Annotated in this window: 407 protein-coding genes, 5 tRNA genes, 3 rRNA genes, 10 pseudogenes and 2 riboswitches (2 of these 427 running past the window's edge); of the genes and pseudogenes, 212 read left to right on the top strand and 213 right to left on the bottom strand. The window is 70.5% G+C overall.

The features are described from left to right. Nucleotides 1–1,699, top strand: the 3' portion of a protein-coding gene (locus ACQPZZ_RS38215) for a discoidin domain-containing protein (RefSeq protein WP_432927189.1). Its footprint begins 923 nt before the window's first position; only the last 1,699 of its 2,622 coding nucleotides appear in the window; its start codon lies off the left edge, out of view; its stop codon occupies nucleotides 1,697–1,699. Nucleotides 1,700–1,842: 143 nt separating this feature from the next. Here the strand turns inward: ACQPZZ_RS38215 and ACQPZZ_RS38210 are convergent, their stop codons facing one another. Both ACQPZZ_RS38210 and ACQPZZ_RS38205 read right to left on the bottom strand, forming a co-directional pair. Continuing rightward, the gene (locus ACQPZZ_RS38210; protein ID WP_432927187.1) at nucleotides 1,843–2,568 is read right to left on the bottom strand and encodes a response regulator; all 726 of its coding nucleotides are present in this window, start codon (nucleotides 2,566–2,568) and stop codon (nucleotides 1,843–1,845) included. Nucleotides 2,569–2,647: 79 nt separating this feature from the next. Continuing rightward, a complete protein-coding gene (locus tag ACQPZZ_RS38205; RefSeq protein ID WP_432927185.1) occupies nucleotides 2,648–3,736 on the bottom strand; it encodes a sensor histidine kinase in 1,089 nt (362 codons plus the stop codon). Nucleotides 3,737–3,967: 231 nt separating this feature from the next. Between ACQPZZ_RS38205 and ACQPZZ_RS38200 the strand changes: the two genes are divergently transcribed. Together ACQPZZ_RS38200 and ACQPZZ_RS38195 are read left to right on the top strand one after the other, a co-directional pair. After that, nucleotides 3,968–5,389: an APC family permease gene (locus tag ACQPZZ_RS38200; RefSeq protein ID WP_432927183.1), complete on the top strand. Its 1,422-nt coding sequence runs from the start codon at nucleotides 3,968–3,970 to the stop codon at nucleotides 5,387–5,389. Between the two features lie 101 nt (nucleotides 5,390–5,490). After that, complete coding sequence (locus ACQPZZ_RS38195; RefSeq protein ID WP_432927181.1) at nucleotides 5,491–6,132, top strand: phosphatase PAP2 family protein; 642 nt, start codon at nucleotides 5,491–5,493, stop codon at nucleotides 6,130–6,132. A gap of 17 nt (nucleotides 6,133–6,149) precedes the next feature. On the opposite strand, the gene ACQPZZ_RS38190 is transcribed toward ACQPZZ_RS38195, so the two are convergent. Continuing rightward, nucleotides 6,150–6,644, bottom strand: a complete 495-nt coding sequence (locus ACQPZZ_RS38190) for a MarR family winged helix-turn-helix transcriptional regulator (RefSeq protein ID WP_432927179.1) — start codon at nucleotides 6,642–6,644, stop codon at nucleotides 6,150–6,152. Between the two features lie 140 nt (nucleotides 6,645–6,784). Here ACQPZZ_RS38190 and ACQPZZ_RS38185 point away from each other — a divergent pair, with 140 nt between their 5' ends. Continuing rightward, nucleotides 6,785–7,981: an FAD-dependent monooxygenase gene (locus tag ACQPZZ_RS38185; protein ID WP_432927177.1), complete on the top strand. Its 1,197-nt coding sequence runs from the start codon at nucleotides 6,785–6,787 to the stop codon at nucleotides 7,979–7,981. Nucleotides 7,982–8,036: 55 nt separating this feature from the next. Here ACQPZZ_RS38185 and ACQPZZ_RS38180 read toward each other — a convergent pair whose 3' ends face one another. From ACQPZZ_RS38180 to ACQPZZ_RS38165, 4 genes are all read right to left on the bottom strand, one after another. Beyond that, complete coding sequence (locus ACQPZZ_RS38180) at nucleotides 8,037–8,729, bottom strand: response regulator transcription factor (RefSeq protein ID WP_432927175.1); 693 nt, start codon at nucleotides 8,727–8,729, stop codon at nucleotides 8,037–8,039. Between the two features lie 116 nt (nucleotides 8,730–8,845). After that, nucleotides 8,846–9,334: a hypothetical protein gene (locus tag ACQPZZ_RS38175; protein WP_432927173.1), complete on the bottom strand. Its 489-nt coding sequence runs from the start codon at nucleotides 9,332–9,334 to the stop codon at nucleotides 8,846–8,848. A 32-nt stretch (nucleotides 9,335–9,366) separates the two neighbouring features. Next, complete coding sequence (locus ACQPZZ_RS38170; RefSeq protein ID WP_432927171.1) at nucleotides 9,367–10,896, bottom strand: ATP-binding protein; 1,530 nt, start codon at nucleotides 10,894–10,896, stop codon at nucleotides 9,367–9,369. Then, on the bottom strand, nucleotides 10,893–11,567 hold the full coding sequence (locus ACQPZZ_RS38165) for a response regulator (RefSeq protein WP_432927169.1): 675 nt from the start codon (nucleotides 11,565–11,567) through the stop codon (nucleotides 10,893–10,895). The genes ACQPZZ_RS38170 and ACQPZZ_RS38165 overlap by 4 nt, the downstream gene beginning before the upstream one ends. Before the next feature lie 191 nt (nucleotides 11,568–11,758). Here ACQPZZ_RS38165 and vanY-N point away from each other — a divergent pair, with 191 nt between their 5' ends. Next, the gene (vanY-N, locus tag ACQPZZ_RS38160) at nucleotides 11,759–12,331 is read left to right on the top strand and encodes a D,D-peptidase/D,D-carboxypeptidase VanY-N (RefSeq protein WP_432927167.1); all 573 of its coding nucleotides are present in this window, start codon (nucleotides 11,759–11,761) and stop codon (nucleotides 12,329–12,331) included. 106 nt (nucleotides 12,332–12,437) lie between these two features. Continuing rightward, entirely contained in the window at nucleotides 12,438–13,538 is a 1,101-nt protein-coding gene (locus ACQPZZ_RS38155) for a serine hydrolase domain-containing protein (protein WP_432927165.1), read from the top strand. Nucleotides 13,539–13,611: 73 nt separating this feature from the next. On the opposite strand, the gene ACQPZZ_RS38150 is transcribed toward ACQPZZ_RS38155, so the two are convergent. The 4 genes and pseudogenes from ACQPZZ_RS38150 to ACQPZZ_RS38135 form a co-directional block, all read right to left on the bottom strand. Beyond that, nucleotides 13,612–15,441, bottom strand: coding sequence for a sensor histidine kinase (locus ACQPZZ_RS38150; RefSeq protein WP_432927163.1), 1,830 nt, complete (start codon nucleotides 15,439–15,441; stop codon nucleotides 13,612–13,614). Beyond that, nucleotides 15,442–16,248 (bottom strand): annotated as a pseudogene (locus ACQPZZ_RS38145) (tyrosine-type recombinase/integrase); the annotation flags it as partial. 75 nt (nucleotides 16,249–16,323) lie between these two features. Further along, nucleotides 16,324–17,547, bottom strand: a pseudogene (locus ACQPZZ_RS38140) (RNA polymerase sigma factor); the annotation flags it as partial. A gap of 155 nt (nucleotides 17,548–17,702) precedes the next feature. Continuing rightward, complete coding sequence (locus ACQPZZ_RS38135) at nucleotides 17,703–18,053, bottom strand: YciI family protein (RefSeq protein ID WP_363642209.1); 351 nt, start codon at nucleotides 18,051–18,053, stop codon at nucleotides 17,703–17,705. 476 nt (nucleotides 18,054–18,529) lie between these two features. On the opposite strand from ACQPZZ_RS38135, the gene ACQPZZ_RS38130 reads away from it, so the two are divergent. Next, on the top strand, nucleotides 18,530–19,333 hold the full coding sequence (locus ACQPZZ_RS38130; RefSeq protein ID WP_432927161.1) for a DUF998 domain-containing protein: 804 nt from the start codon (nucleotides 18,530–18,532) through the stop codon (nucleotides 19,331–19,333). A 256-nt stretch (nucleotides 19,334–19,589) separates the two neighbouring features. On the opposite strand, the gene ACQPZZ_RS38125 is transcribed toward ACQPZZ_RS38130, so the two are convergent. After that, on the bottom strand, nucleotides 19,590–19,880 hold the full coding sequence (locus ACQPZZ_RS38125; RefSeq protein WP_432927159.1) for a hypothetical protein: 291 nt from the start codon (nucleotides 19,878–19,880) through the stop codon (nucleotides 19,590–19,592). Nucleotides 19,881–20,095: 215 nt separating this feature from the next. On the opposite strand from ACQPZZ_RS38125, the gene fdh reads away from it, so the two are divergent. From fdh to ACQPZZ_RS38105, 4 genes are all read left to right on the top strand, one after another. Beyond that, on the top strand, nucleotides 20,096–23,263 hold the full coding sequence (gene fdh, locus ACQPZZ_RS38120; protein WP_432927157.1) for a formate dehydrogenase: 3,168 nt from the start codon (nucleotides 20,096–20,098) through the stop codon (nucleotides 23,261–23,263). Beyond that, on the top strand, nucleotides 23,256–24,005 hold the full coding sequence (locus ACQPZZ_RS38115) for a 4Fe-4S dicluster domain-containing protein (protein WP_363642219.1): 750 nt from the start codon (nucleotides 23,256–23,258) through the stop codon (nucleotides 24,003–24,005). Before fdh ends, ACQPZZ_RS38115 begins: the two co-directional genes overlap by 8 nt. A gap of 100 nt (nucleotides 24,006–24,105) precedes the next feature. Further along, entirely contained in the window at nucleotides 24,106–25,041 is a 936-nt protein-coding gene (nrfD, locus tag ACQPZZ_RS38110; protein WP_432927155.1) for an NrfD/PsrC family molybdoenzyme membrane anchor subunit, read from the top strand. A gap of 375 nt (nucleotides 25,042–25,416) precedes the next feature. Next, the gene (locus ACQPZZ_RS38105) at nucleotides 25,417–26,592 is read left to right on the top strand and encodes an MFS transporter (protein ID WP_432927152.1); all 1,176 of its coding nucleotides are present in this window, start codon (nucleotides 25,417–25,419) and stop codon (nucleotides 26,590–26,592) included. Nucleotides 26,593–26,678: 86 nt separating this feature from the next. Here ACQPZZ_RS38105 and selD read toward each other — a convergent pair whose 3' ends face one another. Next, nucleotides 26,679–27,692 carry a selenide, water dikinase SelD gene (gene selD / locus ACQPZZ_RS38100; RefSeq protein ID WP_432927150.1) on the bottom strand — a complete coding sequence of 338 codons (1,014 nt, stop codon included), beginning with the start codon at nucleotides 27,690–27,692 and terminating at the stop codon, nucleotides 26,679–26,681. Between the two features lie 89 nt (nucleotides 27,693–27,781). On the opposite strand from selD, the gene ACQPZZ_RS38095 reads away from it, so the two are divergent. Beyond that, nucleotides 27,782–27,874: transfer RNA gene (locus tag ACQPZZ_RS38095), tRNA-Sec, on the top strand. 229 nt (nucleotides 27,875–28,103) lie between these two features. Beyond that, nucleotides 28,104–28,364 (top strand): hypothetical protein, encoded by a 261-nt coding sequence (locus tag ACQPZZ_RS38090; protein WP_432927148.1) that lies wholly within the window; start codon nucleotides 28,104–28,106, stop codon nucleotides 28,362–28,364. A gap of 28 nt (nucleotides 28,365–28,392) precedes the next feature. Here the strand turns inward: ACQPZZ_RS38090 and ACQPZZ_RS38085 are convergent, their stop codons facing one another. Next, nucleotides 28,393–29,532 carry a pectinesterase family protein gene (locus ACQPZZ_RS38085; RefSeq protein WP_432927146.1) on the bottom strand — a complete coding sequence of 380 codons (1,140 nt, stop codon included), beginning with the start codon at nucleotides 29,530–29,532 and terminating at the stop codon, nucleotides 28,393–28,395. 200 nt (nucleotides 29,533–29,732) lie between these two features. Between ACQPZZ_RS38085 and ACQPZZ_RS38080 the strand changes: the two genes are divergently transcribed. Beyond that, the gene (locus tag ACQPZZ_RS38080) at nucleotides 29,733–31,619 is read left to right on the top strand and encodes a hypothetical protein (protein ID WP_432927144.1); all 1,887 of its coding nucleotides are present in this window, start codon (nucleotides 29,733–29,735) and stop codon (nucleotides 31,617–31,619) included. Nucleotides 31,620–31,655: 36 nt separating this feature from the next. Here ACQPZZ_RS38080 and selB read toward each other — a convergent pair whose 3' ends face one another. From selB to ACQPZZ_RS38065, 3 genes are all read right to left on the bottom strand, one after another. After that, complete coding sequence (gene selB, locus ACQPZZ_RS38075) at nucleotides 31,656–33,536, bottom strand: selenocysteine-specific translation elongation factor (RefSeq protein ID WP_432927142.1); 1,881 nt, start codon at nucleotides 33,534–33,536, stop codon at nucleotides 31,656–31,658. Further along, a complete protein-coding gene (gene selA, locus ACQPZZ_RS38070) occupies nucleotides 33,533–34,873 on the bottom strand; it encodes an L-seryl-tRNA(Sec) selenium transferase (protein ID WP_432927140.1) in 1,341 nt (446 codons plus the stop codon). The genes selB and selA overlap by 4 nt, the downstream gene beginning before the upstream one ends. A gap of 131 nt (nucleotides 34,874–35,004) precedes the next feature. Beyond that, nucleotides 35,005–36,333 carry a cryptochrome/photolyase family protein gene (locus ACQPZZ_RS38065; protein ID WP_432927138.1) on the bottom strand — a complete coding sequence of 443 codons (1,329 nt, stop codon included), beginning with the start codon at nucleotides 36,331–36,333 and terminating at the stop codon, nucleotides 35,005–35,007. Between the two features lie 544 nt (nucleotides 36,334–36,877). On the opposite strand from ACQPZZ_RS38065, the gene ACQPZZ_RS38060 reads away from it, so the two are divergent. From ACQPZZ_RS38060 to ACQPZZ_RS38050, 3 genes are read left to right on the top strand one after another with little or no spacing between them, the layout of a single operon-like run. Further along, nucleotides 36,878–38,977, top strand: coding sequence for a hypothetical protein (locus ACQPZZ_RS38060; protein ID WP_432927136.1), 2,100 nt, complete (start codon nucleotides 36,878–36,880; stop codon nucleotides 38,975–38,977). Between the two features lie 41 nt (nucleotides 38,978–39,018). Further along, nucleotides 39,019–39,999 (top strand): MinD/ParA family ATP-binding protein, encoded by a 981-nt coding sequence (locus ACQPZZ_RS38055; RefSeq protein ID WP_363642241.1) that lies wholly within the window; start codon nucleotides 39,019–39,021, stop codon nucleotides 39,997–39,999. Next, a complete protein-coding gene (locus ACQPZZ_RS38050; protein ID WP_363642243.1) occupies nucleotides 39,999–40,757 on the top strand; it encodes a hypothetical protein in 759 nt (252 codons plus the stop codon). The genes ACQPZZ_RS38055 and ACQPZZ_RS38050 overlap by 1 nt, the downstream gene beginning before the upstream one ends. A 1,299-nt stretch (nucleotides 40,758–42,056) precedes the next feature. Here the strand turns inward: ACQPZZ_RS38050 and ACQPZZ_RS38045 are convergent. Continuing rightward, complete coding sequence (locus tag ACQPZZ_RS38045) at nucleotides 42,057–42,950, bottom strand: hypothetical protein (protein WP_432927133.1); 894 nt, start codon at nucleotides 42,948–42,950, stop codon at nucleotides 42,057–42,059. A gap of 241 nt (nucleotides 42,951–43,191) precedes the next feature. Here ACQPZZ_RS38045 and ACQPZZ_RS38040 point away from each other — a divergent pair, with 241 nt between their 5' ends. Continuing rightward, entirely contained in the window at nucleotides 43,192–43,434 is a 243-nt protein-coding gene (locus ACQPZZ_RS38040; RefSeq protein ID WP_432927131.1) for a CDGSH iron-sulfur domain-containing protein, read from the top strand. Between the two features lie 343 nt (nucleotides 43,435–43,777). Here ACQPZZ_RS38040 and ACQPZZ_RS38035 read toward each other — a convergent pair whose 3' ends face one another. The 14 genes from ACQPZZ_RS38035 to ACQPZZ_RS37970 form a co-directional block, all read right to left on the bottom strand. Continuing rightward, nucleotides 43,778–44,848 (bottom strand): glycosyltransferase, encoded by a 1,071-nt coding sequence (locus ACQPZZ_RS38035; RefSeq protein WP_432927129.1) that lies wholly within the window; start codon nucleotides 44,846–44,848, stop codon nucleotides 43,778–43,780. Continuing rightward, a complete protein-coding gene (locus ACQPZZ_RS38030; RefSeq protein WP_432927127.1) occupies nucleotides 44,845–45,852 on the bottom strand; it encodes an iron-containing redox enzyme family protein in 1,008 nt (335 codons plus the stop codon). The genes ACQPZZ_RS38035 and ACQPZZ_RS38030 overlap by 4 nt, the downstream gene beginning before the upstream one ends. Then, nucleotides 45,852–46,589, bottom strand: coding sequence for a class I SAM-dependent DNA methyltransferase (locus ACQPZZ_RS38025; RefSeq protein WP_432927125.1), 738 nt, complete (start codon nucleotides 46,587–46,589; stop codon nucleotides 45,852–45,854). The genes ACQPZZ_RS38030 and ACQPZZ_RS38025 overlap by 1 nt, the downstream gene beginning before the upstream one ends. A 38-nt stretch (nucleotides 46,590–46,627) precedes the next feature. Then, on the bottom strand, nucleotides 46,628–46,864 hold the full coding sequence (locus ACQPZZ_RS38020) for a hypothetical protein (protein WP_432927123.1): 237 nt from the start codon (nucleotides 46,862–46,864) through the stop codon (nucleotides 46,628–46,630). Nucleotides 46,865–46,931: 67 nt separating this feature from the next. After that, a complete protein-coding gene (locus tag ACQPZZ_RS38015; protein WP_432927121.1) occupies nucleotides 46,932–47,381 on the bottom strand; it encodes a gas vesicle protein K in 450 nt (149 codons plus the stop codon). Beyond that, a complete protein-coding gene (locus ACQPZZ_RS38010; protein WP_432927119.1) occupies nucleotides 47,368–47,706 on the bottom strand; it encodes a gas vesicle protein in 339 nt (112 codons plus the stop codon). Before ACQPZZ_RS38010 ends, ACQPZZ_RS38015 begins: the two co-directional genes overlap by 14 nt. Further along, entirely contained in the window at nucleotides 47,703–48,644 is a 942-nt protein-coding gene (locus tag ACQPZZ_RS38005) for a GvpL/GvpF family gas vesicle protein (RefSeq protein WP_432927117.1), read from the bottom strand. Before ACQPZZ_RS38005 ends, ACQPZZ_RS38010 begins: the two co-directional genes overlap by 4 nt. Beyond that, a complete protein-coding gene (gvpJ, locus tag ACQPZZ_RS38000) occupies nucleotides 48,637–49,203 on the bottom strand; it encodes a gas vesicle protein GvpJ (RefSeq protein ID WP_432927115.1) in 567 nt (188 codons plus the stop codon). Before gvpJ (ACQPZZ_RS38000) ends, ACQPZZ_RS38005 begins: the two co-directional genes overlap by 8 nt. Continuing rightward, the gene (gene gvpO, locus ACQPZZ_RS37995; protein WP_432927113.1) at nucleotides 49,200–49,604 is read right to left on the bottom strand and encodes a gas vesicle protein GvpO; all 405 of its coding nucleotides are present in this window, start codon (nucleotides 49,602–49,604) and stop codon (nucleotides 49,200–49,202) included. Before gvpO ends, gvpJ (ACQPZZ_RS38000) begins: the two co-directional genes overlap by 4 nt. 7 nt (nucleotides 49,605–49,611) lie before the next feature. Beyond that, on the bottom strand, nucleotides 49,612–49,845 hold the full coding sequence (locus tag ACQPZZ_RS37990) for a gas vesicle protein GvpG (RefSeq protein ID WP_363642265.1): 234 nt from the start codon (nucleotides 49,843–49,845) through the stop codon (nucleotides 49,612–49,614). Between the two features lie 19 nt (nucleotides 49,846–49,864). Beyond that, on the bottom strand, nucleotides 49,865–50,656 hold the full coding sequence (locus tag ACQPZZ_RS37985) for a GvpL/GvpF family gas vesicle protein (protein ID WP_432927110.1): 792 nt from the start codon (nucleotides 50,654–50,656) through the stop codon (nucleotides 49,865–49,867). Nucleotide 50,657: 1 nt separating this feature from the next. Next, a complete protein-coding gene (gene gvpJ / locus ACQPZZ_RS37980) occupies nucleotides 50,658–51,074 on the bottom strand; it encodes a gas vesicle protein GvpJ (protein WP_432927108.1) in 417 nt (138 codons plus the stop codon). Nucleotides 51,075–51,200: 126 nt separating this feature from the next. Further along, entirely contained in the window at nucleotides 51,201–52,667 is a 1,467-nt protein-coding gene (locus tag ACQPZZ_RS37975; RefSeq protein WP_432927106.1) for an SRPBCC family protein, read from the bottom strand. Nucleotides 52,668–52,672: 5 nt separating this feature from the next. Then, nucleotides 52,673–53,236 carry a hypothetical protein gene (locus ACQPZZ_RS37970; protein WP_432927104.1) on the bottom strand — a complete coding sequence of 188 codons (564 nt, stop codon included), beginning with the start codon at nucleotides 53,234–53,236 and terminating at the stop codon, nucleotides 52,673–52,675. Between the two features lie 335 nt (nucleotides 53,237–53,571). Here ACQPZZ_RS37970 and ACQPZZ_RS37965 point away from each other — a divergent pair, with 335 nt between their 5' ends. The 6 genes from ACQPZZ_RS37965 (at nucleotide 53,572) to ACQPZZ_RS37940 (ending at nucleotide 56,224) form a co-directional block, all read left to right on the top strand. Then, nucleotides 53,572–54,048, top strand: a complete 477-nt coding sequence (locus ACQPZZ_RS37965; protein WP_363642275.1) for an Asp23/Gls24 family envelope stress response protein — start codon at nucleotides 53,572–53,574, stop codon at nucleotides 54,046–54,048. Beyond that, on the top strand, nucleotides 54,045–54,467 hold the full coding sequence (locus ACQPZZ_RS37960) for a hypothetical protein (RefSeq protein WP_432927102.1): 423 nt from the start codon (nucleotides 54,045–54,047) through the stop codon (nucleotides 54,465–54,467). The genes ACQPZZ_RS37965 and ACQPZZ_RS37960 overlap by 4 nt, the downstream gene beginning before the upstream one ends. A gap of 2 nt (nucleotides 54,468–54,469) precedes the next feature. Continuing rightward, nucleotides 54,470–54,655: a hypothetical protein gene (locus ACQPZZ_RS37955; protein ID WP_183543489.1), complete on the top strand. Its 186-nt coding sequence runs from the start codon at nucleotides 54,470–54,472 to the stop codon at nucleotides 54,653–54,655. Then, entirely contained in the window at nucleotides 54,652–54,990 is a 339-nt protein-coding gene (locus tag ACQPZZ_RS37950) for an Asp23/Gls24 family envelope stress response protein (RefSeq protein WP_432927100.1), read from the top strand. Before ACQPZZ_RS37955 ends, ACQPZZ_RS37950 begins: the two co-directional genes overlap by 4 nt. After that, on the top strand, nucleotides 54,965–55,573 hold the full coding sequence (locus tag ACQPZZ_RS37945; RefSeq protein WP_432927098.1) for a DUF6286 domain-containing protein: 609 nt from the start codon (nucleotides 54,965–54,967) through the stop codon (nucleotides 55,571–55,573). Before ACQPZZ_RS37950 ends, ACQPZZ_RS37945 begins: the two co-directional genes overlap by 26 nt. Before the next feature lie 63 nt (nucleotides 55,574–55,636). Beyond that, nucleotides 55,637–56,224: an alkaline shock response membrane anchor protein AmaP gene (locus ACQPZZ_RS37940; protein ID WP_432927096.1), complete on the top strand. Its 588-nt coding sequence runs from the start codon at nucleotides 55,637–55,639 to the stop codon at nucleotides 56,222–56,224. Here the strand turns inward: ACQPZZ_RS37940 and ACQPZZ_RS37935 are convergent. The 5 genes from ACQPZZ_RS37935 to ACQPZZ_RS37915 form a co-directional block, all read right to left on the bottom strand. Continuing rightward, on the bottom strand, nucleotides 56,214–57,041 hold the full coding sequence (locus ACQPZZ_RS37935) for a carbohydrate ABC transporter permease (RefSeq protein ID WP_432927094.1): 828 nt from the start codon (nucleotides 57,039–57,041) through the stop codon (nucleotides 56,214–56,216). The genes ACQPZZ_RS37940 and ACQPZZ_RS37935 overlap by 11 nt on opposite strands. Continuing rightward, a complete protein-coding gene (locus tag ACQPZZ_RS37930; RefSeq protein ID WP_432927091.1) occupies nucleotides 57,042–57,992 on the bottom strand; it encodes a carbohydrate ABC transporter permease in 951 nt (316 codons plus the stop codon). It lies immediately after the preceding gene. A gap of 1 nt (nucleotide 57,993) precedes the next feature. Further along, entirely contained in the window at nucleotides 57,994–59,277 is a 1,284-nt protein-coding gene (locus ACQPZZ_RS37925) for an ABC transporter substrate-binding protein (RefSeq protein ID WP_432927089.1), read from the bottom strand. Between the two features lie 229 nt (nucleotides 59,278–59,506). Next, on the bottom strand, nucleotides 59,507–59,632 hold the full coding sequence (locus ACQPZZ_RS37920) for a hypothetical protein (RefSeq protein ID WP_432927087.1): 126 nt from the start codon (nucleotides 59,630–59,632) through the stop codon (nucleotides 59,507–59,509). Nucleotides 59,633–60,629: 997 nt separating this feature from the next. Continuing rightward, nucleotides 60,630–60,989, bottom strand: a complete 360-nt coding sequence (locus tag ACQPZZ_RS37915) for a DUF488 domain-containing protein (protein WP_363642291.1) — start codon at nucleotides 60,987–60,989, stop codon at nucleotides 60,630–60,632. Between the two features lie 190 nt (nucleotides 60,990–61,179). Here ACQPZZ_RS37915 and ACQPZZ_RS37910 point away from each other — a divergent pair, with 190 nt between their 5' ends. After that, entirely contained in the window at nucleotides 61,180–62,307 is a 1,128-nt protein-coding gene (locus ACQPZZ_RS37910; RefSeq protein ID WP_432927085.1) for a GH12 family glycosyl hydrolase domain-containing protein, read from the top strand. Between the two features lie 75 nt (nucleotides 62,308–62,382). On the opposite strand, the gene ACQPZZ_RS37905 is transcribed toward ACQPZZ_RS37910, so the two are convergent. Beyond that, nucleotides 62,383–65,949: a galactose-binding domain-containing protein gene (locus ACQPZZ_RS37905; protein ID WP_432934680.1), complete on the bottom strand. Its 3,567-nt coding sequence runs from the start codon at nucleotides 65,947–65,949 to the stop codon at nucleotides 62,383–62,385. 479 nt (nucleotides 65,950–66,428) lie between these two features. On the opposite strand from ACQPZZ_RS37905, the gene ACQPZZ_RS37900 reads away from it, so the two are divergent. From ACQPZZ_RS37900 to ACQPZZ_RS37890, 3 genes are all read left to right on the top strand, one after another. After that, entirely contained in the window at nucleotides 66,429–67,361 is a 933-nt protein-coding gene (locus ACQPZZ_RS37900) for an AMIN-like domain-containing (lipo)protein (protein ID WP_432927083.1), read from the top strand. Nucleotides 67,362–67,439: 78 nt separating this feature from the next. Beyond that, nucleotides 67,440–67,976 (top strand): hypothetical protein, encoded by a 537-nt coding sequence (locus tag ACQPZZ_RS37895; RefSeq protein ID WP_432927081.1) that lies wholly within the window; start codon nucleotides 67,440–67,442, stop codon nucleotides 67,974–67,976. Between the two features lie 81 nt (nucleotides 67,977–68,057). Further along, entirely contained in the window at nucleotides 68,058–68,537 is a 480-nt protein-coding gene (locus ACQPZZ_RS37890) for a hypothetical protein (RefSeq protein WP_432927079.1), read from the top strand. 5 nt (nucleotides 68,538–68,542) lie between these two features. Here ACQPZZ_RS37890 and ACQPZZ_RS37885 read toward each other — a convergent pair whose 3' ends face one another. Further along, entirely contained in the window at nucleotides 68,543–69,814 is a 1,272-nt protein-coding gene (locus ACQPZZ_RS37885; RefSeq protein ID WP_432927077.1) for a hypothetical protein, read from the bottom strand. Between the two features lie 77 nt (nucleotides 69,815–69,891). Between ACQPZZ_RS37885 and ACQPZZ_RS37880 the strand changes: the two genes are divergently transcribed. Further along, the gene (locus tag ACQPZZ_RS37880) at nucleotides 69,892–70,260 is read left to right on the top strand and encodes a hypothetical protein (protein ID WP_432927075.1); all 369 of its coding nucleotides are present in this window, start codon (nucleotides 69,892–69,894) and stop codon (nucleotides 70,258–70,260) included. Here the strand turns inward: ACQPZZ_RS37880 and ACQPZZ_RS37875 are convergent. Beyond that, entirely contained in the window at nucleotides 70,229–70,537 is a 309-nt protein-coding gene (locus ACQPZZ_RS37875) for a hypothetical protein (RefSeq protein WP_432927073.1), read from the bottom strand. The genes ACQPZZ_RS37880 and ACQPZZ_RS37875 overlap by 32 nt on opposite strands. Nucleotides 70,538–70,953: 416 nt before the next feature. Here ACQPZZ_RS37875 and ACQPZZ_RS37870 point away from each other — a divergent pair, with 416 nt between their 5' ends. After that, on the top strand, nucleotides 70,954–71,322 hold the full coding sequence (locus ACQPZZ_RS37870) for a group I truncated hemoglobin (RefSeq protein WP_432927071.1): 369 nt from the start codon (nucleotides 70,954–70,956) through the stop codon (nucleotides 71,320–71,322). 86 nt (nucleotides 71,323–71,408) lie between these two features. Then, nucleotides 71,409–72,749: a glycoside hydrolase family 36 protein gene (locus tag ACQPZZ_RS37865; protein ID WP_432927069.1), complete on the top strand. Its 1,341-nt coding sequence runs from the start codon at nucleotides 71,409–71,411 to the stop codon at nucleotides 72,747–72,749. Between the two features lie 155 nt (nucleotides 72,750–72,904). On the opposite strand, the gene ACQPZZ_RS37860 is transcribed toward ACQPZZ_RS37865, so the two are convergent. Continuing rightward, nucleotides 72,905–73,408: a YybH family protein gene (locus ACQPZZ_RS37860; RefSeq protein WP_432927067.1), complete on the bottom strand. Its 504-nt coding sequence runs from the start codon at nucleotides 73,406–73,408 to the stop codon at nucleotides 72,905–72,907. A gap of 116 nt (nucleotides 73,409–73,524) precedes the next feature. Between ACQPZZ_RS37860 and ACQPZZ_RS37855 the strand changes: the two genes are divergently transcribed. Further along, nucleotides 73,525–73,809, top strand: a complete 285-nt coding sequence (locus ACQPZZ_RS37855; RefSeq protein WP_432927065.1) for an ArsR/SmtB family transcription factor — start codon at nucleotides 73,525–73,527, stop codon at nucleotides 73,807–73,809. Between the two features lie 24 nt (nucleotides 73,810–73,833). On the opposite strand, the gene ACQPZZ_RS37850 is transcribed toward ACQPZZ_RS37855, so the two are convergent. Together ACQPZZ_RS37850 and ACQPZZ_RS37845 are read right to left on the bottom strand one after the other, a co-directional pair. After that, entirely contained in the window at nucleotides 73,834–75,024 is a 1,191-nt protein-coding gene (locus tag ACQPZZ_RS37850; RefSeq protein WP_432927063.1) for a helix-turn-helix domain-containing protein, read from the bottom strand. Beyond that, complete coding sequence (locus ACQPZZ_RS37845) at nucleotides 75,011–75,802, bottom strand: hypothetical protein (RefSeq protein ID WP_432927061.1); 792 nt, start codon at nucleotides 75,800–75,802, stop codon at nucleotides 75,011–75,013. The genes ACQPZZ_RS37850 and ACQPZZ_RS37845 overlap by 14 nt, the downstream gene beginning before the upstream one ends. 170 nt (nucleotides 75,803–75,972) lie before the next feature. Here ACQPZZ_RS37845 and ACQPZZ_RS37840 point away from each other — a divergent pair, with 170 nt between their 5' ends. From ACQPZZ_RS37840 to ACQPZZ_RS37830, 3 genes are all read left to right on the top strand, one after another. Further along, entirely contained in the window at nucleotides 75,973–76,908 is a 936-nt protein-coding gene (locus tag ACQPZZ_RS37840) for a DUF72 domain-containing protein (RefSeq protein WP_432927059.1), read from the top strand. Between the two features lie 76 nt (nucleotides 76,909–76,984). Further along, the gene (locus ACQPZZ_RS37835; RefSeq protein WP_432927057.1) at nucleotides 76,985–78,676 is read left to right on the top strand and encodes a serine/threonine-protein kinase; all 1,692 of its coding nucleotides are present in this window, start codon (nucleotides 76,985–76,987) and stop codon (nucleotides 78,674–78,676) included. Between the two features lie 37 nt (nucleotides 78,677–78,713). Continuing rightward, nucleotides 78,714–79,874, top strand: coding sequence for an acyltransferase family protein (locus tag ACQPZZ_RS37830; protein WP_432927055.1), 1,161 nt, complete (start codon nucleotides 78,714–78,716; stop codon nucleotides 79,872–79,874). A gap of 121 nt (nucleotides 79,875–79,995) precedes the next feature. On the opposite strand, the gene ACQPZZ_RS37825 is transcribed toward ACQPZZ_RS37830, so the two are convergent. The 4 genes from ACQPZZ_RS37825 to tatA all read right to left on the bottom strand — a co-directional run bounded on the left by ACQPZZ_RS37825 (nucleotide 79,996) and on the right by tatA (nucleotide 82,745). Continuing rightward, the gene (locus ACQPZZ_RS37825; protein WP_432927053.1) at nucleotides 79,996–80,892 is read right to left on the bottom strand and encodes an aldo/keto reductase; all 897 of its coding nucleotides are present in this window, start codon (nucleotides 80,890–80,892) and stop codon (nucleotides 79,996–79,998) included. Between the two features lie 53 nt (nucleotides 80,893–80,945). Next, nucleotides 80,946–81,626 (bottom strand): TetR/AcrR family transcriptional regulator, encoded by a 681-nt coding sequence (locus ACQPZZ_RS37820; protein ID WP_432927051.1) that lies wholly within the window; start codon nucleotides 81,624–81,626, stop codon nucleotides 80,946–80,948. A 108-nt stretch (nucleotides 81,627–81,734) separates the two neighbouring features. Further along, nucleotides 81,735–82,310, bottom strand: a complete 576-nt coding sequence (locus ACQPZZ_RS37815; protein ID WP_432927049.1) for a hypothetical protein — start codon at nucleotides 82,308–82,310, stop codon at nucleotides 81,735–81,737. A 147-nt stretch (nucleotides 82,311–82,457) separates the two neighbouring features. Next, nucleotides 82,458–82,745: a Sec-independent protein translocase subunit TatA gene (gene tatA / locus ACQPZZ_RS37810; RefSeq protein WP_432927047.1), complete on the bottom strand. Its 288-nt coding sequence runs from the start codon at nucleotides 82,743–82,745 to the stop codon at nucleotides 82,458–82,460. Between the two features lie 227 nt (nucleotides 82,746–82,972). On the opposite strand from tatA, the gene ACQPZZ_RS37805 reads away from it, so the two are divergent. Both ACQPZZ_RS37805 and ACQPZZ_RS37800 read left to right on the top strand, forming a co-directional pair. Beyond that, on the top strand, nucleotides 82,973–83,887 hold the full coding sequence (locus ACQPZZ_RS37805; RefSeq protein WP_432927045.1) for a DUF72 domain-containing protein: 915 nt from the start codon (nucleotides 82,973–82,975) through the stop codon (nucleotides 83,885–83,887). 367 nt (nucleotides 83,888–84,254) lie between these two features. After that, nucleotides 84,255–85,982: a glucuronyl esterase domain-containing protein gene (locus tag ACQPZZ_RS37800; protein ID WP_432927043.1), complete on the top strand. Its 1,728-nt coding sequence runs from the start codon at nucleotides 84,255–84,257 to the stop codon at nucleotides 85,980–85,982. Nucleotides 85,983–86,075: 93 nt separating this feature from the next. Here the strand turns inward: ACQPZZ_RS37800 and ACQPZZ_RS37795 are convergent, their stop codons facing one another. Further along, a complete protein-coding gene (locus ACQPZZ_RS37795; RefSeq protein ID WP_363642335.1) occupies nucleotides 86,076–86,255 on the bottom strand; it encodes a hypothetical protein in 180 nt (59 codons plus the stop codon). A 93-nt stretch (nucleotides 86,256–86,348) separates the two neighbouring features. Here ACQPZZ_RS37795 and ACQPZZ_RS37790 point away from each other — a divergent pair, with 93 nt between their 5' ends. Next, on the top strand, nucleotides 86,349–86,807 hold the full coding sequence (locus tag ACQPZZ_RS37790) for a MarR family winged helix-turn-helix transcriptional regulator (RefSeq protein ID WP_432934677.1): 459 nt from the start codon (nucleotides 86,349–86,351) through the stop codon (nucleotides 86,805–86,807). Between the two features lie 10 nt (nucleotides 86,808–86,817). Here ACQPZZ_RS37790 and ACQPZZ_RS37785 read toward each other — a convergent pair whose 3' ends face one another. From ACQPZZ_RS37785 to ACQPZZ_RS37750, 8 genes are all read right to left on the bottom strand, one after another. Then, complete coding sequence (locus tag ACQPZZ_RS37785; protein ID WP_432927041.1) at nucleotides 86,818–87,654, bottom strand: hypothetical protein; 837 nt, start codon at nucleotides 87,652–87,654, stop codon at nucleotides 86,818–86,820. A gap of 245 nt (nucleotides 87,655–87,899) precedes the next feature. Continuing rightward, nucleotides 87,900–88,409: a hypothetical protein gene (locus tag ACQPZZ_RS37780; RefSeq protein WP_432927039.1), complete on the bottom strand. Its 510-nt coding sequence runs from the start codon at nucleotides 88,407–88,409 to the stop codon at nucleotides 87,900–87,902. Nucleotides 88,410–88,437: 28 nt separating this feature from the next. Continuing rightward, nucleotides 88,438–89,316: a polysaccharide deacetylase family protein gene (locus tag ACQPZZ_RS37775; RefSeq protein ID WP_432927037.1), complete on the bottom strand. Its 879-nt coding sequence runs from the start codon at nucleotides 89,314–89,316 to the stop codon at nucleotides 88,438–88,440. Nucleotides 89,317–89,346: 30 nt separating this feature from the next. Next, nucleotides 89,347–90,348, bottom strand: a complete 1,002-nt coding sequence (locus tag ACQPZZ_RS37770; RefSeq protein ID WP_432927035.1) for an asparaginase — start codon at nucleotides 90,346–90,348, stop codon at nucleotides 89,347–89,349. Next, nucleotides 90,345–91,100, bottom strand: a complete 756-nt coding sequence (locus ACQPZZ_RS37765; protein ID WP_432927033.1) for an SDR family NAD(P)-dependent oxidoreductase — start codon at nucleotides 91,098–91,100, stop codon at nucleotides 90,345–90,347. The genes ACQPZZ_RS37770 and ACQPZZ_RS37765 overlap by 4 nt, the downstream gene beginning before the upstream one ends. A gap of 12 nt (nucleotides 91,101–91,112) precedes the next feature. Beyond that, nucleotides 91,113–91,892, bottom strand: coding sequence for an SDR family NAD(P)-dependent oxidoreductase (locus ACQPZZ_RS37760; protein WP_432927030.1), 780 nt, complete (start codon nucleotides 91,890–91,892; stop codon nucleotides 91,113–91,115). Further along, on the bottom strand, nucleotides 91,889–93,265 hold the full coding sequence (locus ACQPZZ_RS37755) for an MFS transporter (protein ID WP_432927028.1): 1,377 nt from the start codon (nucleotides 93,263–93,265) through the stop codon (nucleotides 91,889–91,891). The genes ACQPZZ_RS37760 and ACQPZZ_RS37755 overlap by 4 nt, the downstream gene beginning before the upstream one ends. Before the next feature lie 289 nt (nucleotides 93,266–93,554). Next, nucleotides 93,555–94,613 (bottom strand): LacI family DNA-binding transcriptional regulator, encoded by a 1,059-nt coding sequence (locus tag ACQPZZ_RS37750; protein ID WP_432927026.1) that lies wholly within the window; start codon nucleotides 94,611–94,613, stop codon nucleotides 93,555–93,557. A 357-nt stretch (nucleotides 94,614–94,970) separates the two neighbouring features. Here ACQPZZ_RS37750 and ACQPZZ_RS37745 point away from each other — a divergent pair, with 357 nt between their 5' ends. Then, nucleotides 94,971–95,381, top strand: a complete 411-nt coding sequence (locus ACQPZZ_RS37745) for a hypothetical protein (protein ID WP_432927024.1) — start codon at nucleotides 94,971–94,973, stop codon at nucleotides 95,379–95,381. Nucleotides 95,382–95,913: 532 nt separating this feature from the next. Continuing rightward, complete coding sequence (locus ACQPZZ_RS37740) at nucleotides 95,914–97,698, top strand: ABC transporter ATP-binding protein (protein ID WP_432927022.1); 1,785 nt, start codon at nucleotides 95,914–95,916, stop codon at nucleotides 97,696–97,698. Here the strand turns inward: ACQPZZ_RS37740 and sigJ are convergent. From sigJ to ACQPZZ_RS37720, 4 genes are read right to left on the bottom strand one after another with little or no spacing between them, the layout of a single operon-like run. Beyond that, nucleotides 97,689–98,648 (bottom strand): RNA polymerase sigma factor SigJ, encoded by a 960-nt coding sequence (sigJ, locus tag ACQPZZ_RS37735; RefSeq protein WP_432927020.1) that lies wholly within the window; start codon nucleotides 98,646–98,648, stop codon nucleotides 97,689–97,691. The two genes, ACQPZZ_RS37740 and sigJ, sit on opposite strands and share 10 nt — an antisense overlap. A gap of 28 nt (nucleotides 98,649–98,676) precedes the next feature. Continuing rightward, the gene (locus ACQPZZ_RS37730; RefSeq protein WP_432927018.1) at nucleotides 98,677–99,063 is read right to left on the bottom strand and encodes a DoxX family protein; all 387 of its coding nucleotides are present in this window, start codon (nucleotides 99,061–99,063) and stop codon (nucleotides 98,677–98,679) included. A 7-nt stretch (nucleotides 99,064–99,070) separates the two neighbouring features. Next, entirely contained in the window at nucleotides 99,071–99,931 is an 861-nt protein-coding gene (locus ACQPZZ_RS37725; RefSeq protein WP_432927016.1) for an NAD(P)H-binding protein, read from the bottom strand. Nucleotides 99,932–99,950: 19 nt separating this feature from the next. Then, entirely contained in the window at nucleotides 99,951–100,835 is an 885-nt protein-coding gene (locus ACQPZZ_RS37720) for an NmrA family NAD(P)-binding protein (RefSeq protein WP_432927014.1), read from the bottom strand. A 130-nt stretch (nucleotides 100,836–100,965) separates the two neighbouring features. Here ACQPZZ_RS37720 and ACQPZZ_RS37715 point away from each other — a divergent pair. Beyond that, nucleotides 100,966–101,262: pseudogene (locus tag ACQPZZ_RS37715) on the top strand (hypothetical protein); the annotation flags it as partial. A 16-nt stretch (nucleotides 101,263–101,278) separates the two neighbouring features. On the opposite strand, the gene ACQPZZ_RS37710 reads toward ACQPZZ_RS37715, so the two are convergent. Further along, the gene (locus ACQPZZ_RS37710) at nucleotides 101,279–101,953 is read right to left on the bottom strand and encodes a hypothetical protein (protein WP_432927012.1); all 675 of its coding nucleotides are present in this window, start codon (nucleotides 101,951–101,953) and stop codon (nucleotides 101,279–101,281) included. Nucleotides 101,954–102,427: 474 nt separating this feature from the next. On the opposite strand from ACQPZZ_RS37710, the gene ACQPZZ_RS37705 reads away from it, so the two are divergent. From ACQPZZ_RS37705 to ACQPZZ_RS37695, 3 genes are all read left to right on the top strand, one after another. Continuing rightward, nucleotides 102,428–102,949 (top strand): ATP-binding protein, encoded by a 522-nt coding sequence (locus ACQPZZ_RS37705; RefSeq protein ID WP_432927010.1) that lies wholly within the window; start codon nucleotides 102,428–102,430, stop codon nucleotides 102,947–102,949. Nucleotides 102,950–103,143: 194 nt separating this feature from the next. Next, nucleotides 103,144–103,869, top strand: coding sequence for a VOC family protein (locus ACQPZZ_RS37700; protein WP_432927008.1), 726 nt, complete (start codon nucleotides 103,144–103,146; stop codon nucleotides 103,867–103,869). A gap of 172 nt (nucleotides 103,870–104,041) precedes the next feature. Next, nucleotides 104,042–104,302 carry a hypothetical protein gene (locus tag ACQPZZ_RS37695; protein WP_432927006.1) on the top strand — a complete coding sequence of 87 codons (261 nt, stop codon included), beginning with the start codon at nucleotides 104,042–104,044 and terminating at the stop codon, nucleotides 104,300–104,302. 51 nt (nucleotides 104,303–104,353) lie between these two features. Here ACQPZZ_RS37695 and ACQPZZ_RS37690 read toward each other — a convergent pair whose 3' ends face one another. The 3 genes from ACQPZZ_RS37690 to ACQPZZ_RS37680 are packed head-to-tail and all read right to left on the bottom strand — an operon-like array spanning nucleotide 104,354 to nucleotide 106,051. Further along, nucleotides 104,354–104,803: a GNAT family N-acetyltransferase gene (locus ACQPZZ_RS37690; protein ID WP_432927004.1), complete on the bottom strand. Its 450-nt coding sequence runs from the start codon at nucleotides 104,801–104,803 to the stop codon at nucleotides 104,354–104,356. A gap of 50 nt (nucleotides 104,804–104,853) precedes the next feature. Further along, on the bottom strand, nucleotides 104,854–105,792 hold the full coding sequence (locus tag ACQPZZ_RS37685; RefSeq protein ID WP_432927002.1) for a MerR family transcriptional regulator: 939 nt from the start codon (nucleotides 105,790–105,792) through the stop codon (nucleotides 104,854–104,856). Between the two features lie 34 nt (nucleotides 105,793–105,826). Continuing rightward, on the bottom strand, nucleotides 105,827–106,051 hold the full coding sequence (locus ACQPZZ_RS37680) for a hypothetical protein (RefSeq protein ID WP_432934709.1): 225 nt from the start codon (nucleotides 106,049–106,051) through the stop codon (nucleotides 105,827–105,829). On the opposite strand from ACQPZZ_RS37680, the gene ACQPZZ_RS37675 reads away from it, so the two are divergent. After that, nucleotides 105,953–106,309, top strand: coding sequence for a tyrosine-type recombinase/integrase (locus ACQPZZ_RS37675; RefSeq protein ID WP_432934675.1), 357 nt, complete (start codon nucleotides 105,953–105,955; stop codon nucleotides 106,307–106,309). The genes ACQPZZ_RS37680 and ACQPZZ_RS37675 overlap by 99 nt on opposite strands. Here ACQPZZ_RS37675 and ACQPZZ_RS37670 read toward each other — a convergent pair. After that, on the bottom strand, nucleotides 106,263–106,421 hold the full coding sequence (locus ACQPZZ_RS37670) for a transposase (RefSeq protein ID WP_432927000.1): 159 nt from the start codon (nucleotides 106,419–106,421) through the stop codon (nucleotides 106,263–106,265). The genes ACQPZZ_RS37675 and ACQPZZ_RS37670 overlap by 47 nt on opposite strands. Before the next feature lie 47 nt (nucleotides 106,422–106,468). Between ACQPZZ_RS37670 and ACQPZZ_RS37665 the strand changes: the two are divergent. Next, nucleotides 106,469–107,665: pseudogene (locus ACQPZZ_RS37665) on the top strand (RNA-guided endonuclease InsQ/TnpB family protein). Nucleotides 107,666–107,907: 242 nt separating this feature from the next. Here the strand turns inward: ACQPZZ_RS37665 and ACQPZZ_RS37660 are convergent. The 3 genes and pseudogenes from ACQPZZ_RS37660 to ACQPZZ_RS37650 form a co-directional block, all read right to left on the bottom strand. Continuing rightward, complete coding sequence (locus ACQPZZ_RS37660) at nucleotides 107,908–108,174, bottom strand: hypothetical protein (RefSeq protein WP_432926998.1); 267 nt, start codon at nucleotides 108,172–108,174, stop codon at nucleotides 107,908–107,910. Nucleotides 108,175–108,958: 784 nt separating this feature from the next. Next, nucleotides 108,959–109,193: pseudogene (locus tag ACQPZZ_RS37655) on the bottom strand (IS21 family transposase); the annotation flags it as partial. Between the two features lie 21 nt (nucleotides 109,194–109,214). Next, the gene (locus tag ACQPZZ_RS37650) at nucleotides 109,215–110,399 is read right to left on the bottom strand and encodes an alpha/beta hydrolase family protein (RefSeq protein WP_432926996.1); all 1,185 of its coding nucleotides are present in this window, start codon (nucleotides 110,397–110,399) and stop codon (nucleotides 109,215–109,217) included. A gap of 301 nt (nucleotides 110,400–110,700) precedes the next feature. Here ACQPZZ_RS37650 and ACQPZZ_RS37645 point away from each other — a divergent pair, with 301 nt between their 5' ends. The 3 genes from ACQPZZ_RS37645 (at nucleotide 110,701) to ACQPZZ_RS37635 (ending at nucleotide 114,673) form a co-directional block, all read left to right on the top strand. Further along, nucleotides 110,701–112,686: a histidine kinase gene (locus tag ACQPZZ_RS37645; protein ID WP_432926994.1), complete on the top strand. Its 1,986-nt coding sequence runs from the start codon at nucleotides 110,701–110,703 to the stop codon at nucleotides 112,684–112,686. Next, a complete protein-coding gene (locus ACQPZZ_RS37640; RefSeq protein WP_204285962.1) occupies nucleotides 112,683–113,336 on the top strand; it encodes a response regulator in 654 nt (217 codons plus the stop codon). The genes ACQPZZ_RS37645 and ACQPZZ_RS37640 overlap by 4 nt, the downstream gene beginning before the upstream one ends. A 77-nt stretch (nucleotides 113,337–113,413) precedes the next feature. Then, nucleotides 113,414–114,673: an alpha/beta fold hydrolase gene (locus tag ACQPZZ_RS37635; protein ID WP_432926992.1), complete on the top strand. Its 1,260-nt coding sequence runs from the start codon at nucleotides 113,414–113,416 to the stop codon at nucleotides 114,671–114,673. Nucleotides 114,674–114,736: 63 nt separating this feature from the next. Here the strand turns inward: ACQPZZ_RS37635 and ACQPZZ_RS37630 are convergent, their stop codons facing one another. Next, the gene (locus ACQPZZ_RS37630) at nucleotides 114,737–118,084 is read right to left on the bottom strand and encodes an AfsR/SARP family transcriptional regulator (protein WP_432926990.1); all 3,348 of its coding nucleotides are present in this window, start codon (nucleotides 118,082–118,084) and stop codon (nucleotides 114,737–114,739) included. Between the two features lie 167 nt (nucleotides 118,085–118,251). Between ACQPZZ_RS37630 and ACQPZZ_RS37625 the strand changes: the two genes are divergently transcribed. The 7 genes from ACQPZZ_RS37625 (at nucleotide 118,252) to ACQPZZ_RS37595 (ending at nucleotide 122,718) form a co-directional block, all read left to right on the top strand. Further along, nucleotides 118,252–118,686: a hypothetical protein gene (locus tag ACQPZZ_RS37625; RefSeq protein WP_432926988.1), complete on the top strand. Its 435-nt coding sequence runs from the start codon at nucleotides 118,252–118,254 to the stop codon at nucleotides 118,684–118,686. Next, nucleotides 118,670–119,914, top strand: a complete 1,245-nt coding sequence (locus tag ACQPZZ_RS37620; protein ID WP_432926986.1) for an MFS transporter — start codon at nucleotides 118,670–118,672, stop codon at nucleotides 119,912–119,914. Before ACQPZZ_RS37625 ends, ACQPZZ_RS37620 begins: the two co-directional genes overlap by 17 nt. A gap of 51 nt (nucleotides 119,915–119,965) precedes the next feature. After that, nucleotides 119,966–120,175 (top strand): hypothetical protein, encoded by a 210-nt coding sequence (locus ACQPZZ_RS37615; protein ID WP_432926984.1) that lies wholly within the window; start codon nucleotides 119,966–119,968, stop codon nucleotides 120,173–120,175. Then, a complete protein-coding gene (locus ACQPZZ_RS37610) occupies nucleotides 120,172–121,383 on the top strand; it encodes an LLM class flavin-dependent oxidoreductase (RefSeq protein ID WP_432926982.1) in 1,212 nt (403 codons plus the stop codon). The genes ACQPZZ_RS37615 and ACQPZZ_RS37610 overlap by 4 nt, the downstream gene beginning before the upstream one ends. An 83-nt stretch (nucleotides 121,384–121,466) precedes the next feature. Then, on the top strand, nucleotides 121,467–121,937 hold the full coding sequence (locus ACQPZZ_RS37605) for a hypothetical protein (protein ID WP_432926980.1): 471 nt from the start codon (nucleotides 121,467–121,469) through the stop codon (nucleotides 121,935–121,937). 81 nt (nucleotides 121,938–122,018) lie between these two features. Next, nucleotides 122,019–122,477, top strand: a complete 459-nt coding sequence (locus ACQPZZ_RS37600; protein ID WP_432926978.1) for a hypothetical protein — start codon at nucleotides 122,019–122,021, stop codon at nucleotides 122,475–122,477. Next, nucleotides 122,389–122,718 (top strand): tyrosine-type recombinase/integrase, encoded by a 330-nt coding sequence (locus ACQPZZ_RS37595; RefSeq protein WP_432926976.1) that lies wholly within the window; start codon nucleotides 122,389–122,391, stop codon nucleotides 122,716–122,718. Before ACQPZZ_RS37600 ends, ACQPZZ_RS37595 begins: the two co-directional genes overlap by 89 nt. A 378-nt stretch (nucleotides 122,719–123,096) precedes the next feature. Here ACQPZZ_RS37595 and ACQPZZ_RS37590 read toward each other — a convergent pair whose 3' ends face one another. From ACQPZZ_RS37590 to ACQPZZ_RS37565, 6 genes are all read right to left on the bottom strand, one after another. Then, nucleotides 123,097–123,414, bottom strand: a complete 318-nt coding sequence (locus ACQPZZ_RS37590; RefSeq protein ID WP_432926974.1) for a helix-turn-helix domain-containing protein — start codon at nucleotides 123,412–123,414, stop codon at nucleotides 123,097–123,099. After that, nucleotides 123,411–123,773, bottom strand: coding sequence for a type II toxin-antitoxin system RelE/ParE family toxin (locus ACQPZZ_RS37585; protein ID WP_432926972.1), 363 nt, complete (start codon nucleotides 123,771–123,773; stop codon nucleotides 123,411–123,413). Before ACQPZZ_RS37585 ends, ACQPZZ_RS37590 begins: the two co-directional genes overlap by 4 nt. Nucleotides 123,774–124,274: 501 nt before the next feature. Further along, nucleotides 124,275–126,995, bottom strand: a complete 2,721-nt coding sequence (locus ACQPZZ_RS37580) for a pPIWI_RE module domain-containing protein (RefSeq protein ID WP_432926970.1) — start codon at nucleotides 126,993–126,995, stop codon at nucleotides 124,275–124,277. After that, nucleotides 126,983–130,537: a hypothetical protein gene (locus tag ACQPZZ_RS37575; protein WP_432926968.1), complete on the bottom strand. Its 3,555-nt coding sequence runs from the start codon at nucleotides 130,535–130,537 to the stop codon at nucleotides 126,983–126,985. The genes ACQPZZ_RS37580 and ACQPZZ_RS37575 overlap by 13 nt, the downstream gene beginning before the upstream one ends. Next, nucleotides 130,530–131,579: a hypothetical protein gene (locus tag ACQPZZ_RS37570; RefSeq protein ID WP_432926966.1), complete on the bottom strand. Its 1,050-nt coding sequence runs from the start codon at nucleotides 131,577–131,579 to the stop codon at nucleotides 130,530–130,532. The genes ACQPZZ_RS37575 and ACQPZZ_RS37570 overlap by 8 nt, the downstream gene beginning before the upstream one ends. Beyond that, a complete protein-coding gene (locus tag ACQPZZ_RS37565) occupies nucleotides 131,576–133,066 on the bottom strand; it encodes a PD-(D/E)XK nuclease family protein (RefSeq protein WP_432926964.1) in 1,491 nt (496 codons plus the stop codon). The genes ACQPZZ_RS37570 and ACQPZZ_RS37565 overlap by 4 nt, the downstream gene beginning before the upstream one ends. A gap of 67 nt (nucleotides 133,067–133,133) precedes the next feature. Between ACQPZZ_RS37565 and ACQPZZ_RS37560 the strand changes: the two genes are divergently transcribed. After that, the gene (locus ACQPZZ_RS37560; RefSeq protein WP_432926962.1) at nucleotides 133,134–134,072 is read left to right on the top strand and encodes a serine/threonine protein kinase; all 939 of its coding nucleotides are present in this window, start codon (nucleotides 133,134–133,136) and stop codon (nucleotides 134,070–134,072) included. A gap of 33 nt (nucleotides 134,073–134,105) precedes the next feature. Here the strand turns inward: ACQPZZ_RS37560 and ACQPZZ_RS37555 are convergent, their stop codons facing one another. Continuing rightward, a complete protein-coding gene (locus ACQPZZ_RS37555) occupies nucleotides 134,106–136,856 on the bottom strand; it encodes an ATP-binding protein (RefSeq protein ID WP_432926960.1) in 2,751 nt (916 codons plus the stop codon). 1,394 nt (nucleotides 136,857–138,250) lie between these two features. Between ACQPZZ_RS37555 and ACQPZZ_RS37550 the strand changes: the two genes are divergently transcribed. Continuing rightward, entirely contained in the window at nucleotides 138,251–139,954 is a 1,704-nt protein-coding gene (locus ACQPZZ_RS37550) for a SpoIIE family protein phosphatase (protein WP_432926958.1), read from the top strand. Nucleotides 139,955–140,070: 116 nt separating this feature from the next. Here the strand turns inward: ACQPZZ_RS37550 and ACQPZZ_RS37545 are convergent, their stop codons facing one another. Then, on the bottom strand, nucleotides 140,071–141,180 hold the full coding sequence (locus ACQPZZ_RS37545; RefSeq protein ID WP_432926956.1) for a fatty acid desaturase family protein: 1,110 nt from the start codon (nucleotides 141,178–141,180) through the stop codon (nucleotides 140,071–140,073). Nucleotides 141,181–141,191: 11 nt separating this feature from the next. After that, a complete protein-coding gene (locus ACQPZZ_RS37540; RefSeq protein ID WP_432934673.1) occupies nucleotides 141,192–141,335 on the bottom strand; it encodes a hypothetical protein in 144 nt (47 codons plus the stop codon). A gap of 556 nt (nucleotides 141,336–141,891) precedes the next feature. On the opposite strand from ACQPZZ_RS37540, the gene ACQPZZ_RS37535 reads away from it, so the two are divergent. Continuing rightward, nucleotides 141,892–142,179, top strand: a complete 288-nt coding sequence (locus ACQPZZ_RS37535; protein ID WP_432926954.1) for a hypothetical protein — start codon at nucleotides 141,892–141,894, stop codon at nucleotides 142,177–142,179. Between the two features lie 136 nt (nucleotides 142,180–142,315). On the opposite strand, the gene ACQPZZ_RS37530 is transcribed toward ACQPZZ_RS37535, so the two are convergent. The 3 genes from ACQPZZ_RS37530 to ACQPZZ_RS37520 all read right to left on the bottom strand — a co-directional run bounded on the left by ACQPZZ_RS37530 (nucleotide 142,316) and on the right by ACQPZZ_RS37520 (nucleotide 145,492). After that, complete coding sequence (locus ACQPZZ_RS37530; RefSeq protein ID WP_432926952.1) at nucleotides 142,316–143,245, bottom strand: DUF5994 family protein; 930 nt, start codon at nucleotides 143,243–143,245, stop codon at nucleotides 142,316–142,318. A gap of 230 nt (nucleotides 143,246–143,475) precedes the next feature. Then, a complete protein-coding gene (locus ACQPZZ_RS37525) occupies nucleotides 143,476–144,312 on the bottom strand; it encodes a sensor histidine kinase (RefSeq protein WP_432926950.1) in 837 nt (278 codons plus the stop codon). Nucleotides 144,313–145,153: 841 nt separating this feature from the next. Continuing rightward, nucleotides 145,154–145,492, bottom strand: coding sequence for a VOC family protein (locus tag ACQPZZ_RS37520; RefSeq protein WP_231513981.1), 339 nt, complete (start codon nucleotides 145,490–145,492; stop codon nucleotides 145,154–145,156). 349 nt (nucleotides 145,493–145,841) lie between these two features. Here ACQPZZ_RS37520 and ACQPZZ_RS37515 point away from each other — a divergent pair. Further along, nucleotides 145,842–146,138, top strand: a pseudogene (locus ACQPZZ_RS37515) (transposase); the annotation flags it as partial. Between the two features lie 119 nt (nucleotides 146,139–146,257). On the opposite strand, the gene ACQPZZ_RS37510 reads toward ACQPZZ_RS37515, so the two are convergent. Further along, nucleotides 146,258–146,329, bottom strand: a tRNA-Lys gene (locus ACQPZZ_RS37510). 102 nt (nucleotides 146,330–146,431) lie between these two features. Beyond that, a complete protein-coding gene (locus ACQPZZ_RS37505) occupies nucleotides 146,432–147,589 on the bottom strand; it encodes an acyl-CoA dehydrogenase family protein (RefSeq protein WP_363642417.1) in 1,158 nt (385 codons plus the stop codon). 85 nt (nucleotides 147,590–147,674) lie between these two features. Here ACQPZZ_RS37505 and ACQPZZ_RS37500 point away from each other — a divergent pair, with 85 nt between their 5' ends. After that, entirely contained in the window at nucleotides 147,675–148,094 is a 420-nt protein-coding gene (locus tag ACQPZZ_RS37500; protein ID WP_363642419.1) for a PspC domain-containing protein, read from the top strand. A gap of 1 nt (nucleotide 148,095) precedes the next feature. On the opposite strand, the gene ACQPZZ_RS37495 is transcribed toward ACQPZZ_RS37500, so the two are convergent. The 4 genes from ACQPZZ_RS37495 to ACQPZZ_RS37480 all read right to left on the bottom strand — a co-directional run bounded on the left by ACQPZZ_RS37495 (nucleotide 148,096) and on the right by ACQPZZ_RS37480 (nucleotide 151,718). Then, the gene (locus tag ACQPZZ_RS37495) at nucleotides 148,096–149,466 is read right to left on the bottom strand and encodes an MFS transporter (RefSeq protein ID WP_432926946.1); all 1,371 of its coding nucleotides are present in this window, start codon (nucleotides 149,464–149,466) and stop codon (nucleotides 148,096–148,098) included. Nucleotides 149,467–149,580: 114 nt separating this feature from the next. Further along, a complete protein-coding gene (locus ACQPZZ_RS37490; RefSeq protein WP_363642423.1) occupies nucleotides 149,581–149,922 on the bottom strand; it encodes a metallopeptidase family protein in 342 nt (113 codons plus the stop codon). A gap of 12 nt (nucleotides 149,923–149,934) precedes the next feature. After that, nucleotides 149,935–150,765, bottom strand: a complete 831-nt coding sequence (locus ACQPZZ_RS37485) for an ABC transporter permease (protein WP_363642577.1) — start codon at nucleotides 150,763–150,765, stop codon at nucleotides 149,935–149,937. Between the two features lie 5 nt (nucleotides 150,766–150,770). Beyond that, entirely contained in the window at nucleotides 150,771–151,718 is a 948-nt protein-coding gene (locus tag ACQPZZ_RS37480) for an ATP-binding cassette domain-containing protein (RefSeq protein WP_432926944.1), read from the bottom strand. 68 nt (nucleotides 151,719–151,786) lie between these two features. Between ACQPZZ_RS37480 and ACQPZZ_RS37475 the strand changes: the two genes are divergently transcribed. The 5 genes from ACQPZZ_RS37475 to ACQPZZ_RS37455 all read left to right on the top strand — a co-directional run bounded on the left by ACQPZZ_RS37475 (nucleotide 151,787) and on the right by ACQPZZ_RS37455 (nucleotide 154,466). Beyond that, nucleotides 151,787–152,422: a TetR/AcrR family transcriptional regulator C-terminal domain-containing protein gene (locus ACQPZZ_RS37475; RefSeq protein WP_432926942.1), complete on the top strand. Its 636-nt coding sequence runs from the start codon at nucleotides 151,787–151,789 to the stop codon at nucleotides 152,420–152,422. A 57-nt stretch (nucleotides 152,423–152,479) separates the two neighbouring features. Continuing rightward, a complete protein-coding gene (locus ACQPZZ_RS37470; RefSeq protein WP_432926940.1) occupies nucleotides 152,480–154,114 on the top strand; it encodes a metallophosphoesterase family protein in 1,635 nt (544 codons plus the stop codon). Continuing rightward, nucleotides 154,115–154,187 (top strand) — tRNA-Glu (locus ACQPZZ_RS37465). A gap of 110 nt (nucleotides 154,188–154,297) precedes the next feature. Beyond that, a tRNA-Asp gene (locus ACQPZZ_RS37460) sits at nucleotides 154,298–154,372 on the top strand. A gap of 20 nt (nucleotides 154,373–154,392) precedes the next feature. Continuing rightward, nucleotides 154,393–154,466: transfer RNA gene (locus tag ACQPZZ_RS37455), tRNA-Phe, on the top strand. Nucleotides 154,467–154,863: 397 nt separating this feature from the next. Here ACQPZZ_RS37455 and ACQPZZ_RS37450 read toward each other — a convergent pair. Then, nucleotides 154,864–155,094, bottom strand: a complete 231-nt coding sequence (locus ACQPZZ_RS37450; RefSeq protein ID WP_432926938.1) for a tyrosine-type recombinase/integrase — start codon at nucleotides 155,092–155,094, stop codon at nucleotides 154,864–154,866. 422 nt (nucleotides 155,095–155,516) lie between these two features. Here ACQPZZ_RS37450 and ACQPZZ_RS37445 point away from each other — a divergent pair, with 422 nt between their 5' ends. The 3 genes from ACQPZZ_RS37445 (at nucleotide 155,517) to ACQPZZ_RS37435 (ending at nucleotide 159,895) form a co-directional block, all read left to right on the top strand. Beyond that, nucleotides 155,517–156,344, top strand: coding sequence for a cyanophycinase (locus ACQPZZ_RS37445; RefSeq protein ID WP_432926936.1), 828 nt, complete (start codon nucleotides 155,517–155,519; stop codon nucleotides 156,342–156,344). 44 nt (nucleotides 156,345–156,388) lie between these two features. Next, the gene (gene cphA, locus ACQPZZ_RS37440) at nucleotides 156,389–159,121 is read left to right on the top strand and encodes a cyanophycin synthetase (protein ID WP_432926934.1); all 2,733 of its coding nucleotides are present in this window, start codon (nucleotides 156,389–156,391) and stop codon (nucleotides 159,119–159,121) included. A 225-nt stretch (nucleotides 159,122–159,346) separates the two neighbouring features. Continuing rightward, complete coding sequence (locus ACQPZZ_RS37435) at nucleotides 159,347–159,895, top strand: barstar family protein (RefSeq protein WP_432926932.1); 549 nt, start codon at nucleotides 159,347–159,349, stop codon at nucleotides 159,893–159,895. A gap of 26 nt (nucleotides 159,896–159,921) precedes the next feature. On the opposite strand, the gene ACQPZZ_RS37430 is transcribed toward ACQPZZ_RS37435, so the two are convergent. Continuing rightward, nucleotides 159,922–161,457, bottom strand: a complete 1,536-nt coding sequence (locus tag ACQPZZ_RS37430) for a S8 family peptidase (RefSeq protein ID WP_432926930.1) — start codon at nucleotides 161,455–161,457, stop codon at nucleotides 159,922–159,924. 261 nt (nucleotides 161,458–161,718) lie between these two features. Here ACQPZZ_RS37430 and ACQPZZ_RS37425 point away from each other — a divergent pair, with 261 nt between their 5' ends. Continuing rightward, the gene (locus ACQPZZ_RS37425) at nucleotides 161,719–162,495 is read left to right on the top strand and encodes a hypothetical protein (protein ID WP_432926928.1); all 777 of its coding nucleotides are present in this window, start codon (nucleotides 161,719–161,721) and stop codon (nucleotides 162,493–162,495) included. Nucleotides 162,496–162,519: 24 nt separating this feature from the next. Here ACQPZZ_RS37425 and ACQPZZ_RS37420 read toward each other — a convergent pair whose 3' ends face one another. The 9 genes from ACQPZZ_RS37420 to ACQPZZ_RS37380 all read right to left on the bottom strand — a co-directional run bounded on the left by ACQPZZ_RS37420 (nucleotide 162,520) and on the right by ACQPZZ_RS37380 (nucleotide 178,817). Next, nucleotides 162,520–163,437: an alpha/beta fold hydrolase gene (locus ACQPZZ_RS37420; RefSeq protein WP_432926926.1), complete on the bottom strand. Its 918-nt coding sequence runs from the start codon at nucleotides 163,435–163,437 to the stop codon at nucleotides 162,520–162,522. Further along, nucleotides 163,434–164,423 carry an NAD-dependent epimerase/dehydratase family protein gene (locus tag ACQPZZ_RS37415; RefSeq protein ID WP_432926924.1) on the bottom strand — a complete coding sequence of 330 codons (990 nt, stop codon included), beginning with the start codon at nucleotides 164,421–164,423 and terminating at the stop codon, nucleotides 163,434–163,436. Before ACQPZZ_RS37415 ends, ACQPZZ_RS37420 begins: the two co-directional genes overlap by 4 nt. After that, on the bottom strand, nucleotides 164,420–166,156 hold the full coding sequence (locus ACQPZZ_RS37410; protein WP_432926922.1) for a fatty acid CoA ligase family protein: 1,737 nt from the start codon (nucleotides 166,154–166,156) through the stop codon (nucleotides 164,420–164,422). Before ACQPZZ_RS37410 ends, ACQPZZ_RS37415 begins: the two co-directional genes overlap by 4 nt. Before the next feature lie 4 nt (nucleotides 166,157–166,160). Next, nucleotides 166,161–167,180 (bottom strand): 3-oxoacyl-ACP synthase III family protein, encoded by a 1,020-nt coding sequence (locus ACQPZZ_RS37405; RefSeq protein WP_432926920.1) that lies wholly within the window; start codon nucleotides 167,178–167,180, stop codon nucleotides 166,161–166,163. 109 nt (nucleotides 167,181–167,289) lie between these two features. Next, on the bottom strand, nucleotides 167,290–174,975 hold the full coding sequence (locus tag ACQPZZ_RS37400) for an SDR family NAD(P)-dependent oxidoreductase (RefSeq protein ID WP_432926918.1): 7,686 nt from the start codon (nucleotides 174,973–174,975) through the stop codon (nucleotides 167,290–167,292). 223 nt (nucleotides 174,976–175,198) lie between these two features. Further along, a complete protein-coding gene (locus tag ACQPZZ_RS37395) occupies nucleotides 175,199–175,789 on the bottom strand; it encodes a TetR/AcrR family transcriptional regulator (RefSeq protein WP_432926916.1) in 591 nt (196 codons plus the stop codon). A gap of 164 nt (nucleotides 175,790–175,953) precedes the next feature. Further along, on the bottom strand, nucleotides 175,954–177,444 hold the full coding sequence (locus tag ACQPZZ_RS37390; protein ID WP_432926914.1) for a hypothetical protein: 1,491 nt from the start codon (nucleotides 177,442–177,444) through the stop codon (nucleotides 175,954–175,956). Nucleotides 177,445–177,721: 277 nt separating this feature from the next. Continuing rightward, nucleotides 177,722–178,030, bottom strand: a complete 309-nt coding sequence (locus ACQPZZ_RS37385) for a hypothetical protein (RefSeq protein WP_432926912.1) — start codon at nucleotides 178,028–178,030, stop codon at nucleotides 177,722–177,724. Between the two features lie 160 nt (nucleotides 178,031–178,190). Beyond that, a complete protein-coding gene (locus ACQPZZ_RS37380) occupies nucleotides 178,191–178,817 on the bottom strand; it encodes an alpha/beta fold hydrolase (protein ID WP_432926910.1) in 627 nt (208 codons plus the stop codon). Nucleotides 178,818–178,838: 21 nt separating this feature from the next. Between ACQPZZ_RS37380 and ACQPZZ_RS37375 the strand changes: the two genes are divergently transcribed. After that, entirely contained in the window at nucleotides 178,839–183,095 is a 4,257-nt protein-coding gene (locus tag ACQPZZ_RS37375; protein WP_432926908.1) for a metallophosphoesterase, read from the top strand. A 186-nt stretch (nucleotides 183,096–183,281) separates the two neighbouring features. Beyond that, complete coding sequence (locus tag ACQPZZ_RS37370; RefSeq protein WP_432926907.1) at nucleotides 183,282–183,809, top strand: EF-hand domain-containing protein; 528 nt, start codon at nucleotides 183,282–183,284, stop codon at nucleotides 183,807–183,809. A 46-nt stretch (nucleotides 183,810–183,855) separates the two neighbouring features. On the opposite strand, the pseudogene ACQPZZ_RS37365 reads toward ACQPZZ_RS37370, so the two are convergent. Then, nucleotides 183,856–184,251, bottom strand: a pseudogene (locus ACQPZZ_RS37365) (RNA-guided endonuclease InsQ/TnpB family protein); the annotation flags it as partial. Here ACQPZZ_RS37365 and ACQPZZ_RS37360 point away from each other — a divergent pair. After that, a complete protein-coding gene (locus ACQPZZ_RS37360) occupies nucleotides 184,174–184,389 on the top strand; it encodes a transposase (protein WP_432926905.1) in 216 nt (71 codons plus the stop codon). The pseudogene ACQPZZ_RS37365 and the gene ACQPZZ_RS37360 sit on opposite strands and share 78 nt — an antisense overlap. Nucleotides 184,390–184,594: 205 nt before the next feature. Then, nucleotides 184,595–185,524 (top strand): SDR family oxidoreductase, encoded by a 930-nt coding sequence (locus ACQPZZ_RS37355; RefSeq protein ID WP_432926903.1) that lies wholly within the window; start codon nucleotides 184,595–184,597, stop codon nucleotides 185,522–185,524. A gap of 59 nt (nucleotides 185,525–185,583) precedes the next feature. Here ACQPZZ_RS37355 and ACQPZZ_RS37350 read toward each other — a convergent pair whose 3' ends face one another. Further along, nucleotides 185,584–186,492 (bottom strand): RNA polymerase sigma-70 factor, encoded by a 909-nt coding sequence (locus tag ACQPZZ_RS37350; RefSeq protein WP_432926901.1) that lies wholly within the window; start codon nucleotides 186,490–186,492, stop codon nucleotides 185,584–185,586. A gap of 506 nt (nucleotides 186,493–186,998) precedes the next feature. Here ACQPZZ_RS37350 and ACQPZZ_RS37345 point away from each other — a divergent pair. Continuing rightward, complete coding sequence (locus ACQPZZ_RS37345) at nucleotides 186,999–189,125, top strand: prolyl oligopeptidase family serine peptidase (RefSeq protein ID WP_432926899.1); 2,127 nt, start codon at nucleotides 186,999–187,001, stop codon at nucleotides 189,123–189,125. Between the two features lie 41 nt (nucleotides 189,126–189,166). Beyond that, the gene (locus ACQPZZ_RS37340; RefSeq protein WP_432926897.1) at nucleotides 189,167–190,048 is read left to right on the top strand and encodes a hypothetical protein; all 882 of its coding nucleotides are present in this window, start codon (nucleotides 189,167–189,169) and stop codon (nucleotides 190,046–190,048) included. 21 nt (nucleotides 190,049–190,069) lie between these two features. Here ACQPZZ_RS37340 and ACQPZZ_RS37335 read toward each other — a convergent pair whose 3' ends face one another. The 3 genes from ACQPZZ_RS37335 to ACQPZZ_RS37325 form a co-directional block, all read right to left on the bottom strand. Beyond that, nucleotides 190,070–191,092, bottom strand: coding sequence for a WxL protein peptidoglycan domain-containing protein (locus tag ACQPZZ_RS37335; RefSeq protein ID WP_432926895.1), 1,023 nt, complete (start codon nucleotides 191,090–191,092; stop codon nucleotides 190,070–190,072). A gap of 133 nt (nucleotides 191,093–191,225) precedes the next feature. Further along, nucleotides 191,226–192,749 (bottom strand): fibronectin type III domain-containing protein, encoded by a 1,524-nt coding sequence (locus tag ACQPZZ_RS37330; protein ID WP_432926893.1) that lies wholly within the window; start codon nucleotides 192,747–192,749, stop codon nucleotides 191,226–191,228. A 116-nt stretch (nucleotides 192,750–192,865) separates the two neighbouring features. Further along, nucleotides 192,866–194,098, bottom strand: a complete 1,233-nt coding sequence (locus ACQPZZ_RS37325) for a HupE/UreJ family protein (RefSeq protein ID WP_432926891.1) — start codon at nucleotides 194,096–194,098, stop codon at nucleotides 192,866–192,868. A gap of 174 nt (nucleotides 194,099–194,272) precedes the next feature. Between ACQPZZ_RS37325 and ACQPZZ_RS37320 the strand changes: the two genes are divergently transcribed. The 4 genes and pseudogenes from ACQPZZ_RS37320 (at nucleotide 194,273) to ACQPZZ_RS37305 (ending at nucleotide 197,314) form a co-directional block, all read left to right on the top strand. Further along, complete coding sequence (locus tag ACQPZZ_RS37320; protein ID WP_432926889.1) at nucleotides 194,273–194,944, top strand: hypothetical protein; 672 nt, start codon at nucleotides 194,273–194,275, stop codon at nucleotides 194,942–194,944. Between the two features lie 73 nt (nucleotides 194,945–195,017). Further along, nucleotides 195,018–196,006, top strand: a pseudogene (locus tag ACQPZZ_RS37315) (IS5 family transposase). A gap of 10 nt (nucleotides 196,007–196,016) precedes the next feature. After that, nucleotides 196,017–196,598 (top strand): endonuclease/exonuclease/phosphatase family protein, encoded by a 582-nt coding sequence (locus ACQPZZ_RS37310; RefSeq protein ID WP_432934671.1) that lies wholly within the window; start codon nucleotides 196,017–196,019, stop codon nucleotides 196,596–196,598. 137 nt (nucleotides 196,599–196,735) lie between these two features. After that, nucleotides 196,736–197,314 carry a hypothetical protein gene (locus tag ACQPZZ_RS37305; RefSeq protein ID WP_432926887.1) on the top strand — a complete coding sequence of 193 codons (579 nt, stop codon included), beginning with the start codon at nucleotides 196,736–196,738 and terminating at the stop codon, nucleotides 197,312–197,314. Between the two features lie 279 nt (nucleotides 197,315–197,593). Here ACQPZZ_RS37305 and ACQPZZ_RS37300 read toward each other — a convergent pair whose 3' ends face one another. From ACQPZZ_RS37300 to ACQPZZ_RS37275, 6 genes and pseudogenes are all read right to left on the bottom strand, one after another. Further along, nucleotides 197,594–198,886 carry a serine hydrolase domain-containing protein gene (locus tag ACQPZZ_RS37300; RefSeq protein ID WP_432926885.1) on the bottom strand — a complete coding sequence of 431 codons (1,293 nt, stop codon included), beginning with the start codon at nucleotides 198,884–198,886 and terminating at the stop codon, nucleotides 197,594–197,596. Nucleotides 198,887–199,813: 927 nt separating this feature from the next. Beyond that, nucleotides 199,814–200,122, bottom strand: a complete 309-nt coding sequence (locus ACQPZZ_RS37295; RefSeq protein ID WP_432926883.1) for a hypothetical protein — start codon at nucleotides 200,120–200,122, stop codon at nucleotides 199,814–199,816. A 120-nt stretch (nucleotides 200,123–200,242) separates the two neighbouring features. After that, nucleotides 200,243–200,824, bottom strand: a complete 582-nt coding sequence (locus ACQPZZ_RS37290) for a WD40 repeat domain-containing protein (RefSeq protein WP_432926881.1) — start codon at nucleotides 200,822–200,824, stop codon at nucleotides 200,243–200,245. An 80-nt stretch (nucleotides 200,825–200,904) separates the two neighbouring features. After that, nucleotides 200,905–202,137, bottom strand: a pseudogene (locus tag ACQPZZ_RS37285) (WD40 repeat domain-containing protein); the annotation flags it as partial. A 71-nt stretch (nucleotides 202,138–202,208) separates the two neighbouring features. After that, entirely contained in the window at nucleotides 202,209–202,466 is a 258-nt protein-coding gene (locus ACQPZZ_RS37280; protein WP_432926879.1) for a bifunctional DNA primase/polymerase, read from the bottom strand. 42 nt (nucleotides 202,467–202,508) lie between these two features. Further along, a complete protein-coding gene (locus tag ACQPZZ_RS37275; protein WP_432926877.1) occupies nucleotides 202,509–203,084 on the bottom strand; it encodes a TetR/AcrR family transcriptional regulator in 576 nt (191 codons plus the stop codon). 141 nt (nucleotides 203,085–203,225) lie between these two features. On the opposite strand from ACQPZZ_RS37275, the gene ACQPZZ_RS37270 reads away from it, so the two are divergent. From ACQPZZ_RS37270 to ACQPZZ_RS37260, 3 genes are all read left to right on the top strand, one after another. Next, nucleotides 203,226–203,525: a putative quinol monooxygenase gene (locus tag ACQPZZ_RS37270; RefSeq protein ID WP_432926875.1), complete on the top strand. Its 300-nt coding sequence runs from the start codon at nucleotides 203,226–203,228 to the stop codon at nucleotides 203,523–203,525. A 46-nt stretch (nucleotides 203,526–203,571) separates the two neighbouring features. Further along, nucleotides 203,572–204,573 carry a hypothetical protein gene (locus ACQPZZ_RS37265; protein WP_432926873.1) on the top strand — a complete coding sequence of 334 codons (1,002 nt, stop codon included), beginning with the start codon at nucleotides 203,572–203,574 and terminating at the stop codon, nucleotides 204,571–204,573. A gap of 117 nt (nucleotides 204,574–204,690) precedes the next feature. Then, nucleotides 204,691–205,689 (top strand): IS481 family transposase, encoded by a 999-nt coding sequence (locus ACQPZZ_RS37260; RefSeq protein ID WP_432926871.1) that lies wholly within the window; start codon nucleotides 204,691–204,693, stop codon nucleotides 205,687–205,689. A 70-nt stretch (nucleotides 205,690–205,759) separates the two neighbouring features. Here ACQPZZ_RS37260 and ACQPZZ_RS37255 read toward each other — a convergent pair whose 3' ends face one another. Further along, the gene (locus ACQPZZ_RS37255) at nucleotides 205,760–206,386 is read right to left on the bottom strand and encodes a class I SAM-dependent methyltransferase (protein WP_432926869.1); all 627 of its coding nucleotides are present in this window, start codon (nucleotides 206,384–206,386) and stop codon (nucleotides 205,760–205,762) included. Nucleotides 206,387–206,644: 258 nt separating this feature from the next. Here ACQPZZ_RS37255 and ACQPZZ_RS37250 point away from each other — a divergent pair, with 258 nt between their 5' ends. Next, on the top strand, nucleotides 206,645–208,567 hold the full coding sequence (locus tag ACQPZZ_RS37250; protein WP_432926867.1) for an adenylyl cyclase: 1,923 nt from the start codon (nucleotides 206,645–206,647) through the stop codon (nucleotides 208,565–208,567). Nucleotides 208,568–208,614: 47 nt separating this feature from the next. Here the strand turns inward: ACQPZZ_RS37250 and ACQPZZ_RS37245 are convergent, their stop codons facing one another. After that, complete coding sequence (locus tag ACQPZZ_RS37245) at nucleotides 208,615–209,037, bottom strand: SRPBCC family protein (protein WP_432926865.1); 423 nt, start codon at nucleotides 209,035–209,037, stop codon at nucleotides 208,615–208,617. A 101-nt stretch (nucleotides 209,038–209,138) separates the two neighbouring features. Further along, complete coding sequence (locus tag ACQPZZ_RS37240; protein ID WP_432926864.1) at nucleotides 209,139–209,606, bottom strand: class F sortase; 468 nt, start codon at nucleotides 209,604–209,606, stop codon at nucleotides 209,139–209,141. A 505-nt stretch (nucleotides 209,607–210,111) separates the two neighbouring features. Here ACQPZZ_RS37240 and ACQPZZ_RS37235 point away from each other — a divergent pair. Together ACQPZZ_RS37235 and ACQPZZ_RS37230 are read left to right on the top strand one after the other, a co-directional pair. After that, nucleotides 210,112–211,155 (top strand): glycosyltransferase family 2 protein, encoded by a 1,044-nt coding sequence (locus tag ACQPZZ_RS37235; RefSeq protein ID WP_432926863.1) that lies wholly within the window; start codon nucleotides 210,112–210,114, stop codon nucleotides 211,153–211,155. A gap of 2 nt (nucleotides 211,156–211,157) precedes the next feature. Then, nucleotides 211,158–211,322, top strand: coding sequence for a hypothetical protein (locus tag ACQPZZ_RS37230; protein WP_165900532.1), 165 nt, complete (start codon nucleotides 211,158–211,160; stop codon nucleotides 211,320–211,322). 37 nt (nucleotides 211,323–211,359) lie between these two features. On the opposite strand, the gene ACQPZZ_RS37225 is transcribed toward ACQPZZ_RS37230, so the two are convergent. The 3 genes from ACQPZZ_RS37225 to ACQPZZ_RS37215 form a co-directional block, all read right to left on the bottom strand. After that, on the bottom strand, nucleotides 211,360–212,679 hold the full coding sequence (locus tag ACQPZZ_RS37225) for an MFS transporter (RefSeq protein ID WP_432926861.1): 1,320 nt from the start codon (nucleotides 212,677–212,679) through the stop codon (nucleotides 211,360–211,362). Between the two features lie 435 nt (nucleotides 212,680–213,114). Next, nucleotides 213,115–215,175 (bottom strand): cellulose binding domain-containing protein, encoded by a 2,061-nt coding sequence (locus ACQPZZ_RS37220; RefSeq protein ID WP_432926859.1) that lies wholly within the window; start codon nucleotides 215,173–215,175, stop codon nucleotides 213,115–213,117. A 143-nt stretch (nucleotides 215,176–215,318) separates the two neighbouring features. Continuing rightward, on the bottom strand, nucleotides 215,319–215,798 hold the full coding sequence (locus ACQPZZ_RS37215; RefSeq protein ID WP_432926857.1) for a hypothetical protein: 480 nt from the start codon (nucleotides 215,796–215,798) through the stop codon (nucleotides 215,319–215,321). Between the two features lie 111 nt (nucleotides 215,799–215,909). Between ACQPZZ_RS37215 and ACQPZZ_RS37210 the strand changes: the two genes are divergently transcribed. Further along, the gene (locus tag ACQPZZ_RS37210) at nucleotides 215,910–216,899 is read left to right on the top strand and encodes a helix-turn-helix transcriptional regulator (RefSeq protein ID WP_432926855.1); all 990 of its coding nucleotides are present in this window, start codon (nucleotides 215,910–215,912) and stop codon (nucleotides 216,897–216,899) included. Nucleotides 216,900–217,086: 187 nt separating this feature from the next. Further along, nucleotides 217,087–218,520, top strand: coding sequence for a hypothetical protein (locus ACQPZZ_RS37205; protein ID WP_432926853.1), 1,434 nt, complete (start codon nucleotides 217,087–217,089; stop codon nucleotides 218,518–218,520). Between the two features lie 890 nt (nucleotides 218,521–219,410). Here the strand turns inward: ACQPZZ_RS37205 and ACQPZZ_RS37200 are convergent. From ACQPZZ_RS37200 to lpdA, 3 genes are all read right to left on the bottom strand, one after another. Further along, nucleotides 219,411–220,307, bottom strand: coding sequence for an HD domain-containing protein (locus tag ACQPZZ_RS37200; RefSeq protein WP_432926851.1), 897 nt, complete (start codon nucleotides 220,305–220,307; stop codon nucleotides 219,411–219,413). A 25-nt stretch (nucleotides 220,308–220,332) separates the two neighbouring features. Then, nucleotides 220,333–221,514: an FAD-dependent monooxygenase gene (locus ACQPZZ_RS37195; protein ID WP_432926849.1), complete on the bottom strand. Its 1,182-nt coding sequence runs from the start codon at nucleotides 221,512–221,514 to the stop codon at nucleotides 220,333–220,335. Between the two features lie 114 nt (nucleotides 221,515–221,628). Next, nucleotides 221,629–223,029: a dihydrolipoyl dehydrogenase gene (lpdA, locus tag ACQPZZ_RS37190; RefSeq protein ID WP_432926847.1), complete on the bottom strand. Its 1,401-nt coding sequence runs from the start codon at nucleotides 223,027–223,029 to the stop codon at nucleotides 221,629–221,631. Between the two features lie 130 nt (nucleotides 223,030–223,159). Between lpdA and ACQPZZ_RS37185 the strand changes: the two genes are divergently transcribed. After that, the gene (locus ACQPZZ_RS37185) at nucleotides 223,160–223,558 is read left to right on the top strand and encodes an SRPBCC family protein (RefSeq protein ID WP_363642508.1); all 399 of its coding nucleotides are present in this window, start codon (nucleotides 223,160–223,162) and stop codon (nucleotides 223,556–223,558) included. Nucleotides 223,559–223,571: 13 nt separating this feature from the next. Here ACQPZZ_RS37185 and ACQPZZ_RS37180 read toward each other — a convergent pair whose 3' ends face one another. Both ACQPZZ_RS37180 and ACQPZZ_RS37175 read right to left on the bottom strand, forming a co-directional pair. Continuing rightward, nucleotides 223,572–223,754: a hypothetical protein gene (locus tag ACQPZZ_RS37180; protein WP_432926845.1), complete on the bottom strand. Its 183-nt coding sequence runs from the start codon at nucleotides 223,752–223,754 to the stop codon at nucleotides 223,572–223,574. Beyond that, the gene (locus ACQPZZ_RS37175; protein WP_432926843.1) at nucleotides 223,751–224,662 is read right to left on the bottom strand and encodes a TIGR03620 family F420-dependent LLM class oxidoreductase; all 912 of its coding nucleotides are present in this window, start codon (nucleotides 224,660–224,662) and stop codon (nucleotides 223,751–223,753) included. Before ACQPZZ_RS37175 ends, ACQPZZ_RS37180 begins: the two co-directional genes overlap by 4 nt. A 319-nt stretch (nucleotides 224,663–224,981) precedes the next feature. Here ACQPZZ_RS37175 and ACQPZZ_RS37170 point away from each other — a divergent pair, with 319 nt between their 5' ends. The 7 genes from ACQPZZ_RS37170 to ACQPZZ_RS37140 all read left to right on the top strand — a co-directional run bounded on the left by ACQPZZ_RS37170 (nucleotide 224,982) and on the right by ACQPZZ_RS37140 (nucleotide 229,158). Further along, nucleotides 224,982–225,545 carry a COG4315 family predicted lipoprotein gene (locus ACQPZZ_RS37170; RefSeq protein WP_432926841.1) on the top strand — a complete coding sequence of 188 codons (564 nt, stop codon included), beginning with the start codon at nucleotides 224,982–224,984 and terminating at the stop codon, nucleotides 225,543–225,545. Nucleotides 225,546–225,751: 206 nt separating this feature from the next. Beyond that, nucleotides 225,752–226,213 (top strand): GAF domain-containing protein, encoded by a 462-nt coding sequence (locus ACQPZZ_RS37165; protein ID WP_363642514.1) that lies wholly within the window; start codon nucleotides 225,752–225,754, stop codon nucleotides 226,211–226,213. A gap of 66 nt (nucleotides 226,214–226,279) precedes the next feature. Further along, nucleotides 226,280–227,008 (top strand): GAF and ANTAR domain-containing protein, encoded by a 729-nt coding sequence (locus tag ACQPZZ_RS37160; RefSeq protein WP_363642516.1) that lies wholly within the window; start codon nucleotides 226,280–226,282, stop codon nucleotides 227,006–227,008. Then, entirely contained in the window at nucleotides 226,980–227,345 is a 366-nt protein-coding gene (locus ACQPZZ_RS37155; protein WP_432926838.1) for an STAS domain-containing protein, read from the top strand. The genes ACQPZZ_RS37160 and ACQPZZ_RS37155 overlap by 29 nt, the downstream gene beginning before the upstream one ends. Before the next feature lie 21 nt (nucleotides 227,346–227,366). Beyond that, nucleotides 227,367–228,419, top strand: a complete 1,053-nt coding sequence (locus ACQPZZ_RS37150) for a quinone-dependent dihydroorotate dehydrogenase (RefSeq protein WP_432926837.1) — start codon at nucleotides 227,367–227,369, stop codon at nucleotides 228,417–228,419. A 29-nt stretch (nucleotides 228,420–228,448) separates the two neighbouring features. Continuing rightward, the gene (locus ACQPZZ_RS37145; RefSeq protein WP_432926835.1) at nucleotides 228,449–228,646 is read left to right on the top strand and encodes a heavy-metal-associated domain-containing protein; all 198 of its coding nucleotides are present in this window, start codon (nucleotides 228,449–228,451) and stop codon (nucleotides 228,644–228,646) included. Between the two features lie 119 nt (nucleotides 228,647–228,765). Beyond that, on the top strand, nucleotides 228,766–229,158 hold the full coding sequence (locus tag ACQPZZ_RS37140; protein WP_432926833.1) for a hypothetical protein: 393 nt from the start codon (nucleotides 228,766–228,768) through the stop codon (nucleotides 229,156–229,158). On the opposite strand, the gene ACQPZZ_RS37135 is transcribed toward ACQPZZ_RS37140, so the two are convergent. Then, nucleotides 229,124–229,987, bottom strand: coding sequence for a pentapeptide repeat-containing protein (locus ACQPZZ_RS37135; protein WP_432926831.1), 864 nt, complete (start codon nucleotides 229,985–229,987; stop codon nucleotides 229,124–229,126). The two genes, ACQPZZ_RS37140 and ACQPZZ_RS37135, sit on opposite strands and share 35 nt — an antisense overlap. A 132-nt stretch (nucleotides 229,988–230,119) precedes the next feature. On the opposite strand from ACQPZZ_RS37135, the gene ACQPZZ_RS37130 reads away from it, so the two are divergent. Together ACQPZZ_RS37130 and ACQPZZ_RS37125 are read left to right on the top strand one after the other, a co-directional pair. Next, nucleotides 230,120–230,590, top strand: coding sequence for a hypothetical protein (locus ACQPZZ_RS37130; protein ID WP_363642524.1), 471 nt, complete (start codon nucleotides 230,120–230,122; stop codon nucleotides 230,588–230,590). Nucleotides 230,591–230,724: 134 nt separating this feature from the next. Beyond that, nucleotides 230,725–231,834: a DUF4037 domain-containing protein gene (locus ACQPZZ_RS37125; RefSeq protein ID WP_432926828.1), complete on the top strand. Its 1,110-nt coding sequence runs from the start codon at nucleotides 230,725–230,727 to the stop codon at nucleotides 231,832–231,834. Here the strand turns inward: ACQPZZ_RS37125 and ACQPZZ_RS37120 are convergent. The 4 genes from ACQPZZ_RS37120 to ACQPZZ_RS37105 all read right to left on the bottom strand — a co-directional run bounded on the left by ACQPZZ_RS37120 (nucleotide 231,805) and on the right by ACQPZZ_RS37105 (nucleotide 235,920). After that, on the bottom strand, nucleotides 231,805–233,445 hold the full coding sequence (locus tag ACQPZZ_RS37120) for a beta-N-acetylhexosaminidase (protein ID WP_432926826.1): 1,641 nt from the start codon (nucleotides 233,443–233,445) through the stop codon (nucleotides 231,805–231,807). The two genes, ACQPZZ_RS37125 and ACQPZZ_RS37120, sit on opposite strands and share 30 nt — an antisense overlap. 53 nt (nucleotides 233,446–233,498) lie before the next feature. After that, nucleotides 233,499–234,374 carry an N-acetylmuramoyl-L-alanine amidase gene (locus tag ACQPZZ_RS37115; protein ID WP_432926824.1) on the bottom strand — a complete coding sequence of 292 codons (876 nt, stop codon included), beginning with the start codon at nucleotides 234,372–234,374 and terminating at the stop codon, nucleotides 233,499–233,501. 66 nt (nucleotides 234,375–234,440) lie between these two features. Further along, nucleotides 234,441–234,701 (bottom strand): hypothetical protein, encoded by a 261-nt coding sequence (locus ACQPZZ_RS37110; protein WP_432926822.1) that lies wholly within the window; start codon nucleotides 234,699–234,701, stop codon nucleotides 234,441–234,443. 115 nt (nucleotides 234,702–234,816) lie between these two features. After that, nucleotides 234,817–235,920: a LacI family DNA-binding transcriptional regulator gene (locus ACQPZZ_RS37105; protein WP_363642531.1), complete on the bottom strand. Its 1,104-nt coding sequence runs from the start codon at nucleotides 235,918–235,920 to the stop codon at nucleotides 234,817–234,819. A gap of 221 nt (nucleotides 235,921–236,141) precedes the next feature. Between ACQPZZ_RS37105 and ACQPZZ_RS37100 the strand changes: the two genes are divergently transcribed. Further along, nucleotides 236,142–236,822, top strand: coding sequence for a TetR/AcrR family transcriptional regulator (locus ACQPZZ_RS37100; RefSeq protein ID WP_432926820.1), 681 nt, complete (start codon nucleotides 236,142–236,144; stop codon nucleotides 236,820–236,822). Nucleotides 236,823–237,044: 222 nt separating this feature from the next. On the opposite strand, the gene bldC is transcribed toward ACQPZZ_RS37100, so the two are convergent. Further along, on the bottom strand, nucleotides 237,045–237,248 hold the full coding sequence (gene bldC, locus ACQPZZ_RS37095; protein ID WP_013133571.1) for a developmental transcriptional regulator BldC: 204 nt from the start codon (nucleotides 237,246–237,248) through the stop codon (nucleotides 237,045–237,047). A 376-nt stretch (nucleotides 237,249–237,624) separates the two neighbouring features. Beyond that, nucleotides 237,625–238,491 carry a hypothetical protein gene (locus ACQPZZ_RS37090; protein WP_432926818.1) on the bottom strand — a complete coding sequence of 289 codons (867 nt, stop codon included), beginning with the start codon at nucleotides 238,489–238,491 and terminating at the stop codon, nucleotides 237,625–237,627. Nucleotides 238,492–238,625: 134 nt separating this feature from the next. Between ACQPZZ_RS37090 and ACQPZZ_RS37085 the strand changes: the two genes are divergently transcribed. Then, nucleotides 238,626–239,744, top strand: coding sequence for a Leu/Phe/Val dehydrogenase (locus ACQPZZ_RS37085; RefSeq protein WP_432926816.1), 1,119 nt, complete (start codon nucleotides 238,626–238,628; stop codon nucleotides 239,742–239,744). 151 nt (nucleotides 239,745–239,895) lie between these two features. Further along, nucleotides 239,896–240,123 carry a DUF3073 domain-containing protein gene (locus tag ACQPZZ_RS37080; RefSeq protein WP_363642539.1) on the top strand — a complete coding sequence of 76 codons (228 nt, stop codon included), beginning with the start codon at nucleotides 239,896–239,898 and terminating at the stop codon, nucleotides 240,121–240,123. A gap of 271 nt (nucleotides 240,124–240,394) precedes the next feature. On the opposite strand, the gene purM is transcribed toward ACQPZZ_RS37080, so the two are convergent. Further along, the gene (purM, locus tag ACQPZZ_RS37075; RefSeq protein ID WP_432926814.1) at nucleotides 240,395–241,423 is read right to left on the bottom strand and encodes a phosphoribosylformylglycinamidine cyclo-ligase; all 1,029 of its coding nucleotides are present in this window, start codon (nucleotides 241,421–241,423) and stop codon (nucleotides 240,395–240,397) included. Beyond that, complete coding sequence (gene purF / locus ACQPZZ_RS37070) at nucleotides 241,420–242,856, bottom strand: amidophosphoribosyltransferase (protein ID WP_363642542.1); 1,437 nt, start codon at nucleotides 242,854–242,856, stop codon at nucleotides 241,420–241,422. The genes purM and purF overlap by 4 nt, the downstream gene beginning before the upstream one ends. A 192-nt stretch (nucleotides 242,857–243,048) precedes the next feature. Here purF and ACQPZZ_RS37065 point away from each other — a divergent pair, with 192 nt between their 5' ends. Continuing rightward, nucleotides 243,049–243,489 carry a hypothetical protein gene (locus ACQPZZ_RS37065; RefSeq protein WP_432926812.1) on the top strand — a complete coding sequence of 147 codons (441 nt, stop codon included), beginning with the start codon at nucleotides 243,049–243,051 and terminating at the stop codon, nucleotides 243,487–243,489. A gap of 12 nt (nucleotides 243,490–243,501) precedes the next feature. On the opposite strand, the gene ACQPZZ_RS37060 is transcribed toward ACQPZZ_RS37065, so the two are convergent. Beyond that, nucleotides 243,502–243,942 carry a sterol carrier family protein gene (locus tag ACQPZZ_RS37060; protein ID WP_432926810.1) on the bottom strand — a complete coding sequence of 147 codons (441 nt, stop codon included), beginning with the start codon at nucleotides 243,940–243,942 and terminating at the stop codon, nucleotides 243,502–243,504. 119 nt (nucleotides 243,943–244,061) lie between these two features. Here ACQPZZ_RS37060 and ACQPZZ_RS37055 point away from each other — a divergent pair, with 119 nt between their 5' ends. Then, complete coding sequence (locus tag ACQPZZ_RS37055; protein WP_432926808.1) at nucleotides 244,062–244,610, top strand: RNA polymerase sigma factor; 549 nt, start codon at nucleotides 244,062–244,064, stop codon at nucleotides 244,608–244,610. Next, nucleotides 244,607–245,587 (top strand): hypothetical protein, encoded by a 981-nt coding sequence (locus ACQPZZ_RS37050; protein WP_432926806.1) that lies wholly within the window; start codon nucleotides 244,607–244,609, stop codon nucleotides 245,585–245,587. The genes ACQPZZ_RS37055 and ACQPZZ_RS37050 overlap by 4 nt, the downstream gene beginning before the upstream one ends. 6 nt (nucleotides 245,588–245,593) lie before the next feature. Here ACQPZZ_RS37050 and ACQPZZ_RS37045 read toward each other — a convergent pair whose 3' ends face one another. Next, on the bottom strand, nucleotides 245,594–246,640 hold the full coding sequence (locus ACQPZZ_RS37045; RefSeq protein ID WP_432926804.1) for an FAD-dependent oxidoreductase: 1,047 nt from the start codon (nucleotides 246,638–246,640) through the stop codon (nucleotides 245,594–245,596). Further along, nucleotides 246,637–247,500 carry an NAD(P)H-binding protein gene (locus tag ACQPZZ_RS37040; RefSeq protein ID WP_432926803.1) on the bottom strand — a complete coding sequence of 288 codons (864 nt, stop codon included), beginning with the start codon at nucleotides 247,498–247,500 and terminating at the stop codon, nucleotides 246,637–246,639. The genes ACQPZZ_RS37045 and ACQPZZ_RS37040 overlap by 4 nt, the downstream gene beginning before the upstream one ends. Before the next feature lie 81 nt (nucleotides 247,501–247,581). On the opposite strand from ACQPZZ_RS37040, the gene ACQPZZ_RS37035 reads away from it, so the two are divergent. Beyond that, the gene (locus tag ACQPZZ_RS37035) at nucleotides 247,582–248,532 is read left to right on the top strand and encodes an Lrp/AsnC family transcriptional regulator (protein WP_432926801.1); all 951 of its coding nucleotides are present in this window, start codon (nucleotides 247,582–247,584) and stop codon (nucleotides 248,530–248,532) included. A 58-nt stretch (nucleotides 248,533–248,590) separates the two neighbouring features. Here the strand turns inward: ACQPZZ_RS37035 and ACQPZZ_RS37030 are convergent, their stop codons facing one another. Next, nucleotides 248,591–250,042 (bottom strand): MFS transporter, encoded by a 1,452-nt coding sequence (locus ACQPZZ_RS37030; protein WP_432926799.1) that lies wholly within the window; start codon nucleotides 250,040–250,042, stop codon nucleotides 248,591–248,593. Between the two features lie 109 nt (nucleotides 250,043–250,151). Here ACQPZZ_RS37030 and ACQPZZ_RS37025 point away from each other — a divergent pair, with 109 nt between their 5' ends. From ACQPZZ_RS37025 to ACQPZZ_RS37015, 3 genes are all read left to right on the top strand, one after another. Further along, nucleotides 250,152–250,856 (top strand): TetR/AcrR family transcriptional regulator, encoded by a 705-nt coding sequence (locus tag ACQPZZ_RS37025; protein ID WP_432926797.1) that lies wholly within the window; start codon nucleotides 250,152–250,154, stop codon nucleotides 250,854–250,856. 154 nt (nucleotides 250,857–251,010) lie between these two features. Continuing rightward, on the top strand, nucleotides 251,011–251,853 hold the full coding sequence (locus tag ACQPZZ_RS37020; RefSeq protein ID WP_432926795.1) for a hypothetical protein: 843 nt from the start codon (nucleotides 251,011–251,013) through the stop codon (nucleotides 251,851–251,853). A gap of 192 nt (nucleotides 251,854–252,045) precedes the next feature. Further along, complete coding sequence (locus ACQPZZ_RS37015; protein ID WP_432926793.1) at nucleotides 252,046–252,939, top strand: hypothetical protein; 894 nt, start codon at nucleotides 252,046–252,048, stop codon at nucleotides 252,937–252,939. Between the two features lie 202 nt (nucleotides 252,940–253,141). Here the strand turns inward: ACQPZZ_RS37015 and purL are convergent, their stop codons facing one another. The 4 genes from purL to purS form a co-directional block, all read right to left on the bottom strand. Then, complete coding sequence (gene purL, locus ACQPZZ_RS37010) at nucleotides 253,142–255,397, bottom strand: phosphoribosylformylglycinamidine synthase subunit PurL (protein ID WP_432926791.1); 2,256 nt, start codon at nucleotides 255,395–255,397, stop codon at nucleotides 253,142–253,144. 14 nt (nucleotides 255,398–255,411) lie between these two features. Next, nucleotides 255,412–256,095, bottom strand: coding sequence for a phosphoribosylformylglycinamidine synthase subunit PurQ (gene purQ / locus ACQPZZ_RS37005; RefSeq protein ID WP_363647868.1), 684 nt, complete (start codon nucleotides 256,093–256,095; stop codon nucleotides 255,412–255,414). Nucleotides 256,096–256,265: 170 nt separating this feature from the next. Continuing rightward, nucleotides 256,266–256,715, bottom strand: coding sequence for an ATP-binding protein (locus ACQPZZ_RS37000; protein WP_432926789.1), 450 nt, complete (start codon nucleotides 256,713–256,715; stop codon nucleotides 256,266–256,268). 174 nt (nucleotides 256,716–256,889) lie between these two features. Beyond that, on the bottom strand, nucleotides 256,890–257,135 hold the full coding sequence (gene purS / locus ACQPZZ_RS36995; protein WP_363647866.1) for a phosphoribosylformylglycinamidine synthase subunit PurS: 246 nt from the start codon (nucleotides 257,133–257,135) through the stop codon (nucleotides 256,890–256,892). A gap of 343 nt (nucleotides 257,136–257,478) precedes the next feature. Between purS and pdhA the strand changes: the two genes are divergently transcribed. From pdhA to ACQPZZ_RS36960, 7 genes are all read left to right on the top strand, one after another. Next, nucleotides 257,479–258,570, top strand: a complete 1,092-nt coding sequence (gene pdhA / locus ACQPZZ_RS36990) for a pyruvate dehydrogenase (acetyl-transferring) E1 component subunit alpha (RefSeq protein WP_432926787.1) — start codon at nucleotides 257,479–257,481, stop codon at nucleotides 258,568–258,570. Next, complete coding sequence (locus ACQPZZ_RS36985; RefSeq protein ID WP_432926785.1) at nucleotides 258,567–259,541, top strand: alpha-ketoacid dehydrogenase subunit beta; 975 nt, start codon at nucleotides 258,567–258,569, stop codon at nucleotides 259,539–259,541. Before pdhA ends, ACQPZZ_RS36985 begins: the two co-directional genes overlap by 4 nt. A 16-nt stretch (nucleotides 259,542–259,557) precedes the next feature. Then, complete coding sequence (locus ACQPZZ_RS36980; protein ID WP_432926783.1) at nucleotides 259,558–260,952, top strand: dihydrolipoamide acetyltransferase family protein; 1,395 nt, start codon at nucleotides 259,558–259,560, stop codon at nucleotides 260,950–260,952. Nucleotides 260,953–261,023: 71 nt separating this feature from the next. Continuing rightward, the gene (locus ACQPZZ_RS36975) at nucleotides 261,024–261,182 is read left to right on the top strand and encodes a hypothetical protein (RefSeq protein ID WP_432926781.1); all 159 of its coding nucleotides are present in this window, start codon (nucleotides 261,024–261,026) and stop codon (nucleotides 261,180–261,182) included. Beyond that, complete coding sequence (locus ACQPZZ_RS36970) at nucleotides 261,179–262,030, top strand: hypothetical protein (protein ID WP_432926779.1); 852 nt, start codon at nucleotides 261,179–261,181, stop codon at nucleotides 262,028–262,030. Before ACQPZZ_RS36975 ends, ACQPZZ_RS36970 begins: the two co-directional genes overlap by 4 nt. A 173-nt stretch (nucleotides 262,031–262,203) precedes the next feature. Then, nucleotides 262,204–262,497 (top strand): Dabb family protein, encoded by a 294-nt coding sequence (locus ACQPZZ_RS36965; protein ID WP_363647854.1) that lies wholly within the window; start codon nucleotides 262,204–262,206, stop codon nucleotides 262,495–262,497. A gap of 371 nt (nucleotides 262,498–262,868) precedes the next feature. Next, nucleotides 262,869–264,380: a sodium:solute symporter family protein gene (locus tag ACQPZZ_RS36960; protein WP_363647852.1), complete on the top strand. Its 1,512-nt coding sequence runs from the start codon at nucleotides 262,869–262,871 to the stop codon at nucleotides 264,378–264,380. A 132-nt stretch (nucleotides 264,381–264,512) separates the two neighbouring features. On the opposite strand, the gene ACQPZZ_RS36955 is transcribed toward ACQPZZ_RS36960, so the two are convergent. Beyond that, a complete protein-coding gene (locus tag ACQPZZ_RS36955; RefSeq protein ID WP_432926776.1) occupies nucleotides 264,513–266,336 on the bottom strand; it encodes an acyl-CoA dehydrogenase in 1,824 nt (607 codons plus the stop codon). A gap of 146 nt (nucleotides 266,337–266,482) precedes the next feature. Beyond that, nucleotides 266,483–266,554, top strand: a riboswitch (guanidine-III (ykkC-III) riboswitch). Between the two features lie 5 nt (nucleotides 266,555–266,559). Here ACQPZZ_RS36955 and ACQPZZ_RS36950 point away from each other — a divergent pair. Then, nucleotides 266,560–266,805, top strand: a complete 246-nt coding sequence (locus ACQPZZ_RS36950) for a CBU_0592 family membrane protein (RefSeq protein ID WP_363647848.1) — start codon at nucleotides 266,560–266,562, stop codon at nucleotides 266,803–266,805. 41 nt (nucleotides 266,806–266,846) lie between these two features. Continuing rightward, nucleotides 266,847–267,224 (top strand): VOC family protein, encoded by a 378-nt coding sequence (locus ACQPZZ_RS36945; protein ID WP_432926774.1) that lies wholly within the window; start codon nucleotides 266,847–266,849, stop codon nucleotides 267,222–267,224. A gap of 2 nt (nucleotides 267,225–267,226) precedes the next feature. Here the strand turns inward: ACQPZZ_RS36945 and ACQPZZ_RS36940 are convergent, their stop codons facing one another. Next, nucleotides 267,227–267,676 carry a hypothetical protein gene (locus ACQPZZ_RS36940; RefSeq protein ID WP_363647844.1) on the bottom strand — a complete coding sequence of 150 codons (450 nt, stop codon included), beginning with the start codon at nucleotides 267,674–267,676 and terminating at the stop codon, nucleotides 267,227–267,229. A 132-nt stretch (nucleotides 267,677–267,808) separates the two neighbouring features. Between ACQPZZ_RS36940 and ACQPZZ_RS36935 the strand changes: the two genes are divergently transcribed. Next, nucleotides 267,809–268,255 (top strand): GNAT family N-acetyltransferase, encoded by a 447-nt coding sequence (locus tag ACQPZZ_RS36935; protein WP_432926771.1) that lies wholly within the window; start codon nucleotides 267,809–267,811, stop codon nucleotides 268,253–268,255. Here ACQPZZ_RS36935 and ACQPZZ_RS36930 read toward each other — a convergent pair. Both ACQPZZ_RS36930 and ACQPZZ_RS36925 read right to left on the bottom strand, forming a co-directional pair. After that, nucleotides 268,226–270,274, bottom strand: coding sequence for a molybdopterin-containing oxidoreductase family protein (locus tag ACQPZZ_RS36930; protein WP_432926769.1), 2,049 nt, complete (start codon nucleotides 270,272–270,274; stop codon nucleotides 268,226–268,228). The two genes, ACQPZZ_RS36935 and ACQPZZ_RS36930, sit on opposite strands and share 30 nt — an antisense overlap. 35 nt (nucleotides 270,275–270,309) lie before the next feature. Continuing rightward, on the bottom strand, nucleotides 270,310–270,747 hold the full coding sequence (locus ACQPZZ_RS36925) for an RpiB/LacA/LacB family sugar-phosphate isomerase (RefSeq protein ID WP_363647838.1): 438 nt from the start codon (nucleotides 270,745–270,747) through the stop codon (nucleotides 270,310–270,312). A 49-nt stretch (nucleotides 270,748–270,796) separates the two neighbouring features. On the opposite strand from ACQPZZ_RS36925, the gene ACQPZZ_RS36920 reads away from it, so the two are divergent. Next, complete coding sequence (locus ACQPZZ_RS36920; protein ID WP_363647836.1) at nucleotides 270,797–273,202, top strand: lysylphosphatidylglycerol synthase transmembrane domain-containing protein; 2,406 nt, start codon at nucleotides 270,797–270,799, stop codon at nucleotides 273,200–273,202. Nucleotides 273,203–273,297: 95 nt separating this feature from the next. Here ACQPZZ_RS36920 and mgrA read toward each other — a convergent pair whose 3' ends face one another. Both mgrA and ACQPZZ_RS36910 read right to left on the bottom strand, forming a co-directional pair. After that, the gene (gene mgrA, locus ACQPZZ_RS36915) at nucleotides 273,298–274,323 is read right to left on the bottom strand and encodes an L-glyceraldehyde 3-phosphate reductase (protein WP_363647834.1); all 1,026 of its coding nucleotides are present in this window, start codon (nucleotides 274,321–274,323) and stop codon (nucleotides 273,298–273,300) included. Next, entirely contained in the window at nucleotides 274,320–276,365 is a 2,046-nt protein-coding gene (locus ACQPZZ_RS36910) for a S9 family peptidase (RefSeq protein ID WP_432934669.1), read from the bottom strand. Before ACQPZZ_RS36910 ends, mgrA begins: the two co-directional genes overlap by 4 nt. Nucleotides 276,366–277,063: 698 nt before the next feature. On the opposite strand from ACQPZZ_RS36910, the gene ACQPZZ_RS36905 reads away from it, so the two are divergent. From ACQPZZ_RS36905 to ACQPZZ_RS36890, 4 genes are all read left to right on the top strand, one after another. Continuing rightward, nucleotides 277,064–278,584: ribosomal RNA gene (locus tag ACQPZZ_RS36905) — 16S ribosomal RNA — on the top strand. Between the two features lie 454 nt (nucleotides 278,585–279,038). Beyond that, nucleotides 279,039–282,143: ribosomal RNA gene (locus tag ACQPZZ_RS36900) — 23S ribosomal RNA — on the top strand. Between the two features lie 76 nt (nucleotides 282,144–282,219). Further along, a 5S ribosomal RNA gene (rrf, locus tag ACQPZZ_RS36895) occupies nucleotides 282,220–282,336 on the top strand. The 16S, 23S and 5S rRNA genes sit together here, the layout of an rRNA operon. Before the next feature lie 1,449 nt (nucleotides 282,337–283,785). After that, nucleotides 283,786–284,169, top strand: a complete 384-nt coding sequence (locus ACQPZZ_RS36890; RefSeq protein ID WP_432926766.1) for a cell division protein SepF — start codon at nucleotides 283,786–283,788, stop codon at nucleotides 284,167–284,169. 279 nt (nucleotides 284,170–284,448) lie between these two features. Here the strand turns inward: ACQPZZ_RS36890 and ACQPZZ_RS36885 are convergent, their stop codons facing one another. The 4 genes from ACQPZZ_RS36885 to ACQPZZ_RS36870 all read right to left on the bottom strand — a co-directional run bounded on the left by ACQPZZ_RS36885 (nucleotide 284,449) and on the right by ACQPZZ_RS36870 (nucleotide 289,362). Further along, nucleotides 284,449–285,762, bottom strand: a complete 1,314-nt coding sequence (locus ACQPZZ_RS36885; RefSeq protein WP_432934667.1) for a hypothetical protein — start codon at nucleotides 285,760–285,762, stop codon at nucleotides 284,449–284,451. Nucleotides 285,763–285,973: 211 nt separating this feature from the next. Further along, entirely contained in the window at nucleotides 285,974–287,695 is a 1,722-nt protein-coding gene (gene argS / locus ACQPZZ_RS36880) for an arginine--tRNA ligase (RefSeq protein WP_432926764.1), read from the bottom strand. A gap of 51 nt (nucleotides 287,696–287,746) precedes the next feature. Further along, nucleotides 287,747–288,775, bottom strand: coding sequence for a phosphate acyltransferase PlsX (gene plsX / locus ACQPZZ_RS36875; RefSeq protein ID WP_432926762.1), 1,029 nt, complete (start codon nucleotides 288,773–288,775; stop codon nucleotides 287,747–287,749). A 17-nt stretch (nucleotides 288,776–288,792) separates the two neighbouring features. Beyond that, a complete protein-coding gene (locus ACQPZZ_RS36870; RefSeq protein WP_432926760.1) occupies nucleotides 288,793–289,362 on the bottom strand; it encodes a DUF1707 SHOCT-like domain-containing protein in 570 nt (189 codons plus the stop codon). Between the two features lie 389 nt (nucleotides 289,363–289,751). Between ACQPZZ_RS36870 and ACQPZZ_RS36865 the strand changes: the two genes are divergently transcribed. Further along, nucleotides 289,752–290,714 carry a hypothetical protein gene (locus ACQPZZ_RS36865; protein ID WP_432926758.1) on the top strand — a complete coding sequence of 321 codons (963 nt, stop codon included), beginning with the start codon at nucleotides 289,752–289,754 and terminating at the stop codon, nucleotides 290,712–290,714. Between the two features lie 155 nt (nucleotides 290,715–290,869). Here the strand turns inward: ACQPZZ_RS36865 and ACQPZZ_RS36860 are convergent, their stop codons facing one another. From ACQPZZ_RS36860 to ACQPZZ_RS36845, 4 genes are all read right to left on the bottom strand, one after another. Further along, nucleotides 290,870–291,040 carry a hypothetical protein gene (locus ACQPZZ_RS36860; protein ID WP_363643411.1) on the bottom strand — a complete coding sequence of 57 codons (171 nt, stop codon included), beginning with the start codon at nucleotides 291,038–291,040 and terminating at the stop codon, nucleotides 290,870–290,872. Nucleotides 291,041–291,101: 61 nt separating this feature from the next. Then, nucleotides 291,102–291,638 (bottom strand): YbhB/YbcL family Raf kinase inhibitor-like protein, encoded by a 537-nt coding sequence (locus ACQPZZ_RS36855; RefSeq protein WP_432926756.1) that lies wholly within the window; start codon nucleotides 291,636–291,638, stop codon nucleotides 291,102–291,104. Nucleotides 291,639–291,657: 19 nt separating this feature from the next. Beyond that, the gene (locus tag ACQPZZ_RS36850; RefSeq protein WP_363643783.1) at nucleotides 291,658–292,386 is read right to left on the bottom strand and encodes an ABC transporter ATP-binding protein; all 729 of its coding nucleotides are present in this window, start codon (nucleotides 292,384–292,386) and stop codon (nucleotides 291,658–291,660) included. A 136-nt stretch (nucleotides 292,387–292,522) separates the two neighbouring features. Continuing rightward, on the bottom strand, nucleotides 292,523–293,428 hold the full coding sequence (locus ACQPZZ_RS36845) for an ABC transporter permease (protein ID WP_363643415.1): 906 nt from the start codon (nucleotides 293,426–293,428) through the stop codon (nucleotides 292,523–292,525). Between the two features lie 398 nt (nucleotides 293,429–293,826). Here ACQPZZ_RS36845 and ACQPZZ_RS36840 point away from each other — a divergent pair, with 398 nt between their 5' ends. The 5 genes from ACQPZZ_RS36840 to ACQPZZ_RS36820 all read left to right on the top strand — a co-directional run bounded on the left by ACQPZZ_RS36840 (nucleotide 293,827) and on the right by ACQPZZ_RS36820 (nucleotide 299,605). Then, a complete protein-coding gene (locus ACQPZZ_RS36840; protein ID WP_432926753.1) occupies nucleotides 293,827–295,506 on the top strand; it encodes a peptide ABC transporter substrate-binding protein in 1,680 nt (559 codons plus the stop codon). A gap of 187 nt (nucleotides 295,507–295,693) precedes the next feature. Beyond that, nucleotides 295,694–296,620: an ABC transporter permease gene (locus ACQPZZ_RS36835; protein ID WP_432926751.1), complete on the top strand. Its 927-nt coding sequence runs from the start codon at nucleotides 295,694–295,696 to the stop codon at nucleotides 296,618–296,620. After that, entirely contained in the window at nucleotides 296,613–297,560 is a 948-nt protein-coding gene (locus ACQPZZ_RS36830; protein ID WP_432926749.1) for an ABC transporter permease, read from the top strand. The genes ACQPZZ_RS36835 and ACQPZZ_RS36830 overlap by 8 nt, the downstream gene beginning before the upstream one ends. Nucleotides 297,561–297,573: 13 nt before the next feature. Further along, complete coding sequence (locus ACQPZZ_RS36825) at nucleotides 297,574–298,605, top strand: ABC transporter ATP-binding protein (RefSeq protein WP_432926747.1); 1,032 nt, start codon at nucleotides 297,574–297,576, stop codon at nucleotides 298,603–298,605. Continuing rightward, nucleotides 298,589–299,605, top strand: coding sequence for an ABC transporter ATP-binding protein (locus ACQPZZ_RS36820; protein ID WP_432926745.1), 1,017 nt, complete (start codon nucleotides 298,589–298,591; stop codon nucleotides 299,603–299,605). The genes ACQPZZ_RS36825 and ACQPZZ_RS36820 overlap by 17 nt, the downstream gene beginning before the upstream one ends. 13 nt (nucleotides 299,606–299,618) lie before the next feature. Here ACQPZZ_RS36820 and ACQPZZ_RS36815 read toward each other — a convergent pair whose 3' ends face one another. Then, nucleotides 299,619–300,425: an SAM hydrolase/SAM-dependent halogenase family protein gene (locus tag ACQPZZ_RS36815; protein ID WP_363643427.1), complete on the bottom strand. Its 807-nt coding sequence runs from the start codon at nucleotides 300,423–300,425 to the stop codon at nucleotides 299,619–299,621. Between the two features lie 106 nt (nucleotides 300,426–300,531). Here ACQPZZ_RS36815 and ACQPZZ_RS36810 point away from each other — a divergent pair, with 106 nt between their 5' ends. The 4 genes from ACQPZZ_RS36810 to ACQPZZ_RS36795 all read left to right on the top strand — a co-directional run bounded on the left by ACQPZZ_RS36810 (nucleotide 300,532) and on the right by ACQPZZ_RS36795 (nucleotide 303,017). Then, entirely contained in the window at nucleotides 300,532–300,813 is a 282-nt protein-coding gene (locus tag ACQPZZ_RS36810; RefSeq protein WP_432926743.1) for a DUF3263 domain-containing protein, read from the top strand. 80 nt (nucleotides 300,814–300,893) lie between these two features. Next, entirely contained in the window at nucleotides 300,894–301,715 is an 822-nt protein-coding gene (otsB, locus tag ACQPZZ_RS36805) for a trehalose-phosphatase (RefSeq protein ID WP_432926741.1), read from the top strand. 10 nt (nucleotides 301,716–301,725) lie between these two features. Further along, on the top strand, nucleotides 301,726–302,325 hold the full coding sequence (locus ACQPZZ_RS36800; RefSeq protein WP_432926739.1) for a hypothetical protein: 600 nt from the start codon (nucleotides 301,726–301,728) through the stop codon (nucleotides 302,323–302,325). Between the two features lie 92 nt (nucleotides 302,326–302,417). Then, entirely contained in the window at nucleotides 302,418–303,017 is a 600-nt protein-coding gene (locus tag ACQPZZ_RS36795) for a hypothetical protein (protein WP_363643435.1), read from the top strand. Nucleotides 303,018–303,028: 11 nt separating this feature from the next. On the opposite strand, the gene ACQPZZ_RS36790 is transcribed toward ACQPZZ_RS36795, so the two are convergent. Then, nucleotides 303,029–304,198, bottom strand: a complete 1,170-nt coding sequence (locus tag ACQPZZ_RS36790; RefSeq protein ID WP_432926737.1) for an MFS transporter — start codon at nucleotides 304,196–304,198, stop codon at nucleotides 303,029–303,031. Between the two features lie 97 nt (nucleotides 304,199–304,295). Continuing rightward, nucleotides 304,296–305,720 carry an alpha,alpha-trehalose-phosphate synthase (UDP-forming) gene (locus ACQPZZ_RS36785; RefSeq protein ID WP_363643439.1) on the bottom strand — a complete coding sequence of 475 codons (1,425 nt, stop codon included), beginning with the start codon at nucleotides 305,718–305,720 and terminating at the stop codon, nucleotides 304,296–304,298. A 103-nt stretch (nucleotides 305,721–305,823) separates the two neighbouring features. Here ACQPZZ_RS36785 and ACQPZZ_RS36780 point away from each other — a divergent pair, with 103 nt between their 5' ends. The 5 genes from ACQPZZ_RS36780 to groL all read left to right on the top strand — a co-directional run bounded on the left by ACQPZZ_RS36780 (nucleotide 305,824) and on the right by groL (nucleotide 311,223). Continuing rightward, nucleotides 305,824–306,375, top strand: a complete 552-nt coding sequence (locus ACQPZZ_RS36780; RefSeq protein ID WP_363643441.1) for an RNA polymerase sigma factor — start codon at nucleotides 305,824–305,826, stop codon at nucleotides 306,373–306,375. 139 nt (nucleotides 306,376–306,514) lie between these two features. After that, a riboswitch (SAM riboswitch) is annotated at nucleotides 306,515–306,654 on the top strand. Between the two features lie 14 nt (nucleotides 306,655–306,668). Beyond that, nucleotides 306,669–307,943 carry a threonine synthase gene (thrC, locus tag ACQPZZ_RS36775; protein ID WP_432926734.1) on the top strand — a complete coding sequence of 425 codons (1,275 nt, stop codon included), beginning with the start codon at nucleotides 306,669–306,671 and terminating at the stop codon, nucleotides 307,941–307,943. A gap of 45 nt (nucleotides 307,944–307,988) precedes the next feature. Next, nucleotides 307,989–308,264, top strand: a complete 276-nt coding sequence (locus ACQPZZ_RS36770; RefSeq protein ID WP_363643445.1) for a MoaD/ThiS family protein — start codon at nucleotides 307,989–307,991, stop codon at nucleotides 308,262–308,264. A 255-nt stretch (nucleotides 308,265–308,519) separates the two neighbouring features. Further along, nucleotides 308,520–308,720 carry a cold-shock protein gene (locus ACQPZZ_RS36765; RefSeq protein WP_030509192.1) on the top strand — a complete coding sequence of 67 codons (201 nt, stop codon included), beginning with the start codon at nucleotides 308,520–308,522 and terminating at the stop codon, nucleotides 308,718–308,720. Between the two features lie 880 nt (nucleotides 308,721–309,600). Further along, nucleotides 309,601–311,223 (top strand): chaperonin GroEL, encoded by a 1,623-nt coding sequence (gene groL / locus ACQPZZ_RS36760; RefSeq protein WP_432926731.1) that lies wholly within the window; start codon nucleotides 309,601–309,603, stop codon nucleotides 311,221–311,223. A gap of 78 nt (nucleotides 311,224–311,301) precedes the next feature. Here the strand turns inward: groL and ACQPZZ_RS36755 are convergent, their stop codons facing one another. Together ACQPZZ_RS36755 and ACQPZZ_RS36750 are read right to left on the bottom strand one after the other, a co-directional pair. Beyond that, nucleotides 311,302–311,730, bottom strand: a complete 429-nt coding sequence (locus ACQPZZ_RS36755; protein WP_363643449.1) for a GNAT family N-acetyltransferase — start codon at nucleotides 311,728–311,730, stop codon at nucleotides 311,302–311,304. After that, nucleotides 311,727–313,712 (bottom strand): HelD family protein, encoded by a 1,986-nt coding sequence (locus ACQPZZ_RS36750; protein ID WP_432926729.1) that lies wholly within the window; start codon nucleotides 313,710–313,712, stop codon nucleotides 311,727–311,729. The genes ACQPZZ_RS36755 and ACQPZZ_RS36750 overlap by 4 nt, the downstream gene beginning before the upstream one ends. Before the next feature lie 137 nt (nucleotides 313,713–313,849). Between ACQPZZ_RS36750 and ACQPZZ_RS36745 the strand changes: the two genes are divergently transcribed. Further along, on the top strand, nucleotides 313,850–314,158 hold the full coding sequence (locus ACQPZZ_RS36745; RefSeq protein ID WP_432926727.1) for a hypothetical protein: 309 nt from the start codon (nucleotides 313,850–313,852) through the stop codon (nucleotides 314,156–314,158). Nucleotides 314,159–314,732: 574 nt separating this feature from the next. Here the strand turns inward: ACQPZZ_RS36745 and ACQPZZ_RS36740 are convergent. The 3 genes from ACQPZZ_RS36740 to ACQPZZ_RS36730 all read right to left on the bottom strand — a co-directional run bounded on the left by ACQPZZ_RS36740 (nucleotide 314,733) and on the right by ACQPZZ_RS36730 (nucleotide 319,438). Beyond that, complete coding sequence (locus tag ACQPZZ_RS36740) at nucleotides 314,733–316,388, bottom strand: DNA repair helicase XPB (RefSeq protein WP_432926725.1); 1,656 nt, start codon at nucleotides 316,386–316,388, stop codon at nucleotides 314,733–314,735. Between the two features lie 99 nt (nucleotides 316,389–316,487). Further along, entirely contained in the window at nucleotides 316,488–317,030 is a 543-nt protein-coding gene (locus ACQPZZ_RS36735; protein WP_432926723.1) for a hypothetical protein, read from the bottom strand. Nucleotides 317,031–317,077: 47 nt separating this feature from the next. Further along, nucleotides 317,078–319,438 carry a helicase-associated domain-containing protein gene (locus ACQPZZ_RS36730; RefSeq protein WP_432926721.1) on the bottom strand — a complete coding sequence of 787 codons (2,361 nt, stop codon included), beginning with the start codon at nucleotides 319,436–319,438 and terminating at the stop codon, nucleotides 317,078–317,080. A 197-nt stretch (nucleotides 319,439–319,635) separates the two neighbouring features. Here ACQPZZ_RS36730 and ACQPZZ_RS36725 point away from each other — a divergent pair, with 197 nt between their 5' ends. Next, the gene (locus ACQPZZ_RS36725; RefSeq protein ID WP_363643461.1) at nucleotides 319,636–320,034 is read left to right on the top strand and encodes a cold shock domain-containing protein; all 399 of its coding nucleotides are present in this window, start codon (nucleotides 319,636–319,638) and stop codon (nucleotides 320,032–320,034) included. Between the two features lie 126 nt (nucleotides 320,035–320,160). Here the strand turns inward: ACQPZZ_RS36725 and ACQPZZ_RS36720 are convergent, their stop codons facing one another. Beyond that, entirely contained in the window at nucleotides 320,161–321,420 is a 1,260-nt protein-coding gene (locus ACQPZZ_RS36720; protein ID WP_363643463.1) for an MFS transporter, read from the bottom strand. Between the two features lie 107 nt (nucleotides 321,421–321,527). Between ACQPZZ_RS36720 and ACQPZZ_RS36715 the strand changes: the two genes are divergently transcribed. Beyond that, a complete protein-coding gene (locus ACQPZZ_RS36715; RefSeq protein ID WP_432926718.1) occupies nucleotides 321,528–322,325 on the top strand; it encodes a DUF3027 domain-containing protein in 798 nt (265 codons plus the stop codon). 2 nt (nucleotides 322,326–322,327) lie between these two features. Beyond that, nucleotides 322,328–325,285, top strand: a complete 2,958-nt coding sequence (locus tag ACQPZZ_RS36710; RefSeq protein ID WP_432926717.1) for a sacsin N-terminal ATP-binding-like domain-containing protein — start codon at nucleotides 322,328–322,330, stop codon at nucleotides 325,283–325,285. Here the strand turns inward: ACQPZZ_RS36710 and ACQPZZ_RS36705 are convergent. Then, on the bottom strand, nucleotides 325,282–326,070 hold the full coding sequence (locus ACQPZZ_RS36705; RefSeq protein ID WP_432926715.1) for a helix-turn-helix domain-containing protein: 789 nt from the start codon (nucleotides 326,068–326,070) through the stop codon (nucleotides 325,282–325,284). The genes ACQPZZ_RS36710 and ACQPZZ_RS36705 overlap by 4 nt on opposite strands. An 89-nt stretch (nucleotides 326,071–326,159) precedes the next feature. Here ACQPZZ_RS36705 and ACQPZZ_RS36700 point away from each other — a divergent pair, with 89 nt between their 5' ends. Then, complete coding sequence (locus tag ACQPZZ_RS36700) at nucleotides 326,160–326,561, top strand: nuclear transport factor 2 family protein (protein ID WP_432926713.1); 402 nt, start codon at nucleotides 326,160–326,162, stop codon at nucleotides 326,559–326,561. Between the two features lie 11 nt (nucleotides 326,562–326,572). Here the strand turns inward: ACQPZZ_RS36700 and ACQPZZ_RS36695 are convergent, their stop codons facing one another. Further along, nucleotides 326,573–326,833, bottom strand: a complete 261-nt coding sequence (locus ACQPZZ_RS36695; protein WP_432926711.1) for a DUF2530 domain-containing protein — start codon at nucleotides 326,831–326,833, stop codon at nucleotides 326,573–326,575. A gap of 136 nt (nucleotides 326,834–326,969) precedes the next feature. On the opposite strand from ACQPZZ_RS36695, the gene ACQPZZ_RS36690 reads away from it, so the two are divergent. Beyond that, nucleotides 326,970–328,433 (top strand): NCS2 family permease, encoded by a 1,464-nt coding sequence (locus ACQPZZ_RS36690; RefSeq protein WP_432926710.1) that lies wholly within the window; start codon nucleotides 326,970–326,972, stop codon nucleotides 328,431–328,433. Between the two features lie 60 nt (nucleotides 328,434–328,493). Here the strand turns inward: ACQPZZ_RS36690 and ACQPZZ_RS36685 are convergent, their stop codons facing one another. Continuing rightward, nucleotides 328,494–328,964: a hypothetical protein gene (locus tag ACQPZZ_RS36685; RefSeq protein ID WP_432926708.1), complete on the bottom strand. Its 471-nt coding sequence runs from the start codon at nucleotides 328,962–328,964 to the stop codon at nucleotides 328,494–328,496. Nucleotides 328,965–328,998: 34 nt separating this feature from the next. Beyond that, complete coding sequence (locus ACQPZZ_RS36680) at nucleotides 328,999–329,562, bottom strand: TetR/AcrR family transcriptional regulator (protein WP_432926706.1); 564 nt, start codon at nucleotides 329,560–329,562, stop codon at nucleotides 328,999–329,001. A gap of 98 nt (nucleotides 329,563–329,660) precedes the next feature. Between ACQPZZ_RS36680 and ACQPZZ_RS36675 the strand changes: the two genes are divergently transcribed. From ACQPZZ_RS36675 to thpR, 5 genes are all read left to right on the top strand, one after another. Next, nucleotides 329,661–330,143, top strand: coding sequence for a helix-turn-helix transcriptional regulator (locus tag ACQPZZ_RS36675; protein ID WP_363643479.1), 483 nt, complete (start codon nucleotides 329,661–329,663; stop codon nucleotides 330,141–330,143). Between the two features lie 10 nt (nucleotides 330,144–330,153). Continuing rightward, nucleotides 330,154–330,579 carry a VOC family protein gene (locus ACQPZZ_RS36670; RefSeq protein WP_432926703.1) on the top strand — a complete coding sequence of 142 codons (426 nt, stop codon included), beginning with the start codon at nucleotides 330,154–330,156 and terminating at the stop codon, nucleotides 330,577–330,579. Nucleotides 330,580–330,738: 159 nt separating this feature from the next. Continuing rightward, nucleotides 330,739–331,182: a MarR family winged helix-turn-helix transcriptional regulator gene (locus ACQPZZ_RS36665; protein WP_363643483.1), complete on the top strand. Its 444-nt coding sequence runs from the start codon at nucleotides 330,739–330,741 to the stop codon at nucleotides 331,180–331,182. 5 nt (nucleotides 331,183–331,187) lie between these two features. Then, a complete protein-coding gene (locus tag ACQPZZ_RS36660; RefSeq protein WP_432926701.1) occupies nucleotides 331,188–332,441 on the top strand; it encodes an MFS transporter in 1,254 nt (417 codons plus the stop codon). Continuing rightward, nucleotides 332,404–332,973, top strand: a complete 570-nt coding sequence (gene thpR, locus ACQPZZ_RS36655) for an RNA 2',3'-cyclic phosphodiesterase (RefSeq protein WP_432926699.1) — start codon at nucleotides 332,404–332,406, stop codon at nucleotides 332,971–332,973. Before ACQPZZ_RS36660 ends, thpR begins: the two co-directional genes overlap by 38 nt. A gap of 100 nt (nucleotides 332,974–333,073) precedes the next feature. On the opposite strand, the gene ACQPZZ_RS36650 is transcribed toward thpR, so the two are convergent. Together ACQPZZ_RS36650 and ACQPZZ_RS36645 are read right to left on the bottom strand one after the other, a co-directional pair. Further along, on the bottom strand, nucleotides 333,074–334,042 hold the full coding sequence (locus ACQPZZ_RS36650) for an aldo/keto reductase (protein WP_363643489.1): 969 nt from the start codon (nucleotides 334,040–334,042) through the stop codon (nucleotides 333,074–333,076). Nucleotides 334,043–334,091: 49 nt separating this feature from the next. Then, complete coding sequence (locus tag ACQPZZ_RS36645; protein ID WP_432926696.1) at nucleotides 334,092–334,661, bottom strand: PadR family transcriptional regulator; 570 nt, start codon at nucleotides 334,659–334,661, stop codon at nucleotides 334,092–334,094. A gap of 55 nt (nucleotides 334,662–334,716) precedes the next feature. Here ACQPZZ_RS36645 and ACQPZZ_RS36640 point away from each other — a divergent pair, with 55 nt between their 5' ends. From ACQPZZ_RS36640 to ACQPZZ_RS36625, 4 genes are read left to right on the top strand one after another with little or no spacing between them, the layout of a single operon-like run. Next, complete coding sequence (locus tag ACQPZZ_RS36640; RefSeq protein ID WP_432926694.1) at nucleotides 334,717–335,889, top strand: FAD-dependent monooxygenase; 1,173 nt, start codon at nucleotides 334,717–334,719, stop codon at nucleotides 335,887–335,889. 37 nt (nucleotides 335,890–335,926) lie between these two features. Beyond that, a complete protein-coding gene (locus ACQPZZ_RS36635) occupies nucleotides 335,927–336,508 on the top strand; it encodes a TetR/AcrR family transcriptional regulator (protein WP_432926692.1) in 582 nt (193 codons plus the stop codon). Between the two features lie 30 nt (nucleotides 336,509–336,538). After that, the gene (locus ACQPZZ_RS36630; RefSeq protein ID WP_432926690.1) at nucleotides 336,539–337,939 is read left to right on the top strand and encodes an MFS transporter; all 1,401 of its coding nucleotides are present in this window, start codon (nucleotides 336,539–336,541) and stop codon (nucleotides 337,937–337,939) included. Further along, entirely contained in the window at nucleotides 337,940–338,692 is a 753-nt protein-coding gene (locus tag ACQPZZ_RS36625) for an SDR family NAD(P)-dependent oxidoreductase (protein ID WP_432926688.1), read from the top strand. It begins immediately after the preceding gene. A gap of 4 nt (nucleotides 338,693–338,696) precedes the next feature. Here ACQPZZ_RS36625 and ACQPZZ_RS36620 read toward each other — a convergent pair whose 3' ends face one another. After that, entirely contained in the window at nucleotides 338,697–339,674 is a 978-nt protein-coding gene (locus ACQPZZ_RS36620) for a helix-turn-helix transcriptional regulator (RefSeq protein WP_432926686.1), read from the bottom strand. Between the two features lie 62 nt (nucleotides 339,675–339,736). Here ACQPZZ_RS36620 and ACQPZZ_RS36615 point away from each other — a divergent pair, with 62 nt between their 5' ends. Both ACQPZZ_RS36615 and ACQPZZ_RS36610 read left to right on the top strand, forming a co-directional pair. Then, the gene (locus ACQPZZ_RS36615) at nucleotides 339,737–340,849 is read left to right on the top strand and encodes an epoxide hydrolase family protein (RefSeq protein ID WP_432926684.1); all 1,113 of its coding nucleotides are present in this window, start codon (nucleotides 339,737–339,739) and stop codon (nucleotides 340,847–340,849) included. A 91-nt stretch (nucleotides 340,850–340,940) separates the two neighbouring features. Next, on the top strand, nucleotides 340,941–342,032 hold the full coding sequence (locus ACQPZZ_RS36610; RefSeq protein ID WP_432926682.1) for a hypothetical protein: 1,092 nt from the start codon (nucleotides 340,941–340,943) through the stop codon (nucleotides 342,030–342,032). Nucleotides 342,033–342,167: 135 nt separating this feature from the next. On the opposite strand, the gene ACQPZZ_RS36605 is transcribed toward ACQPZZ_RS36610, so the two are convergent. Continuing rightward, nucleotides 342,168–342,602 (bottom strand): CBS domain-containing protein, encoded by a 435-nt coding sequence (locus ACQPZZ_RS36605; RefSeq protein ID WP_432926680.1) that lies wholly within the window; start codon nucleotides 342,600–342,602, stop codon nucleotides 342,168–342,170. Nucleotides 342,603–342,665: 63 nt separating this feature from the next. Further along, entirely contained in the window at nucleotides 342,666–343,028 is a 363-nt protein-coding gene (locus ACQPZZ_RS36600; RefSeq protein ID WP_363643509.1) for a hypothetical protein, read from the bottom strand. 88 nt (nucleotides 343,029–343,116) lie between these two features. Here ACQPZZ_RS36600 and lhgO point away from each other — a divergent pair, with 88 nt between their 5' ends. The 6 genes from lhgO (at nucleotide 343,117) to ACQPZZ_RS36570 (ending at nucleotide 349,062) form a co-directional block, all read left to right on the top strand. After that, nucleotides 343,117–344,301: an L-2-hydroxyglutarate oxidase gene (gene lhgO / locus ACQPZZ_RS36595; RefSeq protein ID WP_432926677.1), complete on the top strand. Its 1,185-nt coding sequence runs from the start codon at nucleotides 343,117–343,119 to the stop codon at nucleotides 344,299–344,301. Between the two features lie 18 nt (nucleotides 344,302–344,319). Next, nucleotides 344,320–345,042: a response regulator transcription factor gene (locus tag ACQPZZ_RS36590; RefSeq protein WP_363643513.1), complete on the top strand. Its 723-nt coding sequence runs from the start codon at nucleotides 344,320–344,322 to the stop codon at nucleotides 345,040–345,042. Nucleotides 345,043–345,045: 3 nt separating this feature from the next. After that, complete coding sequence (locus tag ACQPZZ_RS36585) at nucleotides 345,046–346,461, top strand: sensor histidine kinase (RefSeq protein WP_432926675.1); 1,416 nt, start codon at nucleotides 345,046–345,048, stop codon at nucleotides 346,459–346,461. Nucleotides 346,462–346,522: 61 nt separating this feature from the next. After that, nucleotides 346,523–346,891, top strand: coding sequence for a hypothetical protein (locus tag ACQPZZ_RS36580; protein ID WP_432926673.1), 369 nt, complete (start codon nucleotides 346,523–346,525; stop codon nucleotides 346,889–346,891). Nucleotides 346,892–347,173: 282 nt separating this feature from the next. Then, a complete protein-coding gene (locus ACQPZZ_RS36575; protein WP_432926671.1) occupies nucleotides 347,174–347,473 on the top strand; it encodes a helix-turn-helix domain-containing protein in 300 nt (99 codons plus the stop codon). A 623-nt stretch (nucleotides 347,474–348,096) separates the two neighbouring features. Then, nucleotides 348,097–349,062, top strand: a complete 966-nt coding sequence (locus ACQPZZ_RS36570) for a Fic family protein (protein WP_432926669.1) — start codon at nucleotides 348,097–348,099, stop codon at nucleotides 349,060–349,062. Between the two features lie 173 nt (nucleotides 349,063–349,235). Here the strand turns inward: ACQPZZ_RS36570 and ACQPZZ_RS36565 are convergent, their stop codons facing one another. Beyond that, entirely contained in the window at nucleotides 349,236–349,901 is a 666-nt protein-coding gene (locus ACQPZZ_RS36565; protein ID WP_432926667.1) for a TetR/AcrR family transcriptional regulator, read from the bottom strand. Nucleotides 349,902–350,006: 105 nt separating this feature from the next. Here ACQPZZ_RS36565 and ACQPZZ_RS36560 point away from each other — a divergent pair, with 105 nt between their 5' ends. The 4 genes and pseudogenes from ACQPZZ_RS36560 (at nucleotide 350,007) to ACQPZZ_RS36545 (ending at nucleotide 351,880) form a co-directional block, all read left to right on the top strand. Beyond that, the gene (locus ACQPZZ_RS36560; RefSeq protein WP_432926665.1) at nucleotides 350,007–350,954 is read left to right on the top strand and encodes an SDR family NAD(P)-dependent oxidoreductase; all 948 of its coding nucleotides are present in this window, start codon (nucleotides 350,007–350,009) and stop codon (nucleotides 350,952–350,954) included. A gap of 81 nt (nucleotides 350,955–351,035) precedes the next feature. Next, nucleotides 351,036–351,128 (top strand): annotated as a pseudogene (locus ACQPZZ_RS36555) (peptide-methionine (S)-S-oxide reductase MsrA); the annotation flags it as partial. Nucleotides 351,129–351,260: 132 nt separating this feature from the next. Next, on the top strand, nucleotides 351,261–351,467 hold the full coding sequence (locus ACQPZZ_RS36550; protein ID WP_079319669.1) for a hypothetical protein: 207 nt from the start codon (nucleotides 351,261–351,263) through the stop codon (nucleotides 351,465–351,467). Further along, nucleotides 351,464–351,880 (top strand): type II toxin-antitoxin system VapC family toxin, encoded by a 417-nt coding sequence (locus tag ACQPZZ_RS36545; protein WP_432926663.1) that lies wholly within the window; start codon nucleotides 351,464–351,466, stop codon nucleotides 351,878–351,880. Before ACQPZZ_RS36550 ends, ACQPZZ_RS36545 begins: the two co-directional genes overlap by 4 nt. 178 nt (nucleotides 351,881–352,058) lie before the next feature. Here ACQPZZ_RS36545 and ACQPZZ_RS36540 read toward each other — a convergent pair whose 3' ends face one another. Next, a complete protein-coding gene (locus tag ACQPZZ_RS36540; protein WP_432926661.1) occupies nucleotides 352,059–353,867 on the bottom strand; it encodes an efflux RND transporter periplasmic adaptor subunit in 1,809 nt (602 codons plus the stop codon). Between the two features lie 146 nt (nucleotides 353,868–354,013). Between ACQPZZ_RS36540 and ACQPZZ_RS36535 the strand changes: the two genes are divergently transcribed. The 11 genes from ACQPZZ_RS36535 (at nucleotide 354,014) to ACQPZZ_RS36485 (ending at nucleotide 366,175) form a co-directional block, all read left to right on the top strand. Further along, complete coding sequence (locus tag ACQPZZ_RS36535) at nucleotides 354,014–355,159, top strand: efflux RND transporter periplasmic adaptor subunit (RefSeq protein ID WP_432926659.1); 1,146 nt, start codon at nucleotides 354,014–354,016, stop codon at nucleotides 355,157–355,159. Continuing rightward, nucleotides 355,156–355,911, top strand: coding sequence for an ABC transporter ATP-binding protein (locus tag ACQPZZ_RS36530; protein ID WP_432926657.1), 756 nt, complete (start codon nucleotides 355,156–355,158; stop codon nucleotides 355,909–355,911). The genes ACQPZZ_RS36535 and ACQPZZ_RS36530 overlap by 4 nt, the downstream gene beginning before the upstream one ends. Continuing rightward, nucleotides 355,908–357,197: an ABC transporter permease gene (locus ACQPZZ_RS36525; RefSeq protein WP_432926655.1), complete on the top strand. Its 1,290-nt coding sequence runs from the start codon at nucleotides 355,908–355,910 to the stop codon at nucleotides 357,195–357,197. The genes ACQPZZ_RS36530 and ACQPZZ_RS36525 overlap by 4 nt, the downstream gene beginning before the upstream one ends. Before the next feature lie 28 nt (nucleotides 357,198–357,225). Continuing rightward, nucleotides 357,226–357,846 (top strand): hypothetical protein, encoded by a 621-nt coding sequence (locus tag ACQPZZ_RS36520; protein WP_432926653.1) that lies wholly within the window; start codon nucleotides 357,226–357,228, stop codon nucleotides 357,844–357,846. After that, the gene (locus ACQPZZ_RS36515; RefSeq protein ID WP_363643784.1) at nucleotides 357,846–358,532 is read left to right on the top strand and encodes a response regulator transcription factor; all 687 of its coding nucleotides are present in this window, start codon (nucleotides 357,846–357,848) and stop codon (nucleotides 358,530–358,532) included. Before ACQPZZ_RS36520 ends, ACQPZZ_RS36515 begins: the two co-directional genes overlap by 1 nt. Next, nucleotides 358,516–360,147, top strand: coding sequence for a sensor histidine kinase (locus tag ACQPZZ_RS36510; protein WP_432926651.1), 1,632 nt, complete (start codon nucleotides 358,516–358,518; stop codon nucleotides 360,145–360,147). Before ACQPZZ_RS36515 ends, ACQPZZ_RS36510 begins: the two co-directional genes overlap by 17 nt. A 6-nt stretch (nucleotides 360,148–360,153) precedes the next feature. After that, nucleotides 360,154–360,693, top strand: coding sequence for a hypothetical protein (locus ACQPZZ_RS36505; protein ID WP_432926649.1), 540 nt, complete (start codon nucleotides 360,154–360,156; stop codon nucleotides 360,691–360,693). 41 nt (nucleotides 360,694–360,734) lie between these two features. After that, the gene (locus ACQPZZ_RS36500) at nucleotides 360,735–362,462 is read left to right on the top strand and encodes an ABC transporter (protein ID WP_432926647.1); all 1,728 of its coding nucleotides are present in this window, start codon (nucleotides 360,735–360,737) and stop codon (nucleotides 362,460–362,462) included. After that, a complete protein-coding gene (locus ACQPZZ_RS36495; protein ID WP_432926645.1) occupies nucleotides 362,459–364,045 on the top strand; it encodes a YfjP family GTPase in 1,587 nt (528 codons plus the stop codon). The genes ACQPZZ_RS36500 and ACQPZZ_RS36495 overlap by 4 nt, the downstream gene beginning before the upstream one ends. Nucleotides 364,046–364,120: 75 nt before the next feature. Further along, a complete protein-coding gene (locus ACQPZZ_RS36490) occupies nucleotides 364,121–364,687 on the top strand; it encodes a hypothetical protein (protein ID WP_432926643.1) in 567 nt (188 codons plus the stop codon). A gap of 93 nt (nucleotides 364,688–364,780) precedes the next feature. Continuing rightward, on the top strand, nucleotides 364,781–366,175 hold the full coding sequence (locus ACQPZZ_RS36485) for an FAD-dependent oxidoreductase (RefSeq protein ID WP_432926641.1): 1,395 nt from the start codon (nucleotides 364,781–364,783) through the stop codon (nucleotides 366,173–366,175). Nucleotides 366,176–366,183: 8 nt separating this feature from the next. Here ACQPZZ_RS36485 and ACQPZZ_RS36480 read toward each other — a convergent pair whose 3' ends face one another. The 6 genes from ACQPZZ_RS36480 to ACQPZZ_RS36455 all read right to left on the bottom strand — a co-directional run bounded on the left by ACQPZZ_RS36480 (nucleotide 366,184) and on the right by ACQPZZ_RS36455 (nucleotide 371,817). Next, nucleotides 366,184–367,317 carry an SPFH domain-containing protein gene (locus tag ACQPZZ_RS36480; RefSeq protein ID WP_432926639.1) on the bottom strand — a complete coding sequence of 378 codons (1,134 nt, stop codon included), beginning with the start codon at nucleotides 367,315–367,317 and terminating at the stop codon, nucleotides 366,184–366,186. Nucleotides 367,318–367,319: 2 nt separating this feature from the next. Then, nucleotides 367,320–367,751, bottom strand: coding sequence for an NfeD family protein (locus ACQPZZ_RS36475; protein WP_432926637.1), 432 nt, complete (start codon nucleotides 367,749–367,751; stop codon nucleotides 367,320–367,322). Nucleotides 367,752–367,843: 92 nt separating this feature from the next. Beyond that, nucleotides 367,844–368,269: a VOC family protein gene (locus tag ACQPZZ_RS36470; RefSeq protein ID WP_432926635.1), complete on the bottom strand. Its 426-nt coding sequence runs from the start codon at nucleotides 368,267–368,269 to the stop codon at nucleotides 367,844–367,846. Between the two features lie 46 nt (nucleotides 368,270–368,315). Continuing rightward, nucleotides 368,316–369,524 carry an Ig-like domain-containing protein gene (locus tag ACQPZZ_RS36465; RefSeq protein ID WP_432926632.1) on the bottom strand — a complete coding sequence of 403 codons (1,209 nt, stop codon included), beginning with the start codon at nucleotides 369,522–369,524 and terminating at the stop codon, nucleotides 368,316–368,318. Nucleotides 369,525–369,562: 38 nt separating this feature from the next. Further along, the gene (gene fahA, locus ACQPZZ_RS36460) at nucleotides 369,563–370,654 is read right to left on the bottom strand and encodes a fumarylacetoacetase (RefSeq protein ID WP_432934664.1); all 1,092 of its coding nucleotides are present in this window, start codon (nucleotides 370,652–370,654) and stop codon (nucleotides 369,563–369,565) included. Beyond that, the gene (locus ACQPZZ_RS36455; protein WP_432926630.1) at nucleotides 370,651–371,817 is read right to left on the bottom strand and encodes a homogentisate 1,2-dioxygenase; all 1,167 of its coding nucleotides are present in this window, start codon (nucleotides 371,815–371,817) and stop codon (nucleotides 370,651–370,653) included. Before ACQPZZ_RS36455 ends, fahA begins: the two co-directional genes overlap by 4 nt. A 108-nt stretch (nucleotides 371,818–371,925) precedes the next feature. Here ACQPZZ_RS36455 and ACQPZZ_RS36450 point away from each other — a divergent pair, with 108 nt between their 5' ends. After that, nucleotides 371,926–372,645 (top strand): uridine kinase, encoded by a 720-nt coding sequence (locus ACQPZZ_RS36450; protein WP_432926628.1) that lies wholly within the window; start codon nucleotides 371,926–371,928, stop codon nucleotides 372,643–372,645. Between the two features lie 3 nt (nucleotides 372,646–372,648). On the opposite strand, the gene ACQPZZ_RS36445 is transcribed toward ACQPZZ_RS36450, so the two are convergent. Further along, nucleotides 372,649–373,302: a helix-turn-helix domain-containing protein gene (locus ACQPZZ_RS36445; protein WP_432926626.1), complete on the bottom strand. Its 654-nt coding sequence runs from the start codon at nucleotides 373,300–373,302 to the stop codon at nucleotides 372,649–372,651. 313 nt (nucleotides 373,303–373,615) lie between these two features. Next, complete coding sequence (locus ACQPZZ_RS36440; protein WP_432926624.1) at nucleotides 373,616–374,053, bottom strand: RNA-guided endonuclease InsQ/TnpB family protein; 438 nt, start codon at nucleotides 374,051–374,053, stop codon at nucleotides 373,616–373,618. Nucleotides 374,054–374,207: 154 nt separating this feature from the next. On the opposite strand from ACQPZZ_RS36440, the gene ACQPZZ_RS36435 reads away from it, so the two are divergent. Then, on the top strand, nucleotides 374,208–375,332 hold the full coding sequence (locus tag ACQPZZ_RS36435; RefSeq protein WP_432926622.1) for an NAD(P)/FAD-dependent oxidoreductase: 1,125 nt from the start codon (nucleotides 374,208–374,210) through the stop codon (nucleotides 375,330–375,332). 13 nt (nucleotides 375,333–375,345) lie between these two features. Here ACQPZZ_RS36435 and ACQPZZ_RS36430 read toward each other — a convergent pair whose 3' ends face one another. Together ACQPZZ_RS36430 and ACQPZZ_RS36425 are read right to left on the bottom strand one after the other, a co-directional pair. Continuing rightward, on the bottom strand, nucleotides 375,346–376,554 hold the full coding sequence (locus ACQPZZ_RS36430; protein ID WP_432926620.1) for a PucR family transcriptional regulator: 1,209 nt from the start codon (nucleotides 376,552–376,554) through the stop codon (nucleotides 375,346–375,348). Further along, nucleotides 376,544–376,747 carry an EF-hand domain-containing protein gene (locus ACQPZZ_RS36425; protein ID WP_432926618.1) on the bottom strand — a complete coding sequence of 68 codons (204 nt, stop codon included), beginning with the start codon at nucleotides 376,745–376,747 and terminating at the stop codon, nucleotides 376,544–376,546. The genes ACQPZZ_RS36430 and ACQPZZ_RS36425 overlap by 11 nt, the downstream gene beginning before the upstream one ends. Before the next feature lie 118 nt (nucleotides 376,748–376,865). Between ACQPZZ_RS36425 and ACQPZZ_RS36420 the strand changes: the two genes are divergently transcribed. Continuing rightward, entirely contained in the window at nucleotides 376,866–377,780 is a 915-nt protein-coding gene (locus ACQPZZ_RS36420; protein ID WP_432926616.1) for an SDR family oxidoreductase, read from the top strand. Between the two features lie 41 nt (nucleotides 377,781–377,821). Here ACQPZZ_RS36420 and ACQPZZ_RS36415 read toward each other — a convergent pair whose 3' ends face one another. Continuing rightward, nucleotides 377,822–378,901: a cellulose binding domain-containing protein gene (locus ACQPZZ_RS36415; RefSeq protein ID WP_432926614.1), complete on the bottom strand. Its 1,080-nt coding sequence runs from the start codon at nucleotides 378,899–378,901 to the stop codon at nucleotides 377,822–377,824. Between the two features lie 773 nt (nucleotides 378,902–379,674). On the opposite strand from ACQPZZ_RS36415, the gene ACQPZZ_RS36410 reads away from it, so the two are divergent. The 11 genes from ACQPZZ_RS36410 (at nucleotide 379,675) to ACQPZZ_RS36360 (ending at nucleotide 391,845) form a co-directional block, all read left to right on the top strand. Beyond that, nucleotides 379,675–381,069, top strand: a complete 1,395-nt coding sequence (locus ACQPZZ_RS36410; RefSeq protein ID WP_432926612.1) for a cytochrome P450 — start codon at nucleotides 379,675–379,677, stop codon at nucleotides 381,067–381,069. Then, nucleotides 381,044–381,949, top strand: a complete 906-nt coding sequence (locus ACQPZZ_RS36405; RefSeq protein WP_432926610.1) for a terpene synthase family protein — start codon at nucleotides 381,044–381,046, stop codon at nucleotides 381,947–381,949. The genes ACQPZZ_RS36410 and ACQPZZ_RS36405 overlap by 26 nt, the downstream gene beginning before the upstream one ends. Continuing rightward, nucleotides 381,946–383,556 (top strand): prenyltransferase/squalene oxidase repeat-containing protein, encoded by a 1,611-nt coding sequence (locus ACQPZZ_RS36400; protein WP_432926608.1) that lies wholly within the window; start codon nucleotides 381,946–381,948, stop codon nucleotides 383,554–383,556. The genes ACQPZZ_RS36405 and ACQPZZ_RS36400 overlap by 4 nt, the downstream gene beginning before the upstream one ends. Nucleotides 383,557–383,809: 253 nt before the next feature. Further along, nucleotides 383,810–386,098: a sensor histidine kinase gene (locus tag ACQPZZ_RS36395; RefSeq protein ID WP_432934662.1), complete on the top strand. Its 2,289-nt coding sequence runs from the start codon at nucleotides 383,810–383,812 to the stop codon at nucleotides 386,096–386,098. Continuing rightward, nucleotides 386,095–386,529 (top strand): roadblock/LC7 domain-containing protein, encoded by a 435-nt coding sequence (locus tag ACQPZZ_RS36390; protein WP_363643571.1) that lies wholly within the window; start codon nucleotides 386,095–386,097, stop codon nucleotides 386,527–386,529. Before ACQPZZ_RS36395 ends, ACQPZZ_RS36390 begins: the two co-directional genes overlap by 4 nt. Further along, the gene (locus ACQPZZ_RS36385; protein ID WP_363643573.1) at nucleotides 386,526–386,900 is read left to right on the top strand and encodes a DUF742 domain-containing protein; all 375 of its coding nucleotides are present in this window, start codon (nucleotides 386,526–386,528) and stop codon (nucleotides 386,898–386,900) included. The genes ACQPZZ_RS36390 and ACQPZZ_RS36385 overlap by 4 nt, the downstream gene beginning before the upstream one ends. Further along, entirely contained in the window at nucleotides 386,881–387,480 is a 600-nt protein-coding gene (locus tag ACQPZZ_RS36380) for a GTP-binding protein (protein WP_363643575.1), read from the top strand. Before ACQPZZ_RS36385 ends, ACQPZZ_RS36380 begins: the two co-directional genes overlap by 20 nt. 371 nt (nucleotides 387,481–387,851) lie before the next feature. Then, nucleotides 387,852–389,138: an extracellular solute-binding protein gene (locus tag ACQPZZ_RS36375; protein ID WP_432926605.1), complete on the top strand. Its 1,287-nt coding sequence runs from the start codon at nucleotides 387,852–387,854 to the stop codon at nucleotides 389,136–389,138. A 7-nt stretch (nucleotides 389,139–389,145) separates the two neighbouring features. Then, nucleotides 389,146–390,072, top strand: coding sequence for a carbohydrate ABC transporter permease (locus tag ACQPZZ_RS36370; RefSeq protein ID WP_363643579.1), 927 nt, complete (start codon nucleotides 389,146–389,148; stop codon nucleotides 390,070–390,072). Next, entirely contained in the window at nucleotides 390,069–390,926 is an 858-nt protein-coding gene (locus tag ACQPZZ_RS36365) for a carbohydrate ABC transporter permease (protein ID WP_432926602.1), read from the top strand. Before ACQPZZ_RS36370 ends, ACQPZZ_RS36365 begins: the two co-directional genes overlap by 4 nt. A gap of 97 nt (nucleotides 390,927–391,023) precedes the next feature. Continuing rightward, complete coding sequence (locus ACQPZZ_RS36360) at nucleotides 391,024–391,845, top strand: GNAT family N-acetyltransferase (protein ID WP_432926600.1); 822 nt, start codon at nucleotides 391,024–391,026, stop codon at nucleotides 391,843–391,845. Between the two features lie 113 nt (nucleotides 391,846–391,958). On the opposite strand, the gene ACQPZZ_RS36355 is transcribed toward ACQPZZ_RS36360, so the two are convergent. From ACQPZZ_RS36355 to ACQPZZ_RS36325, 7 genes are all read right to left on the bottom strand, one after another. Continuing rightward, nucleotides 391,959–392,603, bottom strand: coding sequence for a hypothetical protein (locus tag ACQPZZ_RS36355; protein ID WP_432926598.1), 645 nt, complete (start codon nucleotides 392,601–392,603; stop codon nucleotides 391,959–391,961). 155 nt (nucleotides 392,604–392,758) lie between these two features. Next, entirely contained in the window at nucleotides 392,759–394,924 is a 2,166-nt protein-coding gene (locus ACQPZZ_RS36350) for a multicopper oxidase family protein (protein ID WP_432926596.1), read from the bottom strand. Beyond that, nucleotides 394,921–395,376 (bottom strand): DUF6220 domain-containing protein, encoded by a 456-nt coding sequence (locus ACQPZZ_RS36345; RefSeq protein ID WP_363643589.1) that lies wholly within the window; start codon nucleotides 395,374–395,376, stop codon nucleotides 394,921–394,923. Before ACQPZZ_RS36345 ends, ACQPZZ_RS36350 begins: the two co-directional genes overlap by 4 nt. Nucleotides 395,377–395,790: 414 nt before the next feature. Then, entirely contained in the window at nucleotides 395,791–396,849 is a 1,059-nt protein-coding gene (locus tag ACQPZZ_RS36340) for a glycosyltransferase family 9 protein (protein WP_432926593.1), read from the bottom strand. Beyond that, nucleotides 396,837–397,640: a glycosyltransferase gene (locus tag ACQPZZ_RS36335; RefSeq protein WP_432926591.1), complete on the bottom strand. Its 804-nt coding sequence runs from the start codon at nucleotides 397,638–397,640 to the stop codon at nucleotides 396,837–396,839. Before ACQPZZ_RS36335 ends, ACQPZZ_RS36340 begins: the two co-directional genes overlap by 13 nt. Nucleotides 397,641–397,803: 163 nt before the next feature. Next, nucleotides 397,804–399,039 (bottom strand): cation diffusion facilitator family transporter, encoded by a 1,236-nt coding sequence (locus ACQPZZ_RS36330; protein WP_432926589.1) that lies wholly within the window; start codon nucleotides 399,037–399,039, stop codon nucleotides 397,804–397,806. Then, entirely contained in the window at nucleotides 399,032–399,439 is a 408-nt protein-coding gene (locus ACQPZZ_RS36325) for an ArsR/SmtB family transcription factor (RefSeq protein WP_363643597.1), read from the bottom strand. Before ACQPZZ_RS36325 ends, ACQPZZ_RS36330 begins: the two co-directional genes overlap by 8 nt. Nucleotides 399,440–399,641: 202 nt before the next feature. Here ACQPZZ_RS36325 and ACQPZZ_RS36320 point away from each other — a divergent pair, with 202 nt between their 5' ends. Then, nucleotides 399,642–399,878, top strand: a complete 237-nt coding sequence (locus tag ACQPZZ_RS36320; RefSeq protein ID WP_432926587.1) for a hypothetical protein — start codon at nucleotides 399,642–399,644, stop codon at nucleotides 399,876–399,878. A gap of 206 nt (nucleotides 399,879–400,084) precedes the next feature. Here ACQPZZ_RS36320 and ACQPZZ_RS36315 read toward each other — a convergent pair whose 3' ends face one another. Further along, entirely contained in the window at nucleotides 400,085–400,663 is a 579-nt protein-coding gene (locus tag ACQPZZ_RS36315; protein ID WP_363643601.1) for an Ohr family peroxiredoxin, read from the bottom strand. Between the two features lie 223 nt (nucleotides 400,664–400,886). On the opposite strand from ACQPZZ_RS36315, the gene ACQPZZ_RS36310 reads away from it, so the two are divergent. Further along, on the top strand, nucleotides 400,887–401,840 hold the full coding sequence (locus ACQPZZ_RS36310) for a Gfo/Idh/MocA family protein (RefSeq protein WP_432926584.1): 954 nt from the start codon (nucleotides 400,887–400,889) through the stop codon (nucleotides 401,838–401,840). Between the two features lie 41 nt (nucleotides 401,841–401,881). Here ACQPZZ_RS36310 and ACQPZZ_RS36305 read toward each other — a convergent pair whose 3' ends face one another. Beyond that, nucleotides 401,882–403,246: a hypothetical protein gene (locus tag ACQPZZ_RS36305; protein ID WP_432926582.1), complete on the bottom strand. Its 1,365-nt coding sequence runs from the start codon at nucleotides 403,244–403,246 to the stop codon at nucleotides 401,882–401,884. A 229-nt stretch (nucleotides 403,247–403,475) separates the two neighbouring features. Then, on the bottom strand, nucleotides 403,476–403,733 hold the full coding sequence (locus tag ACQPZZ_RS36300) for a hypothetical protein (RefSeq protein ID WP_432926580.1): 258 nt from the start codon (nucleotides 403,731–403,733) through the stop codon (nucleotides 403,476–403,478). A gap of 72 nt (nucleotides 403,734–403,805) precedes the next feature. Between ACQPZZ_RS36300 and ACQPZZ_RS36295 the strand changes: the two genes are divergently transcribed. The 5 genes from ACQPZZ_RS36295 (at nucleotide 403,806) to ACQPZZ_RS36275 (ending at nucleotide 408,249) form a co-directional block, all read left to right on the top strand. Next, entirely contained in the window at nucleotides 403,806–404,093 is a 288-nt protein-coding gene (locus ACQPZZ_RS36295; RefSeq protein WP_432926577.1) for a hypothetical protein, read from the top strand. 600 nt (nucleotides 404,094–404,693) lie between these two features. After that, a complete protein-coding gene (locus ACQPZZ_RS36290) occupies nucleotides 404,694–405,224 on the top strand; it encodes a MauE/DoxX family redox-associated membrane protein (RefSeq protein ID WP_432926575.1) in 531 nt (176 codons plus the stop codon). A gap of 47 nt (nucleotides 405,225–405,271) precedes the next feature. Further along, the gene (locus ACQPZZ_RS36285) at nucleotides 405,272–405,835 is read left to right on the top strand and encodes a hypothetical protein (protein ID WP_432926573.1); all 564 of its coding nucleotides are present in this window, start codon (nucleotides 405,272–405,274) and stop codon (nucleotides 405,833–405,835) included. A 3-nt stretch (nucleotides 405,836–405,838) separates the two neighbouring features. Beyond that, nucleotides 405,839–407,659: an ABC transporter ATP-binding protein gene (locus ACQPZZ_RS36280; RefSeq protein ID WP_432926571.1), complete on the top strand. Its 1,821-nt coding sequence runs from the start codon at nucleotides 405,839–405,841 to the stop codon at nucleotides 407,657–407,659. Next, entirely contained in the window at nucleotides 407,656–408,249 is a 594-nt protein-coding gene (locus ACQPZZ_RS36275) for a S26 family signal peptidase (protein WP_432926569.1), read from the top strand. Before ACQPZZ_RS36280 ends, ACQPZZ_RS36275 begins: the two co-directional genes overlap by 4 nt. Before the next feature lie 57 nt (nucleotides 408,250–408,306). Here ACQPZZ_RS36275 and ACQPZZ_RS36270 read toward each other — a convergent pair whose 3' ends face one another. Together ACQPZZ_RS36270 and ACQPZZ_RS36265 are read right to left on the bottom strand one after the other, a co-directional pair. Further along, nucleotides 408,307–408,966, bottom strand: coding sequence for an HAD family hydrolase (locus ACQPZZ_RS36270; protein ID WP_432926567.1), 660 nt, complete (start codon nucleotides 408,964–408,966; stop codon nucleotides 408,307–408,309). 41 nt (nucleotides 408,967–409,007) lie between these two features. Next, complete coding sequence (locus tag ACQPZZ_RS36265; protein ID WP_432926565.1) at nucleotides 409,008–409,622, bottom strand: TetR/AcrR family transcriptional regulator; 615 nt, start codon at nucleotides 409,620–409,622, stop codon at nucleotides 409,008–409,010. A 76-nt stretch (nucleotides 409,623–409,698) separates the two neighbouring features. On the opposite strand from ACQPZZ_RS36265, the gene ACQPZZ_RS36260 reads away from it, so the two are divergent. Then, a complete protein-coding gene (locus tag ACQPZZ_RS36260) occupies nucleotides 409,699–410,499 on the top strand; it encodes a class I SAM-dependent methyltransferase (protein ID WP_432926563.1) in 801 nt (266 codons plus the stop codon). A 134-nt stretch (nucleotides 410,500–410,633) separates the two neighbouring features. Then, complete coding sequence (locus ACQPZZ_RS36255; protein WP_432926561.1) at nucleotides 410,634–411,479, top strand: glycerophosphodiester phosphodiesterase; 846 nt, start codon at nucleotides 410,634–410,636, stop codon at nucleotides 411,477–411,479. A gap of 67 nt (nucleotides 411,480–411,546) precedes the next feature. Here the strand turns inward: ACQPZZ_RS36255 and ACQPZZ_RS36250 are convergent, their stop codons facing one another. The 16 genes from ACQPZZ_RS36250 to ACQPZZ_RS36175 form a co-directional block, all read right to left on the bottom strand. Then, a complete protein-coding gene (locus tag ACQPZZ_RS36250; RefSeq protein WP_432926558.1) occupies nucleotides 411,547–412,746 on the bottom strand; it encodes a M16 family metallopeptidase in 1,200 nt (399 codons plus the stop codon). Further along, nucleotides 412,743–413,945: a M16 family metallopeptidase gene (locus tag ACQPZZ_RS36245; RefSeq protein WP_432926556.1), complete on the bottom strand. Its 1,203-nt coding sequence runs from the start codon at nucleotides 413,943–413,945 to the stop codon at nucleotides 412,743–412,745. Before ACQPZZ_RS36245 ends, ACQPZZ_RS36250 begins: the two co-directional genes overlap by 4 nt. Continuing rightward, the gene (locus ACQPZZ_RS36240) at nucleotides 413,945–414,682 is read right to left on the bottom strand and encodes an ABC transporter permease (protein WP_432926554.1); all 738 of its coding nucleotides are present in this window, start codon (nucleotides 414,680–414,682) and stop codon (nucleotides 413,945–413,947) included. Before ACQPZZ_RS36240 ends, ACQPZZ_RS36245 begins: the two co-directional genes overlap by 1 nt. A 34-nt stretch (nucleotides 414,683–414,716) precedes the next feature. Continuing rightward, complete coding sequence (locus ACQPZZ_RS36235; RefSeq protein WP_432926552.1) at nucleotides 414,717–415,610, bottom strand: ABC transporter ATP-binding protein; 894 nt, start codon at nucleotides 415,608–415,610, stop codon at nucleotides 414,717–414,719. An 86-nt stretch (nucleotides 415,611–415,696) separates the two neighbouring features. Continuing rightward, complete coding sequence (locus ACQPZZ_RS36230) at nucleotides 415,697–416,266, bottom strand: DUF1707 SHOCT-like domain-containing protein (RefSeq protein ID WP_432926550.1); 570 nt, start codon at nucleotides 416,264–416,266, stop codon at nucleotides 415,697–415,699. Between the two features lie 12 nt (nucleotides 416,267–416,278). After that, nucleotides 416,279–417,367: a M50 family metallopeptidase gene (locus ACQPZZ_RS36225; RefSeq protein WP_432926548.1), complete on the bottom strand. Its 1,089-nt coding sequence runs from the start codon at nucleotides 417,365–417,367 to the stop codon at nucleotides 416,279–416,281. Next, complete coding sequence (locus ACQPZZ_RS36220) at nucleotides 417,364–418,452, bottom strand: lantibiotic dehydratase C-terminal domain-containing protein (RefSeq protein ID WP_432926546.1); 1,089 nt, start codon at nucleotides 418,450–418,452, stop codon at nucleotides 417,364–417,366. Before ACQPZZ_RS36220 ends, ACQPZZ_RS36225 begins: the two co-directional genes overlap by 4 nt. Continuing rightward, nucleotides 418,449–421,187 (bottom strand): lantibiotic dehydratase, encoded by a 2,739-nt coding sequence (locus ACQPZZ_RS36215; RefSeq protein ID WP_432926544.1) that lies wholly within the window; start codon nucleotides 421,185–421,187, stop codon nucleotides 418,449–418,451. The genes ACQPZZ_RS36220 and ACQPZZ_RS36215 overlap by 4 nt, the downstream gene beginning before the upstream one ends. 16 nt (nucleotides 421,188–421,203) lie before the next feature. Further along, nucleotides 421,204–422,796, bottom strand: a complete 1,593-nt coding sequence (locus ACQPZZ_RS36210) for a nitroreductase family protein (RefSeq protein ID WP_432926542.1) — start codon at nucleotides 422,794–422,796, stop codon at nucleotides 421,204–421,206. A 24-nt stretch (nucleotides 422,797–422,820) separates the two neighbouring features. Continuing rightward, on the bottom strand, nucleotides 422,821–424,752 hold the full coding sequence (locus tag ACQPZZ_RS36205; protein ID WP_432926540.1) for a TOMM precursor leader peptide-binding protein: 1,932 nt from the start codon (nucleotides 424,750–424,752) through the stop codon (nucleotides 422,821–422,823). Beyond that, complete coding sequence (locus ACQPZZ_RS36200; RefSeq protein WP_432926538.1) at nucleotides 424,749–426,926, bottom strand: TOMM precursor leader peptide-binding protein; 2,178 nt, start codon at nucleotides 426,924–426,926, stop codon at nucleotides 424,749–424,751. The genes ACQPZZ_RS36205 and ACQPZZ_RS36200 overlap by 4 nt, the downstream gene beginning before the upstream one ends. 95 nt (nucleotides 426,927–427,021) lie before the next feature. Next, nucleotides 427,022–427,939: a TAXI family TRAP transporter solute-binding subunit gene (locus ACQPZZ_RS36195; RefSeq protein WP_432926536.1), complete on the bottom strand. Its 918-nt coding sequence runs from the start codon at nucleotides 427,937–427,939 to the stop codon at nucleotides 427,022–427,024. Between the two features lie 13 nt (nucleotides 427,940–427,952). Further along, on the bottom strand, nucleotides 427,953–429,335 hold the full coding sequence (locus ACQPZZ_RS36190) for a sensor histidine kinase (protein WP_432926534.1): 1,383 nt from the start codon (nucleotides 429,333–429,335) through the stop codon (nucleotides 427,953–427,955). Between the two features lie 9 nt (nucleotides 429,336–429,344). After that, a complete protein-coding gene (locus tag ACQPZZ_RS36185) occupies nucleotides 429,345–430,016 on the bottom strand; it encodes a winged helix-turn-helix domain-containing protein (RefSeq protein WP_432926532.1) in 672 nt (223 codons plus the stop codon). A gap of 8 nt (nucleotides 430,017–430,024) precedes the next feature. After that, complete coding sequence (locus ACQPZZ_RS36180; protein ID WP_432926530.1) at nucleotides 430,025–430,381, bottom strand: transcriptional regulator; 357 nt, start codon at nucleotides 430,379–430,381, stop codon at nucleotides 430,025–430,027. Continuing rightward, nucleotides 430,378–431,031: a hypothetical protein gene (locus ACQPZZ_RS36175; RefSeq protein WP_363643653.1), complete on the bottom strand. Its 654-nt coding sequence runs from the start codon at nucleotides 431,029–431,031 to the stop codon at nucleotides 430,378–430,380. The genes ACQPZZ_RS36180 and ACQPZZ_RS36175 overlap by 4 nt, the downstream gene beginning before the upstream one ends. Before the next feature lie 62 nt (nucleotides 431,032–431,093). On the opposite strand from ACQPZZ_RS36175, the gene ACQPZZ_RS36170 reads away from it, so the two are divergent. From ACQPZZ_RS36170 to ACQPZZ_RS36145, 6 genes are all read left to right on the top strand, one after another. Next, a complete protein-coding gene (locus ACQPZZ_RS36170) occupies nucleotides 431,094–432,242 on the top strand; it encodes an amidohydrolase (RefSeq protein ID WP_363643655.1) in 1,149 nt (382 codons plus the stop codon). Between the two features lie 90 nt (nucleotides 432,243–432,332). Continuing rightward, entirely contained in the window at nucleotides 432,333–432,503 is a 171-nt protein-coding gene (locus ACQPZZ_RS36165) for a thiazolylpeptide-type bacteriocin (RefSeq protein WP_363643657.1), read from the top strand. Nucleotides 432,504–432,531: 28 nt separating this feature from the next. Further along, nucleotides 432,532–432,720, top strand: a complete 189-nt coding sequence (locus ACQPZZ_RS36160) for a lantibiotic protein (protein ID WP_363643659.1) — start codon at nucleotides 432,532–432,534, stop codon at nucleotides 432,718–432,720. 13 nt (nucleotides 432,721–432,733) lie between these two features. Next, nucleotides 432,734–432,901, top strand: a complete 168-nt coding sequence (locus ACQPZZ_RS36155; protein ID WP_363643661.1) for a thiazolylpeptide-type bacteriocin — start codon at nucleotides 432,734–432,736, stop codon at nucleotides 432,899–432,901. Nucleotides 432,902–432,924: 23 nt separating this feature from the next. Continuing rightward, complete coding sequence (locus ACQPZZ_RS36150) at nucleotides 432,925–433,098, top strand: thiazolylpeptide-type bacteriocin (RefSeq protein WP_363643663.1); 174 nt, start codon at nucleotides 432,925–432,927, stop codon at nucleotides 433,096–433,098. A 272-nt stretch (nucleotides 433,099–433,370) separates the two neighbouring features. Beyond that, nucleotides 433,371–435,236: a TOMM precursor leader peptide-binding protein gene (locus ACQPZZ_RS36145; RefSeq protein WP_432926526.1), complete on the top strand. Its 1,866-nt coding sequence runs from the start codon at nucleotides 433,371–433,373 to the stop codon at nucleotides 435,234–435,236. A gap of 5 nt (nucleotides 435,237–435,241) precedes the next feature. Here the strand turns inward: ACQPZZ_RS36145 and ACQPZZ_RS36140 are convergent, their stop codons facing one another. The 3 genes from ACQPZZ_RS36140 to ACQPZZ_RS36130 all read right to left on the bottom strand — a co-directional run bounded on the left by ACQPZZ_RS36140 (nucleotide 435,242) and on the right by ACQPZZ_RS36130 (nucleotide 439,266). Continuing rightward, nucleotides 435,242–437,080, bottom strand: coding sequence for a BTAD domain-containing putative transcriptional regulator (locus tag ACQPZZ_RS36140; protein WP_432926524.1), 1,839 nt, complete (start codon nucleotides 437,078–437,080; stop codon nucleotides 435,242–435,244). 324 nt (nucleotides 437,081–437,404) lie between these two features. Next, a complete protein-coding gene (locus tag ACQPZZ_RS36135; protein WP_432926522.1) occupies nucleotides 437,405–438,472 on the bottom strand; it encodes a spore photoproduct lyase family protein in 1,068 nt (355 codons plus the stop codon). 38 nt (nucleotides 438,473–438,510) lie between these two features. Continuing rightward, nucleotides 438,511–439,266, bottom strand: a complete 756-nt coding sequence (locus ACQPZZ_RS36130) for a DNA-formamidopyrimidine glycosylase family protein (RefSeq protein ID WP_432926520.1) — start codon at nucleotides 439,264–439,266, stop codon at nucleotides 438,511–438,513. Between the two features lie 44 nt (nucleotides 439,267–439,310). Between ACQPZZ_RS36130 and ACQPZZ_RS36125 the strand changes: the two genes are divergently transcribed. The 7 genes from ACQPZZ_RS36125 to ACQPZZ_RS36095 all read left to right on the top strand — a co-directional run. Continuing rightward, on the top strand, nucleotides 439,311–439,799 hold the full coding sequence (locus tag ACQPZZ_RS36125) for a nucleoside deaminase (protein ID WP_363643672.1): 489 nt from the start codon (nucleotides 439,311–439,313) through the stop codon (nucleotides 439,797–439,799). Nucleotides 439,800–439,887: 88 nt separating this feature from the next. Then, nucleotides 439,888–441,906, top strand: coding sequence for a hypothetical protein (locus tag ACQPZZ_RS36120; RefSeq protein ID WP_432926518.1), 2,019 nt, complete (start codon nucleotides 439,888–439,890; stop codon nucleotides 441,904–441,906). 71 nt (nucleotides 441,907–441,977) lie between these two features. Next, nucleotides 441,978–442,520 (top strand): hypothetical protein, encoded by a 543-nt coding sequence (locus ACQPZZ_RS36115; protein ID WP_432926516.1) that lies wholly within the window; start codon nucleotides 441,978–441,980, stop codon nucleotides 442,518–442,520. 40 nt (nucleotides 442,521–442,560) lie between these two features. Beyond that, nucleotides 442,561–442,995 carry an Lsr2 dimerization domain-containing protein gene (locus ACQPZZ_RS36110; protein ID WP_432926514.1) on the top strand — a complete coding sequence of 145 codons (435 nt, stop codon included), beginning with the start codon at nucleotides 442,561–442,563 and terminating at the stop codon, nucleotides 442,993–442,995. Nucleotides 442,996–443,242: 247 nt separating this feature from the next. Next, entirely contained in the window at nucleotides 443,243–444,160 is a 918-nt protein-coding gene (locus ACQPZZ_RS36105; protein WP_363643680.1) for a TIGR03619 family F420-dependent LLM class oxidoreductase, read from the top strand. A 235-nt stretch (nucleotides 444,161–444,395) separates the two neighbouring features. Continuing rightward, entirely contained in the window at nucleotides 444,396–444,722 is a 327-nt protein-coding gene (locus ACQPZZ_RS36100) for a hypothetical protein (RefSeq protein ID WP_432926511.1), read from the top strand. Between the two features lie 266 nt (nucleotides 444,723–444,988). Next, a protein-coding gene (locus ACQPZZ_RS36095; RefSeq protein ID WP_432926509.1) for a calcium-binding protein crosses the window boundary here: on the top strand, nucleotides 444,989–450,882 show its 5' portion. 3,535 nt of this gene lie beyond the right edge of the window; only the first 5,894 of its 9,429 coding nucleotides appear in the window; it begins with the start codon at nucleotides 444,989–444,991; its stop codon lies off the right edge, out of view.

Here is a 450,882-nt window from a genome sequence, read left to right as displayed (position 1 = left end):
CGCCGTCAACACCACCGGCGGCGGTGACGACGGCGGCCCCACCCTTCCGGGCGGCGGCGACCTCGGGCCGAACGTGAGAATCTTCGACCCGTCGATGTCGAGCGCGAGCATCCAGAGCACGCTCGACACCATCTTCAGGCAGCAGGAGTCGAACCAGTTCGGCAGCCAGCGCTACGCGCTGCTGTTCAAACCGGGCACCTACAGCGGCCTGAACGCCCAGATCGGCTTCTACACCTCGATCGCCGGTCTCGGCCAGTCGCCCGACAACGTCACGATCAACGGGGACATCACCGTCGACGCCGGGTGGTTCAACGGCAACGCCACCCAGAACTTCTGGCGGTCGGCGGAGAACCTGGCCGTCGTCCCGGTCAACGGCACCGACCGGTGGGCCGTGGCCCAGGCCGCGCCGTTCCGGCGGATCCACGTGCGCGGCGGGCTGAACCTCGCCCCCAACGGGTACGGCTGGGCCAGCGGCGGCTACATCGCCGACAGCAAGATCGACGGCACGGTCGGCCCCTACTCCCAGCAGCAGTGGTTCACCCGCGACAGCACCATCGGCGGCTGGACCAACGGCGTCTGGAACATGGTGTTCTCCGGCGTCGTCGGCGCTCCGGCGCAGAGCTTCCCGAACCCGCCGTACACGACGCTCGCGACCAGCCCGGTCACCCGGGAGAAGCCGTACCTGTACGTGGACTCGGGCGGCGCCTACCGCGTCTTCGTCCCGTCGCTGCGGACGAACTCCAGCGGCGTGAGCTGGGCGAACGGCGCGACCCCCGGCACGTCGATCCCGCTCACGCAGTTCTACGTCGCCAAGCCGTCCGACAGCGCCGCCACGCTCAACCAGGCGCTGAGCCAGGGGCTCAACCTGCTGTTCACGCCGGGCGTCTATCACCTCAACCAGACGCTGAACGTGACCAGGCCGGACACCGTGGTCCTCGGGCTCGGCTACGCCACGCTGATCCCGGACAACGGGGTCGTCGCGATGAACGTCGCGGACGTCGACGGCGTGAAGATCGCCGGTCTGCTGCTCGACGCCGGCACGGTCAACTCGCCGGTGCTGCTGCGGGTGGGCTCCGACGGCGCCTCGGCGAGCCACGCCGGCAACCCCACCTCGATCCAGGACGTGTTCTTCCGGATCGGCGGCGCGGGCCCCGGCTCGGCCACGACCAGCCTGGTCGTGAACAGCAACAACACGATCATCGACCACATCTGGGCGTGGCGGGCCGACCACGGCGCGGGCGTGGGCTGGAACACCAACCCCGCCGACACCGGCCTGATCGTCAACGGCGACAACGTGACGGCGTACGGCCTGTTCGTCGAGCACTACAAGAAGTACGAGGTGATCTGGAACGGCCAGGGCGGAAAGACGATCTTCTTCCAGAACGAGCTGCCCTACGACCCGCCCAACCAGGCGTCCTGGATGAACGGCTCGACCCGCGGCTACGCCGCCTACAAGGTGGCCGACTCCGTGACCAGCCACGAGGCCTGGGGCATGGGCAGCTACTGCAACTTCAGCACCGATCCCTCGATCGTGGCCGAGCGTGGTTTCGAGGCCCCGAACAGATCGGGGGTGAAGTTCCACGACCTGCTCACCGTGTCGCTGGGCGGGGTGGGAACGATCGCCCATGTGATCAACACCACGGGCGGCGCGGCCCAGGGCACGGCCACCGTCCCGGTGAACGTCGTCAGCTACCCCTGATGAAACGGCCCCTGATGAAGGGCCCCTGATGAAGGGCCACTGATGAACGGCGGCCCCTGACGGTACGACCGGAGGTCCGGGCGGCGGCGAGAGCACTCCCGCCGCCCGGACCCGTGTGCGCCTCGGCGGCGCCCGGGTCCGGTTCAGGGAGACGAGCGCCGTCCCCGGAGGCCGGGCTCGGGACGGGGGCGGGGCGTCGGCCGATCGCGGTGCGGCGAGATGAGCGAGGCGGCCAGCGCCTTGTTGACCGCGTCGATCCGGGAGACCGCGCCGAGCTTGGTGAAGACGTTGTGCAGGTGCCGTTTGACCGTCGCCTCGGTGAGGGTGAGCCGGGTGGCGATCTGCTGGTTGCTCAGCGCCTGGGCGGCGAGCTCGAGGATCTCCCGCTCCCTGCCGGTCAGCACCACCCGCGACCCGCCCCCCTGTATCCCATCCCCCTGCAGCTGGGCGAACGCGTCGCGCGAGACGGCGAGCACGAGCCGGTCGGGGTCGTTCCTGACGCTTTTGACGGCCGAGATCAGCTCCTGGCGGTGCACGCTTTTCAGCAGGTAGCCGCGGACGCCGGCCGCGAGCAGGCGGCCCAGCAGCTGCGGGCCGTCGTACATGCTGAGGATGATGATCTGCGACTCGGGTGAGATCGCGCGCATCCGGGCCACGGTCCGCGTGGCGTCGTCACCGGGGATCTCGACGTCCAGGAGGACCACATCGGGCCGCTCCCGCTCCACCAGGGTCACCGCTCCGCCGGAGTCGCCCGCCTCGCCGACGACCTCGAAGTCCTCCTGGGCCTCCAGGATTTCGCGCAGGCCCTCCCGGAACAACGCGTGGTCGTCGATGAGGGCGATGGTGATCGGGCTGCCGGACCGGCTCATCGGATACCTCCGGGGAGACCCCTGCTCGGGCGGGATGGAATCGGACCCAACGGTGGAGTGCGACGGGCACCGGCCGCCGTCAACCGTCGAGCCGGGAGAAGGGCACGTGCAGTTCGACGTGTGTGCCGTGACCGGGCCTGCTCGTGACGGTGGCCGTCCCTCCGATGATCGCGGCACGCTCCCGCATCGACAGCAGGCCGACCCCGTCCGGCCGGCCGCTCCCCTCGGCGAAGCCCAGGCCGTCGTCGTCCACGGACGCCCGCAGTTCGTGCGGGGCGAAGTCGACCCGGATCAGCACCTTGGTGGGATCGCCGTGGCTGAGCGCGTTCCTGGTCGCCTCGCGCAGGATGAGGAAGGACTCGTCGCGCACGGCGGGGGAGGCCCACGTCTCGTCTCCGCTGACCCGCAGCCGGACGTCCACGTCGTCCACGTCCACGGTTTCGAGGTAATAGAGCAGGGCCTTCTCCAGGCTGCCCCGCGGCTCATGCGGGTGCAGTTCGCCGGTGACCGCGCGCAGGTTCCGCATGGTCTCCAGGATGGCCCGCTGGGCGGTCTCCACCTTGGCGGTCGCCGTGGCGGGCTTGCTCGCCCGGTGCATGTCGTACAGCTCCAGCTGCCGGTGGGCGGCGCTGAGGCCGTGCCCGATCCGGTCGTGCAGTTCGCGGGCGATTCGGCGGCGCTCCTCGATCTGGGCCTCGCGGACCTTGTCGAGCAGGAAACTGGAGTAGCCGGCCGCCGACTCCCTGATCCGCGCCGTGACGCTGCGCTCCAGCCCCAGCACGACCAGCGCGAACAGCCGCATCGACGCGCCGTCGCCGGGCATCCGCTCCAGCAGGTGGGCCACCACCGTCTGGAACCACACCGAGGCCGCTCGTAGCGACTCGTCCGGGTGAACCCCGGTCGCCGCCCTGGTCGCGCCCACCTCCCACGCGATGAGCTTGTGGGAGTCGCCCACCCTGATGCTGCCGGCCCGCAGCGTCTCGGCCACGTCGTCGAGGATCTGCTCGGCGTTGGCCAGCGTCTGCCGGAGGGCGACCGGATCACGGCTGATCGGGCTGTCCAGTGCCGCGAGGCTCTGTGCGTACGCTTCCAGAATTTCGGCGCGATGCGCTTCCAGGAAACCCTCGACGTCCGGGACCGCCGCCCCCGGATTTCGGTCTCCCGCCAATGGACCCCCCGAGAGAAAGCGGACGAGTGCCTCCATCCTGGACCACGCCGCATGTCCAGACAATGAGAATCGCGATGCCGGCGGGGAGAGGCCGGACCTACACCTTTCGATACCTCCCGCCGATCGTCCGGATGATTTCCGGCGCACTGTAGTGGCTGTTTCCTTGCCCGTTGACCAGGGCGTTCATAGCGTCGGTGCGGTCATGCTCCGCCGAATGGAAGGTGAGCGCGAATGGCTCGGACGAGCGTCACGTCCCGCGTCACCCCTGCCGTCACACCCACGGTTTCACCACGGGCGGCCTCAGTCGGGGCGGCCTCAGTCGGGGCAGCCTCATCCGGTGACGCCTCATCTGGGGCCGCCCCGGGGGGCCGCCTCACGGCGGCCCAGGGCACCGCCATGTATGTCGGCGCGGTGCTCGGCACGGGCGTGATCGCCCTGCCCGCGCTCGCGGCCCAGGCCGCCGGGCCGGCGTCGTTGCTGGCCTGGCTCGGCCTGGTCGTGCTGTCCGCCCCGCTGGCCGCGGCGTTCGCCGCGCTCGGCGCGCGCCATCCGGACTCCGGAGGCGTGTCGACCTATGCCCGCCTCGCCTTCGGGGACCGGGCCGCCGTCGTCGTCGGCTGGTGCTTCTACTTCGCGATACCGCCGAGCGCCGCCGCCGCGGCGCTGTTCGGCGGCGAATACGTCGCCGCGGCGGTGGGCGGCGGCACCGGCACCGCGACGCTGACGGCGGCGGCGCTGATGACGGTCGTGACCGTGTCGAACGCCTCCGGGCTGCGGGTGACCGGCCGGGTCCAGCTCGGGCTGGCCGGGCTGCTCGTCGCGTTGCTCGTCGTCGCCGTCGCGTTGTCGCTCCCGCACGCCGACGCGGCCAACCTGCGGCCGTTCGCCCCGCACGGCTGGACGGCGATCGGCCCGGCGGCGGCCCTGCTGGTGTGGAGCTTCGCCGGCTGGGAGGCGATCACCCACCTCGCCGCCGATTTCCGCAGGCCGTCCAGGGACCTGCCCAGGGCCGCCGCGGCCGCCGTCGTGCTGGTCGGCGTGCTGTACCTGTCGGTCGCCTTCGCCACCGTCGCGGTCCTCGGCCCGGCCGCCGGAGGCGCGCGGGCGCCCCTCGGCGACCTGCTGGCCCTCGGTCTCGGCGGCAACGCCCGGCTGCTCGCCGCCGTGGCCGCCCTGCTGCTGACGCTCGGCGCGATGAACGCGTACTGGGCCGGGGCGGCCAAGCTCGGCGCGGCCCTCGGCCGCGACGGCGCCCTGCCCGGCTGGCTCTCCCGGGGCAGCGTGGCCGGGGAGGTGCCCCGGCGCAGCCTCGCGGTCGTCGCCGTGCTGTCCTTCCTCGCCCTCGCCGTCGTGTACGCGGCGGGGACCGGCATCCGTCCGCTGGTGCTGATGACCAACGGGTCCTTCGTGGTGGTCTACGCGATCGGTGTGGCGGCCGCCATCCGGCTGCTGCCGCGCGGCCGGGCCAGGGCCGCCGCCCTGCTCGCGCTCGTGGCGGTCGCCCTGCTGGTCGCCGCGTCGGGCGTCTACCTCGTCTGGCCGCTGCTGATCGGCGGCGCCGCCCTGGCGTACGCGCGGTTCACCCGCAGGGAGACGGCCGTTCCGGCCGGCGCGCGCGAGGAGGAGGAGACGACCGTCCCGGCGCACCGTTGACGAAAGTGAGGGGTCACCGGTGACTTTCCGTAAGTGCCCGACGTACCGCCCGGCTCTAGGGTCGATGGGCCGGACGGCGGCACGCACACGGAGGGGAACCGGTGAGCAACGAGATCGAGGACGTCCCGGACATCAGCGCCGAGTTGTATCGGGAGGTCACCGCGTTCGCCCAGCACACCCCGGCATGGGTGCGCGACGCGGCGGAGGTCGCGACGGACGCCGTCCCCGCGCTCCTTTTCGCGTTCCTCGTCTTCGGCTGGTGGCGGGCGCGGCGGGGGGACGACCGCCGCATGGCGCTCGCGCTGCTCGCACCGCTCGCGGTGGTGGGGGCCTATCTCGCGAGTGAGGGCGTCAAGAGCGTCCTGCGGCTGCGGCGCCCCTGCTGGGACCTCGCCGACGTGGTCACGGTGGCGCCCTGCCCGCCGTACGGCGACTGGTCGCTGCCGAGCAACCACTCGACCTTCGCCGCGGCGGCGGCCGTCGCACTGGTCGCCCTGTGGCGCGGTATGGCGGTGGTGGCGCCGGTGCTCGCGCTGCTGGAGGCGTTCTCCCGGGTTTTCGTCGGCGTCCACTACCCGCACGACGTGGCGGCGGGGCTGCTGTTCGGCGCGGTGACCGCGGCGCTGGTCCTGAAGGCCCTGCGGAATCCCGCGACCGCCCTGGTCGCCGCGATGCGGCGACACCCGGCGCTGGCGGCGGTGCTGACCACCGCACGCCCGCCGGTCCCGCCTCTCAGGCGATGACGGCGGGCGCGGTGAGCTCAGCCGTCCTCAAGGGTGGCCAGGTGAGCGGTGACGTCGTCGGCGAAGCGGGCCAGCAGGCGGCCGAGGTCTTCGCGGTCCTGCTCCGACCAGTGGGCGATGGCGCCGGTGAACCAGCCGATGAGCGTCCGCGCGTAGCGGTCGGCGGCCGCCGTGCCCTCGCCGGTCGGCTCGATGAAGCTGACGCGGCGGTCGTTCGGGTCGCCGATGCGGCGGACGAGGCCGCGGCGCTCCAACTGCTGAACCTGCCGGGTGACGTGGGGCTGGACGACCTGCATCTTCTCCGCGATCTCGCTGATCCGCAGCGGCTTGTCGGCCAGATGTACGGACATCAGGACGGAGAAGGCCGGGCGATCCACCTCGATCCCGGCGGCTTTCATCGCGTGCTCGGTCAGGCGGCCGCGGCTGACGGCGTTGCCCAGCTGCGTGAGGCGGGGCATCACGGCCAGCACCTGGTCGTCCACGCTGGCGCGGCCCTCGGGTTCGGCGTTCATCGGCGGCTCCGGTTGCATACTTAACACATGTATCTATAAGGTGGATCGTGTTGATGTTCATGGCGGCATTGTGTCCGCACAAAGGATACCTAAAGTAAGCATCTGTTGCTTGCGGCAGGTACGGACAGGAAGGACTCCGCATGAACCGCACGATCCTCATCTCAGGGGCCAGTATCGCCGGTCCGTCGCTGGCCTACTGGCTGACCCGCCACGGCTTCGAGGTCACCGTCGTGGAGAAGGCCTCCCACCTGCGCGGGGGAGGGTACCCCATCGACATCCGCGGCAGCGCACGCGACGTCGTCGAGCGCATGGGCCTGATGGCGCGCTTACAGCGGCTCCATGTGGACACCCGCCGGATCACCTTCCTCGACACTGACGGCTCGGTCCTCACCAGCCTGCGGCCGGAGGCCGTCACCGGCGGCGCCGAGGGTCTCGACCTCGAAGTGCGCAGGGGCGATCTGGCCGACTGCCTATACGGCCTGGTGGGGGACAAGGCCGAGTTCCTGTTCGGCGACTCCATCGCCGCCCTCGACGACCGCGGCGGCCACGTGGAGGTCACCTTCGACAGCGGTGCCCGGCGCGCGTTCGACCTGGTGATCGGCGCCGACGGCCTGCACTCCAACACCCGAGGCCTGGCCTTCGGCCCGGAGGAGCGCTACCACCGCTATCTCGGTTTCTGCTTCGCCGTCTTCACGCTGCCCAACGAGCTCGGCCTCGAGCACGAGGCGGTGTTATGGAACACCCCAGGACGGGCCGCCGCCCTCTACGCGCAGGAATCCGGCGATCGGGTGTACGGCTTCCTGACCTTCGCGCAGGACGAACCACCCTTCGCGGCCTTCCGCATCCCGCAGGCGCAGCGCGACCTCGTGGCCGCGACGTTCCCCGACACCGTGTGGGAGATCCCCAGGATGGTGGCGGCGATGCGCGAGGCCGGCGACCTGTTCTTCGACATCGTCAGCCAGATCCACATGCCCGCCTGGTCCACCGGCCGGGTCGCGCTCGTCGGCGACGCCGCGTACGCGACGTCGTTCATGTCGGGCCAGGGGTCGAGCGTGTCGCTGGTGGGTGCGTACGTCCTGGCCGGTGAGCTGGCCACCCACAGGAGCGATCACGCGGCGGCCTTCGCGGCGTACGAGAAGACGATCCGGGGCTTCGTGGAGCGCAACCAGGCCCTCGCCACGGAGGGCGGCAGCGCGCTCGCCCCGCGCACCCGGCGGCATCTCGACGCGCGGAACGCGATGTTGCGCGGCGATACGGCGCTGCGGACCAGGGCCGAGGGCCGCTCCGCCGTCACCTCCCTGGACCTGCCCGATTACGAGCACGTACTCGGAAGCTGAACCGCATCCGGCGGCCGGCGCGACGGCGGCGCAGGCCGAGGCCGATCGGCGGCGACTAGCGCACGTCCGCCAGCCCCGCCTCGTGGGCGATGAGCGCCGCCCGCACCCGGTTGGGCACGCCGAGCTTGGCCATGATCGTGCTCACGTAGGTCTTGACGCTGCCCTCGGTGAGGTGCAGGCGGGCGGCGATGCCCGCGTTCGGCAGGCCCTCGCCGACCAGGGCGAGCACCTCGCGCTCCCGGCCGGTCAGGGCGGCGACGCGCTCGCGGGCCGCGGCGGCGCGCGACAGCCGGTCGCCGGCGAGCCCCCGGATGACGCGCGCGGCCACCGGCGGCGACAGGTACGCCCCGCCCTCGGCGGCCGCCCGCACCCCGAGGGGGAACTCACGCGGATCGCCGGTCTTCAGCAGGAACCCCGCCGCACCGTCGCCCAGCGCCCGGGCGATGTAGGCGTCCTCGCCGAAGGACGTCATGATCAGTACGGCGGTGCCGGGAGCGGCCCTGCGCACCTCGGCAGAGGCGGCCAGCCCGTCCAGGCCGGGCATCCGGATGTCGACGAGCGCGACGTCGGGCCGGTGCGCCAGGACGGCGTCCACCAGCTCACGCCCGCCGGCGGCCTCGGCGACCACGTCGATGCCGGGGTCCGCCGCAAGGATCGCCCGGACCCCGGCGCGGATCACCGGTTCGTCGTCGGCCAGGACCACCCGGATCGCGTGCACCGTTTTCTCAACCACGGGTCCGTCAACCACGGGTCGATGCTACGGAACCGCCGCGAGCATCGACGTCACGCCACCGTCAGCCGCACGCTTCACTCGATCGACCGAGACCACGGCGATCTGTCCGCAGTGATGGACAGGTCATACCGTCACGCGGGGCAGTTCCGAGGGCCGACGCTCTGCCCGGCGCCGACGACGGTGATCTGGGCAGAGCCCTCCGGCACGAAGGTGGCGACCGTGCACACGATCTGCGCGACGGCCAGTGTGGACAGTTCGCCGGCCGGAGTGGACAGGGTCACCATCAAACGGCCGGACGGCCTGGCGGTCACCGAGAACGGACCGGCTTCGGGCGGGACGTCGGTGGTGAACCCGTCCGCCTGTTCGGTCGCGGTGGGCCCCGCGGCCAGCAGCGCGAGCGTGTCCGCCGGGGGCAGCCGACGACCGGGCCGCGTCACCGCGCTGAGCCGGCCGTTCTTCACCAGGTAGAAAGTGACGGCTGGTGTGACGGTCGGTGCGACGGCTCCGCTCGGCGGGTCGCCGGCGCGGATCGCGTCGCTGGGTCGCACACCGCAGCCGGCCGTGGCGACGAGCGATACGAGGCACGCGGCGAACACGCGGCGGGCGAGCCCTGGCCTCACTCCGGGCCTCACTCCGGGCCGCACTCCGGGCCTCACTCCGGGCCTCCGTCCGGATCGTGTGCCCGGCGTGGCAGGCGCAGCGTGAACACGGCACCGCCGTCCGGGGCGTTGGCAACGGTGAGGTCGCCCCGATGCAGGCGCGCGTTCTCCCGCGCGATGGCGAGGCCGAGGCCGCTGCCCTCGGACCTGGCCCTGGCGGCGCTGGCTTTGTAGAACCGGTCGAACACGTGCGGCAGCACCGCTTCGCCCAGTCCCGGCCCGTGGTCGCGGACCTCGAGAGCGATCCAGTGCGGGTCGGCGGAAAGCCGTACCGACACCGGTGGCTCGCCGTGCCGCAGGGCGTTGCCGACCAGATTGGCGAGGATGACGTCCACTCGGCGCGGGTCCAGCCGTGCCGTCACCGCGGGTGGAAGCTCGGTGTGCACCTGCTCCGGCCAGCCCCGGGCACGCAGGGTCGCGCGCACCAGTTCGGCCACATCGACCTCGTTCAGCGCGAGGGCCGCGACGCCGGAGTCGAACCTGCTGATCTCGATCAGGTCGTTCACCAGCCCGGTGAGGTTGAGCGTCTCCTGGCTGACCAGCCTGGCGGCCCTGCCGGCGGGCTCGGGCAGCCTGGCCGCCTCCTCGTCGAGGACGTCGGCCACCGCGGCGAGCGCCGCCAGCGGGGTGCGCAGCTCGTGGGACACGTCGGCCACGAAGCGGCGGGCGTCGGCCTCCATCTCGCGGAGCTGCTCGACGTGGCGTTCCAGCTCCGCGGCGGTGTCGTTGAACGTGCGCGCCACGTCGGCCAGCTCGTCGGAGCCGCGGACCGCGATCCTGGTCCGCAGCTCGCCCTGGCCCAGCAGGCGTGCCGCCCGGCCGAGCTCGCGCACCGGCCCCAGCACGCCACGAGTGGCCAGCATCGCCAGCACGACCGCGAACGCCAGGGACGCGCCGCCGGTGAGCCAGGCGAATGCGGCGAGCCGGTCGATGCTGCGCTGTTCGGGAGCCAGGCTGTGCGCGACGTAGACCTCGATGCCGGACGCCCGCGCCGGCCGGTCCCCCTCGACGATCAGCATCGGCGTGCCGATGATCAGGTGGGGCCCGTCCGGCCACACCACGCGTTGCCACGCCATATCGCCGCCGGCCACCTTCCGCCGCAGCTCCTTGGGGATCGTCTCGGGATCCAGGCCGGGCCGGCACGGCCTGCCGGAAGACGGACATGGCACGCCCGAAGGCAGGCACGGCACGCCGGGACGCAGGCATGGCGGGCCGGGGGCGGCCGACGAGCGCGTCTCGTGATAGAAGGCGACCGCGTCGTCGTTCCCGTCGGACACGGTGTGGGCGATCTCGGCGAGCTCGGCCGGGCCCGGCGCCGGATTCCGCAACGGGAAGAGCGCCTGCAGGCGGCTTCTCACCGTCTGCACCGCGGCATCCTGGGCGCGCTCCAGGATGGCGTTGCGGGCCTGGACGTAGGCCGCGCCGGCCACCGCCGCCGCGGTGACCACGCACAGCAGTGCGAACGCCAGCAACAGCCGGGTACGCAGTCCCAGGTTCGGACGAGGCGCCGCCGGCCGCTTCACACCGGCCCGAACCGGTACCCGAACCCGCGCACGGTCTGCACGTAGACGGGCGCCGCCGAGTCGTCCTCGATCTTCGCGCGCAACCGCTGCACGCACGCGTCCACGAGACGCGAGTCGCCGAAATACCCGTGCTCCCACACCGACTCCAGCAGCTGCTGGCGGCTGTGCACCCGGCCCGGCGTGCCGGAGAGCTCGAGCAGCAGGCGCAGCTCGGTCGGGGCGAGGCTGACCGGTATGCCGCGCTTGGCGACCACCAGCCCGGCCCGATCGATGGTCAGGTCCGCATGCCGCTCCAGCTCCGCCTGCTCGCGGCCGTTCCGCCGGAGCACCGCGCGGATGCGCGCCTCGAGCACCCTGGGCTGCACCGGCTTGACCACGTAGTCGTCGGCGCCCGCCTCCAGCCCGGCCACCACGTCCATGTCGTCGCCGCGTGCGGTCAGCATGATGATCGGCACCTCACCCGCGGCCCGGATGCGGCGGCAGACCGCGAACCCGTCCATGCCGGGCAACATCAGGTCGAGCACGACGACATCGGGAGGGTCCGCACGCAGCCGGTCCAGCCCCTGCTCGCCGGACTCCGTCGCGTGCACCCGGTGCCCGTGCCGGGTGAGGGCCAGTTCAAGGCCCTCCCGCACGGCCGGGTCATCCTCGATCAACAACACTCGCGACACGCCGCCGAGTATCACAGAACGCTCCGTAGCTTGCCCGCCGGTCGACTTCGTCCACTGTGGACCGGCCGTGTCCCCGCCAAGTCAGCGCCTTGTCATGGTTGTGTCACGGTCGCGCCGGCGGTGACCGCCGTCGATGAACGGTGACATACGGCGGACGACGCGCGCACATTCGGCGCCGATCGTATGTCGTCATGAACGAACCACGCACCGTTCCACCTCGGCCCCGAGACCGGCTGTTCGCCGTGGTCACGCTGGTGCTCGCCGGGCTCCTGCTGCCCGCGGCGTTCATCCGGCGTCCTGGCCGCGCCCGCGAACTGGCGTGTGAATGGGCGCTGCGGATGCGATTCCCCGCCCAGGACCTCACCGGGCTCACCGACGGCGCGAGGGCGGCGTTCGCCGCCGCGCGGACCGAGGCGCTCTGGCGTCACGGCCGGCTCATCGGCCTCACCTCGGGCTACCGCGATCCCCTCGTCCAGCAACGGATGTTCGACGAGGAGGTGCGTCGTTCCGGGTCCCCGGTCTCGGCGCGAATGCTCGTGTTGCCACCGGCGGAATCCTCCCACGTCAAGGGCGTCGCGCTGGACGTGCGCCCGTACGAGGGCGCGCGCTGGCTCGAGGAGCACGGCGCCCGCTACGACCTCTACCGCATCTACGACAACGAGTGGTGGCACTTCGAGTACCGCCCGGACTGCGGCGGCACGCCGCCACGACGACGACCCCACCCCGGCGCGCGCCACGGCGGCGAGATCGGGGACCAGAGGTAGCCCGCGGCCGACAGCCTCCCGTCCGGAGCGGAGGCATGGGCCACAGCGCGTCAACGGTCAGTGTGCAGATCGGAAAGGAAAGCGACCATGGAATTGGATTCCGTAGGTGGTATCGGCCGGAGGCGGCTGCTCGGGTGGAGCGGGCTCGCGGCCGCCGGTGCGGCCGTCGGCGCGGTGGCCGGGGCGGTGCTCAGCGCGCCGACGGCGGGCGCCGAGCCCGGCCACGGGGCCACCCCGGTCTCGACCGGCCCCGATATCCCGCCGGCCACCCGGCCCGGCGGCGCCTACGACCGGTACGTGGCGGGGCAAGCCGTTCAACGCGACAGCCATCCTGCAGCTGGCGCAGCAGGGCAGGCTACGGCTGACGGACACGGTCGGCGAACACCTGAAGGGCTTCGCCCCGGACATCGCCAAGAAGGTGACCATCCACCACATGCTCTCCGGCACCTCCGGGATGAACACCCCCGAAGAGGACATCCGACGGGTCTTCCAGAGCCGGGAGGAGGTCCACGAGTACCAGGAGCGGTGGGCCCGGCAGTCGAAGCTGGTGGGCACACCCGGCCTTCCCAACACGTTTCACGCCGGCGCCGAGACCGCCATCCCCGCACTGATCGTGGAGGCCGTGAGCGGCACGACGTACTGGGACTACGTTGAGGAGAACATCTTCCGCCGCTGTGGCATGACCGGCTCGGCGTTCTGCACCAGGCCGCAGTGGCTCACCGGCAAACACATCGCGCACCCGTACATGAGACTCGCCGACGGAAGCCACGTCGACGCCGTCCGCAACCTCGACAAGGGCAGCCCGTACGAGTACATCCTCGGCAGGAACCCCGGTCGTGCCTTCATCGACCCCATGGGGGACGGCGGCTTCGCCACCGCGCCGGACCTGGTCCGCTTCGCGAACGCGCTGTGCGACGGCACACTGCTGGACCGCCCCTGGGCCGATGTGCTCACCGCGGCCAAGATTCCCCACAGCCCGGCCGGGTTCGGCACCTACGGGCCCGCGGCCTCCATCGTCGGCGGCCAGTGGGTGGTCCAGCGCGCAGGTGGCAACCCCGGTGTCTGCGCCAACTGGAGCATCTACCCGGACACCGGCTGGGTCGGCGTCATCCTCGCCAACCGCGACGACGTGCCGTTGGTGGAGATGATCGAACGGGAGACGCACGCCATCACCGGGGCCTCGCCCGGCGGCGGGGCGGGCGGCTGAGGCGGTACGGCGGCCGACACGAGGAGAAGGGTCTCCTGAGCCCGGCGTCGCACGGCAGTGGGGGCGCACTGAATCAAGGGCGCATGAGAGTCTTGCCGACCAGCCGGCCCCCGGCGAAGCACAGCCGGTGGAGCTTCAACTCGCCGAACGGCTCAGGGCTGGTGCCGTAGTAGCGGCACCGGGCGCCCGGCGGAATCGGCGGCTCTGGCCACGACGGATCGTCGATCCTGGTCCTGGCCGGAAGCACCGCCGCGACCTCGGATTCGGCCTGCCCGACCCGCAGCTTCGCGAACTCGGCCGGCGGCAGGACCGAGGTGACCGCCTCGTAGACCGTGAATCCCACCACGAACGCGACGACGCCGGCCGCCGCGGCCAGGGAGACCAGTGCGGCGGCCAGCCGCGTACGGCGCACCCGCCGCCGGGCCAGCGCCAGGTCCAGCTCCACGGGCCGTGATCCCGCTGACGGGCCGTCGTACGGCTCGGCCGCGCCGGGTTCGCCGGGGACGGCGGCGATGCCGGTAGCAGTGGTAATGCCGGGAGCGGCCACCGATGTGAGAGCGGCATCCTCCTCACCGGCGTCACCGGCCGCCGGAGCGCCGGTGGCGGGCAGCGAGACGGCGCGCCGGGAAGCGGCATGCGGCAGCCGTACGGTCAGGGTGAAGCCCTCGCCGTCGGGGCCACCGGCCAGGGCGCCGCCCTGCAGACGCACCCGCTCCGCCAGGGCGCGCAGGCCGTATCCGCCCGTCACGCCGCGGCCGGGCCGTCGTGGTGCGGCGTTGGCGACCGTGACCACGGTCTCGCCGGGTGTATGTGCGAGCCGTACCGTGACCGGGGCGCCGGGAGCGTGCTTGGCGGCGTTGGTCAGCCCCTCGCGAACGACCCGCCGCACGGTGGCGTGCACCGGCGCGGACATCCGGGCCTCCTCCTGCGCGCCGTGCAGCACGACCGGCATTCCGGCGGCCCCGGCGCGCCGGACCAGCTCGCCCACGGTCTCCGCGTGCGCGTGACTCTTGGGCGGGTCCTCGTCGGCCGGGCCGGGATCGTCTCCGGTCCCGAGCAGGGCGACGGCATCGTCTGCGACGCCGTGCGGGTGGCTGTGAGGGTCGTCGCGGGGGGCGGCGTGGGGGGCGGCGTGGGGGGCGCCGTGGGGGGTGGCGTCCCTCAGCACGGCGACGACGTCGCGCAGGCGCTCCGCCGCGGCCGTGACCGCCTCGCGGGCCTCGCCCGCCGCCCGGCGGTGGCTCTCGGGAAGGCCGGGGGCGACCTCCAGGGCGCCCACCCGCAGCGCGACCAGGCTCAGGTCGTGGCCGAGCAGGTCATGAATCTCCCGCGCGATGGCGGCCCTCTCACGCAGCCTCGCCTGTTCGGCGAGCATGCGCCGCTCGCGCTCCAGGTGCCCGGCGCGCTCCCAGCCCGCCCTGGTGAGGGCCAGACCCTGGTGCCGGGCGTGGCCCGCGAGCCAGGGGACGAGTCCGAAGAGCGCGATGCCCGTGACGGCGAAGAACCACGCGCCCAGATCCCACTGAGCCGCGAGAAGCCACCGGACGAGCGGGACGACGACGGCGGCGACCACCGCGGCGGCCGACAGGCCGAGCAGGGCGGGCCGGGCCCGATCCATGCGTACGCCGGCCAGATGGCTCATCACCGCCAGGACAGGGAAAAAGACGGTGGGGTCGCCCCGCACGGCCACCGAGCCCGCCCACAGCGCGGCGGCCACGAGCATCGCCGCCAGTGGCCGGGGCCGGGCGAGCACGACGGCGACGCCGGTCACCGTGAGCCCGGCGATCACCTCGGGCCAGGTGTACCTGTCGGCCAGGGTGTGCGTGAGATTCGCCCACAGCGCCGGCAGGCCGAGGACGCCCCAGAGCAGGACGTCCTTGAGGTATGCCGCTTTCCTCCCCACTCACGCAACGGTATCCGCAGGTCGCGGAACCCTCACGAATCCGTGCAGGGTCCGGGCGCTCGCGTGGCCGGACAGTGCCATGAGCATCGGCGCGGACCAGCCGTCCTCGCCGAGGTGGGCCAGGCGCGAGTGGCGCAGGCGGTGCAGCGTGTAGCCGCCGCCCTCCGGGGCGAGGTCCACGGTGGCCCGTTTGAACAGGTACTCCGCCCGTTCGTACGACAGGCGGCCACGGCCCGTGTGCGGGCACAGGTCGGCCGCCGCCGGCATGCGGCCCGGCCCCGGTCTGCGGTCGGCGAGGAACAGCGGGCCGCTGCGGCGGTCCCCGACGAGAAGGGGCAGGAGCGCGGCCGTGCCGTGCTGCCAGCGCAGCCAGTGGCCCCTGGCCTTCACCTCGCCGCGCATGCCGGGCAGGTCGAGGTCCTCCACGTCGAGGGAGAGCGCCCAGTCGGCCGGAGCCGCGCTCTCGTACAGCAGTCGCCACAGCGTGCGTTCGCGCAGTGGGACGCCCGGCCGTTCCCACAGACTTTCCAGCAGGGAGCGGTCGATGGGGCGGGTGCGGGCGCGAGGCTCGGGCCGCCGGTCGAGCGGGGCGGCGAGGCCGGCGGCGGCCCAGCCGCGTTCGGCCGCCCACGAGGCGAACGACCGCAACGCCGAGCGGTGCCGGTTCCAGGTGGCGCTTGCCGCCGCGCCCCACGCCGTGGCGAAGACCTCGGCGATCCGGCCGGGTGTCACGCCTCGCAGGGGGACGTCCTCTCCCAGGTGGCGGCACAGCCGCGACAGGGTCTGCTCGTAGGAGCGGACGGTGTCGGCGCTCAGTTCGGGCCGGGCGAGGAAGGTCCTCGCGGCCTCGCCGAGTGTGACGTCCTCATCCGCTCCGGCCTCCTCGGCGCAGGTCGCGGCCCGGCGCCGCAGCACCGCCCGTTCCGCGGCGTTGCGGGCGAGCGAGGCGGCGCGTTCGAACTCCGCCCGGGCCTCGTCGTGCCGGCCGAGCCGGGCCAGCAGATCTCCGCGTACGGCGGGCAGCAGGTGATAGCCCTTCAGCGCCGGTTCGCCGGTCAGCGTGTCCACCAGCGTGAGACCGGCGCGCGGTCCGTAGGCCATCGCGAGCGCGACCGCGCGGTTGAGCTGGACGACCGGAGTCGGCAACACCGTGACGAGAGCCTCGTAGAGCGCCGCGATCTGCGGCCAGTCGGTCTCCTCGGGCGTGGCGGCCCGCGCGTGGCACGCCGCGATGGCCGCCTGCAGCACGTACGGGCCGAGGGGGCCGCCGGCCTCCCGCGCCCGCAGCAGCGCCGCGAAACCGCGGCGGATGAGCAGCGGGTCCCAGCGCCCCCGATTCTGCTCGTGCAGCGGCACAGGCTCTCCCGACGGGCCGGTACGCGCGGCCGATCGCGACTGCTGAAGCTCCATCAGCGCGACCAGACCGTGCACCTCGGCCTCGTCGGGGGTCAGTTCGGCCAGCATGCGGCCCAGGCGCAGCGCCTCAAGACAGAGGGACGGGCGCATCAGGTCGTCGCCCGCCGTGGCCGAGTATCCCTCGTTGAACACCAGATAGATCACTTCGAGCACCGACGACAGCCGGGCTGCCCGTTCCGGCGCCGCCGGCACCTCGAAAGGGACGCCCGCGTCGGCGAGCGCCCGCTTGGCCCGCACGATCCGCTGCGCGACGGCGCTCTCGGAGACGAGGAAGGCCCGCGCGATCTCGTCGGTCCGCAGGCCGCCCATCAGCCGCAGCGTGAGCGCGACCCGGGCCTCGGCGGACAGCACCGGATGACAGGAGACGAACATCAGCCGGAGGACGTCGTCGCCGACCTCTCCGTCGAGCGCGTCCATCACGTCGTCCACGTCACGTTCGCCGTCGTCGGAACGGGTGGCGAGGTCATGGGCGAGCCGCTCCTGCCCGCGGTCCCGTCGCTCCTCCCGCCGCAGATGGTCGACGGCACGGCGTTTGGCGACGGCCATGAGCCAGGCGCCCGGGGTGTCCGGGACACCCGCCTCGGGCCACTGCTCCAGCGCGGCGAGGACCGCGTCCTGCGCCAGTTCCTCCGCCAGGCCGACGTCGCCGACCATGCGGACGAGGCCGGCGACGATCCTCGCGGACTCCATCTTCCAGACCGCGTCCACGACGCGGTTCGCGTCCAGGGACGTCACCCGACCGATGACAGCACCGGCCCGTCCGCCGCGCAACCCGGCCTGTACGTCCGGGGCCGGCCCCGACGGCGGCCGCGGGGCCGGGCAGCCGCTGCCCCCACCGGCCCGTGTCAGCGGGGGCCGGCTCCGGGAGCGTCTTCGGGGCCGAACACCTGCTGGACCGAGCCCTCACCGTCGCCGACGATCTCCCAGAAGCGGCGGGCCAGCTCCACGGCCTCCTCGCGGGAGCGTGCCTCGATCAGCGCGAAGCTGACGATCGCCTCCTTCGCTTCCGTGAAGGGGCCGTCGGTCACGGTGACCCGGCCACCGGATGAGACCATCCGCACGCCGCCCGGCTCCAGTCCGCCCGTGGCCAGCAGCACCCCGGCCCGGGTCATCTCCTCGATGAAGGCGCCCATCTCGGCCATCATCGCCGCGTCCGGGTTCGGGTCGGTGCCCTTGGTGGTCATCAGAAATCGCATCGGTCCTTCTCCTTCTTCCTGATCCTTCGGCCGCTTTCTGATCCTGCGGCCGGCCGGGGCCGGTGCCGGTCCCCGCCGTCACCTACACGTCGTACGGCATGAGCCGCTTTCGACAGCTCCTCGTGGCCGGGCGCGGTGACCGGGGCTTTCGGGCGATGCGACAGGGAATGCGCATGTGACAGAGAATGCACGATCCGCCTCAGGCCGCAGGTGAGCGGGGGTGGACGGCAGGCGAGAGGGAGGGCTGGTCGAATCGCGCGGCCGCCGTTCGACGCGTCAGCGAGGCCGGACACCCGGCCGGAACACCGGAGACCGGAGCCTCCGCGATCGGAAGCTCTGGGACCGAAAGCTCTGGGACCGAAAGCCCTGGGGCAGGAAGCCCAGGACCGGAAGCCCAGGACCGGAAGCCCAGGGACCGGGAGCCTCCACGGACCGGACTACCCGAGAACCGCGACGCCTGAAAGAAGGAAACGGCCATGACCGCCACGCAGGACACCACCCGGCCGACCGCTCAGCTCACCGCTCAGGCCCCTGCTCAGGCCCCTGCTCAGGTCACTGTGCGGCCCACTGCTCAGGTCACTGTGCGGCCCGCCACGCCGGGGCCCACGGCCGACAGGGGACCGACGCGTACCCTGCTCACTCGTGCCCTGCTCACCCGCGCCCTGCTCACCTGCGCCGTGCTCACCACGCCCCTCTTCGGGATCGTCTCGCTGACGCAGGCGTTCACCCGGGAGGGTTTCACCCTGCTGCGTCACCCCCTGAGCATGCTCAGCACGGGCGACCTCGGCTGGCTGCAGACAAGCAACTTCTGGATCACCGCCGTCCTGACGGTCGCAGGGGCGATCGGACTGCGCAGGGCCATGCGCGGCACGCCCGGAGGGACGTGGGCACCGCGGCTGCTGCTCGTCGAGGGCGCCGGGCTCGCGGCGGCGGGGGTCTTCAGCATGGACCCGGGGGACGGCTTCCCCGAGGGCACCCCGCTTGGCGCTCCGGCAGGGATGAGCTGGCACGCGATGCTGCACATGGCGGCCGGTTCCGTGGCCTTCACCGCCCTCATCGCGGCCTGTTTCGTCCTCGGCCGCCACTTCGCCCGCGCGGGCCGGGGCGGGCATGCGGCCGCCTCCCGTCTCAGCGGCCTGGCACTCCTGCTGGGCAACGGTTGGGCCATGTCCGGCGGGCGGGCCGGCTCTCTCACCCTGTGCGTCGGAGTGCTGGTCGCCATGGCCTGGGTCTCGACGGTGGCCGCGATCAAGCGTGCGGACCTCACCGGGCGACGTTGACGACGATCAGCACCAGGCCGGAGGTCACGCCGAGAGCCGGGAAGGCCGCGCGCGGCGAGGTGCCGGGCCCGCATCGGAACACCCCCGTGGTGCGAAACCGCGGGGGTCGCCGGCCGTCCACAGGCTGTGGAAATCGCCTCGCTCCGGGCGACCGGTCGCCGCCAGGCAAGATCGCAAGCGGCACCCCGCCGACGGCACGCGCCTTCCCGAGGAGACGCACGAAGATCGGGCCGTCCGCCCGTGCGCGGGTATCGCCTCAGAGGTCGTCCTTCGGCGTCTGGGCCAGCACCTGATCGGCGGTCGCCGTCACCACCGCCGCGGCCGCCGAGATGTCCCTGACCTGCTCCGCGGGAAGGGTTCGCAGCACCTTCTCCAGCCCTTCCAGATCCGCCTGGTAGGCGGCCGCCATCGCCGCCTGGGCCTTGGCGGTGCGCCCTGCCTGCTCCATCGCCTTGCCGAGTGCCCGGCCGGCGCGTTCGACGGCCCTGGCCGCCTCGATCGCCGCCTTCTCAAGATTTCTCGCCCACTCGGGCGGCTGGTCGCTCATCGATGTCCTCTGCGTGAGGGTGGTCCCGCGGGCATGAGTTGCCCACGAAGAGTGCCGGATCAGGCCCTTAATGCCCTCCCAGCGCGCTCTACACCCCGCCGGGCCCAAGCTCTCACAGATTCCCCAGACAGCGCTCCCCGACACGTCGGGTGGCCCTCTACCGGACACGGCGATTTTCATGATTAGACCGTCACGACCGGGGCATCAGAGGCGTCGTGGGTGCTGGATGGCTCTCCCGCTGGCCGGTGATCCGGCAGCTCAGGGGAGAGGACGGCAGAGGGCAGGCGGCGCGCTCGGCGCGTACGGACGCTTTGCGGCCCCGGGTCGAGGGGGCCGATACGGTCGCGCGTTCCGTCTGCCCCTACTGCGCCGTGGGCTGCGGCCAGCTCGTCTACGTGAAGGACGGGAAGGTCACCCAGATCGAGGGCGACCCCGGCTCGCCGATCTCCCGCGGGCGCCTCTGCCCGAAGGGGTCGGCCAGCAAGCAGCTCGTCACCCACCCCGGCCGTCAGACGACGGTCCTCTACCGCAGGCCGTACGGCACCGAGTGGGAGCCGCTCGACCTCGAGACCGCGATGGACATGATCGCCGACCGCGTGGTGCGGACCCGGCGCGAGACCTGGCAGCAGACGCACGAGGGGCAGGAGGTCAGGAGGACTCTGGGCATCGCCGGCCTGGGCGGGGCGACGCTCGACAACGAAGAGAACTACCTGATGAAGAAGCTCTACACCGCCCTCGGCGCGATCCAGGTCGAGAACCAGGCGCGCATATGACACTCCTCCACCGTCCCCGGTCTGGGGACCAGCTTCGGGCGTGGCGGCGCGACCCAGTATCAGCAGGACCTGGCCAACGCTGACTGCATCGTCATCCAGGGCTCCAACATGGCCGAGTGCCATCCGGTGGGGTACCAGTGGGTGATGGAGGCGCGTGAACGCGGCGCGAAGGTCTTCCACATCGACCCGCGCTTCAGCCGGACCAGTGCGACCGTGGACAGGTACCTGGCGATCCGCGCCGGCACCGACATCGTGCTGCTCGGCGCGCTGATCAACCATGTGCTGTCGAACGGGCTCGATTTCCGTGAGTACGTTCTCGCGTACACGAACGCCGCGACCCTGGTGAACAGGGAATTCCGCGACACCGAGGACCTCGACGGCCTGTTCTCCGGCTACGACGAGGAGACCGGCAGGTACGACCCGTCGACCTGGGCGTACGAGGGCGACGTGCCCGAGGAGGAGGAGCTGACCGAGGGCGGCAAGCGCCACGCGGAGGCGGCGGGATCCGACTCCTACGGCGCACGCGGCGCGGGCGCCAGCGCGACGCCGCCCGAGGACCCGACGCTGACCGACCCACGGTGCGTCTACCAGATTCTCAAGCGGCACTACTCCCGCTACACGCCCGAGATGGTCGAGGAGCTGTGCGGCATCCCGCCGGAGCGGTTCCAGGAACTCGCGGAGGCGATCACGGCCAACTCGGGCCGGGAGCGGACCACGGCGTGGGTGTACTCGGTGGGCTGGACGCAGCACTCGGTCGGCGTGCAGTACATCAGGGCGGCCGCGATCCTGCAGCTCCTGCTGGGCAACATGGGCCGGCCGGGCGGCGGCATCATGGCGCTGCGCGGGCACGCGAGCATTCAGGGTTCCACGGACATCCCGACGCTGTTCAACCTGCTGCCGGGATACATCGCGATGCCGCACGCCCACCGGCACGACGGCCTCGACCACTACCTGAGGCGGGAGGGCGCCGACACCGGCTGGTGGGGCAACCGGCGGGCGTACGTCGTCAGCCTGCTCAAGGCGTGGTGGGGCGACGCGGCGACGGAGGACAACGACTACTGCTTCGACTACCTGCCGCGCCTGACCGGAGACCACGGTCACTACGCGACCGTGATGGGCCAGATCGACGGGACGGTCAAGGGCTACTTCGTCGTGGGCGAGAACCCGGCGGTCGGCTCGGCCAACGGCAAGGCGCAACGACTGGGCCTGGCCAACCTCGACTGGCTGGTGGTCCGCGACCTCATGCTGGTGGAGACCGCGACGTTCTGGAAGGACGCGCCCGAGATCGAGACGGGCGAGCTGCGGACCGAGGAGATCGGCACCGAGGTCTTCTTCCTGCCGGCCGCGAGCCACGTGGAGAAGGAGGGCACGTTCACCAACACCCAGCGGCTGCTGCAGTGGCGGGAGAAGGCCCTCGACCCGCCGGGCGACTGCCGCAGCGACCTGTGGTTCTACTACCACCTCGGCAAGCGGATCAGGCAGCGGCTCGGCGACGACGAGATCGACCGGCCGGTGCAGGAGCTGACCTGGGACTACCCGGAGATCGGCGAGCAGCGCGACCCCGACGCCGAGGCCGTGCTGCGCGAGATCAACGGCACGGCCGCCGACGGCCGCCCGCTGGCCTCGCTGCGGGAGCTGAAGCCCGACGGCTCGACGAGCTGCGGCTGCTGGATCTACTGCGGTGTGTACGCCGACGGGGTCAACATGGCGGCCCGGCGCACGCCGCACACCGAGCAGGGGCCCGTCGCACTCGAATGGGGCTGGGCCTGGCCGGCCAACCGGCGCATCCTCTACAACCGCGCCTCCGCCGACCCGCAGGGCCGCCCGTGGAGCGAGCGGAAGAAGTACGTCTACTGGGACGGGACCAAATGGACCGGGCCTGATGTGCCGGACTTCGAGGAGGACAAGGCGCCCGACTACCGGCCGCCCGAGGGGGCCAAGGCCGAGGCCGCGCTGGCCGGCACCGACCCGTTCATCATGCAGTCGGACGGCAGGGGCTGGCTGTACGTCCCGTCCGGGCTGTCCGACGGGCCGTTGCCGACCCACTACGAGCCGCACGAGTCGCCGGTGCGCAACGCGCTGTATGGCCAGCAGGCCAACCCGGCCCGCCGGACCGTCGACCGGCCGGAGAACCCGTACAACCCGGCGCTGTCGCCCCGGTTCCCGTACGTCTACACGACGAGCAGGCTCACCGAGCACCACACGACGGGCGCCATGAGCAGGCCCCTGCCCTATCTCGCCGAGCTCCAGCCGGAGGCGTTCTGCGAGGTGTCGCGGGAGATGGCGGAGGAGCTCGGGCTGGACAACGGCGGCTGGGCGACGATCGTCACCGCGCGCACCGCGATCGAGCTGCGCGTGCTCGTTACCGGCCGCGTACGGCCCCTGCGGCTGAACGGCCGCACCGTCCACCAGGTGATCATGCCGTACCACTGGGGCTACAGCAGCGGCGGGGTGATCACCGGCGACGTCGTCAACGACCTGTCGTCGATCGTGCTCGACCCCAACGTCTACATCCAGGAGAGCAAGGCCGGCACCTGCGACGTCCTGCCGGGGCGGCGCCCGCGCGGCAGGGCGCTGCTCGACCTGATCGAGAGGTACCGCCATGGCTGAGCGGATGGGCTTCTTCACCGACACGACCGTCTGCATCGGCTGCAAGGCCTGCGAGGTGGCCTGCAAGGAGTGGAACGACGTGCCCGACGACGGGTTCGTGTTCCGGGCCACCTCCTACGACAACACCGGCGCGCTGGGTGCGAGCACCTGGCGGCACGTCGCGTTCGTCGAGCAGGACGGCCGGTGGCTCATGATGTCGGACGTGTGCAAGCACTGCACCCACGCCGCCTGCCTCGACGTCTGCCCCACCGGGGCGTTGTTCCGCACCGAGTTCGACACCGTCGTCGTCCAGTCCGACGTCTGCAACGGCTGCGGCTACTGCGTGCCCGCCTGCCCGTACGGCGTGATCGACCGCAGGGAGGACGACGGCCGGGCGTGGAAGTGCACGCTCTGCTACGACCGGCTGCGCGGCGGCATGGAGCCGGCCTGCGCCAAGGCGTGCCCGACGAAGTCGATCCAGTTCGGGCCGCTGGACGAGCTGCGGGAGCGGGCGGAGGCGCGGGTCGAGCGGCTGCACGCCGAGGGCGTGACCGAGGCCCGGCTCTACGGCGAGAACCCGGACAACGGAGTGGGCGGCACGGGCGCGTTCTTCCTCCTGCTCGACGAGCCGGAGACGTACGGCCTGCCGCCGGACCCCGTGGTGACCACCCGCGACCTGCCCGCGATGTGGCGCTGGGCGGGCGGCGCGGCGCTCGCTCTGGCCGCCGGCGTCGCCGCCTGCTTCCTGGGAAAGAGGAGCTGACGGGGTTGGCGGAGGAACGCGACGAGCCGGGGCCGGGACGTGCCGCCCGGTCAGTGGGATGGGCGAGTGTGATGGCGACCCCCTGCGTGGGGAGGATCTGATGCCGAGGCGCCGGGACGAGATGGTGCCGGATGCCGAGTTCCGGTCGTACTACGGCCAGCCGGTCATCAAGCGGCCCCTCTGGCACGAACCCCACATGCCGACGTACCTCTACTTGGGCGGGCTGTCCGGCGCGGCGGGCGCGATGGCGGCGGCCGCCCGCCTCACCGGGCGGGATCGGCTGGAACTGGCCGCCCGGATGGCCGCCTTCGCCGGGGCGAGCGGCGGGACCGTCTTCCTCGTGGCCGAGCTGGGTCGTCCCATGCGCTTTCTCAACATGCTGCGGGTGTTCAAGCTCTCCTCGCCGATGAGCGTCGGGTCCTGGACGCTGGCCGCCCACAGCGGGCTGACCGGCATCGCGGCAGGCTCCGCGGTGACCGGCCTGCTGCCCTTCGTGGGCGACGCCGCGTCGGTGGCGAGCGCCCTGAGCGGTGCGGCGATGACCACCTACACGGCCGTCCTGCTGGCCGACACCGCCGTTCCCGCGTGGCATGAGGGGATGCGCGAGCTGCCGTTCCTGTTCTCCGGCAGCGCTCTCGCCTCGGCGGGTGCGGCGCTGATGCTGACGACGCCCCGGGCGCAGGCGGCGCCCGCCCGCGCGGCGGCGGTGACCGGTGCCGTGGCCGAGGTCGTCGCGGGCGCGCTGATGGAGCGCCGCCTGGGGCTCGTCGGCGAGCCGTACCGGAAGGGCAGGGCGGGCAGGCTCATGCGGGCCTCCCGTGTGCTCACTCTCGGCGGTGGCCTGCTCGCCGTGGTCGCCGGGCGCAGCCGGGCCCTCACCGCGTTGTCGGGGCTCGCCATCACGGCCGGAGCCCTGTGCACCCGGTTCGGCGTGCTGGAAGCGGGCCGCGTCTCGGCCAAGGACCCCAAGTACACCGTCGTGCCGCAGCGTGAGCGGCTGGACGCCGGCCGCCCCGCCTCCGTCCCCGGCCGCTAGCGCCTCCGGAATAAGGGGGGAGGGACGACGAGCACATCCCACGAGAGGCCGCTCTCGGGCCGAGCTCGGCATCACCGACGACGGCGACGACAACCGCCGGGTCCTCGCCGCCCTCATCTACCTGAACAACTCCTGACGTGCATCTCCAGGCCGTGTGTTGCGCAGGCGGATGCCGCTCCAGCCGGGGGAACCCGCGGTCACCGCGTCTCAGAACGGCCAGAGGTCGCCCAGCAGCCCGAGCTGGATGCGCGGTCCGCGCTCACTGATCACCGCCGACAAGCGATGTGGCCGCGTCCGAAACGTGCCAGTGCTCGTTGCCTCCTCACTGTTTGGCTGGGTGCACGCCATCCACCCGCACCTTGGCCGAACGGACCCATGTCGACCACCACGCTCACCCGGCCCCGCTCGCCCCTCATCGGCTGGCTCGCCGTCATCTCGCTCATGCTGGGCATCTTCGCCATCGTCACCAGCGAAATCCTGCCCATCGGCCTGCTCACCGCCATAGGCGCCGACTTCGGCATCTCCGACGGCACCACAGGGCTGACCATGACCCTGCCCGGTATCGTCGCCGCGGTCGCCGCGCCCACGGTCACACTGACCACCGCACGCCTGGACCGCCGGGTGATGTTGTGCGTCCTCATGGGGGTTCTCGCCCTGGCCGACGTTCTGGCCGCAGCGGCGGCCTCCTACTGGATCATGCTGATCTCCAGGGTGCTCGTCGGCCTCACGATCGGCGGCTTCTGGTCCATCGGGGCCGGACTGGCCGGCCGTCTGATGCCGCCGCACGCCGTCGGCACCGCCACCGCTGTGATCTTCTCGGCCGTGCCCTTGGGCTCCGTGCTCGGCGTACCGGCAGGGACCTTCATCGGCAACCTCGCCGGCTGGCGGACCGCCTTCCTGGCTCTGGCCGTGCCGGCACTCCTGGTCCTCGCGGCCCTGACACTGCTGCTGCCGCCGCTGCCCGCCCATCAGGTCACCCGTCCTCGGGTCCTGCTCGACCTGCTGCGCACCCGGAGCGCCGCAATCGCCCTACTGACCACTTTCCTCATCGTCTTGGCCCACTTCGGCACCTACACGTACGTCACACCCTTCCTCGAGAACGTCACCGGCCTTCCTCCCGCCGTCGTCAGCGCCATCCTGCTGGCGTACGGCGTCGCCGGAATCGCCGGAAACTTCCTGGCCGGCAAGGGCACTGTGACGCGGCTGCGAACCGCCTTCGTGACCTGCGGCTGCCTGATCGCGGTCACCACCCTGTTGCTGCCCCTGATCGGCGGCACGACCATCGGCGCCGTGATGTCACTTGTGGTCTGGGGCTTGGCCTACGGAGGCGTGCCCGTCTGTTCGCAGGCGTCGTTCATCGCCGCCGCACCTCACACGCCCGAAGCCGCGACGGTCGTCTTCACCTCCTCCTTCCAGGCGACCTTCGCCCTCGGCGCGTTCCTCGGCGGACGCGTCGTCGACGCCTTCTCGGTCTCCACCGTGATGATCTGCGGCGGGCTGACCGCTCTCCTCATGGCGGCCTCCCTGTGGTCACTCGGCAAACCCCGCTGACTCCGCGAGGTCACGTGCCGTACGCCGGGCGCAGGTCGCATGTCCCGGGTCCACCACCTCACCGTCGTCCCGGGCGTCAGGAGCTGTCAGGCGAGCCGGATCGCGGCGGTCTCTGCCGGGACGAGTTCGCCGACGACGGGCGCGCCGGGGACCTCGCCGGCGACGAGCAGACCGCCCGAGGTCTGGGCGTCGGCCAGCAGGAGCAGGTCCTCCTCGCCGTACCGGCCCGGGTCGAGGCGGGGCCGCACCCACTCCAGGTTGCGGCGGGTGCCGCCGCTGACATAGCCGTCGCGCAACGCCTGCCGCGCGCCTTCCAGGTAGGGCACGGCCGCCACGTCGACCACCGCCGTGACACCGCTCGCCCTGGCCAGCTTGTAGAGGTGGCCGAGCAGGCCGAACCCGGTCACGTCGGTCGCGCAGCGGGCTCCGGCCGCCAGCGCCGCCCGGGAGGCGTCCCGGTTGAGCGTCGTCATCGCCTCGATCGCCTGCGGAAACACTTCACCGGTCGCCTTGTGCCTGGTGTTGAGCACACCCACGCCGAGCGGTTTGGTCAGGGAGATCGGCACGCCGGGGCGGCCCGCGTCGATGCGCAGCAACCGGTCCGGGTCGGCCAGGCCGGTGACCGCCATGCCGTACTTCGGCTCGGGGTCGTCCACGCTGTGACCACCCGCGACGTGACAACCCGCCGCCCGCGCCACGTTCAGGCCGCCGCGCAGCACCTCCCTGGCGAGGTCCATGGACAGCGTCTCCCTGGGCCAGCCCAGCAGGTTCACCGCCACGATCGGTTCGCCGCCCACCGCGTACACGTCCGACAGCGCGTTGGTGGCCGCGATCCGCCCCCAGTCGTACGGGTCGTCCACGACGGGGGTGAAGAAGTCCGCGGTGGCGACGACCGCCCGGCCGCCCTCGATCCTGACCACGGCCGCGTCGTCGCCGTCGTCCAGCCCGATGACCAGTTCGTTCGCGTACGCCGACGGGTCGGGGGCGACGAGCCCGGCCACGATGCTCTCCAACTCGCCCGGGGGAATTTTGCAGGCGCAGCCGCCTCCGTGCGCCCGCTGGGTGAGCCGGATCCCGGCCTGCTCCGCCGTCTCGGTCATGCCGCCCTCGTTCAGGGTCGTCGTCCGTCCGCCACGCCGCCATCGGGGGCGCCGCAGGGTCCCTACCCCGTTCCGGCTAGGTTTCTCCCGGAGGTGTGTGGGCGCCTGGTGGCCCCCGCGGTCTTCAAAACCGACGAGGCCGAGGTCCTCGGCCTGGCGGGTTCGATTCCCGTCCACCTCCGTTCACGCTCGGCCGTCCGAGCGAGGTGCTCTCTGCCAGACGTCGAACTGTCGTCCTTTCCGCGGGCGCCGCCCGAGTCGCCGGTCCTGGTGTCGCCGGAGCCACTGTCACCCGGAAGCCGGTCGGCGCGGCCTGGGAGACGGACACAGGGCGCCGATCACGCTCCGCAATACTATGAATACGCTTATCGGTTGGCTTCCCAGGCTGCCCGACGTCTCATGGAGGAGATCATGGAATCCACCACGTGGCCGGTCTACAGTCCCTTCGCCAAGGAGCACTTCGGCAAGGGCCGCGAAGAAGGGCTCGCGGAGGGCCGTGTGGAGGGTGAGGCGAGGGCGGTGCTGGCCGTCCTGGAGGCCCGGGGCATCGCAATCTCCGACTCCGAGCGCGCTTTCATAAAAGCGTGCACGGATTTGGTCCTGCTCGACGAATGGGTGCGGCGCGCCGCCACCGTGCCCACCACCGCCGACCTGTTCGCCGAGGAGTCCTGACCGGTACGTTCGACGGACCCGGCCGTGCTCAGCGGCCGGGGACGCGCGGGATCAGGACGGGGCCGGGGCGCCAGTCGCCGAGGTAGTTCGCGGGGGTGTGCTCGGCGGCCTGTTCGGGGGTGAGCTGCGGCCGGTTTCCGGGGACGGGGATCGCGGCGCCCGGGCCGCTGTTGTGGAACTCGCCGAATCTTGCGTCCTGCCAGTGATACCCGGCGCTCATGTCCACGTACGGCGTGGCCGCGTCGATCGAGGGGCCCATCCGGGTCTCGCGTACGACGAGCGACGGAAGGGCGGTCGGGTCGCTGCTGGGCCGCCAGGGCCGGGCCAGGCCGAAGGACGCGCCGGCCGCGGCCCCGTCGATCACGCATCGCACCGCCAGGTAGCCGCGCGGGTTCGCGGCGGCCGTGCTCGGCGCGAACACGAAGCCGTACGGACGGAACGTGACGTCCCTGGCCAGGGTTATCAGCTCGCAGCGCTCGAAGACGGCGGTCGCGCGGCCGAAGACGAAGTCGACGTCTCCCTCGATGCGGCACTCGCGGTAGCACTGCCGCGCGAAGGAGGCCAGGGTGCGGGTGTCGGCATACAACGTGTCCTGGTGGCCGAGGAATCGGCACCTCTCGAAGTACGACCGGTCGCCCATGACCTTCGCCGCCACCGCCTGGGTGGACGTGATCTCCGGGTGGTCGGCCCGCAGCCAGTCGTTGGCGAATGTGACATCGGCGGCGGTGAAGCCGTCGGCCTGGATCGTGGTGGTGGCGCTGCCGCTGGTGCCGTACGTGCCGCCCTCGGGCTTGGGCGTGCCGGCCGCGTTGTCATAGACGATCACGACGTCGCGCGCGTCGCCGGTCGCCCCCAGGAAGCACAGACCGGTCTTGGCCTGCGGCACGACGACGGTCTCCCGGTACGTTCCTGCGGCGATCACCAGGGTCCAGCCGCCGGCCGGGGCGTCCGGGGTCGCGTCGACGGCCGCCTGGACGGTGGTGTGGTCTCCTCGGCCCTGGCCGTCCACGTAGAGCGTCCGGTTGTTCAGCCGGCGCCGAGGCGAGCCGTACCGGCCGAAGGGGAGCACATGGGCGGCGCGCGCGGGTGACGCGATCGCGAGGCCGAGGAGCGCGACGGCACCGGTCAACGCCCGACGTCGGCCGATCAGGGGGGTCGGGGGCGCCATGGCGACTCCTTGGGTCATGTATGTGAACTGATTCCTCAAACATGAACACCTGCACCGTAAGATCCGCCTCCAACCGTGTCAATGAGGGAGCGACGCCGGATAACTCCCGGGACGCGCGTTACAAGACGGAGTTCAGTGGTTCCCAAGCCGGATCGGAGAGCATGGCCCCCGTCTTTCCTGAACAACGAAAGGGACCCCCGATGAGATGGACGGCGATGCTGCTGAGCGCTTCGCTGCTCGGCAGCCTGCTGACCGCCCCTCCGGTGCTCGCGGCCCCTGCTCCCATGACGGCCCCCGCCGCCACAAAGGCCACCGCCCCCAGGCCGGCTCCCGCTCCCAGACCGGGCACCGTCCTCAGGACGGCTGTGGCCAAGGTCAAGGCGAGCCCGGCAGGCAGGTCCGGCGCCTGCCCCACCACCGTGGGCTTCTCCGCCGTGGTGGCGGCCAAGGGGAAGGGAACGGTGCGGTATCGCTGGGTGCGCAGCGACGGGAGCAAGGGCGCCATCAGGAGCTTCCGCGTCAACGGTGCGCGAACGGTGGTCGTGCGCGACCGTCAGACGTTCGACCGCGGCGGCTCCGGCTGGCAGGCCGTGGAGATCCTCGGCAAGAAGGGGCTGTCGGCCAAGGGCCGCTTCGACGTCGCGTGCACGGGCCCCCTCGTGATCTGGGACGTCTCCCACCCGCTGCCGGCCCGGCCCGCCAAGCCGCTGGTCGCCGCGGCCGCGGTAGGCGCGAGTCCGGCGGCCTACCGGGGCGCCTGCCCCACGACGGTGACGTTCACCGGAACCATCCAGGTGTCGCGTACGCCCGCCAAGGTCGGCTACCGGTGGATCGACAGCGGCACCGGAGAGGGCCGGATCGAGTCGCTCTTCTTCCCGGCCGGCGGGCCGCGCATCCGGCAGGTCACGCTCCCGCTGTCCGTGGGCAGCTCCACCGCGGGCTGGAAGGCCATCCGGATCGTCAACGCGGGCGGCCACGACTCCGGGCGGGCCGCCTACACGGTGACCTGCACGCCGACCCCGCCGGCCTCGCCGGGCCCGTCGGCTCCGCCCAGCCGGTCGCCCAGCCCGTTGCCGTCGCCCAGCCCGTCGTCTTCGCCCAGTCCTCCGGCGGATCCGCCGCCGCCCGTGCGGACGCCCGTGCCGCAGATCACCGGCCTCACGCCGGGCGACTACGAGGGCGGCTGCCTCGAGCCCGTCACGTACCAGGCCACCGGCCAGATCTCGCTCCCGGCCGGCCCGGCGCAGAGGGTCGGATACCGGTGGATCCTCGACGGCTCCACGTGGCAGGAGCAGTTCGTCGACTTCCCCGCCGGCGACCAGCCCCGCGTGCAGAACGTGTCCGCGACCTGGAGCTTCGACTCCGCCCGGGGCGGCTCCCACACCCTCGGCCTGCAGGCCGGAGGCGGCCCCGCCCAACCGGCCCAGCGCACGTTCAGCTTCACGTGCGTGGCCGAGGGCGGCGACGCCACCCTGACCGTCGAGTACATGCTGACGCCTCATTTCAAGGGCGAGTGCGACGGCTCGTTCCCCATGCGGGCCAGCGCGATGGTCCTGACGGACCGCGACGCGGAGGTCAAGTATCGCCTGGTCGTCGACGACAAGCCGGGCGTGCTCAGGACGGCCCAGCTCAAGCCCGGCACGCGGAGCACGATCGGCGACTTCTGGTACAGCAGTGCCAGGTCCAGTGGTTCCGGCGTCGTCCGCCTGGAGATCCTCAACCAGAACAAGCCCGTCAAGCAGGCGCCGTACAGCTGGACGTGTGTGGCGCCGGACCCCTCGCCGGGCACCGTGCAGATCACCGAGATCGAGTCGGTTGGCTACTACGGCGACTGCGTGGTCGCTCCCTACGTGACGGCCTTCGGCGAGTTCAAGGCGCCCGCGGGGACGGAGATCACCTACCGCTGGGTGGTCGACGGCGTGAACCAGCAGAGCTTCACCCACACGGTCCCCGAGAGCGGCGTGATAGGCATCCAGGCCTGGAACTGGACGCGCGCCGAGAAGACCGACGGAACGGTCAAGATCGAGGTCCTGAACCACAACAAGCCGACGGCGCAGACCACCTATCCCGTCCACTGCCAGGGCTGACGGACCGGGGTGCGTCGTCGTCCCCGTCGGCGCACCTCACCCCCGCGGCGGGCGGCAGCGGCGGTGGACCTCGTCCATCCGCTCGGTGAGGCCCGTGCGGTCGAGGTGTTCCAGCAACGGCACCGCGACCCTGCGACTGGTGCCGAGCGCGCTCCTGGCCTGGCTGACCGTGAACGGCTGCGGCAGCCGGGCCAGCAGCGCCGCGGCCCGCGTGTCGGCGCCCGGCGCGAGCACGACGCCCTCGGCCACCCGCAGCAGCGCCCCGGCGCGTACGGCGGCGGCGAGTTCGCGTGGCCCGAGCCCCAGGGCGGCCAGCCGCCCGGCCTCCGGCGCCTGGAACGGCGCCTCGGCCAGGTCGTCCAGCAGCGCCCGCACCGCCCGGGCGACGGGAGCGGGCAGCCCCGCGGTCCCTGCCACGGCACGGCCCGACATGATGATCCGCCCGTCGGCCGCCGTCAGCGGCGGCCGCACGAGCGCCGTCACGAGTCTGCGGTCGGGCAGGCCCAGCTCGTGACGGGCGGCCTCCACCGGCATGCCGGGCTCCAGCGGGTGATCGGCGGCGTACCGCCGTACTGCCTCCGGAAGCCGGGCGGACAGCCCCGACCAGTGATCGGGGTCGGCGTGCCAGCCGGCGGCCACCGGCCGTCCCTCGGGCGGGCAGCCCATCGCGGCCAGCTCGCCGTCACGCAGCAGCAGGTGCGTACGCAGAAGGGAGGCCGCGTCCGCCGACGCCTCCGCAAGAGCCTTCGCCCGTTCCCTGGCCGCCCCCCGGCGGCGCAGCTCCGGCGGCCGCACATCGAGCACGGTCGCCCGCGCGAGCACCCGCGGCTCGCCCTGCCCCCGGCCCGGGTCCCGCAGCAGCAGCGCGTCGCCCAGGTGCAGGGGAAGCGGCCGGGCCAGGCGCAGCCGGGCCGCCTCCGCCCCGAGCGGGCGCACCTCGCACGGCACCGACGCCGAGCCGATGTGGGCGGTGAGCCGCGCCGGAAGCGGCCCACGGGCGCCTTCCGCCAACGTCACCCGCACGTCGGCCAGGTCCGTCGTGGTCCAGGCGCCGGGCGTGACGAGGGCGTGCCCGCGTTCGGGTGCGATCCGCCCGCGCAGGTTGAGCGCCACCCTCGCGACCCCGGTGACCGAGTCGACGTGCTCCTTCAGCGACTCCAGGGCGCGCACCCGCACCGGCTCGCCGTCCAGCTCCAGCTCGTCACCCGTCTGGACGCGACCCGCGGGCAGCGTGCCGGTCACGACGGTCCCGCTGCCGCGCACGCTGAACGCCCGGTCGACCCACAGCCGCACGGGGGCGTCCGGGTCGGGCGCGGGCAGCGCCGCCACCAGCCGGTCGAGGGCGGCGCGGAGGCCGTCCAGGCCCTCGCCGGTGCGCCCGCTCACGGCCAGGGCCTCCACCGCGCCCAGCCCGGCCTCCGCCAGCCGGTCGCGCGCGTCCCGCAGCGCGGGCGCGGGGTCGGCGAGGTCCGCGCGGGTGACGGCGAGCAGGCCGTGCCGCACGCCGAGGGTGCGCAGCGCGACCAGGTGCTCCTCCGACTGGGGCATCCACCCCTCGTCGGCGGCGACGACGAACATCACGGCGGGCACCGGGCCGACGCCGGCGAGCATCGTGCCGAGGAACCGCTCGTGCCCCGGCACGTCGACGAACGCCACCCGCTCTCCGGAGGGCAGGGCCGTCCAGGCGTAGCCGAGCTCGATCGTGAGCCCGCGCCGCCGCTCCTCCTCCAGCCGGTCGGGCTCCATCCCGGTCAGCGCCCGCACCAGCGTCGACTTGCCGTGATCGACGTGCCCGGCCGTGGCCACGACGTGCATTCGTCCCTCCCCGAGTGCGCGGGCGGCGCGGCACCGGCGGGCGCCGCCCGCGCCCATGAGCCCGTTGCCCATGCGCCGGTTGCCCATGAGCGGGCCGCTCATCGGCCGGACGCCTTCCGCGCCGTCTTCAGGGCCGTCTTCAGGGCCGTCTTCAGGGCGGCCTCCAGGACGGCATCGAGGACCTCGCCGTCCAGGTCCGGCGGCACGGCGCGCAGGTCGAGCAGCAGGCGGCCCCCCTCGACCCGGCCGACGACGGGAGGCTCGCCCCGCCGCAGCGGTACGGCCAGCCGTTCCGGCAGGCTCACGGCCACGCTCGGCAGGCACACGCCCGGGGCTCCGCCTCCGCCCACGGTCGCCTCCGCGGGCACGGCGGCCGCGTCCACTCCCGCTTGGCACATCGCCTTGGCCAGCGCCTCCGCCCGCTCTCCGAGGATTATCGGGTCGGCGTGCAGAGCCTGCCGTACGGGGGGCTCCGGGCCGCGCAACGTCGCCTCGAGCGCGGCCAGCGTCAGCTTGTCCACGCGCAGCGCGCGGGCGAGCGGGTGGCGCCTGAGCCGTTCGACGAGGTCGCGGCGGCCGAGCAACAGGCCCGCCTGCGGGCCGCCGAGCAGCTTGTCGCCGCTCGCGGTGACCAGGCCGGCGCCGGCCCGCAGCACGCTCGCGGCGTAGGGTTCCTCGGGCAGGAGCGGATCGCGGTCGAGCAGCCCGGACCCGATGTCGACGACCACGGGCACGCCCAGCCCGGTCAGCTCGGCCACCCCGACCGCGCCGGTGAAACCCTCGACCCGGAAGTTCGACGGGTGGACCTTGAGCACGAACCCCGTCTCCGGCCCGATCACCCGGCGGTAGTCGTCCAGGTTGGTGCGGTTGGTCGTGCCCACCTCGCGCAGCCGTGCGCCGGTGGACACGAGCAGGTCGGGGATGCGGAAGCCGTCGCCGATCTCGACCAGCTCGCCCCTGCTGATCACGATCTCCCGCCCGGCGGCGAGCGCGGTGGCCGCGAGCACGAGCGCGGCGGCGTTGTTGTTGACCACGTGGACCGCCTCGGCGGCGGGCACGGCCCGCGCGAGCGCCTCGGCCGCGCCGCGTCCCCGGCGCGCCCGCGCCCCCGTGGCCAGGTCGAACTCCACGTCGGTCGCCCCCGCCGCCACCGCCACCGCCTCGACGGCGGCCGGGGACAGCGGCGCCCGGCCCAGGTTCGTGTGGAGCAGCACGCCGGTCATGTTGATCACACGTCGCAGGCTCGTCGCGTGGTGCGGCAGCTCCGCCAGCGTCTCGTCCGCGACGTCCTCGGGGTCGATCTCGCCCTGCCGTACCCGCTGCTGCGCCCGCGCGACCGCGTCCTTCACCATCGGACGGCCCAGCCGTCCGATGGCGGCGGCCAGCCGCGGATCGGCCAGCACGGCGTCGGTGCGGGGCACCCGTCTGCGTGGATCCACACTTCAAATTACAGCGACGGCCTACGGCCCGGCCGGTGAGGCCGGGCCGTGCACCCAGGGGAATCATGCGGCGGGGACAGTCCGGCCGCCGGGAACGACGACGAATGGGCGGCGACGCAGCGCGACGATCGTCATGATCTGAGCTCACCGCCGAGGGGCGAGGACGGGTAGCCCGGCACCCCGCCGCGTACCTTCCAGGGCTCGTGAACAAGGTCGTCGGGCAGCGCCGCGAGCTCGGGGACGTAGCGCCGCACGTACTCCCCCTGCGGGTCGAATCTCTTCGCCTGCCGCAGCGGGTTGAGCGTGCGGTAGGGCCGGGTGTCGTTGCCCGTCCCCGCGACCCACTGCCAGTTGCCGCAGTTGTTGGGCATGTCGCCGTCGAGCAGCCACTCGGCGAAGTGCTCGAGCCCCGCCCGCCAGTCGATTCCGAGCCGTTTGGTCAGGTAGGAGCCGGTGACCAGGCGCACCCGGTTGTGCATCCAGCCCTCACTGCGAAGCTGGCGCATCCCCGCGTCCACGATCGGGACCCCGGTCACGCCGTCCCGCCAGGCGGCCTCCACCTCCTCGTCGCGCCGCCACCGCACGTCCCTCTGCCGGTAGTCGCGCCGGCCCATCTCCGGGAAGGCATTGACGACCTGGTAGTGGAAGTCGCGCCAGCACAGCTGCCTGACGTACTCCTCACCGCCCGGCCGTTCACAGGCCCGGTCGACCACCTCCGCCGGTGACACGCAGCCGAAGTGGAGGTAGGCGCTGAGCATCGACGTGCGTCCCGCCATCCGGTCGCGCGTGCCGGCGTAGGAGGCCAGGCCGTCGCCCACCCACCGTTCCAGCCGCCGCCGCGCCTCGCTCTCCCCGCCCCGCACGATCCCGTACGGCTCGGGGGGCGCCTCGGGCAGGACGCCCGGATCGATGCCGGATCCGCGGCCGCCGGGCGGCAGGCACAGGCGGTGGGGCGCGCCGAGGACCGGCCGCCTCGCGGTGGCCGACCAGGCCCGCCAGTAGGGCGAGAAGACCCGGTAGTGGCTCCCGCTCCCGGGTCGCAGCGCGCCGGGGGGCACCACGGTCACGCCGGGGAACAGGCGGAACTCCAGTCGATGGGCCCGGCACTCCTCCGCCAGGCGCCGCTCCCGCCGCCGTGCCAGCGGGCTGACATCCTCGCTCGCCCAGATCGCCGACGCGCCCGTCTCCCCGGCCGCCCGTACGGCGTGGGCCACCGGGTCCCCGTCGCGTACGACGAGGTCCCCGCCGAGCCCGCGCAGGGACGACCGCAGGTCGTGGAGGGACGCGTGGAGGAAGTCACGGCGGTGCCGGGCGGCGATCGCGGGATCGAACACGAACAACGGAACGACGTGCCGGGCCACGGCGCACGCCTCGGAGAGCGCCGGGTGATCGTGAATTCGCAGGTCCCGGTTGAACAGCACGACGACGGTGTCCACGCGTACCTCTTCGCCGTCGATCACGCCGTTGGTTGCGCCTTCCGGAGTAAATCGCGCGAGATCGTTTCGCGGTGCGGAGAGGCTGCTTCACGCCGAGACCGGACGTGCGCGTGCTGTAATGTCGGGAAAGCGTGGATCGCTGATTATTCCCCGGGGATATGAAAGCTATTCATATCAGATGTGGCGGTCAGGTGACGGATCGAAAGCCGGGTGGGGAAACCGTTCCACCGCCGATGCGCCCGGCGTGTGGAAGCAGAATGTAAGACCAGGTCATACCGGTATCTGGAAGATCGGAGCGGTAAGACTCGCGACTTCTCCAGACAGGTCCGTATGTGTTAACGGGCGCCGCTGCTAGGTCCGTTTCGGATGGCCATATAGGCGTTATTTGCGGCTTATCCTCAACTCAGGATTTCTATGGTTCTTTTCCTTCCCAACACATCGCAGTCAGTCTAAGATCTCGTTCTATGTATCGGTATGCATCAAGATTTCCAGTTAGGCAAGTGCGACACCCAAGTCGCAGTGATGCTCTGGCCGAACATGACGTTGTCGCCGTCCTCACCCTGATCCGGTGCGCATGAACCCGCCCGCCGGGGATATGACGCTCGACCCCGGTCAGGGGATGGCATGGGTGGACGAGCACGGCGCCCACCTCGTCGACTACGCCGCCTGTCACCTCGAATCCGCCCCCATGCTCACGGCGGTGATCGCCGCGCTGGAGTCGTGCGCCGCCCGCGAACGCCCCGAGAACGTCTCGGACCGGGCCTGGCTGCTGTCCGCGCTGCGCCGTGAGTGCGCCACCGGCCCGGGACGGGGCTTCCTGCCCGCGTCCGGTCCCGGAGGACCCGACCAGGGGGCGGTGCGGCGGGCGTGGAACCTTGCGGACCCCCTGGGCGCGGAGACGCTGCGCCTGCTCTACCGCCACGAACTCCCGCTGCGGGATCTCGTGTACGTGCTCGCCCTGCCGCTCAAGGAGGCCGGCAGGCTCATCGCGCGCACCCAGGACGTGGTGGAGATCCTCGTGAGCGGCCTGGACGGTCTCGCCCGGGGCCGGCCGATCTGCCCGGAGCTCGGTCCGCTGGCCGCCGCCGTCTTCCCGGACGGGCACGGTGACGCGGCCGACTTCGGCGCCGCCCGTACGGCCCTGCTCCGGCACATCGTGACCTGCGTGGTGTGCAAGCGGCCCATCAACATCCGATACACCGTTCCGCAGATCCTCTCCCGCCCCCCGGTCGCCGACCTCGCGGACGAGACCAGGCAGCGACTCCTGGACGCTGTGAACAGGGCCGCCCTGAACAGGACCAGGCCCGCCAGCGCGGAGCGGACGGCGCATCGGCCTCCCTCGTCGTTCGGCATGCCCCTCGCCGCTCCCGTGAACACCGCGTCCGCGCCGGCGGCCCCCGCGCCGCCTCCTGCTGTGCCGCGGGAGTCCCGCGGCCACCCGGCCGTTCCGGCCCAGGGATCCCCGCAGCCGTCCGTCCCTTCGCCCCGTACGGTTCCCCCGGCGCCGAGGACGCCGCCCGTGCCGCCGCCCGTGCCGCCGCTGGTGCCACCCGACTCCGGCCTGTCGCTGCCCGCGCCCCGTGCGGAGTCCGGCACGCCGTCGCGGCAGGACAGAGCGGACAAGAAAAACACGTCTTCTGGCGTGTCGGCCGGTGGCGGGCCCGAGCGGCCGGAGCCTCCGGCGCGGGCCATCTCCCAGGAGGACACGCAGCCGAGCCTGCCGTGGCCGTCCGGGACGTCCAGGTCGCGCGGCACGCGACGGCCCGCCCCGTCGCCGGGGCCGTCCGCGCACGCTGCACCCGAGGCGACCGCGCCGAGTCTGCCGCCCGGGCAGGACACGCCTCTCTACAACGCGCTGCTCTCGCAGATCAGGGCCAGGGAGGCCCTGGCGCACGCCGCCGAGGCGGTCCCGGCCGCCGACGTCGCCAACGTCGCCGACGCGCCCGGCGAGGCGGACCTTCCCCACAGGCCGCTCGCCGGTACGCAGATCAGGATCGTGGAGATCCTTGCGCGGGTCGGCTCGCTGCTGCGAGCGACCGCGTTGCGAATCGTCATCGTGGTCGTCGCGGGGGCGGCCGGAACCGTGATGGGAATCAACCTCTTCGCCCCCTCTCCCCAGTCGCAGAAGGGGTCGCTCGAGGCGGGCGTCGCGCAGGCGTCCGCCGATCCCGCGCGCACGGCCGACAACCCCTCGGCGGCCGGCGCGACGGGCGGTGCGGCGGCGGGTGATGCCGCGGCGGGCGGGGCCGCGACGGGCAGGGCCTCGGGCGCGCCGCAGGTCACGGTGACCGCGACCGCCGCTGCCGGAGGCGCCGCACAGACGAATGGACAGGGCGTCACTCCGGACGTCTCCGCATCCCCCGGGGCCTTCCTGATGGGGGCCTGGGGCGTGCAGGCGCCGTCCGTCATCACACTCGACGCGTTCGGAAGAGGCACCCTCTCTCTTTCGACGACATCAGGAAAACCCGTGAAATGGCGGATATCGGCTCCCGGCCTGGTGGTCGAGCCGTCCAGCGGAACGCTCAAGCCCGGGCACACCGACGTGCTCACCGTGCGCGCGTTGCGCGTCCGCTACTGGTGCGGGGTCCCCTCACCCGTGACGGCGCCGCTCGAACTGCACGGCCCGAAGGGCGACGGCACCGCCACCGTGCGATGGAGCAGCTGCTGATAACCCCCGTTTCCTCCCGTCCTCGGGGAAAGGACCCGACAATGACCGAGATCCATACTTCGGTGCCTACTCCCGCCGAGCAGTTCCCGGAGAGCGTGCCTCTCACGGCCGAACATCTGCTGATCAACCGCCGCGTGGAGCCCACCGGCGGCTGGCGGCGGCTCGTCTACCAGCTTTCCGGCGGCCGGATCAACCCGTCGGAGTCGGCGGCGGAGCTGGAACGCCGGACGCTGATCGCCCAGGCCCAGACGCCCGTCGCCAGCGGTCATCACCGGATCGCGGTCATGAGTCTCAAGGGCGGGGTGGGGAAGACCACGACGACGGCGGCGCTGGGCAACACGCTGGCCTCGATGCGCGGCGACCGGGTGATCGCCATCGACGCCAACCCCGACCGGGGCACGCTCGGCATCAAGGTCAAGTCGGAGACCGCGGCGACCATCCGGACCCTGCTGGCCGAGGCGCCGCACATCGTGCGCTACGCCGACGCCCGCGCGTTCACCTCACAGTCGTCCGCGCGGCTGGAGGTGCTCGCCTCCGACACCGACCCGGCCGTCAGCGAGGCGTTCAACGCCGAGGACTACCGTACGGTCGCCAACCTGATCGAGCGTTACTACTCGATCTGTATTACCGACTGCGGCACCGGGCTCCTGCACGGCGCCATGGGCGCCACACTGGAGCTCGCCGACCAGATCGTGCTGGTCACCATGGTCGCGGTCGACGGTGCGAGCTCGGCCGCCGCCACCCTCGACTGGCTCACCGCCCACGGCCACGGCCACCTCGTCAAGAACGCCATCGTCGTGCTGAACGCGGTCGAGCCGAAGTCGCACGTCGACGTCAACCTGCTCGAACGTCACTTCGCCGGACGCTGTCGCACCGTGGTCCGGGTCCCGTTCGACCCGCATCTGAAGGAGGGCGCGGAGGTCGACCTGGCCCGGCTGCGGCCCACCACCCGCGGCGCGTACCTGCGCCTGGCCGCGGCCGCCGGGCAGGCGTTCGGGCAGCGACCGGACCGGAGCAAGTAGTGGGACCTTCCGTCATTCCCGATCCAGCGCTCGACTGGGACCTGGGGCCGCCGCGGCGATGGGATCCCCGGCACCTGGTCGTCGCGATCGCGGGGATCGTCACCGTCATCGCCGTCGCGGTGATCGTGCTGCAGACGCGGCGGGCGGAGGCGCCGCCTCCCACACCGGTGCGCGTCGCCGCGCCGTCCGTCGCGCTGGCGGTGCCCACCGGTCACGAGGGTGACGGAGGCTATCCCGTGGGGTTCCCCCACACCGAGATCGGGGCGGCGTCCGCGGCGGCCGCCGCACTGGAGGCCGCCTGGACGCTCGACGTCGGCCAGGCGGAACAGGCGGCCGCGCTGTACGCCCCGCCGGACCAGCGTGGGGCCGCGCGCGAGGGCGCCCGCGACGCCGTACGCGGCTGGCGGGAGACCCTCGGCCTTCCCGCCGAAGGCGACCTCCCCGCCGGGGCGGCCCTGCGGACGCAGACGATCGGCGTCCAGTGGAAGGTCCGCTCCGACGACCAGGTGCAGGTCTCCGTCCTGGTCCAGGTGACCGCGACCACGGGCGCCGGTGCCACCGGCCCCGTCTACTCCAGCCCCTACGCCATGAGCCTGCTGATGGCGTGGAAACCCGACATGCGCGGTGCGGACAAGGGCGACTGGGTGAACATCCCCGACCCGACGCCCCCGTCCGTGCCCGCAGCCGCTCTCCCAGGGACGCCCGAGTTCGCCGCGGCGGGCTGGAAGTCCCTCATTGGTCCCCGGCCCACTCCCTAGATCGAGGAAGAGCCCTCCAATGACCCCCCGAAAGTCCTCCCGGCGCACCACTCTGGTCTCCGGCCTGCTCCTGGCCGCGGTATCCGCCACCGGCGGCGCCGTGGCCGGACAGCCCTGGGCCGCCGTGGCCGAGCCCGGCTGGGACGCCCCCCCACCGGTAGAAGGCGCCGCCCCCGTGGCCGCCTCCACCTCCAACGACCCCGTGGACGCCTCGTCGGATGATTCGGCGCCGGACACGGAATCACGGTCCTCGTACGGCGGCTCGGACGGCGTGGATGACGGCGCGCAGGACGATTCCGTGGACGCGCCGGATGACACGGCACCCCGCAGACAGGCGGCGGAAAGGGCCGGCTCCGGTTTCTCAGGCGGTTCGTCCCGTACGGCACATGAGTCACCCGGCCGCCCGCCCGGTGCGATCCGTCACCTCCCGCGTGGTTCCGACCGTGTGTCGGACGCGGCGCGGGACTCGTCCGGTGACGCGGGTGGTTCGTCCGGTTCGACGGACGACGAAGCCTCCGATGACACCGCGAACGAGCCGGACAGCACCGCGAACGCATCCGATGGCGCGGGTGACAGTGCGCGGGACGACTCCGCGAACGCACCCGATAGCGCGGGTGACAGCGACTCCGCGAACGCGCCGGATGACACCGCACCCCGCGGACAGGCGGCGGAAAGGGCCGGCTCCGGTTCCTCCGGCGGTTCGTCCCGGAGGGCACGGGACTCCGCCGGCAGCCCTGATGGCCCGTCCGCGAGGTCGCGGGAGACGGCGGACTCGTCCCCGAGGTCGTCCGACGCCACCACGGGTGCCGGCTCGGCGGACGCTTCCACCCGGGACCGGACGGCCCACGAGTCGCGTGATCGGGGTCGCGAGGGCCGCAGCGGCGTCATCGGCGACCGGACCGTTCGCGATGCCCGTGATCACAGCCGCCACGGGTCCGGCCGCACCAGCGGTGAGCGGCAGGTCGGCGCCGCACGCCACCTCGGCGGTGAGCGGCAGGCCGGCACCTCCAATCACACGAGCGAGCACCGCCGCGTCACCGACTCCGCCCCGCCCCCTCCTCCGGCCGCTCCGTCGCCGTCCACACCCGGCGGTACGGCGCCGCCGCCCGTGTCCTCGTCGTCAGCTCCACAGGGGCCCCTCCCGACCGCGAGCGGCGGCGCAAACACCAGGGCGCTGTCCGCGCCGGGCGTGCAGGACAAGCCGGAGCCGAACGGCGGGCCGAGCGCCCCGTCGACACCGGAGCCGACGGCCGGCGGTGGCGTCACCGCATCCCCCGCCGCATCCCCCGGCCAGGGCGGTCAGGGGGCACCGGTGCCGACCGCGAGCAGCGGCCCCACCGCGACGGCGACGCCGGGGGCGACGGTCCAGACCGCCGCACCCACGACCCCCGCACCCGGGACGAGCGGCGGGGCCGCGCCCACGCCGAGCAGCGGGCCGAGCAGTGGGCCGACCGCCACGGCGACACCGAAGGCCACCCCGAGCACGACCATCTCGGTGAGCCTCTCGCCCGGCCCGGGCTCCACGGCCACAGCCAAGCCGACGGACAAGCCAACCACGCAGCCGAAGCCGACGGACAAGCCCACGGGCACGCCGGCGGACAAACCAACCACGCAGCCGAAGCCGACGGACAAGCCCACGGGCACGCCGACGGACAAGCCGACGCAGCAGCCTCCGGAGCCGAAGCCGAGCGCGACCGTCACCTCGACCGCGCTTCCCGCCGCCTCTCCGCCTCCTGCGACGCCGCCCGCAGTACCACCGACCGCCGTGGCTTCACCCCCGGTCAGTCCGCCGCCGGTCAGTCCGCCGCCGGTCAGTCCGCCAACGGCGACGCCGCCCGTCGTCCCGGAGGCGTCCGGCGCGGCGACGCCGCCATGGGTGGTTCCTCCGCCCGTGGCGTCCACGGATCCCACGCTTCCCACGGCCGTGCCGACGTCTCCGGGCAGCCCGCTGTGGGTGTCCTCTGCGCCGTCGCTCGGCAGCCGGTCCGCGGCGGCGCCGCCTCCCACGGCCGGACAGCCGCCGACGACGCCGATCGTGATCCCGGGATACGTGCCGCTGCCGCCGCTGGCCGCCCATACACAGCATCGGTGCGGGAACGACGACGCGGCCGGCTGCTGGAGCCTTGCGCCCTGGCGGAGCCGTACGTCCGGGCAGCCGTCCGCGCTCGCGGGCGGTGAACCGTCAGGAGGCACGGCGACGCCGCGATGGGCCTTCGCCCCGCCGACCGCGAAAACGGCCCTGCCCAGCCCGTCGGGCGTCCCGGGCGCGTTCAGGGCGCCGTTCGCGGCGTACGCGTTCGCGGCGGACGAACCGGCAGATGCCGGCCGTACCGGCTGCTGGGCCTTCAGCCCCTCCGCTCACTGCGCGAGATGGGACTGATCACGCGTCGCTGACCACGTGTTACGCCGTCACCGTGCCGGGCAGGCTGCACCAATGGAGCACTCGGCGGAGGACCCGGCCGCGGTGACGGCGGTCACGGTGACGCCCTGCGAGGACGGCCCGCTGCTGGTGCGCGGGCCGTTCACGCTGTTGACGCAGGACGGGCGGCGTATCGACCCGGGCAGGGCCACGGTGGCGCTGTGCCGCTGCGGCCGGTCCTCGACCAAGCCGTTCTGCGACGGCTCCCACAAGGCGGTCGGCTTCCGGGCCCCCAGCGAACCCGACCCGCCGGGCTGACGAATGATCTGTTCACGGAAGTCTGAGGGAGCGGAGCGGAAGGGAGCGAGGACCGGAGCGGAGGCCCAGCGGAGCGGGCTTCGCGAGGACCGGAGGTTCCTTCCGGCGCAGTGACCGGCTCGGCCAAGGTTTGTGGCGGTGGTGGCTCGGCCAAGGTTTGTGGCGGTGATGGCTTGGCCAAGGTTTGTGGCGGTGGTGGCTTGGCCAAGGTTGTGGCGGTGGTGGCTCGGCCAAGGTGTGTGGCAGTGCCGACTCCGCCCGAGCTTTATGGCAGTGGCCGTCCCGGCTGAGGTTCACCGCGGTGACCGGCGCCGCTCACGCTTTCTGGCGGTGACCGACTCGCTCAGCGGACACCGCGTTGCCAGGCGAGCACGCCGGTCCGGGCTGCCGGGGAGAGTGCCCGGCGGCGGAGGCGGCGGGTCGAGTGCGCGGCCACCCGCAGGCGCCGCCCCGCGTACGGTATGCCGCCGAGCACGAGCCTGGCGAAGAGGGCCGCCCAGCTGCAGGTGGCGCGTTCGAGAACCCAGATCGGGGCGAACAGGGCGGCGGTGGCGGGGAAGATCCGGCGGCCCCCGGCGCGGCGGCGTCCGATCTCCGCCAGGCCGACCGCCGCCGCCGCGCCCGCCGCGACCAAGCCCGGCCGGCGCCGCCAGACGGCCGCGCCCACGCAGGGCAGTACGGCGAGGAAGACCGCCATCCGCGCGGGCTGGGCCAGGTCGTCGTACGCCTGCCGGACCCGCTGCGACCAGAACCGGCGGGTGCCGGGCGGCAGGCGCCGCACGTACAGGTCGAGCGGGCGGACCTCACGGCCGCCGTGGGCGCGGACCGTGCGGATGAGTTCCAGGTTCTCGAACAGCACGTCGCCGTCGTAGCCGCCCATCTTCTCGAACGTGGAGCGGCGTACGCCGAAGGTCCCCGGGTAGTCGGCGCCGAGGCCGCGGTTGAGCAGGCTGCGGGCGCTGTCCCAGCGGGCGTGCCAGGGGAGCGGGTGGAAGTGGTTCTGCGGCCGGACGAGGTCGGCGTGCTCCAGCAGGGCGCCGACCCGGGCGAGCGCGGCCGCGTCGTAGCGCACGTCGTCGTCGGCGATGACCACGTGCTCGCTCCGGGCGCGGCGCATGCCGGTGAGCACACCGGCCACCTTGCCGTTCGCGACCGTCAGGTCGTCGTCGGGCCGCACGTGTTCGGCGATGCCGCACCACAGGCGGGCGTGCCGTTCGAACAGCGGCGGCGGTGAGCCGTCGACCACCACGATCCGGGCGTGCCGGGCCAGGGCGCGCAGATAGCCGGTCAGCTCCGCCAGCCCGGCGTCGTCGTGCCAGCGCAGCGGCAGCACGTAGCCGATCTCCGGCGCGTCCCCGCCGGGCGGCGATGCCGGTCGATCGGCTTCCGCTGCGTGCCGGCCGAGCGTGGTCATCGGGCCGTCACCTCGGCGTCCGCCCGCCACCGCGACTCCCACAGGGAGGTGCGCCCCTCCCGCCAGCGGCCCAGCAGGTGCTCCGCGAAGAGCCGGTCGAGGGTCAGCGCGCAGGCGGCGCCGTACAGGACGTCGCCGGCCAGACCGGGATGTTCCGCGGCGAACGCGCCGCACAGGTCGTGCGCGGCGATCTGCTCGTGCACGGCGTCGGCCTGCACGTGCTCGTCGTAGTAGCGGCGCGTGCCGGCGTCGCCGCCCAGCCGCCGCAGCCCTTGGCTGTAGCGGCGGTTGGGGAGCGACGAGGTCATCTCGAATGCCGCGAGGTGCCCGAGGAGCGCGCCCCGGCGGCGGCGGTGCAGTCCGAACATCGACATCACGGTGCTGATCGCCAGCGTCACACCGGGGACGACGCCAAGGTAGGCGCCGTAGGAGTCGTCGAGGCCGAAGCCCCGCATGGTCGCGCGGAACAGCTCGGCGTGCATGCGCTCGGGCCTGCCCCCGCCGTACTCGTCGGACTGGATCTCCACCAGCGCGGCCTTCGGCCGGCCGAGCAGGCGCGGGATGCCCCACGTGTGGGGGTCTGCCTCCTTCAGCTGGTAGATCGACCGGTGGATGACGAACTCGCGAAACTGCTCCACGTCGGCTCTGCCACGCAGGTACGCCGACAGGGAGGGGCCGTCCTCGGACGCCACCAGCGCCGCCAGGGCGCGGGGCACCTGCCGCGGCGGCGGAGCGGGCGGGCGGGGCACGCGCCGGGCCAGCCACCGCTCGAACCACCCCTCCAGGCGCTCCCGGAGGGCCAGCACCGACGGGTTCCACTCCCAGCGGTCGTCGACGCCGTCGAAGCCCTGATAGTGCAGCTCGTAACAGACGAACAGCGCGAGCTGGGCGTCCTCCTCGTCGTCCCGTGGATCGGCGGGCGGCGGGCCGAAAGCGTGAGGCGGCCGGGCCAGCTCCGCGAAGAGCCGGTCGGTGAGCGGGCCTCGGGGCGCGGGCAACTGCATCAGCTCTCCAGCAGGCGGTAGACGGACACGTGGGCCCGGCTGTCGTCGGTGAACGGAGCGCCGGACCAGTCGGCCCAGCGGTGCTCCCGCTCCATCCCGGCGAGGCGGGCCATCAGATCCAGCTCGCACGGCCAGGCGTAGCGGTGGTCGGCCGGCAGCAACCGCAGGCCGTCCGCGGTCATCCGCAGTTTCGTCGTGTGCATGAACTGCTCGGCCGGGCTGAGCCGGGCGGCCTCGACGACGACCTCGTCCTCGCCGAGCGACAGCAGCCGCAGCGACGTCCGGTCGCGGAAGGCCGCGGGGTCGGGCACCCACGCCTCGACCACGAAACGCCCTCCGGGCCGCAGATGGGCCGCCGCGTTGCGGAAGCACCGCACCTGGGCGTCCTGCGAGGGCAGCGCGAAGACGGTGTTGAAGGCCAGCAGGACGAGCGCGAACCGCCCCTCGACCCGCACCTCCGAGAAGTCGCCCACGGTCACCGGGATGAGGTCTCCGCCGGGCTTGTCCCGCAGGACCGCCACCATGTCGGGCGACCCGTCGACACCCGCGACGGTCACGCCGCGGGCGGCCAGAGGGAGCGCCAGCCTGCCGGTGCCGATCCCGAACTCCAGGACGGGCCCTCCCTCGGCCAGTCGCGAGACGCGCTCGACCGCCGGACCGGTGGGCAGATGCCCCACCATCTCGTCGTAGATGTCCGCGATCGTCCGTCCGTACGCGGACGCATCGAACTTCCCCATACGCTCCCCCCAGTGCCGCGGGGTCGCCGGTCGACCGGTCAGGCCCCCAGGTCGCGGGCGACGGTGTCGAACCGGTCCGCGAGCTCGCCGAGCCGCCGCTCGTCCACCGGGCCGTCTCCCACCAGGCTCCGCAGGTCACGCCGGCTGGCGATCACCAGGCCCTCGGCCCGTTCCTCCGGCACGACCTCGCACCGCCCACCCACCAGCACCAACGTCGCGTCCGGCGACGGCGACTCCAGCAGCGCCCGGACCTCGTCCCGGCCGACGACACCCATGACCTCTCCTCCCGGCCCCGATCGATCTCCTCCGTCTGCCCCTGCGACCTGGGCGCACACGCCGCGCTCACGGCCCGTCGGTGGGCAGCAGCGTGCCGAGGGGCCCCAGGTCGAGGTTGAGCTCGGACGGCGACACGTCGAACCGCTCGCACAACTCGGTCATGGCCTCCTCCAGGCGCATCAACGTCAGGCCGAGCGTCTCGACCTGCTCGTCGGACAGGTCGCCCTGGTCCATCCGCCGGATGGCCTGCCGTTCCACGAGTTGACGCACCAGCTCGACGAGCGTCAGCACGAGACGGCTGAGGTCACGCCGCACCGCCTCCGGGTCGGTGTTCAGCCGCCAAGGGGAGCCCCTCCCGGTTTCCGCGTTCGGTTCCCGCGGGTCCTGCTCCCACCGGTCCTGCCTCCACTGGCCCTGCTCCCATTGGTTCGGGCCGCCCGCATCGGTCTCCACGCCCAGCCGCCAGGGGCCCGCCGCGGTGTCCCGTGGAGAGCTCCTGGCCTCACCACCGGTCATCCTCCCTCTCCCTCCTGCCGCCACCGGGATCGTCCGTCGCCCGCCCGCCTTCCGCGTACGGCCCGCCTCCCGAACGCGACGGCTCGCCGAGCGGGTCGAACGGCTCGGTGCCGCGTACGGAGCCGAGCAGCGCCCGCAGGGAGATGCGGACGAGGTCGATGTCGGCGATCGACAGCACGATGTCGCCGGTGATCACCACACCGCCCGCGAGCAGCCGGTCGAGCAGATCGACGAGCGCCACCCGCTCGGGCGGCAGGCGGCCCTCGGCGGCGAGGGCCGCCCCCCGCGGTCGCTCCGGCAGGTACGCCGGTGTTCCCGGCGTCATCGCACGCCCCCGGCCCGGCTCGCCCCGAGGTCGATCGAGGTGAAGGAGTAGGGCGCCCACGGGCCGGTGAGCTCCACGTCCAGGAACCGGTCGCGAAAACCGCCGATGACGGCCGCGAAGTCCTCCTCGCGGGCCGGATCCACCAGGTATGCGCCGTTGAGCACCATCGTCTCGCTCCGCCCGGACAGCTGGGGGTCCTGCGGGCGGTGGCGGTAGCTCGCCACGGCGACCTGGCCCAGCTCGGCGTGCAGGCGCTCGGCCAGCTCGGCCGCCGCGCGCCACAGATCCTCCCTGCCGCGCAGGTTCTCCTTCTTCCGGCGCAGGTACGCCATGCCCGGGCTGCCGCCACCGGCCCGGGAGGCCGACGAGGGAGCCGCCGGAGAGGAGGGCGCCGGAGAGGGGGGTGGCGTGCCCCGGCGCAGGTACGCCTTGACGCCCCACTCCCGCCGCCCCGCGACATGCGACAGGATCTCGGCGAAGTCGTCATGCCGCCGGTCGAGCAGGTCACGGACCTGCTCGACGCCGGTGTAGACGGTCACGAGGCGCACGGGGGCGGTCGGCCCGGCCGCCGCCAGCGCCTCGACGACCCGGTGGTGGGCGCGGGCGACTCCCTCCACCCAGTCGAGGTCCTCCAGCGAGCGGCGCAGCGGTTCCTCTCCGAACCGGTCGAGGGGCACGTCGCTGACGTGGGCCACGAGCCCGCCGTGCGGCACGGGACGCACCGCGCCGTCCAGCACGCCGCGCAGGTCGCGAGGCGGCTTCCCGCCGGACGTCACCGCGTACAGGTAAACCCCCTGGCCGGGACCACCCACGGCGGGGTGGTTCTCCTCCCTGGCGGGGTGGTTCTCGCCCACGGCGGGGTGGTTCTCGCTCGTGGCGGGGCGGTTTTCGCCCACGGCTGGGTGGTTCTCGCCCACGGCGTGGTGGCTCTCATTCACGGCCGGGCTCCGTTCTGCCGGGCCCGCCGAGCCGCCGGGCGCGGGCCTCGGCCTGGCGGTCGCCCCGCCGCTCGCCCTGCCGCTCGCCCTGCCGCTCGCCCTGCCGCTCGTACGTGCGCTCATCGGCACGCTCGTCCGCGCGGCCGGTCCGCCGTTCGCCCTGCCGTTCCCCCTGCCGGTCGCGGTCGTCCGCGTACTCGCCCGGTTCGAGCTCCGTCCGTTCCTCCCAGGCGAGCAGGCGCTCCTCGACCGCGTTCAGGCGCTCGCGGAGCCGGCGGTTCTCCTCGACCAGTTCGCGGTCCTTGCCGCTGAGCCACGGGTCACGCTCCCACCAGTCGATGCCGATCTCCCGCGCGGTGTCGACCGAGGCGATGACCAGCCGCAGCTTGATGGTCAGCAGCTCGATCTCCAGCAGGTTCACCCGGATGTCGCCGGCGATCACGACACCCCGGTCGAGCACACGCTCCAGGATGTCGCCCAGATTGGTCGACTCCCGGCCCATGACGGCCGGCGGCGCGTACGACTCGCGCAGAACGGGACGCGAGCGGGGATCGGTCATGTCCCACCGCCGTAGGCGCCCGTGCCGCGCCGGTAGGTCCGCGTGCGCCGGTAGGACATGAGGTTCCCCTCGTCGTCCACCTGGCACTCGTAGAGCGACAGCATGTCGCCGGTGGAAGGGACCCTGCGGTCCTCGACGACCTCGACGTTCACCAGCCAGCCGTTCTCCACCGGTTCCACCAAGGTGACCCCTTCGGTGTCCTTGGAGGTCAGATCCGCGATGTAGCGCAGGCCGAGCCGGCCGACGGACGCCGCGTTCAGCGCGGCCCGGCGCCGGCGCGGCTCCGCCCCGCGCTCGCCCTCGTCGTACGGCCCGTCCTCCTCGGCGGGCACGCCGGAGGAGGCCCGCCGCCCGTACGCCGCGGCGTCCTCGTCGTACCGGGCTCTCCGCCGGGGAGGCATGGGACGATCACCCCCTCTGCGGGCCGCTCATGAGCCTGAGGATCTCCTCCACGGCCTGGGCCTCCTCCTCTTCGGAGATCTGGCCCGAGCGCCTGGCCTCCTCGATGGCCTCCAGCCGCCGCCGGACCGCCGCCGGATCCCTCAGTTCATGCTCGACCTGCTTCTGAATCAGCTCGCCCAGCCGGATGACACCGTGGATCGGGGCGAGCGGCCAGGTGAACAGCATGCTGATCAGCCCCACGGCGGCCTCCCCTCATGTGTCAGGTGGTGACGAAGTCGTACGGCGCCATCGGCCCGAGCAGGCGGACCTCGACCCGCTCTCCCCACTCGCAGCGCAGCTCACCGACGGCGCGTTCGAAGTCGGCCTGGCGGTCGTTCTCCACGAGGAACGCGACGTGCGCCGCGTCGCGCTCGTGACTGGGGTCCCGGACGACCGTGCCGGCGGTGAAGGGCTCGAAACGATCGATGACGGCCTGCGTGTCGGCCTCGCGTTTCGCGCCGATGATCTGAGTGATCAGCTCGCCGAGGCGGATCCGTTCGTTGCGGGTGACCTCCTCCGGCAACTGCCTGATCCGCTCACGCAGCTGTCTGGCCTCGGCGTTCTCCGACAGCACCTCGACCAGCACCGGCTGCTCGGCGTACCGCGCCTTGAGAACGAACTGGGAGCGTCCCTCCAGCTGCTTCAGCGCGGCCGCGAACGAGTCGTGGTGAGGGGCCAGCAGTTCCTCCACGACCGCCTCGGGCGTGGTCATCACGGCGCCGAACCGCAGGGGAAGCACGGGAACCTCGGCCGCCGCCTCGTCGAGCAGTTGCTCGTGGGCCACCAGGTCCTGTGCCCGGCCCAGCGGGCGGTCCACGTCGACGTCGCTCACCAGAGCGGCGATCTCCCCGTGCCGGACGATCCTGACGCGGCTGGGGGGATCACCCACGCCGACGGCGTCCTCGCTGATCTCCACATCCTCGGGGAGGATCCCGTAGACGTAGCACGCCGTGTCGCACTGCGGGGCCTCGGCCCGGTCGCCCGCCCCGGACTGCCTTACGGTGCCCGACATCTCAGTCTTCCTCCCTTCGACGACGGCGGGTACGCGGGGCGGGTTCCTCCTCCGCATAGCTCGCCAGCAGGTCCTGCAGCTTCTCTCCGGCCGCCTCGATCACGCCCTGGGCGACGCCCTTGGACTTGCCGCGGGCGATGCTCTGAGGCGCGCTCGACAGCAGGTCGGGCAACCCCTGCTGCTGGGACGCCAGGTCCAGCCGGTTCACCGCCTCGGCGAAACGCAGATAGGTGTCGACACTCGCGACGACGACACGCACGTCGATGGTCAGAATCTCGATGCCGACCAGTGAGACCCGTACGTAGGCGTCGATGACGAGGCCCTTGTCCAGAATCGTGTCAATGACGTCGGCCAGACCGGATCCTGACGACCGGCCCGGCAATCCGCCGCCACCCGCTGGTGGAACGGCTACCGTCATGTGCTTCCCCTCCTCGGTTTCCTGTCGTGTTGTCGATCACTCGTGGCGCCCGGCGGCCGTTCGCGGCGTGTCGGGCGGTCGCGCCGCCGTTGCGGGACGGCTGTCGGGGCCGCCGTTGCGGAACGGCTATTGGGGCGGACGGCGGCGCCGGATCAGGGGACGGCGCGGAGGCTTGCCTGCCTCGCCCCTTTTCTCGCCCTTCTCCTCGCCCCTGCGTGCCTGCTCGCCGGGCTGCCCGCCTTCGTCCCCTTCTCGTTCGCCCCGTTCGCCTTCGTCCGGCCCGGCCTCACGCCGCCGGCCACGTCCCTCGGATTCGGCCTCGCGACTTCGGGCCACCTGCGCCCTGGCCCGGCCGCCCGGCCCTTCGCCCGAGGCGGCGGGCCTGCGCGTCCGCTCGGGCTCCTCCTCTTCCTCGTACGGCTCCTCTTCTTCGCCTTCTTCCGCTGCGCCCTCTTCTTCCGGGCCCTCTTCTTCCGGGCCCTCTTCTTCCGGGCCCTCTTCTTCCGGGCCCTCTTCTTCCGGGCCCTCTTCTTCGAACTCCTCGGGCTCCTCCTCGTAGCCCTCCTCGCCGCCCTCGCGCTCGCGCTCCTCGCGCAGCGCCGTCTCGTGGTCCTTGACGACCTGGCTGTCGCGGATCTCGCCCCGCCAACCCTCGATGTCGTCGGGACGCAGCAGGGCGTTGGTCATGACGTGCCGCTTGAAGTGCTTGAACTCGAGCCGCACCCGGCGGCCCTGAGCCCGCCACAGGTTGCCGATGCGCTCGAAGAGCCCCTGCGGGTGGTATTCGACGACGAGGAGCACCCGGGTCATCTCGGGTGTGATCTCGTGGAAGGTGACCGCGCCGTCGGGGAAACCCTTCGGACCCTGCGACCGCCAGACGATCCTGCTGTCGGGAACCTGCTCGATGATGGTCGACTCCCACGTGCGGTGGGACCAGAAGACCTGCGCCTTCCACCCGAGCTTCTCGTCGGACTTCTGCTCGACCGTCTCGACCTTCTTCATGAAGGTCGGGAAGTCTTCGAACTGCGTCCACTGGTTGTAGACCAGGCGGAGCGGCGCGCCGATGTCGAGCGACTCGACGATGTTGGTGACCTTGAGCTTCTTGCCCTTGCGGCCCTTGCCCCCGCCGCCACCGCCGAACAGGCCCTTGATCTTTTCCTTGCCGTACGCCATCAGGGCGGCGCGTACGGGGTGACCACCTCCGCCGTTCTCGGTGAGAGCGCTGGTGAGAGCGCCGAGCAGGCCGCCTCCGCCCGTCGCGCCGAGCCGGTCGGCCGCCGACTTGAGCAGGTCCCGGGCGTTCCGGCCGCGCGTCAGGCCGCCGAGCAGCCCGCCGAGGGCCTTCCGCCCGCCCCCCTCTTTGCCGGTGAGCGCGCTGAACAGCCCTGAGCCGCCGTGCTCCACGTAGTCGGTGAGACGACCGGCCAGGCCGTCGATCTTGTCGGCGACCCGCGACAGGGCCCGTTCGGCCACGGCGGTGGCGAGGTTCTGGAACTCCTGCCCGAGTCGCTGGGTGGGCAGTGCTCCCTCGTCCGGCGCCCGTGTGTCCTGCACCCGTTCCGCCTGGGCCCGTTCCCGTGTCTGTTCGGTCATCGGTCTCACCTCCTCCGGATCACGGGACGGGTGGGACGGATCCGGGGCCGGCGCCGCTCCTCGGGTTCGGGTTCCTCCGCCTCCTCCTCGTACGGCCCCTCGTCCTCCTCTTCCTCCTCGTAGGCCTCTTCGGGGGCCTCTTCGCGCTCAGCCTCGCGCCGCGGCGGGCGGCGGCGGGGCGCTCGGCGGCGGCTCTCCTCCGGCCGCTCCTCCTCTTCCTCTTCCTCCTCCGCGGCCCGGCCCCGTCCCTTGGGCTGCCGGAGCGCCTCGGCGCGTTCGTGCAGCTTGTCGCTCAGGTTGTCGATCTGCTTGCTGGTGGCGCGCATCGCCGCCGCCTTGCCGATGTCGAGCAGGTCGCCGCGCACGCGTTCGGTGATCTTGCCGATGTCGGGGGCGGCGCCGCCCAGGATCTTGGGGACCTGTTCGAGCAGGGCGCCCGTCGTTCCCTCTCCCTTCAGGCGGGAGGCGAGGATGGCCAGCGCCAGCATCAGCGCGAAACGGAGCTTCTGATGCCGGCCGAGGTAGTAGCCCGCGATGACCGCCAGAGCCACCTTCAGTCCGTCTTTCATGATCGCGCCTCCTACTGGCCCGCCCCCCAAGCGCCGGGCCGGACGTCCGCCCGGCTCGCCACGCGGCACTGCGACCCGACTGAACGGTATGAATGCCCTAGACCTGCACATAAAAACTCGATCTCGTACATACCGGACAGTTTTGGTGCGGCTTGATCTCGGCGTTAGGGCTGTACGCCCTGGCTCTCCACGAGCTCGCCGGTCTTGGGATGTTCGAGGGGTTCCGATGACTCAACCTCGCCCCACCTGGTCTGATTACTGTGCGCGAATTGGGTATCACGCGCGTATATCGGCGGGAAGCGGTACGAACCGCGCAGGCGAAGCGGGGGAGTCATATGACCGAGACCAGAACGTCGACCGCGACCGTCGAGCCGGCAGCCGGGCGGTCCCACGGGACGCAGGGCGTGTCGGGCCTGGTGACGGAGCGGGGCCGCACCACGATCGCCGACGAGGTGGTCGCAAAGATCGCCGGTATGGCGGCTCGTGAGATCGACGGAGTCCACGACTTCGGCACCGGCACGGCCCGCGCGTTCGGTGCGATCAGGGGGGCGCTGGGCGGGGAGGACGGCGTCACGCGGGGCATGTCGGTCGAGGTCGGCGAGCGGCAGGCCGCCGTCGACATCCACCTCATCGTCGAGTACGGCGTCGCGATCCCCGACCTCGCGCAGGCGGTGCGCAGCCACGTGATCCGCGCGGTGGAGCGCATGTGCGGGCTGGAGGTCACCGAGGTGAACATCGCGGTCGACGATGTATACCTGCCGAGGCAGCAGGAGTCGCAGGCGTCCGCCGACCTGGAGCCACGGGTCCAATGAGCACCGTTCCGGAGAGCACGGGGGTGGAAGGCGGCGGCCTGCGGGCCGCGGCGTCCGAGGGCGCCGCGCGCGGCTCCCCGGAAGGCCCGCCGCCGGAACGGGACGGGCGCGCCGCGGCGGAGGAGGAAGGCGAGATCTCCGCCCGGCGGATCGCCGACCGGGTGCTGTCGTGCCCCGACGTCGCGGACCTGTCCCGGGGACCGTTCGGAGTGGTCGCGACGCACCTGCCCGGTGGCCTGGTCCCGGGCGTCGCCGTACGGGACCAGGCCATCGAGGTCGACATCGTCGCGCGATACGGCAGGCCGCTGCCGGAGGTCGCCGACCTGGTTCGCGACGCGATCGGCGGCCTCGCACGCGGCCGCAGGGTGGACGTGACGATCGCCGACGTGGTCACAGACGTCGGCGAGAGGAAGGAATGATCATGGAAGGCTATCCGCTCTGGGGCCTCGTGGGGCTGCTGTTCGGCACGGTGCTGGGGGTGGTCGGGGCCTTCGGCGGCCTCAGCGCGTTCATCATCGTCCTGGTCCTCGGCATCGTGGGGTTCCTCGTCGGCCTGGTGCTCGAAGGCGGCGTACACCTGCCGCAGATGCACCCGAGACGCCAGTGAGCGTGCCGGAGGCGCGCGGGACGACGACCGTCTCGGATCGCGCCTTTGCGAGGATCGCCGAGAAGCTGGCGAGCGAGGACGAGCACGTGACCGGGCGGCCGCACGTCTCGGCGTCGGTCACCGGCGCGGTCGCGGCGGTCCACTGCGATCTGGCCGTGCGTTATCCGACGCCGGTGCCCCGGCTGGCCGCGAAGCTCCGCGATCACATCCGGCGGCGGCTGCGGGAGCTCACCGGCATCGCCGTGGAGAACGTGGACATCGAGGTCGTGGAGCTGGTGCCCGAGCAAGGGCGCCGGCAGAGGAGGGGCGATGACCGAAGGCCGAGGCCCGTCTGAGAGGGTTCCGCTCTTCGTTCCGATGCGGGGGTTCGCGGGCGGGGGAGCCGGCCGGGCCTTCCGGCCCAGCCGTGGGCTGCCGGCCGCGGTCGCCGCGCTGGCGCTGCTGGGGATCGGGGGCCTCACCGCCGTCCACGTGGTCTCCGCACTGCTGGGGCTCCCCGTCAAGATCGTGCCGTACGACCAGTGGGCCCGCTGGGCGAGGACCACGGCCTGGGACGACACCCGGGCCCTCGCGGTGGCCTCGGCGCTGGCCCTCATCGGCCTGGCGCTGATACTGATCGCGGCGGTCCCCGGCCGGGGGCGGATGGTCGCGCTGCGCACCGGGGACCCCAACCTCGCTGTCGGCATGCCGCGGCGCACGCTGGCGCGGGCGCTGCGAGCCCGGGCGAACGAGGTGGACGGCGTGCGCGCGGCCCGGGCGCGCATGCGCGGCTGGCACGCGGACGTGTCGGTCCGGACCGATCTGCGCGACACGACGGCGCTCGGGGAGCGCGTGCGGACGGCCGTCGAGGACGAACTCGCCCGGCTCGCCCCCGCCCACCGCGTCTCGCTGCACCTGCGTGTCCACGGCCCGTCCTGACTCGTGGTCTCCGCCCCCCGACCCCGGTGAACGTCCGCGGACAGCGCGTGGAGGAGGCAGGCTGTGAGGAGAAGATCAGGCAAGGGCAACCGCGTCGGGCTCGCCCTGTGCGGGCTGGTGCCGCTGGCCGCGGGCGGTCTCGCGCTCGCGCGGGCGCTCGGCGCCTTCGGCGGCGACGCCGCGCGACGGCCCGTGATCGACGCCGGGACCAGGAACTTCGCGGCGACGGCGCCGTGGTTCTGGCCGGTCATCGCCGCCGTGGGTTTCGTGCTCGCGCTCATCGGGCTGGCCTGGCTGCTGGCGCTGCTGCGGGTCGACCGGCTGCGGCGGCTGCGCCTGGAGTCGGGCACGTCCGGGGTCACCGAGGTCGACGCGCATCCCGCGAGCGAGGCCCTGGCCGCGCAGGTCGGCGCCTATCCGGAGGTGCGCAGGGCGCACGCGGTGCTGCGCGGCTCCTCCGACGACCCGCGTCTCGATCTCGGCGTCTCCGCCGTGGAGCCGGCCGACCTCGGGGCACTGGTCACCCGGCTGCACGACGAGGCCGTGCCGGACCTGCGCAGCACGCTCGGCCTGCGCCGCCTCCCGGCGACGGTCCGGCTCGACCTCGCGTCCGGTCACCGCCCGCGCCCTGGACGAGGGGTCAGCCCTTGAACGCACCGTCCATGATCCCGACGACCATTCGCCTGCCCACGAACACGAACAGCACCAGCAGCGGCAGGGTGGCCAGGAACGAACCGGACATGGCCAGGCCGAGATCGATGCTCCGGCTGTTCTGCAGCGCCTTGATGGCGATCTGCGCGGTGTACATCTCGGGTGACTTGAGCACGATGAAGGGCCACAGGAAGTCGTTCCAGGCGAAGACGAACCCCAGAAGTCCCAGGACGAACGCGGCCGGCCGGACCAGCGGGAAGGCGATCCGCCAGAAGATCTGCCAGGACGTGGCGCCGTCGATGCGGGCGGCCTGGAGGATCTCGTCGCTGAGCGTGGTGGCCAGGTGCTGGCGCATCCAGAAGATGCCGAACGCGCTGGCCAGCCCCGGCACGATGAGCGCCTGGAGGGTGTCCACCCACCCCAGCTGAGAGATGATCATGTACTGGGGAATGACGGCGAGCTGGGTCGGCACGGTCATGGTCAGCACGACGACGAGAAACAGCACGTTACGGCCGGGGAAGCGCAGCTTGGCGAAGGCGAACCCGGCCAGCGAGCACAGCACGGCCTGCCCGACCCCGATGGTGCCGGCCACGACGAGGCTGTTGATGATCGAACGGACGAACGGCACGGTTGAGAACACGAGCCCGGCCAGGTGGAAGAAGTTTCCCCCCGGCACGATCTCCGGCGGCAACTGGGTGGCGGTCGCCGTGTCCGTCGTGGCCACGACGAACATCCAGTAGAGCGGGAACACGCACACCAGCGTCGCCAGCGCGAGTATCAGATAGGTCCACCAGCGGACCCTGTCGGCCTTCTTCATTCATCGCTCCGGACGGATGCGGGCGGACAGGAGGTAGTTGAGCGTCGCGATGACGATGATCAGCACGAACAGCGCGACGCCGATGGCGGCGCCGTAGCCGAACTGGAACTGGCCGAAGCCCTGTTCGTACAGGAACAGCGTGAGCGTCTGGCACTGGCGGATCGGGCCGCAGGTGAGCGGAGTGGTGTGGGAGGCCAGCATCGGCTCGGTGAAGATCTGCAGACCGCCGATCGTGGAGGTGACGATGGTGAAGACGATGACCGGGCGCAGCGACGGGATCGAGATGTGCCGGAACTGTTTCCACGCACCCGCGCCGTCCACCGCCGCGGCCTCGTAGATCGTCCGTGGAACGGCCTGCAGCGAGGCCAGGTAGAGCAGCGTGGTGTAGCCGAACCAGCGCCAGGTCACCATCGTCGCGATCATGATGTGACTGCCCCACACGGACTGCTGGAAGTTGATCGGCCCCACGCCGACGAGCCCGAGCAGCCAGTTGAGCAGGCCATAGTCGCGGTCGAACATCTGCGCGAACACGATGGTGGTGGCCGCGACCGAGGTGATGTACGGCACCAGCATCGACATCCGCCACAACGTCGCCAGCCGCAGCCTGGCGTGGTTGAGGAGATGCGCCAGCACCAGCGCCGCCAGGAGCTGCGGCACGGTGGACAGCAGCCACATGCTGATCGTGTTCCAGGCCGCGTTCCAGAACCGCGGGTCGCCGAGCAGGCGGCTGAAGTTGTCGAGGCCGATGAAGACGTGCTCGCCGATCGGGTTCCAGTCGAACAACGCGACGTAGAAGGTGAACAGCAGCGGGACGAGCCCGAAGATCCCGAAGATGAGGAAGAACGGAGCGATGTAGGCGTATGGCGCCAGCCGCTCGGCCAGGCTCTGCCGCACCCGCGCCTCGGTCTCGGCCTCGGGCGTCGTCCGCCGCGGGCTGAGCGTCGTGGTCACGTCACTTGCCGATCGCGGTCTTGATGTTGGCCATCGCCGCGTCCCACGCCTTGGCCGGATCGCCCTTGCCCTGTTCGACGTTGGTGATCGCGGCCAGGAACTCCGAGCCGATGGCCGGGTCGTCGGGCCCGATGACGTACGGCTTGAGCCCGAGCAGCGACTCGGTGTAGATCTTTCCGATCGGCGCGTCGGAGAAGAACGGGTCCTTCTGGCTCAGAAGCTTCGGGTCCTGGTAGACCGACGGGGTGGTGGGCAGCGAACCGGCCTCGAGGAAGTGGTCGAGCTGGCCCTGCGGTGACTGCATTTTCGAGATGTATTCCCAGGCGGCCTTCGGATTGGCCGCGCGCTTGGGGATGGCCAGGTAGCTACCGCCCCAGTTGCCGGCGCCGCCCGGGATCGTGGCGATGTCCCACTTGCCCCTGGTGCCGGGGGCGTTGTCCTGGATCTGGCCGAGCAGCCACGACGGCGCGGAGATGACCGCGAAGTCCCCCTTGCCCATGCCCGCGCTCCATCCTTCCGAGAAGGAGCTCTGCTTCGCGCTGATGCCGGCCTGGATCGCCTTGAGCCCCAGGTCGAACGCGGTCCTGACCTGTGGGCTGGTGCGGTAGATGACGTTGCCGTTCGGGTCGTAGTACTTCTCGGGACCCTGGTTGACCGCCTGGAGGAAGACACTGGTGGGGGCGTTGTCGATGAACGCCTTCCCGGTGGCGGCGGTGTACTTCTTGCCGGTCTCGATGAAGGCGTCCCAGGTCGGCCAGAGCTTGCTCACCTCCTCGCGGTCCGTGGGCAACCCGGCGGCCTTGAACAGGTCGGTCCGGTAGGCCACCGCCATGCCGCCGACGTCGGTGGGAATGCCGATGATCTCGCCGCTCCTGGCGACGGACTGGCTGATCACCCAATCCAGGTAGTCGCCCTTCATCTTGTCGGCGCCGTACTGCCGCAGGTCCTGGAAGTTCTGCGGCTGCTGGAGGAACTTCGGCAGGTCGTCGCCCTGGATCAGCACCAGGTCGGGCACCTTGCCACCGGCGAGTGCCGTGGTCAGCGCCTGTGCGGTCTCCGCCGTGGAGCCCACTTCGGTGAGCTTCACCTGCACATTCGGGTTGATCTTCTTGTAGGCCTCGACGCTCTTCTTCTGGTTGATACCGGCGAACGACCAGAACTCGAACGACTTGCCGTCCCCTGACGGCTGAGACGCGCCGCCGCCACCTCCACAGGCCGCGGCGGTCAAAACGATGGCCGCGGCGAGCACGGCCGGCGTGGCTCTGCGGAACGACACAGGTGACATGGGAAGTCCCTTTCGGGGTCAGGAGCGGAGGGAGGTCTTCCAGGGCGCAGAAGTCAGGGGTTCAGGAGTCAGGGGTTCAGGAGTCAGGGGTTCAGGAGTCGGAGCGGCGGCGATCGCGTGCTTGGCGGGCTTGTCGCGGACGTTCTCGTCGCGCGGTGACGAGGCCCCTCGCCGGGGAAGGAGGCGGGGACCCGGGAGTTCTCGCGGCTTCAGTCCCACGATGTCGGCTTCAGTCCCACGATGTGAGGCCGACGCGGCCGCGCACAGCCAGGCATTCGTGACCCGGCCAGGCGAACGCGTGCGCCACGGCGTACGCGTTCGCCTGCCGGGCGTCCTTGCCGGTGCGCAGCGTCATGCGGGGTGTTCGGATCGGTGACTCGGTGAGATCGACGTCTCCCGAAGCCGGCGAGGTGCTCGGTGTTCCGCCACGCCGGGAAGTCACCCGCGGATCGTGTCGCCGGCGGCGACCCGGCCGGGCTTTCTCGCCGAGGATTGACGCACCCCATCCGGATGCGCCGTGCTCAAGAGAGCGGTATTCGCCGGACACTTCTCAGCGGCCGCCGCATGACGCCGGGTGGCCGGTGACCGAGCTTGAGCGGCCGCCCCCGGCCGCCCCCCGAGCGGGTCGACCGCCTGCGCCGGCGGCACGTCATGGCGGCGATCACGATTACGGTTTCAGTGGATCACGATTATGGCTCGGGCGGCGGAAGCACCGGTTGCGAACCGGAGGGTGAGCGGTAATCGGCGAATTCATACTGCGCTCCTTCTGGATATCGGCCAGAAAACTCCGGGAGTACCCGCGGCCAGAAAGTTTCGTAGTACGTGGCGACTGATAACGCCGGACCCTACGTCCCGCTTCTGAAACTCGTCAAGAACCTGGTCACAAGAAGCTTGATACGACGCTGACACCGTGACGAAACCTCGGTGCAGGGCCGCTGCCAGGGCCGCTGCCAGGGCCGCTGTCCAGGGCCACTGCCAGGGTCGCGTCGGAGAATCGGCCCGCTCGGCGGCACCGCCTCCGTCCCGCCCGGCGACCGCAGAAGCGGTTCGACGAGGGGTGCCGGCCCTGTCAAGGGCGGCGTCGCCGACGTGTCGCGACACCGGGTGGCCGAAACTTTTGCGATTCTCCCGAAACAATCGGCCGCATAGTCTTGACGGTAAATCCGAGCGACCCTAACGTAACTCTCACCGCAGGTCCGGACCTATTGTTAGCGTTAACACAAGCGACCGTCCCGTGAATGGACGTCGCAGTTTCCGTGCCGCCGCACGACTCCTGACAGGGGGACCACCGCATGCGCTCGCGCCGCCCGCCACACCGGCCTCCGCGTGGCCGCACGGACCCCGGCCGAAGGTCAGGCGGGCGGCCCGGACAGGACCTGCGCGAGCACGGCGGCCTGACTGTGCTCGACGTCCCTGGTCGCGGTGAGCAGGGTCAGCGGGCCGTTCTCCATGAGCCGGCGCAGCCCATCGAGCGCGGCGCGCCGCTCGGGATCGTCCAGTTCCTCGAGATAACGGCTCCGGAACTCGCCGAACCTCTCGGGGACGTGGCCGTACCAGCTGCGCAGGGCACTGGACGGCGCCACGTCCTTGACCCATTCGTCCAGGTGAGCGGCCTCCTTGCGGAGGCCGCGCGGCCACACCCGGTCGACCAGCACCCGCGTCCCGTCCCCGGGTGCGGGGTCCTCGTACACACGGCGGACCGTGACGGACATGGCACCACCTCCTCCTGCGGGCATACCCCCGCCGCACGGTGGCGCACGCCGGTGTCCGGCAGCCGGACAGAACGTGTAAGTGAAACTTTCACTTACAGTAAGGGCATTGTCGCTGGTCGGGGTTTCGTCCACGTTGTCGATCAAATCAGCCCATGTCGCACGCCTTGCCCTGATGTCTATGGTCCGGGACATGAAGATGCGAATGATCACGGCGGGCCTCGTCATGCTCGGCTCGGTCGCCGCGTCGCTCGTCGTCGGTCAGGCGGCGCACGCGGACACGACGATCTGCGAGAAGTACGGCTCGACCACGATTCAGGGCGGCAAGTACGTCGTCATCAACAACAACTGGGGCGATGACACTCAGCAGTGCATCAACGTCACCAATAACGGCTTCTCCGTCACGCAGGCCTCCCACAACAAGCCGCAGAACGGCGCTCCGGGGTCGTACCCCGCGGTGTACGCCGGCTGCCACTACGCCAACTGCTCCAGCGGCAGCGGCCTGCCCCTCGCGGTCAGCAACAGCCAGTTCAACACGGTCCAGACCAGCGTCAGCATGAGCTACCCGGGCTCGGGGGTCTACGACGCGGCGTACGACATCTGGTTCGACCCGACGGCGCGCAAGGACGGCCAGAACACCGGCGCCGAGCTCATGGTGTGGCTCAACCACACCGGCTCGATCCAGCCCGTGGGCTCGAAGGTCGGCACGGTCAACCTCGCCGGCGCGACCTGGGACGTCTGGTACGGCAACACCGGCTGGAACGTCGTCTCCTACGTCCGCACCTCGCCGACGAACTCGCTCAGCTTCGCCGTACGGACCTTCTTCGACGACATGGTGAACCGGGGCTACGGTCAGCGGTCGTGGTATCTCACCAGCGTGCAGGCCGGATTCGAGCCCTGGGTGGGCGGCGCCGGGCTCGCGGTGAACAACTTCTCCTACAGCATCGGCGGCGTGGTCCAGAACCCCTCGCCGTCCCCCGCCGTCTCGCCGACCGGCGGCAACGGCAACGGCGCCTGCCGGGTGAGCTACAGCAAGAGCGAGTGGCAGGGCGGCTTCACCGGCAACGTCACCGTCACCAACACCTCCTCCAGCCCGGTGAACGGCTGGACCCTCGGCTTCTCCTTCCCGAACGGCCAGAAGATCACCGGCTACTGGAGCGCCGACGTCAGCCAGAACGGGTCGTCGGTGACCGCGAAGAACCTGTCCTACAACGGCTCGATCCCGGCCGGCGGCAACGTCTCGTTCGGCTTCCAGGGCACCTGGAGCGGCTCGAACGGCAACCCGACCGGCTTCACGCTGAACGGCACCCGCTGCTCGTGACGCCCTGACCCCCTGACACCCCCTGGGAAACAGGCGCCGCCGGAGTGACGTCCCTCCGGCGGCGCCGTCACGTCGTCAGGGGTTGACGTTGATCGTGAAGGTGGACGTCGTGTTCTTGATGTCCTGGTAGTTGTCGCTGAGCTTCAGGTTGTTGAAGGTCACCGACCCGACCGCCGGGCCCTGGTTCGGCTCCGGCAGCTCGTTCGCCCAGAGGCCGAAGCCCGACTTGGCGTCGAACGCGTCACCGCTCCTGTGCGCCCCGGAGATCGAGATGTTGGTGAAGACCGTGTCCTTGATGGGGTTCTGCGGCCGGCCGCTGTCGTAGTTGGTCTGGAACATGATCCCCGAGTAGGTCGGATCGACGATGTCGACGTTGCTCACCCGGATGCCCTGGAACACCTTCGAGGCGGAGAACAGCCAGATCGCCGGGAAGGTCTGCTGGCCCCAGAAGTGGCCGCCCGCGCGGACGATCGAGATGTTGTCGAACACGGTGGGCGGGCTCGCGCCGAAGCCGTTCATCGGATAGCCGAAGTCGAGCGAGCTGATCGTGATGCCGGAGTAGGTCAGCGTGTCCGCGATGTAGATGTTCCTGAACGTGTTGGCGTACCCGCCGTAGACGGCGATTCCGGCCGCGCGCCACGGCAGGATCGCGGTCAGGTTCTCGTAGACGTTGTTCTTCTCGTCGGCGCCTCCCGCGTCGATGGCCGAGAACAGCGCGAAGCTGTCGTCGCCGGTCGTCCTCGCCTCGTTGTTGGAGACCAGGTTGTCCGTGCTGCCGTTGGTCATGTTGACCCCGTCGGCGAACGTGTCACGGATCCGCGAGTTCCTGATCGTGATGTTGTCGGTGTTGGCGCCCCAGTACATGCAGACCTGGTGCTCGACCCAGATGTTGTCGATCGTCATGTTCGCGACGTTCTGCCAGTCGAACACCTTGCCCGGCCCGTCGATGCGGCTGGTGTAGTTGCCGAAGTAGGCGAACCCGGAGAACGCCGAGCCGTTGGCCGACGCCTCCGCCCGGAAGCCGACGTCGGTGTTCTCCTGGTTGGAGGGCGCGTGGAACCGGGTGAACCACGGCCCGGCGCCGGCCACCTTGACCGCCTTGCCGTACACCTGGAACTTGCCCGACGTCTGGTAGTCGCCCGGCGGCAGGTAGACGCCCACGAGCTTGCCCGTGGTGTCCATCCGCACCTTGTCGAGCGCGTTCTGCACGTCCTGGTGGGCGAACCCGGCCGGCACGGCGTACGTCGCGGGGTCGGGGTTGGGGGTCGCCGTCGCCTGCTCCAGGTTCACGAAGTCGATCGCGTACGTGGAGGTGTTGGCGGCGTCCTTCTGCAGCCGGATCTTGCTGCCCTTGGGGACCGTGGTCCCGAGCATGACGTTGGCCTCGTCGTAGATGTGCCGGGGACTTCCCGCGCCCGGGGAGTTGCCCGGGGCCTTCTCGTCGCCGTACAGCCAGGCGTACTTGGAGGTCAGGTTGATCGCCTTGAGGAAGGAGCCGTTGACGTAGACGTTCAGCGTCGCGTCGGTGCCGCCGCCGCCCGCCGCGTCGGGGATGGAGAAGCGGGTGACCAGCGTGTTCGTGTCGGCCCTTGTCGTCCACTCGACGTAGCTGCCGGTGGTGGTGAGCCGTACGGCCTTACGGCCGGACGCCTCGCCGGCCAGGTCGCCGATGGTCCGGTTGGGGCCGACGACCGTCGCCCCACCGCCGGTCACACCGTCCTCGGCCTCGTACATGTCGTAGGGCATGTTCGCGCCGCGGCCGGCGAAGAACGGCAGGCTGGAGGTGTTGTTGGCCTGCTTGACCGGCAGCTCGTTCGCGTCGGCGGCGAGCACGGTCTTCACCGTGTATCTGCCGTTGGCGGCCGTCCAGGTGCCCAGGTTCACCGGGCTCGTCGTCGACCCGGCCGCGATCACGCCGCTGTAGGAGCCGGTCAGCGTCCTGACCACGGTGCCCGAGTCGTTGACGATCGTCAGCGTGATGCCGTGGGCGCCGCCCGCCGAGGCGACCGTGCCCTGGTTCTTGATCGCGACGTTGAACGTCACCGTGCCGCCGCCCGCCGGGTTGCCGGGCGACCAGGTGGTGCCGGGAACCAGGTCGGAGGTGTCCACCGGGCGGATGGTGAGTGAGGACGCGGCGGTGAAGCCGTTGTTGTCCTCGTTCTGCTCGATGACCGACTTGCCCTCGTCCGCCTTGGCGGTGAGCGGGAAGGTGCCCGCGTCGCGGGGACCGATGTCGGCGGAGACGTTCGCGCCCGCCCCGGCGGCGAGGGCGGCGACGTTCGCCGTGCCGACCTTGGTGGTGCCGAAGTAGAAGTTCACGTTCGTCGCGCCGGAGGCGGCGTTGCCGATGTTCTTGATGGTCGCGGTCAGCGTGACCGGGTCGGTCTCCACGGGGGAGGCCGGGGACGCGCTGAGGGCGCTGATGGTCAGGTCGGGGTTGGGGGCGGGGACGCCGATGACCTGGAACTCGGCCGCCTGGCCCGCCGGGGCGCCGGAGTTGCCGGTGAACTTCAGCTGCACGTCCGCGACCCGGCCGCTGACCGGGATGGACACCGAGTTGCCGGTGGCCGGGCTGAAGGAGTACTGGGTGGCGTTGGTCAGGTTGGTGAACCCGGCCGCGCTCTGCTCACGGCCCAGCACCTGGATGGTCTGCGTGCGCGGTCCCCAGGAGCTGTCGGGGTTGAGCTTGACGTTCACCTGGGAGATGTCGGCGTTGGCGCCGAGCGCCACGGTGAGGGTGTTGGGGTAGCTGCCGCCCGCGCCCTCCCAATAGGTGCCGATGTTGTTGTCGTTGGCGTTGGTGGCCACGAAGGTGAACACCGAGCCGTTGGCCGTGATCGGCTTGCCGAGCGCCAGGTTGGTGCCGCCCGGCCCGCCGGTCCCGGTGCGGGTCACGGTGTTGGACGGGCCGGACTCGTTGCCGGCGGCGTCCTTGGCGGTCACGTAGTAGGACACCGTGACGGTGTCGGGCTGGGTGTCGGTGTAGGTGAGCACGTTGCCGGCCACCGTGCCGCGCTGCGTGCCGTTGGCGTAGACGGTGTATCCGGTCACCCCGACGTTGTCGGTGGAGGCGTTCCAGGTCAGCCGGATCTGCCCGGAGGCGGGCTGGGTGTAGGCCAGGTTGCCCGGAGCGGTCGGCTTCTGATCGTCACCACCGGGGTTGCCCGGGCCGTAGACCTCGAACTCGGAGATCTGTCCAGCCGGCCAGCCGGTGTTGGCGGTGATGTTCAGCCGTACGTACCGGGCGGTGGTGGCGGTGAAGTTGATGGTGACGGTGTTGCCGCCCGCCGGGTTGAAGGTGTAGGCGGCGGAGGGGACCGTGGTGGTGGCCGGGTTGTCGGTGGTGCCGGTCAGCACCGACAGCGTCTGCGTGCGGGTCTGCCAGGCCGACAGGTTGGGGAGCTTCAACACCAGCTGGTTGATGCTGACGGCCGAGCCGAGGTCCACCTGGAGCCACTGCGGGAAGGCGTTGTTGGCGCTCTCCCAGTAGGTCGCCTGGTTGCCGTCGTTGGCGTTGCCCGCGCCGTACACGTCGGCGTGGGCGCTTTCCTTCATGGTCTTGCCGGCGGCGAGGTTGGGGCCCGCGGCCGAGGCGGGGGAGAGGGGCGCGGCCACGACGAGCAGGCAGGCCGCGGCGATCACAGCGATCAAGCGCAATAACGGGACGTGCGTTTTCGGCATTTGCGTTCCTTCGTCCGGCAGGAACCGACCGGCGGGTCGTCCGATCCGCGGTCGTGGGGGATTTCGAAAATCGGGGCTGGACGGGGTCGCGGCGGCGACCGGTTGCCCACTGCCGTGGCCGACATCACCTCGTGTCCTTTCATGCGAAAGGTGACGGTGGCGGGGCGCACGGACGCAGTGCTTCCTGCCGGAACTTGCGGCGAGCCGCAAAGTCTCGATTTAGAGCTGCAAATTTCTTACATTAGGTTGCCCAGATGTTACATAGGGCCCACTGCGCCGTCAATGGGTCAGAAAAGCCGGATGGAAGGTGACAGGTCTGTCCCGTCCCCGAGCTCTGTTCACCTGGGGATACTTCAGTTGGGTGCCGGCCCGGGAACCGGTCCTGCGCCCGCTTGTGGGTCCCCCGACTCGCGAAAAAGGAACCCGGCAGAGGAGCCCTCATGTTTCTGCCCCCCAGGCGCTCGCTCGCGGCGTTGGCCGTGCCGCTGGTGAGCGCGACCGCACTGCTGGCGATCCCGGCCTCCCCGGCCGCCGCCACACCCGTCCCGTCGATCGCCGCCGCGCATGCGGCCCCGCGCGTGGCGACCCTGGTCGGCGTGCGCGCCTCACACCATCCCGGACTGGACCGGGTCGTCTTCGAGTTCCGCGGGCCGCTCCCGGCGCGGCGGAGCGCCGGCTACGTGTCCCGGCTGATCGCCGACGGCTCGGGCCGCACGGTCCCGGTGGCCGGCGACGCGATCCTCGGACTCCGCTTCGGTGGCGCGACCGGCCACGACAACAGCGGGCGCCCCACCTACGGGCCCGCCCGCGAGACCTTCGCGCTGCCCGGCGTGATCCAGGTCGTCAACGCGGGCGACTTCGAGGCGGAGCTCACGTTCGGCGTCGGCCTGACCAGGAAGGCGTCCTACCGCGTCTACACCCTCACGCGCCCGAGCCGGGTGGTCGTGGACATCAAGACGCCCCAGCGGACCGTGCCGGTGAGAACGTACTTCCTCGACTCCCGGGCGTACGCGGCGGGGCGGAGGCCGTACACGGCGGCGGTGTCGCGGCCGGTCGTGCCGCCGTCCACCGCCCGCGCCGCCCTCCAGCGCCTGTTCGCCGGGCCGACGCAGGCGGAGTACGCCAAGGGGCTGCGCTTCGTCGCCTCGGGAGCCACCGGCGTCCGTTCGGTCGTCGTCCGTGACGGGGTCGCCCACGTGGGGCTCGCCGGGTCCCTCGCCGGCGGCGGGTCGGCGTTCACGGTCGCCGACGAGATCACGCCCACGCTCAAGCGCCTTCCGGGCATCCACTGGGTGAAGATCTACGACGCCCACGGCCGCACCGAACGCCCGAAGGGCCGCTCCGACTCCATCCCGGAGAGCCTGGAACCGTAACCGCGCGAGGGCCGGGGTCATCCCGGCCCTCGCGCCCGAGCTGGTGTCCCACCGTCGCCGGTTGAGAGCATGACGGGCATGGCGGACACGACGGATGTGGCGGCGATGACGGTGGTGGTGCAGCGGGTGCGAGTCCGTTGGTCGAAAGAGGGGCGCGGCGCCCGCGAGGCCACGCGCCGGGCCGAACTCGGCCGTGCGTTCCCCCTCCCCGCGTCGCCGCCGGGAACGCCGCTCATCCACGATGTGCTGATCGACACCGAGGGGGGCGTTCGGGTCGAGGAGCGGGCGACGGCCGAGGCGGAGGACGTGCGCCTCCTGCTGACCCAGACGGACGGCGGCCTGAAGGTCGAGCGCCTGCCCTCGCACGCCGCCTACCCCCTGCAGCGGCACCGCTCCCACTTGTTCACGCTCCGACCGGGACAGGTGGGCAGATACCTCGCCAACTTCCGCTTCACCGGGTGCGCCTGCGCGCCCCGCTGGCACTACGAGGACTGGACGACGTACGTCGCCATCCTGCCCGCGCGCCGCGACCTGTTCCTCGGTGTGTTCCTCGGGCGAAAGCGGTACGACGCGGAGTTCGACGGACGGGTGTCTCTTTACGGTCTTTCCCGCTGAAAGTTATTTGACGGGATGACGAGGGGCGAGGATCTGGGTCAAGATTGCTTTGTCCGTCTGCCGGCTGCTGGAGGTGGCGACGTGCGCGTTGCACGGATGGCCGTGGCGTTTCTCCTCGGCGGCTGCGTAGTCTCGGGCTGTGGCACCGGCCCGACCCTGCAGGCGGCCACCACGGAGCTCCAGAAAGACACACAACGCCTGCAGACCGACAGGTACTTCAAGAACCCCTTGACAAAGCTGAGAATCGTCGAGCGTCCGGACGTTGATCTACCCTGCGACAAGGGGAAGTTCGAGCGCGTGTTTCGCGCGACTGCCGAATACGGACCCAAGATTTCAGACGCGGACGGCTACCTCGATGCCGCCCAGACGTTGGTGGAGAGTGTACTGTCCCAGACTCTCCACTACGTGATCACCGCCGACCTGAGCCAGACGGATTGGAGGGACGCCCGGCTGGTCAAAGGTAGAAAAAATTCCAGTGGGATCACCATCGACGTCATTGTGGTGCCGGAATCGCCTACGTGGAGGATGGTGGCGAAGACTGATTGCCTGCCCCGCTCGTAGGATCGTCAATCCCAAATCCGTATAAGCTCCAGGGCTTGTTCGCTGGTGATGTGGTCTGCGGCATCCTCGACCTTCCGGTCGAGGGCATTGTTGCTGTCCATCCATCGTTCGTAAGGGGTCAGCTTCGCCCGTAGACCGATTTCCCAGCTTCTTCCGGTTCGGGTCCCCTCCTGCTTGGCCTCAATCATCAGCTCGTCGAACGTCTTGAGGCGGCCGCTTTCCGGGCTGATCAGTACGGCCGGTGGTTCGCTGGCCGGGTAACCCGCGTCATGCAGTAGGTATGCCATGTCGTACTTCTGGCGCAGAACGAAGTCCGCTCGAGCCCCGGTAAGTGCTTGAACGCGGGTTTCGAAACCGGCAGCCCAGCCGTCCAGCAACCTGCTCACAACGTAGGTCTTGGTTAGGGTCCAAGCGGTCCGCGCAAATGGGACGGGAATCCTGTCGATGCCCAGAGCCATTGTGTTTTTGACGACATCCCGGATCAGGCTGTCCGTGGCATCCTTCTCGCTGCGAACCTCCTTGGCTGCCTTGAACTCAATCCCGGCGAGATCGCCGAACATTTTCGTAGCAACTTGGAAGCGGCCGTCTTCTCCTTCGGCATCCAGGCGGGCGGCGGTAGTCAGGATGCGGTAGCGGAAGTCAGCCACGGTCCTGTCGAAGCCTTCGGTGAGCCGCTCCTCGCCGGCGAATGTTTTAAGGAAGCGGTAGGTGTCTCCCGGGCTCAAGTAGAACGCGGGGGTGACGCCGGGGATCGGCAGCCACTCGTCGGGCCGGGTCATGCCGGAGGTCCGGTACACGGCCTTGTCGAAGCGGGCGCCGGAGGCGAGTTCGTGGATGTAGGACTTGGCGATCGAGGCCATGGAGTCCCGGGCGGTGTTCGGCAGGTCCTTGCCGAACGAGCCGGCCGCCAGGATCGCGTCCAGGGCGAACGTGGCGGCCTCCGCCGAGTGCTTGCCCGGTTTCTCCGTCGTGGCCTCGCTGCCCGCCTCCATCACTCGGCCCAAGGAGTCGGCGACGTCGTCACCCGAGGCGAAGGATCTGCTGTAGTCCAGGAACCGCTTCATCTTCTCGATTTGGGTGAGCTTGACCCCGTCGCCTCCCATCTGGGCGAAGACGGCGCGGGCGGCCTTGCCATCCCCGGCCGGCACCTCCAGTGCGAGGGCGAGGGTGTCGGGGGAGTAGCCGTACGTCCGGGACAGGCTCGGGCTGCCGCCACGCCACTCCCCTCGCGGGTTCTTCATGAAGTCGTCCAGAGCGAGAGCGCGGGCGGCGGCCACGCGGACGTCCGTGGGGGCCTTCGCCCCGGCTGCCCGACGCGCTGGACAGCTTCGCGGCCGGCCGCGATCTGGGCCTCATGTACGGCACCGGCATCCTCACCAATCCCGCCATCGGTGTCGAAAGGCGGGCGAAGGTGTGGTCGCCGGTCCCGTTGAGCACCCTGATCAGCTCGGCCCGCTCCGACAGCGTGGGAGCCTGTTTTCTGCCCCAGTCGGCGATGGCGGTGATCTGCGCGAGTGGCGTGGTGCTCACTCCGTTGGCGCGGAAGAGCCCCTCGAAGTCGGTGACGAAGGTGGTGAGCCGGTCGGACGCCTGGCGCAGGTCGGCCGCCATGGCGTTCATCGCCGCCGGGTCGATGCCGCAGAAGTCGCCACCGGGGGTCGTCATCGCGTCCTTCCTCCCACGGCTCGGGGTCAGGGGCGTCCGGTCAGCTGACGCCGGATGAGCTCGGCCTGGGAACGGGTCACCATCGCCGGGTGCCGGTGCAGTTCCTCTTCGATCGAGTCGGTCATCTGCCGGACGAGCTGCGCAAGCCGGTGGTGCCGGTCGGCCACATCGTTGGTCCACTTCGCGGCGGTCGGTCCCGTCCAGACCTTGCCCGACTGCATCGTGGCGTAGACGCGCTGGTATGCCTGCCCGACTTCCTGCGATCGGTTGTGCACTTCTTTGAGAAGTTCCACCAGTTGTGCGTGGCGAGGGTTGGGCACCATCTCTTCCGCCACGTCGCCCCCTGCTGCCGCCCGCCGCTCGCCCCGAGTCGCATTTGACGTCACAGGTAGACATCGCCCTGACGCGTCGGCAAGCCGGAAATAACTCGGCATTTTGCGAACAAACCATTTCCGGATGGCTGACGCATATCTGCCTCGACGACGAAAACGTCCTCCCGGTGGGAACTTATCCCCGCTCCACTCGCGTCGCCAGTAGGAACAAACAACTACCTGGAGCAACAACCGACACCCGGTCGCCTCGCCGTACGGGCGTGCGCGTAGCGGCGGGAAGCCGCCGTGGGCCGCTTTTCGGTCGTGTCGACCGGGTGAGCGCCCGGCTACGTACGTATTTCCGCCCCGTCATCGGGCCGTAACGATCCGTGGCCATCGTCATGGACAACGAGGTCACGCACGCGCGGGAGGAAAGCGGGATGGCGTCCATCTTTGATCAGATCGGCGGTTCTGGCGCGGTCGCGGCCGTGGTCGACGAGTTCTACACCCGGGTCGTCGACGACCCGATGCTGCGAAGCCATTTCACCGGCGTGGACATGGCCAAGCTCAAGGCGCACCAGCGCAGCTTCGTCGCCGCCGCGCTCGGCGGCCCACAGGAATATCGGGGCAAGTCGATGGACGAGGCGCACGCCGGGCTCGGCATCACGGCGGAGGAGTTCGACCAGGTGGTCTTCCACCTCGCCGGTGCGTTGGAGTCGTGCGGCGTCGACGATGAGACGATCGGCTCCATCGCCGGAGCTCTGGCGCCGCTCAAGGAGCAGGTCGTGCAGAGCGCCGTCGCGGCCTGAACGGTCAGCCGGCCGCCATGCCCGACGCGTCCACGCGCTGGAACGGCCCTTGACCCTTAACCGGTTCACGGCTGAACTGGCCGGTGATGGAATCACACTGTGAGGACGTCGCCGCCCTGGGCGTGGACCCGGCGAGGGCCCGGGTCTACGCGGAGGGCTGGCAGTCCTGGAGCGTCACCGCCGCCCTTCACCTGACCGAGGCGCCCTATCGGGTGACCCTGCCCAACTCGCTGGTCATCGACTGCCACTACGGCTCCGCTCCGGACGAGGGCGTGTTCCGGGGTGAGGGGCTGCTGGCCGTGGATCCCGGGAACGGCGGGCCGGTCCACGTCTTCGGCGCCGCGAGCGCCGAGTCCCGGGTGCCCGTCATCGAGGCGCGGCCGCGCGGCGGTCAGGTCGTGATCTCGTCGGACGCCCCCGTGCATCACCTGGAGCATCAGGGCGGGCTGGAGTCGGCGCCGGTCCGCTGGGGCGACGCGTTCGCCGCGCGGGCCGGTGTGCGCCTGCGCCCGGCGCCCACGGTCTGGTGCTCCTGGTATCAGTACTTCTCCGACGTCACCCAGGAGGACGTCGCCGAGAACCTCACAGCCATGGACGACCTGGCGGTCCCGGTGGACGTCGTGCAGATCGACGACGGCTACCAGGCCGCGCCGGGCGACTGGCTGACGTCCTCGGGCCGCTTCGACGACCTGCCGGGATTGGTCCGGAGCGTCCGCGAGCACGGGCGGCGCGCCGGGATCTGGATCGCCCCCATGGTCGTGGCCCGCGAGAGCGCCCTTTTCGCCGCACACCCGGAGTGGCTGGTCACCGATCCCGGGAGCGGCGACCCGGTCTCCGCGGGCGACGTCCTCGGCGGCTCCTGCGCCGCGCTCGACCTCACCCACCCCGGCGCGGCCGAATACCTGGCGGACGTGCTGCGCACCATGCGCGACTGGGGCGTCGACTACTTCAAAATCGACTTCGTGTACGCGGGGGCGCTGGAGGGCCGTCGCCACGAGGACGTGACCGGCGTGGAGGCCTACCGCCACGGCCTGCGGCTCATCCGCGAGGCGATCGGTCTCGAGGCGTACCTGCTGGGGTGCGGTGCGCCGATCCTGCCCTCGGTCGGCATGGTCGACGCGATGCGGGTGGGCCCGGACATCGCCGCGTACTGGCAGAACCCGAGCGCGCACCCGTCCGAGCCCAGCCAGGCCAACGCCACCAGGAACACCGTCGCCAGGGCGTGGCAGCACGGCAGGTTCTGGATCAACGACCCCGACTGCCTCATGCTCCGTCCGGAGGTCGAACGGCGGGAGGACTGGGCGCGCACCGTCGAGCGGTACGGCGGCCTGCGGGCCTCCAGCGACCGGTTGCGCGGCCTGGACACATGGGGGCTGGAGACCACCCGCCGCCTGCTCACCCCCGCCGACCCCACCCCGCTCGTCTGACCCGCGCTTCCGGCTCCGCCAGGGCCGGCGTGGTTCAAACCCGCTGGATCGTCGGCAGGGCCACGTTGACCACGTTGTTGTTCAGGTAGGTCATGAAAGTCGCGAGCGACACCAGCGGCGTGGTCGACCAGGGGCGCGCCTGACCAGCGGCGTGGTCAACCAGTGGCGTGGCGGCCGGACACCGCCTGCTGATAGGCGGCAAGCGCGTCGGGATCGTCGATGCTGCCGTGATGGTGGAACTGCCGCCAGCGGCCGTTCTCGTAACGGAAGTAGCGGCTGGTGCGGATGGCGAGCGGCACGGCGAGGCCGTCCGGGCCGGTGTACGTGCCGATCTCGCGCCCGGCGAAGACGGCGTGACCCTCGCCCAGATACTCGACGATGTCGCCGAACGTGACCTGGACCCGCATGGGGCCGTCGAAGATCCTTCCGTACAGCTCCGCTATCGCGTCGCCGCCGCGCAGGATGCCGCCCAGCGGGTTGTTGAGCTGCGCCAGCGGGTGATCGCTCCAGTCCTCGCGGAGCACGGCCGCATCACGGTGGTTCAGCGCGTAGTAGAAGGTCTCGAGCGCGGCGTACGCGCCTTCGGCCGAGGGGTCGCCGGTGGCGTCGAGCCGGTTGCGCGCGGCGGTGCCGTATCGGGCGTCGTTCTGCTGGATCACACTGGGCTCCCATCTAAAATGTTCGATGGAGGTCTAACACCATGAGTGTACGACAGGGATCGAACACTGCGTCAACGGCACGGGCCCGCAGTCTCGTGCACAGGCATCCGCGCGAGGTGAGCCTGCAGACCGCCCTCGACGCGGTCGCGGACCCGGTACGGCGGGCGATCATCCGCGAACTCGCCGGTCACCCCGACTGGACGCGCGCCTGCGGCACCTTCGACCTGCCGGTTTCCAAGGCCACCCGCAGTCACCATTTCGCGGTTCTGCGCGAGGCGGGCCTCATCGAACAGCGGGACGAGGGAGCACGCCGGTTCAACCGCCTGCGGCGTCCCGAGTTCGACGCCGAGTTTCCCGGCATGCTCGATCTGATCCTCAACGAGCGTCCGTCCGCAGGGTGAGGAGGCATCGCCCGGGACGCGGCCTCAGGGAACGAGTCTCAGCCGGGGGCGATGGGCGGGCAGGCCGATCAGTTCGCGTACGCGCGTCAGGGGCCAGGCGAGCTCCCGGGCCAGCGCGGGCCCGGTCAGCCCGGTCTCGGCCGCCGCCATCTCGAATGCCTGGGCGAGCAGCACCGGCTGCTCGCCGGGGTAACCCGACACCGGCTCGGTCGCGAAACCCGGCTGCCCGCGCAGCGCGGCGAGCCGCTGGTAGGCGCGTCCGGCCGCGGAGTCGGACAGCAGGCCGACCTCCCGGCATCGATAAAGCAGGGAATCGACCGACACGCCCCAGACGCGGCGCAGCTCCGCGAGCCGCCGCAGGTCCGCGCGGGCCGGCAGACCGGGCAGGATGCTGTCGCGCGGTGTGAGGAACTCCGCGGCGAAGGAGTCGGCCTCGCGCTCCTGCTGGCTGTCCCCGGCCGCGGCGTCCCCGTGCAGCACCAGATGCCCCAGCTCGTGGGCGGCGGTGAAGCGGTGCCGGTAGACGTCGTCGAAGCGGTTGGGCGTCAGGACGACGATGGGCCGGGGCAGGCTGGAGGTGGAGAAGGCGTCCACCGTGACCGCGTCCTCGTCGGCCTGGGGGAAGACGACGACGATCCCCCGCGACTCCATGTGCCGCACCAGGTGGCTGATCGGCCCGGTGCCGAGGCCCCAGTGGGCCCGCAGCGCGCGGGCCGCCCCCATGGGATCGCGGGGCAGGGCGACACCCGAGTGCACCTCGCCCCCGGCGAAGCCCGGCAGGTCGACGTAGGGGAGCCGCACCCGCTTCTCCAACGCGTACGTCAGCTCCCAGACCTGCTCGACGAAGGCCACGGCCTTGGCGCGCTGATAGGCCCGGGTGGAGCGCAGGCTGCGGAAGTGCGCCATCGAGCCGTCCAGCTTGCCGTGTGGACGGCCCGGCAGGAAGAAGGCCGCGGGCACCGCGAGCACCTCCGCGAGGACCGGGACCAGATCGGGACGCGGCCGGGTGACCCCGGCCTCGTACTGACCGACCGCGGCGGGCGACACGCCGATGCGCTCGGCGACCTCCTTCTTCGTCAGCGCCGCCAGCCGTCGCGCCTGCGTGAGCCGGGTCCCGTCGAAGGCGTCCGCCACGGCCTGAGGACTCGGTGTCGTGGTGCCGGATTCGGGGGGAACGGTCTCCTCGACCAGGCGCAGCCGGTCATCGTCCTTCATCGGCCGCGGCGTCCGTCGCGTGCGGCGCCTCGCTCACCGGAGGCAGGCCGGCCGCGCGCTCGTAGGGCGGGCGGGGGTTGAGCGCCGGCGCCGGCAGCGCGCCCCGGGCGAACGCGGGCGCATCACCGACGGGGGCCACCATCCCGGGCAGCTCGGCGGCGGGCGCCTGCCCGGCGAGCGGGATCGGCTCGCAGTGGTGCCAGCGCAGGCTGCCGGTGCGGTCGAGCAGCTCGGCCTCGCCCCACCACACGTCGAGCAGGCCGGCCCGGGCGTTGCACGCGTACGCGATGAGCACGAGGCGGGTGCCCTCGGGCAGCCGGGTGAGCGCGCGAGCTGCCGGAGTCGCGGGCTCCGGCAGGGCGGCCTCGACGCCGCCGAGCGTGAGCTGCTCGGCCCAGGGCCGCGGGCCGAACCTGGTGAACAGCGCCTGCACCAGCCCGGACGGCCTGCCGTCGCCGATCCTGGCGTTGACCACGCTGACCGAGCGGTCCTTGGCGTAGCGGAAGGGGAACAGCAGGTTGCCGCCGAGCACGACGAGCTCGTGCTGCGAGCCCGGCGGCTTGACGGTCTCGACGTCGGGCATGTACGCGAACGCGCCGGCCAGGGCCTCGAACTTGCGGGACATGAGCGTGAAGCCGAACGGGTGGAGGAGCTCGGTCCGCGCCGTCTTCTGGGCGTCCTGGGCGTTCTCCAGCGCGAGCGCCAGCGCCTCCGCCACCCCCTGGCGGATCTGCTCGGCACGCGGGCCGAACGTCTCCAGAGCCCAGGTCGACAGCATCGCCACCTCCGGTCGCTTCGCGCAGTGCTGCTTTGTCCGGTGGCCACAGCACACCACGGGCACTTTACTTTCCAACATCATAGTCACGCGGACGCTTCACAGGTCACGTAGGTCACACCTCATCACCTCCCCGCCTGTATCGGGACCGGCCGGGCTCCTTATGGTGAGATATGGGGACGATCCTGGTCGGCACCGCGTCGTGGACGGACAAGACGCTGCTGGAGTCCGGGTGGTATCCGCCCGGCGCCACGACGCCGGAGGAACGCCTGCGCCACTACGCGAGCCTCTTCCCATTGGTGGAGGTCGACTCGACCTACTACGCGCCGCCCGCCGAGGCCACCGTACGGCTGTGGGCCGGGCGCACGCCGCCGGAATTCACCTTCGACGTCAAGGCGTTCTCGCTGCTCACCCGGCATCCGACCCGGCCGGCCGCGCTGCCGAAGGACCTGCGGCCGAGCGGTGCGGGCAAGAACCTGTACGCCCGCGACCTCGACCCGAAGGTCGTGGACCAGGTCTGGGAACGGTTTCTCGGCGCCCTGACGCCGCTGCGGGAGGCGGGCAAGCTCGGAGCGGTGCTGTTCCAGTTCCCCCGGTGGTTCCCGATCGGCAGGGCCAACAAGCACTACATCCTGGAGTGCAAGCGGCGCTGTGAGCCGCTGCGGATCTCCGTCGAGTTCCGCAACCACACGTGGATGAGCGAGGAGAACCAGGCCGAGACCCTCGACTTCCTCCGTTCGTACGCCATTCCGTACGTCTGCGTGGACATGCCGCAGGGCTATCCGGACTCGGTTCCGCCGGTGGTCGCGGCCACGTCCGACCTGGAGGTCGTGCGGTTCCACGGGCACAGCGACAAGTGGACGAGCCATGACATCCACGAGCGCTTCGGCTACCGCTACTCCCTGGAGGAGCTGAAGCGGTGGGCGCCGAGGCTGCGCGAGCTCGGCGGCCAGGCGTCCACGACCCATGTGCTGATGAACAACTGCTACCGCGACTACGCCCAGACCAACGCCCGCCAGCTCGCCGCCGTACTGGCGGGCCTGCCGGACTGCGACGTACGGCCCCGGCCGGACGGGGGCCGGACATACGAGGAATCCGCTGCCGGGTGACCTCAGGATATGGAAGGATCCCGCCTGATCCATCCACATACCGACGGCATTGCGGGGGAGCGGGACGCATGCGGGAATGGCCGGAGCCGATCACGCGCGTCCGCCGCCCGTGACGGGCCCCGCCGTGCCGCCGCGCCCCCTCGACCCCGGTGATCCCGAGTGGATCGGCGACCGCCGGCTCGTCGGCGTGCTCGGCGAGGGCGGCCAGGGCACCGTTTATCTGGCGTGGGACAGCTCGGGCGCCCAGGTCGCGATCAAGATGCTGCACGCCAGGGCCGCGATGGACGCCACGAGCCGCCGGCGCTTCGTCAGGGAGGCGGAGACGGCGCGCAGGCTCGCCCCCTTCTGCACGGCCCGGGTGCTCGACGCCGGGTCCCACCACGGGCGGCCGTACATCGTCACCGAGTACATCCCCGGGCCCTCGCTGGCGGCGGCGGTCGCCGAGGACGGCCCGCGCACGGGCAGCGGGCTCCACCGCCTCGCCGTCGCCACGTTGACGTCCCTCGCCGCGATCCACCAGGCCGGGATCGTGCACCGCGACTTCAAACCCGGCAACGTGATCCTCGGCCCCGAGGGGCCAGTGGTCATCGACTTCGGCATCGCACGCGCCGCCGATCACACCGTCAGCGGAGGCGGCATGGCGGGCACGCCCGCCTTCATCGCCCCCGAGCAGCTCGCCGGGCAGCGGCCCGGCCCGGCGTCCGACGTGTTCAGCTGGGCCGTGACGATCGCGTACGCCGCGACCGGACGCCTGCCCTTCGCCGGACCGACCGTTGCGGCCGTCCTGATGGCCATCTCGGCCCGCGAGCCCGACCTGTCCGGCGTGCCCGCCGACCTTCGCCCGCTGCTCGAGGCGTGCCTGGCGAAGGATCCCGCCGTCCGGCCCGCCGCCTCCGACGCGCTGCGCGCCCTCACCGGCGCCGCGTCCGTCACGTGGCCGGCCGATCCGGCACCCACGGCCGGATCCGGCGGCGCCGACACGATCACCCGGGTCCCACCGCGGCGGCGGTGGGTCGCCGGCGTCGCCGCGGGCGTGACCGCCGTGCTCGTCGCGGGCGGGCTCCTCCTGCTGCACCCGCTCGGCGGAGGCGAACCGCATCCCCGGGGCGGGAGTCCGCTGTCCGCGTCTCGCGGCGGCGAGGCGGCTTCCCCGGCCGGCGGCCTGCTGTACGGCGACGACTTCGGCGAGCGGGGCAACTGGGACGGTTACGCCTTCGCTCCCGGCGCGGCCGGTGACCGGCGCACGACGCGCGGCTACGAGATGGAGCGCGGCGTCTACACGGTCCGCGCCGACCACGGCGGCCCGGTCAACGCCGCGCTGTCGCCCGTGCCCGCCAAGACCGACGCGGCGGCCGGACGCGACGTGCTGGTCGGCGCGACGGCCGAGCTGCGGGAGGGCCGGGGGCGGGGCGGCTTCGGGCTCGTGTGCCGGTGGGACGAGGACGTTGCCAGCGGGTACGCGTTCCTGCTCGGCCTCGACGGCACCGCCCGGGTCGTGCGGCACTCCGGTGGCACGCGTCTCGACGTCGTGCCGCCGGTGAAGGCGGCCCCGCCGCGCGCCGGACGCGCCGTGCGCCTGCGGGCCGCCTGCCGGGGCTCCCGCCTGACGTTCTGGGTCGACGGCACGCGCGCTCTCGACGCGGAGGACGCCCGCCCTCTGCCGCCGGGCCCGCACAGCCAGGCGGGGGTCCTCGCCCGCGTACCCGAGACCGGAAACGGCACGGTCACGGTGTCGTTCGACGACTTCAGCGTGCACAAGGCGGGTTGACCCGGGAGCGCGGCGATTTTCGCCTAAAGTCACCTGAATGGCATCAAATCGCTCTCGGCTGGCATGGCTGGACGCCTTACGCGGCATCGCCGCGCCGGCCGTGGCGCTGCACCACTCGGCCTGGACGTTCGTCCCGGCCGTCTGGGGGGAGGTCGACCGCAGGGTCGACGTCGGCACCTGGGGCGTCTTCGTGTTCTTCCTGGTCAGCGGGTACATCATCCCGGCCTCGCTGGAACGGCGGGGCGACCTGCGGGCCTTCTGGACCGGCCGGGCCTTCCGGCTCCTCCCGCTGTTGCTCGCCGCGCTCGCCCTCGCGCTGCTCCTCGCGTACGCCGGGGTGTTCGCGACGTCGCCGGAACTCGGCAGCAGGCCGCCGTCGCTCGTCGCGCTGGCGAACCTCACGATGCTGCAGGAACTCCTCGGCGTCCCCTCGGTGATCAACGTGATGTGGACGCTGTCGTACGAGATGGCGTTCTACCTGATGACGGCGGGGCTGTTCGCCGTAGGGCAGGCGCACAGGTCGGCGCCGATCGCCGTGGTCCTCGCGGTGGCGGCCGTGCCGCTCGGGCTGCTCATGCCGTACGCGACGATCAACGGTGGCGCGGACCTCGTCGCCACGCTCATGGGCGTCGCGGTGATCCTGGTCATCGTCGTGACCGTGACCGCGGGCGGCCGGCTAAGGACGGCGGCCGCGGTGATCGGCGGCGTTCTCGGCCTGACGCTGGTGATCCTCGGCAGCAGGATCGGGGCGGGGCAGGGCCTGGTCATCGCGGCCACGATGTTCGCCGGGACGGCCGTGTATCGCGCCGAGCAGGGCACGCTCCGGCGCGTCTGGGCGGCCGCCGCCCTGCTGACGGTCCTCGCCTGCGGCGTCCTGGTGGCCCGCGAACCGGCCTGGGCGGCGGCGCTCCTGCTGGCGGCGGGCTTCTTCGCGCTCGCGTTCACGCTGCGGCGCCGGTGGTTCCCCCGGTGGCTCGCCCACCTCGGCGTGATCAGTTTCTCCCTGTATCTGCTGCACCCGCTCCTGCTGCGGGTCGTGCCGAACCTGCCGGTGTTCTTCCTCGTCCTGCTGCTGCTCGGCCACGTGGCGTACCGGCTCGTGGAGGCCCCCGGCCAGCGTCTCGGCCGTCGTCTGAACGCGTACCTGCGGCGATCCTCTGTTCAGCCGACTCCCCGCAGGCCGTTCACGGCGTCCTGAGGTTGGCTGATTCTTCTCGCCGCCGCGGAAAAGCGGAAAAATCGCGCCAACTTCGGCCGGTGACCGCCGCACGACCAGGGCCGCCGGCTGGGGAAGCCGGCGGCCTTCCTGCGAGTCCCGGTCAGCCGGCGTCGGAGAGCGCGTCCAGGCGGGCCATCTCCTCGTCCGTGAGACGCAGCGCGGCGGCGGCGACGTTCTCGGTCAGGTGATCGGGGTTGCCGGTGCCCGGGATGGCCAGCACATGCGGCCCCTGCTGGAGCGTCCAGGCCAGCCGCACCTGCGCGGGGGTCGCCCCGTGCGCCCGGGCCACGGCGCGCACCTCCTCCTGGTCCGTGCCGCTCGCCCCCTGATCGCGGCCTTCGCCGGCGATCGCGTAGAACGGCACGAAGGCGATTCCCTGTTCGCCGCAGGTGCGCAGTTGCCCTCGGCTGCGGGTGGCGCCGATGCCGTACCGGTTCTGCACGCTCACCACCGGTGCGATGGCCTGGGCCTGCGCGAGATGCCCGGGCCGGACGTTGGAGATCCCGAGATGCCGGATGAGACCGGCCTCGCGCAGCTCGGCGAGCGCGCCGAAGTGGTCGGCGATCGAGTCGAGCCCCGCCTGGCGCAGGTAGACCAGGTCGAGGTGGTCACGACCGAGCTGGCGCAGGTTCTCCTCGACCTGGCCGCGCAGCTGGTCGGGCCGGGCGAGCGGCAGCCACTCGCCGGACGGGTCCCGTCCCGGGCCCACCTTGGCGGCGATGACCAGGTCGTCCGGATACGGCGCGAGCGCCCGGTTGATCAGCTCGTTGGCCGAGCGCAGCCGCGAGAAATAGAACGCCGCCGTGTCGATGTGGTTCACGCCGAGGTCGACGGCGTGCCGCAGCACCGCGATGGACCGCTCGCGGTCGCTCGGTGTGCCGAGGTCGAAGGCGGCGCTGCCCGTCAGGCGCATCGCGCCGAACCCCAACCGGTTGACTGTGAGGTCGCCGAGTTTCCAGGTCCCCGCGGCGGCCGCGCCGATGACGTCTCCACTCATCCCGGCAGGGTGCCACAAATCAGATCAACCAGCCGCAGAAGCGCGGAAACTGCTCAGAGCCCCATCATGTCGGCGAGGCCGTCCATGCCGGCGGCGAGCAGGACGATCCCGCTGTGGCCCATGCCGGCGAACTGCCCCTGGACCTCCAGGCTCACCACGCCCTGGAGCTGGGCCCAGGCCATCACGGTGCCGGTGAGAGCGGTCGCGGGGTCCCCCTCCGGGGCGAACGCCCGCACCCATTCGGCCACCGCCGGGGTCTGCTCCACCCACCGCCGCATCTGCTCCCGGAGCGGTTCGGCTCCCGGCCGGCAGCGCCCCCCGGCGAACACGGGAAGGAAGGGCCCGAGCACGTTCCTGGCACGCAGCACGCTTTCCGGGGGAGCCTGGTAGCCGGGTGAGGGGGTGCCCGCCAGCAACTGGAACAGGTGCGGGTTGGCCCCCGCCCATCCGTGGAAGGCCCGGGCCAGCGCGTGCAGCCGCTCCCGCGGCGCTCCCTCCCGTACGGCGGCCCGCACGGCCGCGGCGACCTCGTCGAAGCCCTCAAGGATCAGCTCGGTCAGCAGATCGTCGCGGCTGCGGAAGTACTTGTAGATCGCCGGGCCGGTGACGCCGAGCTGTTTCGCCACGGCGTTCAGGCTCAGCGCCGCCACCCCGCCCGCGCCGATCTGCACGAGGGCGATCTGCTTGATCTCCGAGCGGACCTGGTCCCGATAGCGCTGCCGCGGCGTTGACATCCTCTCATTATGGTGAGTGCCTCTCATCGGCGTCGTCCGGCGCATCGCGTGCCTCTCGCCCGTACTCCCCGGGCCCGGCGCGGAGGCGCCCGGTGACCGGCGGGCAGGTCAGGGGGTGTAGATCTCCTGGACCTTCATGATCGTGCCGCGATACACGGTGATGAGCGCCGGCCGATGACCGGCCTTCATGCGGGAGATCAGCACATTCCGGGAGCAGCGCTTCGACCCGAGGCCGTCGGTCTTCACCGTCACCGTGGCGCCCTTGCACCCGGTGGCGCTGTAGAACACGACGTTCTTCGCGACGGGAGAGGCGTAGGCCCTGACGTCACCCTCGGGTGTGCCCTCGAAGTACCCCTCCGTGTGCTTGTCCCTCACCCACCTGATCGGTTCGTATTCCGCCACGCCGGACCGGTAATGCGTGACCCAGCCCCGCAGGATGCCGTCGTGTCGCGGCGAGATGTGCTTGGTGAAGTCATGGTGCGGGTCGCTCTGGAACGACGTGCCGAAGACCTTGGGCGCGGCGAACCGGGGCTCGGCGAACTGGGGCCCGGCGAATTGGGGCCCGGCGAACTGGGGCCCGGCGAACTGGGGCACGGCGGCGTCGGCGGGCAGCGCCGCCGCGGAGAGCAACGCGGCGGTCGCGGCGGCGGGAAGGACAACGCGGAACGAGGTCGAGAGCTTCATGTCCTGTTGGAGTCCGGGCCTCGCGGCAAGGTTCACGATCCGGACCGATTTCCGCAGCGACCACGCACGGACCTCCACGGCGGCCGCGTCGATCGCCCCGGGAGACGAACGCGGCACGAGCCGTCCCGGCGGGGCGCAGGGAACGCCTCAGCGGGCCTCGGGCTCGTTCCGCCGCGCGGCCTCAGCCGCGGCTCTGAGTAGGGCGTTCTCCTCTTCGAGCACGCGCAGCCGCTCCTCGGCGCCCGGAGAGACGGGTGCCGTACGGGCCCGGGCGGCCGGGGCGTCGTCCTCGTCGCCGAGCTTGCCGGTCTCCCTCTTGAGGATCCGCAGCGACTGCCCGACGGCCTTCGCCGTGTCCGGCAACTTCTTGGCGCCGAAGAGCAGCACGAGCACCACAAAAACGATCATCCAGTGAACAGGACTGAGCGAACCCATGGGGGTTCTCCTCCGGTCGTTGTTTTGCCTGCTCACAGGCTATGTCATCGGGTGTGAGGGCAGGCGGCGCGGCGTCCGGCCAGACGGCGGGCCGCGAGGCCGTGGGCCGGTTTCGGCCGCCGTACCCGCGTCACGTCCGTAACAAGGGGTACTGGGGATCAAGGAATTCGAAGGGAGGGACGCGGAATCCCCCGCCTGCTGAAGCAGTCGGTTCCCCCGCGACTGTGATGGGCAAGATCTTGGTCGGTACGGCCTCCTGGACGGACAAGTCCCTGCTCGCCTCGGGCTGGTACCCGCCCGAGGCGTCGACACCCGAGACCAGGCTCGGCTACTACGCGGGCAGGTTTCCCCTCGTGGAGGTGGACGCCACCTACTACAACCCCCCGGCCCGGCGTACGGCCGAGTTGTGGCGCGACCGTACGCCGAAGGACTTCACCTTCAACGTGAAGGCGTTCTCCCTGCTCACCGGGCACCCGACTCGGCCGGGCGCGCTCTACAAGGACCTTCGGGCCGTGCTGGGGGAGCCCAAGCGAAGGCTGTATCGACGCGATCTTCCCCCGGAGGCCGTCGAGGAGGTGTGGCGCCGGTTTCTCGGCGCGCTGGAACCGCTGCACGAGTCGGGCAAGCTCGGCGCGGTGCTGTTCCAGTTCCCGCAGTGGTTTCCCCCGGGCGACGCGAACCGCCGCTACATCGTCGAATGCCGCGACCGCTGCCTGCCGATGCGCGTATGCGTCGAGTTCCGCAACGCGGCCTGGATGGACGAGGCCACGCGGCAGGACACCCTCGGTTTCCTCGCCGCCAACGACGTGCCGTACGTCGGGGTGGACATGCCGCAGGGGCATCCCTCGTCGGTCCCGCCGGTGCTGGCGGCCACCTCCGACCTCGCCGTCGTCCGCCTGCACGGTCATTCGGAGAAGTGGACGAGCCGCGTCATCGAGGAGCGGTTCGGCTATCTCTACTCCGAGGAGGAGCTCCGGGACTGGGCCGGGCGGATCGCGGACCTGGCCGCCCGTACGGCGACCACGCACGTGCTGACGAACAACTGCTGCGCCGACAACTCCCAGCGCAACGCCGCACGCCTGGCCGAGCTGCTCGAAGAGCGAGGCGCCGATGTCGTCAGGCCGTCCGCCGGGGCGGACTGAGCTCGGCGATGGACCGTCCCTGCGGACAGCGCTGAGACCCTTCCGAGGACGCGCGGGTCGGAGAAGCCGGCCGCCCTCCTGATCCGCGCAGCGACTCTGAAAGTTTCGGGTACGACTACGAAAATTGTTCCGGAAACTACCGATCCCGCGAATCGCGGCAGCTCCGCAGTGGCATGGTGACAGCAGGGCGTACCTCGTCAAAGTTGGGTCTTGGCGACGCCGCAACTTTTCGGCAACTCTTCGAAAATACCCACCTCCCTACTCGCCTGGGGTTCTTCCCGGACCTGTGACAGGTCCGGGATCCTCAGGAGGAAGGACGAGCTACCTTGAAACGTCTCACGGTCTCGGCAGCACCCGGGGGTGCCCGGTGATCGGCAATGTCGGTCCGGGCGGCGGGAGCCGGGCCCCGGGCGTCGGCCGCGTGCTGGTCATCGGCGCCGTCGCGGTGCTCTCGCTGGGTCTCGCGGTGACCGGGATCCCCGAATCGAACGCCACCGCCGCCACGCTCGCGGCCGCCGCACCCGCCGCACCCGCCGCGGTCGGCGTCGAGGACGAGGGCGCCGACTGTCCGGTGCCCGACCTCGGGCCGTCGACGTCCACCTCCCGGCTTCCCGATCCCTTCAAGAAGATCAACGGGCAGCGCGTCGCCTCCACGTCCGACTGGCGGTGCCGCCGCGAGGAGATCAAAAAGCTCGCCGAAAGGTACGTCTACGGTGAGAAGCCCGCCAAGCCCGCCGGCGTCACAGGGACGGTCTCACGCACCGGTATCACCGTGAACGTGTCGGCCAACGGCAGGAGCTCGAGCTTCTCCGCGGGCGTCGACCTGCCGAGCGGCACCGGGCCGTTTCCGGCCGTCATCGTGTACGGAGGATTCGGCGCCGACACGGCCACCATCAAGGCGAGCGGCGCCGCGGTCATCAGCTACGACCCGTACACGGTCGGCAAGGAGGGCACGGCGCGCACCAACAAGCAGGGTGCCTTCTACAGCATCTACGGCTCTTCGAGTAGCACCGGGCTGCTCGCCGCCTGGGCCTGGGGCGTGAGCCGCATCATCGACGTCGTCGAGCAGTCCGGCGGGAGCATTCTCAGGGCGGACGCGACCGGCGTGACGGGATGCTCCCGGTTCGGCAAGGGCGCCTTCACGGCCGGAGTGTTCGACCAGCGCATCGCGCTGACCATGCCGATCGAGTCGGGCAGCGCCGGTGTCCCCATCCTGCGCGGCGTCGCCCAGGAGAGCGGTGCCCAGCCACTGAGCAGCGCCTACTCCGAACAGCCGTGGCTGGGCGACGCGTTCGGCTCCTTCACCGGCAATCCCGGCCAGCTGCCGGTCGACACGCACGAGATGGTGGGCATGGTCGCCCCGCGCGGGCTGTTCATCATGGAGAACCCCCATGTCGACTGGCTGGGCGCCCAGTCGGGCAGCGTGGCGGCGCTGGCCGGAGCCGAGGTCTACAAGGCGCTCGGCGCGGGGGACAACATCAGCTACTGGTCCGACGTCCAGGACGGCACGCACTGCGCGACCCGGCCCGAATGGCGGACCCCGCTGCAGCAGAACATCCAGAAGTTCCTGCTGAAGTCGGGCAACGCCCCTGGCGTCTTCCAGATCTCGTCCAGAAAGTCCGGCAACCTGTCGCAGTGGAGAGACTGGACGACTCCGGTGCTGACCGCCTCCAGCCCGTCCGCGAGCCCGAGTCCTTCCCCCAGCCCCTCGCCAAGCGGGAGCCCGAACACCGGCCCGAGCCCGTCTCCGAGCCCGTCTCCGAGCCCGTCTCCGAGTGTTTCGCCGTCCGGCGGGGTGAGCGGCGCGTGCTCGGCGACGTTCCGGGTGGTCAACTCCTGGTCCGGCGGCTGGCAGGGTGAGGTCACGGTGCGTGCGGGCGCCTCCGCGATCAACGGCTGGACCGTGAACTGGACCTGGCCCGGTTCGCAGTCGATCACCCAGGTGTGGGGAGGCGTACGGTCGGGCTCCGGCTCGAACGTGACGGTGCGCAACGAGTCGTGGAACGGCTCGCTCGGCGCCGGCGCGAACACGACCTTCGGCTTCATCGCCGGAGGATCCTCGGCCGCACCCGCGGCCACCTGCAGCAGTCCGTGAACGGTGACCGAACCGTGAAGACCGCGCCCGCGGCGGCCATCGCCGCGGGCCCCGCACAGGTCCGGGCCCCGCACATCGGGCTCATGGTCCCGGTCAGTGCCCGACGAGCATGACGATGCCGACGATGACGAAGTGGATGAGCACCGCGAACACCAGCACGCTGGCGAAAATCCACTTGGCGGGGCCGTGCTCGAAGTGCTTGCTGTCCTTCATCGGCGGGCGCTTGGCGACGCGGTCGGCGATGCGCTCTTCGAGGCTCTTCCTACGGGCCATGACACTTCCTGTGTTCTCGGCTCTGATGCTTAGTGCACTAACGATTAGTGTACTAACCAAGTAGCATGGCCGTGGAGGTGTGTAGTGAGTGACATTGGCGACACCGTCGACCCGCTGGCTTTGGAGAACCAGGTCTGCTTCGCCCTGGCCGTCGCCTCGCGGTCGGTGATCGGTCTCTACCGGCCCCTGCTCGAACCCATGGGCCTGACCCATCCGCAGTACCTGGTGATGCTGGCGCTGTGGCAGCACGCGCCGCTGTCGGTCAAGAAGCTCAGCGGGCTGCTCCAGCTGGAGCCGGCCACGTTGTCACCGCTGCTCAAGCGCCTGGAGGCCGCGGGCCTCGTGGAGCGCCGCCGCGCCAGCGACGACGAGCGCTCCCTCGCGGTGGTGCTGACCGAGGAGGGACGCGCGCTGCGGCAGCAGGCCGAGAAGGTCCCCCCGACGATCGTCGAACGACTGGGGATGGAGCCGGCCGAGCTGCAGAGCCTGCACCAGGCGCTGACCCGCGTCATCGCCGCCGCCAACGGCGCCCACCCCGCCGGACAGCGATAGGAACCCCTGGCTAGCCGCCCATGCAGATCACGTAGATCGTGCCGCTGACCGCCTTGCCGTAGAGCCTCCAGCCGACCGCCTTGCCGTTGACGACGTACGGCGCGTTCGTGGTGATGTAGGGCGCGCTCGCGCCGCTGCCCGCGATGAAGCCGCCGCCCGTGGCGACCATGGCGTCCGGGCACATGATGTCGTCGCCGCCACCGCCGGCCGGCAGGTAGAGGGAGTCCGCCTTGGTGACGACGTTGGCGGCTCCCCCCGTCGAACCGCCCGGACCTGCCGGGCCCGCGGGACCCGCAGGGCCCGCGGGACCACGCGCGCCGGTCTCGCCTTTCTCGCCCTTCGGGCCCTGCGGACCCGCGGGACCACGCGCGCCCTGCGGACCGGCGGCACCACGCTCCCCGTCCTTGCCCGGGGTACCGTTCTTACCCGGCTCGCCCTGGGGGCCGGCTGGACCGCGCTCGCCGTCCCTGCCCGGTGCGCCGTCCTTGCCCGGGTCGCCCTTCAGCCCCTGCGGGCCCTGCGGGCCACGCAGGCCCTGGGGACCGCGCAGGCCCTGGGGACCACGCGGGCCCTGCTCGCCGGTGTCGCCCTTCGGACCGGTGCCGCCGATGCCCACCGGACCCTGCGGACCGGTCTTGTTCCACGACACCTTGGTCTCGGTCGCCTTGCACGTCGTCGTGGCGTTGACCAGACGCATGTACCGCGTGCTCTTGTTCACACACGCGTACAACGCGGCGTCACTCGCCGACGAAGCGGTGGCCGCGCCACCCAGGACAAGGAGCGACCCGGCCAGGGCACCGGCCGCCACAAGGCCGATGCTCCGCCCGCCCGGCAACTTGATAGCCACGGGACTTCCCTTTCTGAGGCATACGAGGGGACTGAAACGCCTGAGGCGCGTGTGCTACACGCCCGAAAGGCAGCGGCGGTTGTCCCTGTGAAGATCACGTATGGACATCGGTGATTTGTGTCAGCCGCTTCGGTCAGAAGTCACCCGTCCTCGTCGCCCTCGGCCACTCGTGCCCTCAGGCATGCAGGGGCCCCGGCACCACTCGTGTGCCGGGGCCGCCGCCGGTTCCTCCGCGCGCTCTCCGCTCACATCGGGCCGGTGCCGACGATCCTCCCGTCGGCCGCGAGCAGCCGGAACGGCGCCGCCCGGCCGGGCGCGTCAAGGGCGACCGCACGGCGGTCGAACGCGCGGACGCCCAGCCCGAACGCCGCGAGCCGCAGGTGCAGGGCGCCGCCGGGCGGCACGCTCATGACCGTGACGGCCGCCGGCGGGCAGGGCGCCGGCGTCGGGCGGTAGCCGGAATAGGCGTCGTCCTCGTGGCCGGCCCCGTGCTCGTGGTCGCGCAGCGCCGCTTCGAGCTCGTCCCATCCCGCCGGGACCAGAAAGCGGGCCACGAGGTCCAGCAGCCGGTCGAGGGTCGGTGCGACGCCGGCCCCTCCGGTGCTGCCGGACGCCAGCCACCCCTGCGGGACGGGGCTGACCCGCACCCCCGTGCACACCGCGGCGGTGAACCGGGCGATGGCCCACCGTCGCCGGTGCCCGGAGACGAGGGGCCCGGCCCAGTCGGCGGGCGGACCTCCACATGCGCCGCACATCCGGACTCCTCCACTCTCGCCGCGACGGTCAGGCCCGGGGGCTGCGGGCCGTGAAGTCGTCCGCGATGGCGTCGAACGTGGACCACCGGACGCCCTCGTGCTTGTTGATGTGCTCGATGAGGCGCTCCAGCATGAGCAGGACCTGCGGGCGGCCCGAGACGTCCGGGTGGATCGTGATGGTGAAGACGGCGTAGTCCGACTCGCGGTAGACCCAGTCGAACTGGTCGCGCCACATCTCCTCGATGTGGCGGGGGTTGACGAAGCCGTGGCTGTTCGGGCTGGTCTTGATGAACATCATCGGAGGCAGGTCGTCGAGGTACCAGCTCGCCGGGATCTCGACGAGGTCGGTCTCCCGCCCGCGCACGAGCGGCTTCATCCACTCGCGGGCGTCCTTGCCATAGTCGATTTTCGACCAGGTGTCGCCGACGCGCACGTAGTACGGCTCGAAGTCGCGGTGCATGAGCGAGTGGTCGTACTTGATGCCGCGTTCGAGCAGTAGCTCGTTGGTTACCGGGGAGAACTCCCACCACGGCGCGACGTACCCCGTGGGGCGCCGGCCGGTGCGCGTCTCGATGAGGTCGATGCAGTAGTCGAGGATGGTCGACTCCTGCTCGCGGCTCATCGCGATCGGGTTCTCGTGGCTGTAGCCGTGCACGCCGATCTCGTGTCCGGCGGCCACGACCTGCTCGAACTGCTCGGGAAAGGTCTCGATGGAGTGCCCGGGCCAGAACCAGGTCGACGGCAGGTCGTACTTCTTCATCAGAGCGTTGAGCCGCGGGACTCCCACCTCGCCGGCGAACAGGCCACGTGAGATGTCGTCCGGGGAGTCCTCACCACCGTACGAGCCGAGCCAGCCGCCGACCGCGTCGACGTCGATCCCGAACGCTACAAAGATTTCCTTGGCCACAGCGCATCCTCTTTTCTTGGTGTCGATAGGTCAGACATGGGCGGCGAGGGCCTGCTCCGTGACGGGGGCACCCGCGGCGATCAGCAGCGCCAGCAGCACCCTGGCCTGGTAGACGGGCAGCCCGCCGACGCTCAGCGCCCCGGCGCGTACGAGGTCCACCCCGCCGCCGTTGCCGTACGTGGGCACGACCGGCCCCTCGGCGACGCGCGTGGACAGTCCCACGACCGTTCCCGCCGCCACCGCCTCGGTAACCCACTTCAGCAGGGCGTGGTTGGCGTTGCCGACGCCGGTTCCGGCGAGCACGACCGCCCGCGCTCCGGCGCGTACGGCGGCCCGGGCGAGCGCGGCGTCGGCGCCGGGGTGGACCGTCACGACGTCCACCCGGGTGTCGTCGAAGCGGGGGCCGGGCGGGTCCAGCGGCGCCGGGCGCACCGGCCGCGCCGTGACGCGCACCCCCGTCGGGTCGACCCGGCCGATGGGACCGCCGTCCAGGGTCCTGAACGGCTGGGCGGCGACGGTGTGGTGCTTGCGGGTGCGCCGCGCGGCGAAGATCCGCCCGGCGAAGGAGATGAGCACTCCGCATCCGCGTGCCTCGGGGGAGGCGGCGACGGCGACGGCCTCCCGGAGGTTGCGCGGCCCGTCGCTGTCGGGCTGGTCGGCCGCACGCTGCGCGCCGGTGAGGACGACGGGCTTGTCGCTGCCGTGCACGAGGTCGAGGAGGAACGCCGTCTCCTCCATGGTGTCGGTGCCGTGGGTCACCACGACGCCGGTCACGTCGTCCCTGGCGATCTCCGCCGCGACGGCCTCCGCGATGAGGCGCAGCTCGCGGTGGCCGAGCAGGTAGGAACCGAGGTTGAACAGATCACGCCCCTCGACCTCGACATCGCCGTAGCCGGTGGAGCCGAGGAGCTGCGCGGCCGTTCTGCGCGCCACCGCCGGGCCGCCGGGCTTGCTGCTCGAGGCGATGGTGCCGCCGGTCGCGATGACGACGACACGCGCCTTCCGCGAGCCGTCTTCCGTGCGAGTGCTCATGGCATGACGTCGCCGGAGTTGGGGCCGAGCGTCTGGCCGACGTAGATGTCCCCGCCGGGCGAGCTCGCCAGGAGCAGCGCGGTCGGCGCGACCTCCTCGGGGCGGCCGAACCGGCCGAGCGGAAGCTCCGCGGCCTTGCTCCGCTTCCACTCCTCCGACAGCCCGTCGATGAGCGGCGTCACGATCGGGCCGGGGGCGATCGCGTTGACCAGCACGCCCTTCGGCGCGAGTTCGAGGGCGAGGGCCTTCGTCAGGCCGATCACGCCCGCCTTGGCGGCGACGTAGTGGGCGAGACCCGTGCCGCCCTTGATTCCCAGCTGGGAGGCGATGTTGACGATGCGGCCCCGGCCCGCCTCCACCATGTACGGCGCGGCGTAGCGGGCGGCGAGGAAGACCCCGCGCAGGTCCACCGCGATGGTCCGGTCGAAGCGCTCCGGGGTCAGCTCCAGGAAGGGGACCTCGTCGAGGATCCCGGCGGCGCTGACCAGCACGTCGATCCGGCCGTGCCGTTCCACCACCTCGGCCATGGCGCGCTCGACGGCGGCCGCGTCGGTGATGTCGACGACATGGCCCGTGACATGGCCGGTGACATTGCCCGTCACCGCGCCGAGACCCAGCAGTTCGCCGGAGACGGGCTTGACGTCGAGCAGGGCGAGACGGGCGCCTTCGGCGGCGAACAGCCGGGCCGTCGCGGCCCCGATCCCGCTCGACGCTCCGGTGACGACGGCGACCTGACCGTCGAGAATTCCCATGTCCCGTCTCCCTCAGCTCGGCCAGCGGACGGTGAGCCCGCCGTCCACGACGACGCTCTGTCCGGTCACGTACGCCGCGTCGTCCGAGGTGAGGAACCGGATCACCCGGGCCGCCTCGTCGACCGTGCCCACCCGTCCGGCCGGAATGATCTTTCCTGCCTCCCGCAGACCCTGCGGGCCGAGCGAGTTGACCTCGTCGAGCGACTGGGGGCTCTCGATGAGCCCGGGGATCACCGCGTTCACGCGGATCCCACGCGGCGCCAGCTCGACGGCCAGGGAACGGCACAGGCCGAGCACGCCGGCCTTGGCCGCCGCGTAGTGGCTGTGCTCCTCCCATCCGTACACGCCGCCCGCGATCGAGGAGGTGGCGACCATCGCGCCGCCGCGCTCCATCCGGGCCGCGCAGGAGCGGAAGACGCGCAGGACACCGCCGAGGTCGACCGAGAGCATGTCGTCCCACGCGCCGTCGGTCATCTCCTGCAGCGACTGGCGGCGCAGCACGCCCGCGGCGGCCACGGCGATGTCGAGGCGGCCGAAGGCGTCCACGGCCGCCTGCGCGAAGCGCTCGGTCTGCTCATGCGACCGGACGTCGAGCTCCACGGCCGCGCAGCGCCCGCCCGCGGCCTCGACGGCGGCGACCGTCTCACCCGCGTCGTGCGGGTCTCCGGGGTAGTAGCCGACGACCGAGTGGGCCCCGGCCCGGGCGTAGGCGACGGCCAGGGCCCGGCCGATGCCGCTGGCCCCTCCCGAGATGACCGCGACCTTGCCGTCGAGCCCGTCGTCCCTGGTCATGCCAGAACCTCCTTGTTCTCTGCCGCGTGGTCGCCGAACCGGTTGGTGGTGTTCGTGCCGAGCATCAGGAGGCCTGAGATCAGCATGAACACGGACCCGGCGGAGATCGCGGCGACGGTCATGGACAGCCCGGCCGCGAGGAGCACGCTGAGCAGCGCCGATCCGGCGATGCCGCCCAGCGGCGCCATGACGTGCGCCACGTTGGCTCCCGTTCCCCGCACGTGCGCGGGGAACGACTCGCCCATGTAGAACAACATCGCGGCGTAGGGGCCGTTGAGGAAGAAAAGCGTCAGCGCGTAGAGCGCGATGGTGAGCCCCTGCCCGGTGGGCAGCAGCAGCATGAGGAGGCTGACGGTGCCGCCGATGGCCCACCCGAGCGTGATCGTCAGCTTCCGGCCGATCCGGTCGCCGACCCAGCCGTGGAAGAGGTATCCCGCGAATCCGGCGATGTTGGACAGCACGAGGACGATGAGCGCGCTCTCGAACGACACGCCCTTCGCCTCCACCAGAACCGTGGTGCCGAGGACCGAGAAGACCTGGATGCCCATCCAGTTGGTGAGCCATGCGAGCGCGAGGCTGATGGTGTGCCGCCGCAGCCCGGGAGCGAGGATGTCCTTGAGCGCGCCGCTCGTCCTGCCGTCCACCAGCTCGGTGACGTCGTGTTCCTCGGCGAGCAGGCGCGCCCCGGCGTGATCGCCCTGCTCCTGGCGGCGCTTGACCTCCTTCATCGCCAGGAACGTCGGCGACTCGGGCAGCCTGAGCGCGAGCAGGATGATCGGGACGGAGAAGACGAGGGCGAAGAGGAAGGACCACCGCCATCCGGCGAGCGGCAGGAGCACCGCCGTGATGCCGGCCGACAGCAGAGCGCCCACCGGCCACCCGGCCTGCACCAGGCTGAAGACGAAGCCCCGGTTCTTCACCTTCTTGAACATCTCGTTGAGGTAGACGGCGTTGACCACCTCTTCGGAGAGCGACAGGCCGGTGAACGCCCGGATGACGACCACGCTCACGGCCCCGGCGGCGAGCCCGGTGAGTCCCGAGGCGAGCGCGCCGCCGGTCATCAGCATGACCAGGGCCTTCTTCCGGCCCATCCGGTCGAGGACCGGCCCGACGATGAGGGAGACGACGAACACGCCGACCGTGGCGAAGGTGTTCACCATCGTCGACTGGCTCGTGGACCAGCCGAAATCCTCACCGATCTTCGGCAGGAGGGTGCCGAAGAGCGTGTAGTCGTACACGGAGGCGACCCAGGCGAGGAAGGCGATGACGCTGACGTAGGCGACCGCCCGCTTCGTCACCGGCCGGTTCCAGGGTTCCTGCGCGGACGCTCGCAGGGACGCGCCCGGCGCTCCCTGCGATGGGACAGCTCCCATGTGGGGGACTCCTCTTAGTTTGTGCACTCGGAGCGCACACAAAGGTTTGTGTGGGGGTACAAAGGTTTGTGTAGGTGACGGAGACAGGAAACCTGACTTTTCTCCATGCCGCTGAGACGTGGCCGCCGTCCGCTGTGTGCGCGGTCACCGGCGTCGCGTCGGTCGAAGGGGTGGTGTCCCCGCACGGCCGGCCGGTACGCACCCGGGGATCGATGCGTTCCCAGCCGCTACCCAAACCTTTGTGTAACCTGCAGGCAGGCTAAAGTCGGACATCCGCCCATGTCAAGGGTCATATCCGGCCCGTCGACCCGGTGGACCTGGAGGGCTTCGACGGCATCGTCGACTCGCGGACGACGAGCGTGGGCGGCAGGCGCAACGGCTCGACCTCGGCGCCCTGCAGCAGGTCGAGCAGCATCTGCAGGCCCAGCCGTCCGATCTCGTGCATCGGCGACCGTACGGTGGTCAACGGGGTGGGCAGCTCGGCCGCCAGCGCGGTGTCGTTGTAGCCGACCAGCGCGACGTCGTCGGGGATCGACAGCTTCCTGTCGCGCAGCGCGCCCATGACGCCGATCGCCGCGAAGTCGTTGGCGGCGAAGATCGCGTCCGGGAGCGGGCCGCCGTCGAGGATCCGCTCCGCGGCCTCCCGTCCGCCCTGCGCGTCGAAGTGGCCGCGGACGATGCGGTGCGGCGGGACGTCCACACCCGCCTCGCGAAGCGCGTCGACGGCGCCCTGTGCCCGGTCGAGACCGGTTGAGGCGTACGGCTCTCCCGCGAGGATCGCGACGTCGCGGCGTCCGATGGACGCGAGGTGCTCGCCCACCAGCCTGCCGCCGAGATGGTCGTCGCAGGTCACGGACGGGTAGTCGCGGGCGCGCCGGGAGACGAGGACGAACTTCATGCCGCGCTCGGCGACCCCCTGCAGGAAGTCGCCGTCGACCTGCGCGTCTCCGAAGATCATGCCCTCGACCCGGCGCGACAGCAGCGTCTCGGTCGCGCGCGCCCGCTTCTGCGGATCGTCGAGGGAGTTGGTGACGAAGGTGGCGAACCCCTTCTCTGTGGCCGCTTCGTCGATGCCCTCGTAAATGGTGGCGAGGACGTAGTCCTGAAGCCGGGGCACGATCACGCCGATCAACCGGGAGCGCCGCGTCCGCAGCCCGACCGCCTGGGGGTTGGGCGTATACCCGTGCGCGGCCGCCGCGGCGCGGACACGCTCGATCGTCTCCATGGACGCCCAGCGGCGCGCCGACGCCTCGGAGGTCGCGTTCAGCACCCGGGAGACGGTCGAGGGGGTGACGCCCGTCTCGTCGGCGATCATTTGGAGCGTGGCGTGGGGTGTCCGCCTGCCCATCAGCACTCCTGCACCCGCGATCCTTGTCAACCCGCGACCGTACACGCGCGGGACCAGGCCCATTCTCCCGCGTCCCGGCCGGGTGAGAGAACCGCGCCGGCGACGCGGCACGACGGCACCGCCGAGATCACTCCGTTCGCTGAGGGCACCGGGGTGGAGCGGGCGTCGCGACGGACGACGGCCCCCGTGGGGGACGTCGAGGGCCGTGACTTCCTTGGCCGAGTTCCGTTCCCGATATGGGTCATGCCGGATTAGAAAAACGGTATGTGCGGGCGTGTCGGCGTCGTGCGGCAAGCGCGGCCGGGTATTCCCCTCGGCGCAGTGACCGGTCAGCTGACGAAACGAGGAAGGCGGACCATGAACACTTTCACATTTCTCGGTGGCCTCGCTGTTTCGGTGGCATTTCTCCCTGTTGCGATGTCGTCTGCCGCGCAGGCGGATGTCGCGCCGGTGGCCCCGGCGCCGATGGAGCGGCCGATGGCGACCGCGCCTCGCGCCCATGAGCCGGCGAGGGTCTCCACGCCGACGATTCTCCCTCGGTACACCGCATTCCGCCGGTTCACCGCAAGGCAGCCGCGGCAATGGCGGGCCGGGTGGGATCCCTTTGCGGAGCAGGTGTTCGGGCCTGAGATGCAGTTGCAACTGGAGCCGGGGCTGGCACGCGAGGCGGCGCGGGAGACACGGGAGGCGCGAAGGGCGGAGGACCTGGAGACGATGACGGCACTCTTTTTCTATCTCTGGCTGGTGCAACCTCCCTCTTTCCGGTGATAGAGCGCGTGTCCGCCGCTTTCGGATAGTCGCACGCGCGAACAAGGCGGCCGGTAGTGGGGCATCCGGGGCGAGTGGCTTTCGCGGGCGCCTGTGGTCCGCGCACCTGTCGGAGCGCCCCCGCATTCCGCGCCCGGCGGCATGAAACCCCGGAGCCCGCGAGGCGCGACGCGGACCGATGAGTTCCTGGGGGCGATGCCGCGCCGATACGCCGAAGGACCCCGAAAGTCGTCCCGGGTCCTTCGGCGAGTCGCATGGATCACGTAGTCGGAAAGCGCCGTGGATCGGTGCCGCCCGGTGTTGAACCGTGCCATCAAACCGTGCCATCAAACCGTGTCAATTCATGCTGTTTCGTTCGCCATTCTCCCTGCCATTGCGGATGACGACACCGTGTGCGGTGCCGAGGCGGGGTGACAGAAAAATCGCTAGCTCTCCCGTACGCGCTGCGGCACCATGGCCACGGCGGCGCCGGCATTCGGGAGGGCTCATGGCTGCGCTCGGAGCGAACGAGGACGCTGAAGACGGTTCATCCGTGCGGAGATCGGCGGTGCTGCTGGCTCTGCGCTATTACTGGGGCGAATTGCGGCGCCAATGGCGGGTCGCGGTGCCCGCGCTGACGTTGCCGGCGATGGGGAACATCTGCCTGTTCTATCTGGCGCCGCTGGCGGTGGCCGGGCTCGTGGGGCACCTGTCCGGCGGCGGGAACGGCTCCATCGACGCGCTGCTGCCGTACGTGCTCGGCTTCGGCGGGCTGCTGCTCACGGGCGAGGCGCTGTGGCGGGTGGGGCTGCACTTCCTGAACCGCACCGACGCCCGGGGCATCGAGCGGCTCGGCGTGGTGGGCATGGACGAGTTGCTGGCTAAGGACGCGGCGTTCTTTCACGACAACTTCGCCGGCTCGCTGACCAAGCGGGTGATCGGATTCTCCTCGAGGTTCGAGGAGTTCGCCGACACGCTCGCGTTCTCGATCGTGGCCAAGGTGGTGCCCCTGGCCTTCGCCTCGGTGGTGTTGTGGCGATATCACCCGCTGCTGGTGCTCGTCCTCGTGGGTCTCATCATCGTCACCGGCGTCGTCGTCGCCCCGCTCATCCGCCGTCGCCAGGCCCTGGTCGACAAACGCGAGGCCGCCAGGGTGCGGGTGTCGGGGCACGTCGCCGACGTGCTGGCCAACATGGACACGGTCCGCGCGTTCGCCGCCGAGCATCGCGAAGCCGCCGAATATCGGGCGAGGATCGCCGAGCAGCGCAGGTTGTCCCTCCGCTCCTGGGATTACGGCAACCTCCGGGTGGACACCGTCGTGGCCCCGCTGTCGGTGCTCACCAGCGCCGGGGGCCTGCTCCTCGCCGTGGCACTCCGCGGCGGTCTCGGCGTGGAGGCCATCGTGGTGACGTTCACCTACTACTCGAACGCGATCAGCATCATGTTCGAGTTCAACCAGATCTACCGGCGCGTCGAGAGCGTGCTCACCGAAGCGGCCCAGTTCACCGAACTGCTCCTCGTGCCGCCGACCGTGGTCGATCCGGCCGATCCGCAGCCACTGCGCCCGGCCGACGCGAGCATCCGCTTCGAGCGGGTGAGGTTCGGGTACGCCGGCGGCCCGCCCCTGTTCGACGACCTGGACCTGGACATCCCCAGCGGCGCCAGGATCGGGCTGGTCGGCCAGTCCGGCGGCGGCAAGAGCACCCTCACGCGGCTGTTGCTGCGTCTCATGGACATCGACCAGGGCAGGATCCTCGTCGGCGGCCAGGACATCGCCCGGCTGCGCCAGGCCGACCTGCGCAGCCTCATCGCCTACGTCCCCCAGGAACCCGCCATGTTCCACCGGTCCGTGCGCGACAACCTCGCGTTCGCCCGGCCGGGCGCCACCGAGGCCGAGATCCTCCGGGCCGCGCGGGCGGCGCACGTCACGGAGTTCGTCGAGTCCCTGCCGGACGGATTCGACACCCTGGTCGGCGAGCGTGGCGTCAAGCTCTCCGGCGGCCAGCGGCAGCGCATCGCGCTCGCGCGCGCCATCCTGCGCGACGCCCCCATCCTGCTGCTCGACGAGGCGACCAGCGCGCTCGACTCCGAGAGCGAGATCCTCGTCCAGGAAGCGCTGTGGCAGCTGATGCAGGACCGGACCGCGCTCGTGGTCGCGCACCGCCTGAGCACCGTCGTCCGCATGGACCGGCTCGTCGTGCTCAACCGGGGACGCGTCGTGGAGCAGGGCACCCACGGCGAACTGCTCCAGGCGGACGGCCCCTACGCCCGGCTCTGGCACCACCAGTCCGGGGGCTTCCTCGTCGAGGACGACGCCCCGGAAGCGCTTCACCGCTGACCTGTGCCCGGGTCATGAACGACGGGCCGGCCCGCCGAGGTTTGCGCTGTTCCGGGGGTTTCGGGGTCTCGCTCGTGGGAGACGGATCCGAGCTTGTCGGGGTTGCTGACCACGTAGATGTCGTGCACCCGCTCCCCGTCCGCGTCGAGGTCGAGCACCATCACCGCGAGGGGCGCGTCCTCCGCGAAGATCACCACTGAGGGGTCGCCGTTGACCTGGCGGTAGCGGACGTCCACGCCGCCGCGCGCGTTGGCCACGACCACCCGGGCGACCTTGTCGCGACCACGGATCGGCCGCGGCCCGCCCGCCGCCGACTTGCCTCCGCCGTCGGGCCACAGGACGACGTCGGGCGCGAGCATCTCCATCAGCGCGGGCAGGTCGCCGCCGAACGCCGCCGCGACGAAGCGCTCGGTCACCTCCCGGTGCGTACGCCGGTCGACCCGGGCGCGGGGACGCCGCGCCTGCACGTGCTCGCGCGCCCGGTGGGCGATCTGCCGGATCGCGGCCGGGCCGCGGTCCAGCATGGCGGCGATCTCGGTGTGCTGGTAGGCGAACACCTCGTGCAGGACGAACACGGCCCGTTCCAGCGGGGTGAGCGTCTCCAGGATCACCAGCAGCGCGATCGACACCGACTCCGCGCGTACGGCGGGCTCGGCGGCGTCCGGACCGGTGATCAGCGGTTCCGGCAGCCACGGGCCCAGGTAGGTCTCCTTGCGCCTGCGCAACGCGCTCTGGTGCGCGAGGGCCCGGTTGACCGCGACACGCACCAGGTAGGCGCGGTGGTTGCCGATGCCGGACACATCTCGCGCCGCCCACGCCAGCCAGGTCTCCTGGAGCACGTCCTCGGTGTCGCCGACCGTCCCGAGCATGTTGTAGACGATGGAGAACAACAACTCGCGGTGGTCGGCGAACACCTCGGAAGCGTCGGCCGCGGCGATTTCGCGCATCATGAAACTCCTTGCCGGTACGGATACTGAATCAGCGCATCGCACGCAGCACGAGGGCGGGGTCGAGCGCCAGCGTGGCGACCGCCAGGCAGAGGAACACGATCGCCAGGGAGAACTGGGGCGAGAAGTCGCCGACGCGCAGATGGGTGTACAGGGCGCAGACGAAGTAGAGGACGAGGCCCGCGGCGGCGGCCGTGCCGACAAGGGGCACGCCGAGCAGCCCGAGCGCGAGTCCGAGCGCGCCCAGGGCCTTCAGCGCGCCGATCGGCCAGACCAGCCACGATTCCGGCACGCCTGCACGGGCGAGCGCGGGGCCGAGGGTACGCATGATCGGCGCGAGCCGGGTCATGGCCGCGAAACCCGAGAACGTGTTGGCGGCGATGGTCACCAGAGCGGTGACGACGTGGGCAACAGGCATCGAGGGCTCATCCGTTCCGGAAGGCGGCGATGTGGTCGGCCACCCAGTCGGCGTACGTGCGTGCGGGCCGGCCGAGGACCTTGTCCATCTCACCCGTCGGAGGATGCTGCTCGCGGCCGGCGTAGTGGTCGTACCGGGCCATCAGGGCACGTACGAACGGTTCGGGCAGCCCCATGCCGATGAGGTGCGCGGCGACGGCTCGCGATGGGACCTCCTCGAAGCGCAGGGGCCTGCCGAGCGCGGCGGCGATCACCGCCACCATCTCCTCGTGTGACAGCGACTCCGGCCCGGTGAGCTCCAGCCGGCGGCCCGCCAACTCGTCGGTGAGCAGTGCGCGGGCCGCGACCTCGGCCAGATCCCGCTCGTCGAGCACGGACTCCCGGAAGCCCGCGTGCACGTAGCGCACGACGTCTCCGGCGCGGATCTGACCGCCCCACGCCTGCAGGGTGTTGCCGGCGAAGGCACTGGCACGCAGGCTGGTCCAGGTCAGCCCGCCCGCGACGGCCGCTTCCTCGGCCTCTTTGTTCCGGTCTCCCCGCCAACGGGACGGCTGCAGGTCGAACGGGTCGCCGATGTTCATCGCCGACAGGGCCACCACTTTGCGCACGCCCCGCTCGGCGGCCAGGGCGAGGAGCCGGTCGGCGGAGTCGCCGAAGGTGCGCGGGTGCAGGAAGACCGCCTCGACGCCGGCGAAGTGCTCGGCCATCGTGCCGGGCCGGACCGGGTCGCCCCGGACGACCTCCACGCCGTACGGCAGGGCCGCGTCGCGCGGAGAGCGGCTGACGGCGCGTACGCGGGCGCCTTCGGCGGCGAGTCGCTGGACGACGAGACGCCCGACGGCGCCGGTCGCCCCGGTGATGAGGATCATGGTTTTCGCCTTCGTCCGGTCAGCGCGGGTCGGTGGGCAGGAAGTGACGGGCGTGCTCGGCGGCCCATTGGGCGAACGTGCGCGGCGGACGGCCGACGACCTGTTCCACGTGGTCGGTCAGCGTGGTGGCGAGTTCGCTGGGCGTGCCGTACATCCGCAGCAGGCTCTCCACCAGGTCCGCCTCGTCGGCTCCCTCGACCTCGGCGAACGCGCGGAAGAGGGACAGCGGCGGACGCCGGCCCGGCACGCTCCACTCGCGGCGCGCCTGGTCAGGGGTGAGCTCCTCGAACCGCAGGTCGCGGCCGGTCGCCTCTGCGATGATCGCGACCATCCGCCGTGCGGTCAGGATCTCGGGGCCGGTGAGGTGGTAGGACCTGCCGCCGTGACCGTCCTGCGTCAGCACGGCCGCAGCGACGGCGCCGATGTCGTACTCGTCGATCGGCGGGCTCTGGCGATCGCCGTACGGCTCACGCACCCGTCCGGTGGCCCGCAGCGGCTCGCCCCAGTCGTTCAGGAAGTTGGCCATGAACTGCAGCGGCCGCAGGAAGGTCCACTCCAGTCCGCTCGCCCTGACGGCCGGCTCCAGCGTGCCCTCCTGCCAGCCGCCGAGGACGGTGGCCTTGCCGGCCCCGGCCCGTTCCGCGAGAGCGACGATGTCGCGTCCGTTGGCGAGAGGCCGGTAGCCGTCGCCGAAATTGATCAAATGGACGGCGGTGACGCCGTCGAAGGCCGCCTCAAGGCCGGCGGCGTCGGTGAGGTCGCCCGCCACCACCTCGACGCCGTCCGGCAGGACGGCGCTGCCGGGGTCGCGGGTCAGCGCCCGCACCTTCCGGCCGCGCTCGAGAAGATGGCGGACGACCTGCCGGCCGACGGTGCCGGTGGCTCCGGTGACGAGAACGGTCATGCCGAGTGCTCCTTGTCGCCGTGGTCACGCCGTCCCGCTCGCTGTGCGCGTACGGGAACGGTCACGCCTCCTAAGAGGACCGGCGGGGAGCGAAGTGTGACGTGGCGGCCGGATTCACCGCTGGTTCCGGATGGACGCCGGCCCGGCGGGAGTGGGGGCACCGGCGCGGGACCCGGGACGAGCTCGGCCATGTTGGCATAGATCGACGCCCTGTCCGCGTCCTTGCTTGCTGATATCGCGAGGAGGACAGGTGGATCCAGGCTTTGAGGCGGACTTCCGGGAGTTCGTCCTCGATCGATCAGGAGCGCTGTTCCGCACCGCGTACCTGCTGACCGGTGACCGGCACGCCGCCGAAGACCTGGTGCAGTCGGCGTTGGCGAAGACCGCCGCGAAGTGGAGCGGCCTGCGCGACACCGCGGCCGTCGAGGGCTACGTCCGCCGCGTCATGTACCACGAGCAGGTGAGCCGGTGGCGGCGCCGTTCGCGCGTCGCGGAAGTGCCCACCGGGTGGCTGCCCGAACAGGTCGGCCACGGGCAAGTCCCTGCCCGAGGAAGACGTTCTCCAGCACCTGCGCGGGCAGATCGAGCCGCAGCCCCCGCCCGGGGGACGCGATCAGCGCCATCGGCTTGATGACGGCCATGATGCGCCACAAGGTCGGCAGCTCGTACGGCCACTGCTCGGGCCCGCCGGCAGGACCCCAGCCGTCCGGCCCCCATTCCTCCTCACGGAAGACGGCCACCAACCGCTGGAGCGCTTCCTTCACCGGCTCGATGCCCGTGTGCCCCGCCAGGTCGGAGAACCGCCCGTACAGCCCGTCAAGCTCGGCCACGCCCGCCACCATCTGACGCAGCGCCTCGACCGACGGCGCCAACGCGTCCAGGGCGAAAAGGTCGGGCCGGTACATCTCCAGTGCGAAGACCCGGCCCGTATCGGGGGCCCGGACCACCGCCTGCGCCTCCTGCTCCTCACTCAGCAGATGCCCGGCGACCTCCAGCCCGGCGATGAACGGATCGAGTTCGCCCGGGCCGAACTCCTCCTCGGCCAGATCCACCATCCGGAGCACGGGCGCCCCCACGGTCCTGAACGTCACCACCGTCTGCCCGTGGGCCGCAGTCACCACACCCCCCGTAAAAGGTCTTCTTGTGCGTGCGCCCCACCGTAACGGCGTGTTCTTCGCGAACGTGCCCTTCGGCCCGAAGCCGCGATCAGGCGGTTGAGCAACCGGCGGGTCAGGTCTCGGCATCGCGAACCCGCCCGGGAAGGAGAAGGGACAACCAGAGTGGGGTGTCCATCTAGGTTCGCCGTGTTGCGACACGCCGGCGAAGCTCGACGACGATGACGTTGGGCAACTGGCTGAGGAGCTTCCCCGACAAGCCGCGCCGGCTGTCGCTGTGCCCAACAGCGAAACGCGCTGCCTGGCTCTCGGAACGGCTCGCACTGAGCGGCGCCACATGGACGCGGAATTGCGGGGCCTCCTCCGTGACCCGGCGGACCTGATGAAGTGAGCAGAGACGTTCACCATCGGGGATGGGCAGGGAAATGTTTCTCGGCGTCCGTTTCCACGGTCTACACAGCACTAGCATCGGGCTCCGTGATCGTATGGCTTAACGGCACCCACGGTGCAGGCAAGACGACGACCGCTCCACTTGTGCGGCAACTGATCCCGAATTCACGGGTGTTCGACGCCGAGAAGGTAGGCGAGACACTCATGGACATCACACCGGGACTGCCGGCGACCGACAACTTCCAGCACTGGCCGCCGTGGCGGCCACTCGTAGTCGAGACCGCCCGCCTCGTGCTCGACTACACCGGTGGCACTCTGGTGATGCCCATGACTGTTCTGGTCGAGCAGTACTGGCGCGAAATCAGCACGGGCCTCACCCACCATGCCATCCCCGTACGGCACTTCGTCCTCCACGCCGACCAAGACACCCTTCGCAGGCGCATCGAGGGGGACACTCTTCTCGGCCCCTCCCCCTTCCGTCTCAGATACCTTGAGCCCTACGCCGAGGCGGCCCGCACGTGGCTACACGGCGAGGCCGAGGTCGTCGACACCACGCACCTGACACCCGCGCAGGTCGCACTGCAGATCGCAGAGGCCGTCAAAAGCTGAGGTTCGCCCCCACGCGAAAGCTGTGCACCCCGGTGAACGCTTCCGGTCACAGCACCAGCGATCAGCCCCGCCAGCTACGGGGAGTGCGCGGCCGGCGGGTTCGGTCGGTACGGCGTGGCGCTGCTGCGGCGGGGTGGTCCGAGCCGCCGATGCCCGCTTGACTCTCGGGTAGCCCGAGACTGGATGCTGTCTGGGTGAGCAGCGACGATCTCTTGAGCATCGGTGTTTTCGCCCTGGTCAGCGGCCTGTCGATTCATGCCTTACGGCACTACGACGAACTCGGCGTGCTGCGGCCGGCGGTTGTCGATCCGGTCACTGGTTATCGTCGCTACCGCCCTGAGCAGGTCCGGCACGCCAGGCTGATATGCGCGCTGCGGCGCGTCGATGTGCCAATCGACACCGTTCGCGTCGTGATGGACGACCCAGACGGTGAGGCACTGCGCACCGTGCTGCGTTCACACCGAGAGCGGCTGATGGATCGTGCTCAGGTTCTTTCCCGCATGGTCCACGTTGTGGATCACTACATCGAACATGGAGTGGCCATGCCCGATCTGAAGACCCCCCGCATCGTCCAGGTGACCATCACCGTCACGGACCTCGCCGAGTCGATCTCGTTCTATCGGGCGGCGTTCGACGCGGTGTTCAACGAGGAAATCTCATCGTTCCAGTTCGGCGCCTGGCCGAGTGAGGACTTCTTTCTACTGACTGTCGCACACGAGCTCAACGAGCATGGCAAGCACGATGGTCCAGCCGGAGTGTCCCGATTCGGTCTGCTCGTCGATGACGTGGACGCCGCGCACCGCCGTGCCGTAGACGCCGGGGCCGTCGAGGTCCACCCACCAGCGGATCAGCCGTGGAAGCCGCGTTCCTCATGCGTGACAGATCCGAGCGGGAACCGCGTCGATCTTTATCAAGGCTGACGGAAGGTCAAGGGTCATCATAGATAATAACTGGCGCGACGAGGTGTATTCCGCGCCTCCGCTTTTGGGCCTGGACCGTAGTGATATGTCGGCGATCTGCGACTGGCTTGACATGCACTTCCCGTGGAGCGGGACCAAAATTGACTGGCGTCGAGACGCCAGGGGAAGGCATATGCACTGGGAGACCCATGATAGCGGTCAGCTAACGTTCCTGGCGTCCAGGGAGATATGTCGACGCATTCGTCCCGGTTGGATGGTTGAACATGCCGGCGATGGGCTTTCACCTTACGGCGTACGCTTCACCGGCGATAACGCGCGTTCGATTGTGGCTGAATTGCTTGAGATACCAGAACATCACTACTTCCTCGCTGAAGACCGATCGTTGCTCGTGGTGGTCACAATGGAAGGAGACCTGGATGTGGTGGATCTTTGAAAAGGTGCGACCGTAAGGGGTGAAGGGAAGAATAGGTTCAGTGGGGCGCGGCTACGTCGTGGCTTGCTGCAATGGCTTGGAGCACAGGACGTCGGGCAAGGGCAGATAGCCGAGAGCCTGCCAGAACCGTAGCCCCGCCAAGTTGTCGGGCATGACGAGCAGGTTCACTCGTGGACAGCCGAGAGACCTGAAGCGGTTTTCAAGTTCGTGCACGAGCCAACCGGCTATGCCCTGACGGCGGTGCGCGGGGTGAACGGCTAGCCGCAGGATCCAGCCCCGCCGCCCGTCATAGGTTCCCATCACCACAGCGACCACGTCACTGTACGCTTCGGCAACCAGAAACAGCTCAGGGTCGCGCGCCCGCCGAGTATCCTCCGCTGAATCCGTCTTGCCGGATTCGACGCCTTCCTCGGCCGCACCCGCTACAGCTATAGCCAAGGAAGAGGGTCCGCGCGGGCCTGCTTCGAGCGCGGACTCCTGATCGGGCGCGCCGGAGCCCACGCGGCATGACCTGGATGGCCGGGCCATGCCGCGTCCTGTTCGGCCTCGCGCTAACGCTCCATGTGGGCACGCAGAGCCTGGACGAACCAATCGAACACTGGGGCCAGGCTCTCGGGGACCGGCCAGCCGTTGATCACGGCCAGCAGCTGCCAGTACCGCTCCACGCGGGGATCGTTGGCGGTCTCCAAGCGCCTCAGCAGCCAACGCTGCAGGTTGGCGTCGTCGGGGCGGCCAAAGACGTGCGCGTAGCGGGCCGTGAGCGCTGTGATCACAAGGGCGGCCTGGGGCGAGGTCGGGGCGACACCGGCTGCCAGTGCCTGGCCGACCCGGTCGCGGACGTCCTCGGTGAGGTCGTGGTGCAGGCCCGTGGTGTCGCCTTGAGCGCGTTCGGCCGCCTGGTACTCGGCCATCCGGCGCACGGAGGCGCGGAAGTCCGGGTCCTGGGAGAGCTCGGCGAGTTCGACCCAGGCCTCGACCTGCTCCGGCGTGGGGTCGTCGGGCAGGTCGGGCATAGCCGAGCGCATCATGGCCACCAGGTCGGGGTTGGCGTCGAGACCACCGAAGGTGTCGTCGATGAAGTTGCTGATATGACGTCGGCGTTCGTCATCGGAAAGCTTGGCGAGCTTGTGCATCAGGCCCATCTCCTCAGGGGTGGAGCCACGCTTGGCTACCGCTCGCAGCACCGCACGCCGCAGTCGCAGGGTACGGATCTGCACCTCCAGTGCTTCGGCATGTGCTGCGGAGACCTCGGGCAGCGAGATCTCCCGGTCCAGGACCTGCCGGACGGCGGCAAGGTCGAGTCCCAGGTCGCGCAGCGTCCGCACGAGGTCCAGACGCGCGAGGGCATCGATGCCGTAGAGCCGGTAGCCGGCCGGGCTGCGGTCAGTCGGCGGCACGATTCCCGAGTCGGAGTAGAACCGTATGGTCTTCACTGTCAGCCCGGTCCGGCGAGCCAGATCGCCGATCGAGTAAAGCGTGTCGCCGTCCACACTCCTTACTTTCGCGTCTCCCCCTGCTGGAGACTCAACCTCCTCTTCCCGGTCGCTGTTCCACTGCGGCGTCCCCGGCGATCACGGTACTGACATCGGGACCGCCAAAGAGCCGGAGAACCTCCACCGGCACTTCCGGGCCGTGCGCGACGCGGCGGGCATCCGGCGCGTACGGCTGCACGACCTCCGGCACACCTGCGCCACGATCCTGCTCGCTCAAGGCGTGGACACCCGGATCATCACGGAGATCCTCGGCCACAGCACGATCGTGCTGACCATGAACACCTACGCTCACGTGCTGCCCGAGCACCAGGCGACAGCGCTCGACAAGCTCGAAAAGGCGCTCGGCCGGGGCGCTACCGGATTCGTCCGCAGTGCTCCGGCCTTCAGGCCGGGGGTGAAGCGGACTGTCCCGCGTAGCGGGGCAGGGAAAGCCGATTCGCCGTCAGGCGGATCGGCGTCTTGGCGGATCAGACGGGACGGTTGTGGTGCTCGGTGTACTGGCGCAGGACGCTGATCGGTGCGCCGCCCACGCTCCCGGCGAAGTGGGAGCCCGACCACAGCGTGTTCGCCCGGTAGTAGTGGCGGGCCAGTTCGGGGAACTCGGTCCGCAAACGCCGTCCCTGCACGCCCTGACTCCCCGTACGCGCCCAGCAACGGATGGTAAAACCTTGGTGTGCGGCTTCGGTACAACTTCCGCCTCTCCCCGGCCCCCGCCCAGCAGGTCGCGCTGGCCCGGGCGTTCGGGTGCGCGCGGGTGGTGTTCAACGACGGGCTGCGCCTGCGGCGGGAAGCCCACGCCGCCGGGTTGCCGTACATCTGCGACGGGGAGTTGTCCACGCGGGTCATCACGCAGGCGAAGAAGACCTCGGAACGCTCGTGGCTGGGCGAGGTGTCGGCTGTGGTGTTGCAGCAGGCGCTGGCGGACCTGAACACCGCCTACCGGAACTTCTTCGCCTCGATCGGGGGAAGCGGAGGGGGCCGAAGGTCGCCCCGCCCCGGTTCCGGTCCCGCAAGGACACTCGGCAGGCGATCCGCTTTACCCGCAACGCCCGGTTCTGCATCACCACGGGCGGGAGGCTGCGCCTGCCGAAGATCGGCGATGTGCCGGTTCGCTGGTCCAGGTGCCTGCCCGCCGAACCGTCGTCGGTGACGGTGATCAAGGACGGGGCCGGGCGGTACTTCGCCTCGTTCGTGGTCGAGGTCGCCGAGCGGCCCCTGCCGCCGGTCGAGTCCGAGACGGGGATCGACCTGGGGCTGTCGGCCTTCGCCGTCCTGTCGGACGGTCGGAAGATCGACTCGCCGCGTTTCCTGCGCCGGGCCGGGAAGAAGCTCAAGCGGCTCCAGCGGGCGCTGTCGCGCAAGGCCAAGGGGTCGAACAACCGGGCCAAGGCCCGCCTGGCGGTGGCCCGCCGGCACGCGAAGGTCACTGACGCGCGCCGACAGTTCCACCACCAGCTGTCCACACAGATCATCCGTGAGAACCAAACGGTGATCGTGGAAGACCTGGCCGTGGCGGGGCTGGCGCGCACCCGGTTGGCCAAGAGCGTGCATGACGCGGGCTGGTCGGCCTTCGCCGGCATGCTGGAATACAAGGCCGTGCTGTACGGGCGGTTCTTCCACCGGATCGACCGGTGGTTTCCCTCCTCCAAGCGGTGCTCACAGTGCGGGACCGTCCAGCAGTCCATGCCGCTGAACGTCCCGGTCGTGGACCTGCCCCTGCGGGGCGGTCCACGACCGGGACGTCAACGCGGCGAAGAACATCCTGGCCGCTGGACGGGCGGACAGGCTCAACGCCTGTGGAGCGCGGGTAAGACCAGGCCCCGGCCTGGCACAGCGCGAGGAAGCAGGAAGCATCAGAGGTGCCGCATGATGCGGCACGGGCTGAATCCCCGGCCTTCAGGCCGGGGAGCGCGTCAACGAACCCCCTCCACCCTCGATGGGGGGTACCTGATCTCGTCAGGGCCGGTCGGTGCGGTCGGCCTGGTAGATCGGCCCCTCGTCGATCTGGGCGGTTTTCATGAAGGTCGCGCCTTTGTGCTGGGTGAAGACGATGGCGTACTTACCACCGCACATCTCACGCCGGCCGGTGAGGGCCAGTCGTTGCCGGCTCGGCTACTGGCCGACCTTCGCGCAATTTGCCCAGGCCCGGACCCGAACCACCTTATTGCTCACGTTTCTGACACGAACCTTCCAGTATTCGTTCCAATCGTCGTTACCCAGATCCGGGATCTGGACCGCGGCATCGCTGTAGACGTCTATTTTCTCCTCAAGCAGCATGTACCGGCCCCCGATGGTGATCTTTCCTGACGGGCACCTCGCGAGGGCGACCTCCTCGCGGCCAGGGGCGATGGATATCGTCGGCCCCATCACCGTCTGCACCTCCGACAGGCCGGGAGCCCCGCGATCCCCCTGTGGTCCCTGGGCTCCGGTTTCACCCTGCGGGCCCGGGGGGCCAACTGGCCCGGACTGGTTCCAGGTGATCTCCCGCTCAAGGGCCCCGCAGACGCCTTCGCTGGTGGGAATCGCTGTGGGCCTTGTCGTGGCTATCGACTGCGGCGCTGTCGACTCCGGCAGAGCCGTCTGGGGGATTCTGACGGTCCCGTCTTCCCGCACACAAGCAGTGATCACTCCTGTGGCCGTGTCCTGCGTTGACGCCACGGCCATCCCCGTCGCTCCGAGACAGAGTCCCGCCAGCGCTCCGGCCGTCAAACCTACGCGAGCGCGCATGACATGTCCTCCCGTTGTGGTTACGGGCCTCATCATGATCAATCGAACTTGTAGGAGGCTTGCAGGCCACTGGGAGCTTTTGGTTCACAAAGAAAGCGATGTGTCAGAAACGATTCGAGGAACGCCGGATCGCCTTCGTCCGCCTCGGAATGAAGGTGCGCATCCCTGAATCCGTGCTGAGCGAATTCATCGCCGCTGGCCTGGTGCAGCCATCACCACGAGAACCGGGAGGGCGGCATGAGCAAGCGGCGGTTCGGTCGCGTTCGGCAACTTCCATCGGGACTGACGGCGGCGCTCCCATTCGAGCGACGTTGACAGGGACGGTTCCAGACGCGCTTTTTACCGGCCTGGCACTCGATGCGGGAGGCCGGATCGACCGGCCGATACAGCACCCGCAGTTGCTGCACCCGCTCGAAGAACACCGTCTTGCCCGGGGTCCAGCCGACCCGTTCCGTGATGACCGAGGTCGGCATGTCCGGGAACTCCGCCGGCAGTATCCGGATCTCCGGCTCGACCACGTCGACGATCGATCCTTTCCCGGCTCGCACATATCGGGGCGCTTCATGCGAGGCCAGTGCTTCGCGCACCGTGTCTCTAGCGATCCCGAGCCTGCGGGCGATCGCTCGGATCGCCGGTCCCTCAGCCCGATGCGACCGCGGATCTCCGCTCAGTCCTCCACCTTCGACAGCGCCCTAACGGGCGATCACCTGCACCTCGGGAAACCGCGAGGAAGGTCTGTCGAGCAGGTCGCCTTTGTGCCGTAGATGGAGATCGAAGAAGGCCATGGTGTAGGCGCGGGTGACGGCGACGGAACGCGCCGCCGGCAGTGTCCCGTTCATCGCTCGCAGCTGCTCCTTCGACAGGCCGATCACCGGGGCCGCCTGCTCGTACAGCAGCGGCAGGTCGGTATAGGAATTGTGCTTGGCCCCCTTGGTCTTCACGTGCAGCCGCCAGTCCTTCAGCCGGGACCAGAATGCCTTCTGCCCGCGGATGGGCTTGTCGAAGATCTCGGCCTCCATGAGCATGTACGGCTTTGCCAGTCCTTTGGCGGCCACCTTGCCGAGGGCGGGTCCGTCCAGGTTCAGGACCGCCTTGACCCGCCGATCCTCCAGCATCGTCGCAGCGGCCGTCGCGCCTCCCGCGGAATGGCCGAACATGCCGACCCTGCTCAGGTCGAACGCGCCACGCAACCCCTCCGGCAGCTTCCGGCCTTCAACATCAGGGTTCCGCCCCTTGTTCAGCTCCTTGAGCCGGTCCAGCACGAAGCGCGTGTCAGCCACCCGCACCTTGATCTCTTCGGCCTTCTCGTCCAGCCGGCTCACCGGAACCGGCTTCAGGACACGGCCGGTGACCGTGCCGTTGGGGAACTCCACCTCGCCGGCATCGCCCGGATGATCGATCGTGACCACCATGTAGCCCCAGCTGGCCAGTTCTTCGACCGTGGTGGTGTTCATGGAACGGTCGGCGCCGTTGCCGGGCGAGAACAGTACGACGGGCAGCCCTCGGCCCGCCACACGGGCCCCTTCGCGGCCATGGGTCGAAGGCAGGCTGACAGCCGCAGGCGAGAGGCTGTTGTTGCGATAGAAGGCCTCGGCGGCGCGAGGCGGCAGCCAAGGTGCGGCGGGGTGGCCGTCCGGACGACGCGTGGGGTACCACAGGCTGATCATCAGCTCACGCCGGTCATGTGCCTTGATCCACGGGTCCCCCCTGGAGCCGTCACGCAGGTGCAGCGCGACAGTGCCGATCTCGCGTGGACCTGTCGGCTGGGGCAGGGCCACAGTGACGGGCTTCGACACGGCCTGTACGGCGGGCCCGGTGAGCAGAAGGCCGACCGTCACGGCAGAGGCCACGCCGCGTCTGAGCAGTGCGTAATTCATAACGGCCACGCTAGGAAGGCTCGCTGTGCAGAAACTCCCCACCGGAGATGACTTTGGCAGTCGTACGAATTAAGGAAGCACCCGTCCACTCGGAGGGGAGGTCAAGGCCAACTCGAGCTTGACACTGAGGGCACTCCCCGCTAAGCCCTGCCACCCCGCCGCGACGCGGAGACCTGCCCCCAGGGGCGGCTCATGCCGTGCACCACCCGGCACGGGGCCGGCGAGGCATGCCCTGGCGAGCCGCGCTGCCCGAACACCTCGCACTGTGCTGTCACGTACGGAATCACTAGGCTTGCTCGGCGTGCTGTCGGGCTGGCTGTGGTGGGTCGTGCCGCTCATCGTGACCGTGGCGCTGTACGGCCTGGCCCTGCGGCAGACGGCAGGGGTGGCCGCCGGGGGCGTCGTGGTCGTGTTGGTGCTGACCGCAGGGACGGCGAGCGCCCTCGGGGAGTCGCCCAGGTCCGTCACCGGCGTGACCCTGTTGGCCGCCGGGCTCGCCGCGGTCACCTGGGCCCTGGGCAGGGCGCGGCGGCGCGGCCGGGCGACACGCCGGGCCGTGGCCGTTTTCCGCGCGGCCGCGCCCGATGTGCCGGGCGTGGCCGCCGAGGCCGAGCGGCACCGGATCGCCGCCGAACTGCACGACACCGCCGCCCACAGACTCACCGGCATCGCGGTCGGTGCCGCCTCCGCCTTGCGTCTCGCCGACCCGGCCCTCGTGGCGGAGGCGGCCCGGTATGCCGCTGAGACCGGCCGCCTGGCCACCCGGGAACTGGAGCGGCTGACCACCGGCGGCACCGGTAGCGGCTCGGCCGATCTCGCCGACGTGGACGCGCTGGCCGCAACGTGGCCAGAGCCGCGTCTCACCTACGTCAGAACAGCCGGGAGCGCCCCGTCTGAGATCGCCGCCGTCGCGTACCGGGTGGTTCGCGAGGCGCTGACCAACGCCCTGCGGTACGCGCCGGGAGGCGCCGTACGGGTAGGCGTCGACCGTGAACCCGGCCGCCTGGTCGTCACAGTCGTCAACGATCCTGGCGAGCCGGTCGTGGACAACGCGGACGTGGCCGGTGGAATGGGCGGCGGATACGGGCTCGCCGGGCTCAGGACGGCGGTGGCCGCCTGCGGGGGGTTCCTGTCCGCGGGCCCGGATCACCGGGGATGGGCCGTGCGCGCCGAATTCCCGCTCACCCCTGACGAGGGCCCGGCATCGACGTCGTACGAGTGGCGTGGCCGGCAGGCGTCGGACGCCGCGCTTGCGGTCCTCGCGCTGGCGCTGTCCATCGGTACGAGCCTGTTGACGACCGACACGCCGGAGAGTCTCCCCGGAGAGGCCACCCTGCTGGTGCCGCTCTTCCTCGCGCACGCCCTGCCGCTCGGCCTGCGCAGGCGGGCGCCGCTTTTCAGCCTGGCGGCGGCGTTGTCGGTCTATCCGGTCCTGCTCGGCGCCGGACTCCTCGGCTGGACGAAGCAGCCCGCAGGGGACGTGTTCCTGTGGTGCCTGTGGGTCGAGCTGGCGCTGCTCTACGCGCTGGGCGCGTACGGCCCTCGCGCACGCCGACGGTGGGGGGCTCTCGCCACGGCGGCCGTGGGGGCGATAGGCGGGCTTGCTCTGGCGTGCGGGCCGGGGATCGTGGGAGACCGGGCAGCCGCGTGGGCGGTGCTGGCCCTGGGCGTCTCGGTCCCGTCGGCGGTGGCGTGGGGGCTCGGCCTGGCGGTGGGGTCGAGGCGTGCGCGGCGCCATGCGGCCATGGCGTGGGAGCGGGATCTGCTCGGCCGCGAGACGGCGACGGTCGTGCTGGCGGAGCGGAACCGGCTGGCGGCGGGCCTGCGCCGTTCGGCCCTGCGACATGCCAGGGCCATCGTGGTCGCGGCGGACGCGGGGCGGCTGGACACCGTGCTGGCCGAGGCCAGGGCGGGGCTGGCCGCGCTCAGGGAGTCGCTCGGCGAACTGCGCCGCCAGAGCGGCGACGACCCGCCCCCGACCATCGCCGGAATCGCCCTGCTCGCCGTGCGGCACCAGGGCACCGTCCGGTACGCCGGAGCCCGCCGCGAAGCGTCCCCCAGCGTGGAGGTCGCCGCGTTCAGAGTGGCCGAGGCGATGCTGCGTGGCAGCACACGGGATGAACGGGAGATCACCGTGGCCTGCCGCGCCGACGGCGTCGCGGTCTCGGGGCCTTCCGCCACGAGCGAGGACCGGCGGGTCCGGGCGCTGGCCGACTCGGCCGGAGGTAGCGTCTCGGACGCCGGGGACGGGATGGTGAGGGTGTGGCTTCCGGAGGTGCTCCCTTGATCAGGGTGACGGTCGCCGACGACCAGGCGGTGGTGCGGGCGGGCATCGCGGCGGTCCTGGACGCCGAACCCGACCTGAGCGTCGTGGGCCAGGCCGCGGACGGAGAGGCCGCCGTGGCGCTGGCTGTGTCGCTGCGGCCCGACGTGGCCCTCATGGACATCCGGATGCCGGGCCTGGACGGGTTGCGGGCGACCGCCCGGATCGGAGCGGAAGCGCCCGGTACGCGGGTGGTGGTGCTGACGACATTCGGCCTCGATGAGTACGTGTTCTCGGCGCTGAGGGCCGGTGCCGGCGGATTCCTGCTCAAGGACGCCGAACCGGAGAGAGTCGCCGACGCGGTCCGGGTTGTGGCCTCGGGAGACGCCCTCCTCGATCCGGGGGTCACCCGGCGTCTCATCGACCGGTTCGCGTCCGAGCCGGAACCTCGTGACGCCGCCGTCCTCGGCACGCTCACCCGGCGCGAGACCGAGGTGCTGACGCACGTCGCCCGCGGTCTCACCAACGCCGAGATCGGCGAGGTTCTCCGGATCAGCCCCTCGACCGTCAAGGACCACGTCGCGGTGATCCTCGCCAAGCTCGGCGTCCGCGACCGCCTCCAGGCGACCATCACGGCCTACGAGACCGGCCTGATCCTCCCGGGCAGGCGCTGACCCCCGCCGCACGGCGGGGGTGACGACGGTTCCGCGGGAGGAGGTCGACGCGGGTTCGGCTTCCTAGCGTGGCTCGCATGAGATCCAAGCTGTTGTCCGGCGGCGCGTTGGCGCTCGCCGGGGTGATCGCGGCGGCCGTGGCCGGGATGGCGGCCTTCGTCGGGACGGCCGCCGCAGTCCCGGTCGTGATGGTGTTCTCCGCGGCCGGCCTCGTTGCGGCGGCGGGAACCGCCTGGGTGTTCGGGCGGGCCGCGGCAAGGCGGTTCGGCAGCCCGCGGGCGCTGTGGCCGTACGTCGCCGGCGTCGTGCTCGTGACGGCCGGGCCCGTGGCCCTCATGGCGATGCGCCCCTTCCCCGTGCCGCCGACGGCCGCGGCCCCGCCCGGCGTCTCCCACTGGAACCTGGCCACGGGATCCCGCATCGACTACGTGAAGATCGCCGCGTCCGGTAAGCCGCGCCCGACACCCGTGATCTTCCTCCACGGCGGCCCCGGGACCCCCGGAGAGGGCGTCCCGGAGGCCGGGCGGGAGCTGGCCGCGGCCGGTTTCGACGTTTACGCCTATGACCAGGTCGGCGCCGGCCGCTCCACCCGGCTGGCCGACGTGAGCGGCTACACCGTCGCCCGGCACGTCGCCGATCTGGAGGCGATCCGCCAAGCGATACACGCCGAGAAGGTCATCCTCGTGGGCAGGTCATGGGGCGGGACCCTGTCGGCGGCGTACATGGCCGCCTATCCCAGCCACGTCGCCAAAAGCGTGCTCACCTCACCGGGCGCGATCTGGGAACCGGCCTTCCCCGGTGGACCGGGCAGTCCCTGGGACCGTCTCCCCCCGGCCCAGGCGGAACGCGCCGACGAGCTGACTTCCAATCCCCGGTTCCTCCTCCAAGCGCTCCTGCTCCAGGTCAACCCGGCCGCCGCGCACGCACTCGTGCCCGACGCCGAGGCCGACGCGTACTTCCGCGAACTGTTGATCACGGCCAAGGACGCCACCGGATGCCCCGGAAGCCCGCCCGCCCCCGTCCACGACAACCCGCCCGGCTTCTACACCAATCAGATGACGTCCGCCGACGCCGCCACCGTCCCCGACCCGCGTCCGAAGCTGCGGACCGTGCATGTGCCCACGCTCATCGTGCGTGGCGAGTGCGACTACCTTAAATGGGCGGTCACCCACGAGTACCGGCGCACGCTTCCCGAGTCGACCCTCGTCTACGTACGCGGCGCGGGGCATTCGATCGCCAACGGCCGTCCTGACCTCTACCGCGATCTGCTCGTGACGTTCCTTCTCGACCGCCCGCTGCCCCTCCCGCCGGTCACGTCGGCGGACGAACCCGCCTGACCCGCGCGACGGCGACGACCTGAAACAGCCCGCGAACGACGCACCGGACCTGGCAGAAGCGCGTCACCATGCCGAGGAGCCGTCTGGCCGGCCGGCACCGGCAGGCAGTACCGCCTCCTCGGGGGTCAGCCGTGTGCCGTGCTCGAACCTCTCCTTGAAGACGAGCCCGTCCAGGGCGGCCCGGGCCGCCGCCGTGATGCGGTCGACGTCGCCGCGCTCGGCGGGCGGCAGTGGGGCGCCAACGCTGCGGCGGGCCGTGTCCGCTGCGCCGAGCAGCACGGCCGCGGACGCTGCGGCGTGCTCGTCCCCGTGCAGGGCCAATGCGCCCGCGAGGCCCTCCAGCGACAGGGCGAGGGCGCGCGGCTCACCGAGGGAGCGGGCGATGTCCAGGCCGCGCAGGTGGTGGGCGGCGGCCTGGGCCGCGTCGCCGCGGAGTTCGGCGATGAAGCCGAGCTCGGCGAGGAGCAGATGGTCACCCGCCTGGGACGACACGTCCGCGTAGCCGTCGCGGATGTGCAGCAGGTACGCCTCGGCGGCGTCGAGGTCGCCGGAGCGGCGTGCGCCGAGGGCAAGACCCATCTCCGAGTGGATCTCGCCGTATGTGTAGCCCTGTTCCGAGGCGATGCGGCGGGCCTGCTCGTGCAGATCGCGGGCCCGGTCCCAGTCGCCGGCGAGCAGCGCGAGGCGGCCGAGCCCGGAGAGCCGCGCCGAGACCTCCGCCTCCAGGCCCAGTTCCCGTGCGATCCGGAGCCCTTCGTGCTGGCAGTGCGCCGCCTCCTCGTACTCGCCCTTGATCTCGGCGAGCGCGGCGAGCGGGGACACCGTCTGCAACTCGCCCCAGCCATCGCCAAGCTCACGGAAGAGCGAGGCGCTGCGCAGCCCGTCTCGGCCGAGCCCCGCGAGGTCGCCGCGATCCAGTGCGAGTCTCGCCCGGAGGGCGAGCGCGGCGGCCGTGCCCCACTGATCGCCCGCGTTGGTGAAGAGGGCGAGGGCACGGGCGTTCAGCTCGTCGGCGTCGGCGCCCGCGCCGGCGCTGAACAGGCCGTACGCGCACAACCACAGGGCACGGGCACGGCGCGCGGGGTCGGGGACGGTGCCGGCGGCAGTGTCGGCGGCAGTGTCGGAGGCAGTGTCGGAGGCAAGGGCGGTGGCCGCGGCGTGGTCGCCGGTCAGCAGCGCGAACGCGGAGTGGAGGAGCGTGACTTCGGGGGTCGCGGTGGCGGCCGTCGACGTTGAGACCGCGGTGAGCACCGCCTCCAAGCTGCGGCGGGCCTCGGTGAGGCGGCCGCGCAGCAGCCACCACCAGGACAGTGCGGTGGCGAGCCGCGCGGCCTCGGTGGCCTCGCCCGCGGCGGCGCGGCGCACCGCCGCGTCGAGGGCCGCGCGGACGTTGCCGGCTTCGGCGTCCAGCCGGGAGAGCCAGGACCGCTGCTCGGCGCCGCGCAGCCGGGCCTCCGCGCGTTCGGCGAGCGCGAGGTAGTGGTGTAGATGGCGGTCGCGTACGGCGGTGAGGTCCTCCATCTCGTGCAGCCGTTCCGTCGCGTACGCGGCGACGGACTCGAGGAGCCGGTAGCGGTTCCCGTTGGGCCCGTTCACCACGACCACGAGGGACCGGTCGACGAGCCGCGTCACGAGGTCGAGCACCTCTTCCCGGGCGACGCCGTCGCCCGCGCACACCGCTGTGGCGGCCTCGAGGTCACAGCTGTCACTGAACATGGCGAGGCGGCGCAGCACGATCCGCTCGGGCTCGCTGAGCAGCTCCCAGCTCCAGTCGATCATCGCCCGCAGGGTCTGCTGCCGAGCCGGCGCGCCCCGCTGGCCGGAGGTGAGAACCTGGAAGCGGTCCCCGAGACGGGCCGCCAGATCCTGTACGCCGAGGGCCCGCACTCGGGTGGCGGCGAGCTCAAGGGCGAGCGGGATGCCGTCGAGGCGGCGGCAGATCTCGGCGACGGCGGCACGATCGGCCGGGTCGGGCGCCTCCAGATCTGACGGGAAGCCGGGGGCGGACGCGGCGGCGCGCTCCATGAACAGCCGTACGGCGTCGGCGTCCCGGAGGGGTTCGACCAGGAACACGGCCTCGCCCGCCAGGCCGAGCGGCTCCTGGCTGGTGACCAGGACACACAGGCCCGGGGCGGCGCTCAGGAGGAGCTCGGCGAGTTCGGCCGCGGCGTCGACGACGTGTTCGCAGTTGTCCAGGACGAGCAGGGTGCGGCGGTCCCGCAGGGCGGCGGCGAGGTGGTGGGCTGGTGAGGATGTCTGGGCGCCGGTGCCTGGCAGGGGGGAGTGGGTGTCGTCTCGGATGCCGAGCGTCCCGGCGACGACCTGGGCGAGGTCGGCGGCGGCGCTGGCGCGCAGGCCGGCGAACTCGACGAGCCAGATGCCGTCGGCGAGGTCGGCGGCGCCCGCGTCCGCGCCCACCGCGGCGGCCGCCGCCACGGCCAGGCGGGTCTTGCCGACGCCGCCCGGACCTGTGAGCGTCACCAGCCGTGTAGCCGTAGGGCCGCGCAGGAGGCGGGACACATCGGCGAGGGCCTGGCTCCGGCCGATGAGGGGGGTGAGGGGTGCCGGCAGGTTCGAATGCGTGCCCGCGACGGGCAGGCCTGCCGTCGCCGCTTGGGAACGCCGTGCCGGCGGGAAAAGGTGGGCGTCTTCCGCGCTGCCGGGTGCCGCCGGCCGGGGCGTCAGCGCGGAGTCCTGCCGGAGCACCGCCTGGTGCAGCGCGGCCAGGTCGGGGCCTGGGGCGACGCCCAACTCCTCTGCCAAGCGGGACCGCAGGTCCTCGTATGACGCGAGGGCCTCGCTCTGGCGGCCGGCCACGTACAGGGCCCGCATGTGCAGGGCGCGCAGGCGCTCGCGCAGCGGGTGCCGGGCCACGAGGTCGGCGAGTTCCGGGGCGAGGAGAAGGTGGTCCCCCGCCTCGAGGCGGGCCTCGGCCTGCTCCTCCATCACGGACAGCCGCTGCTCCGCGAGGCGCTGCGCGGCCGCCCGTACGAACTCCTCGTCCGCGAAGTCCGCGTACGCCGGCCCCCGCCACAGTTCGAGGGCTTCGGTGAGCAGCGCGGCCCGCGCGCGGGGATCCCGTACGCGGCGGGCCTCCGCCACGAGGGAGCGGAACCGGGTGGCGTCCACTTCGTCGCCGTCGAGCCTCAGCCGGTAACCCGGGGGCTGCCGCACCACCCGGTCTCGGCCGAGGATCCGGCGCAACTGGGAGACCCTGGTCTGCAGGGCTCCCGCGGGCCGGCCGGGCGGGCGGTCGCCCCACAGGTCGTCGATGAGGCGGTCCGCCGAGACCGGTCCCCCGTCGTGGGCGAGCAGATCCGCGAGCAGCGCCCGGACCTTGGCCTCGGGGACCTTGACCTCCTGCCCGTCCTCGGCCCACACCGCCAGTGGCCCGAGCACCCCAAACCGCATGCGGGCCACTGTATATGTCCGTGCATAAGTCCAGGTGGATCCGGTCCCGGCCGGCCTGAGCCGACCGGCAGCCGTTCCGAAGGAATCCTGAAGCGCTCTCGCGCACACTCGTTACCGCCGGGCGGCGTCGCGACCGGCAGGCAAGCGCGGCGAAAGGGACGGCAGGCATGACCAAGTACGCCGGCAGAAGGGGCGTGGTCGCAGGTGAGGTCACCGCTATCAGCCTGGCCATCGCCAAGCGCCTCGTGGAAGGCGGTGCGCAGGCCCTGGTCACCGCCCGCACACCCCAGGAACGCCTCCGCCTGAGCGGCGAACTGGGCTGTGCCGCCCGGGTCGTCGCCCCCGCCGCTCTCGATGCCCACCCAGGCCCTGACGGCGAGGTGGATCTCCTCTTCGCCGACTCCGTGCTCATCGCGCGGCCGCTGCTGCTGCGCCTGAAGACGGCGGCGCGGTGGTGCTCACCGCCCCAGCCCCCTCGCCCGTCTCCGTGCACGCGCTCGCCGCGAAACCGCCGTCGAACCCCGCACCGCGGACAGCCGGGCGACCGAAGACACCACGTCCCAGAGAAGGATTCGGAGACGCCAGATGAGTACCGCACCTGAGACCGCGGCCGGTTCCGCCGCGGGTACCGGCCCCGCGTCAAGCAAGCAGAGCGGGGATGAGGGGCAGCAGAGGCTTCCGCTCCTCGCCCTGCTCGCCCTCGCCACCGCAGTCTTCATCACCAGCCTCACCGAGACGCTCCCCGCGGGCCTGCTCCCCGCAATGAGCAACGACCTCCACGTGAGCGAGTCCGCGACCGGACAGACGGTGACGATCTACGCGATCGGCACCGCCCTGACTGCGATCCCGCTGACCGCGGCCACCGCGGGCTGGCGGCGCAAGCCGCTGCTGCTGACCGCCATGGCGGCTTTCGCCCTGGCGAACACCGTCACGGCCGTGTCGTCCCTTTACGGGCTGACGATGGCGGCGCGTTTCGTCGCGGGTGTCGCGGCGGGTCTGGCCTGGGCGCTGCTCGCCGGATACGCGCGCCGAATGGCGCCCGTTCACCTTCAGGGCAGGGCGATCGCCATCGCCATGGCGGGCATCCCGGTCGCGCTGTCGCTCGGCGTGCCCGCCGGGACCTTCCTCGGCAAGGTGACCGACTGGCGCCTGGCCTTCCTCGCGATGACGGCGCTCACGCTGCTGCTGCTGTTGTGGATTGTCGCGACCGTGCCTGACTTCCCGGGGCAGCAGCGCGGCGAGCGGCCGAAGATGTTGCGGGCTCTGCGCGTCCCGGGCGTGACCCCGGTCCTGTTCGTCACGCTCGTCTTCGTCTTGGCCCACACCATCCTGTACGCCTACATCGCCACGTTCCTTGACGACCTGGGCATGGGCGGCAACACGGACCTGGTGCTCCTGGTCTTCGGCATCGCCTCACTGGTGAGCATCTGGATCGTCGGCGCCCAGATCCACCACCGGCTGCGCACTCTCACCATCGCCAGTGTCCTGTTGGTCGCTGTGGCCGCCACGCTGCTGGCCGTCCTCGCCGGCCACACCGCCCTCGTCTACCTCGCTGCCCTTCTATGGGGTCTGGGCTGGGGCGGAGTGCCCACCCTGCTGCAGACCGCCGTCGGCTACGCGGGTGGTGACTCCGCCGACGCGGCCCAGGCGATGCTCGTCACGCTGTGGAATGTCGCCATGGCGGGTGGCGGCGTCATCGGCGGCGTTCTGCTGGACCTGCTCGGCAGCGACTCCTTCCCCTGGAGCGTCCTGCTGCTCCTACTGCCGGTGCTCGGTGTCATCCTCTTCGCGCGCGCCCACGGCTTCCCCGCCGAGCGGTCCGCGGCCTAGGTCCGTAACTCGAAGTCACGTCCTGCTGCCCGCGACCCCGGTGGTCATTTCGTGCAGACGGACGGCGCCGACGGCTTCTTCTTCGTGCCCCATCTGACCCCGGGCGGCCTGGACGACCTGGTGGACCGGGTGGTGCCGCTGCTGCAGGAAAAGCGCGTGTTCCGTACGGATTACACCGGCACCACACTCCGGGACCGCCTGAGCCTTCCCGCGCCCTCGCGCGCAGCGCGACCCGGACGGGACCAGAAGGAGGCATCGTGACCGACGCCCCGTTGCACCTGGCCGTCGCCCTCGACGGCGCGGGCTGGCACCCGGCGGCCTGGCGGGCCGAGGACGCCCGGCCCGGCGACCTGTTCACGGCGGATTACTGGGCGGACCTGGTCGCCGAGGCGGAGCGCGGCCTGCTCGACTTCGTCACCTTCGAAGACGCCCTCGGCCTGCAGTCTGCCGCCTTCCACCGGCCCGACGACCGCACCGACCAGGTCAGAGGCAGCCTGGACGCGGTCCTGCTCGCGGCCCGCCTGGCCCCGCTCACCACGCACATCGGCCTGGTCCCCACCACGAACGTCACGCACACCGAGCCGTTCCACCTGGCGATCGGCATCGCCACGCTCGACTACGCAAGCAGGGGCCGGGCCGGCTGGCGCCCGCAGATCTCCGCGCGTGCCGCCGACGCCGCCCACTTCGGCCGCCGCACCACACCGCGGCTCACCGATGACGACGTACGCGACCCGGAGCGGATCGCGGCGCGGCTGCGGCCGCTGTTCGACGAGGCCGCCGACGTCGTGGAGGTGGCGCGACGGCTGTGGGACAGCTGGGAGGAGGACGCGGAGATACGGGACGCGGCCACGGGCCGTTTCATCGACCGTGACAAGGTGCACCACATCGACTTCGAGGGCGCGTACTTCAGCGTGCGGGGCCCCTCGATCACGCCGCGTCCGCCGCAGGGCCAGCCGCTGGTGGCGAGCCTCGCGCACGCCTCCGCACCGTACGAGTTCGCGACGCGAAGTTGCGACGTCGTGTTCGTCACGCCGCATGATCGGGCGGGCGCCGCGGCGATCCTCGCCCAAGTCGACGCGGCGGTGGCGGCAGTGGGCCGTGACCTACGGCAGCGGCCGCTGCGGAGATTCGCGGAACTCCTCGTCTTCCTGGACGAGGAGCCGGGTGCCGCGGAGCGCCGCAAGGCCCACCTGGACGCTCTGGACGGCGCCGTGCTCTCCTCCGACGCCGAGATCTTCACAGGGACGCCCCATGACCTCGCCGATCTGCTGCTCGACTGGCGCGCCGCCGGGCTCGACGGCTTCCGGCTGAGGCCGGGTACGCTGCCTCACGACCTGGCCGCGATCACCCGCGGCCTGGTACCGGAGCTACGACGGCGCCGCGCGTTCCGCGCCGCCTACGATGCCACGACCCTGCGCGAGCACCTGGGGCTGCCATACCCGAACAGCCGCTACGCGCAGGCGGGGTGAGGGGGGACGGTGCTCGGTCGCCGTGGTGAGTCGGGCGCTGGTCTGGCCGGGATATGTCATCGGCTGGGGTTACTGTCGCTGCCATGCCGGTACCTGAGTTGATCCCCATCTCTTACGAGCCCGACTACCACACTGACACCATCGGTACCCACGCTGGAGGCTTGTTCTTCGGAGGGGCATGCAGGGGCTGGCTGGTCGCGGCCTACGAAGAGGTAGGGGAGTGGCCTTGGCGTGATGAGCATGGCGAGCCGATGCCGGGACCATGGTTCGCGATCCTTCATCTGTTCGACCACGACGGCCGGCACCTCAGCTCGGAGATCAGTCCATTCGCGGACGGCACCGAGGCAGATCGGGCGGTGCAACGGATGCTGGCACGCTTGCAGGACGTCGAGTACGGGGACATCGCCATTCGTCTTTTCCGCGTGGACGCCCACGGCTGCATCTTCGGTCTCATCGACGAGACGGAAAAATCCGAAGACGGCGATGGCCATGTGGATTACTACCCGCACCAAATCGGGTTCTACGAGCCCGGGGACGGCTCCTACGACACCTGATCGCCTCTACATAGCCCTCGCGCTGGGCTGATTGGCCTTGAACTCCACCACGCGAGCAACGGTAGGAAGCCACTGCACGCCGTGGCGATGGACAGCAGCGGCCGGGGATGGCAGGCGATGATCTGTTGCCGCAAAGTCATACCAACCACCTCGCCGGGAGTCCTCAACGTGAACAACCCAACCTCGTTCACCGACCGTGAGAACTGGTCCGGTGAATGGTACGAACTGGCCATTGAGATCGGCGGCACCAGCGATGAACGCCTTCAAGGGACGCTGTCGGCGCTCTGGCGAGCGGCCGCTGTCGAGGGCTGCTACGGCCATCGCGATCGTGAGCCCGAGGAGCAGGACGAGGTCGCCTGCACCGTTTCGTCACTGGCCGAATTCGGTTTCCTGCGAGGTACGGTCACCCTTCCGACCGGTCATCAGGTTGTGTGCGGATGCGTGGCTGTTCGTGAGGACGGCGGCTCGGACTGGCTCTACTTCTGCCTACCGGTGGCCGCGCTCGAGCGCATTGACGAGCGGTTCGGAAGCTACCTTTGATCAAACCAGCGGTACGCGATGGCGGAAGGCGAGAGCAAAGGCCGGCTTCGAGTGGCTACGGCTGCACGATCTACCTCACGCCTGCGCGTCTTATCTACTGGCCTGCGGGGCCTCGCCTCGGACAGTTATGAAGACGCTCGGGCTCAGCCAGATCGCACTGACCATGAACACGTACGCTCATGTGCTCCCGGACATCGAGCGGGCGGCGGTCGATGCGGTCGCCAAACAGTTGTTCGGGTGATCGCTTCTAGCGAGCCTGGGCCGGACTTCCAGGGATGGGATTCCGGCCCCCTTGGCTGTAAAACGTGGCTGTACGGCCCCGACAATCAAGATCTACAAGCGGCGTTTTCGCTGGTGGGGCGCCAGGGACTCGAACCCTGAACCGACGGATCAAAAGCGCCTTGATCAGGATCGCCCGGTGGCGTACCGCGCCGTTTCATTCGCCATCCTCCCCGCCGCTCTGCCGGGCGATGACACCGTGTGCCGTGCTGTATGGGGCGAGCAACCCGCGAGCGAACACGGATCGCTTGACCATCGCCGGGTTGCTCATGCACCCCACATACGGGGTGGTCGCCGAAGTCGGCTCGTCGCGCCCAGCACTACGTTCTGATCGAGTTGGTCAAGCGATTGCGGCGATATCACCGTCATCGAAGTAGATCGACTGGTGAAGTCGGCCTCCGAGAGCGGCCGCATAGCGGGCCAAAATGTCCTGGCCAGAGATCTTGCCCTGCTCGATCTGAGAGATGCGCCCCTTGGTGACCCCCATGCGCTCGGCCACCTGCTGCTGAGTCAGGCCGCGGCTACGGCGGATCTCCGCCAGCCGATGCCCCTGGACCTCGGCCAGAAGCTCCCGCTTACCGGCTTCGACCGCTTCCTCTCCGCCGGCCCGCTCGACATGCTCCGCCCGAATGTCATTCCAGCGAACGTACCCGCTCATCTGCCCTCCTCCTGCTGAGCGCGCTCCTTGAGATAGACCTCAAACCGGTGCTCGGCCAGCGGAATGGCCTCCTCGTACCAGCTTTTCCACCGCCCGGCCTTGTCGCCAGCGACCAGCAGGATGCTGGAGCGCCACGGGTCAAAGGCGAACAAGATGCGTACCGTGCCGGGCCGGAGTTCCTTTAGGTTCTGAATCGATGATCCGCTGATCGTATCGACCAGCGGCCGTCCCAGCCCAGGGCCACCTTCGGCGAGTGCGTCGATGGCCTGCACCACCCTGGCGTGGGTGCCGTCATCGAGCTGCTCGATCCATTCGCGGACCTCGGTTACGACGTAGACGTCCCATTCCTCTCCGGCCACCTCTGGAGTATAGCAATAAGTATACCTGGGGGTCGCGTCGGAGGTACGCGGATCACGTCCGGCTGCACCTGGCCCCGGCGCTGGGGCGAATCGTGCTGTCGGAACTGCCTCACTGCAATGTATGGCGGATGTCCATTGCGTTGGCCGCCAGAACCCGATACGGCAGACCCTTGGCGACCGCGACACTGGAGCGGATCCGTGCCACGCTACGGGCCACCCTGAACGAGGCTGCCCGGGAAGGTCTGAGCGACGGTAATCCCGCCCGCGCTCTGAGGTTACCCGCCCGCGCCTCGTCCAAGGACGCAGGTGTGGACCGACCGCTGGGTGGCGGCGTGGAAGGCCACAGGAGAGAGAGGCTCAGGGGGGCGGTGTGGACGATTCCGCAACTCGTGGCCTTCCTGGACGACACCCGTGAAGATCCTCTGTTTCCGTCTCTGGCGCCAGGACGCGCCGCCACAACCCGGAGAACAAAGAGATAGCCAGCCAGTGCCAGTCCCGGGGTTACGCGGAGTTGCGCTCGGTTGCAGCAGTCGCGGACGGGGCGAGCGGCAGGACGTACTCCTCAGCAAGTTTCGCCAGATGCAAGGGGAGTGGGAGAGCGAGTGGGTGGTACTCGTCGTGGAAGCGCAATTGATGGGCGGACGCTGCGACCACAGAGGGACGGTCCGGGGCCCTGTCAGTGAACTCGGCGGCCGTCAGGGCTGCCTCGGACACGCAGCCCAGCACAGTGAGCTCCAAGGCTTGCGGGTTCCAAGCCGTGGCCGCCGGGGCGTGTGGCCACTTCTCGTCGGGGACCAGCTTAAGGATGTCAGTCCGTACGGTGCCCGCGGTCGGCGGCTTGCCGACAGTGCTGATGAATACCCGGTTGTCCGGGCGTGCGTCCTGTGCCACCCAGAGACCTTCGGAGAACCCCGGTGTCGCTTCCTCGGTTTTACCCGGCGCGTACCACTGGGACGTCTCCTCGCGGCTGTTGGCGTCACGGAGCAGCACCACACGCAGGTCTGGTCCGTAGAGCGCGAGCCGGGTGGCCGGTTCCCCGTTGAACGTGAGCGTGTCCTTGACCAGCTGGCCGTTGTTGAGACCCGGCCATGTCCCACGCATGTTCCCGCTGTTCACCAGGAGTAACGTCGGCCGGTCACGCACTTGGTAGAGCAGTGATTTGATCTGGCGTTCGACCTCATCACGTCGGTTTTCTGTCGTCGTGACTGGCCAGCCTGATCGAGTCCGTGACGCGGCGCTGTCGGCGGCGAGGGTGAGCAGCAGTTGGGCGTATGGCACCCACTCCTTACGGGCGTCGTCCCAACCGCGCACGGGATGGGCCGGATCGCGTGGGCGTATCCGCAGGGCGACCAGGTGCTGCCCGGCATGTCTAGTCGGGCCGTTGGCCTGCCTGCGGACGTGCCAGACGGCGAGGTACTGCAGGTCGTCCGCCAGCGCCTCATCGAGCCGCTGCTCGGGCGGCACTACGGCGCCCAGCTGGCGCATGCCGTCAGCCACCGCGGAACGGGCGCGCAAGGCCACAGGACTGTCGGAGTCCTCCGGTACGACGATGAACTGGCTGACCCGGCCTGCCGCGGCGCAGCCGTGTCGCAGGGCGCTCTTGGGGTCGGAGTCCTGTGCCGTGAAACGCTCGGGCCCGAGCGTCTCCACGAGCGCCAGTCCAATCGGCACTGTTTGGCGCCCCAGCTCGGCGGTCATTTGCGCCGCCCGCTGCCGGACGGCTTCGGCCAGCATCTGGGCTCGTGACTGGCTGGATCCGCGGCTCATCGGCAGAGGGGCACCCAGGGTCCGAAGCGGCCTTGTCCTGAGCAGCACGTGCAGGTCGCCGTTTCGCCACTCGTGGTCGCCATCCACCGTAGCGAGGCCAGCCGAAATTCCTAGCCACTCACAGAGCGCGCCGACCAGCTCGTCCCGGGTCTCCTCGGTTTGCCAGAGCACATCCACCAGCAGCGGCTGTCCGTCAAGTGCCGCGCGCACCGCGTTGCGGCGGGCTTGCATGCGCTGCTGGAGGCGCAGCGCCAATTTCTCCTGGTCCTTCGTCGACGTGGTGGGCAACAGGATGGGCTTGGAGGTGCGATGCACGCGTTCCAGGGGGGACACTCGGCGCAAGAAGGGGCGGAGGCAGTCCTCGACCCAATGGTCGAGCAGTGACCGTTCGAGCGGCATGAGCCCGCTGCCGATACCGTGACGCCCCATCGTAGTGCTGTGAACGATGCCTGCCGCGACTCCGTCCTGACCCTCCAGCCAGTCGACTGGTTGGGTGGTCAGCTCGGCGGGTTTGGGGTAGGCGTGCAGCACATCCAGTTCGGGCAGCAGGTCGACGAGACTGCGCCGGCTCCAGGCGAGCATGCCGAGGCGACGGTCGAAGGCCAGGGTGTTGATGGCTAGCCGTCGGCGTGGGGCCTGGGCGCCTGGCCAAGGCAACGGCGCGTCGAGCAGGACGGTCGCGCCGCGCCCCTCAGGAAGATGGACAGGGGATCCGGTGACCCAGCGCCGGATTCCGTACGAAACGTGCACACGGAACCGCTCGGCGAACGGCACTGTCTGAACGGTGACTGTCACCAGTCCCGAGTAGTACCAGGTGCGTTTTCCCCGGGTGTACGTCTGCGGAGGCCAGCTGACCAGCTCGACCCCCTGGTCGCGGGAAACCAGACGGAAGGAGAGGTCGGTGCCGTCGAGGTGCAGTGGGCGGGCGGCGAGCATGGAGCCGATTCGCTCGGGCAGCAGGCGGTAGAGCCTCCGGTCCGGCTGGGCTGTGCCGCCCGGGGAGGCTGTCGCCGCGGTGAGGTCTACTGACTCGTGCTGCCACCGCGGGGTGTACTGGTCGATGAGTGCTAGGGTCCGCTCCAGGGCGACTTGGTGGTCGGCCGCGCGGTCGGAGCCCGGGTCAGTGCTGGGCGGGAGCGTCATCACCCAGGAGGCCAGCAGCGGGGCGATCACCTCGGCTGGCATCTCCTCGGACGCGTAGAACCAGGGCACCTCGGCACTGCCACCCGCTCCGCGGCCGGTGGCCACCAGGCCTGGGGCGGTGGCCCGGAGCAGGTCGTTAAGGCTGCTGACCGGCAGGCTAACGGGTTGTTCCCTGCGGCTCCACCGTCGCCGGTAGAGGTCCATGAACTCGGTCCGCCACTCCTTGGGAAAGCCGATGACGCGGTACTGCTCGGCCCAAGGCCCGGTCTCCGGATCTGGTTCGTAAGCAGTCATACTGATCAGGTGGTACATGCGGAAGTCCCTTCGTCGGTGGACTCGGTGAGGCAGCGGTCAAGCGCTGTCCACATCGGCCGGTAGAGCGCCTGCACGATGTGGCGGTCCGCCTCAGGCTCCGAGATACCTGGCGTGAAATAGGGCTGCAGCACCGCGTGGATACTGTGCAGGAGACTGGTCTGCGGTGTGTCCGGCTGGCCGATGGCCAGGTTGGGCGCGAAGGCGGCGTCGACGAAGGCGACTCGGGTGGGCACCGCGCCGCGCACGGAGCGGCCGATCACCTGCCAGATCAGCACGAGCAGGTCCCAGGTGACCTGTTCCCGGTGGTCACCCAGGCGGCTCCACGCCATGCTCCTGGCAAGCACCTGGTACCACTGGGAACGTGCCAGGTCCCTGACCTTGCGGGCACCAAGGCCGAGGGTGTGCTCACCCCGAACCCATCCGTCGAACTCTCCGCTATCGATGGCCCGCACGATCCAGTCGTTGATCGCGTGCACAGCGAGACCGAGATCGTCGGGACGCGGGTTGGGCCGGGCGAGGAAGTAAATCGACCCGATCGCGGCGTGCTCACGGTCGAGGTCCAGGATGTTGTGTCCGCGCTCCACTGCCAGCAAGGGTGCCACCAAGATGTTGGCGTCGGTGGCGGCCAGCGTTTCGACGTCGCCGCGGCGTAGCACGGGTGCGTGATGCTCGTCGTTGTCCGTCTGCTTGCCAGCGTCGGGGTCGTCGTCGGACACCAGACGGCGGACCCTGCCCTTCCAACGCTTGTTGAGCGTGTGAAGGGTGTCCGCCACGATCCTGGCCTCCTCATAGCTGCCGACGAGCAACAGGATGTGGCGGCGACTCTCCGGGAGGAGCCTCAGCTCCTCCTGTAGTCGACTGAGGCCGGTGTCATCCCTGCCGAGTGCGATGGCCATCCGCCGTAAGATGTCGGCCCGCCGGTCCATCGGCTCGCCTGAGAGCCGCTGCGCTTCGTTGGGCTCGTGGCACCCGCAGTGGGTGCGACAGCGGCAGTCGTCACGGACAAACTCGAAGCGGAACTCGCTTTGGTCGGCGATCCGGCCCAGTTCATCTGGGGCCGGCTGAATGATCACTCCGACGGGCACAGGGATGTGGTATCGGCTGGAGCGTCCGGCCCAGCTGCTGCCCGACATCAACAGGACGTTGGTGCTGGGGCGGCCGTCCACTTTCGGCAGGTCGGGCATAGCCCGGAGCAGCTCCCGGCCGACTCCGCTGCATCGGAAAAAGCGCAGTTCTCCGCTGCGTACTCCGCCGAGATCCGGGCCTTCCATCAAGAACTGAAAACCGATCACGTTGCCCATCGGCGCTTCCGGCACCATCGGCCCGTAGTCGAGCGGCCTGCGGTACATTTCGTTGAAACCCAGGTTGAGCGCCGCCGCGACGCGCGGCCACATGGCGTTGATCAGCGCGAGTTTAGGCTCTAATGCACTGAGTAGCAGGGTGAACTCAAAGCGGGCCATCAGCAGGTCGAGCCATTCGCTCGGGTTCTCTGGCAGCCAGTGCTTCCTACGGCGGTTGGCCGCCTTGCGGCCGCTACCGCTCTCTGCCGCTACCTGTGCCCGCTGGCCGTTGACGCGGGCGCGCAGCTCCTGGTAACGCTTCAAGCCCTCGTCAGTCCGTTCCAACAGCGGATCGAGCTCAAATAGCTTGCGCAGCACCTTCCCCAGGCGAATCTTGGTACGTTCCCGGTAGTTGGTGTGCAGGAGTTCACCGAGCAGGGCCGTGAGCTCGACGCCGTCCTCAGCTGGCTGCCGTCGATCACCGAACGGGTTCTCACGAAAGGCGTCGAGGATCTCGGTCAGCCGGCGTCGCGGCTCCCAGTGAGGATGCCTGGCAGCGGGCTCGGTTTCCCCGGCCGACGTTTCGTCATGCTCCTCTGGCAGCGGGTACCGCTCCTCCAACAGTCGGAGCTGGAGGGTCCATGCGCTGAAGTAGCCGGTCCTGACCCAGCGACGCAGGTCGACGTCGCGCACCAGCATGGCGACCAGCCGATCGGCGGCGGCTTGGGTGGTGTTGACGGCGGCCGACCAGTTCTCCACATCCCGGTCGGACAACTGGACCCGGCCGGCGCCGGCCAGCTCGCGGATGCGGTGCTGGTTGACCTCGTCGAGAAAGGATCGGGTATCGGGACCACCGCCGATCAGCGGTATGGCTGGGGCGAACATCCGGTCGAGCTGCATCTGGACCCGGTCCGCTTCGTCGACGATCACCAGGTCGCTGCGGCGGCAGGCGAGTTCCAGGTAACGGATGCGTTCGTAATTCTGCGGGTGGGGCACTGCAGGGTCGACCAGGCTGGCCGGTGTGGCGACCCAGATGAGTGCCCCGACCAGCTCGCGGGCGGCGTGGTGGCGCGGGCAGCCGGACCAGAACGGGCAGGCCAGCCAATGCCGCTTCCGCAGGCCGTCGTCGAAGCCGCCACTACGGTGGGGCGGTTGCAGCCTTCTGCACGGTGCCTCGGCGAAACCGAGAAGGTCGTTCGCAGGGTGGCCCTCAGCGTGACGTAGTGCGTTCATAGCGCAGGACGTGCTCAGATACGCGAACCCTGGATCGTCGTGTGCCAGCAGGTTGCGCTCGCTGCGGCCGGTCAACCGGCGGTGCAGCCGCTCGGCGTGCTGCTGACGGCCTGACGCGCCGAGCACCGGTGCGGCCGAGCCGGGTACATACGTGTTGTACAAGTGGACCAGCTTGAGCTGTTCGGCGACATCTCCAACGACGATGGTTGTCCGGTGGCCCCGACGGGCCAGATGAACTGCAAACACGTCCCGTAAGGTGCTTTTTCCGGCTCCGACGATGCCTAGCAGGTGCTGGATCCGCGCCACCTCGAACGTGGCGGCTTCGTGAAAGCCGTCAGCTTGGCGGGTGTAAAAGTGGATTGCTCGTAGCCGTCCGGTCCAGTTCCTAGGGGCGACCGAGTCCATGAACGCCGCCGTCTCCAGGAGTTCGTTTCTGGAGAAGGTGAGCGGATTGCCGCCGTTCGCCGGTAGGTCCGCGAGGTCGTGGCCGACTGGCGGTGGCATGGCAAGCTTGGGCAGGTCGACGGTGGTGAGGCTGCGGCCGATAGGGAAAGCGTGCCGACCGGGCTTCGCGAACGTCACGGGCCGTCCGGCGAACGCCGGGGCCTCCAGCAGCAGCCGCTCATAGGTCTTCCAACGATCCGGCGCCACCGACAGCGAGGCGCGCCGGACGGCCGGATGTTCTGGGTCGGCGACCTCATAGCCGCGTAGCTGGCGGTCGAGCCGCTGGTACTCCTCCAGCGCCTCGAGCCAGGCCAGACGACGGCCCCGGCTCCACAGCGTGTACCGCGCCGTGCGGAGCGTCTGCTGGCCAGCCGTGTCGACGGCTCCCCAGGCCCGAGCGAACGGGAACCCGCTGAACAGCGCCCACGCGTCCGCGGCCGGCGCGTCCGGGCAGAACCTCTCGTGCAGGAGTAATCCGATCTCTATCTCGCACAGGGAGACCAATTGGACGCTCTTCAGTTGCGGGGCGGCTTGCGACAGGTCGAGGATCACCTCGCCTAGGGATTGGGCGATGCTACGCATCGTTCCTCCTTACGCGATCGGATGGCTGTGGTGCGGTGAACTCGCTCGCGGACAGTAGGCGCACCCGTGCCTCGGTCGCCAGGGTGTCGTCGAAGCCCTGCCGGTACCCGGGGCGCGCCGCTAGGTCGTCCGGCACCACGACATCCAACGGTTCGTCGAGCAGGGTGGCGACCTCAACCGCCTGCTGGGCGGCGAGCCTAGGCTGCTCCCGGTCGTGGACCTGAAAAGCACGTAGCGTCCCGTTCTGATCGGTGAGGCGGTAGACGCCCAGGGCGGGCAGGAGCAGCCGGGGTTGCTCCGCGAGCCGCGCGCGGACGGGCAACTCGGTGCGGCCAGGAAGCGCCAGGAACAACCGCAAGGCGAGTGGCAGGGCCAGAGCCTGCCCCGGTTGATGGGACTCGAGCTTGCGCTCGGCCTGGAGGCAACCGCCCTCACACCAAGGGCCGTTCACGGTGGGCTTGGCGAGCAGCCCGCAGCCGGTGCAGCGATGCAGTAGCCCATCGACCGCGAATCGGTCGGGCACGGGGCCGTAGAGTTGCCTGACCAGCCTCCAGGTTGGGGCCATGGTCGGCCGCACCTCCACAGGATCGAAGCGGAGGATGACCGCCCGGCGGATCAGGAAGTCGCGGCACGCCGTAAAGCGTTCCACCGTTCCCGAGGCGGCGAACAATCCGGATAACAAGGTCTCGGCCTCCTCCAGGACGCTGTGCGGGCCGAGGCTGGTCAGCTCGGCGCAGGTCCTGGTTGGCTCCCCGGCTGTGGGGTGGATCAGACGGGCGCCGAAGGTCAGGAGACCATCCGGCAGCGCCAGCGGCCATTGCGGTGGCTCTCGCTCGCGGCACCAGGACAGCAGCTCGGGCACTCCGGCAGGCATAGGCAGGCCCTGGGCCAACCCCGCCAGCACCATGCGGTCCAAGGCAAGCTGAAGTTCAGGCGGGTACGGCAGCCGGAACGCCGATGGCCGGTCTACAGCGGACAAGTCAATCACGCCGCGGGCCACCGCGACCAGCAGGTCGAGGTCCGTCTGTGCGTGCCCGGTCACGGCTCTGTCTCCGGCTCCGCCGGCTGCACCTGCCGTCTCGAGCACCACCTGGCAACCTCGCACGCGGCGCAGTCGCGGCTGGGCGTAGCCTCGAAGAGAGTCTCGGAGTGCCAGCCTGACACCTGTTCGCGCAGCGCCGCCTCGGCGGCGGCCTGGGTCGCCGGTGCGAACGGGTCGAGGATGCGCAGGTCGACGCCCTCGGGGCGCAGCAGTTCGAGCTCGACCCGCCCTCTGCCTCTGGGGCCTGGCAGCACGCCACCGCTAAGGATCCGGACGGCGAGAGCCAGTTGCGGGTACGTGGTCAGCACGTCGCCACTGCGGCGATTGCTGCCGGAAGTCTTGGTCTCCCGCCACACCCAAGCGTCCCCATCCTGATACAGCAGGTCAGGCTCGGCCAGAACGAGCAGGTCGGCGTCGGAGTCGTCCAATGCCAGCCCGGGTTCAATCTGGATTTCCGACTGCGGCTCGGCCGTTCGTAGCGGGCACACCTCGGCGTGATGGCGCAGCAGCTTGGCGCCGAGCAGCCGCTCCTCGTCGGGGAGCGGGTAGCCCTCGGGTACCCAGTCCGCCGGGATCTCAGGGCTGCAGGGCGTACGCGGTCGTCGGCTGTGCTGCTCGGCCAGGAAGGCATGGACTGCCCGCCCGCGCTCAACGGCTGCGCCTCGCTCCACGCCGTCGTCGACCGGGAGCCGCAGGCCGCGCAGGTAACCGCGGGCCGGACAGCTCCTGTGTGCTCTGCCGGTGGTTGAGGACCAACTGCGGCGTGGTCTGCTCCGATCGGCTATTCCGAGCAGCCCAGCGGCCCGCGGAAGTGCCGGGCAGACAGGGGCGACGGCGCACGAGGCGCAAGCGGTGCCCGGCCGGTATTCCCGGTTGTCGAGTAGTGCGCGGACAGCGGGCGAGCCGTCGGCTCGATACACAGCCAACGCCTCGTCCCGGGTGCCGTCGAAGACCGGATCCGTGCGGCCGTCCAACAGGGCGAACTGCACGACTCTGACCCGTTCGAGCCGAGGATCGGGGTTTGCCTCCGCTGCAATCAGGGCGGCCACCGCGCGTTCCGCAGCGGTGCGTGCACGCAGACGGTTGACCGGCAGGCGAAGCTCGCGCTGCCAGCCGTTGGGTGACTCGAAGCAGCGGCCCCACGCGGTGATCCGGTACTCCACAGTGTTCGAGCCGTCGCCGATCGGACGACGGTGCCGGTAGACCCAGGGGCGGGCGGCAGGGCGGAGGTCTGGGTGCGGTGGGAACGCCTCTCGGTACATCCGCAGTGCATGCCGGGTCCACTGACGTACGCCGTCATGCAGCGGGCGCTGCCGAGCACGCGGCTTGCCCGCCGGCCGTTCAAGCCTGTCGGCCGCGGCCATGAACGGGCCGTTGAGGAACGGCTCCAGCACTTCGGGCTTCCAGTCGGCCCGCTCGCGGGGGCGCAGTCCGCGAGCCTTGAGCGCGTCGGCTGCCGGGCACCGATACCGCTCCGGGCCGAACATACCGAGGCGGATATCGACGACGGCTGGATTCCCGATGAGACCGTCGGGGGGCCAACTCCCTGTCATAATGTCCTCACTTTTCTACGCCTTTCCGTACGGAGCGGATACGTTGCTTGTCGGAACTCTTCTCAATGGCCGCTACCGCGTGCTGAAAAATCTGGGAAAGGGCGGCGAGGCCGAGCTGTTCGTCGCGTGGGATGAAGATCTCGAGCGGAGAGTGGCGGTGAAATTCCAACACCCCCGCTCCTTCGAGCCCACGAGTTGGTTTCTCCACAATGGCAAGCGCATCGAGAAGGAATATGTCCGCCTTGAGAAGGTCCTGGATGTACGAGGGATCCCGCGGGTTCTCGATGAAGGTCATCTCGATGGAGGCCACGGTCGTCGATACCTCGTTATGGAGTTCGTCGATGGTGTCACGGTCAAGTCCTGGATCGCGGCGCATCAGCCGGTGCCGTCCGCCGCGGCCGTGTCGCTCGTTGCGCAGCTCTGCGAGATCCTCGTCGGTCTCCATGCCAGCGGATACGTCCATCGTGATGTCACACCGACCAACACGATGGTGCAGCCCGACGGTCAGGTCCGCCTACTGGACCTCGGCATTTCCATCGCAAACGGCGAGCTCAACAACGATCCCTGCGGCAGTCCCGGCTACGCTGCCCCGGAGCAGTACGACCCTGAGACTCGGCTGACTCCACAGGTCGATGTGTTCGCTCTCGGCGCGATGCTGTTCGAGATGGTCGTCTCGAAGCTGCCGTACAGTGGTCTGAGACCTCCGCTCGACGACACGGCCGTGGCCTTCCCGAAAAACTTCCGAGCTGAGATGCCCGAAGACCTAAGAGCTCTTGGCCTGGCCATGATCGCGGTCGACCCGCGGGAGCGGCCCGACGGCGTGGGAGAGGTGTTGCGCTCCCTACGGCCGATGCTCCCTCCACTTGGCTCTCCCACCTCTCCAAAGGCCGCTCGGCCCGATCCCACGGCCTACTACCGAATCGGGTGGTCGGCGCTCTGATCCGTTTGGAGGCGGTGCACCACCAGATCGCGGTCACGGAAGGCACCTCAATCGCTCGACGCCTGCTTCCGGATCGCTCTCACCCAGTTTTCGCACCATGGCCTGAGCCCGGTCGATCGCTTCGGCCGCCTTCCGGGGATGGCCCGCGCCGCGGAGTGCGTCCGCGAGCCAGACCAGCGTTCTGGCCTCCCGGCTCGCGTAAGTCAGCGACTGATACAAACTGAGGGCGCGCTCGAAATCCGCGACTGCGGCCTCATACTCTTCCAGCGCCACGCGAATCCTGCCCAGGCTGAACAGTGCATACGCCCTGCCGTTGAGATCCTCAGTGGTGTCCAGCAGGGCTAGCGAGCGGCGGCAGTAATCCAGGCCCTCGTCATACTGGCCAAGGTCGTAGCGGGCACTGCCGATCCCGTTAAGCGCGGCCCCTTGATTGAGTAGATCACCGAGTTCCGTGAATGCGGACAGGGCAGCGGTGAAGTGCTCCAGCGCCTCGCCTGGCACGCCGCTCTCCCGGAGCACGACACCGAGGATGTGGCGGCCCATGGCGGCGCCCGGGATGTCTCCGTTGTCCTCACTTACGCGTACGGCACTGCGCAGGTCCCGCGTCGCCAGTGCAAGATTTCCCAGGCCGCGATATGTTCCGGCGCGCATTCGATGGACCATGGCCACGTCCGCCGGACCTGCCACTCTCTGGGCGGCCGCGAGGGCGCTGGTCAGGTACTCCAAAGCGTCCACGTTGCGGCCGGAGCGCCACTGATAGGTCACTAGGATCATCGGCAGCAACCAGGTGTAGTGATCGCGGCCGTGCTGTTCAGCCAGCCTGACTGCAGCGGTCAGGGTCGCGTACTCGGCCTCGAACCAGGACATCGCCTCCGCCGCGTGAGCTGGAGCGATGACCTCGATGCCGTGCGCTGCGCCGATGGGCAGCCGCCGGCCCGGGTCCAGCCTACGGTCGCAGGCCCAGGCGTTGTGTAGCAGAAAGGACAGCACCCGTTCCACCGCGTCGGCCTGCTCAGGCTCATCCTGCGCCTGCGCCAGCTCCGCGGCGTAGACGCGGACGAGATCGTGCATGGCGTAACGTTCGAAGATTGGTTCGGTCACGAGGCTCATCCGCATCAAATCGTCGATCGCGTCGACGGCGTGGGCGGCATCCTGGGCAAGCGCTCGGAGCGCGGCCCAGCTGATCGTCGGCCCGGGGTGGAGCGCGAGTCGCCAGAAGAGGCGGGCAGCCGGAGCCGATAGCAACTTGTGGGAGACCTCCAGCGACGGCCGGACGCTCAAATTCTCAGAGCCCAAGTCGAGGGAACGCAACCTGGTACTCTCCTCCCGAAGCTCCCGGACCATGCCCCCGAGTGCTTGTGCCGGGCGCCGCGCGATCCGCGCAGCCATGATGCCCAGCGCCAGCGGTACACCGCAGCAGTGCTCGATCAGGTCGTCCAGGAACGGGACGACCACGCGCATCCGCTTCTCGCCCAGCCGGTTCCGCAGCAGTTCGGCTGCTTCCTGACGGTCGAGCGGAGCCAGATCGATGAGCTCTGCACCTTCTCTGATCGCTAGCCCGTGCATCTGTCGACGGCTGGTGACGATCGCCGCGCTGGCTCCGAGTCCGGGCAATAGCGGGCGGGCATGGTCTTCGTCCCGCGCATTGTCCAGGATCAGCAGGACCGCGCGATCGGCAAGGGCGGTCCGGTAGGCGGCGACCATGCCGTCCATGGTCGGAGTCTCGGGACGTACCCCGAGATCGTTCAGGATCCTGGCGAGGACGGGGCCATGCCGTGCCGGCTCTCCTGGTGAGAATCCGCACAGGTCAACGTATAGGACGCCGTCTGGAAAATGCTGCTCGACGAGGGCTGCCGCTTTTACGGCGAGGAAGGTCTTCCCGACACCCGGCAGGCCGGCGAGCGCGGTAACCCGGCTGCGGCCGCGCGTTCGGCCAAGGAGCGTCGTCGTGAGCCGGTCGAGTTCGGGCTGACGGCCGACTAACTCGATCGGGTGTGGCGGGAGCTGCCGAGGCCGCGCGCGGGCCAGCGCGGGTAAGACGTCGGTTGTGGAACCGCCTGGGTGCCTTTCGTCGTCCGCCAGCAGCAGGTGGTGGGTGCTTCGCCTGAACCGGTGCTCCCACGAGGCGAGGAGCTGTTCGATCTGGTCCGGTCGGTCGAGGGCGCGCAGAGCGCGAACCTTCAACTCCAGCAGCGTGACGCTGTCCGGCCAACGCTCCAGCGCCGTGTGGGCTCGGTTGAGCGCAGTCAGAGTGTCCCCGCACTCCAGTTCCGTGAGGACGCACGCAGCGGTGACATCGTGCAACTCGGCGGTGAGCACAATCCGCTTCTGCTCGAATCCCTTGCCGGGCAGATCCTCCAGGGGCGTTCCTCGCCACTCGACGACAGCGGACGTGAGCGCCTTGAGCCGTGCCGTCGCGTCCTCGGCGATGTCCGCCGCGCGCCGGAATTCCTTGAAGCGGACGTAGTCGACGCTATGCGGATTGACCTGAATCTGGCAGAACCCACGCTCATTACGCTCGGTGACCTCCGGCAGGGATTGGCGCAGGTGATGAAAACACTGACGAATTCGATTGGCGTTCGGACTCTCGTCCGGCCATAGGAAGCGGGTGATGTCGGCGTGTGACGCTCGGTGACCGTGCGCAAGCAGCAGGACGGCCAGAAGTTCGAGAGCCTTTTCTGATTTTATCTTGACGGGCTGTCCCGCCCGTAGCGCAACCACTGGCCCTAGCACGCGAAATTCCATCCTCATCAGTCCCATCCCGGCGGCGGTGCGCCGCGCCATCGGCCGACCTTGGAAAGCATGCCACGCAGCTTCGCGCACCCATTAACGTTCGACTAACGTTCACAGTTTGATAGTTCCTTGACCCGCCTGCCACGCTGTCGTCATCCACCTCCGCCATTTCGGCGGCTCGCTGGATAACCACAAACCAGGGTGTTGGTCGCCCGAAACGTTCAATCAAGGAGAAAGCCATGAATTTCAGGCAGTGGAGGCGCGCTCCGCGCTACGCTCGGCGCCCTGCCCCGAGCCGGCCTGTCAGGGCGACAGTGCCACCCCGGCGCCCACGGCGGCCTCGTCCGGCACCGCGTCCACCCCGCAACCAGCCTCGTTCGTACGGCGGGGCCAGGGGCTGGAAGCCGGTCGAAAGGGACTACGAGGTCGGTCCGTTCGCTGAGTTTGAGTAAGCCGGCGCGGGAAGCAGGACAGAAGGCGGGCACGGCAAGTCCGGCCCGCCTTCTGCTGCTGCAGACCTTGACTAGGGACCTCGTTAATCACTGCAGTAGAGCGCGGTGCCTGCGATGTATCACCGGTCCGCGCAGGCCATCGCGCGGCTGGTCACGACCGGGGCTTGCAAGATCGTCAAGGAGGCCCGAAAGGCCGTGGTCTGACCGCATGAGTCAGGTGCGCCCCACATGTGTCTCACGATCCTTAGGACTTTCAAAGGCCGTGAACCAGGCGAGGGGTGTACAGACGATCTTTTACGAGCTGTCTTGCCATGGCCGGGCGTAGGGGCCCGAGAGGTCTTCGGCTGTGGTCTTCTGTCGGTCGTCTTTGGCGTCTGACCTGACGAACGGCGTCTAAACGATCTACTGTGTGCCCGGTGCGTGCCCGCGAGCGAACAACGAGCAACCAAACGAGATCAACTGCTCCCCGCAAGGGCCATCTCGACCGAGAAAGCCCAGGTCGGATGGGGTATGGAGTGGTGGGGCGCCAGGGACTCGAACCCTGAACCGACGGATTAAAAGCGCCCTTGATCAATGCCGCCTAGTGCCGCCTTCTACCATTTCGTCCGCTGTTGTCCCCGGGAGTCTGCCGCCTAATCACGCTGGGTGCCGCGCCGTACCCGTACACGCGAGCGACCACCGAGCAACCGTGCGTCCTTGACCATTGAATTCGTCGACGACCCTGCGCACTCGCCGACACTGGTGCCGTCATTACAGTCGGCGGGTAGGTCGCGTCGAAAGCGTGGTGCAGGCGCTCAGCGCGGCATTTCGCCGGGATGACCCACTATGGGCCAGCCACCTCGACGAGTATTGCCCACGCCTCGTCGAGATGGGATCCTCAGGCTTCTTCAGGGGAGCCGGCTGGCTCGACATGGCCGCGGGTTGCCCCGCGTGCTCGGCGTGTTCGGCGGGTAGGGCGTAGTCGGCGATGGACCGGAGGAAGACAGGGCGGCGATGATGCGGCATCTGCCCAGCGCGCATGGCCATGCCGGGCTGCCCGACCAGAGGTTGCTGCAGGCGGCCTTCGACAGCGCGGGGGCGGGTATCTATCTGACTGATCATGCCGGGCGTATCACTATGGCGAACCGGCAGGCCGCGGCGTTGCTGGGCCGTCCCGTGGCGGAGATGCTAGGCGCCGATGCCCACGATCTGCTGCACAGGGGCGCTGACGACGGGCTGACTCCTCGCTCCATCTGTCGGCTGATGGGAGTGCTGGAGCACGGCCGTCCGGCGCGTGGCGACGAGTCGACCTTCCTGCGGGGTGACGGCAGCCTGCTGCCGGTCTCCTTGTCGGCCGCTCCGATACTGGAGGGCGGGCAGGTACTCGGGTTGATCGTCGTCTTCACCGACATCACCGAGCGGCTGAACCTCTCTCGTCAGCAGGCCGGCCATCTTGCCATGTTGGAGGACTTCAACGCCCGCCTGACGCTGGTCACCCAGATCACGTCCGTGCTGACCCAGACGCTGGACGTGGACGAGGCCTTGCAACGGCTGGGGAGGCTGATCGTCCCCCGGTTGGCCGACTGGGCGGTGGTGGATCTGCGTGTCGAGCACGACGAGGTGGAGCGGGTGGTGGTGATCCCTCCTGCTGATCAGGCGGCGGGGTCCCCGCTGCCCGAGCCTCCCGGTTCCCTGCTGGCGCGGGTGCTGGATCGAGGTGAGACCGTCTTGCTGGGGCCGGGCGACATAGCCCGCAAACCTGACTCCGGCATGGCCACCGCACAGCGTGAGCTGTTCGCGGCCCGGGGAGCGGTGTCGGCGATCATCACGCCGCTACGCACCCAGCGGCAGGTGCTGGGGGCTCTCACCGTGGCGCGTACCGACCCGGCCCGCCCCTTCGACGCCACCGATGTGACGCTGGTCACCGACATCGGGCGTCGCGCGGGGTTGGCGGTGGGCAACGCGCGCCTGTTCGGCCGGCAACGAGAGGTGGCCGAAATGATGCAACGTCACCTGTTGGCTCCGCTGCCGCAGGTGGGCCACCTTGAGATGGCCGCGCGCTACCTTCCGGCCCCGGTGGGGTCTCAGGTCGGGGGTGATTGGTACGACGCCTTCCTGCTGCCCGACGGCGTCACCGCCCTGGTCATCGGTGACGTGGTCGGCCACGACATCACGGCCGCCGCTGAGATGGCCCAGCTGCGCAGCATGGTGCGTACGCTGGCGTGGGACCGCTGCGTGTCGCCCAGCCTGGTCGTCAACCGGGTGGACCAGGCGATGTCGGCCGTCACGGACGTGCCCATGGCGACGATGATCTTGGCGCGTGTGGAGGGCTCCGAAGATGGTCCCTGGCGGTTGCGCTGGAGCAACGCCGGGCATCCGCCGCCCCTGCTGGTCACCCCTGACGGGCATGCCCGCTATCTGGAACAAGGGCAGGATCTGCTGCTCGGGCTCCGCCTGGGCATCGAGTCAACCAGGCGCGACGCCGTCGAGCCGATGCCCGCTGGGAGCACCCTCGTGCTCTACACCGACGGCCTCGTCGAAAGTCCCGGCAGCGACCTGGCCACCGGATTGGCCCGGCTGCGGGCGCAGGTCGCGGCCATAGCTCACCTCCCACTGGAGGACGTGTGCGACGAGATCGTACGACGCATACCCCACGGGACCACCGACGACGTCGCTCTTCTCGCGCTACGCCTGCCCGCGTGCGGAGCCGGCGCCTGATCGTGTACGCGCCCGGCCCACGACTTGTTCCCGGTATCCGACGGCCATCCGGCCCGGGACTCTCGCCGAGCCTGGGGGGCTCTCTCATGCCACAGGTTGACCCGCCCGTGCTCTGCTCATGCCGCGGCCTTGAGCGTGCTCGCCGGCGGTTCGGCCGCCGATGGCCGGCCCGGCCCCGGTAGGGCCATCCGCAGGACACGCTTCCAGACCGAGCCGGCCTGCCGGGCCAGTGAGCCGGATGTGTAGGGGAGGCCGAACCGCTCGCACAGGGCGCGTACGCGTGGGGCGATCTCGGCGTATCGGTTGCTGGGCAGGTCGGGGAACAGGTGGTGCTCGATCTGGTGGCTGAGGTTGCCGCTCATGATGTGGAGGAGGTGTCCGCCGTCGATGTTGCACGAGCCGAGTAGCTGGCGGACGTACCACTGGCCGCGGGTCTCGTTTTCGAGCCGGTCCTCGGTGAAGACCTCCGCGCCCTCGGGGAAATGGCCGCAGAAGATGATGGTGTGCGCCCAGACGTTGCGTGCCATGTTCGCGGTCAGGTTGCCGAGCAGGACGGGCAGGAAGGCCGGACCGGCGAGCAGCGGGAAGGCGATGTAGTCCTTGGCGATCTGGCGCCGTATCTTCGATATCACCGCGCGGAGCTGGGCCAGCGCGTCCTTCGGATCCTTTCGTCCCGACGGGATCCGCTCCAGTTCGAGATCGTAGATGGCGATGCCGTACTCGAAGAAGAGTGCCAGCAGCGCGTTGTAGAACGGCTGGGCGAGGTAAATCGGATGCCATCGTTGCTCCGGGCTGATCCGCACCACCGAATAGCCGATGTCGCGATCCTTGCCGAGCACGTTGGTCCAGGTGTGGTGGACGAAGTTGTGGGAGTGTTTCCACTGGTCGGCGGGGGAGGCGGTGTCCCATTCCCAGGTGGTCGAATGGATCTTCGGGTCGCGCATCCAGTCCCACTGGCCGTGCAGGACGTTGTGCCCGATCTCCATGTTCTCCAGGATCTTCGCGACGGCCAGTGCCGCCGTGCCGGCGGCCCAGGCGGGGGGCAACCAGGAGGCGAACAGCAGTGCCCTGCCGCCCAGCTCCAGCTTGCGCTGGACTGCGATGAGATCCCGGATGTAGGCCGCGTCCCGCTCGCCGAGGCTCGCGAGCACCTCGTCGCGGATCTTGTCCAGCTCGCGGCCGAACCCTTCGGTGTCGACAGACGCCGGATGGAATGTGGCAGGCATGCGTGTTCCTTTCACAGTTCGATCTCGACTGGGCCGGCCGCCACCGACACGCAGGTCTGGATCATGTCTCCCGCGTCTCCGTGTATCTGGCCGGTCCGTACGTCACGTACCTGGCCGGAACGAAGGCGGGCGACGCATCCGTGGCAGATGCCCATGCGGCAGCCGCTCGGCATGAGCACCCCCTCGCTCTCGCCGCCCTCCGATATCGACGCCGATCCGCACCCACTGGCCGGGACGGTGCGTGACCCAGCCCCGCCCCGGGCGGATCACCAGGGACACCGCATCGGCGGTTTCCGCATGAACCGCCTCGACCCGGCCGCACAACTCCCCTGCCGCCCAGAGCGGATTGATCAACCCGAAGTAGTCCTCGGGAAGCAGCGGCGACGTCAGCCAGTGCGCGGCTGTCGCCAGCCTGCGCAGGAGTGCCACAGGGGGTGCGGACGCACGCTTAAGGATCACAGACAGAGCCTTCCAAGGGAGCGGCAACCATCAAGGGGCCCGGGCCACGAACGGCCATCCGTACGGACGTGTACCCGGTGCCCGCGTCGGCACCCGCAGGCCGGAGCCACGAAGGGCACAGCAAGCGATCCAGGACCGGTAACGGACTGGTAGGCGGCAGGGCCCGTGACGGCACGGCTACGGGAAGAGCTTCGCGGAGCCCCCGAAGCGGCGACGCGCATGCTACGCGGGGGGCTTTGCGGGGATACCCACGTGGACCCGGTCGATCCTTACGATGAGGAGCAGCGTATGACCATGGACGCTCCCACCGGGCTGCTCTACTTGCTGAGTGTTGGCAAGGAAAAGGAACTGATTCTCCGCGTGCACGGCACGACGCCCGCAGCCGAGAGACTCGTCAGCTGGATGGAGCAGGGCGCCGTCGTGTCCCTTCAGGTCTCCCATGAGGGCGAGCCGGGCACATTCACCTACGTGGTCAACTTCAGGCACGTGGTGGCAGCCCGCTTCGCTCCCTACGCGAGGACACGGATCAGCAGCTTCTGAACCCTCGCGTAGGACCCGTGCGGCTACGACGACGCCTCGCCTTCGTCTTCCGGGCCCACCCCGGCTGGGCTCGTTCGCGGCCCCGCCTCTCCTACGGCGGGGGCTTGCCGCGTGCGTCGCGGGTCCGGGCCTTCGGCTACGTCAGCATCGGGATGGTGCGGTCCAGGCCGGTTACATGTAGTAACCGAGACATGTGCGGGCGGGCTGCGGTCAGGGAGAGGGTGATCCCCATCGTCTTGGCGCGGCGCTGGATGCCGACCAGGACTCCCAGCCCGCAGGCGTCGCATGCCGCAACACCCGACAGGTCGAGAATGAGCAGGCTTCTGCTGTAACGCAGGACGTCGAGCAGATCCTCGCGCAGGTCGGGACTGGTGAAGATGTCGATTTCACCGGACAGCCGGATGGTCGTCGGAACCGGCGGGTCGGCTCTGCCAAGTGGCGCGGGGTCGCGGGTGGAGACGGAATGCTCCGGCCGGCAACGAGGCGGGGTCTGTGGTGGCAGGCCTGGCAGGTGGGCGCCAGATCGGCGGTGTCGGCACCCGTCGAGCAGGTCCGCCGGCAGCGTACTGATGTGCACTCCCTCGTTCTCCCCGCCCGCATCCCGTGTATCGCCGGCTTGGTGGACTGCGGTGGTGAGGAGGTCGACTGGGAGCAGGCCGGTCGTGCCCTGACTGGCGAGCATGAGCGCGGCCGCCGCGGTGTATGGCGGGACGACAAGCAGGATGACGGGCCCAGCCTCCGCGAACGTCAGGGTGACGAGGCGAGGATCGGCGCTGTCGAACCAGCCCACTTTGACCTGGCGTCCGCCGGCCTGGACACGGTGGGGGATGTGGTCCCATGCGTCGACGTGCACGGCGACGCGCAGCGTCGTCAGACCCAGTCGCTGGTCGACGGCGGCGATGAGATTCGGTAGCTCCACCGTGGCGTCATGGGAATGGGGCCACCATGCCCCGTCCACGGTGCCCCGCGGGCCAAGGACGGGAGCCAACCGTAGTCGAACCTCAGAGCCGATGACGGAGGCTGTACCGGCAGGGGCGCTGGGCGGTGCGAAACGACAGAGCAGCATCGGCGCCGCTGTCCCGCCTGGACGACGGTCCCTGAACGAACTGGCCGAGACTGCCCGGCGCGCTGGCCGGCACCCCGCCTGCCTGTGACCGCTCATGGTTTCAGCGGCCAACGATTTTCAAGCTGAGTCTCAACCCCTCGCGTAGCCGTGACGTCAGACGTTCGGTCCGAGGTTGATAAATCAGAACAGTTTCCAGTTTGGACGCCATTGCCCTGTACGCCGGTGGTGGTTCAGGGGGCGGCGATGGGCAATTGGAGGATGAAGCAGGCGCCGCCGAGCGGGGAGGGCTCGACCCAGACGGCTCCGTGGTGGGCTTTCGCTATGTCCCGGGTGATGGTCAAGCCGAGGCCGGTGCCGGGGCCGCCCCGCTGGGAAATGGCTTTGAGCTGGTACATCCGGTCGAAGATGCGTTCCCTGTCCTTGTCCGGCACGCCGGGGCCATCGTCGGACACCGCCAGGCGGGCATTGCCGTCGCTGCGGCCGACGTGGACCTGCACCTGGTGGGTGGCGTGGTGCTGAGCGTTGTCCAGCAGATTGGTGATGATCTGGCAGATCCGCGTGCGCATGGCTGTGACCTCGACACCGGGAGTGCAGATGACTTCGATCGAGATGGGGTCGTTCCGGTCCGCGACCTCCTGCCTGACCAGTTCGCACAGGTTGATCCGTTCCCAGTCGGCTTGGGCGGCGCAGGAACGGGCGATCATAAGAAGTGCGGTAGCCAGCGCATCCAGTCGATCCACTCCACGTAGTACCGCCTCCAGCACGCGGGGGTAGTCTGCTTCGCCGGGACGAGTAGTCGCTTCTTCCACCGTGACGCGTATCCCGGCCAACGGGGAGCGGATCTCGTGGGCGATATTGGAGGCGAACTGCCGCTCACGGTCCAGCATGTCCAAGCTCACGTTGATGGTGTCGACCAGCTGCGTCACCTCCTGCGGGCCATGCTGCTGAGCGATTTGGGCGTATTCATCGCTGACGTTGATCTCGGCGAGGTCACCGGAGATAGAACGCACGCGTCTCAGCAGTCGGCGGACAAGCACCTGGCCCGCAACCGCGGCGGCCAGCACCATGGCGAGATTCCACCACCGTTTGTGAGAACTGGTGTCCCTCCCTGGACTTGCGCGCTCCAGCCGCTCGCTCAGGATTGATCTGCCCATCAGATACTCCCCACGAACCATCCCGCCGCGTAGGCTCCTACCCTCCGATCAACCATTTACCTCGATTGATTGCCGGCACACCGGGTCAATACGCCGTCGACCTCGTCGCGTACGTCGAGCTCGGCGCACGACCTGACCGGCGCCCGCACCGCAGGGCGGATCAACGCTCGGCGCTCGACGGATTGTCGTTCCTCTCTCTGGGAGGAAGGTGATGGCGATGCGTGAGACCCATCCAGTGGTCTACAAACGGTGCGGGTGCACCGAACGGAGCGGGCGGTGCCCGAGGCTGCTCGAGGACGGGCACGGCTCGTGGTGCTTCGCGGTGCAGATCCGGGGCCTGTCGGGACACCGGGAGCGTGTCCGGCGAGGAGGCTATGTCAGCGCAGGCGACCTTGGCACCGCCCTATTCAGTAGCTGAAGCGCTCCAAGTGGAGTAGAAATCGGACCTAGCTCTCCGGTCTGAATTCGGTCCGTGATCGTACGGGTGAGCTCGGCGGCCATGCGATCGATGACCTGGGCAGAGGGAATCGAAGTTCCAGTGCGTGACCAACGGCGACGCGCCTCGATAGGTGAGCGTACGACAAGCTCGCGGTCCGCTACGAGGCGACCGTCCTCGTCGCGGCCATAAACGAGTGGCTGTGACCAGCACAGCCGACGCCATGCCCTCTCCGAGGCGGCCAGCAGCTGATGAACCGCCCGACCACGCCTGAACGCTACGGCGTCTGACGGGGGATACCTGTCAACGCCGGGGATGTCAGGAAGACGTCAGGCAGAAGGGGTGGCCAGCCGGATCCAGGAGTACCCGCCAGCGTCCGTCGCCGGGCTGATGGGCCGGTTTGGCCGCGCCGAGTTCCAGCGCCAGCTCTTCCATCGCATCGAGGTCGTCAGCGCGGAAATCCAGGTGGAACTGTTGTGGCACGTCCTGACCCGGCCACTGCGGAGCCCGGTATCCGTCAACCCTCTGGAATCCCAGATCACAGCCGGAGTCGTCCGTCAGAGCGACGAACTCGTCCGTACTGAAGAGCTCGCGCATCCCGGTCAGTGCACCGTAGAAGCCCGCCAGCACCTGCGGGTCGGCACAGTCCAAAGTCACCCCTCGCAGTACAGCGCCTGGCACCATTCGCTCCTTCGTGTCCGCGCGCCTGTCTCCGTAAGCCGCCGCTGCGCGCGATCACCGGCCACAGCCACACCGTACCCGCCACATCCACCGCTGAAGTAGCGGTTTACCCCTGCTCAGAGCAACGGGTGACTGTGACCGGCGCTTTCGATACACGCCCTAGCAGGCGCGATCTTCAGCTCTGCTGATTGAGGAGCACCGACCAGCTGTCAGCCTCCATGTCGATGTCGGCGATCCGAACGGCGTAGCCCACGGCAATGTCATCGTTCTCCGAGCGGCGCTGCCCCACGTACACACCGATCACCTTCCAATGGTGCTCCGCGCCGCACGTGCCGCCGCCCGGCAGCGCGCCTGGGCCCTGGCGGGTAACGCCGCTCCCGGCGCGGACGGGGAGCTGATCCCCTTGGACATCGACGCGACCATCGTCATCGCCCACTCCGATAAGCAACAGGCCGCGCCGACCTGGAAGAAGACTTTCGGGTTCCACCCGATGACGGTCTTCGCCGACCACGGCGCGGGCGGTTGCGGGGAACCACTGGCCCTGCTGCTGCGGCCCGGCAACGCCGGGTCCAACACCGCCGCCGACCACATCACCGCGACCCGCCTGGCCCTGGCCCAACTGGGCGCTGTGGGACGAGTGAACCGGCGACTGCACAACTGCAACCAGAAATGCAACCAGAAATGCAACCGGGCAGGCTTCCGATCGATCATGATTCGGGAGTCTGCCCAGTTCACTGAGGGTGGGGCGCCAGGGACTCGAACCCTGAACCGACGGATTAAAAGTCCGCAGCTCTGCCATTGAGCTAGCACCCCTTGGTCGTGCCCCGCAGAACCCGCCCGCGTCGCGGCGTGATCCGCAGAACACTCCCCAAGATGCAGGGTACAGAGAGTACCGCGTCTTCGGCGAGGCGATTGTCAGCGGAAGGCGTCGAGACCGGTGAGCGCCTTGCCCAGCGTCAGCAGATGCACCTCCTGGGTGCCCTCGTACGTGAGCACGGACTCCAGGTTGGTCATGTGCCGGATGACCGGATACTCCAGGGTGACCCCGTTGGCCCCGAGCACCGTACGCGCCTCGCGGGCGATGTCGAGCGCGGCCCGGACGTTGGCCAGCTTCCCGAAGCTGACCTGGGTGGGCGTCAGCTTCCCGGCGTCCTTGAGCCGGCCGAGGTGAAGGGCCGTGAGCCCGGCCTGACCGAGCGCGACCGCCATCCAGGCCAGCTTTTCCTGGGTGAGCTGGAAGCCGCCGATCGGCCTGCCGAACTGCACCCGCGTGGTGGCGTAGTCCACGGCCGCCTCCAGGCAGGCCCGGCCCGCGCCGACCACGCCCCACAGGATGCCGTACCTCGCCTCTGTGAGGCACGACAGCGGGCCCTTCAGCCCGGCGACGCCCGGCAGGACCGCGGAGGCGGGCAGCCGTACGTCGTCGAAGTACAGGGAGGCCGTGACCGAGGCTCGCAGCGAGAGCTTGCGGTGGATCTCGGCGGCGGAGAAGCCGGGGGTCGAGGTGGGGACGACGAAACCCCGGATCCCCTCGTCGGTCCGTGCCCACACGACGGCCACGTCGGCGATCGAGCCGTTGGTGATCCACATCTTGGAGCCGTTCAGGATCCAGTCGCCTGACGGGTCCTGCTTGGCGGTGGTGCGCATGCCGGCGGGGTCGGACCCGTGGTCGGGCTCGGTCAGGCCGAAGCAGCCGATGGCCTCCCCTGACGCCAGCCGGGGCAGCCACTCCTGCTTCTGCTCGTCCGAGCCGTACTTCCAGATCGGGAACATCGCCAGCGACCCCTGCACGGACACGAACGACCGCAGCCCCGAGTCGCCCGCCTCGAGCTCCCGGCAGGCCACGCCGTACGAGACGGCGTCGAGCCCGGCGCAGCCGTACCCCTCAAGGTGCATGCCGAGAAGGCCGAGCGAACCCAGGGCCGGGGCGAGCTCGCGGGCGGGGAACGTGCCCTGCTCGAACCACTCGCCGACGTGGGGGAGGACCTTGCCGGAGACGAGTTCCCTTACGGAGTCCCTGACCAGGCGGTGCTCGGGGTCGAGCTGGTCGTCGAGTTCGAGGAGGTCGTCCATGGCGCCAGGGTATCCGGGCTCCCTCGGGGTAGTGCCAGGGGGAATCCCGATGTGCGCCAACCCCCCGAAGAGGCACTGTGGAGGTATGAACGAGATGAACACCAACGGTTCGGTCAAGCAGCTCCACCGCACTCGGAACGGCAGGATCGTCGCCGGGGTGTGCTCGGGCGTCTCCGAGTACACCGGCATCGACGCCAACATCCTGCGCCTCGGGCTCGCCGTCGCGAGCTTCTTCGGCGGCCTCGGCGTCGGCGTCTACGCCGTCGCCTGGCTCCTCCTCCCCGAGGAGGGCAAGAACACCTCCATCGTCCAGGACCTCATCCACAAGAACAAGGACGGCCACGTCTGGCAGGACGCCAAGGCCAAGTGGGACAACGTCCAGCAGGGCTGGAACCAGGGCCGCTCCACCGGCACCCCCTACCCCCCGCAGGCCCCGAGCTACGAGGAGCACCCGTACGGCCGGTCCTCCACCGGCGACTCGCAGAACCAGGGTCCGCAGGCCTGACTCAGGTAGCGGCGGCCCGGACCTTGGCGATGATCTCCTTGCGCGACTCGGTCCAGAGCATGGCGAGCACAGCCGCGGCGCACAGCCCGGCCACGCCCGCCAGCGTCACGACGGCCTCTGGACCGAGCCGCTGGGCGGCTGCGCCTCCGACGAGGATGCCGACGCCCTGGGCGGCCAGCAGGCCCGACTGCACCAGCCCGAACGCCGCGGCCCGTCCCGACGCGGGCACGCACTGGACGAAGGCCGCGTTGGCCGCGAGCTGGTACGCCCCGCCGACGCCGGACAACACCCACAGGGCGAGCACGCCCTCCAGCGGCGGCCGGATCACGCAGAGCACGAGCGGCGCGCAGGTGAGCATGGCCAGCCAGCCCATGCCGCGCAGCCGCCCCGACGGGGTGACGAACCGTCCGAAGAAGAACGCGCCGATGACCGTTCCCGTCGGCATCGCCGCCATCAGCAGGCCCGTGATCACCGGGACGGGAAGCTTCCCGTCGGCGAGCGCCGCGGCGTACGGCACCGCGATGCCTTCGGGGATCACGTAGAACCCGCACAGCCAGGCGAACAGGACGAGCGTGCGCAGCCGCCGTTCGCCGAACACCAGACGCGCGCCGGACAGCGTCATCCGCCACATGGACGGCCGTTCGCCGTCCTCCCGCAGCGGCGCCGGACGGTGCCGCACCCCCGCGACGATCACCAGGGCCGATCCGAGGAACGTCGCGCAATCCAGCGCCAGCGCCCGATAGGGCCCGAGCGCCGCGATCGCCGCACCCCCGGCGGCGAACCCCAGCATCTGCACGGCCTGGTTGGTCACGTTCTGCAGGGCCGACCCCACGACGTACCGGTCACCCTCGAGCACCTCGGGCAGCAGCGCCGCGCGGGCGGCCGAGAACGGCGCGCCGAGCAGGACCACGAAGAAGACCAGCGCGCACAGCACCGGGAACGGGGTGACGGGCAGGGCCATCGCGGCCAGCATCAGGGCGCGCAGCGCGTCGCACCAGAGCATGACCCGCCTGCGCGGGTATCGGTCGGCCAGCCCGGCCAGCAGCGGCCCGCCGAGGATGGGCGGCAGGTAGGTCAGCGCGTAGACGGCGGCCGTCGCCAGCGGCGACGCGGTCCGGCTGTAGACCAGCACCGCGAGCGCCACCTGGGCGAGCTGGTCGCCGAGCAGCGACATGCCCTGCCCGAGCCACAGGGCCCGGAACTCGGGGACCGCGACCACCTCGCGATAGGTGGTCCGCACCTCGGGGGAACGGCGGTGCCGGCCGGACAGCCTGCCGGTCTTGGTGTCCGCCGTCTCACTCAGCAGAGGTCGCTCCGCAGCCCGACGCCGCTCGATGCCGCCGGTGTCCGCAGCGGCGACTGGATCTGACACAGCGTGGTCAACATGTCACTTACAGTGCCCGCCGGCTGCGATTTTTGCAACCCGCTGACGGTCCGCTTTCGCGGGCCGCGAACGCGAAGCGACACCCGGCGGGCGAGAACGGCCCTACCAGCCGAGCTCGTGCAGCCGGTCGTCGTCGATGCCGAAGTGATGGGCGATCTCATGCACAACGGTGATGCGAACCTCCTCGACGACGGCGTCCTCGGTCTCGCAGATCTCGAGCGTCGGGTTCCGGTAGATCTCGATCCGGTCGGGGAGAACCCCCGAATACCAGTCGCCCCGCTCGGTGAGCGGAATGCCCGTGTAGAGCCCCAGCAGGCCGGGCTCGGGCGGGTCGTCCACCACCACGACCACGACGTTGTTCATGACCTTTGCCAGATCCGGAGGGATCGTGTCGAGCGCCTCGGCCACGAGCTCCTCGAACCTCTTCAGCGGGACGTCGATCACCGTCTCATCGTGTCATCGCGAGGCGGCGGTGCGGTAGCGCCGTACGGCGAGCGGCGCGAACACCGCGATGATGAGCAACGACCAGCACAGCGACGCGGTCACCGGGTGCTGGAGCGGCCAGGAGGCGGCGGCCGAGCCGGGGTTGCCGAACAGCTCGCGGGCGGCCGAGACGACCGCGCTCATCGGGTTCCAGTCGGCGATCGCCCGCAGCCACCCGGGCAGCCCCTCCAGCGGCACGAACGCGTTGGCCAGGAACGTCATCGGGAACAGCCAGCCGAACGTCGCGGCGTCCGCCTGCGCGCCGTTCTTCGCGAACAGCCCGATGAACGTGCCCACCCAGATCATCGCGTACCCGAACAGGGCGAGCAGCGCGAAGCCGGTGAGCGTCTCCAGAGGGGTGCCGCGCGGACGCCACCCCGCGATCAGCAGGCCGCAGACGGCCATCATCGCGAGCGACAGCCAGTCCTTGGACAGGTCCGCGAGGCTCCGCCCGGCCAGCAGGGCCCCGCGTGCGATGGGCTGGGCGCGGAACCGGTCGATGATGCCGCGCGCCATGTCCTCGGCGACCGATGTCGCGGCGGCGACCGCGGACAGGGCCATGACCTGCATGAAGATGCCCGGCATCAGGTAGTTCCGGTAGTCGCCCCCGCCGGGCAGGCTGATCGCGCTGCCGAAGACGTACCCGAACAGGACGGTCATGATGACCGGCGCGACCAGCTCGGCGGCGATCTGGCCGGGCTGGGCGCGCAGCTGGGAGTAGCTGCGCCCCGCGATGACGAACGTGTCGCTCAGGGCCCAGCGCAGCCGTTGCGCCCTCGTCGCGGGGGGTTCCACAGTGATCATGGTGATCACGCCGCCTCCTTCTCTTTGGCCGGCGCGTCCGTGAGCGCCAGGAACACCTCGTCCAGCGTCGGCCGTCGCAGCCCCAGGTCCTCCACGCCGATCCCGGCGGCGCCGAGGGCCGCGGCGACCCTGACCAGGGAGGCGGCGCCGTCCGAGACGGGCACGATGAGCCGCCGTTCGGTGGTGTCGATCTCGGGCTCGCCGGGGAGCACCCCGCGCACCGCCTCGACGCCGGGAGCCAGGTCCGCGGCCTCGCGGAAGGTGACGCTCACCCGGTCGCCGCCCACCTTCGCCTTGAGCGCGGACGGGGATCCGGCCGCGACCACCCGCCCGGCGTCCATGACGGCGATCCGGTCGGCCAGGTGGTCGGCCTCGTCGAGGTACTGCGTGGTGAGCAGCAGGGTCGTCCCCTCGGCGACGAGCCGGCGCAGCTCGTCCCACAGTGCGAGGCGGCTGCGGGGATCGAGGCCGGTGGTCGGCTCGTCCATGAACAGCACCGGCGGCGAGACGATGAGGCTGGCGGCCAGGTCGAGCCTGCGGCGCATGCCGCCCGAGTAGGTCCGCACCGGGCGGCCGGCCGCCTCGGCCAGGCCGAACCGCTCCAGCAGTTCCTCGGCCCGGCTGCGAGCCGTACGGCGGGGCAGGTGGTAGAGCCGGCCGAACAGCTCCAGGTTGCGGCGTCCGGTCAGCAGCTCGTCGACCGCCGCGTGCTGGCCGGCGAGGCCGATGCGGTAGCGGAGCCGTTCGGCGTCCCTGACCACGTCGCACCCGGCCACCCGGGCCGAGCCGCCGTCGGGGCGCAGCAGCGTCGTGAGGACGCGCACCATCGTCGTCTTGCCGGCGCCGTTGGGCCCGAGCAGGCCGCAGACCGAGCCGCCCGGTACGTCGAGGTCGACGCCCCGCAGCGCCTCGGTCGTGCCGAACCGTTTGCGCAGTCCTTCCGCATGGATCACGGCATCTCCTTAACAGAGTTAAATTTAACGCTGTTAAGCATGGATTGAACGTCGTTAAGCTGTCAACCGTGGCACTCGAACGCGACACGATCGTCAGGACCGCCATCCGGCTCCTCGACGAGGTGGGGCTGGAGAAACTGACCTTGCGCAGGCTCGCGACCGAGCTGGGCGTGCAGGCTCCCGCCCTCTACTGGCACTTCCGCAACAAGCAGGAGCTCCTGGACGAGATGGCCGAGGCGATCTCCGTACAGGAGCCGCTGCGGCCGCTCGCCGAGGGGGAGCCGTGGGAGGAGTGGCTGGCGGAGTGGTGCCGGGGCCAGCGCCGCGCGTTCAAGGCGCACCGCGACACCGCGCGCCTCACCGCGGGCACCCACCCCGGCACGGCCACGCTGCAGACCGTCGAGACCATCCTGGAGTCGCTGCGGCGGGTCGGGTTCACGCTCACGGACGCCATATGGGGCGTCGGCACGCTCGCGAGCTTCCTCGGCGGGTTCGTGCTGGAGGAGCAATCCGACCAGGAGCGGGGAACGAACGACCCGGCCCTGTTCGCGGAGGCGCTGGAGAGCCTCGTGCCGTACCCGAACCTGCGCGCGGTCATGGCCGAGACCGGCGGCCCGCAGACCGACGCGTCCTTCGAGCACGGCCTGGCGCTGATTCTGTCCGGTATGCGGGCGCGCTTGGGGACTCAGGTGGACGGCCGGTAATCGGAACGCTGTGTTCTGGTAACCAAAAAAGCCGCGGTTTCGGGTAGGCAGGAAGGGATGGACAACTCGCGGTTGAGGGCGTTCGCCCACAGGACGGTCGGCAGCCGGTTCGCCCGTGTGCTCGTTCGCGTGCTCGCGGTCGTGCTCGCGGCGGTGGTCGGCGGATGGCTCGGCATGGCGTTCGGCGCCAAGGTGGACACTCCGGTCGGCCCCGCCGACATCGGGATGTCCCTGACCCCGTCCTGGCGCGGGGAGACCGTCATCGACGTACGGCCTCTGGGGACGCTCAGCTTCGACACCCACAACGGCCCGGCGCGGCTCGACCTGACGATCGAGGCGGTCCATCCGGAGATCGCGGAGGACATCCTCAAGAATCCCCGGTGGGCCGACCGGTTGCCGGCGACCATCGAGGCCGACGTCGTCTCCGGGCTGCGGAGCCTCGCCGTGCGCGCGGTGCTGTTCGCCGTCGTCACCGGTTTCCTCGTCGGCATGGTCGCCTTCCGGCGGCTGTCGCGGGCGGCCTGGACCGCGGCCGGCTCGCTGGCGATGGTCGTCGTCCTCGGCGGCGTCTCCGCGCTGACGTTCAACCCACGCTCGATCGCCGAGCCCCGGTACACCGGGCTGCTCACGGGCGTGCCGTCCCTGGTCGGCAGCGCACAGTCGATCGTGACCAAGTTCACCGAATACCGCGGCCAGCTCGCCAAGCTGGTGACCAACGTCTCCCAGCTGTACGAGGCCGGGTCGAACCTGCCGATTTTCGACCCCGACCCGGACACCATTCGCGTGCTGCACGTCTCCGACCTGCACATCAACCCGCTGGGCTGGAACGTGATCAAGTCGTTGAAGGACCAGTTCAAGGTCGCCATGATCATCGACACCGGTGACATCGCCGACCACGGGACCAAGGCCGAGAACGAGTACGTCAAGGAGATCGGCTCGCTCGGGGTGCCGTACGTCTTCGTGCGCGGCAACCACGACTCCATGACGACCCAGCGGGCGGTCGAGAAGCAGAAGAACGCGGTCGTCCTGGACGGCTCCGCCGCCACGGTCGAGGGGCTGAGCATCTACGGCATCGGCGACCCGCGGTTCACCCCGGACAAGTCCGTGCAGGCGGCGGGGGACGAGAGCAAGAGCCTCCTCGACCTGGGCCGGGCCAGCGCGGCCAAGCTGGCGCCGCGTGACTGGCCCAGGTCCGCCTCCACCTCGGCGCCGGACAAGATCGCGGCTGACATCGTGGCCGTCCACGATCCGACCGTGGGCCGGGGCCTGTCCGGATATGTGCCGCTCGTGCTGAGCGGGCACGTCCACGCGCGGTCCACCGAGCTGCTGCCCTCGGGCACCCGGCTGATGATCCAGGGATCCACCGGAGGCGCCGGCCTGCGCGGCCTGGAACACGACGAGCCCACCCCGCTGACGGCCTCGGTGCTCTACTTCGGCAAGAAGAGCCACCGGCTGGAGGCCTGGGACGACATCACCGTCGGTGGCCTCGGCGAGCAGTGGATCCAGTGTGAGCGTCATATCGAGCCGGACCCTGGCCGTACAATTTTTCCCGGGTCGCCGCAGGCCCCGCCGTCGCCGACGGCGACCGGCAGCGGCTCGCCGTCGCCGGTCGCTTTGGCATCAGGGGCAAACGTCCCCTATGCTTCAGAGGTCTCCGACGGAAGGCGTCACGGAACAGGGCGAAAGCCTTGAGCCCCCATCGTCTAGCGGCCTAGGACACCGCCCTTTCAAGGCGGCGGCACGGGTTCGAATCCCGTTGGGGGCACGTGGAGCGCGTCGAGCGCACCGGATGACGGAAGGTCGAAGACCTCCCGGAAGCTGGTAAGCTAGGCGAGCCGAACAACACGGGGAAGCGAAAGCTTCCTCGGACATAAAGGTCCTGTAGAGCAGTTTGGAGTGCTCGCCACCCTGTCAAGGTGGAGGTCGCGGGTTCAAGTCCCGTCAGGACCGCGTACGGCGGCAGCCGCCGAGGTCAGGTAGCTCAGTTGGTACGAGCGTCCGCCTGAAAAGCGGAAGGTCGGCAGTTCGACCCTGCCCCTGACCACATTCAATGAACAGCCCAAACGCCCCGAGCCGATCACGGCCGGGGCGTTCTTTGTTGGCTTCGACGACAACCCTGACGGTTGAGGTGTCGGAGCGGGTCCGCGAGGATTGCAGAGTGAGCCGCACCGACAACACGATGCCGCTACGTATCCAGGAGCAAGATGGCCGCCGAGCCAGGCGTGACGCCGGCGGATCATACCGAGGCATCGGCGTGGACACGAACATCGCAGAGCGCAAGGCCCGACGGCGCGTTCGCCTGACGCTTCTACGAGGTGAGGAACCGGAGCCGACAAGGCACCGCCACAGCGAGAAGTGGCTCTATTGATGGCTGATGAAAGAATCGCCCCGGCAACCCGGAGCGCTTCTCAGTTGCAGGCCAGGTCAGCCCAGAGCAATGCCTAGCTTGCCAAGGGCCGCACGCTTCTCGTCGGGAGAGTGTGGGCATACACCTGCATCGTGACCTCGATGTCGGAGTGACCGACGATCTCTCGCACGATGTGAGGCGGTACGCCGAGGTCGAGCAGGAGGCTCACGCAAGTGTGGCGAAGGTCGTGCAGCCGTACGGTTCCGAGGCCCGCGGTCTTGCGGATCGCGCCCCAGCTCTGGCGGAGGTTGTCGGGCTCCGACAAGCGATCTCTTCTTCGAGCCGCTTGAGCACCTTTGTCTTCTCTTCCAAAGACGCGTGCGCATACAGGTCCATTGTGACCTCTATGGCGCTGTGTCCGACGATCTCGCGGGCCACGTGCGGAGGCACGCCCACATCGAGGAGGGGCGAGACGGCGGCGTGCCGGACGTGTACGTCTCCAGCCCGGCACGTTTCCGGACGGAGTAGAAGTCCCGCAGCAGTCGACCGGGGCGCGCATGGAGGCTGAGGCGGGGACGGTGCGGGCGGGCAGCGCTCCGGGCCCCGGGCGCGGCTGGCACGTGTGTGGCGCCCCCGCGCTCCGAGTAACGCGAGCACTTGCGCTCCCAAACCAGACCATACGGGCCGAACTAGTTCATCTCGGATGATATCCGACGCCTAAGGGTAACAACTGGTCGAGGAGGGAGCATGGACGCGGACCAAGGGGATAGACCCGGTCATCCGGGCCGCCTGCTTGTCATCGGGGGCGCCGAGTGCCGCGGTTCCGGCCTGCTCGAGCGGTTCGTGGAGCTGGCTGGCGGCGAGGCGGCCCGGATCGTGCTGGTCACTACGGCCACCGGGGCGCCCGAGGAGGTGCACGCCGACTACGAGCGGGTGTTCCGCAAGCTCGGCGTGGACCACACCAGGGAACTGCGGCTGCGCGGGCGCTCCGACGCCGACGGCGACAACGCGGCCAAGCTCCTCGACGACGCCACGGGCGTGTTCTTCTCCGGCGGCGACCAGTCGCGGCTGCGCGCCCTGGTCGGCTCGCGGGCCAACGAGATCCTGCGCGAGCGGCTGCGCGCAGGCGGCGCGATCATCGCCGGGACCAGCGCCGGCGCCACCGCCATGGGCCGCACGATGATCCTCGGCGGCGATGGCCCCGGCGTGTCCGCCGCCACGGTGCGCACCGGACCGGGGCTCGGCCTGCTCCCGAGGGCGCTCATCATCGACATGCACTTCAGCGAGCGCGGCCGGCTCCCCCGGCTGCTCAGCGCCATGGCGCTCGACCTGGAGTACCTGGGCGTCGGCATCGGCGAGAACACCGGGATCCTGGTCGACGGCACCCGCTTCGAGGTGCTGGGCGCCGGCGTGGCCACGGTGGCCGACGGGCGGAACGCCACGGTCATCCACGCCGCCGGGGACGAAGACCCGATCACCCTGTTCGGCGTCCGGCTGCACCTGCTGCCCGCCGGGTGCGTCTTCGACATCGCGACCCGAGAGGCCACCATCGGGCCCGCGCACGACCGGTACTGATCACCGCCAGCCCGATCATCCGCCCAACCCTTGGGGAGTGTCACGTGCGTCTCGACGACCTGCGTCACCTGAGCGGACCCAACTCGTTCAGCACCCGGCCGGTCACCGTCGCGCGGCTCGAGCTCGAGGAGCTGACCGGCCGGAACACCACCGAGTACCCGGGCTTCGCCGGGCGGCTGACCGCGGTCCTGCCCGGGTTGGCCGAGCACCACTGCGCGGCCGGGCGTCCGGGCGGGTTCCTGGAGGCGATGGCCCGGGGCACCTACTTCGGCCACGTAACCGAGCACGTGACGCTGGAGCTGTCCAGCCTGGTGGGCCGCGACGTTTACCTGGGCCGGACCATGTGGGCCGGCGCCGACGGCCGCTACGACGTGATGACCGAGTGCCCGCAGGACGAGCCCGCGCAGTCCTCGGTGCCGGCCGAGCTGCTGGAACTGGCCATCACCACGGTCAAGCACATTCTCCTTGGGCGCATCCCCGACCTGCCGCTCGAACTGGCCAGGATCGCTCGGGTCGTGGAGCGGGAGCGCCTCGGCGTGAGCACGGCCGCGCTCGCGGGCGCGGCCCGCCGCCGGGGGATACCGGTCCGCCGGGTCGGCCGGCTGAGCATGCTGCGGCTCGGATACGGGCGCTATCGCCGGCTGGTGTGTGCCGCGCTGACCGAGCAGACGTCGGTGATCGGCGTGGACATCGCGGCCGACAAGATGCTGACCAAGCAGCTGCTGTCCGACGCGGGCATCCCGGTGCCCGATGGGGTTGCGGCCTGGTGCGCGGCCGACGCCGCGGGGGCGCTGGCCCGGCTCGGCGGGCCGGTCGTGATCAAGCCGCTCCAGGGCAGCCACGGTGCCAACGTGACCGTCGGCGTGACCACCGCCGCTGCCGCGGCCGCGGCCTACGCCCAGGCGGCGGCCGACGGCGAGGGCGCGATCGTGGAGAAGTTCGTGCCCGGCACCGACTACCGGGTGCTGGTGGTCGACGGCCAGGTGGTGGCCGTGGCCGAGCTGCGACCGGCCTCGGTGACCGGCGATGGTGCCTCCGACATCACCCAACTCGTCGACGTGGCGAATGCCGACCCGCGCCGGGGCGAGGGCCACTCCCGAGAGCTGACCAAGATCCAACTGGACGAGTGCGCGCTCGCGCACCTGGAGGCCCAGGGCCTGGGCCCGGCGTCGGTCCCGGCCCGCGGCCAGCTCGTGACCCTGCGCCGGAACGCGAACCTGTCCACTGGCGGAACCAGCCGCGACGTGACCGACCTGGTCCACGAGGACGTGGCCGACATGTGCCGCCGGGCCGCGGCCGTGGTCGGCCTGGACGTCTGCGGCATCGACGTGCGGCTGGCCGACATCGCGGCACCGATGGGGTGCGGCGGGGCCGGTCACGGCGGGGCTGAGCCCGGGGCCGTGATCGAGATCAACGCGTGCCCCGGGCTGCGGATGCACCTGTCCCCGGCCGAGGGGGCGCCGCGAGACGTGGCCGGCGCGGTGATCGACAGCCTGTACCCGCCCGGCGCCCCATCTCGGGTCCCGGTCGTCGCGGTCACCGGGACCAACGGGAAGACCACGACGGTCCGCATGATCGGCCACATCCTGAGCAAGGCCGGGATGCGGGTGGGGATGTCCACCACGGACGGGGTCTACTCCGGCGGCCGGCTGGTCTACGACGCCGACGCCTCGGGCCCGCGGTCCGCGGACATGGTGCTCGACGACACCAGCATCGAGGCCGCGGTGCTGGAGACGGCACGCGGCGGGATCATCCGCGGTGGGCTCGGCTACGACCAGGCCGACGTGGCCGTGGTCACCAACATCACCGCCGACCACCTGGGCACGGACGGCGTGGAAGATCTCGACGAGCTGGTCGAGGTGAAGGCGCTGGTCGCCGAGGAGGTTCGCGAGGGCGGGACCGTCGTGCTGAACGCCGACGACCCGCTGGTCGCCGCGCTCGCCGACCGGCCGCGGGTGCGCGGGCGTGCGTCCGTGATCAGGTATTTCAGCCTGGTGAACGGCAACCCGGTCATCGAACGGCACCGGCGGGCGGGCGGCCTGGCCTACGAGCTTCGCAACGGCGAGCTGGTCGAGTTCGATGCGGACCGGGAGCGGGCGCTGCTCAGCGTGGCCGAGCTGCCCGGCGCGTACGGCGGGCTCGCCCCGCACGTGATCGCGAACGCGCTGGCCGCGGTGGCGGCCTGCCGCGGGCTCGGGGTCAGCGCCAAGGACATCCGGCGCGCGCTGGGAACGTTCACGCCGGCCGAGTCGAACCCGGGGCGCGGCCACGTCTACCTGGCCGGCGGCGGCCCGGTGATATTGGACTACGGCCACAACGCCGCCGCGCTCGACGCGACCGGCCGCATGATCAGCGATGTCTGGGGCGGCGAGCCCGTGGCGGCGATCACGCTGCCCGGCGACCGCCGCGACGATCTGGTGGCCCACTCGGCCGAGGCCGTCGCCGCGTGGTTCGGCCGGATCGTCGTTTACGAGGACGCCGACAAGCGCGGCCGCCGGCCCGGCGAGATGACCGGCCTGATCACCGCGGCCATGCGCCGGGCCCGGCCCGGCATCGGCCTCGCCACCGCCGAAGGGCCGCAGGCCGCCCTGCGCATCGCGGTCACGATGGCCGCCGGCCACCCGGTCCTGTTCGTCTACGAGAAGCTGGCCATGGCCCGCCAAGCCCTCGAGGCCCTGAACGCCCGCCCCTGGCCCGCCGGAGCAGTCCCGCCCGCACCCGCCGACGCCGGTCCCGCCTGCTCCTTCCATCGAGACGCCGCAATCACGGATGACTAAAAGCCCCCTCCGGGGACGACAACGGTGACGACAACGTCGGCCACCACGAGCACACCACGGCAGCCGTCCACAGCCTTCTGGCCTCGAGCCGGTCGAGCGGAGCAGGGCGGTCGGTCTGCCGGAAAAGCGGAAGGTCGGCAGCTCGACCCTGCCCCTGACCATCACCCTTGAACAGCCAAAACGCCCCGAGTAATCACGCTCCGGGGCGTTTTTTCATGCCCAGGTATGGCAAGAGAGGAATCGCTGACCATTGTCCGTCTTCAGCGCCGGTGGCGGACAAGACAGTTTGATCGTCCGCCAGGCCGCGCGTATGACCTCAATGGATCGCACGTCACCGACAAGGCCGGCTTCTACCTTGCGATCGGAGAGGCGATCAACGGGCCGGGTGGGTACTTCGGCTGCAACCTCGACGCGCTGAACGACTGCCTGCGCGGGAGGTTCGGGGCGCGGACGCCCCGGCTCGCGGCCCGGCTCGGCCGCCAGGTCGTCACCGTGGGAGCCCTGGTCGTCGCTCTCGGGTACGCGGCCCTGGCCGAGACGGCCTCGGCCATGGGCGCCGGGCGTCCCGTCGCGTGGATCATCCCGGGCCTGCTCGTCGCCGGCGCGGGAATGGGCTTGATCATGGCCCCACTGCCCGCGATCGTCCTGGCCGGCACCGATCCCCGGCACGCCGCCGCGGCCTCGGGCGTCCTGCGCCCGCCGTCGACGGGCGCGGGACGTCGCCCTATGACACTGGGCCTGCACCGTCATGACGGTGCAGGCCCAGCGTGGTGATGTCGTCAGGTGATACCGAGGTCAGTTCACTTGACGACCGCGAGGGTGTCGACGACACCGGCGCCGAAGAAACCGTTGTCGTCGGCGGTGCCGGTGCAGGCCGCGGTGTTCGGCGGGCACGGCTTGGGCACGGCCCGCGCCTTGAGCTCGCTGATCATCTGGGCCGGCGACCACGACGGGTGGGCCGACTTCATCTGCGCCATGACGCCGGCGACGTGCGGGCTCGCCATCGACGTACCGCTCTTGGTGCCGTAGCCGTCGACCCCCGTCCGGGTGTTCCACGTCGTCGAGTAGATCGACGAGCCGGGAGCCGCGACGTCGATCTTGCCGAGGCCGTAGTTGGAGAAGGACGACCGGACGCTGTCCAGCGTGGTGCCCACGCGCTGCAGGGACGCGACCGTCACGACGCCGTCGAACTCGGCCGGGATGTCGTTGCAGCCGCTGTTGATCGTGCGCGCGGTCGGCTTCGGCGCGTCGTTGGGGCTGCCCGTGTCCACGGTCTTGTTGGCGATGTCGTAGTTGGAGTTGCCCGCCGCGGCGACGTTGACGACGCCCTGCTTGGTGGCCCACTGCACGGCACGCCGGACGGCCTCCTTGCTGGCGGCCTGGTCGGGCTGGTCGTCACACCAGAACTCGAACGGGTCGACGTAGTAGGAGTTGTTCGTGACGTCCATGTGCTTCAGGCCCGCCCACATGAAGCCGCAGACGGCGTACTCCGGGTAGATGAAGCCGTCGTCGTTGACGACCTTGACGGACGCCATGCGCACGTTCGGCGCGACACCGACGATGCCGACGTTGTTGCGGGCGGCGGCGATGGTGCCGGCGACGTGCGTGCCGTGGTCACTCGTCGTCGGGCGCCAGGCCAGCGGCGTCTGATCCGGACGGCCGACGTTGCTGCAGTTCACCGAGTTCGCGACGTCGATGTTGGCCTTGAGGTCCGGGTGCGTCGGCGAGATGCCGCTGTCGAGCACCCCGACGAGGACGTTGCGGTTGCCGTCGGAGATCGCCTGCGCCTGCGGGGCCTTGATCATCTGCATGTCCCACTGGACGCCCTCGTTGGGGTCGAGGCTCCCACCCGGCTGCGGGTCGGACGGGATGTCCCCGTTGACCGGCTTCTTGGCGCCCTGCTTGTACCCGTTGGCGCCGGGGCCCCACGGCGGGGCCAGGTCGGCCGGCGTCCCCTCGGACACCCCGGCCGTGCGGGTGGCGCCGACGGAGGCGACCGCGTTGCCACCCTTGGAGGTGACGTTCACGCGGAAGGCCGCGCGGTCGGAGTGGGCGACGACCACGCCGATCTCGGGCCAGGACTGGACGACGACACCTCCGGCGGCCTCGACCGCGCGCTCGACGAGACGAGTCTGGCCGGGGTTGGCGATCCGGGCGTTGACGACGTAGCTCATGAGCATCCCGTCGGGGATGTCCACGTTGACCGGTGTCGACGTCGGCTCGTCGGTGGTGGCCGCGCTGGCCGAGTCGGTCACGCCTCCGAGGAAGGCGGCACCCACCATGGCGAACGCCGCGGCGGTGGCCGCGAGGCGTCGCTTGGGCAGGGCATGCTGCATGCGTTGCTCCTAGAACGGTGAGACCGCGGCACCGTCGCCGCGGCCTGGCTGGCTTCGGCGCTGAAAGTCCTGAATCGCCCTGAATTGATCCTTTAAGGTTGGTCCGTGACGGTAACAGCTCGATCGTGAATTGTTCAAGAGTTCACCAAGGCGTAGGGCTGACCGGCCGATCGACGATCAAATGCGCAAGGTGATCATTGTCCGAACGGCGCTTGCGGGCTTCGGATGAACCACGGTGAGAACGCTTACGTGGTGTGAGGCATGAGAAGACTGCGAATGATCGTGCTCGTGGCGGTGGCGGCGCTGACCGCGGCTTGTGGGGGAGTGGAACCGGAGACGTCGGCGGCCGCGGCCGACGGCGGGCCGGTGCAGCCGGTGGCCTTCTGGGGCGCGGAAGGCGGGTTCGTGACCGCGACCATGAACGCGCTGCGTCCGCCGAGAGTGATGGTGTACGGCGACGGCCTGGTGATCGTCGACGCGAGCAAGCGGATGACGCTCACCGATGCCGAGGTGGGCGATGTGGTCGCGCGGATGGAGGAGTTCCTGACCGGGCAGTCGCCGACCGCGAAGCCGAAGCCGGGCGCGCCGTCGGTGACGGACCTGCCCGACACCGTCCTCGGCGTACGGGGGAAGGACGGGAAGATGCTGGAGGTGCGGGTCCCGGCCCTGGAGCAGCTCGCGGACTTCTACCCGAAGCGACTGGTGGACGCGAAGAAGCTGATGGAGGGCCTGGCGACCCGTACCGCCGCGGAGGGCGCCGACTACGTCGCCACCCGCGTCCGGCTGGTCGCCGACGAGGCCCCGTCGGCGGAGGGCAGGCCGTCGCCCTGGCCCGAGGGCGTTCCTGAGCCTTCTGGCGTGGTGGACCCGGTCTGGCAGAAGGACGTCGAGGGGGTGGCGGCGAACGCGATCACCAAGGCGGTTCCCGCCGGGCAGGAGTACGGCCGGTCGCTCTTCACGACCCGCTCAGGGGTGGTCTTCGTGCTCTCCTGGCGATACCTGCTGCCGCACGAACAGTCAGGCGACGGCCACCTGTGATCGACGGCGCCGGACCTCCCGCCGTCACCGCTCATGGCGCAGGAACGAGTGGATGGCGGGGACGAGGTCGGCGTGGGCGTCTTCCAGCAGGTAGTGGCCCGCGCCGGGATACAGGCGAGTCCGGGCGGCGGGAAAGCGCCGCAGCCATTCGGCCAGCACGGCGCGGTCGAAGACCGGGTCGCCCATTCCCCAGGCGATCAACGTCGGCCGGTCGGCGAACCGCGCCAGCGACCTGCCGGTGTCCTGGAGAACGGGCCAGGAAGGGTCGCCGGGGCGCAACGGGATGTCCTGGACGAAGCGTTGGATGGCCACGCGGTGCTCGGGCCGGTCGTAGGGGGCCAGGAACGCCGAGCGCACCGGAGCGGGCATCCGGCGCCGGACTCCCAGCGGCCGCCAGGTGGCGCCGCGGGCGAAGAGGTTGTGGCGCAGGAACAGGCGGGTGCCGAGCCGGGTGTCGCGCAGCACCCGGAACGGCAGCCGCAGCAGAGGGCGTACGCGTTCGCCGTACGGGTTGGGGAAGGCCGCGGTGTTCAGCAGGACCAGGCGGGCGACCCGGCCGGGGTAGCGGCAGGCCCAGGTCATGCCGATCGGCCCGCCCCAGTCGTGCAGCACGAGTGTCCACCCGTGGTCGGGGGCGCCGTCGGCGATGAGGTGTCCGGTCAGGGCGTCCAGGTCGTCCACGCGGGCGGCCAGGTCGTAGGGATACCGGTCGGTTCCCGGCTTGTCCGACAGGCCCATGCCGATGTGGTCGGGAGCGACGCAGCGGAACTCCTCGCGCAGCGCGAGGATCGGCCGCCGCCACAGGTAGCTCCAGGACGGGTTCCCGTGCAGGAACAGCACCGGCTGTCCCGCTCCCTCGTCCAGGTAGTGCTGGCGCAGGCCGTCACGACGCGCGTGGGCGAACCATCGGGACGTGAACGGATAATCCGGGAACACGGTCACCGGATCTTCTGCGCGGACAGGTGGGCGGCGAGCCGGGCCAGTCCTTCCGCCATGCTCACCCGGGGCCGGTAGCCGAGGTCGCGACGGGCCGCGGAGATGTCGAACCAGTGCGCCGTCGAGGCCTGCTCCACCAGGAACATCAGTGGTGGCAGGCGCCGCGCCCACGGCAGTCCGCGAGCCCGCTCCAGCAGCCGGGCCGCCCGCAGGACCGGTCCGGCCGGTGCCCGGCGTGTCACCGGGGGCGACCCGGCGGCGCGCAGCAGCAGGTTGAGCCATTCCCCGAAACCACAGGGCTCGCCCTGGGTGATGAAGTAGGCCCGGCCGGTCTGCGGCGAACCGGGACGCAACCGGTCGAGGGCGAGCAGGTGGGCGTCGGCGGCGTTGTCGATGTAGACGGTGTCGACGGTCTTGTCCGCCTCGCCGAGCAGCCACAGCAGGCGGCGGTGTGCCACCAGCCTGGGCAGGAAGTGCGGATCTCCCGGCCCCCAGATGAGATGCGGACGCAACGCGACCGCCGTCACCCGCCCGGCCGCGGCATCGGTGAGGACGAGCCGTTCGGCTTCGGCCTTGGTCCGGGGATAGGCGGCGGGAAAACGGCGGGAGTAGGGCGCGGACTCGTCCACTCCCTCCAGATCCCGCCCGTCGTGGACGACGCTCGGTGAGGACGTGTGCACCAGGTGTGCCCCGTGACGCGCGCAGGCGTCCAGCACGTTCCGCGTCCCCGACACGTTGATCTCCTCGTAGTCCCGGTCCCGTCCGTTCACGCCGGCCTTCGCGGCGCAGTGCACGACCGCCTCGCACGCGGCGACGGCGGCCAGCACCGCCGCGCGGTCGCGGACGTCGGCCAGGTGCTGGGTGACCCCGAGAGCCGCCAGCGCGGGGCTGTGGTGCCGCTGAAGTGCGTGCACGTCGTCACCGCGGGCGGCCAGCCGCCGGCAGACGGCCTCTCCCAGGAAGCCGCCGCCCCCGGTCACCAGGACCCTCATCGTCCGCCCGCCCGTACGCGTCGCGCGGCCCACAGGGCGAGCTCGTGCCGGCGGATCTTGCTGTTGTGCCGGGCGTCGACCGGGAACCCGGGGTGGAACAGCACATCCCGAAGCGCAGCGGTGTGCGGATGGCGGGCAGCCGTGTCCAGGATGCCGGCCGTCACACGCGCGTCGTCCTGGGATCCCGGTTCGCGCTCCACGACCAGGACCGCACGCTGGGAGCCGGCGGGACCGACGCCGACCAGCGCGGTGCGGCGGACCCCCGGTACGGAGGCGAAGACGGGTTCGACCTGGTCGGTGTAGAGGTCACCGCCGGCGGTGCGGACCCGTTCCGATTTGCGTCCGGCGAACCAGAGCCGTCCCTGCTCGTCGAACCGGCCGACGTCCCCCATCCGGTGCCAAACCCGGTCCCCGTCGCCGATCCGGGCCAGCCTGGTCGCCTCCGGATCGTCCAGATAGGGGTCGCTGACGGTGGGGGCGGCCACGATGATCTCCCCAATGGTGCCGGGCGGCACGACCAGGTCCTCGCTCCACCGTTCGATCGGGTCGTCGCTGACGGCGATGACGCGCACCTCGGCACCCGGCAGCGGAGAACCCAGGCAGGTGCCCGCCCCGGCGGTGGTGGCCGCGGCGTGCCCGGCGAGCGGGCGGCTCTCGATCGCGGCCACCGGCATGCACTCGGTGGCGCCGTACACCGACAGCACCCGCGCGTCGTCGCGCAGGCAGCCGCGCAGGAGGTCCATCACCGGCATCGGCAGCGGAGCCCCGGCGGACACCACGTCGCCGAGCGTGTTCAGCACCAGACCATGGGCGGCGCAGTGACGCGCGAGCCGGTCCAGCAGCGCGGGAGCGGCGAACATCCCGGCCACGCGATACCGCTGGATGTCGGCGACCAGGGCGGCCGGATCGGCCCGTACAGGATGCCGCGGGTCCATGTCCGGGATCACCACCGTCGCCCCGAACGCCGCCGCGCCCAGGGCGAACGGCGCGAACGTCGACAACACCGGCGTTCCCGGTTCCACCGTGCCGAGTTCGCCCAGCAGGGTGAGCTGCGCGGTCAGGTGCCGGTGGCGCAGCGGCACGCCCTTGGGCGGGCCGGTGGATCCGGAGGTGTAGGCGATCAGCGCCAGGTCGTCGGGGCCTGCGGAGGGCCACCCTCCCGGCTCGCCGGGCCGAAGGCCACGTCCGGGCCCGCCCGGCGGCCCCGCGTCCGACAGGCGGGCCGAGCCGGGAAGGCGCCGCGAGGGGACCGTGACGGACACGCGGACGTCGGGCGTCCAGCGCAGCAGCCTCCTGGCCAGGTGCACGGCGGGAATCGCGACGAACGCCTCGGGCGCCGCCTGGCGCAGACAGCGTTTGATGGCGTCGAGTGGCAGCCCGGGATCGACCAGCACAGGCACCGCGCGAAGCCGCACCAGGGCGACGGCCAGCGCGCCCAGGTCCGGGCCCGGCGGCACCAGCAGACCGGTACGCATGCCCGGGCGGATTCCGGAATCGGCGAGGATCGCGACGGTGCGGTCCACCGACCGCGACATCTGCCCGTAGGTGACGGCCACCGGGGTCCGGCCACCGACCTGGCAGGCGATCACGTCGGGCTGCTCGCGGAACCACCGCTCGGCGCGGGCGATCAGCTCACCGGCCGGCTCGGCCGGGCCGGATTCGCTCGGGCCGGATTCGCTCGGGCCGGATTCGCTCGGGCCGGATTCGCTGGGAGGGGTCGCCTGTGTGGTCACCGGATCACCACCGCACGACGACGATTCCGGCACTGGCCCCGCTGGCCAGGCCGACGAGGGCGACCAGGTCGCCGCGTCGTACCCGTCCGGACCCGACCACCCGCGCCAGTTGCACGAGCAGCGTCGCCGCGACGAGGTTGCCGTGCTGGGCGATGGTGACGACGACTTTGCCCTGCGGTATGCGCACCTGGTCGCAGAACCACCACAGCGTCGGCAGCGTCGCCTGGTGCACGCAGACGGCCGCGAAGTCGTCCCAGGTCAGCCCGAGATCGGCGAGGGGTTTGTGGAAGACGGCGTAGTCGATGTTCTCGATGCCGCGCACCAGCTCGACGGAGTCGACGATCAGCGGCCCGATGGTGGGCCGGTCCGCCCACGGGTCGCTGGTGAGGTTGTCCACGGCGGAGACCGCCGCCTGCCATCCGGCGGAGTACGCGGAGAACCGGTGGGCGAGCACCCCCGGTTCGGTGCCGGCCTCCAGGAGCAACGCGGCGCCGGCGTCGGAGACGGTGTAGGACGCGGCGACGGTGACGTACTCCTCGGCGTCGGCCAGGGTCCACGGCGTGCCGGCGGTGGGCAGCTCTCCGCAGCAGATGAGGATCCGCCGATGACGGCCGCCGGAGATCAGCGCGTCGGCCACCTGGATGGCGTTCAGCACGCTGTTGCAGGCGTTGCGTATGTCGAAGACCGGGCAGCAGGCCCCGATCTTGGCGGCCACGACGTGTCCGGTGGCCGGCTCGACGGCGTCGGACGACACTCCCGCGTAGATGAGCAGGTCGAGATCGGCGGCCTGGAGGTCGTTGTCCTCCAGGACCCGGCGGGCGGCGTGTGCCGCAAGGTCGGACGGCTTCTCGTGGGGAGGGGCGACGTGCCGGCGCCGGACTCCGCTGTGGTCGTGGATCAGCCCGCGGGGCAGGTCCAGTGACGGGTTGCGGGCGGCGAGCCGGTCCTCCAGCTCGGCCGTGCTCAGCGTGGTCTCGGGCAGGTGGGCGGCCACCCCGGCCAGCCGGGTGTGCAGAGTCAACACAGGCCTCTCTTCTGTGCCGGTCTTGGGTGCCGGACCTGAACGGCCGGCGGGGGAGGGAGGGACCCGTGGCCGTGGACGTCGCCGCGGCACGGGCCCCGCCGTCACTGGTTCAGGCCGGCTCTCCCGCGCGGGCGAGCACACCGGCGGGCTGCTGGTCGCCGCGCAGCCCGAGACGGATGAGCAGGCTCTGGGCGATGTCGGCGACGGTCCCGCCGCTGCGCATCAGCTCCATGGGCGGGATGTCGACGCCGAACCGGCTCCGGATCGAGGTCAGCAGCTCGGTGGCCATGAGGGAGTCCAGTCCGTACTCGTCCAGCCGCCGGTCGTCGGCGATCTGGTCGGCAGGGACGAGCAGGACACCCGACAACAACCCGGTGATCTGCTCGGTGATGTACGCGTACGTCTGCTCGTAGGTCATCCCGGCCAGCAGCGACCGCAGGTCGGGCAGCTGCTGTTCCGCGCCGGGCGGCAGCACCGGGGACAGCCACGGACGCTGCAGGCCGGGCAGCACCTGCCGCAACCGGCCCCAGTCGCAGCGGCCGACCATGGCCACGTCGGCGTGCTCGCCGAGCATGGCCTCCACGGCGTCCAGCGCCCGGGCGGGAGACATCGGCGGGATCCCGGCCTTGGCCAGTGCCTCTCCCTGCCTGCCCCGGGTCAGCACCCCGGTCTCCGCGAGCGCACCCAGGCAGGCCGCCAGTCCCGGCAGGCCTTGCCGGCTCCGCCGCCGGGCCAGCGCCTCCAGGAACAGGTTCGCCGCGACGTACGACGTCTGACCGAGGTTGCCGACGGTGGTGAGGGAGGAGTACATGACGAACAGGTCGAGGGGCCGATCCCGGGTCAGCTCGTCCAGCACCATCGCGCCGGCGACCTTCGGGTGCAGGACGGCTCGGATCCGGTCGTCGCCGAGGTCGGCGAGCGGGCCGTCGTCGAGGTGCATGGCCGCGTGGACGACGCCGCGCAGCGGGTGGCCGCCGGAGTCCAGGTCGTGCAGGATCCGCCGCATGGCGTCGCGGTCGGCCACGTCGGCGGCGTACGCGCGGACCTCCACCCCCGATCTCTCCAGTTCCTCCAGCAGAGCGGGAGCTTCGGGCGCCTCGGCGCCCCGGCGGCCGACCAGGGCCAGGTGGCGGGCGCCCCGCCGGGCGAGGCGGCGAGCCGTCGCCGCGCCGAACCCGCCCAGGCCGCCCGTGACCAGGTAGGTCCCCTCCGGTTCCAGGCGCAGCGCCTCCTGCCGGGGCCGGACGGTGACCGGTTCGTCGCGCGGGTCGAAGGAAACCACGACTTTTCCGATGTGCCGGGAATGGCGCATCATCGCGAAGGCGTCGGCGACGCGGGCGGCCGGATACACCGTGTGCGGCAGCGGCCGGAAATGCCCGGATTGGTAGAGGGGCGCGGCCTCGGCGGTGCTCTCCGCCGCCACCTCGGGCGCCTTCCACATGAGGGTGCCCACGTCCACGCCGTAGAACGCGATGTTGTCGGAGAACGGGCGCAGCAGCAGGGACCCGTTCTGGTAGATGTCCCGTTTGCCGAGCTCGATGAACCGGCCGCCGTGCCGCAGGCATTCCAGGCCCCGGGTGATGGCTTCACCGGCCAGCGAGTTGAGCACGACGTCCACTCCCCGGCCCCCGGTCAGCTCCTTGACCTGCTCGGCGAAACGCAGGCTGCGCGAGTCCAGGACGTGATCGGCTCCCATCGCGAGCAGCAGGTCGCGTTTGGCGGCGGTGCCGGCGGTCGCGATCACGCGGGCTCCGTGGTGCCGGGCGTACTGCAGCACGGCCAGGCCGACCCCACCGGCGCCGCCGTGGACCAGGACCGTCTCACCCGCCTTGACGCGTGCGCAGTGCCCCAGCGAATGGTGCGCGGTGGAGAACGCCATCGGCAAGGTGGCGGCTTCGGTGAAGGTCATCCCCTCGGGGACGGTGACGGCCGCCCAGGCCTTGACCCTCGCGTGACTGGCGAACCCGACGGGTCCCGCGGCCATGACCCGGTCACCGGGCCGCGTCCCGGTGACGCCGGCGCCGACGGCGGTGACGATCCCGGCGCATTCCAGGCCCAGCCCGTGCCCGCCGAAGACCGCTTCGACGGCCTCGGCGGGCAGCAGGTTCACCGCGTACATCACGTCGCGGTAGTTCAGCCCGATCGCCCGCACCTCGACCACGACCTCGTCGGGCTCGGGCCGCGGCATCGGGATCTCCTCCCAGGCCAGCGTGTACGACAGCCCGGGATCGCGCACCGTGAGCCGGTAGGCGCCACCGGAACCGGCAGGCAGGCCGCGGGCGTGCTCGCCCGACTCGAGCAGCCGTGGCACGAAACGTCCCCGGCGGGTCAGCAGGATCTCGTCCTCCTCACCCGGGTCGAGCAGTTCCGCCGCCAGGCGGCCCGCGTCCCGTGCGGCGTCACCGGTGCGGTGCAGGCAGAGCCGGCGTATCCCCAGCCGCGGCTGCTCGTTGCCCAGCGAGCGCGCCGTCCCCCAGGTCGCCGCGTCCTCGGGGTGGAGCCGGACGTCGGGGAGGTCGGGTTCCGGCAGCGCGGCGCAGGGGCGGGCCACCAGCCACACCGCGGTCGCGACGTGCTCGGGCAGTTGCTCGCAGGCCAGTGCGACGGCCCGCAGCGCCGCGGCCCGCCGGGTGATCCGCTCGACGGTCGCCTTCGGCTCGGTGCCGATGCTCGCCTTCGGTTCGGTGTCGCCGGTCGCCTTCGGCTCGGGGCCGCCCGCTCCGCGCGGGTCGCTGTCGTCCGCTCCGCCCAGGACGATCGCGATGGTGACCGTCTGGGCGGTGAGCGGGATGCGATCGGTCCAGTGGTCGGGATCGTCGCTGAGCGGCGAGTGGAGCACGTCGCCGCCCCGCGTTCGCAGCAGAGCCCGCAGCTCGTCGGTCAGAGCGCCGGTGCCGTTCTCATCGGCGAGGATCCACGTGCCTGCGGTGTCCGGCAGGGGGTGCTCGGCGGCCGCGGCGCCGTCCACCGCGCCCTCGATGGCGCCCTCCACGGCGACGGCCGGAGCCGCGGCCAGCATCACCGAGAAGTCGCCGGCCGCACGTTCGTCGTCGTCGCCGGTCTGGACGACCCCGGTGTAGCCGGCCTCCGCGAGCACCTCCGGCCATTTCTCGCGGGACAGCAGCGGCGAGCGCGGGCGCAGGTGCGCGTCGGTGAAGTCCCAGAAGTCCTCCTGCACGCCGAGGAACGGCAGCAGGGTCCCCACCCGGTGCGGTTCGGCGATGAGCAGGTGGCCGCCGGGAACCAGGAGGGCGGACAGGCGGCGCAGCGCGGCGCGCAGATCACGGGCCAGATGCAGGCTGTTCGCCGCGACCACGAGATCGAACCCGCTCGCGGCCAGCCCCTGCTCGACCGGGTCGGCGTTCAGGTCGAGGACGGCGTAATCGACGAAGTCGAAGTCGGCGAAGCGCTGCCGCAGCCGGGTCAACGCCGTCTCGGCGAGGTCGGTGACCAGATAGCGGGTGCGGTCGGCGGGCAGGACGGGCAGCAGCATGGCGGTGGTGCCGCCCGTCCCCGCGCCGGCTTCCAGCACACGCAGCGGCCGGTCGGCCGGCCATCGCCGGACGATCTCCTCGACGAGCGCCCGGGCGATCCGGTTGGTGAACAGGTTGACCGGCCCGATGTCGTGAAACTGCTCCATCAGCTCGTGACCGCCGCCCGAATCCAGGACGTCGGACCCGGTACGCCGGCCCGCGAGCAGTTCGGGCAGGCACCGGCCGACGCGTACGGACAGGGCGCTCTGGGCGGCGAAGGTGGCTCCCCCGGCGAGGAGGTCCCGATGCAGGTCGTCCACGTGCGGCGGCATCGGGGGAGGGCCGCCCTCGACCGGCCGTTCGAGCAGCCCGTGCCGCTCCAGCAGCCCGTGCCGTTCCAGCAGTGGCAGGGCCGCGCGGAGCATCCGCCGGTGGTGCGCCCCCGGGCATGCCTCGATCAGTTCCTCGACGTCGATCGGCCGCCCGCCGGTCGGCTCCCCGAGCGCGCCGGCCAGCGTGTGCGCGAACACCTCTTCGAGCCGTGCGGCGTACTCCGGGTAGTGCAGCTCGTGCCACGCCGAGCGCAGCCGGTCGATCCGCTCGGCCGCGCCGGACAGGATCCGCCCGGGACCGGGGGCCGGCCACGGCTCGGCGGGAGCGCCGGCCCGGGGCGCGGCCCGCAGCGCCGTCTCGTAACGGGCGACCGGGGTGATGTGGACGCCGGGCATCCGGCGCAGCCGGCAGCCCTCCACTTCGGCGGCGATCCGGCCGTCGTCGTCGGCGACCACGATGTCCCAGCAGACCTCCTCGGCGCTGCGGGAACGTTCCCGTACGTACACCAGCCCCTGCGCGGAGGGCATTCCCCACAGACGGACGGAGCCGATCGCGGCCGGCATGTAGCCGCGGCCCGACCGTAGCGAGTCCACCAGCCACAGCACGCCGGCCTGCAGCGCGCTGTCCAGCACCACCGGGTGCATCTGATAGCGCCCCTGCCCCTGCTCCGGGCACGAGTAGGCGCCCAGCACCTCCCGCTCGCCCATCCACAGCTCGGTCAGGACCTGGAACCGCGGCCCCCACACCATGTGTCCTTCCGCGGCCCGCGCGTAGTAGCCGGGCACGTCCACGCGCGTGCCGATGCGAGCGCGCAGCGCGGCCACGTCCAGCGGCGGCGGAGTCCGGCGCAGCAGCGGCCGTACCCGGGCACGGAAGTGCTCGCGGGGTTGATCCGCCTGCCGGCCGGCACTGGCCACGGTGATCCGCCCGGTCTCGGCGCACAGCGACGTCTGCGCGTATACCGGATCGGCGTCGGCCTGTGACGGCACCACCATGGCCCGGCTGATGTCGACCCTGTCCACTTCCACCGCCTCGGCGGCGTCGGGCATGGCCAGCCGGGCGGCGGCGACGGCCATCTCCACGTATCCGGTGGCCGGCATGACCGCGGCGCCGCCGGCCCGGTGGTCGGCCACCCAGGGCACCCGTACCCGGTCGATCTCTGCCTGCCAGGTGGGGTCCAGCACCGGCATCCGCTGTCCGAGCAGCGGATGCTGGATCGTCGTGTCGATGTTGGTCTGCACCCAGGTGTGCGGACCTCCGATCCAGTGCCGTTCGCGCTGCCAGGGGTAGGCAGGCAGCGATCGCACCGCGCCGGGGCGGGGGAAGTACCGATCCCAGTCGAGCCGCGCACCGGCCGCGACGAGTTCGGCGACCGTGCCGCGGATGCGCGCCGGGCCCGGCTCGTGCCGGCGCAAGGTGGTCACGACGGCCGCGCGTACCCGCGAGGTGCCGCTTATGCGGCGCAGGTACGAGCGCAGCACCGGATGCGGTCCGATCTCCAGCAGCACGTCGAAGCCGTCGCCGAGCACCCGCTCGACCGCCGCGTCGAACCGCACCGGCTCGCGGACGTTCCGCCACCAGTAGGCCGCGTCCAGCTCCGGCCCCCGGACCAGGTCGCCTGTCACCGTGGACACCAGGGGGATCCGCGCCGTGGCCGGCCGCAGCCCGGCGAGTCCCTCGGCCAGGGGCCGCCGCACCGGATCCATGGCGCTGCTGTGGAAGGCGTAGTCCAGGTCCAGCTCGCGGAAGAAGATCTCGCGCGAGGCGAGGTCCTTCGCCAGTGACTTCAGCGACTCGTCCGGTCCGGCGATCGTGACGTCGCGGTCGGAGTTGACCGCCGCGATCTCCAGGTGCGGGTAGCCGGCCAGGATCTGCCTGGCCGCGGTCTCGGGCAGCCCGAGCGCGGCCATCCGGCCCTGCCCCCGGGTGACCGACTGGGCCATGCCGCGCTCGGAGATCACCTGCGCCGCCTGGGCCGATGACAGGGCGCCGGCGGTGTGGGCGGCGGCGATCTCGCCCACGCTGTGGCCGAGCACCGCTCCCGGCCGTACGCCCGCCGCCTTGAGCATCTCCACCAGGCCGACCTGGACGGCGAACAGCAACGGCTGCGCCACTTCGGTCGCCGACAGCCGTGCCCGCTCGGCAGGCAGGGACAGTTCCTCGAGCACCGACCAGCCGAGCCGCTCGGACAGTTCGGCGTCGACCGCTTCCACGGCCGAGCGGAAGGTCTCGTCGGACAGCAGGTCGGCGCCCATCCCGGCCCACTGTGAACCGTTGCCGGAGAACACGAAGGCCACCCGCCCGTGCTCCACCGCCTCCGACTCCGCCACCGCCGCGTCCCCGGCTCCGGGCCGCCTGCCCGCACCGGATTCACCGGTGGCGGGGCCGGTTCGCTCCGGGGCATCCGCCAGGCTCGCCAGCGCCCGCGCCGCCGCGGCGGCGGTGCCGGCCAGCGCCACGGCGCGATGCCGGTGGCCGCCGCGCCGCCGGGTCGCGGTGTAGGCCACGTGATAGAAATCCCGTTCGTCGAGGGACGCCAGGTGCGCGGCGGTCCGTTCCACGGCTTCCCGCAGCGCCGGCCGGCTGCGCGCGGACACGACGACGGGCAGCGCCCCCGCGGGGGATGCCGCCGGTTCGTCCCCTTCCGCCTCGGCGGCGGCCGGTGTGGGCGGTGCGGCGAGCGCCACATGGGCGTTCGCGCCCCCGAACCCGAAGGAGTTGACTCCGGCGACGGGCCGCTCGTCTGCTTCGTCCAGCAGTCGCGGCTCGACGGTGACGCTCAGCCCGAGGGCGTCGAAGTCGATGCGGGAGTTGAGCGTGGTGGCGTGCAACGAGGGCGGGATCATCCGATGCCGGAGCACCAGCAGGGCCTTGAACAGCCCCGGCATGCCCGAGGCGGGCTCCAGGTGCCCCAGGTTGGACTTCACCGAGCCGATGGGCAGGACTCCGCGCGTGCGCCGGCTGCCGAGGGCCCGCCCCAGGGCCTGGCATTCGGCCGGATCACCGGCCTGGGTGCCGGTGCCGTGCGCCTCCACGTACACGATCGCGTCGGGGCCGATGCCCGCCGTGGTGTACACCTGCCGTAACAGGGCTTCCTGCGCTTCGGCGTTCGGCAGCGCCAGCCCCATGGTGTGGCCGTCGTTGTTGGTGGCGGCGCCGACGATGACGCCGTGGACACGGTCGCCGTCGGCGATCGCGTCGGCCAGGCGCTTGAGCACCACCACACCGCCGCCCTCCGCGCGTACGAACCCGTCGGCGTCGGCGGAGAACGCGCGGCAGCGGCCGGTCGGCGACAACATCGACGCCTGGCTGAAACCGATGAAGGGACCCGGACTGAGCAGCAGGTTGACCCCGCCGGCCAGCGCCATCCGGCTGGATCCCTCAGCGAGGGACCGCCAGGCGCGCTCCACGGCCGTCAACGACGACGAGCACGCGGTGTCGATGCTCATGCTCGGACCGCGCAGGTCGAAGAAGTGCGACAGCCGGTTGGCCGCGATGGACAGGGTTCCCCCCGACATCGAGTACGGGCCCATGGCGCCCGGCTCCAACGCCTGCATCGTGCCGTAGGCGGGATCCGAGATGCCGATGAACACTCCGGTGTCCGTGCCTGCCAGCACGGCCGGATCGATGCCCGCGTCGTCCAGGGCCTCGACGGCCATCTCCAGGAGCAACCGCTGCTGCGGGTCCATCGAGGCGGCCTCTTTGGGGGAGATGCCGAAGTAGGCCGCGTCGAAGACGGTGATGTCCTCGTCGAGGAAGCCTCCGGCCCGGGTGTAACTCCTGTTCGGCCTCGGCATGGTGTCGTCGACGAACCGATCGGCCTCGAACCTGCTCAGCGGTATCCGGCCGACCAGATCAGCGCCCTGCCGCAACGCCTGCCAGAGCCCGTCGAGGTTCACGATGCCGCCGGGCAGGCGGCATCCCACGCCCACCACCGCCGCCGCGTGCTCCGGCCATGCCTGCTCCGCTGTCGGGTCGTCCGCGCTCATGTCGCCCTTCCTGCTCAGGTCCACCACGACTCGGCACTTCGCCGATCGGCTTGCTGTCCCGGCCAGGGTTCATTCAGCGCGCCTGACGCAGGGCCAGGCGGTCGGCCACTATGTCATCACAACTCCGCGTATATGCATAGACACTCTATGTATTTGCCCAAGAGAAGGATGTTATGTCAGATATCTGCGGTTGGCGTCGATGCTGTGCTCGGTTGCCGCGGCGTCATCGGACGCGGAATATGCGGTCCAGGTGCCGGTCGACGGCGCCGATAACGGTCTCCTCGGTGTAGTGGCCGATCAGCGTGGGGTTGACCAGTCCCTGCGTGATGGCGAACAGGAGCACGGCCTCCCGCTCGGGGTCCAGATCGGCCGGCGCCTCGCCGTTCTGCTGAGCGCGCCGGATCTGCTCCGCGAAGAAGACGGTGTGGTAGGGGTAGCCCTCTCGCAGGGTCGCGGCGTACGCCGGCTCGACCGCCGACCGGGCGAGGAACGCCAGCGCGATCCGGGCCTCGGTGCGCCGCTCGTCGTCCAGGGGCAGCATCTCGATGATCGCGCTGCGGACGAGATCACGTGGTGAGCGGGGATCGAGACAGGCGTTGACCCGCTGGTAGATGCGCTCGTGCACGTGGATCAGCGCGAAAATCATCATCTGATCCTTGGTGGCGAAGTAGTGCTGGACCCTGCCCATGGACACCCCGGCCTCCGCCGCCACGTGCCGCAGGCTGACGCCCTCCAGTCCCTCGCGATCGACGATTCGCAGCAGCGCGTCGGCTATCTGTCTGCGTCGTGCCTGCTGATCAACCTGTTTGGGCATGCCGGTTCACTTTCACAATGCAGATGCATTGCAATCTGTCCATCTCGCTTTTACGATGCGAGTGCATTGTAATCCTCTGGAGGAGGACCATGCCCATCCGGACGACGCGCCACGGCGCGGTGGAGATCGCCTACGAGACGTTCGGATCGCCGGACGGCGACCCGTTATTGCTGATCATGGGTACGGCCATGCAGATGGTGATGTGGCCCGACGACCTGTGCGCCATGCTGGCCGACAGAGGGTTCGCCGTGGCCAGGTTCGACAACCGCGACGCCGGCCTGTCGACCCACTTTTCTGAGGCCGGGCGGCCGGGCCTGGCCAAGGACTGGTTCAGGGCCGGCAAGACGGCGGCGTACCGGCCCGGAGTCGTCGGTGGCCGTCGCCCGGGGCAGCGTGACCGTGTCGCCGTACCGCGCCGTGGCGGGGAAGTCGCCCGGGACGGTGATCTTCGGGGCGTAGTTCGCGCCGCGGGTGGTCTTCCCGATCCAGATCGGCGCGGAGACCAGGAAGTTGCCGTCGGCCTGGTCGGCGCGGACGTAGTAGAAGTCGCCGTCCCGGACGTTCAGCTTCGTCTTCAGCGTGAGGTCGTTGCCGCTGATCGCGCCGAAGTCGTGGGCGACGGCGCCGCCGTTGGTGACGAGGCGCGCGGAGGTGAAGGAGTCCTTGACGTCCGGGTCGGCGAGGCGGAGCTCGACGTCCAGGCCGGTGGTGTCGCCCGGCAGGACCGACCCCATGAGTTTCCCGTTGCCTCCGAACCCGAGAACGGCGTTGGTGTCGGCCGTCGAGTAGAGGCTGCGATCCCGCATCGCCGCGTACAGGGCGTCGAGGGAGTGCCCCTCGGCCCACACTCCGGTGATCGACGGGTTGCCGGACACCCAGGTCGCGGAGTGCTCGTCTCCGTTCCACGTCGGGGCCAGGTGCCAGCCGGCGTCGAGCGCCTTCTGAAACTCACCCACCGCGTCGGCGGACTTGACCTCGATGAGCTCCATCCGGTCGTCGGCGACCGGGTCCAGGCCCCTGAAGCCGAAGAAGTCGCCCTTGTCCTTCGTGGACGGGTGGTTGAACTGGCCGATCGCGTCGGGGTCCTGCTTCAGGCGGGCCAGGAACGTGAAGTAGTCGTACTTCATGTCGCCGGTGCCGAACGCGTTGCCGTAGCCGTCGACGCTGCCCTTCTCGGTCGCCCGCGCCGTCACGTGCCAGTCGCTGTCGAACACGTTGATGTGACCGGTGCCGTCATACCAGGTGTTCTCGATCGCCGGGACCGCGACCAGCTCTTTCTGGCCCGCGTTGAACTTCTCGGCGGTCTCGTGCAGGTAGCGCCACTCGGCCGAGTCGGCATCCCGCCAGTCGTCGACGAAGTCGTCGCCGTTGCGGATGTCCCACATGACGTCGTGCTCGGACACCGCGAAGAAGTCGGCGTCGGTCTCGTCATGGACATGGTTGTAGGCGTCCGGCGGCAACCCGACGCCGTCGCTCACGGACGTGTGCGCGTGGAACTCGCCGGTGTACAGGGACTTGCCGAGGTAGGCCGGCCGATCCTCGCCGTCCGCCGAGGCCGGGGAAGCCGGTGCACCGATCAGTGCGCTCGCCGCGAGTGCGATCGCCGTGGTCGCGGCGGCCCGGGGAGGTGTTCGTCGTGCGCTGCTGCGCGTCATGTTTCTACCGTTTCAGGTGGTTCTAGCGTGCCGATCACAGAAATCACGGCGGCTGGAACAATCCGCGTCACTCGCGTGTAGCGAAGGTGAACCGGCAAAGAAACCTGACAATTCTCACATTTCGGATGCCCGGGACGAACGTGTGGCCGTTGAGCCCTCGGCCCGGGCACCGAGCAAGCGCAGGCACCGCTTCAAGCGGCACCTGCGCCTATGCCGTGTAGGGACTAGGTCGTGCAGGACTGGCGGCCGTCGTCCAGGTGTCTGTCGTCCTCCGGGCTCAGCGGTTGGTCCACAGGTGCCAGAACCAGTCGCCCTCTGAGCAGGTGTAGTGCTCCCAGTGGCCTCGGTCGATCCCTCCCTGGCCGGCTGCCACACAGTTGGCGTGGCTCGTATACCAGGTGCGGTACACATCGTCTCCGGCGGGCCGCCGGGCAGCGCCGCTGTCCCGGATCGCGGCTACGCCCGGTTGCGGTTGCGCCGGCAGAGTGGCCGCCGCGGCAGGCAGGGCGGCGGTGCCGACTGCCAGCACCAGGGCGGCGGCACCGGCCAGGCGGCGGACGAGAGTGGGAATGCTGGAGAGCGTCAAGGAGCCTCCTCGGCAGTTGTGGTGGTCATCCCCAGATCTTGATGCAACTCTCCGTTACGTCACAACTACCCAAAGTGACATAGTCGACTGTCGGCCGGACGGCTTCAGTTCACCCACCGGAGCGCACGGCTGCGGCGGCCGAAGGGAAGCACCCGCTTTGTCAGTCGGAGGCCGGTTGTGTACGGCCGGCCAGGGCGCAGAGTTCGTCGACGATGGCGGGCCAGAGTTCGCGTGGAAGGTTGTGGCCCATGCCCGGATAGAGGACGAGACGGGCGTCGGGAATGGCGGCTGCGATCTCCTTCGCCGCGCGCGGCCGGATCATCGGATCGTCCTCGCCATGGATGACCAGGGTGGGCACGTCTATCGCGGCCAGCCGGGGCAGCAGGTCACCGGTCGCCGCAGCCGCGGCGGACTGGCGCATCTCTCCGCCCGCGGGGCTGGAGTCGCGCTCATAGGACACGCCCGCGGCGTGGCGCCACCATGCCTCGTCGAGGGGATAGCCGGGCGATCCGAGGATGTGCATGGCGTCGACGACGCGCTGGACCACCCCCTCCCTGCCTGTGGGGTACCTCTTGAGACTCTGGCCGAGCATCAGCCTGAACACGGTCGGCATGTTCACCCTGCCGCGCTTCCAGCCGGCGTAGGCGGAGGAGACGGTGAGGGTGCGCACCCTCTCGGGGTGCCGGATCGCGGTGAGCTGGGCGATGGCGCCGCCCAGAGACGCTCCGAAGAGGTGCGCGCCGCTCCAGCCGAGCGCGTCCATCACGGCGAGGGCGTCGTCGGACATGTCCTCCAGACCCAACCCGCGGTGACCTACGAGGTGTTCGACTCCGCGGGCGAGGTGCCGGTCTCCGGCGGCTTCTTCCGCATCCGTTCGTACGACGACGCGTTCGTGGTCGTCAAGGCGACGGACGACCTCGGCAACACCAACGCCGAGCTGCTGCGCGTCCGGGTCTCGCAGACGGAGCCGGACCCGGCGGGAGTCTTCCGCTTCGGCAGCAACGCGACCGTGGGCGACAAGCCCGGCTCCGCCGGTGTCGCGGTCACCACCGACCGCGCCGTCGAGCGGGTCTACGCGCAGGTCCTGCCCGAGGGTTCGGACGACTGGTCCACGGCCGAGGTGCTCACGTCCGCGAACGACCGGCCGTACGAGGTGAACACGGTCGGCAACGACGAGCCGGTCTACCAGCACTCCATCACGGGCCAGACCCTGCGCTCGCACGAGTTCCGGCTGACCGGGCTGAAGGTCGGCACGACCTACCGGTTCCGGTTCGGTGTGGCCCGCGACGGCCGCGCGCCCGCCGCCACCGACGCGCCGGCCTGGACCGGCGTACGCGGCCGGTTCCGCGCCGGCGGTGCCAAGGGCGAGCCGGTCTACATCCTGGGCGACGTGCAGGTGCCCGACGGCGACGCCGCCGAGCTCACCCTGCCGGGGCGGGTGCTCGACCGGCTGAAGAGTCAGGCGCCGGGCGGCGGCACGGTGGTGCAGGTCGGCGACCTCGTCGACCGCGGCGGCCAGGGCGAGAAGTGGGCCGAGATCCACGACGCCTTCCTGTCCACGCTCGACCTGCAGTACGCCGGCCTCGTCGGCAACCACGAGACCTACGAGGACCTCGACTACGACGCGGTCGGCAGGCAGCCGAACGCGATCTTCACCAACACGTTCGCGCTGCCGTACAACGGCGTGATCGGTGAGAGCAACTACTCCTTCGACCGCGGCGACATCCACTTCTCGGTGCTGAACTCCAACGCGCGCCTCGACGAGCAGCTCGACTGGCTGGTCGACGACGTGCGCGCCTCGGGCGCGACGTGGAACGTCGTAGTCGGGCACTTCTCCTACTACGGCGGTCAGCACGCCGACGACGGCGGCATGGACATCGACCGCGACAAGGTCACGCGCGTGCTCGACCGGCTCGGCGTCGACCTGTACGTCGGCGGGCACGACCACGTCTACAAGCGGGCCACGATCTACGACGGGCGCCTGGCCACGACCCCTGAGGAGGAGGTCGCGGGCACCACGTTCGTGACCATGGGGTCGTCTGGCCCGAAGTTCTACGACAACCAGAAGTTCTGGTGGGACGACAAGGTCTTCGACGAGGACGTCCAGATGGGCGGCGTCCTGAAGGTGACCGACGCCGGCCTGAGCCTGTCGACGTACACGATCGACGGGCGCCTGGTCGACGAGGTGACGGTCGCGAAACCGCACGGCTCCTGGAAGGTCTCCTCCGCCGAGATCAAGGACCGTGAGCTGAAGGGCGTGGGCCTCCTGTCCTCCCCGGGCAGCCTGGACAAGGTCACCGTCATGGCCGCGACGTACGACAACGCCCAGCAGCGGATGATCGACGTGCGCACCGTCGACGTCACGCTCGACCACCGCGGCCGCGAGCAGTACGTCCGCTTCGGCACGCCGCTGCCGGTGGCGCCGAGCTCGACGGTCAAGCTGTTCACCTGGGACTCCCTGGGGTCGGGGAAGCCGCTCCAGCCGGCCGTGACCCTGCGCGAGGGCCTGGCCGGTGAGGGCAACGAGCGGTCGCCGTACCTGATCGACTCGCCGGACGACCTGGCCAAGGTCGACAACGAGCCGTCCGGGCACTACCGGCTGACCGCCGACCTGAACCTGACCGGGCTCGCCCGTGCCCAGATCGGCCGTACGACCACGTTCACGGGTGTCTTCGACGGCGACGGGCACACGATCTCCGGGCTGGCCGCCCTGGCCGACCAGGGGCCAGGCCTGTTCGCCGACAACCACGGCACGATCGAGAACCTGGTGGTCCGGGGTGACGTCACCACCGACCGCTCCACCGCCGGCCTGGTCGCCGACGCCAACCACGGCACGATCCGGCGGGTCCGCGCCGACGGGTCGCTGACCGCCAACAGCTACGTCGGCGGCATCACCGGCCACCACTTCGGCACGGTCCGTGACAGCGTCTCCACGGTGGACGTGCGCGCCACGACCCAGTACGCCGGGGGCGTCGTCGGCGTCTCCGTCGGCGGGTCGGTCACCGAGAACGTCCTGGCCACCGGTGTGGTCGTCGCGAACAGCGCGTCCGCGGGCGGCGTGGCCGCCTACGGCTACACCGACACCCAGGTGCGTCACACGGTCGCGCTGAACGCGAACATCTCCGCGTCGAGCTACGCGCACGCCATCGTCGGCCGCGTCTACACCGGGCAGACCGCCACGCTCGAGGACAACCACGTCAGCCGGTCCGTGCCGATCAGCGGGCAGACGCTGACCGGTCCGCCTGCGGCCGACAACCAGAAGGGCAACGTGGCCGCGCCCGCGGAGATCCAGAAGCAGAGCTTCTACGAGCAGCGCGGCTGGGACTTCGCGACCGTCTGGCAGTGGAACGACGTCGCCAAGCGCCCGACCCTGCGGATGGCCCCGGAGGCGCTCGAACCGGTCCAGGCCCCCGGGCTGCCGACCGACGAGCGCGGTTTCCACAAGGTCGGCAGCGTCGAGGACCTGACCCTGATGGGGCAGCACCCGTCGTACGACTACGTGCTCGCCGCCGACATCGACCTGACCGGCAGGCCGTTCACCAGCCTGCCGGGGCCGTTCACCGGCGAACTGGACGGCGCCGGCCACGTCGTCAGGGGCCTGACCTCCACCACCGGTGGCCTGTTCGCCCAGATCTCCGGACACGTGCACGACCTCGCGGTCCTCGACGCCACGGTGAACACCACCGCCGCTCGCGCCGGCATCGTGGCCAACAGCAGCACCGGCACCATCGAGCGCGTGCAGGTCTCCGGGTCCGTGACCGCGGGCTCGCGCGCCGGTGGTCTCGTCGGCGACTCGCAGGGCATCGTGCGCGACGCCTACTCCACGGCGGACGTGCACGTACGCACCACCGAGGCGGGCGGCGTGATCGGCGTGGCCCTGGCCGGCTCCACCACGGAGCGGGTCTTCTCCATGGGCGCCGTCACCGCGGACTCCCGCAACGACGGCGGGGTGGCCGGCTACGGCTACACCGGCACCACCATCCGCGACTCGATCGCGCTAAACCCGGCGGTCACCGCGCCGTCGTGGGCGCACCGCTTCCTGGGCCGGGTGCTGGCGAACAACGTCGCCACGCTGAGCAACAACTGGGCGGCCGAGACCGTCGAGGCCAGAACCCAGACCGAGACCGCGATCGGCCCGGCCACGCTCAACGGCGCCACCGCGACCCGGGACGAGGCCGCCGGACAGGCCTTCTGGGCCGGCAGGCTCGGCTTCGACTTCACGTCGGTCTGGCAGTGGGAAGCCGGCCTCGGCCGGCCGGTTCTGCGCGGCATGGCGGCACCCGCCACCGAGACTGAGCCGACGGCGACCCCTGGAACCGAGGTTGAGCCGACGGAGACCCCTGGAACCGAGGCGGAGCCGACGGCGGCCACGCCCGCGGGCGCGGGGGAGACCGTCGCCGCGGCCGGGGCGCGGACCGTCGCGTCCGCCACCGCGGTCGCGCCGGAGGCCGGGGCCACCGAGACCGGCGGCATCCACCACGAGGCGGTCGTGAACGACGACGGCACCGTCACCGTGACGGTGTCCGCCGGGACCGCCGCGGCGGCCAAGCAGTCGTCGTTCCTCCTGCTGAAGGCCGGCGCATCGACGTCGGTCCCGGCCGAGGACGACATCGCCTACCTCGGAGAGGCACGCCTCGACGAGCAGGGCGACGCGACGCTGACCGTGCTCCTGAACCAGCCGGAGGGGACGACCCTCGCGCTCAACACCTCGGGCGACACCGAGCGCTACGTCGCCTCGCTCCTGGCGCGGGCGCCCGAAACCCCGGCGATGAGGGTGCTCCACGACACCGTCACCGCCACGGTCAAGGTGAAGGGGAACGCCCCCGCCCAGGCGACGATCACCCTGGTCTGCGCCGCCGCGGACAAGTGCCAGGAACAGGTCACCGTCACCCACGACGGCCGGCCCGCCGAGACCAAGAAGGTCACGCTCCAGCCCGGCAAGACCCGGGACCTGCAGCTCAACCTCCGTGACGAGGCCCGCACCGCCCTCCTCGCCGGCAAGTCGATCGTCCTGGACGTCCGGATCGGTAAGGCCCCGCCGGTCCGGGTGACCGTCACTCCGTGACGTACCGGCCGGGCAGGCTCCGGCCTCCGTGGTGACCCCCGTGGCGCCCGTGGCTTCGGCCGTGGGCGCCACGGCTCATTCGGATACGTGCTCCACTCTGCGTAATGGATTAGTCACCTGACGACTATGGTCACCCAAAGTGACCCCTTGGCACCATTGAGTCTCCCTCGGAGAACGGAGACGGATGTGGCCAGTGAGTTCCAGCGGAAAAAGGTGAACGGGGTCTTCCGTGCGATGGACGTGGACGGTGACGGCCGGCTGACCGAGGCGGACTTCCAGGCGCTCGCCCGCCGCTGGACGCAGGTCGCCGGATCCGCCGATCCGGAACGGCTCGCCGCCGTCATGACCGGCTGGTGGCCGGTGCTCCGGGCCGCCTCGGGCCCCGACGGCGACAACGCGGTCACCCTCGACGAGGTGCTCCTCGTCGTGGACGGCCTCGGTGACAGGGCGGACGCCGTCTCCGCCACCGCCGACGCGATGTTCGAGGCCGTCGACCTCAACGGGGACGGCCTCATCTCCCGTTCGGAGTACGGCGCGCTCATCGAGACGTGGAACGGCACGCCCACGGCGACCGACGACATCTTCCCGCGCCTGGACCTGGACGGTGACGGCCACCTCACCCGCGACGAGTTCCGCACCCACTGGACCGAGTTCTGGGCAGGCGACGACCCGAACGCTCCCGGGGCCTACGTCTTCGGCACTCTGGTGGATTGACGCGCTCCCCGGCCTGAAGGCCGGGGATTCAGCCCGTGCCGCGCGTTCACGCGACACCTCTGAGGCTTCCTGCTTCCTCGCGCTGTGCCAGGCCGGGGCCTGGTCTTACCCGCGCTCCACAGGCGTTTGGTCTCTCCGCCCGTCCGGCGGCGAGGATGTTCTTGGCGGCGTTGGCGTCCCGGTCGTGGACCTCCCCGCAGGGGCAGGTCCACTCCCGGACGTTCAGCGGCATGGACTCGGCCAGTGCCCCGCATTCCGAGCACAGCTTGGAGGAGGGGAACCACCGGTCGATCCGGTGAAAGACCCGCCCGTACAGGCGAGCCTTGTACTCCAGCATGGTCACGAACTGCGACCAGCCCGCGTCATGCACGCTCTTGGCCAACCGGGTGCGCGCCGGCCCCGCCACGGCCAGGTCCTCCACGTAGATCGCTTGGTTATCGCGACCGAGTTCCCCGAACTGGCCCGCCGCTACTACCGGGCGAACACGCTGTGGTCGGGCTCCCACTTCGCCGGGAGCGTGGGCGGCGCACCGATCAGCGCCCTCAAGCCGTACATCGAACAGCACAACCGTCCCGTCTGATCCGCCAAGACGCCGATCCGCCTGACGGCGAATCGGCTTTCCCCTGCACCGCTACGCGGGAGAGTCCGCTTCACCCCCGGCCTGAAGGCCGGAGCGCAACGGACGAATCCGGTAGCCGGGGCCGGCGCCTCGCACGTGTCACAGACGAGAACCCTGGCCTGTCTTTTCGGCAGACCGGAACTCTCTGTTGACCAGGAGGTTTGCTGTGGATGCCGGGAGCGTTCCCGATTTGACCGGCAAGATGGCCGTGGTGACGGGCGGAAGCGACGGGCTCGGTCTCGGCTTGGCCATACGACTGGCGCAGGCCGGGGCCGAGGTCGTGCTGCCGGTCCGCAATCCCGCCAAGGGCGCCGCCGCCGTCCAGAAGATCCACTCGGCTGTGCCGAAGGCCTCCGTCTCCACTCGTGAGCTCGACCTGGCCTCGTTGGAATCGATCGCGGCGCTCGCCGCCACCCTTCGTCGCGAGGCCCGCCCGATCGACATCCTGATCAACAACGCGGGCGTGATGGCCCCCGCCACCCGGCAGACCACCGCGGACGGCCTGGAGCTGCAGTTCGGCACCAACCACATCGGCCATGTGGCGCTGGTGGCACGGCTCCTTCCGCTGCTGCGCCTGCGAGGGGCGCGGGTCACCACGATGTCCAGCAGCGCCGCCCGCTCCGCCGTCATCGACTGGGCCGACCTGCAGAGTGAACGAAAATACTCGCCGATCCGCTCGTACGGTCAGTCGAAGCTGGCCAACCTTCTCTTCGGGCTCGAACTGGACCGGCGCAGCAGGGCCGGCGGGTGGGGCGTCGTCAGCACCGTCGCGCACCCCGGCACGACCCTGACCAACCTCTACGCGTCCGGCCCGAACCTGGGCCGCACCCGTTCCGCGCCCTACGAGAGGATCATGACGCTACTCCTCCGGTGGGGTCTGTTCGTACAGACGGTCGACGCCGGGCTGCAGCCGGCCCTGTACGCGGCCACGAGCCCTCAGGCGCAGGGCGGCCGTTTCTACGGCCCCGACGGCATCGGCCAGTTCACCGGTGGGCCCACGGAGTTGCCCCTCTACAGATCGGTCCGGGTCGAGCGCGACGCGGCCCGGCTGTGGACCGTCTCCGAGCGACTGGCCGGAGTCGAGTTCCCCGCCTGAGGAAAGAGCGAGACGGCTTCACGGCCAGCGGCCGTCACCCGGCGCGCGAGGCGACGGCGTCAGCCCGGGGCGGACAGCGCGGAGATCTTGGCAGGGTTCATCATCCACAGCACCTGGTCGATGCCCTCGTCGGAGGCGTTGACGGTGAGGACCGTGAACAGCTCGCCGTCGTGACGCAGCAGAGCAGCCGCCTGCCCGTTCACGTCGGCCCATTCCACCTCGACCCCGGCCCAGAAGTGATCCGCGAACGCTCTGATGTACTTCGCGACCCGGAGCGCGCCGATCACGGGGATGCGCGAGGCGCGGACGGCGCCGCCGCCGTCGGAGTAACTGACGACGTCCGCGGCGAGGAGCTCTTCCAACGCGGCGAGGTCGCCTGAGCGGGCGGCGGCGACGAAGGCGGTGAGCAGCCTGCGCTGGTCGGCTCGGGTCACCGGTGCCCGGCGCTCGGAGACGATGTGTTTGCGTGCCCTGCTGACGAGTTGCCGCACCGCGACCTCACTCGCCTCGAGGATCTCGGCGATCTGCCGATAGGGATAGTCGAAGGCTTCCCTCAGCACGTAGGCCGCGCGTTCGGTGGGCGAGAGCTTCTCCAGCAGGAGCAGGACCGCGAAGCCGAGGGCTTCGCCTCGTTCGGCGCCCAGGTGGGGGTCGTTACCGGTGTCGACGGGTTCGGGAAGCCACGGGCCGACGTACGTCTCGCGGCGGACCCGCGCGGACTGGAGGGTGTTGATGGCGAGGCGCGTGGTCACCGTCGCGAGGAACGCCCCAGGGTCGGCCACGGTGCTGCGGTCGTAGGCCTGCCAGCGCAGCCAGACGTCCTGCAACAGGTCTTCCGCTTCGGTGGAACTGCTCAGGATCCGGTACGCGATTCCGAACAGGCGTGGCCGCACGCTCGCGAAGGTGGCCGCCGCCTGGTCGAGGTCTTCGCTACCGCTGCGATGGCTCTCCGCATCGATATCCCCCATGATGATGGCCCCGTTCCGCCGGCGGATGGACCCGTACAGCTTTTCACCTGTCCGCCCGGGGGCGTTGACAGGGGATCACGGTTCGCGACGCCGGGTCGATCCGGCCGCGTCCTTCTGTCGTCAGGCGCGGATGGAATTGATCTCCATTGGCATTCCCGTATGCCCTCGTTCTTTCGGGGGATTTAACGCAAAGATGATTGACGGCTCTTCGCTTCGCCGTAGTCGAGGTGCGCGAAGCGCGTGGGTGTTTATCGATCCCGGGCGCGGGGACGGTTGCCGTCGTAATCGCCCATTATGGGCGAGTCGCCGGAATCCAGGAGGCTGACATGACTGGATACCTGCCGTATAAGGACTCCACTCCGGCCGCCCGCATTGGCGGCGTACGCGGCTGGCAGGCGGACATTCTCCGCGGCGAGTCGTAATCGAGTGGACCGGGGTACTGCGGCGCATATGGGCCGCAGTGCCTCCACCTCTTCTCAAGCGGGGCCCGTACATCGGGGGCGTATATGGCGCGATTGTTCTACCCTGCGGCGTGGCGCAGCGATACGGTGGATAATCTGTCCGGAATCTCCGTGCCCGACCCTTACCGATGGCTGGAAGACGGCGACGATCCGCGCGTACGGGAATGGCTCGCGGCCCAGGATCGTCTCTTCCGCGCCTGCAGCGCCCGGTGGCAGGAGAAGGACTCGTGGACGTCCTCGGTGGATGATCTGTCGTCCTTCGGCGTGTGCGAGCCTCCGATGGTCCGTGGTCCGGTCATGTTCCTCGCCGAGCAACTCCGTGGGGACGAGCAGCGGCGCCTGCTCGTCGTCGGAGCCGGGGGCGGCAGGCGGGTCCTCGTCGATCCGGCGAGAATCGACCCGTCCGGCCGCACCGGGCTGTACGCCTGGTGGCCGTCGCGCGAGGGTGACCGTGTCGCCGTGCAATTAGAGGTCGCAGAGCAGCCCGGCAGCGACATCACGGTGCTGGACGTCCGTACCGGCGAGATCGTGGACGGGCCCTTGCCGCGTGCCCGCAACACCTCGCTCGCCTGGCTGCCGGGAGGAGAGGCCTTCTACTACGTCAGCCGAGTCCCCGACGAGGAACTGGCCCCCGGCGACATGCGCCTGCACCGGCGGGTGCGGTTGCACCGGATCGGCTCGCCCTGGCAGGCCGATGTGGTGGTGTTCGGCGCGGAGGACGCCCCGGACCACTATTACGGGCTCACGGTCAGCGCCGACGGCCGCCATCTGGCGATCACCGCGATGGCCGGACCCGCCGCGCGCAACGACGTGTACGTGGCCGAACTCGTCGATCCACAGGCCCCGCGTTTCGTCAAGATCGTGGATGGAAGCGCCATCGGCGCCCGCGTCCTCCCGCGCTTCCTCGCGGACGGCGATCTGCTGCTGGTAACCGACCATCAGGCTCCGTGCGGCCGCGTCTGCGTGGCGGACCGGCACGATGCCGACCCGGCCTCCTGGCGCACGCTGGTAGCCGAGGATCCCGAGGCCCCCGTGGACGAGTGCCTGGTCCTGGACGGCCCGGCGCTCGCGCGGCCCCTCCTGCTGGTGGCACGCGCCCGCCACGGCACCTCGGTCCTGACACTGCACGACCTGGCGAGTGGGCGGACGCTGGCCGATCTGCCCCTTCCCGGCGCCGGCGTCGTGTCATCCCTGCGCGCCGGTGTCCCGCACGGACATCGGGCGTGGTTCAGCTACTGCGACGCGACCACACCTCCCACCATCTATCGCTACGACGCGGTGCTCGGCACGATGGAGCAGGAAGCCGGTGCCGCGACAGCGGGGCGCACTCCGGAGATCCGCAGCGGTGCCGTGCGCTGTCGCGCCGGTGACGGCACCGAGATCACGCTGTTCCTGTTCACTCCGGACGAGGATCGTCAGGGGCCGCGCCCCACTCTCCTGTACGGCTACGGCAGTTTCGGCATGCCGATGCGCCCGTGGTTCTTCCCCCTGGCGGCCGCATGGGTCGGCGCCGGCGGCACCTACGCGGTCGCCTGCGTACGCGGAGGCGGCGAAGAGGGCCAGCGCTGGCACGACGCCGGTCGCGGGCCGCACAAACACCGCGCGGTCAGCGACTTCAACGACGCCGCGGCCTGGCTCATCGAGACCGGCCGAACCACCCGCGACCAACTGGCGATCTACGGCCAATCCGCCGGCGGGCTGCTGGTCACCGCCGCCGCCGTTCAGCGACCGGACCTGTACGCCGCGGTCGTCGCCGAAGGTCCGCTGTGTGACATGGTGCGTTATGAACGATTCGGATTGGGATGCACATGGACCGACGAATTCGGCAGCGCCTCCGACCCCGGGCAACTGCGCTGGCTGCTCGGATACTCCCCCTATCACAACGTCGTGCCAGGAGCCGCTTACCCGGCGTTCCTCCTCACCGGCGCGGTGACCGATCTGCAGACCGGAGAAGTCCATGTCACCAAGATGTGCGCGGCCCTCCAGCACGCCACCAGCGGCGACCGGCCGATCCTCATGCGCAGGGAACCCGACACCGCACACGCCGCCTCGCCCGCGAGCAAGGAACGCGCCCTGACCGCGGACATCCTGGCCTTCGCCGGTGAACACACCGGTCTGTCACCGAGAAGGACATCCACGCGTCTCCCGGAGGCCGTCGCGGAACCAGGCTGAAAGACCGGCGCGTCCGGGCGGGCTCCTGCCAAGATCACACCATGCTGCGATTGGTCACGGCTCTGTTGGTCGCGGTGCCGCTGCTCGGCGGCTGCCTTCTGACCGGGCCGCGCACGTTCGAAGAGCACGCCGCACAAGCCGTGGGGATCTGGCGGGCCAGCGGTGCCGCGGAGATCTGGCGCGACGGCTTCGTCCCTGTCGGCGACCTGACCGTGATGCCGCCGGAGGTGCGCGAGCAGATCGAGCATGACGAGGAATACGGCTGGGTCGTGGCCGGACCGCTCCCCGCCTCGCCGGGCGCGGGGCAGGTCCGCTGGGACGACGGGTCGGCGATGCGGGTCCCCGTGATCGGGCCGGCGGAGGCGTTGCAGGCGGTGTCTCCCTGGCCCGAGGAGTGGATCTGGCCTGACCGGCACACGTACCCCGACGGGGAGGCGTACAAGCTGACCAGTGCGGAGTTCACGACGATACGGCTGGAAACCGTACGCGGCATGGCGACCGTGCCCGCGTGGCGGCTGCACTTCTCCAACCTGCCCGGCCCGATCGACCGCGTCGCGGTCGATCAGGAGGCGCTCGACACCGTGAAACGCGCCGTCGGCAGGCACGACCCGGGCGACGAGCAGATCATGGGCGTCGAGACGCGCGGCGAACGCCGGCTGCTGGTGAGCTACGAGTACGGGACCTGCGGCGGCGAGCCGCTCGATGTCGTCCTACGGGTCAGCGAACAGCCGGACGTGGTGGTCCTGGGGCTCGACGTCCCCCACCAGGGCGGTGGCGTGTGCGCGGGCACCGGCGCAGGTGGCCAGGGCGTCGTCGAGCTCGACAGGCCGCTGGGCGAACGTGTGGTGCTGGACGCGATGAGCGGGCTTCCCGTCCTGTGTCTTCGCCGTGCGCCGGACGCGTGCGGTTCCAGGAACTCGTGACATCACCAGCGACCCGCCGGTTCATCCCTGTGCGAGCGGTGCGCCGGGTCCCTCGTAGAGCGTGGTTGTCCGGCGGCGCCGGAAGACCAGAGCCGCGACGGCGAGCCCGCAGAGGACGACGAGGACGAGCGGCAGTGCCCAGGGGAGGGTCCACGCGTGTGCGGTGCCCTCGACGGCGGCGAGCGGGGCGACCGAGCCCGCCGCGTCGGTGAGCAGCGGGACGAGCGTGACCGTCCCCGTCAGCCGCAGCGCGGGAGTCACTCCGTGCACCGGTACGGAGACCTTCCAGGTGTCGCCCGGCAGCAGCCGGGGCGAGTCGTCGATGTGTCCCGCGCGGGCGTCCCAGCGCCCGAAGGGACCGGACAGGGACACCGCCTGACGGGCGGTGAGAACGCTGTTGCCGTCGTTGCGGATCGTGTACGTGACGGTGGCGTCGCCTGTCCCGAGCGGATTGGGCGTGCCGGAATAGCGCACGTCCAGGTCCTCCACCGACAGGCTCGGCTTGAGCTCTCCGCCCACACGCAGGCGGATCCGGATGCCGAGACGCCGCCCGTCCGCCGCGCCGGTCGGCGTGGTGACGATGCCGCCCATGTACTCGCCGGGCGCGGCGTCGTCGGGAAGCGCGACAGTGAACGGCACCTCGGCCGACTCTCCGGGCCGCACCGTCACGTCGGGCCGGTCCGGGTGGACCCACGCACCCACCCCCGTCGACTTCGCGTCCGCACCGAGCAGGTCGAGCCGGCCCTGCCCGGTGGTGAACGCGTCCGCGGCGTACACGCTCAGATGGAGCGGCGTCGTGCCGTGGTTGGCGACCACGAGACCGTCCTCGGCCCGCCCGCCCGGGTCCAGCGTGTAGCTGTAGTTGCGCCGGTCGGACCCGAAGTCGCCGGAGGCCGTGGCGACCGTCCAGGTGACCTCGCCGTCCGCCGCCGCGGCGGGGCCCGTCCCCGTTCCGATCAGACCGGACGCGGCGAGCAGCGCCACGAGGACGGTTCGGGCGAGGGAGCGTGCTGCGGTTGTCGTACGCGGCCTTGACGGGTGCATCTGATCGGTCCTCGGGTGGTTCCGGAAGCGGCGGGACAGGACGACGTGCCGTGGGGCGGGCGCCTCGACGGTGCCCACCAGGGTGAGCGGGGCCGATCAGCTCGTTGTCACGGCCCCGCTCACCCTCGGCCGTCTACTGGAGCCAGTCGGACTCGGACGCGGCCTGCTTGTCCTCGCCGGCCTTGCCTTCGTTCGTGTGGATCACGACCTTGTCGACCGTGGAGCCGACCGGCTGAGCGGCGCTCGCGCCGCTGTCCGGGCCGCACCACGACTCCTGGCCCAGCTCCACCGCGGCGTTGGGAGCGGCGCAGGTGCCGCTGCGGATGTTCTCGACGACGAGCTTGTTCCCGCGCACCTGGACCCGCACGTACGTACGGACGTGCTCCTGGTTCTCGACCGAGTTGGCCCAGTGGTTCTTGGGGTTCAGCGGGTCGGGACCGTAGTTCGGGTCCTTGTTCGTGTCGGGGGCGGTGAGGTCGTAGTACTTGGAACCCGAGGCCGAGTTCGCCGTCACGTAGATGACGCCGCCCGGGCCCTTGGACACCTCGGTGGCGCCGGGCTGCTCGTCCTTGTTCGCCTTCTGCCCGTTCTTGATCACGTAGCTGCGGGAGTAGCTGTGGTCGTGACCCTGCAGGACCAGGTCGACGCCGAGCTTCGAGAAGGCCGTCGGGAAGTCCTGGCGGCGCACCTTGTTGTCGGCGTCGTTCGCGTGGCTGGCCGGCGAGTAGATCGCGTGGTGGTAGATGAGCACCGTGTGCTTGGCGCCGGCGCCGTGCTTGTTGACGACATCGGTGATGTAGGCGATGTGCGCGGCGTCGGAGCCGCTCGCGTACGCGTTGCTGTTGATGTCGATGAACAGGATGTTCTTGTATTTGAACCAGTAGTCGCCCCCCGACCGGGTCGTCGCGCTGCCGTTGTAGTACGGCGCGGAACGGTCGGTGTTCGGCGTCCAGAAGTGCTGCTCGTACGCCTTGCCGCCGACGTCGTGGTTGCCGATGGTGGCGGCCCAGGGATACTGGCGCAGCTTGTCGGACGCGAGGAACGCGTTCCACTGCGTCTCGGTGTTGGCCGACTCGACCTGGTCGCCGCCGGAGACCAGCAGCTCAGCCTTCGGGTTGGCGGCGAGGGCGACGTTCAGGGTGTCCTCCCACCCGGCGCCGTCCTTCGCCACGTTGCCGGACGAGCCGATCTGCGGGTCGCCGAAGAACAGGAAGTCGAGGTTGTTGCCGTTGAAGTCCTGGGTCGTGAAGGAGTACGTCGGGGACCAGTTGCCCTCGGCGCCGACCCGGTAGGAGTACGCGGTGTTCTGCTTCAGGCTGTCGATCGTGGCGTGCGCGTTGTAGCCGCCGTTGACGACGTTCGCGGTGACCGTGGCGGGGAAGGTGACGGCGTTCGCGGGGAACCGGCCGTCGACGACCTTGGACGCCGGCGCGACCTGCACCACCTGCGCGGTGCCGGCCGAGGAGTACCACGACAGGACGCGCTGCGTCTCGTCGGCGCCCACGCCGAGGACGATGCCGGTGAGCGTCGCGCTGTCGGCGTGGGCCGCGGTGGCAAGGCCGCCGAACAGGGCGCCGGCGCCGAGGGCCGCCGCCGTGGCGCTCACGGCCACCCGGCGCAGGACGCTGGGGCCCTGAGTCCCCTTGTCGAGCTTCATTGCTTTCCATCCATTTGGGGGTATTGGAGCGATTTGCACGATTTCGGGATTCGGTGTCGCGGAGATGAACGTGGAGCAGGCGAGCCGTTGCGCTTGCCGGAAGTTGTGGCGTGATCTCAGGTTCCGAGAACGCGTTGCACGAACCACACCAGGCCCATCGCGGACACGCCGGCCGCGATCGCCCCGGTCGTCCACAGCCCCGCGATCGGCCGGCGATGACGCAGCAGGGCGAGCAGCGGGAAGACGGCGGCGATGATCGTCAGCTGGACGACCTCGATGCCCACGTTGAAGACGAGCAGCGACCACAGGAGCGTCCACGACCAGGCCTGGTCGATGCCCAGGGCCGCGGCGAAGCCGAGACCGTGCACGAGGCCGAAGCAGAAGACCACCGCGAGCCGCGTCCAGCCCGCGCGGTCCAGGCCGAGGCGGCCGTGACCGGCGGTCTCGAGGTCCGTGGCGTGCGAGCGGCGTCGCCAGAGCCGCCACAGGTGCCAGCCCGCGACGACCGCGATCGAGAGCGCGATGACGGGCTCGACGAACGCCGCGGGCGCCTCCACGAGGCCGAGGGCGGCGAGGACGAAGGTCACCGAGTGGGCCAGCGTGAAGGTCGTCGCCGCCAGCACGATCTCGCGCAGGCGGCGCGACCCCGCGATGAGCGCCAGCAGGAACAGGATGTGGTCGATCCCGCCGAGCAGGTGCTCGGCCCCGAGCCGGAAGAACTGCCAGAACCGCTCGAACCAGGACTGCTGCGTGGAGAACGACCGATGCTGAGCGTCGAGGGCGGTGCTCCCCGACGTCAGGTCGAGGTCGTAGGTGACGATCGTCTTGCTGTCGCGCACGTATCCCTCGGAGCCGGCGAACAGCGCGCTGCGCACCTCGTGCGCGTCGGCGGACCCCGGGCACCGGTAGTCGAGGGTCAGCCGCGCGTACGGGACGCCCTCGCGCCGCCCGATCGTGAAGCCGCCGTCCTTGACCGGTGCGCACGCCGTGCCCCCGGCGGTGACGCCGAAGCGTTCGGTGACGTACGCGACGACCGAGCCGGCGTGGGCGTCGAGCGCGGCGGCCTGCTGTGCCGCGTCACCGGCCTCGAACGCCGCGGTGCCCGCCCGGAAGAGCGGGTCGTCCTTCTCGGAGTCGGCGGCGGAGACGACGAGCAGGTCGTACTCCAGCTGGAGCTCGGTGCGGACGTGCCCGGCCCGGGGCGAGACGAGGTTGACGTAAACCGTCGAGGTGAACCCGTGAGCGAGGGCGGGCAGGGCACCCAGCGCAGCGGAAAGGGCGCTGAACAGGACGGCCACGGCTGCGGCGGCGATGACAGCACAGACACGACGCCGAGCGGCGGGGGACATATGACTCCTTTTCGGCTTTGGCGTACGAAATCTGCTCGATTGAGATGAACGAGCGGTATCTCGCACGAGAACCGTCGAGGAATCACGCCCGGCGGAGACGGCCTCGGCGCCGAAAGCCGCAGATCATGCGGTAGGAAATAGGCGCACTTCCCGGCACCTCGAAGGACGACCCCCATGCGCTCTCGGCTTCTGCCTGCCTGCACCCTGGCCGCGGCGGTCGCGACCGCCCTGCCGGCCGGCGGATGCGGCTCCGCCGACGACTGGTCCCGGCCGCACGCGAGGCCCACCGCCGTCGGCACCCCCGGCCCGGGCTTCTTCCCGGCCGCGTCACCGGCACCGGAGGCGACGATCACGCCCCGGCCCGGCTCATGGAACGGGGTCCGTCCGCCGGAGGGCTATCGCGTGGTGCTGCTCACCGCGGGGGAGGACCGCCAGACCACGACGCTGGCGGGCGCGGTGACGGCGTGGGCCGAGGAGGAGGGCGTCAGCCTCAGGACCCTCACGGCCACGCGGCCGGACCAGTTCGTGCCGACCATCGGCAGGGCCATCGACATGAGGCCCGACCTCATCGTCAGCGCCGGCGACGACCTCGTCGACCCCCTGGCCCTGGTCACCCCCAACCACCTGGACCAGCAGTTTCTCGTGGTCGGCGCGGAGCTGGCCGAGCCCACGGAGAACGTCACCGCCGCCGACTGGACCGGTGCGTCGTTCCGCGGCGAGGGGCTCGGCATGTCCTCGGCGTACGATCCCGCCAGCTTCACCCCCGAGCGTGCCGGACGTGCGGTCCGGGCCGGTGCCGCGGCCGTGCTCAACGGCATGACCGGCATCGTGCTCTGGCTCGACTAGGGCGCGTATCGGGTTGTGATCAATGATCGGGATTCGCCCTCGCGGCAGCGCCTGATCCGGTAGGTCGTCATGGGTGACCCGGACCCAGTTGACAGACGAAGAGTGGGAGTTCATCAAGCCTTACCTGCCGATCGGCAGGTTCGGTCCATACCCCGAGCGGCTGCGGCAGCAGTTCGAGGGCGTGATCTGGCGGTTCAAGACGGGCGGGCAGTGGCGGGAGATGCCCGAGGAGTTCGGCGCCTGGCCGACCGTCCACAACCGCTTCCGGCAGTGGAGGGACGCCGGCGTCTTCGAAGCCCTGCTGGAAGGGGCGATCGCGGAAGCCGCCAAATGCGGCGAGGTGGACTTATCCCTGGTCAGCGTGGACTCCACCACTGCCCGGGCTCATCACGATGCCGCCGGGATGCACCTCGGCCGCGACCTTGTCGCCGTCCTGGAGAAGGCCACCGAAGAGCAAAAGGGGGCGAGTCGGAAGGACGACAGGAGCAGAACGCCGCAAACGACGCCGGGGCAGAACAACGGCAACGCGTCCGGCGCCAGCGTAAGCTCCGGCTGAAAGCTGCCCTGCTCGGACGCTCCAGGGGCGGGCAGACCAGCAAGATTCACCTTGCCGCCGACCGCAAGTGCCGCCCGCTGGCGTTCGTCTTGACCGCGGGACAGGCCGCCGACAGTCCGCAGTTCATCCCGGTGCTGAAGAAGGTACGCGTCCGGGTGCCCGTCGGCCGTCCCCGCACCCGGCCCGGCGCGGTCGCCGCCGACAAGGCCTATTCCTCCCGCGGCAACCGCACCTACTTGCGAAGACGTCGGATCCAAATAGTCATCCCGGAAAAGAGGGACCAGGCCGCCAACCGGAAGAAGAAGGGCAGCAAGGGCGGCCGGCCCGTCAGCCACGACACCGAGCTCTACAAGGAGCGCAACACCGTCGAACGCCTGATCAACAAGCTGAAGGCCTGGCGAGGCATCGCCACCCGCTACGACAAGACCCCTGGCAGCTACCTCGCCGGCCTCCACCTCCGCGCTGCGATGATCTGGATCAAAGACCTCACTCGGACCACCCCTTGATCACAACCAAATACACGGCCTAATCGTCGCGCACCTGAAGAGCAAGCTGCTGTCGTTCCCGCCAGGGCCCACTGGGCGGCCGCGCTTCCAGCCCCGGGACGAGGGCGAACGGGCCCGGGTAGCGGCCTACGCCCTGTACCGGCGTACCGCTGAGGCCGTCACCGTAGGCGCCTTGGCCGACGAACTGCTCGCCGGTCAGGGCGAGACGCGCCAGGTCATGGTGATGGGCGACTTCAACGACGAGCCGGAGGCCGCCACCACCCAGATCCTGCTGGGCCCGCCCGGCTCCGAACTGGGCACCCCGGGCGCCGACCAGCCCGACCGCGGCGACAAAGCCCGGCTATGGAACCTCGCCCCCCGCATCCCCGCTGCCGAGCGGTTCTCCCGGGTCTTCCACGGTCGCGGCGAACTCATCGACCACCTGCTGGTTTCCCACGCCCTCCTCGCCCGCGCCCTCGAGGTCCATACGCTGCGCCCGACGGACCCGGCCAGCTCGCACGACGGGCTGCCCTCGATGACCGAAGACCCCACCAGCCGCCGCGACGCGCCGGCCTCCGACCACGCCATGGTCTTCACATGGCTCAGCCCCTGACATTCACCGGCACCGGAAAATGCCGCAGGGGAGGGCCGCCCACCCGGAACATGGCAGAACGAGCCGCAAGTGTGAGGTCGATACCGCTCTGAATCGGCCTTACGCGGTTTGTCAGTGCATATCCGTAAGATCACTTCATGCCGGATGCATTCACCCTCCTCTGGACCCATGACACTTGCCGCGCTCTGCGCAAGTACGGTCGCGTGGGTGAGCGGCCGCCGGTCGCGTTCAGCGGTCGTCACCAGTCTCTGCCGGCCTGGAGGGGCGCCAAGCCCGGTGATGCGGTGTACGCGCTCCACGTCAGCCGCTACGTCGTCCACGTGGTCAGCCGCATGCGCATCGTGAACCTCGATCGCGGCGAGTGCTGCGGGCCCGTCCCGGTGCACTGGGAGGACTCGGCCTACCCGGGTCACGAGGATTGGGCCGTGCTCGGCGCCTACGGTTGCGGGGCCGAGCCGATCCATGTCGATGCGATGCCCATCCGGTTCGACCTTCCGGTTCCCGGCGATCTTCTGCCCCGGCTCACCTGGCGCAACGCGCGGGGCAAGCAACGGACGCTCAAGTACGTCACCGAGGATGGACGTCTCGAACACTCGGTCAGCTTGCAGGGCTTCTACCGGCTGACCCCGGAATCAGCCTCCGAGCTTGACGAACTGGTATCCGGGACGTTCGTCTCAGGGGTGCCGGAACGCGACAGAAACCGGGCCGCAGGTTGATCACCGGTCGTTAGGCTCCCGGTGCCTGTGCCGTTGGTGACGGCCCTCCGCTCCGAAGCTGGCCCCAGCCCCAAAGTAGCTATGTGCTCTCAGGGCTGCTGAAGCTGCTATGGCCAGGGCGGAGTGGCGTCGTGGCCTCTGGTAAAGCCTGTTAGCTCGTGTGGGGTCGGCGAGCTCTGATGGCGAGAATTCAGGACGGGTTCGGTTCTGGGCTCGGTGACGCGGCTGATAGTCAGGCCGGCGTAGAGGATGGCGTTGTTCGTCCGGCCCAGCGAATGTTCAGGCTTCGATTTGTCCGGCCGCACGGACGTCGGCCCGGCCCGTGTGCAGGTAACGCGCACGACCCTCGCCGTCATCTCCCAGAAACGCGACGGGCCCGTGGCCGGGCTCCGCGGGCAGCAGGGAGTTCCCCCGCCAGCTGAGCAGTTCCGTCCTGTATGGCTCGTTGCCGGCCTCCGCCGCGAGCCCGAGGGGGACTTGCTCGAGCCACAGCCGTCCCCGTTCGTCCCCGCTCACCGTGGTCTGGCTCGTGCTCGACAGGTAGACCCCCGTGCAGCGCCTGGCGTCCGGGCGCGCCGCGGGATCCGGGACGGGCTCGGCGGGCGACTCGATGACCCTGCCGAGGATCTCCTTCATCAGGGGCTTGCGGTCGCCGCCGTTGGTGAAGATCACCACGGACACATCGCGGCCGGGGTCGACCCGCAGGACAGCCGACTGCCCGATGGTGTTGCCGTTGTGGCCGAACACCGGGCCGCCCGGCAGGTCGTAGAGTTCCCAGCCCAGACCCCAGGCCGTTCCCCAGCCGATGTCCGGCAGGACGACCTGCGGCTCCCGCATGGCCCGCAGCCCCTCATCGGCGAGATGCGCCCGGGCGAAGGCCAGCAGGTCGCGCGGGGTCATGGCGAGCATCGACCCGGCGGGCGCGTTCGACCGCGCCATCGCCCAGACCGGGACGGGCCGCCCGCCGAGGTGCCCCACCGCCACGCGATGGAGGATCGCCTCGTACGGATCGTTCGCTGCGTGCGTCATGCCCAGGGGCGTGAACAGATGGTCCCGCATGCACCGGTCGAACGGCTCCCCCCGCACGACCTCGACGATCCGCCCGAGCACGCTGTAGCCCGCGTTGTTGTAGGAGAACATCTCCCCGGGCTCGAAGATCTGCGGCACGTCGGCCAGCAGTTCCACGTACCTCTCCAGGCAGTCGTCCCCCTTGCCCGTGTCGGTGAACACGTCCCCCTCGAACCCGGCCGTGTGGCACAGCAGCTGCCGGACGGTCGCCTCCCGGAACCCGGGAAGGTACCTGCCCACCGGCGCGTCGAGCTCCACCAGCCCCTCCGCGACGAGCCCCATCACCAGCGTCGCCGTCAGCACCTTGGTGACCGACCCGATCTGGAACACCGAGTCGACCGTCGCCTCCACCCCCGTCGCCGTACTCAGCACCCCCGCCGCCGCCTCGACCATCCGACCCCCGGCGCCGACGGCGACCGCCACCCCCGGCACCCCGTGCTCCTCCGCCAGCCCCGGTAGCTGCTCTCGCAGCCACCCCCCGACCTCATCGATCTCCATTCTCATCCGCCCCACCATAGAGGGCTTGTCGACTTGATCGTCTCGAAGTAGTGGCCGCTGTCGGCCAATCGGAGTTGTCAGAGCGGCCTACGCGGGCGCCACGAGAGCCGCGCAACCGGCGATGACTCGCCCTCCGCCCTTTCCACCAGAGGCTGGCTTAGCCCTGCATCAACTCCCCGCCCGCCACACCACAACGCACTGACAGTGACATGGCCAGCGCGGCGGCTGAGCTCGCCGCCCGCCTGCTAGCGCGAGGCGCCGTCAAACGCTGCGAACACCATCTCGATGGGCGACGTCCAACCCCCACCGAACATTGCCGGGGTCGTACACCGAGACCAAGCCGAGCAGATCAGGCGACTGCTGCCCGCCACCGGCACCCCCGCGCCGACCGAATAATCGTCGACAACGCCAACCGGCTGCAATGCCGAGAGTTATGGTCATCGTCGTATACCCGCTATCGGGGCGACGCGACGCCACCGCCTTCACCTGGAGGCGGGCCGCCTGTGCGTACTCACCTCACGCCATAGGCGCGCCTGCATCGTCGTCGCTCGCGCTGGCATACCTCACTCCTGGACGCCCATCCCGCCACCGATCCGGTGCATCTCGACGTCCCCGTCAAGTTTCCCGAGGGCTGGGAAGCCCACCACACAGTGCTCAGCCATCCGGAGCGGTACACGATCCTGGCACCTGGATGAAGCCGCTGAAGGTGAGGAAAGGCCCACGAGCATCTCGTCGTGGGGAAGTGCGCGGAGCGTGAGGTCGTCCCTTTCGCTCACGTTCACGAGGAGGAGGAGACATTGGGCAACAGGTTGCGCTCGCTCTCGCCGAGGAACCTGTAGGCCTCCCCCGGGGAGTGTGCCGAGCCCGGGTCGGGCTCGGCACCGGCGCCCGCCGAGGGAGCGGCTCACACACTGCTCCTTCGGCGGACGGCTGTCACGACAGGTCGACGGTGTAGAGCTGGCGGGAGTCGCCGAAGTTGCAGTTTGCGATGGACTTGACCGGGTTGCTGGGCACCTGCCAGGGCCCGTAGTTGATGTAGTAGTAGTTCGGCCAGAACCACTGCCGGCACTGGACCATGGCCCGATACGAGCCGGTTCCGCGAGTGCAGACGGCGTACGAGCCGTTGCCACCCTCGGGTCCGGTGGAGCAGCTCGTGGGGGCAGCCTGGGCGGCGGTGGGTGCCAGGGCGAGCGGCACGACGACCGCCGCGGCGGCGATGGCGTGTCGGAGGCGCAGGCGCATGAGGCGTCCTCTCGTCGGGGATCTCTTGGCGACCGGTTGACCGCCTGCTGTTGAGTGCAGTGGCTGCGCCGCGGCGGAACAAGGCTTGGAGAAATAGCCGTACATAGTCGTACGGCCTCGTCAGCAGGGCGGCTGGTAGCGCTTGTCCGGGACGTAGCGGGCCCACTCGGACGGGGTGATCCGATCACCGGCGGTGGCGCAGACGAAGGCCGCGACCCGGCCCGCGTCGATGTTCCACAGATGAGTGGTCCGGTCGGCTCCGCCCGAGACGAGGATGCCGTCGACTGTGTCGAACGCGACCGTGTAGACCGAGCCGTTGTGCGCTGGCAGGGTGGCCAACAGCGTCGGGTGGTGCGGGTCCGTGGTGGCCCACAGCCAGATATTGCCGTCGCCGGTGCCAGCCGCGAGGGTGCGGCCGTCCGGGGCGAAGGCGAGCGACCAGATGGTCCGGTCCGGGCCGGTCAGCGGCGCGGCCAGCGGGGTTGGGTGGTGAGGGTCGGTGACGTCCCAGAACCGGATTGCGTTGTCGGCCGTGGCGAGGGTGCGGCCGTCCGGGCTGAAGGCGATGGCGAACACGGGGCTGGTCGCCTCACGCAGCGGCAGGGAGAGCAGGGTCGGGTGGCCTGGGTCGTGGACGTCCCAGAGCAGAACCGTCCGGCCCGCGGTACCCACGGCCAGGATGCGGCCGTCGGGGCTGAACACCGGGGAGTAGACGATGTTGTCCGCGGTAGCGGCGGTCCGAGGCGAGCCGGGTGGCCCGGGTCAGCAACATTCCACAGCGTCGCGGTGTGGTCGTCGCTGGCGACGGCGAGGCTGCGGCCGTCGGGGCTGAACATCACTGCCTCGATCTGCTCGGTGTGCCCGCGCAGCGTGGCCCGGAACACGGGGTGCCGCGGGTCGGTAACGTCCCAGAGTTGTACGTCGCCGGTGACGGTGCCGACGGCCACGGTGCGGGTGTCGGGGCTGAGGTTGGCCGCACCGCTGCCGCGGCCGGTGACACCGACGCTGGTGACGGGCGGCGCGAGCGGGCGAGGCTGGCGGGGGTCGTTGGTCCGCCAGAGGCTGAACGCGTCATCGCCCCCGGCGACCAGCGTGATGGACCGGGGGCCGGCCGGAATCGCGTTGAATACTGCTGCAGTAGACCCGGTGATCACAGGGCCCGGCAGGGCCCAGCGCCGTACGACCCCGTCGACCGCGGCGGTAGTGAGGACGGTGCCCGACGCTGCCGGCGGCCCGGTGAACTGGACGCTGGTGACCTGGGCCGGGTGCGGGAGCGTGCCGGCGGGGGCACCGGTGTCGGTCTGCCACAGCCAGGTCTTCTCGTCCGAGGTGCCGCCGGCGACCAGGCGACCGTCGGCGCTGAAGTCGACGGCGTTGACCCAGCCGGTCGGGCCGGTCAGGGGCGTGCCATGGGGGGCGGGCCGGTCGGGGCGAGCGATGTCCCAGAGCCGGACGGTATTGTCGGCCGAGCCGGCCGCGAGGAGCCGCCCGTCGGGACTGAACGCGACGGAGAGGATCTTGCGAGTGGCCCCGGTGAGAGCAGGGAACGCGACAGGAGCTGACGGCTGGGAGATGTCGTAGAGGCGGACGGTGTTGTCGGCGCCGCCAGCGGCGAGGATGCGACCGTCGGGACTCACGGCGACGGCCTGGACGGCAGCGTCTGATGTCGCGACCGTCGTCACTCGCGTCGGCGGGCCGTCGTCGGGGACCTGCCAGAGGGTGAGCGTCCCGTCGGCGCTGCCGGCGGCGAGCACACGGCCGCTGGGGTGGAAGGCCAGAGCGTAGAGGGTGCTGGCAGCGGCGGCCTCGGCCGTGCCTCGGGCGGCGGCGCCGCGGGGCCCGACGCGCCAGAGGCGGATGGCGCGGTCGGCACCGGCCGTGGCGAGCAGGCGGCCGTCGGAGCTGAACCTCGCGGCGAAGACGGTACCGGCCGACCCGGCGAGCGGTGCACCGATTGGGCGGGCGGCGGCGGATTCGTCATCCTGCCCGAATGGGTGCGGGTCCTCCAACGGCACTTCCCGCCCCAGCCCTAATCACAGCCTGGAAACGGAAGGCCGCCGGAGGATCAAGCCCTCCCACTGCGGTATCACCGGAGCGTTGCTGGTCGCCTTCCCCGGTGGGGCCGTGGTGCGGTGAGCAGAGCGATGAGCCAGCCCGGCAGCGTCGCGATCGGCAGGCCCCGTTCGATGACGTAGGGCCGGCCGTTCACGACCGAGCCGGGGCCGACGAGATAGCCGCCGCGGCCTCCCCGGCCGGGGCCGCGGGTGTCGATGCCGGGTCCCAGCGGCGAGGTCCCCGACGCCGACCCGATGACGCAGCCGGCGTCGCGGCGGACGACCTGCACGAGCGTACGAATCGTCGCAGGGTCGTGGCTGCGGACAGCCGATCAGCGTGGTCTCGTCAACAGCGGCATGACGATGGTGTCGACGATGTCTTCGATGGCCTCGTCGGACACCGGCTTGAGGGTCATCAGCACTTCGTGGCGGAAGAGGTCGAACGGCAGATTGATCGTCCGTGGCGTCAGGACGGCCGGGTCGATCTCGCCGCGGTCGGCCGCCCGCCGTCCGATGATCTCGGCGGCTGACGGGCGTCCGTTCAACGCCAGTTCGCGTAGCTGCTCGGGGCCCGTCCCGGTGTTGTCGAAGTAGCTGCCGAGGTGCACCGTCGCCGCGGCGAGCAGGTCGACGCGGGCCCGGTTCGTTGCCTGCATGATTGCAATGAGGTCGCCGCGCAGGCTGCCGGTGTCGGGGACCTCGACGGGCCGGGTGGCGCTGGCGTGGGCGATGGCGGCTTCGATGATCTCTCTTTTGTCGGTCCATCGGCGGTAGAGCACAGGTGTGCTCGTGCCGGCGCGCTTCGCCAGGGCTTCCAGCGTGAATCCGGCGTATCCGCGTTCGGTCAGCTCCGCCCATGCGGCTTCGAGCAGTGCCTCCTGGAGGCTGCTGCCTCGTCTGCGTCGCATCCGATCCCTCCGTAAGACGTGTTTGCACATCTTAGGCCATCGGCGTACCGTCGATCTCGTAAGAAGTGCAATCACTTCTTAAGTGTGGGGTGCCCGGACCGCAGGGCACACCGATCGAGCGGACGAACAGGTGGTAAGGCAATGGCAACCAGCACGGAGCAGGTAACCGTCCTCATCGAGATTCATGCCCGGGCCGGGCAGGAGCGGCAGGCGCGCGACGGTCTGCTGCATGCCATCGAGACCTCGGACAAGCCGGGGCTGATCAGCTCTCGCCAGTACGCGAGCCTCGACGATCCGGGCGTCTTCTTCGCGGTGCAAGAGTGGGAGAGCGCCGAGGCGTTCCATCGGCACATGAAGGACGCCGCCGACAGCGGAATGGACGAGGCGATCCGGGTCCTGAGCAAGGCGCCCCGGACGGCGCTGCTGCGCGCGATCGGCTGACGAACTTCTTTCCGGAGGGCTTTTCACTCATGCACGAGGGAATGCTGTGAGCACCGCGTTCAACAAGAGGGTCACCCGCGTCGTCCTCGATGATCTCACTCGCGAGACAACCTATGAGTGCTTCGCCGATCGGTCCGAGTTCGAAGGACACATGGTCGACTACGAAGCGTCCCCGATCCGGAAGGAGGACGACGAGCAGCGCGCGGCCCGGCTGAGCGACCTGCGTTCCGAGATGCGCCGGGCCGGGACGGCGTTGCTGCAGATCTACCCGGACGGCAACACCAGGGCGATCAAAAGCATCACGGCCGAGGGTGACCGAGTCGTCGCCGAATACCTTGTCCATGCGGGGCGGACCGTGTTCGACATCGACAACGAGCACAACTTCCACGTGGTCAAGGTTCTGGAATTCGACGACGGCCGGATCGTACGGATGCGTGAGTACTGCGACTCGGCCTACCTGAACGCCCATGCCGGGCCGATCGCCGACATCATGCACCGGACCACAGCGGACAGCATCGACACGGCATCCGACGTCACGGCCTGGAGCAGCGATTGGTGCCTGGCCGACCCGGACGTGCGCCTCGAATCGGACGAGGCGCCGGCCCCCGCGGGCTGGCCGGACCACAACCGAGAGGTCGCCCTCCGATTGAGCGAAACCTGGGGCGACGCGTCGATGGCCGCATACCTCGACCATGATGTCTTCTTCAACAATGAACTCGACCGGGCGACCTCGCCGCAGCTCAGCCGAGGGATCAAGGGCCGTGCCGAGCTGATCTCGGCGGCGGTCCGGGCGGCGTCGGCCTTCGCCGAGGGCCCGCATCGGACGGTGACCGCCACGACCGCTGAGAACAATCGGGTGGTCGTGGAAGAAGAAATTCGGGGGACGATTCGGTCAAGGCCCGGCGTCCAATTCCGAATGCGTCAGGCGAAGGTCTGCGTTCTGCGGGAAGGCAGAGTTCACCGCATCCGCCAGTACTTGGACAGCGGATACCTCCAAGTCAACTTCCCCGAGCTCGCCGATCTGGAGTTCGAGTACGCCGCCCTCTAGCTGTACTGACCACAGAGGTTAGGTACGGGGCGACACGCACGAATGATCTTGTAAATGGGTGAGGGCCTTCGGTTTGGTGTGGATTGCGACATCTACACGCCAACCAGAAAGGCCCTCATGCCCCACCGTAACGCCCCGCTGACCGAACTCGGACGCCTGCGCCTGGCCCGGTGTGTCGTCGACGACGGCTGGCCGCTGCGCAGGGCAGCCGAACGCTTCCAGGTCGCCGTCACCACCGCCCGGCGCTGGGCCGGCCGCTACCGGCAACACGGAGCAGCCGGCATGACCGACCGCTCCTCGCGCCCGCACCACAGCCCCCGCCGCACCCCCACCCGCACCGAGCGGCGCATCATCAAAGTCCGCGTGCTCCGCCGGTGGGGCCCGGCCCGCATCGCCTACCTGCTGGGCCTGCACCCCTCGACCGTCCACCGCGTCCTTACCCGCTACCGGCTGACCCGCCTGACCCACCTGGACCGCGCCACCGGCCGCACCATCCGCCGCTACGAACACCCCGCACCCGGCGATCTCGTGCACGTCGACATCAAAAAGCTCGGCAACATCCCCGACGGCGGCGGCCACCGCGTGCACGGCCGGCAGGCGGGTGCCCGCAACAGCTCCGCCCACCGCGACCCGGACCGGCCACGCACCCATCACGGCCGTCCCAACCTCGGCTACGGCTACCTGCACAACGCCATCAACGACCACTCCCGCCTGGCCTACACCGAGATCCTGCCCGATGAGACCAAGGAAAGCGCCGCCGCGTTCTGGCGCCGCGCCCAGGCCTTCTTCGCCACCTGCGGGATCACCGTGCGCCGGGTACCGACCGACAACGGCAGCTGCTACCGCTCCCGCCTATGGCGCGACACCCTGACGGCAGCCGGCATCACCCACAAACGCACCCGCCCCTACCGGCCCCAAACCAACGGCAAAGCCGAACGCTACAACCGCACCCTGCTCGACGAATGGGCATACGCCCAGCCCTACACCTCCGAGACCCAACGCCGCGCCGCCCTGCCCGCCTGGCTACACACCTACAATCACCATCGCGGCCACACCGCGCTGAACGGCCTACCACCCGCCAGCCGCGTACCCAACCTCATGGGACAGAACAACTAGGTCGTGTCTCCCCGGCGGGCTCGCCGGTGTGGGCCGACGACGGCCGCGACGGTGTCGCGAGCCGGCCGGGTCAGGGCCTGACGGCCAGCACCCGGAAGCCGATCCCGCGGGTCGTCCGCGCGACCGACTCGATCGCGAAACCGGCCTGCTCCAGGTAGGGCCGGGGATCGCGGGTGAGGTAGTCGGCCTCGAACCGCACCGACAGCGGTTCCAGCAGCCGCATCCCGGCCCGGATGACCGGGTTGCTCGACGGACCGTGCTCGGCCAGCACGAACCGCCCGCCCGGCTTCAGCACGCGATACGCCTCGCGTGCCGCGGCCGGCGGGTCCGGGATGGTGCACATCGTGAACGTCGACAGCACCGTGTCGGCGACGCCGTCGGGCAGGTCCAGGCGCTGCACGTCGCCCTGCCGCAACTCGGCTCGCTTGCCGAGGCCGGCCTGCGCGACCCGCCGCCGCGCCAGTTCCAGCATGCGCTCGGAAAGCTCGATCCCGATCACCGTGGCGTCGGCGGCGTACAGCGGGAGGTTGAGCCCGGTGCCGACCGCGATTTCCACGACCTGACCACGCGCCTGCCCGACGGCCCACTCGCGGCTGCCCGGAAACAGACGGCGCTCCCAGGCCAGCATCTGGCTGTCGTACCGATCCGCCATCCGGTCGAACACCCGGCGTACGTCGGCGTCCGTGGTAGCCCGCATAGATCGACCCTAGCCAACGGGAGCCGCCCACCGGCCGGCTGCAGTGCTGGTCCTCGTACGCCTCCCGGTCCTCCACCGGCGGCCTCGATCAGGCACTCCGGTTGCCCGCCCACCGCGGAAATCAAGGGCGCTCAGGCCATAGCGCCGGGGCGGGTTCACGCGGTACAAACGTCCCACACATTTTTCAGGGCTTTATACAAGGCCAGCCTGCGAGAGAGCGCTCTCTCGCAGGGTCACGCAGCGGAAAGGACCAACCGCATGACGACCCACACTCCTGGCAGTGGGAGTCCTCTACGGCGGCGGCCACGCCGCCGGCTGATCGGCCGGGCGTTGACGTTCGGTCTCGTGCTGACGACCGCCGTCGTGACGGCGGGAGCGACGGCCGCCGCCGCGGCACCCGGCCCCGGTAACCCCGGAAATCATGGGAATCACGGGCTTCCTGGAGTCGTCGACCTCGGGCCGAACGTCACCGTCTTCGATCCGGGCATGCCGGTCGAGGAGATCCAGGCGACTCTGGACGCGGCGCACGCCGCGCAGGTCGACAACGAGATGGGCGCCGAGCGCCACGCCTACCTCTTCAAGCCCGGCACGTACGGCACGGCAGAGCACCCGCTGCAGATCAAGGTCGGCTACTACACCGAGATCGCCGGCCTGGGCGCATCGCCCACCGATGTGGTCATCAACGGCAAGGTCGAGGTCTACAACCGCTGCCTGGAGAACAACGGCACCGGCAACTGCCTCGCGCTCGTCAACTTCTGGCGCACGCTGTCGAACCTGTCGGTCAACGTCAACGGCGCGGGCCAGGACGACTGCCGCCAGACGGCGAATTTCTGGGCCGTCTCGCAGGCGGTGTCCATGCGCCGCCTCAACATCAGTGGCGGCAGCCTGTCGCTGATGGACTACTGCACCGCCGGCCCGCAGTACGCCAGCGGCGGGTTCATCGCCGACTCCAAGCTGCCGTCCGTCACCAACGGTTCCCAGCAGCAGTGGCTGACCCGCAACACCGAGGTCGCCGGGTGGTCCAACGGCGTGTGGAACCAGGTCTTCTCGGGGGTCGTCGGCGCGCCGGACGAGTCCGGGTTCCCGAACCCGCCCTACACCACGGTCGACGCCACTCCCGTGAGCCGGGAGAAGCCCTACCTGTACGCCGACGCGCAGGGCAGGCTCAACGTCCGCGTGCCGGCGGCCAGGACGAACACGCGCGGTGTCTCGTGGGCGAACGGCATGACCCCGGGCCGCACGGTGCCGCTGTCGGACTTCTACGTCGCGAAGCCGTCGGATTCGGTGCAGACCATCAACAGCCAGCTCGCGCGCGGGAAGAACCTGCTGCTGACGCCCGGCGTGTACGACATCGCGCGGAGCATCGAGGTCAAGCGGCCGGACACCGTGGTCCTCGGCATCGGGCACGCCACGCTCACCGCCGTACGCGGCTCGATCCCGCTCGACGTCGCCGACGTGCCCGGTGTGATCATCGCCGGAGTCACCGTCGACGCGGGTCCGCAGAAGTCCCCCGTCCTGCTGCGGGTGGGCAGAGAGCACGGCGGGCGCAGGGCCCCGGCGGACAACCCGACGACCCTGTCCGACGTGTACTTCCGCGTGGGCGGGCCGCACGTCGGCAAGACCGAGACCGCTCTCGAGGTCAACAGCGACAACGTGCTGATCGACCACACGTGGGTGTGGCGCGCCGACCACGGGGTCGAGGGCTTCACCGACACCCAGCGCTGGAACACCAACATCGGCCGCTACGGCGCCGTCGTCAACGGCGACCACGTCACGGCGACCGGCCTGTTCGTCGAGCACTTCCAGCGGTACAACACCGTCTGGAACGGCGAGGACGGCACGACGATCCTCTACCAGAACGAGCTGCCGTACGACCCGCCCACGCAGGCCGACTGGATGAACGGCCGCGTGAAGGGCTACGCCGGCTACAAGGTCGGCGACCGCGTGAAGCGGCACAACCTGTACGGCGCGGGCGTCTACGTCTTCAACCAGAACAACCCGTCCATCCACACCGAGAACGGCTTCGAGGTTCCGGCGACCCCGGGCGTGAAGCTGCACCACATCATGACGGTCAACCTCAACGCCGGGACGATCGACCACGTTGTCAACGGCGTCGGCGACGCGGCCGACACGACCAAGGTCGGAGCGCCGCAGTACGTCGCGGACTACCCGGCCCAGTAGTCACCCTGTTCGCGCAGGTGGGCCGGCGTCCCCGGACTCCGGCCCCCTCAGGAGCCGGATTCGCAGCGCCGCTTGAGACTCTCGGCCTCCGTGCGGACGTACCTGCGGGTGCGGCCGCCGATAAGCAGGCTCATCAGCGGTGCCAGCGGCCCGGACTGGTCGATCCCGAGCAGAACCGAGACCCCGCCGTCCCGGGGCGTGAGCACGTGCGTCGCGAGCGTGGTCACGCCCCCGCCGGCCGCCTGCCAGGCGAAGGACCTGCCGTCGGTGAGCTCCGTCACCTGCCACACCATCGGGGGAAGCCCCGGCTGCTTGATGCGTACGCGGACGCCGAGGCTCAGCGGGCCGTCGTCGAGGTGCTCCACCGCGGTCATGGTGGGCGTGAACTCGGGCCACCTGGTGACGTCCGTGAGGACCCGCCAGACCCGCTCAGGAGAGGCGTCGATGTCGACGCCGGTCTCGAACCGCATATCAGCCGTCGCTTTCTCTTCGTCTCCGACCCGAGTGGCCCGGCGGCTCATGTCGGAGCTGCGGACGCCCGTACGATGATGCAGTCATCCCCTGCCGTCGATCAACGGGAAGAAGATCCACCCTGCGGGCGACGGCCGGCGACGAGGTGGGCGTAGACGATGACGTTGTCGCGGTAGTGCCCGCTGGAGGTGTCGAAGATCCCGCCACACGTGATCAGGCGCAGTCCGGGGAACTTGACCATCCCGTAGACCTTGCGGGTGGGGAAGCGGTCCTTCGGCACGCGCTCCAGGGAGTCCACCTCGAAGACCACCTGGGTGTGATCTTTTCTGGAGATCCTCACCGTGTCGCCCGGTCGCAGGTCGCCGAGGCGGAAGAAGACACCGGGCCCCTCTTTCGAGTCGACGTGGCCGGCGATGACCGCGGGACCGGGGGAGCCCGGCGACGGGCCGAGCCGGTACCAGCCGGCCTCGTCGACCCTGTCGAGGGGCGGGACCTCCAGTGTCCCGTCCGGGTTCTTGCCCAGCGTCATCAGCGTGGTCCGCACGCCGATCTTCGGGATCTCCAGCATGACCGGCGGTGACGACGGCAGTGCACGTGCCGTGGGCTTCGGCTGCGCCCGCGGAGTCGAGACGCTCACGGGAGGCGCGGGCGGCGCCGCCTGACCATCGCCGGCGCGCCAGACGGTGACCGTGACGGCGACGGCAGTTGCGGACAGGCATAAAAGTACCGCTCCGGCAACTTTAACCACTTGATCACCGTTCCCGCGCCGAAATCGTCCTGAACATCTTATGTCGCCGAAGTGTTGCCTAGTCACTTACATCACCCGTGTAATCTATTGCGCGTAGTCACCAAAATGCGGCGGTTTGCTGGGAGCTGGACGGTTTTAAGTGGTTCAGTCAGAAACTCTGCCCAGGCCGTCAGAGACCGGGCGCAACGTCCCCGATTCCGGAGGCGGCATACATGCCCTGACGCCCGTCCATCCGAATGACCTCGCAAAGGTCGGCACGGGCCGGCACCGGGCCACGAGGGGCGCCGACGGCAAGCGGGACCTCCCGAAGGTCGACCCCGCATACATGCACGTCACCGTGCTGGTCCCGGCGCACAACGAAGAGGCCCAGATCGCCGAGACGATCACGTCGCTGCACGGCCAGCGGCGCAGGCCCAACCGCGTCATCGTGATCGCCGACAACTGCACCGACGGGACCGAGGACATCGCCCGTGCGCACGGCGCCGAGGTGATCAGGACGATCGGCAACCGCCACAAGAAGGCGGGTGCCCTCAACCAGGTGCTCGAAGTTCTGCTGCCCCAGTTGGGGTCCAGGCACGCCGTACTGGTCATGGACGCGGACTCGGCACTCGATCCCGGTTTCATCCACCATGCCGTCCTCCGGCTGGCGACCGGCGAACTGGCCGCGGTGGGAGGCACCTTCACCGGCAAGCCGGGCGGCGGGCTGGTGGGCATGTTCCAGCGCAACGAGTACGCGCGCTACGCGAGGGACGTGCGGCGGCTGCACGGAAAGGCACTGGTGCTCACCGGGACGGCGACGCTTTTCCGCGCGCTCGCGCTCAAGGAGGTCGTCAGGGCCCGCCGCGGCGGTCGTCTCCCCGGCCGCGACCAGGTGTACGACGTACGTGTCCTGACCGAGGACAACGAGCTCACCCTGGCGCTGCTGCACTTGAGGTTCCGCATCCTCTGTCCCGCGGAGTGCACGCTCACCACCGAGGTCATGGAGACCTGGAAGGACCTGTTCAAGCAGCGGCTGCGGTGGAAGCGGGGGGCGCTGGAGAACCTCACCGACTACGGCTGGACGCGGGTCACGTTGCCCTACTGGGGCCGTCAGCTCCTGTCACTGGTCGGGATAATCGTGATCTTCACGTACCTGGGCGCCACCGCCTGGTCGATCGCGGTCACGGGCACGCTCACTTTCCATCCGCTCTGGCTGGCGGTCACGGGCGTCTTCATGGTCGAGCGGATCGTGACCGTCCGCAGCAGGGGCGGCAGGCAGATGGCCGTCGCCGCGCTGCTCTTCGTAGAAATGATCTTCGATGTGTTCCTGCAGTTAGCACAGGCGAAAGCCTTCTGGGACGCCGCATGGCGTCGGGAAAGGAAATGGTGAACATGTACAACAACCCACCCATCGGGGGCGTCGCGGCGGGCTTCGGCGGCGCGGCGCTGACCGCCCCGTTCATGGGCTGGAACGCGCTCTGGATCGCCCTGGGCCTGTTCACGCTGGTGTCGGCCGCCGTGGCGGTCAAGCGGATCATCCCCAAGCGGGAGGCCTGACCTCGCGGGTGAGGACCGGCCGGGCGGGGACGGCCGGTCAGCCGGTGTCGGCGGGGTGGGCGCCGCGCTCCGCGGACTCCTCGTGCCGTCCCCGGATCCCGGGGGCGCCGGCGGGAGCGCCGCCCCGGCCGAGGACGGCGGTCGCCGCCGCGACGGCGGGCACCAGGATGACCGCCGCCGCGACGTTGACCGCGTGGAAACCGCCGGCGGCGAGGATCGGCCCGGCCAGCGCGGCCGCCGCGGCGCCCGCGTAGTTCATGCCGGCGTCGGTGGCGCCCTGCAACGGCACCCGTATGTGGTCCGGCGCGGCGCCGGTGAGCAGCGCCGACCCGGAGATCATCGACGCCGACCAGCCCATGCCGAGGACGGTCAGCGCGAGCGCGGTGAGCGCGCTGCCCTCCGAGGCGGACGCGGCCACGAAGCCGAGCACGACGGCCGCCACGAGCATCAGCATTCCAGCGCACGCGACCCTGACCGCGCCGAGCCGGTCGGCCAGCCATCCGAAGACGGGGCTGAAGGCGTACATGCCGAGCACGTGCAGGCTGATCACGACGCCGACCAGCCGCAGCGACATGCCGTGGTGCTGCATGTGCAGCGGCGTCATGACCATGACCATGACCATCATGGCGTGCGCCACCGCGACGAGCGCGACCGCGAACCGCGCCGCGGGATGGGCCGCCGCCCACCGCAGCGCCGCCGCCGCTCCCACCGTCCGGGGAGGGGCGTGCGCTCCGCCGGCGACCGGCGCGGGCGGCCGTACGGCGGGCCGGAGGAACAGCGCGACCACCGCGCCCGCCAGGGCGAACGACACGACCGAGATCAGGTAGGGCCCGGCGAGGCCCGGCAGCCCGAGCCGCCTGCCGAGCCGGTCGGCCACCTCGCTGAGGTTGGGGCCGGCCACGGATCCGATCGTGGTGGCCCAGACGACGATCGACATCGCCCTGGCCCGGGCGCCGGGGGCCGCGCCGTCCGCGGCGGCGTAGCGGGACTGCAGGTTCACCGCCTGGCCGACGCCGAACATGGCCAGCCCGGCCAGCAGCACGACGACCTGGGAGACGACGGCGGCCGTGACGATCAGCACGCCGCCGAGCACGGCGATCGCGTACCCCAGGGTGAGAGAGCGGCGCCGCCCGTGCCGGGCCGCGACACCGGCCAGCGGCACCGCGGCGACCGCCGCGCCGAGCACGCTCGCGGCCTGGCCCAGCCCCGCGAGGGACGTGCCGCCGAGCCGTTCGACGAGCAGGCCGCCGACCGCGAATCCGGAGGCGACGGCGACCCCGCCGAGCAGGTTGCCGGTGACGAGGCTCCCGATGCCGCGGGCGCCGGACCGCGGCCCGCCCGAGTCGTCGCGGCTCATCGCGCGCAACCGCCACGTGCCGTCATCCGGTGTCTCACGACGCCCCCGCCGCGCGCCACGCACAGCACTGCCGGACCACCTTTCCCTCGCGCCCGGTCCGCTGTGTTCCGGGAAAACGACACCTGATGATATGTCCGGCATGCGGTGCCGCTCGGCGGTCGTCCGTCCGCATGGACGCCCCACCCGTGGTCCGGCGCAGAAAGCGTCCGTACGGGATCGGGTCGTGAAAGGGCACCGCCCTCCTCGGCCTTCGCGGCGAGGAGGGCGGGCTTCCAGCGGTTCGCCGTTACCACACCGGGCGGCTTTTGTGGCGATGAGCCGCGGGGTTCGCGCCTGACACGTCAGGCGTCTGCTCAGAAGTGTCGCATTCGGCCGTCAAACGCGGTATTCGACCGCGTGCAAGACGGCGCCACGATCGCCCCAAGAAACCACCGGTCACAGCGTCGAGCAGACCGTGCCGTTCAGGCGGAACACAGTGGGAGAGGGATAGGCCCCTTCGTTTGCGCCGACGAACCCGAGGGTGACCGAACCGCCCGCCGGAATCGTCCTGGTCTGCTCTCCTGGGACGACCCGCACGTCCTGCCCCTCCGACGTCCATGTGCCACCCGACCCGCTGCTTACGCGTTCCCCGGCCACCGGGAAACGGAACGCGAGCGCCCAGTCGGTCATGTCGGCGGCGCCGCGGTTGGTGACCGTCACCGCGGCTGTGAAGCCCCGCCCCCAGCCCTGCGTCACCCGGTAGCGGACCGCGCAGGTGCTGTCCGGCGGTGTGGGAGCGGTGAAGGTCACCGGCGCGGACGGCAGGGACAGCCGTCCGGCCCGGTCCCTGGCCAGCACGTTGACCGTGTAGGAGGCGCCGGGCTCCAGTTCGCGCAGCGTCAGCGAGGTGCCCCGGGTCGTGCCCAGCAGGACGGCGTCCGCGCCCACCTGCCGGTACACCTCGTATCCGGCCACCCTGGGCGCGGCGGCGGGCCAGGTCACCGTGACGCCGCCCGCGTCGCCGCGTGCCGTCGGCGTGCCCGGCGCGGGTGCGGCCTTCGGGCCCTTCGCCGCGGGCACCGTCATCGTGGTGACCGAGTACGGCGGGAGCGTCCTGGTGTACGGGTCGCCCTGCTCGGCGCGGGCGATCGCGGTGGCCCCGCGGGTGAAGGTGTACGTGACCGGGGTCCGGCCGGAGGGAGTGAACCCGGTGTAGCGGAGCCGTACGGGATAGGCGGTGGCCGGATCCTTATTGATCATCACGACGGCCAGGTCGCCGCCGGCCTGCCGTACGGCGTGCACGGCCACCTTCGGCTCGTCCGAGGACGCCCTGACCAGGCCGTCGCCGGGCCGGGCAGCCGTGCCGAGAATCTCGATGCCGTGATAGGAGGGGAACGGCGTGTTGAGCGGCGGCTCGCAGACGCCGTCGGCGCACTGGCCGAGCGACAGGAAGCCGATGTCCTGGTAGTCGGTCTCGCCGTCGATCGTGCCGGCCTTCTCCAGCGCGTTGTGCGTGTCGAACCAGTCCACGGTGAAGACGCCGTTCTCCAGGGCGGTCAGGTAGGTGTCGGCGGCGAACAGCCCGGCCGCGTGCGTGTTGCGCCCGATGTTGGAGGCCACCTCGGTCAGCGCGAGCGGCACGTCGCGTCCGCCCAGGGCGGTGACGTCGGCCCGCACCTGGGCCAGCATCTCGGCGAGCCCCGGCGGAGAGGCCAGCAGCCCGACGACGTCGCCGGTCGTGTCCGGGATGCTCGTGCCCGGATACCAGTGCACGGTGAAGAAGTCGATCTCGGGCGCCACCACCGGGATGACCGTGTGGTTCCAGTTCGCCGAGTCACCCGCCGCGACCACGCCGTCCGGCCAGCTCCCGGGGATCGTGAGCACCGCCCCGACCTTGATCGTGGGATCGGCGGCCTTCATCGCGCGGACGAACTCCAGGGTGTTGCGGGCGTACGCCGCGGGGCTCTTGTCCGCGTGGTCGTCGGTCTCCCAGGTGGCGCCGTAGTAGCCGTTGCCGTAGAGCTCGTTGCCGACCTCCCAATACTTCACGCCGTACTTCTTCGTCACGTTGGCGTACCGCACCCAGCCGGCGGCCTCCTCCGGAGTGCCTGTGCCGTAGTTGGCGATCACCACGGGCTGTGCGCCGGCCCTCCTGAGCGTGCCCATGAACGCGTCGAACCCCGTGCCCGGAGCCACGGTCCCGCCCGGCGCCGTGTGGGTCTGCCAGTGGTACAGATCGGCGTACGACCCGCCGGGATACCGTACGGCCGCGATGTGCGCCCGCTTGTACAGCCGCGCCACCTCCGGATCGTTCATGTGGGAGTCCCAGATGGCGGCATTGGCGCCGTACGCCGCCTCGTGGACGGTGCCGAGCCCGGCGTTCGCGTTGACCGTGACCTCTACGGCGTGACCGTGCGAAGGAGCGGGGGACGGGGGCGGCGGAGGCGGGGCGGGGGCCGCCGCGAGCAGAGCGGCGGCCGCGAACGCGGCGAGCGGCACGGCCAGAGCTGCGCGCATCAATCACTCCGGTGTCGAAGGGGGGACCGGTTCGTGGAGCCAGGCCTCGACGATCACCCGCGGTGATCTCCCGGTCAAGTGCGCGCGGTGTCGTCCCTGATCGGCACGCTCGTCGCACCCGTGATTCTTTCAGCGGCGTTCTTTCAGCGGCGGTCTCCCGTCGTGCCCTCGGGCAGCGTGTCGGCGAGGTAGGCGCCGAGGTCGGGCCGGTCGGGGGCGAGCACGTGCCGCACCCACGCGTCGCGTTCGTGCAGGATCGGCGGCAGCTCCCAGACGCAGCCGATGAGCGGGCGTTCCGGCCGGATGAAGTGCGTGGGATCCCGGTCGGGACAGCCGAGCACGGGCTGACCGGCCACCGCGTTGCCGTAGTGCAGGGCGTTGTCCCACGCCCAGGCGTAGGCGTTGATGTAGGCCCCGTCGTCTCCGCCCCTGTGGAGGACGACGAAGGCGGCCGGGGGCGTGCCGTCCGGTTCGGGCAGCAGCTCGGGCAGGACGGCGTACGCCGCCTTCTCGACCGCCGGGTCGATGCCGGCCGGGTCGGCGGTGACGTGGTAACGCTTGACGTGGTAGCCGCTCACCGTGATCGGGGGCGGCACGAAGAGCAGTTTCTCCGCGAATGCCATGACGGGAACGGTAGGACCGCTTCACTGACACCTTCCGGCAGTGGACCCGGGCGTCTGAGATGCCCAGACGGATCTGTGGCAGCGCAAGCGTGGCGGTGCGATTCTGGCGCTGTGCGCGCGTCCCGGCTGCTGTCGATCCTCCTGCTGCTGCAGTCGCGCGGCCGGATGACGGCCAGGCAGCTCGCCGGCGAGCTGGAGGTCAGCGTCCGCACGATCTACCGGGACGTCGAGTCGCTGCACGCCGCCGGCATCCCGTTGTACGGCGAGGCCGGGCACGAGGGCGGCTACCGCCTGATGGACGGCTTCCGCACCCGGCTCACCGGCCTGACCGAGCGGGAGGCCGGGGCGCTGTTCCTGGCCGGGCTGCCGGGACCGGCGGCGGACCTCGGCCTCGGCGCTCTGCTGGCCGCGGCCGAACTGAAGATCGAGGCCGCGCTCCCGGCCGGTCTGCGGGAGGAGGCGCGGCGGGTGCGGGAGCACTTCCACCTCGACGCGCCCGGCTGGTACTACGACGGCGACCAGTCGCCCTATCTGCCGGAGATCGCCGAGGCCGTCTGGAACGCCCGGGTCGTCCGGGTCCGCTACCGCCGCTGGACGGAGCCCTGCGAGGTCGAGCGGAGGCTGGAGCCGTACGGGCTGGTCCTGAAGGCGGGCAAGTGGTATCTCGTGGCGCGGTGCGACGGCGCGTTGCGCACCTACCGCGTCGGCCGGATCCTCGCGCTCACGGTTACCGGCGAGACGTTCGAGCGCCCGGAAGGCTTCGACCTGGCGGGGCACTGGCGCGAGCACCTGACCGGCTTCCGCTCCCGGCTGCTGCGGGGGCACGCGGTGATCCGCCTGTCGCCGCGGGGCCGGGAGCGGCTCGGCGAGGTCATGAGCTCGGCCGTCATCGGGGCCGTGGACGAGACGGCGGGCCCGCCGGACGAGCGGGGCCGGGTCACCGCCACGGTGCCCATCGAGTCGGTCACGCACGCGCGGACGGAGTTCCTCAAGCTCGGCGCGGAGGTGGAGGTCCTCGAACCGGCCGAGCTGCGGCGCGAGATGGCGGCGGCCGCGCACGGCCTCGCGGCCCTCTATCCACCGCCTGCGCCGCTCCAATGAAAGAGCGGCCCTGATTTCGGTGGGTCCCGCGAAAGGCGATATCAACTCGGCGAGCGCCTGACAGGGTGCGGTTGGAGTTCTATCCTTGACGGCGTCCCTGACAAACTTCTCGCTGCTTGCGGGAGAAAAAGTGCCCATAACCACGCGTACGCCGCGAAGGGAGAAAGCGCGAAGCGAGGGCGCGCGAGTGGACGGGCTTCGTGATCCGGATGTCGAGACCTTCATCGGCACGATGGGGACGCGCATGCGCGCGGACGCCGAGACGGTCGGAGTCGACCTCCGGACCCTGGAGATCCAGGTAAGACTGCACCTGCCCCGGTTGAGCAGGCCGGCCATCGCCGGCTGGTCTCCGGACAAGGTGTACGAGGAGATACGGCTGCAGGCCGTCGTCCGGGCGGCGCAGGTGCGCCAGTCGGCCCAGGACGCGGCGCACCAGGCGCACGCCTCCGTCCTCCTCGACGTGCACAAGGCGCACCGGGACCTGAGCCTGTCGTTCACCGACGGCTACCGCACCCGCCTGCGCTTCACCGAGGTCAGGCCCGGCGTGGGTCACCTCGTCCAGTCGAGACTGCACTACCTGCACAGCGAGAGGGCCGACACCGTCCTCCAGTTCGGGCTCTTCCTGCCCGGCGCGACGATGCCGCTCACGTACGTCGCCTTCTCGCGCTGCGACCGCCAGTACGTCCTGGACGCGCTCACCGGCCACGGGCTGGACGTCGATCCGGCCCGGATAATGATCCTGACAAGAATGCACGGGCTGGCGGGAATTCCGGCGAACCTCATGAGCCTGACGATCTCCCGCGCGGTACGGGAGATCAGGGCGGAAAACGCCGGCGATTACGTCATCACGGCCTACAACCCCATGCTCGGTTTCGACGGCACCTCGTTTCTCGCGTCGGGATTCACGCCGGTCGCCCTGTCGCCCGTGGCGTACCGCTACGACGACAAAGGCCTTTTCCAGACGCGCCGGATATCCGGGGAGTCGATGCCGCAACTCCTGGACACCCCGGACAACGTGCTGATGGTCCTCGGCGCCACCGCGGCGGCGAAACGGAGCGTCCGCGGGATCGAGGGCCTGATCACGGTGTCGCGCCGGACCCATTCCGGCGGTGACCAGGTGCGACCCGTCGAGGCGGACTTCACCGCGCCGGAGTGGACGGACCGGTTGCTCGGCTACCGCCGGATGCTGGAAACCTGCTGGTCGGAGCGTACGGCCCATCCGCGGTATCAGGAGCCGCCGGTCACGGCGGGCGATCCCCGGGGGCAGTGCGGCGTCACCTCCGTCTGGCTCGCCCGGAGGCTCCGCACCGATCTGCTGCTCGAACCCGTTTACTGCTACGGGTGCCTGCGGGTCGGCCGCGACGACGCCGAGGACGTGAGCCACCACTGCTGGGTCGAGATCGGCCCGTCGGACGACCCGCGGCGGTTCGTCATCGACCTGACCGGCGACCAGTCGGGCGACGTACGCGAGCCGATCGTCCTGGGCGAGCACCGGGCGCTCGCGGACCGGGGGCTGCGGTACGAGACCGCGACGCGCCTGCGCCTCGACGAACTGCCGAGAGACCGGGTGTGGCCGCGCTTCCTCGCGCTCGAGGACCGCCTGCGGGAGGTCCCGCGATGACGACGTCAGTTGCGGACAGGGGGCCCGGCATGACCGGGATCCGGCCCTCGGTGCTGTTGCTGTCGTCCGACAGCAGGCGCAGGTACGCGGAGGACGTCCTGACGGCGCTGGCCCTGCCCAGAGGGGCGATCATCCAGTTCCGCTACGAGACCGACTACGTGGCGGGCGCCCTGCAACAGGCGATCGCGAACGGCTCCGCCGTCGGCCGCCGCTGCCTGGTGGCCTTCCTGGCGGACCGGGAGTCGCCCGAGGCGGAGCCGTTCGTCGTCCCCGTGCGCTTCGCCGCGGTCGTCGCGACCGCCTGCGTGGCCGACATGGCCGTGTTCAGGCTCAGGGTGGACGACTACGCCAACCTGGAGGAGTTCCCGCTGGCCGAGGCGGAGATCAGGGCCAAGGGCGGCTGGTTCGTGGACAGGCTCGCGGAGGCCAACGGCGGGCGCTGGTATCCGGCCACCACCCGCTTCCCCGATCTTCACTCCCACGAGCGGCCGGGTGACGACCCCGTCGCCTGGCTCGGGGTGGCCCGGCGGCTCGCGCGGCATCCCACCTTCAGGTCCTCCTACTTCGTCCGCACCGAGGAACCGCTGCTGGGCAGGGACAGGCCGAGCGCGCTCGACGCCGCGGGACGGCTGCACCTGAGCGACGGCGACACGGTGAAGATGCGGGTCAGCTACTACTGCGACGGCTACACGCCGACCGCGAAGCGGCTCGTCTGCGCGACCGACGGCACCTTCCTGAAGATCGCCTCCGACGACTCCTACGACGTGGCGTCGCGCTACGACACCGTGGAGTTCTGGCTGCGACCCGAGGTGCTGGCCTTCGACGCGCTCGCGCGGGTCGGGATCACGCTGGCCGTCGGCAGCCGGGCGGACCCGGCGAAGGCGGGCGACTCACTGACGACGAGCGCCGGGTTTCCCGTGGTCGTGCGCCGATCCCGGTCGCGCCTGCTCACCCGGGTGTCGGCCGCGACCGCCGGGGCCTTCCTCGTCGCCCTGCCCGCCATGCTCGGGCCGGGCGTCGATCTGCCGTGGAGGGTGCTTTCCGCCGTCTGCGGAGCGGCCCTGCTCGCCGTCGCGAACATCGTCATCTCCCGCGGCAGGTGACACCCCATCGGAGAACAGATGCGGACGTCGCGCGAACTCCCGGCACAGCTCGTCGAACAACGGCAGCAGTGCCGGGCAGCTCATGCGTATCTTGCGCCTGGCCGTGATCTCGGTGCGCTTGTACGCGGCCCAGGTCGGGCGCACCGGGTGATGGTCGGCCAGCAGCACGTTGACGTGGGGGAGCAGCTTGTCCAGCGCGTAGACGAACCTGCTCTCCGGGTCGCGCTGCGCCGTGTAGCCGTACAGGTCCTCGACGAGCCAGGGGAACGTCCCGCCGAAGTCGCGGGTGATGATCTCCCGGGCCTCCTCCTCGCGTACGGCCTTCTTCTCGCGTTCCGCCGGGCCCGCGTAGACCGACACGTCCCCCGCGTGGACCTCCGGCAGGTCGTGGACCAGCGCGTATCTGGCGATCCGCCCCGGGTCGAGGGCCTCGTCGATCAGGGGGGCGAGGCAGACCGCGGCCAGGCCCAGGGCGAAGGAGTGCTCCGCGTCGTTCTCCCGCCGGGTGACGTCCTGCGGCACGACCGAGGACCGGTCGATCACGTACGGCGGGAAGACCAGCTCGCGCATGAGGGCCATCAGGGTGCTCGCGTCGGCCCGGGAGCCGGTGCCGTTCGCGTCGTCCCTCGCCATCGGGCCGCCTCGCAGTGTGTCGCCCGTACGCGGCCACAGCGTTTCGCGCACGGCCGGATTGCCAGCGTAACCCATCTCAGGCGGCATAGTCCTTGAGCGTTATCGAGGTGGCCGCCTTGGTGCTCATCGCGTCGAGCACCCGCGCCAGCGGCCCGACGGTGAGCATCCGATAGGACAGATTGCGCCGCCGGATCGCGCCCCGCGTCGCCGGGGCGAGGAAGGAGCCCGCGTTGCCCGCGACCCGCTGGCACGCCTTGGCGAACCCCCTGATCAGTCGCTCGTATTCGGGGAACGCGGCGCGGTGGTCGCCGCGTGCGGCGGCCAGCTCGCCCGCCAGCACGTACGCCGCCACGACGGCCATGCCCGCCCCCATGCCGCCGCAGGTGGCGCCGTAGCCGGCGTCGCCGAGCAGCGCGATCCGCCCGCGCGTGCAGTGGTCCATGTGGACGAGGCTGATCGAGTCGAAGTAGAAGTCGGTCGCGTCCGGGACGGCCTCGAGCAACCGGGGGACCTCCCAGCCCGCTCCCGCGTACTCGTCCAGGACGATCTTCTTCTGCTGCGCCATGTCGCGGTGGTCGAACTCCAGCCCCGGGGCGCGGAAGACGCACATCACCCCGGCCGTCACGCCGTCCCTGGCGCCCGCGGCCGCCACGCCACGGCCGGGCTCGTTGTAGAGCAGCGTGTCGCGGCCGAGACCCAGATGGTCGGGCGCGCTGAAGATCGCGACGTGGTGGCCGGACGGCCGCACGAACCGCGACTCGGGGCCGAAGGCCAGCCGCCGGACGTTCGAGTGCAAACCGTCCGCGCCGATCACGAGGTCGAACGTCCGGGGCGCGCCGCGCTCGAAGGTCACCTCCACCCCGTCCGGGGTCTCGGTCATGGACGCGATGGAGTCGCCGAAGACGTACTCCATGTCGTTCCGGGTCCGGTCGTACAGCACGCGGGCGAGGTCGCCGCGCAGGATCTCCACCTCGCCGCCGGTGAACTCGGCGGGCAGCGCGACGACCTGCTCGCCGCGCCAGTCGACCACCCGCAGCGGGCCGGGGTCGGTGCGCAGGCGGCGGATCTCGTCCAGGACGCCCATCCGCCGCAGCACGCTCATGTGGACCGGCCCCCGGAAGTCGACCGCCTGGCCGCCCTCGCGCAGGGCGGGGGCCCGCTCGACGACCGTGGGGGCGAAGCCGTGCCGGCGCAGCCAGTACGCGACGGCCGGTCCGGCGATGCTCGCGCCGGAGATCAGGACGGACGGGGTCTTCATACGCGCTCCTCTGGGTCCGAGGCCGCGAGGCGCCGCGGCCACGGGAGGAGCGTCGCCCCCGGCGCTGACGAGCCGCACACCGCCCGCCTACCGGGCGCTGACCGCCCGCCACCGTCACATGTTGATCATGTGTCCGGCCAGTCCGTGGATCGCCTCCTTCACCGCCTCGCCGAGAGTCGGGTGGGCGTGGACGTTGCGCGCCACCTCGTGCACGGTGAGGTCCCACTGCTGGGCCAACGTCAGCTCGGGCAGCAGTTCGGTCACCTCGGGCCCGATGAGGTGGGCGCCGAGGATCTCGCCGTACTTCGCGTCGCTGAGGACCTTGACGAACCCGTTCGGGTCGCCCAGGCCGTGCGCCTTGCCGTTGGCCGTGAACGGGAACTTGACCACCTTCACGTCGAAGCCCTGCTCGCGCGCCTGGGCCTCGGTGTAGCCGAAGCTCGCGATCTGCGGCTGGCAGTAGGTCGCGCGGGGGATCATGACGTAGTCGAGCTCCATCGTCTCCGCGCCCGCGATGGTCTCGGCGGCGATGACGCCCATCGACTCGGCGGCGTGGGCCAGCATGAGCTTCGCGGTGACGTCCCCGATGGCGTAGATGTGCGGCACGCTGGTGCGGCACCGGCCGTCCACGGCGATCGCGCGCCGCTCGGTCAGCCGTACGCCGGTGTGCTCCAGGCCGTACCCCTCGACGCGGGGCTGGAAGCCGATGGCCTGCAGCACCTTGTCGGCCTCCAGCACGGAGGTCTCGCCGTTCCTCGAGACCGTGACCCGCACCGTGTCGCCGCTGTCGTCGATCGACTCCACCCGGGTGGAGGTCAGCACCTCGATCCCGAGCCGGCGGTAGCGCCGCGCCAGCTCCGCGGACACCTCCTGGTCCTCCAGCGGGACCATCCGGTCGAGGAACTCGACGATCGTCACCTTCACGCCGTAGTTGTGCAGCACGTACGCGAACTCGACGCCGATCGCGCCGGCGCCCGCGATGACGACGCTCTCCGGCAGCGCCTCGCTGAGGATCTGCTCCTCGTACGTCACGACGCGCTCGGACAGGGACGTCCCCGGCAGCAGCCGGGTCGTCGCCCCCGCCGCGATGATGCAGTGGCCGAACGTCACCGTCCGCACCGAGCCGTCCGTGCCGCGCACCTCCATGGCGTTCGGGCCGGTGAACGTGCCGCGGCCGTCGTACTCGGTGATGCCGTTCTTCTTCATCAGGTAGTGGACGCCCTTGACCCGCCCGTCCGCGACCTGCCGGCTGCGGCGGAAGGCCGCGCCGTAGTCGAGGGTGATCGGGCCGTCCGCCTGGATTCCGAACGTCTTGGTCTCGTTCGTCAGGATGTGGGCGAGTTCCGCGTTGCGCAGCAGCGCCTTGGAGGGGATGCACCCCACGTTGAGGCAGACACCGCCCCAGTAGCGCTCCTCGACGATCGCCGTGCTGAGCCCGAGCTGGGCCGAGCGGACCGCGGCGGTGTAGCCGCCGGGCCCGGCGCCGAGGACCACGACATCGTAGTGATCAGTCATGCAACGGGACCCTACGCCGCCGTACGCATCCCGGGTCCGGCGGGGCGAGACGGAGGATGGACGGGGCGATGGCGGGTAAGGGCCCCCTACATCGGCAGCGTCCGATACCCAGAGGGAGGAGTGACGGACCATGACCGAGTTCGAGCGGTCCCGCAGGATGCCCGCGCCGGCCGACCAAGTGTTCCGCCAGGCGTGCGACGTCGGCAAACTCGATCTCTGGATGCCCCGCGACCTGCACGTACGCGCGGAGGAGCCGCCCGCGGTCACCGTTCACGAGGACGAGACGGGACAGGACGAGCGTGCGCTGCTGCGATCCGAGCAGGACCAGCTGCGGATGGAGTGGGGCACCCGCGACGTGGACCGGTACGCCGGATGGCTGCAGGTCGCCGGCATCGACGACGACAGCAGCGACGTGACGGTCCACCTGTCCTTCTTCGACGAGGGGCACGCGCCCCCGCCCGAGGCGGTGGAGCAGGCGCTGGACGAGAGCCTCGAACGGCTGGCCGAGCAGGTGAGCCAGGCCGCCTGACCGCACGCGGCGCCTATTCGGCCGTGCCCGTGGCGTCCGCGTCCTCCGCGTGGTCCCCGGACGGGGTGGGAGGCGGAGGCGGTGCGAACGCGGAGGCCCGGGCACCGGCCAGGCCGAGGACCTGGCGTATCCACGCCTCCAGGCCCGTCGGGTCCGGCGGCAGGAGAGGGTCCCGCCCGGGAGTCGCCGCGGTCACGCCGTCAGGAGGGCGGGTGCCAGCAGCCGCAGGTGCTCGAGTTGCGTGTCGACCGAGTCCGCCAGCGGCTGCACGCACACGTGGTCCGCGCCCGCGTCGTGGTGGGCGCGTATCCGCTCGGCGATCGTCTCAGGCTCGCCCCAGACCACGATCGCGTCGATGAGCCGGTCGCTTCCGCCGTCCGCGAAGTCGTCGTCGGAGAAGCCCAGCTCGCGCAGGTTCTTCGTGTAGTTGGGCAGGGAGAGATACAAGGCGGCGTACTCGCGGGCGATCTCCCGCGCCCGGCCCGCGTCGGTCTCGACCACCACCGCCTGCTCGGGCGCGAGCACCGGGGCGGAGCCGATGAGGTCGCGTGCCTTCGCGGTGTGCTCGGGCGGCACGAAGTAGGTGTGCGCCCCCTGGGCGCGCCGCGCCGCCAGTTCGAGCATCCGGCGCCGCAGCGCCGCGAGCACCCGGGGTGGTGTCTCCGCGAGCGGCGCGCCGAAGGTCGCCTGGTCCATCGCGCCGAGGTAGTCCCGCATGTACTCGAGCGGTGCGGAGTAGTCGTGCCCGCGACTCGTCACCAGAGGCTTGTGGCTGACGCCCAGGCCGAGCACGAACCGCTGGTCCCACGCCTCCGCCAGGGTCGCGGCGCCGTTGGCGGCGGCGACGGGGTCGCGGCCGTAGATGTTGGCGATGCCCGTGGCCACCCGCAGCCGACCGGTCGCCGACAGCAGCAGCGCCGCGTGCGTGAACGCCTCCCGGCCCGCAGGGGTCTCGCCGACCCACAGCGTGGCGTATCCGAGCTCCTCGATCTCGGCGGCGGCCTCCCTGACCCGGGCCGCCGGGGTCGCCGCCAGAGAGGACAGCCACACTCCCGTACGGCCGAGGCGGCGCCTCAGCTCGCCCATGTCGACGATGTCGGCCATCCGTGCGCTCCTTGTCTGTCGTGCGACCGGGCGTCGCAGCCTCAGCATCGCACCGCACGCTCCGGGGAACTCGGCACCTCCCCGCGATCGGCCCGCGTGTCGGCGCGCACCGCTGTGCCCGTACGGCTTGCTTCGATTGCCCCGGATTCGCCGGTTCATCCGCATCAGGCGGTGATTGGCGCGAGGGCGGCGAGAGGTCCTTGAGGCGGAACCCACGAAACGGCAAAGCCCTTTCCCGGATCTTCGCGTCCTGACGGCGGGGCCACCGTCGCCGCGTGTCTCCTGGGAGCCGACTCGCTCACTTCCCAGGAGGCCGAACATGAGGAAACTGCTGTATGCCGGCGCGGTCGCGATCAGCCTGCTGGCCGCCGGATGCGGCGGTGCCGGCGACGAGGACGCCAGCCGCGTCGCCAACGACCAGCTCAACGAGTCGCAGACGCCCGAGCCCTCCGAGCACCCCTCGGAGACCACGCCGTCCGCCACCGGATCGCCGACCTCCCCCGTCCAGGCGTCCCCCACGGGGCCCGCGCGCATCGGCGCCGCGCCCACCTCGCTCGGCAGCGTGCTGACCGGCGTGGACGGCCGCACCGTGTACCTGTTCACCAAGGACAAGGGCGGCGCGTCCGCCTGCACCCAGGCGTGCGCGGCCGCGTGGCCGCCGGTGCTCTCGGCCGGCGCGCCCCAGGCCGGCACGGGCGTGCACGCGAACCTGCTCGGCACGATCCGGCGGGAGGACGGCGGCACGCAGGTGACCTACAACAAGCACCCGCTCTACTACTACGTGAAGGACCAGAAGGCCGGGGACGTGCTCGGCCAGGACCTGAAGGACTTCGGCGGCGAGTGGTACGCCGTCACCCCCGAGGGCAAGAAGGCCAAGCGCTGACGCCCGAGGCGAACCTGTCCGCCCTCCCGTACGGCCCGCGCCGGGCCGTTCGGGAGGGCGGATTCGTCATGTCCTCCCCAACCCGGTCCGTCAACCCTGGGGATCGCCTGGCTAGGACTGCGCGAAGCCCACTAGGCTTAGGGGCACTCCGCCCTGTGTCCGCGGCCGCTTGATCGTTTGAAAGTGGGCTCGCGATGGCATCGGACGTGTCGTATGTTCTCGAGAACGTCCTCACCGGCATGGCCGACCTGTTCGGGGCCGACGGCGCCGCGTTGATGCTGCTCGACGGCCAGGACCGCCTCCGTGCGGTCGGGGCCACCGACGACGACGGCGTACTGCTGGAGTCCGCCCAGGAGTCCGTGGGCGACGGTCCCGCCATCGAGAGCGCCGCCAGCGGCGGCCTCGTCGCGATCCACGATCTGCACGCCGCGAGCCCCATGGGCTTTCCGCACGTGGCCGTCCACGCCCCGCCGGTGCGGGCCGTCCTTTCCGTACCGCTCGTCGAGGACCGCGAACTCATCGGCGTCCTCGACTTCTACGCCCGCGACGGGCGGGTCTGGGACCGCGCGGAGGCGCAGGCCGGTTCCCGCCTCGGCGAGCTGATGGTCATCGTTCTGCGGGTCCTGGCAGAGATCAGGACTGATCGAGCCCCATTCGGGCAGTTGTGATGGCCGAATCGGCACCTCTCCCACAGGCCACGGCGGTGCGAGGTGAGGTTCACGAGAGGATACGGAATGACCCATATCGATCCTGAGGCTCTAGTCGCCAGCCTGAGACGTCTGCAGAAGGACAGGGCGGCGACCGGGATCGTGCACCACCTTGAGCGCATCGTCCAAGTGGTCGACCGGCTTTTCGGATACTCCGGCGCCGGTCTGATGTTCGCGGAGGAGGACCGTACGCTCCGCTACCTCTTCGCCACCGACGAGCGCGGCCGCAGCCTCGAGCGTGCTCAGGCGGTGACGGGCCAGGGCCCGTGCGTGGCGGCGTACGTGGGCGACACCGCGGTGACGACGGTCGACGTGCGGGCCGACCGGCGGTGGCCCGCCCTGCGTGAACTGCTGCACCCCGAGGTGCGCGGGGTGGCGGGTGTGCCGATCCGGCTCGGCGGCGTGCCCGTGGGCACCCTCAACGTCTACCAGGACGCGCCGCACGAGTGGCAGGAGTCCGACACCCAGGCCCTCCACGCGTACGCCCACGTGATCGAGCAGGTCCTCGTGGCGTCGATGGAGGCGGATGAGAAGGCGGTGCTGGCCGACCAGCTGCAGTACGCCCTGGACTACCGGGTCGTGATCGAGCGGGCCATCGGCTATCTCATGGGCAAGCACGATCTGACGGCCTCGCAGGCGTTCACCGGGCTGCGCAAGCAGGCCAGGGACAGCAGACGGAAGGTATCGGAGCTCGCGGCGGAGCTGCTGGGCGAGCAGGGCCCGAGGAATGTTGCGAATCCAGACCACGTCGGCTGAGACCGGCATCCGGTTGGCGGTGAACGGCGACCTCGACGTGTCGGGGGCGCCGGAGTTCCGTGCCTGCCTGCGGCAGGTGCTGGGGACCTACGGGCCCGGCCACGTCGAGGTCGACCTGGCCGGGGTCGGCTTCCTCGACTGCGCGGGCGCGCGGAGTCTCCTGTGGGCCGACGCGCGCGTACGGGAGTGGGGCGGCGCGGTGACCTTCGCCCAGCCCGTTCCGCAGGTGGTGCGGCTGCTGCGGCTGCTGGGCTTCGACGCCGTGCTGTCGATCCGTACGACGTCGCACGTGCCGCTGCCCGAGCCGACGGCCGAGGCCCGCCCACGGCCGAACTGACCGGCCGATAGTCTTGCCGTGATGTATCGACTCGTGTTCACGCAGGTCCTGAGCCGCCTCGACGCGGAGACCGTCCACCACGTCACGATCAGGCTGCTCCGCCTGCTCGGGATGTTCCCGCCCCTCGTGCGGCTGCTGCACCGGCTGCTCGCGCCGAGGGCGGAGTCGCTGCGCGTCCAGGCGTTCGGCGTCCACTTCGCCTCGCCGTTCGGGCTCGCCGCCGGGTTCGACAAGGACGCCGGGTGCGCCGAGCCGCTCTCGGCACTCGGATTCGGCTACGTCGAGGTCGGCACGATCACCGCGCACGCCCAGCCGGGCAACCCCCGGCCCCGGCTGTTCCGCCTGCCCGAGAGCCGGGCGATCATCAACCGGATGGGCTTCAACAACGCCGGGGCGGCGGCCGCGGCGAAGCGGCTGCGCAGGGTGCGGCACATCCCGGCCGTGGTCGGCGTCAACATCGGCAAGACCAAGATCGTGCCCGAGTCCGAGGCCGCCCGCGACTACGTGGACAGCGCCCGCAGGCTCGCGCCGCTCGCCGACTATCTCGTGGTCAACGTGAGCTCGCCCAACACGCCGGGCCTGCGCGACCTGCAGGCCGTGGACCGCCTGCGGCCGCTGCTGTCGGCGGTCAAGGAGGCGTCCGGGCGGACCCCGCTGCTCGTGAAGATCGCGCCGGACCTGGCGGACGAGGACGTGGACGCCGTGGCCGAGCTCGCCACCGACCTCGGGCTGGCGGGCGTCATCGCGACCAATACCACGATCAGCCGCGAGGGTGTCGCGAGCACCGAGGCGGGCGGCCTGTCCGGACAGCCGCTCAAGGCCCGCTCGCTGGAGGTGCTGCGGCGCCTGCGCCAGAAGGCCGGCGACCGGCTCACGCTCGTCTCCGTCGGCGGCGTGGAGGACGTCGACGACGTCTGGGAGCGGCTGCTGGCCGGCGCCACCCTCGTGCAGGGCTACACCGGCCTGATCTACGAGGGCCCCCTGTGGCCGTCCCGGATCAACCGCCAGCTTGCCCGCCGGCTGCGGCGGCACGGCTACCGCTCGGTCGGCGAGATCGTCGGCCGCACCGCATGAGTTCCCTTCTCCCGGATATGGAGAGCTCCATGAGCGTCAAGACCTACACCGTGCAGGGCATGACCTGCGGCCACTGCGTGAGCTCGGTGAAGGAGGAGGTCGGCGAGGTCCCCGGCGTCACCGGCGTCGAGGTCGACCTCGGCAGCGGCCGCCTCGACGTCTCCGGCGACGTCGCCGACGACGCCGTGCGCAAGGCCGTCGAGGAAGCCGGCTACACGCTCGTCTGAGCCTCGGTCACGCCCATCGGCCACGCCCATCGGGCACGCCGAGACCGCTCGCGGCGGCCGCCCCGGCAGCCCCGCTCGGTGTCTCCCACCCCCCTGCTCCGGCGTTAAGGTGATCGGCCATGGGCGTCCTGGCCGACTACTTCACCGCGGATTGCGACTCGTCAGCCCGGCGTGCCCTGTCCGGCGGGCCGGGGGCGGCGGGCCTGCCGTACGTCGACTGCACGGGATGGCTCGACGAGCTCGACACGCTGGTCGCCGAGCTCGGCGGACGCGACCTCAGCGAGCTCGGCGCCACCGAGACGGTCGTCACGGACGGCGAGGCGGCGGGCGTGGAGCGCATGGCGTCCGGCGCCGTCGAGGCGCTCGCCGCGGTGGACGACGCGCGGTTGCGTGAGTACGCCGAGGAGGAGCTCCTCGACGAGTTCGAGGTCGAGCGTGTGACGGCCCTGCGGGACCTGGCCCGCACCGCCGTACGGCTCAACCAGGGCATGTATCTCTGGATGTGTCCCTGAACGCCTCGAACAGCTCCTCGCGGAGGGCTGGTGGGAGCCTGCGGCCCATGTCCGGCGGGCTCACCACCGCGTGGTCGTCGTTGCGCTCCACGGCTCTGCCGGCGAGGAGCTTCAGGCTGAAGTGGGCCTCCTCCCGGTGCCTCTCGTCCGGCCAGGACTCCACGAGCGGCAGCACCGCCCGCACCCGCGCGCTCACGCGGTCGAGGAGCGCGTAGCCGGGCGGGCCGGGCCAGCGCTGCGCGTGCAGGTCGATGTGCCTGAAGGCGACGTGGTCCAGCTCGGCGGCGGTGAAGTCGTTGCCGGTGAACGCGTTGCGCTCCCTGCCCAGCGCGGTCTCGTCCCGCGGCGGACGGCCCCAGAAGTTGATCTCGCGGAGCCGCCCGGAGAAGACGCAGTCGACGAACTCGGCCTCCGTCGTGAACGTCTGCTGCCGCAGCCGTGCCCGGTCGAACACACACCTCTCGAACCGGACGTTGCCGAAGAAGGTGCGTGGCGCGAAGCGCGTACGCCGGAACACGCAGTCGCGGAAGACCGACTGCGGCCAGCTGACGCGGTCCCACGTCCCTTCGGCGGCGGTGGCGCCCAGCGACAGATACTCGAAGGCCGCGCCGGAGAAGTCGCATCCCTCGAACTCGCCGGCATGAGAGCTGAAGTCGGCGAACCGCGTTCCGGAGAAGTCGGCGTTCACCAGCCGTGCGCGGTCGAAGATCACGCTCTGCGCTCCCGCCGGCAGCTCGAACCTCCGGTCGCGCAGCTCGCCGCGGGCGATCCAGGCTCGCCGCCACTCCTCCGTGCTCGGCCGGAGGCTGAACCGCTCGGACGCGCTCACACCGGCCGCCCGCCGCGATTTTCCCTCCGGGAGAGGCAAATCGTGATCATGTCTGTCGCAGATACGAGATCATGCATGGGCATAGCCTGGCGGCCCGCCCCGACAAAACTGCTAAGCGAGCACCCCCCACGCATGAGCGCCATCTACGACCAGGCCGACGGCGAGCGGATCGCCGTGGCCGACAGCGGTGATTCCGTGAGCATCATCAACCGCTCCGGGAGGATCGTCGTCGCCAAGAAGGACGTCCGCAGGCTCGCCGAGCGCGTCCTCGCCGCGGCGGGGCGCGTGGCCGTCGTCCTGTTCCCGCCGGCCCTGCGGAAGGAGTCCCTGTCGGTCGCCGGCCCGTCCGGCCGGTGGAAGGTCCGCGTCTCACCGAGGAACGGCGCCCGCGTCCTCGTCGAGACCGACCCGCAGGGCCTGGGCCCGGCCGAGGCCTACGAGTTCGCCGCCGCCGTCGCGGTGGCCGCGCGCCACATCGGCGACGCCGCGCAGGCCGACCTGCTCCTGACGACGAGAATCCGCGAGGTCATCGACGCCCACCAGGGCCTGGACACCGAGAAGATCGCCGCTGCCATCGTCGCCGAGGTCCTCGACGGCGCGTGACACCCCGCCCGTCACTGCCCGTCACTGCCCGTCACTGCCCGCCGCGTCTCCACCGGCGTCCGTGAGCCTTTCCGGGCACGCGGCGGCGGAAAGCCGGTTGCCCCGCGCGACGGAGCCTGCGGAGGATGTCCGTCATGGGAGACGGGCATGTGCGCGGGCTGGAGCTGTCACGGCGGTTCTACCTGGAGGCGGTCGCACCGCTGCTGGCTCGGCGCTTCGGCGGCCTCGCACACACGGCGGCCCTCGTCGGCCGGGGTTCGGAGGTGCTCGGATACGACACCGAGCGGTCCACCGACCACGACTGGGGCCCACGGCTGCAGCTGTTCCTGACCGCGGAGGACATCGCCGTCCACGGCGAGGCCGTGGACGCCGCGCTCGCCGGGAGCCTGCCGCCGAGCTTCCTCGGCTATCCCACGAGCTTCGGCCCGCCCGGGGACGACGGCACCCGGCGCATGGAGACGGCGGACGGGCCGATCCGGCACGGTGTGGTGGTGGCCGGCCTGACCGCGTGGCTCACCGGGCACCTCGGGTTCGACCCGGCCGCGGACATCGGCCTGGCCGACTGGCTGGCGACACCCACCCAGACGCTCGCGGAGATCACGGCGGGGGAGGTCTTCCACGACGGCCTGGGCCTGCTCCTGCCCGTCCGGCGGCGTCTCGCCTGGTATCCCGGCGACGTCTGGCGCCACGTCCTGGCCTGTCAGTGGCGGCGGATCGCCCAGGAGGAGGCGTTCGTCGGCCGGTGCGGCGAGGCCGGCGACGAACTGGGCTCGGCGGTCACCTGCGCCCGCCTCGTGCGGGACCTCATGCGGCTCACCCTGCTCATGCACCGCCGCTATCCGCCGTACGGCAAGTGGCTGGGCAGCGCCTTCGCCACGCTGCCGTGCGGCCCCGGCCTGGGGCCCGTCCTCGCCGCGGCCATGTCGGCGACGGCCTGGCGGGAGCGTGAGCGTCACCTCGCCACCGCGTACGAGGCCGTCGCGGCCCTGCACAACGACCTGGGCCTCACTCCACCCGTCGACCCGGGCACCCGGCCGTACCACGACCGGCCCTATCGAGTGCTGCGCGCCGAGCGCTTCGCCGAGGCGCTGCTTGAGACCATCGCCGATCCGGAGGTGCGGCGGTTGCCGCTGACCGGCGCGGTGGACCAGTACGTCGACAGCACCGACGTGCTGTGCGACCGCGACCGCGTACGGCGCGTCGCCGGCGCGGCGTCACATGCTGGGCCGGGTGGAGTCGGCTGACAGGCTGAGCTCGTGCAGGTGGCGCATCACCTCCTGCACGGTGACGGCGCCCGGGCGGTGACGGCGCCATCCGGTGCCGCCGCGCTGCCAGGGCCGGGGGCCGGACAGCGGGCGATACTCCACGCCGAAGGCGTCCAGCCGCGCCAGGTGCGCGTCGAGGCGGCGGAAGAAGTCGCCGGGCGCGGCCGGGCCGCCGGTCCAGGCGACCTCGGCCGCCGCGCAGCCGCGGGGCCAGGCGCGGTAGTCGAGCGTACGGCCGTCCGGGATGCGCTCGCTCCAGAGCTGGAACTGGACGCCGATCACCCGGGCCCGCTCCTCCTGCGGCCATTCGGACGGCGCGGGTGCGAAGGCCGCCACATCGGCCACGGTGATCGCGTCGCCCAGCCCGGCGGGCTCGTCGGGCGAGGCGGCCTCGGCGTAGTCGAAGTACATCGGGAAGACGGGCGTGGCCACCACGTCGTGTCCCGCCGCCGCGGCCCGGCGGGCGACGTGCTCGCCGCGCCACGGCATGACGACCGTGTCCGGACGCAGCCGGCCGCTGACGAACGCCTCGTCCCACACCACCGCGCGGCTGCCGCGCTCGGCCAGCGCGTCGGCGAGCCGCCGCAGGAACCACGCGTGCAGGTCGCCCGTGCTCTCCAGGCCCAGCGAGGCCTGGTACGCCGAGATCTCGTCCGACGCCGCCCAGTCGTCGAGCACGCACTCGTCGCCCCCGAGGTGGAAGTACGGCACGTCGCCCAGCGCGCCGGAGATCTCGGCGATCACGGTGGTCAGGAAGTCGACGGTCGCCGGAAGCGGAGACAGGATCGCCGACGAGATGCCCCACCGGTCCAGCACCTCGTAGCGCTGCTGCGGCCGGGACGCCAGGGCGGGATAGGCGGCCAGCACGGCGGAGGCGTGCCCCGGCACGTCGATCTCCGGCACGACGACGACGGCCCGTGCCCGGGCGTATGCCGCGATCTCCGCCAGATCGGCGAGCGTGTAGTAGCCGCCGTGAGGGACGCCGTCGAAGGCGAGTTCCTCCCCCTTGCGGCTGGTGATGGTCCGCGGACGGTGCGAGCCCACCTCGTGCAGCAGGGGGAACGCCCTGCTCTCCACCCGCCAGCCCTGGTCGTCGGCCAGGTGGAGGTGCAGCCGGTTCAGCTTGTGCGACGCCATCAGGTCGATCATCCGCAGCACCTCCCGCTTGGGCAGGAAGCTGCGCGCCACGTCGAGGTGTGCCCCGCGCCAGGAGAACCCCGGCGCGTCCTCCACCCGCCCGCAGGGGACCGTCCAGGACGTCCCGGGCGGAAGAGCCGACCGGAACGCCTCGGCCGGCAGGAGCTGCCGCAGCGTCTGCCCGGCGTAGAAGGCGCCCGCGCGGCCTCCGGCCGTGACGCGCACTCCGTCGCCCGCGACCGTCAGCGCGTACGCCTCGGGCCCGAGCCGGGGGTCCTCCTCCACCCGCACGGCCGCCGTGGCGGCGTCGCCGGGCCTCAGGTCGAGCACGGGGAGCGCGAGCCGTACGGCGTCGATGAGCGCCGCCGGGCCCGACACGGCGGCGCCCGGCGCGATCTCGGCGGACCCGGAGCCCGTCTCGGTCAGCCTCGGCAGCGGAAGCAGGTGGTCCATGCCGCCGATGATGCCAACCCCACCGGCGCCCCCGCCATCCTCGGGATGTCCGGTCAGCGGGCGGAGGTGAGGTAGTTCTCCAGGCCGTCGGCCAGCGCCTCGGCCATCCTGGCGCGGAACGCGGGGTCCTTGAACCTGGCGGCGTCCTTGGCGTTGCGCATGTTGCCGCACTCGATGAAGATCTTCGGAACCGTCGACAGGTTGAGCCCGCCGAGGTCGCTGCGGTAGTTCAACGCGTCCTTGCCGATGTAGGTCGAGTACGGCAGGCCGGTGCCGTCGTGAAAGGCGTCCCGCACGTCCTTGCCGAGCCGCGCCGAGTCCTTCACGACCCGGTCGACCGGCCCGCCGATCTTCTTCGGCATGATGATGTGGAACCCGCGGAGGTTGCCCGCCGCGCCGTCGCCGTGAATGGAGATCGCCGCGTCCGCGTGGGCCTTGTTTCCGACGGCGGCCCGCTCGTTGATGCAGGGACCCCACGGGGTGCTGCTCGTCCGGGTGAGCCTGACCTTGGCCCCCTGGGCCTTCAGCAGCTTGGCGAGCTTGTTGGACACGTCCCAGGTGAAGGCCGCCTCGGTGTAGCCGTCGTTCGTCGACGTGCCCGTCGTGTCGCAGGCCTTCTTCTGGTTGGAGATGTCGACCAGCCGGTTGATCTCTTTGGTGTGGCGGAAGTTGCCGCCGTTGTGGCCCGGGTCGATCACCACGGTCTTCCCGGTCAGGGGCAGGGCCTCCGTCTCGGAGGAGGCCGTACGCGTGGTCGGGGCGGTCGCCCCGGAGGCGTCCGCCTGCTCCTGGGTCGCGGCCGGCCGTCCGAGCCGGGGCGAGGCGGCGGGGGCGGAGTCCCCCGTGCCGGAGACCTCAGCGCCGCCGCAGGCGACGGCTCCGACCCCGCACAGGGCCAGGGCTGCGGCGGCGAGTGGTCGTCTGATCACGGTCGAAATCCCCTTCCGGAGGTGTGGTCTTCCCAACCTAACCGGACCGGAGTCGTGATCAGACCGTTATGCCGGAAACCTGGCCGCCCACGCCGGCTCGGGAACCTCCTGCAGGAGAGCGGCCAGCTCACGGGCGTCCTCGGCGTCGAGGCCCAGCACCACGCGGGGCCGTCCCCAGGGGTGGTCGATCGAATGGGCGACGTAGCTCGCCACCGACTCGGCGACGTCCTCGCTGCCGAGCCCACGGCTCTCCCTCCAGTGCGCCCAGGCCCGCTCCAGTTCGCCGGCGGCCCGCTGAGCGCAGGAGACCAACTCAGGATCACGCATGAATCCCCCCGAATCCCGGTCGCCGGCCCGCGGGCAGCCCTTCCGCGACCCGCCGGGGGGCCGGCGCCACGGCTGAAGTCAACACCGGCCGCGAGGGGACACGTCGGTGGTTGACCTAGCTTTGGGCACCACTTGGAGCAGGCCCGGTGCTGCGCCGTACGACGAGCTGCGGGCTCACCTGCCGTAGCCGGGCCGTCTTGCCCGGCTCGGTGATGCGGTCGCTCAGCAGCGCCGCCGCCGAGCGGCCCATGGCCCGCCGGGGCTGGTCCACACTGGTCAGCGAGATGTGGGTGACGGACGCGAGGTGGGTGTTGTCGTATCCGACGACCGACAGGTCCTCGGGCACCCGCAGTCCCAGCTCGCTCGCCGCGGTCAGCACGCCCATGGCCACGATGTCGTTCGCCGCGAAGATCGCCGTCGGCCGGGGCTCGCGCTTCAGCAGCTCCAACGCGGCGCGCCGGCCGCCCTCCTCGCTGAAGTCGCCGTGCTCCACCATGATGTACGGCGCCAGCGCGTGGCGGCGCATGGCCACCAGATAGCCCTCGCAGCGGCAGCGGGCGGCCGACGACGGGGCGCCCTCGATATGGGCGATGCGCCGGTGACCGAGCTCCACGAGGTGGTCGACGGCGAAGCGGGCGCCGAGCTGATCGTCGTCGACGACGATGTCCACGCCCTCGAGTTCGACGTCGCGCTCGCCCACCACCACGGTCGGGGTGTAGGCCGCGGCCTCGGCCAGTGTGTCGCTGGACGGAGCGACCCCGAGCAGGACCAGTCCGTCCACCCGCAGCTCCAGGAAGGCCTCGACGGCCTCGTCCTCGAACGCCGGGTCCCAGCGGCCGCTGCCGATCAGCAGCCGCAGTCCGTCGCCGTGAAGGCTCTCCTGCAGGCCGTCGAGGAACTCCGCGTAGAACGGGTTGTGCAGATCGGCCACGAGCGCGCCCACCAGGTGGGTCCGCCCCTCGACCAGGCTGCGGGCGACCGCGTTCGGGCGGTAGCCGAGCTCCCGGGCGGCCTGGAGGACCGCCTCCCTGCGGTGTTCGCTCACATGCGGGGAACCCCGCAGCACGAGAGACACCAGCGATTTGGAGACTCCTGCCCGTTCGGCCACGTTGCGGATCGTCGGACGGGGCCGTGGGCTGAACCCATCGGACAGTCCGCCGGCGGGGATCTCGACCCCGACGTCTTTCCGGGCAGTGGTCTGCATGGACGGTCCTGACATGGTTCTCCCCACGATGCGTGGACGTGCACCTGACACACCAAACGATCGAGTTGCCCCGAGGGTACGGGTTGATCGCGGTAAGACAGGATCCTTCCTCTAATCGGGCGTTGGGAAGGTTAGCCGGACCATGGGTAGGGCGGCGGAGCCGGGAGGGGATCGCGGGGAGAACCCTTGGTCCGGCCCGTCCCCCTCTTGGGAGGCCGATTCGCTAGGGTGCGGGTGTGGGTGCCACACGCCAAGCGGCAGACGGTGCACGGCCGGCGCGCCGCAGGCTCAGTGTCGACCGGCGGCGGGAAGAGCTCATCGCCGCCGCGCTCGAGCTGTTCAGCAGGCACGACGCCGAGGACGTCACGATCGACGACGTAGCGGCTTCCGCGGGCGCGTCGAGGGCGCTCGTCTACCACTACTTCGGGGGCAAGCAGGAGCTCTATGTGGCGGCCCTGCGCAGTGCGGCGGCCGAGCTGCGGGCGCGGTTACAGCCCCAGGGCGAGGGCGGGCCGCTGGAGCAGCTCAGCTCGGGTCTGACGCGTTACTTCGACTTCGTCGAGGAGCACGCGGCCGGTTTCGCCGCGTTGCTCAGGGGAGGCCCGGCCAACCGTGCCGGGGAGATCGGTGAGATCGTCGACGGGGTGCGGGAGCGCATGCTGCGCATGATCGTGCACCAGATGGGGGTCACCGCGCCCGGTCCGGCGTTACGCGTCACGCTGAGGTCGTGGGTCGCCTCGGTGGAGACGGCCGGCCTCGACTGGCTGGAGCACCGCGACATGACGCGGGCCGAGTTGGAGCGCTTGCTCGTGGACCAGATGGTCGCGCTCCTGCGGGCGGCGAGCGGGCACGATCCCGGAGTGCGGGTGCTGCTGGAGACCCTGCTGCCCGCCACGAACCGTGAGGCCGTTCTCTGACCCCAAGGCGTTCACGTGGGGAGGCGCCGGGCGGGCGGCGCCGACCCCAGATCTCTCCCATGACCCGTAGCGGTCACGGGAGTGTCTCCATCCCGAAGGGTGACCGACGCCGTTTCGGAACATCCGCAGGCGGTACGGCCCCCTCGCTGTATGCGATGGCGGACGCGCTCACATCCCCGACGCGAGCGCGCCGTTGTTCCCCCCTGGCGTGACGGCCACGTCCTACTCGGACCGCTGCTGCGGAATCCCCGCGAGCAGTGCCCGGACCTCGGTCTCCCGGTACCGCCGGTGACCGCCGAGGGTGCGGATGGACGTCAACTTGCCCGCCTTCGCCCACCGGGTGACGGTCTTGGGGTCGACGCGGAACATCGTGGCGACCTCCGCCGGGGTGAGCAGTGGCTCGGCCTCGGGTGTACGAGCTGACATTTGTGCGGCCTCTCCTCCGTGTGGACCGCCGACAGCGATCCTGCGACTTGTCTGGCGCAAGTGCCCCTCCCGCCGATCTCCGCCTCGTCGCGTCGAAACTCGTCGGTCGCGGCACTGTCACGGATGTCCTTCAATGATCCAAAACGTGCGGTTTCTAGGACCATTTACGGCATCACCCGATGTGACCATACAGCCACGTAGTGCGATTGGCGAGCCCTCTGGGAACAACGCCTCGACCACGGGTTGATGTCACGCTCGGTGATTCTAGCGACACGTTTCGTGGTATCGCAGTGAAAACGGCAAACTACTCAGTTCGTAGATGTGAGATCGACTATGTCATGACCCGAATCGACAGGTCAGGGCCTCTTGATGACCGTCAGTTTGCCGATTCGAGGGCGCGGATCGACCTCCAGCGGACAATCACCCGCTGATACATCGCGAAGGCAAGTTCTTCCTGACCGTTGTCCAAACCCGCGAGGGCCGTCGCCACCTCGGCCACGGACTGGTCGCCCTGAAGGGTCCGGTCGTCCATCAGATGGACGAGGCCGCCGTAGTCGAGCTCCACCAGCGAGTGGGGGTGGAACTCCTCCAGCCAGCGGCCCACCTCTTCGACCTCGGTGAGCGCCGCGACCTGCCCGACGTGCCTGCGGATCACCACCAGCGCCCGGGCCACCCGGCGGCGGGCCTGCGCCATCGAGGTGACGTACAGCATGTTCCGCGGCGGCGCGGCGGTGGTCTGCCCGCTGGGCTCCGCGGGCTGCTCGGAGCCCAGCACGAGCCAGCGCTCCGCCGAGTCGAACGGCACGAACCACGAGATCGGCACCTGCCAGGTGCTCGTGCGGATGTGGGTGCGCAGGGACGGCTCCCCGCGTTTGAACCGGTCGAAGTCGTCGGCGGTCTGCTCCGCGATCGCCTGGGGGACGAACCGCGAGGCGAGCTTGACCGGGACGCTTCCGCGGAACGACGCGAACGCCAGCCACGACCGCAGCCTGCTCTGCCAGGGGCAGACGTACAGCGTCTCCTCCACCCTGCGCAGGTACGCGTTGGGGCTCTCCCGCTCGGGTGCGGGCAGCGGTGGGACCGGCAGCAGACGGCGGACCGCCTCGCCGTGTTCGACCTCGAGCGCGCTCGCCCGGCGTGGCCGGTCGCGCGACTCGGCGTATCGGGCCCACCGAGCCTGATCCTGAGGGGCGAAAGCGGTCAGCGGCTCGTACACACGGAGATAGGCGGCGTAGGGGAGCACACCAGAATCGTGCCACGTCGCCCGGCGCATGTGCAGCACCGGCCTCCAATTTCAAGATCGTTTCTCGGGTGCATCGGATAAGCTGAAGGCCGATCGCCGCAACGAGGCGGCGTACACGATCAGGAGTCACCATCGTGACCGACGTTTTCGGGCTGTCCCACAAGGATCCCAGCTCCGGCGGCGACGCGAACCCCGTCCAGCCGGTGCGACACGAGCAGGTCGTGTTCTGTTCGGACGAGCGCAGCGGCCTGTACGCCATCATCGCGGTCTACAGCACCGCCCTCGGGCCGGGGCTCGGCGGCACCCGGTTCTATCCCTACGAAAGCGAGCAGGCCGCCCTCGCCGACGTGCTCAACCTCTCCCGGGCCATGGCGTACAAGAACGCGCTGGCCGGCCTCGACCACGGCGGCGCCAAGGCCGTCATCATCGGCGACCCCGCGACCGACAAGAGCGAGGCCCTGCTGCGGGCCTACGGCAGGTTCGTCCAGTCGCTGGGCGGGCGCTACTACACCGCCTGTGACGTGGGCACCTACAGCGAGGACATGGACGTGGTGGCGCGCGAGTGCTCCTACGTCACCGGCCGCACCCAGGCGCACGGCGGTGCCGGGGACTCCTCCATCCTCACCGCCTACGGCGTGTTCCAGGGGATGCGGGCCGCCGCCGACCACGTGTACGGCGTCTCCTCCCTGAGCGGCAGGCGGGTCGGGGTCGAGGGGGTCGGCAAGGTCGGCCGCCGCCTGGTCGACCACCTGATCGAGGACGGAGCCGAGGTCGTCGTCTGCGACGTCGACGAGCGGGCCGTCGAACGGGTGCGGCAGCGTCACCCCGCCGTCGAGGCCGTGGCCGACGCCGCCACGCTCGCGGCGTCCGACATCGACGTGTACGCGCCCTGCGCTCTCGGCGGCGCGCTGGACGACGAGACCGTCCCCCGGCTCAAGGCGAAGATCGTCTGCGGCGGGGCCAACAACCAGCTCGCCCACCCCGGCGTCGAGAAGCAGCTCGCCGAGCGGGGCATCCTGTACGCCCCGGACTACGTGGTGAACTCCGGCGGGGTCATCCAGGTGGCCGACGAGATCGAGGGCTTCGACATGGACCGGGCCCGCGCCCGGGCGGCGAAGATCTTCGACACGACCTTGAGAATCTTCAGGTCGGCCGACGAGGAAGGCGTCCCTCCCGCCGTCGCAGCGGATAGGCTGGCGGAGCGAAGAATGTCGGAGATCGGTCGGCTAAGGGGTATTTGGCTCCGGCGCTGACCGCCGCCGCTCGTACGACGTACCGAGCGGCGCACAAACCAGGTACGGTAATAAGCGAACGAGAGACTGACGCCTGAAGTCAGGTGGCGTCGGTGCGCGGTGCGTTAGTGACGAGGGGTCGGGCACGACCCCGCATGAGGGGGTCGAGCCAATGGGGCGCGGCCGAGCCAAGGCCAAGCAGGTCAAGGTCGCCCGTCAGCTGAAGTACAACAGCGGCGGCACGGATCTTGAGCGCCTGCGCGCGGAGCTCGGAGTCGTGGACGCCGACGATTCCGGCCACAGTGACGAGCATGACCCTTACGACGAGTTGGCTGATCGCTACGCCGATTACGCGACCGTCGACGACGACGACGGCGATGACCGCCGTGGGCGTCGTTGACTCGGTTCTGATCGCCAAGTGAGTGACCCGGCGGGTGACATACCCGCCGGGTTCTCTCACGTGTCCGGCGACCCTCGCCTCCGACGGTGACAACCGGCCGGGGCGGTGTCCCGGCGTGAGCCTGCCGTCGCCACCACTGTGGCCGCCGGTGAACCGTCACATGTCCCGGCCGGTTAATGCCTGTTCGCGGTGGCCGGCCGTGGGCGGAGGGCCACGACCGGCCGGAAGGGTTCACCCGGCTCGATTCACCGGGCTCGACTCGTGAACCAGATCACCGGCGGAACAGAGCCCGTCCCTCGCCGGGAACGATCTCGCCCAGCACCCAGGCGGGCAGCCCGCGACCGGCGAGCAGGGCGAGTGCCTTGTCGGCCTGCTCCGCCGGGACGATCGCGCACATGCCCACGCCGAGGTTGAACGTCTTGTCCATCTCCTCCTGGGGCACGCCGCCGTGCCCGGCCAGCACCTCGAAGATCGCGGGCGGCGTCCAGGAGTTCCGGTCGAGAAGGGCGTCCACCGTGCCGGGCAGGGACCTGGCCAGGTTGGCCGCGAGCCCGCCGCCGGTGATGTGGGCCAGGGCGTGCACCTCGGTCTCCCGGATGAGCGCCAGGCAGTCGAGCGAATAGACGCGGGTGGGCTCGAGCAGTTCCTCGCCGAGCGTACGGCCCAGCTCGGGCAGCTCCCGCTCCAGGCCCAGCCCGGCGGTCTTGATCACATGCCTGACCAGCGAGTAGCCGTTGGAGTGGACGCCGCTGGAGGCCAGCCCGAGGACCACGTCCCCCGGCACGACCCGGTCGGGGCCGAGCATCTCGTCCGCCTCGACGACCCCGGTGCCGGCGCCCGCGAGGTCGTACTCGTCGGGACCCATCGCGCCTGGGTGCTCGGCGGTCTCCCCGCCGACCAGCGCGCAGCCCGCGAGCCGGCAGCCCTCGGCCACGCCGCCCACGATGTCGGCGATGCGCTCGGGCACGACCTTGCCGCAGGCGATGTAGTCGGTCATGAACAGCGGCTCGGCCCCGCAGACCACGAGGTCGTCCACGACCATGCCGACGAGGTCGATGCCGATCGTGTCGTGCTTGCCGAGCTGCTGGGCCAGCATGACCTTGGTGCCCACACCGTCGGTGGACGTGGCCAGCAGCGGCCGGCGGTAGCGCAGGAACGCCGAGGCGTCGAAGAGCCCGGCGAAGCCGCTGGCGTCGTCCACGACCTCCGGGCGCCGGGAGCGCGCGACCCGCGACTTCATCAGCTCGACCGCGCGGTCGCCGGCCTCGATGTCGACGCCGGCGGCGGCGTAGCTGGTCATCGCTGAGCCTCCAGCACGAATTTGCCCACCCTGTCGTCCTCGATCGGAATGGGGTACTCACCGGTGAAGCACGCGCGGCAGAGCCGGTCGGCCGGCAGTGTCGTCGCGCGGGTGAGCCCCTCAAGAGAGATGTACCCGAGAGAGTCGGCCCCGAGCGAGGAGCGGATCTCCTCGACCGACAGCGACCCGGCGATCAGCTCCGCGCGGGTGGCGAAGTCGATGCCGTAGAAGCACGGCCAGGAGACCGGAGGCGAGGAGATCCGGACGTGGACCTCGGTCGCCCCGGCCTCGCGCAGCATCTTCACGATGGCCCGCTGGGTGTTGCCGCGGACGATCGAGTCGTCCACGACCACCAGGCGCTTGCCCTCGATGACCTCGCGCAGCGGGTTGAGCTTGAGGCGGATGCCGAGCTGGCGGATCGTCTGCGACGGCTGGATGAACGTCCGGCCGACGTAGGAGTTCTTCACCAGGCCCTGGCCGTACGGGATGCCGCTCTGCTCGGCGTAGCCGATGGCGGCGGGGGTGCCCGACTCGGGCGTGGGGATCACGAGATCGGCGTCCACCGGGTGCTCACGGGCCAGCACGCGGCCGACCTCGACCCGGGTGGACTGCACGCCGCGCCCGGCGATGGTGGTGTCGGGGCGGGCGAGGTAGACGTACTCGAACAGGCAGCCCTTGGGCTCGGCCGGCGCGAAGCGGCGCGAGCGGACCCCGCGCTCGTCGATGGTCAGCAGCTCGCCGGGCTCGATCTCGCGGATGAACGACGCGCCGACGATGTCGAGTGCCGCGGTCTCGGAGGCGACCACCCAGCCGCGCTCCAGCCGGCCCAGCACGAGCGGGCGGATGCCCTGCGGGTCACGGGCGGCGAACAGCGTCGTCTCGTTCATCCAGACGAGCGAGTAGGCGCCCTTGACCTCCGGGAGCAGCTCGGCCGCCACGTCCTCGACCGGGCGCGAGGCGTCCTGCGCGAGCAGCGCGGTGAGCACCTCGGTGTCGGTGGTCGCGCGGGTGGAGCCGGGCGCGAGCCGTTCGGCGAGGTGAGCGGTGTTGATCAGGTTGCCGTTGTGGGCGAGCGCCAGCCCGCCGCCGTCGGTGGAGCTCAGCGTGGGCTGCGCGTTCTCCCAGACGCTTGATCCGGTCGTGGAGTAGCGGCAGTGCCCGATGGACAGGTGCCCCCGCAGGGTCCCGAGGATCGACTCGTCGAAGACCTGGGCCACCAGGCCCATGTCCTTGTAGACGAGGATGCGGCTGCCCTCGCTGACCGCGATGCCCGCGGACTCCTGCCCGCGGTGCTGCAGTGCGTAGAGGCCGTAGTAGGTGAGTTTGGAGACGTCCTCCCCGGGCGCCCATACACCGAAGACGCCACAGGCGTCCTTCGGAGCGCGGTCCTGGGGGTCGAGGTCATGGCCCAGCCGGCCGTCGCCCTTCAACACGTAGTCGAGTCTATTTGGGCGTTGGCGCTGCTCAAACCCGCGCATGCCCGTCAGGCGCCGCAAGCATCACCCGCCCTTTGCCGTGTCGTCCCTGCTCACACGAGGAATCCGGGGGAATCTGGGCTTTCGGACAGCCCCTAAGAATCGGATCAGGCCACGAGATATGGCCCAGGATCGGTAGGGAGGATCATCGTGGCGACACCCGACGACCCCGGGCGCCCGCCTCCCTACGGGCAGCCGCCGTACGGGGGGCCGCTGCCGCCGCCCCCGGGACCTGGCGGACCTCCCGGCGCCCCCTGGGGGCCACAACCGGGCGGCGGGCTCGGGACGGCCGCGCTGGTGCTCGGGATCTGTTCGATCGTCCTGCTGCTGGTCTGCGGCGTCGGCACGCTCGTGGCGATCGTCGGGCTCGTCCTCGGCATCGTGGCGATCGCCAGGAACTCCAACCGGCGCAGGGCGGTCGGAGGGGTGGTGCTGAGCGCGCTGACCCTGCTGCTGGCCCTGATCATGAGCGTGGCGCTCTACAACTGGTTCACGACCAGGCACGTCGGCGAGTGCTTCGACCGCCGGCTCTACCCCACACAGGAGGACGCGCAGCGCTGCGTGCAGAACAAGCTCTCCGGGTTCCGGTGACCCGGGCGAGGCTCACCAGAGCGGCAGCAGCGCGGACAGGTCGGCCCGGGAGCCGCTGGCCGCGATCCTGCCTGCGGCGGTGGCGTCGGCCCAGGTGATCCGGCCGGTGGCCAGTTCGAGCCAGGTGCGGGGGTCGGTCTCGATGACGTTGGGCGGGGTGCCCCGCGTGTGCCGGGGCCCCTCCACGCACTGCACCGCGGCGTGCGGGGGGACTCGCACCTCCACCGACCGTCCCGGCGCCCGCGCGGCCAGGTCCTCCAGCAGGTGCCGTACGGCGGCGCGGGCGGCGGCCCTCAGCGGCGTGAGCCCGGCCTCGTAGGCGTCGAGCACGGCCAGCGCGCACGCGTCGCCGGCGGCGCTCTCGGGACCGTCGAACGGCGGCCGTCCGAGATCGGCGAGCTGGGCGTCGAGCGCCTCTCTGATCTTCCCTGGGTCGAGTCTGCGTGCCGGCACCGGCCCATTGTCCCGGATTCGGCCCCCGCTCGATCTCGCGGGAAATGATGGGCGGTCTCCGTACATGAGAGGGGTGTCCGTAGGAGCACCGACAAGGGGGCCGATCATGGGGACCGCCCGTGGATGACGAACCGTCGGCCAGGTTCGAGGCCGTCTACCGGGAGACGTACGGCCGGCTCACGGCGTATGCCGCGCGCCGCTGCGACTCGCCGCAGGACGCGGCCGACGTGGTGGCCGAGGTCTACACCGTCGCCTGGCGGCGGGTGGACGACTTACCCGAGGGCGACGAGGCCGTCCTGTGGTTGTACGGCGTGGCCCGCAACGTGATGGCCAACCACCGCAGAGGCGAGGCCCGCCGCCGGGCGCGCACCGCCGAGCTGGACGCCGAGATGGCCGACCTGTACGGCGACTCTCCCGAGAGCGGGGTCGAGCTGGCCGCGATCGGCGAGGCGTTCCTGCGTCTGTCCGACGACGACCGCGAGTTGCTGTCGCTGGTCGCGTGGGAGGGGCTGGGCCGCGAGGAGATCGCCACCGCGCTCGGCCTGTCGCGCAACGCCGTACGCATCCGGCTCTACCGCGCCCGAAGGCGCTTTTCCCGGGCGCTCGCCGAGGCGGGCGTCCCTCTCACGTCACATGGCCGGCTGGCGCCACTGGGGAGGTCACTGTGAAGGACGTCGAAGCGATGATCGGGCCGCTGGCCCGGGTCGAGCCCGGTGCGCCGGGTGGCCGCCCGTCCGGCGCGGGGGCGCGGGCGTTGCTGGCCTCGATCACGGCCGAGCCGCCCGGCGGCGGCGCGGCCGTGCCCACGCGTGCGAGGTGCCGCGGCCCACGCAGGCTGGTTCTGGGCCTGACGGCCGCCGTGGCCGCCGCGGGCATCGTCGTCGGCCCGGGCCTGCCCGACAACGGCACCCTCACCACGCCCTCCTACGCCGTGACCAAGGACTCCCACGGGGTCGTGTGGGTCAAGGTCCGAGACTTCCGCGACGTCGCCGGGCTGACGAAGCAGCTGCGTGACCTGGGGGTCCCCGCCATCGTCGACTACGCGCCTCCGGGGCAGAAGTGCCGGGAGCCGCGCGCCACCTACGTGGAGGACATCCCCCAGGGCCTCTACGACCCGCCGACGAACATCCCGGGGGAGAAGAACAGCTGGCAGATGCGGATCGACACCCGGCTGTTCAAGCCCGGCCAGACCTTCGTCTGGACCCTCACGGCCTGGCCCGACGGGGGAAGCACCACCAGCACGATCCTCATGGAGGACCCGGTGAAGCCGTGCGTGCTCGTGCCCGACGACCAGATGAGGAGCGCGCCGCCGGAGATCGTCGCCTATCGTCTGGCGACCGAGAAAGGCCGCTCGCTCGCCGGATATCGGGTGGACGAGAAGACGGTGGGCGAGGTCGTGCCGGAGATCGAGAAGCGCGGGCTGAAGGTCACCTATGCGGTCATCGAGCCCAACCCGCGGAATCTCGGTGGCTTTGCCATTGATCCGCATAAACAGGACATTCCTGTCGGGAAGGACTGGACCGTCTGGGAGGCGGAGGAGTCCACCCGGAAGCCCGGACTGATCCGCCTGCTCGTCACCGAGGAGCACCTCGACTGGAACCCGGTCTACGACGGCGGTTCTCGCGACAACGTGATCAAGGAATAGAACCTCTCAGCCTGGGAGCGGGTCCTGACCGAGGATCCGGGCGCCGTTGGCGGCGGAGGCGCGGACCGCGGCGAAGCCGGAGTCGATCATCTCGCGCTCGTACGACCGAAGTTCCGGGATCAGGGGACGGCCACTCGCGAGAGCGGCGGCGAGGCTCGCGGCGTCCCGGAGGGCGAGGTTGGCCCCGGCCCCCGCCGCCGGGCTCATCGCGTGGGCCGCGTCACCGACCAGCGTGACGCGGGTGGTGTCCCAGGGAGCGACCGGGACGCTGGTGCGCAGTTCGAGCGGGAAGACGTCGTACCACTCGGTGAGCATCCGCCGGATGCGGGGATGCCAGCCGTGCGTCATCTCCGCGACGAGGGGTCTGAGCAGGTGCGGCTCCGGCGGAAGGTCCTCCGTGCGGGCGCTGAAGGAGAAGGTGGCGTAGTCGCGGGTGAGGGCGATGCCCACCACCCGGTGGCGGGGCCCGGTGACCGCGCTGAACACGTGGTCCAGGTCCTCGGCCGACTCTCGCTGGATCCTGCCGTAGAGCTGGGTGAGGCCGGTGCCGACGACGCGGGCATGGGGTAGGTACTGCCGGCGGACGGCGGAGTTCACGCCGTCGGCGCCCACCAGCACATCGCCGGTAGTGGTGGCGCCGTCGTCGAAACACGCGGTCACCTGCCCGGCCTCCACCTGGAAGGCGGTGAGGCGCCTGCCATAGGTGACCAGCCGCTCCACGTCGGCCAGCAGGGTGTCACGCAACTCCTGCCGGTCGACCGACAGGTGCCTGCCGCCGAAATCGTGCTCCTCCAGCACCCGCAGTGCCGGGTCGAAACGGACGAACCGCGGCTTGGGCGCGTGGGCGGCGGCCACGAACGCGGCCCAGCGCTCCGGCGCGAGCACGGATGCCAGCGCGTCGATGCCCACGTCGCCGAGATGAAGGCGGTACCCCTGCCCTCGGATCACGGGCGAGGCGTCGCGTTCGTAGACGGCCACGTCCATGCCGGTCCCGCGCAGTCCGTTGGCCAGGGCCAGGCCGCCGAGACCGGCTCCGATGACGATCACTTTCATCGTGGGGCACCACCGAAGTCGGTGGCGTGCTCGGCGGCCCACGCCGTCAGCGGTGCGGCCGGGGTACCGGTGATGGCCTGCACGGCAGTGGTGACGGCGGGTGCCGGGGCGGTGACCAGCGTGGCGTATCCGTCGAGCAGTTCGTCCACGAAGTCGTCGGGGAAACCGGGGTCGGCCAATAGCCTGGCGCGCTCCTCCTCCCGCGTCAGCTCGTGCCAGCGCAGCGGCCGCCTGATCGCCTCGCCGATGATTCGCACCTGCTCTTCCTGCGTGAGGACCTCGGGTCCGGTGAGCGCGTAGCGGTGCCCGGCGTGCCCGTCCTCCGTCAGGGCGCGTACGGCCACCGCCGCGATGTCGTCCTCGTGGATCGGCACCGTCCTGAGTGATCCGTAGGCGCCTCGCACGACGTCTCCGGCCTTGATCTGCTCGCTCCACCAGAGGGTGTTGGCCATGAAGGTGCTGGGGCTCAGAATCGTCCACTCCATGCCGGACCGCTCGATCAGGTGTTCCACGGCGGCGTGCCAGCGGGCGACCGCGGTGGGCTGCAGCTCGGGAGCCACCCCGGGGCGTACGTCGCCGCCCGTCATGAAGACGACCCGGCGGGCGTGGCGCTTGAGCGCGTCGACGACGGACCGGGCCGGTTCGGCCGAATGGAACGGCCACATCAGGAACGCCGCCTCGACACCGTCCAGAGCGCCGGGCGCGTCCAGGTCCGGAGTGACGACCTCGACGCCCGTGGGAAGGCGGGCGGTTCGCGGGCGGCGGCTGGTCGCCCGTACGGCTGCGCCCGCACGGGCGAGCCGCTCCACGACCCGCCGGCCGACGTTTCCCGTGCCACCGAAAACCAGGTAAGTGCTCATGCGCCCACGATCGCCTCGAAGCGGCAGCGCCCGCAGTCCGGCGACGGCCTGGCGGCGAAAAGCCGCGCGAAACTAAGAAATATGGAGAAAAACAGCGTGCTGGACGACGTCGACCGTGCTCTCGTGCACGCGCTCCAGATCGACGGCAGAGCCTCCTTCCGCCGGATCGCCGAGGTCGTCGGCGCTTCCGAGCACACCATCGCGCGCCGCTATCGCAGGCTGCGATCCGAGGGGCTCCTGCGCGTGGTCGGCATGCTCGACGGCACCCGCTTCGGGCAGACCTCCTGGGGAGTGCGTCTGTTGTGCACGCCGGACGCCGCCGGGCCGGTGGCCGAGGCGCTGGCCCGGCGGGAGGACACCGTCTGGGTGCGGCTGCTGTCCGGCGGCACGGAGATCGCCTGCGGTGTCCGGGCCGGCGGGGAAGGAGACGACCTGCTGCTGAAGAAGCTGCCCAGGACTCCGCGCGTCGTCTCGATGTCGGCCCACGCCACGCTGCACATGTTCGCCGGTTGGCGCAGCCGGGCACCCGTCCTCACGGACGAGCAGGCCGCATGCCTGCGCCCGGATCACACGGACGAGTGCGAGATCGCCCTGAGCGGCGAGGATCGTGCCCTGCTGCGGGTGCTGGCCCGGGACGGCCGGGCCGGCTTCGGCGAACTGGCGGCCGCGGCCGGGTGCTCGCAGACCACGGCCCGCCGCCGGCTGGAGCAACTGCGCGGCGGCGGCGCGCTGCGCTTCGACGTCGAGATCCCCGCCCAGGCGCTCGGCTACCACGCCGAGGCATGGTTGTGGATGAAGGTCGAGCCGCGGGCGCTGACCGCGGTCGGCGCGGCCATGGCCGGGCACGGCGAAGCCGACATGGTGGCCGCCACCACGGGCCCGACCAATCTCATGGCAGCGGTGACCTGCCGTGACACCCGGGCCCTCTACCGCTACCTGACGGAGCGGGTGGCGACGCTCGACGGAGTGCGCGAGGTGGAGACCGCCCCGGTGATCCGCACCCTCAAGCGGGCCGGCGCCCTGCTGTTCTGACCCCCTGCTGCGCTGAACCCCCGTGGCCCTGGACCCGCGCCGCCCTGGGCCCCGGGAGTCAGGCGACGGGCTCGGCCACAGCGGGTGCGCTGGGCTCGGCGGGCGTGACGGGCTCGGCGGCCTCGGCGGCCTCGGCGGCGGCCCGGGTGCGGCGCAGGGAGAACACGCTGACCGGGACGCCGACCAGCACGATCGCCGCCGCGATCAGCAGTGTGAAGCGGTAGGCCTCCAGGAAGGCGTGCAGCGGAGCGCCGCCGATCGCGCTCTGCCTGGCGCTCAGGATCGCGCCCAGGATCGTGATGCCGAGCAGGCCGAAGACCTCGCGGGAGACGTTGAGCACACCCGAGGCCACGCCGGCCCGCGCGGGAGGCATCGCGTTCAGCACCACGTTGGTCAGCGGGACGAGCAGGCCGGCGCCCGCGCCGTACAGCAGGAACCAGGGGAGCAGGTCGCCGTAGTGGGAGCCCTCGCCCGCGCTCGACAGCCCCCCGATGGCCACCGCCATCAGGCCGAGGCCGACGGCCACGGTGCCCGCGCTGCCGAAGCGCTCGGCGATCCGCGGCGAGACGCTCGCGATCACCGCCATGAGCAGCGCCATCGGCACGAAACCCGCGCCCGCCTCGGTCGGAGAGAACCCGAGCGCGCTCTGCAGGTAGAGCGCGGTGAAGAAGTAGATGCCGAAGACGCCGAACGACCACAGGCCCATCGACAGCAGGCCGCCACTGAAGACCCGCTCGCGGAACAGCGTGAGGTCGATCATCGGCTGTGCCGTACGGGCCTCGACGACCAGGAACACGACGGCGGCCACCGCGAAGACCGCGAACGCGCCGAGGATCGGTGCGGAGGTCCACCCACGCGACTCGCCCTCGATGAGCGCGTAGGTGAGGGCGAACAACGCCACGGCCGAAGTGGCCAGGCCCGGCAGGTCGAGAGCCGCCCGCCCGGCCGCGGCCCGCTCGACCCTGATCGAACGCAGGCCGATCACCGCCGCGACCACGCCGATGGGCAGGTTGATCAGGAAGATCCAGCCCCAGTCGGCGTTCTCGCTGAGGAACCCGCCGGTGAGCGGGCCGATCGCCAGTGCCAGGGCGCCGACCGCGCTCCAGATGCCGACGGCCGTCGCCCGCTCGCGCGGGTCGGGGAAGATCCGTGGCAGCAGGGCGAGCGTCGACGGCGTCACGAGCGCCGCGCCGAGTCCCTGCACCGCCCGCGCGGCGATCAGTGTCTCCTGGCTCCCGGCGAGGCCCGCCGCCACCGACGCGAGCGTGAAGACCGCCAGGCCGCCGAAGAACGCCGTCCGGGGGCCGAAGACGTCCGCGAGCCGTCCGCCGGCGAGCAGCAGGCCCGCGAACACCAGGATGTACGCGCTCACGATCCACTCCAGACCGGAGATCGTCAGCGCCAGGTCCCGCTGGATCGTCGGCAGGGCCACGTTGACCACGTTGTTGTCCAGGTAGGTCATGAAAGTCGCGAGCGACACCGCGACCAGCGCCCACCATCGTCCGGACATGTGTCCTCCTCTTGTACGAGGTACATGTACAACGTACATGTACGGTGCATAGGAGACCTTGTACGGCGTATAGTTGTCAAGTCCCGAGGAGGTAGGGAGGCTGCGGACCATGGCGAACACGGAGCGGCTGAGCCGCCGGAGTCTGGTCGAGAAGGCCGTGGAGCTGGCCGATGCCGAGAGCCTGGAGTCGGTCACGGTGCGGCGGCTCGCCCAGGAGCTCGGGGTCACCCCGATGGCCCTCTACTGGCACGTCAAGAACAAGGACCAGTTGTTCGTCTGCGTCACCGACCATCTGCTGGCCGAGGTCACCGCCGAGTTCGACCCGGGCGCGCCGTGGAACGTGCGGCTGCGGGCGATGGTCGAGGCGCTGATCAGGGTGATGCGGCGGCACCGGTACATGCCGGGGCTGCTCGGGATGGTCGAGAAGCAGGAGCTCCCCAACTTCGCCCGGGCGACCGACACCGCGCTCGACCTGCTGTCCCAGGCCGGATTCACGCTGACCGAGGGTTTCGCCGTCTCCACTTACCTGCTGCACGGCGCGATGGCGCTGGTCGACAACGAGCCCGGCTGTCCCGGAGCGTTCAGCGCCGCGGAGGCGGCCGAGTGGCGCCGGCAGAGGCGGCTGCGCCTGGAACAGTTCCCCGCCGGCGAGTTTCCCCGGATCGTCGAATACGCCAAGGCCACGGAGGAGGAGCCCGACCTCGACGCCTACTACGCGTTCGGCCTGGATCTCCTGATGTCCGGGGTCGAGGCCACGGCTGCGAAGAGGACGCCGGGAAGCGCGCTACAGAAGGACCTCAACGGGCGGAAATGAATGGCGTGGGGACTTTTTTGACCATTCGTGCTTACTGGGAGCGGAGATGCGCATACGTAATGTTTGACGTGACAACCCTCATATCTCATGGCGCGTGAATCACATGTACAACTTCTGATTCACACACATGCTGTGCCATAGAGAGGGAAGTCCCGTGGCTATCAAGTTGCCGGGCGGACGCACCATCGGCCTGATGACGGCTGGTGCTCTGGCTGGATCGGTCCTGGTTTTAGGTGGCGCGGCCACCGCTTCGTCGGCGAGTGACGCCGCGTTGTACGCGTGTGTGAACAAGAGCACGCGGTACATGCGTCTGGTCAACGCCACGACGACGTGCAAGCCGGTCGAGACCAAGGTGTCGTGGAACAAGACCGGTCCGCAGGGTCCGGTGGGCATCGGCGGCACCGGTGCGAAGGGCGACACCGGCGAGCAGGGCCCGCGTGGTCCGCAGGGTCTGCGCGGTCCCCAGGGCCTGCGCGGTCCGCAGGGCCTGCGTGGCCCGCAGGGTGCTCCGGGTAAGGACGGTAAGGACGGCGCTCCGGGCAAGGACGGCGCCCCCGGTAAGGACGGCGCCCCGGGCAAGAACGGCGAGCGCGGTCCGGAGGGTCCTGCGGGTCCGAAGGGCGACCCGGGCAAGGACGGCGTCGCCGGCATCAGCGTCAAGGAAGCCGGCTTCAGCTTCGGCCTGACGGGCAGCAAGAGCGTGACGCTGAGCTGCGGCGGCGGCTACGCCACGGGCGGCGGATACCGCGGCACGAGCGTCATCGGCGAGGTCCTCACCAACGGCCCGGTCGTCGAGAACGGCAAGCCGACCGGCTGGGAGATCAAGGGGTCTGCCGGCACCAAGGGCACCGCGTACGTGATCTGCGCCTCCGCGGGGGGCGGCAGTGGCAGCGGCAACGCTCTCGCTCAGGAGAACGAGGCCGCCGCCACCAACGGGGGGAACAAGAAGTCCGGCGAGGAGCAGCAGCCGACCGGCTCCCGGGGCTCGGCGAGATGATCTGACGGGGGCGTCTGTCCGAGGCGCCCCCGGGCTCCTGTCCCAGGCCGGTCTCCTGACCGCCCGGACTCACCGGTAGCGAAGATGCACATACGTGATGTTCAGGATGACAACCGGCATACACCCATGCGCGTGAATCACATGTACAACTTTGGCTTCACGCACATCGTGTGCCATAGAGAGGGAAGTCCCGTGGCTATCAAGTTGCCGGGCGGACGCACCATCGGCCTGATGACGGCTGGTGCTCTGGCTGGATCGGTCCTTGTTCTGGGTGGCGCGGCCACCGCTTCGTCGGCGAGTGACGCCGCGTTGTACGCGTGTGTGAACAAGAGCACGCGCTACATGCGTCTGGTCAACGCCACGACGACGTGCAAGCCGGTCGAGACCAAGGTGTCGTGGAACAAGACCGGCCCGCAGGGTCCGGTGGGCATCGGCGGTACCGGTGCGAAGGGCGACACCGGCGAGCAGGGCCCGCGTGGTCCGCAGGGTCTGCGCGGTCCCCAGGGCCTGCGCGGTCCGCAGGGCGCTCCGGGTAAGGACGGCAAGGACGGCGCTCCGGGCAAGGACGGCGAGCGCGGTCCGGCCGGCCCGCAGGGCGACGCCGGTCCTCGCGGCCTGCCGGGCAAGGACGGCGAGCGCGGTCCCGCCGGCCCGCAGGGCGACGCCGGTCCTCGCGGCCTGCCCGGCAAGGACGGCGAGCGCGGTCCCGCCGGCCCGCAGGGCGAGCCGGGCAAGAACGGCACCCCGGGCACGGACGGCAAGGACGGCAAGAGCGCCTGCGACATCTGGAAGGGGCGCACCTGCAGCACCAAGGACGAGACCGACTTCGTCAAGTGGCTCCAGAACCAGGGCGGTTCCGGCGGCGCACCCACGTTGACCTCGAGGATGGCGACCGGGTTCGTCTCGGGGAACAGCGGAATCGCCTCCTGCGCGGCGGACGAGAAGGTCACCGGCGGCGGCTTCAAGATCAACTCCAGCAAGACCGTTACGGGCAGCTACATGAGCGGCAACGGCTGGAAGGTCGAGCTGACGGGCAACGGCAACGGCGAGGGCATCGTTTACGCCGTCTGCACGAAGGTGGCATAACCCGCGTTCCGACGTTCGCCGGCGGAGTCCGTGGGGGCTCCACCGCGCTCGTCGCTCCCATGGCTTGCCGTACGCGATGAGGCGTTGGCGTACGGCACTGCGAAGGCCCTTCCGGAGGGGTTACCGGAAGGGCCTTCGTCGGTTCTCCATGACGAAGGGCCCCTCCGGACGCCATGTCCGGAGGGGCCCTTCCGCGTTGTGATCAGCCGAAGACGCGCGGCAGCGCGGACGCGTGGACCTCGCGCAACTCCTCGACCGGGACGTCGAAGACGCCCTCCACGGTGAGCGCGGAACCGCCCGTGAGGCCGAGCCCGGAGCAGGGGACCTCGTGGCGGGCGCACAGGTCGGCGACGGCGTCGAACGCCTCGGGCCGGACGCACACCAGCGCCCGCGCGGCCGACTCGCTGAACAGCTCGACGAAGACGTCGTCGCCCGGCAGGGTCACCGTGCAGCCGACGCCCTGGGCCAGGCACGCCTCGGTCAGGGCGATGGCGAGGCCGCCGTCGGACAGATCGTGCGAGCCCTCCAGCAGCCCGCGGGCCGCCGCCTCGGTCAGCACCGCGGCCAGGGCGCGCTCGGCCTCCAGATTCGCCTGAGGCGGCAGCCCGCCCAGGTGACCGTGGACGACGTGCGCCCACTCCGAGCCGCCGAACTCCTCGCGGGTCTCGCCCAGCAGCAGGACGCGCAGGCCGGGAGCCGTGAAACCGGACCTGACCCGCTGCGCCACGTCGTCGATCACACCGAGCACGCCGACCACCGGCGTCGGGTTGATCGCGGTCGAGCCCGTCTGGTTGTAGAACGACACGTTTCCGCCGGTCACCGGCACACCCAGGGTCCGGCAGGCATCGGCGAGCCCGCGTACGGCCTCGGAGAATTGCCACATGACCTCGGGGTCCTCCGGGGAGCCGAAGTTGAGGCAGTTGGTGACGGCGAGCGGCGTCGCGCCGGTCACCGCCACGTTGCGGTACGCCTCCGCCAGCGCGAGCTGCGCCCCCGTGTAGGGATCGAGCCTCGCGTAGCGGCCGTTGCCGTCGGTGGCGAGCGCGATGCCCCGGGTGGTCTCCTGGGCGCCCGGCAGGACCTCGGAGATCCGCAGCATGCCGGCGTCGGCGGGCTGGGCCAGGACCGTGTTCCCCCGGACGTACCGGTCGTACTGCGAGGTCACCCACTCCTTGGACCCGAGGTTGGGCGAGCCGAGCAGGGTGAGCAGCGTCTCCCGCAGGTCCTCCGGCCTGGGCAGGCGCTCCGGGCCGTCGGCGTTGAGCGCCGCCTGCCCGGCGGGCTCGTGGAACGGCCGCTCGTAGACCGGGCCGTCGTCGACCGCCGTGCCCGGCGGGATGTCGACGATCACCTCGTCGTCCCACGTCATGACGAGCCTGCCGGTGTCGGTGACCTCGCCGATCACGGTCGCCGGGACGTCCCACTTGTCGCAGATCGCCATGAAGGCAGGGATGTCGTCGGGCGCGACGACCGCCATCATGCGCTCCTGCGACTCGCTCATGAGGATCTCCTCGGGCCGCAGCGTGGGATCGCGCAGCGGGACGAGGTTGAGGTTCACCCGCATGCCGCCGGTGCCCTTGGCGGCGAGCTCGGTCGTGGCGCAGGAGACTCCCGCGGCGCCGAGGTCCTGGATGCCGACGACCACGTCCGCCTGGTAGAGCTCAAGGCAGCACTCGATGAGCAGCTTCTCCATGAACGGGTCGCCGACCTGTACGGCGGGCCGCTTGGCCTGCGACTCGTCCTCGAAGGTGGCCGACGCCAGCACAGACGCGCCGCCGATGCCGTCCGCACCGGTACGCGCGCCGAACAGCACGACCTTGTTGCCCGGGCCGGGGGCGGTGGCCAGCTTGATCTGGTCCTTGCGCAGCAGGCCGACGCACAGGGCGTTGACCAGCGGGTTGCCGATGTAGCAGGGGTCGAAGGCGACCTCGCCGCCGATGTTGGGCAGGCCGAGGCAGTTGCCGTAGTGGCTGATGCCCTCGACCACGCCCGGCAGCACGCGGCGCGTGTCGGGCTGGTCGGCCCCGCCGAAGCGCAGCGAGTCCATGACCGCGACCGGCCGGGCGCCCATCGACATGATGTCGCGCACGATGCCGCCGACGCCGGTCGCGGCGCCCTGGTGCGGCTCGACGTACGACGGGTGGTTGTGCGACTCGATCTTGAAGGTGGCGGCCCAGCCGTCGCCGATGTCGACCACGCCGGCGTTCTCGCCCATGCCGACGAGCAGGGCCTCCGACTTGGGCGCCTTGGTGCCGAACTGCCGCAGGTGCACCTTGGACGACTTGTAGGAGCAGTGCTCGCTCCACATGACCGAGTAGATCGCCAGCTCGGAGCTGGTCGGACGGCGGCCGAGGATCTCGCGTACGCGCTGGTACTCGTCGTCCTTCATGCCCAGCTCGGCGTACGGCTGGCGCTCGTCCGGCGTCTCCTGCGCGCGCCTCACGGAATCGGTGCTCATAGATCGCTCGCCGCTCATGCGTTAACCAGCCGCTTCAGAATCGAGGTGAAGAAACCGCGGCCGTCCACGCTCGGCGCGCCGGTCAGGTCCTCGACCGCGTGCTCGGGATGGGGCATGAGGCCGACGACGTTCCCGGCCGCGTTGGTGATGCCCGCGATGTCGTTGAGCGAGCCGTTCGGGTTGCTCCCGGCGTAGCGGAAGACCACCCGCCCTTCGCCCTCCAGCTCGGCCAGCGTGGCCGCGTCGGCCACGTAACGGCCCTCGCCGTGCTTGATCGGCAGCACGATCTCCTGCCCGTCCGCGAAGTCCGCCGTCCACGCCGTACGCGTGCTCTCCACGCGGATGCGCTGGTCGCGGCAGATGTAGTGGAGACCCTCGTTGCGGGTCAGCGCGCCCGGCAGCAGGTGCGCCTCACAGAGGATCTGGAAGCCGTTGCAGGTGCCGAGCACGGGGAGTCCGGCCTGCGCGGCCGGGATCAGCTCGGTCATGAGAGGGGAGAACCGGGAGATCGCCCCGCAGCGGAGATAGTCTCCGTAGGAGAACCCGCCGGGCAGGAAGACGGCGTCGACATCCTTGAGGTCGTGATCGGCGTGCCACAGGGGCACCGCCTCCGCTCCGGCCAGCCGTACGGCTCGCGCGGCGTCCTGGTCGTCGAGTGTTCCGGGGAAGGTGACGACGCCCACCCGGGCAGCGCTCATGACAGTTTTCCTTCCAAGGCGCACGCCACCGTCATCTGGCCGGACGGCGGTCTGTGGCGGTACACCTCAGAGTATCGGAGCCACCAAATCGGCTCCCCAGGCGGAGGCCCGATTCCGATCACCCGTCACGCCGGGTCTCCCAAGCCCGGCGCGACGTGAAGCCGAGGCCCTCAGACTCCGGCGAGGTGGCGATCGAGAGTGAGGTGATGGGCGATGGCGTCCTCGTCCCAGTCGAGCTCCTTGCACAGGCGCACGATCGTTCCGCGCCCGGGCGTGATGTCGAACGAGAGATCGTCCACGACGGCACGCATGATCAGGATGCCCCGGCCGTTCTCGGTCTCCGCCGGCGGATACTGCCGGGGGATCATGTGCAACCCCTCGCCCTCGTCGGCGACGCGCAACTCACAGCGGCCGTTTCCTATGGTGGCCATGACCTCGTAACGGTTGGCGGGACCACCGTGCCGCACCGCGTTGGCGCACGCCTCGGACGTGGCCAGGAGTATGTCGGACACGCACTCCTCGGTCACCCCTAGAGACCGGAGCGCGTCTCCCACCACCCGGCGCACCATCGGGATGCCGATCGCGTCCCGTGGCATCGCCAGTGAGAACTCAATATCCACCGGACCCCTCCCCGGTGTCGAAGGTCACCAAGGTAGGCTTCCCCGATGAATCAGGGCTAACCGCAAAATCACGTCCCCGTTATTCAGGGCGCACCGGATAGGCGGGTTCGAGACGGACCGATGCCCGATCAGGGGTGGAAATGCCGAGGCAATAGTGGTGTGTAATGCGTCACTTCACCCCTCGACGTGGATCGAGAAGTCCTCGATGACCGTGTTGGCCAGCAGGGTTTCGGCCATCTTTCGGACTTCCGAAAGTGCGGCCTCGTCGGCCGGGCCGTCCAACTCCACCTCGAACCGCTTGCCCTGCCGCACGCTCGACACCCCGGAGAAGCCGAGTCGCGGCAGCGCCCGGGCGATCGCCTGGCCCTGCGGGTCGAGGATCTCCGGCTTGAGCATGACGTCGACGATGACGCGCGCCACGATGGTCCTCCAATTGGGATGGGCCGCCACTGCGATGGGCCGCCGGGTTTCGGGTGGGTCCGCTTGGGTCAAGCCTAGTGGCGTGCCGCCGGAGCGCCCGCGATGGGCTCGCTCCCGGCCGGGGACGCGCGCGGCGCGCCGCACCGGGGGGTGTGGCGTCTTACAGTCCGGGAATCGGAGAAGTGTGGACGGGCGGGCGGGTCTTGCGCGAAGGGGTGTGACTTCTGCCACTATGTCCGCATATGCGCCCGGTCGCCCACCCCAGCGGCCGTACGCGAGACGACCCGGCCTTGTCGCGGGGGTGACCCCACCCGCGGGGGCCCGAGACGCACAGGAGTGGCACGTGACAGCCGACGCCCCTCGCGGTGTAGACGCACCCCCGGAGCTCGTCCAACTGCTCTCCCCGGAAGGGGAGCGGATCGAGCATCCCGACTACGACATCGAGCTGACCGCGGAGGAGGTCCGCTCCCTCTACCGTGACCTGGTCCTCGTCCGCCGCATCGACCTGGAGGCCGTCGCGCTCCAGCGGCAGGGAGAGCTCGGAATCTGGGCGTCCCTGCTCGGGCAGGAGGCCGCGCAGATCGGCTCGGGCCGGGCGCTGACCGACGCCGACATGGCCTTCCCCACCTATCGCGAGCACGGCGTGGCCTGGTGCCGCGACGTCGATCCGGTCAAGCTGCTCGCCCTGTTCCGCGGCGTGAGCAACGGCGGATGGGACCCGGCCGAGCACAACTTCCACCTCTACACGATCGTCATCGGCTCCCAGGCGCTGCACGCGGTCGGGTACGCCATGGGCGTCCAGCGCGACGGCGCCGAGGCCGCCACGATCGTCTACTTCGGCGACGGCGCGACCTCCCAGGGCGACGTCAACGAGTCCTTCATCTGGGCCTCGGTGTTCAACGCCCCCGTCGTGTTCTTCTGCCAGAACAACCAGTGGGCCATCTCCGAGCCGCTGGAGAAGCAGTCGAAGATCCCGCTCTACAAGAGGGCGTCCGGCTTCGGCTTCCCCGGCATCCGGGTGGACGGCAACGACGTGTTCGCCTGTCTCGCCGTCACCCGCCGCGCGCTGCGCAACGCCCGCGAGGGTCAGGGGCCGACGCTGATCGAGGCGTTCACCTACCGGATGGGCGCGCACACCACCTCCGACGACCCCACCCGCTACCGCCTCGCCGACGAGCTGGAGGCGTGGAAGCTGAAGGACCCCATCGAGCGGGTCAAGGCGTACCTGTTCAAGAACCAGCTCGCCGACCAGGAGTTCTTCGAGAAGATCGACGCCGAGGCCGACGCGCTCGGCAAAGACGTGCGAAGCCGGTGCCTGGCGCTGCCCGATCCGCCGCCCCGGGCTATCTTTGATCACGTGTACGCCGGCGCCCACGCACTCCTCGACGAGGAACGCGAGCAGTACCTGACCTACCTGGCGGGGTTCGAACGATGACCACACTCACTCTCGCCAAGGCGTTGAACGAGGGCCTGCGCCGTTCGATGGAGGACGACCCCAAGGTCCTCGTGATGGGGGAGGACGTCGGCAAGCTCGGCGGCGTCTTCCGCGTCACCGACGGCCTGCAGAAGGACTTCGGCGAGGACCGCGTGATCGACACGCCGCTCGCCGAGTCGGGCATCATCGGGACGGCCATCGGCCTGGCCCTGCGCGGCTACCGGCCGGTCTGCGAGATCCAGTTCGACGGGTTCGTGTTCCCCGCGGCCGACCAGATCATCACCCAGCTCGCCAAGATGCCGCTGCGGTCGCTCGGCACGCTCAAGCTGCCGGTCGTCGTACGCATCCCCTGCGGCGGCGGCATCGGGGCGGTGGAGCACCACTCCGAGTCGCCTGAGGCGTACTTCACGCACACGGCGGGCCTGCGGGTGGTCGCCTGCTCGAACCCGGTGGACGCGTACACGATGATCCAGGACGCCGTCCGCTGCGACGACCCGATCATCTTCTTCGAGCCGAAGCGCCGTTACTGGGACAAGGCCGACGTCGACCTCTCCGCCCCCGGCCTGCCGCTCGACCGCGCCCGCACCGTACGGCAGGGCCGCGACGTCACGCTGGTCGCGTACGGGCCGATGGTGAAGACCTGCCTGGAGGCCGCGGCGGCGGCGGAGGAGGACGGGCGGGACATCGAGGTCGTCGACCTGCGCTCGCTCAACCCCCTCGACGTGGACGTGCTGACCGAGTCCGTGGCGCGGACCGGGCGATGCGTCGTCGTCCACGAAGCCCCCGTCTACACCGGCTTCGGGGCCGAACTGGCGGCGCGCATCACCGAGCGCTGCTTCTACAGCCTGGAGGCGCCGGTGCTGCGGGTGGGCGGATTCTCCACGCCCTACCCGCCGTCCCGGCTCGAGGACCACTACCTGCCCGACCTGGACCGCGTGCTCGACGCCGTGGACCGCTCGTTCGCGTACTGAGGGGGAGGGACTTCTCATGCTCCGTGAGTTCAGACTCCCCGACGTGGGCGAGGGGCTGACCGAGGCCGAGATCGTCAAGTGGCACGTCGCACCGGGCGACGCGGTGAAGATCAATCAGACGATCGTGGAGATCGAGACGGCCAAGGCCGTCGTCGAGCTGCCGTGCCCGTACGAGGGCACCGTCTCCGCGCTGATGGCCGGCGAGGGCCAGACCGTCGACGTCGGCGCCCCGATCATCGCGGTCGAGGACGGCGCGGGCGGCGAGGGCGGTGACGGCGCCGGCGCGGGCCGTGCGGCGCTGGCCGCCGACCTGGTGCCGGTCACGGGCGACGGCGCGGCGCCGGTGAAGGAGGAACGCCGGCCGGTGCTGGTCGGGTACGGCGTCAAGACGAGCGCCACCCGCCGCCGCCCCCGCAAGCAGGCGGCGTCCGCTCCGTCCGCCGTGCCCGTCCCGGCGTCGCCCGTTCCCGCCCCGTCGGCTCCCGCCCCGGCCGCTCCCGTTCCGCCGGGCGCGGTCCAGGCCAACGGCTCGCCGGCGTCCGCACGGGCGCGCGTCCTGGCCAAGCCGCCGGTCCGCAAGCTCGCCAGGGACCTGGGCGTCGATCTGACGGCCCTCACGGGCAGCGGACCCCAGGGGTCGATCACGCGGGCGGACGTGGAGGCGGCGGTGGCGGCGCCCGCCGCCGTTCCGGCCGCCGCGGGGCGGGAGACCGGGGCACGGGAGGAGCGCATCCCGGTCAGGGGAGTCAGGAAGGCGACCGCGCAGGCGATGGTGGCCAGCGCGTTCTCGGCCCCCCACGTGACCGAGTGGCTGCAGGTCGATGTGACCGAGACGATGGAGGCGGTGCGGCGGCTGCGTACGCTGCCCGAGTTCGCCGAGGTCAAGGTCTCCCCGCTGCTGCTCGTGGCGAAGGCCCTGATCACCGCCGTGAAACGGCACCCGATGGTCAACGCGACGTGGACCGGCGAGGAGATCGTGGTCAAGCACTACGTGAACCTGGGCATCGCCGCCGCCACCGATCGCGGGCTGATCGTGCCGAACGTCAAGGACGCCGACGCGATGTCGCTGCCCGGGCTCGCCCGGGCGCTCGGCGAGCTCACCGAGCGGGCGCGGGCGGGCAAGTGCCAGCCGGCCGAGCTGAGCGGCGGCACGATAACGATCACCAACGTGGGCGTCTTCGGCGTCGACGCGGGCACGCCGATCCTCAATCCCGGAGAGGTGGCGATCCTCGCCGTGGGCCAGATCAGGGACATGCCCTGGGTGGTCGACGGGCAGCTCGCGGTCCGCAAGGTCACCACGCTGGCGCTGTCGTTCGACCACCGCGTGGTCGACGGCGAGCTCGGCTCGTACGTCCTGCGCGACGTCGGCGCGATGCTGGAGGATCCCCTCCGCATGCTCGCCTGGAGCTGAACGGGGAGCACGCAAGTCGGATGCAAGGTTCGAACCAGTGAGGTTCAAGCTCGGATTTCTAGCGTTCGCCTGTGATCCTCATCCTGAGCGACCGGCGGGACGTCACCGTGCGCCGCGTCCTCCCGGAGATCGAGCGCCCGGGCGCCCCCGCGACCTGGTGTGACAGCGCTGAGCTTTCCCCCAGGTCGCGGGTGACGGCGTCCTTCGCCGGCGGCCGGCCGCCGGCATGACGGCCGTACCCGTGAGCGCGGTCGCCGCGGTCCTCGCCGATGCCGTCGAACTGCTGCGCGACCTGCGCCGCAGCCGTACGGCCGGGCCGGCGGCCGGGTCCGCCCCGCCCGGCGACGGCGAGCCCGCTGCTCACCGGGCCGCCGGATACCTGGTCACGGTGGATCGGGTGCGCCTGCGCGTCGCCGAGGCGCTCATGCTGCCGCCCGGGCGGTCGTACGGCGATCGTGCCGAGCGGTGCCCGCTCGACGAGATCGTCGATCAGTGCCTGCTGATGAACGAGACGCTGGAGGACGGCGAGCCGCTCGACGACGCCGACCTCCGGGCCGCCGCCGAGGAATTCCGCGCCGGCCACGGCCTGCGCGACCGCGCCTCAACCCTGGCCTGGCTGGCCCAGACGCCGTTGTCCGGCGACCAGTTCGAGGCGTTCATCGCCGGGATCGCGCGGCGGCGGCGCTTCCGGCGGCGAATGGAGGCCGAGCTCGCGCCGGGCCACCTCGCGGCACACCCCTGCGACTTCGGCCGCGTACACGCCCTGTGGGTGACGGGCTCGCAGCCGGTGAACGGGGAGCTGCTGCGCGGCCTGGGCGGTCTGATCGGCTGCGGGGAGGCCGTGGTGACGGTGGGCGAGCGGTGGGCCAGGGACCTGCCCGCGCCCCTGCGGCACGCCCCGCACGACACGCTGATCGGCCCGACGGCGTACGGCGACGGCTATCTGACCGGAATCGTGCTGGAGCGCCGGACGGCGCGGGACGACACGGAGACACTGACCGCGGCGGGCGAGGCCGCCTTCCGCGAATGGCTCGCCGCACGGCGCAGGCGGGCCTCCGTCGAGTGGCACTGGCTATGAGGACACGAAACGCCGCATCTTCCGCGCGAGGTTCCCGTGTCGCGAGGTTCCTGTGTCGCGGGGCACCGGCGTCCGCGGGGCGCGGTCCGCTTCGGGGACGTGGGGGATGAGAAGATGAACGCCGTCACGGCGCGGCCATGGGGGCCGCGTGAGGCTCGTCCCAGGGGGAGTGCATGTTCCGCCACGTTGTGCTGCTAAAGTGGACCGATGACGCCACCGAGGAGCAGCGTGCGGAGGTGGCCAGGCGTCTGGGCGGGCTGCCGGACGTCATCCCCGAGTTGCGCGCCTACCGGATCGGCCCGGACGCCGGCGTCAATCAGGGCAACTTCTCCTTCGGCGTGGTCGCCGACTTCGACTCCCCGGAGGACTACGTCGTCTACCGGGACCACCCGGCCCACCGGGCCGTGATCGACGAGTGCATCACCCCGATCCTCGCCGCCCGTGCGGCGGTGCAGTACACCCTCTGAGGGCATGCCAGGTCGGAGGGCGGGCGGGCAGCGCCCCTCGTCCTCCGTCCGCGTACGTGCAGTGCCGGACGATCACCGATGCCAGGCGGTGACAGGTCCGTTGTGTGCCGCTTGCTGGAATCTCATTTCGCCGCACACTTTCACCCCCCGGCCTGCGTGAGGGCAAGGCCGTTCCCGATAACGATTCAGATACGCGAAGCTAGTTCATGAATATGAACCTGCTGTGACCTGCGCCACGGCCTCGACCTGCCCTCGTGTACGTCCGTGACCTGCGGACCCGCCATTGACGACGGCCGGGAGGCGGGCGCATCGTAACGAGGCCAGGCGGTTGTCGGTCCGGGTGCCGCCGTTCACCCGGAGGTACGACGCGCGTGAACCATTTGGACTGGTACGTTCTCGGCGCCTATTTCATCGTCATGGTGGCGATCGGCGTCTACTCGCACCGGCGTATCGGCAATATCAGTGACTTCTTCACCGCCGGGGGCAAGATGCCCTGGTGGCTGGCCGGCATCTCGCACCACATGTCCGGCTACAGCGCCGTCATGTTCACCGGGTACGCCGGCATCGCCTACCTCTACGGCGTCACCTCCTACGTCACCTGGGCGTTCCCGATCGCCATCGGCGTCGCGATCGGCTCGGTGCTGTTCGCGCCGCGGCTGAACCGGATCCGGTCGAAGCTCAGGGTCAGCTCCCCGCTGGAATTCCTCGCCAGGCGGTACAACGTGCCGACCCAGCAGGCGCTCGCCTGGTCCGGCGGCCTGCTGAAGATCGTGGACGTCGGCGCCAAGTGGGCCGCGATCGCCACCCTGCTGTCGACGTTCACCGGACTGTCGCTCAACCAGGGCATCCTGATCACCGGCGTCGTCACCGCCGTCTACTGCACGGTCGGCGGGCTGTGGGCCGACGCGCTCACCGACTTCGGGCAGTTCGTCATCCAGCTTCTCGCCGGTGTCGTGATGCTCTTCGCCGTCCTCGCCAAGCTCGGCGGCATCGGCGCGGTGGGCGACATGTGGGACCGGCTCCCGCCCGACCACGCGAACCCGCTCAACGGCCCGTTCACCGTGACGTTCCTGCTCGCGTTCCTGTTCATCAAGACGTTCGAGTACAACGGCGGCATGTGGAACCAGGCGCAGCGCTACATGGCCGCGCCGACCGCGGCGCAGGCGGCCCGCGGCGCCCGGCTGTCGGCCGTGCTGTGGGCGGTCTGGCCGCTGCTGCTGTTCTTCCCGATGTGGGCCGCGCCGCTGCTGGTCCACGCGACCAAGCCGGACGCGAGCGACTCCTACGCGCTGCTGACCACCCAGCTCATCCCGCACGGCCTGCTCGGCCTGGTGATCGCCGGCTTCTTCTCGCACACGATGGCGATGGCCTCCTCCGACGCCAACGCGATCGCCTCGGTGTTCACCCGCGACGTGATCCCGGTGCTGTCCCGCGCGGCGCGGGCCTGGGACACCCGGGCAGGCCTGGTCGCGGCCCGGGTCACCACGGTCGCGTTCATCGCGCTGTCGATGGCGGTGGCCACGCAGGTCAACAGCCCGGTGCTGAAGGACATCATCACGGTCGTCATCAAGTGGGTGGCCGGGCTCATGGGGCCGATCTCGATCCCGCTGCTGCTCGGCATGCTGCCGTTGTTCCGCCGCTCCGGCCCCACGGCCGCGCTGGTCTCCTGGGCGGCGGGGCTGTTCGTCTTCTGGCTCACCAACTACGGCATCAGCGGCCTGTCGACCGCCGTGTCCACGGCCGCGCCGGTGGCCACCTCGCTGGTGCTGTTCACCCTCATCGGCCTCATCCGGCCGGAGAACACACCCGAGCGCGAGGAACTGCTCCGCACCGTCAACACCGACGATGACGGCGCCGCCCGGCCGCTCCCGGCGTCCGCCTGACGGTCCGCGACCGCTGGGAGCGTTCCTCCCCTGACCGCCGCACCGCCTCCCGCGTTCACCTGACCGGCCCGGGGGCGCGGTGCGGCCGCCGCACCAACTCGTGGGCGGCGGCCGTCCTAGACCAGAACCGGATCAGAAGGACTCTTCAGGCAGTTCCATGAGGTCCTGGCCGGTGGCGGCGAGCACGCGACGCTCGGCGGCCAGCCGGGGCAGCACGGTCTGGGCGAAGAACGCGGCCGCCGCGACCTTGCCCGTGTAGAACGCCTTGTCCTCCTCCGAGGCGGACAGGGCGTTCAGAGCGACCCCGGCCTGGCGCAGCAGCAGCCAGCCCAGGACCAGGTCGCCCAGAGCCAGGAGGAACCTGGTGGTGTTGAGACCGACCTTGTAGACCTCCTGCGGCGTCTCCATGGAGGCGATCGCCCAGCCGGCCATGGTGTCGGCCATCGCCTTGACCTCGTCGGCCGCCTCGTCGAGCAGGCCGCGCTCGACCTTCAGTCGTCCGTTGCCCGCCTCCGAGGCGGCGAACGCCTTGATCTCGCCGAGCAGCGACCCCAGCGCCGCGCCCTGGTTCTTCAGGACCTTGCGGAAGAACAGGTCCTGGCCCTGGATGGCGGTCGTGCCCTCGTACAGCGAGTCGATCTTCGAGTCGCGGATGTACTGCTCGATCGGGTAGTCCTGCAGGAAGCCCGAGCCGCCGAGGGTTTGCAGCGAGCGGGCCAGCATCTCGTACGACCGCTCGGAGCCGACGCCCTTGACCAGCGGGAGCAGCAGGTCGTTGAGCGCTTCTGCGGCCTCGTCGCGGCGGCCCTCGAACTCCGCGATCTGGATCTGGTCCTGGATCGTCGCCGTGTAGAGGACCAGCGCCCGCATCGCCTCGGCGTACGACTTCTGCAGCATGAGCTCGCGGCGTACGTCGGGGTGGTGGGTGATGGTGACGCGCGGCGCGGTCTTGTCGCCCGAGCGGGTGAGGTCGGCGCCCTGGACGCGGTTCTTCGCGAAGTCCAGCGCGTTCAGATAGCCGGTGGACAGTGTGGCGATGGCCTTGGCCCCCACCATCATGCGGGCGTGCTCGATGACCATGAACATCTGCCGGATGCCGTCGTGCACGTCGCCGACCAGGTAGCCGATCGCGGGGTGCTTCTCGCCGAGCGTGAGCTCGCAGGTCGTCGAGACCTTCAGGCCCATCTTCTTCTCGACGTTGGTGACGTACACGCCGTTGCGTTCGCCGAGCTCGCCGGTCTCGACGTTCACCAGGTATTTCGGCACGAGGAACATCGACAGCCCCTTGGTGCCGGGCCGGGCGCCCTCGGGCCGGGCCAGCACGAGGTGGAAGATGTTCTCGGCCATGTCGTGCTCGGCGCTGGTGATGAAGCGCTTGACGCCCTCGATGTGCCAGGTGCCGTCGGGCTGCCGGATCGCCTTGGTGCGGCCGGCGCCGACGTCGGAGCCCGCGTCGGGCTCGGTGAGCACCATGGTCGCGCTCCAGCCCCGCTCGACGGCCAGCTCGGCGAACCGCTTCTGCTCGGGGGTGCCGAGGTCGTGCAGCAGACGGGCGAAGGCCGGGCCGCAGGCGAACATCCACACGGCGGGGTTGGCGCCGAGCACCATCTCGGCCATGGCCCATACGAGGCTGCGCGGGGCGGGCGTGCCGCCGAGCTCCGGATTCAGTTCCAGGCGCCACCACTCGGCGTCCATCCACGCCTTGTAGGAGCGCTTGAAGCTCTCCGGCATGGTCACGCTGTGGGTGGCGGGGTCGAAGACGGGCGGGTGGCGGTCGGCGTCCTCGAACGATTCGGCGATGGGGCCGGTGGCGAGCCGGTTCACCTCGTCAAGCACGCTTCGCGCGGTGTCCTCGTCCACCTCGGCGAACGGTCCGGTGCCGAGGATCTCCCCGCGCCCGAACACCTCGAAGAGATTGAACTCCACGTCGCGGAGGTTGCTCCTGTAGTGACCCATCTCTGTGCGCTCCTAGAACCGAACCCGGGGGTAACGTACTGGTCGGTAACTCTAAACCGAATGCTACCTGCGGGTAACCGGAGTTATCCATGGTCTGTGCCACAGATCGCACTGAATGGTGAGGCGTGACCGGTATGGTCATGGTGAGAGGGCCGTGATCCGCGGCCCTCCCGGACGAGGAGCCCGCCGTACCCGGCCCAGCGAAGACGGTGGGCGGAAGGACATGGACCAAGTTCTGCAGATCGTCGGCGCCGTCCTCATTCTCGGCGCGTTCCTGCTCTCCCAGATGAACGTCCTCGACAACCGCTCGAAGATCTACCTCGTGCTCAACCTCGTCGGTTCCGCGGTGCTCGCGTGGCTCGCGTACGCGGACGACGACTGGGGATTCCTGCTGCTGGAGGGGGTCTGGGCCATCGTGTCCGCGGTCGGCCTCGTCCAGGCCCTGCGGCCGCGGCGGACGGCAGCGTAACCTGCTTGACACTTTCACCGGTGTCGGGGTTGGCTGGGCGCGTGATTGAGATCTACACGATGACAGTCGACTGCGCCCAGCCGTACGAGCTGGCCCAGTGGTGGAGTGAGGCCCTGGGCTGGCCGCTCGTCGACTCCGAGCCGGAGGACGACGAGGTCATGCTGGACCGTCCCGACGGCCCTCCACACCTGCTTTTCATCCAGGTGGCCGAGGGCAAGACGGTCAAGAACCGCCTGCACCTCGACGTCACTCCCACCGGCGACCGCACCCGCGACCAGGAGGTGGAACGGCTGCTCGCGCTCGGGGCCAAGCCGTACGAGGACCACCGCACCCCGGAGGGCGCCGGCTGGGTCACTCTGCTCGACCCCGAGGGCAACGAGTTCTGCGTCTGCCGGAGCGCGGCGGAGCGGGAGGCCTGACCTCAGGCGCCCTTGGCCCGGCCGCGCATCGAGAACGTGAGGATGCTGGTGATCACCAGCACGAGCGCGCCGCCCCACAGAGCGTCCCAGGCCGAGCCGAAGACGCCCTCGCGGTCGATCACGAGCTGCACCGGATACATGAGGGCCGCCGCGCCGAGTCCCGGATAGAGCGAGAAACGCCAGGGGTGGCGCAGCGCCCAGAGACGGGCCTGCCGGGTCACCCGGTCGCCGACGTCCGGCTTGGAGATCGCGCCGATCGCCGCGACGAGGGCGAACACCGTGATCCCGGCGCACAGTGCCCAGGTCAGGTCGGCCGGGCCGGGCAGGATGACGCCCAGGAGGAAGCTCGTGGCCGCGACCGCCCCACCGGACGTCGCCGCGGCTCGCCAGGGCGCGCCGCGCAGGGCCGCGCCGGCCAAGGACATCTCGTCCATGCGGGTCAGTTCGTTCATGACTTCAGCGTGCCTGTTTGGGCGTTTCTGCGGCATCGGGGAAGACCCTGAGCCGCCCCTGACGCCACCCGGTCAGGGAGTCCTCCCGCTGCCGTCGCCGGGCGAGGGGCCATTCACCATAGGCTCCCCGGCATGGATCTCGAGTTTCGTACGGCTCGGCGCGAGGACGTCCCCGTCATCGTCGGCCTCATCAACGACGACCCGATCTCCGCCGCCAGATCGTCCTCGCGCGAGCCGGACTACTACGCCGCCTTCGAGGCCGTCGACGCCGACCCGCGCAACGAGCTGATCGTCGTGGAGGCGGACGGCGAGGTCGTCGGCACGATACAGCTCACCTACATCCCCGGGCTGTCCCGGAAGGGAGGCGAGCGCGCGCAGATCGAGGCGGTCAGGGTCGCCGTGCCCCACCGCAACCGGGGGATCGGCCGGGAGATGATGCGGTGGGCCGTCGAGCGGGCCAGGGAACGCGGCTGCGCGCTGGCGCAGCTCACCTCCGACAAGGCCCGCACCGAGGCCCACCGCTTCTACGGCGCGCTGGGCTTCACGGCCTCACACGAGGGGTTCAAGCTCGGCTTGTGACAGCGGGGCGACGTCGACGAAGTTGTCGTGGTAGACCGCGCCCCGGCCCATGTCGGCGTCCCTCTCGTCCACGAGCGCGTTGGGGTTCGCGCCGGCCGACAGCTTGGGCCAGTGGCCCTTCGGCGCCGCCACCACCCCCGGCGCCACCCGGTCGCTGACCTCGACGTACGCCCGGAACTCGCCGTTGCCGTTGAAGACCCGGGCGGCCTGCCCGTCCACGAGTCCGCGCGAAGCGGCGTCCGCCGGGTTGACCAGCACCCGCGGCCCCTTCGACCGCTTGCGCAGCTCCGGGTTGTTGGCGAACTGCGTGTTCAGGAACGTGTGCGCGGCCGGCGTGATCATGACGAGCGGGTGCGGCCGGTCGGCGGGAGCCGTACGGGCCGTGAGCGAGGGGACGTAGCCGGCGACACGCGGCAGCCCGTCGGCCTCCGCCCTCTCGGAGGCGAACTCCAGGCGTCCGCTCGGCGTCGGGAAGCCCTCCGTGAACGGCACGAACGGGTCGGCCACCCGCAGGCGGGCCCAGCCCTGCTTGCGGATCTCCTCCACGGTGATCCCCACCTGGGCGAGCGTCTGCTCGGCCAGTTCGAGATCGGTGTCGTACAGGGACGGCGCGGTCAGCCCCATCAGCCGGGCGAGCCGCCGGAAGGTCTCGGTCGTGGAGAGGCACTCGCCCGGCGGCTCGACGGCGGGCTCGTTCCACACCATGTACATGTGCCCGTAGCCGTGGTGCACGTCCAGGTGCTCGATCTGCATGGTCGCGGGCAGCACGTAGTCGGCGTAGTCGACGGTGTCGGTCGGGAACTGCTCCATCACCACCGTGAACAGGTCCTCGCGCGCCAGCGCCGCCCTGATCCGGTTCTGGTCGGACGTCGAGCCCAGCGGGTTGGCCGCGTAGACCCACAGGCACTTGACCGACTCGTCCAGCCCGTCGGCCAGCCGGGTCATCGTGAGCGTGCGCACGGGGTGAGGGAGCAGGTCGTCGCGCGGATCGGGACCGGTGGGCGCGTAGGCCGAGGTGGAGTAGGCCACGCCGCCGCCGGGGTGCCGCCAGTCGCCGGTGACGCCGGGAATGCAGGCGATCATCCGCATCGCCGAGCCGCCGCCCGCGTGCCGCTGGATGCCCATCGTGGCCCGGATGCCGGTCGGCCGGGTGTGCGCGAGCCGTACGCCGAGGGCGCGGATGCGCTCCTCGGGCAGGCCGGTGATCTCCGCCACCAGCGCCGGGGGGTGCCTGCGGATCTCGGCCTCGAACTCGTCCCAGCCGGTCGTGTGCTCCTCGATGTACGCGCGGTCCTCGGCGCCCTCCTCAAGCACGACGTGCAGCAGACCGAGGGCGAGCGCGGCGTCGGTGCCCGGCCGGATCGGCAGGTGCTCGTCCGCCTGGTCGGCCGTACGCGTGCGGATGGGGTCGATCGCCACGACGTACGCCCCGGCGGCGCGGGCGTCCTGGACGAACTTCCACAGGTGGTGGCCGCTGGTCAGCGTGTTGGTGCCCCACAGCAGGATGAGCCGCGACAGGGCGAACGTCTCGGGGTCCATGCCGCCGGGGGTCCCGTTGACGTACCGCAGCCCGTCGTTCCCGGCACGGGCGCAGATGTTGAGGTCGTGACGGGACGCGCCGAGGGCGTTCCAGAACCGCCGCCCCGCATTGCCCGACTCGCCCTGGACGTACCCGAGCGTCCCGGTGCCCTGGTAGGGCCAGATCGCCTCGCCGCCGTGCTCCTCGACGATCGACGTCAGCTTGGCGGCGATCTCCGACAGCGCCTGGTCCAGGCTGATCCGCTCGAAGCGGCCCGCTCCCTTCGGCCCCACCCTCTTCAACGGGTGCAGGATGCGGTCGGCCGAGCGGACCTGCTCCAGGTAGCGATTGACCTTCACGCACAAAGCCCCGCGCGTGTAGGGGTGGTCGCGGTTGCCGCGCAGTCCGACGGCCTCGCCGTCGCGGACGGTGACGACCCAGGAGCAGGTGTCCGGGCAGTCGAGCGGGCAGGCGCCCAGAACGGGAAGAGGCGTGCTCATGCCATCGACGGTAACAACCCGGCCGGCGGCCGGCATCACCTGATCTCCCGCAGGTACGCGATGTTCGCGGCGTCCTCGGGATCGGCGCTGGGCGCCCCGGCGAACCAGGCGTCCAGGATCTCCGTCAGAATCTGCGGGGAGGTGAGGCGGAGACTGAGCGCGAGCACGTTGGCGTCGTTCCATTTGCGGGCGCCGGCGGCGGTGGCGGCGTCGGCGCACAGCGCCGCCCGCACGCCCGCCACCTTGTTGGCCGCCATGGACGCGCCGGTTCCGGTCCAGCAGCAGACCACGGCCTGGTCCGATCGGCCCTCCGCGACGTCTCTCGCCGCGGTGGAACAGCACCACGCCCAATCGGCCCGATCGCCGGGGGCCAGCGCTCCATAGAGTGTGACTGAATGGCCGCGCCGTTCCACCTCGGCCGCAAGCACCGACGCGATTCCGTCGAGGCTGTCCGAGGCCAGGGATATACGCATGCCGTCAATTGTGGACACCGAGTGCGAAGATCGCACAGAATCGCTGGTGGTGAGAGGCATCAAGGAGCAGGACATAACGCTGGACACTCCTGGCCGGGGAGCTGTCCTCGTCGTCGAGCCTCTGCTGCCGCAGCGGATCCGCCGTCCTTCCGACGCACTGCGGTTCCTGCTCACGCTGCTGGCCCTCGGCGCCGTCGTACTGATGGCTCTGGCCCTGCAACGCACGTTGAACGGCCTGGAGACCGACGTCCAGGCGGGCACCGGCCGCGCCCCCGAGGTGCTGTCGGCCGCCGCCGGGCTGCTGGGCGGCGTCGCCGTGCTCATCGTCCCGGTCGCGTTCGCCGTCGAGCGGGTCTTCCACCGCGACGGCATGCGCGTCACCCAGGGACTGATCGCCGCGATCCTCGCCCTGCTCGTGTCGTACGCGCTGGACGAGTGGCTGGTCCAGGCGGGCCCGGCCGATCTGGTGCAGCTGCTCACCGGTGGCAGGGACGTCGAGCCGCTCAACACCGTGCTCACCCCCGCCATCGCGTACGCCACGGCAGTGCGGATGAGCCGGCGCCCGCACTGGCGGGCGCTCATGTGGGTCGCGCTGGCCCTCGACGTCTTCGCGCTCTTCACCGCCACCAAGGTCACCGCCCTCGGCGTGATCCTCACGTACGTCGTGGGTCTCGCCGTCGGGTTCGGCACGCTCTACGGCATCGGCAGCGCGAACACCAGGCCGCCCGGCAGCGCCGTGCTGGCCGCGCTCCGCAGGCTCGGCTTCACGCCGGTCACCGCCAGGCGAGTGGAGGACGACAGCTCGGGCAGCCGCCGCTACCTGGTAGGCCTCGACGGCGACCGGCGGATCGACGTGACCGTGCTCGACCGGGACCGGCAGGTGGCCGGCGTCCTCTACCGGCTGTGGCGGCGCTTCCTGCTCAACAGCGAGACCCGCCGCAGGGCCATCCGCTCGCTGCGCGCCGAGCTGGAGCGCGAGGCCCTGATGGCGTACGCGGCGCAGGCCGCCGGGGTGCGCCTGCCGCGCCTGCTCGGCACGAGCGAGGTCGGCACCGAGGCCGCGCTGCTCGCCTACGAGCACGTGGACACCCGGCCGGTGAGCGAGCTGCGCGACGAGGACTTCGACGACGAGCTGCTCGCGCGGATGTGGGAGCAGGTCCGGTTGCTGCACGCGCACCGCCTGGCCCACCGGCACCTCACCGGCGAGAGCATCCACGTCGACGCTCACCGGAACGTCTACCTCGTGGACGCCCGCAGCGGCGAGATCGCGGCCGGCGACCTGCTGCTGCGGCTCGACATCGCCCAGCTCCTCGCCTACCTCGGCACGCGGGTGGGAGCCGAGCGTTCCGTCGCGTCGGCGGCGAAGGTGCTGGGGGAGGACACACTGGCCGGGGCGATGCCGCTGCTCCAGCGGATCGCGCTGAGCCGGGAGACCCGGACGGCCGCCCGCCGGGACAGGAAGCTCCTGCCCGCCATCCGCGAGCAGATCGCCGCGCTGAAGCCGCAGGCCGAGGTCCGGGAGGTGCGGCTCGAGCGGTTCCGCCCCCGCACGCTGGTGACGATCATCGTCAGCGCGCTCGGCGCCTATCTCCTGCTGACCCAGCTCAGCCGGGTCAACCTGATCACCGTGCTCACCACGGCCAACTGGGCGTGGAGCGGCGTCGCGCTGATCGCCGGCGCCCTCAGCTACGTCGCGGCGGCGATCATGCTGCGCGGGTTCGTGCCCGAGCCGCTGCCCCTCGGCCGTACGGTCCTGGCCCAGCTCGCCGCGTCGTTCGTGAAGCTGGTCGCGCCCGCCGCCGTCGGCGGCGTCGCGCTCAACACCCGCTACCTGCAGAAACGAGGCGTCCCGCCGGGCGCGGCGGTGACCAGCGTGGGGGCATCGCAGCTCATCGGCCTGGCCATGCACATCATGCTGCTGCTGTTGTTCGGCTACCTCACCGGAACACAGGCCGCGCCGTCCCTCACCCCGTCTCGGGGCCTGCTCGTCGTGCTGCTCGGCGTCGCGGTGCTCTTCCTGATCGTGCTCGCCGTACGGCCGCTGCGCCGCGTGCTGACCACCCGCCTGCGTGCGATGTTCTCGGGGGTGATCCCCCGGCTGCTCGACGTGGTGCAGTCGCCCAAGAAGGTTCTCGAGGCGGTGGGCGGGACCCTGCTGCTCACCCTCAGCTTCGTGATCTGCCTGGAGGCCTGCGTGCAGGCCTTCGGCGGCAAGGCCAGCTTCACGGCGGTGGCGGTGGTGTTCCTGGCCGGAAACGCGATCGGCTCGGCCGCTCCGACACCCGGCGGGCTGGGCGCGGTGGAGTACGCCCTGTCCCTCGGCCTGCAGGTCGCCGGCGTGCCGGGCCCCATCGCCACCTCGGCCGTGCTGCTGTTCCGCCTGATGACGTTCTGGCTCCCCGTCCTGCCCGGCTGGGCCTCCTTCGCCTACCTCCAGCGTCAGAACGCCCTCTGAACCGTTCGCCGGCCGGCATCGCCGTCCTGCGGGAGAGGCGTGGTCACGAGCCGCGGCGCAGGCGCGCCGGCCGGGGCGCCGCGGCTCGTGGACGCTCAATGCGCGCTGGAAGCGGCCCAGAGGTTGATGCCGCACTCGACGGCGTCCTTGTCGATCGCGGCCAGCTCGTCCTCGGTGAAGTCGAGCCGGTTGACCGCGTCGAGGCTGTCGTCGAGCTGCTCGACGCTGCTCGCGCCGATCAGCACCGACGTCACCCGCGGGTCGCGCAGCGCCCAGGCCAGGGCCATCTGCGCCAGCGACTGCCCTCGCCGCCCGGCGATCTCGTTGAGCCGCCGGACGTGACGCAGGCTCTCCTCCGTCAGCAGGGACGGATCGAGAGACTTGCCCTGGGCGGCACGCGAGTCCTTCGGGACCCCGTTCAGGTAACGGTCCGTCAGCATGCCCTGCGCCAGCGGAGAGAACGCGATGCAACCGGCGCCCTCCTCCTCCAGCACGTCGAGCAACCCGTTCTCGACCCATCGGTTGAGCATCGAGTAGGAGGGCTGGTGGATGAGCAGCGGCGTGCCCATGTCCCGCAGGATCGCCGCGGCCTCCCGGGTCCGCTCCGGGGAGTAGGACGAGATGCCCGCGTAGAGCGCCTTGCCCGACCGGACCGCGTGGGCGAGCGCCCCCATGGTCTCCTCCAGGGGCGTCTCCGGATCGAAGCGGTGGCTGTAGAAGATGTCGACGTAGTCGAGGCCCATCCGTTTCAGCGACTGGTCGAGGCTCGCGAGCAGGTACTTTCGCGAGCCCCAGTTGCCGTAGGGACCGGGCCACATGTCGTAGCCGGCCTTGGTGGAGATCACCAGCTCGTCGCGGTACCTGGCGAAATCCTGCTGGTAGAGATGCCCGAAGTTGATCTCCGCTGAGCCGTACGGCGGGCCGTAGTTGTTCGCGAGATCGAAGTGGGTGACTCCGCGGTCGAAGGCCCGGCGGAGGATGGCCCGCTGGGTCTCGATCGGCTTGTCGTCGCCGAAGTTGTGCCACAACCCGAGCGACACCGCGGGCAGCCTCAGCCCGCTCCGTCCGGTCCGGTTGTACGGCATGGGCCCATATCGGCCCTCGGCTGCCACATAGCTCACTCGGTCACTCCAACTCGGTCGAGGATCCAGGAGAGCGCGAACGCCTCCTCACGCCAGGCGTCGTAACGGCCGCTGCGGCCCCCGTGGCCGGCGCCCATCTCGGTCTTCAGCAGGAACGGCCCTCCCTGTGCGGTGGTGCGCAGCCGGGCGATCCACTTGGCCGGCTCGTGGTAGAGCACCCGGGTGTCGTTCAGGCTGGTGGTCGCCAGGATCGGCGGGTACGGCCGGCCGTCGACGTTCTCGTAGGGCGAGTAGGTCTTCATGTACGCGTAGACCTCGGGGTCGTGCAGAGGATCGCCCCACTCGTCCCACTCGGTCACCGTGAGCGGCAGCGACGGGTCGAGGATCGTGTTCAGCGCGTCCACGAACGGAACCTCGGCGACGATCCCCGCGAACTCCTCCGGAGCCAGGTTGGCGACCGCGCCCACCAGCAGACCACCGGCCGAGCCGCCTCGGGCGATGATCTTGCCGGACCATCCCGCCGCCTTGAGATGCCGCGCGGACGCCACGAAGTCCGTGAAGCTGTTCTTCTTCCTGGTCAGCTTGCCGTCCTCGTACCACCGGCGGCCCATCTCGCCGCCCCCGCGCACGTGGGCGATCGCGAACACGAACCCCCGGTCGAGCAGTGAGAGCCGGGCCACCGAGAAGTAGGGATCGATGGACGACTCGTAGCTGCCGTAGCCGTAGAGAAGGGTGGGAGCGGGCCGGCTCGTGTCCTTCCGGACCACGATCGAGATCGGGATCCTGGTGCCGTCCGGGGCGGTGGCCCACTCGCGGTGCTGCTCGTAGTCGGCCGGGTCGTAGCCGCCGAGGACCGTCCTCTGCTTGAGCAGGATCAGCTCGCGCGAGCCCAGGTCGTAGTCGTACACCGACGGTGGGGTGATCATGGACGTGTAGCTGAGGCGCAGCCGGTTGGTCTCGAACTCCACGTTGCCGGTCGGCGCGACGTCGTACAGCGGCTCCGGGAACGAGATCTCGTACGGCTCGCCGCCGTCGCCCGGCAGGATTCTGATGCCCGTGAGGCCGTCACGACGGAAGTGCACGCTGACGTGGTCCTTGAACGCGTCCACATCGAGCAGCCTGGTGTCGTCCCTGTGCTCGATGAGTGGAGTCCAGTTGCCCGGATCGTCGATGGGAGCACTGGCGAGCTCGAAGTTCACGGCGCCGTCGTTGTGCAGGACGAGGAAGCGGTCGGCCGCGTGCTCCAACCCGTATTCCACGCCGGTCTGCCGCGGACGCACCACCGTGAACTCGCCGTCCGGGGTGTCCGCGCTCAGGACCCGGACCTCACTCGTGATCTTGCTACCCGAGGTCAGCAGCAGGTAACGCTGGCTGCGGGTCAGGCCGATGCCCACCCAGAAGCGCTCGTCGTCCTCCTCGTAGACGACGACGTCATCGGTGGAGCTGAGCCTGTGGCGGTGGATCCGGTACGGACGCCAGGCCTCGTCCACCGTGGTGTAGAAGAACCTCGTGCCGTCGGCCGACCAGGCGCCGCCGTAGAAGACCCCCGGAATCTCGTCCGGGAGCAGCTCTCCCGTCTCCAGGTCCTTGAAGCGGAGGGTGAAGCGCTCGTCACCGGAGAAGTCGGTCGAGTACGCGAGCTTCGTGCCGTCCGGGCTGAGGGCGCTCGTGCCCATGGAGAAGAACGGGCTGTCTCCGGCGAGCTCGTTGCCGTCCAGAATCACCTGCTCGCCCGGCAGCGAGGTGCCCGGCTCCAGATGCGGCGGGCTGTCGCCGTCGGCGGCCACGCGGCACTGTATGCCGTACTGCTTGCCCTCTTCCGTCCGGGAGTAGTACCACCAGGCGCCCTTCCGGGTGGGCACCGATAGGTCCGTCTCCAGCGTTCTGCCCTTGATCTCCTTGAAGATGGCCTCCTGGAGATCCTGCAGGTGGCCGGTCATGTCCTGGGTGTAGGCGTTCTCCGCCTCCAGGTATGCGATGGTGTCGGGGTCGTCCTTCTTGAGCAGCCACGCGTACTCGTCGATGACGGTGTCACCGTGATGCGTGCGCTTCAGGGGAACCTTCTTCGCTACAGGCGGCATGTCGCTCACCCGCCAAAGTCTATGTTCGGCATCGTTCCGGCCAGGCTCCTCGCTGCCGGCCTGTGGATAACCGGGTTGGAACGCCGTTTCACGCGGCGGGGCCGGGCCTCTGGAGCCGCGGCGGTGACCGGGGAATAGACCCGGAGCCCCCGGCGTTTCTCACGAGTTGGGTCATGGCGGTGCCGGACCCTGGTAATCTTCTGGTGTCGGCGCGGTTCGGCGCACTCCTTCTCGATCACTTCGGTGGTTGTGTTGTGTGTGTGCGGGCTGGTTGCCGGTGCTCCTCTTCTTTGTGGATCTTCTGGTTCGGTGGTTTTGCGCCGGGCTGGGGGGTTCGGGTAAGTTAGAGGGGTTGCCCCGGAAACGGGGTGGTCGAATTCCTGTCGGTCGGCGGGTTTCGGGTCAAATAAGTCCCGGTGGGGCGGATTTGACACGGAAGAGCCGGTCGGGAAGAATTAAGACCAGCAAGACAAAAGAAAAACAAACGGTGAAACGCCCCGGAGTGTGGGACCTTCTTGGAAGGTTTCGGGTGATGGTGGTCGCGTCCGTTTCTTGAGAACTCAACAGTGTGCTAAAAGCCAGTGCATGAATCATGCATGACCCCGTCATAGCGACACTTCGATGTCGGTGACGGATTCCTTTGACGGCATCCTTTCCTTAGCCGGGGGGTGCCGGCCAGAGTGAACTCTTTCAAGCATTGTTTGGAGAGTTTGATCCTGGCTCAGGACGAACGCTGGCGGCGTGCTTAACACATGCAAGTCGAGCGGAAAGGCCCTTCGGGGTACTCGAGCGGCGAACGGGTGAGTAACACGTGAGTAACCTGCCCCTGACTCTGGGATAAGCCTGGGAAACTGGGTCTAATACCGGATACGACCATTTCTCGCATGGGATGGTGGTGGAAAGTTTTTTCGGTTGGGGATGGGCTCGCGGCCTATCAGCTTGTTGGTGGGGTGATGGCCTACCAAGGCGACGACGGGTAGCCGGCCTGAGAGGGCGACCGGCCACACTGGGACTGAGACACGGCCCAGACTCCTACGGGAGGCAGCAGTGGGGAATATTGCGCAATGGGCGGAAGCCTGACGCAGCGACGCCGCGTGGGGGATGACGGCCTTCGGGTTGTAAACCTCTTTCAGCAGGGACGAAGTTGACGTGTACCTGTAGAAGAAGCGCCGGCTAACTACGTGCCAGCAGCCGCGGTAATACGTAGGGCGCAAGCGTTGTCCGGAATTATTGGGCGTAAAGAGCTCGTAGGTGGCTTGTCGCGTCTGCCGTGAAAGCCCGTGGCTTAACTACGGGTCTGCGGTGGATACGGGCAGGCTAGAGGCTGGTAGGGGCAAGCGGAATTCCTGGTGTAGCGGTGAAATGCGCAGATATCAGGAGGAACACCGGTGGCGAAGGCGGCTTGCTGGGCCAGTTCTGACGCTGAGGAGCGAAAGCGTGGGGAGCGAACAGGATTAGATACCCTGGTAGTCCACGCTGTAAACGTTGGGCGCTAGGTGTGGGGGTCTTCCACGACTTCTGTGCCGTAGCTAACGCATTAAGCGCCCCGCCTGGGGAGTACGGCCGCAAGGCTAAAACTCAAAGGAATTGACGGGGGCCCGCACAAGCGGCGGAGCATGTTGCTTAATTCGACGCAACGCGAAGAACCTTACCAAGGTTTGACATACACCGGAAACACTCAGAGATGGGTGCCTCCTTTGGACTGGTGTACAGGTGGTGCATGGCTGTCGTCAGCTCGTGTCGTGAGATGTTGGGTTAAGTCCCGCAACGAGCGCAACCCTTGTTCCATGTTGCCAGCACGCCCTTTGGGGTGGTGGGGACTCATGGGAGACTGCCGGGGTCAACTCGGAGGAAGGTGGGGATGACGTCAAGTCATCATGCCCCTTATGTCTTGGGCTGCAAACATGCTACAATGGTCGGTACAGAGGGTTGCGATACCGTGAGGTGGAGCGAATCCCTAAAAGCCGGTCTCAGTTCGGATTGGGGTCTGCAACTCGACCCCATGAAGTCGGAGTCGCTAGTAATCGCAGATCAGCAACGCTGCGGTGAATACGTTCCCGGGCCTTGTACACACCGCCCGTCACGTCACGAAAGTCGGCAACACCCGAAGCCCGTGGCCCAACCACTTGTGGGGGGAGCGGTCGAAGGTGGGGCTGGCGATTGGGACGAAGTCGTAACAAGGTAGCCGTACCGGAAGGTGCGGCTGGATCACCTCCTTTCTAAGGAGCACTCGGCCGGCCCTGTTGGCTCACTCCGGTTTCGGTGGTGGGTGTGGGGTTTGGTCCATGCCGGGTTCAGGGGCGAATGTTCCCTGCCTGGTGCGCTCATTAGTGGAGCACTGGTTATTCAGCTGGTTGTGGTTGCCGGATCGGTGAGTACCGCCGTGGTCGTGTCTGTTTGGGGCAGGGTCGCGGAGTGGGAAAGCGGGTTCTGGGGGCCGGGGCTGGTTGGGCACACTGTTGGGTCCTGAGGGAACGGACCGTTACCTGCCGCTTAGCGGTGGGTGGTTCGTTGTCTCCAGGGCTGGTCTCCTGCCATACCGGCTGGGGTCCTTTGGTCGTGAGTCTGCCGTGAGGTGGGTTTGCGGGTGGAGGGTTCGGGTGTTTGGTGGTGGGGTGGGCTGGTTGTCTGGTTGTTGTTTGTGAATTGCATAGTGGACGCGAGCATCTTTGTGGCCAAGTTGTTTAGGGCACACGGTGGATGCCTTGGCATCAGGAGCCGATGAAGGACGTGGGAGGCTGCGTTAAGCCTCGGGGAGTCGCCAACCAGACGTTGATCCGGGGATGTCCGAATGGGGAAACCTAGCACCAGTCATGTGGTGTTGCCTCCGCCTGAATGTATAGGGCGGTTGGTGGTAACGCGGGGAAGTGAAACATCTCAGTACCCGTAGGAGAAGAAAACAAATAGTGATTCCGTGAGTAGTGGTGAGCGAAAGCGGAGGAGGCTAAACCGTGCGCGTGTGATAGCCGGCGGGCGTTGCGTGTGCGGGGTTGTGGGACCTTCCGGGGGAGACCGCCGTCTCTTCAGGCAGTGAGAAATCGGTGGGGTAGTCGAACGCTCTGGGAAGGGCGGCCGTAGACCGTGATAGCCGGGTAGGCGAAATCTTGCCGACTGCTGGGAGTGTTCCCGAGTAGCACGGGGCTCGAGGAATCCTGTGTGAATCTGCCAGGACCACCTGGTAAGCCTAAATACTTCCTGATGACCGATAGTGAACGAGTACCGTGAGGGAAAGGTGAAAAGCGCCCCGGTGAGGGGTCGTGAAATAGTACCTGAAACCGTGTGCCTACAAGCCGTAGGAGCGTAAACAAGCTTGCTTGTTTGTGATGTGACTGCGTGCCTTTTGAAGAATGAGCCTGCGAGTTATGGTGTGTGGCGAGGTTAACCCGTGTGGGGGAGCCGTAGCGAAAGCGAGTCTGAATAGGGCGCCTGGAGTCGCATGCTGTAGACCCGAAGCGGGGTGATCTACGCATGGGCAGGTTGAAGCGTGGGTAAGACTGCGTGGAGGACCGAACCCACCAGGGTTGAAAACCTGGGGGATGACCTGTGTGTAGGGGTGAAAGGCCAATCAAACTCCGTGATAGCTGGTTCTCCCCGAAATGCATTTAGGTGCAGCGTTACGTGTTGCTTGCCGGAGGTAGGGCTCTGGATGGCTGATGGGCCCGACAAGGTTACTGACGTCAGCCAAACTTCGAATGCCGGTAAGTTGAGCGTGGCAGTGAGACTGCGGGGGATAAGCTCCGTGGTCGAGAGGGAAACAGCCCAGATCACCGACTAAGGCCCCTAAGCGTGTGCTAAGTGGGAAAGGATGTGGAGTCGCAGTGACAACCAGGAGGTTGGCTTAGAAGCAGCCACCCTTGAAAGAGTGCGTAATAGCTCACTGGTCAAGTGATTCTGCGCCGACAATGTAGCGGGGCTCAAGTACACCGCCGAAGTCGTGGCACTACCAGTTCTGCTGGTGGTGGGTAGGGGAGCGTCGTGCGAGCCGGTGAAGCCGCCGAGTGATCGTGTGGTGGAGGTCGTGCGAGTGAGAATGCAGGCATGAGTAGCGAGTCAGAAGTGAGAATCTTCTGCGCCGGATGACCAAGGGTTCCTGGGGCAGGTTCGTCCGCCCAGGGTAAGTCGGGACCTAAGGCGAGGCCGACAGGCGTAGTCGATGGACAACGGGTTGATATTCCCGTACCCGCTGTGATGCGCCCATATCGAATCCAGTGATACTAAGGGTCCTTAGCCCGGTTGGCTCTTCGGAGCCGGCGTCAGGGTGAACGCCTGGCCTGATCTGGTAGTAGGTAAGCGATGGGGTGACGCAGGAAGGTAGCCCAGCCCGGGCGGTGGTTGTCCCGGGGTAAGCATGTAGGGCGAGAGATAGGCAAATCCGTCTCTCATTAAGCCTGAGGTGTGATGCCGAGCCGATTGTGGCGAAGTGGGTGATCCTATGCTGCCGAGAAAAGCCTCTAGTGAGTGTCGCGGCGGCCCGTACCCGAAACCGACTCAGGTGGTCAGGTAGAGAATACCAAGGCGGTCGGGTGAACTGTGGTTAAGGAACTCGGCAAATTGCCCCCGTAACTTCGGGAGAAGGGGGACCTTTACTGGTGATGAGACTTGCTCTTTGAGCTGGTGGGGGTCGCAGTGGCCAGGGGGAAGCGACTGTTTACTAAAAACACAGGTCCGTGCGAAGTCGTAAGACGATGTATACGGACTGACGCCTGCCCGGTGCCGGAACGTTAAGGGGACCGCTTAGCACTCTTCGGGGTGCGAAGGTGAGAACTTAAGCGCCGGTAAACGGCGGTGGTAACTATAACCATCCTAAGGTAGCGAAATTCCTTGTCGGGTAAGTTCCGACCTGCACGAATGGCGTAACGACTTCCCCGCTGTCTCAACCACAGGCCCGGTGAAATTGCAGTACGAGTAAAGATGCTCGTTTCGCGCAGCAGGACGGAAAGACCCCGGGACCTTCACTACAGCTTGACATTGGCGTTTGGAGCGTCTTGTGTAGGATAGGTGGGAGACTGGGAAGCTCTGACGCTAGTCAGGGTGGAGTCATTGGTGAAATACCACTCTGGTCGTTTTGGACGTCTAACCCGCGCCCGTGTATCCGGGTGGGGGACAGTGTCTGGTGGGTAGTTTAACTGGGGCGGTTGCCTCCTAAAAGGTAACGGAGGCGCCCAAAGGTTCCCTCAGCCTGGTTGGCAATCAGGTGTCGAGTGTAAGTGCACAAGGGAGCTTGACTGTGAGACTGACGGGTCGAGCAGGAGCGAAAGCTGGGACTAGTGATCCGGCATCGGCGTGTGGAAGCGGTGTCGCTCAACGGCTAAAAGGTACCCCGGGGATAACAGGCTGATCTTCCCCAAGAGTCCATATCGACGGGATGGTTTGGCACCTCGATGTCGGCTCGTCGCATCCTGGGGCTGGAGTAGGTCCCAAGGGTTGGGCTGTTCGCCCATTAAAGCGGTACGCGAGCTGGGTTTAGAACGTCGCGAGACAGTTCGGTCCCTATCCGCTGCGCGCGCAGGAGACTTGCGAGGGGCTGTCCCTAGTACGAGAGGACCGGGACGGACGAACCTCTGGTGTGCCAGTTGTTCCGCCAGGAGCACGGCTGGTTGGCTACGTTCGGTAGGGATAACCGCTGAAAGCATCTAAGCGGGAAGCTCGCCTCAAGATGAGGTCTCCCACCACGAGAGTGGGTAAGGCCCCCTAGAGATGATGGGGTTGATAGGCCGGAAGTGGAAGCGCAGTAATGTGTGGAGCTGACCGGTACTAATAGGCCGAGGACTTGACCATATTATGCTCGCGTTCACTATGTGATCTCAGAGACAGCAACCGCTTGTAGTTGAGTTGGTTGTGTGTTTCATGGGGTTACGGCGGTTATAGCGGCAGGGAAACACCCGGTTACATTCCGAACCCGGAAGTTAAGCCTGTCAGCGCCGATGGTACTGCACCGGGGACGGTGTGGGAGAGTAGGACGCCGCCGGACAATCTTTGATGGAAGGGCCATCCCGTGTGGGATGGCCCTTTCGCGTTTTCCGGGGTCTCCCCCGGGTTTGTCTGACCCACCCGGATGGGCTCGCGCAGGGGCGCTGCGGTCGGTGACGTGGTGATCGTGCCCCGGCGCCGTGGTTGGCCTGGGCGTCGTGTATTCAGGAGCCGGCTTCACGCTGACGGTGTGGCCCCGCCGCTGAGGTGGCGCGAGCGGGCGACCGGGAGGAGCGGAGCGGGCGGGAGGGAGGACCGCAGCGAAGGCCCAGCGAAGCGGGCTTCGCGAGGACCGGAGCTTCCGGCCGGCGCAGTGACGTCCAACGCTTCATATAGGAGCGACCCCTGGGGAGGGGGACAGACGTCGCCGGACTCCGGCATAGTGACGCCTCAGCCACTCCCCACAGCAACAAGTCTCCGCGGCATTCCACACTCCGACGCAGTGACACCTCAGCCACTCCATGCGGAAACCCGTCTCACCAGGCAGCGCGCACTCCGGTGCAGGGCGGCTCAAAGACCCGGCGGGGGCATTGCAGGGGCGGCTCTGAGATCCCCTGCGAGGGCATTGCGCCGAGAGACACTTCGTGATGTCCCGCACCCTGCTCGGGGCCGCACCTGCCCGGGATCGCGCTCTGCCCGGGACCGCGCCTGATCGTGGCCGTGTCGGCCTGTGAGGCGCGTCGCCGTATGCGATTGTCCCCGATAGGGCCGCCGAGAAATATCGGCCGCCTCAGAACCTCTCAGCCTCGCCGTGCATCTAATTGTGTGGTGGTGGCAGCGTCTCGGCAGTCCCAGGGGTTCCGGCAGGGGCCTGGTCATGGTGGCCGACGAGATCGGCCACCATCACCGCCCGCGGCTGCGGGGACGAGAGCACGATGACAGACCCTGGTTGACCCGAGGATGGAAAGGGATTTCTCTGGCGCGCCTCTCTATTCGTGGCGCAGTGCGGTTCCGTTCCGGCGGGAGACCATGGGAGAACTGTGCGGAGGGTCGTTGTGAGCATGGTGATCAACAACTCCAACACTATCGAACCTGTTTTCGAAACGCCATTTCGAGGTGTCCTCACGGCCAAATTCGATCTTGTTTGGCGCGTCCGGGAATCGCGCTTACCGACACCCTCGTGCCTGGACGATCGAGGCCTCTATCAGCAAGATCGCGATTTGGGAACCCGTGATCGGCGGCGCCCGTTGTGATCTACTGAAGGTGTGCCGTCGATCGAGACGACTGTGAGAAATGTTTGCGAAGGGTTCCATGGGGTAGACGGGTTTGCGAGTTACCCTGGAAGGGCTGACGGAATTGACGATGAAGACTTACGTGCCCGGCCTCCGCATTATCCAGCCAACAACATCAAAACGGCCGAGCGCGTCGGCGGGGGTTCGCTGAATCGTCGATGAGGGTCCCGTGTGTCGGGACGAGCCCGGAAAAGGACAAGCCGGAAAAGGACGAACCGATGGGGGCTGTGCGCAAGGTGGCGAGCTACCTTGGCCTGGGTGGGGCAGAGCAGTACGACGACGAGGCCTACGTCGAGGACGAGTACGAGGACGACTGGATGCCGGCGGCCGAGCGTGCTGCCAAGCGCTGGCACCCCAACGCCGACCCGGCCCGGATTGTCATGATCCGCCCGCAGAAGTATGACGACGCCCTGACGATCGGCCGGCACTTCCGCGAGGGCCATACTGTGGTCATGGACGTGGCGAGCATGTCGACCGCGGAGGCCACACGAATGGTGGACTTCGCCGCGGGCTTGGCCTACGGCTGTGAGGGACGTATCGAGCGGATCGCGGACAAGGTCTTCCTGATCACTCCGGCGACGGTGGAGGTCTCCAGCGCCTGAGCCGACCCGTCCGAGTCCTCGTCCCTGTCTGAGCCGTGTGCCCGCCGCCCTTCCGGTCGGCGGGCACAACCGTTCGAGGCGCCCGACGCGTCGGCGCACGCGCCTGTCGTCTGGGCGCTCGTGACCCTGCCGACGCAACGCGCCGGTTCCGCCTACGCAACCTGCCGGTTCTGCCACGCAGCCTGCCGGTCCTCCCTGCGCAACCCGCCGGTCCTCCCTGGGCTGCCTGCGCAACCCGCCGGTTCTTCCGGTCCTCCCTGCGCAGCCCGCCGGTCCTGCCTACGCAGCCCGCGGGCCTCGGCGCAGGAGTGTGGACACCTCCGCCAGGTCCTTGGCGGCGGTGGAGGCGCGATCCTCGGATTCCCTGGCGTACTCGTGGAGGGCCCAGACGGCCTTGTCGGCGAGGTCGGTGAGCTTGCCGGCCCGTGTCTGGACGTACCGGACGTCCGAGTGTTCCCGGACGCGGTGCCGCCACAGCACGTGCCCGCCCGCGGCGGCGACCATCAGGCCGACGAGGACGAGCGGCAGCGAGACCACGAGCCCGGCGGCGATGACGGCGACGGCGAGGACCAGAAGGACGTATCCGGGCCAGGGCCGGGCACGCTTCGGCACGCTCTCGGTCACGAGCAGCTGCTCGGCCGCCGCCATCGACTCCTGGTCGGGGCCCTCGGGCCGGAGTTTGATCGGATAGCCGAGGATCGGCACGTCCAGGGTGTCGGGCGGCGGTTCGCGCACCACCTCGACGAGGGACTCGGCCGCGGTCCGAATCGCAGGCGCCGCCACGTGCAGGGCGAGCGCCGCCATATGGGGGTCGGCGTCGGGACGCAGGTCCTGCAGCAGATGCCCGGTGAGCGAGCTCAGCGGCCCCTCCTGCCCGCCCTGGCCTGCCAGGGCACGAAGCACGGCCAGCGGCTCGTCCTCGGCCCACACGGTGCCGCGTACGACCTTGGTGACCTCGCCTGCCTGCCGCGTAGAGGTGATCTCGACGCAGCGCTCGCGCAGGCGGCGCAGGGTGACCGACGCCCTCAGCGACCGCTCGATCTCGGAGACCTTCGCCAGCTCGGGAAACGCCTCGAGGGAGGTGGGCACGGATATTTCCGGCAGACCGGGCACGAGGGCCTTCAGCCATCGGTCGTCATCGGCCGGCACGTTCACCGCGTCCAGCTTGCGCAGCACGAAGATCTTGCCGACCGGTCCGTAGGCCCCGCGGGCGGCGGCGAGCCACAGCGCCCGCTGGCCGGGGGTCACCGGGTGCTCCTCGGACAGGTCGCCGAAGGCGGTGCCCAGCCAGGAGGCGTGGATCCGGTCGCCATGGCCGCAAACGGCGAGGGCCAGGCACAGGAACACGGCGGTGCGCCGCTCGTCCAGCTCGTTGGCCAGAGCCAGCGGCTCCAGGGCGTCCTTGCCGGACATGATGAGGACGAGGGCCTCGACGGCGGGCCCCAGCCAGTAGCCGGGGACGTCGGTGATCCCCGGCGGCAGGTCGGGTGTGGTCCCGTCGGCCGCCAGGCTGACGATCAGCGCCTCGGCGTAGCGGTGCAGCTCCGTGGCCTCGGCCAGGTTTCCAGGGTCCGGACTCGTGGTCAGGTCCATGCTCACGCGGAACGCTCCCCGAGGGGTCGGCTGGCACTCCCTTGACCGCGCCAGACTAGACGCTTGGTGCGACAGTCATGGGCGAGGCGCGCCGTGGACGCGCCTGACCGGGGGGAACCGTGGGGCCGGGCCGCCCTGGAGCGGGCGGCCGGCCCTGACCGTCGGGGGATGCCGTCCCCGTCGCGGTCTTCGCCGGAGTGCGGCACCCCGCTCACATCCGCTCGGGGACTTCGATGCCGAGCAGGTCGAGGCCGCGCAGCAGTACGCGCAGGGTGAGCGCGGACAGAGCCAGACGCGACTGCCGTACGGACTCCTCCTCGGCCTTCAGGACGGGGCAGCTCTCGTAGAACGACGTGAACGCCTGGGCCACGTCGAACAGGTAGTTGCACAGCCGGTGGGGCTCGGAAAGCTGGGCGACGGCGGCGACGACCGAGCCGAAGCCGAGCAACTGCAGCGCGAGCGCCCGCTCGGCCGGGTGGCCCAGGACGATCGGGCCGGTGGCCGACTCCGGCTCGATCCCGCCGTTGCGGAAGATCGACCGGATGCGGGCGGTGGCGTACTGGAGGTAGGGCCCGGTGTTGCCGGTGAGGGCGAGCATGCGATCGAAGTCGAACACGTACTCGCTGTCGTGGCTGACCGACAGGTCGGCGTACTTGACGGCGCCCATGCCGACCTGGCGCGCGATCTGCCGGCGGGCCTCCGGGTCGTATCCGCGGTCGGCGATCACGGCCTCGGCCCGGACGACGGCCTCGTCCAGCAGTTCGGTGAGTTTGACCGAGGCACCGCTGCGGGTCTTGAACATCTTGCCGTCGCTGCCGAGCACGCTGCCGATCTGGACGTGCTCCGCCTTGACCTCGTCGTGCAGCCAACCGGCCATCCGCGCCGCGGCGAAGACCATCTGGAAGTGAAGCGACTGGGTGGCGCCCACGACGTACATGATCCGGTCGGCCTTCAGGTCGCGCACCCGATAGCGGATCGCGGCGAGGTCGGTCGTGGCGTAGCCGTACCCGCCGTCGCTCTTGCGCACGATGAGCGGCAGCGGCTGGTCGTCGCGGCCCGTGAAGCCGGGCGGGAACACGCACAGCGCGCCCTCGCTGATCTCGGCCACACCCGTGCGCTCCAGCTCGTCGCAGACGTCGGCGAGCATGGGGTTGTACATGCTCTCGCCCGCGATGTCGTCGTCGGTGAGCGTGACACCGAGCGTCCGATACACCTTGTTGAAGTAGCGCTTGGTGTATTCGATGAACTCGTGCCACAGGCGCAGGGTGGGCGGGTCGCCGCCCTGCAGCAGCGGCACTCTCCGGCGGGAGCGTTCCTCGAACTCCTTGTCGGTGTCGAACTTGTGCCGCGCCTCCTGGTAGAAGGCGTTGCCGTCACCGGCGGCCAGCCGGCCCAGCGCCTCCTCCTCGCCGACGTCGAGCAGGTGCTCGATGAGCATGCCGAAGGGCGTGCCCCAGTCGCCGAGGTGGTTCTGCCGGATCACCTGGTTGCCCAGGTGCTCGTGGGTACGCGCGAGGGTGTCGCCGACGATCGTGGTGCGCAGGTGACCGACGTGCATCTCCTTGGCGGCGTTCGGCGCCGAGTAGTCGATGATCACGGTCTGCGGAGCCGGCTGCGGCACGCCGAGGCGCTCGTCGAGCAGCCGCTGCCCGGCCTGCTCGGCGATCCAGCCGTCGCGCAGCGTCAGGTTGAGGAATCCGGGACCGCTGACCTCCACGCTCACGTCGGTGGTGTCGAGGTGGTCGGCGATGGCCTGGGCGACCTCCCGCGGGGCACGTCGGAGCCGCTTCGCCAGGCTGAGCGCGACGTTCGCCTGGTAGTCGGCGAACTGAGAGGGCCTGATCAGCGGATCTTCGGTGGCGTGCTCCGGACCGAAGGCGGAACCCAGCGCCTGCTGGACCCGTCCGGTGAGCACGAGCTGCGGGTCGGTCATGCGCCAAGCTTATCGGCGCGGGACTTCCGGCCGCCTTCCCATAGCCGGTGGTCACCGGCGACGGTGCGACTTGTTGGTGGAGGCGATCCGCTCGCCGATCCTGGCGACGATGCCCTGGGCCGACAGGCGGGCCGCGAGCTCGCAGGCGGCGGCCACGCCGCGCGCCCGTGACGAGCCGTGTGCGATCACCACCGTCCCGTTGAGGCCGAGCAGTACGGCGCCGCCGTGCGCCTCGGGGTCGAGCCGGCCGGCCAGCTCCCGGAGCCGGGCCCGCTGCAGCATCCCGCCGAGCCTGGCCACCCGGCTTTCCGTGATCGCCTCCCTGAGCTGGTCGAAGGCGTACCGCACCGTGCCCTCCACGGTCTTGAGCGCGACGTTGCCGGTGAACCCGTCGGTGACGACCACGTCGACCTTCCGGGTGAGCAGGTCGTGCCCCTCGATGTTGCCGGTGAAGTCGATGCCGGGCGTGGCGACGAGCAGTTCGTGAGCCCGTTTGGCGAGCTTGTTGCCCTTCTCGGCCTCGGCGCCGATCGTGAGCAGGCCGACGCGGGGACGCCGGAGGCCGAGCGCGGTCTCGGCGTACGCCACGCCGAGATGGGCGAACTGCACCAGCATTTCCGGCTTGGCGTCGGCGGTGGCGCCCGCGTCGAGCAGCACGGTCGGCTGGGGCAGGGTCGGCAGGCCCACCGCGATCGCGGGGCGTACGACGCCCTGCTGGGCCCGCAGGCGGAGCCGGCCGGTGGCGACGACGCCCGCCGTCGACCCCGCGGACACGACCGCGCAGGCGTCGCCGCGCCGGACGAGGTGGCAGGCGACGGCGATGCTGGAACGGGGCCGTCTCAGGCTCGCCAGTGCGCCCTCGTCCATCGCCAGCGCCTCCTCGGCGCGCACGATGGGGATCTCGGCGACCGCGTCGTGCTCGGCCAGCTCCTGGTGAAGCAGGCGGGGCTGGCCGACGAGCACGACGGGCACGCCCCGCTCCCGCACGGCCTGTACGGCTCCCGCGACGATCTCTCCGGGCGCGTTGTCGCCGCCCATGGCGTCGAGGGCCACGGGCAGCGCACGGCCGGCGGGCTGCATGGCCGCATCGTAGGCCGTCAGTGACGCGTCCCGCGGTAGACCACGATCTTGCCGAAGCGCGCGTCGCCGGTGACGCGGATCAGCGGGCCGTCGCCGTCGCCGTCCCCGCCGGTCACCGAGCGTTTCGAGAAGACCGCGCTGCCCTCGTCGACCACCCGGGCGTTGGCCGGCACGGTGACGATGAGCTTGCCGCAGAAGGAGTTCAGCTCCAGCGTCACCTCGCGGCCGGGCAGGACCGCGTCGCTGAGGTCCACGATCAGCGCGCCGAAGACCGAGCTGAGCTCGGTGTGCCGCCCGGCGACCCAGCGCCCACGTCGTATGATCTTGCTGAACACCGCGGAGACCCGGTGGTGCTCGGTGGAGAGCGTGGTCTGTGGACGTGCCGCGTCGGGGAGGTCTCCGACCAGGGGGGCGAGGTCGCCGACGGTCAGGGCGCTGTAGGCGGCGTCGAGCCGGTCGGCGTGCTCGACGCTCGTCAGGCGGCCGGTGGCGAGCACTTCGCCGAGAACGGCCGCGACCCGGTCGCGGTCGGCGTCCGAAGCACGCTGTGCGGGGTCGTCGCCCGCGTACGGGGTGAGTGAGGTCACATCGCCAGCGTAGCTCTTATCGAGATATGTCGCGATAGGCCGGGTTCGTGATCGGGTCCGGGCGGTCCGTGTCACGCCACTCGTCGGCGCGTCGCTAAAAGTGAGCGGAAAGATCTGCCGCCGAGCCTGGGAGGCGCGTTTACCGTCGCTTGCTCCGAAGGCGGGATTGGGGTGACCGCGAAGTGGTCCTCCGATGCTCGATATACCGACTTTCCCGGCGGGGTGCCGCGTACGGATCCCCAGGTCGGCAGGGCCGTCCGCCGTGATCGGCAGTGATAGAAATGCCGACGTCTTTGTCGGCGTGCCTCGCCGACGCACGGGGGTTCTTGGGTTCGTCATTCCCACTCTCGTGAAAAGGAATATGAACCGGGGGCAAGTCAATGAAACGAGTGGTTAGGACAGCCGTCGTCGCCGTCACGATCGGCATCGCCGGCATGCTCGCCGCGCCCGCGCAGGCCGACGCCGTGTGCGCTGACAGGTGCACCGAGCATCGGGTCGCGTCGCTGGCGAGGCTTCTGGCCGATCTGCAGGGCACGGCCGTCGGCGGGGCGACCAGCGGGGTCGCCGCGCAGGCCGACGCGGCCGCCGAGGTGGCGGTGAACCTGACCGCTGACATCAGGGCCGACCTCGACGCCGTCGCGAAGCTCTGCGGCACCGTGACGGCCGGACTGTCGGCCGAGGTGAACGCGCAGATCAACGCCGCGGCCGACATCGCGGCCGACATCGTGGCCGACGCCGCCGTCACCGTCGACGCCAACGTCGTCGCCAGGCTGGAGGCCCACCTGACGGCCGCCCTGGTCGCGATCGCGGACGTCCACGCCAACGTCAACGCCGCCGTCGCCGCCAAGGCGAACGCCGCTGCGGTCGTCGCGGCCCAGGTCGGCAAGCCGGTCGTCGCCGCTTCCGGCCAGACCGCCGCCGCCGTGGACGCCTCCGCGGCGGCCGTCGCCACCGCGGGCGCCGCGGTACGCGCCGGGCTCAACGTCACCGCGAGGCTCCACGCGCTGCTCAACGTCAAGGGCGCCGTCGCGGCGACCGCCGGCAGCGCGGGCGGCCTGCTGGCGCTGGTGCCGTGCGACACTCCGGCGGACGGCGTCATGAGCAGCACCTCGGCGACGGCCGCCGAGGCCGCCGCCCGGGCCGACGCCAACGCCTACGCGACCACCAGGACCGTCAACAGCACCACGGACGTTCCGGCGCAGGGAACGGCAGCGGCGACGGGAGCGGCGGCCGACCTCGCCACCTCCGCGGCTGCCACGGCCGACGCCTCGGCGTCGGGCGCGGCCTCGTCCGCCCCGGGCACCGTGGCCGGCTTCGCACCGACCTCCCGGCAGGGCGGGTACGGCAACTGATCCGCGACTGAGGGCCCTCGTCGCCGTTGAGGCGGCATGCCGAGGGACGACGTCGACAAACGGAAGCGGCCGGCGCCCCTCGGGGGCGCCGGCCGTCCGGCGTCGTGTCCGGGCCGCCCGCGGCAGGGCACCGGGGGGTGTTGGACACGACCTGCCTAGTTCGGTGAGCCGAAGCTCGCGCGCAGGTGGGTGCGCCTGGCGATCTGGGCCTGCAGCCGGGCCATCTGCCAGTGCAGCTCGAGGAGCTGCTCGGTGATCAGCCCGACGGGAAGCTCCGAGGGATCCTCGGCGGCCAGATTGTCGATCGCCGTCGCCAGGTCGCTCATCCGACCCTCCCCTATGTCGAATCTCCGTTCGAATCATAGTGGAACGAGCGGCCCTCCCGCATCAGGTTTCGTACACAGGTGCGATATAGCCGCGGGCGAGCGTGTTGGCCGTGATGTTGAAGCCGACCACGGCCGGCGGCGTGTCGGTGTCGACGCCCAGGGAGTCCGTGCCCAGGGCGTGCACGGCGAACAGGTAGCGGTGCGGGTGCCCGGGCGGCGGCGCCGCTCCGCCGTACTCCTTGGTGGTGAAGTCGTTGCGCGCGTGCTTGGCGCCTTCGGGCAGCCCCTTGAAGTCGGGGCCGTTGCCCGCGCCGGCCGGCAGTTCGGTGACGGTGGCCGGGATGTCGTACAGCACCCAGTGCCAGAAGCCGCTGCCCGTGGGCGCGTCCGGGTCGAAGCAGGTGACCGCGTAGCTCCTGGTGCCCTCGGGAGCGCCCGACCAGCGCAGGTGCGGGGAGACGTTCTGCCCGCTCATGCCCCAGTCGTCGAACACGTGGGCCTCGGGGAGCCGCTCGCCGTCGCGCACGTCGTCGCTCTCGACGGTCAGCGCGGGCACCTCGGGCAGATGGTCATACGGGATCGGTGGCGGCGTCGGCACGTTCGCCCCTCCGTTTCTCTCAGGCTTTGTTGTACGCCTCCAGGACCTCCTGGGGGTCGCCTTCCATTCTGATCTTCCCCTTGTGCAACCAGATCACCCGGTTGCACGTCTCCTCGATCACATCGAGGTTGTGGGCGACCAGGAAGACCGTGCCGGCGGACTCGCGCATCTGCTTGATGCGCTGCTGGCTCTTCTTCTTGAACTCGCGGTCACCGGTGGCGAGGGCCTCGTCGATGAGCAGCACGTCGTGCGTCTTGGCGGAGGAGATGGCGAAGCGCAGCCGGGCGCCCATGCCGGACGAGTACGTGGACATGGGGAACTGGACGAAGTCGCCGATGCCGGAGAAGTCCACGATCTCGTCGTACTTCTCGCGTACCTGGGCCGGCGTCATGCCCATCGCGTAGCAGCCGAGGATGATGTTGCGCTCGCCCGTCAGCTCCTTCATGAGGGCCGCGTTGACGCCGAGGAGGGACGGCTGACCGTTGGTGTAGACGGCGCCCTTGTGCGGGGGCAGGAGGCCGGCGATCGCGCGCAGCAGCGTCGACTTGCCCGAGCCGTTGCGGCCGATGATGCCGATGGCGTCGCCGTGGTGAGCGACGAAGCTCACGCCCTTGACGGCGTGGACCTCCTTCATCTGCGGCCGGCCCTGCCGCCGCAGGATGCGCATGAGGGCGCTGGCGGCGTTGCCCTTCTCGGACTCGCTGGCGGCGCCGTACACCTTGTAGACGATGTGGAGGTCGTCGACGATGACGGTCGGGGTTCCGACCTTGGGGTTGCGCGTCTGGGGGGTCTGCGTCTCGGAACTCTTCGTCTCGGAGTTCTGCGTCTCGGAGTTCTGCGTCTCGGAATGCTGGGGCGCCACCTGCGACAGCTCCTCGGTCAGTTCAGCCACGGCCGTACCTCTCCTCGGCCCGCCAGAAGTACCAGAAGCCGACGATCAGCGCGAACACTGCCCAGAATATGCAGGTGACCCACGCCCAGCGCTCGGGAAACCTCTGGTAGATCAGCAGGTCGCGCATGAACTCGATGTACGCGGCCGCGGGGTTGAACTCCAGGACCCATCTGAGGAGTTCCGGCAGCTCCCTGGTCTTGTCGTCGATCGCGTAGAAGACGCCGGAGGCGTACAGCCAGGTGCGGGTGATGAACGGCATGAGCTGGTTCAGGTCCCGCATGAAGGCGCCGAGGCGGGCCATGAACATGGCCATGCCGACGTTGAAGACGAGCTGCATGAGCAGCGTGACGGGGATCAGCAGCCAGAGCCAGGTGATCGGCTCCTGGGTGACGAGCACCAGGAGGACGAGCACGGCCATGGAGTAGCCGAGCTGCTGAAGCTCCTGCATGGTGTACGCGAGGGGGAGCGAGGCCCGCGGGAAGTGGAGCGCCCGGATGAGGGACAGGTTCGACGAGATGGACTTGGCGCCGCTGATCACCGTGCGCTGGGTGAAGGTGAACACCATGACCCCGGTGATGAGGAACGCCGGGTAGTTCTCGATCGACTTGCTCTGCCCGAGGATGACGCCGAACATCAGCCAGTAGACCGCGGCGTTGAGCAGCGGGGTCAGCACCTGCCACAGCTGGCCGAGCATCGACTCGGAGTACTTCGAAACGTTGCGCGAGGTGGCGTACGTGAGGATGAAGTGCCGCCGGTCCCACAGTTGGCGTAGGTAGGCGGGCATGCTGGGGCGTGCGATGGCGCGTCGTAGTCCGTGACGCTCGGCGAGCGCGGCCAGCGACTCCGGGGCTCGGCCGCCACCCTGGGCCTCCGCGAGCGCGGATTCCGGCTGGCTCATGGCATGGACTCTATTGGATGGAGGTCGGTGGGACGGCTGTCGCACCGAACGTGGCTGCGACTGGTCAAAGGTAGCCCAGGACATCCTGATCCGGGGACAGGGGAGCGGGTGTCGCCCTCACCCTTATCCAAAGGACCTCCCGTCTGTCGGTATATGTACTCTAAAGGGGAGTTTGATGCCGTGCTGGGCATTTAAGGTTGAGCTCGCAGGAATGTGTGTGACGCCCAACTGACGCACGTGTGACCGAACTGCAACGTGCCGGAGACTCCTCTGGTGCGTCCGGTAAGGGATGCTCCGGACGACTGGCAGGACGTCAGCTGGTTTGACCAAGCCCGGCAAACCGGGTGCTAACCAGCGCGAACGCCCAACCTTAGAGGGAGGACCAATCCACTATGCGCGTGACTAAGGGCGCGAAGATCGCCACCGGCACCGCGCTGCTTGCGCTCGGCGTCGCCGCGTGCGGCGGGGGCGGCGGCTCCAGTAGCGGCGGAGGGGACAACCCCCGGGCCGCCACCGGAACCGTCTACATCCGCGGCTGTGAACCCCAGACGGGCTTCGCACCGGGGAACATCAACGAGACCTGCGGTGGCACGATCAACGACTTCGTGTACAGCCGCCTCGTGAAGTACAACTCGGACACTGCCGCTCCCGAGCTCGACCAGGCCGAGTCGATCGAGACCACCGACAACAAGGTGTGGACGATCAAGCTCAAGCCCGGTCTGAAGTGGACCGACGGCACGCCGGTCACCGCGAAGAACTACGTCGACGCGTGGAACTACGCCGCCTACTCGCCGAACGCCCAGCTCGGCAGCTTCTGGTTCGGCGACATCGTGGGCTACGACAAGGTCAACACCGCCGACCCCGACGGCCCCGACGGGCCGAAGGAGGCCCCCAAGCCGGAGACCGACAAGCTGGAAGGCCTGGAGGTCGTCGACGACCTCACCTTCAAGGTCACCCTGAGCGCTCCCGTCGCCGTGTTCCGCACCAAGCTGGGCTACGTGGCGTTCTCGCCGCTGCCGGAGTCGTTCTTCAAGGACCCGAAGGCGTTCGCGCAGAAGCCGACGACGAACGGCCCCTTCAAGTTCGTCCAGTGGGACCACAACTCGCAGATCATCGTCGAGGCGAACCCCGACTACCCCGGGCCGGAGAAGCCCAAGGTCAAGAAGATCGTCTACAAGATGTACAAGGACGACAACGCGGCGTACGCGGACCTGGTCTCCAACAACCTCGACTTCACCGAGCTGATCCCGCCGTCGGCCCTCGCCGGCGACAAGTGGAAGAGCGACCTCGGCGACCGCGCGATCGACGGCCAGCAGGGGATCATCCAGACGGTCACCTTCCCGCTGTACGACAAGGAGTTCGGCGGCAACGCGGACTTCCGCAAGGCCGTGTCGTACGCGATCGACCGGAAGACGATCACCGAGAAGATCTTTAACAAGGGCCGCGTGCCCATCAACGGCTGGGTCTCCCCGATCGTCGAGGGCTTCAAGGACGGGGCCTGCGGCGACCTGTGCACCTACAACCCCGCCAAGGCGAAGGAGTACCTCGCCAAGGCCAAGGCCGAGGGCTACACCCCGCCGGCCGAGTTCCCGATCTGGTCCAACGCCGACGGCACCCACAAGGACTGGATTGAGGCCACGGTCAACAGCATCAACCAGGCCTTCGGCCCCGACGCCGGCGTGAAGTTCGTCCACAAGGACATGCCCACCTTCGCCGAGCTGCGCGACACCATCACCCAGCACAAGATCAAGGGCGCGTTCCGCACCGGCTGGCAGATGGACTACCCCCACGTCGAGAACTTCCTCAACCCGCTGTACAAGACCGGCGCCTCCTCCAACGACGGTCTCTACAGCAACAAGGAGCTCGACAAGAAGCTCCACGAGGCCGACACCGCCGCCGACCCCGCCCAGGCCAACGCCCTCTACCAGGAGGCGGAGGCTATGCTGCAGCAGGACATGCCCGCGATTCCGCTGTGGTCGTACGGTCTGCAGGCCGGCACCTCCAAGTGGGTGACCGGTGTGAAGGTCACCCCCTTCGGCGTGCTCGACCCGCTGTCGATCGCGATCAAGGAAGCGTAGGGAGCGGCCCTCGGGTCTCGCCGTAGCAGGCGGAAGATCCGAGAGGCGCGACCGAGACAGCTCGTACGCGTTTACCCCCCGAGGCCGGTTCCCTACCGGGGCCGGCCTCGAGGGCTGTCCGTTGCGAACTCCGTGTTGACCCGCGGGGGGCGCATGTACGACCTTTAGCGTCAGATCGGAGGTGCGCATGGGCCGATACGCGATCCGGCGCCTGCTGCAACTCGTGCCTGTCGTGCTGGGCACGACGTTCATCATCAACTACATGGTCTGGCAGCTCCCCGGCGATCCGTTCGCGGGTAGATGCGGCCAGCGGCCCTGTCCGGACAGCTACGTCACAGCCATGCGCGAGCAGTTCGGCCTGGACCAGCCCATCCTGCTGCAGTACGGGAACTTCCTGAAGAACCTGCTCACCGGCAACATGGGCACCGACTTCAACGGAGTCTCGGTGGCGAGCCAGCTCGGCGACGCCTGGCCGATCACCATCAGGCTCGCACTGATGGCGGTGGCTTTCGAGGCCGTCATCGGGATCGGCGCCGGGGTGCTGTCCGGGCTCAAGCGCGGCGGCTTCCTCGACAACGTGGTGACGATCTCCACGCTGTTCCTGCTGTCGCTGCCCATCTTCGTCACCGGCTTCCTGCTGCAGTGGCTGCTGGGCGTGCGTCTCGGCATCATCACCCCGACCGTGCCGGACGAGGCGACGGTCGTCCAGCTGATCGTCCCGGCCCTGGTGCTGGCCAGCCTCAACATGGCGTTCACCTCCAGGCTGACGCGTACCAGCATCGTGGAGAACCTGCGGTCCGACTACGTGCGCACCGCGGTGGCCAAGGGCCTGACCAACCGGCGGGTGGTCGGCATCCACCTGCTGCGCAACTCGCTCATCCCGGTGCTGACGTTCCTCGGCACCGAGATCGGCTCGCTGATGTCCGGCGCGATCATCACCGAGGGCATCTTCAACATCCACGGCATCGGCGGACTGCTGTGGACGGCCATCAACCGCCAGGACTACACGGTCGTGGTTCCCGTGGCCACGCTGCTCGTGCTCGTGTACCTGATCGCCAACCTGCTCGTCGACCTCCTCTACGGCGTGCTCGACCCGAGGATCCGCTATGAGTGACCCGACCGCGACGCAAGACCTGATCAAGGGAGCGGACGACCCGACCGCGAGCCCGGTCGCGGTCCGGGACAGCCAGCGCAGCCTCTGGCGCGACACGTGGGACATCCTGAAGCGGCGCAAGATCTTCTGGATCTCGCTCGTGCTGCTGATCCTGTTCCTCCTGATGGCGGCCTTCCCGTCGCTGTTCACGCACAAGGACCCGGAGTACGCCACGCTCTCCAAGAGCATGGAGCTGCCGAGCGCGGAGGCCTGGTTCGGCTACGACCTGCAGGGCCGGGACGTGTGGGCCAGGACCATCTACGGCGCCCGCACCTCGATCATCGTGGGCGTGCTGGCCACGCTGGTCACCGTCGTGCTCGGCGGCCTGACGGGCGTGCTCGCGGCCTACTTCGGGCGCTGGATCGACGCCGTCGTCTCCCGCGTCGGCGAGATGTTCCTCGGCCTGCCGTACGTGCTGGGCGCGATCATCATCCTCGGCACCATCGCGCCGGCCCAGTCGAACCCCAGCAAGTTCACGATCATGACGGTCGTGATCGTCGTGCTGGCCCTGCTGGGCTGGCCGATCCTGATGCGCATCGCCCGCTCGGCCGTCATCCAGGCCAAGCACCAGGACTACGTGCAGGCCGCCAGGGCGCTCGGCGCCGGACCGATGCGGATCATCTTCAGGCACCTCCTGCCGAACTCGCTGGCGCCGATCCTCGTGTACGCCACGATCACCATCGGCAGCTTCATCGGCGCCGAGGCGACGTTGTCGCTGCTCGGCATCGGCCTGCGCTCGCCGGTCATCTCCTGGGGCATCGCGATCGCCGACCACAAGGACTATCTCAGGACCGGGCCGCACGCCATGTTCTTCCCGGCCGGGTTCCTGTCCCTGTGCGTGCTGACCTTCGTCATGCTCGGCGAAGCCGTACGCGACGCCCTCGACCCGAAGCTTCGATGAGGAGGCACAGCGAGTGACGGAAGTGCTTTCCGAGCAGATGGGCAGAGGCTCCCACGGCGGGGCCCTGCTGGAGGTCGACAACCTCCACGTCGAGTTCCGCACCCGGGCGGGCGTGGCCAAGGCCGTCAACGGCGTGACCTACAGCGTGGACGCCGGCGAGACGCTCGCCGTGCTGGGCGAGTCGGGCTCGGGCAAGAGCGTCACCGCCCAGACCATCATGGGCATCCTCGACATGCCCCCGGGGAAGGTGACCGGGGGCGAGATCCGCTTCCGCGGCGTCGATCTGCTCAAGCTCCCGGAGGACCAGCGCAGGAAGATCCGCGGGGAGGGCATCTCCATGGTCTTCCAGGACGCGCTGTCCGCGCTGAACCCGGTCTTCCCGGTCGGCTGGCAGATCGCCGAGATGTTCCGCATGCACCGCGGCACCTCCCGGGCCGAGGCCAGGAAGAAGGCCATCGAGCTGATGGACCGGGTCAGGATCCCGGCCGCCAGGGAACGGGTCAACGATTTCCCGCACCAGTTCTCCGGCGGCATGCGGCAGCGCATCATGATCGCCATGGCGATCGCGCTCGACCCGGAGGTCCTGATCGCCGACGAGCCGACCACCGCGCTCGACGTGACCGTCCAGGCGCAGATCATGGGTCTGCTCGCGGAGCTGCAGCGCGACAGCAACATGGGCCTGATCCTGATCACTCACGACCTCGGCGTCGTCGCCGACGTCGCGGACAAGATCGCGGTCATGTACGGCGGGCGCATCGTCGAGAACGCCCTGGTCCACGAGCTGTACAAGAACCCGGCCCACCCCTACTCGAAGGGCCTGCTGGAGTCCATCCCCCGGGTGGATCACAAGGGCCAGGAGCTGTACGCGATCAAGGGCCTGCCGCCCAACCTGCTGGAGATGCCGACGGGCTGCGCCTTCCACCCGCGGTGCCCGTACCGGCGGGACAACTGCGTGACCGACGTTCCGCCGCTGTACACGATCAGTGGCACCCGCGGCAGTGCCTGCCACTACTGGAGGGAGGTCATCGATGAAGGCGAACGCTGAGTCGATCCTCGAGGTCCGCGACCTGGTCAAGCACTTCCCGCTCACCCAGGGCATCGTCGTCAAGCGGCAGATCGGCGCGATCAAGGCCGTCGACGGGGTCTCCTTCGACCTGCACCGGGGTGAGACGCTCGGGATCGTCGGCGAGTCGGGCTGCGGCAAGTCCACCCTGGCCAAGCTGCTGATGGCGCTGGAGCGGCCCACGTCGGGCTCCGTGCGCGTCCACGGCAGGGACATCGCCACGGCCAGGGGCGGCGAGCTCAAGCGGATGCGCCGCAACATCCAGATGGTGATGCAGGACCCCTACACCTCGCTGAACCCGCGGATGACCGTCGGCGACATCGTGGGGGAGCCGTTCGAGATCCACTCGGACGTCGTGCCCAAGGGCGGCCGGCGGCGCCGCGTGCAGGAGCTGCTGGAGGTGGTCGGTCTCAACCCCGACCACATCAACCGCTACCCGCACCAGTTCTCCGGCGGCCAGCGCCAGCGCATCGGCATCGCCCGCGGCCTGGCGCTCCAGCCCGAGATCATCATCTGCGACGAGCCGGTCTCCGCGCTCGACGTGTCGATCCAGGCCCAGGTCATGAACCTGCTGGAGCGGCTGCAGAGCGAGTTCGACCTCGCCTACATCTTCATCGCGCACGACCTGTCGGTGGTCCGCCACATCTCCGACCGGGTCGCGGTGATGTATCTCGGCAAGATCGTCGAGCTGGGCACCGACGCGGAGATCTACGACACCCCGACGCACCCGTACACGCAGGCGCTGCTGTCGGCCGTGCCGGTGCCGAATCCGGAGGGCCGGGAGACCCGCCAGCGGATCATCCTCCAGGGCGACCCGCCCTCGCCGGCGAACCCGCCCTCGGGCTGCCACTTCCGCACGCGGTGCTGGAAGGCGCAGGACATCTGCGCCGAGCAGGCGCCCGCGCTCCAGGCGCGCCCGGGCAGCGACCACCCCAGCGCCTGCCACTTCGCGGAGGTCCGCGACGTGGTGAACGCCCAGTAGGACCCCGGCCGGGTCAGCGCCCGGGCGACAGCCGCACGTGCGCGCCCGGGGGCAGGCCCAGGCGGTCGGCGGCGTCCCCGGCGTTGATCGCCATCGCGACCAGGCCGGCGGAGTCGGCGAACGCCACCAGGTCGCCCGGCGGGACGGCGGTGAACGTCTCCCGGAACGGCACGGTGATCTGGCGGCGCCCGAGCCACACGGCGAGGGTGTCGCCGAGCCGTACGCCGAGCTCGGCCAGGTCGGAGGCGGTGATCGACAACTGGACGTTGCCGTGCCTGTCCACCGACATGACCTCGCCCTCGGCCGCGCCGTCCCGCAACCGGCAGGTCGGCGCGGGCAGGGTCACCAGGCGGTTCACCGGCATCGGCGGCCCCACGTCGGCGACCGCACGTCCCGTGCACAGGTGGGCGGCCACCGGGGCGAACAGGTCACGTCCCGGGAAGGTCGGAGAGACGCTGGCCAGGAACAGGTCCTTGTTCGTCATCTCGTAGGCGGCCTCGGCGCCTCCCGCGGCGCGGACGGCCCACGAGAGGATGCCGTTGTCGGGGCCGAGGAACACCCGTCCCCCCGCCTCCACGGCGACCGCGCGCCGGTTCACGCCCACGGCCGGATCGACGACCGCGAGGTGGACGCCGGCCGGCAGGTAGGGCAGGGTCTGCGCGAGGATGGCCGCGCCGCGCCGTACGTCCCCTGCGGGGACGAGATGACCCACGTCGATGATCCGAGCCTGCGGGGCGATCCCCGCGATCACGCCGTGGCACGCGGCGACGAACCCGTCCTCCAGCCCGTAGTCGGTCAGAAGCGTGATTACAGAGCTCACACCACGTGACATTACGTCTGTGCCGCCCGGCCTGAACACCCCGGGTTCGTCTCCCGGGCTTGGCATTACCATGGGACGGGCCCGCGAGCCGATCGAGGAGGAGCCGATGGACACCGAACCGGCCGGCGGCGAAGGGCCCGACCTCTCAGAGCGCGACCGCGAGATGCTCGCGTTCGAGCGCAAGTGGTGGCGTTACGCGGGCGCCAAGGAACAGGCGGTCAGGGAGGCCTTCGGCATCTCCGCGACCCGGTACTACCAGTTACTCGGGGAGCTGATCGACCGGCCCGAGGCGCTGGAGCACGACCCCATGCTCGTCAAGCGGCTGCGCCGGATGAGGGCCGGCCGGCGGCGTGATCGCTCGGCCCGCCGTTTCGGACTCAACTCATAGTCCCCCTCGCATGCATGCATTCCGCCCTCCGGGCATGAGGCCGTCGAGGCGTACGCACTGACCCCCTTCGGAGTGAGGCCATGACCCTGCCCGCGCACGCAGGACTCGACGCGATCGTCTCCGATCCGGCCGGCGCCGTGATCGGGCTCGACTACGACGGCACGCTCTCCCCGATCGTGCCCGACCCCGCCACCGCCCGGGTGCATCCCGGCGTGCCGGGCGTGCTGGCCGCCCTCGCCCCGCTGGTGCGCGCCGTCGTGATCGTCACGGGACGCCCGCCGCGTACGGCGCTGGCCCTCGGTGAGGTCCCCGGCGGGCCCTCCCTCGCCGACGTGCCCGGCCTGGTGATCCTCGGTCATTACGGACTCGAGCGCTGGGAGGACGGCCGTCTGACGGCCCCGCCTCCGCCGCCGGGGCTCGACCTCGTCCGCGCCAGGCTGCCCGAGCTCGCGAGAGGCCTCGACGGCGTGTGGATCGAGGACAAGGACCGGGCCGTCGCCGTGCACACCCGGCGCTGCGCCGACCCCGCGGGGGCGCTGGAGGCGCTGCGCGGGCCAATCGCGGCACTGGCCGAGGAGGCCGGGCTGGCGGTCGAGCCCGGCCGCATGGTGCTGGAGCTGCGGCCGGCCGGAATGGACAAGGGGCAGGCCCTGTCGGCCTTCCTCGCCGAGCGGAACGCCCGCTCGGTGATGTTCGTCGGCGACGACCTGGGGGACCTCGCCGCCTTCGGCGCGGTCGAGTCGGCCGGCGTCCCCGGCGTACGGGTGTGCAGCGGGTCGACGGAGGTGACCGCCCTGGCGGAGCGCGCCGACGTGGTGGTGGACGGTCCCGACGGCGTCGTGGCCTTCCTCGGCGACCTCGTGGCACGGCTCGGCAAGCCGTCTGCAAGCGGCCGGGCGTAGTTTCCGGGGCATGAGGAAGACGATCTCGGCCGCCGCGGCCGGACTCGCCGTGCTGGCGGCGTCCCTGGCGGCTCCGGCGGCGGCGTTCGCGAACGACAGCGCGGCCACCAAGCCGCTGCACCTGCGCAAGGGCCTGACTCTCAGGATCCCGTCGTCCTGGAAGGTCGACGACAGTCGCAAGGACTGGGTGCGGGTCATCACCGGGTCGTGCCCGACCAAGGGCACGGACACGTACGGCTTCCGCGACTCGGGGTGCCACAGCTTCTGGGTCATGGGACCCGAGGCCATCAAGGTCGGCCACGAGCTGTTCCAGAAGTACACGCCGGACGGCCCGTTCTACCCGGCCACCGACGTCGGGCCCTGCCCGGTCGGGAAGAACCTCTACATCGGCCAGAGCAAGCTCGCCGCGAAGGGGCTGCGGCAGGTCGGGCCGGGGCACAAGGCGTACTACCGCGACTGGGCGGGGACCTGCGTGACCATGAGCTCGCACACGGTGAAGGCGCACTACAACCAGCGCGAGTGGTACCTGCCGACGTCGAAGATCCTGGTGATCGACCAGTGGAGGACCCCGGGCCTGAGCACGATACTCAAGGACGCCACGTGGAGCTGACGCCGCGTTTGGGGACCCTTTGTCTGTCAGGTCCCAAGTCTGGCTATTAGGCCGCAAGTCGTCCGCAAGTGACCGCGTCTAGTGTGCCGGACATGTTCAGAAAGACGATCTCGGCCGCGGCGGCCGGCCTGGCCGTGCTGGCGGCCACCCTGACGGCTCCGGCTGCGGCGTTCGCGAGCGAAAGCGGCGGCACCAAGCAGGTCCACCTGCGGGGCGGCCTGACCCTCACGATCCCCACGTCGTGGAAGGTGGCCAAGGACGACAAGGACTGGGTGCGCGTCATCACCGGCTCGTGCCCCACCTACGGCACCGAGGACTTCGGTTTCCGCGACTATGGGTGCCACAGCTTCTGGGTGCTGGGCCCGAAGGCGCTCAAGATCGGGGGCCACACGTTCCAGTCCTACAAGTCGAAGTACGGCTACGACCCCGCGACCGACGTCAGCATCTGCCCCAAGAGCTACAAGCTGTACAAGGGCGAGTGGAAGCTCGCCGAGAAGGGGCTGCGGCCGGTCGGGGCAGGCCACCGGGCGGACTACCACAAGTGGGCGGCGACCTGCGTCGACAAGAAGTGGCGGGTGAAGCTGCACTACAACCAGCGCGAGTGGTATCTGCCCACGTCGAAGGTCCTGGTCCTCGACCAGTGGGACCACCCGCAGCTGAGCGCGATCCTCAAGAACGCGACCTGGAGCTGACGGTCCGGAGTTCAGGCACGCGTCCTGGACGCGGCCACTCCGCCCGCGGCCATCGCGATCAGGGCGGGCACGAGCAGGAACGCCGTGTGCGTTCCGAAGCCGTCGCCCAGCGCGCCGAGCACGAACGGCCCGCTGCCCGAGCCCACGCCCGCCCAGATCGAGGCCGTGCCCGACGCCTGGTCCGGCCGGCCTCCCGACACCTCGATCACGCGCGTGAGGCCCATCGGGAACTGGACCGAGATGCCGAGCCCGCTGAGCGCGAGCCCGGCGTAGCAGACCGGCGCCGAGATCCCGGTCCAGAACAGCGCCCAGCCCGCCAGGGTCACCCCGAGCGAGCCCAGCAGCACCGACCCCGGCGCGAAGCGCAGGGCCAGCCGGGCGCCGCCGAACCGGCCGGCGGCCATGCCGGCCAGCATCGCGGTCAGCCCGGTCGCGGCCACGCCGGGCGACAGCCCGGTCCGCTGGGAAAGCAGCTCGGCGGCCCACAGGTTGAAGGCGAACTCGAGGGCCACGCAGCACAGCAGGACCGCTCCGGCGACGTGGAAGCGCCAGCCGTACGGCACTTTGCGGCCCGATCCCGCCGCCTCCGCGGACGACGGGGGCGGGGCGGGCACCGGCGGCACCCAGACCCTGCCCATGAGCAGGGCCACCAGGAGGGTGGAGGCCACCGGCACGAACAGCGCGGGCCGCCAGCCGGCCGGCGACTCGGCCACCACACTGAACGCGTAGGTGGTGGCGATTCCGGCGGTGACGGCGACCGCGTTGGCCTCGCTGATGACCGCCGCCCCCGCAGGGCCGTGGTGGTCGCTGAGCACCGCCATCATGACGTACAGCGCCGTCGAACCGCAGGCGCCGGCGAGCGTGAAGCCGGCCAGCGTGAAGGGGAGCGCGTGCCCGGACGCGACGAGGAGCACCCCGGCGTTCATCCCGGTCAAGCCGGCCCAGGTGACGGCGCGGCGTCCGAACCGCCTGGTCAGCGCGGGCAGGGCCAGCCCGCCTGCGATGCCGCCGAGCGCCATCCCGGTGCCGTGCAGCCCGGCGACGGCCTGGGACACGCCGAGCTCGGCGCGCAGGAGAGGCAGGGCGGCCGACAGGCCGTACAGGTAGGTGGCGAAGGTGGCGAGCTGGAGGTAGATCAACCAGGTGGGACTGTCTCTGGTGACCTTTATGTTGCGGTCCAAAACCAGGAAAGGGTAGCGCAACGGATCATCCGCGGACGAGAGCCGATCATCCGGTGCGGCGGCCGGCGCAGCGTTCGGCGCGGCGCGGGAGCAGAGCTCAGCGCAGCGCGGCGAGCTGGTCCTCGAACCAACGCTGGGGCGGCAGGGCGGTCGCGGCCTCCCGCAGCCGCAGCCCGCGGGTGAGCCGCTCCTGCTCCGGCAGCGTCAGCGCCTCGTGCAGTGCCGCCGCCGTGCCGGACACGTCGTAGGGGTTGACCAGCAACGAGTCGGCCCCCAGCTCGGCCGCCGCGCCCGCCTCCCGCGACAGCACCAGCGCGCACCGGGGCGACAGGATCGGGCCCTCCTTGGCCACCAGGTTCATGCCGTCCCTGATCGGGTTGACGAGCAGCACGTCGGCGAGCCGATAGGCGGCAAGTGAGCGCGGGTAGTCGTCGTTCACGTTGAGGATCAGCGGATCCCAGTCCTCGGTGGCGTACTCGTCCTCGATCTCCTTCGCGCAGCGCTGCACGGCCGCCGTGTACTCGCGGTACTCCGGCAGATCGTGCCGTGAGGGGTAGGCGAACGCGAGATGGACGACCCGGCCGTGCCACTCGGGGTGGGCGGCGAGGAACTCCTGGTAGGCCCGCAGGCCGCGCACGATGTTCTTGGACAGCTCGGTGCGGTCGATGCGCACGATCAGCTTGCGGTCGCCGACATGGTCCCTGATCGCGGTCATGTGCGACTCGACGTCCGGCTCGGCCGCCCGCGCCCGCAGCGTCTCGCCGTTCACCCCGAGCGCGTGGACGCCGATCCGGGTGGTGCGCCCGTCGAACGTCACCGTACGGGCGTCGCGGTCCACCCGGGCCCCGAGCAGCGTCTCACAGCAGTCCATGAAGGCACGGGCCCAGCGCGCGGTGAGGAACCCGGCGTGATCGGCGCCGAGGATGCCGGTCAACACTTCCGCCATGACGTCCCCGGGCAGCAGCGCGAAGTACTCGGGCGGGGCCCAGGGCGTGTGCGAGAAGTGGGCGATGCGCAGGTCGGGCCGCTCCACACGGAGCATCGCCGGGGTCAGCGTCAGGTGGTAGTCCTGCACCATGACGCGCGCGCGGTGCGCCGCCTCCTCGGCCAGGGCCAGCGCGAAGGCGCCGTTGTACGTGCGGTACGACTCCCACTCCCGGCGGAAGCGCGTGCCGAACTCGGGGGCGAAGGGCGTGTTGTAAAGCAGGTGGTTGACGAACCAGAGGGTCGAGTTGGCCACGGCGTTGTAGGCCCGGTGGAAGACCGCGGGCGGAATGTCCAGCATGCGGATCGGCCCCGTCTCGAAGGCCCGGTCGAGCCGCCCGCCGGGCGCCTGGCGCACCGCGCCCCGGTCGCCGTCCGACAGCGCCGCGCAGACCCACAGGACGTCGGTGTCCCTGACCACCTCGGACAGGCCGGAGACGAGCCCGCCCCCGCCCCTGCGCATGGTCAGGCCGCCGTCGTCCGACAGCGTGAAGGACACCGGGCCCCGGTTGGACGCGATCAGAACGGTGCTGCTCATCTTGGGGTTCCCTCGATCAGAGCGGGCGCGCATGCCGGAAGATTAATAAAAGCCGACCTCCGTCAATAGGATGTCAACCGATCGCGGGAGGGCTGAATACGGCATGGCACTGGACGACACGACCGAGGACCTGGCCCGATCGGCTGCCCAGGGGGACCATCGCGCGCTCGGTGAACTGCTGCGGCGCATCGAGCCCGACGTGTTGCGGCACTGTGAGCGGCTTCTACCGTATCGGCAGGACGCCGAGGAGGCCGCGCAGGACACGCTGCTCGCCGTGGCGCGCAACATCGCGAGGTTCGAGGGGCGGGCCAAGTTCAGTACCTGGCTGCACATCGTGACCGTGAACTGCGCGAGGACCACCTACCGCACGCTCAAGCGGCGCTCGTCGGAGCAGGCGGAGGAGCTGCCCGAGCAGCGGCCCGATCCCCGGCGGGTGAGCGTCATCGCCGGGTCGCGGCTCGACCTGCTCGACGCGATGGAGGCGCTTGAGGCCGAGCGGCCCGACCTCGCTCAGGCGCTCGTGCTGCGCGACATCTGCCAGCTCGACTACGCGGAGGTCGCCGACCAGCTGAAGATCCCCCTCGGGACGGTCAAGTCCCGTATCCACCAGGCACGCAAGTACGTGCAGACCGCTCTTGGCGAGGCGTACGGCTGATACAAATCGTCTCATGATTTGAGACGACGGAACGGACACAGGGGACGCCGGGGTACAGTGCTAGTGCCGCGATCGGCGCGATTCGCCCGCACGGTGCGGCACTTCACGGACCTTCTCGCGAAGGTCCCACAACTGAACATGCTCATCCAGAGGGGTGGAGGGACCGGCCCTGCGAAGCCCCGGCAACCTCCCCGGTGTCGTACTCGTGCCCACGAGGCCCGGCCGGGACAGGTGCCAATTCCGGCTCGCGGCCAGGGTGGTCGCGAGCGAAGATGAGGGAAAGGCCTCGCTTCATGGCGCACACCAGCACTGCCGCTAACACTGCCGCTAACCCCGTCGAGTTCGGCCCCGCCACCGGTCTTTCGTGCCGCGAGTGTGGCGCTCTCTATGACCTCGGCCCGATCTTCGCCTGTACGGAGTGTTTCGGTCCACTTGAGGTGGCGTACGAGTTCGGCGAGATCCGCCGGGAGGACATCGAGTCCGGCCCGGCGAACATCTGGCGGTACCGCTCCCTGCTCCCCGTCCCCGCCGACGTGGCGGTCAAGCCCAACCTCCAGCCCGGCTGGACCAAGCTCGTGAAGGCCGACAGGCTGGCGGCCGAGCTCGGGCTGCGGTCGCTGCACGTCAAGGACGACTCCGGCAACCCCACGCACTCCTTCAAGGACCGGGTCGTCTCGATCGCGCTGGAGGCCGCGCGCAACTTCGGCTTCCACACCCTGTCGTGCTCCTCCACCGGCAACCTCGCCGGCGCGGTGGGCGCGGCGGCCGCCCGGGCCGGGCTGGACTCCTGCGTGTTCATCCCCGCCGACCTGGAGCCGGCCAAGGTCACCATGGCCGCGGTGTACGGCGGCCGCCTGGTCGCCCTCGAAGGCACCTACGACGAGGTGAACCGCTTCTGCTCCGAGCTCATCGGTGACGAGCTGGGCGAGAAGTGGGGCTTCGTCAACGTCAACCTCCGGCCTTACTACGCCGAGGGCTCCAAGACGCTGGCGTACGAGATCGCCGAACAGCTCGGCTGGCGGCTGCCCGACCAGATCGTCATCCCGGTGGCCTCGGGCTCACAGCTCACCAAGATCGACAAGGGCTTCCGTGAGCTGATCAAGCTGGGGCTGGTCGAGGAGCGGCCCTACCGCATCTTCGGCGCCCAGGCCGAGGGCTGCTCGCCGGTCTCCCGGGCCTTCAAGGCCGGGCAGGACGTGGTGCAGCCGGTGCGGCCCGACACCATCGCCAAGTCCCTGGCGATCGGCAACCCGGCGGACGGGCCGTACGTGCTCGACATCGCCCGGCGGACCGGTGGCGCGGTGGAGGACGTGAACGACCAGGAGGTGGTGGAGGCGATCCGCCTGCTGGCCAGGACCGAGGGTGTCTTCGCCGAGACGGCGGGCGGCGTCACGGTCGGCGTGCTGCGCAAGCTCGTGCGCGAGGGCCGCCTCGACCCCGACGCCGAGACCGTGGTGCTGAACACCGGCGACGGGCTCAAGACGCTCGACGCGGTGGCCGAGCACGCCCGTCCCACGGCCGTCATCCGCCCCTCTCTCGACGCGTTCCGTGCGGCATTCGCCAACTGAAAGCGTTTCACAAGGCCCATCGGCAGCAACGAAAGCGAGCGAACAATGAGCGTTTCCGTACGGATTCCGACGATTCTCCGGACGTACACCAACGGAGCCGCGGAGGTGAGCGGAGAGGGGGGAACGCTCCGCGAGGTCCTGCAGAAGCTGGACGCGGACTACCCCGGCATCGGCGGGCGCATCCTGGACGAGACGGGCAAGATTCGGCGTTTTGTCAACGTCTACGTCGGGGAAGAGGACGTCCGATTTGTTGACGGCCTCGACACCGCCACTCCGGACGGGGTGCAGATTTCGGTCATCCCCGCCGTCGCCGGAGGCTGAGCCGCCGCACCGGGGCTGAGCACCTGAAGTGCACTTCTACCGTGAAGAAGTCATACGGTGCTATGACAAAAGGTGCAGCTCTCAACTATTCACCGGTAAAGTGAATATTCTTCGGTGCCGCTTTGAGCGAACGCCAAGTAGTAGTTTGCGGATTGACTCTGTTGTCCTACGCCTTGACGCGGGTATGGTCGAGGACGATCGACGAAACCGGGGGCTTCTTGGGTGTGGTCCCCAGCCCAGCAAGAGGAGTCGGAAGTGGCGCAGGGCACCGTCAAATGGTTTAACGCGGACAAGGGCTATGGCTTCATCGCGGTAGACGGTGGGAAGGATGTGTTCGTCCATTACTCGGCAATCATGATGGACGGCTACAAGGCCCTCGAGCAGGGTCAGCGGGTTGAGTTCGACATCACGCAGGGTCAGAAGGGCCCACAGGCGGAGGCCGTTCGGGCCGTCTGATCCCGTCAACGACCATCGAAAGGCCCGGCTCGCGGCCCCCGCGAGCCGGGCCTTCCGCTGTGTTTCCCGCTTCGCTCGTCGGGGCGCTCACTTCCGGCGGGGGTCGTGCCGGAGGCGCGCCAGGGGCGCGGCCCTCGTCGCTGCTTGGTCGCTTCGCTCCCGCGCAGCTCCTCAGTCCAGACCGGCGGCGCGCCCCGACGGCTCGCTCGGTGTTCCCCGCTTCGCTCGCCGGGGGCTCACTTCCGGCGGGGTCGTGCCGGAGGCGCGCCAGGGGCGCGGCCCTCGTCGCTGCTTGGTCGCTTCGCTCCCGCGCAGCTCCTCAGTCCAGACCGGCGGCGCGCCCCGACGGCTCGCTCGGTGTTCCCCGCTTCGCTCGCCGGGGGCTCACTTCCGGCGGGGTCGTGCCGGAGGCGCGCCAGGGGCGCGGCCCTCGTCGCTGCTTGGTCGCTTCGCTCCCGCGCAGCTCCTCGGTCCAGACCGGCGGCGCGCCCCGACGGCTCGCTCGGTGTTCCCCGCTTCGCTCGTCGGGTCGCTCACTTCCGGCGGGGTCGTGCCGGAGGCGCGCCAGGGGCGCAGCCCTCGTCACGTGCTCGCTCGTTCCTCGCTGCGCGCGTTCCTCAGTCCAGACGCCGGCGCGCCCCGACGGCTCGCTCGGCACGCCCTGCTGGGCCGTTCTGGACATACCGTCCAAGCTGGTCAGAGTGGCTTCCGCTTGCACTCTCAGGGGGAGAGTGCTAAATACTTGTTTGGCACTCTGAGGTCGAGAGTGACAACAACCGGGATCGGGGCGATGGGGCCCGCGCAGGGATAGCGGGTCCAAGCCGTCGCGGGCGTCGGCTCGGTCCGTTGAAGACACCCTGCTACTGGGAGGTCTAGCCTAATGGCTGCCAAGATGATCGCGTTTGACGAGGACGCCCGGCGCGGTCTCGAGCGCGGTATGAACCAGCTCGCCGACGCCGTGAAGGTGACCCTCGGCCCCAAGGGCCGCAACGTCGTGCTGGAGAAGAAGTGGGGCGCCCCCACGATCACCAACGACGGTGTCTCGATCGCCAAGGAGATCGAGCTCGAGGACCCGTGGGAGAAGATCGGCGCCGAGCTCGTCAAGGAAGTCGCCAAGAAGACCGACGACGTCGCCGGTGACGGCACCACGACGGCTACCGTGCTCGCCCAGGCGCTGGTACGCGAGGGTCTGCGCAACGTGGCCGCCGGCGCCAACCCGATGGCGCTGAAGAAGGGCATCGAGGCCGCGGTCGAGCGCGTCAGCGAGGAGCTGTCGAAGCTCGCCAAGGACGTGGAGACCAAGGAGCAGATCGCCTCCACCGCCTCCATCTCCGCCGCCGACACCGAGATCGGCGCCCTCATCGCCGAGGCGATGGACAAGGTGGGCAAGGAAGGCGTCATCACCGTCGAGGAGAGCAACACCTTCGGCCTGGAGCTCGAGCTCACCGAGGGCATGCGCTTCGACAAGGGCTACGTGTCCGGCTACTTCGTGACCGACCCGGAGCGCATGGAGGCGGTCTTCGAGGACCCCTACATCCTGATCGTCAACTCCAAGGTCTCGGCGAACAAGGACCTGCTGCCGCTGCTCGACAAGGTCGTGCAGTCCGGCAAGCCGCTGGTCATCATCGCCGAGGACGTCGAGGGTGAGGCCCTGGCCACCCTGGTCGTCAACAAGATCCGCGGCCTGTTCAAGTCCGTGGCCGTCAAGGCTCCGGGCTTCGGCGACCGCCGCAAGGCCATGCTGGGCGACATCGCCACCCTCACCGGTGGCCAGGTTGTCAGCGAGGAGGTCGGTCTCAAGCTCGAGAACGCCACCCTCGACCTGCTCGGCCGTGCCCGCAAGGTCGTCGTGACCAAGGACGAGACCACGATCGTCGACGGCGCCGGTGACGCCGAGCAGATCGCCGGCCGGGTCAACGAGATCCGCGCCGAGATCGAGCGCACCGACTCCGACTACGACCGCGAGAAGCTCCAGGAGCGCCTCGCCAAGCTGGCCGGCGGCGTGGCCGTCATCAAGGCCGGCGCGGCCACCGAGGTCGAGCTCAAGGAGCGCAAGCACCGCATCGAGGACGCCGTCCGCAACGCCAAGGCCGCGGTCGAGGAGGGCATCGTCCCCGGCGGTGGCGTGGCCCTGCTGCAGGCCGGCGCCAACGCGTTCGACAAGCTCGAGGTCAACGGCGACGAGGCCACCGGTGCCGCGATCGTCCGCAAGGCCCTCGAGGAGCCGCTGAAGCAGATCGCCGTCAACGCCGGCCTCGAGGGCGGCGTCGTGGTGGAGAAGGTCCGCAACCTCCCGGCTGGTGAGGGCCTCAACGCCGCGACCGGCGAGTACGTCAACATGTTCGAGTCCGGCATCATCGACCCGGCCAAGGTCACCCGCTCGGCGCTGCAGAACGCGGCGTCCATCGCGGCGCTGTTCCTGACCACCGAGGCCGTCATCGCCGAGAAGCCCGAGAAGGAGAAGGCCCCCGCCATGCCCGGCGGCGGCGACATGGACTTCTGATCCATCTGCCTGCTTCGTCTCATCGGAAGGGCGGTTCCCCCTCGGGGGAGCCGCCCTTTCCCGTTTTACGCCCCAGGCTCAGGTGAGGCGCCTGACCCAGCGGGCGCAGTCGGTCTGCATCGCGTATCCCGCCGCCGTCCAGGCGTGGTGCGCCAGGGCGTTGTCGTGCAGGACCATCGCGTCCGCGCGGAACGCGCCGAATGCCCGGAACCGCTCCTCCGCGGCTTCGATCAACCGCGAACCGATGCCCATGCGCCGGTGGGCGGGGTCCACGGCGAGCCGGTAGAGGTGGGCCCGCCAGCCGTCCCATCCGGCGATGAGCGTGCCGACCATGCGGCCGTCGATCTCGGCGATCAGCAGCGCCTCGGGATCGCGCTCGATCAGAGCCACGACCTTGCCGGCGTCGTCGTGCCTGTCGGTGTTCTCGGCGGCCTCACGCCAGAACCGCAGGACGGTCTCGACGTCCTCGGAGACGCCGTTGCGGATTCGTACGTCCGGTGCATTCATCGCAGCTCCTCGGGCAGCTCGCGGCTGTGCAGGATGGCCAGGGAGGTCACGGCCCGGGTGAGAACCACGTAGAGGCGGGCGAGGCCGCGCTCCTCGGCCTCCGCGATCGCGGCCGGCTCGGCGACGATCACATGGTCGTACTCCAGGCCCTTGGCGAGCGTCGCCGGCACCAGCAGCACCCGGTCGTCGCCCACGGAATCCGGGCCGAGCACCGTGTGCGGCACCGCGGCGGCCTCCAGGGCCGCGGAGAGCGCGGGAAGCTCGGCGTCCGCCGCAATGACCCCGATGGAGCCCTCCTGTGCGAGGGCGTGCCGTACGGCCTCGGGGAGGGCGGCGGCGACGTCGGTCTCGCGGCGCACGGACAGGGAGCCGGCGCCGGGGCGCAGCGAGCGCGGCGGGGCGAGCTCGGGCGCGACGGAGGGCAGCAGCCGCGCGGCGAAGTCGAGGATCTCGCGGGGCACGCGGAAGCCCAGCGTGAGCTCGGTGACCTCACCCCCGGGCTGGCCGAGGTGGTCGAGCACGGTCTTCCAGGAGCGTGCCGACCAAGGGGTGGTGCCCTGCGCGAGGTCGCCGAGCACGGTCGCCGATCCGGTGCGGCAGCGGCGTCCGAGCGCGCGCAACTGCATCGCCGACAGGTCCTGCGCCTCGTCCACCACGAGATGCCCCTGTGACGGGGTCCGCTCGATCAGGTCGCCGAGCTCGTCCAGCAGCGCCGCGTCGGCGGCCGTCCACTTGGCCGAGCGATGCGACTTGTACGGCTTGCGCCACACGATGAGCTGCTGCTCCTCGGGCGTGAGGTCCGATCGGGCGGCCCTGGCGAGGAACTCCGCGTCCGACAGCAGCCGGAACAGCACCTGCTCGGGGGTCAGCTTCGGCCAGACGGCGTCGAGCACGGCCTTGACCGGCTTCGAGCGGGCCACCGCGTCCTGCACCCGGTCGTCGGGCGACTCGCCGCGCCGTTCCATCTGGACGAGCACGGCGTGGGCGAGGCGCTGGGCCAGGGTGGCGCGTCCCGGGCCGTACCTCGTCGTGCCGCGCAGCGAGGCGACGATCTCGCGGACCTCGTGGTCGGGCACCCGGTAGCGGTTGACGCCCTTGGTGAACAGCACCCCTTCGACGGGCTTCGTGACGTGCAGCCACAGCGCCCGCTTCACCACCTCGGCCATGCGGGCGTCGCCCTTCACGGCCGCCACCGCGGGGTCCTCGGGATGGGCGTGGTCGCCGAGGACGCCGGCCACCGTCTTCTGGTCGACCTTCACCTCGCCCAGGGCGGGAAGCACCGAGGAGATGTACGCGAGGAAGGCCCGGTTGGGGCCGACGATCGTCACGCCCGCGCGGGACAGCTTCTCCCGGTGGGTGAACAGCAGGTAGGCCGCGCGGTGCAGGCCCACGGCGGTCTTGCCGGTGCCCGGCGCGCCCTGCACGCAGACGGTCACGCCGAGGTCGGCCCGGACGATCTCGTCCTGCTCCGGCTGGATGGTCGCCACGATGTCCCGCATCGGGCCGGTGCGGGGCCGCTCGATCTCCTCGGTGAGCAGCCTGCTCTGCCCGAGAGCCCGGCCGTCGAGCGGTTCGTCCTCGTACGCCGTGAGGTCGCCGCCCTGGTAGCCGAATCTGCGGCGCAGCCTGATACCCATCGGGTCGGCGGGACCGGCCTGATAGAAGGCACGGGAGATCGGGGCGCGCCAGTCGATCACGAGCGGGCGGCTGCTCTCGTCGTGGACGTGCCTGCGGCCGACGTAGACCGTGGTCGGCAGGTCGTCGTCGAACGCGCGGTCCAGGCGGCCGAAGAACAGCGGAGTGTCGGGGTGATCGGCCAGGGCGGCCACCCGCTGGTCGAGCAGGCCCTGCAGGACCTGCTGCGACACCCAGTCGCCGGCGGCGTCCGCCGACAGCGACTGCGCGTGCTCACGCATCGCTCGCAGTGCGGCGCGGGAGGCCGCGAGATGGGCGCGCTCGGCTTCGAGCACATTTCCGGGCATGCGAAAACTCCTCAGGGCATGACGAGGACAGGGCTGGTGGAAGCGGGAAGCACAAGAGCTTAGCGATGGACGCCCCGATGCCGAAACGGTATTTCTCGCGCGTGTCGCCGTTTCCCCGGGCGGGTATCTGTACCCGGGTGACGCGCACCGTGGTTCCTCCGGCGATCCCGGCGGCGGCGAGCCTGCTGCTCGCCACGCTGTGGGGGTTCGCGGTATTCGGCGACTGGGGCAGGCGGGCCTTCTGCGAGACGAGCCTGGAACCGTCGCCGGGGTGCGCGGACCGGATCGCCTCGGTGATCGCGGTGTCCGTCGTGGTCGCCGTGGTCGCGGCGTGCCTCACGGGGATGGCCTGGCTCACTCGGCGCGAGTCCCTGTACGGCGTCGCCGTCGTGGTCTGGGCGGTCGCGGTGGGGGTGCTGTTCGTCGGCGGCCTCGCCGTGCAATGACCGAGTCCGGTGACCGGCGCGGAAACCTTCCGGCGACGATGATGGAGCGCTCCATCATCGGGCTGCCGGGGAAACGGCATGCGGCAGTGGGGTGATTTGTCCTAGAACGTCCTGTTGTATGAGTCGTAGGGGTTCATCGGCGGCGCGCGGTAACGGGCGGCAGAAACCAGAACTAAGACGAAAAATGCGCATATTGTGTGATTCGCCTTGTCTGCTGGGTATTGCCGCCATCACGACTGCTTCATGTGAGGGTTAGGCACGAGGGGGTGATGTGGTGACAAGGCCCAAGGGCATTTCCTGGACCTAGGACACGACTGGGTCGCGTCTGAGTGACACACGCCCTGCTGCCCGGTCCAGGTGGCGCGCTCGCCGTGCCGTCGCCCCACCCACGGAGATTCTCGTGGGTGGAGCGGAGCGGGCAGGTTGAGCTCGGCCGGCCGTTCGGCCCCCGCCCGGCCCAGCGCCCGCCACGGGTCCTGTGCCAGGTCGTGCGCCCACCACGGGCCCCCGCCAGGTCGTGCGCCCACCACGGGCCCCCCGCCCGGTCGTGCGCCCCGGCTCCCCGCCCGGGGGATCAGCGCGCCGGGTCCTCCTCGCCCACGTCGTCGGCGTCGATGATGTGGTAGGCGTAGCCCTGCTCGGCCAGGAACCGCTGCCGGTGCGCGGCGAACTCCTGGTCGACGGTGTCGCGGCTGACCACGGAGTAGAAGCGTGCGCCGCCGCCGTCCGCCTTGGGACGCAGCACGCGGCCGAGTCGCTGGGCCTCCTCCTGGCGCGAGCCGAACGTGCCGGAGACCTGGATCGCCACGGCGGCCTCGGGGAGGTCGATGGAGAAGTTGGCGACCTTCGAGACCACCAGCACCCGGATCTCCTTGTCGCGGAACGCCTGGAACAGGCGCTCGCGCTCCTTGATCTTGGTGTCACCCTTGATGACCGGCGCGTCCAGGTGCTCGCCCAGCTCGTCGAGCTGGTCGATGTACTGCCCGATGACCAGCACCTGCTCGTCGGCGTGCCGGCGAACCAGCGCCTCGGTCACCCGCGTCTTGGCCGGGGTGGTCGAGCAGAACCGGTAGCGTTCGTCGCTTTCGGCCATGGCGTAGGCCAGCCGCTCGTCGTCGCTGAGCGTCACCCGCACCTCGACGCACTCGGCCGGGGCGATGTAGCCCTGGTTCTCCATCTCCTTCCAGGGCGCGTCGTACCGCTTGGGCCCGATGAGCGAGAAGACGTCGCCCTCCCGGCCGTCCTCGCGCACGAGCGTGGCGGTGAGGCCGATGCGCCGGCGGGCCTGCAGGTCGGCGGTCATCCGGAAGATCGGCGCGGGCAGCAGGTGGACCTCGTCGTAGACGACCAGCCCCCAGTCGCGGGCGTCGAACAGCTCGAGATGCCGGTAGGTGCCCTGCCGCCGGGTCGTCATGACCTGGTAGGTGGCGATCGTGACCGGGCGGATCTCCTTTCTGGTGCCGGTGTATTCGCCGATCTCGTCCTCGGTCAGCGAGGTACGCCTGAGCAGCTCCTGCTTCCACTGGTGGGCCGAGACGGTGTTGGTGACCAGGATCAGCGTCGTCGCCCGGGCGTGCGCCATCGCCGCCGCGCCGACGATCGTCTTGCCCGCGCCGCACGGCAGCACCACGACCCCGGATCCGCCGTGCCAGAAGGCGTCGGCCGCCTCCTTCTGGTAGGGCCGGAGCGTCCAGCCGTCCTCGCGCAGGTCGATGGGGTGGTGCTCGCCGTCGACGTATCCGGCCAGGTCCTCGGCCGGCCAGCCGAGCTTGAGCAGCGTCTGCTTGATGTTGCCGCGCTCCGAGGGGTGGACGGCGACGATGTCGGCGCCGTAGCGATCCCCGACCAGCGGCTGGATCTTCTTGGAGCGCAGCACCTCCTCCAGCACGGCGCGGTCGGTGCTGGTGAGCACCAGGCCGTGGATGGGGTGCTTCTCCAGCCGCAGCCTGCCGTACCGTGCCATGGTCTCGGCGATGTCGACGAGCAGCGCGTGCGGCACGGGGTAGCGGCTGAAACCGATCAGCGCGTCGACGACCTGCTCGGCGTCGTGCCCGGCGGCCCGGGCGTTCCACAGCGCGAGCGGGGTGATCCGGTAGGTGTGGACGTGCTCGGGCGCGCGTTCCAGCTCCGCGAACGGGGCGATGGCCTTGCGGCACTCGTCCGCCCTCGGGTGGTCGACCTCCAGCAGCAGCGTCTTGTCCGACTGAACGATCAGCGGCCCGTCACTCAATGCCTGCCCCCCTCGTACGGCTTACCGCATATCAAACACGAGGCCGGGCCGAATCAGTCCCGGTCTCGCGAATGCCGCAGGGGTGCGATCAGCCCGCGATCAGTCGAGGTAGCCGTTGACCCCGGCCCAGATGACCCCGCCGACCCCCAGCACGACCAGCACGACGTTGATGCCGATGGCGATCCACGCCCACTTCAGCAGCCCGCGCGCCTGATCGGGGTTCGTGTCCACCTTGCTGAGCGCGATCCCCGACAGGATCGCCCCGGCGATGCCGCCGAGGGTCACGTAGCAGCTCAACGACAGCACGATGCTGACGACGAGGGCCACGATCGCGTGCGTGCGCGGGCCCTCCTGCCGCGGGGGGTAACCACCGGGCGGGTAGTAGCCGTACTGCTGCTGCTGGTACGGATTCGGCCCCGGCTGCCCGTACTGCTGGTTCGGGTCGGGGCCCGGTGCCCCGTACGGTCCGTACTGCTGGTTCGGGTCGGGGCCCGGCGTTCCGTACGGTCCGTACTGCTGCTGGCCGTAGGGGTTGGAGCCGGACGGCGGTCCATAAGGATTGGAGCCGGACGGCGGTCCATAGGGATTGGACGGCGTCTGCCAATCCTGGGGTCCCTGCCCCGGCTGCTCTGGAGTCGTCACCCTGAAATCCTTTACTACGGGAGATCTCAAGGTTTACCACGAACAGGTCATCTTCCGATCTCGGCGATACCCGTGATCCGGTGCAGAGCGAAGCGGTGGACGGTCGCCCGGGTCTCGTCGTAGGCGGTGAGGTAGCCGCCTTCCATCCGGGCCGGTTCGAGGATGCGGCTGGTGGCGTGTCCCTGCGAGTCGAGATAGCCGATCCACACGCGCGCCCCCTGCCGGATGGCCTCCTGGAGCGCGCTGATGGTGGCGGTGGCGGGGGAACGGGGCACCTGGCCCTCCGGCGCCTCGACGGGCCGTCGCCGCGCGTCTCCCGCCCGGATCGCGCGCACGGCGGCGTCGATGACCTCGGGGTCGGGCGTGGTGTTCGCGGTCACCCGGGCGGTGAGCTGTCCCTCGGTCCGCCGGGCGTCCGCCCGCGCGACGACCACGTCGCCTTCCAGCGACTCGGCCACCGGCGCGTACCCCATCGCCCGCAGCGAGTCGACCAGCGCGGCCCGCGACGTCTTGGACGCCAGCACGGTCGGCGCGAGCCGCCGCAGCCGCAGCAGGTGGGCCCGCTTGTCGGCGAGCACCTCGTCGAGCAGGGCCGGGTCGTCGCACCGGATGTACGCCGACGCGGCACCGACCCGGATCCGGCCGTGGCGGCGGGCGACATCGGTCACCAGGTACCTCAGCGGCTGCGGGACCGGGGTCGACGAGTGCCGCTCCAGCACGGCGAGCAGGTCGTCGGCGGAGTGACCGGCGTCGAGCGCCCGTCGGACCGACTGCTCGCCGAACCGGTAGACCGTGGCGCCGCCCTTGGACTCCACGTCCGCCATCAGCGCCAGCCGGCGGCCGAGGCCGGTGGTCAGCGGGCCGGGCGCCACGGCGGTGAGGTCGGCCTGCAGCAGCACGTGGTCGACCGGCTCGGGCAGCAGCGGGCCGAGCAGGGTCGCGGCCGTGTCGTCGCCCCGGGCCACCGCCCGGCCGTGTGAGGACGGCACACCGAGCCCGGTCACGCCGATGTGCTCGGCCTCGCGCAGCGCGAAGCGTACGAGCCTGTCGCGCAACGCGGGGCGGCGACGGGGCTGCTCCCAGGCGAGGCGGGCCAGCACGGACTCGGGCGTCGGCGCGAGGCCGGGCGGCGCGGACTCCAGCACGGCCAGCGTCCGCGCCCGCGTCTGTGCGGCCCCCGGTCTGCGCAGGTCGGGGTGGAGGGCGTTCAGCGGGCGGTCCCGGTCGTCCCGCTCGCCGATCAGCCCGGGGGCGCGTTCCATCGCGGCCCACGCACGGGCGAGCACGGCCCACCGGTCCTCGGTGGCCTTGATCCGCCAGCCGTCGTAGCCGCCCGTCGGCAGCCACTCCCCCTCGCCCGCCGCGACCAGCCCGGCCGCGTGCGCGACCTCGACGACCAGCCCCGCCGCCCACTCCGGCAGGTCGAGGAGCTGGGCCGTCCGCCTGAGGTCGCGTACGGCGAGGCCGCCCGCGCGCAGCACGCCCGGCGGGTCCACACTCCACACCTCGCACAGCTCCTCGACCGTGCGCACGAACGTGAAGGCCTGGCCGGCGGCCGTACGGTCGGCCAGGTCCTGGTCGCGTACGGCGCCGTCGAGAGCGGGCGGGCCGGGGGACAGATCGCGGTGCACGCGGCCGTCGCGCAGCACGAGGGCGACCTCGCGGGGAAGCGCGGCGGTCTCCTCCCCGGTCGCGCCCAGCAGCCCGCGGGCCAGCAACTCCTCGATGGGCGACTGCGCGCTCGCCGCGTCCACCTCGCGGCGGGCGTTCGGCAGCCGCCCGGTCGCCGGGCCCCAGACCAGCCCGTCCAGGGCCGTTCTGGCCTGCGGGGAGACCTCGTCCAGGAGCCGGCCGACCGTCGTCGGCTCGGCCAGCAGCGCCGCGAGACGCTCCCTGCCATCCGCCTGCGCCCCATCCTCGTACGCCGGGTCGACGTCCCGCAGGAGCACGTCGAGCCGTTCCGGCGCGTGGTGGCGGAACACCTCGGCGGCCGGCGGCCCGAGGGCGGCCGGGGGCTCGAGCGCGTCGGCCACGCCCGGCGCGGGCAGCAGCGCGCCCTCGCACTCGTAGGCCAGAGCACGCGTGGTCAGCAGGTCGAGCGCGGCGTCGAGAGCGGCCCCGACCGCTTCGTCGTCCTGATCGTCCGGAACGGCGCGGCGGAGCGGCGGCAGCAGGGTTTCCCGGGTGGCGGGGCCGGGCAGCAGGGCCAGCGTCTCCAGCACGGCGAGCGAGAACCGGTCGAGCCGGTCGAGCGCGCGGCCGATGGCCGAGGGGCTGCAGGCCCGGGCGGCGAGGCCGTCGATGTGGGCGGGGACGGGCGTCACGAGTTCGGGCCGCGCCGCCACGAGCGCCCGCAGTCGCTCGTCGGAACGGCCGCGCAACCACTCGCTGAAGTCCGTGCCCGTCATCTTCTCCATGGTAGGGCGGCGCGTTCATCCGGCCGCCTGAGCGCCCGTACGGCAGGGGTTTCGCGCACTCACGAAGAAGATCCACAAGAATCTCGTCACGGGATGCTTCATTGGCCCTTTGGTGGGTCCACGGGGGCTCTCTCTGGGCATAACCTACATCCAGTCACCTTCACGACAGTCTGAACGAGGTCACCCCTGTGCCGAGTGGCAAGGTCAAGTGGTACGACGCCGACAAGGGTTTCGGCTTCCTCACCCGCGACGACGGCGGTGAGGTCTTCGTGCATTCCTCCGCCCTGCCCAAGGGCGCCGAGGCGCTCAAGCCCGGGCAGAAGGTCGAGTTCGGAGTCGCCGAAAGCCGCCGCGGCCAGCAGGCGCTCTCGGTGCGGGTGATCGACCAGCCCCCCACGCTGGCCAAGACCGCCAAGGGCAAGGCGAAGCGGAAGAAGCCCGACGAGATGGTCGTCATCGTCGAGGATCTGATCAAACTGCTCGACGACATCTCCAACTCCTACCAGCGGGGCAAGCACCCGGACGCGGCGCACGCCAAGAAGATCGCGACCGTGCTGCGCGCCGTGGCCGACGATCTCGACGCATAGCCGACGCGTAGTCGGCGCCCGGGGAGTGACGCCCGCCGCCCGGCCTCGTGGGCGTGGGCGGCGGGCCCCCGGGAACAAACGTGCCGCGAGAGTCCGGGCGCCCCGGTAGTCATGTGCCCCGGGAGTTCAGGTGACCGCGGCGGCGCGGGCGGCGAGCCTGCGGCGGCGGAGCGTGACGAGGTGGCCGAAGGAGAGCGCGAGGGCGGCGGACATCACGCCGAGCCCGGCGGGACCGGCCACGAACAGCGACATCACCAGCCCCAGCAGGCCGCCGAGCACCCAGGCGATCTGAAGCAGCGTCTCCGCGACGCCGAACGCCGAGGAGCGCACCTCCTCGCCGATCTCGCGCTGCACGATCGCGTCGAACGCGAGCTTGCCGAGGCCCTGGGCGAACGCGCCCACGAGTGCCACGGCGGCGGCCGTCCACACGGTGAAGAAGAACGCCGCGGCGACGGTGGCGAGCGTGGCCAGCGCGAGCGTGGCCATGACGGTCAGGTGCGGCGACCGGGAGCGCGACCAGGAGCCGGCCGCGGCGCCGACGAGGCCGCCCGCTCCCGCGGCGACGGCCAGCAGCGCCAGCGCGACCTTCGGGTCCACGCCGCGCAGGTGGCCGTCCTGCACGAGGAACAGCAGGAAGAACACGAGGAAGCCCGACTGCACCCGGATCGCGGCGTTGGCGCCCATGGCCTCGCCCACCACCGGGCCCAGGTTGAGCACGGTGCGCCAGCGAGGCCGCGGCTCGTCCTCCTCCAGGTCGGGCGCGTCCACGTGCCGCGGCAGCCGTACGGCGAACACCCCGGACAGCAGGAACAGCGGCACGGCGCCGCGCAGCACCCAGTCGGCTCCGGCGGCGGCGGACAGGCCGGTGGCCACGCCGGCGCCGACGCCGGCCGAGACCAGCGCGAACAACGCGACCCTGGCGTTGGCGGTCACCAGCGGGATGTCGGCGGGCAGCACGCTCGGCATGATCGCCGCCCGGGACACGTTGTAGGCCTTCGACAGGACCAGCACGGCGAGCGCCGAAGGGAACAGCGTGACGGCGTCGGAGGTGTGGATCGCGCCGGCCATCCCCCAGCACAGCAGGCCCCGCGCCAGCAGGGTGCCGGCCATGATGTAGCGGCGGCCCGAGCGGAGCCGGTCGAGAACCGGCCCGACGAAGGGCGCCACCACCGCGAACGGCAGCATCGTGATCAGCAGGTAGGCCGCGACCTGACCGCGGGCCTGGCCGACCGGCAGCCCGAACAGCAGCGCCCCGGCGAGGGCCACGGTGACCAGCGCGTCTCCGGCCGAATGGGCGGCCGTCAGCTCGATGAGGTGGCCGAGACCGGTGCGGCCCGCTCCCTGGGCGTGCGTGAGCCGGCGCGTCGCCCGCGCCGGCGCTCTCACAACACCCGCGACTTTCGCCCAAATCTTCACCATAGGCACCGTGGGTCCTTTCAAGATTTGCCCATCGAGTCGGTGCGGTCCGCTCGCGGCGTGGGTGAAAATGGAGTGTGAGTCGTACCCGAATCCGTAGCACTCCAGTCGACCAGGCCTGTGCGGCGGCGGTCGACCTCGCCCGCCGGGCCGCGGAGCAGACCGCGCGTCCCGGGGAGGTGGGAGGGCACCTGGGCTTCGACAACGAGGGCGACCGGGTCGTCACCCATTACTTCGAGTGCCTCGACCGCGCCTACCGCGGCTGGCGCTGGGCGGTCACCGTCACCCGTGCCTCCCGTGCGCGCGTCGTGACCGTGAGCGAGACCGTGCTGCTGCCCGGTGCGGGCGCGCTGCTCGCGCCCGCGTGGGTGCCGTGGAACGAGCGGCTGCTCCCGGGCGACCTCGGCGTGGGCGACCTGCTGCCGACCGAGGCCGACGACGACCGGCTCGTGCCCGGGTTCGCCTCCGCCGACGAGGACATCGACAAGCAGATGGCCTTCGAGCTGGGGCTGGGACGCGCCCGCGTCCTGTCGGTGCTCGGCCGGGACCTGGCCGCGCGGCGCTGGCGGGCGGGTGAGTCCGGCCCGCACACCCCTATCGCGAACGCCGCCCCCGCCCAATGCTCCACCTGCGGCTTCTACTGGCCGCTCGCCGGAGCGCTGGGCCTCGGCTTCGGAGTCTGCACCAACGAGTACGCGCCGGACGACGGCCGCGTGGTGTCGGCCGACCACGGCTGCGGGGCGCACTCCGAGGCGACCACCGTTCCCTCGATGGTCACGGATTCGGCGCCGCCGATCCTGGACGACCTGGGATACGACATCATCGAGCCGGGCTCGGCGGACGAGGCCGGCTCCGAACCCCTGGGCCACGCCTGATCATGTTCGATACCGCGCGCCTGCGTGACACCGTTCTCGCGGCCTGGACGGCCTCGCCCGCCCGCTTCCGCGAGGACGCCAACGCCGAGGAGGACTTCGCCCTCGGCGGCTACCGCGACCGGCTGGTCGTGGAGCTCGCCCAGAACGCGGCCGACGCCGCGATGCGGGCCGGTGTGCCGGGCCGCCTGCGGCTGACGCTCGCCGACGGCGTGCTGCTGGCCGCCAACGTCGGCGCGCCGCTCGACCAGGCCGGTGTCGAGGGCCTGTGCACCCTGCGCGTCTCGGGCAAGAAGGACGAGGCGGGAGCGGCCGGCCGGTTCGGCGTCGGCTTCGCCGCCGTGGTGTCGGTCACCGACGCGCCCGCGATCGCCTCCCGCGCCACCGGAGGCGTGCGGTGGTCTCGTGAGGAGACCGCCGGGCTGGTCGCGGCCCGGCCGGAGCTCGCCGCCGAGCTTGAGGGCCGCGAGGGGCACGTCCCGCTGCTGCGCCTGCCGTTCCCCGAGGACACGCTCGACGTGCCCGAGGGCTACGACACGGTCGTCCGGCTCCCGCTGCGCGACCAGGCCGCCGAGCAGGCCGTACGGCGGATGCTGGAGGAGGCGGGGCCCGCGCTGCCGCTGTCGATGCCGGCGCTGGAGACCGTCGAGATCGAGGTGGACGGGCGGACCCGCACGATCACGGGCGAGGGCTGGCACGTGGTCGCCGACTCGGGGACGTTCACCCCGGAGCAGGTGGCCGAGCTGTTCGCCGACCGGCCGACCGAGGAGCGGGCCCGGCCGTACTGGGAGGTCCGCTGGGCCGTCCCCGTCGATCGCCGCGGCGACATTGCGGGGGTGGTGCCGGGCGTGGTGCACGCGCCGACGCCGAGCGACGAGCCGCTCGACCTGCCCGCCCTGCTCATCGCGTCGTTCCCGATGACCACCGACCGGCGGCACGTCGCCCCCGGGCCGCTCGCCGATTTCCTGGTCACGCGGGCCGCGGCGGCGTACGTGCGGCTGCTGGGCGAGCTGCCGGCGACCCCGGACCTGCTCGGTCTCGTGCCCGGCCTGATGGGCAAGGGCGCGCTCGACGCGGCGATCAGGCGGGAGATCGTCGAGGCCCTGCCGGACACGCCGCTGCTGCCGACGATCTGCGACGGCGTCGTGCCCGGCAGCGAGGCGAGGGCGGTCGAGGGGCCGGCCGAGTTCCTCGCGAAGGTCGCCGGTATCGTCCCCGGGCTGCTGCCGGCGGGCTGGGCCTCCCGGCGCCCGGCCCTGACCACGCTCGGCGTGCGCCGGGTCGACCTGGCCGACGTCGTCGACATGCTGTCCGGCGAGGCCGTGGAGGACAAGGATCCGGCGTGGTGGCGGTCGCTGTATGAGGTGCTGCCCGCCGACGACCTGGAGGCGATCGGCGCGATCCCGGTGCCGCTGGCCGACGGCCGCCTGGTGCGCGGCCCGCGCGGCACGCTCGTGCTCTCCACGGAGGGCTCCCTGGACCCCTCCCTGCTGGGGCCGCTCGGGCTGCGTATCGTCCATCCGGACGCCGTCCACCCGCTGTTGCTGCGGCTGGGCGCGGCCGAGGCGACCCCGCGTACGGTGCTGGAGGACCCGCTCACCCACGCGGCCGTGTCAGAGTCGCTGAACAGCGCCGACCCCGAGCCGGTGGCCCAGGCCGTGCTCGCCCTGGTCGACGCGGCGGGCCTGACCGCGGGGGAGGCCCCGTGGCTGGCCGAGCTGGCGCTGCGCGGTGCCGACGGCGAGCTGTACGCGGCGGGCGAGCTGCTGCTGGCCGAGGGCTCGCTGGCCGGTCTGATCGACCCCGACGTGCCGTTCGGCGTCGCCGCGCCCGACCTGGTGGAGAGGTTCGGCCCGCACGTGCTGGCGGCGGCCGGGGTGCTCGACGGCTTCGCCGTGGTCAACGACTCCGACGTGCTGCTCGATCCCGCCGAGTGCGACCACGACCTCGACCTCGAGGACGAGTGGCTGGAGGCCGTGCTCGACCTGCTGCCCGGCCTGCTGAACGCCGATCTCGACGTGCCGCCGGTGGTCCGGGAGTTCACCGCCGTCCGCGACCTGGAGTATGTCGCGGACTGGCCGAACGCGCTCGCGCTGCTGTCGCGGCCCCCGCTGCGCGCCGCCCTGCGGCCCATGCGGGTGATCGTGGCGGGACAGACCGTCGAGGTGCCGTCGTACACGGCCTGGTGGCTGTCGCGGCACCCGGTGCTCGGCGGGCGCAAGCCGACCGAGCTGCGGCTCCCGGCGGGCGACCCGCTGCTGTTCGGCCTGTACGGCGAGGCCCCCGCGGGGATCGACGAGACCGCGCTGACGATGATCGGCGTCCGGTCCACCCTCGCCGACCTGCTCGGCTCGCACGGCGGCCCGGAAGAGCTGCTCGACCTGCTGGCCGACTCGTCTCTGGAGGTCGACCGGGCCCAGCTGCGGTCCCTGTGGATCGCGCTGGCGGCCGTCGATCCCGCCCGGGTGAGCCCGCCCGAGGCCGTACGCGCCGTGCTGAAGGGCACGGTCACGGTCGCGGACGTCGAGGACGGGCCGGTCGTGGTGGAGGCGCCCGACCTGCTCCCCCTGGTCGAGGACCGGCCACTCGTGCTCGCGCCGTTCGACCTCGCCGAGGCGCTGTCGGAGGTGCTCGACCTGCCGCTCGCCGGGGAGGAGGTCACCGGGGCGGTCACCTCGACCGGCGCCGAGAAGCCCGTGCCGCCCGAGGTGCGCTCGCTGCTGCCCGCGGCGCCCTCGACGTACGTCGAGCACGACGAGCTGCTCGTGGACGGCAGGCCGGTGCCGTGGCGGTTCTACGAGGGCGTGGTGCACGCCACCGGCGTCGACGGCCTGGCCAGGGGTCTCGCCTGGGCGGCCGGCCAGTGGGGCGACCGCCTCGCCGTGGCGGCGTTGCTCCGCGACCCCGCCCGGGTCCCCCTGCTGCTCGCCGAGGCCGACCTCGACCCCACGGCCTCGATCTAAGCCTCGTAGGAGACCCGGCCCGGCGTGGTGAAGTACGCGGCGCTCTCCGCGTCCGCGGGGTAGTACGACTCGATCGCGACCTCGTCCAGGGTGACGTCCATCGGCGTGCCGAACGTGGTGGTGGTCGAGAACAGCCGCAGTTCCCGTCCGCCGAAGCGGAAGATCATCGGGACGGCGATCTCGGACTCGATCGGGTGCCGCGCGTCCTCGCGGCCCGGGCCGGGAGCCAGTAACTCCTCGTAGAGCGCGGTCAGCTCGGCGCTGGGAGCGACGACGAGCTGACGCCCGATCCGGACACGGAGCAGCGCACGCACCTCGGCCAGGTTGACGATGTGCGGAGCGAGCCCGCGCGGGTCCAGCCCGAGCCGCACCATGTTGACCGGCGGCCGCAGCAGATCGGGCGCGACGTGTGCGAGGAACGGGTCGAGGGCGCTGTTGGTCATCACGATGTTCCACCGGCGGTCGACGACCAGCGCGGGGTACGGCTCGTGCGCCCGCAGGACCCTCCCGATCGCATCCCGGGCGGCCGACAGCGCGTCCCCGCCGAGCGGCCGCTCGGCGTAGCGGGGTGCGAAGCCGGCGGCGAGCAACAGCCGGTTGCGCTCGCGCAACGGCACGTCGAGCTGTTCGGCGAGCCGCAGGATCATGTCGGCGCTCGGGTGGGACTTGCCGGTCTCCACCAGGCTGACGTGCCGGGCCGAGACGTCGGCGGCGATCGCGAGATCCAGCTGGCTGAGCCGCCGATGATGCCGCCAGCGCCGCAACAGGTCCCCGATCGTGTGCATGGCCGCCGATGCTACTCCCGGGCGAGCCGTACGCCGATGAAATGCCACTTCATCGACAAGCCACGCCAACGGCGGAAACACTGCCGGTCATGCCAACCAAGGACATGACCCCAGACAACAAGAGCATCGTGCGGCAGGCGCTGGCGGCGCTGATCGCGACGGGTGACGTCGACGCGCTCGCGTCGTCGCTGAGCGACGACTTCGTCCACCATCGGCCGGACGCGACGAGGACCAGGGCGGATTGGCTCACCGCCGTCCGCGCCGCGTTCGTCCCGCTCGCCGGCATGCAGGTGGAGATCCGGCACGTGCTGGCCGACGGTGACCACGTCGTGATGCACTCGCGGCGCCGGCTGCCCGGTGCCGGGCCGGAGATCGCGGTCGTCGACATCTGGCGGCTCGCCGACGGGCTGATCGCGGAGGCGTGGGAGATCATCGAGCCGGTGTCCGAGGCGGCCGCCCACATGACGTGGTGGGAACCCGCCGATCGCTGACGTTCCGCCCCTCAGGGGCGTCGGGGTTCCGACTCGTCCACTTCGGCGGCGGGGACGGACTCGCTCAGCCGGGCGTCGCGGCGGCGGACGTACACGAGGCCGAACAGGCCGAGGCCGATCCCGGCGACGCAGACCCAGACCGGCCGCGGGCCGGCGGGCTTGACCACCAGCAGCACGACGGCCAGGGCGATCACCCACAGGATCGTCCCGGCCAGGATCGTGAGGGTGTCCCTCGTTCTGAGAGGCATGGGGTCCGGGCGGCGCTCGCTCACGCCAGCCAGCTTAGAAGGTCACGGCAGCGACCCGGTATCTTCATGACAAACCGGTCACGAAAGGACAACGCTGCTCCCCTGGCTCTTTCCGCGGATGGTAAGGGCCTGCGACTCTGCGCGCGTGAATGCGAACCCCATGAACACCCCTAATTTCCTCGATCGATACTTCTCCATCTCAGCCCGTGGATCCTCCGTCGGACAGGAGGTCCGCGGCGGCTTCGCCACCTTCTTCACGATGGCCTACATCGTGGTGCTCAACCCCCTCATCATCGGCACCGTCGCCGACAAGACGGGCCAGTTCCTCGGCGACGGGGAGAACCCCAACATCGCGCTGGTCGCCGCGGCCACCGCGTTCGCCGCCGGCATCCTCACCATCATCATGGGCGTCTTCGGCCGGGTGCCGTTCGCCCTGGCCACCGGCCTCGGACTGAACGCCTTCCTCGCCTTCGGCATCGCCAGCCAGATGTCGTGGGAGGACGCGATGGGCCTGGTGGTGCTCGAGGGCATCGTCATCGCGATCCTCGTGGTGACGGGCTTCCGGGTGGCGGTTTTCCACGCGATCCCCGCCCAGCTCAAGACCGCGATCAGCGTCGGAATCGGCCTGTTCATCGCGCTGATCGGGTTCGTCGACGCCGGGTTCGTCCGGCGCATGCCGGACGCGAGCAACACCACGGTCCCGGTCAAGCTCGGCGCGCTGGGCAACGGCTCGCTGACCGGGTGGCCCACGCTCGTCTTCGTCGTCGGCCTGCTCGTGACGGCCTTCCTCGTCGCCCGCAGGGTCAAGGGCGCCATCCTGCTCGGGATCGTCGGCACGACCGTGCTCGCCATGATCGTCGAGTGGATCGGCAAGGTCGGGCCGCAGACTCCCGACGGGAGCAACCCCAACGGGTGGTCGCTCAACGTGCCCGCGTGGCCGAAGAACTTCATCGAGCTGCCCGACCTGTCGCTGCTCGGCCAGTTCAGCCTGTTCGGCAGTTTCGCCAAGATCGGCGGCCTGGCGGCCGTGATGTTCGTCTTCACCCTCATGCTCGCCGACTTCTTCGACACGATGGGCACGATCGTCGGCGTGGGCCGCCAGGCGAACCTGGTCCAGGAGGACGGGACCGTCGAGCGCACCAAGGAGATCCTGCTCGTCGACTCGCTCGCGGCGGCGGCCGGCGGCGCGGCCAGCGTCTCGTCCAACACCACCTACATCGAGTCGGCGGCCGGCGTCGGCGAGGGCGCGCGCACCGGTCTGGCGAGCATCGTCACCGGCGTGCTGTTCCTGCTGGCCATGTTCTTCGCCCCGCTGACGGAGATCGTGCCGTTCGAGGCGGCGACCCCGGCTCTCGTGGTCGTCGGCTTCCTGATGATGACCCAGGTCAAGGAGATCGACTTCAGCGACTTCGAGACCGCGATCCCCGCGTTCCTGACCATCGTGCTCATGCCGTTCACGTACTCGATCACCGCCGGCATCGGCGCGGGCTTCGTGAGCTACATCGCCATCAAGGTGTTCCGCGGCAGGGCACGCGACCTCCACCCCCTGATGTGGCTGGTGGGCGCGCTGTTCGTCGTGTATTTCGCGCTGGAGCCCATCAAGAGCCTGCTCGGGCTGTCCTGAGCCGGCGTCTTCGCGTGCGTCCTGGGCCGCCGGGTTCCCGTCCCGGCGGCCCGGCGTACGTCACAGGGCCGTCGCGGCGGCGAACGTGCACACGGCGGCCGCGAGCATGAGCGTGTGCAGGATCATGTGTTCCAGATTGGGCCGTGGACGCTCGCCCCGGCGGGGGAGCACGATGACGGTCTTCGCGTAGGTGCGCGCGTGCAGCGCGGCCCAGGTCTCGCCCGTGCCCGCCGTCGCCCACGGCACCGTCACCCCGGCCAGGTACGGCAGCCACCACAGGGCGAGGCCGCCGAGGAGCGCGAGCAGCTCGGCGGCCGCCCCGGCGTAGGCGAGGGCGGGTAGCCCGGCCGCGGGCGCCCAGACGAGCAGCAGGGCGGGGAGCGCCAGGATCGGCCCGTTCACGGCCACCTCGGTCAGCTGCTCCGACCTCTTCGCCTCCCGCACGTTGTTCAACGGGAAGAGGTCGGCGAGCGTCGTGAGGATGAAGTAGGCGTCGGCGGCGACGACCAGGAGCAGCGCGGTGAGAAACATGGCCGGAAGTCCTTCCTGAACCGGATCGGGGGGATCACGCGCCGTGCCGTGCCCGGATTCCCTCCAGGAACGTCGATACGGCGGTGTCGAACCAGGCGTCGTAATAGGCGGCGGGTGCGGCCGGCGGCTCCGGCGTCTCGCCGAACTCGGCCAGAGCGAGACCGGTCACCAGGACGTACAGCGCCTGGACCAGGTGCAGCGCCTCGTCGTCGGTGAGGCGCAGCCCTTCGTGCATGGCCGACAGGACGAAGGGAACGGCCCTCTCGAACACCTCCGGCGACGCGTTCCGCACGGCGACGACGGCCGCGGCCCCGGGGTGGGCCCGAAGGGCCTCGCGCAGGTCGCGCGCCATGCCGTGAAGCAGCTCCCGCCAGGGCCGGCCGGGAACGAACGCCGCGACCACCTGACGCGCGACGCGGTCCGCGACCAGCTGGAGCAGGGCCGCCTTGTTCGGCACGTGGTAGTAGAGCGACGCCGCCTTCACCTCGAGGTGCGCGGCCAGCGTGCGCATCGAGAGCGCGGCGAAGCCCTCCCGATCCAGGACGTCGAAGGCGGCGTGGACGATCGCCTCGGTGTCGATGCGTGGGGCCGGGCTCATTCGGTGCCTTTCTAACGTCGTTAGAATGGCAACCTAACATCGTTAGAATGCCTCGGCAGGTGCGCAGATCTGTCGGTGCGGCGGGCTAGTGTCGTGACGTGGCCGTGAGGGGACAGCGGACGGTGCCGGTGGAGCTGCTGCCGCGGCTGCGCCTGGCCAGGGACCGCATGGACCGCGACTACCGGAGCGAGCTCGATCTCGACCGGCTCGCGGCCGTCGCCGGGGTCTCCAAGTTCTACTTCGTCCGCTGCTTCGAAGCGGCGTACGGCGAGACGCCGATGCGCTACCTCACCCGGCGGCGGCTGGAGCGCGCCCAGGACCTGCTGCGGTTCGCCAACCTGACCGTGACCGAGGTCTGCATGGCCGTGGGGTTCAGCAGCCTGGGGTCGTTCTCGGCCAAGTTCCGCCGGATGGTGGGAGAGAGCCCGAGCGAGTACCGCGACCGGTGGGCGGCGCGCGGCGGCCCCCGCGTCCCCGGCTGCTTCCTGTTCATGAACGGAGTGCTCGACCTGCGTGGTGCGCCGAAGCGGGACGACGATTGTGCAATTTCGGAGAAGCCCAGGTCAGAGGGGTCAAAGTAGCATCTGGCGCATGATTCGGAACGTCTCCTTGATCACGCTTTACTGCCGGGACCAGGACGAGGCCCGCGACTTCTACGTGGACGTCCTCGGCTTCGTCCCCAACACCGACGTCCAGTTGGACGGGTTCCGCTGGGTCACCATCAACCACCCGGACCAGCCGGAACTCGAGATCACGCTGATGAAGCCGGGGCCGCCGCTCGACGAGGAGGGTGCCGACTTCTATCGCAGGCAGCTCGACAAGGGCCAGGCCGGCGCCCTGGGGCTGCGCGTGGACGACTGCCGCAAGACCTGCCAGGAGCTCACGGCCAAGGGCGTGACGGTCCTGCAGGAGCCCGCGGACCGGCCGTACGGTGTGGAGGCGGTTATCCGCGACAACCAGGGCAACTGGCTCGTCCTGGTCGAGCCGAAGGAGTTCGCGCCGGAGGACTTCGCCTGACGCGATGCGCGTACACGGGCCCGGCCCCCCCACGGGGGCCGGGCCTTGATCGTTCATGCCCCGGACCGCGCCGGTACGGTGTGTCGCGATCCCCACGCAGAGCCGAACGATTTGGAGGAATGCGGGCATGAAACATATAGTTAGCAAAGGTAATGAGTCATGCTAACGAACGCCCAGAACTTGCGCAGCGACGCCGCTCTCGCGTCCGCCCTGCGCGTGTCCCTCGCCCGGTTGACGCGACGGATGCGCAAGCAGGCCGCGCACCACTCACTGACGCCCACACAGCTCGCGACGCTCGTCGCCGTCGAGCGCCACACCGCAATGACCCCCGGCGAGCTCGCGGAGCACGAGAAGGTGCAGCCGCCCTCGATGACCCGCGTGATCGCCAAGCTGGAGGAGCGCGGCCTGCTGGAACGCAGCCCCCATCCGACCGATCGCCGGCAGGTGACGGTGCGGGTGACGGCCCAGGGGGCGGCGCTGCTCAAGGAGGAACGCCGGACGAAGGAAGCCTGGCTGGCGCAGCGGCTCAAGGACCTGACGCCGGAGGAACGGGCGACGTTGCGCGCGGCGGCGCCGATCCTGGAGAAGCTGTCCACGATGTAGGCGGCATGTTCCGCTCGCTGCGGAACTACAACTACCGCCTGTTCGCCTCCGGCGGCGTCGTCTCCAACGTCGGCACCTGGATGCAGCGCACCGCCCAGGACTGGCTGGTCCTCGACCTCGCGCACGGCCGCGGCTCGGCGCTCGGCGTCACCGTGGCGCTGCAGTTCCTGCCGACGATGCTGTTCGGGATGTTCGGCGGGGTGATCGCGGACCGCTACCCCAAGCGCCGGATCCTCATGGCCGCCCAGACCCTCATGGGGCTGCTGGCGCTCACCATGGGCGTGCTGGTCCTCACGGGGACGGCCCAGGTCTGGCACGTGTACGCCATGGCGTTGACGCTCGGCCTGGTGTCCTGTGTCGAGGTGCCCACACGGCAGTCGTTCGTGGTCGAGATGGTGGGCCGCCGGGACCTGCCCAACGCCATCGCGCTGAACAGCTCGACCTTCAACCTCGCCCGGGTCGTCGGCCCGGCGGTGGCCGGCCTGCTGATCTCCTGGATGGGCACCGGTCCGATCTTCGTGCTGAACGCCGTGTCGTTCGCCGCCGTGATCACCGGGCTCGCGCTCATGCGGGCGTCCGAGCTGCGCTCGCCGGAGCCGGTGCCACGGGGCAAGGGGCAGTTGCGGGAGGGCCTGCGCTATGTCGGCGGCCGCCCCGACCTGTTGCTGCCGCTGCTGCTCGTGGCGTTCATGGCGATCTTCGCGCAGAGCTTCTCGACCAGCATCGCGCTGATGGCCAAGCAGGCGTTCGGCGCGGGCGCGTCCTCCTTCGGCGTGGCGTCCAGCGCGTTCGCCGTCGGGGCGTTCGGCGGGGCGCTGCTGGCCGCGCGCAGGCTCAAGCCGAGCCCCCGCTTCCTGATCGCCGGGGCGCTGTGCTTCGGGCTGTTCCAGGTCGCCGCCGGTCTCGTCCCCGGATACCCGGCCTTCCTGCTGATGCTCGTCCCCGCGGGCATGGCGATGATCACGGTCAACACGACCGTGAACACGATCGTGCAGCTCGGCGCCTCGCCCGAGATGCGCGGCCGCGTGATGGGCATCTATGTGCTGGTCTTCACCGGGGGAGCCCCGATCGGATCACCGCTGGTCGGCTGGCTCGCCGAAGTGGCCGGTCCCCGGGTCTCGGTCGTGGCCGCCGGCGTGCTGAGCATGTGCGGCGTCTGCCTGGCGGTGCTGGTGACCCGGATGGTCGCGGCACGCGTGGCTGCCAGGGAAGAATCGGCACGTGAGCAGATTGTTCGTGGCGCTGCTGCCGCCGCCTGAGGCGCTGGCGGAGATCGCCACGGCGGTCGAGCCCGTACGCGCCGAGTGGACGGAGCTGCGCTGGGTCGATCCCACGCTGTGGCACGTGACCGTGGCCTTCCTCGGCGAGGTGCCCGACGATGTCCTGCCCGAACTGCGCGTACGGCTGGCCCGGGCGGCCGGCCGCTATTCCCCCGAGACGGTGTCGTTCGGCGGCGCCGGAGCCTTTCCCTCCGCCTCCCGCGGACGCATCTTCTGGGTCGGCCTGGACGCCGGACCGGCACTGACCCGGCTCGCGGGCTCGGTGGCGGCCGGGGCCCGGCGGGCCGGGGCGGCGGAGACGGACCGCAAGCGGTTCCATCCCCATCTCACCCTGGCCCGTTCGAGAACCCGGTCACGCCACGGCGACGACCTGCGCCCCCTGGTCGGCGCCCTGAGCGCCTTCGGTGGACGGCGCTGGGAGGTGTCGTCGGTGCACCTCGTACGCAGCCACACCGGGGCGAGCGTGCGGTACGAGCAGGTCGAGGCGTACCCATTGGCAGTCCGCGACTAGGCTCCATGACGTGGATCGTCCTCGTCGCTGGCTGTTGCCCACGGTGCTCGCGCTGCTCGTGCTCATCGTGATCGTCGGCGCACTGCTCAACAGCGCCTGATCACCAGGCGTACTCCTCGGGGGCGGTCTTGAAGCCGGGGAAGATCTCGTCGAGCCGGGCGAGCGCCTTGTCGTCCAGCTCGATTTCCAGTGCCCGGATCGTGCCGTCGAGCTGCTCGACCGTGCGGGGGCCGATGATCGGCGCGGTGACCGCCCGCTGGTGCAGCAGCCACGCCAGTCCGACGTTGGCCGGGTCCTCGCCGAGCTCGTCGCAGAACGCCTCGTACCGCTCGATCTTGTCGCGGTGCTTGTCGAGCTGGGCGGCGATCATGTCGGACGCCGAACGGCCCTTGTCGATCTTGCGCAGGATGCCGCCGAGCAGGCCGCCCGCCAGCGGGCTCCACGGGATCAGCCCGAGGCCGTAGTCCTCGCACGCCGGGATGACCTCCAGCTCGGGCGCCCGGACGAGCAGGTTGTAGTGGGACTGCTCGCTGACCAGGCCGAGGGTGTTCCGGCGGCGGGCCGACTCCTGGGCCTTGGCGATGTGCCAGCCGGCGAAGTTCGACGAGCCGACGTACAGGATCTTGCCCTGCTGCTTGAGGATGTCCATGGCCTCCCAGAACTCGTCGAACGGGGTGTCCCGGTCGATGTGGTGGGCCTGGTAGACGTCGATGTAGTCGGTCTGCATGCGGCGCAGCGAGGCCTCCGCCGCCCGCCGGATGTTCAGCGCGGACAGCTTCTCCTCGTTCGGCCAGTCGCCCATCGAGCCGTACAGCTTGGTGGCGATGACCGTACGCTCACGACGGCCGCCGCCCTGGGCGAACCAGCGGCCGATGATGTTCTCGGTGATCCCCTCGCCCTTCTTCCAGCCGTAGACGTTGGCCGTGTCGAAGAAGTTCAGGCCGAGCTCGTGAGCGCGATCCATGATCGCGAACGAGTCCTCTTCCGTGGTCTGCGGACCGAAGTTCATGGTCCCCAGGCAGAGCTTGCTGACCAGCAGGCCGGTGCGGCCAAGGTGTCCGTATTCCATGCCCCCACCCTAGGTACCTGGAGTGGACTCCAGTCGAGCCCGGCACGCGTCAGATCTGGAAGTCCCAGGTGAGGCGGCCCTCGCTCAGGTCGTCGGCGAGGCCGCGCGCGAACTCCAGCTCCGTGGCGACCTGGGCCCGCTGATACTCGGACTCCACGAGGAAGAGGCGGGGAACGAAGTTCAGGCTGTCGGCCATCTCGGTGTCGAGCGCGGACAGCCGCGCCTCCAGCGCCGCGATCCGCTGCCGCAGCGCCGCCAGCGCCTCCTCGGGCGGCAGCACGGGCAGGAAGGCGAGCGCGGCGGGGAACTCGGGGAACTCCCTGGCCGGGGTGGACAGCATGGTCCGCATCCACTGCTTGAGCGTCTCCCGGCCCGTCTCGGTGGCTTCGTAGACCGTCCGCTCCGGCCGGTTCTCCTCGCGGGTGGTCTCACGGACGGCGAGGAGTCCGTCGCGGACCAGGCGCTCGATCGTCTGATAGACGCTGTTGCGCTGCGCGACGTTGACCACGTCGTCCTGGTGCCGCTCCTTGATCAGCTGCTGCATCCGGTACGCGTGCATCGGCGACTCGCAGACCAGGGCGAGCACGGCCGTGGCCAGGGGAGAGCGCCGTGTCGACATGACGCCCATCATAGGGGCCTTGCCGCTATATAGTCATAATATGTATAGTAATTACATGACCAAGAAAGCTCTGATCATCGGTGGCGGGATCGCGGGTCCCGTGACGGCCATGGCGCTGCAGCGCGCCGGAATCGACAGCGAGGTCTTCGAGGCCTACGACAGGGGCGCCGAGGGCGTCGGCGCTTTCCTCACGCTCGCGGTCAACGGGCTGGAGGCCCTGCGTCTGCTCGACCTCCACGACCTCGTCTGCGATCTCGGCATGGACACCCCGGTCATGGAGATCCGCAACGCCCGCGGCAGACTGCTGGCGACCACGAACCAGCCGAGCCGTACGCTCAGGCGCGCCGACCTCTACCGGGAACTGCGCGACGAGGCCGTACGGCGGGGCGTGCGGATCCACTACGGCAAGCGGCTCGCCGACGCCTCGGCCACCTCCCACGGGGTGCGGGCGGTCTTCGCGGACGGCGGCGAGGCCGAGGGCGACCTGCTGGTGGGCGCCGACGGGCTGCGCTCGCGCACCCGCGCCCTCATCGACCCCGGCGCCCCCCGCGCCCGATATGTCGGGCTGCTGAACACCGGCGGCTTCGCCGAGGGAGTGCGGGTGCCGGGCCGGCCGGGGGTCTGCTACTTCATCTTCGGCAGGCGGTGCTTCTTCGGTTACATGATCCACCCGGAGGGGCAGGTGTGGTGGTTCGCCAACCCGCCGAGCCGCAGGGAGATGACCCCCGAGGAGCTCGCTGCGATCACTCCCGAGCAGCGGCGGGCCGGGCTGATGGACCTGTTCGAGGGCGACACGGGGCCGATGCGGGAGATCATCGCCGCGACCCCGCACATCCTGCCGGCCTGGAGCACCTACGACTTCCCGACCGTGCCGAAGTGGTTCAACGAGCGCATGGTGATCGTCGGAGACGCCGCCCACGCCACCTCGCCGTCCTCCGGGCAGGGTGCGTCGATGGCGATCGAGGACGCCGTCACGCTCGGCAAGTGCCTGCGCGACGTGCCGGACACCGCGGGCGCGTTCGCCGCCTTCGAGCGGTTGCGGCGTGAGCGGGTCGAGCGCGTCGTGGCGCAGGGCAAGCGCAACGGGGACGGCAAGGCGCCGGGCGTCGGCGGGGCCTTCGTCCGCGACCTGATCCTTCCCGTGATCATGCGGCAGGTGGAGAAGCGGAACGCGCTGGCCTGGATGTACGACCACCGCATCACCTGGGACGAGCGCGTCACGGCTTAATTGACTGATCGTTCTGATATGGCTTAGAGTTCAGGGCATGGCGAGGACCAAGGAGTTCGACCCCGACGTCGCGCTGGAGCGGGCCCTGAACCTGTTCTGGCGCCGCGGATACGAGGCCACGTCGATGGCCGACCTGGTCGAGCATCTCGGCATCGGCCGCGCCAGCCTGTATGCCACTTTCGGCGGCAAGCACGACCTCTACGTGAAGGCGCTGGAGCGGTACGCGCAGATGTGCGATCCGAACCTCGTCGAACTGCTGTCGCAGCCCGGTCCCGCCCTGCCGGCTGTACGGGCCCTGGTCGAGCGCTACACCGAGGACTCGATCCGTGATCCCGAGCGGCGTGGCTGCATGGTCGTGAACGCGGCCACCGAACTCCTGCCCCACGACGAGCCGGTCGCCCGGCTCGTCGAGACCAGCTGGACGAGCCTGGAGACGGCGCTGACCTCGGCGCTCATCCGCGCCCGCGCCCAGGGGGAGATCTCCGCCGAGGCCGACCCCAGGGCGCTGGCGCGGTTCGTGCTCGTCTTCCTCCAAGGGCTGCGGGTGATGGGCAAGAGTCAGGGTGATCCCGCCCGCATGCGCGACGCCGCCGCCCAGGCCCTCGCGATGCTCCGCTGATCTCGTTGTGGAAGGAGGAGTGCGCTTTTCATGCCTTCATTCTTGACTGATCGGTCTAGAAACACGGCGGCGTTCGTCGTGCTCGGCGGTGCGCAGGTCACGCTGGTCGCGGCGATCACTCTTCTCACCGTGCCGCTGCCGGCCGTCCAGCGGGAGTTCGGCCTCGGACAGGGAGACCTGGCGCTGCTGACCTCGGCGTACGGGCTGACCTTCGGCGGGCTGCTGCTCCTCGGGGGCAGGCTCGCCGACCGGTGGGGCGCCCGGGAGGTGTTCCTCGCCGGGATGGCCCTGCTCGCACTGGCGTCGGCGGCGGGCGGGCTGGCTCCGGACCACGCCGTCCTGCTCGCCGCGCGCTTCGCCCAGGGAGTGGGCGCCGCGATGGCCGCCCCCGCGGCCGTCTCCCTGGTGACGCGGCTCCGCCCGGACGTCCGGCAGCGTGAGCGCGCTCTGGCCGTGTGGGGCACCCTGTCGGTCACCGGGGCCGTCGCCGGCAGCCTGTTGTCCGGCCTCGTCGCAGCCGTGACCTCGTGGCGCTGGTCGTTCCTCCTGCCCGCCGCCGTCGGCGTCGCGGCCGTGGCCGCCGGGGCCTTCCTGCTGCCGTCCGCGCCTCGTACGGAGGTCCGCCTCGACGTGCCCGGTGCGCTGCTCGCCACGGCGGGGCTGGTGACGTTCGCCTACGGCCTGCTGGAGGGCGCGACGGCCGTCACCGTCACCGGACTGCTGCTGACGTCCGGTTTCTTCGTCCTTCAGACGAGGTCGCCGCGGCCGCTGCTGCCGCCCCGGCTCGTGGCACACCGCCGCAGGGGCGCCGCCCTGCTCGTCGTCTTCGTCACGGCGGCCGCCAGCGCGACGACCACGTTCCTGCTCAGTCTCCACATGCAGCAGGTGCGCGGGATGTCGCCGATCTCCACGAGCCTGGCCTTCCTGCCCTTTCTCCTGGTCGTCGTCATGGGGCCGGTGAGCGGCCGCCTGCTGCGCCGCTTCGGCGTGCGGCGCGTGCTGGTCGCCGGGTTGCTGCTCGCAGCGGTGTCGATGCTGCTGCTCGGCAATGTCGCGGCCGGGGGAAGCGTGCTCGCCGGGCTGCTGGTCTTCCCGGTGGCCTCGGGACTGGCCTTCTCCGGCGCCACCGTGGCGGCCCTCGACGACGTGCCCGCCGAGGACGCGGGGGCGGCCGGGGGACTGGTCAACACCGCCATGGAGGCGGGGCCGACGGTGGGCCTCGCCGTACTCGTGGCGCTCGCCGAGGCCCGCGCGGGCCACGTATCGGCGGGCGGCGCCCAAGCCGTGACCGAGGGCTACGGATTCGCCCTCACCGCCATGGCCCCGGTCTTCCTTCTCACGGCGGCGACGGTCGCCGTCGCGTTCACCCGAACAGCCCTCACCCGAACAGTTCTCACCCGGACAGCCCTCACGCAGACAAGGGAGCGATAGATGAGATTCACGGACAAGGTCGTGCTGGTCACCGGAGCGGGTTCCGGCGTCGGGCGGGCGCTCGCCCAGGGATTCGCCCGGGAGGGCGCCACCGTCGTGGCCGCCGCACGGAGCCCGGAGGCGCTGGAGCAGACCGTCAAGCTGATCGAGGCCGAGGGCGGCCGGGCCGCCGCGGTCACGGTCGACGTGACCGACTCGGCCGCCGTGGCCCGGCTCGTCGGCGAGATCGTCGCCCGCTTCGGCCGCCTCGACGTCGCGGTCAACAACGCCGGGATCTTCGCGGCGGGCACCGTCGTGGACATGCCGGAGGAGGACTGGGCGCGTGTCCTCCAGGTCAACACGACGGGCGTCTTCCTCGCGTTGAAGCACGAGATCGCCGCGATGCGCGCGCAGGGATCGGGCGTGATCGTGAACATCGCGTCGAACATCGGGGCCCACACGCGCAGGGCCGGGCTGGGCGCCTACGCCGCGTCGAAGGCGGCCGTCAGCGCCCTGACCCGTACGGCGGCGCTGGAGTGCATCGGGGACGGTATCAGGATCAACGCGGTCAGCCCGGGGCCGCTGGACACCGACATGTCCAAGCGCCCCGGCGAGACCGAGGGCGACCGGGCCGCCCGGATGAGGGAGTCGCTGCCGATCGGCCGCGTCGGCACCCTCGACGAGATCACCGGCACCGTGCTCTGGCTCGCCTCGGACGACGCCGGCTTCGCGGTGGGGCTCGATCTGGTGCTCGACGGCGGCGCCTCGGCCTGACCCCTCATGGCCCCTCGGCCGCGGCCGCGGCGGCGGTCGCGCGGGCGTAGCGGGCGGTGAGAGCGCGCAGGTGGTCGACCAGTTCCGGCGGGCCGGTGACCTCGAAGTCGAGGTCGAGCAGGCCGAGGTGGACGGCGAGCGAGTTCACGGTGTCGGCTCCCGTCGCGAGCACGCAGGTATGGCCGCCGACGTCCTCCACGACGCCGACGGCGGGGTTGATCCGCGCGGCGACCACCTCGGCGGGGGCGTGGACGAGCACCCGGGCGCGGTGCCGCCAGGCCGCCGACGACACGCCCCGGGCGACGTACGCCGCCGCTCCGCCCTCCGGCGGGTCGCGGGGCGGGAAGCGCGGGCCGGTGGGAGTTCGTGGCGCGATGCGGTCCACCCGGAACGTGCGCCAGTCGTCGCGGTCGACGTCCCAGGCCACGAGGTACCACCGGCGTCCCCAGGACACGAGCCGGTACGGCTCGGCCACCCGGACGCCGGAGGAGCCGTCGTGGCCGCGATAGTCGAACCGCAGCCGTTCGCGGTCGCGGCAGGCCGCGGCCAGCACGCTCAGCACGGCCGGGTCGACCGCCGGACCCGGCCGATCGGGCGGCACCGGTTCGGTGTAGGTCTGCAGGGCTCCGACGCGGCGGCGCAGGCGGGACGGCAGCACCTGTTCGAGCTTGGCGGCGGCGCGCTCGGCCGCCTCCTCGACGCCCGTCACGCCGGCGGCGGCCCGCAGCCCGATCGCCGCGGCCACCGCCTCCTCGTCGTCGAGGAGCAGGGGCGGCATCGCCGTCCCCGCGACCAGCCGGTAGCCGCCGTCCGTGCCCCGGGTGGACTCCACCGGATAGCCGAGTTCGCGCAGCCGGTCGACGTCGCGGCGCACCGTCCGCTCGCTCACGCCGAGCCGTTCGGCCAGGATCGCGCCGGGCCAGTCGCGCCTGGCCTGGAGCAACGACAGCAGGCGCAGCAGCCGCGCCGAGGTTTCCAGCATGTTCTCAGTCTGACGGCACTTCAGGACAGAAGCTGTCCGGAAGGGTCCGTACTGTCGGTGTCATGAGCGACAACACGCCTCCGATCAGGCCTTTCCGCATCGACGTCCCCCAGGCCGACCTCGACGACCTGAAGGACCGGCTCGCCCGGACCCGCTGGCCCGACGAGGTTCCGGGCGCGGGATGGGATTACGGCATGCCGGTCGCGTACGTGAAGCGGCTGGCCGAGTACTGGCGGGACGGGTACGACTGGCGTGCCCACGAGGCCGAGATCAACCGGTATCCGCAGTTCATCACGGAGATCGACGGGCAGGACATCCACTTCCTGCACGTGCGGTCACCGCACGAGGACGCCCTTCCGCTGATCCTCACCCACGGCTGGCCGGGCTCGATCGTGGAGTATCTCAAGATCATTGAACCGCTGACGAACCCCGAGGACCCGGCGCGGGCGTTCCACCTGGTGATCCCGTCGCTGCCCGGCTTCGGCTTCTCCGGCCCGACGAGGGAGCGGGGCTGGAACCGGTTCCGTACGGCCCGGGCCTGGGCGGAGCTCATGCGCAGGCTCGGCTACGACCGGTACGGCGCCGTGGGCAACGACGGCGGCTCGTTCGTCTCGCCCGAGGTGGGCCGGGTGGACCCCGAGCACGTCGTCGGCGTCCACGTCACGCAGATCTACTCCTTCCCCTCCGGCGACCCGGCGGAGATGGCGAACCTCACCGACGAGGAGCGGAAGGGGCTGGAGGTGCTGCGGTGGTTCTCCGAGAACAAGATGTCGTTCAACATGGTCCACTCGCAGCAGCCGCAGACGCTGTCGTACGGGATCTTCGACTCGCCGGCCGGGCTGCTGGGCTGGAACACCCAGTTGTTCGGTGAGGACGTCGACGACGACTTCATCCTGACCAACACGATGCTCTACTGGGCGACCGGCACCGCCACGTCGGCGACGCGGTTCTACTACGAGGACGCGCACGCCGAGCATCCCACGGAGCCGACGACGGTCCCGCTCGGCCTGGCGATGTTCGAGGGCGACTTCGTGTCGATGCGCACCTTCGCCGAGCGCGATCACAAGAACATCGTCCACTGGCGGTCCTACGACGCGGGCGGCCACTACGCCGCCCATCTGCGGCCGGAGGTGCTCGCCGCCGATCTGCGCGACTTCTACGACAGTCTGCGGTGAAGCGGCGCATATCCGATTCTTGACCTGATCCGGGGCGTGCGGGGGAATGCCGGCCGCCGCACGCGGAGCGGGCATCGGGAATGATGACCACATGGGGCGAGCAACGGGGCGGACGCGGACGAGACGGATTTCGCGGGCCGTCCTCGCTCTCCTCGCGGTCGCGGGCGCGGCGCTCCCCGGAACGGCGGCGCGGGCCGACGTCACAAAGCGGGCCGACGTCACAAAGCGGGCCGACGTCACGAGGCGGGCCGACGACGGGGACAAACCGCTGTTCCGGATCCGGGACGAGCGCGTCGGCGAGTCGAGCGGCCTCGCGGTCTCGCCCACCCACAAGGGCATCGTCTACACGCACAACGACAGCGGCAACGGCCCGCGGATCTACGCGATCGGCCCGGACGGCCGTACGCGGGCGACCTTCACGATCGGGAACGCCGAGGCCAGGGACTGGGAGGCCATCGCGGCCTCCACCGACCGCACGACCGGCCGCGGGGTGCTGTGGATCGCCGACATCGGCGACAACCTCGACACCTGGCCGGACGTGTCCGTCTACAAGGTCGCCGAGCCGCGGACGATGGCGGACGCGACGCTGCGGGCCACGCGGTATCGCTTCCGGTACGCCGACGGCCCCCGCAACGCCGAGGGGCTGATGGTGAATCCCCGCACCGGCCGGTTGTACGTCGTCAGCAAGGAGATCTCCGGGGGCGTCTACGCCGCCCCGGCGAAGCTGCGCACCGACACGGTGAACGTCCTGCGCCGGGTGGGGCCCGCGCCCATCATGGCCACCGACGCGGCGTACGCACCCGACGGGTCGAGCTTCGTCATCCGCACGTACTTCTCGGCGTCCGTCTATCGGTCGCCGGGGAAGCTGCTCGCGCACGTCACGATGCCGCCGCTCGACCAGGCCGAGTCGATCGCGTACACCCGGGACGGCAGGGCGCTGCTCGCCGGGAGCGAGGGGAGCGACAGCCCGGTCTACCGGGTGCCGCTGCCGGCCGCCGCGCTCCCGAGCCCCTCACCCCGTCCGAGCGCCCGGAGCTCCGCCCGGCCGCGCGCGGTCGCGGCGCCGAGCGAGGCGGCCGCCGCGGACGACCTGCTCGGCGTGCCGCTGCGGGTGTTATGGGTCGCGGTCGCCCTGGGCGCGATCGGGATCATCGCGTTCATCGCCTACCGCACGGGCCGCTGACCGACGCGAGACCCGTCCGCGACCGTGTTCGCCCTGGCTTGGCACCGGGTGCACGTGATCAACGACCGGGCCCGCTCAGGCGAAGGGCCGGGCCGCCGTTCCCGGCGACACCCGGCCCGGAGCGCGCCGCGAGAGTCAGCTCCGCGCGTAGATGCGGTGCACGAACTCCGCGAGCTTGCTGTCGGGTAGCTCCTTGGCCAGATCGGCCTCGGTGATCATCCCGACGATCCTGTGGTTGTCGATCACCGGCATGCGCTTGATCTGGTGCTCCTCCATCTTCGCCAGGGCGTCCTCGACGCTGGCACCGGCGTCGACCCAGACGAGACCGCGGGCGAGCTCGCTCGCCGTGGTCTGGTCGAGGTCCTTGCCCTCGGCGCAGCACTTGATCACGATGTCGCGGTCGGTGATGATGCCCTTGAGCCGGTCGTCGTCCCCGCAGATGGGCAGGGCGCCCACGCTCATGTCGCGCATCATCTCCGCCGCCCTGCGCAGGCTCTCGTGCTCGCCGATGCATTCGGCGCCCTCGTGCATGACCTGGCCGGCGGTCTTGGTCGCTCCCTCTGTGGTCATGGCTAACCCCCGATGTCCTCTTTTAGGCGGTTATGCCCCATTCGTCGGGAAATATGAGCGCGTTCATAGCCTGGGCAGGAAGTGTTCGCCGCGCAGGGCGCGCTCCACGAGCGCGATCGACTCGGCCAGCCGCACGAGCCGGGGGCCCTCCTGGCGGTAGGCGTCGAGGACCGCCTCGATCGCGTGCGGGGGCAGGTGCTCCTTCAGGTCGACCGCCGCTCCGCGATATCCCTCCCGCGCCGCCTGGATCGAGGCCGCCACCTGCTGACGGGCCATCCGGGCGAGCGCGAGCGGATGGCGGCGCAGCACGCCGTACGCGCGGTAGTCCGGCGGGACCGCGTCGAGCAGCCACGACACGGCCGAGACCGCCCAGTCGGGGCTGCCGGGAGGGCGCACCTCGGGTGGCCAGCCGGGTGGCACGTACACACCGTCATCGTACCGAACACAGGTTCGATCACCGTGGAGCGGCTCCGGCTGAGACAATGGCCGGCATGCTGTCGACAACGGTACGGACATGAGGATCGGGATCGTCGGCGCCGGGATCCTCGGTCTGGCCGTGGCCCGGCAGATGGCGCGGGCGGGCGCCGAGGTGACCGTCCTGGAGAAGGAGCCCCGGATCGCCGCCCACCAGACCGGGCACAACAGCGGGGTCGTGCACGCCGGGATCTACTATCAGCCCGGCTCGCTGAAAGCGACCCTCTGCCGGGAGGGCGCCGCGATGCTGCGCGAGTACTGCGCCGAGCACAGCCTGCCGTACGACGAGGTGGGCAAGCTCGTCGTGGCCTCCACCCGGGCCGAGCTGCCCGGGCTGCGCCGCATCGGCGAGCGGGCCAGGGAGAACGGCGTGCCCGGCATCGCCGAACTCGACGCGATCGGCCTGCGGGAGGTGGAACCGCACGCGGTCGGGGTCGCCGCCGTCCACTCGCCGCACACCGCGATCACCGATTTCTCCGCGGTCGCCCGCCGCCTCGCCGCCGACGTGGCCGAGGCCGGCGGCTCCGTACGGCTCTCGCGTCCCGTACGCGCGATCAGGCAGACCACCGACGGGGTGGCGGTGGCGGCCGGGCCGGAGAGGCTCACCTTCGACCGGCTGATCTCGTGCGCCGGCCTCGGCACCGACCGCGTGGCGGATCTGGCCAGGGCGGGCGGCGACGTGCGGATCGTCCCGTTCCGGGGGGAGTACTACCGGCTCGCCGGCTGGGCGCGCGACCTGGTGAGGGGCCTCATCTATCCCGTGCCCGACCCCCGCTATCCCTTCCTCGGGGTCCACCTGACCCGCCGGATCGACGGGGAGGTCCTGGTCGGGCCCAACGCCGTGCCGGCGCTCGCCCTGGAGGGCTACTCGTGGCGCCGGGCCTCGGCCCGCGACCTGCGCGGCATCCTGTCCTGGCCGGGCACCCGGCGCATGGCGGCCGAGCACTGGCGCACCGGTCTGCGCGAGGTGTACGGCTCGCTGGCCAAACACGCCTTCGTGTCCGCCGCCCGGCGGTACGTGCCCGCCCTGGTCCCGGCCGATCTCGTACGCACCGGGGGCGGCGTGCGGGCGCAGGCCGTGGCGCGGGACGGCAGGTTGGTCGACGACTTCGTCATCGACGTGCGCGGGCGGATCGTGCTCGTGCGGAACGCGCCCTCACCTGCGGCTACGAGCAGCCTCGCGATCGCCAGACATATCGCTTTAACGGTTCCCTTAACCAATTAGGTCTAGAGTGCTTCCGCCATGGTCCCTGAATCTCCCGAAGCCCGGCTGCTGATCGTCGAGGACGAGCCGAACATCCTCGAACTGCTCGCGGCCAGTCTCCGGTACGCCGGATTCGAGGTCCACACCGCGTGCAACGGCGGTGAGGCGGTCGCCGCGGCCCAGCGGCACCGCCCGGACCTGATCGTGCTCGACGTCATGCTGCCCGACATGGACGGGTTCGACATCGTCCGCAGACTGCGCGGCGGCGGCACCCACACGCCCGTGGTCTTCCTCACCGCGCGGGACGCCACCGAGGACAAGATCCGCGGCCTGACGCTCGGCGGCGACGACTACGTGACCAAGCCGTTCAGCCTGGAGGAGGTCGTCGCCCGGATCCGGGCCGTGCTGCGCCGCACCGCCGGGGACCCGATGATCACTTCGCCGCGGCTGACCTTCGCCGACATCGAGCTGGACGAGGAGTCCCATGAGGTCTGGCGCGGCGGCCGGGCCGTGTCCCTGTCGCCGACGGAGTTCAAGCTGCTGCGTTACTTCATGTGCAACGCCGGCCGGGTGCTGTCCAAGGCCCAGATCCTCGACCACGTGTGGGACTACGACTTCCGCGGCGATGCCGGGATCGTCGAGTCGTACGTGTCGGTGCTGCGGCGCAAGCTCGACCACGCCCATTCCCGGTCCCACCCCCGGCTCATCCACACGCTGCGCGGCGTCGGTTACGTCATGCGGACACCACCCGCCGGCGCCTGAGCCGTGTCCGGGCGTACGCCGCTGCGGATCCGGCTCAGCGCGGCCATGCTGGCGCTGGTCGCGGTCGCCCTCGCGGCCGTCGGCGTGGGCAGCGTCTCGGTGCTGCGCGACTACCTGGTCAGCCGGGTCGACATGCAGGTCGGCATGCTGGCGCGCGAGACGGAGAAACGGCTCGACCGGGGTCCGGCGGCGTTCGCACGGCTCAGGGTGCCGCCCGAGGGCCGGGTGGAGATCCTGGACACCGACGGCAGGACGGTGCTCGCGCAGGCGGGCATGAGCGTGGAGGGTCTGCCGGGCCCCCGCACCGTGACCTCCCAGAACCCGGTGACGGTCTCCGCCGTCTCCGGCGACGGCCTGTGGCGGGCCCGGGTGGTGCCCGTCGAGGGCTTCGGCACGGTCGTCGTCGCGATGGACATGGCCTCGGTCGGGCAGATCACCACGCGGCTCACCCTCATCGAGGCGCTGGTCGGCGGCGCCCTGATGGTCGTGCTCGCCGTCGTCGGCGTCGTGATCGTACGGCGCAGCCTGCAGCCCCTGGCGGAGATCGAGGCGACCGCCGAGGCCATCGCCCGGGGGAACCTCGGCAGCCGGATCCCCGACCGCGACCCGCGTACGGAGGTCGGGCGGCTCGCCCGCGCGCTGAACGGCATGCTCGCCCAGATCGAGGCGGCGTTCCAGGCCCGGGCGGCCTCCGAGGCGGCGGCCAGGGAGTCCGAGGCCAAGGCGCGGGAGTCGGAGGCGCGCATGCGCCGTTTCGTCGCCGACGCCTCGCACGAGCTGCGCACACCGCTCACCTCGATCCGGGGATTCGCCGAGTTCCACCGGCAGGTGCCGGACGCCGACACGACGCGGCTGATGTCGCGGATCGAGAGCGAGGCCGCCCGCATGGGCCTGCTGGTGGAGGACCTCCTGCTGCTCGCCCGGCTCGACCAGCAGCGCCCGCTGCGCATGCAGCCGGTGGACCTGCTGGCCCTGGCGGCCGACGCGGTCCACGACGCCATCACCCTCTGCCCCGGCCGCGACGTCTCGCTGGTGGTCGAGGGGGACGCGGCGCTGATCGTCTCGGGGGACGAGGTGCGGCTGAGGCAGGTCGTGGGCAACCTGATGAGCAACGCCACCACCCACACGCCCGAAGGGACCCCGATCACCGTTCGCGTCGGCAGCCGGGACGGCACGGCGTTCATCGAGGTGGCGGACAAGGGACCCGGCCTCACTCCCGAGCAGGCCGCCCGGGTCTTCGAGCGCTTCTACCGCGCCGATCCCTCCCGTACGCGGCCGTCCGGCGGCAGCGGCCTCGGGCTCGCGATCGTGGAGTCCCTCGTCCGGGTGCACGGCGGCGAGGTCGGCCTGGAGACGGCCCCCGGCGCCGGCGCCGCCTTCCGCGTCACCCTCCCCCTCGCCCCCGAAGCCCGCACCTGACCGCTGTTTCCGTTTGACGCACGCGCCCTCGGCGGTGGAGCTTGGGGGGCGGGAGGTGCGCATGGCGATTCCCCGGAAGGGTTCACGGCTCATCACGGTCGACGGCGTCGCCTACCGGTGGCGGATCCGCCGCAAGCCCGCGTATGGGCAGGCGATCGAGGGGGCACTGACCTTTGCGATCGAGCTCGCGGAAGGGCCGGGCCGGGTTCTCCTCGTGTCGCTTCCCTTCTCCCGACCGGATGCCTGGGTGGGGGAGCGAACGATGGCCGTACGGCCGGCGCTCGTGGCGGCGGTCGTCCGGATGGCTCTGGGCCAAGGCTGGGACCCCTGCCGGGCGGGCCGCGCCTTCGACCTCGACGTCACCGAGGACGATTTGGCGGCAATGCTGGGCGGACCGCCCGTCTACGAAGTCCCCTTCGCCCGTCGGTGACCGCTCCCGGCCCCGGGTCGTCCCCTGCCCGGAGAGACTGCCTGAGCCGAATCCGGTGTAGGCATCGGATCGACCGTCACTGTTACGCGAGCTGCGGTTCTATCTCAACGACATCGCGGTACGGATCACCTACTGGATCGAACCCGGGCGCAGAATGGTGCTTTAGACGGTTTTCGACAAGTCCAGGCCACGCGACGAGCGTGAGATAGAGAAGCGGGCTCGCCGGGCCTTACGCCGCTGCATCGAGGCGGTGCACACCGTGGATGAGAAAGAAGAAGTGGTATGAGCGAGCAGGAGAGCTGGCGGGAGCTCCGGCATCGCCGGATGGCCGAGCCCGGCGCAGTCGAAGCCTACGAGGCCGCACGTCTCGCTTTCGAACTGGGAAAGACGGTCCGGGTGATGCGGGAGACACGAGGCTGGAGCCAGAGTGATCTGGCTCGTGCGGCCGGTATGACCCAGTCAGCGGTGCCGCGGTTCGAGGCCGGAGGGACGGTGCCCACCCTGCCTGTCATCGAGCGCTTGGCGAGTGCTCTGGACGCGGAAGTCGAGGTCCGCCTGACACCCCGGGCTCCCGCTGCATGACCAGGGCGCTCGCCGGCACGGGCATTTCCCGCCCCGTGGGCCCGCAACCCCCCAGGAGTAGCGGGATCGTGAGACCTCCGAGCGGCGTGGCGTCGCGTTGCCCGGAGGTCGTCGTGGCGCCACGGCTCTTCGCTCCATCCGCCCCGTCATCGTCCTCAGCTCGTACGAGGACGACATGAGCAAGCTCTGCGGCAAGGCGGTCCGCCTCGTACGCGTGTAGATGCTGAGTCATTGCCCCAGCGATACGACGACCACCGAACGGCTAATGCGGCATCGGCGGCACCGGTGTCAACGCAGGCGACCCTTCGGCCTGGTGCCCGACTGGGCTGACGGCCTCTTTAGAGGAGTAGCCGGGGTTGCTGAGACCTCCGGGTGGCGGTTCAGCCCTGCTCGGAGGTCTCGTCATGGCTCGAGGAGCCCATGGCGGGAGGGCGACGTCAGCCAAGCACCTGGCTGCTCCGACATCGGTTCTCCTCGACCTGGCACGGCGAGTTGTTCGGTTCGATTGATTCAGCGGAGGCGAACAACCAGAGGGATTTTGTTCGGTACGGTTATATGGGTTCAGCCGAACAAAACCATGGGAGGCGCCGGTGTCGGGACCGGGAGGGCCATCCAGGGCGACCGTGTACCAGCGCCTTGACGAGGCCGTCCGAGAGCTCCGTGACCGCTTGGGCGGTTTGCCTTCGCCCGCCGAGGCGGAGGACATCTGGTCCGACATCTGGCACCAGGAGGCTCACAACAGTACTGCGATCGAGGGCAACACCCTCGTCCTGCAGGAGGTGGAGAAGCTCCTCGAGGAGGGTCGGGCTGTAGGTGCGAAGCCGCTCAGGGACTACATGGAGGTGAGGGGGTACGGCGATGCCGCGAAGTGGGTGTATGGGCAGGCACTGGAGCCAGGAGACTGGCAGAACGGTGAACTCATCACGCTCCAGGAGGTTCGTCAGATACACCACACCGCCATGTCGCTCGTGTGGGCTGTGGATCCCCACCCGCATGCCACCTCCGCCGAAGGGCCGGGGAACTTCCGACAGCACGAGATCGCCAGGTTCCCCGGGGGCATGAAACCGCCGTCATGGCCGGAAGTGGATCCCCAGATGCGGGACTGGGTGAAGACGATTGACGGCCTTCGGGACGAGTCGGAAGAAGCCCTCCCCGAACGCTTGGCCCGGATTCACAACCGATTTGAGCAGGTACGCCCGTTCCTCGACGGCAACGGACGGACAGGCCGCCTGGTGCTCAACTTGATACTCGGCAGAATCGGATACCCGCCCGCGATCATCTACAAGCGCGATCGCGACAAGTACCTTCAGGCGATGCGCCGAGCTGACAATGACGAGTTCGGCCCGTTGGGCGAACTTATCGCACGCAGTGTGACGACGAATCTGTACCGCTTCGTCATGCCGGCGGTGGCCGGTCCGGTCAAGCTTGTCCCACTACCCGCTCTCGCCACGCGAGACGTCACCGAGAACGCACTTCGTGTGGCCGCTGCACGGGGACGACTCCGTGCGGTCAAGGGGGACGACGGCATGTGGCGTAGCAGCAAGAAGTGGGTGCACGATTACCTCAAGTCGAGGCATCGTAGGTCGTGACGCATCTGCTGACCAGAAGATGCGACCACTCCTATTACGCCTATATCAACGGCTACTGCGGCCTCGGCGGCACCAACGTCAAGCTAGGTGACCTATCCGGGTGGGCCGCCTGCCCGACGGGCCTGGTCCTGACCGAGGATCGAGGCTCCAGGACCTGTCCAGTGCAAGGCATGTCAGCCGCGGGGTAGCACGCCCAGGAGGGTTGCGGTAAGGGCCAGCTTCAAGGAGTCCTTCAGCTCCAAGTGGAAGCGGGCGAGGTCGGGCTCGGCCTGGTAGGCCGCCTGCAGGCTGGGTGGGGGTGTGCTGTACGCCGACAGCGCGCCGGCCATGACCATGGTTTGCAGGCTGAACAGTGTTGCGTTCTCGCCCAGCTCCGGCAGGCAGTTCTGGATCAGGGCGGTCATGGTTGTCAGGCGGTCCAGGGAGGCGCGCTTGTAGCGCGCCACGACCTCGACGGAGACGTTGTGTTCCAGGACGCTGCCCTGTGCGCCGAAGAGGTCGCAGAGCACCGTTCGGCTCGAGAGCGAGCGGCTGAGGATCTCTGCCACCGCTGCCGCTCGCTCAGCCATGGGCAGATCTCCGTCGATGCCGGCGGCCAACTCGCCCGCCAGTTCCGTCAGCCACTCCTGCAGGAAGCGGTCCAGTAGTTCCAGCAGCACCGCCTCGCGAGACTCGAAGTAGCGCAGCACGTTCGGCTTCGCCAGGCCTACCCGGCGGCTGAGCTCGTTCAGGGTGACCGCAGCCACAGGCATCTCACCGAGCATCGCCGACGCCGTGTCGAGGATCCCCCGCCGACGGATCTCCCGCTGCTCTTCGGTTCGCGCCCGCTGGAAGCTCACGATCGCCAGCCTAACTTAAGTACCTCCGGTACGTTGACAACGTACCGGAGGTACTTTAGCGTTACAGACAGAAGATACCTTCGGTACGTTAGATGGGAGCCTGGCATGGGCAAGAAGTGGACGACGGCGAACATTCCGGACCAGCGCGGGCGGGTGGCCGTGGTGACCGGAGCCAACACCGGACTGGGATACGAGACCGCCAAGGCGCTCGCCGAGCGCGGGGCGTCCGTGGTCCTCGCCGTGCGCAACGTCGAGAAGGGCGAGCAGGCCGCGGCCCGCATGACCGGCGACGTGACCGTGCAGGCGCTGGACCTGACCTCGCTCGACTCCGTCCGCACCGCCGCGGCGGCGCTGCGGTCCCGGCTCGACCGCATCGACCTGCTGATCAACAACGCCGGAGTGATGTACACCCCGAAGCAGACCACCCGGGACGGCTTCGAGATGCAGTTCGGCACCAACCACCTCGGCCACTTCGCGCTCACCGGGCTGCTACTGGACCTGATGCTGCCGGTGCCCGGCTCGCGCGTGGTGACGGTCAGCAGCACCGGCCACCGCATCCGGGCCGCGATCCACTTCAACGACCTGCAGTGGGAGCGGTCGTACAGCCGGGTCGCCGCCTATGGTCAGTCAAAGCTGGCCAACCTGATGTTCACGTACGAGTTGCAGCGCCGGCTCGCCACGCACGGCATCACCGTCGCGGTGGCCGCGCACCCCGGCATGTCCAGCACCGAACTCGCCCGCAACACCCCCGCGGCCCTCCGGCTTCCGCTCACCTGGCTCGCGCCGCTGATCACCCAGACGCCGGCGATGGGCGCGTTGCCGACCCTGCGTGCCGCCACCGACCCCGCCGTGCTCGGCGGCCAGTACTACGGTCCCGGCGGACGCTTCGAGGTCATGGGCCACCCCCGGCTGGTCACCTCCAGCCCGCAGTCGTACGAGGTAGCCGTCCAGCAGCGGCTGTGGGCCGTCTCCGAAGACCTCACCGGAGTGAAGTTCCCCGTCGTTCAGTCCAAGCAGAACTCGTTTTCCTCCGGATCGGCCATCACGATGTAGCCCGCGTCGGTAGGAGGCGCCGGCTCCTCGCGGCGCAAGCGGGTGGAGCTCGGCCGCGAATTATTGCCCGAGGAGAACCGCTACCGCCAGCAATACCTCTTCAAGGTGCCCAACGGCTACTGCGGCATCGGCGGCACCGGCGTGTCCTGCCCCGTCGGCCTGACGGCTGGTGATCTATGGTCTTGCAGGAGCCAGTCGGCTCGGAGCCCAGGCTGCCCCGGGCCGGCGCAGCCGCTCTCAGTGGGTTGCGATCAGCAGCCGTCCCGCACGGCTGTCCGGGGCGGTCCTGCTGATTACACTCGATACATGAGCGTGATGCGCGAGGAACTCCACCACCTGGTTGATCGGCTGCCAGAGGAGAAGGTGGCTCCTCTGCTCAGGCTCGTCCGCGATCAGCTCGAAGAGCCGCCTGTCGTACGCGACCTGCCGTTCATCGGCTTGCTTGAAGCGGAGCCGGATTTCGCGGAACGCTCGGAGGAGATTCTCCGTGCAGAGGACAATCACTCTTTGTGATCGTCATCGACTCGGGTCCGTTGGTTGCGGCCGTGAACGTCCGGGACCGCCATCATCAGGCCTGCGCTCGACTTCTGCGGACCCACCCAGGACCCTTGCTCGTCCCCGCGACAGTGGTCACGGAGGTGTGCCAACTCGTCGAGAAGCGGCAGGGGAGCAAAGCGGAGGCGGCGTTTCTGCGCTCCTTCGGAGCAGGTCTGACCATGGTGGATCTCACAGAACGTGATCTGCAGCGTATGAGCGACCTGGTGGAGACGTACGCAAGTCTCCCCCTCGGGGCGGTCGATGCCTCTGTGATCGCCATTGCTGAGCGCCTCGGCGTCACGGAAGTGGCAACCCTTGACCGCCGTCACTTCACCGTCGTCCGTCCCCACCACACCGGTGCGTTCATGCTGCTACCGGAACAGCTCTGAGCGCTGTCCCGCCCTGCGCTCCTGAGCAGTGATCTTTTGGTCGAACGGCACTGGCGCAAGCGTTGAGATCTATTGCCTGAAGCGAAGGTCTACCACCAGCAATACCTTTTCAAGGGGCCCAAACGGCTACTGCGGCCTCGGCGGCACGGACGTGATCTCTCCGTCGGTCTGACGGCGTTCATTGGCCGTTGGTCTGACCGGTCGCCGGGAAGCCTTCGTCGGGGAAGGCGGTGGTGGTGCCGGGCAGGACGACCTGGTCGCCTTCGGAGAGACCGCCCGTGATCTCCACGTAGGTGTCGCCACGCACGCCTATCTTGACCGTCCGCCGCGCCTGCGTCCCGCCGTTGGTCACCGTGACCACGGCCGTGCCGTCGTCCTGGAGGCGTACGGCCTGCGCGGGGACGTAGAGCGCGTCGGCCGCCTCGCCGGTCGTCACCCTCACGGTGGCGCTCTGGCCCAGCAGCATCCGGGCGGGGCGGTTGTTGAGGTCGATCGTCACGCCATAGCGGACGAGCCGGTTCGAGGTGGTCGCGGTCGGATCGACGTGGGCTACCGTTCCCGCGTACTCCCGCCCCGGCTGCGTCGACAGCGTGACGGTGGCCGCCTGACCGGCCTTCAGGAAGCGGATGTCCGACTCGGTGAACATGGCCTGCACCTGCAGGGCGTCGAGGTCGCCGAGCGTGATGAACACGCCCGAGGTGTAGTGGGAGCCCGTGGTCCCCGCGACGGACAGGATCGTGCCGTCCGCCGGAGCCTTGATCCTCACGCCCGCGAGAGCATCCTTGGCCTCGGCCAGTTCGGTCGTCGCCTGGCTGACCTGCGCCTCGGCCTGCGCCTCGGTGAGCCGGCCGCCGCCCCCCTGTCCGCCCTGAGCGCCCTGACCCGCCTGGCCTGCCCGAGCGCCCTGACCTGCCTGACCGCCGCCGAAGCCCGTACGCCCTCGCGCGCCACCGCCCTGCCCTTGCGCGCCCTGACCCTGCTGGTTCTGTCCCTGCTGGTCCTGGCTCTGGCCGCCCTGACCCGGGGCGCAGGTGGGGGAGGCGCCGCTGGAGGAGGGGCTCGGCTCGGCGGACGGCTGCCGCGCCGGTGGCGTGGGCGGGATCGAGACGCTCACCTCGGGGTCCGGCGCGGACGCGCCGTCTGTGGGGGCCGGGTGGTGCGGCCCGGACGGTTTCGGGTGCGGATGCGGGCGCGGCGTGCGTGTGGGCGAACCGGGCTCGGGCGTGGAACCGCCGTGGCCACCACCCCTGTACGCCACCAGGCTGATGCTCGCCGTGCTCGCGCCGCTGTTCGCCGCGGCGGCACCCGGTCGGCTCGGCGGCCGGGTGCTCGGGAAAGCCCGCGACGAGGGCTTTGAGGAGGGACGCGTGGACGCCTGCCCGGAAGGCCGGACGGAGGGAATCGGGCACGAGACAGGGCCGCCGCTCCCGGTGCCGCCCGTGTTCCCCGCTCCGGAGCCGTCGCCGGTGCCGCCCGCGTTTCCCGGCCTCGCTCCAGCGCCCGTTCCGCCGCCGGGGGTCCTGGCCCCGCCTCCGGTGCCGCCACCGGTCGCCCCGGGCCCGGAGCCGCCCGCACTCGGCGCGGCGGCTGTGCTCGTGGTGGCGGTGCCGTTCTCGGTGCCGTTCTCGACGTCGTCGAGGGTCTCCTGGGCGGCGGCGAGGGCGGCCTTGGCGGCCTCGTAGTTCTCCCTGGCGATGGTGTCGTCGATCCGGGCGAGGACCTTGCCGCGGCGGACCTTCTGACCCACCTTGACGTAGACCTTCTCGACCGTGCCCTCCGCCGCGAACGTGAGATCGCGCACGCCGGTGTCGACCGTGTTGCCGGCGGCGGAGACGTACGACGTGACCGTGCCCCGCCTGACCGAGGCGAGCGCTATCCGGTCGGCCGCAGAGGTGTCGCCGCCACTGGCGGAGATCACGGCGACGCTCGCGATGACGATCCCCGCCAGCGCGAGCCCTCCGACGCGAAGTGGAGTGCTCGATCTCATGGCGGACATCCTGCTGACGTCACGTGACCGGTGGCTTGGCCGTACCTGAGAGTTGTCTGTGGATGCGGGGACCGCGTGCGGACTGTCAGGAAATCCTCAGCGTCGGCCTAGGTTGCCCGAAGCGGGGTTTGCCATGGTTCCACGTCGTGAAGCTGTCGACGAAGCGCAGGACACTGATCGTCAACGGTGTCCTGGTGGTACTGCTGCTCGGCGGGATCGCGGCGGCCTGGGCGTCCGTGGGAGGCGACTCCTCCGGAGACGGCGCCGCGCCGCTGACGACCCGGGTGACCCGCGGGACCGTGCTCGCCTCGGTGTCGGCCTCCGGTTCCGTCGAGAGCGCCAGGACGCGCGCCCTCGGTTTCTCCGCGAACGGCACCGTCGAGTCCGTCCTGGTCGAGACCGGCGACCGGGTCAAGAAGGGACAGGTGCTCGCGCGCATCGACGACACGGCCGCCCAAGAGAGCCTGGAGGCGGCCCGGGCGAGCCTGGACGCCGCCGAGGAGGCCGACACCTCGACGGCCTCCGGCTACTCGCGGTACATCAGCGCGAGGAACGCCTATCGGTCGGCGAAGCGGGCGCTGGCGGGCACCGTCATCAAGGCGCCGTTCGCGGGCGTCGTCACGGCGGTCAACGGGGCCGTGGGCGGCTCCTCAAGCGGATCCAGTGGATCGGGCGGATCCGGCGGGTCCTCCCAGGGCGGCCAGGGACAGGCGCAGTCCGCACAGTCGCAGAGCGGGTCCGGCGGCTTCATCGAGATCGCCGACCCCGCCCGCCTGCGGATCGTGGGGAACTTCACCGAGGCCGACGTCGCCAGGATCAAGGTCGGCCAGGCGGCCACCGTGTCCTTCGACGCCCTCTCCGGGGTCACCGCCGCAGGCAAGGTGACGGTGGTCGACCCGCAGCCGCAGACGAACAACAACGTCGTCCAGTACGCCGTGACGATCTCGTTGACCGGCGTGCCCTCCACCGTACGGCTCGGCCAGACGGCCACGGCCCGGGTGACCGTGGGCAAGGCGGACGACGCGCTCACGGTGGCGTCCTCGGCGGTCACGACGGCGGGCGGCCAGACCACGGTGACGGTGCTGGAGAACGGCAGGCAGGTCGTGAAGCGGGTGCAGGTCGGCCTCAAGGGCGACACGACCACCGAGATCACGTCGGGACTTCAGGAGGGCGACCAGGTGGTGCGACCCCAGGCATCGACGACCGGCGGAGGCGGCGGCATCCAGTTCCCGGGCGGCGGAGGCGGCTTCGGCCGCGGCTTCGGCGGCGGTGGCGGCAGGGGCGACCGATGACGGCGGGGGAGCCGCCGGTGCTCAACCCCCCCGTTCTCGATCTGGGCCACGTCACCAAGGTGTACGGCGAGGGCGAGACCGCGGTGCGCGCGTTGCGCGGCGTGTCGCTGAGGGTGGAGCGCGGCGACTACGTGGCGATCATGGGTGCCTCCGGCTCCGGCAAGTCCACGCTGATGAACATCATCGGCTGCCTCGACGTTCCTTCCGGGGGGACCTATCACCTTGACGGCACCGACGTCGGCGGACTCGACGAGCGGCGGCTCGCGGTCGTCCGCAACCGCAAACTCGGTTTCGTCTTCCAGTCGTTCAATCTGATCCCCCGGATGAGCGCCCTCGCCAACGTCGAGCTTCCCCTGGCGTACGGCGGGGTCAAGGCCGCGGAGCGGCGCCGCAGGGCGCTGGCCGCGCTCGACCGGGTCGGACTCTCCGAGCGCGTCCACCATCAGCCCAACGAGCTGTCCGGCGGCCAGCAGCAGCGGGTGGCGGTGGCCCGCGCGCTCGTCACCGCGCCGACCCTGCTGCTGGCCGACGAGCCCACGGGCGCTCTCGACAGCAAGTCCAGCGAGGACGTCATGAACATCTTCGACCGCCTCAGCGTGAGCGGCCGCACCCTGGTCGTCATCACGCACGAGGAGGAGGTCGCCGCGCACGCGAAACGGGTCGTCCGGCTCATGGACGGCCAGATCGTCGAGGACGTACGCACCACGCCGGTCGGCGGGCCGCCCCCGATGCTCGCGGAGGTGGCCTCGTGAACGCCGCGGAGGTCCTGCGTTTCGCCCTGCGCGGCCTGGCCGCCAACAAGATGCGCAGCGCGCTCACCATGCTCGGCATCCTGATCGGCGTCGCCGCGGTGATCCTCCTGGTCGCGGTGGGCGAGGGGTCCTCCCAGCAAATCCAGCAGAACATCCAGCGGCTCGGGGCCAACTCGCTGACCGTCACGCCCTCCACATCGGGTGGCGGCGGCGGGTTCGGCCGCGCGTTCGGCGGAGGAGGCGGGGGAGGCGGGGGAGGCGGTGGCCAGGCCGGGCGGCAGAACAGCGGACCGCGCACGCAGGCCAGGAACCTGACCGTCGACGACGCGCGGGCGCTGGCCGACCCGGCGAACGCCCCCTCGGTCAAGAGCGTCTCGCCGGTCGTCACCGCCCAGTCCCAGACCGCCACGTACGAAGGGGCGAGCCACTCGATCAGCCAGCTCGTGGGCACCTACCCGAGCTACTTCGAGGCGTCCAACAAGCCGGTGGTCAAGGGCGCCTACTTCTACAACGACGACGTGCTCGCCGCGCGCAAGGTCGTGGTGATCGGGCAGACGGTGGCCGAGAACCTGTTCGGTGCGGTCGATCCCCTCGGCAAGCAGATCACGGTGTCGGGCGTGCCGTTCACCGTCGTGGGCGTGCTCAAGGAGGCCGGTTCGTCCGGGTTCCAGGACGCCGACGACGTGGCGATCGCCCCGCTGCCCGCCGTGCAGCAGAGCCTGACCGGATTCGGGCCGCTGGGGCAGATCCTCGTGCAGGCCAGGAGCGCCGAGGCGGTCGACGCCGCGCAGAGCGAGGTGACCGAGGTGCTCAACCAGCGGCACGGCATCACCGGCTCGGCGAGCGCCGACTACCGCATCCTCAACCAGGCGACGCTGCAGGAGACGGTCAGCGCGGCGACCGGGACGTTCACGGTCCTGCTCGGCGCGGTGGCCGCGATCAGCCTGCTCGTCGGCGGCATCGGCATCACCAACATCATGCTCGTCACGGTCACCGAGCGGACGCGGGAGATCGGCATCCGCAAGGCGATCGGCGCGCCCAAGGGCGCGATCCTCGGCCAGTTCCTCGCCGAGGCGACGATGCTCAGCCTCGTCGGCGGCCTGCTGGGTGTGCTGATCGCCGTGATCGGCGCGCAGTTCACGATCGCGGGCGTGCGGCCGGTGATCGTTCCGACGTCGATCGCGCTGGCGCTCGGCGTCTCGGTCGCGATCGGCCTGTTCTTCGGCAGCTATCCCGCCAACCGCGCCGCCGGGCTGCGGCCGATCGAAGCTCTGCGCTTCGAATGACGGCCGGACCCAGGGAAGGGAGAAGGATTTGAGCAGGCACGACACCGAGGAGCTTCTGGAGACCTCGCCGTTCGACGACGACCTCCAGGAGGTGCTGGCGGCGCGTCCCGCCCGGACGGGCGGGTCGAGGCTGACGCTCGCCCTGGCCGGAGGCGTCCTGCTCGTGGCCGGGCTCCTCCTCGGCATCCAGGTGCAGAAGCTCCTGGGCGGCTCCGCACCCGGCCAGTCGTCCCGCGCCGCGGGTTTCGGGACGTACGCCGGTGGAGGGCAGGCCCCCGGGGGCGGCGGGCTCGGCGGCGGGTACGCCCGCGGCGCGGGCAGGGGCGGTGACGGCGCGGGCGGCGGCTTCGCCGGCGGTGGCGCGGGAAGAGGAGCAGGCGCGGGGACGGGAGCAGGGCCCGGCGGCATGACCTTCGGCACGGTCAAACTGGTCGACGGCGACAAGATCTACGTGCAGACCGTGAACGGCGGTGTGGTCACGGTGACCACGTCAGGTGACACCAAGGTCCAGGTCACCCGGGCGGGGAAGGTGTCCGACCTCAAGCCGGGCAGCTTCGTCACCGTCGCGGGGACCGCCGACGACCAGGGTCAGGTGGCGGCGACGTCCGTCACCCAGGGCTCGCCCATGGGCCGGAGGACGGGCTCGTGATCAGGGAGGGCCGTCTGCTGGTCGTCGACGACGAGCCCGACATCAGAGAGCTGCTGTCGGCCAGCCTGCGGTACGCCGGGTTCGAGGTGCTCACCGCGTCCACCGGCCGTGAGGCGGTCCAGCTGGCCGGCAAGGTGCGCCCCGATCTGATCGTGCTGGACGTCATGCTGCCCGATCTGGACGGCTTCGCCGTCTCCGACCGGCTGCACGCCTCCGGGCGGCGGGTCCCGGTGCTGTTCCTCACCGCGAGGGACGCGACCGAGGACAAGATCACCGGGCTCGGCTGCGGCGACGACTACGTCACCAAGCCGTTCAGCCTGGAGGAGGTGCTCGCGCGCATCCGGGCCGTGCTGCGCCGCACGCGCGGCGGCGACGCCGTCCCCGCCCGGCTGCGCGTCGCCGACCTCGAGCTCGACGAGGACTCCCACGAGGTCTGGCGCGGCGGAGCCGCCGTACGGCTCTCGCCCACGGAGTACAAGCTGCTGCACTACTTCATGGTCAACCAGGGCCGGGTGCTGTCGAAGGCGCAGATCCTCGACCACGTCTGGCATTACGACTTCGGCGGCGACCACAACGTGGTCGAGTCGTATGTCTCCTATCTCCGCCGCAAGATCGACACCACCGAGCCCAAGCTGATCCACACGCTCCGCGGCGTGGGCTATGTCCTCCGTGCGCCGCGTCACTGACCTGCTCCACGCCGGCAAACCGGCCGGCGCCGCGGGTGCGAGGACCCGCGCCAGGACCCGTGCGAAGGCACTTACGAAGGCCGGTGGGACGGCCGGGCCCGCGCGGGAGCCCGGTGGGGAAACGGCCCGTGCCCGCCGGTGGCCCCGGCTGCCGCGCGCCGACCGGCCGCTGCGCTCGCTGAGCGTTCGCGAGCTGCGGCGGCGGGCCGCGCGGACCCCTCTCTGGCTGCGGCTCGTCGCGGGCACGCTGCTGCTCGTCACCCTCGCGATCGCGCTGACCGGTGGCTTCGCCGTACAGCTCCTGCGCGGTTACCTGGTGGAGCGGGTCGAGACACAGCTCGCGGCCGTCGGCCGGCGCCCGGTCGAGCCGCCGCCTCCGCCCCAGGCCACGGCCACCGCGTCCCGGCCGCCGCGGCAGTTCGGCTCGTTCTACATCGTCGTGCTCGACCGGGACGGCGCCGTCGTGCGTACCGTCCAGGAGCCGCCGAACGCCGACCCGCTGCCCGCGCTGCCCAGGCCCCGGCAGGACCGCAGGCAGTGGCTGTTCACGATGGAGGCCCCCTCGGGGGTCGTGTGGCGGGCGATCGCCGTACGCGAGGAGGGCGGCACCCGCTTCCGCGTCGCGGCCGTCAGCCTGGCCGACATCGACAACACGGTCTCCCAGCTGGAGCTGATCGTCGTCGGGGTCGGCCTCGCCGTGCTCGTCGCGCTCGGGGTCGCCTGCTACTGGCTCGTACGGCGCAGCCTGCGCCCGCTGGGGGAGATCGAGCGTACGGCGGAGGCCATCGCGGCCGGCGATCTGTCGCGGCGGGTCCCGCTGCGGCACCGGCGCACCGAGATGGGCCGTCTCGGCCGGTCCATCAACGGCATGCTCACGCAGATCGAGACGGCGTTCCGGGAGCGGGAGGCGTCGCAGGAGCGGATGCGCCGGTTCATGGCCGACGCCTCTCATGAGCTGCGCACCCCGCTCACCTCGATCCGAGGCTTCGCCGAGCTGTACCGGCAGCAGAGTTCGCAGGATCCCGTCCTGCTGCTGCGCCGCATCGAGGACCAGGCCGTACGGATGGGCCTGCTCGTGGACGACCTGCTGCTGCTCGCCCGGCTCGACCAGCAGCGCCCCCTCGAACGCCGCCCGGTCGACGTGCTGAGTCTCGCGGCGGGGGCGGTGCTCGACGCGCAGACCCTCGCGCCGGACCGGGAGATCGACCTGCTGCGGCTGGACGACTCGGACGAGCCGGTGCGGGTGCTCGGCGACGAGGCGCGGCTGCGCCAGGTCGTCGGCAACCTCGTCGGCAACGCCCTGCGGCACACCCCGGCGGGCACCGCCTTGCGGGTCGGTGTGGGGACCGTGCCCGGATCGCAGGTGCTGATCGAGGTGGCCGACGACGGGCCCGGCCTGGGCCCCGGCGACGCCGAGCGCGTCTTCGAAAGGTTCTACCGCGCCGATCCCTCGCGCAGCCGGTCGGACTCCGGCGGCACGGGGCTCGGGCTGTCCATCGCCGCCGCTCTCGTCCAGGCCCACGGCGGCACCATCACGGCCGACAGCGAGCCCGGCCGCGGCGCGGTGTTCCGCGTCCGCCTCCCCGAGTGCCCCCCTGACGAAAGGCTTGGGTGATCCTCCATGCGATACCTGTCCATCGCGGTCGCCGCGGCGGCCCTCGCGGTCACGCTGACCGGCTGTGGCGGCGGTGACGACACCGCCGCCACGACCACCACGCAGGCCACGGGCGGCGGTTCGACCGTCGACCCCCGGGCCGCGTTCACCGCGTGCCTGCGCGAGAACGGCGCCACGCTGCCGACCGGGCGTCCTTCCGGGATGCCGAACGGGCGCCCCAGCGGCAGACCCAGCGGCAGGCCCAGCGCGTGGCCGAGCGGCCGGCCAGGCGGGGGCTTCGGCGGGTTCCGGTCGATGGACCCCGCCACGAGCAAGGCGTTCGAGGCGTGCCGCTCGCTCATGCCGCAAGGCGGCCGGGGCGGGTTCGGCGGCCGGCGCGGCCTCGATCCGCAGGCGATGCAGGCGTTCCGCACCTGTATGAAGGACAACGGAGCCGAACTGCCCGCCGGCGGGCGCCTGCGCGATACGGCCACGGCGGACCCCAAGGTGGCCAAGGCGTACGACAAGTGCAAGGTCCTGCTGCCCGCCCCCACCCCCAGCGCCTGACCGGCTGATTCGAGGGCCTTCCACAGGGAAGGTCCGGAAGTATGGCGGGGAACGACAGATTGCGGGCCGCCCTGGAGAGCCTGCGGCGTTACCTCGATCAGGACCTGTTCCCCCTGGAGATCGGGGACGCCGCGGCCGACCGGCGCGTCCTGGGGGAGCTGCGCGGGCAGCTCGACGACTACCTGCTGCCCCGCCTCGCGGCCATCGACGCGCCGCTGCTCGCGGTGGTCGGCGGTTCCACCGGTGCGGGCAAGTCCACCCTGGTCAACTCGCTGGCCGGGACGACCGTGACCGAGCCCGGAGTGCTGCGGCCCACCACGCTCGCGCCGACGCTGGTGTGCAATCCGGCCGACGCCGCCTGGTTCACCTCCACCATGGTCCTGCCCGGGCTGGCCAGGGTGACGGGCGGGCCGTCCGGCGGGGGACGCGGTGAGCCCGGGACCCTGCGGATCGCCCCCGTGGAGGCCCTGCCCCCCGGGATGGCGCTGCTCGACGCCCCCGACATCGACTCGGTCGTCACGGCCAACCGCGAGCTGGCCGCGCAGCTGCTCGCCGCGGCCGACCTGTGGCTGTTCGTCACGACCGCCGCGCGGTACGCCGACGAGGTGCCGTGGAGCTTCCTGCGCCTGGCCAGGGAGCGGAGCACGGCGCTCGCGGTGATCCTCCAGCGGGTCCCGGCGGAGGCGTCCGCGCCCGTGACCGCCGATCTGACGCGGTTGCTGCGGGAGAACGGCCTGGGCGGCACGCCGTTGTTCACCGTTCCCGAGCTGGCGCTGCCGTCGGAGCGCGCCCGGCTGCCCGCCGACGTCGTGCAGCCGATCGCGACCTGGCTCGCCGACCTGTCCGTGGACGCCAGGGCGCGGGCCGAGATCGTACGGCGGACCCTGACCGGGGCCCTGGACAGCCTGGGCACCCGGGTGCCCGATCTGGCCGACCGGGTGGAGCGCCAGCGGGCGGGCATCGCCGAGCTGCGCGACATCGCGGGCAGGGCGTACGACGTGGCGATGTCGGCGTTCGACGAGGGGATGCGCGACGGCAGGCTGCTGCGCGGGGAGGTGCTGGCCCGCTGGCAGGACTTCGTCGGCACCGGCGATCTCATGCGGGCCCTGGAGTCCCGCATCGGCTGGCTGCGCGACCGCCTCGCCGCCGCCTTCCGGGGCCGTCCGGCGCCCGACAGGGAGCTGCGGGTCGCACTGGAGAGCGGTGTGGAGTCGCTGATCCGCGCGACCGCCGACGCCGCCGCCGAGCGGGCCGTCGAGGCGTGGCTTGCCCTGCCGGCAGGGCGCGACCTGCTGGAGAAGTCCGGCGTCACCGTCTCCGGCCGGCTCGGCCGCGCGTCCGCCGATCTGCCCCGCAAGGCCGGCACGGCCGTACGCGACTGGCAGGGGCACGTGCTCGACCTCGTCCGCTCCGAGGGCGCCGACCGGCGCACGCTCGCCCGGGCGGCGTCGTTCGGCGTGAACAGCCTGGGCGTGCTGATCATGCTGGCGGTGTTCTCCACGACCGGGGGGATCACCGGCATCGAGCTGGGCATCGCGGGCGGCACCGGCGTGCTCAGCCAGAAACTGCTCGAAGCCGTCTTCGGCGACCAGGCCGTGCGCACGCTGACCCAGGAGGCCCGCGAGGACCTGCGGCGGCGCGTCCGCGCGCTGCTCGACGAGGAGCGCGACCGCTTCACCTCCCTCGTCGAGGGGCTGGGTCCGGCCGCCGACACGGCCCCCCGGCTGCGGGAGGCCGCCAAGGCCGTACAGGAGAGGGGCGTCCTGTGAAGCTCCTGGGCAGGAAGGCCGAGGTGTCGCTGGACGACCGGCTGGAGGCGCTCGCGGAGGCCGCCGACCTGGCGGAGGGCCGGCTCGGCCAGGAGGCCGTGGACCACGCCCGCGCCGTCGTCGCCCGGGCCGGCGTACGGCGGGGCCTGTCGGTGGACCACACCGCCGTCGCCCTGGCCGGAGCGACGGGGAGCGGCAAGTCGTCGCTGTTCAACGCCCTGTCCGGCACCGATCTGGCGACGGTGGGAGTGACCAGGCCGACCACCGCCAAGGCGCAGGCGGCCCTGTGGGGCGCGGGCGGCTCGGGACCGCTGCTCGACTGGCTCGACGTCCCGTTGCGCCACACGGTGGAGGGCGACGCGTCGGGACTGATCCTGCTGGACCTGCCCGACCATGACTCCATCGAGCTGTCCCACCGCGGGGAGGTCGACCGCCTGGTCGCCGTGGTGGATCTGCTGATCTGGGTGCTCGACCCGCAGAAGTACGCCGACGCGGCCGTGCACGAGCGGTATCTGCGCCCGCTCGCCCGGCACCGGGACGTCATGGTCGTCGTGCTCAACCAGGTGGACCGGCTGCCCGAGCGGTCCGTCAAGCGCTGCCTCGATGACCTGCGCGGCCTGCTGGCGGCCGACGGGCTGGAAGGCGTGCCGATCCTCGCCGTGTCGGCGCGTACGGGGCAGGGCGTGTCCGAGCTCAGGGAGCTGCTCGGCCGGGAGGTATCCCGCCGCCGCGCCTGGTCGTCCCGTCTCGCCGCCGACGTGGCCTCGGCCGCCGCCCGGCTCTCGGCGGACCCGCGGCCCCCGGTCACCGGGGAGGTGCCGCAGGAGGCCGCCGTGAGCAGGACCCTGACGCGGGCGCTGGCACAGGCGGCCGGGGTGCCCGTCGTGGTCGAGGCCGTGGCGAAATCGCACCGGCACCGCTCGGTCGCCGCGACGGGCTGGCCGGTGACGCGCTGGGTGCGCAGGCTGCGGCCCGATCCGCTGCGCCGCCTCCACCTGGTCAAGGGCGCCCGTTCCTCGCTGCCCGCGGCCACCGCCGTGGAGGTCTCGGCCGTGGACACCGCCCTGCGCGACGTCGGAGCCGCCACCTCGGCGGCGGTGCCTGAGCCGTGGGCGACAGCCGTACGGCACGCGGCGCGGTCGCGGTCGGGCGAGCTGACCGACGCCCTGGACCGCACGGTGGCCGCGGCCACCTCGGGCGGGGTCTCCGGGTCCCCCCGGTGGTGGCGCCTGGCGGGGACGGCGCAGTGGCTGACCGTCGCCGTGATGGCCGTGGGCGCGATCTGGCTGCTCGTGCGCTTCGCGATGAACTACCTCATGCTGCCCGAGCTTCCGACTCCGACGGTCGGCCGGGCGCCGTGGCCGACCGTGCTCCTGCTGGGCGGCGCGCTGGCGGGAGTGCTGATCGCGCTGCTGTGCCGGGTGTTCGCCTGGATCGGCGGGCGGCGCAGGGCCCGCAGCGCCGCCCGGATCCTGCGCACCGGCATCGAACGGGTCGCCCGGGAACTGGTCGTGACGCCGGCGAGGGAGGAACTCGCCCGTTACGCCAGGTTCGCCGACCGCATCACCCGCGCCGCCTCCTGACCCCGCCGTGATCGTGTAGTCGGTTGTGGGGCAAAAAGGATCAAGGGGAGTGGGATTCGTGGTGGACTATGCCGAATGAGGCTGTACAGGACGCTCACGACCGCCGCGCTCGTCGCCTGCTTCGCGGTCGTCGTGCTCAGCGGCGCCTACCTCGCGTACTTCTACAGTCCGCACAACGCGTCCACCACGTACCACGGCTCGTACGAGCCGTTGCGCGGAGTCCCGATGAGCGAGGCGTACGCCTCGGAGCTGCGGATCAGCATCGACCAGCCTTACGGGCTGTACGCGCGGCAGCTGCACCACTCGTCGTCGTGGCTCTTCCTGCTGGTGCTCGTCCTGCGCCTGGTGGCCGGGAAGGTGTTCCGGCGCATGGCGGCCGGGGCGGTGCTGCTGGGGGCGGGCGCGCTGGCCGTGGTCACCGGGTACGCGCTGCCCGACGACCTGTTCTTCGACACGATCCTGGCGAAGGTGCCGCTCCCGCTGTGGTACGCCGCCCACCTGGCGCTGGCGCTCGGCCTGGCGGCGGGCCTGGTGACAGTGTGGCGGCGGACGAGCGCCGAGCAGCCCAAACTGCGCTATTTCGCGCTGGCCGGGCTGGTTCTCGTCCTGCTGGACGTCGCCCAGCCGTTCGTGCCGCACTGAGGTGACGGGGATCGGGCTGATCGGGATCGGCGGTGACAGGGCGCGGCAGGCGCCTGACAGGGATCCGGCAGAGCGGTCCGGCACGGTCGGGGCATGCACGACAACACGGACGTACTCATCGTCGGCGCCGGCCCGACCGGCCTCACCCTCGCCGTGGACCTGGCCCGCCGGGGCGTCGCCTGCCGGATCGTCGAGCGGGCTCCCGGGCCCGCGGCCGGCGCCAAAGCGACCGGCTCCAAGGGCAAGGGCCTGCAACCGCGTACGCAGGAGATCTTCGACGACCTCGGAGTGATCGGCCCGATCCTGGCGGCGGCGACGCCCTACCCGCCGCTGCGGGTCAGGATCGGCCGGGTGCCGATCTGGCAGGCCCGCATGCACAGGTCCGCCGAGGCCACGGACGCGGTGCCGTACCCGGCGGTGCTGATGCACCCGCAGTGGCGCACCGAGGCGGTGCTGCGCGAGCGCCTGGCCGAGCTGGGCGGGAGGGTGGAGCAGGGCGCCGCGCTGACCGGGTTCGAGCAGGACGCGGACGGGGTGACCGCCGGACTCGGCACGGGAGAGACCGTGCGGGCGCGTCACCTGGTCGCGGCGGACGGCGGCAGAAGCACCGTGCGCAAGGCGCTCGGCATCGGCTTCACCGGCGAGACCCGCGAGGAGCAGCGGATGGCCCTGGGCGACGTGCGGGCCGAGGGGCTCGACCGGGACCACATCCATGTCTGGGTGCGGCCGGGAAAGGGGATGGTGGCGCTCTACCCGATGGCCGGCACCGACACCTTCCAGATGCTCGCCTCGCTGAAGCCGGGAGTCACGCCGGAACAGACGTTGTCCCAATATCAGCGGATTCTCGCGGAGCGGTCGATGGTGCGCGGAGTGCGCCTGACCGAGCTGCTGTGGTCCTCCCTCTACCGGGTGAACGTCCGCCTCGCCGACCGCTACCGCTCCGGCCGGGTCTTCCTGGCAGGGGACGCCGTCCACGTGCACCCGCCGACGGGCGGGCAGGGGCTCAACACCGGTGTCCAGGACGCCTACAACCTGGGCTGGAAGCTCGCCCGGGTGCTCGCCGGGGCGCCGGAGAGGCTGCTGGACACCTACGAGGAGGAGCGCAGGCCCGTCGCCGCCCGGGTGCTCGGCCTCAGCGTGGATCTGCTGGACAAGAAGTCGTACAAGCGGGACGAGGACACCTATCAGCTCTCGCTGAGCTACCGGGGCGGCTCACTCGCCCGGCGCGGCGGTGACCGGGTGCCGGACGGCCCGCTCCCGCTGGCGGACGGGACGCGGGCCCGCGTGTTCGACCTGCTGCGGGGCCCGCACTTCACCCTCCTGTCACCCGATCCCGCTCCCCGCGTCCCCGGTGGCCCCGAGGTGCGTGCGTACGCTCCGGCCGAGCCGTACGGCGGCGAGCGCCACACCCTCGTCCGGCCGGACGGCTACGTCGGGATCTCCACATCCTCGGCGGACGAGCTCGCCGCCTATCTGGACATGGTCTGAACCGTGGACTACGGACGCTCGTCCGGGCGTACGGCGTGGGCCGGGTCGGGGTTCGGGACGTCGCCCGCACCGCGAGGGACGTCGCCCGCGAGGGGGATGCCGTCCGCGCCGGCGTCGGCCCGCCGGGCCTCGATCTGGCGCGGCCCCAACTCGCTGTCCTCGGCCGCCGCCTTGGCCTCGGCGGCGGCGCGTTCGGCCTCCGCGACCGCCTCGCTGCCCGCCGCGCTCAGCCCGGGTCCCCTGCCGTCCGCGCCGGTGGCCCGGCTGGCGGGCAGCGACTCGGTGAACGCCTTCGACAGCGTCTGCATCGCCGAGGTGACCTCGCTCGGGATCACCCAGAACGTGTTGCCCTGCCCCTGGGCCAGCTGGGGCAGCACCTGGAGGTACTGGTAGGCGAGCAGCTTGGGGTCGGGGTCGTTGCGGTGCACGGCCTGGAACACCTCGTCGATCGCCTGCGACTGACCCTGGGCCTTGAGGATCTGGGAGGTGCGCTCACCCTCGGCGCGCAGGATCGAGCTCTGCTTCTCACCTTCGGCCGTGAGGATCTGCGACTGCCGCTGGCCCTCGGCCGTGAGGATCGCCGCGCGCTTGTCCCGCTCGGCGCGCATCTGCTTCTCCATGGCGTCCTTGATGGTCTTCGGCGGGTCGATCGCCTTGATCTCGACCCGGTTGACCCGGATGCCCCACTTTCCGGTGGCCTCGTCGAGCACGCCGCGCAGCTGGCTGTTGATCATGTCGCGGGAGGTGAGCGTCTTCTCCAGATCCATGCCGCCGACGACGTTGCGCAGCGTGGTCACGGTGAGCTGCTCGACGCCCTGGATGAAGTTGGCGATCTCGTACTCCGCCGCCCGGGGATCGGTGACCTGGAAGTACAGCACCGTGTCGATGTCCACCACCAGGTTGTCCTCGGTGATGACCGGCTGCGGCTGGAACGACACCACCTGTTCACGCAGGTCCAGCAGCGGGCGGACCCTGTCGATGTACGGGATGACGAAGTTCAGACCGGGGCCCAGCGTGCGGTAGTACCTGCCCAGGCGCTCGACGTTCGCGGCTCTGGCCTGCGGCACGATGCGGACCGCCCGCAGCACCGTCAGGATCGCGACGAACGCGATGACGATTCCGGCGATCACTGCTGCGTCCATACCTACTCCCGGGGATACACAAGGGCGGTGGCGCCCTCGATCTCTATGACGTCGACCGTGGCCCCCGGCGGGATCACGAGCGTCTCGTCGTATGCGCGGGCCGACCACTCCTCGCCGCCGATCCGCACCCGGCCGTCCCTGCCCGTGACCTCCTTGGTCACGTAGGCGGACTTGCCGACCAGCGCGGACACCCCGAAGCGTCGGGGCGGCGGCTGCTTGATGTGCCGGAGCGCGATCGGGCGCACCCCGGCGAGGCCGGCGGCGGAGGCGATGACGAACACGGCGAGCTGAATCGCGGGCGGCAGCCCGACGACCGCGACCACTGTCGTGAGCAGGGCCGCGATGGACAGCAGCCCCAAAGCCGCGGTCAGCGTGAAGATCTCCGCGATACCCAGCACCGCCGCCAGGATGAGCCACACGATCCAGGGGTCCATTGCCGCCTCCAAAGCAATGAACGAACACCGCTCGGGTCCGGTTCCTCCTCCAACCTAACGCGTACGGCCGCGCCGTCCCAGGGATGCGGGCCTCATGCGGGAGCCACGGTGACGCGAAATTCGTTGCCCTCCGGGTCGGCCATCAGCACGTGGTCGTCGAAGGTCGCGACGATCGTGCCGCCGGCACGCACCAGCCGGGCGGCTTCCGCTCTGATCCGCTCCCACTGGTCGGCGGCCGTGCCGTCCGCCGGCACCCGGACGTCGATGTGGAGCCGGTTGTCCGCCGCAGTCCCCCGGTCGGCGACCGGAAGGATGGAGAGCCGGGGGCCGGCCCCCTCGGGGTCGCAGAGCAGGGCCCCGTCGTCGCCGGCGGGCACGTCGAACCGCGCGAACGACTCCTCACCGGTCCCGTACCGGGCGGCCGGGATCTCCTCGACATAGCCGAGCGCCGACTTCCAGAACTCGGCGAGCAGTCGCGCATTGGCACAGTAAAGGGCTAGATCGATCGTCACTGCCATGACTCGACCGTAATACAGGCCGCTGACCCGGGTGCGGTCACGTCTGTCAGGAAGAGGCGGCAGGGGTTTCGTGGCGGAGGGCGCTGCCGGCCAGCCACCGGGGCCAGGAGAGCTGCCAGTAGCCCCAGCCGTTGTCCCACTCCAGCGCGCGGGTGGTGCCGGTGACGATGACGGGGTCGCCGCGCAGCGCGTGCTCGTAGAACCACCGCGCCTGGTCGGGGCGGACGTTCACGCAGCCGTGGCTGACGTTCACGCGGCCCTGTGCCCACACGTTGTCCAGCGCGTGGACGTACTCGCCGCTGTTGGAGATCCGTACGGCGTGGTCGATGAGCTTGTCGTAGTAGCCGGGGTCGCCCTTGCGGCGGCCCGGGGACACCATGCGGACCGGATTGCCCTTGTCCATCGTCAGGTGGGTCCCGCTCGTGGTCGTGTACTCCCTGGTGGTGGCCATTCCGGCGCTGATCGGCATGCGCTGGGCCACCCTGCCGTCCTGTCGCACCACCATCTGGTGGGCGCGGGTGTCGACCGTGCTGACCATGGCACGTCCCACGGTGAAGGCGACGCTCCGGTCCGCGGCGCCGTACGTGCCGGGGGCGGCGCGGACGCCGGCGAGGTGGGCGGTGACGCGCACGTCACTGTTCGCCGGCCACATCGTCCGCGGCCGGTAGACGACCCGGGTGGGGCTCGTCCAGCGCCAGGCGCCCTCGGCCGGGCCCCGGACCTCCAGCGCCCGCTCGACCGCCGCGCGGTCCTCGACCGGCCCGGTGAACGTCACGATGATCGGCATCCCGATGCCCACGGTCTCCCCGTCGTACGGGACGATCGAGGCGACGGCGACCTCATGCCGCGGGGTGAGGGTGCGGAACCGGCCCGCGACCCGGGCGGTGACGCCCTGGGCGCCCGTCGCGACGGCGTTGACGACGTACTGCTCGCCGGGGCGCAGCGTCCACGACGACCGCCACACCGTGCGGGTCTCGTCGAACGCGCCGGGCACCGCCTCGCGCCCCGCGAACGCCAGCACGCTGGTCAGCGTGCCGCTCTGCGCCCTGACGACCAGGCCACCCTCCGGAGGCACCGCCGCCGCGCCGGAGGCCGGGGTGATCACGATGCGCGGCGCGGGCGGCACCCGCACGGCGCAGCCCGCGACGAGCGCGGGAAAGGCCGCGAGCAGCACCGCGAGCAGCGGCACCGTGAGCAGGGCGCGGGCGGCGGGAGGCAGGGCACGCGACCCCACGGGCACCCAGGATGGCTTCACGGGCACCCAAGATAGCGAGAGGTGACGACAGAATTACGCTAAGTAGCGGGAAGGATGGTGCCGGAGACCTCGCCGAGGCTGATCCCGTGCGAGGTCCACGCGGTGATGGTGACGGTGTCGCCGTCCTCCAGGAAGGTCCGGGTCTCGTTGGGTAGTTTGACCGGTTCCACGCCGTTCCAGGTCAGCTCGATGAGCGAGCCCGGCTGCCCGATCGACGAGACCGTCCCGCTCGCGAACAGGTCGCCGGTGCGGAGGCGGGCGCCGTTCACGGTCATGTGGGCGAGCATCTGGTCGGGCGTCCAGTACATGTCGCGGAACGACGGCGTCGAGACCGTCTCGCCGTTGAGCCCGACGCGCAGTGTGAGGTCGAGCCCCCAGGGCGCCTGCCTGGCGAGGTACGGCAGGGGCTCGGGGTCCTGCGACCGGCCCTCGACCCTGGCCTCCTCCAGGGCGTCGAGCGGCGTGATCCACGCGGACATCGAGGTGGCGAACGACTTGCCCAGGAACGGCCCGAGCGGGACGTACTCCCACGACTGGATGTCGCGGGCGCTCCAGTCGTTGACGAGCGCGACCCCGAAGACGTGGTCCTCGAACGCGCCGGCGCGCTCGCCGAGCCCCGTCGGCACCCCGACGACGAAGCCGACCTCCGCCTCGATGTCGAGCTTCTGCGAGGGGCCGAACGACGGCCGCTGCCCGCACGGCCGCCTGATCGGCGTTCCCGAGACGACGACGGTGCCCGCCCGCCCGTGGTAGCCGACGGGCAGGTGCCGCCAGTTCTGCTTCAGCGGCTCGTCGTCCGGCCGGAACATCCGCCCGAGGTTCGACGCGTGCTCCAGCGAGGCGTAGAAGTCCACGTAGTCGGCCACCTCGACGGGCAGGTGCAGGGTCACCTCCGCCAGCGGGATCAGGTGGTCGCCCGTGGCCGCCGCCTCGCGTGCCCGTGCCCGCGTCGCCTGCCAGGCCGTACGGCCCAGGGCGAGCAGCGGGTTGAGGCTGGGCGCCGCGTAGACGTCCCCGCCGAGGGCGGCCGCGAGGTCGAGGACGTGGTCCCCGACGCGGACGCCGACCCTGCGGGGCTCCCCGGGCCGGGAGAACACCCCGTACGGCAGGTTGCCGAGCCCGAAGCTCATCTCGCCCACGTCCACGCGTAGCCGGGGTCCTCGCACGCGAGCGCGGCCGGGCCGAGGTCGAGCGGCCGGAACGTGTCGAGCATGACGGCCATCTCGGTCGTCTCGGTGTGGCCCTTCCTTACGGCCTCGACGGCGGCCTCCACAGCGCCCGGCTGCGGGCCGTGCGTGAAGCCGGCCGGGTGCAGCGAGATCGAGCCGACGTCGATGCCCGATCCCTTCCTGGCCGTGTAGTCGCCGCCCACGTAGAACATGAACTCGTCGGAGTCCACGTTGTGGTGGTTGTACGGGATCGGCACGGCCTCCGGGTGGAAGTCCAGCGGCCGGGGACAGAACGAGCAGACGACGAAGCCCGGGCCCTCGAAGGTCTGGTGGACCGGCGGCGGCGCGTGGGTGCGCTTCACGATCGGCTCGAAGTCCCGGATGTTGAACGCGTAGGGGTAGAGGCAGCCGTCCCAGCCGACCACGTCGAACGGATGGTGGGCGTAGGTCAGCCTGGTCAGCCCGCCCCGCGTCCTGACCAGGACCGGGACCTCCTCCCCGTCCACGAGCAGGGGCTCGGCCGGCGCGCGCAGGTCACGCTCGCAGTACGGCGCGTGTTCGAGGAACTGGCCGAACTGGGACAGGTAGCGCTTCGGCGGCCTGATGTGCCCGGCCGCCTCGATCACCAGCGCGGTCACCGGGCCCTCGGGCACCCATCGGTGGATCGTCCCGGTCGGAATCACGACGTAGTCGCCCTCGGCCACGTCCAGCGCGCCGTACGCCGACTCGAAGCGGGCCCGGCCGCCCGCGATGTAGACGCACTCGTCGCCCATCGAGTCGCGGTACAGCTCGCTGGGGGTCTCGGTCGCGGCGTACGAGATGCGGACGTCGGAGTTGCCCGCGAGCAGCATCCGCCCGGAGACCAGGTCGCCGTCGGGCGTCAGATCGCGGGTGCGGAAGTGACGCGGAGACAGCGGCAGGTTGGGCGTGAGGCCGGGCGCTCCCGCGTCCACGGCCTCGGCCTTGACGATGGCGGTCGGCGCGTGGCGGTGGTAGAGCAGCGAGGAGTCGGAGGAGAAGCCCTCCTCTCCCATGAGCTCCTCCTTGTACAGCCCGCCGTCGGGCGTGCGGAACTGCACGTGGCGCTTGCGCGGCACCTCGCCGACCACGCGGTAGTACGGCATCGGGCCTCCCGTGCTGGTCCATGGGACCGTTCGTCCGCTAATCGGACGCCAGTGTCCTATATATGTACGACGATTCGCCATGCCGCCGGGAATGTCAAGCTGTCGGCCATGAGCACAGCGGAGATCCACCTGTCCGTCTCGACCTGGCGGCAGCCGTCGCCCCCGCCCGCCTCCCCGGCGCGTACGGCGTTGGCCGGGCGGATCGCCGAGCGCGTGCTGGCCCTCGGGCCGGGCCGCCTGCGCGTCGGCGTCGACGGGCTCACGGCGGCGGGGAAGACGAGCTTCGGCCACGAGCTCGCCGAGCACCTCGCCCGGGCCGGGCGTCCGGTGCTGCGGGCGAGCCTCGACGACTTCAAGCGGCCGTGGCGCGACCGGCACCTGTACGACCGGGAGTCGGGCGAGGGGTACTACCGGAACGCCTACGACTACGACGCGGCGATCGCCCTGCTGCTCGAACCGGCGGGGCCGGACGGCTCGGGGGACGTGGCGCTGTGCTCGATCGACCCGCTGACCCAGGTGGACCACTCGTCGGTGCGGACGACCGCCGCGCCCGGCTCGGTGACGATCGTCGACGGGGTCTTCGCGTTCCGCCCCGAGATCGACGCGTACTGGGACCTGCGCGTCCGGATGGAGGTGTCGCCGGAGACCTCGGTGCGCCGCGGGGCGGAACGCGACCAGGACTGGGCCGGGTCCGAGGCCGAGGCGCTGCACCTGCACCGCTATCTGCCCGCCGAGCGCATCTACATCGCGGAGGCCGATCCGCTGGGGCGGGCCGACGTGGTCGTCGACAACACGAACTTCGCCGATCCGCGACTGCTGAAGTGGTGACCGTCAGCGCGGGGGCTCGGACAGGGCGGTCGCGAGCCGGTCGGCGGCCTCCAGGACCAGCGGGCCGACCTTGTCCGCGTCGAGGTCGGCGAAGCTGACCACGCCGACGGACGCGTCCAGCCACGGCAGGTTCCTGACCGGGGTGGCGATGCCCTGTGCGCCCTCCTGGAGTTGCCCGCTGCTCGTGTGCACCGGCGGTTCCGTACGGCCCTCGCGCAGCGCGAGCAGCGCCAGCCCGGCCGCGCCACGCGTCAGGGGGTGGCGCGAGCCCTCGCGGTAGGCGACGTGGAAGTCGGTCCACGACGGCTCGACCACCGCGACCGCCAGGCCCTCATCGCCCTCGGCCACGGTCAGGTGCGCGGTCGCCCCCGCCTGCTCCGCGAGCGCACGCAAAGCCGGCAGCGCCGCCGCCCGCAGGAGGGGATGCACGGCCTGCGCCAGCGCGAGCACGGCGAAGCCCAGGTGCACGCGGCCGTGCGCGTCCCGCCGGGCGAAGCCCTCGGCCTGCAGCGTCGTCAGGAGCCGGTAGACGATCGGCCGGCTCAGGCCCAGCTCCTGGGCGAGCTCGGTCGGCGTGCGGCCCCGGTTCGCGTCGGCCAGCAGCCGCAACAGCCGTAAGCCCCGTTCGAGCGTCTGCGCCGACTCGGCCGCCATCATGTCTCCGATTATCGCCACACCGGCGCGCCGATGCGGGTACTCACATGCGACCCGGCGCCGCCGGAGCCGTCTCCGGAAGACCCTTGTCGAACCCCGGCTGGTCGAGCGCTTGATTCCGGTCACGAAGGATGAGAGAGGATTCAAACGTAAGATCTACCGCATCAGCGACATCCTTCTCAGCTTCCATCTCGGGCCGCTGATGTGAGACAGATCGGGGACCGGGATGGGGCTGGGAGGGACCATCCTGCCGGTCATTCTGGAAGGACTGGACGATCACGTGACTCCTCCGCTCCCTGAAGGGAGCGGCTTCTCGCTAGGCCGCTTCCGCAGCGTCACGAAGGGCAAGCCCTGCCCTGAGAATGTTGATCGCCGCGTTCACGTCGGCGTGTGCGGCGTGCCCGCACACCGTACAGGCGAACTCGGCTTGGGTGAGGCGGTTGTCCTTCGCGCCCTGCCCGCACCGCGAGCAGGTGCGGGAGGTGTTGGCGGGGTTCACTGCGATCAGCTCACGACCGGCGCTTTCAGCCTTGTGCGCGAGCACACACAGGAACACCCCCCACCCCGCGTCCAGGATGCTCCGGTTCAGCCCGGACTTGGCCGCGACGTTCCGCCCGGGTTGTTCAATCGTGCCGGACGCGGACCGGGTCATGTTGGCGGCCACCCAGAACGGGATGGCGGTACTTCGGGCACCACACCACGTGGTGCCCGAGGGCGCACGCCGCACCGGGGTGGCGCGCACCTGAGGAGTCACAAGATCACCATGCAAGCACCGCCCATCTGATCCACCAGTGAAAGGAGCTTGTGATGAGCCCGGAGAGAAGACCAGTCAGGGACGGCATTCCCCCGTCGTCTGAAGGCGACGGTCCCCTGCCGAGGTTCTGATGGGGGGCCGTGGCTCAGGTTCGATGAAGTCGGCGATCGTGGTGGGGGCGGGGATCTGGGGAGCGTCGCTGGCGCTGCGACTGGCCGACGAGGGCTGGCGGGTCACGCTCGTCGAGCAGTACGCGCCGGGGCACGTGCGCCAGGCCAGCGCCGGGGAGACCCGCCTGCTGCGCTGCGCCCACGGCTCGGACGACTGGTATCCGCGCCTGGCCTGGCGGGCCCGCGACGCCTGGCGGCGGCTGGAGGAGAGGACCGGCGAGGACCTGTACGTCGAGTCGGGCCTGATGTGGTTCGCCCGTGACCCGGACGGATGGGAGACGCGCAGCGCCCGGGTGCTGGAGCGGCTGGACATCCCCTGCGAGCTGCTCGACCCGGCCGAGGCGGCGCGGCGCTTCCCCGGTCTGCGCGGCGACGATCTCGCCTTCGTGCTGTGGGAGCCGAACGCCGGGGTGCTGCGGGCCCGGCGGGCGACGCAGGCGACCGCGCACCTGGCCGGCGTCGCCGGCGTCCGGCAGGTCCGCGCCCGGGCCGTGCCGTACGCGCGAGGGGTGGGGGTCGTGGCGGACGGCGAGGTGCTGACGGCGGACCGCGTGGTGTGGGCGTGCGGGGCGTGGCTGCCGTGGCTGTTCCCGCACGAGGCGGGGCACGTGCGGGTGACGCGCCAGGACACCTTCCACTTCGGCGTGCCGAGAGACTGGACCACGCCGCCGCTGCCCGCGTTCTGCGACTACGACCTGGCGGCGTACGGGCACGGCGACCTGGACGGCATGGGCATGAAGGTCACCGGCGACGCCGAGGGCGAGCCGTACGACCCGGAGACCGGCGGCAGGCGGGTGCTCCGGCACACCGAGGAGCAGGCGCGCGCCTACCTGGCCAGGAGGTTCCCGTCGCTGGTGGGCGCGCCGGTGGTGTTCAGCCAGGTCTGCCAGTACGCGCTGACCAGGGACGCCGAATGGATCATCGCGGAGATCGAGGACGGCGTCTGGCTGCTCGGCGGCGAGTCCGGGCACGGCTTCAAGCACGCCCCGGTCCTGGCCGGATACGTGGCGGAGATCCTCGACGGCGCACGGGAGCCGGAGGCGCGGTTCGGCCTGCACGAGCGGCCGGCGGCCCGGGGACTGCGGACCAGCGGCGGGCCGACCGCCTAGCGACCCCGTGCGGTCAGGCGTCGCCGGGCGGGCCCACGCGGGCCTGCCGGGCGCGCAGCGCGATCTCCAGCTCGAACCGGACGTCGGGGTCGGCGAGCGCGTCGCCGTACAGCTGCTCGATCTGACGCAGCCGATACCGCACGGTCTGCGGGTGCACATGGAGCGCCGCGGCGACCTCGGCGACGCCCCGGCCGTGGCGCAGCCAGGCGAGCAGGGTCTCGGCCAGGCGGTCCTGCTGGGTCCGGCGCAGGTGGGCGAGTGGCGCGAGGCGCACCTCGGCCAGCGCGGCCACCAGATCCTCGTCCTTGAAGACGACCAGCGTCGCCATGTGGTCGGTGCAGCGCAGCAGCCCGGGCCTCGGGAGGACGCCGCGGGTGCCGAGATCGAGGGCCTCCCGCGCCCAGCCGAGTGAGTTCGCGGCGGCGGCGAGCGGCACGGCGGGGCCGATCGCGGCCCGCCAGCCGCGCAGCGCGCTCTCCAGCGCCTGCACGCGCCCCGCGCCGCCGGGGTCCGGCACCACGAGACACGGGAGGTTGCGGTCGAGCCCGGCGAGCACGTCCGGCGGCAGCACCGGCAGGGGGGAGCCGCCGTCGTGCTCCTCGAGGGCCACGCCCGCGACCGTACGGGGGAGCCGCCAGCCGGCCGTCCTGGCGAGGTCGGCGACGGCCTCCGGCGAGGCCGGGGGCCGGGTCAGCAGCAGGTCGAGCAGCCGTCGGCGGCGGCGCTCCACCTCGCCGGCCGCGTGCGCCCGCGCCTCGGCGAAACCCCGGGCCGCCGCCTCGGCGAGCTGGTCGAGGTAGACGAAGATGGCCTCGCCCAGGTCGTACAGCGTCTTCGGATCGAGGCCCAGCTGCTCGGACTGCTCGGTGAGCCTCCGCCAGGCCACCCGTGCGCCCAGCCGCATCGCGGTCTGCAGGGGCTCGAGGTCACGCCCCTCGGCCGCCTCGCCCCTGCCGATCGTACGGAAGACCTCGGGATCCCACGGAGCCCGCGGGTTCTCGATGCGTTCCAGGAACCCCCGCAGCGCCTGGTTGACCGACAGCCGCAGGACCTTGATGTAGACCTCGTCCTCAGGGCGGGCGTATTCGGGCACCCGCTGCTGGATCTCCGCGATCATCCGGTCCGCGACGTCGGCCACATGAGGACGCAGCAGCCTCGCGACGCCCGGGGACACCGTGCCCCAGAACTCGTCGTCGCCTTTCAGTGCCCGCTCAGCCCGCACTCAGCCAGGCGCCGAACTCCTCCAGGTCGATCAGGCCGTCGCGGTCGGCGTCGACCCTGCCGATCGCGCCCTGCGCTCCCTCGAGCGTGAGCGGCCGGCCGAGCACCTCCATCAGGCGGACGAGCTCCTCTGCGGAGATACGCCCGTCCCCATCGGTGTCGATAAGTTGAAAAGTCGCTGCATATTCGCTCATGCCGTCCTCCTCCGGGATCGCGATCAGCACCCTAGCTGAAAGCACGCGCTGCCCCCAGAGATCGCGGCCAAGCCGCGGGCCCCGTTTTTGTCGGTGGCGTGTGCCAGCATGGCGTCTCATGACGGACAGCCTGGAGGGGAAGGTCGCACTGGTCGCCGGGGCGACCCGGGGAGCGGGCCGCGGCATCGCGGTCGAGCTGGGCGCGGCGGGGGCGACGGTCTACGTGACCGGCCGCAGCACCCGCGAGCGGCGCTCGGAGATGAACCGGCCGGAGACGATCGAGGAGACGGCCGAGCTGGTCACCGCCGCCGGCGGGCGGGGCATCGCGGTGCCGGTGGACCACCTCGACCGCGAGCAGGTGCGGGCCCTCGTCGAGCGGATCGACGCCGAGCAGGGCGCGCTCGACGTGCTGGTCAACGACATCTGGGGTGGCGAGCTGCTGTTCAGCTGGAAGGACCGGCTCTGGGAGCACTCGCTCGACGACGGCCTGCGCATCCTGCGGCTGGCGATCGACACGCACATCATCACCAGCCACTACGCGCTGCCGCTGCTGATCCGCAAGCCGGGCGGACTGGTGGTCGAGGTCACCGACGGCACGGCGGAGTACAACGCGGCCAACTATCGCGTCTCGTTCTTCTACGACCTCGCGAAGACGTCCGTGAACCGCATGGCGTTCGCCCAGGCCAAGGAGCTGGCGCCGCACGGCGCGACCGCGGTGTCGCTCACGCCGGGCTGGCTCCGTTCGGAGATCATGCTGGGGCACTACGGCGTGACGGAGGCCAACTGGCGCGACGCGCTGGACCGGCAGCCGCACTTCGCCATCTCCGAGTCCCCGGCCTTCGTGGGCCGCGCCGTGGCGGCCCTGGCCGCCGATCCGGAGGTGACCCGCTGGAACGGGCAGTCGCTGTCCAGTGGCCAACTGGCTCAGGTGTACGGCTTCACCGATGTGGACGGCAGCCGGCCGGACTGCTGGCGATACATGGTGGAGGTCCAGGACCGCGGCCTCCCGGCCGACGTCACCGGCTATCGGTGAGGCCGGCCCGGAGGCCGAGTGATCCGATGAACCCGACCGGGTCAGGCGGCCGCGCAGGCGGGCACGGGGGCGGGGTTGGAGCCGTTCCAGGAGGCGATGAAACCGAAGGTGACGCTCGCGCCGGCGCCGAGGGAGCCGTTCCAGCTTTCGTTCTTCACGGTCACCTTCGCCCCGCTCTGTGTGGCCGTGCCGCCCCACGCCTGGGTCACCTGCTGCCCGCCGGCGAAGGTCCAGGTCACGGTCCAGCCGCGGGTGGGAGCGGCACCGGTGTTCTTGACCGTGACCTCACCCTGGAAGCCGCCGCCCCACTGGTTGGTGATCGTGTAGGTCGCGGTGCAGCCCGCGGAACCCGGCGAGGGTGACGGGGACGGCGTGGGCGACGGGCTCGGGCTGGTGCTCGGACTGGTGTTCGGGCTGGGGGACGGCTGGGCGCCGCCGAGCAGCGCCGACAGAGCGGGATACCACTTGTCCGCCATCTTCTGGTTGCCGCTGTCGTTGGGGTGCACCCCGTCGTAGGTGTCCGTGCTCGTGCTGAAGCCGGTCCACTGGTCGACGACCACGATCGGGGAGGCCGCCGTGGTCTTCGAGGCGGCCCAGCCCGGGATCGCGTTGTTCAGGGCGACGGCCCGCTGGGCGCACTCGGGGCAGGTGCCCGGGTTCATCGGGATGATCTGGGCGACCAGGATCTTCATGGTCGGGTTGCTCGCCCGCATCTGGTCCACGAGTTTGCCGTAGGCCGCGAGGATCGTCGCGGTGGGTTTGTTGCTCCACACGTCGTTGGTGCCGAAGTGCATCATCACGATGTCGGGACGGGTCGCCGAGAGCCAGGCCGGGAGCTGGTTCTGGTCGGCGACGTTGGTGACGAGATAGCCGCCGTGGCCCTCGTTGTCGCCGTCGTACGGCACTCCGCACCCCTGCGCGGGCAGCGTGCCCACCATGTCGATGCCGGTGAAGCCGCCGTTCTGCAGCTTGTTCCACAGCAGGGCCCGCCAGCAGCCGGGTGAACCGGTGATCGAGTCGCCCAGGGGCATGATCCGCACGGCGGCCGCTTCGGCGGGCCGGGCGACGAGCAGCCCGAGCACCAGGAGCAGGGCCGCCACCAAGGCACTTCTCTTCGACATCGCACTCTCCCTCGTCCTGTCCGGCGCGATGGTAGGCAGCGCGTGTCGCCCGGCCCAGGGACGAGGCGCGGGAGAAGTCCTGACCAGTGGGGATGCATGTACGGTTCATCCGATGACCCACGGCGCGGGCGGGCATCGCTTCCGGCCCGTGGGCCTCCGCCGACAGACCGGCCGCTGCCGTGCCCGGCGAGGGGGACGGTGCCGTGTTCCCCCGCCCGGCAGGAGCGAATATGCTGCTCAGGGTTAACTTTCCGCACGTCACCGAGAGGATTCGGTCCCCATGTACAAGGAGTTCCTCGGCGAGGTCGTGGTGTGGCTGATCCCCATCGTCATCCTCGTGGGCATCGCGCTGCTGGTGACCAGCCACTCCTGACGACGCGTCGTGAAGGGCCGGGCCGCGAGGCCCGGCCCTTCTGTTACCCCACGTCACGCCATCCTTGCCCGTCAGGTAATGCTCCCCATGGCAGAGTCTGCCTAAAGCGGCACAGAAGTGTCACTTGCCTGCGTTGTTGATCAATCAGCGTGCACTATGTGATACTTCGCGAGTGACATCACCGGGGCCGATATAGCTCGTCACCGCGAGAGATGAGGTGTGAGGGAACGGGCGCAGTTCTTCGCAGGCGCTTGCCGACTGTCTGAGCAGAGCCGAGAAAGTAATCCACGTCCGCGCAGTTGACGGGCACGGCGAGCAGTCCTGGAATGTGCCGACGGACGCCTGCGCCTGGAATTTTCCCTGCTGCGTGGACACGCGTTAGCAGGTGGGGGCACCCGTAATGCCGACCGAAACCGCCTCCGAGCCCGCTCGGAGTGCCAGAACCATTCCTCTCCGTCACGTTCTCCCTTCGCTCCTCCGCGACCCCGTCAACGCTCTCGTCGAGATCGGGGCGACCTCCGGGGGCGAGATCGTCCGGCTCAATCTGGGTCCCTTCCGTCCGTACCTGGTCACCCATCCGGACCACATTCAGCAGATTCTGCGCAGCAATTCCGCCAGCTATGCCCGCGACGGCGTCTTCTGGCGGCCTTTACGGCGCTTCTTCGGCGACAGCATCGTGTCGGACGGTCAGGAATGGAAGCGGAGTCGAAAAGTGCTCCAGCCGATTTTCACGGCTCGGCACGTAGATTCGCTGACTGAGCGAATGGCGGGCGTGATCGCCGATGAAGTCGAGGCATGGAGTGGGAAGCTCGACATCGGGCAGCCGATTGACATGGCGGGTCCCATCAACCGCACGGTGACCAGGACGATCGTCCAAACATTCTTCGGCGACAAGGTGACCATGGCGGAGGCCGAGCGACTGGTCACCGCCCTTGACTCGATCGGCACCTCCGTAGTCTTCCGGTTTCTTCTGCCGTTCGTGCCCGAGTGGGTGCCGATGCCGGGGGACGCAGCCTTTCGGGACGCCGTACGGAAATTCGACGAGGTGTTCTTCCCGCTCGCACAGAAGTACCGGGGAAACGACGGCAGTGAGGACATCGTCTCGGTCCTTTGCCGTGCGCAGGAATTGGACGGCCGCAAACCCAGCCATCAGTGGATTCGTGACAATCTCGTCTCGATGTTCGCCAGCGGGATAGAGACCACGGCCTCCGCCCTCACGTGGGTGTGGCCCATCCTCTCCGCCAACCCGGACGTCGCGGCCCGACTGTACGCGGAGATCGACGAGGTCGTGGGCGGCGGGCGCGTGACTGGCGCCCACCTCGCCGAGCTCCCCTACATGAAGCGCGTCATCCAGGAGATGCTGCGCCTGCACCCGGTGGCCTGGGTCTTCAACCGACTGGTCATGACCCCGCAGACCGTGGGCGGGGTGGCGCTGCGGCGCGGTGACACGGTGCTCCTCAGTCCGTACGCCACTCACCGCCTGGAGACGTTCTGGGACCGCCCGTACGAGTTCGACCCTGACCGCTTCACAGCGGACCGAGTCCGGGGCCGGCACCGATACGCCTACTTCCCCTTCGGCGGCGGCCCGCACATGTGTATCGGCATGCACCTGTTCGAAATCGAGGCGCAGCTCATCATCGGTAACATCCTCGGCCGGTTCCGTCCGGTCTCGTGCGATCCGCAGATCGTCACTCCTCGGATCGGGGCCTCGCTACGTCCCCGCGAGCAGGTCCAGGTCATGCTGCGTCCCGCCGCCGAGTGTGAGAAAGATGGATATGAACCAGTACCCCGGTGAGATCGACGAGCTCCGGGCGGCCGAGCTGTTGGGCACGACTGTCGCCGTGGCAGCGTTGTCCCAGCGCGACCTGCAGGAGTGCGGCACAACCTATTCGAGCCTGTTCCCGGACGATCCCTTCGATGTCACGCTCTTCAACGCCGTCGCGCTTGCCAACGCATTCGGCGCGCCGTGGCTGAGCTTCGAACAGCTCAGGATCGCCAACCGCACCTCACTGTGGATCTTCGCGGTGGACTGGCTGATTGACTACAAGGCGGACTCGCGCGCCCAAGTGGACGACGTGGCGCGCCGGATCCTCGCGGTCGCCGACGGTGCGTCTCCCGACGACCCACTGACACGGTTCCTCGCGGACATACGGGACGAACTGGCCACCGCCCCCGGGTACGCGCAGTGGGGCTCGGCGTGGCGCGACCAAGTGGAACGGCTGCTTGTCGCCAGCGCGCGGGAGTGGGACTGGAAGGCGGCACGGGCCGCCGGCGACAACTCGGCGCTCCCTTCGTTTGAGGAGTACCTCGACAACGCTGACAACTACGGCTCCAGCCTGGTCAACATCGGCCACTGGATCTACAACGGGGACCTTGCCGCGCTGGCCCACTTCGACGAGTTGCGCGCCGCCGGTGACGAGGTGCAGCGGATACTCCGCCTGCTCAACGACCTCGCGACGTACGAGCGCGACCTGACCTGGGGCGATCTCAACTCCCAGATGCTAGGCGTCGGCCGGGAGCAGGTGCTGGCCCGCGTTGCCGAACTCATCGACAACTGCCGCAAGCTCCTGGAGCCGCTGCGCGACGCCTGTCCGCGCGAGGTCACCTACCTGGAGCGGCAGATCGGCTACAGCTTGGGTTTCTACGGCATCACCGACTATTGGGGACGGCTGTGAGTAATGACGAGCTGACCCACGTGGTGACACGAGAGCGCGATGAGGTGGCGATCGCGGCTGGCGAGCTGATATCCGGGCTTATATTCCGGCCCTGGGGCACAGTCTCCCCGTCCTTGTACGAGACGGGACGGATGGTCACCCTGGCTCCCTGGCTCACCGGTCACACCGCGCGCGTGCAATACCTTCTGGACGCCCAGCAACTTGACGGTGGCTGGGGCCAGGTCGAGGGCTATCGGCTGGTGCCCACGCTGAGCGCGACCGAGGCGATCCTGTCCGCGCTCACGGGCGGCGAGCCGGGCGTCGATGGGGAGGCCCTCGCGGCGGCTGCGGTCCGAGGGCTGCGCCTCCTGTTCGCTTGGTTGAACGAGGATCCCGCGCCGGCCCTGCCCGACATGCCGGCGATCGAGCTCATCGTGCCCTCGCTGGTTGATCTCATCAACGTCCGTCTTGACAGCCTGGGCGAGGCCACTGGTGCTCTTCCGGGCATGCCCCGTGGGCGGCTGCGGATTCCGTCAGGCTGCGACGACCGGCAGCTTGAAATGATCAGGTCCCGAATCAGGTCGGGCTCGGACGTGCCGGAGAAGCTGCTCCACGCCCTGGAGGTGGCCGGGGACGCGGCCGCCGGAGCTCCCGCCGTGCGTCCCACCTCCATCGGGACGGTCGGCGGGTCGCCCGCTGCCGCGGCGGCCTGGCTCGGGGAACGTGGCAGGCTCGATCCCGCTGATCCCGTCCGCCGGCATCTGGAGGCGGTCGTCATGCGGCACGGCGGCCCGGTGCCCGTCGGCTTCCCCATCACCGCCTTCGAGCGGAGCTGGGTGCTGAGCGTGCTTGCCCGCGCCCGGGTGCCCTTCGAGGTGCCGCCCGAGATGCTGGCGGATCTCAGGGCGATGATCGGCCCGACCGGCGCTCCCGCCGGGCCGGGGCTGCCGTCGGACGCCGATACGACGTCCGTGGCCCTGTACGCGTTAGCGCTGCTGGGCTCGCCGTGCGATCCAGGTGTCCTTGCGGCGTTCGAGACGGGCACACACTATTGCACCTGGCCCGGGGAGCAAGGCTTCTCGGTCAGCGTCAACGCCCACGTGCTGGACGCCTTCGGGCAGTACGTCGCCTGCCGTCCCCGCGAGATGGCGCGGTATCGTCCCGCGATACGCAAGCTGTCCGCGCTGCTGCGCGACCACCAGGCGGCGGACGGCAGCTGGACCGACCGATGGCACGCCTCGCCGTTCTACGCCACCCTGTGCTGTGCCCTCGCCTTGAACGAGTTCGGCGGCGAGCAGTCGGCCGACGCCGTGCGCGCGGCCGTCCGATGGGTGCTGGACGGCCAGCGAGAGGACGGCTCCTGGGGCTGGTGGGAGGGCACCGCCGAGGAGACGGCTTACGCGCTGCATATCCTGCTCATGACGGAGGCGCGGGCGGACGCCCGGAGCCGGGATGCGGCAGCCCGGGGCTATCGATACCTTCTTGAAGCCGATCTGGCGGACGCCCTGCCGCTCTGGCACGACAAGGACCTCTACCTTCCCGTCGCAATTGTGCGCGCCGCCGTCCTGGCCGCGTTTCAGCTCGTTCGCCGGCAGTTGGTTGTCTCGGACCCCTACGCTCACCTATGATCTTGGTACCCCGTGACATGTGTCGAATTTATATGACCTTTTGGGGGCTTATCGGAATGTGTTGAGATCGCTTGACAGTGTTTGCTAGGGTATCGGAGCCTGACGCAGCGATTTGTGCTCGGCTATCAGCACACATAACAGCCGACGATAGTTAATCGCCTGGATACACGCTGCGGTCCCTTCGATATTTGCTGGGTGAATGTCTATGCGGTTCCGCAATTCACGTGTCCGAACGAAGGTCACGGCCTTGCTGGTGTCGCTTACAGCGCTGTGGGCATTCGCCGCCTGGGTGACCGTCCGGGATGGCGTGAACCTGCTGTGGGTGGCCGTCTACAACAACGGATTGGTGAAACCCGGTGAGACCCTCCTGCTCGAACTACAGCAGGAGCGACGGCTTTCCGCGGTTCACGTGGGCAACCCGTCACTCGCCGACCGCCAGACGCTGGCCGTCCAGCGCGCGCACACGAACGCCGCGGTGGCTGAGTTCCGAGCCCTGGCCAGCGCCGGAGACGTCAAGTTCGCGTCAAGTGAGGCGCTGGACAAACGCATCGCCGAGGTCTTCCGCCAGCTCGATGACCTGGGTTCCGGCCGCAAGGCGATCGACGAGGGGCGAGTGGACGCCCTCCAGGCGATCGGCGTGTACACCGAGGTCATCGACTCCTTCTACCGGATGTACGACTCGCTGGCCGTACTTGATGACGAGCAGATCGCCAAGGACACCCGGACCATCACGAAACTGAACCGGGCCCGCGAATTCCTGTCGCAGGAGGACGCGGTGCTGTCGGGCGCGCTCGCGGCCGGGCGGTTCGGCGGTGGTCAGCCCAGACAGTTTGTCCAGTTGGTCGGCCTCCAGCGCTTCTACACAATGGACGGGACGGCCGAGCTGCCGCGGGCGGACATGCAAACGCACGAGGAGTTGGCCAAGAGCGCTAATTCCGTTCGCCTGCGCCAAATGGAAGATCTCGTCATGCAGACGGGGCGTGCGCAGGGTGCCCCGCCGGTCACCTACGAGCAGTGGACCCCGGTGGTCAAGGCGGCCCTGGACGCGCGGATCGCGGCCGTCCACAAGGCGGGTGACGCGCTGGTCGATCGGGCCACGTCCGTGTCGGTCGCCGTCGTCGCCCGTCTCCTGCTGGCCGGTGTGCTCGGCCTGGTGGCGGTCATCGCGTCGATCATCCTGTCGGTCACCACGGCGCGGGCGCTGGTGCGTCAGCTGGAGAAGCTGCGCGAGGCCGCGCTCGAACTGGCCAACGAGCGGCTGCCCGGCGTGGTCGCCCGCCTCGCGCAGGGGGAGAAGGTCGACGTCAAGGCGGAGGCGCCGCCGCTGGACTTCGGCCCCGACGTCATCGGCCAGGTGGGCGCGGCGTTCAACACCGTGCAGGAGACCGCCATCCGCACCGCCGTCGAGGAGGCCCAGCTCCGGCAGAGCATCCGCGACATCCTGCTCAGCCTCGCCCGGCGTACGCAGTCGCTGGTGCACCGCCAGCTCACGCTGCTCGACGTCATGGAGCGGCGCGAGTCGGACCCGGCGGAGCTGAAGGACCTGTTCCGCATCGACCACCTCGCCACCCGCATGCGGCGCAACGCCGAGAACCTGATCGTTCTGGCCGGGGCGTCCCCCGCCCGTGCCTGGCGGCGCTCGGTGCCGATGGTCGACGTCGTGCGCGGCGCGCTGGCCGAGGTCGAGGACTACACCCGCGTCACCGTGATACCGATGGGGCAGACCGCGCTCAACGGACGCGCGGTCGGCGACGTCATCCACCTGCTCGCCGAGCTGATCGAGAACGCGGTGTCGTTCTCCCCGCCGTACACGACGGTGCAGGTGGGCGGCCAGACGGTGGCCAGCGGGTACGCGATCGAGATCGAGGACCGCGGCCTCGGGATGAGCGCCGAGGACCTGGAGGCGACCAACCAGCGGATCGCCGACCCGCCCGAGTTCAACCTGTCGAGCACCGCCCGGCTCGGCCTGTACGTCGTCAGCCGCCTGGCCGAGCGGCACGGCATCAAGGTGTCGCTCAAGGCGTCGCCGTACGGGGGCACGACCGCGGTCGTGCTGCTGCCGCGCGATCTCGTCATCGAGGGCGGGGAGGACCTGCCCGAGGAGGAAACCGGTTCCGGTCTCGCGCGGCGGAGCCGCGGGGGCAGGAGGATCGCGCTGGTCGGCGCGCCCGGAGCGGGTCCCGAACCAGTTCAGGAGGTGGTTCCCGTGCCGAGGGCTCCCGAGCCGCCCCGGCTCGTGCCGAGCGCCCCGCTCCCCGGTGGCGATGGGGTCTCCGGTGACGATGGACTGTCCGGCGGCAACGGGCCGGACGAGCCCGTGCCCACGGCCGGGTTCACTCCGTCGGGCCTGCCGTTCCGGGTGCCGCAGGCCAACCTCGCTCCCGCACTCGCCGAGGAGCCGAGGCGCCGGGGCGAGACGGAGGACGAAGAGGACCGCTCGCCGGAGGACATTCGCAAGATCATGGGCTCGTTCCAGTCGGGGACGAGGCGCGGCAGATCCGAGGCGGCGAAGCTGCTAACTGACGAGGAGGACAACCTGTGACGCAGAAGACCGCGGCCTCCGCGGACCTCGCCTGGTTGCTCGACGACCTCGTCGCGAGGGTCCGCGAGGTCGAGCACGGGATCGTGCTGTCCACCGACGGCCTGCTGCTGGCCGGCTCGCGGGGACTTCACGTGGAGGACGCCGAGCATCTGTCCGCCGTCGCCTCCGGCCTGCAGAGCCTGGCGCGAAGCGTCGGCGAGCGCTTCCAGGGCGGCTCCGTACGGCAGACCATCGTGGAGATGAAGTCGGCCTTCCTGATCGTGACCGTGGCGGGTGAGGGCGCCTGTCTGGCCGTGCTGTGCGCGGGAGACGCCGACGTCGGCCTGGTGGCGTATGAGATGGCCATGCTCGTCGTCCGGGTCGGGCAGTACCTCACCTCACCCGCCCGGACCACGATCGACCGGACCACGGGGAGCGAGGTTCGCCTGTGAACTCCGAATGGAATCCGGACGAGGAGCGCTTACTCGACGCGCCGACCATCCGGCCGTACGTGATCGCACGTGGCCGTACGGAGGCGCAGGACCGTTTCGACCTCATCTCGCTCGCGGTGACGCTCCGGCCCACCACGGGAGCGGAGATCGGGCTGGACCCCGAGCACCAGGCGATCGTGCGGCTGTGCCGCAGGCCGACGTCGGTGGCCGAGATCGCGGCTCATCTGGATCTGCCGGCGGGGATCGTCCGGGTCCTCCTCGGTGATCTTTTCGACCGGGGCTTCGTGGCAGTGCAACAGCCTCAACCGGAGATGGACGTGCTCGACGAGCGGATGTACAAGGCGGTGCTCGATGGCCTTCGGGCGCTCTGACCCCCAGAAAACGCCTCCGAAGATGCCGAAGGCGATCAAACTGCTGATCGCCGGCGGCTTCGGGGTCGGCAAGACCACGATGGTCGGCGCGGTGTCGGAAATCCGGCCGCTGCGCACGGAGGAGACACTGACCGACCGCAGCGTCGGCGTGGACGACCTGTCCGGGATCGAGGCCAAGGCGACCACCACGGTCGCCATGGACTTCGGCCGGATCAGCATCGGCCAGGACTTCGTCCTCTATCTCTTCGGCACCCCCGGCCAGGAGCGGTTCTGGTTCGTCTGGGACGAGCTCGCGCAGGGGGCGCTCGGCGCGGTCGTGATGGCCGACACGCGCAGGCTCGCCGACTGTTTCCCCTCCGTCGACTACTTCGAGCGGCGCGGCACACCCTTCGTGGTCGCGGTCAACTGCTTCGAGGGCGCCCCGGTCTTCGCTCTGGACGAGGTCAAGCTCGCCCTCAACCTCGGTCAGGACGTGCCGATCATGCTGTGTGACGCGCGCAAGCGGGAATCGGGCAAGGAAGTCCTGATCGAACTCGTCAAGCACGCGTACGGGAAACGCCCGACCGCCGCCGCTCGCTGACCTTTCCGGCGGTTTCCCCAGGCACGAGGCCGTACGTTTCCTTCGCGCCGTGCCCAGCTTCCATGCTGGGCGCGGCGCTTTTTCTGTTATGTCCGATTCATCGACCGGACGACGCCGTTCCCGTCGGGCCGTCCGGCATGGACGACGACCTCATTCGGGTTTCGGCCGTCCGATAAATGCGCCGGATTGTTGGCTGTTTGTCTGGATTCTTTCGCGCGAGGCGGCTCGCTTTCCTTTCGGTGTGGACCGCGCGTAACAGCTACACAACAGCCGTTGATCTGAACGGAAGCGCCGCTGTAACGTACGCCACATCGCAGAAACTATCGGACAGTAGCCGAAAGTTTCGGTCGGAACCCAGAAGGGAAACCACCGTGAAGTTGAGTCGGCGAGGTGCGGCGCTCCTGGCGGCGTCGGCACTGGTCCTCGGGGGATGTGGTGGCAACGGGAGCGACGACGGCGAGAGCAAAAGCTCAGCCGGCGGCAAGGTGACGGTCGAGTTCTGGAACATCTGGACCAAGGACCCCCTGAAGACCTACGGCGTTCAGGCGATCAAGGATTTCGAGGCCGCGCACCCGAATATCACCATCAAGAACGTTCCCTACGAGAACGAGGCGTTCAAGGCGAAGCTGACGACGCTCACGCAGTCCGGCAAGGCGCCGGACATCTTCCAGACCTGGGGTGGCGGCGTGCTCGCCCAGCAGGTCGACGCGGGCCTGGTGAAGGACCTGACCGGGGACGCGGGCTCCTGGCTCGGCACCTTCACCGATGCCGCGCTGTCGGCGTACAAGGTCGAGGGCAAGCAGTACGCCATCCCGGACGACATCGGCATGGTGGGCTTCTGGTACAACAAGGCGCTGTTCAAGAAGGCCGGGATCGCCCAGCCCCCGGGGACCTGGTCGGAGCTCGTCGACGACGTCAAGAAGCTGAAGGACGCCGGGATCACCCCGATCGCCCTCGGTGGCAAGGACAAGTGGCCGGGGCACTACTACTGGGCGTACCTCGCCATGCGGATCGGCGGTCTCGACGCCCTCAAGCAGGCCGGTGAGACCAAGGACTTCACGGGTCCGGCCTTCGTGCAGGCGGGACAGAAGCTCAAGGAACTGGCCGGCCTCCAGCCGTTCCAGAAGGGCTACCTCGGCGCGACGTACGGCGACCCGGGCGGCCAGGCCGCCACGATGGGTGACGGCAAGGCCGCCATGGAGCTGATGGGCCAGTGGGCGCCCGCGGTCCAGAAGGACGCAGGCAAGGGCCTCGGCGACGACCTCGGCTTCTTCCCGTTCCCGGCGGTCGACGGCGGCAAGGGCGCGGTCACCGACGCTTTCGGCGGCGGTGGCGGTTACGCGATCGGCGCCGACGCCCCGGCGGAGGCGATCGAGTTCCTGAAGTTCCTCACCGAGAGCACCGAGCACCGCAAGCAGGTCGCGAGCGGCGGCGTGCTCCCGGTGCTGAAGGGCGAGGAGGACGCGGTCACCGACCCGAACCTGAGCGTGGTCGCCAAGAACCTCGCCGGGGCCACCGGGTTCCAGCTCTACCTCGACCAGGCGTACCCGCCGGCCGTCGGCCAGGAGGTCAACGACAGCGTGGCCGAGCTGATCGGCGGCACCAAGACGCCCGAACAGGTGACGCAGGCCATCACCGAAACGGCGAAGTCGGAGTAACTGTCGCGTGAAGACGACGAGACCCCGGAGCCACAGGCTCCGGGGGTTCACCAAAATCCTGCTGTTCCTGCTGCCGTCGCTCGTGCTCTTCTTCGGGCTCGTCGTGGCGCCGATCCTGCTCGCCTTCTACGCGAGCGTGTTCAAGTGGAACGGCATGCGGGGACTGCCCACCGATTTCATCGGCATGACCAACTTCACCCGCCTGCTGGCGGACGAGGTCTTCCTGGGCGACCTGTGGCGCGGCCTACTGCTGATCATCTTTTCGGTGGCGATCCAGCTTCCCCTCTCGCTGGGCATCGCCATGCTGCTCAACCAGAAAATCCACGGCCGGGCGTTCTTCCGCCTGCTGTTCTTCGCCCCGTACGTCCTGTCGGAGGCGATCACCGCGGTTCTGTTCATGATGATCCTGAAGCCCACGGACGGCCTGGCCAACTACATTCTGGGCTGGTTCGGGATCGACCCCCTCGACTGGTTCGCCGACCCGTCGACGGTCATGATGTCACTGTTCATCGTCATGACCTGGAAGTACTTCGGCTTCCACATGATCTTGTACATCGCCGGGCGCCAGGGCATCCCGAAGGAGCTCACCGAGGCCGCCCAGATCGACGGCGCGACGGGCTGGAAGACCTTCCGCTACGTCACGCTGCCGCTGCTCGGCCCGACGATCCGCATCAGCGTGTTCCTGTCGGTCATCGGTGCGATCCAGCTGTTCGACCTGGTCTGGATCATCACCGGCGGAGGGCCGTCGCACTCCTCCGAGACCATGGCCGTCACGATGTTCCAGTTCGGCTTCAAGCGCTTCCAGGTCGGCTACGCGAGCGCGATCAGTGTGGTGATGTTCTTCATCAGCCTCGTGTTCGCGCTCTTCTATCAGAGATACGTCATGCGCCGTGACCTCGAAGGAGCCTCCACCGTGCTGGGAGACCAGAGATGAGCGCAATTCGCCGCAGGCATTCCCCCACGTCGGGCGGCCCGCTGCGCAGCCTGTCCTTGCACGCCATCGTCGGGATCACGGCGTTGTTCGTCGGCATCCCCCTGCTGTACGGCGTGCTGGGCGGCTTCAAGACGACCCGGCAGCTTTCGAGCAACCCGATCGGCCTGCCCGACCCCTGGGTGCCGGAGAACTACACGGGCGTGCTGGCGTCGGGATCGTTCTGGCGCATGCTCTGGAACAGCACCTACATCGCGATTCTGACCACACTCATCGTCGTCGCGGTGTCCGCGCTGGCGGCCTTCGTGTTCGCCCGCTTCGCCTTCCGGGGGCGCGAGGCGCTGTTCACGATGTTCGCGGCGGGGCTGATGTTCCCGTTCGCGGTGGCGATCCTGCCGCTGTTCGTGCTGCTGCGCATGTTCGGGCTGCTCGACAACCCGCTCGGCGTGATCCTTCCGCAGGCCGCCTTCGGCATGCCGATGACGATCATCATTCTGCGCGGCTTCTTCCGGGCCATCCCCGGAGAGATCGAGGAGGCGGCGATCCTCGACGGGTGCTCCTCGTTCGGCTTCTTCTGGCGGATCCTGCTGCCGATGGCCCGCCCCGCGATCGCCACGGTCTCCGTGCTCGCGGTCGTCAACAGCTGGAACCAGTTCATGCTGCCGCTCGTGGTGTTCAGCGACGACAGCCTGTCCACCATCCCGCTGGGCGTCCAGCAGTTCCAGGGACAGTATTCGACCGACGTCGCGAAGGTCATGGCCTACATCGTGGTCGCGATGCTGCCCGCCCTCGGCTTCTACGCCGTGGCCGAGCGCCAGCTCGTCAGCGGCCTGACCGCGGGAGCGGTCAAGGGCTGACCCGATTACGTTCCCCTCCGGCGCCCCGGAGGGAACGTGAGGGCGAACGCGCCCTAAGGTGAACGAAACGAGGGGAGAAGCGCAGGGGGGAGCACCGATGGCGGAGCCGATCGTCCGTCCCGCGGCCGACGCCGACATGCCCGGTCTTCGCGCCGTCGCGAACAGCTTCGGCCTCCTGGGCATGTGGCCGGAGCAGCCGGACTTCGTGGACGCCGAACGCGAGTTCGGCGCGGTGGTCGTCGGCGAGGTGGACGGCACGATCGTGGGTTTCGGCGGCACGCTGCGCCGGGGGACGGTCACGCACCTCGGCGACCTGTTCGTCCTGCCGGACCACCAGTCGTCGGGGGTGGGCCGCGCCATCCTGTCCCGACTGCTGCCGCAAGGCACGCCCACGGTCACCTTCGCCTCCGCCGACAAGAGGGCGTTCGCGCTGTACGTCAGGAACGGGATGCGCCCGCGCTGCCCGCTGCTGTATCTCGAGCGGGGACCGCTCGGTGGCCGGCCCGCGTCACGAGGGAGCGGGCAGGCGCCGGGGGAGGCGGACGTCCGCGCGGCGGCGGCCATGGACGCCCACGTCTGCGGCGGGGACCGGGCCTCGACGCTGAGGTGGTTCGCCGGGCTGCCCGGCGTGACCCTGCACGTCAGCGGCTCGGGCTACGCGTTCGCCAGAACGGCCGGAGACGGAGTCGTCATCGGGCCGGCCGGGGGCGCGACCCCGCAGGACTGCGCCGACATCGTGCTGGAGGCGGCGAACGCCCATCCCGGCGCCGGCCCGGTGCACGTGGCGGTGCCCGGCACGCATCCGCTGCTGCCCCTGCTGCTCGACGAGGGCTGGCACATCGGAGACATGGACACGCTGATGACCAGCGAGGACTTCATGCGGCTCGACCGCTACGTTCCTCACCACGACCTCGGCTGAGGAGTGCGGGGCACGGCCTGGCGGGCCGGCGGCCCTCGTCCCCGGCCAGGGGGACACCGGGGACGAGGGCGACGGCCGGGGGGATGGGACGGGCCGGAGCATGCCGGCCCGGGTCACAGCCTCCGCAGATACCGGGCGGAGGCCCATCCGGGAACGCCGCCGGGGGTGTCCACGGCCACCCAGCCGTGGGCGGCGTCGCAGGCTCCCGCGACGTTCCCGTCGGCCCGCCGGAGCCTGCCGACGGGGGCGTGGTGGATGCCGGCGCCCTCGCGGACGTTGAGGAAACTGCCCTTGCGCACGTGCCGCAGCCGGTAGACGCACGAGAGCGAGGGCCGCCCGCTCAGGTCGAGCCTGTGGAGGAACCGGGCGGCGGCGAAACCCGACGTCCCACCGGCCGTCTTCACCGCGACCCAGCCGTGGGTGGCGGTGCAGGCCCCGGAGAAGCCTCCGTCGGCCGGCCGCAGCTTGGCGACGGGGGCGTGGTGGACGCCGGCGTCCTCGCGGACGTTGAGGAAGCCGCCCTTGCGCACGCCCCGCAGGCGGTAGGCGCACACGAGACCGGGCCCCTGCCAGGCAGTGTGCACGACCTGCCCGTACGGTCCCGAGGTGGTGGGTTCGCCGGGCCCGGGCGGCACGGCCCGGTTCGCGACGGCCGAGGTGGCCGGGCCCGCGAGGGCCGCCGCGGGGTGGCCTACGACGAACCACCCCGCGGCGGCCCATACCGCCAGAGCGGGAACGATGCTCTTGGGCACTCTCACGATCTCTCCCTTCGGTCGGCATCGCCCACGCCCGGCCGGGGGACCCGGGCCAGTGGTGCTCACCCGAGGTTCTGATCTGATTACCCAGCGTTTACACCTGTGAGGATTTCCCGCCTCGATTTTTTACTCGGCACACCGGGAAAAGGGTGATTCAGTCACCCGCTGTGCGCGCCGTGGAAGGGCGACGTCACCCCCTCGTACGCCAGGTGCAGCATCATCCCCTGATCGGCGTGGCTCAGGTTGTGGCAGTGGTTCATCCACAGCCCCGGATTGGTGGCGCGGAAGGCCACCTCCCACACCTCGCCGGGCCGTACGTCGAAGGTGTCGAGCCACAGAGGGCTGCCGGTGGGCGAGCGGCCGTCGCGCGAGAGCACGAGGACCCGGTGGCCGTGCAGGTGCCAGGGGTGGATGTCCCGGCCGCGGTTGACCACGGTCAGACGGACCAGGTCGCCCTCCCTGACGACTTCCGTGGGGACGTTGGGGAAGGCGAGGCCGTTCACCGTGTGCGCGTACATCGGCCGTCCGTTCGTCAGCGCCAGCCCCCGGTCGAGGACGAGCGTGAAGTTGCGGTCGAAGCGGCTCTGGGCCGAGTACGGCGTCGGTGCCGGGGCGCCGTACCGGGTGAGGTCGAGGTCCGGCCAGTCCGCAGTCTGACCGCCGGCGGCGGGAGCGGCGCCGGCGGACCCGTCACCCGTGTCCGCGCCGGACGACCCGCTCGCCGGGGTGAGCCGCACGGAGTCGGTGCGGTCGTCGATCCGCAGGACGGCGGGGCCCGGCGGCATCGTGAACGCGAGGTCGTATCGGCCGCCCGCCGCGAGCCGCAGGCCGGTCCGGCCGAGCGTGCCCGGGCCGTTCAGATCCGTCCCGTCCACCGCCACCAGCCGGTACGGCGTGCCCGACAGGGTGAACCGATGCGGCGTGTTGTCGGTGTTGATCAGGCGCAGCCGTACGGGCGTGCCGGGCGCGATCTGCCGGGCCAGAGGCTGGTCGCGGTCGCCCGTCACCGTCGTGCCGCCGAAGGTGTGCACGGGCAGGGTGAGGTCCGTTCCGGCGGCCGCGCCTTCCTTCGGCGTGACGACGAGCGTGCCGTAGAGCCCCATCCGGACGCCGAGGTCGGACACCTCGTGGGTGTGGTACCAGTACGTCCCCGCCTGGGCGGCGACGAAGCGGTAGACGAACTCCCCGCCCGGCGGCACGGCCTCCTGAGTGAGGCCGGGCACGCCGTCCTCACCCGAGGGCACGTCGTAGCCGTGCCAGTGCAGCGTCACCCCGGACGTGATGTCCGCGTTGCGGAGCCGCACTTCGATGAGGTCGCCCTGGACGGCGGTGATCGGCGGTCCGGGGACCTGCCCGTTGAAGGCCCACGCGGACACCTTGCGTCCCGAGGACAGCGTGATGGTCGCCGTACGGGCCGTCAGCTCGAACCGGCGCACGGAGCCGCCCGGTGGAGGCGCGGCCGGACCGCGCAGCGCGGTCACCGGACGGTCGGGGCCTGCGACGGCGGAGGCGGATTCCCCCGAGACGGAGTGAGTCTGGGAGGCGGGGTGCACACCGGAATGGGCGTCGGCGTGTGTGCCGGCGGCTGTGTCTGTGCCGGGGGCGGCGCGCACGTCGGTGTCGCCCATCGCGTGGGCCTGCGCGGCGCCCGCCGCGCTGATCCCTTCCGCGTTGGTTCCCTCCGCGCTGGTTCCCTGCGTGGTGGTCCCCTCCGTGGGGGGAACGAAAGCGAGGACCGCTCCGAGGACGGCGGCCACGGCGGTCGCCGCCGTCGCCGCCCGCAGCCTGGGAACGTGGGCGCTCATCGCTCTCCAGGTCACCAGCACGGCCCCCGCGACGAAGGCCAGGAGCAGGAGGGCGGAGCTCGCGTCCGCCGGATATCCGATGAGGAAGGTCTGCACGACTCCGGCCGCCGCCGCGTAGCCGGCGCCGAGCAGGGAGACCACCACCGCCGGAGCTCTGACGGCGTCCTGCGCGGGCGGGGCGGCGGAGTCACCCGGCCCGGCCGCGTCCGCCTCCCGGGAGGGGTTCACCCGCCGGGCGGCGCAGAACAGGCGCGGCCCGGCGAGCACGGCGGCGACGCCGCCCGCCGCGACGAGAAGCGGCAGGGCGACGAGGATCTTCTCCTGCACGAACCACCAACCGGCCCAGGACAGCGCGACGACGGACCCGATCCGGGCCAGTGACGCGACCATGGCCACGGCGTACAGGGCCGCGGCCGTCCTCGGACGGCGGGCCGCCGCGGCCACGCCCGCGCCCACCCACGCCGCCACGGTCAGGACCGAGACGACCAGGTCGAGCGCCATGAGCCGGTCGGTCGTCATGAGGCGCGAACCGGACGGCCCTCCGCGGCGGCCTCCGACGTAGCGGGCTTGGCCCACGCGAACTGTCGCGCGTCGCGGGACACGTGACCGGAGACGAACACGACCGCAAGGCCGTTGATGGCATGCAGGCCGAGGATCGCCAGGGAGAGCGGCGTGGTGTTGCCGGTGCTGTCGTCGAACAGGCCGCCGACCGCGATGATCAGCTCCTGCACGATGACCAGACCGATGGGCAGGATGGTCATCCCGATCATGCGTCCCGGCGCCTTGGCGATCGCCGCGGCGATGGTGGCCAGCAGCGAGACCACGGGGATGACCATCGTGCCGTTCATGCTGTGCAGGGAGAACGACGAGTCGTCATGCGGCTTGTCGAACGCACCGACTGCCGCGAGATATATCTGCACGATGGCGGCGACGAACATCAGCGTCGCCAGTACGGCGTAAACCTTGCGCACGCTCTTTGCTCCCTTCCTCCAGCGGATGGCGGTCGCGGGAATCCTGTCCCACGTGAGCCGGCGGCGTCGTCCCTCGTCGAGAGACACGTCGGCTACCGCTGGGGGAGTACGCGGGCACGCGTACCTTCCGTCCCCTGGCGGCGTCTCGATGATGGCCGCCGAGGGCCGTCGGCGTCGTCGCACACCGGAAGGCTCTCGTGTCTACCGCCGGGGGATCAGCGCCGTCCGCCGCTACCGCGACGGGAGTATGGTCACCCGGGCCGGTTTACGGTAAAGGCCGGGGTGATCGTCGGTGCGGCGGCCCGGGGTGATGCGCGCGGTGGGGCGAGGGGTGCGGGCCGGTGCGCGGTCGGAGCGCGGTCGGAGCGGGGTCGGAGCGGGTAGGAGCGCGGTGCGGTGCGGCCGAGCACGGGGTCAGTTCCGGCCGCCGTTCCAGAGTAGTTCCTCGGCCTGCTCGACGACGTCGCCGACCGGAACCTCGGCCACCCACGACTCGTCGTGCGGGCACCGCCCCGCCCGGGGATCGTGCCCGCTGACGCCGCAGACCGGGCACCGCGCGGTCCAGGAGATCAGGGCTCGGTGCAGGGTGCGGGTGAGGGGCCCGGCGTTGATGAGGTTGCCCGACCAGTAGATGCCGACGGTGGGCGTGCCGACCGCCGCCGCGAGGTGACGGGGGCCGGTGTCGTTGGAGATGACCAGGTCGCACCGCTCGTACAGCGCGCAGAGGCCGCCGACGCCGAGCGTGCCGACGGCCGTGACGGCGGGCCGCCGCATCGCCGCCGCGACCTCCTCGGCCACCTCTCGCTCCTTTTCGACACCGGTGATCACTACCGGGCGGCCGAGCCGGTCGGCCGCCTCCGCGAACGCGCGCGCCGGCCAGCGTCGCCGTGGGTCGCTCGCGCCCGGATGCAGCGCGATCAGGCCGGGCGGCGGCTCGCCGTACACGCGGGCGAGTTCGGCGCGGTCGGCGTCGGTCACGGCGATCCTCGGCTCGTACACCTCGGCCGTTCCGCCGACCAGCGTGGCGACCTCCAGGTAGCGCAGCGTCTCGTGCTGGTAGTAGACGTACGGCACCCACAGGTCGAGCCGTTCGGCGTCCGGTGTGCGCAGGCCGGCCGTCACCCGGGCACCGATCGCGTTGACGAAGGGGTTGGAGTTGCGCCCGCCGCCGTGGATCTGCACGGCGAGGTCGAACCGGCGCTCGCGCAGCTCCTCGAACAGGCTTTCCGGCGCCTTGTGGCCGTCGGCCGCCGACGAGACCCCGGATATCGGCGGAAGGGCGACGACGTCGTCGACCGGTCCCGGCCTGCCGTCCAGGAACCGGGCGTGCCACGGGGTGCCGAGGAGGGTCAGCCGGGCCCCCGGGTAGGCCCGGCGGAGCGCCTCCAGAGCGGGCATCGCGAGGACGAGGTCGCCGAGGGCGTTGGCCCGCAGCACCGCGATGCGGTGCACCCCCTCGATCAGCGCGCCCATGCGGCGTCGAACACGTAGTCGTAGCATTCGGCCCTTCGGTCGGTGACCGTCGTGGGCAGTTCCAGGTGATAGGCGCGGCTCGGCAGCAGGCCCGCGCCGCCGTACCGCTCCATGACGCGCAGCTGCGCCGCGACGTCCTCGCCCGCGTGCCGGGGCGGCACCGACCGCCAGAAGCCGAAGCCGCCGCACTCCAGCAGCCGTTCCCGGTCGTACAGCACGCAGCCGCCGATCCAGGCCACCTTGTACGGCCGCCACTCCCCGGGGCGCGGCGAGCCGAGGTGTTTCCGGGCGAGATGCAGCGGGTTGGCGGCGTTGTGCAGGGTGTGACGCCGCCAGGCCGGCGACTCCCGGCGTACCCGCTCGGGCCGCACGCCGTCCGTCCACTCCTCGTACGGCGCCAGCTCGGCGGGGCGCACGTCGTCGCGGTAGGACAGGCCGTGCAGGGCGAAGCCGACGAAGCCGCAGCGCAGGTCGCTCATCGCGGACAGCAGGACCTCGATCGCCTCCGGCTCCAGCCAGACGTCGTCGTCCAGGTAGAGCACCAGCCGCCGCTCGGCCCGGTCGAGCAGGAACGCGCGTTGCTCCGCCATGCCCCGCGAGGGCACGTGATGGTGGACGGCCGCCGGCCTGTCGCGGTGATCGAGGATGCGCAGCTGCGCCGCCACCAGCGGATCGTCGGCGACCGGCTCGTGCGACTGGTCCGAGATCACGATGCGGAACCCGGACACGGTCTGCGCCGCGAGGCCCGCCGACGTGACGGCCAGCGCGCCCGGACGGTCCTTCGTGGGCACGAGTACATCCAGGTCAGACGGGGCGAACATGGGCGGCTGATACCCGTGAGGTCGTACGGCAAACGGAGGGCACGGGCAGGCCGGCGCCGAGGACGAGCGGCCATGAGCGGCGGGCGTCGGGAACGGCAGGCGTTGGAACGGCGAGCGTCGGGAGCGGCAGGCGTCAGGAGCGGCGGTCGGAGAGGCGCCGGGGGCTGGGAAACCTGATGTGGCGCCGGCCGGGGCAACCGGCCGCCCGTCGTTCCTCGGCCGTGCTCTCCGCGGGCCGCCGCCCGTTGGTGTGCGTGGGGCCGTGCGCGTCGGCACAGTGCGGCTCGGCCGCCGTTGTGGCGCAGTGCGGCTCGGCCGCCGCGTCGGCACAGTGCGGCTCGGCCGCCGCTTTGGTGCAGTGCGGTTCGGCCGTCTCGGCCGCCGGTTCCCCTATCGCGAGAAGCTCCGGTGGGGCGTGGTCGACCTGCAGCGTGGTGTGATCGATGCCGTACTCGTCGTGGACCATCCGCTGCGCCGCCTGCCGTACGGCGTGGCAGTCCGCGCCCGGGGCGACCAGGATGTGCGCGGACATGGCGGGGTAGCCGCTGGTGACCTCCCAGATGTGCAGGTCGTGCACCTCCACCACGTGTTCCAGGGCGGCGGCCTTGCGGCCGATCTCGGCGGGGTTCATCCCGGCGGGGGCGGCCTCCATGAAGACGCGGCCGGACTCGCGCACCAGCTCCCATCCGGCCTTGAGCATCAGGGCGGCCACGACCAGCGCGGCCAGGGCGTCGGCCCTGCCCCAGCCGGTCAGCCAGATCACCGCGCCGGCGACGGTGGTGGCGATGAAGGCGAACAGGTCGTTGAGGATGTGCTGGAAGGCGCCCTCGACGTTGAGACTGGCGCGGTTGGCCCTGCTCAGCAGCCAGGTCGCGGCCAGGTTCACCGCGATACCCGCGATGCCGGTGGCGACGACGTACGCGCCTTCGACCGCGGGGGGCTCGATCAGCCGGCGTACGCCCTCGTAGACGAAGTAGACGCTGAGCAGCAGCAACGTGATGCCGTTGATCTGGGCGCTGATGATCTCGGCCCGCTTGAGGCCGTAGGTGAAGCCGCCCTGCGGCGGGCGGGCGGCGATCCGCACCGCGATGATCGCGAAGGCGATGGCGATGGCGTCGGTGAGCATGTGCCCGGCGTCGGAGACCAGGGCCAGGGAGTGCGCGATGACACCGATGACGACCTCGACCGCCATGAAGCCGAGGATGAGCGCCAGCGCGCCGGTCAGCAGACGCCGGTCGGCCTCGGCGCTGACCGCGTGCCCGTGACCATGCCCGTGCCCGTGCCCGTGCCCATGCGCGCGCCCGTGTTCGTGCTCACGGCCGTGACCCGTCCCGGTGCGGTGTCCGCGCCCCTTGCCGGTCTCACCCATTGTCCCGGTCCTTATCCTCATGCCCGATGTGCGTGATCGCCAGGTCGAACAGCAGCCGCACGTGTGAGTCCGCGAGGCGGTAATAGGCCATCCTTCCCGCCCGTCGCACCTTCACCACGTTGTGGACGCGCAGCAGGCGCAGGGCGTGGGACGCGGCGGACATGCTGTGGCCGGTCGCCGCCGCGAGATCGCATACGCACATCTCGCCGCCCTCCAGCAGTGCCGCGATCAGCCGCAGCCGCCCGGGATCGGCCAGGAGCCCGAAGATCTGCGCCAGGTCCTCGACCGTCTCCGGGGCCGGCATGGCCCTCCTGACGGTCTCCACCCGGCTCGCGTCCACCACGGGCAGCGCGCAGGAGTCGGCCGTCACGAGATCCACAACGTTTGAACGATCGTTCACGTGTGAGAGTGTAAGTCACCGGTCGTCGGTGTCAACGGAGAACCGCCAGGGGGCGACCCGCGACCGGCGCGGGCGTGCGCCCCCGATCACCCGATCACCAGTCGCCCGCTACGTCCCCTTTTGTGCCCCAGGTTTTGATAATCCGTCAGGTGCGATCATTCAATGATTCCGGGCGCCGCCCGCCGGTCGATCATGTGAAAGAGTGTGGAGAATTCCTGCGGCCATCGGTGTCATTCTCGGTGTTTACCTGATCGCCCGCGCCGTCGTCGAGCCGTTCGTCATCGACATGTCCGATCCGGCGACGTACCGAAACGATTGGGGTGGTCCCAGTCTCGGCGCGGTGCTTCTCGTGCATCTCGGGCCCGGCATCGTCTCGGCCGCTGTGCTGGGGTGGGCGCTGACGCGGCGACGCCGGCGGCTTCGCGGGGAGAACCGTTGAGTATGTCGCCAACGCCGCGGCCGGTCGCGCCGGAAAGCGGATAAAGTCCACGACTTGAATGATGCGCCGCGCGATTCCCCCGGCCGTGCCGTGGTTCCCGCCGTCGTTCACGTCGCACGTGCCTGTTCACCCGGTGTCCCGCCGTTTGAATCACGCGGAATCGCCGGCTCACGGGGGTGGTTCGGCAAGCCGATGCCGGGCGCCGGTCACACGAGGTGGACGTGCACCTCGGCGCCCTGCATGAAGGCCCGCGAGTAGGGGCACTCCCCGTGGGCCTGCTCCACCAGCCTGCGGGCCGCCTCCGGCTCGACCCCCGGCAGACGTACGGTCAGGTCCGTGGTGATCGTGTAGTCGTCGGCGGTGCCCCGCTTGCGGAGCGTGACGGCCGTGTCCACGGTCGCGTCGGCGGTCCGCACGCCCTGCCGGCCGGCGACCAGCGTGAGCGAGTTGTGGAAACAGGAGGCGTACGCCGCCGCCAGCAGTTGTTCGGGGTTGGTGGCCCCGCCGGGGCCGCCGAGTTCCCCCGGCGCTTTGATACGGACGTCGAGCATGCCGTCGTCCGACGCCACCTTGCCGAGGGCGGACGAGGCCCGGGCCGTGTAGAGATCGTCGTAGGAGCCGCCACCACCGCGCCGGTCATGCCGTTCAGGCCGTCCGGCCCCCTCCTCGGGGCGGCCCTCGGGCATCTGCCCGGTGAGCTCCGCTTCGACGCCGGGCCCCGAATAGTCGGGCCCGGGGGCCCGGTCGCTTGGCAGATGGGTGAAACGCCGTATTTCCTCGCTCATCAGAACCTCCGAGGAGACTCCCGCCTCGGAGACGCCGACGCGCCTCCCTCGTCCGCTCGCATCGCGTCCGGTCGGGATCGGCGGTCACGTACCCCCACAAGCTGCTCAATACCGGGCTCTGGTGGCAAAAGTTCACTCAGCCTCGCTGTGCTACGGTCCCGGCAGATATTTCCCATCGAGTGGTGAAATGTCGGCAATGGCGGCGCAGGAGTAGGAGATCGCTATGAGTGGGGCTGTCCGGTGGGGGATCCTCGGCACGGCGGGCATCGCCGCCCGCTCGTTCCTGCCCGCGTTGCGCGAGGCCGGCGGGGGCACCGCCGCCGTGGTGGCGGGCCGCGACCTGTCCCGTGCCGAGGCGTTCGCCGAGCGGAACGGCGTCGCCGGGGCCGTGTGCGGCTACGAGGCCGTTATCGAGGACCCGTCGATCGACGCGGTCTACGTTCCGCTGCCGAACGCCCTGCACGCGCAGTGGACGATCGCCGCCCTGGAGGCGGGCAAGGCGGTCCTGTGCGAGAAGCCGCTGTGCCTCACCGCCGCGGAGGCCGAGAACGTCGTCGAGGTGGCGCGCCGGTCGGCCCGGCCGCTCTGGGAGGCGTTCGTCTTCCCGTTCCACCCGCAGACGGCGCGGCTGCGCGGCCTGCTGGCGGAGGGCGCCATCGGTGAACTGCGGGAGATCTGGTCGTCCTTCCACTTCCAGCTGCAGGGCGCCGAGAACATCCGGCTCGACGCGGCCCTCGGCGGCGGCGCGCTCTACGACGTGGGCTGCTACCCCGTACGGCTCTCGCATCTTCTGTTCGGCGGCGACGCCGTCGCCGGTCACGCCGTCGCGGTCAAGGGCGAGGCGGGGGTGGACATCGAGACCGCCGGGGTTCTGGAGTTCGCCACCGGCCGCCTGCTGCTGAGCTGCAGCTTCGACCTGCCGTTCACGACGTACACCCGCCTGGTCGGCACCGGCGGGGAGATCCGCCTGACCAACCCGTTCCACCCGAAGGCGCAGGACGTGCTCGAAGTGTGGCGTGAGGGACGCCTGGTCGCCCGGCACGAGCCGGGCGAGGGGACGGCGTTCTCCTGGGGCATCCGGCACATCCACGAGGTGCTGCGCGGAGAGGCCGAGCCCCGGCACACGGCGGCCGACGACTCCCTCGGCACGGCTCGTGCCCTCGACATGCTGCGCTGACGCCGTCTCCCGGCGGCCGGGGCGGCCGGGGCGGCCGAGGGTCAGGGCGCGGTGAGCGTCGCGCAGAGCTCGCGAGGGAAGCGCGGCTCCGCGGCGAGCACGTCGTCGCAGCCGGGCTTGGTCGTCGTCATGATCACTCTCCAGCCGGAGGGCGTCGCGCGGTAGAAGAACCGGGTCGCCCCGGACGCGCCCGCGCACTCACCCGGCCTCTCACAGACCGGTCCACTGTTGATCGAGATGTCCATGACGAGCCACTTCCCGTCGCATCCCCGCTCCTGGTGATAGCTGTGCCGCGGTGCGTCCGCGTCCCTGGCGGCCTGGTAATAGGAGTCGGGGGTGCAGCCGGTCGGCGCCGGGTGGCAGCCGAGTTCGCCGCAGCGGCGCAGCAGGCCCGGCCGGTCCGAAGTGTAGAGCTGGTCGAGGTTGACGACCACGTCGCGCTTGCCCAGCGGCTTCGGCAGCCGCACCTCCACCGGCACCGTACGCTCGCCGGGGCAGCCGTTCCCGGCCATCAGGAGCCGGGACTCGAAGCGGATGTCGACGCGGACCAGCTTCGGCTCGAATCCGTCGAGCCTGCCGGTCGGCCCGCGCAGGCAGCCGTCGGGACCGTCGGGCACCCGGGCGTCGAGTGTCAGGACCCTGCCGTCGGGGGAGATGCGGACCTCCGTGACCGCGGACACGGCATAGGTGACCCACCGGGAGGTGTCCTCGTGTGTCACGGCCGAGGGCGTGGCCTCTCCCGTCGCGCCCGCGCGGCGCAGCGCCCGGACGCCGAACTCGTTCACGAGAGTGGCGTCCCCGGCCGTGCTCTCCAGGACCGACACGAGGCGGTCGCCGGCCCTGCCGACGAGGTAGACGCCCGTCTTCTCGGCGCCGTCCTCCCGGTAGTCGTGCTGGATCAGCATCGTCCCGGGCACGCCGACGTCCCTGGCGACGAGCGAGTAGTGATCCGTCTCGTCCTGGCAGCGTCCGAGCCGCTCGCCCAGCTCGTCGAGGTACGCCTGCGCGCCGCCGGGGCGGTAGTCGGCCACGTACTCGTAAACCTGGAAGCGGCGGTCGCCACCCCCGGGAGCCACGTTCGCCGTGATCGCCCGCGTGTCCAGGCGGGCGGTGTCGCTGCGGAACGGTTCGGCAGCGCACGGCGCGGGCGCGAGCGGCGGATGCGCGCCGGACACCTCGGAGGGCCGCGCGCCGTACAGGTCCGCCGCGCCCAGCATGTCCTCGCCCTCGCTCCCCGCTCCGGCGAGGACGTGGCCGCAGGCCGACAGCGCCGCGCACAGGACCCCGCACAGCACCACGCCCAGGACCGTGCGCGAGACCGTGCGCAGGACTGTGCGCAGGACTGTGCGCGACACCGTGCGCAGGACTGTGCGCAGGACGACGAGAGGCAGCCGTCTGACCGTCATCCGCCGATGATGCCAACCATTAGAGAGAGCGGCCACCCGTGGTATGCATGGGCGGTGACGATCTCCCGGCCGTACGACGCGGTGCTGTGCGACTTCGACGGCGTCATCGCGCCGCTGCCGGGCTGACCGGTCAGCCGGGCCTTTCCGTCAGGGCGAACCGGGTGAGGTGGCAGGCGACGTCGGCCGCCCTCCGAGAGTGGAGAGCGGCCGCCGTGACGCTGTGCGGGGGTCAGCCGGCCGGGCCGATGCCGAGCTCGATCTTCGTGCCGGTGAGCACGAGGATGTAGAGCACGACCACGACTTCCGTGGGAGTCCGGGCTTTCGCATTATGGGAAATCGGGGCATCCCACCCGCGCCGCTGCACTCGGGCCAATTCCGACTCAGGAATGGCGAGCGGGTAGGGGTTTTCTTTCAATTTTCGGGCACGGTGGGCGATCGATCGACCCTCGACGGTCATGTTCTCCAACCATGCCGTTTCCATGCGCATGATTCCTAAATTGGCCGTATCACAGCGATTCGGCTCCCGATAGGGGGCCGCCGGAAGAGAGAAGGCCAATTGATGATTGGAACTGTTCGGTCGCTCGCCGACCGACTGCTGGAGCGCCTGGTCCCCGCGACCCGGGCTGAGGCGGCACCGTGCAGCGTGGCCTGGGAGCTGTACACCTGCCCCGGCAACCCCTACCCCACCACCGGCCTGAAGCAGATCAAGAGGTGCGGCAGTACGGTGACCGTGCTGCAGACCCTGCCGTGTGGCACGTCGATCTGCGGTGGATACGGCCAGTACGGAGACTTCACTCCCTGGTACCCGTGCCCGTGCGTGCCTGGACCGTACAACACCTGCCCCTGATCGGGTCCGCCCCGTCGATTTCGTCCGGGGCCGGTTCCCTCCGGGTGCGCGCCGTACTGATCGGCTGCGGAGCCGGCCGGATGACCTGACGGTCCGGGGCTGACCGGGTTCGGGAGCCTTCCACGCGCGGAGGGCGCCGTGGCCGTTGGAACAGTCACGGCGCCCTCCTCGTTTCCCGCGCATTCCGTCGATCTCCGTGATCAGGGGGCGGGGTTCGGGTTCCCGGCGTTTCGGGCGCCGGCCGCCGGACACGGGTGGTGACTGTCCCCTATGCGATCGGTCATGGTCTCCGGCCATGCCGTTTCCATGCGCAAGGTCTCTAGGTTGACCGTGTCACAGCGTTCGACCCCCTCTGCTGAGGAGGGCCGAGGAAAAGAAGGCCAATCGATGGTCGGAACCGCTCGGTCGTCCGTCGACCGGCGGCCGGGAGCCCGGGTGTGCAGGCGCTGTGCGGGCGCGGACCCCGGGGTGCCGAGTCGGGTCTTCTGACGACCGGCCCGCCTCGCCCGGATCGGCCGTGTGACCGCTCCCGGGCACGCGGGAGGAAACAGGGGGCCGTGAACGGGGAAAGTCGCGCCCTTATCGGGATTAGGGGTTTTCATGGAGTATGTCCTGGTCTGCTGCCGCCTTCTGATCGGCGCGGTCTTCGTGGCGTCGGCGGTGAGCAAGGTGCGCGGTCGCAGCGCGTACACCTCCTTCCGCATCGCCGCCGGGGAACTGACGCCCAAGGTGCCGCTGATCCCGCGGGCACTCGTGCCGCCCGCGGTCATCGCCGGTGAGCTCACCGCGGCCCTCCTGCTCGCCGTTCCGGCCACGGTCGGCGTCGGGTTCGTGATCGCGATGGCGTTGCTGGCCGCGTTCACGGCCGCCATCACGATGGCGGTGCGCTCTCGGCGGCGGGTGGCCTGCAACTGCTTCGGCACCTCGTCCACGCCGGTGGGACCGGCTCAGCTCATCCGAAACGGCGTGCTGCTGGCCGCCTCGTCGACAGGGGCGGTACTCGCCTTCAGCACCACCTCGCTGACCCTGGAGCCGATCGGTGTCTTCACGGCGACGGTCGCCGGCCTGCTGGGAGCCGGCCTGGTGCTGCTCACCGAGGACATCGCCGAACTGTTCCAGCCGTTTGCCTGATACGTCGCCGAGAGCGGCGACATGACCGTTGAACTTAGGGGGTTGTCGTGTTGACCATCGTGGCGGTGCTCGTCGCCGTCGTCGGCGTGCTGTGCGTCCTCAACACCGTCCTCACCCTGGGCATGGCCCGGCGGCTGCGGACCCAGAACGAGCTGTTGGCGAACCCCTCCGGGTTCATGCCGGGAAATCACCTCCCGCCGGTGATGCGGGTGGCGGGGGAGCGGACGAGCGCGTTCAGCACCACGACTGTGGACGGCGCGCCGGTCGATGAGACGTTCTTCGACGAGACCTCCACGCTGGTGGGGGCGTTCTCGATCGGCTGCTCCGCGTGTGAGGAGCGGTTCCCCGAGTTCCTCCAGTTCGCCGCGGCCTTCCCGGGAGGGCGGGAGCGGGTCCTGGCCCTGGTGATCGGCGCCCAAGGCACCGAGGAGAAGGCCGAGCTGCTGAAGCCGGTCGCCACCGTGGTGGTGGAGGACACCTACGGCGGTCCGCTCTGCACGTCGCTGGGGACCAAGGCGTACCCGGCGCTGGGGATCATCGAGCCCGGCGGTGTGGTGCGCGCCTCGGGCACGCTGATTCAGGACGTGGCGATCGCCCTGGAAAAGGTCTGATCGATGCGCGGGATCGTTGAAGCGCTCCGGCTGAGTTGGCGCGCCAGCCCGTGGTTCACCGCGGTGTTCGTCGCGCTCACCCTGCTGACCGCGCCGATGCCGGTGGTGACGGCGTGGCTGACCAAACTGGTGCTGGACGACATCATCGCCGGAGCCGAGCCCGGCGCGGTGCTCGGCAAAGCCGCCGGACTCGCCGCCGCCGGCCTGGTGACCGGTCTGATCCCGAATCTCACGCAGTACGCCTCCCGCGAGACCGAACGCCGCGTCGGACTCCTGGCCCAGGAACGCCTGTTCACGGCGACCGAGCGGTTCGTGGGGATGGCCAGGTTCGAGGACCCGGTCTTCCTCAACCGGATCCAGATGGCCATGCAGCACGGCGGCAGCACCCCGGGCGTACTGGTCTCGGCCATCCTGTCGACGGTCGGCTCCGTCGTCACCGGCCTGGGCTTCCTCGGCTCGCTGCTGGTCATCTCCCCCTGGATGCCGGTGGTGATCCTGGCCTCGGCCGTCCCGGTGCTGGCCACCGAGATGTGGCTGGCCCGCAGCCGGGCGAACCTGTCGTGGCGGTTGAGCCCGATCGAACGCCGGGAGATGTTCTTCCGCGACCTGCTCACCAGCACCCAGGCCGCCAAGGAGATCCGGCTGTTCGGCATCGGCGCCTACCTGCGCGAGCGCATGACGACCCAGCGGCGCAGGTCCAACGTCGAGAACCGGCAGATGGACCGGCGCCAGATCAGCGCCCAGGCGCTGATCGGCCTGCTCGGCACCGCGGTGGCGGGCGGGACGCTGTTCTGGGCGGTGCTGGCCGCAGCCGGCGGCGACATCAGCATCGGTGACATCTCCCTGCTGGTGGCCTCGGTCGGCGGCGTGCAGAGCGCGGCCACGTCGCTGGTGCACACCATCGCCGGTTTCCACCAGCAGTTGATCCTGTTCGACCACTACCTCCGGGTCGTCGCCGCCGGGCCCGACCTGCCCGTCGCCTCCCCACCCACGGCCATCACCCCGCTGGAGCACGGCATCGTCTTCAAGGACGTGTGGTTCCGCTACTCCCCCGACCACCCGTGGGTGCTGCGCGGCCTGAACCTCACCATCCCGAACGGACGGACCGTGGGGCTGATCGGCCGCAACGGCGCCGGCAAGAGCACTCTGATCAAGCTGCTGTGCCGGATGTACGATCCCGAGCGCGGCGCCGTGCTGTGGAACGGCGTGGACCTGCGCGAACTGGACCCGGCCGAGCTGCGCGCCCGCATCGGCGCGGTCTTCCAGGACTACATGGAGTACGACCTGACCGCCGCGGAGAACATCGGCCTGGGCGACCTGGCGTACGTGACCGACCGCGACCGCATCGCCGCCGCCGCCGAGCGGGCCGGGGCGCACACGTTCGTCGAGCGGCTGCCCCGCTCCTACGACACCCTCCTGTCCCGGCTGTTCTTCCAGGGAGACGACATCGAGGGTGCCGACGACGATGCCGGCGTGGTCCTGTCCGGAGGTCAGTGGCAACGCCTTGCGCTGGCCCGCGCGCACCTGCGGTCCGGACGAGACCTGATGATCCTGGACGAGCCCAGCTCCGGTCTGGACGCCGAGGCCGAGTACGAGATCCATCACAAGCTGCGGCAGTTCCGGACGGGCCGTACCAACGTGCTCATCTCGCACCGGCTCAACACGGTGCGCGACGCCGACGTGCTGGTCGTGCTCGACGAGGGGGTCGTGGCCGAGCGAGGCACCCACGAGGAGCTGATGGCGTTGAGCGGCGTCTACGCGGGCCTGTTCTCCATGCAGGCCGAGGGTTACCTGGACACGGTTCCCGAGCGGGCCCCGCGGTGACCGGTCCGCTCCTCCTGGTCCTCGTGCCGCTCGCGGCCGTCGCCGCCGCGATGGTCTGGGCGCGCAGGAGCCTGCTGGCGGCGGACGTCCTGGGCACCAGCATGCACCCCACCTACCGGCCCGGCGACAAGGTGCTGGTACGGCGCCTGCCCGGCGACCGGGTGCGCCCGGGGGACATCGTGGTGGCCGACATCGCGGTCGTCTCGGAGGACGGACCGACGCTCCCACCGGGGAAGATCGCCCGGCAGCCGGGGGAGATCGCCTGGGAGGAGCACCACGAACCGCGGCTCCGCCTGGCCGACATGAGCGGCCGGTCCGCGTGGCCCCCGGGCGCCGAGGACACCGTCAGCCGGATCGTCAAGCGGGTCGCCGCCGTCCCCGGGGATCCGGTCCCCGACTCGGTGCCCCGGCGGGCGGGGGAGACCGTGGTCCCGGCGGGGTGCCTGGTCCTCCTCGGCGACAACCCCGATGAAAGCCTGGACTCCCGCCATTTCGGCTATGTTCCGGCGAACAGCATGGTCGGGAAGGTGATCCGTACCCTCTCCGGGGGATCGGGCGCCGATCCGCCGCCGAGCCGCATCCGGTCGTAGCGGGCGGCGTCCTGGCTGCACGTGCGGCGGAGCATCAGGCGGTGGTCGTCCACCCCGCTACCGCCCGTCCTCCTCGGACAGCAGGATGCCGATCGCCTCGGTCACGTCGGCGACGGTGTGGTCCGATGCGGGCTCCTGGCCCGCCCAGGCGCCTTGGTCGATCCAGATCGTGGCGAGCCCGATGGCCCGTCCTCCCGCCACGTCCCTCACCGGATGGTCACCGATCATCCATCCGCCCGCGTCGAGGCTCGCGCCCGCGCGGCTCGCGGCGATCTCGAACAGCCCTCGGTCGGGCTTGCGTACGCCCTCGGCTCCCGAGACGGCCCACGCGTGCACGACCTCGTCGAGGCCGGTCCGCCGAATCTTGTCGAGCTGATGGTCCGCCTGTCCGTTCGTGACGATCGCCACCCGCCAGCCCGTCGTACGCAGGCGAATCAGGCCGTCGCGCACCTCCTGTGGGCAGTGGGCGAGGTCCGACATCCGGCGCCCGTAGGCGGCCCGCAGGTCATCGACGTCGCCGTCGATGCCGAAATCTTCCTTGGCCCGCGCGAAGAGCGTCTCGCGCGGCAGGTAGCCGTGCCCGTCGAGGGCGACCAGCCGCTCGACCGCCTCGGCGCCGAGGCCGTGATCGTCCGCGAACTCCTCGACCCACCTGCGGAAGGCCCCGTCACGGTCGATCAGCGTGTTGTCCAGATCGAAGAGCGCCAGCCTCGTCACATCTGATCACGTTACCCGCCCCGCTTTCGGCGCTCATGTGATTACTTCGGCTGATCGCCGTCCGTGTCCCGTACGACGCCGGAGATGACGGTGGTCACCATCCTGTGGACGGCGTCGGCCTGCGGCGGGCCGCCGTCCCGGTCGGCGAACAGCAGGTGTGAGGCTCCGAGCAGCGTGGGAGCGAGCGTGTCGACGTCGGCGTCCGGCGCGATGCGGCCCAGATCGCGCTCCGTCCCGAGGTAGGCGGCGAGCATGGCCGCCGCCTCGGTCAGGAGCGGGAGCCCATGGCCCGGCCTGGCCTCGCGCAGCCGGGCGCGCAGCCCGTCCCGGGAGATGATCAGACCGACGACCGCCACGGCGACCGACCCGAACAGGTCCGTCAGCACACCGGTGAGGTTACCGGCGACGGTGCCGGTCCCGGCGGACCGGCGGAGGGCGGCCGCCTGGGCGTCGACCCTGGCGATGCCGTCGAGCACGAGCTCGGCGAGGAAGGCGTCGAAGTCGGCGAAGTGCCGGTGCAACACGCCCTTGGCGCAGCCCGCCTCGGTGGTGACCGCCCGGCTCGTCAGCGCGCTCGGCCCGTCCCTGAGCAGGACGCGCTCGGCGGCCTCGAACAACTGCTGCCGCGCGTCGCGGAGGGCAACCCCCGTCGGCACCGTTCCATCCCCTCCTTGTCCGTGGTCGACTTTATCCGGTTTGACGAGTGGGCACTTGCCCACTCATAGTGGGCGCATGCCCACTCAAGCTTCCGACAACGAACCGCACAAGGCCAGAGGCATGGCGGAGTCGTTCGGCGTGGACGCCGAGCGTTACGACCGCACTCGGCCCGCCTACCCCGATGCGATGGTGGAGCGCATCGTGGCCGCCAGTCCCGGGCCGGACGTCCTCGACGTCGGCTGTGGCACCGGCATCGCAGCCCGGCAGTTCCAGGCGGCGGGCTGCACGGTGCTCGGCGTCGAACCCGACGGGCGGATGGCCGATTTCGCGCGCCGCCGGGGACTCGAGGTCGAGGTGGCGACCTTCGAGGCATGGGACCCCGCCGGTCGCACGTTCGACGCGGTCGTCGCGGGGACGGCCTGGCACTGGGTCGATCCGGTCGCCGGCGCGGCCAAGGCGGCCGAGGTGTTGCGCCCCGGCGGCCGGGTGGCGCTGTTCTGGCACGTGTTCGAGCCTCCGCCCGCCATGGCGGAGGCCCACGCCGCGGTCTACCGGCGGGTGATGCCCGGCTTCCCGTCGCAGGACCGGCCCGCGGGGTCGGCCCTCGACGGCTACCGGCCGCTGTTCGACAAAGCCGCCGACGGGATCAGGGACGCGGGCGCGTTCGGCGACCCCGAGGAGTGGCGGTACGACTGGCGGCGGTTCTACACCCGCGACGAGTGGCTGGACCAGATGCCCACGTCCGGCGTTCTCACGCGTCTTCCGCCGGACAGGCTCGCGGAGGTGCTGGCAGGCGCCGGGGCCGCGATCGACGCGATGGGAGGCGGCTTCACGATGTCCTACGTCACGGTGGTGGTCACCGCCGTCCGCGTCTGACCGATTCGGGCGGGACGCCCGGAGACGGGGCGATGCTCACCGAGCCGGCACCGCGCCGCCATCGAAACATCAACTGCGTGTAATGGTGCGTGGTCAAGGTCTCCTCGTAGTCGCTCCCGACTCCGAGGAGAACCATGCGCCGGCGACTCGGCCTCATCGCCGCGATCGTCCTGATCGCCCTCACCTCGACCCTTACCCCTGTCGTCCCCGCCACGGCGGCGTCGGCGCCCCTGGTCGTGGCCCATCGCGGCGCGTCCGCGTACGCGCCGGAGAACACCGTCGCGGCCTTCGAACTGGCCCGCGACCGGGGCGCGGACATGTTCGAGCTCGACGTCCAGGAGACCAGGGACCACCACCTGGTCCTGATGCACGACACGACGCTCGGCCGTACGACCGACGTGGAGGAGGTCTTCCCCGGCCGGGCGCCGTGGCGGGTCGGCGACCTGACGCTGGCCGAGATCCGCAGGCTGGACGCCGGCTCCTGGTTCTCTCGAAACGCGGGGTTCTCCCGGAAGTACGCCGGGGAGGCGGTGCCCACGCTCGGCGAGGCGCTGCGCGCGATGCGCGACAGCGGGCTCGGCCTGCTGCTGGAGATCAAGGAGCCCCGGCTCTATCCCGGCATCGAGGCCCGCGTGGCCGGGGAGATCGGGCGCGACCCCGTCTGGCGCGGCAGAATCGTCGTCCAGTCGTTCGACTGGAACTCGATGCGCCGTTTCCACGGCCTCATGCCCCGGGTGCCGATCGGCCTGCTCGGCACGCCCCGGGTCGCGGAGCTGCCCGGCCTGGCCCGGTTCGCCGACCAGATCAACCCGCCGTACGCCGACGTCACGGCGGAGTACGTCCGGCGCGTCCACCGGCTGCGGATGAAGGTCCTCGCCTGGACCGTGGACGATCCCGCCGCCGTACGCCGCCTGATCGCCGCGAATGTGGACGGCGTCATCACCAACAGACCCGACGTCGTACGCGACATCACGGCGTGAGAGACGAGGCCGGCGCCCTAGGCGGCGATCCGCCCCGCCGAGGGATCACGCACCCGGACGCATCGTGTCAGCGGTCGCCCGCGAGGCGAAACGCTACGTCTGTGAGGCCGGTGGGGACGACGGCGCCCAGGTGGAGACCGTGGGGTGACAGGTGGCGACCGGCCGTTCGCGTCACCGTCGCCATGTCGAGCGCGGTGAGCGCTTCCGGTTCGCTCCACAGCAGTGCGGGCGGGAGACCTTCCGCCACCAAGGAAGCCGTCTCCGCGACGACCTGCTCCGCGGTCTCGAGGCGGATGGGGGCGCCGCCGGCCAGATATCGAACCGCGGTCGCCAGCTCGGCGGGCGTCGGCCCGTATCGATGCAGATCGGTGAGGATCTCGACGATCTCGTCGAGAGCCTCCCGGGCTCGCCCGGGGGCGACCGAACCCTCGATGAGCAGGATTCCTGCGCCCCGGATCGGCAAGCAGGCGGCTGTCAATCCGTAGGCGGCGCCGCGCCGGTCCCGCAGCGCCACGTTCAGCCGGGAGGCCAGGCCGCCGCCGAGCACGTGCGCGAGCACGGTCAGCGCGGACCAGTCGGAATGGCGGCGTCCGGGAAGGAGCAGCGCGAGGGCGTACGTGACCTGCGTGCTCGCCGGATTGTCCGCCACGTGGGGGCCGAGGTGGAGCCCCAGGCGGGGAGCGGGGGCCTCGGCCGGCCGTCCGGATGCGGCGGAGAGCAACCCGTCCATGGCGGCGGAGTCCACGGACGTCACCAGTGTGATCGGGCCCTGGCGTGCCTGCGCCACGAAGGAGCGGACCGACCGTGGCGTGATCGCGGACATGGTCGTGACGGTCCCGCCGATCGGGCGACTGTGCCGCTCGGATGGGTGAAAGAGCGTCGCGTTGAGCAGCGTGAGGGCCCGCCGGCGGGGGACCGCGTCCTCCAGGGCGATCTCGGTACGGCGACGCTCGACCGCCCGGGCCACAGCCGGATCACTGACGCGTGTGCCGGCGATCGCGTCGCCGACGAGGGCGAGCGCCCGGGGCAGGACCGCTGCCGAGGCCGTGAAGGCGAATCGCATCGAGCTCAGGCTCGACGTGGCCGTCACCGTGGCCCCAAGGTCGGCGAGCTGCGGGCGGACGCCGTCCAGGACCGCGGAGGCCGTCACCCGTGCCAGCCCCTCCCGTCCCGCCCTCTCCCCTGCCGCCCCCGTATGCAGCAGCAGGCAGGCCGCCGCCGGTCCTCGTCGCCCCGCCGGAACGACGACGAGATTGCCCGGCCTCATGCGGCCGCGCCGGGGAGGCAGTGAAGGGTGGCGGCCCACATGCCGTCGCGCAGCCATTCCGACGCCGACACCTTCTCCGGCTCCACCGGGTCGGACGCCGGGGCCCGGCCACCGTGGAACATGGCGACCCGCGACATCTCGTCGGCCCAGCCCGCGAGGGTCGCCGTCCGGTCGAGCCGGTCGCGTTCCTCCCACGCCTGGGCGCGGGCGAGTTCGGAGGCGGACGGCGGCGCCGCAGCCAGGTCCTCGATCACTCGTCGTAGGTGCTCCTCGACCGAGGCGGCCCGGACGCCGGGAGCGGCGATGGCCCGGAACGTGGCCATGGTGCTGCCCCTGCCCAACCGAAGCACCCGGAAGCGAACCTGCGTGACAAGCCGTTCGGGCAGGCGTGCTTCCACGATCCGCACGGCCGCCCGGGCGGCAGGGAAACGGGAATCGCTTTCCGGCGGGAGACGGACCATCGCGAACAGACCCTCGGCGGGGACATGCTCGCGCCACTCACCGCGCGCTCCGGTGACGTCGGACTCCGCGAAGGGCAGCGTGCTCGCGGCGGACGTTCGCGGCGCCAAGCCGAAGTGACGCGCCGCGACGTCCAGCGCGGTCTCATGGTCCGTGTCCCCGGCGATCACGAGGACCATCCCGGACGGCCGGTAGTGCCGGGCGAGAAACTCGCGGCAGTCGGTTTCGGTAAGCCCGGCCACGTCGTCGGGCAGGCCCAGAGGAAGTTGCCCTGCGGGGTCGCCGGGGAGGTAGGCGAGCCCGAACAGGCGGGCCAGGGCTGTGCCGTACGGCCGGGACCCGTACCGCTGGCGCCGTTCGTTCGTCACGACCGATCGCTGCACCACCACATCCTCAGCAGAGACGCCGCTCGGCACATGGGTGAGACGGGCGGCTTCGCGAGCCAGTGCGGTGCCGAGTTCGCCGGCCGGCACCGTCTGCCCGAACGACGTTCGCTGGAACGACGTGGTGGCGGTGAATCGGCCGCCCGAACCCTGCACGTCCGCGGCGTAGGAGCGCGCCGGGCCGGTGAACATCAGGTGTTCCACGAGGTGGGCGAGGCCCGTGCGTCCGGACAGGTCGTCGCGGGCCCCTGCGGGGACGGCCAGGTGGACGCTCACGACGGGAATCCTCCGGTCCTCACCGACCACGACGAGCAAGCCGTTGGCAAGTGTCTCGGCGTGTACGCCCCGGGAGGTCATCACCGGAAACGGCGGCCCTGGTCGCGGCGGTAGGCCCAGGCGGCGACGACGGCGAGAAGAGCGAGCCAGCCACCGAGGGCTCCGACCGACAGCCAGTTCACTCGGAAGTCGCCGACGGCCGCCCACATCAGCTCGACCGCTCCGCGACTCGGCAGGTACGGTGCGATCGCTTCGACGAACCCGGGAGACTGCCCGGGGGCGGCGAGCAAGCCGCCGCCGAACGCGAGCGGGAAGAACAGCAACTGGGCGACGGCGAGGGCCGCCTTGAACGGCAGCAGGTAGCCGATAGCCAGCCCCATGAGCGTGAAGACGACCGCGACGACGGCGACCGCACCCGCACTCGCGACGAAACGCAGCGGGGTGATGTGCGCCTCGGTGGCGGCCGCGGCGATCACCAACAGGGGAATCATCGAGATGACCATGAAGGCGAGCCCGCAGAGGATGCGCCCGGCGAAGCGCGGAAGCGGCCCGGCGGGCAGTGTGCGGGTGAAGGGGTCCCACGCCTGAGCCCGGTCGTCGGCGATCCCCGCGCCGAACTGGAACAGGCACGTCGTCATGAGCGCGAAGGTGATCATGCTGGCGGTCGCGTACGTGGAGGCGATGGGGTCGTCGGCCGTGAACGGCACCACGAAGAAGATCATCGCGGCGGCGGGGAAGAACGCGGCGCCGATGACCGCGATGGGCATCCTGACGCCTTCCAGAAACTGGTATTTGGCGTGGGTCAGTGCGAGGGACATGGCTCTCCTCGGAGCAGGCGCTCGTCGATGGTCGTCAGGCCGCGGGTGTCGCAACGGCCGGGAGGGCCGTGATGGCGAGGAACGCCTCTTCGAGCGGAGTGGACGCGACTTCGAGGTCGGCGAACGGCACTCCGGACAGGACCAGTTCCCGGACAAGCAGGTCGGAGTCCGCGGTGAGAAGGTGTGCTCGAGTCTCGTCCCGCTCGACATGAAGGATGCCGGGAAGCGGAGGAATCTCCCGGATGGACAGGCTCACCCGGCGGGTGCCGACGATGCCTCGCAACTCGGCCACCGTGCCGTCGGCGAGAACACGCCCCTGGCCGAGGACGACGACCCGGGTCGCCAGAGCCTCGATCTCCTCCAGATAGTGGCTGGTCAGCAGCACCGTCCCGCCCTCGGCGTGGAACAACCTGATGGCCTCCCACAGCATGTGGCGGCCCTCGACGTCCAACCCGGCGGTGGGCTCGTCGAGGAAGACCAGCCGGGGCCTGCCGACGAAGGCCAGCGCGACGGCCAGACGGCGGCGCTGGCCGCCGGACAGGCCCCCGGTCTGGCGGCGGGCCAGGCCCTCAAGACCGAACCGGGACAGGACCTCGCCGACCGGCAGCGGGTCGGGGAAGTGGGAGGCGACGAAACGGATGCACTCACCCACCCGCAGGGCGGCGGGCAGGCCGGTCTCCTGAGGCGTCACACCGATGGCGCGGCGGGTGCCGGGACTTCTCGGGTCCTGGCCGAAGAGCGCGACTCTCCCCGATGTGGGGGCGCGCAGGCCGGTGAACAGGTTGATGAGTGTGCTCTTGCCCGCGCCGTTCGGCCCGAGGAGGCCGAGCAGCTCTCCCGCCCCTATCTGCAGTGTCACGCCGTCGACGGCGGCCACGTCTCCGTAGCGCCGTCGTAGGTCCTCGGCGTACGCGAGGGTCTCCGCCATGCTCTTCCTCCATGCTTTTCGTCATAGATAACTTTGAGTTTCAAACCTCTTGAGATCACTGTCAAGCCCACGGTGGAAGAACGGTCTCAGCGCGGGACACGCCTGATGTGCACCGCGCCCCAGGTGGCGAGACCTCGGATCCGTACGACGGGGGCATCGGGCCCGGCCTCCTGGGCGTCCCCATAGAAGGCGCCGAGGACGCCCACGCCCTCGATGCGTACGGTCACGTCCTCGGGTACGAGGATCTCCACTCCGCCGAGGAGCGCCAGCGCGGTGATGACCACCTCACGCTCCGCGAAGCACGCCTCACGCAGGTCGATCTCGGCACGTCCCCACACCGCTATCGACCGGTGGGCGCGGGGCACCACCCAGGTGCCCTTGCGCCAAGCACCGGACGCGATCGCCACCGATGTGCGTGAGCCGGGGACGCCACCGATCCGGGGATGCACGGGGGCGGGGGCCGGCAGGTCCTCGACCAAAGGCCGCAGTTCCGCGTACGTCACCGCCGCGTAGGCCGCGTCGAGTCTGCGCTGATACTCGTCGAGTTCGAGCCGCCGCTCCGCGGCCGCCTGGTTGAGCAACTCGGCCACGCGCTCGCGGTCGGCCTCGCCGACCCTCATCCGGGGATTGGAGGGGAACTCCGGCTCCAGTGTCATATCGGCTCCGTTTCAGTGTCCGAAAGAGCGGACCGTCCACAGCACAATCCAGCAGACCCAGGCGACACAGGCCAGAGCCGCGCAGGTGACATAGATGACATAGATCCTGGTCTGACCCCGGGGGTAGGGCGGAAGCGCCCGATCGCGCCGAAGCAGGCCCCGCACGTACGCGAGGCTCTCCCCCTGCAGGTCACGCATGCCGAGCGCGTGGTTCAGCATCGCGTAGCCGTCGAGCCGGAAGAACGGCAGCAGGTTGATGAGGCCCGACAGGCTGCCGAGCAGCAGGGCCGATCCGGCCGCGTCGGCGGCGGTCCCGCCGAGCAGCGGCCAGGCGATCGCGACGGGGAGCAGCACGACCAATCCAGCGAACATCCCGGAGAACGCGACATAAACCCGGTGCCGGCGGGCCATAAAGACGATGTCGTTCACCCGGCAGTAAGGGGCGAGCATCGGGAATCTCCACACGACACCGATCTCGGTCGCGGTCCCGCCGAAGTGGGTACCCGTGAGCCCGTGCGCGACCTCGTGCACGGCGACCGTCAGCCAGACGCCCAGGAGTACCGCGGCGAGCACGAGCGGCCGGCCTTCCCCCAAGCGCGTGGTGGCCCCCCACAAATCGCCGGCCCGCGCGAGGACGGCGATCTCCATGCCGACAACGGCCACCAGCAGCGGAACCACGGCATACGGAGAGAACAGCGGCCGCAGCCGCGGCTCCAACCGCCCGAGCCACCGCTCGGGAGCCACCACGGGCAGGCGTACGTAGAGCAGGCTACGTCGCCGCTGCTCCGGCGCGGGTGCCTGGGGAGGTTCGGAACCCGACAGCAGGCCCCGCCGGCCGAGGGTGCCGAGGATGTGGGCCCAGTGGTCGTCGGTCAGGCGGCGCCGGAACTCGACGGCGTACTGCCGGTCGATCTCCGCCAGAGTCGTGACGCCGTCGAGACGGGCCATGATGAAGAACTCGCTCGGGCCGATCTGGAAGTACCGTCCGCTCACCGGCTCCTTGACACTGTGCACGAGCGTGGGGCCGGACCGCACGGCTGGGCCCAGCCGGACGCCCTCCCGCAGGCGTGGACGGGCGGCTCTCAGCGTGTCCGGGCTCATGGCGCAGTCCACGCGAGAAGCGCCGCGAACGGCTCCTCGCGGAGCGTGCGCGCCAGCAGGAACGACAGGTACGACTCGTCCACCACGTTCGTGCCGAGACGGTTGTTGGTCATGTGCAGGTACGGCGAGAGCAGGATGCGCAACGCCACCTCCGGATCCCGTACCGGCTCACGCTCGGTGGCGCCGCCGTGCACCGGGAACTGGCCGCGGTCGTCGCGCTTGGGGAAGACGAGCAGGCCCGACTCGGCGAGCGTGGTCACACGGGTGCGCAGTTCGGCGCAGTGCGACGCCCACCCGCGGCTCAGGGGGGTCAGCCGGTCCAACCGGCCGGAGCCGACGGCCAGGCATATCTCGCTGAAGCGGTGCCGGAGGTCTTCGGCCAGCCGGTCGTGGTTGGCGGCGTACCGAGTCTCGCGATCGCTGTCGCCCAGGTTGAACCACTCGTGCCAGAAAAGGTGGTAGCGCTCCATGAACGCCGCCACCTCCTTGGGCTCACGTAGAAGGCTCATCGACATGATCATCATGAGCTGGGTGGCGAGGCCGAGCATCACCGTCCGGACGTGCATGTTGGTCGTCGTCAGCAGTTCGAGAACCAGGTCGCTGGACTTCTCGAAATGCCACTCGGCCAGTTCGACCCCGGCCATCCCGCCGTACTTGTCGTACTCGGGCTCGTAGGGGATCCGGAAACGGCTGTTGTTGGGGCGCAGGGGCATCGAGCCGCCCTCGCCGTACTTCGCGATCCGCTCCTCGTCGCTGTACTCGAGGCGGAACAGTTCGTCGTAGAAGTTCAGCATGTACTCGGAGTCGACCTCGTAGAGGGCGGGGCGGCTCCGGAGGAACTCGTCGACGGCCTCCTCCGCGATACGCAGCGTCTCCGCCGTCGCGGCGGCGGAGACCGGCTTGAGCCGCAGTCGGACGTGCGGGCCCTCCAGCCAGTAGTTGATGAAGAAGTATCGGCTGATCAGACCGTCCGCGCGCAGCCGACGCACGAGGGGGGCCACGCAGCCGCTCAACAGCGGGCTGGGGTCGCTGCTGTAGAAGATGTGGATGGCCTGCCACTCGCCGGGAGTGTCGCTGCCGGTCATCGGGGTTCTCCTCGGTGGCGAGTGATTTCCAGGGTCTGTTCGGCGACGTACGCGCCGTCATGGGCGCGCAGCCAGAGGTGGTCGGTGTCGGGCAGCATCTCCTGCATGACCACGCGCTGGGAGGCGTCCTTGACGAGGTGATCCAGCAGCGTGAGCGAGAAGAGGCTGTCGAAGTCGACGTACTGCGGCTTACGGGGCAGAGTGGCGGCCGGGTCTGCTTCGCCGGCGTCCTCGCCGCGGCCGGCGTCCACCATCGCGAACACGCGGCGAGGCAGTCCGTTCTCGCGGCGCCAGCGCTGCCAGGCCAGGAACCACTCGGCGTCGTCCGCGACGCGGCTCGGCAAACGGCTCGGGTGGACCTTCCAGGCCCTGCGGGTCAGCACGAGGTCGCCGTGACGCAGGCGCGGGTGCCCGCCGATCGCCGCGTCACCGAGTGGCCGGTCGACGCCGTCCCACACCGAGAGCGGGGCCATCGAGGTGTGCGAGAAGAGCAGCAGCGCCCGTTGCACCTCGGGCAGCGCGAGCGGCTGCAGAAAGCCCAGATAGACGGGGATGACCTCCCGTCCGAGCGCCGGCGACCACAGCACGAGCCGATCCGCCGCCTCGTCGTGGTGGATTTCCAGATCCGCCACGGCGATCTGCGCCGCAGGGTCCACGGAACTGGTCTCTCCGGGACAAACCAGCTCGTACTCCGTCACGGGCGGGTGCAGATTGAGATTCGTGGTGTCGTAGCCGCCGGTCAGCTCGGCGAACACCGCGCCGTCCGGCTGGAGGTCCTTCAGCGTACGGCGGAGTTCGGCCACCAGGCCGGCGTCCGTGAAGCAGTGGGCGAACCGGGAGAACAGCAGCGTCAGACCGCTGTAGGAGCGGTTGAGCACGCCTATCGGACGCCCGTCCACGTCGCCCACCTGCAGGAAGAAACTGCGCGGATCGAAGTGAGCGACCGACTCCGGCAACCTGGCGGCGACGGCGTCGAAGAACTCGCGGTCGAGAACGATCTCGTCCGCGCCCTCCGGCAGCGCCTCCCACGCGGATCGCAGGCGCGTGACCAGTTCGCGGCGTGCGTCGTCGAGCATGGTGATCTCGGGAAGCCGCAGCCAGTTGTCCTGGGGGACGTACTCGCCGTCGGCGTCGAAGACCCGTCGGCGCTGCGCGGCCTTGATGAGGTGGTCGTAGAAGTCCCGATGGAACTCGTGGATCAGGCGCAGCACGTCGGAACAGCGGCCGCCCCGGCCGTACCTGGCGACGAAGAAGCCTTTGAACGACAGCTTGCCGGGCAACGTCATGTCGAACAGCGGCAGAATCCGCATCACGTCCCGCAGGGCGGGGAGCATGCCCTCTTCCCACCGGGGGCGGGCGGCGGTGACCGTCGCCTCGGGCAGACAGACGTCCTCGTAGAGCAGCGTGCGGGGGACGCTCGCCTGCTCGGCCGCCAGGTCGTGCTGGATCGCGGTGAGCTCGCCGCGGATCGCCTCGATCAGCTCGCCGCGGCGTGCGTGTGCAGCGAGACCGAACTCCGCGGCGAACGCGGAAATCGTCCGGATGCGCCCGGCCGCGGCGTCGGCCCATGGCTGGCCGAGCGCGGCGATCCTGGCGCCGAAATCGGCCAGTGGGTCGTCGCTGTGGATGTCGATGTGCAGTTGCGGCACCCGCAGCAGGCTGAGCTGCAGCAGCCGCTTCAGGTAGAAATCGATGGTGGCGCGTTCGCGGCCCGCGGGGTCCGCCCGGTGCAGCGCGGCGGCGAGGTCGCCAAGCCGCATGCGCGGCTCGCCTTTCAGCGCGGTCATCAACTCCTGCAGCATCGTGCCGTTGGACAGATAGAACAGGTCCTCCTGCAGAGAGTCGAAGCTCAGGGACGCCTCGTCGTCGCCGGCCTGCCGCACACGGCGCACATAGCGGATCCGGCGGCTGTCGGCACGCAAACCGGAGGTCATCTCGACGGGCACGTCCGCGCAGCGGTCCGGATTGGCGACGATCGCGTCGGTGAGCCGGGCCAGCGCGGCCACGTTGAGCCGTACGTGGCTGCGCGCGGGCCTGTCCAGTCCCTCCAGGCGCAGCACCTCCCCGGCGACGTCGTCGAAGCGGCCGAGTGCGACCGTGGTCAGAGTGCTGAACGGACTCGTCTTGCACGCGGTACGGAAGACGTACTCCAGCAGCGACCGCTCGATGCGCCGGGCCCGCTTGCCCAGCCGGCCAGGGCCGGCGTCGAGGTAGGTGGGCAGGTAACGGTCGAGCGACCCGGACGCCAGTTGAAGCCCGTGCCGCAGCCGGGGATCGGCGGCCACGGAGCGCAGGTGAGCCCGGCACTCCTCGACCTCCCGGGCGAGCATCGCGGCGCCCGCGGTCCGCACTCGCTCGTACTCGGCCCTGCGGTCCAGCCAGTCGCTCACCTCGTCCCTGGCCGGTTGCGTGAGCGCGGCGGTGAGAGCGCGGGTCGCGGGGAGATCGCGCGGAAGCCGGGTGTTGAAGACGTCCCGTCGCAGCTCGATCAGCGCCTGCCGGGTTCCGTCCCGGCAGTCCGCGATCACCGTCTCCAGGGCGTCGGCGACTCGCACGCGCGATCCCGCGAGCGCATCCTCCAGGACGAGTGTCCGCTCGGCCCACCGGACGGTCTCCGGGCAGCGCAGGCCGCGCACCACGTCGGCGGGCAGTCCGCCCACGCGCATGACGAACAGCGGGTTGAGCGTCCACTCGCCGGCCAGGCCGGCCGCCTGCGCGGTTGTGGTCGATGTCATCTGGCCTTCCCCCCGTTCAATCGAGCCGGTAGTCGAAGTCGGGTTCGCCGCGGCGTTCGTTGCCGACCATCAGCAGCAGAAGGGGCCACTCACCTGTGCCCGACAGGTCGAGTTGCTCGGCGAAGGAGACGTTGTCGAAACCCAGCGCCGCGCCGCAGCCGACGCCGAGCGCGGCGCTCGCGGTGTAGACGGCCTGGGCGACCGCGCCGACCTCGGCGTTCACGTACCGGTAGCCGCGCGGCCCGATCGTGTCCATCGCCGCGCCCGGCCGGGCGAGCACCACGAGCACGGCGGCCGCCTGCTCGAGGTTGTAGTTGCTGAGGAAGTAGTTGCGCTGCAGGAACAGGCCGGGGTCACCGTCCTGCACCAGGGCGATCGCGTGGCGTTCCGCGTCGTGGTGGTAGACGCCGGAGGACAGGCCGTCCACGTGGTTGACGAAGGCGACGAGCCGGGTGAGCGCGGGGCCGCCGTCGCCGCGCTTGGCGTCGGAGGCTAGCGCTCCCGCTCGCGAGCCGGCGTGCAGCAACGCGCTGAATTCCGCCTGCCGGAGCGCCGGACGGGCGGAGAACCTGCCGAAGCTGCTGCGCCGCGAGCGCAGGGTCGTGCTCAGGTCGGCGGTGAGCGGCCGTGGCGGCGGCAGCGGAAGCCAATCCTCGCTGTGCGGCACCACCGGCCGGGCCCCGATCAGGGATGTCTCGTCCACCGGCGTCGTGTCGGCCACGATCGAGGCGTGCACCGCCTCCGTGGCCGGGAACCTGATGACGGTCTTCGACCGCTCGGACTCGCGCATCCTGACGCGAGCCCCGTCACCGGCACCGTGCCCGCCGGCCGCCCGGTCGTGACCGTCGTGTCCGTCGGGCAGTGCGCCCGGCAGCGGCACGACGGCCATGACGCTCTCCATCGCGGTGTCCAGGCCGAGGAGGCGGTTCAGGCGCAGCTCGTCGAAACTGAGGCGGGGTCGCAGTTCGATGCCGTGCGCGCGCGCCCACGTCTGCCAGGAGCCGAGCAGCGCGCCGAGGTCCATCGTGACGACGTGGTAGCTGAAGCTGTTGTATTTGAAGGCGTTCTTCCAGAACTTGATGCCGACCAGCAGGAACTGGTCCCCCTCCAGGCCCGGCACCGCGTCTCTGACCTGCCCGGACACGTCGCCGACGAGCAGGCGCTCCATGGAGTGGTGGGGCGGTGAGTAGCTGTGGACGCCGGGCATCGTGCCCGTGCTCCTCCCTCGCACCCAGTAGATCTCCGCCGGGTACAGGCCGCCTCCGGATGCCGTGCCCCTGTGATAGACGGCATTGTGATAACGAGGCAACGTGAGCCGGTCGTTGTTGCCCTGCACGCCGAGGCGGCGGCCGAGCATGCCGTACGACTCGCGCAGCATCTGCCCCAGCCGGGCCACGGTGAACGTCCCGGTACGCGGTGACGGGTCGAGACCGGCGGCCACGGTCGCGGGAGGCAGGGCCTCCCGCGTGGGCAGCGGGAAGCTGGTCGCGTCCTCGTACACCTTGAACTTTCGTGGCTTGTCGTTCCAATCGGGCTCGAATTCGAGCGGCTCCATCGGCTCCCGCCGGCGCCGGACGATCGCGTTGAGGTAATCATGGGCGAGGCTCATGGGGGTCCCCTGTGGCGAGGTGTGTTACGGGAAGGGGTGAGGAACGAGGTTCATCTCGTCGTCGCGGAGGTCGGTGGTCCGCCAGCCGGCCCGCCGGAACGCGCTCCGCATCCGCGGCATGCGCAGGCACCGCTGCCTGGCCCAGCCGAAATCGATGGGCAGCAGTCCGGGAGCGATGACAGCGGCCGTGTGCAGCCCGATACGCTCCTGCTCAGGTGATGTCTGGTTGACCACGACCACGTCCATCCCGGCGTCCGTAATACGCTCCACGCAGAACCGCAGGTCGTCGCGGAGGTCGAGGGTGCGTGGCCGGACCCGGTTCCAGTCGCGGTAGACCTCGGCAAGCGGAAGCGGCGGGGCGTCGCTCTCGGTCAGGAACGCCGTGGTCGGCGCCATTTCGGGCAGCCCGAACAGCCGGGGATGGTCGTGCAGGCTGACGACCAGCCAGTAGTTCGCCGCAAGGGCACGCAGCTCGTCCGCCTCCTCCTCGGCGTGGAAGGCGAAACCCGGCACGGTCGAGGCGATCTCGCAGAGAGCGGCGTCCACCGCCTGCCGGGGGTCGAGACTCGCCCCCGCGCCGAAGCAGACGGTGCCGTAGCCGCCGTTCCTGCGCACGCCCATCGCGACGACGACGGGGATGTCCAGGTCGACGCGGGCATCGAAGAGGTGAACGTCGTAACCCGACAGCGAGATCCTGTCGATCATCGCCCGGGTCGCCGGCTCGTCGCAGGACGCCGGGTCGATCCGGAGCGGAGTGCGCCGGCCGTACCAGGTGAGCAGGAAGGCGTCGCGCTCGACGAGTTCGAGCAGGCCGTACAGGATGGCCTCGGTCATTGAGCCGCCTGCGGCGCAGCCGTTGGAGCACTCCTGGAGAAACTTGTTGCGCAGTCCGTTGACGTGGTAGTACGCCATGACCTCGGGCACGAGGATCGGGCGCTCGTCCCGCAATGAGTAGCCCCAGACCCAGGGCACGTCCAGGTCGTCGGAGTAGGGAGTGTACTGGGGATTCAGCCGGTAGAACTCGGGGCTGTAGACGCCGCACTCCTTCGGGTCGAGGGCCTGGCCTGCCAGCTCGCGGTAGCTTCCGACGACCGAGCCGGCGATGCGCCTCGGCCGCTGGCCGGCGTTGCGCTCCAGTCCCTCCAGAATGCCCAGCCGCACGCTCTCGTCGAAGTTGTCCGCGTGGCCGCCCCAGAAGGCGTAGTGCATGTAGCCGTCGCCGCGTACGGCGACGTAGCCGATGGTCGGAGCGGCCGTCGTGCTGTCGAGCCGGTGCCGCGCCGCCTTGCCCAGCGCGCCGACCACGGGGGCGGCGTAGGCGTCGACGCTCAGGTTGTAGCTGCCGGATGGGCACCCGCGAAAGGAGTCGGCCGATCGCTTCGGGCTGAGCGGCAGGGTGATGACCGCTTCATCCGGACTGTCGGGAGTCTTCACGCCGCACAGCCCGCAGTCGGGGTTGGACACCAGCGGGAACCGGCGCACCTCCCCGGTGTCGAGGCGCACATCGTAGATGTATGGGTGCCCCGCGTGGTCGGTGTGTCGCTGGCACGCGACCTCGGCGACCAGGCACAGCGTCTCCACACTGAACGGGATCACGAACGGCACGGCGTGCGGCATCTCGAAGCCGGAGCCTTCCTCGAGCGCGTCACGCTCATCCTCTGTCCGGAGCTGTTGCCAGGCGCCCGCCACGCAGCGAGGGCAGGGGGTGCTCGGTCCGGACGGGGTCATGTCGGCGACCGGGCCGACGATCGCGGAAGAGTCGTACAGGTAGACGGGAAGCACGGCCTTCGCACCGGGTGGCGTCCACGGAGACGGGGACTCCAGCTCGTCGCGCAATCCGAGGATCCGTACGAAGGGGGTGATTCCGTTGAGCCGGGCGATGAGCGGCTCCTCCACCTCCCGCCGGGACCGCTCCGCGGCGGGGAGCGGGACCGCCTGAGTCATGTCCACCGTCACGACCGGGCTCCCGCTTCCGGAGTGAGCAGGACGCGAACCGTGATCAGGCCGCCACTCAGGCCGAGGTCCGGCGTGGTCGTCTGCACCACGAACGCGTCCCTGCCACGGCTCGCGATCAACCCGGGCAGGTCCTTCGCGGCCACGGCGGGCCGCTCGGCGGCGTCGCCGTCCACCCGGATGACGCTCACGTCGAGATCGGCCACCAGCGGTGAACCCGTATCGAGCGACGGGTCGTCGAGTTGCACCTGCCCGAGCAGGTCCCGCATCGCCGTCACGACCGCGTCCTCGCGCGAGAGCTCCGCCCCGACCGCCCAGCACGTGCCGGGGCCGGAGACGGTCCTGGCGAGCACGACATGAGCAGGTCCCTCGGGAGCCAGATCGAGCAGCTCCACCTCAAGGTCGTAGTTGCCGGCGGTCCGTAGCAGGAAATCGACTTCCGTGCCGGCCGTCTGCTCGCCGATAACGATGCGGTGTGCGGCACCGCCCGCCGCGGACGAGAGGAGCGCGTCGTAGGCCAGCGCGGACAGCAGGCCGTCGAGCACGGCGCCCGCCGCATCGGTTCCGGCGCCGTCGCCGGCCGCGGTCGGCTCGATGACGCGCAACCGGTTGTGTTCCGACAGTGGGTAGACGGCCGCCGCCGGGACCAGTCGCTCATGTCCGCTGACCAGCGACGTGGCCGGCATCCACCAGGATTCGGACGCCGGGTCGGCGGGGATTCCGCTGCGGACGGCGAGCCCGGAATGCGGCACGATCAGGTGGGCGAGCAGGTCGAGGGAGTCCGGCCCGTTGCGCACCGCCTCATGAACGTCGGCGTTCGCGTGAACGTACGCCAGCACGCCGGCCTGGACCGCCCGGGCACGGGCGATCGGCACGAGGTGAACGTCGAAAGCGGTGATGACCCGGTCGTGGCTTAGCCGCACCCGGCCCACCTTGAGCGGTGACTGGTCGATGGACGTGTCGGCGAAATCCAGGAGGATGCCGCAGTTGCGCCCCACCAGCTCGGTGTGACGCTTCAGCCGTTCGCGCAGCGCCTCGGCGTCCGGTCCGTTCGGCACGCGTCCCGCCTCGGCCGGTTCCCGCACGAGGACACGCGGCGGCGTGGGCTGCTCTTCCCGGCAGTTCGGGCAGCGGGGGTGGGGGAGCACACGCTCTCGTGTGACCTCCAGGGTCCGCAGGTCCTGGATCACCACCGCGCCCTCGGTTTCGGCGCCGAGCCGCTCCGGGCCCGCGCCCAGGTCACCGGCGAGCAATCGGAACGCGTCGTAGCCCAGCATGTTGCCGATCATCGCGGCGAGGACCTCGCCGGGCACGTCCGCGGGACGCCCGAGACCGAGCGCGACGTCCCGCCACAGTGCGGCGATGTCACGCTGATCCTGGCTCTCGCTCAGCCGCAGCATCGCACAGCTCCAACAGGGGGTGCCGGCCGGATGCCCGGCGGGCCCGATAACGGCCGATCCACCGATCACGACGGCGGGCAGCAGTATGGGCCCGCTCGGCACGCGCAGCCGCGCGAGCTGCAACACCTGCTTCGGGCCCAGTTCCTCGGCCGGAGCGATGACCAGGTCGTATGGTTCGAGAACCGCCGGGTCGAGCAGTGCTTCCGTCCGCCCGAACAGCTGGACCGACGCCTCGCAACCGTCGGCGACGAGCTGCCGTGCGGTCTCGGCCAGCTTGGCCGGGACGGACCCGTCCGTGGCGATGTCGAGACGCCGCAGCCCGTTGCGAAGCAGGCCGAGCCCGGCCGCCCGGCTGATGGGCCCGCCACCCGCGAGGAGCACTCTCGCCGTACGGAACCGCTGGAAGCGCACCGCCGCGTCGTCGTTGTAGTGCTCGATGTAGTTGATCTGGCCTTCGAACCGGCGCAGCACCTCCGGCGCCAGATCGGCCTTCGGCCCGGGTCTGCTGTCGCGGGCGAAACCACGGTCGAGCAGGGTGCCGACCAGGTCGCGGATCATCGTGCTGTGCGCCGGACTCAGGTCCCTGCACAGGTCCCCCAGCGCGTGGTCTCCGGACAGGTGCGGGAGCAGCATCGACGCAAGCCGGTAGGCCGAGCGTCCCCTGACGATGAACCCTGTGTCGTTGCGCCGCAGGAGCACGCCGTCGCCCGTATCGGCGAAGAGCACGTCATGCCCGAGCCGCGGGCGTACCTCCATGAGCGCGGCGGCGTTGTCCACGTGATGCCTCCTTCAGCCCTTGATCAGGACTTCAGGTTCACAAGGACCGCTGGCATTCCGGTAGCGCGCCGCTCGCACCCGGCTGGACGCCGTCGTCAGGAGATCTTCTGGTCGCGGTAGTAGTCGACCGCGCCGGTGTGCAGGGCTATGGGGAAGGTTCTGGTGGCCGTCCGCTCATGAAGGTTGCGTGCCTCGACATGGGCCTTGATGAGTTCGTCGCGCGACTGGAAGACCAGCTCGGTGATGCGACGGGCCAGCCCGTGGTCCATGCGGGAGTTGACGACCAGGAGGTTGGGCACGCCTATCGTCGGAGTGTCGGCCGGCAGCCCGTAAACGAGTGAGGGGATCAGGCGGCGCAGGTAGACGTTGTCGTACCGCGTTTGGAACGGCTCGACCAGTTGATCGCAGGCCAGCAGACGGATCGGGACACGGCGCGCCAGATCGGCGATCGCCGGGGTGGGCAGACCGCTGGTGAAGAAGAACCCCTGGATACGGCCGTTCTCCAGGGCGCTGGCCGATTCCGCGACGCCGAGGTGGATGCGGGTGACGTTCTTCGCACCCACCCCCTCGACGACCCGCTCGGCCAGCAACTGCGTGCCCGATTCCGATGCGCCGGTGGACAGGGTCAGACCACTGAGATGGCCGATGTCCCTGGCGGGGCCGTCCGCGCGGACGACGACATGCAGGTACTCGTCGTACAGCCGCATGAAGGACTGAATCGGCAGGGGCCTGGTGAACGGAGCCGAGCCGGCGACGGCGAGTGCGGCGGCGTCGACGGACGCGAACCCGATGTCCGCCCCGCCGTCGCCGACCAGCTTGAGGTTCTCTACGGAGGCGGCGGTGCGCAGCACGGTCACGGAGGCGTGAAGCCGGCTCCGGAGCAGCGCCGCCAGCGCCTCGCCGATGCGGTCGTAGATGCCGCCCGCCCCGCCGGTGGCGATGACGAGACGCGGAGGCGCGGGCGGCGAGACGCAGGCGGAAGCGCAGACGACCAGTGCGAGCGCCATCACCACACGGGCGAGCGTCTTACACATACGGCTGCCCCGCGACTCCGATGGGCAGCAGCACCCGTGCGGTCAACCCGCGCTCGCCGCCGGGGATGAGCGTCAGCCGTCCGCCTGAGTGGGCGATCAGGGTGGCGGCGATGGCCAACCCCATGCCTGAGCCGTGGACGTTCTGGGTGCCGGCGCCGCGCCAAAAGGGTTCCAGCGCGTTCCTGGCGTCCTCTCGGGACATCCCGCAGCCGTTGTCGACGACATTGATCACCGCCCATGGCGGGCGGGCCCGGATCTCGACGACGACGCGCCCGGATGGAGGCGAGAATTTGATGGCGTTGTCGATCAGAGCGTCCAGCACCTGATTGAGCAGATCCGGATCGACCCGCGCGGAGACGCCGACACCTGAGAGGCTCAGGCCGACGTCGACCTTCTCGGCCACCCGGCCCCAGCGCAGCACCGCCTCGGCGGCCAGTTCGCTCACGTCCACGGATGTGTCGGCGGGATCCTCGATCTCGGCTTGAGCGAACCGCAGCAGCGCATGACAGATCCGGGTGAGCCGGTCCACCTCGTCGATCGCCGATTGCAGTTCCGCCTTGCCCGACTCGGGCAGGTGGTCGCCGACGTTCTCCAGTTGCAGCCGCAGCACGGTCAGCGGGGTACGGATCTGGTGGCTGGCGTGCGAGACGAAGTTGCGCCGGTTCTCCACCATCTTCTCCACCTTCTCCGACATCGCGTTGAACGATGCGGTGAGCCCGCGCAACTCGCTCGGGCCGGTGGTGAGCGTTACCCGCGACGACAGGTTGCCGTCCGCGATCGACCTGGCCACCTTGTCGAGGTCGCGTACCGGACGCAGCACCCAGCGCATCAGCCACGGCACCGCCGCGTTCGACGCCAGCAGCGCCACCAGGCAGACGAGCAGGAAGGAAATCCACACGAGGAACACCCGGCCGCGCAGGTGCTCGGTCGAGGAGATGGTCAGCGCCACCCCGATCAACTCGTCACCCGCCACGACCGGCGCGCCGACGATCAGAGGACGTGACTGCCACGGCCAGATCGCGCTTTCGGGGGTGAGCTGTCCTCCCGATATGACCAGCTCGGCGCTCGCGCGCATGGCGGGCGTCATCCGAAGGGCCAACGGTGCGGACGCGACGACCTCGCCGTATCGGTTCAGCAATGCGGCCTGGATGCCGAAAAGTTCGTTGTAGCGGGTCATCTCATCGGCCACTCCCCGCAGGCGGCTCGTCCGCAGGGCGGGCTCGCCCAGCTCGGCGAACCTGGCGGTGTCGGCCAAGCGGTCGATGTACAGCTCGCGCGTCGCCTCGCCCGCCGTGGCGATGCCCAGGGGGATCGCCAGCATGCACAGGCTCACGGCCAGCAGCGTTTGAAAGATCAGGTGCAGCCGTCGGCGCACTGCGCGCCCCTAGGCTGCCGAGCCGGGCGCCGGTGCGATGTTCAAGCGGTAGCCGACGCCTCTCAGCGTCCCCACGAGAGCGGGATCGCCGAGCTTGGCACGCAGAGTCGTCATGTGCACGGTGAGCGTGCGCGAGGCCTCGCGGGACACCGTCTGCCAGATGTCCAGCAGCAGCTGGTCACGGGAGACCACCTGGCCCTCGGCGCGGGCCAGTCGCACGAGCAGGGCGAATTCCTTGGGCGTGAGATCGATCGGCTGATCCCGATAGGTGACAACGTGCATGTTCAGGTCGAGCCGCAGGTCGCCGTACGTCAAGGTCCTCGGTGGCCGGCGGCTCGACCGGCGTAGGACCGCTTGGATGCGGGCCTCGAGCTCCGCCATGCTGAACGGCTTGACGACGTAGTCGTCAGCGCCGGTACGCAGGCCGAGCACACGGTCGCGTTCCGCGCAGCGGGCGGTGAGGATGATGATGCCGACGTCACTGGACCGGCGGAAGTGACGGCATACCTCCAGACCGTCCTCACCGCCCAGTCGCAGATCCAGCAGCATGAGGTCGAAGTCGGTCACGGCCTTTGCGGCGGTGGCGGTCGCCGCGTGCGTCACGGAGTAGCCACGCCTGCGAAGCGCGACGCCGAGCGCGTCGGCCAAACGTCTGTCGTCCTCGACAACCAGAAGTCTCATCGTCGCTCCTATCGACCGGTGCGATGCTCCTGCTCCGGTCTTGGGAAGTTCGATTCCACAGAGTCCAGAAGCCGCCGCAGCGCGGCGGTGTAGGCCTCGAACGCCGCCCGTCCCCGATACGTGAGGCTGATCAAGGTGCTGGGCGTACGCCCCTCGTGCGTCTTGACAATGGTGATGTACTCCGCGTCCTCCAGCTTCCGAAGATGCACGGAGAGATTGCCCGCGGTCATTCGCAGCAGGCCCTGCAGTGAGGGGAATGTGATGAAGTCTCCCTCGGCCAGGGTCGACAGGATGGCCACCACCCGCAGCCGCGCCTGTGCGTGGATGACGGGATCGAGCTCGCCCATCGGGTCGGCCGGCGTCACCTTCCGGCCCTGCCTCCGCGCAGGCGCAGGAGGACGCCGAAGACGATGAGCCCGCCTCCGCCTGCCAGGGCGGTCACGAGCGCGTGCCAGCCGGGCCCGGCCACCAGGCCGGCGGAGTTCGCGACGACGATCCACAGGCCACAGCCGAACAGATACCAGCTGTGCCAGATGGCGGCTCCTGCGATATAGAGCATGCCGACCACAGCCGTCGTCAACGACGACCACATGAGGATGCGATGGGATAGGTCGAGCATCTCGTCGAGCCGCGCCGCCACCGCGGTCACGGACAGCAGGCCGAAACACCAGGCCAGGCCGTACATCATGCTCTGGTGAGAGGACTGCCCGCTGATGTGGCGGGTGCCGCGCCGGATGCCGATGATGGTGGCGGTCAGCGCCGCTGCGCAGCACAGGATCAGCACGAGCCACGGCAGCACCCGCGGGGTGTCGAGCATCACCCGTCCGTCCGGCCCGTAGCGGAGGAAGATCAGTCCATAGCCGATCAGCCACGCCAGACCCCACGGGACGTGCACCGACAGAGGATTGACGTACAGACGGTGACGGGCCTGCCGCTGCTCGGTCTGGATGAGCCGAAGAAGGGATCCGGGATCAGCCGGAGCCGTCTCCGCGTCCGGCGCCTGGTCGCGGCCCATCCCTTGCCCCTCCTGATAGCCGTTTGCTATTCAAAGTATTCTATGGCGATGAAAAGTCAACGGTGATCGGCTCGCCGGGCCGGGCCCTGCACGAGATCGCGGCCGGTCGTATCAGAGGTGCCGCGGGGGCCGTGCTCGCCCTCAGCCGTCGCATCCACGCGCACCCCGAGACAGCGTTCGACGAGCACGCCGCCGCCGCCTGGTGCGTCGAGGAACTCGAACGACACGGCGTGCCGGGCCACACCGGCGCGTTCGGCCTGCCGACGGCGTTCGTCGCCGAGGCCGGCCATGGCCCATGTGTGGTCGCGATCTGTTGCGAGTACGACGCACTGCCCGGCATCGGCCACGCGTGCGGCCATAACATCATCGCCGCCGCAGGAGTGGGCGCCGCGATCGGGCTTGCCGCCGTCGCCGATGCCGCCGGTCTCACCGTCAGGGTGCTCGGAACCCCGGCGGAGGAAAGTGGCGGCGGGAAGGTCATGCTGCTGGAGCGCGGCGCTTTCGACGGCGTGGACGGCGCCTTGATGGCTCATCCAGGATGTCTCGACGGCGGGTGGTTCCGGTCCTACGCCCGATCCACGCTCTCCTTCACCTACACCGGTCGCGCGGCCCACGCCTCGGCCGCCCCGCATCACGCGAGGAGCGCGGCCGACGCGCTCACGCTCGCACAGGTCGGCGTGGGGCTGCTCTGCCAGCATCTGCCGCCGACGGCCCGCATTCATGGAGCGCCCTCCCACTCCGGCGACGGTGTGCCGAATGTCGTGCCCGCCGCCAGCGGTGGCACCTACCAGGTACGCGCGGCCGACGCAGCCGGTCTGCGCGAACTGACCTCGCGCGTGACCGACTGCCTGCGCGCCGCGGCGCTCGCCACCGGCTGCGAGGTCGAGATTGGCCGGCCCGAACCCGACTACTTGGAGTTCGCCGCCCACCCGGCCCTGGCCGCGAGAGCCGACGCCCATCTCCGCGCCCTCGGCCGCCGTCCGGTGCCGATCGCCCCCGCTGCCTCGACCGACATGGGCAACGTCTCGCACGCGGTGCCGTCCCTGCATCTGGTGATAGACGTGGGCGCGGGACGGATCTATCCGCACCAGCCCGAGTTCGCGGGCCACTGCGTCACTCCCGCGGCCGACAGAGCGGTGATCGACGCCGCCGTCTGCCTCGCCTGGACAGCCATCGATCTGGCGGTGACCAGCCGACCGCCAGAGGGTTGATAGCGCCCAGCCACCGCTCCTCCAGCGCCGCTCGCCACAGTGGTCCGTGTTCCGCTCAGAACCCGGACAACAGGAAGGGAGTGAGCCGCGATGGCGCGCACCTGGCCCTCGCCCCTGCAAGAGGAGCTGGAGCTGCTCGAGGCCGAGAGCTTCGAGATCCAGGACTACAGCGAGGGCCCGCAGGAGGACCTCATGGCCAGCAGCTGCTGCAGCACGACCAGCAGTTGCACCAGCAGTAGCGGCACGAGCTGCTGCGGCTGACGCATCCAACCGAGGAGAGGACGGGGCCATGAATCGTGCTCAGGACCGGAGAGGCGAGCAGGCCCTCCGCGAGGAGCTGGAGCTGCTGGAGGCCGAGACCTTCGAGATCCAGGACTACACCGAGCTGGCCGGCGAGGACCTCGCCGCCAGCACCACCAGCTGCTGCAGTTGCACCAGCAGTTGCACCAGCAGCAGCGGCACGAGCTGCTGCGGTTGAGGGAAGGGATCACATGAACGGCTACCCGAATCAGGCGCTTCGCGAGGAACTGGAGCTGCTGGAGGCCGAGACCTTCGAAGTCCAGGACTACACCGACGTGGCCGACGACTTCGCCGCCACCAGTACCACCAGCTGCACGAGCAGCTGCACCAGTACCAGCAGCACAAGCTGCTGCGGCTGAGCCGACCGCGTAGGGAGAAGATGATGAGCGACGTCGGTTCCGTTCTCCGGGCCGAGCTCGAGATGCTCGAGGCCGAGACGTTCGAGATCACGGACTATGAGGAGGTCGTCGAGGAACTGGCCGGGTGCAGCAGCACCAGCAGCACCAGCACCTGCAGCAGCACGACCAGCTGCACCAGCTGCGCAAGCTGCGGGTGATCGGCCGATGGTGACTTCCATGAACGGTGGGCTCTCCACCCTTCGGGCCGAGCTGGAACTCCTGGAGGCGGAGACGTTCGAGATCTCCGATCACGTCGAGAACCACGAGGAGCTGATGGGCGGGAGCACGAGCTGCGGGACGAGCACGAGCAGCACGAGCACCAGCAGCAGCACGACCAGCTGCACCAGTTGCATCAGCTGCGGGTAAGGCTCCCATTTCCGGCGGGCCGGTGCGTGCCGCCGGCCCGCCTGTTCCATGAGAGGTGACGGCCATGAGCGCTCTCGACATCGATTCCCCTGCAGTGCCGGATGATTACTGGCTGCTCGCGTCCCACCTTGCCGAGGAAAGTGGGGTCAGCGTGCGCACGCTCGGCCTGCGGGACGCCCTGGAGGAGGACCACGACCTCCCGGGTTACCCCGTGTGGCTGACCCCCGAGTCGATCATCTTCGGCCCGTACGGCAGCGGCCCCTGCGGCGGCTGCCTCGCGCTGCGCTGGCAGAAGATCCGGACGGCCCCGGAGCGAGAGGCACTGGAGGAAGGCCGGCGGGTCCATCGCCTGGCGCCCTCGCCCTACCTGACCCAGTCCACTCTGGAGGCCGCCCGCCTGATATGCCGCTGGGTTCTGGACGTCGCGCCCGTGCCGGGCCGCGTTCACGAACTGGACCTGCGGTCCCTGCGGGTGCGGTCGTTTCCATTGCTGGCAGATCCGGATTGCCGGGTCTGCGGTGGTTCGGTTGCCGACAGTGCGGAGTCGGCGGTAATCACGCTGAGGAGCCGGCGCAAACCGGCCCCCGGCCGTTACCGGGTGAAGCACGCCCGTGATTACGGGCTCGACCTCAAAGCCTTCGCCAATCCCGTCTGCGGCATGCTGGGCATGGCGGCGACACCCGAGGTCGATTGCCCGACCACGGCCCCGGTGAACGGGATGATGCGCCTGCGGGTGTCGGGCCGTCTGTTCGACGTGTACTGGGGCGGTCATGCCGACTCCTTCGATGACAGCGGCGTGCTCGGTGTCTTCGAAGGGCTGGAGCGCTATGCGGGCGGTCGCCGCCGCCGGACGGGTGAGCCGCTGGTCGCCGCTCTGGACGAGATCCGCGAGGATGCGCTCGATCCCCGGGAGTGCGGAGTGTACTCGGATGAGGTCTACCGCTCCGAGCCGCTGCTGCGCCCCTTCGACCCAGGGACGCCGATTCCCTGGGTATGGGGTTACTCGCTGCGCGACGAACGGCCGGTGCTCGTTCCCGAGCGGATCGCGTACTACATGGGCCGCCACGGGGGAGCCGACAACTTCGTGCACGAGTGCTCCAACGGCTGTGCGGGCGGCGGGTCGATCGAGGAGGCGACGTTGCACGGCATCCTCGAACTCGTGGAGCGTGATGCCTTCCTGATCGGCTGGTACGGCAGGCTCGAACTGCCGGAGATAGACCCGGCCACGTGCACGGATCGGGCGATACGGTTCATGTGCGACCGGATACGCCTCAACGGCTACGATGTCCGCCTCTTCGACAATCGCATCGACCTGCGAATCCCCGTCGTCACCGCCGTCGCGGTCCGCCGGGACGGAGACATGGGGACGCTGTGTTTCGCGGCGGGCGCGGGCCTGGAGCCGGAGGACGCCGTGCGCGCCGCGCTGTGCGAGGTGGCGTCGTACATTCCGTCACTGCCGCAGCGGGTGGCGCAGCGCCGCGATGCCGTCGAGGAGATGGTCCGCGACTACTCGCGCGTACGCGAACTGGCCGACCACGCGACGCTGTTCGGCCATCCTGCGATGGCCGGCACGGCGGATTTCCTGCTCGGCGAGCGCCCCAAGCGGTCCGTGGCCGACCTGTACGCCGACTGGACGGCCGAACGGCCGAACGGCCTGGACCTCACGGACGACCTGCGGTTCTGCCGCGATGTCCTGATCGCTGCCGGACTCGATGTGATTGTGGTGGATCAGACGAGCCCGGAGCAGCGGCTGCTGGGTCTGTCGACGGTGTCGGTGATCGTGCCCGGACTCATTCCGATCGACTTCGGCTGGAGCAAGCAGCGGGCCCTGCACCTGCCCCGCCTCCGCCATGCCCCCCGCCGCGCCGGCCTGCGTTCCGGCGACCTGACCGACGCGGATCTCCACCGGGTGCCGCATCCGTTCCCCTGACGAGTTCAGACGGCCACTGCGCCCTCCACACAGCGGAACGCCGCGTAGATGTGAACCAGGCTGTGGAGGGCGTAGCGTCCGGGAGCGAGATAGAGCACCATGCTCGCGTCACGCAGTTCGCCGAGCAGCAACTCGATTTCGTCGCCAGTGGCGTCCAGTCCTGCGGCGAGATCTCTCACGGTGAACTCCGACCCGGCGGGCAGGTGCCCGAGGCGCAGGAACAACGCTCTCGCGGCCTCGCTGAGCCGGGCCAGGGAGACGTCGAAGAGATGGAAGAGCGAGAGCCGCGGGTGATGCCCGATCGACATGCGCCGGGGTACGTCGGCCCGCAGCCAGTTGAGATGGTGGGAGATTCGCTGGCCGGGCAGCCCGCTTATCTGGGCGGCGGCGATGCGCAGGGCGAGCGGCAGATGTCCGCACAGTTCGGCCAGTTCGACGGCCGACGAGTGCTCCATCCGTACCGCGCCCCGGCCGAGGAAGAGCCGTAGCAGCTCCAATGACTGGGCCGGGTCGAGCGGCGGCAGCAGATGGGAGCGCGAACTCAGCAGGGCGGTGAGCTCGGTCATCCGCATCCTGCTGGTCAGCAGAACGGTGCTGCCGGGCGTGCCGGGCAGCAGCGGCCACACCTGCTGGGCGTCGGCGGCGTCGTCGAACAGAAATAGGATCTTGCGATCGGCGATGGCGGACCGGAACGCCGCGGCGCGGGCGGCCAGTCCACAGGGGACCGCGTGAGGGTCCACTCCTGCCGTGACAAGGAGCTCTTCCAGAATGTCGAGAGGGCTCCGCGGTCTGCTGTCGGCGCCGCTCAGCTGCACGTACCACTGGCCATCGGAGAACAGGTTGCGTAAGCGATGGGCCACCCGCACAGTGAGGGCGCTCTTCCCGATGCCCGCGGCGCCGTGGATGAGCGTCAGCGATGGCCGTCCTGTGCTCAGATCGTGCCGCACGTCGGCCAGAAGATCGTGAACGAGCTGTTCGCGGCCCACGAAGTCGGCCACTTCCGGAGGGAGCTGGTACAGCCGGGGACCCGGGTCAGCGATCGGTGTGACCGCCGGGGGAGCCGCGACCGTTCTGACGGGCTCTGCCGGAGGAGCCTCGGGCTGCTGTTCGCCGCGCAGGATTTTGACCTCGAGTTCCTGGAGCCTGCGGCAGGGGTCCACTCCCAGCTCGTCGTGTAAGTACTGCTTGACCTTGGCGTACTCCTCCAACGCCTCGGCCTGTCTCGCCGAACGGTAGAGCGCGTCGATGAGCTGCTCCCAGAATTGCTCCCGCTCGCGGTGCGCTGCCGTGTACGCGCGTAGCTCGCCGATGATGGTCCGGTGTCTACCCAGCGCGAGTTCGAGTTCGAACCGCCGTTCGGCGGCCTCCAGGCGTTCCTCTGCCAACTGTGGGATCCCGTCGCGAACAAGGGTGTCGGACGGGATGTTGGCGAGGGGCGTGCCGCGCCACAGCGAGAGCGCTTGCCCGAGATAGAGGGATTCTTCCTCCGGTTCGCCGCGGAAGTCCCTTGCGCGGTCGCGTAGCTCACGAAACTTCAGCAGGTCCAGGTTCGCCGCCGTCGCGGTGATCGAGTAACCGCCGGGAGAGGTTGAGATCGCGCACTTGTCGTCGAACTTCACGAGGAGCTGGCGCAATCGCATGACGTATGTCTGGAGGGTCGCTCGCGCGCTGGCCGGCGGCCTTTCGCCCCAGATGGTGTCATACAGACGATCCACGGCGACGATTTCATTCGGGTGAAGAAGCAGGGTCGCGAGTACGATGCTGGGCTTGTTGGACGGAAGTACGACGCTCTTTCCGGAAATGACTATTTCCGCCGGACCGAGCACCCTGAACTCAATCGCCATCGATCCCCCTGGATATATGGACGCGGCGAGGGGTGAGTTCGCCTACGTACGGCGAAGGTAGATCTCCTCCGGCAACAGGGTCAACGGCTCATGAATCGGATTTTGTCCAAACTTAGCATGACATCTTGTTAAGAATGCAGTTTTGTGGGTTGCGTGCTTTCTGTAGAAATAGGTATGCCGATGCTGGTTCGTACTAAGTACACCGCGCCCTGAATGCGACCATGAGATTGGTGGACGCGGGCGCCCGGCGCTGGGACCTTCGAAGCCCGCCCGGGTGCGATGGGTGGAGCTCGCCGTACGCGCTCTCGCGCTGCCGGGCTGTGGTCAGAAGGCGTAGCGGACCCGGCAGTACGGAATCTTCTCGGCGATGAGGTCGGTGAGCGCGGTGACGTAGCGGCCCTTGTGGCCCGTCTTGTAGCGGACGTTCCAGCCGCCCGTCTGCGAGCGCTTCGGCTGCTGGAGGTCGGGACGCCACAGCACCTCCTCGGCCTTGGGATGCCAGCCGAGGTTGACCTCGTGCAGCCGGTCGTTGTGCGTGAGGAAGATGACCTCGGCGGCGAGCTGCGCGCGGGCAGCAGGGCTCAGCGCGTCGTCGAGCTGTCCGAGCAGCTCCGCCCAGTCCTCCAGCCAGCCGTCGCGGACGACCACGGGGCTGAAGTTGACGTGCACCTCGTATCCCGCCTCGACGAAGTCGTCGATGGCCGCGATCCGGTCGGTGACGGGAGAGGTGCGGATGTCGAGCAGCTTGGAGTCGGCGGCCGGCATCAGGCTGAACCGGACGCGCGTACGGCCCTGCGGGTCCCAGCCGAGCAGGTCGCGGTTGACGTACTTGGTGGCGAAGCTCGCCTTGGCGTTCGGCAGGTCGCGGAAGAGATCGACGAGATCGCGCACGTTGCCGGAGATGGTCGCGTCCACCGAGCAGTCGGAGTTCTCGCCGATGTCGTAGACCCAGGCGTGCGGGTCCACCTGGTTCGGCTCGGGCTTGTCGCCCTGTCGTCCGGCGTGCCTGGCGAGGTAGCCCGTGATCTTGTCGATGTTGGCGAACACCGTGATCGGGTTGCTGTAGCCCTTGCGGCGCGGCACATAGCAGTACGCGCAGGCCATCGCGCAGCCGTTGGCGGTCGATGGGGCGATGAAGTCGCTCGACCGGCCGTTCGGCCGCGCGGTGAGCGACTTCTTGACCCCGAGGACCAGCGCCTCGGTCTTGATCCTGACCCAGCGGGCCACGTTCGCCTCGTCCCCGTACAGCTCGGGGATGCGGTGGTGGGCCTCGATCTCGATCCGCTCGGCCTCGGGGTAGCGCTCCAGGATCTCCTTGCCGCGCGGCAGCTCGGCCGCGGCGGGCTCGACGTAGATACGGCGGATGTCCAGCAGTCTCTGGCTTTCGTTCACCTGAATATAACAACTTGATAACGGCGCGACTTCCCAGGTCAGGCGGCCTTCAAATGCTGGTCGGCCGGGCACGCGTAGGCCGTCCTCGAGGCGAGCGTCCAGGTCCGTACGGCGGCTCCGCAGCGGCGGCAGCGCTCACGTTTGTAGACCCAGCGCTCATCCGGGGCGTCCGGATCGCTGACCACCTGCCCGGCGTCCCGGCCCAGCGCGAGATACCGCACGGCGGTGTCCCAGAGCCGCCCGGCGGCCTCGGCGCCGATGTCACGGGCGCCGGGGTCGAGCCCGGTCAGGAAGAGCAGCTCCGCCCGCCAGGCGTTGCCGATTCCGGACCACACGCCCTGGTCGAGCACCGCCGCGCCGACCGCGGTGCGGGCGGCGAGCAGGCGTCGTACCGCCTCGGTTCTGTCGTTGTCACCACGCAGCGGGTCGGGTCCGGTCGCGGCCCGCAGCGCCGCCAGCGCCCGCTCGTCCATCGGCTCGCATCGCGCGGGCGCGATCAGGTCGAACGCCACGTCACCGGTCGCCAGCCGCAGCCGGGTGCCCTTGCGCGGCCGGGCCGCCGGGTCGTCGTACCGCAGGAACAGGCCTTGCATGCCGAGGTGCACGTGAATGGGCGGAGCGCCTTCCACCCGGTAGAGCAGGTGCTTGCCGAGTGCCTCGACACTCTCGACGACCCTGCCGTCGTACGGCCGGGCGTCGAACCTGCCCTGCGGGCTGGTGGCGCTGATGACGCGCCCGGCGAGCGCCTCGTGCTGCTCGTCCGCGTAGTGATGGACCAGATGCCCTTCCGGCATGCCCCTCGCCCTACCCACGCCGTTTCCGGGCTACCGTCTCGACCATGAGTTACGAGCCGACACCTGAGGAGATGCGGCATCTGCGCCGCTGTGTGGAGCTGGCGGCCGAAGCGCTGGAGGCGGACGACGAGCCGTTCGGCTCGGTCCTGGTCTCCGGGGACGGGAAGGTGCTGGCCGAAGACCGCAACCGGGTCGCGGGCGGCGACCACACGCGGCACCCCGAGTTCGAGCTGGCGCGCTGGGCCGCGGGAAACATGACGCCGGAGGAACGCGCGGAGGCCACGGTCTACACCTCCGGCGAGCACTGTCCGATGTGCGCGGCGGCGCACGCATGGGTGGGGCTGGGGCGGATCGTCTACGTCGCGTCGTCGGCGCAGCTCGCGCGGTGGCTGGCCGAGTGGGATGTGCCGCCCCCGCCGGTGCGTACGCTCCCGGTCGGCGAGGTCGCGCCCGGGGTGCGGGTGGCGGGGCCGGTGCCCGCACTGGCCGACGAGGTCCGCGCGCTGCACCGCCGCCTTCACACGGGCTCCTGACCCTGCTCCTTCGATTGGGGCCGTTCCCCGGTGCCGTGCGTGTGGGTACGGCTACCCTCCGCTGCATGGTCACGGATGAGGGGGTCTGATGCGCACCTGGTTCGAGCCGCACGAGGACGAGGAGTTCGAGGCGGCCAAGGACCTGCTGGTCCGCCGCTGCCTCGTCTGGGCGGGGGAGCGCGGCATGGCCGCCGACCCGCTGGTGCTGGGGGCGGCCCTCGACTCCCGCCACCGCAGCGTCGACGGCCGGCTGGCCTACTGGGACGAGGCGCAGGTGCGCAGGTTCCTGCTGGAGTGGATCCCGCGCTACGTCACCGCTCCCCGGCACGAGCTGGACACCGCCCCGGAGAGCCTGCTCACCCTGCTGCGGTACCTCGCCGCGAAGGGGCTGCGCGACCCCCGGGGCGGCGCCCCGGCCGAGCTGGAGCGGGCGGTGCAGAACGCTGTCGCGGACTATCCGGCGGCGCTCGACGATCCCGCGCGCATGGGCCTCGCGAAGTTCTGGGCGCAGACGGCGCTCGACAACGGCATCGACCTGACCGACCACAAGGCGCTGGAGCGGCTCCCCCGCGACGTCGAGGCGGGCCGGGTGCCCTACGACGCCGAGGCCCTCGACAGCGTGGTCGAAGCCAGGTTCGCCCGCCCGCACCTCGACGAGCAACGGGCCTTCCCACAACCTCCGCTGGCACTGCCGCCCGCACGCGAGCTCGCCGAGGCGGCGGCGCGCAGCGAGGTCGTACGACGGCTGACGGCCCTGGCCGACTGGGTGGGCGGCGAGGGCAGGACGCTCACCGAGGCCGGCAACCTTCGCGTCGCCGATGCCCGCGAGCTGGCCGGGCTGCTCGGCACGGGTGAGCAGGACCTCGAGTGGCGCAGCGCGGCCGAGCTGCCCGGTGTCGGCCTCATGCTCGCCTGGGCGAAGCGCGCCCGGATCGTCCGCACGGCCAAGGGCCGCCTGCTCCGCGTCGCCAAGGCCGCGCCGCTACTGCGCGACCCGGCGACGCTGTGGTCGCGGGCGTTCGAGACATACTTCGAGCTGGGCCCCGACATGTCGCCGCCGTCGATGCTGTGGTCGGCGTTCGACGAGCTGATGCCCGACGTGCTCAACAGCGTCTACGGCATGGCGAGCCCGATGCCCGTGGCGCGGCTGGAGGAGACGGTCTGGCTGGTCTGCCAGGACTATGTTCCGTCCGGTCGCGTGCCGGAGGAGATATGGCGCGATCGGATCGGGCAGGACCTGACGCGGGCGCTGGAGGTGCTGGCCGAGCTCGGCGCCGTGGAGCTGAGCCACGGCGTGGCCGACGGGCTGTACTCCAGCGACCTCACGGGCGATCTTCCCGGCGACGAACTGTCCGACGACGACCCCACCGGCGATGGCGGGCTTCCGCTGCCGGGCGAGGCGCGGGCCCGGCTGCTGCGGCGTCTCGCCGAGCCGGGCCTCCTCGTACGGCTGACGCCGCTCGGCGCGAGGGCGATGCGAGAGCGGATGCTGGCCGAGGGCAGGGACGCCCCGCTGATCGGCGAGCTGGCGGACGCTCCGGCCGCCGAGCTGCTGGGGGTGCTCATGCAGCACTACCCGCCGGGCGCCGCCGCACGGGAGCTGGCCGGCTGGCTCGCGGCGCACGGGGGCGACGTGGGGCCGCTGCTGGACGCGGTGCGCGCCTGTTCCCTCCGCACCCGGGCGGCCGCGATGCTCTCCCTCCTGACCGAAATTCATCCGGGCCTGCGGTCGATGCTGCCCGGCCTGCGTACGGATCCGGTGCTGGGCCCCCTCGTCCTGATGGAGCTCTCCGAGCGCGGTGGACCGGGCGCGGACGACCTCGGGGCCGACGAGCATCTGCTGGTGACGACGGAGGGCGTGCTCGGCCTGTTGGAGATCGCGGGGCCGGAGAAGGTGCTGGAGCAGCTGCGCGGCATGGCGGGGCCGAACGCGCTCGCCCTCGTCGAGGCGATGGCCGGCTCCGGCCACCCCGCCGGGGAGAGCATGGAGGAGCTGCGCAGGCTGGTGCTCGACCGCATGCGCGCGCCCGCCCACCCGTTCAGGCTCGTGCCCGGCCCGCGACCCGGCGCCCGGGGCCGTACCGGCGGAAGGAAGCGCAAACGCTGAGGCGCCGCGACGTGCCCACGGCTCCCGCATGCGCGCCGCCTGAGGTGCCGGGGTTCTGGGATACTTCGGCGGTGTCCGAGCACCGTCCGCCGCGCGAGGTGAAAGCGCGCCGCGCCTGGCCGTGGCTGGTCCTGGCGGTGTGCGCGTCGCTCGTGCCGGCGGGGTTCGTGAACCTGACGTGGAACGGCCTTCCCACCTATCTGCCGGTTTTCTCGGTGGTGGCCATGGTCGACGGCTTGGCCGCCCGGCGGTTCTGGTTCTGGGCCCCGGATCTCATGGTCGCGGGCTGGCTGCCGCTGCTGGTCCTGGTCGCGGCCCTCCCCATCGGACCGCGGCGGTGGGCGGAACCGGTCGTGGCGGTCGCGCTCGGCGTCATGGCGGCCGTCGATCTGGTGGTGGCCGTGGACATGCTCCCGCCTGCGCTGATCACGCCGGCGGAGATCAGTGCGGGCAGTCAGCCCGACTTCACCTACGAAGGTCCGGTGACCTTCGTGCCCTTCCTGGTCGGGGCGGTCGCGTACGCCGTCGCCGCCGTGGCCCTCGTGCTCGGGTCGAGGTGGCCGGGAAGGCGGGCCGGTGGACCGGGCGCGAGTAGGATGCCACGGTCCAGTTAGACGGAGATCCACCCTGGAAGGGCTGCACGTGGCGCAGAAGGTGATTCTGGTTGACGACCTCGACCACTCCGAGGGCGAGGATGTGGCGAGACGGGAGTTCCCGCTGCTGAACCGGACCTTCGCCATCGACCTGTCCGACGCGAACCAGCAGCGGCTGAGCGAGGCTCTCGCGTTCATCGAGCAAGTGCTGGAGAACGCCCGTGAGGTGAAGCAGGCGACGCGGTCCAAGAAAGCCGCCGACACCTCCCCGCGACTGCGCGGCTACACCCTGACCGACGTCCGCGAATGGGCCCGCGAGCAGGGGCTGGACGTGCCCCCGCGCGGGAAGATGGCCGACGAGGTCATCGAGCAGTTCATCGCGGCGCACCCCGATGCCGCCCCCGAGGACGCCCCCGAGGACGCCTCCGAGGACGTCACCGGGAAGTCCGGCGCGGAGCCGGTGGAGGCGCCCGCCGAAGTGGGGGCCGGCGTCTGACCGGACGCCGGCAAGCGGTCACGCCCGGCCGGACGTCGTAACAGGCGTCCCGGCCGGGCGTTCGCTTTGTCAGTCACCCGGTCACCGCCCGGTGCTGCCGCCGCGGCGCGGGTACGTCCGCGACAGCACGGTCTCGCCTCCGTACGGGCGGCGGAAGGTCCAAGTTTTCCGCAAGTGGGTCTTTCTAGCCTCTCCGCCGACGCCCGATCAGGGCGATTCCACCACGGCGAAGTGCGAGGAGACACTCATGCGGCTCGGATACACGGTTCCCCAGTACGGCGCGTTCGCCGATCCGGATTTCATGCGGCGGGCGAGCGCGGATCTCGAGGAGATGGGCTACGACAGCCTGTGGGCGGGCGACCGCATCCTGCTGCCGCTGGCGCCCAGCGACCCGTACCCGGGAGGGGACGGGACGGTGCCCCCGGCCTTCGGGACGTTCTTCGACCCGCTCACCGCGCTGACGCTGGCCGCGGTCAGCACGCGCGAGATCCGGCTGGGAACCAGCACGCTCAACGCGCTGTGGCAGCCGCCCGTCCTGCTCGCCCGTACGCTGACCTCGCTCGACCTGCTCAGCAACGGACGGCTGGACGTCGGCATCGGCCTCGGCTGGCTGCGCGACGAGTACACCGCGACCGGTGTGCCCTGGCGGGGCAGGGGAGACCGGCTCGAAGAGACGCTCGACCTGATGGAGGCCGTCTGGACGAGTGAGGTGGTCGAGCACAAGGGCGCGCTCTGGACGGTGCCGCCGTCGCACATCGACCTCAAGCCCTGTCAGCGTCCACGTCCTCCGGTCCTGCTGGCCGGTTACACGCCGGGGGCGCTGGAGAGGGTCGGCCGGCGGGCCGACGGCTGGCTGAGCGCGGCCATGCCCATGCCCTATCTGACCGGCCTGTGGGACATGGCGCTGCGGGCCGCGTCCGGCGCGGGCCGGGACCCGTCCGCGCTGCGCATGGTGGTGCGCGTCAACCCGGAGATCACGGACGCACCGGTGCCCGCCGACCAGGTGCCGCACGCGGGAACCGTACGCCAGGTCGCCGACTACCTGCTGACCCTCGCCGAGGCCGGGGCCCACGAGGCGTTCGTCGATCTGCAGACGACGAGCTCGTCGCGTGACCAGTTCCTCGACGTCGCGCACGGGCTCGTCACCATGATGCGCGCGGGCTGAGGTCGCGACTCGGCGAAATCGGACATTGAGGGATGAAAGCGGCATAAGTGTTCGGCTGCTGCCCCCCATTCGCTAATAACGCGTTAAACACCCTTGATCACCGTTTGTCGCTCGTCTGGCCTGGAAAATATGACATCGCGGGGCAATGACCACTTAACGGTCATTAAGCGCCATTCCTGTCTATTTGGGAATGACGCACACATTAGGCAGTTGAGCCTTTAGAGGGGGACATAAAATGCCCAAGCTCAAGAAGGTCATCGCCGGACTCGCACTTTCCGCCGCGCTCGGCGGTGGCGCCCTCGCCGCGGGCGCCACGGCGGCGAGCGCGTCAACCGCCCCAACGTGCTGGGGTTGTACCAACCCGTGTACCAATGAGTTCGACAACGGGTTCAACAACACCTTCGAAAACACCAGCCTCCGGAACGACGGCTTCCGGAACGGATGCTCCCAGAACGGATGCTCCCGGAACACCTGCTCGGATCTCGACGACATCCTCTGGGACGTCTGCGTCGCCGGCCACTGCTCCGACGTGCTCCCCGCGTTGTTCGCCTGCGATTTCTAAAAATGCAGGCCTGACGTCCTGGGGAATGAACAAAACGCTTCGGGGCGGCGTTCATTCCCCAGAGCAGGGCATGGGCTCCGGCGGTTCAACCGACGGAGCCCGGACTTTTCGTGCCCCTCCGCGTCCACCGCCGTACGCGGAGGGGCGCCGTGCCCGGGCCGGGCGGGCTCGGGCGGCGCGCTGAAGCCGGCTCCAACCGGATTACAAGTCGCCCTCACTAGAACAGGTCGTCGGTATGTGATCGGCCGGTTCTGGGGGTTCTTGTGGTGTGGCGGCGATTAATCAGCGTGCTGTGCGTTCTGGGAACGCTGTGGGGGGTGCTCACCGCCCTGCCGCAGACCGCGTCGGCGGCCGAGCAGCGGGATGAGGAGACCGCCGCGCTGCTGTCCGTGGTGGAGCGCTTCGCCGCCGTCGGTGACGGCATGGCCGCGCTCGGCCCGATGGGCGAGCAGCTGCCTCTCGTCGGCCTGGTCCCCGGCGGCGAGGACGGCCTGGGTCTCGGCGACCTGTTCGACGTCGCGGTGTACGACCAGCTCAAGAATCTGACCGGCCTGTCCGGCCTGGAGGACGAGTATCCGCTCTCCGGTCCGCGTACCGGACGGTTGCTGGCGAAGGCGAGCACGCAGGGCGGCGTCAGGCGCCTCGACCTGACCCTGGAGGTGGCCAGGACGGTCGCCGGTAGGCCGATCTCCGTCAGCAGCGCCGAGCCCAGGGTCTCACTGGCGACCTCCGGGGGAGTGGACGTCACTCTGAAGCTGAGCGCGAAGCTCCCCTTCGCCTACGACCCCGCCACCAAGACGGCCTGGCTGGGCAAGGACGCCGTGGTGACCGTGCAGGCCGACGGCCGGCTGGCGGCGGGGGCCGCGCCGACGGCCGCCTTCGGCATCCTCGGCGTCGACCTGTCCCCGAGCTCGTCGCTCTCCTTCACCGCCGCGTTCACCTCCACCGCCGCCGACCCGGACGGCGACGGCAGGCTCGACCTGCGTGAGCTGGGCGCGGACGGCGCGGCGGCCGGGCTGTTCACCTTCTCCAAGAAGGGCTCGGCGACCGCCAGGCTCGCGGTCACCGCGCAGCCGTTCGCCGGGGCCCAGGTCGAGGGCGCCACCGCGACCGTCGACGTGAACTGGCCCGATCTCGCCACGGGCGGGCCGCAGGTGAGTGTGAGCCAGCCGGATCTGGCCCGGCTGAACCGTTTCCAGACGCTCACGCCGAAGGACCTGCTCGACGGGCTGACGCATCTGTCCGAGGCGATCACCGCCGTGCAGCGGGCCCGCTGGGGCGACCAGGGAGATCAGGGCGGCCAGGGCGACGTGGACCTGCCGTTCATGCGGGGTTCGCTGGCCGACGCGGTGCGCGTCTCCGAGGCCATCGACAAATTCGTCGCCGACAGCGTCGACCGGAACACCGGTCAGCCCACCTTCACCTCGATCCAGGACATGTTCGCCGCGCTCGGCAGGGCGCGGAACCTGCCCGGCGGCGCGATCATCAAGGTCGCCGACGCGGGCTACGACGACGCCACCAAGAAGATCGCCTTCACGCTCGTCGTCGACCGTCCCGTCAACGCCGCGCCCGAGCCGCTCAACCCGGCCGGACAGGCCACCAGCGGTGCGGGCGCCGGCGTCACCTACACGGCCACGACGCTCAGGCACGCCGGCCAGAAGTGGACGCCCGGAGAGTTCGCCGGCCGTACGATCACCGCGGGCACGTCGACCGGCATGGTGGCGGACAACACCGCCGACGTCGTCACGCTGACCGGTGACGGCTGGCGCGGAGGCGTGCCGGCGGCCGGGGCGGCCTACCGCGTCGCCGCCGCCGACCCGATGATCGGCCAGGTCACCTTCGGCGACACTTTCAAGGCCCGCGCGGGCCTCGCCCAGGCCAACGCGACCACCGCGGTCGCCGGGGTGATGCGCGGCTACCACGCCGCCGCCATGGTCGTGCTCGACCTGAGCGACCCGGCCACCGGGCAGGAGTGCGCGAATCGGCCGGACGGCCAGCAGAAGGCGTGCCCCTACAAGCACGTCAACCCCGACGGCAGCGCGACCGTGGTCACCGAGCTGCCCCGGCCCGCCGACCGGATCATGCTGCGTACCGGCCGTGACCTGTTCGGCGTGCGCGCGTCGGTCCTCACCTCGGTCAACGTGGACGCCGTCGTCGGCTACCTCGGCGTACGGCTCACCGGAGACCTGTCCATGAGCAGCAGGTCCGGCGGCGACGTGGTGAAGGTCGCGCTCAAGGACGCCGGGGACGTGCCGCTGACGCGGCTGTTCGAACGTCTGGCGAGCGACCCGGCCGGCATCCTCACCTCCCAGGTGGACGCCACCGCCACGGCCAGGCTGACCCTCGGCGTCCCCGGGCTGGCCGACTTCTTCGGCGGCAAGGTCACCGGCGACGTGCAGATGCCGGACGTCCGCACGCCCGGCACCGTGACCTTCCGCGGCTTCGACCAGATCGGCAAGGTCAAGGACTTCGCCTTCGACCCCGGCAACCCGCAGGCGCTGTTCGGCGCGCTGGTCAAGTCGCTGGGCGCGCTGGCCACCTATCTCGATCACGTCAAGCCCAACGGACCGGTCGGCACGGCGATGACGACGAAGCTGCCGCTCCTCGGCCGCTCGCTGTCCGACCTCGTCGCCGCCGACGAGACGGGTTCGGGCCCCGGCGTCGTGTACGGCGACGGCGCCTGTGGAAGCGAGAACGGCTTCGTCACCGACCCCTCGCGGACGTTCACCCAGGCGCACATCGGACGCGGCGTCGTGATCGGCACACGCGTCATGACCGTCGGGGCCGTCTGCGGCGAGCACACCATGGCGTTCACCGCGAAGTTCGGGCAGACCCGTCCCGAGCCGGGCACCGCGTACGCGCTGCGCTCGCCGCTCAGGGACGCGATCGACCGGCTGACCGCGGCCCCGCCGGACACCGTGCAGGCGCTGGTGGCCGAGCTGAACAAGGCGCTGGGCGGCCAGGCCCGCATCGGCTACGAGGACGGCGCGCTGCACCTGTCGCTCGCGTACGACAAGAAGGCGGCGCTGCGGGAGCCGCTGCGCTTCTCCTTCGGCGACAGCAGCCTGGTCGCCGCCTCCGGCTCGGGCACGCTCGACGCCTCGGTCGGCGGGCAGATCCGGCTGGGGCTGCGGGTGGCGCTCAAGCGCGACTTCGATCTCGCCCGCGACCTGCTCATCGACACCGACTCCGGCCTCGACCTGGAGGCGGACGCCCGGCTCGACGGCGCGATCAAGGCGAACATCGGCCCGCTGCCGGTCTCCGTCGGCAAGGCGGACGGCGACCCGATGCAGGCCAGGCTCGCGTACGGCGTGAGTCTCCGGTACGACGGCGAGGCGCAGGACGCCGTGGCGCCGGCCGACTTCTTCGCCGGGCTCGACCTGGCGCTCAACGAGACGACCGATCCGGTCACCTGCGACCGCGACCCGCGGCGCGACGAGACCGACCTCGCGCTGTGCGCGGTGCTGCCCGCCTACGTGAACGGCAGCCCGATCACCGCGGACGGCAGGCACGCGCTCGTGCTGCGTCTGCCCAGGGCCGCTCCGCTGGCGGACATGTTCGACCTGACCGCGAAGCTGCCGGGCGACATCGACCGGCTCGAGGTGCCCGAGTTCGACTTCTCCACCCTGCCCGCGGGGCTGGAGCTCGACTGGACCAACCTCGGCGACGGCATCGACCGCTACCTCACCGCCCTGGAAGCCGGCATGCGCACGGTCTCCTACGGCGGCAGGCTGCCCCTGGTCGGCGACGACCTCCAGCAGGGCGCGGACTTCGTCGGCGTCAAGCGTCAGGAGATCAAGGCGGCGATCGCCACGCTGCCGAACGGCGGCCGGGTGCCCACCGGCAAGGACCTGCGCGAGTGGTACAACGCCGAGCTGGCCCCCAAGGTCGGGCCCGGCGTGCAACCGGTGATCACCTGTGTGCAGGCACCGGAGCCCGCGGACCCCACCGCCTGTGACGCCGCCAAGGGCACCGAGCTGACCGGCGTGAAGTTCACGATGAGCATCGGCAAGGGCGTGGTCGACCCGCAGCAGGGCTGCGTGGAGGGCTGCGCGGCCCTGGAACGGCAGCTGGACATCGGCGTTCCCGGTCTCGCGCTGCGTCAGGGCCCGGGCAAGGGTGTGCGGGCCGAGCTCGGCTGGCACGTGGACGTGACCGTGGGCCTCGACCGCGTCAACGGCTTCTACATCGACGCGACACCCGACAAGCGGCCGCAGGCCACCGTGGGCGTGAACGTGTCGCTGCCCGACGAGATCAACGCCAAGCTGTCCATCCTCGACGTCACCGTGAAGAACCGCTCGCCGCAGTCTCCCGACCTGTTCGCGGGCACTTTCACCGTCGGGCTCAAGCCGGTCGGCAAGATCGGGCTCTCCCAGCTCGCCGACGCCTCCGACCTGGTGGAGACGTCGCTGCACGCCAACGCGGCCGTCGACTGGCGTTTCACCGTGACGCCCGGATCGCCGATGCTGCCGGGGCTGTTCGGCGACTTCCACCTGGCCTGGGACCTCACCAAGGGCGGCTCTCCCGACCCCGCCAACCTGTCCATCGCCTTCACCGACGTGAACCTGGAGGCCGGCGACTTCTTCCGTACGGTCCTCGGACCGGTGGTGACGCAGGTCAAGCGGGTCACCGACCCGGTGCGGCCGGTCGTCGACCAGCTGTACGCGCCCATCCCGGTGCTGTCGGACCTGAGCAGGGCCGCGGGCGGCGGCGACGTGAACCTGATGACGATCGCCAAGAAGTTCAACACCCTCGGCGGCAACAGCACGACCCAGTTCATCGAGCGGATGATCGAGATCACCAAGCTGGTGACCTCGCTGCCCGACTGCCGGGGCGAGCTGCACATCCCCATCGGCAGCTTCACCGTGGCCGGTGACAGGGCGCTCACCACGGAGAACTCGCCGGACGTGGCGGACTCGCTGATCGCGGACGTGGCGCCCAAGACGGACGACCTGTTCGCGGCGCTCGACCAGGGCGCCAGGACCTGTGACAAGGGCAAGGCCGCCACCGCCGCGAAGGCCGCGGCGGACGCGCAGGGCCCGATGCAGCAGTCGGCCAAGGCCGGTTTCAGCTTCCCGGTGCTGGAGAACGCCGGGCGGTCGGTCTTCAGCCTGCTCATGGGCAAGGACGTCGAGCTGGTCGCCTTCGACTCCGGTCCGCTGCGGCTGGGCTTCACCTACAGCCAGTCGTTCGGCCCGGTCTACGCGCCGCCGCCCATCATGGTCGTCATCTCCGGCACCGCCGGGGTGGAGGCGCGGATCAGGGCGGGCTTCGACACCTACGGCATTCGCAAGGCCATCGAGCAGGGCAAGGCCGACCTGCAGATCCTCGACAGCCTCTACCTGAAGACCACCGACGAGCGGGGCCGCCCGCTGCCGGCGATCAGCCTGTACGGAACGCTGGAGGCGGGAGCCGGAGTCGATCTGCTGCTCGTCAAGGCGGGCGTGAGCGGGGGCATCGCCCTGGGGATCTCGATGCTCTGGGCCGACCCGACCAACGACGGCAAGTTCAGGTTCTTCGAGTTCGCGGGCGTCCTGCTCCGCAACCCGCTGTGCCTGTTCACCATGGAGGGCAAGCTCAAGGTCTATCTCAAGGCCTGGGTGGAGATCGGCCTCTCGATCTTCAAGAAGCGGTTCGACTGGACGATCGTCGAGGCCACGCTGCTCGACTTCTCGGCCAAGCCGAAGTGCGACGAGGCCCCGCCCAAGCTCGCCACGGTCAGCGGCGACGCGCTGGTGCTGCACATCGGCCCGATGCGCGCGGCCAGAGGCGGCAGCACGGCCAAGCCGGGCGACGACGCCGAGCGGTGGACGGTCACCCAGCTCCCCGGCGACGAGGGATTCGTCGTCAACGCCCTCGGCGTCCGCGAGGAGCACCACACTGCCGGCCTCGACCGGGTGCTGGCCGACGGCCGCGGCGCCAAGGGCGGCCTCACGCTCGTCTTCCAGGGATACGCCGACGACTCGGGCGCGCCGTACCCGTTCGACCGGAAGATCGTCGCCTTCGGCGGCGACGGCGACGACATGATCCTCGCCGGCGCCGGCCGGAACGTGATCGACGGCGGCAAGGGCGACGACCAGATCACCAGCACCGACTCCTACCACGAGCAGGGCGGACCGGCGCCGATCGTGGCCGGCGGCCCCGGCGACGACTACCTGAC

Source organism: Microbispora sp. CA-135349, assembly GCF_050947365.1.
In the GTDB taxonomy this organism is placed as follows: domain Bacteria; phylum Actinomycetota; class Actinomycetes; order Streptosporangiales; family Streptosporangiaceae; genus Microbispora.
Note: the sequence above shows the minus strand (reverse complement) of the source record. Positions and strands in the feature narration are given on the sequence as shown.

Bases quoted from the DNA above. Each gene is read 5' to 3' on its own strand.
- ACQPZZ_RS37415 (WP_432926924.1), bottom strand. From the start codon at position 164,423: ATGAGGGTCCTGGTGACCGGGGGCGGCGGCTTCCTGGGAGAGGCCGTC.
- ACQPZZ_RS37895 (WP_432927081.1), top strand. From the start codon at position 67,440: ATGGCGGACACGACGGATGTGGCGGCGATGACGGTGGTGGTGCAGCGG.
- ACQPZZ_RS36485 (WP_432926641.1), top strand. From the start codon at position 364,781: ATGCACGACAACACGGACGTACTCATCGTCGGCGCCGGCCCGACCGGC.
- ACQPZZ_RS37360 (WP_432926905.1), top strand. From the start codon at position 184,174: ATGCACGCTCTTGGCCAACCGGGTGCGCGCCGGCCCCGCCACGGCCAG.
- ACQPZZ_RS37780 (WP_432927039.1), bottom strand. From the start codon at position 88,409: ATGTGCGGCGCATGTGGAGGTCCGCCCGCCGACTGGGCCGGGCCCCTC.
- selB (WP_432927142.1), bottom strand. From the start codon at position 33,536: ATGAGCGGCCCGCTCATGGGCAACCGGCGCATGGGCAACGGGCTCATG.
- ACQPZZ_RS37870 (WP_432927071.1), top strand. From the start codon at position 70,954: ATGGCGTCCATCTTTGATCAGATCGGCGGTTCTGGCGCGGTCGCGGCC.
- ACQPZZ_RS37915 (WP_363642291.1), bottom strand. From the start codon at position 60,989: ATGTCCGTCACGGTCCGCCGTGTGTACGAGGACCCCGCACCCGGGGAC.
- ACQPZZ_RS36305 (WP_432926582.1), bottom strand. From the start codon at position 403,246: ATGACGGTCAGACGGCTGCCTCTCGTCGTCCTGCGCACAGTCCTGCGC.
- ACQPZZ_RS38035 (WP_432927129.1), bottom strand. From the start codon at position 44,848: ATGACCACGCTCGGCCGGCACGCAGCGGAAGCCGATCGACCGGCATCG.
- ACQPZZ_RS37625 (WP_432926988.1), top strand. From the start codon at position 118,252: ATGACCAAGTACGCCGGCAGAAGGGGCGTGGTCGCAGGTGAGGTCACC.
- ACQPZZ_RS37920 (WP_432927087.1), bottom strand. From the start codon at position 59,632: ATGACGCTGCGCACCGGCAAGGACGCCCGGCAGGCGAACGCGTACGCC.
- ACQPZZ_RS36300 (WP_432926580.1), bottom strand. From the start codon at position 403,733: ATGCGCATGGAAACGGCATGGTTGGAGAACATGACCGTCGAGGGTCGA.
- ACQPZZ_RS37470 (WP_432926940.1), top strand. From the start codon at position 152,480: ATGGACAACTCGCGGTTGAGGGCGTTCGCCCACAGGACGGTCGGCAGC.
- ACQPZZ_RS36505 (WP_432926649.1), top strand. From the start codon at position 360,154: ATGCGATACCTGTCCATCGCGGTCGCCGCGGCGGCCCTCGCGGTCACG.
- ACQPZZ_RS36940 (WP_363647844.1), bottom strand. From the start codon at position 267,676: ATGAACGAACTGACCCGCATGGACGAGATGTCCTTGGCCGGCGCGGCC.
- gvpJ (WP_432927115.1), bottom strand. From the start codon at position 49,203: ATGACCGATCCCCGCTCGCGTCCCGTTCTGCGCGAGTCGTACGCGCCG.
- ACQPZZ_RS37955 (WP_183543489.1), top strand. From the start codon at position 54,470: ATGGAAGGCTATCCGCTCTGGGGCCTCGTGGGGCTGCTGTTCGGCACG.
- ACQPZZ_RS36845 (WP_363643415.1), bottom strand. From the start codon at position 293,428: ATGAGCCAGCCGGAATCCGCGCTCGCGGAGGCCCAGGGTGGCGGCCGA.
- ACQPZZ_RS37725 (WP_432927016.1), bottom strand. From the start codon at position 99,931: ATGATCCTCATCACCGGGGCGACCGGCGCCGTCGGGCGTCTCGTCGTC.
- ACQPZZ_RS36280 (WP_432926571.1), top strand. From the start codon at position 405,839: ATGCGCGGGATCGTTGAAGCGCTCCGGCTGAGTTGGCGCGCCAGCCCG.
- ACQPZZ_RS36590 (WP_363643513.1), top strand. From the start codon at position 344,320: ATGGTCCCTGAATCTCCCGAAGCCCGGCTGCTGATCGTCGAGGACGAG.
- ACQPZZ_RS38080 (WP_432927144.1), top strand. From the start codon at position 29,733: ATGAGATGGACGGCGATGCTGCTGAGCGCTTCGCTGCTCGGCAGCCTG.
- ACQPZZ_RS37255 (WP_432926869.1), bottom strand. From the start codon at position 206,386: ATGCGGGCTACCACGGACGCCGACGTACGCCGGGTGTTCGACCGGATG.
- ACQPZZ_RS37620 (WP_432926986.1), top strand. From the start codon at position 118,670: ATGAGTACCGCACCTGAGACCGCGGCCGGTTCCGCCGCGGGTACCGGC.
- ACQPZZ_RS37865 (WP_432927069.1), top strand. From the start codon at position 71,409: ATGGAATCACACTGTGAGGACGTCGCCGCCCTGGGCGTGGACCCGGCG.
- ACQPZZ_RS37140 (WP_432926833.1), top strand. From the start codon at position 228,766: ATGGGCGTCCTGGCCGACTACTTCACCGCGGATTGCGACTCGTCAGCC.
- ACQPZZ_RS38115 (WP_363642219.1), top strand. From the start codon at position 23,256: ATGGCTGAGCGGATGGGCTTCTTCACCGACACGACCGTCTGCATCGGC.
- ACQPZZ_RS37555 (WP_432926960.1), bottom strand. From the start codon at position 136,856: ATGGCGCGGCGCACCGCCGCCGGGATGGGACTGATGAGGATGGAATTT.
- ACQPZZ_RS37125 (WP_432926828.1), top strand. From the start codon at position 230,725: ATGGGAGACGGGCATGTGCGCGGGCTGGAGCTGTCACGGCGGTTCTAC.
- ACQPZZ_RS36610 (WP_432926682.1), top strand. From the start codon at position 340,941: ATGGGGCGAGCAACGGGGCGGACGCGGACGAGACGGATTTCGCGGGCC.
- ACQPZZ_RS37565 (WP_432926964.1), bottom strand. From the start codon at position 133,066: ATGTTCGGCCCGGAGCGGTATCGGTGCCCGGCAGCCGACGCGCTCAAG.
- ACQPZZ_RS37825 (WP_432927053.1), bottom strand. From the start codon at position 80,892: ATGAGTGGAGACGTCATCGGCGCGGCCGCCGCGGGGACCTGGAAACTC.
- ACQPZZ_RS37830 (WP_432927055.1), top strand. From the start codon at position 78,714: ATGGCATCAAATCGCTCTCGGCTGGCATGGCTGGACGCCTTACGCGGC.
- ACQPZZ_RS37695 (WP_432927006.1), top strand. From the start codon at position 104,042: ATGCACTGGGAGACCCATGATAGCGGTCAGCTAACGTTCCTGGCGTCC.
- ACQPZZ_RS37120 (WP_432926826.1), bottom strand. From the start codon at position 233,445: ATGGACCACCTGCTTCCGCTGCCGAGGCTGACCGAGACGGGCTCCGGG.
- ACQPZZ_RS37975 (WP_432927106.1), bottom strand. From the start codon at position 52,667: ATGACCGAACAGACACGGGAACGGGCCCAGGCGGAACGGGTGCAGGAC.
- ACQPZZ_RS36665 (WP_363643483.1), top strand. From the start codon at position 330,739: ATGCTAACGAACGCCCAGAACTTGCGCAGCGACGCCGCTCTCGCGTCC.
- ACQPZZ_RS36575 (WP_432926671.1), top strand. From the start codon at position 347,174: ATGAGCGAGCAGGAGAGCTGGCGGGAGCTCCGGCATCGCCGGATGGCC.
- ACQPZZ_RS37035 (WP_432926801.1), top strand. From the start codon at position 247,582: ATGGAGAAAAACAGCGTGCTGGACGACGTCGACCGTGCTCTCGTGCAC.
- ACQPZZ_RS37805 (WP_432927045.1), top strand. From the start codon at position 82,973: ATGGGCAAGATCTTGGTCGGTACGGCCTCCTGGACGGACAAGTCCCTG.
- ACQPZZ_RS36160 (WP_363643659.1), top strand. From the start codon at position 432,532: ATGAATCGTGCTCAGGACCGGAGAGGCGAGCAGGCCCTCCGCGAGGAG.
- ACQPZZ_RS36140 (WP_432926524.1), bottom strand. From the start codon at position 437,080: ATGGCGATTGAGTTCAGGGTGCTCGGTCCGGCGGAAATAGTCATTTCC.
- ACQPZZ_RS37550 (WP_432926958.1), top strand. From the start codon at position 138,251: ATGATGCGGCATCTGCCCAGCGCGCATGGCCATGCCGGGCTGCCCGAC.
- ACQPZZ_RS37445 (WP_432926936.1), top strand. From the start codon at position 155,517: ATGGACGCGGACCAAGGGGATAGACCCGGTCATCCGGGCCGCCTGCTT.
- ACQPZZ_RS36630 (WP_432926690.1), top strand. From the start codon at position 336,539: ATGCCTTCATTCTTGACTGATCGGTCTAGAAACACGGCGGCGTTCGTC.
- ACQPZZ_RS37970 (WP_432927104.1), bottom strand. From the start codon at position 53,236: ATGAAAGACGGACTGAAGGTGGCTCTGGCGGTCATCGCGGGCTACTAC.
- plsX (WP_432926762.1), bottom strand. From the start codon at position 288,775: ATGCAGCCCGCCGGCCGTGCGCTGCCCGTGGCCCTCGACGCCATGGGC.
- ACQPZZ_RS37195 (WP_432926849.1), bottom strand. From the start codon at position 221,514: ATGAAGACCCCGTCCGTCCTGATCTCCGGCGCGAGCATCGCCGGACCG.
- ACQPZZ_RS37525 (WP_432926950.1), bottom strand. From the start codon at position 144,312: ATGGTGCTGGCCGCCGCGGTTGCGGGCCAGGTGCTTGTCCGCCGACTG.
- ACQPZZ_RS37300 (WP_432926885.1), bottom strand. From the start codon at position 198,886: ATGAGAATGGAGATCGATGAGGTCGGGGGGTGGCTGCGAGAGCAGCTA.
- ACQPZZ_RS36885 (WP_432934667.1), bottom strand. From the start codon at position 285,762: ATGGACCTGACCACGAGTCCGGACCCTGGAAACCTGGCCGAGGCCACG.
- argS (WP_432926764.1), bottom strand. From the start codon at position 287,695: ATGACCGACCCGCAGCTCGTGCTCACCGGACGGGTCCAGCAGGCGCTG.
- ACQPZZ_RS37345 (WP_432926899.1), top strand. From the start codon at position 186,999: ATGGCGCGATTGTTCTACCCTGCGGCGTGGCGCAGCGATACGGTGGAT.
- ACQPZZ_RS36685 (WP_432926708.1), bottom strand. From the start codon at position 328,964: ATGTTTCTCACCGCGCTGCTCCTGGTCGTCGCCGCCGACGCCTACTTC.
- ACQPZZ_RS36220 (WP_432926546.1), bottom strand. From the start codon at position 418,452: ATGACCGGCAGCGACACTCCCGGCGAGTGGCAGGCCATCCACATCTTC.
- ACQPZZ_RS36455 (WP_432926630.1), bottom strand. From the start codon at position 371,817: ATGCCGTACTACCGCGTGGTCGGCGAGGTGCCGCGCAAGCGCCACGTG.
- ACQPZZ_RS36710 (WP_432926717.1), top strand. From the start codon at position 322,328: ATGTTCGATACCGCGCGCCTGCGTGACACCGTTCTCGCGGCCTGGACG.
- ACQPZZ_RS37720 (WP_432927014.1), bottom strand. From the start codon at position 100,835: ATGACCGTTCTCGTCACCGGAGCCACCGGCACCGTCGGCCGGCAGGTC.
- ACQPZZ_RS36970 (WP_432926779.1), top strand. From the start codon at position 261,179: ATGACGGCCGTACCCGTGAGCGCGGTCGCCGCGGTCCTCGCCGATGCC.
- ACQPZZ_RS37485 (WP_363642577.1), bottom strand. From the start codon at position 150,765: ATGATCACTGTGGAACCCCCCGCGACGAGGGCGCAACGGCTGCGCTGG.
- ACQPZZ_RS36290 (WP_432926575.1), top strand. From the start codon at position 404,694: ATGGAGTATGTCCTGGTCTGCTGCCGCCTTCTGATCGGCGCGGTCTTC.
- ACQPZZ_RS37225 (WP_432926861.1), bottom strand. From the start codon at position 212,679: ATGAGCCGCGACGACTCGGGCGGGCCGCGGTCCGGCGCCCGCGGCATC.
- ACQPZZ_RS37500 (WP_363642419.1), top strand. From the start codon at position 147,675: ATGAACGAGATGAACACCAACGGTTCGGTCAAGCAGCTCCACCGCACT.
- ACQPZZ_RS36810 (WP_432926743.1), top strand. From the start codon at position 300,532: ATGGACACCGAACCGGCCGGCGGCGAAGGGCCCGACCTCTCAGAGCGC.
- ACQPZZ_RS37185 (WP_363642508.1), top strand. From the start codon at position 223,160: ATGACCGAGTTCGAGCGGTCCCGCAGGATGCCCGCGCCGGCCGACCAA.
- ACQPZZ_RS36950 (WP_363647848.1), top strand. From the start codon at position 266,560: ATGGACCAAGTTCTGCAGATCGTCGGCGCCGTCCTCATTCTCGGCGCG.
- gvpO (WP_432927113.1), bottom strand. From the start codon at position 49,604: ATGCCTCCCCGGCGGAGAGCCCGGTACGACGAGGACGCCGCGGCGTAC.
- ACQPZZ_RS37320 (WP_432926889.1), top strand. From the start codon at position 194,273: ATGCGCTCTCGGCTTCTGCCTGCCTGCACCCTGGCCGCGGCGGTCGCG.
- ACQPZZ_RS36620 (WP_432926686.1), bottom strand. From the start codon at position 339,674: ATGCTGGAAACCTCGGCGCGGCTGCTGCGCCTGCTGTCGTTGCTCCAG.
- ACQPZZ_RS36245 (WP_432926556.1), bottom strand. From the start codon at position 413,945: ATGACCTCCCGGGGCGTACACGCCGAGACACTTGCCAACGGCTTGCTC.
- ACQPZZ_RS37760 (WP_432927030.1), bottom strand. From the start codon at position 91,892: ATGACCAGGGACGACGGGCTCGACGGCAAGGTCGCGGTCATCTCGGGA.
- ACQPZZ_RS37945 (WP_432927098.1), top strand. From the start codon at position 54,965: ATGACCGAAGGCCGAGGCCCGTCTGAGAGGGTTCCGCTCTTCGTTCCG.
- ACQPZZ_RS37270 (WP_432926875.1), top strand. From the start codon at position 203,226: ATGGCAACCAGCACGGAGCAGGTAACCGTCCTCATCGAGATTCATGCC.
- ACQPZZ_RS36890 (WP_432926766.1), top strand. From the start codon at position 283,786: ATGGGGGCTGTGCGCAAGGTGGCGAGCTACCTTGGCCTGGGTGGGGCA.
- ACQPZZ_RS36185 (WP_432926532.1), bottom strand. From the start codon at position 430,016: ATGAGACTTCTGGTTGTCGAGGACGACAGACGTTTGGCCGACGCGCTC.
- sigJ (WP_432927020.1), bottom strand. From the start codon at position 98,648: ATGATGCGCGAAATCGCCGCGGCCGACGCTTCCGAGGTGTTCGCCGAC.
- ACQPZZ_RS36210 (WP_432926542.1), bottom strand. From the start codon at position 422,796: ATGAGCCTCGCCCATGATTACCTCAACGCGATCGTCCGGCGCCGGCGG.
- ACQPZZ_RS36750 (WP_432926729.1), bottom strand. From the start codon at position 313,712: ATGCCCGGAAATGTGCTCGAAGCCGAGCGCGCCCATCTCGCGGCCTCC.
- ACQPZZ_RS36730 (WP_432926721.1), bottom strand. From the start codon at position 319,438: ATGACGGGCACGGACTTCAGCGAGTGGTTGCGCGGCCGTTCCGACGAG.
- ACQPZZ_RS38090 (WP_432927148.1), top strand. From the start codon at position 28,104: ATGGAATCCACCACGTGGCCGGTCTACAGTCCCTTCGCCAAGGAGCAC.
- bldC (WP_013133571.1), bottom strand. From the start codon at position 237,248: ATGTCAGCTCGTACACCCGAGGCCGAGCCACTGCTCACCCCGGCGGAG.
- ACQPZZ_RS38185 (WP_432927177.1), top strand. From the start codon at position 6,785: ATGAACCGCACGATCCTCATCTCAGGGGCCAGTATCGCCGGTCCGTCG.
- ACQPZZ_RS36635 (WP_432926692.1), top strand. From the start codon at position 335,927: ATGGCGAGGACCAAGGAGTTCGACCCCGACGTCGCGCTGGAGCGGGCC.
- ACQPZZ_RS37380 (WP_432926910.1), bottom strand. From the start codon at position 178,817: ATGTCCGACGACGCCCTCGCCGTGATGGACGCGCTCGGCTGGAGCGGC.
- ACQPZZ_RS38010 (WP_432927119.1), bottom strand. From the start codon at position 47,706: ATGACGCCGGGAACACCGGCGTACCTGCCGGAGCGACCGCGGGGGGCG.
- ACQPZZ_RS36365 (WP_432926602.1), top strand. From the start codon at position 390,069: ATGAGCGCAATTCGCCGCAGGCATTCCCCCACGTCGGGCGGCCCGCTG.
- ACQPZZ_RS36965 (WP_363647854.1), top strand. From the start codon at position 262,204: ATGTTCCGCCACGTTGTGCTGCTAAAGTGGACCGATGACGCCACCGAG.
- ACQPZZ_RS37025 (WP_432926797.1), top strand. From the start codon at position 250,152: ATGGCGAACACGGAGCGGCTGAGCCGCCGGAGTCTGGTCGAGAAGGCC.
- ACQPZZ_RS38085 (WP_432927146.1), bottom strand. From the start codon at position 29,532: ATGGCGCCCCCGACCCCCCTGATCGGCCGACGTCGGGCGTTGACCGGT.
- ACQPZZ_RS38055 (WP_363642241.1), top strand. From the start codon at position 39,019: ATGACCGAGATCCATACTTCGGTGCCTACTCCCGCCGAGCAGTTCCCG.
- ACQPZZ_RS37155 (WP_432926838.1), top strand. From the start codon at position 226,980: ATGTTGCGAATCCAGACCACGTCGGCTGAGACCGGCATCCGGTTGGCG.
- ACQPZZ_RS38190 (WP_432927179.1), bottom strand. From the start codon at position 6,644: ATGAACGCCGAACCCGAGGGCCGCGCCAGCGTGGACGACCAGGTGCTG.
- ACQPZZ_RS37215 (WP_432926857.1), bottom strand. From the start codon at position 215,798: ATGGCATTCGCGGAGAAACTGCTCTTCGTGCCGCCCCCGATCACGGTG.
- ACQPZZ_RS36540 (WP_432926661.1), bottom strand. From the start codon at position 353,867: ATGAGATCGAGCACTCCACTTCGCGTCGGAGGGCTCGCGCTGGCGGGG.
- ACQPZZ_RS36215 (WP_432926544.1), bottom strand. From the start codon at position 421,187: ATGACATCGACCACAACCGCGCAGGCGGCCGGCCTGGCCGGCGAGTGG.
- ACQPZZ_RS36580 (WP_432926673.1), top strand. From the start codon at position 346,523: ATGGCGATTCCCCGGAAGGGTTCACGGCTCATCACGGTCGACGGCGTC.
- ACQPZZ_RS36690 (WP_432926710.1), top strand. From the start codon at position 326,970: ATGAACACCCCTAATTTCCTCGATCGATACTTCTCCATCTCAGCCCGT.
- ACQPZZ_RS37230 (WP_165900532.1), top strand. From the start codon at position 211,158: ATGTACAACAACCCACCCATCGGGGGCGTCGCGGCGGGCTTCGGCGGC.
- ACQPZZ_RS36165 (WP_363643657.1), top strand. From the start codon at position 432,333: ATGGCGCGCACCTGGCCCTCGCCCCTGCAAGAGGAGCTGGAGCTGCTC.
- ACQPZZ_RS36490 (WP_432926643.1), top strand. From the start codon at position 364,121: ATGAGGCTGTACAGGACGCTCACGACCGCCGCGCTCGTCGCCTGCTTC.
- ACQPZZ_RS36925 (WP_363647838.1), bottom strand. From the start codon at position 270,747: ATGCGTATATCCCTGGCCTCGGACAGCCTCGACGGAATCGCGTCGGTG.
- ACQPZZ_RS36605 (WP_432926680.1), bottom strand. From the start codon at position 342,602: ATGACCACAGAGGGAGCGACCAAGACCGCCGGCCAGGTCATGCACGAG.
- ACQPZZ_RS36910 (WP_432934669.1), bottom strand. From the start codon at position 276,365: ATGCCGCCTGTAGCGAAGAAGGTTCCCCTGAAGCGCACGCATCACGGT.
- ACQPZZ_RS36120 (WP_432926518.1), top strand. From the start codon at position 439,888: ATGCGCACCTGGTTCGAGCCGCACGAGGACGAGGAGTTCGAGGCGGCC.
- ACQPZZ_RS37820 (WP_432927051.1), bottom strand. From the start codon at position 81,626: ATGTCAACGCCGCGGCAGCGCTATCGGGACCAGGTCCGCTCGGAGATC.
- ACQPZZ_RS37755 (WP_432927028.1), bottom strand. From the start codon at position 93,265: ATGGGAGCTGTCCCATCGCAGGGAGCGCCGGGCGCGTCCCTGCGAGCG.
- ACQPZZ_RS37635 (WP_432926992.1), top strand. From the start codon at position 113,414: ATGAGATCCAAGCTGTTGTCCGGCGGCGCGTTGGCGCTCGCCGGGGTG.
- ACQPZZ_RS36780 (WP_363643441.1), top strand. From the start codon at position 305,824: ATGGCACTGGACGACACGACCGAGGACCTGGCCCGATCGGCTGCCCAG.
- ACQPZZ_RS37910 (WP_432927085.1), top strand. From the start codon at position 61,180: ATGAAGATGCGAATGATCACGGCGGGCCTCGTCATGCTCGGCTCGGTC.
- ACQPZZ_RS36795 (WP_363643435.1), top strand. From the start codon at position 302,418: ATGTTCAGAAAGACGATCTCGGCCGCGGCGGCCGGCCTGGCCGTGCTG.
- ACQPZZ_RS37770 (WP_432927035.1), bottom strand. From the start codon at position 90,348: ATGAGCACTCGCACGGAAGACGGCTCGCGGAAGGCGCGTGTCGTCGTC.
- ACQPZZ_RS36380 (WP_363643575.1), top strand. From the start codon at position 386,881: ATGGCCTTCGGGCGCTCTGACCCCCAGAAAACGCCTCCGAAGATGCCG.
- ACQPZZ_RS37750 (WP_432927026.1), bottom strand. From the start codon at position 94,613: ATGGGCAGGCGGACACCCCACGCCACGCTCCAAATGATCGCCGACGAG.
- ACQPZZ_RS36930 (WP_432926769.1), bottom strand. From the start codon at position 270,274: ATGAGCACGCCTCTTCCCGTTCTGGGCGCCTGCCCGCTCGACTGCCCG.
- ACQPZZ_RS37795 (WP_363642335.1), bottom strand. From the start codon at position 86,255: ATGGCCCGTAGGAAGAGCCTCGAAGAGCGCATCGCCGACCGCGTCGCC.
- ACQPZZ_RS38125 (WP_432927159.1), bottom strand. From the start codon at position 19,880: ATGAGCGACCAGCCGCCCGAGTGGGCGAGAAATCTTGAGAAGGCGGCG.
- ACQPZZ_RS36235 (WP_432926552.1), bottom strand. From the start codon at position 415,610: ATGGCGGAGACCCTCGCGTACGCCGAGGACCTACGACGGCGCTACGGA.
- ACQPZZ_RS36435 (WP_432926622.1), top strand. From the start codon at position 374,208: ATGAAGTCGGCGATCGTGGTGGGGGCGGGGATCTGGGGAGCGTCGCTG.
- ACQPZZ_RS37350 (WP_432926901.1), bottom strand. From the start codon at position 186,492: ATGGGGGATATCGATGCGGAGAGCCATCGCAGCGGTAGCGAAGACCTC.
- ACQPZZ_RS37965 (WP_363642275.1), top strand. From the start codon at position 53,572: ATGACCGAGACCAGAACGTCGACCGCGACCGTCGAGCCGGCAGCCGGG.
- otsB (WP_432926741.1), top strand. From the start codon at position 300,894: ATGACCCTGCCCGCGCACGCAGGACTCGACGCGATCGTCTCCGATCCG.
- ACQPZZ_RS38130 (WP_432927161.1), top strand. From the start codon at position 18,530: ATGACCGCCACGCAGGACACCACCCGGCCGACCGCTCAGCTCACCGCT.
- lpdA (WP_432926847.1), bottom strand. From the start codon at position 223,029: ATGACTGATCACTACGATGTCGTGGTCCTCGGCGCCGGGCCCGGCGGC.
- ACQPZZ_RS38020 (WP_432927123.1), bottom strand. From the start codon at position 46,864: ATGGGTGTCGTCGGCCGGGACGAGGTCCGGGCGCTGCTGGAGTCGCCG.
- ACQPZZ_RS36700 (WP_432926713.1), top strand. From the start codon at position 326,160: ATGCCAACCAAGGACATGACCCCAGACAACAAGAGCATCGTGCGGCAG.
- ACQPZZ_RS36295 (WP_432926577.1), top strand. From the start codon at position 403,806: ATGATTGGAACTGTTCGGTCGCTCGCCGACCGACTGCTGGAGCGCCTG.
- purL (WP_432926791.1), bottom strand. From the start codon at position 255,397: ATGAGCACCGATTCCGTGAGGCGCGCGCAGGAGACGCCGGACGAGCGC.
- ACQPZZ_RS37105 (WP_363642531.1), bottom strand. From the start codon at position 235,920: ATGTCAGGACCGTCCATGCAGACCACTGCCCGGAAAGACGTCGGGGTC.
- ACQPZZ_RS36450 (WP_432926628.1), top strand. From the start codon at position 371,926: ATGAGCACAGCGGAGATCCACCTGTCCGTCTCGACCTGGCGGCAGCCG.
- ACQPZZ_RS36150 (WP_363643663.1), top strand. From the start codon at position 432,925: ATGAGCGACGTCGGTTCCGTTCTCCGGGCCGAGCTCGAGATGCTCGAG.
- ACQPZZ_RS37040 (WP_432926803.1), bottom strand. From the start codon at position 247,500: ATGAGCACTTACCTGGTTTTCGGTGGCACGGGAAACGTCGGCCGGCGG.
- ACQPZZ_RS36645 (WP_432926696.1), bottom strand. From the start codon at position 334,661: ATGTCGACACGGCGCTCTCCCCTGGCCACGGCCGTGCTCGCCCTGGTC.
- ACQPZZ_RS36670 (WP_432926703.1), top strand. From the start codon at position 330,154: ATGATTCGGAACGTCTCCTTGATCACGCTTTACTGCCGGGACCAGGAC.
- ACQPZZ_RS37650 (WP_432926996.1), bottom strand. From the start codon at position 110,399: ATGAATTACGCACTGCTCAGACGCGGCGTGGCCTCTGCCGTGACGGTC.
- ACQPZZ_RS37430 (WP_432926930.1), bottom strand. From the start codon at position 161,457: ATGCAGCATGCCCTGCCCAAGCGACGCCTCGCGGCCACCGCCGCGGCG.
- ACQPZZ_RS37275 (WP_432926877.1), bottom strand. From the start codon at position 203,084: ATGCGACGCAGACGAGGCAGCAGCCTCCAGGAGGCACTGCTCGAAGCC.
- ACQPZZ_RS36155 (WP_363643661.1), top strand. From the start codon at position 432,734: ATGAACGGCTACCCGAATCAGGCGCTTCGCGAGGAACTGGAGCTGCTG.
- ACQPZZ_RS37395 (WP_432926916.1), bottom strand. From the start codon at position 175,789: ATGCCCAAACAGGTTGATCAGCAGGCACGACGCAGACAGATAGCCGAC.
- ACQPZZ_RS38135 (WP_363642209.1), bottom strand. From the start codon at position 18,053: ATGCGATTTCTGATGACCACCAAGGGCACCGACCCGAACCCGGACGCG.
- ACQPZZ_RS37850 (WP_432927063.1), bottom strand. From the start codon at position 75,024: ATGAAGGACGATGACCGGCTGCGCCTGGTCGAGGAGACCGTTCCCCCC.
- ACQPZZ_RS36820 (WP_432926745.1), top strand. From the start codon at position 298,589: ATGAAGGCGAACGCTGAGTCGATCCTCGAGGTCCGCGACCTGGTCAAG.
- ACQPZZ_RS37245 (WP_432926865.1), bottom strand. From the start codon at position 209,037: ATGCGGTTCGAGACCGGCGTCGACATCGACGCCTCTCCTGAGCGGGTC.
- ACQPZZ_RS37880 (WP_432927075.1), top strand. From the start codon at position 69,892: ATGTACGGCACCGGCATCCTCACCAATCCCGCCATCGGTGTCGAAAGG.
- ACQPZZ_RS37340 (WP_432926897.1), top strand. From the start codon at position 189,167: ATGCTGCGATTGGTCACGGCTCTGTTGGTCGCGGTGCCGCTGCTCGGC.
- ACQPZZ_RS37130 (WP_363642524.1), top strand. From the start codon at position 230,120: ATGAGCGCCATCTACGACCAGGCCGACGGCGAGCGGATCGCCGTGGCC.
- ACQPZZ_RS37540 (WP_432934673.1), bottom strand. From the start codon at position 141,335: ATGGGCATCTGCCACGGATGCGTCGCCCGCCTTCGTTCCGGCCAGGTA.
- ACQPZZ_RS38025 (WP_432927125.1), bottom strand. From the start codon at position 46,589: ATGGGGAAGTTCGATGCGTCCGCGTACGGACGGACGATCGCGGACATC.
- ACQPZZ_RS38030 (WP_432927127.1), bottom strand. From the start codon at position 45,852: ATGCAGTTGCCCGCGCCCCGAGGCCCGCTCACCGACCGGCTCTTCGCG.
- ACQPZZ_RS36550 (WP_079319669.1), top strand. From the start codon at position 351,261: ATGAGCGTGATGCGCGAGGAACTCCACCACCTGGTTGATCGGCTGCCA.
- ACQPZZ_RS37505 (WP_363642417.1), bottom strand. From the start codon at position 147,589: ATGGACGACCTCCTCGAACTCGACGACCAGCTCGACCCCGAGCACCGC.
- ACQPZZ_RS37335 (WP_432926895.1), bottom strand. From the start codon at position 191,092: ATGCACCCGTCAAGGCCGCGTACGACAACCGCAGCACGCTCCCTCGCC.
- ACQPZZ_RS36800 (WP_432926739.1), top strand. From the start codon at position 301,726: ATGAGGAAGACGATCTCGGCCGCCGCGGCCGGACTCGCCGTGCTGGCG.
- ACQPZZ_RS38210 (WP_432927187.1), bottom strand. From the start codon at position 2,568: ATGAGCCGGTCCGGCAGCCCGATCACCATCGCCCTCATCGACGACCAC.
- ACQPZZ_RS36405 (WP_432926610.1), top strand. From the start codon at position 381,044: ATGGATATGAACCAGTACCCCGGTGAGATCGACGAGCTCCGGGCGGCC.
- ACQPZZ_RS37175 (WP_432926843.1), bottom strand. From the start codon at position 224,662: ATGGCCGACATCGTCGACATGGGCGAGCTGAGGCGCCGCCTCGGCCGT.
- ACQPZZ_RS36755 (WP_363643449.1), bottom strand. From the start codon at position 311,730: ATGAATGCACCGGACGTACGAATCCGCAACGGCGTCTCCGAGGACGTC.
- ACQPZZ_RS37240 (WP_432926864.1), bottom strand. From the start codon at position 209,606: ATGCTGGAGATCCCGAAGATCGGCGTGCGGACCACGCTGATGACGCTG.
- ACQPZZ_RS36470 (WP_432926635.1), bottom strand. From the start codon at position 368,269: ATGGCAGTGACGATCGATCTAGCCCTTTACTGTGCCAATGCGCGACTG.
- ACQPZZ_RS37325 (WP_432926891.1), bottom strand. From the start codon at position 194,098: ATGTCCCCCGCCGCTCGGCGTCGTGTCTGTGCTGTCATCGCCGCCGCA.
- ACQPZZ_RS36480 (WP_432926639.1), bottom strand. From the start codon at position 367,317: ATGGACGCAGCAGTGATCGCCGGAATCGTCATCGCGTTCGTCGCGATC.
- ACQPZZ_RS37425 (WP_432926928.1), top strand. From the start codon at position 161,719: ATGAGAAGACTGCGAATGATCGTGCTCGTGGCGGTGGCGGCGCTGACC.
- ACQPZZ_RS36500 (WP_432926647.1), top strand. From the start codon at position 360,735: ATGGCGGGGAACGACAGATTGCGGGCCGCCCTGGAGAGCCTGCGGCGT.
- ACQPZZ_RS37235 (WP_432926863.1), top strand. From the start codon at position 210,112: ATGCACGTCACCGTGCTGGTCCCGGCGCACAACGAAGAGGCCCAGATC.
- ACQPZZ_RS36985 (WP_432926785.1), top strand. From the start codon at position 258,567: ATGACCACACTCACTCTCGCCAAGGCGTTGAACGAGGGCCTGCGCCGT.
- ACQPZZ_RS36475 (WP_432926637.1), bottom strand. From the start codon at position 367,751: ATGGACCCCTGGATCGTGTGGCTCATCCTGGCGGCGGTGCTGGGTATC.
- ACQPZZ_RS37815 (WP_432927049.1), bottom strand. From the start codon at position 82,310: ATGAAGCTCTCGACCTCGTTCCGCGTTGTCCTTCCCGCCGCCGCGACC.
- ACQPZZ_RS37260 (WP_432926871.1), top strand. From the start codon at position 204,691: ATGCCCCACCGTAACGCCCCGCTGACCGAACTCGGACGCCTGCGCCTG.
- ACQPZZ_RS36310 (WP_432926584.1), top strand. From the start codon at position 400,887: ATGAGTGGGGCTGTCCGGTGGGGGATCCTCGGCACGGCGGGCATCGCC.
- ACQPZZ_RS36830 (WP_432926749.1), top strand. From the start codon at position 296,613: ATGAGTGACCCGACCGCGACGCAAGACCTGATCAAGGGAGCGGACGAC.
- ACQPZZ_RS37330 (WP_432926893.1), bottom strand. From the start codon at position 192,749: ATGAAGCTCGACAAGGGGACTCAGGGCCCCAGCGTCCTGCGCCGGGTG.
- ACQPZZ_RS36705 (WP_432926715.1), bottom strand. From the start codon at position 326,070: ATGCACACGATCGGGGACCTGTTGCGGCGCTGGCGGCATCATCGGCGG.
- ACQPZZ_RS37575 (WP_432926968.1), bottom strand. From the start codon at position 130,537: ATGCGTAGCATCGCCCAATCCCTAGGCGAGGTGATCCTCGACCTGTCG.
- nrfD (WP_432927155.1), top strand. From the start codon at position 24,106: ATGCCGAGGCGCCGGGACGAGATGGTGCCGGATGCCGAGTTCCGGTCG.
- ACQPZZ_RS36680 (WP_432926706.1), bottom strand. From the start codon at position 329,562: ATGAGCCCGGCCCCACGCATCGACACCGAGGCGATCGTCCACGCCGCC.
- ACQPZZ_RS36360 (WP_432926600.1), top strand. From the start codon at position 391,024: ATGGCGGAGCCGATCGTCCGTCCCGCGGCCGACGCCGACATGCCCGGT.
- ACQPZZ_RS38015 (WP_432927121.1), bottom strand. From the start codon at position 47,381: ATGACCGGTGGTGAGGCCAGGAGCTCTCCACGGGACACCGCGGCGGGC.
- groL (WP_432926731.1), top strand. From the start codon at position 309,601: ATGGCTGCCAAGATGATCGCGTTTGACGAGGACGCCCGGCGCGGTCTC.
- ACQPZZ_RS36980 (WP_432926783.1), top strand. From the start codon at position 259,558: ATGCTCCGTGAGTTCAGACTCCCCGACGTGGGCGAGGGGCTGACCGAG.
- ACQPZZ_RS36145 (WP_432926526.1), top strand. From the start codon at position 433,371: ATGAGCGCTCTCGACATCGATTCCCCTGCAGTGCCGGATGATTACTGG.
- ACQPZZ_RS36350 (WP_432926596.1), bottom strand. From the start codon at position 394,924: ATGACGACCGACCGGCTCATGGCGCTCGACCTGGTCGTCTCGGTCCTG.
- ACQPZZ_RS36640 (WP_432926694.1), top strand. From the start codon at position 334,717: ATGACCAAGAAAGCTCTGATCATCGGTGGCGGGATCGCGGGTCCCGTG.
- ACQPZZ_RS36330 (WP_432926589.1), bottom strand. From the start codon at position 399,039: ATGGGTGAGACCGGCAAGGGGCGCGGACACCGCACCGGGACGGGTCAC.
- ACQPZZ_RS36420 (WP_432926616.1), top strand. From the start codon at position 376,866: ATGACGGACAGCCTGGAGGGGAAGGTCGCACTGGTCGCCGGGGCGACC.
- ACQPZZ_RS37545 (WP_432926956.1), bottom strand. From the start codon at position 141,180: ATGCCTGCCACATTCCATCCGGCGTCTGTCGACACCGAAGGGTTCGGC.
- ACQPZZ_RS36340 (WP_432926593.1), bottom strand. From the start codon at position 396,849: ATGGGCGCGCTGATCGAGGGGGTGCACCGCATCGCGGTGCTGCGGGCC.
- ACQPZZ_RS37985 (WP_432927110.1), bottom strand. From the start codon at position 50,656: ATGTCGGGCACCGTAAGGCAGTCCGGGGCGGGCGACCGGGCCGAGGCC.
- purQ (WP_363647868.1), bottom strand. From the start codon at position 256,095: ATGAGCGCTGCCCGGGTGGGCGTCGTCACCTTCCCCGGAACACTCGAC.
- ACQPZZ_RS38200 (WP_432927183.1), top strand. From the start codon at position 3,968: ATGGCTCGGACGAGCGTCACGTCCCGCGTCACCCCTGCCGTCACACCC.
- selD (WP_432927150.1), bottom strand. From the start codon at position 27,692: ATGACCGAGACGGCGGAGCAGGCCGGGATCCGGCTCACCCAGCGGGCG.
- ACQPZZ_RS37400 (WP_432926918.1), bottom strand. From the start codon at position 174,975: ATGAGCGCGGACGACCCGACAGCGGAGCAGGCATGGCCGGAGCACGCG.
- ACQPZZ_RS36660 (WP_432926701.1), top strand. From the start codon at position 331,188: ATGTTCCGCTCGCTGCGGAACTACAACTACCGCCTGTTCGCCTCCGGC.
- ACQPZZ_RS37145 (WP_432926835.1), top strand. From the start codon at position 228,449: ATGAGCGTCAAGACCTACACCGTGCAGGGCATGACCTGCGGCCACTGC.
- ACQPZZ_RS36255 (WP_432926561.1), top strand. From the start codon at position 410,634: ATGCGCCGGCGACTCGGCCTCATCGCCGCGATCGTCCTGATCGCCCTC.
- ACQPZZ_RS37900 (WP_432927083.1), top strand. From the start codon at position 66,429: ATGTTTCTGCCCCCCAGGCGCTCGCTCGCGGCGTTGGCCGTGCCGCTG.
- ACQPZZ_RS36260 (WP_432926563.1), top strand. From the start codon at position 409,699: ATGCCCACTCAAGCTTCCGACAACGAACCGCACAAGGCCAGAGGCATG.
- ACQPZZ_RS36955 (WP_432926776.1), bottom strand. From the start codon at position 266,336: ATGGGTCACTACAGGAGCAACCTCCGCGACGTGGAGTTCAATCTCTTC.
- ACQPZZ_RS37080 (WP_363642539.1), top strand. From the start codon at position 239,896: ATGGGGCGCGGCCGAGCCAAGGCCAAGCAGGTCAAGGTCGCCCGTCAG.
- ACQPZZ_RS37435 (WP_432926932.1), top strand. From the start codon at position 159,347: ATGGCAAGAGAGGAATCGCTGACCATTGTCCGTCTTCAGCGCCGGTGG.
- ACQPZZ_RS36785 (WP_363643439.1), bottom strand. From the start codon at position 305,720: ATGAGCAGCACCGTTCTGATCGCGTCCAACCGGGGCCCGGTGTCCTTC.
- ACQPZZ_RS36315 (WP_363643601.1), bottom strand. From the start codon at position 400,663: ATGAGCGAGGAAATACGGCGTTTCACCCATCTGCCAAGCGACCGGGCC.
- ACQPZZ_RS36240 (WP_432926554.1), bottom strand. From the start codon at position 414,682: ATGTCCCTCGCACTGACCCACGCCAAATACCAGTTTCTGGAAGGCGTC.
- ACQPZZ_RS36615 (WP_432926684.1), top strand. From the start codon at position 339,737: ATGAGCGACAACACGCCTCCGATCAGGCCTTTCCGCATCGACGTCCCC.
- ACQPZZ_RS37170 (WP_432926841.1), top strand. From the start codon at position 224,982: ATGAGGAAACTGCTGTATGCCGGCGCGGTCGCGATCAGCCTGCTGGCC.
- ACQPZZ_RS36935 (WP_432926771.1), top strand. From the start codon at position 267,809: ATGGATCTCGAGTTTCGTACGGCTCGGCGCGAGGACGTCCCCGTCATC.
- lhgO (WP_432926677.1), top strand. From the start codon at position 343,117: ATGAGGATCGGGATCGTCGGCGCCGGGATCCTCGGTCTGGCCGTGGCC.
- tatA (WP_432927047.1), bottom strand. From the start codon at position 82,745: ATGGGTTCGCTCAGTCCTGTTCACTGGATGATCGTTTTTGTGGTGCTC.
- ACQPZZ_RS36560 (WP_432926665.1), top strand. From the start codon at position 350,007: ATGGGCAAGAAGTGGACGACGGCGAACATTCCGGACCAGCGCGGGCGG.
- ACQPZZ_RS36770 (WP_363643445.1), top strand. From the start codon at position 307,989: ATGAGCGTTTCCGTACGGATTCCGACGATTCTCCGGACGTACACCAAC.
- ACQPZZ_RS37840 (WP_432927059.1), top strand. From the start codon at position 75,973: ATGGGGACGATCCTGGTCGGCACCGCGTCGTGGACGGACAAGACGCTG.
- ACQPZZ_RS37530 (WP_432926952.1), bottom strand. From the start codon at position 143,245: ATGCTGCTCTGTCGTTTCGCACCGCCCAGCGCCCCTGCCGGTACAGCC.
- ACQPZZ_RS37960 (WP_432927102.1), top strand. From the start codon at position 54,045: ATGAGCACCGTTCCGGAGAGCACGGGGGTGGAAGGCGGCGGCCTGCGG.
- ACQPZZ_RS37295 (WP_432926883.1), bottom strand. From the start codon at position 200,122: ATGCGCCTGCGCCTCCGACACGCCATCGCCGCCGCGGCGGTCGTCGTG.
- ACQPZZ_RS36105 (WP_363643680.1), top strand. From the start codon at position 443,243: ATGCGGCTCGGATACACGGTTCCCCAGTACGGCGCGTTCGCCGATCCG.
- ACQPZZ_RS36445 (WP_432926626.1), bottom strand. From the start codon at position 373,302: ATGATGGCGGCCGAGTCGGCGCAGACGCTCGAACGGGGCTTACGGCTG.
- ACQPZZ_RS37765 (WP_432927033.1), bottom strand. From the start codon at position 91,100: ATGGGAATTCTCGACGGTCAGGTCGCCGTCGTCACCGGAGCGTCGAGC.
- ACQPZZ_RS37250 (WP_432926867.1), top strand. From the start codon at position 206,645: ATGACGACCCACACTCCTGGCAGTGGGAGTCCTCTACGGCGGCGGCCA.
- ACQPZZ_RS36860 (WP_363643411.1), bottom strand. From the start codon at position 291,040: ATGAGCGACCTGGCGACGGCGATCGACAATCTGGCCGCCGAGGATCCC.
- ACQPZZ_RS36125 (WP_363643672.1), top strand. From the start codon at position 439,311: ATGAGTTACGAGCCGACACCTGAGGAGATGCGGCATCTGCGCCGCTGT.
- fahA (WP_432934664.1), bottom strand. From the start codon at position 370,654: ATGAGCTTCGGGCTCGGCAACCTGCCGTACGGGGTGTTCTCCCGGCCC.
- ACQPZZ_RS36835 (WP_432926751.1), top strand. From the start codon at position 295,694: ATGGGCCGATACGCGATCCGGCGCCTGCTGCAACTCGTGCCTGTCGTG.
- ACQPZZ_RS36225 (WP_432926548.1), bottom strand. From the start codon at position 417,367: ATGAGCCCGGACACGCTGAGAGCCGCCCGTCCACGCCTGCGGGAGGGC.
- gvpJ (WP_432927108.1), bottom strand. From the start codon at position 51,074: ATGACGGTAGCCGTTCCACCAGCGGGTGGCGGCGGATTGCCGGGCCGG.
- ACQPZZ_RS37935 (WP_432927094.1), bottom strand. From the start codon at position 57,041: ATGAAGAAGGCCGACAGGGTCCGCTGGTGGACCTATCTGATACTCGCG.
- vanY-N (WP_432927167.1), top strand. From the start codon at position 11,759: ATGAACGAACCACGCACCGTTCCACCTCGGCCCCGAGACCGGCTGTTC.
- ACQPZZ_RS36230 (WP_432926550.1), bottom strand. From the start codon at position 416,266: ATGACACTGGAGCCGGAGTTCCCCTCCAATCCCCGGATGAGGGTCGGC.
- ACQPZZ_RS37110 (WP_432926822.1), bottom strand. From the start codon at position 234,701: ATGCGTGATCCTGAGTTGGTCTCCTGCGCTCAGCGGGCCGCCGGCGAA.
- ACQPZZ_RS36425 (WP_432926618.1), bottom strand. From the start codon at position 376,747: ATGAGCGAATATGCAGCGACTTTTCAACTTATCGACACCGATGGGGAC.
- ACQPZZ_RS37305 (WP_432926887.1), top strand. From the start codon at position 196,736: ATGCCGGATGCATTCACCCTCCTCTGGACCCATGACACTTGCCGCGCT.
- ACQPZZ_RS36650 (WP_363643489.1), bottom strand. From the start codon at position 334,042: ATGGAATACGGACACCTTGGCCGCACCGGCCTGCTGGTCAGCAAGCTC.
- ACQPZZ_RS37560 (WP_432926962.1), top strand. From the start codon at position 133,134: ATGTCCTCACTTTTCTACGCCTTTCCGTACGGAGCGGATACGTTGCTT.
- ACQPZZ_RS36530 (WP_432926657.1), top strand. From the start codon at position 355,156: ATGACGGCGGGGGAGCCGCCGGTGCTCAACCCCCCCGTTCTCGATCTG.
- purM (WP_432926814.1), bottom strand. From the start codon at position 241,423: ATGACCAGCTACGCCGCCGCCGGCGTCGACATCGAGGCCGGCGACCGC.
- ACQPZZ_RS37630 (WP_432926990.1), bottom strand. From the start codon at position 118,084: ATGCGGTTTGGGGTGCTCGGGCCACTGGCGGTGTGGGCCGAGGACGGG.
- thrC (WP_432926734.1), top strand. From the start codon at position 306,669: ATGGCGCACACCAGCACTGCCGCTAACACTGCCGCTAACCCCGTCGAG.
- ACQPZZ_RS37150 (WP_432926837.1), top strand. From the start codon at position 227,367: ATGTATCGACTCGTGTTCACGCAGGTCCTGAGCCGCCTCGACGCGGAG.
- ACQPZZ_RS37925 (WP_432927089.1), bottom strand. From the start codon at position 59,277: ATGTCACCTGTGTCGTTCCGCAGAGCCACGCCGGCCGTGCTCGCCGCG.
- ACQPZZ_RS36100 (WP_432926511.1), top strand. From the start codon at position 444,396: ATGCCCAAGCTCAAGAAGGTCATCGCCGGACTCGCACTTTCCGCCGCG.
- ACQPZZ_RS36175 (WP_363643653.1), bottom strand. From the start codon at position 431,031: ATGGGCCGCGACCAGGCGCCGGACGCGGAGACGGCTCCGGCTGATCCC.
- ACQPZZ_RS37605 (WP_432926980.1), top strand. From the start codon at position 121,467: ATGCCGGTACCTGAGTTGATCCCCATCTCTTACGAGCCCGACTACCAC.
- ACQPZZ_RS37220 (WP_432926859.1), bottom strand. From the start codon at position 215,175: ATGCGCGCAGCTCTGGCCGTGCCGCTCGCCGCGTTCGCGGCCGCCGCT.
- ACQPZZ_RS36410 (WP_432926612.1), top strand. From the start codon at position 379,675: ATGCCGACCGAAACCGCCTCCGAGCCCGCTCGGAGTGCCAGAACCATT.
- ACQPZZ_RS37045 (WP_432926804.1), bottom strand. From the start codon at position 246,640: ATGAAAGTGATCGTCATCGGAGCCGGTCTCGGCGGCCTGGCCCTGGCC.
- ACQPZZ_RS36130 (WP_432926520.1), bottom strand. From the start codon at position 439,266: ATGCCGGAAGGGCATCTGGTCCATCACTACGCGGACGAGCAGCACGAG.
- ACQPZZ_RS36415 (WP_432926614.1), bottom strand. From the start codon at position 378,901: ATGTCGAAGAGAAGTGCCTTGGTGGCGGCCCTGCTCCTGGTGCTCGGG.
- ACQPZZ_RS38105 (WP_432927152.1), top strand. From the start codon at position 25,417: ATGTCGACCACCACGCTCACCCGGCCCCGCTCGCCCCTCATCGGCTGG.
- ACQPZZ_RS36625 (WP_432926688.1), top strand. From the start codon at position 337,940: ATGAGATTCACGGACAAGGTCGTGCTGGTCACCGGAGCGGGTTCCGGC.
- ACQPZZ_RS36250 (WP_432926558.1), bottom strand. From the start codon at position 412,746: ATGAGGCCGGGCAATCTCGTCGTCGTTCCGGCGGGGCGACGAGGACCG.
- ACQPZZ_RS37590 (WP_432926974.1), bottom strand. From the start codon at position 123,414: ATGAGCGGGTACGTTCGCTGGAATGACATTCGGGCGGAGCATGTCGAG.
- ACQPZZ_RS38040 (WP_432927131.1), top strand. From the start codon at position 43,192: ATGGAGCACTCGGCGGAGGACCCGGCCGCGGTGACGGCGGTCACGGTG.
- ACQPZZ_RS37160 (WP_363642516.1), top strand. From the start codon at position 226,280: ATGACCCATATCGATCCTGAGGCTCTAGTCGCCAGCCTGAGACGTCTG.
- ACQPZZ_RS37030 (WP_432926799.1), bottom strand. From the start codon at position 250,042: ATGTCCGGACGATGGTGGGCGCTGGTCGCGGTGTCGCTCGCGACTTTC.
- ACQPZZ_RS37390 (WP_432926914.1), bottom strand. From the start codon at position 177,444: ATGACGCGCAGCAGCGCACGACGAACACCTCCCCGGGCCGCCGCGACC.
- ACQPZZ_RS37580 (WP_432926970.1), bottom strand. From the start codon at position 126,995: ATGTACCACCTGATCAGTATGACTGCTTACGAACCAGATCCGGAGACC.
- ACQPZZ_RS37745 (WP_432927024.1), top strand. From the start codon at position 94,971: ATGAACACTTTCACATTTCTCGGTGGCCTCGCTGTTTCGGTGGCATTT.
- ACQPZZ_RS37845 (WP_432927061.1), bottom strand. From the start codon at position 75,802: ATGCTGTCGACCTGGGCTCTGGAGACGTTCGGCCCGCGTGCCGAGCAG.
- ACQPZZ_RS37730 (WP_432927018.1), bottom strand. From the start codon at position 99,063: ATGCCTGTTGCCCACGTCGTCACCGCTCTGGTGACCATCGCCGCCAAC.
- ACQPZZ_RS37835 (WP_432927057.1), top strand. From the start codon at position 76,985: ATGGCCGGAGCCGATCACGCGCGTCCGCCGCCCGTGACGGGCCCCGCC.